General features: G+C 66.9%; 391 protein-coding genes, 3 tRNA genes, 1 pseudogene, 2 riboswitches and 1 other annotated feature (1 of these 398 cut by a window edge). Of the genes and pseudogenes, 171 read left to right on the top strand and 224 right to left on the bottom strand.

The window, feature by feature from the left end; genetic code table 11:
* Positions 1-954 carry the 5' portion of a phosphomethylpyrimidine synthase ThiC gene (thiC, locus tag AC3A5N_RS03595; RefSeq protein WP_487735933.1) on the bottom strand. The gene continues 885 nt to the left of window position 1, outside the view, so the window shows 954 of its 1,839 coding nt (coding positions 1-954); its start codon is at positions 952-954; its stop codon lies off the left edge, out of view.
* 45 nt (positions 955-999) lie between these two features.
* Positions 1,000-1,111, bottom strand: a riboswitch (TPP riboswitch).
* Positions 1,112-1,268: 157 nt separating this feature from the next.
* Between thiC and AC3A5N_RS03600 the strand changes: the two genes are divergently transcribed.
* Both AC3A5N_RS03600 and AC3A5N_RS03605 read left to right on the top strand, forming a co-directional pair.
* A complete protein-coding gene (locus AC3A5N_RS03600; RefSeq protein WP_487735934.1) occupies positions 1,269-2,360 on the top strand; it encodes a glycosyltransferase family 4 protein in 1,092 nt (363 codons plus the stop codon).
* Between the two features lie 42 nt (positions 2,361-2,402).
* Positions 2,403-4,619, top strand: coding sequence for an amylo-alpha-1,6-glucosidase (locus AC3A5N_RS03605; RefSeq protein WP_487735935.1), 2,217 nt, complete (start codon positions 2,403-2,405; stop codon positions 4,617-4,619).
* A 49-nt stretch (positions 4,620-4,668) separates the two neighbouring features.
* Here AC3A5N_RS03605 and AC3A5N_RS03610 read toward each other — a convergent pair whose 3' ends face one another.
* Complete coding sequence (locus AC3A5N_RS03610) at positions 4,669-6,501, bottom strand: DUF885 domain-containing protein (RefSeq protein ID WP_487735936.1); 1,833 nt, start codon at positions 6,499-6,501, stop codon at positions 4,669-4,671.
* 101 nt (positions 6,502-6,602) lie between these two features.
* Positions 6,603-7,871, bottom strand: coding sequence for a metal-dependent hydrolase family protein (locus AC3A5N_RS03615; protein ID WP_487735937.1), 1,269 nt, complete (start codon positions 7,869-7,871; stop codon positions 6,603-6,605).
* A 137-nt stretch (positions 7,872-8,008) separates the two neighbouring features.
* Here AC3A5N_RS03615 and AC3A5N_RS03620 point away from each other — a divergent pair, with 137 nt between their 5' ends.
* Complete coding sequence (locus AC3A5N_RS03620; RefSeq protein ID WP_487735938.1) at positions 8,009-10,048, top strand: S9 family peptidase; 2,040 nt, start codon at positions 8,009-8,011, stop codon at positions 10,046-10,048.
* Between the two features lie 41 nt (positions 10,049-10,089).
* On the opposite strand, the gene AC3A5N_RS03625 is transcribed toward AC3A5N_RS03620, so the two are convergent.
* Positions 10,090-10,944 carry a MipA/OmpV family protein gene (locus AC3A5N_RS03625; protein WP_487735939.1) on the bottom strand — a complete coding sequence of 285 codons (855 nt, stop codon included), beginning with the start codon at positions 10,942-10,944 and terminating at the stop codon, positions 10,090-10,092.
* Positions 10,945-11,107: 163 nt separating this feature from the next.
* On the opposite strand from AC3A5N_RS03625, the gene crtY reads away from it, so the two are divergent.
* The 6 genes from crtY to AC3A5N_RS03655 all read left to right on the top strand — a co-directional run bounded on the left by crtY (position 11,108) and on the right by AC3A5N_RS03655 (position 18,152).
* A complete protein-coding gene (gene crtY, locus AC3A5N_RS03630) occupies positions 11,108-12,289 on the top strand; it encodes a lycopene beta-cyclase CrtY (protein ID WP_487735940.1) in 1,182 nt (393 codons plus the stop codon).
* Positions 12,290-12,360: 71 nt separating this feature from the next.
* Positions 12,361-13,848, top strand: coding sequence for a phytoene desaturase (locus AC3A5N_RS03635; RefSeq protein WP_487736310.1), 1,488 nt, complete (start codon positions 12,361-12,363; stop codon positions 13,846-13,848).
* Between the two features lie 85 nt (positions 13,849-13,933).
* Complete coding sequence (locus AC3A5N_RS03640) at positions 13,934-14,515, top strand: LOG family protein (RefSeq protein WP_487735941.1); 582 nt, start codon at positions 13,934-13,936, stop codon at positions 14,513-14,515.
* Between the two features lie 193 nt (positions 14,516-14,708).
* Positions 14,709-15,752: a phytoene/squalene synthase family protein gene (locus tag AC3A5N_RS03645; protein ID WP_487736311.1), complete on the top strand. Its 1,044-nt coding sequence runs from the start codon at positions 14,709-14,711 to the stop codon at positions 15,750-15,752.
* Positions 15,745-16,236: an endonuclease domain-containing protein gene (locus tag AC3A5N_RS03650; RefSeq protein ID WP_487735942.1), complete on the top strand. Its 492-nt coding sequence runs from the start codon at positions 15,745-15,747 to the stop codon at positions 16,234-16,236. The genes AC3A5N_RS03645 and AC3A5N_RS03650 overlap by 8 nt, the downstream gene beginning before the upstream one ends.
* A complete protein-coding gene (locus AC3A5N_RS03655) occupies positions 16,233-18,152 on the top strand; it encodes an acetyl/propionyl/methylcrotonyl-CoA carboxylase subunit alpha (RefSeq protein ID WP_487735943.1) in 1,920 nt (639 codons plus the stop codon). The genes AC3A5N_RS03650 and AC3A5N_RS03655 overlap by 4 nt, the downstream gene beginning before the upstream one ends.
* 172 nt (positions 18,153-18,324) lie before the next feature.
* Here the strand turns inward: AC3A5N_RS03655 and AC3A5N_RS03660 are convergent, their stop codons facing one another.
* Positions 18,325-19,599, bottom strand: coding sequence for a multidrug effflux MFS transporter (locus tag AC3A5N_RS03660; RefSeq protein ID WP_487735944.1), 1,275 nt, complete (start codon positions 19,597-19,599; stop codon positions 18,325-18,327).
* A gap of 66 nt (positions 19,600-19,665) precedes the next feature.
* On the opposite strand from AC3A5N_RS03660, the gene dinB reads away from it, so the two are divergent.
* A complete protein-coding gene (gene dinB, locus AC3A5N_RS03665) occupies positions 19,666-20,793 on the top strand; it encodes a DNA polymerase IV (RefSeq protein WP_487735945.1) in 1,128 nt (375 codons plus the stop codon).
* Here the strand turns inward: dinB and AC3A5N_RS03670 are convergent.
* The 5 genes from AC3A5N_RS03670 to AC3A5N_RS03690 form a co-directional block, all read right to left on the bottom strand.
* The gene (locus tag AC3A5N_RS03670; protein ID WP_487735946.1) at positions 20,788-21,198 is read right to left on the bottom strand and encodes an NUDIX hydrolase; all 411 of its coding nucleotides are present in this window, start codon (positions 21,196-21,198) and stop codon (positions 20,788-20,790) included. The two genes, dinB and AC3A5N_RS03670, sit on opposite strands and share 6 nt — an antisense overlap.
* Positions 21,199-21,242: 44 nt before the next feature.
* Entirely contained in the window at positions 21,243-21,863 is a 621-nt protein-coding gene (locus AC3A5N_RS03675) for a 6-phosphogluconolactonase (RefSeq protein WP_487735947.1), read from the bottom strand.
* Positions 21,864-21,936: 73 nt separating this feature from the next.
* On the bottom strand, positions 21,937-22,398 hold the full coding sequence (locus AC3A5N_RS03680) for a Dps family protein (protein WP_487735948.1): 462 nt from the start codon (positions 22,396-22,398) through the stop codon (positions 21,937-21,939).
* A 102-nt stretch (positions 22,399-22,500) separates the two neighbouring features.
* Positions 22,501-23,064, bottom strand: a complete 564-nt coding sequence (locus tag AC3A5N_RS03685; protein WP_487735949.1) for a TMEM165/GDT1 family protein — start codon at positions 23,062-23,064, stop codon at positions 22,501-22,503.
* A gap of 203 nt (positions 23,065-23,267) precedes the next feature.
* A complete protein-coding gene (locus tag AC3A5N_RS03690) occupies positions 23,268-24,590 on the bottom strand; it encodes an alkaline phosphatase PhoX (protein ID WP_487735950.1) in 1,323 nt (440 codons plus the stop codon).
* A gap of 205 nt (positions 24,591-24,795) precedes the next feature.
* Between AC3A5N_RS03690 and AC3A5N_RS03695 the strand changes: the two genes are divergently transcribed.
* The gene (locus AC3A5N_RS03695) at positions 24,796-25,221 is read left to right on the top strand and encodes a hypothetical protein (RefSeq protein ID WP_487735951.1); all 426 of its coding nucleotides are present in this window, start codon (positions 24,796-24,798) and stop codon (positions 25,219-25,221) included.
* Here the strand turns inward: AC3A5N_RS03695 and AC3A5N_RS03700 are convergent.
* The 19 genes from AC3A5N_RS03700 to AC3A5N_RS03790 form a co-directional block, all read right to left on the bottom strand.
* Positions 25,188-25,823 (bottom strand): response regulator transcription factor, encoded by a 636-nt coding sequence (locus tag AC3A5N_RS03700; protein ID WP_487735952.1) that lies wholly within the window; start codon positions 25,821-25,823, stop codon positions 25,188-25,190. The genes AC3A5N_RS03695 and AC3A5N_RS03700 overlap by 34 nt on opposite strands.
* Before the next feature lie 173 nt (positions 25,824-25,996).
* A complete protein-coding gene (locus AC3A5N_RS03705) occupies positions 25,997-26,392 on the bottom strand; it encodes a flagellar protein FliS (RefSeq protein ID WP_487735953.1) in 396 nt (131 codons plus the stop codon).
* Between the two features lie 4 nt (positions 26,393-26,396).
* Positions 26,397-27,818 (bottom strand): flagellar filament capping protein FliD, encoded by a 1,422-nt coding sequence (gene fliD, locus AC3A5N_RS03710; protein ID WP_487735954.1) that lies wholly within the window; start codon positions 27,816-27,818, stop codon positions 26,397-26,399.
* 191 nt (positions 27,819-28,009) lie between these two features.
* Positions 28,010-29,140 (bottom strand): EscU/YscU/HrcU family type III secretion system export apparatus switch protein, encoded by a 1,131-nt coding sequence (locus AC3A5N_RS03715; RefSeq protein ID WP_487735955.1) that lies wholly within the window; start codon positions 29,138-29,140, stop codon positions 28,010-28,012.
* Positions 29,137-29,922, bottom strand: a complete 786-nt coding sequence (gene fliR, locus AC3A5N_RS03720; protein WP_487735956.1) for a flagellar biosynthetic protein FliR — start codon at positions 29,920-29,922, stop codon at positions 29,137-29,139. The genes AC3A5N_RS03715 and fliR overlap by 4 nt, the downstream gene beginning before the upstream one ends.
* Positions 29,919-30,191, bottom strand: coding sequence for a flagellar biosynthetic protein FliQ (locus AC3A5N_RS03725; protein WP_203111760.1), 273 nt, complete (start codon positions 30,189-30,191; stop codon positions 29,919-29,921). The genes fliR and AC3A5N_RS03725 overlap by 4 nt, the downstream gene beginning before the upstream one ends.
* 2 nt (positions 30,192-30,193) lie before the next feature.
* A complete protein-coding gene (gene fliP, locus AC3A5N_RS03730) occupies positions 30,194-30,949 on the bottom strand; it encodes a flagellar type III secretion system pore protein FliP (protein ID WP_487735957.1) in 756 nt (251 codons plus the stop codon).
* Positions 30,946-31,224 (bottom strand): flagellar biosynthetic protein FliO, encoded by a 279-nt coding sequence (locus AC3A5N_RS03735; protein WP_487735958.1) that lies wholly within the window; start codon positions 31,222-31,224, stop codon positions 30,946-30,948. The genes fliP and AC3A5N_RS03735 overlap by 4 nt, the downstream gene beginning before the upstream one ends.
* Positions 31,224-31,562 (bottom strand): flagellar motor switch protein FliN, encoded by a 339-nt coding sequence (fliN, locus tag AC3A5N_RS03740; protein ID WP_487735959.1) that lies wholly within the window; start codon positions 31,560-31,562, stop codon positions 31,224-31,226. Before fliN ends, AC3A5N_RS03735 begins: the two co-directional genes overlap by 1 nt.
* Positions 31,559-32,458 (bottom strand): FliM/FliN family flagellar motor switch protein, encoded by a 900-nt coding sequence (locus tag AC3A5N_RS03745; protein WP_487735960.1) that lies wholly within the window; start codon positions 32,456-32,458, stop codon positions 31,559-31,561. The genes fliN and AC3A5N_RS03745 overlap by 4 nt, the downstream gene beginning before the upstream one ends.
* A complete protein-coding gene (locus AC3A5N_RS03750) occupies positions 32,455-33,039 on the bottom strand; it encodes a flagellar basal body-associated FliL family protein (protein ID WP_487735961.1) in 585 nt (194 codons plus the stop codon). Before AC3A5N_RS03750 ends, AC3A5N_RS03745 begins: the two co-directional genes overlap by 4 nt.
* Positions 33,040-33,072: 33 nt before the next feature.
* Positions 33,073-34,338, bottom strand: a complete 1,266-nt coding sequence (locus AC3A5N_RS03755; protein ID WP_487735962.1) for a hypothetical protein — start codon at positions 34,336-34,338, stop codon at positions 33,073-33,075.
* A 31-nt stretch (positions 34,339-34,369) separates the two neighbouring features.
* Complete coding sequence (locus tag AC3A5N_RS03760) at positions 34,370-34,807, bottom strand: hypothetical protein (RefSeq protein WP_487735963.1); 438 nt, start codon at positions 34,805-34,807, stop codon at positions 34,370-34,372.
* Between the two features lie 2 nt (positions 34,808-34,809).
* The gene (locus tag AC3A5N_RS03765; RefSeq protein ID WP_487735964.1) at positions 34,810-36,141 is read right to left on the bottom strand and encodes a FliI/YscN family ATPase; all 1,332 of its coding nucleotides are present in this window, start codon (positions 36,139-36,141) and stop codon (positions 34,810-34,812) included.
* A complete protein-coding gene (locus tag AC3A5N_RS03770; RefSeq protein WP_487735965.1) occupies positions 36,135-36,725 on the bottom strand; it encodes a FliH/SctL family protein in 591 nt (196 codons plus the stop codon). Before AC3A5N_RS03770 ends, AC3A5N_RS03765 begins: the two co-directional genes overlap by 7 nt.
* Positions 36,718-37,731 carry a flagellar motor switch protein FliG gene (gene fliG, locus AC3A5N_RS03775; protein WP_487735966.1) on the bottom strand — a complete coding sequence of 338 codons (1,014 nt, stop codon included), beginning with the start codon at positions 37,729-37,731 and terminating at the stop codon, positions 36,718-36,720. The genes AC3A5N_RS03770 and fliG overlap by 8 nt, the downstream gene beginning before the upstream one ends.
* Complete coding sequence (fliF, locus tag AC3A5N_RS03780; RefSeq protein ID WP_487735967.1) at positions 37,731-39,362, bottom strand: flagellar basal-body MS-ring/collar protein FliF; 1,632 nt, start codon at positions 39,360-39,362, stop codon at positions 37,731-37,733. Before fliF ends, fliG begins: the two co-directional genes overlap by 1 nt.
* 4 nt (positions 39,363-39,366) lie before the next feature.
* The gene (gene fliE, locus AC3A5N_RS03785; RefSeq protein ID WP_487735968.1) at positions 39,367-39,741 is read right to left on the bottom strand and encodes a flagellar hook-basal body complex protein FliE; all 375 of its coding nucleotides are present in this window, start codon (positions 39,739-39,741) and stop codon (positions 39,367-39,369) included.
* Positions 39,738-41,000, bottom strand: coding sequence for a sigma-54 interaction domain-containing protein (locus AC3A5N_RS03790; RefSeq protein WP_487735969.1), 1,263 nt, complete (start codon positions 40,998-41,000; stop codon positions 39,738-39,740). Before AC3A5N_RS03790 ends, fliE begins: the two co-directional genes overlap by 4 nt.
* Positions 41,001-41,374: 374 nt before the next feature.
* Between AC3A5N_RS03790 and AC3A5N_RS03795 the strand changes: the two genes are divergently transcribed.
* Complete coding sequence (locus AC3A5N_RS03795) at positions 41,375-42,187, top strand: flagellin N-terminal helical domain-containing protein (protein ID WP_487735970.1); 813 nt, start codon at positions 41,375-41,377, stop codon at positions 42,185-42,187.
* A gap of 81 nt (positions 42,188-42,268) precedes the next feature.
* On the opposite strand, the gene AC3A5N_RS03800 is transcribed toward AC3A5N_RS03795, so the two are convergent.
* The 14 genes from AC3A5N_RS03800 to AC3A5N_RS03865 all read right to left on the bottom strand — a co-directional run bounded on the left by AC3A5N_RS03800 (position 42,269) and on the right by AC3A5N_RS03865 (position 52,776).
* The gene (locus AC3A5N_RS03800; RefSeq protein WP_487735971.1) at positions 42,269-42,895 is read right to left on the bottom strand and encodes a class I SAM-dependent methyltransferase; all 627 of its coding nucleotides are present in this window, start codon (positions 42,893-42,895) and stop codon (positions 42,269-42,271) included.
* A 381-nt stretch (positions 42,896-43,276) separates the two neighbouring features.
* Positions 43,277-44,107 carry a flagellar motor protein MotB gene (locus AC3A5N_RS03805; protein WP_487735972.1) on the bottom strand — a complete coding sequence of 277 codons (831 nt, stop codon included), beginning with the start codon at positions 44,105-44,107 and terminating at the stop codon, positions 43,277-43,279.
* 1 nt (position 44,108) lies between these two features.
* Positions 44,109-44,972, bottom strand: coding sequence for a flagellar motor stator protein MotA (gene motA / locus AC3A5N_RS03810; protein ID WP_487735973.1), 864 nt, complete (start codon positions 44,970-44,972; stop codon positions 44,109-44,111).
* Positions 44,973-44,997: 25 nt separating this feature from the next.
* Positions 44,998-45,906, bottom strand: coding sequence for a flagellin N-terminal helical domain-containing protein (locus AC3A5N_RS03815; RefSeq protein ID WP_487735974.1), 909 nt, complete (start codon positions 45,904-45,906; stop codon positions 44,998-45,000).
* Positions 45,907-45,913: 7 nt separating this feature from the next.
* Entirely contained in the window at positions 45,914-47,242 is a 1,329-nt protein-coding gene (flgK, locus tag AC3A5N_RS03820; protein ID WP_487735975.1) for a flagellar hook-associated protein FlgK, read from the bottom strand.
* Between the two features lie 3 nt (positions 47,243-47,245).
* Positions 47,246-47,557, bottom strand: coding sequence for a rod-binding protein (locus AC3A5N_RS03825; protein WP_487735976.1), 312 nt, complete (start codon positions 47,555-47,557; stop codon positions 47,246-47,248).
* The gene (locus AC3A5N_RS03830) at positions 47,554-48,651 is read right to left on the bottom strand and encodes a flagellar basal body P-ring protein FlgI (RefSeq protein ID WP_487735977.1); all 1,098 of its coding nucleotides are present in this window, start codon (positions 48,649-48,651) and stop codon (positions 47,554-47,556) included. The genes AC3A5N_RS03825 and AC3A5N_RS03830 overlap by 4 nt, the downstream gene beginning before the upstream one ends.
* Before the next feature lie 12 nt (positions 48,652-48,663).
* Complete coding sequence (locus AC3A5N_RS03835; protein WP_487735978.1) at positions 48,664-49,326, bottom strand: flagellar basal body L-ring protein FlgH; 663 nt, start codon at positions 49,324-49,326, stop codon at positions 48,664-48,666.
* 8 nt (positions 49,327-49,334) lie between these two features.
* Positions 49,335-50,123, bottom strand: a complete 789-nt coding sequence (gene flgG / locus AC3A5N_RS03840; protein ID WP_487735979.1) for a flagellar basal-body rod protein FlgG — start codon at positions 50,121-50,123, stop codon at positions 49,335-49,337.
* Between the two features lie 40 nt (positions 50,124-50,163).
* Positions 50,164-50,904, bottom strand: coding sequence for a flagellar basal body rod protein FlgF (locus tag AC3A5N_RS03845; protein ID WP_487735980.1), 741 nt, complete (start codon positions 50,902-50,904; stop codon positions 50,164-50,166).
* A 4-nt stretch (positions 50,905-50,908) separates the two neighbouring features.
* Positions 50,909-51,721: a flagellar hook-basal body complex protein gene (locus tag AC3A5N_RS03850; RefSeq protein WP_487735981.1), complete on the bottom strand. Its 813-nt coding sequence runs from the start codon at positions 51,719-51,721 to the stop codon at positions 50,909-50,911.
* 19 nt (positions 51,722-51,740) lie between these two features.
* The gene (locus AC3A5N_RS03855; RefSeq protein WP_487735982.1) at positions 51,741-52,025 is read right to left on the bottom strand and encodes a flagellar hook capping FlgD N-terminal domain-containing protein; all 285 of its coding nucleotides are present in this window, start codon (positions 52,023-52,025) and stop codon (positions 51,741-51,743) included.
* The gene (flgC, locus tag AC3A5N_RS03860; RefSeq protein WP_487735983.1) at positions 52,022-52,414 is read right to left on the bottom strand and encodes a flagellar basal body rod protein FlgC; all 393 of its coding nucleotides are present in this window, start codon (positions 52,412-52,414) and stop codon (positions 52,022-52,024) included. The genes AC3A5N_RS03855 and flgC overlap by 4 nt, the downstream gene beginning before the upstream one ends.
* A gap of 14 nt (positions 52,415-52,428) precedes the next feature.
* On the bottom strand, positions 52,429-52,776 hold the full coding sequence (locus tag AC3A5N_RS03865; RefSeq protein WP_487735984.1) for a flagellar basal body rod protein FlgB: 348 nt from the start codon (positions 52,774-52,776) through the stop codon (positions 52,429-52,431).
* A 189-nt stretch (positions 52,777-52,965) separates the two neighbouring features.
* On the opposite strand from AC3A5N_RS03865, the gene AC3A5N_RS03870 reads away from it, so the two are divergent.
* The 11 genes from AC3A5N_RS03870 (at position 52,966) to AC3A5N_RS03920 (ending at position 62,125) form a co-directional block, all read left to right on the top strand.
* Positions 52,966-53,610, top strand: coding sequence for a MotA/TolQ/ExbB proton channel family protein (locus tag AC3A5N_RS03870; RefSeq protein ID WP_487736312.1), 645 nt, complete (start codon positions 52,966-52,968; stop codon positions 53,608-53,610).
* Entirely contained in the window at positions 53,607-54,068 is a 462-nt protein-coding gene (locus tag AC3A5N_RS03875) for a hypothetical protein (protein ID WP_487735985.1), read from the top strand. Before AC3A5N_RS03870 ends, AC3A5N_RS03875 begins: the two co-directional genes overlap by 4 nt.
* A gap of 17 nt (positions 54,069-54,085) precedes the next feature.
* The gene (locus AC3A5N_RS03880; protein ID WP_487735986.1) at positions 54,086-54,586 is read left to right on the top strand and encodes a flagella basal body P-ring formation protein FlgA; all 501 of its coding nucleotides are present in this window, start codon (positions 54,086-54,088) and stop codon (positions 54,584-54,586) included.
* A 102-nt stretch (positions 54,587-54,688) separates the two neighbouring features.
* Positions 54,689-54,979, top strand: coding sequence for a flagellar biosynthesis anti-sigma factor FlgM (locus tag AC3A5N_RS03885; protein ID WP_487735987.1), 291 nt, complete (start codon positions 54,689-54,691; stop codon positions 54,977-54,979).
* A complete protein-coding gene (locus AC3A5N_RS03890; protein ID WP_487735988.1) occupies positions 54,976-55,344 on the top strand; it encodes a flagellar protein FlgN in 369 nt (122 codons plus the stop codon). The genes AC3A5N_RS03885 and AC3A5N_RS03890 overlap by 4 nt, the downstream gene beginning before the upstream one ends.
* A gap of 61 nt (positions 55,345-55,405) precedes the next feature.
* Positions 55,406-56,260: a transglycosylase SLT domain-containing protein gene (locus AC3A5N_RS03895; RefSeq protein ID WP_487735989.1), complete on the top strand. Its 855-nt coding sequence runs from the start codon at positions 55,406-55,408 to the stop codon at positions 56,258-56,260.
* Positions 56,261-56,286: 26 nt separating this feature from the next.
* Entirely contained in the window at positions 56,287-58,362 is a 2,076-nt protein-coding gene (locus tag AC3A5N_RS03900; RefSeq protein WP_487736313.1) for a flagellar biosynthesis protein FlhA, read from the top strand.
* Entirely contained in the window at positions 58,359-59,078 is a 720-nt protein-coding gene (locus tag AC3A5N_RS03905; RefSeq protein WP_487735990.1) for a sigma-70 family RNA polymerase sigma factor, read from the top strand. The genes AC3A5N_RS03900 and AC3A5N_RS03905 overlap by 4 nt, the downstream gene beginning before the upstream one ends.
* Before the next feature lie 35 nt (positions 59,079-59,113).
* Positions 59,114-59,327, top strand: a riboswitch (cobalamin riboswitch).
* Positions 59,328-59,499: 172 nt separating this feature from the next.
* Positions 59,500-60,372, top strand: coding sequence for an ABC transporter substrate-binding protein (locus AC3A5N_RS03910; protein WP_487735991.1), 873 nt, complete (start codon positions 59,500-59,502; stop codon positions 60,370-60,372).
* Positions 60,369-61,352 carry a FecCD family ABC transporter permease gene (locus tag AC3A5N_RS03915; protein ID WP_487735992.1) on the top strand — a complete coding sequence of 328 codons (984 nt, stop codon included), beginning with the start codon at positions 60,369-60,371 and terminating at the stop codon, positions 61,350-61,352. The genes AC3A5N_RS03910 and AC3A5N_RS03915 overlap by 4 nt, the downstream gene beginning before the upstream one ends.
* Positions 61,349-62,125, top strand: coding sequence for an ABC transporter ATP-binding protein (locus AC3A5N_RS03920; RefSeq protein ID WP_487735993.1), 777 nt, complete (start codon positions 61,349-61,351; stop codon positions 62,123-62,125). Before AC3A5N_RS03915 ends, AC3A5N_RS03920 begins: the two co-directional genes overlap by 4 nt.
* Positions 62,126-62,132: 7 nt before the next feature.
* Here the strand turns inward: AC3A5N_RS03920 and purD are convergent, their stop codons facing one another.
* Entirely contained in the window at positions 62,133-63,422 is a 1,290-nt protein-coding gene (gene purD / locus AC3A5N_RS03925; RefSeq protein WP_487735994.1) for a phosphoribosylamine--glycine ligase, read from the bottom strand.
* Here purD and xseA point away from each other — a divergent pair.
* The 4 genes from xseA to AC3A5N_RS03945 are packed head-to-tail and all read left to right on the top strand — an operon-like array spanning position 63,421 to position 67,074.
* Entirely contained in the window at positions 63,421-64,902 is a 1,482-nt protein-coding gene (gene xseA, locus AC3A5N_RS03930) for an exodeoxyribonuclease VII large subunit (RefSeq protein WP_487735995.1), read from the top strand. The genes purD and xseA overlap by 2 nt on opposite strands.
* 18 nt (positions 64,903-64,920) lie before the next feature.
* Positions 64,921-65,127, top strand: coding sequence for a DUF2093 domain-containing protein (locus tag AC3A5N_RS03935; protein WP_487735996.1), 207 nt, complete (start codon positions 64,921-64,923; stop codon positions 65,125-65,127).
* Positions 65,124-66,062 carry a M23 family metallopeptidase gene (locus tag AC3A5N_RS03940; RefSeq protein WP_487735997.1) on the top strand — a complete coding sequence of 313 codons (939 nt, stop codon included), beginning with the start codon at positions 65,124-65,126 and terminating at the stop codon, positions 66,060-66,062. The genes AC3A5N_RS03935 and AC3A5N_RS03940 overlap by 4 nt, the downstream gene beginning before the upstream one ends.
* A gap of 40 nt (positions 66,063-66,102) precedes the next feature.
* Positions 66,103-67,074, top strand: a complete 972-nt coding sequence (locus AC3A5N_RS03945; RefSeq protein ID WP_487735998.1) for an esterase-like activity of phytase family protein — start codon at positions 66,103-66,105, stop codon at positions 67,072-67,074.
* 89 nt (positions 67,075-67,163) lie between these two features.
* Here the strand turns inward: AC3A5N_RS03945 and rpmB are convergent, their stop codons facing one another.
* Complete coding sequence (gene rpmB / locus AC3A5N_RS03950; RefSeq protein WP_487735999.1) at positions 67,164-67,451, bottom strand: 50S ribosomal protein L28; 288 nt, start codon at positions 67,449-67,451, stop codon at positions 67,164-67,166.
* A gap of 133 nt (positions 67,452-67,584) precedes the next feature.
* Here rpmB and tadA point away from each other — a divergent pair, with 133 nt between their 5' ends.
* Entirely contained in the window at positions 67,585-68,040 is a 456-nt protein-coding gene (gene tadA / locus AC3A5N_RS03955; protein ID WP_487736000.1) for a tRNA adenosine(34) deaminase TadA, read from the top strand.
* 10 nt (positions 68,041-68,050) lie between these two features.
* On the opposite strand, the gene AC3A5N_RS03960 is transcribed toward tadA, so the two are convergent.
* The 10 genes from AC3A5N_RS03960 to AC3A5N_RS04005 form a co-directional block, all read right to left on the bottom strand.
* Complete coding sequence (locus tag AC3A5N_RS03960) at positions 68,051-68,752, bottom strand: ribonuclease T2 family protein (protein WP_487736001.1); 702 nt, start codon at positions 68,750-68,752, stop codon at positions 68,051-68,053.
* Entirely contained in the window at positions 68,749-69,609 is an 861-nt protein-coding gene (gene nadC, locus AC3A5N_RS03965) for a carboxylating nicotinate-nucleotide diphosphorylase (protein ID WP_487736002.1), read from the bottom strand. The genes AC3A5N_RS03960 and nadC overlap by 4 nt, the downstream gene beginning before the upstream one ends.
* 149 nt (positions 69,610-69,758) lie before the next feature.
* Positions 69,759-73,067, bottom strand: a complete 3,309-nt coding sequence (locus tag AC3A5N_RS03970) for a TonB-dependent receptor domain-containing protein (protein WP_487736003.1) — start codon at positions 73,065-73,067, stop codon at positions 69,759-69,761.
* A 90-nt stretch (positions 73,068-73,157) separates the two neighbouring features.
* On the bottom strand, positions 73,158-74,177 hold the full coding sequence (locus AC3A5N_RS03975; protein ID WP_487736004.1) for a FecR family protein: 1,020 nt from the start codon (positions 74,175-74,177) through the stop codon (positions 73,158-73,160).
* Complete coding sequence (locus AC3A5N_RS03980; RefSeq protein WP_487736005.1) at positions 74,143-74,733, bottom strand: RNA polymerase sigma factor; 591 nt, start codon at positions 74,731-74,733, stop codon at positions 74,143-74,145. The genes AC3A5N_RS03975 and AC3A5N_RS03980 overlap by 35 nt, the downstream gene beginning before the upstream one ends.
* A gap of 75 nt (positions 74,734-74,808) precedes the next feature.
* Positions 74,809-76,980, bottom strand: coding sequence for a S9 family peptidase (locus AC3A5N_RS03985; RefSeq protein ID WP_487736006.1), 2,172 nt, complete (start codon positions 76,978-76,980; stop codon positions 74,809-74,811).
* 60 nt (positions 76,981-77,040) lie between these two features.
* Positions 77,041-77,907, bottom strand: a complete 867-nt coding sequence (locus AC3A5N_RS03990) for a universal stress protein (protein ID WP_487736007.1) — start codon at positions 77,905-77,907, stop codon at positions 77,041-77,043.
* The gene (locus AC3A5N_RS03995; protein ID WP_487736008.1) at positions 77,907-79,391 is read right to left on the bottom strand and encodes a SulP family inorganic anion transporter; all 1,485 of its coding nucleotides are present in this window, start codon (positions 79,389-79,391) and stop codon (positions 77,907-77,909) included. The genes AC3A5N_RS03990 and AC3A5N_RS03995 overlap by 1 nt, the downstream gene beginning before the upstream one ends.
* Before the next feature lie 90 nt (positions 79,392-79,481).
* Positions 79,482-79,535: a sequence feature (sul1 is cis-regulatory element that is thought to sense ions involved in sulfur or methionine metabolism; They are found in Alphaproteobacteria), on the bottom strand.
* A 60-nt stretch (positions 79,536-79,595) separates the two neighbouring features.
* A complete protein-coding gene (locus AC3A5N_RS04000; RefSeq protein ID WP_487736009.1) occupies positions 79,596-80,294 on the bottom strand; it encodes an anti-sigma factor family protein in 699 nt (232 codons plus the stop codon).
* Positions 80,291-80,755 (bottom strand): RNA polymerase sigma factor, encoded by a 465-nt coding sequence (locus AC3A5N_RS04005; RefSeq protein ID WP_487736010.1) that lies wholly within the window; start codon positions 80,753-80,755, stop codon positions 80,291-80,293. The genes AC3A5N_RS04000 and AC3A5N_RS04005 overlap by 4 nt, the downstream gene beginning before the upstream one ends.
* Before the next feature lie 107 nt (positions 80,756-80,862).
* On the opposite strand from AC3A5N_RS04005, the gene AC3A5N_RS04010 reads away from it, so the two are divergent.
* Together AC3A5N_RS04010 and AC3A5N_RS04015 are read left to right on the top strand one after the other, a co-directional pair.
* Entirely contained in the window at positions 80,863-82,113 is a 1,251-nt protein-coding gene (locus AC3A5N_RS04010; RefSeq protein WP_487736011.1) for a S8 family serine peptidase, read from the top strand.
* Positions 82,114-82,194: 81 nt separating this feature from the next.
* A complete protein-coding gene (locus AC3A5N_RS04015) occupies positions 82,195-83,052 on the top strand; it encodes a hypothetical protein (protein ID WP_487736012.1) in 858 nt (285 codons plus the stop codon).
* Between the two features lie 81 nt (positions 83,053-83,133).
* Here the strand turns inward: AC3A5N_RS04015 and AC3A5N_RS04020 are convergent, their stop codons facing one another.
* From AC3A5N_RS04020 to AC3A5N_RS04050, 7 genes are all read right to left on the bottom strand, one after another.
* On the bottom strand, positions 83,134-85,029 hold the full coding sequence (locus AC3A5N_RS04020) for a family 43 glycosylhydrolase (RefSeq protein WP_487736013.1): 1,896 nt from the start codon (positions 85,027-85,029) through the stop codon (positions 83,134-83,136).
* Positions 85,026-86,597 (bottom strand): sulfatase, encoded by a 1,572-nt coding sequence (locus AC3A5N_RS04025; RefSeq protein ID WP_487736014.1) that lies wholly within the window; start codon positions 86,595-86,597, stop codon positions 85,026-85,028. The genes AC3A5N_RS04020 and AC3A5N_RS04025 overlap by 4 nt, the downstream gene beginning before the upstream one ends.
* 45 nt (positions 86,598-86,642) lie before the next feature.
* The gene (locus tag AC3A5N_RS04030; RefSeq protein WP_487736015.1) at positions 86,643-87,689 is read right to left on the bottom strand and encodes a formylglycine-generating enzyme family protein; all 1,047 of its coding nucleotides are present in this window, start codon (positions 87,687-87,689) and stop codon (positions 86,643-86,645) included.
* A gap of 25 nt (positions 87,690-87,714) precedes the next feature.
* A complete protein-coding gene (locus AC3A5N_RS04035; protein WP_487736314.1) occupies positions 87,715-88,734 on the bottom strand; it encodes a glycoside hydrolase family protein in 1,020 nt (339 codons plus the stop codon).
* 114 nt (positions 88,735-88,848) lie between these two features.
* Complete coding sequence (locus tag AC3A5N_RS04040) at positions 88,849-89,490, bottom strand: 2-dehydro-3-deoxy-6-phosphogalactonate aldolase (protein WP_487736016.1); 642 nt, start codon at positions 89,488-89,490, stop codon at positions 88,849-88,851.
* On the bottom strand, positions 89,487-90,356 hold the full coding sequence (locus tag AC3A5N_RS04045; RefSeq protein ID WP_487736017.1) for a 2-dehydro-3-deoxygalactonokinase: 870 nt from the start codon (positions 90,354-90,356) through the stop codon (positions 89,487-89,489). Before AC3A5N_RS04045 ends, AC3A5N_RS04040 begins: the two co-directional genes overlap by 4 nt.
* 10 nt (positions 90,357-90,366) lie before the next feature.
* Positions 90,367-92,025, bottom strand: coding sequence for a sodium/sugar symporter (locus tag AC3A5N_RS04050; RefSeq protein ID WP_487736018.1), 1,659 nt, complete (start codon positions 92,023-92,025; stop codon positions 90,367-90,369).
* A gap of 163 nt (positions 92,026-92,188) precedes the next feature.
* Between AC3A5N_RS04050 and AC3A5N_RS04055 the strand changes: the two genes are divergently transcribed.
* Positions 92,189-92,929 (top strand): FadR/GntR family transcriptional regulator, encoded by a 741-nt coding sequence (locus AC3A5N_RS04055; RefSeq protein ID WP_487736019.1) that lies wholly within the window; start codon positions 92,189-92,191, stop codon positions 92,927-92,929.
* Positions 92,930-92,941: 12 nt separating this feature from the next.
* On the opposite strand, the gene AC3A5N_RS04060 is transcribed toward AC3A5N_RS04055, so the two are convergent.
* From AC3A5N_RS04060 to AC3A5N_RS04085, 6 genes are all read right to left on the bottom strand, one after another.
* The gene (locus AC3A5N_RS04060; protein WP_487736020.1) at positions 92,942-93,970 is read right to left on the bottom strand and encodes a glycoside hydrolase family 43 protein; all 1,029 of its coding nucleotides are present in this window, start codon (positions 93,968-93,970) and stop codon (positions 92,942-92,944) included.
* Between the two features lie 108 nt (positions 93,971-94,078).
* Positions 94,079-96,811: a TonB-dependent receptor gene (locus AC3A5N_RS04065; protein WP_487736021.1), complete on the bottom strand. Its 2,733-nt coding sequence runs from the start codon at positions 96,809-96,811 to the stop codon at positions 94,079-94,081.
* Between the two features lie 143 nt (positions 96,812-96,954).
* Positions 96,955-98,121, bottom strand: coding sequence for a cellulase family glycosylhydrolase (locus AC3A5N_RS04070; protein WP_487736022.1), 1,167 nt, complete (start codon positions 98,119-98,121; stop codon positions 96,955-96,957).
* Between the two features lie 35 nt (positions 98,122-98,156).
* On the bottom strand, positions 98,157-99,314 hold the full coding sequence (locus tag AC3A5N_RS04075) for an aldose epimerase family protein (RefSeq protein ID WP_487736023.1): 1,158 nt from the start codon (positions 99,312-99,314) through the stop codon (positions 98,157-98,159).
* Positions 99,315-99,384: 70 nt separating this feature from the next.
* Entirely contained in the window at positions 99,385-100,242 is an 858-nt protein-coding gene (locus AC3A5N_RS04080; RefSeq protein WP_487736024.1) for an SMP-30/gluconolactonase/LRE family protein, read from the bottom strand.
* Positions 100,239-102,035 carry an IlvD/Edd family dehydratase gene (locus tag AC3A5N_RS04085; RefSeq protein ID WP_487736025.1) on the bottom strand — a complete coding sequence of 599 codons (1,797 nt, stop codon included), beginning with the start codon at positions 102,033-102,035 and terminating at the stop codon, positions 100,239-100,241. The genes AC3A5N_RS04080 and AC3A5N_RS04085 overlap by 4 nt, the downstream gene beginning before the upstream one ends.
* A gap of 161 nt (positions 102,036-102,196) precedes the next feature.
* Between AC3A5N_RS04085 and AC3A5N_RS04090 the strand changes: the two genes are divergently transcribed.
* The 5 genes from AC3A5N_RS04090 to AC3A5N_RS04110 all read left to right on the top strand — a co-directional run bounded on the left by AC3A5N_RS04090 (position 102,197) and on the right by AC3A5N_RS04110 (position 107,022).
* Entirely contained in the window at positions 102,197-103,141 is a 945-nt protein-coding gene (locus AC3A5N_RS04090; protein WP_487736026.1) for a Gfo/Idh/MocA family protein, read from the top strand.
* 37 nt (positions 103,142-103,178) lie between these two features.
* Complete coding sequence (locus AC3A5N_RS04095; protein ID WP_487736027.1) at positions 103,179-103,748, top strand: septal ring lytic transglycosylase RlpA family protein; 570 nt, start codon at positions 103,179-103,181, stop codon at positions 103,746-103,748.
* Positions 103,749-103,898: 150 nt separating this feature from the next.
* Positions 103,899-104,153 (top strand): hypothetical protein, encoded by a 255-nt coding sequence (locus tag AC3A5N_RS04100; RefSeq protein ID WP_487736028.1) that lies wholly within the window; start codon positions 103,899-103,901, stop codon positions 104,151-104,153.
* Positions 104,154-104,172: 19 nt separating this feature from the next.
* A complete protein-coding gene (locus tag AC3A5N_RS04105; RefSeq protein WP_487736029.1) occupies positions 104,173-105,495 on the top strand; it encodes a L,D-transpeptidase family protein in 1,323 nt (440 codons plus the stop codon).
* Positions 105,496-105,603: 108 nt separating this feature from the next.
* The gene (locus AC3A5N_RS04110; RefSeq protein WP_487736030.1) at positions 105,604-107,022 is read left to right on the top strand and encodes an MFS transporter; all 1,419 of its coding nucleotides are present in this window, start codon (positions 105,604-105,606) and stop codon (positions 107,020-107,022) included.
* Positions 107,023-107,176: 154 nt separating this feature from the next.
* Here AC3A5N_RS04110 and AC3A5N_RS04115 read toward each other — a convergent pair whose 3' ends face one another.
* From AC3A5N_RS04115 to AC3A5N_RS04140, 6 genes are all read right to left on the bottom strand, one after another.
* Positions 107,177-108,745 (bottom strand): alkaline phosphatase D family protein, encoded by a 1,569-nt coding sequence (locus AC3A5N_RS04115; protein WP_487736031.1) that lies wholly within the window; start codon positions 108,743-108,745, stop codon positions 107,177-107,179.
* Between the two features lie 11 nt (positions 108,746-108,756).
* Positions 108,757-110,052 (bottom strand): metallophosphoesterase family protein, encoded by a 1,296-nt coding sequence (locus AC3A5N_RS04120; protein WP_487736032.1) that lies wholly within the window; start codon positions 110,050-110,052, stop codon positions 108,757-108,759.
* A 37-nt stretch (positions 110,053-110,089) separates the two neighbouring features.
* Entirely contained in the window at positions 110,090-111,358 is a 1,269-nt protein-coding gene (locus AC3A5N_RS04125) for a ComEC/Rec2 family competence protein (RefSeq protein WP_487736033.1), read from the bottom strand.
* 29 nt (positions 111,359-111,387) lie between these two features.
* A complete protein-coding gene (locus AC3A5N_RS04130) occupies positions 111,388-114,657 on the bottom strand; it encodes a TonB-dependent receptor domain-containing protein (RefSeq protein ID WP_487736034.1) in 3,270 nt (1,089 codons plus the stop codon).
* A 167-nt stretch (positions 114,658-114,824) separates the two neighbouring features.
* Complete coding sequence (locus tag AC3A5N_RS04135; protein ID WP_487736035.1) at positions 114,825-115,820, bottom strand: FecR family protein; 996 nt, start codon at positions 115,818-115,820, stop codon at positions 114,825-114,827.
* Positions 115,768-116,367 (bottom strand): RNA polymerase sigma factor, encoded by a 600-nt coding sequence (locus AC3A5N_RS04140; protein ID WP_487736036.1) that lies wholly within the window; start codon positions 116,365-116,367, stop codon positions 115,768-115,770. The genes AC3A5N_RS04135 and AC3A5N_RS04140 overlap by 53 nt, the downstream gene beginning before the upstream one ends.
* Before the next feature lie 367 nt (positions 116,368-116,734).
* Between AC3A5N_RS04140 and AC3A5N_RS04145 the strand changes: the two genes are divergently transcribed.
* The 4 genes from AC3A5N_RS04145 to AC3A5N_RS04160 are packed head-to-tail and all read left to right on the top strand — an operon-like array spanning position 116,735 to position 120,546.
* A complete protein-coding gene (locus AC3A5N_RS04145; RefSeq protein WP_487736037.1) occupies positions 116,735-117,763 on the top strand; it encodes a YncE family protein in 1,029 nt (342 codons plus the stop codon).
* On the top strand, positions 117,760-118,749 hold the full coding sequence (locus tag AC3A5N_RS04150) for a right-handed parallel beta-helix repeat-containing protein (RefSeq protein WP_487736038.1): 990 nt from the start codon (positions 117,760-117,762) through the stop codon (positions 118,747-118,749). Before AC3A5N_RS04145 ends, AC3A5N_RS04150 begins: the two co-directional genes overlap by 4 nt.
* Positions 118,746-119,096 carry a hypothetical protein gene (locus AC3A5N_RS04155; RefSeq protein ID WP_487736039.1) on the top strand — a complete coding sequence of 117 codons (351 nt, stop codon included), beginning with the start codon at positions 118,746-118,748 and terminating at the stop codon, positions 119,094-119,096. Before AC3A5N_RS04150 ends, AC3A5N_RS04155 begins: the two co-directional genes overlap by 4 nt.
* Positions 119,097-119,154: 58 nt before the next feature.
* Positions 119,155-120,546: a P1 family peptidase gene (locus AC3A5N_RS04160; protein ID WP_487736315.1), complete on the top strand. Its 1,392-nt coding sequence runs from the start codon at positions 119,155-119,157 to the stop codon at positions 120,544-120,546.
* 33 nt (positions 120,547-120,579) lie between these two features.
* Here AC3A5N_RS04160 and AC3A5N_RS04165 read toward each other — a convergent pair whose 3' ends face one another.
* Positions 120,580-121,089, bottom strand: coding sequence for a GNAT family N-acetyltransferase (locus AC3A5N_RS04165; RefSeq protein WP_487736040.1), 510 nt, complete (start codon positions 121,087-121,089; stop codon positions 120,580-120,582).
* A 179-nt stretch (positions 121,090-121,268) separates the two neighbouring features.
* On the opposite strand from AC3A5N_RS04165, the gene AC3A5N_RS04170 reads away from it, so the two are divergent.
* Positions 121,269-123,395, top strand: coding sequence for a TonB-dependent receptor (locus AC3A5N_RS04170; RefSeq protein WP_487736041.1), 2,127 nt, complete (start codon positions 121,269-121,271; stop codon positions 123,393-123,395).
* Between the two features lie 203 nt (positions 123,396-123,598).
* On the opposite strand, the gene AC3A5N_RS04175 is transcribed toward AC3A5N_RS04170, so the two are convergent.
* Together AC3A5N_RS04175 and AC3A5N_RS04180 are read right to left on the bottom strand one after the other, a co-directional pair.
* Positions 123,599-125,014, bottom strand: coding sequence for a peptide MFS transporter (locus AC3A5N_RS04175; RefSeq protein ID WP_487736042.1), 1,416 nt, complete (start codon positions 125,012-125,014; stop codon positions 123,599-123,601).
* A 34-nt stretch (positions 125,015-125,048) separates the two neighbouring features.
* The gene (locus AC3A5N_RS04180) at positions 125,049-128,294 is read right to left on the bottom strand and encodes an LpqB family beta-propeller domain-containing protein (protein WP_487736043.1); all 3,246 of its coding nucleotides are present in this window, start codon (positions 128,292-128,294) and stop codon (positions 125,049-125,051) included.
* A gap of 201 nt (positions 128,295-128,495) precedes the next feature.
* On the opposite strand from AC3A5N_RS04180, the gene AC3A5N_RS04185 reads away from it, so the two are divergent.
* Positions 128,496-129,584 (top strand): PepSY-associated TM helix domain-containing protein, encoded by a 1,089-nt coding sequence (locus tag AC3A5N_RS04185; RefSeq protein WP_487736044.1) that lies wholly within the window; start codon positions 128,496-128,498, stop codon positions 129,582-129,584.
* On the opposite strand, the gene AC3A5N_RS04190 is transcribed toward AC3A5N_RS04185, so the two are convergent.
* Positions 129,550-130,752 (bottom strand): carbohydrate porin, encoded by a 1,203-nt coding sequence (locus AC3A5N_RS04190; RefSeq protein ID WP_487736045.1) that lies wholly within the window; start codon positions 130,750-130,752, stop codon positions 129,550-129,552. The genes AC3A5N_RS04185 and AC3A5N_RS04190 overlap by 35 nt on opposite strands.
* A gap of 165 nt (positions 130,753-130,917) precedes the next feature.
* Here AC3A5N_RS04190 and AC3A5N_RS04195 point away from each other — a divergent pair, with 165 nt between their 5' ends.
* Positions 130,918-131,901 carry a LysR substrate-binding domain-containing protein gene (locus AC3A5N_RS04195; protein ID WP_487736046.1) on the top strand — a complete coding sequence of 328 codons (984 nt, stop codon included), beginning with the start codon at positions 130,918-130,920 and terminating at the stop codon, positions 131,899-131,901.
* Between the two features lie 4 nt (positions 131,902-131,905).
* On the opposite strand, the gene AC3A5N_RS04200 is transcribed toward AC3A5N_RS04195, so the two are convergent.
* Positions 131,906-133,093 carry a serine hydrolase domain-containing protein gene (locus AC3A5N_RS04200; RefSeq protein ID WP_487736047.1) on the bottom strand — a complete coding sequence of 396 codons (1,188 nt, stop codon included), beginning with the start codon at positions 133,091-133,093 and terminating at the stop codon, positions 131,906-131,908.
* Between the two features lie 193 nt (positions 133,094-133,286).
* On the opposite strand from AC3A5N_RS04200, the gene AC3A5N_RS04205 reads away from it, so the two are divergent.
* The 4 genes from AC3A5N_RS04205 to AC3A5N_RS04220 all read left to right on the top strand — a co-directional run bounded on the left by AC3A5N_RS04205 (position 133,287) and on the right by AC3A5N_RS04220 (position 138,298).
* Positions 133,287-133,934 carry an FMN-binding negative transcriptional regulator gene (locus tag AC3A5N_RS04205; RefSeq protein ID WP_487736048.1) on the top strand — a complete coding sequence of 216 codons (648 nt, stop codon included), beginning with the start codon at positions 133,287-133,289 and terminating at the stop codon, positions 133,932-133,934.
* A gap of 103 nt (positions 133,935-134,037) precedes the next feature.
* Complete coding sequence (locus AC3A5N_RS04210) at positions 134,038-135,411, top strand: aspartate aminotransferase family protein (RefSeq protein ID WP_487736049.1); 1,374 nt, start codon at positions 134,038-134,040, stop codon at positions 135,409-135,411.
* Positions 135,412-135,425: 14 nt separating this feature from the next.
* Complete coding sequence (locus AC3A5N_RS04215; protein ID WP_487736050.1) at positions 135,426-136,892, top strand: NAD-dependent succinate-semialdehyde dehydrogenase; 1,467 nt, start codon at positions 135,426-135,428, stop codon at positions 136,890-136,892.
* 92 nt (positions 136,893-136,984) lie between these two features.
* Positions 136,985-138,298: a putative porin gene (locus AC3A5N_RS04220; protein WP_487736051.1), complete on the top strand. Its 1,314-nt coding sequence runs from the start codon at positions 136,985-136,987 to the stop codon at positions 138,296-138,298.
* Here the strand turns inward: AC3A5N_RS04220 and AC3A5N_RS04225 are convergent.
* Both AC3A5N_RS04225 and AC3A5N_RS04230 read right to left on the bottom strand, forming a co-directional pair.
* On the bottom strand, positions 138,263-139,492 hold the full coding sequence (locus AC3A5N_RS04225) for a CaiB/BaiF CoA transferase family protein (protein WP_487736052.1): 1,230 nt from the start codon (positions 139,490-139,492) through the stop codon (positions 138,263-138,265). The two genes, AC3A5N_RS04220 and AC3A5N_RS04225, sit on opposite strands and share 36 nt — an antisense overlap.
* Positions 139,485-140,663 (bottom strand): acyl-CoA dehydrogenase, encoded by a 1,179-nt coding sequence (locus AC3A5N_RS04230; RefSeq protein WP_487736053.1) that lies wholly within the window; start codon positions 140,661-140,663, stop codon positions 139,485-139,487. The genes AC3A5N_RS04225 and AC3A5N_RS04230 overlap by 8 nt, the downstream gene beginning before the upstream one ends.
* 107 nt (positions 140,664-140,770) lie before the next feature.
* Between AC3A5N_RS04230 and AC3A5N_RS04235 the strand changes: the two genes are divergently transcribed.
* Together AC3A5N_RS04235 and AC3A5N_RS04240 are read left to right on the top strand one after the other, a co-directional pair.
* Positions 140,771-141,676, top strand: a complete 906-nt coding sequence (locus AC3A5N_RS04235; RefSeq protein WP_487736054.1) for a LysR substrate-binding domain-containing protein — start codon at positions 140,771-140,773, stop codon at positions 141,674-141,676.
* A gap of 106 nt (positions 141,677-141,782) precedes the next feature.
* A complete protein-coding gene (locus AC3A5N_RS04240) occupies positions 141,783-142,250 on the top strand; it encodes a nuclear transport factor 2 family protein (protein ID WP_487736055.1) in 468 nt (155 codons plus the stop codon).
* Here the strand turns inward: AC3A5N_RS04240 and AC3A5N_RS04245 are convergent.
* The 4 genes from AC3A5N_RS04245 to AC3A5N_RS04260 all read right to left on the bottom strand — a co-directional run bounded on the left by AC3A5N_RS04245 (position 142,247) and on the right by AC3A5N_RS04260 (position 148,154).
* Entirely contained in the window at positions 142,247-143,449 is a 1,203-nt protein-coding gene (locus AC3A5N_RS04245; RefSeq protein WP_487736056.1) for a serine hydrolase domain-containing protein, read from the bottom strand. The genes AC3A5N_RS04240 and AC3A5N_RS04245 overlap by 4 nt on opposite strands.
* Positions 143,450-143,451: 2 nt before the next feature.
* Positions 143,452-144,369, bottom strand: coding sequence for a formylglycine-generating enzyme family protein (locus tag AC3A5N_RS04250; protein ID WP_487736057.1), 918 nt, complete (start codon positions 144,367-144,369; stop codon positions 143,452-143,454).
* Positions 144,320-147,448 (bottom strand): amidohydrolase family protein, encoded by a 3,129-nt coding sequence (locus tag AC3A5N_RS04255; protein WP_487736058.1) that lies wholly within the window; start codon positions 147,446-147,448, stop codon positions 144,320-144,322. The genes AC3A5N_RS04250 and AC3A5N_RS04255 overlap by 50 nt, the downstream gene beginning before the upstream one ends.
* 619 nt (positions 147,449-148,067) lie before the next feature.
* Positions 148,068-148,154 (bottom strand) — tRNA-Leu (locus AC3A5N_RS04260).
* 163 nt (positions 148,155-148,317) lie between these two features.
* Between AC3A5N_RS04260 and AC3A5N_RS04265 the strand changes: the two genes are divergently transcribed.
* Positions 148,318-149,280, top strand: coding sequence for an SDR family NAD(P)-dependent oxidoreductase (locus AC3A5N_RS04265; RefSeq protein WP_487736059.1), 963 nt, complete (start codon positions 148,318-148,320; stop codon positions 149,278-149,280).
* Here the strand turns inward: AC3A5N_RS04265 and AC3A5N_RS04270 are convergent.
* Both AC3A5N_RS04270 and AC3A5N_RS04275 read right to left on the bottom strand, forming a co-directional pair.
* On the bottom strand, positions 149,277-149,762 hold the full coding sequence (locus AC3A5N_RS04270) for an NfeD family protein (RefSeq protein ID WP_487736060.1): 486 nt from the start codon (positions 149,760-149,762) through the stop codon (positions 149,277-149,279). The genes AC3A5N_RS04265 and AC3A5N_RS04270 overlap by 4 nt on opposite strands.
* Positions 149,763-149,771: 9 nt before the next feature.
* Entirely contained in the window at positions 149,772-150,779 is a 1,008-nt protein-coding gene (locus tag AC3A5N_RS04275) for an SPFH domain-containing protein (protein WP_487736061.1), read from the bottom strand.
* Positions 150,780-150,912: 133 nt separating this feature from the next.
* On the opposite strand from AC3A5N_RS04275, the gene AC3A5N_RS04280 reads away from it, so the two are divergent.
* Both AC3A5N_RS04280 and AC3A5N_RS04285 read left to right on the top strand, forming a co-directional pair.
* The gene (locus AC3A5N_RS04280) at positions 150,913-151,236 is read left to right on the top strand and encodes a hypothetical protein (RefSeq protein WP_487736062.1); all 324 of its coding nucleotides are present in this window, start codon (positions 150,913-150,915) and stop codon (positions 151,234-151,236) included.
* Positions 151,233-151,751 (top strand): response regulator, encoded by a 519-nt coding sequence (locus AC3A5N_RS04285; RefSeq protein ID WP_487736063.1) that lies wholly within the window; start codon positions 151,233-151,235, stop codon positions 151,749-151,751. Before AC3A5N_RS04280 ends, AC3A5N_RS04285 begins: the two co-directional genes overlap by 4 nt.
* Positions 151,752-151,829: 78 nt before the next feature.
* On the opposite strand, the gene AC3A5N_RS04290 is transcribed toward AC3A5N_RS04285, so the two are convergent.
* Positions 151,830-152,717: a dienelactone hydrolase family protein gene (locus tag AC3A5N_RS04290; RefSeq protein WP_487736064.1), complete on the bottom strand. Its 888-nt coding sequence runs from the start codon at positions 152,715-152,717 to the stop codon at positions 151,830-151,832.
* Between the two features lie 181 nt (positions 152,718-152,898).
* Between AC3A5N_RS04290 and AC3A5N_RS04295 the strand changes: the two genes are divergently transcribed.
* On the top strand, positions 152,899-154,323 hold the full coding sequence (locus AC3A5N_RS04295) for an aldehyde dehydrogenase family protein (RefSeq protein ID WP_487736065.1): 1,425 nt from the start codon (positions 152,899-152,901) through the stop codon (positions 154,321-154,323).
* A 48-nt stretch (positions 154,324-154,371) separates the two neighbouring features.
* On the opposite strand, the gene AC3A5N_RS04300 is transcribed toward AC3A5N_RS04295, so the two are convergent.
* The 3 genes from AC3A5N_RS04300 to AC3A5N_RS04310 all read right to left on the bottom strand — a co-directional run bounded on the left by AC3A5N_RS04300 (position 154,372) and on the right by AC3A5N_RS04310 (position 157,575).
* A complete protein-coding gene (locus tag AC3A5N_RS04300) occupies positions 154,372-155,646 on the bottom strand; it encodes a serine hydrolase domain-containing protein (RefSeq protein WP_487736066.1) in 1,275 nt (424 codons plus the stop codon).
* A gap of 61 nt (positions 155,647-155,707) precedes the next feature.
* A complete protein-coding gene (gene purU / locus AC3A5N_RS04305) occupies positions 155,708-156,562 on the bottom strand; it encodes a formyltetrahydrofolate deformylase (protein WP_487736067.1) in 855 nt (284 codons plus the stop codon).
* The gene (locus tag AC3A5N_RS04310; protein ID WP_487736068.1) at positions 156,562-157,575 is read right to left on the bottom strand and encodes an NAD(P)H-dependent flavin oxidoreductase; all 1,014 of its coding nucleotides are present in this window, start codon (positions 157,573-157,575) and stop codon (positions 156,562-156,564) included. Before AC3A5N_RS04310 ends, purU begins: the two co-directional genes overlap by 1 nt.
* Positions 157,576-157,840: 265 nt before the next feature.
* Here AC3A5N_RS04310 and katG point away from each other — a divergent pair, with 265 nt between their 5' ends.
* Both katG and AC3A5N_RS04320 read left to right on the top strand, forming a co-directional pair.
* Positions 157,841-160,057, top strand: coding sequence for a catalase/peroxidase HPI (katG, locus tag AC3A5N_RS04315; RefSeq protein ID WP_487736069.1), 2,217 nt, complete (start codon positions 157,841-157,843; stop codon positions 160,055-160,057).
* Positions 160,058-160,213: 156 nt separating this feature from the next.
* Complete coding sequence (locus AC3A5N_RS04320) at positions 160,214-162,265, top strand: S46 family peptidase (RefSeq protein ID WP_487736070.1); 2,052 nt, start codon at positions 160,214-160,216, stop codon at positions 162,263-162,265.
* A gap of 34 nt (positions 162,266-162,299) precedes the next feature.
* Here AC3A5N_RS04320 and purT read toward each other — a convergent pair whose 3' ends face one another.
* The 4 genes from purT to AC3A5N_RS04340 all read right to left on the bottom strand — a co-directional run bounded on the left by purT (position 162,300) and on the right by AC3A5N_RS04340 (position 166,661).
* Positions 162,300-163,466 (bottom strand): formate-dependent phosphoribosylglycinamide formyltransferase, encoded by a 1,167-nt coding sequence (purT, locus tag AC3A5N_RS04325; protein ID WP_487736071.1) that lies wholly within the window; start codon positions 163,464-163,466, stop codon positions 162,300-162,302.
* Positions 163,467-163,513: 47 nt separating this feature from the next.
* A complete protein-coding gene (locus tag AC3A5N_RS04330; RefSeq protein ID WP_487736072.1) occupies positions 163,514-164,425 on the bottom strand; it encodes a GGDEF domain-containing protein in 912 nt (303 codons plus the stop codon).
* Positions 164,426-164,642: 217 nt separating this feature from the next.
* Positions 164,643-165,296 carry a helix-turn-helix domain-containing protein gene (locus tag AC3A5N_RS04335; protein WP_487736073.1) on the bottom strand — a complete coding sequence of 218 codons (654 nt, stop codon included), beginning with the start codon at positions 165,294-165,296 and terminating at the stop codon, positions 164,643-164,645.
* Positions 165,297-165,380: 84 nt separating this feature from the next.
* Positions 165,381-166,661 carry an aspartate kinase gene (locus AC3A5N_RS04340; RefSeq protein ID WP_487736074.1) on the bottom strand — a complete coding sequence of 427 codons (1,281 nt, stop codon included), beginning with the start codon at positions 166,659-166,661 and terminating at the stop codon, positions 165,381-165,383.
* 77 nt (positions 166,662-166,738) lie between these two features.
* On the opposite strand from AC3A5N_RS04340, the gene ubiG reads away from it, so the two are divergent.
* The 11 genes from ubiG (at position 166,739) to pyk (ending at position 174,345) form a co-directional block, all read left to right on the top strand.
* Entirely contained in the window at positions 166,739-167,497 is a 759-nt protein-coding gene (gene ubiG / locus AC3A5N_RS04345; RefSeq protein WP_487736075.1) for a bifunctional 2-polyprenyl-6-hydroxyphenol methylase/3-demethylubiquinol 3-O-methyltransferase UbiG, read from the top strand.
* A 106-nt stretch (positions 167,498-167,603) separates the two neighbouring features.
* On the top strand, positions 167,604-167,840 hold the full coding sequence (locus AC3A5N_RS04350) for a DUF2312 domain-containing protein (protein WP_119511886.1): 237 nt from the start codon (positions 167,604-167,606) through the stop codon (positions 167,838-167,840).
* Between the two features lie 79 nt (positions 167,841-167,919).
* Positions 167,920-168,798 carry an SDR family oxidoreductase gene (locus AC3A5N_RS04355; RefSeq protein WP_487736076.1) on the top strand — a complete coding sequence of 293 codons (879 nt, stop codon included), beginning with the start codon at positions 167,920-167,922 and terminating at the stop codon, positions 168,796-168,798.
* A gap of 40 nt (positions 168,799-168,838) precedes the next feature.
* Positions 168,839-169,156: a heavy metal-binding domain-containing protein gene (locus AC3A5N_RS04360; RefSeq protein ID WP_487736316.1), complete on the top strand. Its 318-nt coding sequence runs from the start codon at positions 168,839-168,841 to the stop codon at positions 169,154-169,156.
* Positions 169,153-169,620: an AAC(3)-I family aminoglycoside N-acetyltransferase gene (locus AC3A5N_RS04365; RefSeq protein WP_487736317.1), complete on the top strand. Its 468-nt coding sequence runs from the start codon at positions 169,153-169,155 to the stop codon at positions 169,618-169,620. The genes AC3A5N_RS04360 and AC3A5N_RS04365 overlap by 4 nt, the downstream gene beginning before the upstream one ends.
* 107 nt (positions 169,621-169,727) lie before the next feature.
* On the top strand, positions 169,728-170,471 hold the full coding sequence (locus tag AC3A5N_RS04370; protein WP_487736077.1) for a YebC/PmpR family DNA-binding transcriptional regulator: 744 nt from the start codon (positions 169,728-169,730) through the stop codon (positions 170,469-170,471).
* A gap of 148 nt (positions 170,472-170,619) precedes the next feature.
* The gene (gene ruvC / locus AC3A5N_RS04375) at positions 170,620-171,090 is read left to right on the top strand and encodes a crossover junction endodeoxyribonuclease RuvC (RefSeq protein WP_487736078.1); all 471 of its coding nucleotides are present in this window, start codon (positions 170,620-170,622) and stop codon (positions 171,088-171,090) included.
* On the top strand, positions 171,090-171,404 hold the full coding sequence (locus AC3A5N_RS04380) for an antibiotic biosynthesis monooxygenase family protein (RefSeq protein ID WP_487736079.1): 315 nt from the start codon (positions 171,090-171,092) through the stop codon (positions 171,402-171,404). Before ruvC ends, AC3A5N_RS04380 begins: the two co-directional genes overlap by 1 nt.
* Positions 171,401-171,748 (top strand): arsenate reductase, encoded by a 348-nt coding sequence (locus AC3A5N_RS04385; protein ID WP_487736080.1) that lies wholly within the window; start codon positions 171,401-171,403, stop codon positions 171,746-171,748. Before AC3A5N_RS04380 ends, AC3A5N_RS04385 begins: the two co-directional genes overlap by 4 nt.
* Entirely contained in the window at positions 171,727-172,788 is a 1,062-nt protein-coding gene (locus tag AC3A5N_RS04390; protein ID WP_487736081.1) for a glycerophosphodiester phosphodiesterase family protein, read from the top strand. The genes AC3A5N_RS04385 and AC3A5N_RS04390 overlap by 22 nt, the downstream gene beginning before the upstream one ends.
* A gap of 90 nt (positions 172,789-172,878) precedes the next feature.
* The gene (gene pyk, locus AC3A5N_RS04395) at positions 172,879-174,345 is read left to right on the top strand and encodes a pyruvate kinase (RefSeq protein WP_487736082.1); all 1,467 of its coding nucleotides are present in this window, start codon (positions 172,879-172,881) and stop codon (positions 174,343-174,345) included.
* 28 nt (positions 174,346-174,373) lie between these two features.
* Here pyk and gltX read toward each other — a convergent pair whose 3' ends face one another.
* The 4 genes from gltX to rpoB all read right to left on the bottom strand — a co-directional run bounded on the left by gltX (position 174,374) and on the right by rpoB (position 184,935).
* Positions 174,374-175,720 (bottom strand): glutamate--tRNA ligase, encoded by a 1,347-nt coding sequence (gene gltX / locus AC3A5N_RS04400; protein WP_487736083.1) that lies wholly within the window; start codon positions 175,718-175,720, stop codon positions 174,374-174,376.
* A gap of 27 nt (positions 175,721-175,747) precedes the next feature.
* The gene (locus AC3A5N_RS04405; protein WP_487736084.1) at positions 175,748-176,224 is read right to left on the bottom strand and encodes a hypothetical protein; all 477 of its coding nucleotides are present in this window, start codon (positions 176,222-176,224) and stop codon (positions 175,748-175,750) included.
* Between the two features lie 127 nt (positions 176,225-176,351).
* Complete coding sequence (gene rpoC / locus AC3A5N_RS04410) at positions 176,352-180,674, bottom strand: DNA-directed RNA polymerase subunit beta' (protein WP_487736085.1); 4,323 nt, start codon at positions 180,672-180,674, stop codon at positions 176,352-176,354.
* 70 nt (positions 180,675-180,744) lie between these two features.
* The gene (rpoB, locus tag AC3A5N_RS04415) at positions 180,745-184,935 is read right to left on the bottom strand and encodes a DNA-directed RNA polymerase subunit beta (protein WP_487736086.1); all 4,191 of its coding nucleotides are present in this window, start codon (positions 184,933-184,935) and stop codon (positions 180,745-180,747) included.
* Positions 184,936-185,340: 405 nt separating this feature from the next.
* On the opposite strand from rpoB, the gene AC3A5N_RS04420 reads away from it, so the two are divergent.
* The 4 genes from AC3A5N_RS04420 (at position 185,341) to rplL (ending at position 187,370) form a co-directional block, all read left to right on the top strand.
* Positions 185,341-185,613 carry a hypothetical protein gene (locus AC3A5N_RS04420; protein ID WP_487736087.1) on the top strand — a complete coding sequence of 91 codons (273 nt, stop codon included), beginning with the start codon at positions 185,341-185,343 and terminating at the stop codon, positions 185,611-185,613.
* Between the two features lie 161 nt (positions 185,614-185,774).
* Positions 185,775-186,098 (top strand): hypothetical protein, encoded by a 324-nt coding sequence (locus AC3A5N_RS04425; protein ID WP_487736088.1) that lies wholly within the window; start codon positions 185,775-185,777, stop codon positions 186,096-186,098.
* 313 nt (positions 186,099-186,411) lie between these two features.
* Entirely contained in the window at positions 186,412-186,927 is a 516-nt protein-coding gene (gene rplJ / locus AC3A5N_RS04430) for a 50S ribosomal protein L10 (RefSeq protein ID WP_487736089.1), read from the top strand.
* A 68-nt stretch (positions 186,928-186,995) separates the two neighbouring features.
* Positions 186,996-187,370 carry a 50S ribosomal protein L7/L12 gene (gene rplL, locus AC3A5N_RS04435; RefSeq protein ID WP_487736090.1) on the top strand — a complete coding sequence of 125 codons (375 nt, stop codon included), beginning with the start codon at positions 186,996-186,998 and terminating at the stop codon, positions 187,368-187,370.
* A 63-nt stretch (positions 187,371-187,433) separates the two neighbouring features.
* On the opposite strand, the gene AC3A5N_RS04440 is transcribed toward rplL, so the two are convergent.
* Positions 187,434-187,838, bottom strand: a complete 405-nt coding sequence (locus AC3A5N_RS04440) for a c-type cytochrome (RefSeq protein WP_487736091.1) — start codon at positions 187,836-187,838, stop codon at positions 187,434-187,436.
* Positions 187,839-187,983: 145 nt separating this feature from the next.
* On the opposite strand from AC3A5N_RS04440, the gene AC3A5N_RS04445 reads away from it, so the two are divergent.
* From AC3A5N_RS04445 to AC3A5N_RS04460, 4 genes are all read left to right on the top strand, one after another.
* The gene (locus AC3A5N_RS04445; protein ID WP_487736092.1) at positions 187,984-189,390 is read left to right on the top strand and encodes an MATE family efflux transporter; all 1,407 of its coding nucleotides are present in this window, start codon (positions 187,984-187,986) and stop codon (positions 189,388-189,390) included.
* Positions 189,391-189,543: 153 nt separating this feature from the next.
* Positions 189,544-189,831 (top strand): co-chaperone GroES, encoded by a 288-nt coding sequence (gene groES, locus AC3A5N_RS04450; RefSeq protein ID WP_119511869.1) that lies wholly within the window; start codon positions 189,544-189,546, stop codon positions 189,829-189,831.
* A 53-nt stretch (positions 189,832-189,884) separates the two neighbouring features.
* Positions 189,885-191,525 carry a chaperonin GroEL gene (gene groL / locus AC3A5N_RS04455; RefSeq protein WP_487736093.1) on the top strand — a complete coding sequence of 547 codons (1,641 nt, stop codon included), beginning with the start codon at positions 189,885-189,887 and terminating at the stop codon, positions 191,523-191,525.
* 198 nt (positions 191,526-191,723) lie between these two features.
* Positions 191,724-193,691 carry a protein-L-isoaspartate(D-aspartate) O-methyltransferase gene (locus AC3A5N_RS04460; protein WP_487736094.1) on the top strand — a complete coding sequence of 656 codons (1,968 nt, stop codon included), beginning with the start codon at positions 191,724-191,726 and terminating at the stop codon, positions 193,689-193,691.
* Between the two features lie 3 nt (positions 193,692-193,694).
* Here AC3A5N_RS04460 and AC3A5N_RS04465 read toward each other — a convergent pair whose 3' ends face one another.
* The gene (locus AC3A5N_RS04465) at positions 193,695-195,911 is read right to left on the bottom strand and encodes a DUF305 domain-containing protein (RefSeq protein WP_487736095.1); all 2,217 of its coding nucleotides are present in this window, start codon (positions 195,909-195,911) and stop codon (positions 193,695-193,697) included.
* A gap of 237 nt (positions 195,912-196,148) precedes the next feature.
* Between AC3A5N_RS04465 and AC3A5N_RS04470 the strand changes: the two genes are divergently transcribed.
* The 3 genes from AC3A5N_RS04470 to AC3A5N_RS04480 all read left to right on the top strand — a co-directional run bounded on the left by AC3A5N_RS04470 (position 196,149) and on the right by AC3A5N_RS04480 (position 198,131).
* Positions 196,149-196,556 carry a baeRF12 domain-containing protein gene (locus tag AC3A5N_RS04470; protein ID WP_487736096.1) on the top strand — a complete coding sequence of 136 codons (408 nt, stop codon included), beginning with the start codon at positions 196,149-196,151 and terminating at the stop codon, positions 196,554-196,556.
* A 152-nt stretch (positions 196,557-196,708) separates the two neighbouring features.
* Positions 196,709-197,725, top strand: a complete 1,017-nt coding sequence (locus tag AC3A5N_RS04475) for a serine hydrolase (protein WP_487736097.1) — start codon at positions 196,709-196,711, stop codon at positions 197,723-197,725.
* Positions 197,726-197,849: 124 nt separating this feature from the next.
* The gene (locus tag AC3A5N_RS04480; protein WP_487736098.1) at positions 197,850-198,131 is read left to right on the top strand and encodes a hypothetical protein; all 282 of its coding nucleotides are present in this window, start codon (positions 197,850-197,852) and stop codon (positions 198,129-198,131) included.
* 112 nt (positions 198,132-198,243) lie between these two features.
* Here the strand turns inward: AC3A5N_RS04480 and AC3A5N_RS04485 are convergent, their stop codons facing one another.
* Positions 198,244-198,528 carry a hypothetical protein gene (locus AC3A5N_RS04485; protein WP_487736099.1) on the bottom strand — a complete coding sequence of 95 codons (285 nt, stop codon included), beginning with the start codon at positions 198,526-198,528 and terminating at the stop codon, positions 198,244-198,246.
* 218 nt (positions 198,529-198,746) lie between these two features.
* Here AC3A5N_RS04485 and polA point away from each other — a divergent pair, with 218 nt between their 5' ends.
* From polA to AC3A5N_RS04500, 3 genes are read left to right on the top strand one after another with little or no spacing between them, the layout of a single operon-like run.
* Complete coding sequence (polA, locus tag AC3A5N_RS04490; protein ID WP_487736100.1) at positions 198,747-201,605, top strand: DNA polymerase I; 2,859 nt, start codon at positions 198,747-198,749, stop codon at positions 201,603-201,605.
* A gap of 53 nt (positions 201,606-201,658) precedes the next feature.
* Complete coding sequence (locus AC3A5N_RS04495; RefSeq protein WP_487736101.1) at positions 201,659-202,879, top strand: sensor histidine kinase; 1,221 nt, start codon at positions 201,659-201,661, stop codon at positions 202,877-202,879.
* A gap of 46 nt (positions 202,880-202,925) precedes the next feature.
* The gene (locus AC3A5N_RS04500; protein WP_487736102.1) at positions 202,926-204,008 is read left to right on the top strand and encodes a mechanosensitive ion channel family protein; all 1,083 of its coding nucleotides are present in this window, start codon (positions 202,926-202,928) and stop codon (positions 204,006-204,008) included.
* Positions 204,009-204,049: 41 nt separating this feature from the next.
* Here the strand turns inward: AC3A5N_RS04500 and AC3A5N_RS04505 are convergent, their stop codons facing one another.
* A complete protein-coding gene (locus tag AC3A5N_RS04505) occupies positions 204,050-206,356 on the bottom strand; it encodes a CDC48 family AAA ATPase (RefSeq protein WP_487736103.1) in 2,307 nt (768 codons plus the stop codon).
* Positions 206,357-206,767: 411 nt separating this feature from the next.
* On the opposite strand from AC3A5N_RS04505, the gene AC3A5N_RS04510 reads away from it, so the two are divergent.
* Genes AC3A5N_RS04510 through AC3A5N_RS04520 form a run of 3 tightly spaced genes read left to right on the top strand, consistent with a single transcriptional unit; the run spans position 206,768 to position 208,916 of the window.
* Positions 206,768-207,475: a CoA transferase subunit A gene (locus tag AC3A5N_RS04510; RefSeq protein ID WP_487736104.1), complete on the top strand. Its 708-nt coding sequence runs from the start codon at positions 206,768-206,770 to the stop codon at positions 207,473-207,475.
* Positions 207,472-208,278, top strand: a complete 807-nt coding sequence (locus tag AC3A5N_RS04515; protein WP_487736105.1) for a hypothetical protein — start codon at positions 207,472-207,474, stop codon at positions 208,276-208,278. Before AC3A5N_RS04510 ends, AC3A5N_RS04515 begins: the two co-directional genes overlap by 4 nt.
* A gap of 2 nt (positions 208,279-208,280) precedes the next feature.
* Positions 208,281-208,916 (top strand): CoA transferase subunit B, encoded by a 636-nt coding sequence (locus tag AC3A5N_RS04520; protein WP_487736106.1) that lies wholly within the window; start codon positions 208,281-208,283, stop codon positions 208,914-208,916.
* A gap of 24 nt (positions 208,917-208,940) precedes the next feature.
* On the opposite strand, the gene metK is transcribed toward AC3A5N_RS04520, so the two are convergent.
* The 7 genes and pseudogenes from metK to hisS form a co-directional block, all read right to left on the bottom strand.
* Entirely contained in the window at positions 208,941-210,149 is a 1,209-nt protein-coding gene (gene metK, locus AC3A5N_RS04525) for a methionine adenosyltransferase (RefSeq protein WP_487736107.1), read from the bottom strand.
* 48 nt (positions 210,150-210,197) lie between these two features.
* Positions 210,198-211,772, bottom strand: coding sequence for an apolipoprotein N-acyltransferase (gene lnt, locus AC3A5N_RS04530; RefSeq protein WP_487736318.1), 1,575 nt, complete (start codon positions 211,770-211,772; stop codon positions 210,198-210,200).
* Positions 211,773-211,820: 48 nt separating this feature from the next.
* Positions 211,821-212,507 (bottom strand): DUF4167 domain-containing protein, encoded by a 687-nt coding sequence (locus AC3A5N_RS04535; protein ID WP_487736108.1) that lies wholly within the window; start codon positions 212,505-212,507, stop codon positions 211,821-211,823.
* Between the two features lie 235 nt (positions 212,508-212,742).
* Positions 212,743-213,549 (bottom strand): peptide chain release factor N(5)-glutamine methyltransferase, encoded by an 807-nt coding sequence (gene prmC, locus AC3A5N_RS04540; protein WP_487736319.1) that lies wholly within the window; start codon positions 213,547-213,549, stop codon positions 212,743-212,745.
* A gap of 210 nt (positions 213,550-213,759) precedes the next feature.
* Positions 213,760-214,149: pseudogene (locus AC3A5N_RS04545) on the bottom strand (endonuclease domain-containing protein); the annotation flags it as partial.
* Entirely contained in the window at positions 214,142-215,212 is a 1,071-nt protein-coding gene (prfA, locus tag AC3A5N_RS04550; RefSeq protein ID WP_487736109.1) for a peptide chain release factor 1, read from the bottom strand. The gene prfA and the pseudogene AC3A5N_RS04545, both read right to left, overlap by 8 nt.
* Positions 215,213-215,329: 117 nt before the next feature.
* Positions 215,330-216,547, bottom strand: coding sequence for a histidine--tRNA ligase (gene hisS / locus AC3A5N_RS04555; protein ID WP_487736110.1), 1,218 nt, complete (start codon positions 216,545-216,547; stop codon positions 215,330-215,332).
* 105 nt (positions 216,548-216,652) lie between these two features.
* Here hisS and ppa point away from each other — a divergent pair, with 105 nt between their 5' ends.
* On the top strand, positions 216,653-217,180 hold the full coding sequence (ppa, locus tag AC3A5N_RS04560; RefSeq protein ID WP_487736111.1) for an inorganic diphosphatase: 528 nt from the start codon (positions 216,653-216,655) through the stop codon (positions 217,178-217,180).
* Positions 217,181-217,272: 92 nt separating this feature from the next.
* On the opposite strand, the gene AC3A5N_RS04565 is transcribed toward ppa, so the two are convergent.
* Positions 217,273-218,616, bottom strand: a complete 1,344-nt coding sequence (locus AC3A5N_RS04565; RefSeq protein WP_487736112.1) for a TldD/PmbA family protein — start codon at positions 218,614-218,616, stop codon at positions 217,273-217,275.
* Positions 218,617-218,682: 66 nt separating this feature from the next.
* Entirely contained in the window at positions 218,683-219,075 is a 393-nt protein-coding gene (locus tag AC3A5N_RS04570) for a hypothetical protein (RefSeq protein WP_487736113.1), read from the bottom strand.
* A gap of 173 nt (positions 219,076-219,248) precedes the next feature.
* Between AC3A5N_RS04570 and lptB the strand changes: the two genes are divergently transcribed.
* The 7 genes from lptB (at position 219,249) to AC3A5N_RS04605 (ending at position 225,180) form a co-directional block, all read left to right on the top strand.
* Positions 219,249-220,037, top strand: coding sequence for an LPS export ABC transporter ATP-binding protein (lptB, locus tag AC3A5N_RS04575; RefSeq protein ID WP_487736114.1), 789 nt, complete (start codon positions 219,249-219,251; stop codon positions 220,035-220,037).
* Positions 220,038-220,063: 26 nt separating this feature from the next.
* Entirely contained in the window at positions 220,064-221,527 is a 1,464-nt protein-coding gene (rpoN, locus tag AC3A5N_RS04580; protein WP_487736115.1) for an RNA polymerase factor sigma-54, read from the top strand.
* Between the two features lie 127 nt (positions 221,528-221,654).
* The gene (gene ctrA / locus AC3A5N_RS04585; protein ID WP_119511842.1) at positions 221,655-222,350 is read left to right on the top strand and encodes a response regulator transcription factor CtrA; all 696 of its coding nucleotides are present in this window, start codon (positions 221,655-221,657) and stop codon (positions 222,348-222,350) included.
* A gap of 356 nt (positions 222,351-222,706) precedes the next feature.
* Positions 222,707-223,471 carry a sulfite exporter TauE/SafE family protein gene (locus AC3A5N_RS04590; protein ID WP_487736116.1) on the top strand — a complete coding sequence of 255 codons (765 nt, stop codon included), beginning with the start codon at positions 222,707-222,709 and terminating at the stop codon, positions 223,469-223,471.
* A 40-nt stretch (positions 223,472-223,511) separates the two neighbouring features.
* On the top strand, positions 223,512-224,213 hold the full coding sequence (trmB, locus tag AC3A5N_RS04595) for a tRNA (guanine(46)-N(7))-methyltransferase TrmB (protein WP_487736117.1): 702 nt from the start codon (positions 223,512-223,514) through the stop codon (positions 224,211-224,213).
* Positions 224,214-224,252: 39 nt separating this feature from the next.
* Positions 224,253-224,693 carry a DUF6152 family protein gene (locus AC3A5N_RS04600; protein ID WP_487736118.1) on the top strand — a complete coding sequence of 147 codons (441 nt, stop codon included), beginning with the start codon at positions 224,253-224,255 and terminating at the stop codon, positions 224,691-224,693.
* Positions 224,694-224,703: 10 nt separating this feature from the next.
* The gene (locus AC3A5N_RS04605; RefSeq protein WP_487736119.1) at positions 224,704-225,180 is read left to right on the top strand and encodes a hypothetical protein; all 477 of its coding nucleotides are present in this window, start codon (positions 224,704-224,706) and stop codon (positions 225,178-225,180) included.
* 4 nt (positions 225,181-225,184) lie between these two features.
* Here the strand turns inward: AC3A5N_RS04605 and AC3A5N_RS04610 are convergent, their stop codons facing one another.
* Positions 225,185-227,449: an NADP-dependent malic enzyme gene (locus AC3A5N_RS04610; protein WP_487736120.1), complete on the bottom strand. Its 2,265-nt coding sequence runs from the start codon at positions 227,447-227,449 to the stop codon at positions 225,185-225,187.
* 115 nt (positions 227,450-227,564) lie between these two features.
* On the opposite strand from AC3A5N_RS04610, the gene mutS reads away from it, so the two are divergent.
* The 3 genes from mutS to AC3A5N_RS04625 are packed head-to-tail and all read left to right on the top strand — an operon-like array spanning position 227,565 to position 230,958.
* Positions 227,565-230,171 (top strand): DNA mismatch repair protein MutS, encoded by a 2,607-nt coding sequence (gene mutS / locus AC3A5N_RS04615; RefSeq protein ID WP_487736121.1) that lies wholly within the window; start codon positions 227,565-227,567, stop codon positions 230,169-230,171.
* Between the two features lie 27 nt (positions 230,172-230,198).
* Entirely contained in the window at positions 230,199-230,588 is a 390-nt protein-coding gene (locus AC3A5N_RS04620; protein ID WP_487736122.1) for a hypothetical protein, read from the top strand.
* Positions 230,566-230,958, top strand: a complete 393-nt coding sequence (locus AC3A5N_RS04625; protein WP_487736123.1) for a YidH family protein — start codon at positions 230,566-230,568, stop codon at positions 230,956-230,958. The genes AC3A5N_RS04620 and AC3A5N_RS04625 overlap by 23 nt, the downstream gene beginning before the upstream one ends.
* On the opposite strand, the gene AC3A5N_RS04630 is transcribed toward AC3A5N_RS04625, so the two are convergent.
* Genes AC3A5N_RS04630 through gluQRS form a run of 5 tightly spaced genes read right to left on the bottom strand, consistent with a single transcriptional unit; the run spans position 230,955 to position 233,942 of the window.
* Entirely contained in the window at positions 230,955-231,293 is a 339-nt protein-coding gene (locus AC3A5N_RS04630; protein WP_487736124.1) for a hypothetical protein, read from the bottom strand. The genes AC3A5N_RS04625 and AC3A5N_RS04630 overlap by 4 nt on opposite strands.
* 53 nt (positions 231,294-231,346) lie before the next feature.
* Positions 231,347-232,216: a 3-hydroxybutyryl-CoA dehydrogenase gene (locus AC3A5N_RS04635; RefSeq protein ID WP_487736125.1), complete on the bottom strand. Its 870-nt coding sequence runs from the start codon at positions 232,214-232,216 to the stop codon at positions 231,347-231,349.
* Positions 232,217-232,276: 60 nt separating this feature from the next.
* Positions 232,277-232,846, bottom strand: a complete 570-nt coding sequence (locus tag AC3A5N_RS04640; RefSeq protein ID WP_487736126.1) for a cob(I)yrinic acid a,c-diamide adenosyltransferase — start codon at positions 232,844-232,846, stop codon at positions 232,277-232,279.
* 18 nt (positions 232,847-232,864) lie between these two features.
* Positions 232,865-233,095, bottom strand: a complete 231-nt coding sequence (locus tag AC3A5N_RS04645; protein WP_487736127.1) for a hypothetical protein — start codon at positions 233,093-233,095, stop codon at positions 232,865-232,867.
* A 13-nt stretch (positions 233,096-233,108) separates the two neighbouring features.
* Positions 233,109-233,942, bottom strand: a complete 834-nt coding sequence (gene gluQRS / locus AC3A5N_RS04650; protein ID WP_487736320.1) for a tRNA glutamyl-Q(34) synthetase GluQRS — start codon at positions 233,940-233,942, stop codon at positions 233,109-233,111.
* A 125-nt stretch (positions 233,943-234,067) separates the two neighbouring features.
* Here gluQRS and AC3A5N_RS04655 point away from each other — a divergent pair, with 125 nt between their 5' ends.
* Positions 234,068-234,673, top strand: a complete 606-nt coding sequence (locus AC3A5N_RS04655) for an HNH endonuclease (protein ID WP_487736128.1) — start codon at positions 234,068-234,070, stop codon at positions 234,671-234,673.
* Positions 234,674-234,749: 76 nt separating this feature from the next.
* The gene (locus AC3A5N_RS04660; protein WP_487736129.1) at positions 234,750-235,304 is read left to right on the top strand and encodes a hypothetical protein; all 555 of its coding nucleotides are present in this window, start codon (positions 234,750-234,752) and stop codon (positions 235,302-235,304) included.
* A gap of 19 nt (positions 235,305-235,323) precedes the next feature.
* On the opposite strand, the gene kynU is transcribed toward AC3A5N_RS04660, so the two are convergent.
* The 6 genes from kynU to dksA all read right to left on the bottom strand — a co-directional run bounded on the left by kynU (position 235,324) and on the right by dksA (position 240,300).
* Positions 235,324-236,541, bottom strand: a complete 1,218-nt coding sequence (kynU, locus tag AC3A5N_RS04665) for a kynureninase (RefSeq protein WP_487736130.1) — start codon at positions 236,539-236,541, stop codon at positions 235,324-235,326.
* Entirely contained in the window at positions 236,541-237,332 is a 792-nt protein-coding gene (locus tag AC3A5N_RS04670) for a tryptophan 2,3-dioxygenase (RefSeq protein WP_487736131.1), read from the bottom strand. Before AC3A5N_RS04670 ends, kynU begins: the two co-directional genes overlap by 1 nt.
* Before the next feature lie 35 nt (positions 237,333-237,367).
* Positions 237,368-237,784 (bottom strand): DUF4112 domain-containing protein, encoded by a 417-nt coding sequence (locus AC3A5N_RS04675; protein ID WP_487736132.1) that lies wholly within the window; start codon positions 237,782-237,784, stop codon positions 237,368-237,370.
* An 18-nt stretch (positions 237,785-237,802) separates the two neighbouring features.
* A complete protein-coding gene (locus AC3A5N_RS04680) occupies positions 237,803-239,260 on the bottom strand; it encodes an ABC transporter substrate-binding protein (protein WP_487736133.1) in 1,458 nt (485 codons plus the stop codon).
* Between the two features lie 69 nt (positions 239,261-239,329).
* Entirely contained in the window at positions 239,330-239,707 is a 378-nt protein-coding gene (locus AC3A5N_RS04685; RefSeq protein ID WP_487736134.1) for a PilZ domain-containing protein, read from the bottom strand.
* Between the two features lie 134 nt (positions 239,708-239,841).
* A complete protein-coding gene (dksA, locus tag AC3A5N_RS04690; RefSeq protein ID WP_487736135.1) occupies positions 239,842-240,300 on the bottom strand; it encodes an RNA polymerase-binding protein DksA in 459 nt (152 codons plus the stop codon).
* Between the two features lie 286 nt (positions 240,301-240,586).
* Between dksA and AC3A5N_RS04695 the strand changes: the two genes are divergently transcribed.
* The gene (locus tag AC3A5N_RS04695; protein WP_487736136.1) at positions 240,587-240,916 is read left to right on the top strand and encodes an SEL1-like repeat protein; all 330 of its coding nucleotides are present in this window, start codon (positions 240,587-240,589) and stop codon (positions 240,914-240,916) included.
* A 5-nt stretch (positions 240,917-240,921) separates the two neighbouring features.
* Here the strand turns inward: AC3A5N_RS04695 and AC3A5N_RS04700 are convergent, their stop codons facing one another.
* From AC3A5N_RS04700 to AC3A5N_RS04720, 5 genes are read right to left on the bottom strand one after another with little or no spacing between them, the layout of a single operon-like run.
* Entirely contained in the window at positions 240,922-242,061 is a 1,140-nt protein-coding gene (locus AC3A5N_RS04700; protein WP_487736137.1) for a GNAT family N-acetyltransferase, read from the bottom strand.
* On the bottom strand, positions 242,058-242,816 hold the full coding sequence (locus AC3A5N_RS04705) for a glycerophosphodiester phosphodiesterase family protein (protein WP_487736321.1): 759 nt from the start codon (positions 242,814-242,816) through the stop codon (positions 242,058-242,060). Before AC3A5N_RS04705 ends, AC3A5N_RS04700 begins: the two co-directional genes overlap by 4 nt.
* A gap of 1 nt (position 242,817) precedes the next feature.
* Positions 242,818-243,276: a RidA family protein gene (locus tag AC3A5N_RS04710; protein WP_487736138.1), complete on the bottom strand. Its 459-nt coding sequence runs from the start codon at positions 243,274-243,276 to the stop codon at positions 242,818-242,820.
* A complete protein-coding gene (locus AC3A5N_RS04715; RefSeq protein ID WP_487736139.1) occupies positions 243,273-243,917 on the bottom strand; it encodes an HAD family hydrolase in 645 nt (214 codons plus the stop codon). The genes AC3A5N_RS04710 and AC3A5N_RS04715 overlap by 4 nt, the downstream gene beginning before the upstream one ends.
* A complete protein-coding gene (locus tag AC3A5N_RS04720) occupies positions 243,914-244,240 on the bottom strand; it encodes a DUF3572 domain-containing protein (protein ID WP_487736140.1) in 327 nt (108 codons plus the stop codon). The genes AC3A5N_RS04715 and AC3A5N_RS04720 overlap by 4 nt, the downstream gene beginning before the upstream one ends.
* Positions 244,241-244,267: 27 nt before the next feature.
* Between AC3A5N_RS04720 and AC3A5N_RS04725 the strand changes: the two genes are divergently transcribed.
* From AC3A5N_RS04725 to AC3A5N_RS04745, 5 genes are all read left to right on the top strand, one after another.
* Positions 244,268-244,636, top strand: coding sequence for a response regulator (locus AC3A5N_RS04725; RefSeq protein WP_487736322.1), 369 nt, complete (start codon positions 244,268-244,270; stop codon positions 244,634-244,636).
* A gap of 84 nt (positions 244,637-244,720) precedes the next feature.
* A complete protein-coding gene (locus tag AC3A5N_RS04730) occupies positions 244,721-244,966 on the top strand; it encodes an acyl carrier protein (RefSeq protein ID WP_487736141.1) in 246 nt (81 codons plus the stop codon).
* Entirely contained in the window at positions 244,963-246,216 is a 1,254-nt protein-coding gene (gene spt / locus AC3A5N_RS04735) for a serine palmitoyltransferase (RefSeq protein ID WP_487736142.1), read from the top strand. The genes AC3A5N_RS04730 and spt overlap by 4 nt, the downstream gene beginning before the upstream one ends.
* A 68-nt stretch (positions 246,217-246,284) precedes the next feature.
* Complete coding sequence (locus tag AC3A5N_RS04740; RefSeq protein ID WP_487736143.1) at positions 246,285-247,271, top strand: GSU2403 family nucleotidyltransferase fold protein; 987 nt, start codon at positions 246,285-246,287, stop codon at positions 247,269-247,271.
* A gap of 40 nt (positions 247,272-247,311) precedes the next feature.
* Positions 247,312-247,743: an OsmC family protein gene (locus tag AC3A5N_RS04745; protein WP_487736144.1), complete on the top strand. Its 432-nt coding sequence runs from the start codon at positions 247,312-247,314 to the stop codon at positions 247,741-247,743.
* 151 nt (positions 247,744-247,894) lie between these two features.
* On the opposite strand, the gene AC3A5N_RS04750 is transcribed toward AC3A5N_RS04745, so the two are convergent.
* Positions 247,895-248,530, bottom strand: coding sequence for a YqaA family protein (locus AC3A5N_RS04750; protein ID WP_487736145.1), 636 nt, complete (start codon positions 248,528-248,530; stop codon positions 247,895-247,897).
* A 229-nt stretch (positions 248,531-248,759) separates the two neighbouring features.
* Between AC3A5N_RS04750 and AC3A5N_RS04755 the strand changes: the two genes are divergently transcribed.
* The 4 genes from AC3A5N_RS04755 (at position 248,760) to AC3A5N_RS04770 (ending at position 252,663) form a co-directional block, all read left to right on the top strand.
* The gene (locus AC3A5N_RS04755; RefSeq protein WP_487736146.1) at positions 248,760-249,239 is read left to right on the top strand and encodes a hypothetical protein; all 480 of its coding nucleotides are present in this window, start codon (positions 248,760-248,762) and stop codon (positions 249,237-249,239) included.
* Between the two features lie 240 nt (positions 249,240-249,479).
* On the top strand, positions 249,480-249,788 hold the full coding sequence (locus AC3A5N_RS04760; RefSeq protein ID WP_487736147.1) for a DUF6127 family protein: 309 nt from the start codon (positions 249,480-249,482) through the stop codon (positions 249,786-249,788).
* A gap of 1,106 nt (positions 249,789-250,894) precedes the next feature.
* Positions 250,895-251,980: an OmpA family protein gene (locus AC3A5N_RS04765; protein WP_487736148.1), complete on the top strand. Its 1,086-nt coding sequence runs from the start codon at positions 250,895-250,897 to the stop codon at positions 251,978-251,980.
* A 92-nt stretch (positions 251,981-252,072) separates the two neighbouring features.
* A complete protein-coding gene (locus tag AC3A5N_RS04770) occupies positions 252,073-252,663 on the top strand; it encodes a superoxide dismutase family protein (RefSeq protein ID WP_487736149.1) in 591 nt (196 codons plus the stop codon).
* 6 nt (positions 252,664-252,669) lie between these two features.
* Here AC3A5N_RS04770 and AC3A5N_RS04775 read toward each other — a convergent pair whose 3' ends face one another.
* From AC3A5N_RS04775 to AC3A5N_RS04805, 7 genes are all read right to left on the bottom strand, one after another.
* Positions 252,670-254,286 (bottom strand): MFS transporter, encoded by a 1,617-nt coding sequence (locus tag AC3A5N_RS04775; protein WP_487736150.1) that lies wholly within the window; start codon positions 254,284-254,286, stop codon positions 252,670-252,672.
* Positions 254,267-254,971 carry a 7-cyano-7-deazaguanine synthase QueC gene (queC, locus tag AC3A5N_RS04780; protein ID WP_487736151.1) on the bottom strand — a complete coding sequence of 235 codons (705 nt, stop codon included), beginning with the start codon at positions 254,969-254,971 and terminating at the stop codon, positions 254,267-254,269. Before queC ends, AC3A5N_RS04775 begins: the two co-directional genes overlap by 20 nt.
* A gap of 62 nt (positions 254,972-255,033) precedes the next feature.
* Entirely contained in the window at positions 255,034-255,441 is a 408-nt protein-coding gene (locus AC3A5N_RS04785) for a DUF3617 domain-containing protein (RefSeq protein WP_487736152.1), read from the bottom strand.
* An 85-nt stretch (positions 255,442-255,526) separates the two neighbouring features.
* Positions 255,527-256,420: an Hsp33 family molecular chaperone HslO gene (gene hslO, locus AC3A5N_RS04790; protein ID WP_487736153.1), complete on the bottom strand. Its 894-nt coding sequence runs from the start codon at positions 256,418-256,420 to the stop codon at positions 255,527-255,529.
* A gap of 47 nt (positions 256,421-256,467) precedes the next feature.
* Complete coding sequence (gene argF / locus AC3A5N_RS04795; RefSeq protein ID WP_487736154.1) at positions 256,468-257,397, bottom strand: ornithine carbamoyltransferase; 930 nt, start codon at positions 257,395-257,397, stop codon at positions 256,468-256,470.
* Positions 257,397-258,587 (bottom strand): acetylornithine transaminase, encoded by a 1,191-nt coding sequence (locus AC3A5N_RS04800; RefSeq protein ID WP_487736155.1) that lies wholly within the window; start codon positions 258,585-258,587, stop codon positions 257,397-257,399. Before AC3A5N_RS04800 ends, argF begins: the two co-directional genes overlap by 1 nt.
* Before the next feature lie 119 nt (positions 258,588-258,706).
* Positions 258,707-259,516 carry a cold-shock protein gene (locus AC3A5N_RS04805; protein ID WP_487736156.1) on the bottom strand — a complete coding sequence of 270 codons (810 nt, stop codon included), beginning with the start codon at positions 259,514-259,516 and terminating at the stop codon, positions 258,707-258,709.
* A 264-nt stretch (positions 259,517-259,780) separates the two neighbouring features.
* Between AC3A5N_RS04805 and AC3A5N_RS04810 the strand changes: the two genes are divergently transcribed.
* Both AC3A5N_RS04810 and AC3A5N_RS04815 read left to right on the top strand, forming a co-directional pair.
* Entirely contained in the window at positions 259,781-260,587 is an 807-nt protein-coding gene (locus AC3A5N_RS04810; protein ID WP_487736157.1) for a TerC family protein, read from the top strand.
* The gene (locus AC3A5N_RS04815; RefSeq protein ID WP_487736158.1) at positions 260,584-261,024 is read left to right on the top strand and encodes a protein tyrosine phosphatase family protein; all 441 of its coding nucleotides are present in this window, start codon (positions 260,584-260,586) and stop codon (positions 261,022-261,024) included. Before AC3A5N_RS04810 ends, AC3A5N_RS04815 begins: the two co-directional genes overlap by 4 nt.
* Here AC3A5N_RS04815 and AC3A5N_RS04820 read toward each other — a convergent pair whose 3' ends face one another.
* Positions 261,025-262,446: an amidohydrolase gene (locus AC3A5N_RS04820; protein WP_487736159.1), complete on the bottom strand. Its 1,422-nt coding sequence runs from the start codon at positions 262,444-262,446 to the stop codon at positions 261,025-261,027. It lies immediately after the preceding gene.
* A 98-nt stretch (positions 262,447-262,544) separates the two neighbouring features.
* Between AC3A5N_RS04820 and AC3A5N_RS04825 the strand changes: the two genes are divergently transcribed.
* From AC3A5N_RS04825 to AC3A5N_RS04835, 3 genes are read left to right on the top strand one after another with little or no spacing between them, the layout of a single operon-like run.
* Positions 262,545-262,943 (top strand): hypothetical protein, encoded by a 399-nt coding sequence (locus tag AC3A5N_RS04825; protein ID WP_487736160.1) that lies wholly within the window; start codon positions 262,545-262,547, stop codon positions 262,941-262,943.
* 11 nt (positions 262,944-262,954) lie between these two features.
* Positions 262,955-263,890, top strand: coding sequence for a sterol desaturase family protein (locus AC3A5N_RS04830; RefSeq protein ID WP_487736323.1), 936 nt, complete (start codon positions 262,955-262,957; stop codon positions 263,888-263,890).
* 25 nt (positions 263,891-263,915) lie between these two features.
* A complete protein-coding gene (locus AC3A5N_RS04835; RefSeq protein WP_487736161.1) occupies positions 263,916-265,502 on the top strand; it encodes a GMC family oxidoreductase in 1,587 nt (528 codons plus the stop codon).
* A gap of 256 nt (positions 265,503-265,758) precedes the next feature.
* On the opposite strand, the gene AC3A5N_RS04840 is transcribed toward AC3A5N_RS04835, so the two are convergent.
* The 4 genes from AC3A5N_RS04840 to AC3A5N_RS04855 form a co-directional block, all read right to left on the bottom strand.
* Positions 265,759-267,084, bottom strand: a complete 1,326-nt coding sequence (locus AC3A5N_RS04840) for an ammonium transporter (protein WP_487736162.1) — start codon at positions 267,082-267,084, stop codon at positions 265,759-265,761.
* Between the two features lie 29 nt (positions 267,085-267,113).
* Entirely contained in the window at positions 267,114-267,452 is a 339-nt protein-coding gene (locus AC3A5N_RS04845) for a P-II family nitrogen regulator (protein WP_487736163.1), read from the bottom strand.
* A gap of 151 nt (positions 267,453-267,603) precedes the next feature.
* Positions 267,604-268,302, bottom strand: a complete 699-nt coding sequence (locus AC3A5N_RS04850) for an endonuclease/exonuclease/phosphatase family protein (protein ID WP_487736164.1) — start codon at positions 268,300-268,302, stop codon at positions 267,604-267,606.
* A gap of 118 nt (positions 268,303-268,420) precedes the next feature.
* On the bottom strand, positions 268,421-269,941 hold the full coding sequence (locus AC3A5N_RS04855) for a peptide chain release factor 3 (protein ID WP_487736165.1): 1,521 nt from the start codon (positions 269,939-269,941) through the stop codon (positions 268,421-268,423).
* Positions 269,942-270,085: 144 nt separating this feature from the next.
* Between AC3A5N_RS04855 and AC3A5N_RS04860 the strand changes: the two genes are divergently transcribed.
* A complete protein-coding gene (locus AC3A5N_RS04860; protein WP_487736166.1) occupies positions 270,086-270,691 on the top strand; it encodes a hypothetical protein in 606 nt (201 codons plus the stop codon).
* Between the two features lie 4 nt (positions 270,692-270,695).
* Here the strand turns inward: AC3A5N_RS04860 and AC3A5N_RS04865 are convergent, their stop codons facing one another.
* From AC3A5N_RS04865 to glpX, 11 genes are all read right to left on the bottom strand, one after another.
* A complete protein-coding gene (locus AC3A5N_RS04865) occupies positions 270,696-271,448 on the bottom strand; it encodes an SDR family NAD(P)-dependent oxidoreductase (RefSeq protein ID WP_487736167.1) in 753 nt (250 codons plus the stop codon).
* Entirely contained in the window at positions 271,445-273,850 is a 2,406-nt protein-coding gene (pheT, locus tag AC3A5N_RS04870; protein ID WP_487736168.1) for a phenylalanine--tRNA ligase subunit beta, read from the bottom strand. The genes AC3A5N_RS04865 and pheT overlap by 4 nt, the downstream gene beginning before the upstream one ends.
* Entirely contained in the window at positions 273,847-274,983 is a 1,137-nt protein-coding gene (gene pheS / locus AC3A5N_RS04875; RefSeq protein ID WP_487736169.1) for a phenylalanine--tRNA ligase subunit alpha, read from the bottom strand. The genes pheT and pheS overlap by 4 nt, the downstream gene beginning before the upstream one ends.
* A gap of 64 nt (positions 274,984-275,047) precedes the next feature.
* On the bottom strand, positions 275,048-275,929 hold the full coding sequence (locus AC3A5N_RS04880) for an AraC family transcriptional regulator (protein WP_487736170.1): 882 nt from the start codon (positions 275,927-275,929) through the stop codon (positions 275,048-275,050).
* A gap of 160 nt (positions 275,930-276,089) precedes the next feature.
* Positions 276,090-276,449 (bottom strand): 50S ribosomal protein L20, encoded by a 360-nt coding sequence (gene rplT, locus AC3A5N_RS04885; RefSeq protein ID WP_487736171.1) that lies wholly within the window; start codon positions 276,447-276,449, stop codon positions 276,090-276,092.
* Between the two features lie 31 nt (positions 276,450-276,480).
* Positions 276,481-276,684 carry a 50S ribosomal protein L35 gene (gene rpmI, locus AC3A5N_RS04890; RefSeq protein WP_129525396.1) on the bottom strand — a complete coding sequence of 68 codons (204 nt, stop codon included), beginning with the start codon at positions 276,682-276,684 and terminating at the stop codon, positions 276,481-276,483.
* A gap of 123 nt (positions 276,685-276,807) precedes the next feature.
* Positions 276,808-277,557, bottom strand: coding sequence for an SDR family oxidoreductase (locus AC3A5N_RS04895; protein ID WP_487736172.1), 750 nt, complete (start codon positions 277,555-277,557; stop codon positions 276,808-276,810).
* A gap of 44 nt (positions 277,558-277,601) precedes the next feature.
* Positions 277,602-279,614: a sulfatase-like hydrolase/transferase gene (locus tag AC3A5N_RS04900; protein WP_487736173.1), complete on the bottom strand. Its 2,013-nt coding sequence runs from the start codon at positions 279,612-279,614 to the stop codon at positions 277,602-277,604.
* A 36-nt stretch (positions 279,615-279,650) separates the two neighbouring features.
* Positions 279,651-280,451: a histidinol-phosphatase gene (gene hisN / locus AC3A5N_RS04905; RefSeq protein WP_487736174.1), complete on the bottom strand. Its 801-nt coding sequence runs from the start codon at positions 280,449-280,451 to the stop codon at positions 279,651-279,653.
* 1 nt (position 280,452) lies between these two features.
* Positions 280,453-281,388 (bottom strand): ribose-phosphate pyrophosphokinase, encoded by a 936-nt coding sequence (locus tag AC3A5N_RS04910; protein WP_487736175.1) that lies wholly within the window; start codon positions 281,386-281,388, stop codon positions 280,453-280,455.
* 125 nt (positions 281,389-281,513) lie between these two features.
* Positions 281,514-282,497 (bottom strand): class II fructose-bisphosphatase, encoded by a 984-nt coding sequence (gene glpX, locus AC3A5N_RS04915; protein WP_487736176.1) that lies wholly within the window; start codon positions 282,495-282,497, stop codon positions 281,514-281,516.
* Between the two features lie 56 nt (positions 282,498-282,553).
* On the opposite strand from glpX, the gene AC3A5N_RS04920 reads away from it, so the two are divergent.
* Positions 282,554-283,096, top strand: a complete 543-nt coding sequence (locus tag AC3A5N_RS04920) for a hypothetical protein (RefSeq protein WP_487736177.1) — start codon at positions 282,554-282,556, stop codon at positions 283,094-283,096.
* A gap of 3 nt (positions 283,097-283,099) precedes the next feature.
* On the opposite strand, the gene AC3A5N_RS04925 is transcribed toward AC3A5N_RS04920, so the two are convergent.
* On the bottom strand, positions 283,100-284,410 hold the full coding sequence (locus tag AC3A5N_RS04925; RefSeq protein WP_487736178.1) for a homoserine dehydrogenase: 1,311 nt from the start codon (positions 284,408-284,410) through the stop codon (positions 283,100-283,102).
* A 145-nt stretch (positions 284,411-284,555) separates the two neighbouring features.
* A complete protein-coding gene (locus AC3A5N_RS04930) occupies positions 284,556-285,398 on the bottom strand; it encodes a hypothetical protein (RefSeq protein WP_487736179.1) in 843 nt (280 codons plus the stop codon).
* A gap of 339 nt (positions 285,399-285,737) precedes the next feature.
* On the opposite strand from AC3A5N_RS04930, the gene AC3A5N_RS04935 reads away from it, so the two are divergent.
* From AC3A5N_RS04935 to AC3A5N_RS04955, 5 genes are all read left to right on the top strand, one after another.
* On the top strand, positions 285,738-286,406 hold the full coding sequence (locus AC3A5N_RS04935; RefSeq protein ID WP_487736180.1) for an energy transducer TonB: 669 nt from the start codon (positions 285,738-285,740) through the stop codon (positions 286,404-286,406).
* Positions 286,407-286,484: 78 nt separating this feature from the next.
* Positions 286,485-287,294, top strand: coding sequence for a MotA/TolQ/ExbB proton channel family protein (locus AC3A5N_RS04940; RefSeq protein WP_487736181.1), 810 nt, complete (start codon positions 286,485-286,487; stop codon positions 287,292-287,294).
* Between the two features lie 76 nt (positions 287,295-287,370).
* Positions 287,371-287,904, top strand: a complete 534-nt coding sequence (locus AC3A5N_RS04945) for an ExbD/TolR family protein (protein WP_487736182.1) — start codon at positions 287,371-287,373, stop codon at positions 287,902-287,904.
* Positions 287,905-287,939: 35 nt separating this feature from the next.
* The gene (locus AC3A5N_RS04950; protein ID WP_487736183.1) at positions 287,940-288,395 is read left to right on the top strand and encodes an ExbD/TolR family protein; all 456 of its coding nucleotides are present in this window, start codon (positions 287,940-287,942) and stop codon (positions 288,393-288,395) included.
* Positions 288,396-288,531: 136 nt separating this feature from the next.
* On the top strand, positions 288,532-288,948 hold the full coding sequence (locus tag AC3A5N_RS04955) for an ExbD/TolR family protein (RefSeq protein WP_487736184.1): 417 nt from the start codon (positions 288,532-288,534) through the stop codon (positions 288,946-288,948).
* A gap of 13 nt (positions 288,949-288,961) precedes the next feature.
* On the opposite strand, the gene AC3A5N_RS04960 is transcribed toward AC3A5N_RS04955, so the two are convergent.
* Positions 288,962-291,418 carry a ligase-associated DNA damage response DEXH box helicase gene (locus AC3A5N_RS04960; protein WP_487736185.1) on the bottom strand — a complete coding sequence of 819 codons (2,457 nt, stop codon included), beginning with the start codon at positions 291,416-291,418 and terminating at the stop codon, positions 288,962-288,964.
* 219 nt (positions 291,419-291,637) lie between these two features.
* Here AC3A5N_RS04960 and AC3A5N_RS04965 point away from each other — a divergent pair, with 219 nt between their 5' ends.
* On the top strand, positions 291,638-292,513 hold the full coding sequence (locus AC3A5N_RS04965; RefSeq protein ID WP_487736186.1) for a BON domain-containing protein: 876 nt from the start codon (positions 291,638-291,640) through the stop codon (positions 292,511-292,513).
* Positions 292,514-292,567: 54 nt separating this feature from the next.
* On the opposite strand, the gene AC3A5N_RS04970 is transcribed toward AC3A5N_RS04965, so the two are convergent.
* Genes AC3A5N_RS04970 through AC3A5N_RS04985 form a run of 4 tightly spaced genes read right to left on the bottom strand, consistent with a single transcriptional unit; the run spans position 292,568 to position 295,967 of the window.
* Positions 292,568-293,404 (bottom strand): DUF2059 domain-containing protein, encoded by an 837-nt coding sequence (locus AC3A5N_RS04970; RefSeq protein WP_487736187.1) that lies wholly within the window; start codon positions 293,402-293,404, stop codon positions 292,568-292,570.
* Positions 293,405-293,426: 22 nt separating this feature from the next.
* Positions 293,427-294,830: a phosphoglucomutase/phosphomannomutase PgmG gene (gene pgmG, locus AC3A5N_RS04975; RefSeq protein ID WP_487736188.1), complete on the bottom strand. Its 1,404-nt coding sequence runs from the start codon at positions 294,828-294,830 to the stop codon at positions 293,427-293,429.
* A gap of 9 nt (positions 294,831-294,839) precedes the next feature.
* Entirely contained in the window at positions 294,840-295,127 is a 288-nt protein-coding gene (locus AC3A5N_RS04980; protein ID WP_487736189.1) for a J domain-containing protein, read from the bottom strand.
* 3 nt (positions 295,128-295,130) lie between these two features.
* Entirely contained in the window at positions 295,131-295,967 is an 837-nt protein-coding gene (locus tag AC3A5N_RS04985; RefSeq protein ID WP_487736190.1) for a division plane positioning ATPase MipZ, read from the bottom strand.
* Between the two features lie 58 nt (positions 295,968-296,025).
* On the opposite strand from AC3A5N_RS04985, the gene panC reads away from it, so the two are divergent.
* Positions 296,026-296,886: a pantoate--beta-alanine ligase gene (gene panC / locus AC3A5N_RS04990; protein WP_487736191.1), complete on the top strand. Its 861-nt coding sequence runs from the start codon at positions 296,026-296,028 to the stop codon at positions 296,884-296,886.
* 20 nt (positions 296,887-296,906) lie between these two features.
* Here panC and AC3A5N_RS04995 read toward each other — a convergent pair whose 3' ends face one another.
* Positions 296,907-297,803, bottom strand: a complete 897-nt coding sequence (locus AC3A5N_RS04995; RefSeq protein WP_487736192.1) for an iron-containing redox enzyme family protein — start codon at positions 297,801-297,803, stop codon at positions 296,907-296,909.
* Between the two features lie 501 nt (positions 297,804-298,304).
* Here AC3A5N_RS04995 and AC3A5N_RS05000 point away from each other — a divergent pair.
* The gene (locus AC3A5N_RS05000) at positions 298,305-299,834 is read left to right on the top strand and encodes a serine hydrolase (RefSeq protein ID WP_487736193.1); all 1,530 of its coding nucleotides are present in this window, start codon (positions 298,305-298,307) and stop codon (positions 299,832-299,834) included.
* Positions 299,835-300,099: 265 nt separating this feature from the next.
* Here the strand turns inward: AC3A5N_RS05000 and AC3A5N_RS05005 are convergent.
* Positions 300,100-300,173 (bottom strand) — tRNA-Gly (locus tag AC3A5N_RS05005).
* Between the two features lie 169 nt (positions 300,174-300,342).
* Here AC3A5N_RS05005 and cysD point away from each other — a divergent pair.
* Genes cysD through AC3A5N_RS05020 form a run of 3 tightly spaced genes read left to right on the top strand, consistent with a single transcriptional unit; the run spans position 300,343 to position 303,961 of the window.
* Complete coding sequence (gene cysD / locus AC3A5N_RS05010; protein ID WP_487736194.1) at positions 300,343-301,260, top strand: sulfate adenylyltransferase subunit CysD; 918 nt, start codon at positions 300,343-300,345, stop codon at positions 301,258-301,260.
* Positions 301,260-303,221, top strand: coding sequence for a sulfate adenylyltransferase subunit CysN (gene cysN / locus AC3A5N_RS05015; protein ID WP_487736195.1), 1,962 nt, complete (start codon positions 301,260-301,262; stop codon positions 303,219-303,221). Before cysD ends, cysN begins: the two co-directional genes overlap by 1 nt.
* Positions 303,218-303,961: a 3'(2'),5'-bisphosphate nucleotidase CysQ gene (locus tag AC3A5N_RS05020; protein WP_487736196.1), complete on the top strand. Its 744-nt coding sequence runs from the start codon at positions 303,218-303,220 to the stop codon at positions 303,959-303,961. The genes cysN and AC3A5N_RS05020 overlap by 4 nt, the downstream gene beginning before the upstream one ends.
* Before the next feature lie 6 nt (positions 303,962-303,967).
* On the opposite strand, the gene AC3A5N_RS05025 is transcribed toward AC3A5N_RS05020, so the two are convergent.
* The 8 genes from AC3A5N_RS05025 to pepN form a co-directional block, all read right to left on the bottom strand.
* Complete coding sequence (locus AC3A5N_RS05025) at positions 303,968-304,555, bottom strand: OmpA family protein (protein WP_487736197.1); 588 nt, start codon at positions 304,553-304,555, stop codon at positions 303,968-303,970.
* 17 nt (positions 304,556-304,572) lie between these two features.
* A complete protein-coding gene (locus AC3A5N_RS05030; RefSeq protein ID WP_487736198.1) occupies positions 304,573-306,426 on the bottom strand; it encodes a cation:proton antiporter in 1,854 nt (617 codons plus the stop codon).
* Positions 306,427-306,495: 69 nt separating this feature from the next.
* Positions 306,496-307,032: an adenine phosphoribosyltransferase gene (locus AC3A5N_RS05035; protein WP_487736199.1), complete on the bottom strand. Its 537-nt coding sequence runs from the start codon at positions 307,030-307,032 to the stop codon at positions 306,496-306,498.
* Positions 307,033-307,108: 76 nt separating this feature from the next.
* On the bottom strand, positions 307,109-307,969 hold the full coding sequence (locus AC3A5N_RS05040; protein ID WP_487736200.1) for a cytochrome c1: 861 nt from the start codon (positions 307,967-307,969) through the stop codon (positions 307,109-307,111).
* A 22-nt stretch (positions 307,970-307,991) separates the two neighbouring features.
* Positions 307,992-309,284, bottom strand: coding sequence for a cytochrome b (locus AC3A5N_RS05045; protein WP_487736201.1), 1,293 nt, complete (start codon positions 309,282-309,284; stop codon positions 307,992-307,994).
* 17 nt (positions 309,285-309,301) lie between these two features.
* Positions 309,302-309,877 (bottom strand): ubiquinol-cytochrome c reductase iron-sulfur subunit, encoded by a 576-nt coding sequence (petA, locus tag AC3A5N_RS05050; RefSeq protein ID WP_487736202.1) that lies wholly within the window; start codon positions 309,875-309,877, stop codon positions 309,302-309,304.
* 181 nt (positions 309,878-310,058) lie between these two features.
* Positions 310,059-310,760, bottom strand: coding sequence for a peptidoglycan editing factor PgeF (gene pgeF / locus AC3A5N_RS05055; RefSeq protein ID WP_487736324.1), 702 nt, complete (start codon positions 310,758-310,760; stop codon positions 310,059-310,061).
* A 43-nt stretch (positions 310,761-310,803) separates the two neighbouring features.
* Positions 310,804-313,458 carry an aminopeptidase N gene (gene pepN, locus AC3A5N_RS05060; protein WP_487736203.1) on the bottom strand — a complete coding sequence of 885 codons (2,655 nt, stop codon included), beginning with the start codon at positions 313,456-313,458 and terminating at the stop codon, positions 310,804-310,806.
* Between the two features lie 52 nt (positions 313,459-313,510).
* Here pepN and AC3A5N_RS05065 point away from each other — a divergent pair, with 52 nt between their 5' ends.
* The gene (locus tag AC3A5N_RS05065) at positions 313,511-314,293 is read left to right on the top strand and encodes a Rossmann-fold NAD(P)-binding domain-containing protein (RefSeq protein ID WP_487736204.1); all 783 of its coding nucleotides are present in this window, start codon (positions 313,511-313,513) and stop codon (positions 314,291-314,293) included.
* 1 nt (position 314,294) lies between these two features.
* Here the strand turns inward: AC3A5N_RS05065 and AC3A5N_RS05070 are convergent, their stop codons facing one another.
* Entirely contained in the window at positions 314,295-315,215 is a 921-nt protein-coding gene (locus AC3A5N_RS05070; RefSeq protein WP_487736205.1) for a DMT family transporter, read from the bottom strand.
* A complete protein-coding gene (locus AC3A5N_RS05075) occupies positions 315,212-316,219 on the bottom strand; it encodes a threonine aldolase family protein (RefSeq protein ID WP_487736206.1) in 1,008 nt (335 codons plus the stop codon). The genes AC3A5N_RS05070 and AC3A5N_RS05075 overlap by 4 nt, the downstream gene beginning before the upstream one ends.
* A gap of 52 nt (positions 316,220-316,271) precedes the next feature.
* Between AC3A5N_RS05075 and AC3A5N_RS05080 the strand changes: the two genes are divergently transcribed.
* Complete coding sequence (locus tag AC3A5N_RS05080; RefSeq protein WP_487736207.1) at positions 316,272-316,592, top strand: GNAT family N-acetyltransferase; 321 nt, start codon at positions 316,272-316,274, stop codon at positions 316,590-316,592.
* Here AC3A5N_RS05080 and AC3A5N_RS05085 read toward each other — a convergent pair.
* The 3 genes from AC3A5N_RS05085 to AC3A5N_RS05095 form a co-directional block, all read right to left on the bottom strand.
* On the bottom strand, positions 316,585-318,111 hold the full coding sequence (locus tag AC3A5N_RS05085) for a PH domain-containing protein (RefSeq protein ID WP_487736208.1): 1,527 nt from the start codon (positions 318,109-318,111) through the stop codon (positions 316,585-316,587). The genes AC3A5N_RS05080 and AC3A5N_RS05085 overlap by 8 nt on opposite strands.
* Positions 318,108-318,575: a PH domain-containing protein gene (locus tag AC3A5N_RS05090; RefSeq protein WP_487736209.1), complete on the bottom strand. Its 468-nt coding sequence runs from the start codon at positions 318,573-318,575 to the stop codon at positions 318,108-318,110. The genes AC3A5N_RS05085 and AC3A5N_RS05090 overlap by 4 nt, the downstream gene beginning before the upstream one ends.
* Positions 318,576-318,894: 319 nt before the next feature.
* Positions 318,895-318,969: transfer RNA gene (locus AC3A5N_RS05095), tRNA-Thr, on the bottom strand.
* Between the two features lie 54 nt (positions 318,970-319,023).
* Here AC3A5N_RS05095 and AC3A5N_RS05100 point away from each other — a divergent pair.
* The 11 genes from AC3A5N_RS05100 to AC3A5N_RS05150 all read left to right on the top strand — a co-directional run bounded on the left by AC3A5N_RS05100 (position 319,024) and on the right by AC3A5N_RS05150 (position 329,167).
* Positions 319,024-319,221, top strand: a complete 198-nt coding sequence (locus tag AC3A5N_RS05100; protein ID WP_487736329.1) for a hypothetical protein — start codon at positions 319,024-319,026, stop codon at positions 319,219-319,221.
* 35 nt (positions 319,222-319,256) lie between these two features.
* Positions 319,257-319,943: a 2,3-diphosphoglycerate-dependent phosphoglycerate mutase gene (gene gpmA / locus AC3A5N_RS05105; protein ID WP_487736210.1), complete on the top strand. Its 687-nt coding sequence runs from the start codon at positions 319,257-319,259 to the stop codon at positions 319,941-319,943.
* A 1-nt stretch (position 319,944) separates the two neighbouring features.
* Positions 319,945-320,436 (top strand): 5-(carboxyamino)imidazole ribonucleotide mutase, encoded by a 492-nt coding sequence (purE, locus tag AC3A5N_RS05110; RefSeq protein ID WP_487736211.1) that lies wholly within the window; start codon positions 319,945-319,947, stop codon positions 320,434-320,436.
* Positions 320,437-320,555: 119 nt separating this feature from the next.
* Entirely contained in the window at positions 320,556-321,611 is a 1,056-nt protein-coding gene (locus AC3A5N_RS05115) for a 5-(carboxyamino)imidazole ribonucleotide synthase (protein ID WP_487736212.1), read from the top strand.
* Complete coding sequence (locus tag AC3A5N_RS05120) at positions 321,568-322,113, top strand: dihydrofolate reductase (protein WP_487736213.1); 546 nt, start codon at positions 321,568-321,570, stop codon at positions 322,111-322,113. Before AC3A5N_RS05115 ends, AC3A5N_RS05120 begins: the two co-directional genes overlap by 44 nt.
* Positions 322,110-323,291, top strand: a complete 1,182-nt coding sequence (locus tag AC3A5N_RS05125) for a dipeptidase (protein ID WP_487736214.1) — start codon at positions 322,110-322,112, stop codon at positions 323,289-323,291. The genes AC3A5N_RS05120 and AC3A5N_RS05125 overlap by 4 nt, the downstream gene beginning before the upstream one ends.
* Positions 323,288-324,214: a bifunctional riboflavin kinase/FAD synthetase gene (locus AC3A5N_RS05130; protein ID WP_487736215.1), complete on the top strand. Its 927-nt coding sequence runs from the start codon at positions 323,288-323,290 to the stop codon at positions 324,212-324,214. Before AC3A5N_RS05125 ends, AC3A5N_RS05130 begins: the two co-directional genes overlap by 4 nt.
* On the top strand, positions 324,211-325,257 hold the full coding sequence (locus tag AC3A5N_RS05135; protein WP_487736216.1) for a glycerophosphodiester phosphodiesterase family protein: 1,047 nt from the start codon (positions 324,211-324,213) through the stop codon (positions 325,255-325,257). Before AC3A5N_RS05130 ends, AC3A5N_RS05135 begins: the two co-directional genes overlap by 4 nt.
* 49 nt (positions 325,258-325,306) lie before the next feature.
* Positions 325,307-328,207 (top strand): isoleucine--tRNA ligase, encoded by a 2,901-nt coding sequence (gene ileS, locus AC3A5N_RS05140; RefSeq protein ID WP_487736217.1) that lies wholly within the window; start codon positions 325,307-325,309, stop codon positions 328,205-328,207.
* Positions 328,204-328,734 carry a signal peptidase II gene (gene lspA, locus AC3A5N_RS05145; RefSeq protein ID WP_487736218.1) on the top strand — a complete coding sequence of 177 codons (531 nt, stop codon included), beginning with the start codon at positions 328,204-328,206 and terminating at the stop codon, positions 328,732-328,734. The genes ileS and lspA overlap by 4 nt, the downstream gene beginning before the upstream one ends.
* A 1-nt stretch (position 328,735) precedes the next feature.
* The gene (locus AC3A5N_RS05150) at positions 328,736-329,167 is read left to right on the top strand and encodes a DUF3035 domain-containing protein (RefSeq protein WP_487736219.1); all 432 of its coding nucleotides are present in this window, start codon (positions 328,736-328,738) and stop codon (positions 329,165-329,167) included.
* A gap of 216 nt (positions 329,168-329,383) precedes the next feature.
* Here AC3A5N_RS05150 and AC3A5N_RS05155 read toward each other — a convergent pair whose 3' ends face one another.
* Positions 329,384-330,676 carry a hemolysin family protein gene (locus AC3A5N_RS05155; RefSeq protein ID WP_487736220.1) on the bottom strand — a complete coding sequence of 431 codons (1,293 nt, stop codon included), beginning with the start codon at positions 330,674-330,676 and terminating at the stop codon, positions 329,384-329,386.
* Positions 330,677-330,846: 170 nt separating this feature from the next.
* Between AC3A5N_RS05155 and AC3A5N_RS05160 the strand changes: the two genes are divergently transcribed.
* A complete protein-coding gene (locus AC3A5N_RS05160; protein ID WP_487736221.1) occupies positions 330,847-331,536 on the top strand; it encodes a YiaD family glycine zipper/OmpA-like lipoprotein in 690 nt (229 codons plus the stop codon).
* Between the two features lie 68 nt (positions 331,537-331,604).
* On the opposite strand, the gene AC3A5N_RS05165 is transcribed toward AC3A5N_RS05160, so the two are convergent.
* Positions 331,605-332,384, bottom strand: a complete 780-nt coding sequence (locus AC3A5N_RS05165) for a 3'(2'),5'-bisphosphate nucleotidase CysQ (RefSeq protein WP_487736222.1) — start codon at positions 332,382-332,384, stop codon at positions 331,605-331,607.
* 111 nt (positions 332,385-332,495) lie between these two features.
* Here AC3A5N_RS05165 and sucC point away from each other — a divergent pair, with 111 nt between their 5' ends.
* Positions 332,496-333,695, top strand: coding sequence for an ADP-forming succinate--CoA ligase subunit beta (sucC, locus tag AC3A5N_RS05170; protein ID WP_487736223.1), 1,200 nt, complete (start codon positions 332,496-332,498; stop codon positions 333,693-333,695).
* 18 nt (positions 333,696-333,713) lie between these two features.
* Here sucC and AC3A5N_RS05175 read toward each other — a convergent pair whose 3' ends face one another.
* Positions 333,714-334,247, bottom strand: a complete 534-nt coding sequence (locus AC3A5N_RS05175; RefSeq protein ID WP_487736224.1) for a DUF6265 family protein — start codon at positions 334,245-334,247, stop codon at positions 333,714-333,716.
* A 203-nt stretch (positions 334,248-334,450) separates the two neighbouring features.
* Here AC3A5N_RS05175 and AC3A5N_RS05180 point away from each other — a divergent pair, with 203 nt between their 5' ends.
* The 3 genes from AC3A5N_RS05180 (at position 334,451) to AC3A5N_RS05190 (ending at position 337,215) form a co-directional block, all read left to right on the top strand.
* A complete protein-coding gene (locus AC3A5N_RS05180) occupies positions 334,451-335,197 on the top strand; it encodes an electron transfer flavoprotein subunit beta/FixA family protein (RefSeq protein WP_487736225.1) in 747 nt (248 codons plus the stop codon).
* 108 nt (positions 335,198-335,305) lie between these two features.
* Positions 335,306-336,235 (top strand): electron transfer flavoprotein subunit alpha/FixB family protein, encoded by a 930-nt coding sequence (locus AC3A5N_RS05185; protein WP_487736226.1) that lies wholly within the window; start codon positions 335,306-335,308, stop codon positions 336,233-336,235.
* Between the two features lie 47 nt (positions 336,236-336,282).
* Entirely contained in the window at positions 336,283-337,215 is a 933-nt protein-coding gene (locus AC3A5N_RS05190; protein ID WP_487736227.1) for an energy transducer TonB, read from the top strand.
* 18 nt (positions 337,216-337,233) lie between these two features.
* Here the strand turns inward: AC3A5N_RS05190 and AC3A5N_RS05195 are convergent, their stop codons facing one another.
* The 6 genes from AC3A5N_RS05195 to AC3A5N_RS05220 form a co-directional block, all read right to left on the bottom strand.
* On the bottom strand, positions 337,234-338,481 hold the full coding sequence (locus AC3A5N_RS05195) for a DUF445 domain-containing protein (protein WP_487736228.1): 1,248 nt from the start codon (positions 338,479-338,481) through the stop codon (positions 337,234-337,236).
* 38 nt (positions 338,482-338,519) lie between these two features.
* Entirely contained in the window at positions 338,520-342,050 is a 3,531-nt protein-coding gene (locus tag AC3A5N_RS05200; protein ID WP_487736229.1) for an efflux RND transporter permease subunit, read from the bottom strand.
* A 4-nt stretch (positions 342,051-342,054) separates the two neighbouring features.
* On the bottom strand, positions 342,055-343,254 hold the full coding sequence (locus AC3A5N_RS05205) for an efflux RND transporter periplasmic adaptor subunit (RefSeq protein WP_487736230.1): 1,200 nt from the start codon (positions 343,252-343,254) through the stop codon (positions 342,055-342,057).
* 208 nt (positions 343,255-343,462) lie between these two features.
* Positions 343,463-343,729 carry a GlsB/YeaQ/YmgE family stress response membrane protein gene (locus AC3A5N_RS05210; protein ID WP_487736231.1) on the bottom strand — a complete coding sequence of 89 codons (267 nt, stop codon included), beginning with the start codon at positions 343,727-343,729 and terminating at the stop codon, positions 343,463-343,465.
* Positions 343,730-343,881: 152 nt separating this feature from the next.
* Positions 343,882-344,181 carry a CtrA inhibitor SciP gene (sciP, locus tag AC3A5N_RS05215; RefSeq protein WP_487736232.1) on the bottom strand — a complete coding sequence of 100 codons (300 nt, stop codon included), beginning with the start codon at positions 344,179-344,181 and terminating at the stop codon, positions 343,882-343,884.
* Positions 344,178-344,483, bottom strand: a complete 306-nt coding sequence (locus AC3A5N_RS05220; RefSeq protein ID WP_487736233.1) for a hypothetical protein — start codon at positions 344,481-344,483, stop codon at positions 344,178-344,180. The genes sciP and AC3A5N_RS05220 overlap by 4 nt, the downstream gene beginning before the upstream one ends.
* A 117-nt stretch (positions 344,484-344,600) precedes the next feature.
* Here AC3A5N_RS05220 and mnmA point away from each other — a divergent pair, with 117 nt between their 5' ends.
* Together mnmA and AC3A5N_RS05230 are read left to right on the top strand one after the other, a co-directional pair.
* The gene (gene mnmA / locus AC3A5N_RS05225; RefSeq protein WP_487736234.1) at positions 344,601-345,767 is read left to right on the top strand and encodes a tRNA 2-thiouridine(34) synthase MnmA; all 1,167 of its coding nucleotides are present in this window, start codon (positions 344,601-344,603) and stop codon (positions 345,765-345,767) included.
* A 194-nt stretch (positions 345,768-345,961) separates the two neighbouring features.
* Positions 345,962-347,908, top strand: coding sequence for a polysaccharide biosynthesis protein (locus tag AC3A5N_RS05230; protein WP_487736235.1), 1,947 nt, complete (start codon positions 345,962-345,964; stop codon positions 347,906-347,908).
* 23 nt (positions 347,909-347,931) lie between these two features.
* Here AC3A5N_RS05230 and AC3A5N_RS05235 read toward each other — a convergent pair whose 3' ends face one another.
* A complete protein-coding gene (locus tag AC3A5N_RS05235) occupies positions 347,932-349,041 on the bottom strand; it encodes a glycosyltransferase family 4 protein (protein ID WP_487736236.1) in 1,110 nt (369 codons plus the stop codon).
* 99 nt (positions 349,042-349,140) lie between these two features.
* Here AC3A5N_RS05235 and AC3A5N_RS05240 point away from each other — a divergent pair, with 99 nt between their 5' ends.
* On the top strand, positions 349,141-350,007 hold the full coding sequence (locus AC3A5N_RS05240) for an NAD-dependent epimerase/dehydratase family protein (RefSeq protein ID WP_487736237.1): 867 nt from the start codon (positions 349,141-349,143) through the stop codon (positions 350,005-350,007).
* On the opposite strand, the gene AC3A5N_RS05245 is transcribed toward AC3A5N_RS05240, so the two are convergent.
* The 7 genes from AC3A5N_RS05245 to AC3A5N_RS05275 all read right to left on the bottom strand — a co-directional run bounded on the left by AC3A5N_RS05245 (position 350,004) and on the right by AC3A5N_RS05275 (position 356,794).
* Positions 350,004-350,558, bottom strand: coding sequence for a sugar transferase (locus AC3A5N_RS05245; RefSeq protein WP_487736238.1), 555 nt, complete (start codon positions 350,556-350,558; stop codon positions 350,004-350,006). The genes AC3A5N_RS05240 and AC3A5N_RS05245 overlap by 4 nt on opposite strands.
* 42 nt (positions 350,559-350,600) lie before the next feature.
* Entirely contained in the window at positions 350,601-350,939 is a 339-nt protein-coding gene (locus AC3A5N_RS05250) for a DapH/DapD/GlmU-related protein (RefSeq protein WP_487736239.1), read from the bottom strand.
* 224 nt (positions 350,940-351,163) lie between these two features.
* Complete coding sequence (locus AC3A5N_RS05255) at positions 351,164-352,384, bottom strand: lipopolysaccharide biosynthesis protein (RefSeq protein ID WP_487736240.1); 1,221 nt, start codon at positions 352,382-352,384, stop codon at positions 351,164-351,166.
* 94 nt (positions 352,385-352,478) lie between these two features.
* Positions 352,479-353,483, bottom strand: a complete 1,005-nt coding sequence (locus tag AC3A5N_RS05260; protein ID WP_487736241.1) for a hypothetical protein — start codon at positions 353,481-353,483, stop codon at positions 352,479-352,481.
* A gap of 213 nt (positions 353,484-353,696) precedes the next feature.
* Positions 353,697-354,800: a glycosyltransferase gene (locus AC3A5N_RS05265; RefSeq protein WP_487736242.1), complete on the bottom strand. Its 1,104-nt coding sequence runs from the start codon at positions 354,798-354,800 to the stop codon at positions 353,697-353,699.
* A gap of 164 nt (positions 354,801-354,964) precedes the next feature.
* Positions 354,965-356,320 (bottom strand): Vi polysaccharide biosynthesis UDP-N-acetylglucosamine C-6 dehydrogenase TviB, encoded by a 1,356-nt coding sequence (tviB, locus tag AC3A5N_RS05270; protein ID WP_487736243.1) that lies wholly within the window; start codon positions 356,318-356,320, stop codon positions 354,965-354,967.
* A gap of 123 nt (positions 356,321-356,443) precedes the next feature.
* A complete protein-coding gene (locus tag AC3A5N_RS05275; RefSeq protein ID WP_487736244.1) occupies positions 356,444-356,794 on the bottom strand; it encodes a hypothetical protein in 351 nt (116 codons plus the stop codon).
* Between the two features lie 35 nt (positions 356,795-356,829).
* Between AC3A5N_RS05275 and AC3A5N_RS05280 the strand changes: the two genes are divergently transcribed.
* On the top strand, positions 356,830-357,966 hold the full coding sequence (locus AC3A5N_RS05280; RefSeq protein ID WP_487736245.1) for a serine hydrolase domain-containing protein: 1,137 nt from the start codon (positions 356,830-356,832) through the stop codon (positions 357,964-357,966).
* Between the two features lie 13 nt (positions 357,967-357,979).
* Here AC3A5N_RS05280 and AC3A5N_RS05285 read toward each other — a convergent pair whose 3' ends face one another.
* From AC3A5N_RS05285 to pdxH, 3 genes are read right to left on the bottom strand one after another with little or no spacing between them, the layout of a single operon-like run.
* On the bottom strand, positions 357,980-358,774 hold the full coding sequence (locus AC3A5N_RS05285) for a PhzF family phenazine biosynthesis protein (protein ID WP_487736246.1): 795 nt from the start codon (positions 358,772-358,774) through the stop codon (positions 357,980-357,982).
* On the bottom strand, positions 358,771-359,724 hold the full coding sequence (locus tag AC3A5N_RS05290; RefSeq protein ID WP_487736247.1) for a cation diffusion facilitator family transporter: 954 nt from the start codon (positions 359,722-359,724) through the stop codon (positions 358,771-358,773). Before AC3A5N_RS05290 ends, AC3A5N_RS05285 begins: the two co-directional genes overlap by 4 nt.
* A complete protein-coding gene (gene pdxH / locus AC3A5N_RS05295; protein WP_487736248.1) occupies positions 359,721-360,326 on the bottom strand; it encodes a pyridoxamine 5'-phosphate oxidase in 606 nt (201 codons plus the stop codon). The genes AC3A5N_RS05290 and pdxH overlap by 4 nt, the downstream gene beginning before the upstream one ends.
* 211 nt (positions 360,327-360,537) lie before the next feature.
* On the opposite strand from pdxH, the gene AC3A5N_RS05300 reads away from it, so the two are divergent.
* Genes AC3A5N_RS05300 through fabI form a run of 3 tightly spaced genes read left to right on the top strand, consistent with a single transcriptional unit; the run spans position 360,538 to position 363,393 of the window.
* A complete protein-coding gene (locus tag AC3A5N_RS05300) occupies positions 360,538-361,500 on the top strand; it encodes a DnaJ C-terminal domain-containing protein (RefSeq protein ID WP_487736249.1) in 963 nt (320 codons plus the stop codon).
* Positions 361,501-361,528: 28 nt separating this feature from the next.
* Positions 361,529-362,590, top strand: a complete 1,062-nt coding sequence (locus AC3A5N_RS05305) for a YihY/virulence factor BrkB family protein (protein ID WP_487736250.1) — start codon at positions 361,529-361,531, stop codon at positions 362,588-362,590.
* Positions 362,587-363,393 (top strand): enoyl-ACP reductase FabI, encoded by an 807-nt coding sequence (gene fabI / locus AC3A5N_RS05310; protein WP_487736251.1) that lies wholly within the window; start codon positions 362,587-362,589, stop codon positions 363,391-363,393. The genes AC3A5N_RS05305 and fabI overlap by 4 nt, the downstream gene beginning before the upstream one ends.
* 3 nt (positions 363,394-363,396) lie before the next feature.
* Here fabI and AC3A5N_RS05315 read toward each other — a convergent pair whose 3' ends face one another.
* Positions 363,397-363,822 carry a hypothetical protein gene (locus AC3A5N_RS05315; RefSeq protein ID WP_487736252.1) on the bottom strand — a complete coding sequence of 142 codons (426 nt, stop codon included), beginning with the start codon at positions 363,820-363,822 and terminating at the stop codon, positions 363,397-363,399.
* An 819-nt stretch (positions 363,823-364,641) separates the two neighbouring features.
* On the opposite strand from AC3A5N_RS05315, the gene AC3A5N_RS05320 reads away from it, so the two are divergent.
* The 5 genes from AC3A5N_RS05320 to AC3A5N_RS05340 all read left to right on the top strand — a co-directional run bounded on the left by AC3A5N_RS05320 (position 364,642) and on the right by AC3A5N_RS05340 (position 370,797).
* Entirely contained in the window at positions 364,642-365,589 is a 948-nt protein-coding gene (locus AC3A5N_RS05320; RefSeq protein ID WP_487736325.1) for an O-antigen ligase family protein, read from the top strand.
* A gap of 76 nt (positions 365,590-365,665) precedes the next feature.
* Positions 365,666-366,376 carry a polysaccharide biosynthesis/export family protein gene (locus tag AC3A5N_RS05325; RefSeq protein WP_487736253.1) on the top strand — a complete coding sequence of 237 codons (711 nt, stop codon included), beginning with the start codon at positions 365,666-365,668 and terminating at the stop codon, positions 366,374-366,376.
* Between the two features lie 19 nt (positions 366,377-366,395).
* Entirely contained in the window at positions 366,396-368,546 is a 2,151-nt protein-coding gene (locus AC3A5N_RS05330; protein ID WP_487736254.1) for a GumC family protein, read from the top strand.
* A complete protein-coding gene (locus AC3A5N_RS05335; protein ID WP_487736255.1) occupies positions 368,524-369,711 on the top strand; it encodes a hypothetical protein in 1,188 nt (395 codons plus the stop codon). Before AC3A5N_RS05330 ends, AC3A5N_RS05335 begins: the two co-directional genes overlap by 23 nt.
* Before the next feature lie 72 nt (positions 369,712-369,783).
* Entirely contained in the window at positions 369,784-370,797 is a 1,014-nt protein-coding gene (locus tag AC3A5N_RS05340; RefSeq protein ID WP_487736256.1) for a GDP-mannose 4,6-dehydratase, read from the top strand.
* A gap of 6 nt (positions 370,798-370,803) precedes the next feature.
* Here the strand turns inward: AC3A5N_RS05340 and wecC are convergent, their stop codons facing one another.
* The 10 genes from wecC to AC3A5N_RS05390 all read right to left on the bottom strand — a co-directional run bounded on the left by wecC (position 370,804) and on the right by AC3A5N_RS05390 (position 379,492).
* Complete coding sequence (wecC, locus tag AC3A5N_RS05345; RefSeq protein ID WP_487736257.1) at positions 370,804-372,105, bottom strand: UDP-N-acetyl-D-mannosamine dehydrogenase; 1,302 nt, start codon at positions 372,103-372,105, stop codon at positions 370,804-370,806.
* A 108-nt stretch (positions 372,106-372,213) separates the two neighbouring features.
* Positions 372,214-373,335, bottom strand: coding sequence for a non-hydrolyzing UDP-N-acetylglucosamine 2-epimerase (wecB, locus tag AC3A5N_RS05350; protein WP_487736258.1), 1,122 nt, complete (start codon positions 373,333-373,335; stop codon positions 372,214-372,216).
* A 35-nt stretch (positions 373,336-373,370) separates the two neighbouring features.
* Positions 373,371-373,985, bottom strand: coding sequence for a hypothetical protein (locus tag AC3A5N_RS05355; protein ID WP_487736259.1), 615 nt, complete (start codon positions 373,983-373,985; stop codon positions 373,371-373,373).
* Positions 373,986-374,090: 105 nt separating this feature from the next.
* On the bottom strand, positions 374,091-374,612 hold the full coding sequence (locus tag AC3A5N_RS05360; RefSeq protein ID WP_487736260.1) for a demethoxyubiquinone hydroxylase family protein: 522 nt from the start codon (positions 374,610-374,612) through the stop codon (positions 374,091-374,093).
* Positions 374,609-375,088, bottom strand: a complete 480-nt coding sequence (locus AC3A5N_RS05365) for a disulfide bond formation protein B (protein WP_487736261.1) — start codon at positions 375,086-375,088, stop codon at positions 374,609-374,611. Before AC3A5N_RS05365 ends, AC3A5N_RS05360 begins: the two co-directional genes overlap by 4 nt.
* Before the next feature lie 11 nt (positions 375,089-375,099).
* Positions 375,100-376,443, bottom strand: a complete 1,344-nt coding sequence (locus AC3A5N_RS05370) for a S41 family peptidase (RefSeq protein ID WP_487736262.1) — start codon at positions 376,441-376,443, stop codon at positions 375,100-375,102.
* 79 nt (positions 376,444-376,522) lie between these two features.
* Positions 376,523-377,746, bottom strand: a complete 1,224-nt coding sequence (locus AC3A5N_RS05375) for a murein hydrolase activator EnvC family protein (protein WP_487736263.1) — start codon at positions 377,744-377,746, stop codon at positions 376,523-376,525.
* A gap of 4 nt (positions 377,747-377,750) precedes the next feature.
* Entirely contained in the window at positions 377,751-378,173 is a 423-nt protein-coding gene (locus tag AC3A5N_RS05380) for a 23S rRNA (pseudouridine(1915)-N(3))-methyltransferase RlmH (RefSeq protein ID WP_487736264.1), read from the bottom strand.
* Between the two features lie 179 nt (positions 378,174-378,352).
* The gene (rsfS, locus tag AC3A5N_RS05385; RefSeq protein ID WP_487736326.1) at positions 378,353-378,745 is read right to left on the bottom strand and encodes a ribosome silencing factor; all 393 of its coding nucleotides are present in this window, start codon (positions 378,743-378,745) and stop codon (positions 378,353-378,355) included.
* A 78-nt stretch (positions 378,746-378,823) separates the two neighbouring features.
* Positions 378,824-379,492 carry a nicotinate-nucleotide adenylyltransferase gene (locus AC3A5N_RS05390; RefSeq protein ID WP_487736265.1) on the bottom strand — a complete coding sequence of 223 codons (669 nt, stop codon included), beginning with the start codon at positions 379,490-379,492 and terminating at the stop codon, positions 378,824-378,826.
* Between the two features lie 266 nt (positions 379,493-379,758).
* Here AC3A5N_RS05390 and AC3A5N_RS05395 point away from each other — a divergent pair, with 266 nt between their 5' ends.
* Together AC3A5N_RS05395 and AC3A5N_RS05400 are read left to right on the top strand one after the other, a co-directional pair.
* Positions 379,759-380,916 (top strand): peptidoglycan DD-metalloendopeptidase family protein, encoded by a 1,158-nt coding sequence (locus AC3A5N_RS05395; RefSeq protein WP_487736266.1) that lies wholly within the window; start codon positions 379,759-379,761, stop codon positions 380,914-380,916.
* Positions 380,909-381,322, top strand: coding sequence for a bactofilin family protein (locus tag AC3A5N_RS05400; RefSeq protein ID WP_487736267.1), 414 nt, complete (start codon positions 380,909-380,911; stop codon positions 381,320-381,322). Before AC3A5N_RS05395 ends, AC3A5N_RS05400 begins: the two co-directional genes overlap by 8 nt.
* A 133-nt stretch (positions 381,323-381,455) precedes the next feature.
* Here AC3A5N_RS05400 and AC3A5N_RS05405 read toward each other — a convergent pair whose 3' ends face one another.
* The 5 genes from AC3A5N_RS05405 to AC3A5N_RS05425 all read right to left on the bottom strand — a co-directional run bounded on the left by AC3A5N_RS05405 (position 381,456) and on the right by AC3A5N_RS05425 (position 387,283).
* Positions 381,456-383,171, bottom strand: coding sequence for a long-chain-fatty-acid--CoA ligase (locus tag AC3A5N_RS05405; RefSeq protein WP_487736268.1), 1,716 nt, complete (start codon positions 383,169-383,171; stop codon positions 381,456-381,458).
* A gap of 159 nt (positions 383,172-383,330) precedes the next feature.
* Entirely contained in the window at positions 383,331-384,041 is a 711-nt protein-coding gene (locus tag AC3A5N_RS05410) for a DUF1013 domain-containing protein (RefSeq protein ID WP_487736269.1), read from the bottom strand.
* A gap of 115 nt (positions 384,042-384,156) precedes the next feature.
* Positions 384,157-385,233: a glycosyltransferase family 4 protein gene (locus tag AC3A5N_RS05415; RefSeq protein WP_487736270.1), complete on the bottom strand. Its 1,077-nt coding sequence runs from the start codon at positions 385,231-385,233 to the stop codon at positions 384,157-384,159.
* Entirely contained in the window at positions 385,230-386,129 is a 900-nt protein-coding gene (locus AC3A5N_RS05420; RefSeq protein ID WP_487736271.1) for a UDP-2,3-diacylglucosamine diphosphatase, read from the bottom strand. Before AC3A5N_RS05420 ends, AC3A5N_RS05415 begins: the two co-directional genes overlap by 4 nt.
* 146 nt (positions 386,130-386,275) lie before the next feature.
* Positions 386,276-387,283 carry an NAD(P)H-quinone oxidoreductase gene (locus AC3A5N_RS05425; protein WP_487736272.1) on the bottom strand — a complete coding sequence of 336 codons (1,008 nt, stop codon included), beginning with the start codon at positions 387,281-387,283 and terminating at the stop codon, positions 386,276-386,278.
* Positions 387,284-387,375: 92 nt separating this feature from the next.
* Here AC3A5N_RS05425 and AC3A5N_RS05430 point away from each other — a divergent pair, with 92 nt between their 5' ends.
* The 5 genes from AC3A5N_RS05430 to AC3A5N_RS05450 all read left to right on the top strand — a co-directional run bounded on the left by AC3A5N_RS05430 (position 387,376) and on the right by AC3A5N_RS05450 (position 393,489).
* Positions 387,376-387,579, top strand: coding sequence for a DUF1192 domain-containing protein (locus tag AC3A5N_RS05430; RefSeq protein ID WP_487736273.1), 204 nt, complete (start codon positions 387,376-387,378; stop codon positions 387,577-387,579).
* A gap of 110 nt (positions 387,580-387,689) precedes the next feature.
* Entirely contained in the window at positions 387,690-390,059 is a 2,370-nt protein-coding gene (clpA, locus tag AC3A5N_RS05435; RefSeq protein ID WP_487736274.1) for an ATP-dependent Clp protease ATP-binding subunit ClpA, read from the top strand.
* Positions 390,060-390,194: 135 nt separating this feature from the next.
* Positions 390,195-391,199, top strand: coding sequence for a ligase-associated DNA damage response exonuclease (locus tag AC3A5N_RS05440; protein WP_487736275.1), 1,005 nt, complete (start codon positions 390,195-390,197; stop codon positions 391,197-391,199).
* Positions 391,200-391,214: 15 nt separating this feature from the next.
* A complete protein-coding gene (locus AC3A5N_RS05445) occupies positions 391,215-392,816 on the top strand; it encodes a cisplatin damage response ATP-dependent DNA ligase (RefSeq protein WP_487736276.1) in 1,602 nt (533 codons plus the stop codon).
* A 34-nt stretch (positions 392,817-392,850) separates the two neighbouring features.
* Entirely contained in the window at positions 392,851-393,489 is a 639-nt protein-coding gene (locus tag AC3A5N_RS05450; protein ID WP_487736277.1) for a YoaK family protein, read from the top strand.
* Here the strand turns inward: AC3A5N_RS05450 and AC3A5N_RS05455 are convergent.
* The 6 genes from AC3A5N_RS05455 to AC3A5N_RS05480 are packed head-to-tail and all read right to left on the bottom strand — an operon-like array spanning position 393,486 to position 398,114.
* Positions 393,486-393,779: a DUF167 domain-containing protein gene (locus tag AC3A5N_RS05455; RefSeq protein ID WP_487736278.1), complete on the bottom strand. Its 294-nt coding sequence runs from the start codon at positions 393,777-393,779 to the stop codon at positions 393,486-393,488. The two genes, AC3A5N_RS05450 and AC3A5N_RS05455, sit on opposite strands and share 4 nt — an antisense overlap.
* On the bottom strand, positions 393,760-394,332 hold the full coding sequence (locus AC3A5N_RS05460; protein WP_487736279.1) for a gamma carbonic anhydrase family protein: 573 nt from the start codon (positions 394,330-394,332) through the stop codon (positions 393,760-393,762). Before AC3A5N_RS05460 ends, AC3A5N_RS05455 begins: the two co-directional genes overlap by 20 nt.
* The gene (locus AC3A5N_RS05465) at positions 394,329-394,889 is read right to left on the bottom strand and encodes a GNAT family N-acetyltransferase (RefSeq protein ID WP_487736280.1); all 561 of its coding nucleotides are present in this window, start codon (positions 394,887-394,889) and stop codon (positions 394,329-394,331) included. The genes AC3A5N_RS05460 and AC3A5N_RS05465 overlap by 4 nt, the downstream gene beginning before the upstream one ends.
* A complete protein-coding gene (locus AC3A5N_RS05470) occupies positions 394,882-395,442 on the bottom strand; it encodes a GNAT family N-acetyltransferase (RefSeq protein ID WP_487736281.1) in 561 nt (186 codons plus the stop codon). The genes AC3A5N_RS05465 and AC3A5N_RS05470 overlap by 8 nt, the downstream gene beginning before the upstream one ends.
* Before the next feature lie 2 nt (positions 395,443-395,444).
* A complete protein-coding gene (gene hemB, locus AC3A5N_RS05475; RefSeq protein ID WP_487736282.1) occupies positions 395,445-396,440 on the bottom strand; it encodes a porphobilinogen synthase in 996 nt (331 codons plus the stop codon).
* Between the two features lie 48 nt (positions 396,441-396,488).
* Positions 396,489-398,114, bottom strand: a complete 1,626-nt coding sequence (locus AC3A5N_RS05480) for a peptidoglycan DD-metalloendopeptidase family protein (RefSeq protein WP_487736283.1) — start codon at positions 398,112-398,114, stop codon at positions 396,489-396,491.
* 271 nt (positions 398,115-398,385) lie between these two features.
* Here AC3A5N_RS05480 and AC3A5N_RS05485 point away from each other — a divergent pair, with 271 nt between their 5' ends.
* The 6 genes from AC3A5N_RS05485 to AC3A5N_RS05510 all read left to right on the top strand — a co-directional run bounded on the left by AC3A5N_RS05485 (position 398,386) and on the right by AC3A5N_RS05510 (position 403,568).
* Positions 398,386-400,806 carry a helicase-related protein gene (locus AC3A5N_RS05485; RefSeq protein ID WP_487736327.1) on the top strand — a complete coding sequence of 807 codons (2,421 nt, stop codon included), beginning with the start codon at positions 398,386-398,388 and terminating at the stop codon, positions 400,804-400,806.
* Positions 400,806-401,090, top strand: a complete 285-nt coding sequence (locus AC3A5N_RS05490; protein ID WP_487736328.1) for an RNA-binding S4 domain-containing protein — start codon at positions 400,806-400,808, stop codon at positions 401,088-401,090. The genes AC3A5N_RS05485 and AC3A5N_RS05490 overlap by 1 nt, the downstream gene beginning before the upstream one ends.
* Positions 401,091-401,124: 34 nt before the next feature.
* A complete protein-coding gene (fdxA, locus tag AC3A5N_RS05495) occupies positions 401,125-401,463 on the top strand; it encodes a ferredoxin FdxA (protein WP_487736284.1) in 339 nt (112 codons plus the stop codon).
* 247 nt (positions 401,464-401,710) lie between these two features.
* Positions 401,711-402,244, top strand: coding sequence for a CarD family transcriptional regulator (locus AC3A5N_RS05500; protein WP_203107924.1), 534 nt, complete (start codon positions 401,711-401,713; stop codon positions 402,242-402,244).
* A gap of 138 nt (positions 402,245-402,382) precedes the next feature.
* On the top strand, positions 402,383-403,168 hold the full coding sequence (locus AC3A5N_RS05505) for a head GIN domain-containing protein (RefSeq protein WP_487736285.1): 786 nt from the start codon (positions 402,383-402,385) through the stop codon (positions 403,166-403,168).
* Between the two features lie 64 nt (positions 403,169-403,232).
* Positions 403,233-403,568, top strand: coding sequence for a hypothetical protein (locus AC3A5N_RS05510; protein WP_487736286.1), 336 nt, complete (start codon positions 403,233-403,235; stop codon positions 403,566-403,568).
* Between the two features lie 6 nt (positions 403,569-403,574).
* Here the strand turns inward: AC3A5N_RS05510 and AC3A5N_RS05515 are convergent, their stop codons facing one another.
* Positions 403,575-404,528: an L-threonylcarbamoyladenylate synthase gene (locus AC3A5N_RS05515; RefSeq protein WP_487736287.1), complete on the bottom strand. Its 954-nt coding sequence runs from the start codon at positions 404,526-404,528 to the stop codon at positions 403,575-403,577.
* Positions 404,529-404,578: 50 nt separating this feature from the next.
* Here AC3A5N_RS05515 and AC3A5N_RS05520 point away from each other — a divergent pair, with 50 nt between their 5' ends.
* Both AC3A5N_RS05520 and AC3A5N_RS05525 read left to right on the top strand, forming a co-directional pair.
* On the top strand, positions 404,579-406,321 hold the full coding sequence (locus AC3A5N_RS05520; protein ID WP_487736288.1) for an acyl-CoA dehydrogenase family protein: 1,743 nt from the start codon (positions 404,579-404,581) through the stop codon (positions 406,319-406,321).
* The gene (locus AC3A5N_RS05525) at positions 406,318-407,160 is read left to right on the top strand and encodes a DUF815 domain-containing protein (RefSeq protein WP_487736289.1); all 843 of its coding nucleotides are present in this window, start codon (positions 406,318-406,320) and stop codon (positions 407,158-407,160) included. The genes AC3A5N_RS05520 and AC3A5N_RS05525 overlap by 4 nt, the downstream gene beginning before the upstream one ends.
* 4 nt (positions 407,161-407,164) lie before the next feature.
* Here the strand turns inward: AC3A5N_RS05525 and AC3A5N_RS05530 are convergent, their stop codons facing one another.
* Positions 407,165-408,622, bottom strand: a complete 1,458-nt coding sequence (locus tag AC3A5N_RS05530; RefSeq protein ID WP_487736290.1) for a PQQ-dependent sugar dehydrogenase — start codon at positions 408,620-408,622, stop codon at positions 407,165-407,167.
* 331 nt (positions 408,623-408,953) lie between these two features.
* On the opposite strand from AC3A5N_RS05530, the gene AC3A5N_RS05535 reads away from it, so the two are divergent.
* The gene (locus AC3A5N_RS05535) at positions 408,954-409,436 is read left to right on the top strand and encodes a GAF domain-containing protein (protein ID WP_487736291.1); all 483 of its coding nucleotides are present in this window, start codon (positions 408,954-408,956) and stop codon (positions 409,434-409,436) included.
* A gap of 115 nt (positions 409,437-409,551) precedes the next feature.
* Positions 409,552-410,445, top strand: a complete 894-nt coding sequence (locus AC3A5N_RS05540) for a glycine zipper 2TM domain-containing protein (protein ID WP_487736292.1) — start codon at positions 409,552-409,554, stop codon at positions 410,443-410,445.
* 125 nt (positions 410,446-410,570) lie between these two features.
* Here the strand turns inward: AC3A5N_RS05540 and AC3A5N_RS05545 are convergent, their stop codons facing one another.
* The 5 genes from AC3A5N_RS05545 to mnmE form a co-directional block, all read right to left on the bottom strand.
* Positions 410,571-411,548 carry a ParB/RepB/Spo0J family partition protein gene (locus AC3A5N_RS05545; protein WP_487736293.1) on the bottom strand — a complete coding sequence of 326 codons (978 nt, stop codon included), beginning with the start codon at positions 411,546-411,548 and terminating at the stop codon, positions 410,571-410,573.
* Positions 411,545-412,321, bottom strand: a complete 777-nt coding sequence (locus AC3A5N_RS05550) for a ParA family protein (protein WP_487736294.1) — start codon at positions 412,319-412,321, stop codon at positions 411,545-411,547. Before AC3A5N_RS05550 ends, AC3A5N_RS05545 begins: the two co-directional genes overlap by 4 nt.
* Complete coding sequence (gene rsmG / locus AC3A5N_RS05555; protein ID WP_487736295.1) at positions 412,318-412,947, bottom strand: 16S rRNA (guanine(527)-N(7))-methyltransferase RsmG; 630 nt, start codon at positions 412,945-412,947, stop codon at positions 412,318-412,320. Before rsmG ends, AC3A5N_RS05550 begins: the two co-directional genes overlap by 4 nt.
* A complete protein-coding gene (gene mnmG / locus AC3A5N_RS05560) occupies positions 412,944-414,806 on the bottom strand; it encodes a tRNA uridine-5-carboxymethylaminomethyl(34) synthesis enzyme MnmG (RefSeq protein WP_487736296.1) in 1,863 nt (620 codons plus the stop codon). Before mnmG ends, rsmG begins: the two co-directional genes overlap by 4 nt.
* A gap of 96 nt (positions 414,807-414,902) precedes the next feature.
* The coding region (gene mnmE, locus AC3A5N_RS05565; protein ID WP_487736297.1) for a tRNA uridine-5-carboxymethylaminomethyl(34) synthesis GTPase MnmE at positions 414,903-416,038 on the bottom strand (1,136 nt) is incomplete at its 5' end.

Here is a 416,038-nt window from a genome sequence, read left to right on the forward strand (position 1 = left end):
GCGCTTCGCGGTCATCGGGACGTAGGGCAGGCGCACGCCGGCGTGGATGGTGAAGTAGTCGACGCCCTGCTCGGCCTGCTCGATCAGCGTGTCGCGGAAGATCTCCCAGGTGAGATCCTCGGCCACGCCGCCGACTTTCTCCAGCGCCTGGTAGATGGGCACGGTGCCGATGGGGACGGGGCTGTTGCGGATGATCCATTCGCGGGTGTCGTGAATGTTCCGGCCGGTGGAGAGGTCCATGACGGTGTCGGCGCCCCAGCGGATCGACCAGACCATCTTGTCGACTTCGGAGGCGACGTCGCTGGCGACGGCGGAGTTGCCGATATTGGCGTTGATCTTGACCAGGAAGTTGCGGCCGATGGCCATCGGCTCGGCTTCCGGGTGGTTGACGTTGGAAGGGATGATCGCGCGGCCGCGGGCGACCTCGTCGCGGACGAATTCGGGGGTGACGTAGTCGGGGATTTCGGCGCCCCAGTCCTGACCGTCGCGTTCCTGGCGGAGCATCCCGCGGCCGAGGTTCTCACGTTCGGCGACGTATTCCATCTCGGGCGTGATGATGCCGCGGCGCGCGTAATGCATCTGGCTGATGTTGCCGCCTGCCTTGGCGCGCAGGGGCCTACGCAGCGCGGTGGGGAACGGGGGCACGCCGCCGGAGCGGTCGGGGCCGAGCTGGCCGTTGTCCTCCGGCTTCACCTCGCGCGGTTCGTATTCCTCGATATCGCCGCGTTCGAGCTGCCATTCGCGGCGCAGCGCGGGGAGACCCTGGCGGATATCGATCTGCGCCTCGGGGTCGGTGTAGGGGCCCGATGTATCGTAGACCCGCACCGGTTCCTCGCCGCCCTCGAGCGCGATCTCGCGCATGGCGACGCGGCGCGGGCCGACGTGGACCTTCTTCGAACCGCGGATCGGGCCGGTGGTGACGCCGATTTCGAACTGGGAATTGATGTCGGCCATGGAAACTCGCTCTCCGTTCAATCGGAGCGAGGCCACGGATTCCTGGAGCGAAAGCCGTTCCCTCCCTCCGCCCGTATTACCGGGATCAGGTTCGACGGGTCGCGGCATATTCCGCTCTCAACCTGCGTTCGCGCGTCAGGCTCCCCGGGGATGCGGCGCAACCTAGGCGATCGGTCGCAGCCCGTCCAGCCGTGCGTGCAGGTCATCGAATCCGCGAGGAACGGAGTGGGCCCGCACGCATTGTGTGACCGAGCGACCGGAGGGTTGCGTCTTCGTCCACCCTTCCGGCCTCTGTTCTCAGGAGCCATGGCAGAATGAAGATCGCACAGATCGCACCCTTGATGGAAAGCGTGCCGCCCAAGCTCTATGGCGGTACCGAACGTATCGTAGCCTACATCACCGAAGAACTCGTGCGGCAGGGCCACGAGGTCACGCTGTTCGCGAGCGCCGACTCGAAGACCTCGGCCGAGCTCGTCCCCATTTGCGAGACGGCCCTGCGGCTCGACCCGCAAGTGCGCGATCCGCTCCCCCACCACCTCGCCCTGCTCGACGAGGTTCAGAGGCGGGCGGCGGAGTTCGACGTCCTCCATTTCCATATCGACCTGGTCCACGGTCCGCTGGTCAGGACCCTGGGCGTTCCCACGGTGACGACGCTGCACGGCCGGCTCGACCTGCCCGACCTGCAGCCCTATTATCGAACCTTCGGCGACTTGCCGCTGGTGTCGATCTCGAACGACCAGCGGCGGCCGCTGCCGCCGGTCAACTGGGCGGGAACGGTCCACCACGGCCTTCCCCGCGACGTGCTGGCGCCGACCTTCGCGCCGAAGGGGGACTACCTCGCCTTCCTCGGCCGGATCTCGCCCGAGAAGCGGCCCGACCGGGCCATCGCGATTGCCGCGGCGGCGGGCATGAAGCTCAAGATCGCGGCCAAGATCGACAAGGCGGACCAGCTCTACTGGGACGAGGTGATCGCCCCCATGGTCCGCGCCTACCCCGATATCGAATTCGTCGGCGAAATCGGCGAGGCGCAGAAGGTCGAGTTCCTCGGCAACGCGCGCGCGCTGCTGTTTCCGATCGACTGGCCCGAACCGTTCGGCCTGGTCATGATCGAGGCGATGGCCTGCGCGACCCCGACGATCGCCTTCCGCTGCGGCTCCGTCCCCGAAGTGATCGACGAAGGCGAATCGGGCTTCATCGTCGACAACGTCGAGGAAGCGGTCGAAGCGGTCGCCCAGCTCGATCACCTCGACCGGAGACGCGTGCGCCAGACGTTCAACCGCCGTTTTACGGCCGAGCGCATGGTCGACGACTATCTCGCGATCTATCGGCAGCTTGCCGGCATGCCGGCCGAGATCGCGCCCATGCGCCTCGGCGCGGACAAGGTCGATTTGCCGATCATGGCCTGATCGGCGAAAACACACGAACCAAGTAACGGGAGTGATTACGGGATGGACGCATCTGCGACCCCCCGCGGGGTGGACGCTACCATCGAGGACGAGGACGCGGGCGCGAGCCCCGAACGGTTCGCGATACCAGCCGCCGCCTCGCTGCACGAGCGGCGCCCACGCACGTTGAAGCACGGCGACACATTCGCCGTGTTCGACCACAGCGGCGATGCGATCGCCGGCCCCGGCAGCCCCGAGGGCATCTATCACCGGGACACCCGGCACCTGTCGCACCTGCACCTCACGCTCAGCGGAGCGCGGCCGATCCTGCTGAGCTCATCGCTGCGTGACGACAACATCGCGCTCCTCTGCGATCTCAGCAATCCGGACCTGTCCGACGAGCACGGGAAGACAGTGCTCAGCAACGACCTGATCCACATCCGCCGCGTGCGGTTCCTGTGGCAGGGCGCAATGTACGAACGCCTGACCGTCGGAAACTACGACAGCGTAGCGCACAGCCTGTCGCTCGAGCTCTATTTCGAAAGCGACTTCGCCGACCTGTTCGAGGTGCGCGGCAGCAAGCGCGAGCGGCGCGGGACGCTCCACGAGCCGACGGTCGAACCCGACCGGGTTCGGCTGGCCTACGACGGGCTCGACGGCGTCCATCGGGCAACCGTCATCCGCTTCGAGCCCGAGCCGTACTCGATCGCCGCCAACCGGGCGCAGTTCCGCCTCGACCTCGAACCGCGTTCGCGCAAGACGCTGATCGTGCGGATAAGCTGCGGCGAGGTCGAGGAAGGCGCATCGCTCCGCCGCGAGCTGATCCGCGCCTATCGCAGCGCCCGCCGGAACCTGCGTAATTCCTCCTCCCGCGCCGCTTCGATCCTGTCGTCGAACGAGGTGTTCAACCGCTCGGCCCAGCGTTCCGTGGCGGACACCTATATGCTGATCACGGAGACGCCGTATGGGCCCTATCCCTACGCCGGCATCCCGTGGTTCAGCACGGTCTTCGGGCGCGACGCGCTGATCACCGCGCTCGAGACGATGTGGCTCGATCCCGAGATCGCCCGCGGCGTGCTGCGCTATCTCGCGGTGCACCAGGCCCGCGAGTTCGACCCGGTCGCCGATGCCGAGCCGGGAAAGATCCTGCACGAAGTCCGCCAGGGGGAAATGGCGGAACTGGGCGAGGTTCCGTTCCGCCACTATTACGGCAGCATCGATTCCACGCCGCTGTTCGTGATGACCGCCGGCGCCTATCTCGAGCGGACGGGCGATACCGCGCTGCTCGAGACGCTATGGCCGAATATCGAGGCGGCGCTGAACTGGATCGAACAGCACGGCGACCGGGATGGCGACGGTTATGTCGAATACGGCCGCCATACGGACGAAGGCCTGATCAATCAGGGCTGGAAGGACAGCCACGATTCGATCTTCCACGCGGACGGATCGCTCGCGGCCGGTCCCATCGCCCTCGCCGAAGTGCAGGCCTACGTCTACGGCGCCTGGCAGGCTGCCGCGAGCATACTGTCGAGCCTCGGCAATATCGAGGGCGCGGCAGTCTACCGCATGAAGGCGGAGGCGCTGCGCGACCGTTTCGACCGCGACTTCTTCGACGAGGAGCTGGGCACTTACGTCCTTGCGCTCGACGGACGCAAACAGCCGTGCCGGGTCAAGTCGTCGAACGCGGGCCACGTGCTGTTCACCGGCCTGGCCTTCCCCGAGCGCGCGCTGCAGACGGCGCGCACCCTGATGGAACCGGCATCGTTCTCCGGCTGGGGCATCCGCACGATCGCCGCGGGGCAGCCGCGCTACAACCCGATGAGCTATCACAACGGATCGATCTGGCCGCACGAGAACGCGATCATTGCCGCCGGGCTGTCGCGTTACGGCTTCCGCAGAGAGGCCACGGCGGTGTTCGAAGGGCTGTTCGCCGCCTCGACTTACGTCGACCTGCGGCGCCTGCCGGAGCTGTTCTGCGGTTTCGCCCGCCGGCCGGCGCAGGGCCCCACGTTCTATCCGGTGTCGTGCATTCCGCAGGCCTGGGCGGCGGCGGCGCCGCTGTTCCTGATCCAGTCGAGCCTAGGCCTGTCGCTGGACGGCGCCGTAGGACAGATCGCGTTCGACGAACCCCATCTCCCCGAATTCCTCGATGATGTCCTTCTGCGCAATCTGACCGTCGGCGAAGGCCGCGCGGACATCATGCTGCACCGGTCGGGGAACAAGGTGTTGGTCGATGTCCGCAAGCGCGAAGGCGACGTGCGGGTGATCACGCGGGTCTGAAAGCGCCGGCCGCCCCGCTGGTGTGGGGCGGCCGGCGCCGGATCTTGCGTCAGGCCCCGCCCGCGGCGATCCAGTCGTCGATCTTCTTCTCCAGCACCGGCAGCGGCAGCGGGCCGGTCCCGAGCACCTGGGCGTGGAATGCCTTGATGTCGAACTTGTCGCCCAGCGCGGTTTCGGCCTTCTCACGCAGTTCCTGGATCTTGAGCGCGCCGATCTTGTAGGCGAGCGCCTGGCTCGGGATGGCGATGTAGCGCTCGACCTCGGCCACGACTTCGGTGCGGGTCATGCCCGAATTCTCGAGCATGAATGCGATCGCCTGGTCGCGGGTCCAGCCCTTGGCGTGGATGCCGCTATCGACCACCAGCCGCATGGCGCGGAGTTGTTCGTCCTGCAGCGTGCCGTAGCGGTTCCAGGGATCGTCGAAGAAGCCCATCTCGTAGCCGAGCGTCTCGGCATAGAGCCCCCAGCCCTCGCTGTAGGCGGTATAGCCACCGAAGCGCATGAAGGCGGGCAGCGCCTGGTTCTCCTGCGCAAGGCTGATCTGGAAGTGATGCCCCGGCGCGCCCTCGTGCAGGTAGAGCGTGACGTTGCCGGTCGTCAGCCGGCTCGGCAGGTCGTAGGCATTGAAGTAGAACGTGCCGGGGCGCGAACCGTCGGGGGCGCCGGGCATGTACGATCCGCCGGCTTCGAACTTCTCGCGGAACGGCTCGTAGGGTTTGATCTCGAGCGGGGTCTTGGGGACGAGCGAGAAGTAGTCGCCGATCTTCGTGTCGACCTGCTTGCCGATGTCGTAATAGCTCTGCGTCAGCGCCTCGCGGCTCTCCGGCTTGAACTGCGGATCGGTGCGGACGTGGTCGAAGAATTCGTTGAGCGTTCCTTCGAAGCCGACTTCGGCCTTGATCTGCTCCATCCCGGTCTTGATCCGCTCGACCTCGCTGAGGCCGAGGTTGTGGACGTAGTCGGCGGTCAGCGGCAGCGTGGTCGTGCTCTCGATCATGTGCTCGTAGAGCTTGGCCCCGCCCTTCATCTGGCTGAGGCCGACGCTGTCGCGCGCCTGCGGGAGGTATTCGTCGCGCAAGTAGTCGCGCAGGCGCGTGTGGACGGCGTCGATCGCCTCGACCGAGGTGCGGTACTCCTCGGTCAGCCGCGCCTTGTCGGCATCGGAGATCCCCTCGGGGAACATCGTGACCGGCCCCCAGAGCGGCGATTCCTCGAGCGGCATGGCGAGCTGGGTATCGAGCTGCTCGATCACATTGCCGATGGTCAGCTTGGTCTCGTAGACGCCGGCCGCCTGGCCTTCGCGGAACTTGGCGATCGAGCGGTCGATCAGCTCCACGTATTCGGCGTGGCGCTTGAGGTTGTTCTCGTAGTCCTCCAGCGTCTTGAACGGCGCCGCGCCCTGCCCGCTGGCGAAGGTCGGGTAGAACGTGTGGAAGCCGGAGAAGTGGTTGATCGGCCGCGTCTCGGTGAGCGCGAGAATCTCCGGCGTGTAGCCCTTGAGCGTTTCCTGCTGGTTGTACGCGAACACGTCGTAGGCGATGCGGTCGGTTTCGCTCAGCCCCGCACGGTCGATCTGCCCCAGTGCGGCTAGGTTCTCGCGCGCATGGGCGACGGTCTGCGCGTTGTACTCGTCGGTCAGGAAGCCGCCGATCCGGTCGGCGTAGCGCATGTCGCCGCGGAACAGCGCGAAGATCGGGTTGAGCTTGAGATGCTTTTCGTCCGCCGCCGCGAACAGCGCGAAGAGCCGGTCGTGCTCCGACTGGGCATTGCTCGCGGCAGGTGCGGGCGGCGTATCGCTCTGGGCGGAGGCCGGTGCGGCAGGCACGGCGGCGGCGAGCGAAAGCGCGGTGGTCGCGGCGAGCGCGAGGCGAAGCTTGGTCATGCGAGATCTCCCCTGAATCATTCTATGTGGCCAGCGTTAGGACGGCCGCGCCGTGGTGGCGGGCGCGCTTCGATGAGCGGGGCCCGCCGGTCGACGAGCGGTTATTCGATGACCCGGCCGCGGACCATGACCCAGTCGACGTTCTCGAGCACGGTCGCGTCCTCCAGCGGGTTGCCGGCGACTGCGATGATGTCGGCCGAGTAGCCGGGCGCGAGGCGGCCAATCTCGTTTTCCATCTCGAGCACTTCGGCGGCCACGGTGGTCGCGCTGGCGAGCGCCTCGCGGCTCGACATGCCCTGGCCCATCATCAGGCGGAATTCCTGCGCGTTGCGGCCGTGCTCGAACACGCCCGAGTCGGTGCCGAAGGCGATCGTCACCCCGGCATCGCGCGCCTTGCCCATGAAGACCTTGGCGGCCTCGGCCACGGCGCGGACCTTCTCCTCCACCACCGGAGTGTAGGTGCCGGTGCCGAGCCGTTCGGAAATGCCCTGGAACGCCATCAGCGTGGGCACGAGCACGGTGCCGTTTTCCTTCATCGCCCGAATCGCGCCGTCGTCGAGGTAGGTTCCGTGCTCGATCGTATCGATGCCCGCCACGCTCGCCGCCTCGATCCCGCGCGCGCCGTGGGCGTGGGCCATGACCTTGAGGCCGAGCGAGTGCGCGGTGTCCGCGATCGCCTCCATCTCCTCGCTGGTGAAGTGCGCGCCGAGGCCGCGGCCCTGCTGGCTGAGCACCCCGCCGGTGGCGGTGATCTTGATCCAGTCGGCCCCGTTCTGGCTGGCGCGGCGGACTTTCTCCGCGCATTCGACCGCGCCGGTGCAGGCGTAGCCGGAGGCGAGGATCTGGTTGATTTCCGGCCGGAAGCCGGTGACGTCGCCGTGCCCGCCAACGATCGCGAGCGCCGGGCCGGCGGCGACGATCCGGGGACCGGTGATCATGCCTTCCTCCGTCCCGCGGCGCAGCGAGAAGCCGGAGTGCTGGCTGCTCCCCGCCTCGCGCACCGTGGTGAAGCCGGCGAGCGCGGTCAGCCGCGCGTTCTTGGCGCCGACGACCACGCCCCACTCTTCGGGCTCGACCGCTTCCTTCCAGAAGTCGCCGCCCGGGTCGCCGGTGAGATGGACGTGGAGGTCGATCAGGCCCGGCAGCACGGTCTTGTCGGTCAGCGCAACGACTTCGGCCCCGGCGGGCGCCGGCTGGATGCCGTCGGCGATCGAGACGATGCGGCCGTCGGTCACCGTGATGGTGGACGGGCCGCGCGGCTCGCTCGCGGCATCGGTGACGACGGCGCCTGCATGGATCACGACGGTCTCGGCCAGCGCGGGCGTGGCGACCAGCGCACCGGCGGCGGCAAGCAGGGCTTTGATTTTCATATGGCGTCCTCTCCCTTTCCCGGCCTGATGCCCGCCCACGCGCCCGGGCGCAAGAGCGGCACGGCCTGCCGTTGCCCTCGGCGCGAGAGACTGTATGACCGGGGGCAGCCGGTTTCAGTTGAAAGGAATTTCCCCGCATGCCCCGCAAGCTGCTTGCCCTTGCCGCCCTGCTCGGTTCCGCCTCGATCGCCGCCACCGCCGCCGCGCGGCCGATGACGCCCGAGGACGTGGCGAAGATGGAGAGCCTGGGCGAGTTGACGGTCTCGCCCGACGGAAGCCGCGTCGCCTTCACCACCGCGCGCCTGCCCGACGTGACCGAAGGTGAGGAGAACGGGACGACCAAGCAGCAGCTCAAGCTCGCCTATGGCCCCGACAGCGTGCGCGCCTTCCTGCCCGCCGACATGAACGTATCGACCGTCCGCTTCTCGCCCGACGGAACGATGATCAGCTTCCTCTACACCGCCGAGGACGAGAAGCGCGCGGTCTGGGGAATGCCGGTCGACGGCGGCGGGCACCGCAAGCTGGCCGAAGTCGCCGAGGCCGACGTGCGCGACTACGCCTGGTCGCCCGACGGCACGATGCTCTACCTGCTCGCCGCAGCCGCGCCCGACGAGGCGCTCGACAAGCGCAAGGAAGCCGGGTTCGACGCGGTCGTCTACGAAGAGGAAGCCAAGCTCAACCGCCTGTTCGCAGCGCGCGTCGGCGCGGAGCCCGACGCGGCACCGAAGGCAATTGCCGTGCCGGGTCACGTCAGCGCGATCCAGGTCGCGCCGGGCGGCAAGACCGCGATCGTCGAAAGCGCGCCCTCCCCGCGGGTCGACGACAGCTACACCTCCAAGCGGGTGCACGTGATCGACCTCGCCAGCGGGCGCGTGATCGAAGTGGTCGAAACGCCGGGCAAGCTGGGCGACGTCGAGATTTCGCCTGACGGCCGGCGCATCGCGCTGATCGCCGGGGTCGACGCGCACGATCCGGCGACGACCACGCTGCACCTCGCAGACGTCGCGACCGGCGAATACCGCGCGCTCAACGCGGGGGCTGCCGAGGCGGCGAACGATGCCGAATTCCTGCCCGACGGGCGGCTGGCGGCGATCGTCGACATGGGCACGCAGAGCGTGCTGCGCATCTATTCGGCCGACGGAGCGCTGCTGGAGGAGCACGACCCGGGCGCGCTGATCCTCAGCGATCTGGAAGTCGGCGGAGGCACGATCGCGGTCGAGGCGCATTCACCCGAGCATCCGCCCGAGCTGTTCGTGGTGACCGACGGCCGGTTCACCCGCTGGACCCGGCACAACCCGTGGCTGGCCGAGATCGACATGGGCGAACAGCGCACCTTCACCTACACCGCGCGCGACGGGCAGGCGATCGAAGGCGTGCTGATCGAGCCGGTCGGCGGCCCCGCGCGCGGCGGATCGCCGGTGATCTTCGACGTCCACGGCGGGCCCGAAGCGCACGAAACGAACGGCTGGCAGACGCATTACAGTTCGCCCGGCCAGGTCGCGGCGGGCCAGGGCTACGCGGTGTTCATCCCGAACTACCGCGGGTCGACCGGCTACGGCGTCGCCTTCGCCAAGCAGCACCAGGCCGACTATGCGGGCAAGGAGTTCGACGACCTCGTCGACGGCAAGCGCGCGCTGGTCGAAGCCGGGATTGCCGATCCCGACCGGGTGGGCATCACCGGCGGCTCCTACGGCGGGTTCGCCACCGCCTGGGGCTCGACCTACTACTCGCAGGAATTCGCTGCGGGGGTCATGTTCGTCGGTATTTCCAACAACATCAGCAAGTTCGGCACGACCGACATTCCCAACGAGATGTACCTCGTACACGAGCGCAAGTGGCCGTGGGAGGAATGGGATCACCTGCTCGAACGCAGCCCGATCTATCACGTCGACAAGGCGGAGACCCCGCTGCTGATCATGCACGGCGACAGCGACACGCGCGTCTCGCCGACGCAGAGCTATGAGCTCTACCGCCACATCAAGACGCGCAAGCCCGACACGCCGGTGCGGCTGGTGCTCTATCCGGGCGAAGGCCACGGCAACTCAAAGGCCGCCGCGCGCTACGACTACAACGTGCGGATGATGGAGTGGTTCGACACCTACCTGAAGACCGGCGACCGCGACGCCCCGCTCCCCGCCCCGCGGCCGGAGCTGGCGATCGAGGCGGCGGAGAAGTGACGGAAGGGGCGCGGTTTCGGCCGCGCCCCTTTTCCCTTCGTTTAGAACGTGTAGCCGACGCCGAGGGCGGCGAAGAACTGGTCCGCGTCGCCGCGCAGGCTGGTGTACGGCGTGCGCTTGGCATCGCCGAGCATGCGTGAATATCCACCGACGCCGAACAGCGAGATACCGCCGTTCGCGAGATTGCCGTCGAGATCCACTGCCAGCAGCGCCGTCGCGCCCGCCTTGGTGAAGCCGCCCTCCGCCTGATAGAGCGGCAGACCGCTGGCAGCGCTCTGCGTGGGCGAAACCGAGTAGTAGTAATCGGCATAGCTGTCGTCGACGTACTCGGCGCTGAGCGCGAGCGCGCCGGCCAAGCCGCGGCTGAGCGGAGTGAAGTAGGATACGCCGGGGCTCATCACCATGCCCTCGTGCGCGCCGGCCACGTCCCATCGCGCGTCGAGATTGAACGAGAGGCTGTCGTAGGGATTGAGCACGCCCGGGATGCTGATCCCCGCGCTCGGCCCGATCTCGATCGCGCGATCGAGTTCGCCCGCAGCCTCGACCACCGGGTCCTTGATCTTGTCGGCGCGATTGGAGTTGAGGCCCACCGCCACGCCCAGATCGAAGGCCACACCTTCGTCCGGATCCGGGATGAAGTCGAGCGCCACGCCGCCGCCGCGCGGGCTGATACCGACGGGCCCGATCTGCCCCATGACCATGGGCACCGGGAAGATCACGTAGTCGTCCGACCCGTCGTAGCTCGGCGCGTACACCGCGCCTGCACCCACGGTCACCCAGTCGCCGTCGTAGACGGTAGTCTGCTCCGAGGGCGGCGGCCCCTCGCTCTCCTCCGCCAGGGCCGGGCAGGCGAGCACGGCAAGCGCGCCGCCTGCGGCCAGAAATGTGATTCTCATTGTAATGCAAATCCCCGCTATCGTTGAAGTTGCAACGTGCAACCGTGCGGCGCGTTCCTAGGGCCTTACGCCGCGCCCTGCCACTGCCGCACCGCTCGGCGCCGGTGCGTGGTCGGCGGACGCGGCGATTGCCCGGCTTGCGAAAGCGCCGTAGGCCAAGGGCATGAGCGGGCGCAGGGTGGACATTGCGATCGTCGGCGGCGGGCTCGCCGGGGGGCTGATCGCGCTGGCGCTGCATCGCCGGGATCCCGGCATGCCGGTGCTGCTGATCGAGCAGGGCGAGGTGCTGGGCGGCAACCACCGGTGGAGCTGGTTCGCCAGCGATCTCGACGCGGAGGGCGCGGCGCTGCTCGCACGGTTCCGCACGACTGCCTGGGACGGCTACGAGGTGCGCTTTCCCGCCTACGTGCGCGCACTGCGCACGCGGTACAGCTCGCTTTCCTCCGCCGAGTTCGACGCCGGGCTGCGGCGGGAGCTGCCCGAGGGTGCGATGCTGAGCGGGCGTGCGGTCGCGGCGCTCGATGCCGAGGGCGTGACACTGGCGAGCGGCGAGCGGATCGCGGCGCGCGCGGTGATCGACTGCCGCGGCTTCGTGCCCGGCGCGCAGCTGTGCGGCGGGTGGCAGGTCTTCATGGGCCGCCATCTGCGCACCGCGCGGCCCCACGGGATTGCCCGCCCGATCGTGATGGATGCCACGGTCGAACAGCGCGGCGGCTACCGCTTCGTCTACGTCCTCCCGCTCGGCGCCGACGAGCTGTTTGTCGAGGATACCTATTATCAGGACAGGCCCGAGCTCGACCGCGGCGCGCTGTCCTCCCGCATCGACCGCTATTGCCTGCAGCACGGGTTCGAGGGCGAGATCCTCGGCGGCGAGACCGGTGTGCTGCCGGTGATCACCGGGGGCGACTTCGCCGCCTGGCAGCGCGAGGCGGCCGTGGCGGGCGTCGCGCGCGCCGGGGGGCGCGGCGGGTTCCTCCATCCGCTGACGAGCTACACGCTGCCCTTTGCGGTCGAGACCGCGCTTGCCGTGGCCGCGGAGGCGCGGCTGCCGGGCGACCAGCTCGCCGCCCTGATCGACGCCCGCGCGCGGCGTCTGTGGCGCCGCACGCGCTTCTACCGCCGCCTCGGTTCGATGCTGTTCGGAGCCGCCCGGCCGGAGGCACGCTACCGCGTGTTCGAGCGCTTCTACCGCCTGCCCGAGGGGCTGGTCGAGCGCTTCTACGCCGCCCGGTCGACCGCGGCCGACAAGGCGCGCGTGCTGCTCGGCCGTCCGCCGGTTCCGGTGAGCCGTGCAATAGCCGCGCTTGCACGCAGGGGTGCGCCGCTGCAAGGTCCCCGCAGATGAGCGAATCCGAAACCCAGCCCTCGTTCCTTCCGGAGCTTTCCGGGGAAGAGATGCAGGCCGCGCCCGCCCCGATGGGAAGCAAGCGCGCCTGCGTGATCGGGTCGGGCTTTGGCGGGCTGGCGCTCGCCATCCGGCTGCAGTCGGCGGGGATCGCGACCACCGTGGTCGAGGCGCGTGACAAGCCCGGGGGGCGCGCCTACGTGTGGGAGCGCGAGGGCTTCACGTTCGATGCCGGGCCGACCGTCATTACCGATCCGGCCAGCCTGCGCGAGCTGTGGACGCTGTCGGGCCACGACATGGCCGAAGACGTCGAGCTGCTGAAGGTTGCCCCCTTCTACCGCCTCAACTGGCCCGACGGGGTGACCTTCGACTATTCGAACGACGAGGCGAGCCTCAACGCCGAGATCGCCAAGGTCAATGCCGCCGACGTCGCCGGCTACCAGGAATTTCTCGCCTATTCGGCAGGCGTCTATCGCGACGGCTACCAGCGGTTCGGCGCCGTGCCGTTCCTCGACTTCAAGTCGATGCTCAAGGCCGCGCCGACGCTGATCCAGCACCAGGCCTGGCGCTCGGTCTATTCGATGGTCTCGCGCTTCATCGAGGACGAGAAGCTGCGCGAGGCGTTCAGCTTCCACACCCTGCTGGTCGGCGGCAATCCGATGACCGCGAGCGCGATCTACGCCCTGATCCACAAGCTGGAGAAGGACGGCGGCGTGTGGTGGGCGCGCGGCGGCACCAACCGGCTCGTCGCGGGCATGGTGCGGCACTTCGAGCGGCTCGGCGGGACCGTGCGGCTCGGCGATGCGGTCACCCGCGTGCACACGATCGGCAACCGCGCGACCGAGGTCGAGACGGGCTGCGGCTGGCGCGAGAGCTTCGACGCGGTGGCCAGCAATGCCGATGTGATGCACACCTACCGCGACCTGCTGCGCCGCACCCGGCGCGGCGCGCACTATGCCCGCAAGCTCGCGCGCAAGCGGTTCTCGCCGAGCCTGTTCGTGGTCCACTTCGGGCTCGAGGGGACCTGGCCGGGCATCCCGCACCACACGATCCTGTTCGGTCCGCGCTACCGCGGTCTGCTGGCCGACATCTACGAGCACGGCGTGCTGCCGGCGGACTTCTCGATCTATCTCCACCACCCGACTGTGACCGACCCGGGCCTCGCGCCGCCGGGCCGCTCGACCTTCTACGCGCTGATCCCGGTGGCGCATCTCGGCAAGCTGGCGATAGACTGGGAGCAGATGGGCCCGGTGCTGGAGAAGCGCGTGCTCGATGAAGTGGGGCGGCGGCTGATCCCCGACATCCACGACCGGATCGTGACCAAGTTCCACTACGCCCCGCGCGATTTCGCGCTCGATCTCAATGCGCACCTCGGCAGCGCCTTCAGCCTCGAGCCGATCCTGACTCAGAGCGCATATTTCCGCGCCCACAACCGCGACGACGAGATCGGCAACTTCTACCTCGTCGGCGCCGGCACTCACCCGGGCGCCGGCATCCCCGGCGTCGTCGCGAGCGCCAAGGCCACGGCGGGACTGATGATCGGAGACCTGGCCGGATGATCCTCCGGCAGCCGTCTCGCCGGCAGGGATAGAGTGCCTGCGTGAATCATTGCCCAATGGGCCGCGCCGGGCCAAAGAGCGCGGCATGAACCGCCTTGCCGTCTATTGCGGGTCCGCGACGCCCGCCGATCCGCGTTACATCGAGCTGGCCCGTGAGGTCGGGCGCACCTTGGCGGAGCGGGGGATCGGGGTCGTCTATGGCGGCGGGCGGCTCGGGCTGATGGGAGCGGTGGCGAGCGGGGCGCTCGATGCCGGGGGCGAGGTTATCGGAGTGATCCCCGATGCGCTCGCCGGCAGCGAAGTGGCCAATACCGACTGCACCGAGCTCCACACCGTCACCGGCATGCACGAGCGCAAGCAGCGCTTCACCGACCTTTCCGACGGGTTCGTCACCATCCCGGGCGGCGTCGGAACGATGGACGAGCTGTGGGAAGCGGTGAGCTGGGCGCAGCTCGGCTATCACACCAAACCCGTGGGCCTGCTCAACGCCTTCGGGTTCTACGACCATCTGATCGTATTCAACCGGCACATGGCCGAAGTGGGCTTCGTCCGGCCCGCGCATCAGGGTATCGTCATCGCCGAACCGACTCTGCCCGCGCTGCTGGACCGGATGGCCGCTTACCGACCGCACACCCCGATCTTCCAGATGAAGGCGAGCGACCTGTGATCGCGGCGCGCCCCCGATCCTCCCTCCTCTTCAGAGGAGGGGCAGCGAGACTTGGCGAACCGGAGGTGAGCCTAGTCGCAGCGGGGTGGTGCTGCGGCGCCTGCGATGCTCGCTCCGCTCGCCACCACCCCCCATCCCCCTCCTCTGAAGAGGAGGGGGCGATATGAGCCGCCCACGCCGGGTCGTGCCGCGGATGCTGGCGCCGTCGCGCATCCTGCGGACGACGCCGGCGCAGGCCGGCGGTGGGCGCGAGCGCTGGTCGCTCGTGGAGCACGCCTACGACGCGATCGCCGAAGGATCGCAGAGCTTCGCCACCGCCAGCGAACTGTTCGACCGCGCCACGCGCGAGCGGGTCTGGCTGCTCTATGCCTGGTGCCGGCGGTGCGACGATCTTGCCGACGGGCAGGACCACGGCGGCGAGCCGGGCGACCATGCCGACGCCGACAAGCGCCTGCGCGCAATTCGCCTGCTGACCGAGCGCGCTTTCGAAGGCCTGCCCACGGCCGACCCGGCGTTCGACGCCTTCGGCCTCGTCGCGCGCGAATGCGGGCTGACGCGCGAGATGGCCGAGGACGTCATCATGGGCTTCGAGCTCGACGCGGCCGGCTGGCGTCCGCGCACGGAGCGCGACCTTGCTCGCTACTGCTACCACGTCGCGGGTGCGGTCGGCGTGATGATGGCGGTGGTCATGGGTGTGCCGAAGGACGATTCGGAAATGCTCGACCGCGCCTGCGACCTCGGCATTGCCTTCCAGCTCGCCAATATCGCCCGCGACATCGGCGAGGACGACGCGGCCGACCGCTGCTACCTGCCGATCGAGTGGTTGGTCGAGGAGGACATCGAGCCGGGCCAGCACGTGAAGCCGCACCACCGCGGCGAACTTGCCGACATGGCCGCGCGGCTGGTCGCGCTGATGGAACAGCACGAGGCGGCCGCGAAGCTCGGCACCACGCGCCTGCCGTTCCGCAGCCGCTGGGCCGTGCTCGCCGCCGCGCGCATCTACGGGGCGATCGGGCGCGAGGTTCGCGCACGCGGCCGGGCGGCCTGGGATCACCGCGTGGTGATCTCGCGCTGGGAAAAGACGAAGCACGTCCTCGGCGCCTTCTGGGAAGCGCTGCGCAACCGCCCGCAGCCGCCCGAGGCCATGCCGGAGTGGACCCGCGGCGATATCCTGATCGACGTCCGCATGGCCGGCCCGATCGCCAAGCCTCCGATGCATCCCCTGCCGGATGAGTGAAAGTCCTCCCCGGATCGGGGAGGGGGACCGCCCCGGCGCGAGCCGGGGTGGTGGAGGGGGCCTGCGGGTCGTCGATGGCCAGCCGATTCGGCGCATAAAGCGCGCGCGAGCCCTTCGCCGACAGATGAGCTTGCCCGAAGTCCTGCTGTGGCAGGAATTGCGCAAGCGGCCGGGCGGGTTTCGCTTTCGTCGCCAGGTTCCCTTCGATCCCTATGTCGCCGACTTCGCCTGCCTCTCCGCGCGCCTCATCATCGAAGTCGATGGCGCCTCGCACGAGAGGGGGAACGCGCCGAAGCGAGACTTGCGGCGCGACGCAGTTCTGGCGCAACAGGGTATGCGGACCCTGAGAATTCCAGCACGCGATGTGCTGAATGATGTGGAGATTTGCGTGACTGCCATTGTCGCTGCCTGCCGCGAGGCCGGGCCCCCTCCACCATCCGCCGAGGCGGATGGTCCCCCTCCCCGGTCCGGGGAGGAACTATGATCACCAAGCTTCTGATCGCCAATCGCGGCGAGATCGCCTGCCGCATCATCCGCACCGCGCGCGATATGGGAATCGCCACCGTGGCGGTCTACTCCGATGCCGACGCCCGCGCGCTGCATGTCCGTCAGGCTGACGAGGCGGTCCATATCGGCCCTTCGCCCGCGGCCGAGAGCTACCTCGTCGGCGAGAAGATCATCACGGCCGCGCAGCAGACCGGGGCGCAGGCGGTCCATCCCGGCTATGGCTTCCTGTCCGAGAATGCCGATTTCGCGCAGGCGGTGATCGACGCGGGGCTGATCTGGGTCGGGCCGAAGCCGCAGAGCATTCGCGCGATGGGTCTCAAGGACGCGGCGAAGAAGCTGATGCGCGCCGCCGGCGTTCCGGTGACGCCCGGTTACGAGGGCGAGGACCAGTCGGTCGAACGGCTCACGAAAGAGGCCGATGCGATCGGCTATCCGGTGCTGATCAAGGCCGTCGCCGGCGGCGGCGGCAAGGGCATGCGCAAGGTCGATGTCGCGGGCGAGTTCGAAGCAGCACTCGAATCCTGCCGGCGGGAGGCCAAGGCGAGCTTCGGCAACACGCAAGTCCTGCTGGAGAAGTGGATCACCTCCCCCCGCCATATCGAGGTGCAGGTGTTCGGCGACAGCCACGGCAATGTCGTCCACCTGTTCGAGCGCGACTGCTCCTTGCAGCGGCGGCACCAGAAAGTGATCGAGGAAGCCCCGGCGCCGGGCATGGACGAGGCGACACGCGAGGCGATCTGCGACGCCGCGGTTCGCGCGGCGAAGGCGGTCGACTACGAAGGCGCGGGCACGATCGAGTTCATCGCCGATGCCAGCGAGGGCCTGCGCGCGACCCACATCTTCTTCATGGAGATGAACACCCGCCTGCAGGTCGAACATCCGGTGACCGAGGAGATCACCGGCGTCGATCTGGTCGAATGGCAATTACGGGTCGCGAGCGGGGAGCCGGTGCCGCTCCGCCAAGAGGAACTGCGCATCGACGGGCACGCGATCGAAGCGCGGCTCTACGCCGAGGACCCTTCGAGCGGGTTCCTGCCTAGCACCGGGCCGCTGGAGCACCTCGACTTCGGGCCGGCCGATCGCGTCGAGACGGGAGTGGAGGAAGGCGGCGCGGTGTCGCCGTTCTACGACCCGATGATCGCCAAGCTGGTCTGCTACGGCGCTGACCGGGAGGAAGCGATCGACGCCCTGCTGGAGGCGGTGAACGGGACCGAAGTCTGGCCCGTGCGCACCAATGCGGGGTTCCTGGGCCGGGCGCTCGACAGCCGGGCCTTTCGCGCGGGCGAACTCGATACCGGGTTCATCGCTGCGGCGGGGGACGATCTCATCCCCTCGGCCGAACCGAGCGACGCGGTGTGGCACGTCGCGGCCCGCCTCGCGACCGACGACGCATTCGACCAGCCGCTCGCCGGTTTCCGTCTCAACGCGCCGCCCCGCGCTTCGGTCGCACTTGTGAGCGGGGGCGAAACGCGCCTTGTCGACCTGGAGACCGCGCACGCCGGCACGGTGTCGGTCGAAGACGATGTGCCGTCTTTCGATGGCCCCGATGCGGATGAGGGCCCGGTCGTCACCGGCTACCTGGACGGCGAGGAGATCGTCACCTTCGCTTCCGGCATGGCCTATCGCTTCTCACTCGCGGCGCGCGGCACCGGCCACGCTTCGGCCAGCGACGGGGCGATCGTCGCGCCGATGCCGGGCAAGGTGATCGCGGTCGATGTGGCGCAAGGGGACACCGTCACCGCCGGTCAGCGGTTGATGGTGCTGGAGGCGATGAAGATGGAGCACGCCCTCACCGCGCCGTTCGACGGCACCGTGACGGAGCTCGCCGCCAGCACAGGCGCGCAAGTCCAGGTCGAGGCGCTGCTGGCGGTGGTGGAGCCGGTGGGAGAGTAAGTCCCCCTTCGCACTTTCCCGTCATCCCAGCGTAAGCTGGGATCGTTCTCCGCCAGGTCGGACTTTGTGGCACGCGATCCCAGCTTTCGCTGGGATGACGGCGGGAGTGGTAGCGGGGCCGCTGAAGTGCCCACCTCCCCTCCTCTTCAGAGGAGGGGGCTTGCAGTGCAGGTCAATCGTCGTCCGCCACGGGAGGGCCGAACAGTTCGCCTTTTTCGCTGAACAGCACGAAGCCCAGCGTCAGCACCGCTGTCACCAGCAGTGCGAGGGCCAGCGGGCGGGCCGTGCCATCGTAGGCGAAGCCGATCACCGCGCCCAGCGCCGCGCCGCTGGTCATGCGCAGGAAGCCCTGTGCCGAGGAGGCGGCACCCGCGATGTGGCGGAAGGGCTGGAGCGCGATCGAACCGAAGTTCGCGCCGATGAAGCCGAGCAGGCTCATGTTCGCAGCCATCAGCGGCACGAAAGTCCACAGCGATTCGTCCGGCTGGCTGGCGAACCAGAGCTGCAGCGCGGCGACCGCGATGAACACGAACAGCGCCGCATGGCTCACCCGGCGCGCGCCGAAACGCTCGACGATGCGCGAGTTCGACCAGTTCGAAACCGCCATGCAAGCGGCGCAGATGGCGAAGATCAGCGGGAAGCTGTCGCCCGCGCCGAAGGCCTCGCCGATGAGCTGCTGGCTCGAGTTGATGAAGCCGAACAGGCCGCCGAACACCAGCGCGCTGCCGAGCGTGTAGCCGATCGTCTCTCGCAGGGTGACCGCGCTCGCCATGTTGCGCAGGATCGGGCGCAGGCGGATTTCCTGCCGGTCGCGGGCATGCAGCGTCTCGGGCAGGCGCCAGTGGACCCACGCCGTCATGAGGATGGCAGCAGCGGCCATCACGGCAAAGATCCAGCGCCAGTCGCCGAACAGCTCAATCACGCCTTGCCCGATGCTCGGTGCGATCGCCGGCACGAGCAGGAAGATGACGAAGATCAGGCTCATCATCCGCGCCATGCGATCGCCGCCCACGCGGTCGCGGATGATCGCCGGCGGCAGTGCGACGATGCCGGCGGCGGAGAAGCCCTGCACCGCGCGCAGCGCGACCAGCGCTTCGAACGAGGTGGCAAGCGCGCAGGCGATCGAGAACACGATATAGGCGCCGAGCGCGACGAACAGCACCGGCCGCCGCCCGAAGCGGTCGGCGAAGCTGCCGGGCACGAGCGTGCCGAGACCGGTTGCGAGCAGATAGGCGCCGACTACGAACTGCCGGCTGTTGCCCGTAATCCCAAGATCGACCGCGAGATCGTCAAGCGCGGGCAGGATCGCGTCGATGCCGAAAGCGTTGAGCGCCATCAGCAGCGCCATCATCCAGATCAGCTCGCGCTCGCCGATCGGCGGGCGTTTCGCCAGGCTGGAGGGCCGGCGGACCTCGCCTTCGTCGTCGGACCAGGTTTCATTTCGCATCTGCACAATATCGCCTTTGCGACGAACGGTTCCGCTTTGCAACCGGGGGGATTATCCTGATCCGCGATGGACGATCCGGCATACGAGGAGGAAGAGACCGACGAGGCGCAGGGTCTGCGCAAGATCATCCATGTCGACATGGATGCCTTCTTCGCCAGCGTCGAGCAGCGCGATCATCCCGAGCTGCGCGGCAAGCCGGTGGCGGTCGGCGGATCGGGCGGGCGCGGGGTGGTCGCGGCGGCGAGCTACGAATCGAGGCGGTTCGGCGTGCGCAGCGCGATGCCCTCGGTCACCGCCAAGCGGCTGTGCCCGGACCTGATCTTCGTCCGCGCGCGGTTCGAGGTCTACAAGGAGGTGTCGCAAGCGATCCGCGCGATCTTCCGCCACTACACCCCGCATGTCGAACCGCTGAGCCTCGACGAAGCCTACCTCGACGTGACCGACGATATCCGCGGGATCGGCTCGGCCACGCGCATCGCGCAGCTGATCCGCCAGCGGATCCGCGAGGAGACGCACCTCACCGCGAGCGCCGGCGTCTCGTACAACAAGTTCCTCGCCAAGCTCGCGAGCGACCAGAACAAGCCCGACGGGCTGTGCGTGATCCGGCCCGGCGAGGGCGCGGCGTTCGTCGCCGGGCTGCCGGTGCGCCGGTTCCACGGGATCGGCCCGAAGGGCGCGGAGAAGATGGCGCGGCTCGGGATCGCGACCGGCGCCGATCTCGCGGCCAGGGACATCGCCTTCCTGCGCGCCAACTTCGGCAGCTTCGCCGACTACCTCTACCGCGCGGCGCGAGGTATCGATCTCAGGCCCGTGCGCGCCAACCGCATCCGCAAGTCGGTCGGCGGCGAGCGGACGTACGGCGAGGACATCTCGAGTGGCCATGCCCTGCGCGAGGCGCTCGACAATATCGTCGACATTGTGTGGGACAGCATCGAACGCACCGGGGCGAAGGGCCGCACGGTCACGCTGAAAATGAAATACACCGATTTCCAGATCGTCAGCCGGGCACGAAGCCTGCCCCGCAACGTGGCCGACAAGGGCGAATTCGCGCGTCTCGGGCACGAGCTGCTCGAAGCGCTGCTGCCGCTGCCGCTGCCGATCCGGCTGATGGGATTGACGCTGTCCAACCTCGAGCAGGCCGGAAACGCGCAGGAGCGGCCGCGCGACGAGGCGCAGCTCTCGCTGCTGCTATGACCGCTCGCGCCAGAGCGCGAGCCGGCGGCGCGTGCGTTCGCCGAGCGGCTCGGGTAGCGAGTGTGGCGGAAACAGCCGCGCCTCGATGATCTCGCGCATGTCCGGCCGCGGCGTGCCCGAGACACGTGCGGCAAAGACGTGGACCCTGTGGAGCGCGCCGTGGAGCACGTCGTCCTGCACGCAGAGGAGCGTCATCGCATGGGCCTCGCACCCGGTCTCCTCGCGCAATTCGCGCCGCGCCGCGGCTTCCGGATCCTCGCCGCGGCGGAGGCCGCCGGTGGGGAAGCACCAGCCCCCCGTTCCGTAGCTCTGACGGACCAGCAGCAGCCGTCCCTCGATGTCGCTGGCGACGACGATGCAGCCATTCACTCGCGGCCGCGCCAGCTTCCACCAGACCTTCCGCACCGCGTGAGCCAAACGATAGGCCCTGCGGTGCAGCGAAGCCGGAATCAGACGAAGCACGTGACCGGCTGGATCGCTGCCGAGAGCAGGCGCGCGACCGGCAGGTCGTGCTCGCCGCGCATGGCCGCTTCGAACACCGCCCGCTTGTCGTCCCCCCGGATCACGAACAACAGCTCGTCGCTGGCGAGCAGCGCGGGTATGGTCAGCGTGACGCGGTCGAACGGCGCCTCGGGCGGCAGCGGGTCGGGTGTCAGCCGGCGGATCGGCGCCGGATCGTCCACTTGCGGGTCGGTGTTGAGGAAGAGCGAGGCGATGTGCCCGTCAGCCCCCATGCCGAGCCAGGCGAGCGCGAAACGGGGCACCTGCTCCATCTCGGTCAGCGTCACCACTTCGGCGCCGAGCGGTTCGAGCGCGGCGCGGATGCGGCCGGTGTTGCTCGCCGGATGATCCTCGGGGACGATCCGGTCGTCCCCCGGCCAGACGAGCAGCCGGGCCCAGTCGATCGGCGCGTCGGCGAGCCGCTCGAGGATCGGGAACGGCGTCGATCCGCCGGGCATGGTGATCGCCGCGGACCCGTGGGTTTCGGCCAGTGCGCGCTCGATCCGCCCGCCCAGCCACTCGGCAATCCGCGCGTCGTCCGCGCCTTCGATCAGAGTTACGTTCGCCATGCCCGCTGCATAGCAAGAAACCCGCGGCGACCAAGCATCGCCGCGGGTTTTGCGCTTGTGAATACGAGTGCGCTTACTTGAGCGTCTGGGTGAGGAACCAGATGCGTTCCTCGGCCTCGTCGATCCAGTCGTCGACGATCCCGCTGGTCGCATTGTCGCCGGCTTCCTCGGCCGCGTCCTTGACGTCGCCCAGGCGCGTGTGGAGCTTGCGGTTGTCGTCGCGCAGTTCCTTGACCATCGCGTCGGCATCGAGCGTCGCATCGTCCTGGTCGGAGACCTGCGTCGCCTTGGCGATCGAGCCGATCGAGGTCAGTGTCACCTCGCCGTTCTTGCGCACGCGCTCGCCGATCAGGTCGACCGTGCCGACGAGCTGCGCGGCCTGCTCGTCGAACAGGAGGTGAAGGTCGCGAAAGCGGGGACCCGCCACGTGCCAGTGGAAGTTCTTGGTCTTGACGTAGAGCGCCAGCGTATCCGCCAGCGCGCCGTTCAGCGCATCGACTAGCGCCTTTTTGGAATTGTCGCCCTTCTTGGCCATGGTCCGTCCCTTCTTTTTTGCGGAGAATGGTTCGTCTATCGAACGCGACGGGCGCGGATCGGTTTCACCGCTTTCGGGGGTTTTACTGATCGCCTCGGTCGATCACGACACAATCCCACGCGCGGAAAGCCCGATGAACAGTGCGAGCGCTAGCGTCACCGCCGCAAGCGCGAGCCGGATGGCGCGCAGCGGCATGCGGTGCACCAGCGCCGCGCCCGCCGCCCAGGCCGCCGCGAGCGCGAGCGCCCCGCCGAGCGCTCCGCCGATCCCGGCCAGTACCGGCGCTCCCGTCGCCGCTGCGATCGCGAAGACGAGGAAGCGCGCCCCGTCGCCGAACTGCTTGGCCACCAGCACGATCACGATCGCCGCGAGGGATCGGGTCGGTTCCTCCGGCGCGGCATAGCGCGCGGGCCAGGCGAGTTCGATTGCGGCGAAGAGCAGTGCGATCGCAACCAACATGGTCTTCGCCGCATCGGGCAGCAGTCCGGAGATCACCTGCCCCGCAAGCGCCATCGCCAGCGCCGATAGCGCCGCGCTGACCACCGCCGCCGCCAAGACCCCCGCACCCCGCCGGGAGGCGCTGGAGAAATGCGCGACGATCAATTGGTCCCTGCTGCCGATCGTGCCCAGCAGCACCGCGACGAATGCGAAGAACAGCGAAGGCATCGCGCGGGATCATGCGGGCGGAGCGCTGCGGGGACAAGCGGCTATTTTTTGGTGGCGATCGGGGAGAGGGTTCGCACAGGGCGCTCCCCCCTTCCCGTCATCCCAGCGAAAGCTGGGATCGCTACCCGCCCCAGGTCGGACTTCGCTGCACGCGATCCCAGCTTTCGCTGGGATGACGGAATGGAGAAGAAGCGCGGTGATCTCTAAGCCACCCACGGCCCCTGAATCGCGAAGGTCTTTGCCGGGCTGTAAGCGTTGACGAACAGGGTGCGGCCGTCGGGCGAGAAGCAGGCACCAGCCCATTCGGTCTGTTCGTGGAGGAAGGCGAGCGGATAGGCGGCGCCTTCGGGCGTGATCCCGCGCAGGTGGTTCTCGACAACGTCGGTGTACTGGTCCTCGCACACCACCAAGTGGCCGTTGGGCCCCACGGTCAGATTATCGCCGTAGTTGAACTGGTCGGGGCTGGTCGATTCGAAGAACAGTTGCAGCCGGTCGGCCTGCCCGCCGCGGCCGGGGATGAGACGGAAGATCTGGCCGAGCTTGGCCGCGCCGCCACTTGTGCAGCAGAAGTAGAGCTCGCCGTCACCCATGTGGATGCCCTCGCCGCGAGCGAACAGCGCCGCGCCCGCAGCCGCGCCGCGCTGGCGCAGATCGTCCTCCGGCGCTTCGACGTTGTCGAGATCGACCCAGCGCACCTCGGCCCAGGCATCGACCGGCATCGGCGCGCCCTGCCAGTTGCGCGTGTCCGCCGGCGCATCGACGATTGCGAGCGCCTGGAGCTTTCCGCCTTCGGCCAGCTTGCCCGGCGTGTTCGGGATGAAGCGATAGAGCAGGCTGTCGTCGCGATCCTCGGTCTGGTAGACGATCCCGGTCGCCGGATCGACACAGGCGGCCTCGTGATTGAAGCGGCCCATCGCCTTCAGCGGCACGGGATCGACCAGTCCGGGCGCGGACGCGGGCACTTCGAACGTCCAGCCGTGGTCCTGGTTGATCCGCCCGTCGGCGCGCACCGGCGCTTCCTCGCAGGTCAGCCAGCTTCCCCAAGGCGTCACCCCGCCCGCGCAGTTGCGGATCGTGCCGGCGAGCGAGCGATACTCCTTCTCGACCGCCAGCGTTTCGGCATCGAGCACCAGCGTGGTCGTTCCACCGGGCAGCGGGATGAGGCTGCGCGCCACAGTGTCGAACGCCGGGCCCGCGACGCCGCCGCCGTCCTTGCCGGGCACGAGCTCGTGATTGCGAACCAGAGCGATCTTGCCGCCGCCGAGATCGAAGCAGCCCATGCCGTCGGCCGCGTCGGGCACGGTGAATCCATCGCTCATCGCGTCGCCCAGCTTCGAGAGCACGCGGTAGGAGAACCCTTCCGGCAGGTCGATCAGCCCCGCCGGGTCCGGCCGCAGCGGGCCGTAGCCGGCAGTGCGCGAGGCGCCCGCCATGGTGGTCGAACAGCCGCTCGCCGCCAGCGCGGCAAAGGCGCTGCCGGTGGCGGCGAGGAATGTGCGGCGGTCGGCGGTGAGCGATGCAGGCATGTGCGGATCCCTGAAGAGTTACGTGGCCCCGATGCGATAGCAGCGTGACGCAGGGATGACAGGCCACATTTGCGGCCGCGAATTGGGTTCCGGCGCGGAAAACGCCTCCTTACGGCTGACTGGAGGCTCCGTCTGGCGCGCAATAATTCCGGTCCGGCGCTAACGGGTATACCTTTCGCGGCGAAACCGGGAGGGGGCACCCCCTATGGAGCCGCGCGACAATGCCTGTCTCGATGCGTTAAGCTGGTTCGAGAGTCTTGCCCGCCTGTCCGCCTGGACGGCGGCCGAAGCTCCGATCGAGAACGTCCTGCGCCTGTCGTATCATCTCGCCGCGCTCGCGCCGCCGCCGTTCGGCGCAATCGCGGCCTGCACGCTGGACGAAAGCGCGTTCGACAAGCTGCTCGAGCGCCAGGCCTTTGAAGCCGCGGCTGCCGCGCTGATCGGGACGGCGCTGTCCTGCGAAATCGTCTCGCGCGGTGGGGGCTCCGCGACGGGACGCGTCTGGCTGGAGGGCGACACGGATGAGAGCCTCGCCAGTTCGGACATGCCCGCCATGGCGCTCGTGCGCGCCTGGCTCGCCTTCATGCTGAGCCTGAATCAGGCGACCGGCAGTTCCCACAAGTCCGCGTAGATCCCGATCCGCACCGCGTCGGACGTCGATCGGGCATCGAGCTTGCGCATCACGTTCTTGCGATAGATCTCGACCGTCCGCGGGCTGAGGTCGAGCTCGGCGGCGATCTGCTTGTTCGAATTGCCGTTCAGCAGCGAGACGAGCACGTCGTGCTCGCGCCCCGTGAGCTGCCCCACCGAGGCCTTCGCCTGGGCCCGGGCGAGTTCGATCTGTCGCCTGCGGTCACCTTCCTCGCCTAACCGCCGCAACGTTTCGTCGAGCAGCGCGGGCTCGAACGGCCAGCGCAGATAGTCGAGCGCGCCTTCGCGCATCGCCCGCACGACCTGCTCCGGCTGGGGCGCCTCGCAGTAGATCGCGACCGGATAGTAGCGCCCCTTGCCACGCAGGCTGGCGAAGAATTCGGAGAACCCGTCCCGCTCCGCCTGGTCGGCCATCAGCACAGCTCCGCTGGACGGCAGGATGCGCAGGAACTCGCTGATATCCTCGTAGATTTCGGCATGGAGCCTGCGCGCCAACAGCTCGCGCGAGATCTCGGCACGCCGGCGCGTGTCGAAGTCGATCACATGCACGGGCAGACCGCCCGCGACCCCGGTCACATCCATGGCCGGCACCCGTCCGAACAGCGCCGCGCCTCGCGCGTGCAGCAGTCAATCGGTGCAAGGCCGATGCGGGAATTCTGCGCCCCCAAGCTCAATCAAACCCCCCGGTCAGCCGGGGCGGCGTTAACTTAATGGCAAGGGTTCTGCAAACGTTAAAATGTGTTTCGCGGAGCCGTTCAGCCCTCCGCCGCGGGCGACTGTGCTGCGCCGCGCAGGGCGGCCTCGATCTCGAGGAAATCCTGCCGCACCGAAGCGAGCAGATCGGCGTTGAAATCGGTCACGCTGCCCAACACCGCCTGCCGCGCCGCGCCGTAGACCTGCAGCAGCGCTTCGGCCAGCGGAGCCTTGCGGTCCACACCCATTTCCAGCGCGGTGATCGCGGTCAGCGCGCGGGTCAATGCCTTGCTGCGCAGCATGGGATCGCCGCGTTCCTGCGCGAACAGGGCGGAGCCGAGGCCCGCGATCGCCTGCTCGAGGCAGAGCTGCACGAGCGCCGCAGAATCGCCGCCGTGCACCCGCGCGTCGAGTGAGCTGCGGCGGTAGGCCTCGTGCGGATCGGTGAGCGCCAGCATCGCCTCAGTCCTTCCCGGCATTCCATGCGTCGATCTGCGACTGAAGGAACGACAGCGTCGATTGCGAGGCGGCAATGCGCGAGTCCGCCTTGGCGAAACGCGCGACCATGTTGGCGCGCAGGGTTTCCTGCTGGTCGGCCAGCTTCGCGGCCGCTTCCGAAAGGTCGGTCGACTGCGACTGATAGCGCGCGATCGACCCGGCAAGCGAACCCGGATCGCCGGTGCGCGAAGCCTGGCGCGAGATCCGGTCGACGGTCGCATAGATGCCGTAGAGGCCGGTGGTGAACATCGCGGCGACGCCGCCCGGGTCGCGCGCCAGCGTCGCATCGAGGCGCGCGGTGTCGAGCCGGAAGGTGCCGTCGCGCTGGATCGCGAGGCCGAGATCGGCCAGCGTGCGCGGGGCGCCCTCGGGCGCGTTGGGCATGATCTCCATGCCCGAGAGCTCCGACAGCGTGCGCTTGAGCGCGCGGGCGCCCGGATCGCGCGCGAGGTCGCCGCTCATCGGATCGGTCGCGGTGTAGAGCTCGCTCACCACTTCGTTGAGGGCGTTGACGATGTCCTGCATCGCCGAGGAGATCGTGCCGACCGGGCTGGGAAAGCCGATCGTGGTCGGCGCGCCGGCATTGGTGCCGGTCAGCGTGAGTGCCAGCCCGGGCGCCACCGCTCCGACGTCGTTGCTGGCGCTGGTCATGGCGATGCCGTCGAGCTTGAACTGGGCATCGGCGGAGGCGGCGAGCAGCCGGGCCGGATCGCCACCGGCGGCCGGATCCCACGCCAGCGCCGCCAGCCCTTCCTCGCCCACGGTCTCGGCCGCCTCGACGATGAAGCCGCTCTTCGCGCCCTCGGCTCCCTTGATCACGAGCTGCGCACCCTGCGGGCCCTGCGCGACGTAGGCGCCCACCCCGGCATTCTTGGCGTTGATCGCATTGGCAATTTCGGTGAGCGTCGAGCCGCTGGCGATGTCGACGGTCACCGCCGTCTGCTCGGCATCGGCCGTGAAGCCCGTGCCGTCGGTCGTGCCGAAGCGGAAGGTCAGCGACCCCGCCCCGACCGCCGCGGCCGGGTCGGCCATGGCGGGGCCCACCAGCGTCTGTCCCCGCGCGAGCGCGAGCACTTCGAGGCTGTAGGAGCCGGAGCCGGTCGTGCCCGGCGGGCTGGTTGCCGTGGCGACGGCCGAGTTGCCGATCTGCGGCTTGACCGCGAGGTCGCCCGCACGGACCCGGTCGCCCAGCGCGCTCGCCAGCATGGCCAGTGTGTTCTTGAGCGAAGACGCGGCGGAGATCTGCCGCTCGAGCTCCTCGCTCCTGGTGCTCAGCCGGTCGTTGCGCAGGGCGAACTGCGCGTCGGCGAGGTCGCTCGCCAACTTGACCATATCGATCCCGCTACCTGCTCCGAGACCGGCGATGATGGACGACATTTCGCTCATGACGGTGAGAACGGCTCCTGCAGGCGCGGGTTAAGAGGCAGCTTCCACAATAGCCCTCTCCCCTTCAGGGGAGAGGGTTGGGAGAGGGGGAGTCGCACAACGGCTTTTATCTGGCACACCCCCTCTCAACTCCGGCTAGCGAGCAAGCTCGCAAGCCTGCGTATCTCTCCCCTAAAGGGGAGAGAGCTTTGTCAGGATGCAACGCGGCCGTCGGCATCGAAGCGCAGCTCCACCGGCACTTCGACCGCCGGCGCGGGCCGCGCCTCGCCGCGCTTGAGCGAGAGCACGAAGGCCAGGACGGAGGCGATCGCGGCATAGAGCTCCTCGCGGATCGTCTGGTTCTCGCGCGTGGTGTAGTAGACGGAGCGCGCGAGCTGCGGATATTCGAGCAGCGGCACGCCGTATTCGCGCGCCAGCTCCTTCATCGCCGCTGCCTTGTCGCCGCGCCCCTTGGCGAGCACGATCGGCGCGGCCGCCTTGTCGGGATCGTAGACCATCGCGACCGCGAAGTGCGTCGGGTTGGTAAGCACGAACTGCGCCTCACGCATCGAATGCGCCACGCCCCCGGCCGCGATATCGCGCTGGCGCTGGCGGCGGTGCGCGCGCGCCTCCGGCGAGCCTTCGGCCTGCTTGTGCTCGTCGCGCATTTCCTGGTGGCTCATCTTGAGCCGCTGATTGCGGCGCAGCCACTGGATCGGCGCGTCGATCAGCGCGATCACGATCAACCCGCCGGCGAGCGCGATCAGCAGCGAGGTCACCGCGCCCCAGGCAGCGGTGAGCTGCTGCGACAGGTTGCCGCCGCCGAGCCCTATGATCGTCTCCAGCCAGCTCCGCCCCCAGGCCCAGGCGATCGCGCCGAGCAGCGCGACCTTGAGAATGCCCTTGCCCATCTCGATCCAGCCGGTCGGGCCGAACATGCGCTTGAGCCCGGCGAGCGGATTGATGCGCGAGCCCTTGAAGGCGAGGTTCTCGTTCACCCAGCGCCCTTCCCCGCCGAAGCCGAGCTGAGTGATCAGCGCCAGCGCGATCATTGGCACGGCGATCGTGAGGATCGGCGGCAGGGCGACGAACAGGCTGACCGTCATCATGCGGCCGGGCTGGAAATCGGTCATGTCGCGGCGGTCGAACACCAGGCTCTCGCGCACGATCTGGCTCATCTCGTCGAGCAGCCAGGGCCCCGCGAATATCAGCCAGGCGGCGCCGAACAGGATCCCGACCGCCGTGGTCGCCTCGCGCGAGCGCAGGACATCGCCCTTGCGCGCGGCGTCGCGCTTGCGCTTCTCGGTCGGCGCGAAAGTCTTTTCGCCGGCGGTCTCGCTCATTGCACCAGCACCCGTTCGGTCTGGCCGAGCGCCATTTCGGCAATGTCGCCGAACTGCTCGTAGATCATCGGCGCGGCGATGATCAGCGCCGCGATCCCCGCCAGCACGCCGGCCGGCAGGCCGAGCGCGAAGAGGTTGAGCGAGGGGGCCGACCGGCTGAGCACGCCGGTCAGCATCTGCACCAGCAGCAGCACCAGCGTGACCGGCAGCGCGATGCGCACCGCGGTCTCGAACATGGCGCCGGCGAAGCTCGCGACTTGCGCGAAGCCGTCGGCGCCCAGCCAGGTCTGGCCCGGCGGGAAGGCGCGATAGCTTTCGACCAGCAGCGCGATCCAGTGCAGGTGCGCGCCAAGCGCAAGGAAGATCAGGATCAGGACGATCGTGAAATACTGGCCGAACGCGGTCGTCTGCCCGCCCCCGTTCGGATCGGCCGCCATGGCCATGCTCATGCCCATCGCCCCCCCGATCACTTCGGCGGCGATCACGGGCGCGGCGAAGGCGATCTGGAGCACGAAGCCGAGCGTCAGCCCGACCGCCACTTCGCCCGCGACGGCGAGCAGGCCGGCGGCGGAAAACAGCGCCTCGGGCGGGGTCACAGCGGGCAGCCAGACGGCAACGAAAATCGCCAGCGCCCCGGTCATGCAGACGCGCACCGTCATCGGGACCGATGCCGCGCCGAAGATCGGTGCGGCGAGCAGGGCGGCGCCGATGCGCGTCATCAGGAACACGACGCGCCAGAAGTCCTGCTCGATCGCGCCGAGGCCGAAATCGAGTGCGATCACTTCCCGATCCTGGCGATTTCCATGAAGATTTCCTGCATGAAGTCGCCCAGCAGCGCCATCATCGAGGCGCCGAAGAGGACCAGCACGAGCGCCACCGCGGCGAGCTTGGGCACGAAAGTCAGCGTCTGTTCGTTGACCGAGGTGGCCGCCTGAATCAGGCCGACGACGAGGCCGATGGCGAGGCTCGCCAGCAGCACGGGCGCGGCGACCAGCGCGGTGATCCACAGCATGCGGTCCGCCAGCGCGAGGAGAATGGGAAGCTCGTCCACGGTCAGGCGAAACTCGAGGCGAGCGAGCCCATCAGCAGCGCCCATCCGTCGACGAGGACGAACAGCAGCAGCTTGAACGGCAGCGAGACGAGCATCGGGCTCATCATCATCATGCCCAGGCTCATCAGCACGCTGGAGACGACGAGGTCGATCACCAGGAACGGCAGGAACAGCATGAAGCCGATCTGGAACGCGGTCTTGAGCTCGCTGGTGACAAAGGCCGGCAGCAGGATCGAGAACGGCACCTCGGCCGTGCTGGCGAATTTCGGCGCGTTGGCGATATCGGCGAACATCTGCAGGTCGCGCTCGCGCGTCTGGCGGATCATGAAGGCGTGGAACTGGTCGCCGGCGACTTCGATCGCCTCTTCGGCGTTCATCTGCCCGGCCGCGTACGGCGCGATCGCGGCGTCGTTCACGCGCTCCAGCGTGGGCGCCATGACGAACAGCGAAAGGAACAGCGACAGCCCGATCAGAACCTGGTTGGGCGGCGACTGCTGCAGGCCGAGCGCCTGGCGCAGGATCGCGAGCACGACGATGATCCGCGTGAAGCTGGTCATCATCAGGATCAGCGCCGGCAGGATCGTCAGCAGCCCCATGACGAGGAGCAACTGGAGCGACATGCTCAGCGGCTCTCCGCCCGCGCCGCCGAGTTCGCCGAACGCGCGGTCGAGCGCGCCGGGCACGGCGGCCTGCGCCTTGGCCGCAGCGGGAATGGCGAGCGCGGCAAGCGCGCCCAGAATGGCCGCCAGCCGCTTCACGCGGCGTCCTCCACCGCCGGGCGGGCCGGCGCTTCGGCAAGCCGCGTCAGGCCCGCGCGCGAGGTCGAGACGAGGATCTCGCGTCCGTGGAACTCGATCACGGCGAGGCGCATGGTCGGCGAGAGCATGGTCGTCTCGACGATCCGCACCGCCTTCGTCCCGCCCTGCGGCGCGCCGAACTTGCCCTGCATCCGCTGGGCCAGCTTCAGGGTGCCCCAGATCATCAGGCCGATCAGCGGCAGTAGGACCAGCAGCTTGACGACGTACCAGAACATCAGGCGGCGCCTTCCGCCTGCTTGGCACCGGACTTGGTGGTGACCTCGATCGGCGGCGCGCGCCGTTCGCGGGGCGCCGCGGCGGGCTGGTTGGCGCCGACCAGTTCGAGGATGCGCAGGCCGAAGCGGTTGCCCTCGGCCACGACTTCGCCCTTGGCGATCAGCTTGCCGTTGACCAGCACGTCGAGCGGCTCGTCGGTCAGGCGGTCGAGCATGACCACGCTTTCCTCCGCCAGGTCGAGGACTTCGCGCAGGTTCATCTGCGCGCGGCCGAGCTCGACCGTGAGGCGGACGTCGATGTCCTGAATCAGGCCGAAGCCGGGAGTTGCATCGGTCATCGGGTTTCCTTTCCGGTGAAAGTCTGGGTGATCTGGAGCGCGACCTGGTCGTCGACTTCGCCGACGGTGCCGCGGGCGATGACGATCTCGCCCACCTGCAGCGGCACGTTGCGCGCGACCATGATCGGAAGAACGGTGCCCGGCTGGATCGCGGCCAGGCGGTGGAGCGGCATTTCCATGTCGACCAGCCGCGCGCTGGCGGCGAGCGGCAGGTCGGCAAACGGCGCCTCGTGGATGCCCGGCTTGCGGCGCGAGACCGGCGCGCGGGGCGCCGAGGCACGCTTGGGCAGGAGCGAAGAAAGCGCGGCGGTCTCGAGTGCGAGCACGATGTGCCAGGTGCGCCCGCGGGTCGCGACCTCGAGCGTCAGCGCGGTCAGCTCCGCATCGGGCGCGAAGGGCGCGCGAAGCTCGGCCGGCGAGGAACTGTCGGTGCGGAATTCGAGACCACCGAGCTCGCCCGCCATCGCGGCGAGGACCTGGCGTTCGAACCGCTGCGACAGCAGCCGTGCGGTGTGCGGCAGCTCGGCCGGCAGACGCTCGCCGATCTCGCCCGTGCCGCCGAAAGTGCGGTCGAGCTGTTCGAGGATCGCGCGCCCGTCGAGCGCGAGGAACAGGGCATGCCCGGCCATGCCGAAGCGGTGGCGGCTCGGGGCGATCAGCGGCGCGCAGTGGCCCGTCAGTTCCGCCCCCGCGAGCGCCTGCGCGCCGAGCGAGGCGACGCGCGTCTCGGCATCGTTGGCCACGGCGGCGACGCTGGCGCGCAGGGCGCCGCACAGGCGGGCGGCGAACCGTTCGAACTCGGGACCGAGCTCGACCGGCGCCTCGCGCCCGCGCAGCAGCACGCCCGCGTGGGTCGCAGGACGGCGACCCGCCTTGGGAGAAGCGCGGCGCGTCATTGGACGATGAAGGTCCGGAAGTAGACGTTGTCGACCCCGCCGAAGCCTTCCTGCTCGACGAGCACGGCGTTGACCGCGTCGGTCAGGCGCTTCTGCAGGTCCTTCTTGCCCGCGCTGGTCATCACCGTTTCCTCGGGCGTGTCGGCAAGCTCGACGAGGATGCGCGAGCGGATCGCGAGCTGGTGCTCGTCGAGCCACATCAGCACGCGCCCGTCGCGACGGGTCGAGGCGGCGAGGCTCACCTGGATGAGGCCGTCGCTGTTCTTGAGGTTCGAAGTGAAGTCCTCGGCGAAGCTGAAATAGGCAGTGCGGTACTTGTTGCCGCCTTCGCCGTGGACGACGTCGGTTTTGCCGGTGGAGCCCTTCGGCGCGGGCGGTGCGTAGGGGTCTTTCTCTCCCTTGAGCACGAACTGCGGCCCGGCTTCCGTGGCATTCGCGCCGGCCATCTGGATCACGCCGGTCGACATCAGGCCGAACACCGTGCCCCCGGCCGCACCGGCGACGAGCACACCCACCAGCAGCAGCTTGAGCACGCCCCTGCCCTTGGCCGGCTTGTCCTGGTTGTCCTTCTTGTCACTCATTCCTTGGTCCTCGAATTGGATGCGTTGGCCGGGTCAGGCGTAGATCGCGGAGCCGTCGCCGCGGCGAGCGCCCTGCCCGGAGGTGTCGGTGTCGGCGCGGCGGCGGCCTTCGTGCCGCTCACGGTGCGGTGGATTGCCTTCGGCAGAGCCGCCGTCGCGGTCGGCAAGCGATCCGCCGCGGGCGGACGCATTGCCGCCGCTCTGCGCGTTCTGCTGGCTGCCCGGCGCGCTTCCGTCGCCCTGCGTGAAGGCCGGCCGGTCCGCCACGGCAGCGGCGACCGCGCGGTGCGCCTCGGGATCGGCCGCGGCGATCTGGACGCCGAGCTGGCCGTCGCGCCGCTGGTCGAAGCGAAGCGAGAGCTCGCCGAATTCGGCATGGTCGAGCGCCAGCGTCGCGCCCTTGCCCGCCATCGCCTCGCGCGCCGAGGCGAGGCTGTCGACGATCCGACTGAGCTCGCGCGCGATGCCGGTCTCGACCGCGGGTTTGTCGGCAGTGAAGGACGGCGCGGCGTCGCTCGCGGCGCCGGCTGGGGTGGCAGCGGCAAGGGCCGCGGGCTGCACCGGTGCCGGCGTTTGGACCGAAGCGGGTTCGGCGACGATCCTGCTCGGCGCCTTCACGGCCGGCTCGGCCGCAGGGCGATCGCCGGCGGCCGGGTCGCGCCCGCGCTCGGCCGAAGCGCCGGCGGGCTGGAACTTGGCGGCGAGCTCGACCGCGGGCTTGTCCGCAGCGAGCGCCGGATCGCGCGGCGCGGCGGCCGTCTCGCCCGTTGCGGGCAGCGGCGCGACTTGGATCGCGACGGCAGGTGTCGCCGGCTTGGCGGCCTCGCCCTCTGCCTGCGCGGGGAGCGGAAGACCAGCAGGAAGCTGGGGCACGAACGGGAGTGCGGACGCGGCGGTTGCGGGCGCGGAGGCGTGCCCTGCCTTGGCCACCGGCTCGCCAGCCGCCGGCTGCACGACCTGCGGCGGCGTCAGCGCCAGCGTGGTCAGAGCAGCCTCGGCGGCACCGGCATTCTCCGCCGCTTCCGGCAAAGCCTCGGCATCGGCCGGCAAGATCTTGCCGGTTCCGGCAATGTCCGGCAGCGCGATGACCGGAACGGCCTCGCCCTCGTCTTCGACGGCTATCTCTGGTGTCTCGGAAGTCGGCTCCTCGGCCTGCCCGCCCTGCACAGCGGCGCCGAGGGCGGAGAGCAGGCGCGAGAACGCGCCTTGCACGCCCGCTTCGCCGCCTGTCGCCGGTGCGGCCGCGCCGAGGTCGAGCACCGAGGGCGCCTTGGACTGGGAAAGAAGCTGAGAAATCATTGGCCTGCCGTGTGCGATTGAACGCACACGTTTATTCAAGATGCGTGCCAGTTTTCCTCGCGCCGTTCCTCGCGCCGATGGGTTCGCGCTTCTCGACCTTTTCGTGGATCGCGCGGGCGAGATCGCGGCGCCCTTCCTCCGCCTTCTGCAGACGGCGCTCGGCGACCGCGAGATCGGCCAGCCGGTCGTCCGCCTCGCGCCGGGCGTGTTCGGCCTGCAATGCGGCGGTCGCGCCGAGATCGCGGAGATGGCTGCCAAGCACGGTGGCGCTGCGCAAGTCGGCGCCGTCGCGCGAGGTGTCGCGCAGGGCATAGACCTGCGCCAGCGTGCGCGTGCGTTCGGAAAGCTGTTCGAGCTTCTGCCGCACCGCTTCGGCCCGGTGCGCTTCGGCCGCGGCCTGGCGCTGCTCGGCCGAGCGCAGCCGCTCGATCAGGCGCGCGCGGCGCAGGCGCCCCCTGTCGCCAGTCATCGTCACTGGTCATTGCCGATCAGCTGCCGGAGCTGCACGGTGGCCTCGTCCAGCGAAACGCGCTCGGCCACGTCCTGCTTGAGGAATTCGGCGATCTGGGGGTGGAGCGCGATGCCGCGGTCGACCAGCGGATCGGCCCCGGGGCGGTAGGCACCCATCAGCAGCAGGTCGCGGTTGCTCTCGTAGGCCGAAACGAGCGCGCGCAGGCTGCGCGCGAGCAGGTTCTGCTGCGGGCTCGCGACGTCGCTCATCACGCGGCTGAGCGAAGCGCCGACGTCGATCGCCGGATATTGCCCCCGCTGTGCGAGATCGCGCGAGAGCACGACGTGGCCGTCGAGGATCGAGCGGGCCGTGTCCACCACCGGATCGTTCTGGTCGTCGCCGTCGGCGAGCACGGTGTAGATCCCGGTGATCGAGCCGCCGCTTTCGGCCGAATTGCCCGCCCGCTCGACCAGCTTGGTGATCGTCGACAGCGCCGAAGGCGGATAGCCGCGCGCTGCGCCGGGCTCGCCGAGCAGTATCCCGATCTCGCGCGCCGCATGGGCGATGCGGGTCAGGCTGTCCTGGATCAGCAGCACGCGCAGGCCCTGCGCGCGGAAATATTCGGCGAGCGAGGTCGCCAGCAGCGCGCCGCGCAGCCGCAGGTTCGCGGCATGGTCGGCAGGAACGGCGACGACTGCCGTGCGCGCGGCCGCCTCGCCCTGCATGTGCCGTTCGACGAAGTCGGAGACCTCGCGCGCGCGCTCGCCGATCAGGCCGACCACGACCACGTCGGCTTCCGCGCCGTGCGCGATCATGTCGATCAGCACCGACTTGCCGACGCCCGAGCCGGCCATGATGCCGACGCGCTGGCCGATGCCGAAGGTGGTCAGCGCGTTGATCGCGCGAATGCCGGTGTCGAACGGCTCGCGCACGCTCGCGCGGTCGAGCGCGCCGGTGCGCTTGCCGCCCGCGGGCCATTCCGCGCGCGAGCGCAGCGGCGGGCCGCCGTCGATCGGGCGGCCGAGGCCGTCGACCGCGCGGCCGAGAAAGGCCGGGCCGACCGGCAGCATGCCTGGCCGCCCTTCCGGCCGCACGGGCACGCCGGGACGCAGCAGCACGCTGTCGCCGAGCATCATCATCATCGTGCGTCCGTTGCGGAAGCCGATCGCCTCGGCGGTGAGCGTCGCGCCCTTGCCGTCGTCGATCCGGCACAGGCCGCCGATGGGCACCGAAAGGCCGCTGACCTCGATCAGCCCGCCGTCGCAGGCCGCGATCCGGCCGAAGCGGCGCGGGTGCAGGTCGACCGGCGGCATGGCGAGTTCGCCGAGCACCGTGTCCAGCTCGCTCAGCACTCGCGGAAGGCCTCTTCGAGGATGCGGCGCCATTGCGACGGCCCGTCCTCGATCCCGCCGTCCTCGGTTTCGATCCGCAAGCCCCCGCGCTCGACCGAGGGGTCGGGCGCGGCGACGAGATCGGCCGGCAGCCGGCTTTCGACCAGCGCCAGATCGTCGGGGTGAAGCAACACGCGGCGTTCGTCCTGCGCACGCTGGAGCATGGCGGTGGCCTTGCCGATCCGCGCGACGAGGCCGTCCTCGTCGAGCGCGAGCGGCAGTATCGCGTCCTCGCACAACGCCAGCACCGTGAGCCGCAGACGCTCGCGCAAGGCGGCGGCGCTTTCGGCGTCGAAGCGGGCGAAGGCGAGCTCGATCGCGTGCCGCCGGGCATCGCGTTCGCGTTCCTCCTCGCGGGCGCGGGCTTCCGCCTGCGCCGCGCCTTCGGCGAATCCCCGCTCGTAGGCTTCCGCCACGGGATCGGGCTCGGGCTCGGCCGCCGCTACCGCCTCGGAGGCAACGACGAACAGGGGCGAAAAGCGCGGATCGCGCGAAAAACCGCCGCTGCCGCGCAGCCGCTCCAGCGGGAGGCAGGCCTTAGACATAGTCGTCGTCCGCCCCGCCGACCACGATCGTTCCGTCGGCCGCGAGCCGCTTGGCGGTCGCGATGATCGCCTTCTGCGCTGCTTCCACGTCGGCGCGCTTGATCCGGCCGCGTTCCTCGATCTCGTCGCGCAGACCGTCCGCCGCGCGGCTCGACATGGCGCCGAAGAAGACCTCGCGCTGCGCTTCCTCGAGGCCCTTGAGCGCGTCGATCAGCACTTCGCTCTCGATCTCGCGCAGGAGCTGCCCGATCGTCTGGGTGTCGAGGTCGAGCAAGTGCTCGAACTTGAACATCTCGCTCTCGATGTCGCGGGCGAGCTGCTTGTCGAGCTTGTTGAGGCCCGGGATGACGCGCTTCTCCATGCTGCGTGCGGCGCTGTTCATGATCTCCGCCGCCTCGCGCACGCCGCCCATGGTCAGTTTCCTGATCCCGTGAGTGCCGGCGATCTTCGTGGCCAGGGTTTCCTCCAGGATCGCGATCGCCTCGGGCGAGACCGGCCCCAGGCTGGCGATCCGGTGGACGACCGGGGTGTGCAGGTCCTCCGGCAGACCGGCGAGCACCGCCGCGGCGGTCGCGGGTTCGAGCTGGACGAGCAGCACGGCGATCGCCTGCGGATGCTCGTCCTGAATCAGCGGGATCAGCACGTCGGGCTCGAGCCACTGGGCGATCTCGAGCGCCGGGTTGCGCGGCGCGTTCTCGGGCGGGGCGACGCGGCGCATGATGCTGTCCGCCTTCACTTCGCCGAGCGCGCCGGTCATGATCCGGCGCACGTTATCGATCCGGCCGTGCGCGGTGATGCCCGACTGGCTGGCGGAATTGGCGAAGCTGGCGATCGCATCGGCGATCGCCGTCGGCCCGATGTCGCCCAACTCGCACATCTTGGCGCCGAGCCTGCGCAGTTCCTCGGGCGAGAGGCCGGCGAGCAGCCTCGCCGCCTCTTCCTCGCCGAGCAGCATGACCATGACCGCGGCGCGGTCGGCTCCGTCGAATTCGATCGGGGCGGCCATCACGCCACGCCTTCGGTGCTGCGCGTCTCGCTGAGCATGCGGCGCAGCGCCTGGAGCGCGTCGTCCGGCTGCTCGCGCGCGATGCGCTGGGCGAGTTCGATCTGCGCGGAAAGCTCCTCGCGGTCGGGCTCGTCGTTCATCGCGATCAGCGCGGGCCGGCGGCCGGCGGGGAGCACGGTCATTTCACCTTCCGCCTCCTCGCCTTCCTCATCCCTGCGGCCGGTCAGCGCGCGGACGATCGGCCGGGCAACGAACAGCAGGACGAGAACAACGCAGATCAGCGCCACCAGATTGCGCACGACCATCGCGAACCACGGCGTTTCCCAGAACGGCGGTTCCTCGGCCACGGGCGGGTCGAACGGGCGGACGATGACCGCCACCGTGTCGCCCCGCGCCGTATCGGCGCCGACGGCCGCCGCGACGAGGTCCTCGAACTTCTTGATGTCGGCGGGCCTGGCGCCCTGCAGCACGTCCTGGTTGATCGCGACCGCAACCGACAGGCGCTTCACGCTCCCCGGCGCGACGTTCGACACGGCGACCTCGCGGCCGAGCTCGTACGTGCGGGTCGCGCTGCTTTCGCCCACTTCGGGCGCCGCACCGGCGGCGGGTCCACCCTCCGGTGCGCCTTCGACCGCTTTGGGCGCCGGCGGGGGGGTGTTCGACAGCACGCCGGGCACGCCGACCGCGGCGCCGGGACCGGCCATGGTCGAGGTCTGGGTCGTCTCGCGGCGCACCGCGCCGTCCTTGTCGTAGCTCTCGCGGGCCGAGGTCACCTCGTTCATGTCGAGCGCGACCTGGATCTCGCTGGAGAAGTTCTCGGCCCCGATCATCGGCGCGAGCAGTTGGTCGACCTGCGAGCGCAGCTTCGCCTCCATCCGCGTCTGCAGCTCCAGCCGGTCGGATTCGCCGCCAGCGGGGTCCGACAGCAGGCGGCCGTGCTGGTCGACTATGCGCACCGCGTCGATCGACAGGCCCGGCACCGAAGCGGCGACGAGGTTGGCGATCGCGGTGACCTGCGATTCGGAAAGCTGCCGCCCTCGCGCCAGCCGCAGCATGACCGAGGCGGTCGGCGGCAGATTGTCGCGCACGAAGACCGAGCGCTCGGCCTGCGCGAGATGGACGCGGACCGATTCCACGCCGTCGATCTCGCGGATCGTCAGCATCAGGTCGCGTTCCTGCGCGGCGCGCAGCCGGTCGCCTTCGAGTGTGCGGCTGGCGCCCATCGGCAGCGCATCGATCAGGTCCTGCCCGGTCTCGGGCGTGGCGAGCGCGCCGTCGGAGGCGACGACCATGCGCGCGCGGTAGAGATCGTCCGCACCCACGGTGAGCGCGCCGGTGGCATTGTCGATCGTGTAGCCGATCGATGCGGCTTCGAGAGCGCTGACCACGCCGGCGCGATCGGCGTCGCCGAGCGAGCTGTAGAGCATCCGCTGCGGCGCCGGCGCGAGCGCGGCCCAGAGCAGCGCTGCCACTCCCACGGCGGAAAGCCCGGCGAACCAGGGCAGCGCCTTCCTCACCGCGGGCTGCGCCACGAAAGCGGCGGCGCGGTCCTTGAACGAACCGGCGCCCCTTGCGCGAAGCGGCGCAAGGAGCGACCCGGAGGAAGCACTCGTGGGAACGAGGTCGCTCATCTAATCAAACCCCCATCCGCATGATGTCCTGATAGGCGGACAACAGCTTGTTCCGGACTTGCAGCGTGGCTTCGAAAGCGATCCCGGCTTCCTGGCGCGCGAGCATGACTTTGGCGATGTCGGTCACTTCGCCGCGCTCGTAGCCTGCGGCGAGCTCGGAGGACTTGCTCTGTGCCGCGTTGACACCGTCGAGTGCCGTTCTGAGCGTGTCGGCAAAGCCCCCGCCCGCCGGCTCGCTCGGAGCCGCCGCGCCCGTGTCTGCGGCGCCTTTCGCCTGCTGGAGTTCCTGCAGAACGCTCGATCGTTCCAGGATCTGCTGGCGCAATGCCATGATCTGCTGGACCGATCCCGCGCCCCCGATGCCGCCCACGCCGCTCATCGACGGCCTCCGACGGCCAGACCGGCTTCGCGGAAGGATGCCAGGCGATAACGCAGCGTACGTTCGCTGATGCCGAGCTGGCGCGCGGCCTCGGCTCGCTTGCCGCCGCATGCGTCGAGCGTTTCCATGATCGCGCGCGCTTCGGAAAGCTGCACCACCTTGGAGAGCTTGGCCCCCGCGCCCGCTGCGTCGAGATCCGCCTGCGGGGCCGGTTCGGCCGTCCGCTCGACCAGCCGAGCGGGTCGGTCGAACACGATATGCTGCGTGCCGATTGCCGTCTCGCCGCCGGCGAGCACCAGCGCGCGGCGCATGACGTTCTCCAGCTCGCGGATATTGCCGGGCCAGCCGTGCTGCTTGAGCATGGCAACGGCCCCGTCGGTAAGCCAGGGAACCTGCTGCCCCTGCGGCGCGTGGCGCAGCAGCATGGCGAAGGCCAGCGGCACGATGTCGTTTGGCCGCTCGCGCAGCGCCGACAGCGTCATGGGAAATACGTTGAGGCGGTAGAACAAGTCGGCACGGAAGCGGCCTTCCTCGACCTCCAGCGGCAGGTCGCGGTTGGCGCAGGCGATGATCCGCACGTCGACCTTGACCGGCGTGGTCGCGCCCACCGGCACGACTTCGCTTTCCTGCAAGGCACGCAGCAGCTTGGCCTGGAGCGAGAGCGGCATCTCGGCGATCTCGTCGAGCAGCAGCGTGCCGCCTTCCGCCGCGCGGAAGAAGCCCTCGCCTGCCGCACTGGCGCCGGTGAACGCGCCCTTCTGGTGACCGAATAGCAGCGCTTCCAGCATCGTCTCGGGAATAGCCGCGCAGTTGACCGCCACAAAGGGCTTGCCCTGCCGCTGGCTGCGGTTGTGGATGAATTGCGAGAGCACTTCCTTGCCGGTGCCGGTCGGCCCGTTGATGAGCACCGGAATGTCGGTCCCCGCCAGCCGGTCCGCCAGCGCCAGTACGGAAAGCGATTCCGGATCGGCCGCGACCGGCCCCCCACCGGCCGCGGCCAGCGCGACGAGCGCGCCGAAAGTCGATTCCGACACCGGATCGGCATAAGTCAGCCGTGCACCGGTTCCCATCCGCTGGATCGCGGGCACGTCCGCCCGCGCCAGTGCAATCACGCCGGGCAACTCGCGCAGCCCGCTTTCGGCGGCGTCGGCGAGGTGTACGACCTGCCGGGGAAAGAGCGAGGATGCGATCCCCGCGAACTTGCCCGCCAGCGAAACGTGAGCCTTTTCGAACCCTTGGGTCCGTTCGATCGATCCCACTTTTCAGCCCCCTGCTGATTAACCATCCGTCCGCGGCCCTATTGGCGCCGGTAAGGGGAAATTTCGCTTAATGGTTAACAGCGGAACATCCTTAAGTAGAAATACTTAGATCGAGGAAGCGGGGCGTGCGCGGAGTCGTCATCCGGCCCCTCCGTCGTTCCAGCGAAAGCCGGGATCGCGTGCGGCAAAGGCCGACCTGGCGGGGAGCGATGCCATCGTGGACTGGGATGATGGAAGCTCTCCAGACCCGTGCGGAGCCACGAAAATCCGCCCTCCCCCTAAAACTTCCGGGCGGATTGCCGGTCTGGGTTCAAGCTGCCGCCCAAGACGGGGTCTCGGGGCAGCCCTTGAAGAGCATTGTGGGAGTTTGAACAATGTCCGTTATCAATACGAATATCAGCGCGCTCAAGGCTGCCAACGCCTCGGCCGCTGCCAACAAGGCGCTCGGTTCGGCGATGGAACGCCTGTCGACCGGCAACCGTATCAACAGTGCGAAGGATGACGCCGCCGGCCTCGCCATCGCGACGTCGATGACCTCGCAGATCCGTGGCATGAGCCAGGGCATCCGTAATGCGAACGACGGCATCTCGATGGCGCAGACCGCGGAAGGCGGCCTGAACGAAGTCACCAACATGCTGCAGCGCATCCGCGAGCTGGCCGTGCAGTCGTCCTCGGGCACCTATCAGGCCTCCGACCGCGCCAACCTGCAGGCGGAAGTCACCGAGCTCAAGTCGCAGATCGACGCCGTCGTCGCGAACAGCGAGTTCAACGGGGTCAAGCTGTTCGACGCCAGCACCGCGACCGTCACGATCCAGGCTGGTGCCGAAGCCACCGACACGATCGACCTGGCGATGGCCGACCTTTCGGGTCTCACGGCCGCCGCCTTCGACGTCGGCACCGACGCCGCTTCCGCGACCACGGCGATCGCCACGGCCGACGCGCAGCTCGAAGCGATCTCGACCGCCCGCGCCACGCTGGGTGCCGGCCAGAGCCGCCTGGAATCGGCGGTCAACACGCTGACCAACAACGTGACCAACCTGTCCGACGCGCGCTCGCGCATTCAGGACACCGACTACTCGGCCGAAACGACTGCGCTGGCGAAGGCGCAGATCCTCAGCCAGGCTTCGACCGCGATGCTGTCGCAGGCGAACCAGAGCCAGCAGAACGTTCTTTCGCTGCTGCGTTAATCGTCAGAACATCTCTGGCTTTTGGAGGGCCCGGCGCTGTCACCAGCGCCGGCCCCTTTCTTTGTTGTGCGGGGTCCGCCTTTATGCCCGGCTTGCGCGAACGCTCAGCCAGCGATCGCCGGGCCTTCCGATGCAGCGACGTACCTCCCCGACGATCCACCCGGCATACGTCAGCGCGGACCGCAGGGCAGGCTCGCGCCAGTACGTTTCAGCGTAGCGCCGAGGCGTCGCAACGCTGCCGTGTGTGGACACGTCCTCGCCATCGCCCAGTCTGACCGAGGCGTGCAATGGCCCCTCGGCCCGCGTCGCCTCGGCAAGCCGTCCGAGCACTGCGCCGAAATCCTCGCGCGCGATGTGGATCAGGCTGGCGCAGGCCCAGACCCCGTCGTACCGCGTGCCAGGGCGGTGAGGGTCGGCGAGATCGTTGGTCAGCGGGTCCAACAGGTCGGCTTCGAAGCCGCTGTCGCGAAGCAGTTCGACGAACCCCTTCGAAACGTCGGTGCGCCGGACGCTGATCCCTCGCTTCTCCAGTTCAAGGGCATCTCGTCCGCCGCCGCTTCCGATCTCCAGCACTCTGCCGGAACCGCCCAGATCGGCTACAAACGCGTCGATCTCCGTCGCGACCCATCGGGGCATCGCCGCAGCCTCGGCAGCGTACTGGGCCGCGGCAGCGTCATAGGACCGTACGGTGTCGCGATCGGTGCTCATTTTCCAGCGCTCCCAAGACAACGATTGCGACCAGCGAAAGAACATCGGTTCGCTGCATCCTCGTGTTCGACGGTTGGTCAGATGAACGATCTTGCTAGTGCCATAGGACATTCGGTCGGATGACAGAAGCGCCGCCGGTGCGGCCGGCGTGGAGGATCAGCCAAAGGGCGCTGGCGGACTTTACCCGCTGGCGTACCGCATCGGCCGCGCAATCCGAGTCACCCGGTCACGCATCCGGGGTCGCCGCCGGAGAATTTTGTGTGGGTGCGCTGGGTGCATCCCGCCTCTTACGTCGTCCCAACGAAAGCTGGGATGACGTAAGAGGGCGAACAGCAGAGGTGCGGAGGAACTCGCCTTGCCTCGTCTCCGGATCCGCAACCCCTACTCCATCAGCAGGATCGACATCCGCCGGTTGCGCGGGTCCTGCGGGTTGTCGGCGACCAGCGGTTCGCGGTCGGCGACACCTTCGATGCGGCGGAAGCGGGTTTCGCCGATACCGCCGCGCATCAGCGCCTGGCGGGTGGCTTCGGCACGGCCGGCGGAGAGCGACCAGTTGTTGGCCGCCGCGCCGCTCTTCCATGGCAGGGCATCGGTGTGCCCGCGGATCGTCAGGTCGCCCGGTTCGGGGCGCACCGCTTCGGCGATCACCTTCATCAGCTTCGCTGCATCGGCCGTGAGAACGGTCGTGCCAAGCACGAACATCGAGAAATCGGCATCGTCGACCAGATCGATCCGCACGCCCTCGATCGTCTCCACCATGCGCACCTGGCGCATCAGGCGGCGCAGGCGCTGGTCGTCGGCGACGTCCTCCTGCACGCGCTCGCGCATGCGCTTGACCCGATCGATGCTTTCCTTCGGCCCGCCCGAGACATCGCGCGGGATGGTGATCGGCCGGCTGCCGGTCTGCGCCGCACGGTGCGGATAGTTGTCCGGATCGACCAGCGAAGCGCCGCCGAGCAGCCCATTGGAGCCGGCGCTCTTCTCCCGCAGCTTGACCAGCGTCGGGGTGAAATAGTCGGCGATCCCCTTGCGCTGCGCCTCGGTCGTCGACCCAAGCAGCCACAGCAGCAGGAAGAACGCCATCATCGCAGTTACGAAGTCGGCGTAGGCGACTTTCCACGCGCCGCCGTGATGGACCGCCTCCTGGACCACGGTGACTTTCTTGACGATGATCGGCGGCGGCGGATCGTTGCGCCCTGCGCGGCTCGCCATCCTACCGTCCCCGCAGGCTGTCGAGCAGCTCCGAGAGGCCAGGCCGGAACGCATGGCCGAGGCCCGAGCGGGCGCTTTCGACCACCAGCGGCTGCGGATAGCCGTTGAGCGAGGCGATGATCACCTGCTTGACCGCGTGGAAGATCTGCTCATCCTGATCGATGATCTGCTTGAGCCGCGAGGCCAGCGGGCCGACCACGCCGTACGCAAGCAGCACGCCGAGGAAGGTCCCGACCAGCGCCGAGCCGATCATCCCGCCGAGCACCGCCGGCGGCTGGTCGATTGAGCCCATGGTCTTCACCACCCCGAGCACGGCGGCGACGATGCCGAGCGCCGGCAGTGCGTCGGCGAGCGACTGCAGCGCGTGCTGCGGCTCGCGCATGTCGTGGAAATGCGTCTTCATCGCGTTATCCATCACATCCTCCACCGCGTGCGTCTCCAGCGTCCCGGAGGAGACGACGATCAGCGTCAGCGTGTCGCAGATCAGCGCAGTCAGCGGCTGGTTGGCGAGCAGGTTCGGGTACTCGGCGAAGAGTTCGGATTCCTGCGGGGTCTCGACATGGCTTTCGAGCGCGACCGGCCCTTCGGTGCGCAGCAGCTTCATCAGCTTGGTGGTCAGCGCGATCGCGTCGATATGGTCCTGCCGCGAATGGCGCGGGCCCTTGAATATCTTCACGAACGAGCGGCCGATCGCCTTCAGCTCGTGCATCGAGTTGCCGGCAATCATCGCCCCAACCGCCGCGCCGCCGATGATCATCATCTCGTGCGGCACGGCCTCCATCACGGGGCCGAGCGCGCCGCCGGTGAGGGCGAATCCGCCGAACACCATGACGAGCAGGACGACGATACCGATTGCAGCGTTCATGTCGTGGAAACCCTTGTTCTTCTTATCAGCGCATCATGTCGAACAGCGACAGGCCGGCGAGCCGCACGAAGCTCGCCTGGCTCGCCTCGAGCACGGTCGTCACTTCCTGCAGCCGAGTCATGGTGACCGCGAGGTCGGCCCCGCCGATCGCCTTCTGCTCGTCGGCGACCAGTTCGGAATTGGCCACCCGGCGCTCGTCCATCACCTCGATCCAGCCGAGCCGTGCGCCGACCACCGTCTGCGCGGTGGTGATCTTGTCGAGCCCGGCGGCCAGCCCGTCGAGCGCCACCCCGGTCGGCCCGGTCGGGTCGCCGCCGCTCTTGAGCGCGGTCGCGAGGTCGCCCAGTACCGCGAACAGGTCCGTCGGCACGCCGCCAGCCTCGAACGCGAATACTTCCGGGCCCGTCAGCGAGGGAACGACCGACTGCCCGTCACCGAGGTCTACCGCATCTTTCGCCGCAGTGCCGACATAGGCGGCCGTCCCGCCGCTATCCTGATAGGCGCTCCCCGCAGCCTGCCCGCCGAACAGTGCGTGCCCGGCGCTGTTGCGGCCGTTCGCGATCTGCAGCACGGCCTGGCGCAGGCTCTCGACTTCGCCGCCGATCGCCGCGCGCTGCTCGGCGCTCAATGTCTCGGTCGCGGCCTGGGTCACGAGCTCCTTGGCGCGGATCACCAGCGTGGCGAGCGAGCCGAGCGCGTCGTCGGTCATCTTGAGGTCGGTCGAGGCGAGGTCGGAACTGCGCTGGTCGATCTGGGCCAGCCGCTCGCCGCGCGCCAGCGTGCGCAGCCGCGCGGCGGCGACCGGATCGTCGGACGAGCGCGACAGGCGTTCGCCGGTGCCCATCTGCTCCTGCAGCTTCTCGGCCTCGGCGCGCAGCGTGCCCACCTGGCGGGTCGCGCGCTCGTAGAAAGCGGACGTGCTGAGATTGATCATCGCGGCCTCACCTCAGTTGCAACAGGGACTGGAAGATATCGCTCGCGACTTGCATTGCCCGGCCCGAGGCCTGGAAGGCTTGCTGGAAGCGCATCAGGTTGGCGGCTTCGGTGTCGAGATCGACCCCGGCCTGCTGCTCGAGCGAGATCCGCGCCGACGATGCGATCGCGTCGAGCGCATCGCGTGTCACCGTCTTGCCCGCGACGGCGCTCGACACGTCGAACAGCAGCGCATTGGCCGAGCCGGCGACGCCGCCGCCTTCCAGCGCTTGCCGCAGCGCGGCAAGATTCGACCCGTCGTTGCTGCCCGCGGGCGCACCGGCCGGCGCGGTGGCGATCCCGCCGCTGTCGGTCATGACGACTTTGATCCCGCCAGCGCCGGTGCCGGCGAAGATCGGCTGGCCGGCCGTGCCGTCCAGCCCGACGCCGCTCGCCTGCGCGGCATTGACCGCGCTCGCGATCCCGTCGGCCAGCGCATCGAGCCGGCCGCGCACCTGCGCTGCCGATTCGAGCGCCAGCGCGGCCCCCGCCAGCGCACCGCCCGTGGGCTGCACGGCCGTACCGCCAACCGCGAACCCGATCGTGCCATCGGCCGCCGTCGCCATGGAAATCGGGGTGAAGTCCCCGCCGTTCACCAGCGTCGCGCCACCGGTGGTCACGGTAACCGCGCCGTCGGGCGCGAAGCTGGTGGTGATGTCGGCGATGCCGCTCATCTGCTCGAGCAGCGAATCGCGCTGGTCGAGCAGGGTCGCGCGGTCGCTGCTGCCCTCGCCCGCGCGCGACAGGCGCAGGTTCACGCGCGCGATCTCCTGACCGAGCACGTTCGCCTCTTCGGTCGCGGCGCTGGCGTTGAAGCGCAGCCCCTCGCCCGCGGCGCCGAGCGAATCGACCGCGATGTTGAACTTGTTCGCCAGCGTGTCGGCGCCGGCAAGGACGGCGGAGCGCAGCGAGGAATTGGTCGGGTCGGAGGCGAGCTGCTGCAGCGCCGCCTCGAACTCGACGATCGAATCGTAGAGGCCCGACTGCTCGATCGCGGACTCGATGTTCTCCAGCCCGCCGAGTTCGGCGTCGGCACGCGCGAGATCGCTCCCCGTGCGGCGCACTTCAGCCTGGCGGAACAGGTCGGCGTTGCGATGGATGCCCGAAACGCGCGCGCCCGACAGCGAGATGTCGCCGATGCGGAGCTGCCCGCCCGAGGCGGACACTTCCTCCATCCGCACGCTGCGCCGGACGTAACCGTCGCTCGAGGCATTGGCGATGTTCTGCGCCGTCACGTCGAGCGCTGCCCGCGCCGCGCGCGCACCGCTGGCGGCGATCGAGAGGAGATCGGATGCCATGCGTCAGTTCCCCCCCGGCTCGACGAAGCGCGCAAGCTGCGCCTCGATCGTGGTCGCGAGGCCGAGCGCGCCGGTGCTCGCGGCGAGCTCCGCGAAACGTGCGTCGCGCATCTCGTGGAACGTCTCGTCGCTGTTGCCGCCGAACAGCTCGTCACCGCCGAAATCGGTGTTGCGGGCGGCGGCGAGCATCTGGCGCACGAAGATCGCCTCGAACTGCCGTGCGGCCTCGGCCAGCCGTTCGCGCTCGCTACCGCCGGGGGCGGTCGCGGAGACGATCGGCGGGTTGGTGCCGGCGAGCGTGATCGGGCCCGTCATATCACCACCATCTCGGCCTTGAGCGAGCCGGCCTGCTTGAGCGCCTCGAGGATCGCGACGAGGTCGGACGGCGAGAGGCCAAGCATGTTGAGCCCGTCGACCAGCTCGGCCAGCGAGGCCCCCGGTTCGAGCAGGGAGACGCGGTTGCCCTCTTCGTAGACCTCGATGTCGCTGTCCTGCTCGAACGCGGTCTCGCCGTCGCTGAACGGGGCGGGTTGGACCACGGTCGGGTTCTCGTCGATCCGCACGACCAGGCTGCCGTGGCTGATCGCCGCAGGCGCGAGCCGCACCGCGCTGGAGATGACGACGGTGCCGGTGCGGCTGTTGACGATCACTTTCGCCGAGGCTTCCGCCGGGTCGATGTCGAGCATGCCGATCTCGGCCATGATCCCGGCGCGCGCATTGGCGCCGTAGGGCAGCCGCAGCGCCAGAGTCACCCCGTCCTCCACCATCGCCATGCCCGGGTAGCGCGCGTTGATCGCGTCGCGCACCCGCGTGGCCGTGAGAAAGTCCGCCTGGTTGAGATTCCAGCGCAGGATGTCGGCATTCTCGAAGCCGGTGGCGACCGCGCGTTCGACGCTCGCGCCGTCCGGGATCCGGCCGACCGTCGGCACGTTGACCGTCAGCTTCGATCCGTCGCGCCCCGACACGCCGAGCCCGCCGACGGCGAGGTTGCCCTGCGCCATGGCGTAGATCTGCCCGTCGGCGCCGTGGAGCGCGGTCAGGATCAGCGATCCGCCGCGCAGCGACTTGGCCTTGCCGATGGTCGACACCGTCACGTCGATCCGCTGGCCCGGCTTGGAGAAGGCGGGCAGCTCCGCCGTCACGATCACCGCGGCGGCGTTCTTGAGCGCGGGATTGGCGCCGGGCGGCAGTTGCAGCCCGAACCGGTCGGACACACCGCGCATGGCGTGGGTGACATAAGCGAAGTTGTCGTCGCCCGTGCCGTCGAGCCCGACGACGATGCCATAGCCGGTCAGCTGGTTGGAGCGGACCGACTGGAACGTGCCGAGATCGCGCACGCGCTCCGCCTGCGCGGGCGCTGCGAGGCAGGTGAACAGGGCCGCAAGGCCGAGGATGATGGTCCTGAACATGGCAACCCTCCCCTAGAACGGCGTCACGATGTTGAAGAATTTCGACAGCCAGCCTTCGCGGCTGGCGCGCTGGACGGCGCCCTCGCCGGCGTAGGTGATCCGCGCATCGGCGATCCGCGGGGATGCGATGCGGTTGTAAGGATCGATGTCCGACAAGCGGATGATGCCCGAAAGCTGCACCCATTCCTCGCCTTGGCTGAGCTGCATGACCTTCTCGCCGCGGACGAGCGCGGTCCCGTTGGGGCGCACTTCGGCGATGGTCACGGTGATATCCCCCCTGAAGCTGCTCGTCTGGGAAGCATCCCCCTGCCCATTGAACGACGAGGAGCCGCCGGAATTAAGGACACCCGGATCGAACGAGAACGGACCGGCGCTCGGCGGAGAGAGCGAGATGCCCCCGTCGCGCTGGGTGTTCGAGCTGGCCGACTTCGAGGTCTGGGTGCGTTCCGTCAGGATCACCGTCACGAGGTCGCCCACACGGCTCGCGCGCTGGCCGTTGTAGAGCGGCGCGAAGCCGCTGGTCGGCTGGAAGATCGCGCCATTCGCCGGCGCCGCGGCCATCGGCGGCGGTGGCGGCAGCGCAGCGTGGAAGCCGGCAGTGCGCTCGGCCCCGCAGGCCGCCAGAGCAAAGGCCGATCCGGCGACGAGTGCGGTGCGGAAGAGGGTGCGGTTCATTGGGGTGCTCACAATGTCTGGTTGGCGTTGCGGAGCATCTCGTCGACGGCGGAGACCATCTTCGAGCTGATCTCGTAGGCGCGCTGGCATTCGATCATGTCGACCAGCTCCTCGACGATGTTGACGTTCGAAGCTTCGAGCATGCCCTGACGGATATTGCCGCGCCCCATCTCCCCGCCGGCCGCGAGCTGGACGGCGCCGCTGGCGGCGGTTTCGACCAGGAAGTTATCGCCGATCGCCCGCAGCCCGCCCGGGTTGGCGAAGGCCGCGACCTGGAGCTGGCCGAGCTCGGCCGGCTCGGCGTCGCCGGGGACGACGGCGGTGACGATCCCGTCGGGCGAAACCGCGATCGAGGTCGCGCCTTCGGGAATGGTGATCGCCGGCTGGACGATATAGCCCTGCTGGGTGACGAGCTGCCCTTCGGCCGAACGAGTGAAATTGCCCGCACGGGTATAGCCGAGCTCGCCGCCCGGTAGCTCGACCTGGAAGTAGCCGTCGCCATCGAGCGCGAGGTCGAGCGCGTTGTTGGTGGTGTTGAGCGCGCCCTGGGACACGATCTGGCTGGTCGACTGGACGGTAACGCCGGTGCCGAGGTTGAGCCCGGTGGCATAGGCCGTCTCGCCCGAGGAACGCTGCCCCGCGACCCGCGCGTCCTGATAGGCGAGCGTGGCGAAATTGGCGCGGTCCTTCTTGAACCCGGTGGTGCCGACGTTCGCGAGGTTGTTGGCGATCACGCGCATGCGCGAGTCCTGCGCCTCGAGCCCCGTACGGGCGACCTGGAGAGCGGAAGTAGGCATTGTGCTGTCCCTTTCGTCAGCGAATTCGTCAGCGTGTTCGTCAGCTCAGGCGCATGAGCTGCGCGCCGCCTTCGTCGCACTCGCGTGCGGTGGCGATCAGCTTGCTGCGCATGTCGAAGAGGCGCTGCGCCTGGATCATGTCGACCAGCACCTCGGTAGGCTTCACGTTGGACTGCTCGAGCGCGCCGGTGATCACGGTCGCCTGCGCATCGGCGGGCAGGATGCCACCGCCCTCCACTCGGAATAGGCCGTCGAGCCCCTTGGCGATCGGGCTGCCCTGCCATCCGGCGAGCTTGATCTGCCCGATCTCGATCGGCGGCTGATCGGGCGCGGCCGGATCGGCGACGCTGACCACCCCGTCGGGCGCGATCGTCGGATTGGTGCCGAGCGGCACGGTGATCGGCCCGGCTTCGCCGAGCACCGGCAGCCCTTCGCCGTTCACGATCACGCCGGTCGGCGAGATCGAGAGATCGCCCCGCCGGGTATAGGCCTCCGTCCCGTCCGCCGCCTGGACCGCCAGCAGCGCCTCGCCCTCGATATAGATGTCGAGGCCGTTGCCGGTCCGCGTCATCTCGCCCGCTTCCATCACCGCCCCGCGAACCTCGGCACGCTGCATGGCGCGCACGTCCAGGACCTGGCCGTCGACGGTGACGGGGCGTTGGTCGAGCAGTTCCGCGCGAAAGCCTACCGTGTTGGCGTTCGCCATGTTGCTGGCGATCACCCGCTGGCGGTCCATCGAAGCGTTCATGCCCGACAGGGCGGTATAGATCAGGCGGTCCATCGGATCAGGTCCTCAGGTTGATGACCGTTTGCGAGATCTGGGTCGCGGTATCGATCGCCTTGGCATTCGCCTGGAAGTTGCGCTGCGCGGTGATCAGGCCGACGAGTTCCTCGGCAATGTCCACGTTGGAGCGCTCGACCGCGCCCGAGAGCAGCGAGCCGTACTGGCCGGTGCCCGGCGAGCCGTACTTGGCCTCACCCGAAAGGCCGGTCGATTCCCAGTTGGACGAGCCAATCTGCTTGAGCCCGGTCGGGGTGATGAACGAGGCGAGCGCGATGCTGCCGACCGCCTCGACCGAACCATCGGCGTAGGAGGCCGAGACGACCCCGTCCTCGCCGATCACCACGCCCACGAACTCGGCGCCCGCGGCATTGGTCGCGGCGACTTGTGCGTCGGCCGGATTATTCGAGGTGATGACCCCGTCGGCGTCGGTCGGGAAGATCTGCAGGCGGTTGACGCCGCCGTCGGTGATGAAGCCGTTCTCGTCGGTCCCGAACGCACCGTTGCGGGTATAGACCGTTTTGCCGCTTTCCGCCGATTTCATGGCGAAGAAGCCGTCGCCGGTGATCGCCACGTCGAGCGCGCCGCCGGTCTGCTCGATCGGGCCGAGCGCGAAGTTCTGCGTGATCGCCTCCAGCGTCGCACCGATGCCTTTGACCATCCGCGGATTGGTCTGGGCCGATCCGGCGACGATATCGGCGAACTGGGTGCTGCCCTTCTTGAAACCGTTGGTTTCGACGTTGGCGATGTTGTGGGCGATGACGCCCAGGTCCGTCTGGGCGTTCTTCATCCCATTCAGCGAAGTGTAGAAAGACATGGGTTCGTACTCCTGTGCGTCATTCGGTAGGGTTGGCGGCCGCCTGTGCGGCCGCGAGAGCATCGAGCTTCTCGGAGATCTGCTGCAGCGTGGCGTTCATCTCGGTGATCCCGGAGAGCGACGAGAATTGCGCCATCTGCGCCAGCATCTCCTTGTTATCGACCGGGTCGAACGGGTCCTGCTGCTGGACCTGCACGGTCAGCAGGCGGAGGAAATCGGCCTGGCCGAGCGTCGCGTAGTCGCGCCCGGTCGTGGCGGTGCCCGCCGTGGTTTGCGCGGCGCCGGAAGTCGCTGTTACGGTCATTTCATCCTCATCGTGTCGAGCATCAGTTGCTTGGCGGTGGAGAGCGCCTCGACCATGTTCTGGTACTGGCGCGAGGCTTCGAGCATCTCGACCATCTCGGCGTTCTCATCGACCGGGCTGGCCCAGACGTCGCCGTTCGCGTCGGCCAGCGGATGGCCCGGCTCGTGCCGGCGGACCGGTGCGACGTCGGCGCGATAGACGCCGTCGACGCGCACCGTGCTCATGCCGGTCGCAGTGTCGAGGTGCTCCGCGAAGACCGGGCGCAGCGGGCGATAGGCCTGCTCCTCGCTGGCGGCGACGCTGCCCGCGTTGGCGAGGTTGGAAGCCGCCGCGTTCATCCGCACGAGCTGTGCAGACATGGCGCGCTGGCCGAGGTCGAAGAGAGTCATCGGGCCCGGCATCGTCACTCGCCCTTGATCGCGCGCGTGAGGGTCTCGACCCGTCCGCGCAGGAACCCGAGGGTCGCGGTATAGGCGACGGCGTTCTCGGCGAAGGCGGTCTGCTCGGTCGCCATCTCGACCGTGTTACCGTCGAGGCTGGGCATCGTCGGGACGCGGTAACGGGTCGCTGAACCGACCGCCTGCTCGCCTTCCGCGCCGCCCAGACGGGCTTCGAGCGCGGCGGCGAAATCGACGTCGCGCGCTTTGTACCCGGGCGTCGCCGCATTGGCGATGTTCGATCCGAGCATGCCCATGCGCTGCGCCCTGATCTCCAGCGCCGCGCCGTGAATGCCGAATAGGCCGTTGCTCATGACAGTCCTCCAGACGTGTTCGGGCCTGGTGGAGCAAAGAGCGTGCCAACTCCCCGCGATCAGGACGTTTGCCGGAAAACGCAGGCGGGTGGCGGCAAGCGTTTGCCGGAAGCGGCAAATGTCCGCCGCGGGCTAAATCCCGCGCCGGCAAGGGCGTTCTTTCGTGGCAAGGAGATCCACGTGGACATCATGCAATTGCTCGATCCGCTTTCTGCAGCGATCGTATTGGGCGGAACGCTCGCAGCGACCCTGCTGCGCTGCGGCTGGCGCGACGCGCGCGCGGCGCTGCGCGCGCTGGCCCGGCTCGCTGGCCGCCCGTTCGACAGCGCGCGGGTCCGCGCCGAACTCGCCGCCCAGGTGCAGGAGATCGGGGAGGACGGCATCTTCCGGGCCGAGGCGCACTATTTCGGCGATGGCGAGTTCGACACGCTGAGCGAAGCGCTGATCCGCCACCGCTCGGTCGAGGCGCTGCACGAGGGGCATGCCCACTACCGCGCCGGGCGCCAGACGGCCGCCGACACGGCCGCGCGGGTGCTGGGCGAGGCGGCTGAACTGGCGCCCGTGCTCGGCCTCGCGGGAACGCTGGTCGCCCTCGGGGGCTTCGCGGCGGAGGCCGACGCCGACTATGCCCGCTCGATCGGCACCGCTGTCATCACCACGCTCTACGGCCTCGTACTGGCGAATTTCGCCTTCGCCCCGCTGGCGGCGGCAGTGGGGCGGCGCGCGCACGCCGAGGAACGCGAGCGGCAGGAGCTGGTCGACTGGCTCGCCGCCGCGGTCGAGCGCTCAATCCCGCTGCGGACCGACGAGGCGGCGGACAAGGTGGCCGCATGATCCTCTCGAACGCCCGCGCCGGTTGGCAGACGACGCTCGCCGATCTCGCGCTGATCCTGTTCATGGTTACGGCCGCCGCGATGGCGGAGAGGCCGGAGCCGGACGATCCGGCCGAGGCCGGCAGCCCCGTTCCGGCACATGGTGAACCCATCGCAATCTACCGCGCGGCGCCGGGCGCGCCGCCGCTGCGGGACTGGCTCGCCCAACAGCCGCACGACGCGCGGCAGAACCTCACCATCATCGCCCACTATGTCGCCGGCGGCAACGCCGAGGCCGCCGCTGCGGCGGTCGCTTTCGCCCGCGAGGCGGGGGGGGACGGATACAGCGCCCGGATCGTGGTCGAGCCGGGACAAGCAAGCGAGCTGATCGCGGTGCTCGACTTCGACGGCCGCACATCTGGCACAGGGATTGCAGAGACACCGGCACGCCCGGCGCCCCGCGCGCCGCAGGAGAAGTGACATCGGAAGGTGACATCATGCGATTGATCCCAGCAACAATCCTCGTCGCCGCGCTCGGCATCGCCGCGCCGGCGCTGGCCGCCGGCTTCCACGACCTCGCCAGCATCGACCGCGAGGTCGCCCGCTTTACCGGCGCCCCGCAAGGCACCGATGGCGGCGCGCGCCTGCCGGTCGACCGGCGGCTCAAGCTGACCCAGTGTCCGATGCCGCTCGCGTTCGAATGGTACGGCAGCGCCAACAGCACGGTGCTCGTGCGTTGCCCGGTGGCGGGCGGCTGGCGGCTGTTCGTGCCGGTCACGGCCGGGCAGGCTGCGGCCAAGGCCGAACCGGTGATTGCCCGAGGCGAGGCGGTCTCGATCGCCGTGCAGGGCAGCGGTTTCACCGTGTCCCGTCAGGGCGAGGCGCTCGAGGGCGGCGCGGTCGGAGAATGGATCCGCGTCCGCCCCGCGGGCGACAAGCGCAATACGATCCGCGCGCGGGTGATCCAGCCCGGCCGGGTCGGCGTCGAACTGCCCTAGAAACGTCAGAGCGGACCGCCCGAACGGCAAATTCTCGCCGGGCGCCTTAAACTCCCCCATCCCCCGCCGTCCTAGGTTCCGGTACACGAACGGAGCGAACCGATGGACCGGATCGACATGCACGGGCCGAACGGCATCCTGCGCAGCCTGCGGGCGAAGGGCACTGCGCCCGTTTCGCACGGCGAGCGCGCGCGGCCGGCCGGCACGGACGCCGATCAGGCCGCCGGGGTCGCCCTAACCGGCGTCGGCCTTGCCGGCACCGAAGCGCCCGTCGACCGCGAGCGCGTGACCGAACTTCGCCAGGCGATCGAGCAGGGCCGCTACCGGCTCGATCCGCGCAAGACCGCCGACGCGATGATCGCCGCGGGCTTCATGCTGAGGAACGAGCGATGACCACCGACAGCCCCCTTCGCCCCACTCTGCACGATGCACTCCGGCAAATGCTTGCCCTTCTCGAAAGCGAGCGGCAGGCGCTTGCCGCCCTCGACCTCGATTCCATCCTCACCTGCTCCGACGGCAAGCTGGAGCTGTGCGAAACGATCGAGCGCGAGACCCACGGTACGCCAAATGGTGCCCCGCTGGACGAGGAATGCCGCGGTCTGCTCGACGCCGTCGCGCGACTGAACGAGATTAACCGCAAGATCCGCAACCTGATCGCCGCCAACGTCGATGCCCGCCTGGGCTCGCTCACCGGCCGCATCAGCCTCTACGGTGCGGGCCGCCCCTCGGTGGCGCGGGAGATGCCTTACTACGCCTGACGCCGCTATTGGCACACCTCTTGCTTAAACCCTGGCGAGTACAACCAAGCCGGGGATTACCTTGTCAGGGGTCACACCAGTCCAGCGCAGCGCAGCGCCGCCCGACGGCGTGCAGGCATCGATCGCTCGCGCATCGGCCGCGACCGGCGCCGATTTCGACTACCTGCTGGCGCAGGCGAAGATCGAGTCGAATCTCGACAGCAATGCCCGGGCGCGCACATCGAGCGCATCGGGGCTCTACCAGTTCATCTCCTCGACCTGGCTCGAGACGCTAGACCGCCACGGCAAGACCCACGGGCTCGGCTGGGCGGAGGCTGCGATCGTTCAGGAAGGCGGCCGCGCAAAAGTCGGCGACGCCGGAATGCGCGCGCAGATCATGGCGCTGCGCTTCGATCCCGAAGTCTCCTCCCTGATGGCGGCCGAGCTCGCGCGCGACAACGCGGGCGAACTCTCCGGCTTTCTGGGCCGTGAGCCGGACCATGCCGAGCTCTACCTCGCGCATTTCCTCGGCGCGGGCGGCGCCAAGAGCTTCCTCGGCGCACTGCAGGACAACCCGCTCATGTCCGCCGCCGCACTGTTCCCCAAGCCTGCGCAGGCCAACCCCGCGATCTTCTATCAGGGCGGGCGCGCGCGTTCGGTCGGCGAAGTCATGGACCTGGTGCGCGGCAAAATCGAAGGCGCCAAGCGGGGCGGCGCCATCGCGCCGGCATCGGGCGCCGGCTATCTGCCCACGACGCCCGCCGCCGCCTTCACACAGGCGCGCAGCACCTTCGCCTCCGAGCCCGCCCGGTCTGCGCCGCGGCCCTCGATGGCGGAGACTCTGCAGACGACCTTCGGCGGCACCGACGGCCTCGGTAGCCGCGCCGCGCAGCACGTGGGTGAAGCCTACGGCAAGTTCAGGGCCTTCGGGCTGTGACCTGGCGCTCCTTCCTCGCGCCGTCGATGGCGCTGCCGGTCGGCATCCTGACGATCATCGTGCTGATGGTCGTGCCGATCCCGCCGGCGATGCTCGACTTGTTCTTCGTGCTCAACATCGCGCTGTCGGTCGCGGTGCTGATGGCGGCGATGAATGCGGAAAAGCCGCTCGACTTCTCGTCCTTCCCTTCCGTCCTGCTGTTCGCGACGCTGCTGCGCCTGGCGCTAAACGTCGCCTCGACCCGCGTCGTGCTGATGAACGGGCACGAGGGCGAGGCCGCGGCGGGCAAGGTGATCGAGGCGTTCGGCGCCTTCCTGATCGGTGGCAGCTTCGCCGTCGGCCTGTTCGTCTTCATGATCCTGATGATCATCAACCTGGTCGTCGTGACCAAGGGCGCGGGGCGCGTGTCGGAAGTCTCGGCGCGCTTCACGCTCGACGCCCTCCCCGGCAAGCAGATGGCTATCGACTCCGATCTCGCCGCCGGGCTTATGACGCCGGAGGAAGCCAAGGCCCGCCGCCGCGAGATCGCGACAGAGGCGGACTTCTACGGCTCGATGGACGGCGCCAGCAAGTTCGTGAAGGGCGACGCGATCGCGGCGCTGCTGATCCTGCTGGTCAACATCGTCGCCGGCTTCGTGCTCGGCATGGCCACGCACGGCCTGTCGGCGAGCGAGGCGGGCGAGCTCTACGTGACGCTGGCCGTCGGCGACGCACTCGTCGCCTCGATCCCCGCCCTGCTGCTGTCGATCGCCGCGGCGGTGATCGTGACCCGCGTTTCGGACAGCCGTGACCTGACCGGACAGATCGGCGGCCAGCTTGCCGAGCCGGGCATCTGGCTGCCGGTCGGCTGCATCCTCGCGGCCATGGGCATGATCCCGGCCATGCCGCAGTCGGTCTTCCTGCCACTCGCCGCCGGCGCCTTCGCGCTCTGGCGCGCGCTCAGGCGGCGCAAGGCCTTCGTGCCCGTCGAAGAAGCGGAACCCGCGCCCGACGCGAGGCGGATCGCGATCGAGGACATCTCCGAACAGGCGCTGGTGACGATCGAGCTCGGCTTCGGGCTGGTTCATCTCGCCGATGACAGGCGCGGCGCACCGCTCGTCGCGCGGCTCACCGGCCTGCGGCGGCAACTGTGCCAATCGTTCGGCTTCATCGTCCCGCAGTTTCGTATCAAGGACAGCTTCGACCTGCCGCCCGACCGCTACCGCGTGACGCTGGGCGGCGCGCCGCTCGGCGCGGGCCAGCTCCGCCCCGATCGGATGCTGGCGATCGACACCGGCGAGGCCGGCCAGCTCGCACTGCTGCCGGGCGAGGCGACCCGGGACCCGAGCTTCGGCTGCCCGGCCGTGTGGATAGACGCTGCAACGCGCGATCTCGCCGTGGCCGAGGGTTATCTCGTGGTCGACGCCGAAAGCGTCATCGCCACGCACGTCAACCAGTTGCTCTCCGCGCGGCCGCAGGACCTGCTCGGCCCCGATCAGGTGCGCGAGTTGCTCGACATGGTGCGCGAGCGCAACGCGCAGATGGTCGAGACAATCACGCCGCAGCCGCTCTCGCTCGCCGCCGTCACGCGCCTACTGCGCGCGCTGCTCGCCGACGGCATTTCGCTCGCGCATCCGCTGCCGATCCTCGGCAGCCTGTCGCAGGCGGCGCAGCAGACGACCGATCACGACCGCCTGATCGATATGCTGCGTGCCGATCTCGGCCCGATGCTGGTCGGCAGCCTGTGCGCGCCCGACGAGCGCCTGCCGGTCATCACTCTCGCTGCCGAGCTGGAGGAGATGGTCGTCGGCGGGTTGCAGGATCCGGCAAGTGGCACCGTCGTGATCGAGCCCGATCTCGCCCGCTCGATCGGCGAACGCATCGCCACGATCCTGACCGCCCGTCCGCCGGGCGCCAGCAAGCCCGCGCTGATCGTCCAGCCGCGCGCCCGCCGCCCGCTAGCCGGCCTGCTGCGCCTGCGCGCGCCCGGCTGCGCGGTCCTTTCGATCAACGAACTGCCCGTCGCACAGCCGATCGACGTCATCGCAGTCGTCGGCGGCGACGAGCAGGCGCAGACTCCCCAGCCGGCGCCGGACATGGACAGGGAGCCCTTGGCCGCATGAGGTACGACCATTCCGAGTTCGCGGTGGCGGAGGCCTATCGCGGCAATGTCGGCGACCGGGTGACCCGGTTCCTGCCGATGGTGCGCAAGCTGGCCTGGCACCTGTCGGGTAGCGGCGGCCCGACCGTCGACGTCGAGGACCTGATGCAGGCTGGCCTCGTCGCGCTGACCGAATGCGCGCAGAAGCACGATTCGCCAAGTGAGGACGGCTTTGCCGCCTATGCCAAGCTGCGCGTGCGCGGCGCGATGGTCGATCTGCTGCGCAGCGCCTCGCCCGATCCACGAGGCGCGCGCGCCAAGCGGCGGATGATCGAGGACAAGAAGGCGAAGCTCCACACTGCGCTGGGGCGCGAGCCCTCTTCAGCCGAACTTGCAGAGGCGTTCGACATGACCGTAGCCGACTTCGTCCAGTTCGAAAGCGATCTTGCGGAGACCCGGCTCAACTCCCTCGACGAATGCTATTCGGAAACGAATACCGCTTTCGCCTCGAGCGAGCCGGATGCGGAGCGGCAGGTACTGCAGCAGGAGGACCGCGAGAACCTGATTGCGGCAATCGCCTCCCTCGGCGAGCGGCACCAGCTCGTGATTCAGCTCTACTTCGTCGAGGAGCTCAACCTGTCCGAGATTGCCGATGTGCTCGGCGTCAGCGTGCCGCGCGTCCACCAGCTCAAGGCCGCCGCCCTCGCGCAGATGCGCAAGGCGATGGCGGACGATTGATCCCAGCAGGCATTGACAAGCCGTGGCTCCGCGCCGCATCTGCGGCGTCAGACGGTGCCGCACGCGCTTCACGCACGCGCGGCTAAGAGGGAAGCCGGTGAGACGCCGGCGCTGTGCCCGCAACTGTAAGTGGGGAGCCCCGAGCCATCACGTCACTGGAAATCGCTTCCGCAACGGAAGCGATTGTCGGGAAGGCGGCTCAGGGGCGACGATCCGCAAGTCAGGAAACCTGCCGTCGCGTCGTTCGTCCGGGGAGCCGGGTCAGCTCAGTCGGACGGGAAACGCGTTTTCCCGCAGAAGCGACAGCAATCGGCCGGGTCTCCGGCGCCGGGGCGAGCAGCCCTGGCGGGCCACGACTGTCCAGAGCGAAGCGGGGTTCCGAGCCCTCCCCCGCGAGCTTGAGCGATTCGGGAAATCCGCCATGCGCAACGCAGCGGAATGCACGAGACGAGGCGGCCGACTGGCGGCCGGCGCGATAGCGTTTGCGCTCCTCCTGACCGCATGCGCCCCGGCGCACGAACCCGATGCCGGCGGCGGCGAGCCGCAGCGCATCGTCAGCCTCGACTATTGCGCCGATCAGTACGTGCTCCGCTTCGCCGACCGCGACGCGATCGTCGCGCTTTCGCCCTACGCCGGGGACCGCTTCTCCTACATGCGCGCCGAGGCGGAGGGGCTGCCGACGGTGCGGCCGCGCACCGCCGATATTCTCGCGCTCCAGCCCGATCTCGTCGTCCGCTCCTTCGGCGGAGGCGCCGACGTAGTGCCGTTCCTCGAGGAACTGGGCGTGCCGGTGGTCCAGATCGGTTTCCCGCAGACGATCGCCGAAGTGCGCGGCGAAGTCCTGCGCGTTGGCAGCGCGCTCGGCGCGGAAGCCGAAGCGCAGCGGGTGGCCGCCGACATGGACCGCCGCCTCGCCGCCTTACCCGAGCCCCCTGAGAAAGCTCGCACCGCGCTCTACATGACGCCGGGGGGCATGACCTCAGGGGAGGGAACGCTGGTCCACGAGATCCTGCGCACCGCGGGCCTCGCCAATTTCCAGGACCGGCCCGGCTGGAACACGCTGCCGCTCGAGCGGCTCGCCTACGAGCACCCCGACGTGGTCGCCGCGGCCTTCTACGAAGGCGTCGAGAGCCAGGCCGACAGCTGGAGCGCCGCGCGCCATCCGGTCGCCCGGGCGCAGCTCGAGAACCGGCCCGTCGTGCCGCTCGAAGGCGCCTGGACGAGCTGCGGCGGCTGGTTTCTGATCGACGCGATCGAGGCTCTGTCGCACGCCGCCCGCGGAGAAATGCCATGACCGCCCGCGCGAACGCTCTTCTCGCTGTTGCGCTGATCGGCGCGATCCTGCTCGCTCTGCTGCTCGGCTCGGTGCCGCTATCGCCCGCGCGGGTGCTCAGCGCCATCGGCCTGCAAGGGAGCGCCGGGGATACGCTCGTGGTCTGGCAAATCCGCATGCCCCGCGCGCTCGCCGCCGCTGTGGTCGGCGCGGCACTGGGGATGAGCGGCGCGGCCTTGCAGGGCCTGCTGCGCAACCCACTCGCCGAACCGGGCATCCTCGGTGTCTCGGCCACCGCAGCGCTGTTCGCGACGTTCGTGCTGTTCTTCGGCCTCGCCGGGGCCGGACCGCTGATCCTGCCGCTGGCCGCAATCGCCGGGGCGCTGGCGGCGACACTGGTGGTCGCTCTTGCGGCGCTGCGGACCCGCTCGGCAGTGACGCTGATCCTCGTCGGGATCGGTCTGTCGAGCTTCTCCGCCGCGCTGATGGCACTGCTGATGAACCTCGCGCCCAATCCCTTCACGCTGGCCGACATGATCAACTGGACGCTCGGCACAGTCGCCAATCGCAGCTTCGCCGATCTCGCCTATGCCGCGCCGTTCCTTGCGATCGGGGCCGCGATCCTGCTCGCCACCCGCCGGGGCCTCGCCGCGCTGGCGCTGGGCGAAGAGGCGGCCGAGGGGGTCGGGCTCGATCTCAGGCGACAGCGGCTCGCGGTGATCCTCGGCGCGGGACTGGCCACCGGCGCGGCGGTCTCGCTCGCGGGGGCGATCGGCTTCGTCGGCATCGTCGCGCCGCATCTGGTCCGGCCCTTCGTCGGCTACGACCCGGCGCGCCTGCTGGTGCCCTCGGCCCTGCTCGGCGCACTGGTCCTGGTCCTCGCCGATATCGGCGTGCGGCTCCTGCCGACCGACTCCGAGCTGCGATTGGGCGTTGTCGCTGCGTTGATCGGAGCGCCGATCTTCGTCTGGATCGCCGCCCACGGGAGGCTCGTGCGATGAGCGTGCTCGAAGCCTGCGGACTCACCTATCGCGCCGAGGGACGGCCGCTGGTCGAGGGTGCCAGTTTCCGGCTCCAGCCGGGCGAGCTGACCATGCTGATCGGCCCCAACGGCTCGGGCAAGTCGACCCTGTTGCGGCTCGCGCTCGGCCTACTCGCACCCGACGCCGGCGAGGCGCTGATCGACGGCGCCGGCGTCCGCGGTCTTTCGCCGATGGCTCGCGCGCGCAAGGCGGCCTACCTGCCGCAGACCCGCCCGCTCGCCTGGCCCATGCCGGTGCGCGACGTGATCGCGCTCGGCCGCTTCGCCTATGGCGCGGCGCCCGGCCAGCTCTCGGCGGAAGATGCGGCGGCGGTCGCGCGCGCGATCGCAGCCTGCCGCCTCGCCGGGTTCGAGAGCCGCGCCGCCGACACGCTCTCGGGCGGCGAACTGGCGCGGGCTCACCTCGCGCGCGCACTCGCGGCGGAAACCCCGCTGCTGATCGCGGACGAGCCGGTCGCCGCGCTCGACCCACGCTACCAGCACGAGGTCGCGCAGCTCTTCGCCGATGCCGCGCACGAGGGACGCGCCGTGCTCACGGTGGTACACGACCTCACACTGGCCGCGCGCTATGCGGACCGGCTGATCTGGATGAACGAAGGCCGGATTGTCGCCGACGGCAGCGTCGGCGAAACGATGACGGCGGAGCGGCTCGCCGCGGTGTTCGGCATCGAGGCCGAAGTCGCGCCGAACGGGTCACGCGTTTCGCTGACCATCGCCGGCCCCGCGCGCTGACCGCGCGTTACTTGCCCGCTTCGCGCTCGACCTCGCGCCAGCCGATGTCGCGGCGGCAAAAGCCTGTCGGGAAGTCGATAGCGTCGATCGCCCGGTAGGCCTCCGCCTGCGCCGCGCTGACGTCGGCGCCGCACGCCGTCACGTTGAGCACCCGCCCGCCGCTGGCGACCAGCCTGTCCCCCTCCAGCCGGGTGCCGGCGTGGAAGACCTTGGCGCCTTGCGCTTCGGCAGCGCCAAGATCGATCGCCCCGCCCTTCTCGGGCGCGCCGGGATAACCGTTGGCGGCCATCACGACCGTCAGCGCCGCCATCTCCGAGCGCTTGACCGGCGGCTGCGTGGCGAGGCTGCTGGTGGCGCAGGCGAGCATCAGTTCGCCCAGATCGCTCTCCAGCCGCATCATCAGCACCTGGCATTCGGGATCGCCGAAGCGGCAGTTGTATTCGATCAGCTTGGGCCCATCCTCGGTCAGCATGAGGCCGGCGTAGAGCACGCCCGAATAGGGCATGCCCTCGTCCGCCATAGTCTTCACCGTCGGGGCGATGATGCGCTTGAGCACTTCGCCATGCATCGCGGGCGTCAGGACCTTGGCCGGGCTATAGGCGCCCATGCCCCCCGTGTTGGGGCCGGTGTCCCCATCGCCGACGCGCTTGTGATCCTGCGCCGTGCCGAACGGCAGGATCGTCGCGCCGTCGGTCAGGGCGAAGAAGCTCGCTTCCTCCCCTTCCATGAATTCCTCGATCACGACTTCGGCGCCGGCCTCCCCGAACTGACCGCCGAACATGTCGGCGAGCGCGGCCTCGGCTTCCGCGCGGTCCTGCGCGATCACCACGCCCTTGCCCGCGGCGAGCCCGTCGGCCTTGAGCACGTAAGGCGCCTCGAACCGGCCGAGTGCGGCTTTTGCTTCGTCGAGCGACGTCGTGCGGACGTAACCGGCGGTCGGTATCCCCGCGCGCTCGCATAGATCCTTGGTGAAGCCCTTGCTTCCCTCGAGCTGGGCGGCGGCTTTCGAGGGACCGAACACCGCGACCCCTTCGCCGCGGAGCGAATCGGCCAGCCCGTCGACCAGCGGTGCCTCCGGCCCGATCACGACCAGACCGATGCGCTTGTCTTCGCAGAAGGTGATCACCGCCGCGTGATCGGCGGCATCGAGCGCGACGCATTCCGCATGATCGGCGATCCCGGGGTTGCCGTGCGCGGCATAGAACTTATCCTCGGGTCGCGAGAGCAGGCGGGATTGCGCCAGCTTCCACGCCAGCGCATGTTCGCGCCCGCCCGAGCCCAGCAGAAGGATGTTCATGGCCGCTCCAGATTTCGACGATGGTGGCAGTAACGGCGGGCTCGTAGCGCGCGAGCGGCAAGGGGACAACGCCGCGCCGCTTTCGATCACGGAAATATCCAACCTGCTCAAGCGCACGGTCGAGGACCGGTTCGGCTTCGTGCGGCTGCGCGGCGAGCTTTCCGGCGTGAAGCGCGCCGCCTCGGGCCACGTCTACTGCTGTCTCAAGGATGAAGGCGCGGTGCTCGATGGGGTCATGTGGCGCACGACCGCGCAGCGCCTCTCCTTCGTACCGGAAGATGGGCTGGAAGTCGTCGCGAGCGGCAAGCTGACGACGTATCCCGGGCGCTCGAAATACCAGATCGTCATCGACAGCCTGGAGATCGCCGGCGAAGGCGCGCTGCTCGCGCTGCTGGAGAAGACGCGCCAACGCCTCGCGGCGGAAGGCCTCTTCGCGGCCGAGCGCAAGCGTGCGCTGCCGTTCCTGCCGCGCACGATCGGCGTGGTCACCAGCCCGACCGGCGCGGTGATCCGCGACATCCTCCACCGCCTGGCGGACCGCTTTCCGAGCCACGTCGTCGTCTGGCCGGTGCTGGTGCAGGGCCAGGGCTCGGCCGAGCAGGTCGCCGCCGCGGTGCACGGGTTCGGCGCGCTGCCGCAAGGCGGGGCAGTGCCGCGCCCCGACCTCCTGATCGTCGCGCGCGGGGGCGGCTCGATCGAGGACTTGTGGAGTTTCAACGAGGAGGTCGTGGTCCGCGCGATCGCCGAGAGCCCGATCCCGGTCATCTCCGCCGTCGGGCACGAGACCGACACGACGCTCGCCGATCACGCTGCCGACCGGCGCGCGCCGACGCCGACCGCAGCCGCCGAAATGGCGGTGCCGGTGCGCGGCGAACTGGCGGCAACCGTCGCCGACTTCGCCGCCCGCAAGCGCCGGGCGATCCTGCGTCCGGTGGCGATCGGCCGGGAGCGGCTGGAAGCGCGAGCGCAGCGCCTGCCGAGGCCCGAGGCGCTGCTCCAGCCGCAGGCGCAGAAGCTCGACGAACTGGCCGAGCGGTTGCGCCGCGGGCTCAAGGACCGCGCTGCGCAGGCGCGCGAGCGGCTGCAGGCCGATGCGGCGCGGCTCTCACCCGCCAGCCTGCGGCACAGGACCGACCGCGCGCGGGACCGGCTGGACGCGAGCCGGCTCACGCCCCTGATCGCAACCGCGCGCCTCCAGCGCGAGCGTGAGCGTTTTGCCGCGCTTGAACGCCTGCACGCATCGCTCAACCCGAAAGCGCCGCTCGCGCGGGGATTCGTGCTGGTGAAAGATGCAGGCGGCGAGCTCGTGCGCTCGCGCAGCGCAGCGGCTGCCCAGGCCCGGCTCGAGATCGAGTTTGCCGACGGCGCGCTGGGCGTCGTCCCCGCCGGTTCAGCACCGGGCAACCCGCCGCCGCGCAAGGTGTCCAAACGCTCTGCCGGCGCGCCGCCGCGGCAGGACGATTTGTTCGATCTCAAATGACTTGCTAGGGCGATGGCCATGTTGATGAATTCCGGCAGCAACGGCGAGGCGAAGCTCGCTTACGGCCCCAACGCGTTTCGCGTGATGCGGCCCGGGCAGCACGTGTTCTGCGCAGTGACGGGCGAGGCTATTCCTCTGGAGGAGTTGCGCTACTGGAGCGTCGACCGGCAGGAGCCCTATGCCAGCGCCGAGATCGCCACGCGCCGTCTGAACAAAGGCGAATGAGCCGCGCAGCCTTTACCATTCGCGCACTGACCGGCGCAGGCGCTGCAGCCGCGCTTGCAAGCTGCATCCCTTCGCCGCAGGTCCCGGACGCCGTGGTCCAGCCGATCCCGACGCCTGTCCCGAGCCCGACGCCAAGTCCGATGCCCCGCCCCACTCCCGCGCCGCTGCCCGGCCCGACGACCTTCCTCTTCCAGGGCGAGACGACGCAGGGCGGCTGGATCCGCGGGCAGGCACCGGCCGGAACGGTCTCCGCGCGGCTCGGCGAGCAGGAGCTTGCGCTCGATGCGGAGGGCCGCTTCTTCGCCGCCTTCGACCGCGACGCGGGGCCGTCGGCCAAGCTCGTCGCCACCCTTTCCGACGGACGCATGATCGAGAGCCCGATCGCGGTCAGCCCGCGAGACTGGAATATCGAACACGTGAACGTTGCGCGCAGGTCCGGCGGACCGAGCGAGGCGTTCATGAAGATCCGGCGGCCGGAGCTCGAACAGATCTACGCGGCGCGCGAGATCGAATCCAACATCGACGGCTGGCGGCAGGATTTTATCTGGCCCGCAACGGGCCGCATCTCCGGCCGCTTCGGCTCCCAGCGGGTGTATCGCGGGGAGCCCGGCGCCTACCACTCGGGGCTCGACATCGCGACCGGCGAGAGCGGCACGCCGTTCGTCGCGCCCGCCGACGGGGTGGTCGTGCTTGCGCCGGAAAAGCCTTTCAGCCTCGAGGGCAACCTGCTCATCATCGATCACGGCCAGGGGCTCAACAGCGCCTTCCTCCACCTCTCCCGGATCACCGTGAAGGAAGGGCAGGTCGTCCGCCGGCGGCAGCACATCGGCAATATCGGCGCCAGCGGACGCGCAACCGGACCGCATCTGCACTGGAGCCTCAAGTGGCGCGACGCGCGTCTGGACCCGCTGCTTTTCCTCGGCCCGATGCCGTGACCGCTTGACCGGCCGACGAGGAACGGCGACCCGCACGGCCATGCGCCGCCCCACGCGAATCCGGCTCCTCGCGATCCTCGCGGTCGTGGTGCTCGCAGCGCCCGGCACATGGCTGCGCACAGTGCCGGTGCAGGACTTGCGGCCCATCCTCGAAATCACACCCGTCGAGGTCGACCGGGGCCACATTGGCGAATTCGCGATCGAGGGAGTGTGGGAACTGCGCAGCGCGAACAGCCACTTCGGCGGCTATTCCGCCTTGCTTGCGCTGCCGGACGGGCGCCTTCTCGCCGCCAGCGACCGCGGGCGTTTCCTGCGCTTCGCCCCGCCCGGCGCCGCCCCGCAGCCGCCCGAATTCGGCGCGATCGGCGGTGAGGCTACCGAGAACAAGCACGCCGTGGACGCCGAAGCGCTGGCCAGCGACCCGGCCGCGGACCGCATCTGGGTCGCATACGAAGGGCGCAATTCGATCGTCCGCTTCGGCCCGGAGTTAGTCGAGGGCGAATCGGTCTCCCCGCCCGCCATGCGCCGGTGGTCGAGCAACGGCGGACCGGAGGCGTTGGCGCGGCTGCCCGACGGACGTTTTCTGGTTCTGCAGGAAGGGCGGCCCGACTGGTCGGAGCAGTACCAGGAGGCGCTGCTGTTCCCGAGCGATCCGGTGGAAGGCGCCCCGCCGGTCGAATTCCGCTACGCACCGCCGGCTGGCTACCGCCCGGTCGATGTCACGCCCCTGCCCGACGGCCGGGTGCTGATTCTCCACCGAGCGGTCACGCTCGGGCTCCCCTATGCCTTTGCCGTGCGCATCGCCGTGGCCAATCCGGATGCGATCCACGCCGGCGAGGTCTGGCGCGGGCGCGAGATCGGCGCGATCGCCGCCCCGCTGCCGGCCGACAACTTCGAAGGGATCGCGGCCGTCCCACGCGCAGACGGATCGGTGACCGTCTGGCTCATCAGCGACGACAACAACGCCGTCCTCCAGCGCACGCTGCTCTACCGCCTGCGCTGGACACCCTGAAGCCGGACACAGCGAAAGGGCGCGCGAATCGCTTCGCACGCCCTTTTCGAGATCCTGTTCGCGGGAGCGCCCGCAGGCGCCCGTCCGAATCAGACGGCTGCTTGAGTCTTCTTGAGCTCGCGCTTCACCTTGAGCGCGCGCGCGCTGAGCTTCTCGTCACGGGTCTTGAGCAGCCAGTTGTCGAGGCCGCCGTTGTGCTCAACCGAGCGCAGGCCGTGCGTCGAGACGCGGAACTTGAAGCTGCGGTCCAGCTTCTCGCTCATCAGCGTGACGTGCTGCAGGTTCGGCAGGAAGACACGCTTGGTCTTGTTGTTGGCGTGGCTCACGTTGTGGCCGACCTGGCGGCCCTTGCCGGTCAGTTCGCAGATGCGCGACATGGGAAAATCTCTCGTTCGTGATCTGATGGGACTAGAGGCCATAGCCGTCCCGGAAAGCGGCGCGCTTAGCGGGGCTCATGCGAATCGTCAAGCGCGTTGCACCCTGCGCGGGGTGCCGCTAGCCCCGGACGCCATGAGCCGCTGGCCGATCCCCGATCCCATGCAACGCGCATTAGCCCTCGCGCAAGAGGCCGCCGATGCCGGCGAAGTGCCGATCGGCTCTGTCGTCGTGCGGGACGGCGCGATCATCGGCGAGGGGCGCAACGCCCCGCGCGCGGCGCACGACCCGACCGCCCATGCCGAGATCGCGGCGATCCGCGCCGCCGCCTCCGCACTCGGCGACGAGCGCCTGACAGGCTGCGAGTTGTGGGTCACGCTGGAGCCCTGCGCCATGTGTGCCGGCGCGATCGTCCATGCCCGCATCGCCCGCCTCTACTACGCCGCGCCCGATCCCAAGGGCGGCGCCGTCGAACACGGCGCGCGCGTGTTCGACCATCCACAGAGCCTGCACCGGCCGGAGGTCTACTCCGGCATGGGCGAAGCCGAAGCGGCAGAGCTGCTGCGCGCCTTCTTCCGCGAAAGACGGTAGTCGGCGGATTCTACAACCCGCGCCACACCTTCACCGGCGCCGCGTCTTTCGCCCCATACCGCCGCGCATCGCACTTCGTCGGCCGGAAGTCCTTGCCATAGCAGAGCCGCAACTCCTCCAGCCAACCTCGTCCGTCGAGATGCACCCCCACCGCGTCCGCCCGCCAGCCGCGGTTGGCGAGCAGGAAATGCTCGCGGATCGTGCCCGCCGTCAGCCCCTCCTGCCGCGAGAGCCGGTCCATGTCGGGAAAGCGCAGGCTGTCCCACAGGATGCGCGTGACCTTGAAGTAGGTCTCGGGCCTGGCGACCATACAACTGCCGTGCTTGGCCCACTGCCGCGCCGCGAGCGATGCGGAGGGCATCATGCACAGGTTCCGCCGCACCTCGGCCGGCGACGCGCGACGCGCGGTCGGGCACCACTGCGGCCAGGTGCCGCGCCCCTCGGGCCACAACCCGTGGACCACGAACCCGAAGCGGCCATTGCGGCCCGAGCACTGCATCCGCTGCGCCGCCCGCCCCTCGCGCCCCTTGCAGAACTCCGGCGACCACGACAGTGCCAGCGTGTATCCCCGCACCGGCACCTGCCGCGCCGGCCCCTCCCGCGCGACATCGGGCACGGAGACAGCTCGGGGCACCTGGCACTGGTAGGCCTGGGCGTGCGCAGCGCTGCCTGCGCCGAGCACACCGAGCGCTAGGAGTGCCGCAACCCTCACAACGGCGTGAAGTCGAGCCCGATGTCCGCCGCGGGCGCGCTCTGAGTGAGGCGGCCGACGGAGACGTAGTCGACGCCCGTCGCGGCCATGGCGGCGATGGTCGTCAGGTCGATGCCGCCGCTCGCCTCGGTCGGGACGCGGCCGGCGACTATGGCAACCGCCTCGCGCAGCGTCGCGGGGTCCATGTTGTCGAGCAGCAGATGGTGTGCGCCGGCCTCCAGCGCGGGCTCGATCTGGTCCAATCGGTCGATCTCGCAGATGATCGTCGCGACCCCGGCCTCGCGCGCGCGGCGCACGGCCTCGGCCACGCCGCCGGCGACGAGGACGTGGTTGTCCTTGATCATCGCCGCATCCCACAGGCCCATGCGGTGGTTCTGCGCCCCGCCCATGCGGACTGCGTACTTCTCGAGATGGCGCAGGCCGGGGATCGTCTTGCGCGTGTCGAGCAGCACGCAGTCCGCATCGCCCATCGCGTCGACATAGGCGCGCGTCATCGTCGCAATGCCGGAGAGGTGCTGCACCGTGTTGAGCGCGCTGCGCTCCGCAGTGAGCATGGCCCGCGCCTTGCCCGAGAGGCGCATCAGGTCGGTCCCGGCAGGTACCCGGGCGCCCTCCTCCGCCAGCACCTCGATCTCCATCTCGGGATCGAGCACGCGGAAGAAGGCCGCGGCGATCGGCAGCCCCGCGACCACGATCGCATCGCGCGTGTCCATCGCACCGGAAAAGCGCGCCTCGGCCGGGATGACGCTCTCGCTGGTAACGTCGCGCCCGCCACCGGGCAGCCCCTCGCCCAGATCCTCGGCCAGCGTCTCGCGCACGAAGCGGGCCAAGTCGAAGCCTTCGATCTGGAACGTCATGCCTTCTCCATCCTAACTCGCCCGCTCGTTACGAACCGACGCCGCCGAAGGCCAGACATTCCGCCCCTGACGGCACGCGAAAGAGGCCGACGCCTGCCTCCGGAGAGGCGAGACGCCGGCCCAGTGTCCCTCGGGGAGAGGGAGATGTGCTAGAACCCCTTGGTCACGCTGAAGCCGATGATGCGCGGATCGAGAGTGAAGACGTTGGTCGTCAACGCCGTGTCGTCGCTGTTGGTGAAGAAGTCGGTGATCGGCGCATCGTTGAACACGTTCTTCACATAAAGCTGGAAGGCGAGCTGCGATTCCGGGCGCTCGAGCGTCACCGCGAGATTCAAGTTGTCCCACGCCTTCAGCCGGTCGTATTCGGTGTTGTAGACCCGCGCATAGCTCTTCGCCTGCCGGTAGTAGTCTCCGCGGAAGGTCAGCTCCCAGTCGTCGTCTTCGAGGAAGAAGGTGTACTGGGCGCCGAGGTTCATCGTCCAGCGCGGGGCATTGGGCAGCTCGTTGCCGGACAAGTCGGCATAGAACCCGCGCCCGCCGTTCGGCGCGCCGCTGCCGCCGTCGGCGATGTTGAGGCCCACCGTGTCCGGATTGTAGGCGGCGAAGGGATCGTAGGTGAACCCGAAGAAGGCCCAGTACGGCAGTTGTCCGGGAGGGGCGTCCGGATTGAAATTGCCGATCCGGTTCGATCCCGGGCAGAGCGCCGACAGCGCCAGCTGTTCCAATCCGGTTTGCGCTGCCAGGATTTGCTCCACGAACTCGGTCGGCGCGATGCAGTTTGACGGCACCTGAAGCCAGGGACGGAGCAGCATCCAGTCCTCGTTGCCCTGGGTGCGGTTCATCACGTCGATCGACTGCGCGCCGTCGGCGAGCTTGGTCTGCAGGTAGCCGAAGTTGGCATCCAACCTGAAGTTTCGCGAGGGGCGCCAGGCCGCTTCGAACTCGAGCCCCCAGGTCGTCGCATCGAAGTTCTCGTTGTAGGCGATCCGGTCCACGATCTGCGAGATCTGATAGTCGTCATAATCGTAGTAGAACGCCGTCGCATTGAGGATCAGCCGGCCATCGGCGAAGGTGTTCTTCATGCCGATCTCGAACGCGTTGAGGAACTCGGGGCGGAACGTCTGCGGCAGCGGCTGATACTGCACCACGTCTGGATTGAAATCGACGCGCGGCGGATTGGTCCCCCCGCCCTTGTACCCGCGCGCGAACGACGCATAGATCAGCGTATCGTCGGTGAAACCTAGCACCGGCTGCCAGTCGAGCACCGCCCGCCCGGTGAACTCGCCCCACTTTTGCTCGATGTCCGGCAGCGCGGGATAGCCGCTGTTCACTCGTCCGCCCGTTGTGCCTCCGGGGAAATCCGTTTCGGTGCCGCCCCCCAGCAGCAACTGGCTGGGGATCTGGGTCGATGTCTTCTTGTCGCGCGTATAGCGAAGGCCGAGCGTCAACTTGAGGTCGTCGGCAATGTTCCAGTACAACTCACCGAATGCGGCCCAGCTCTTGGTCCGGACCCCGTTCTGGCTGAGGAAGTAGTTGTGGCCCTGATTGTTCAAGCTGCCGATAGGATTGCGGTCGACGTAAACGCATTCGCGCTCCTCGACACCGAGCTCGCATGGCAGCGTTGCGTTCTGCCCAGAAGCGGGATGGCCAAATGGCGGGACACTACTATAGAACCAGTCCGCGATAAGGGTGAACATGTTGTTGAAAACATAGTAATTGTCTTGCGTTTTGAAATCGAGATAATTCGCGCCAACGTTGAAGTTTACGGGACCGTCAAAATCGGATTGCAGCCGAATTTCCTGCGACCACTGGCGATTGCGCGACTGGCTTAGGTCTGCCGAAACCATGCGATCCGAACATCCCAGCTGCGGATCGCAGAAGATGCCGCCCGGCGTCGGACCTGGGTATGTCTCGGTGTCCAGTGGTATGCCGCGGCCGGTGACTAGCGGCTGCGTCGAATCGTTGAACAGCGGGGCAGAAACGAAGCGGTTGTAGTCTTGAGTCGAGAAGTAGCGATCCCGCGAATAGGTCGTCTGCGATACCAGCGTCAGGCCGTCTGACGGTTCGAACTCGAGGTTGAGCTGCACGACGTCGTTCTTGGCGCGGAACTTCGGGTCATAGCTGGTCGCGATCTCGCGCAGGTCGCGCGATTGCGTCAAACCCTCATACGGATCGCCGCTGTTGGTGACGTACACCGGCGGGCCCCTGGTGCCATCAGGAAGAACCGAGCGCCCGAGAGAGATGCCGGTCGGCACGGTTAGATAGACGAGGCTGTCGCCATTCGGCACGCCGTAGGCGCCGTCGTCGTAAAGCGATCCTGGCAGGCACCCCTGGCTCATGCGTCCACGCAGCACCGGATCGGTGATCGCGATGTCGCCGACCATCTCGGGCCCCGGGTCGGTGTGGCAAAGCTGCTTGCCGGTGCGCGAGCGGTTGTCGTCTTCCTCGAAATGTTGCCAGATGACGTTGGCGCGGAAGCGGTCGCTCGGTTCCCATTCGGCGATCGCGCGGGTCGACCACAGGTCGCGGCCGTTCACGCGCTGCTGGGTGAAGGTGTTGTAATCGAACCCGTCGCGCTTGGTCCACTGGCCGGCCACGCGCACGCCGAAGGTATCGCCCAGCGGCACGTTGAGCATGCCGTTCAGCCGGCGGGTGGAATAGCTGCCCACCTCGGCCTTGACCGAGCCTTCCAGTTCATCGGTCGGCAGCGCCGGGATCAGGTTGACCACGCCCGCCGTGGCGTTGCGGCCGTAGAGCGTGCCCTGTGGCCCGCGCAGAACCTCGATCCGCGCCATGTCGAAGAATTCCGACTCGAACAATCGGTTGCGCGCCAGCGCGGTGTTGTTGAAGCTGACCGCGACCGCGGGATCGCTCGCCGCCGAGATCGCCTTGGTCCCGACCCCGCGGATCGAGAAGTTGTACATGCTGAAATTGCTTTTGGAGAAGTTGACGTTGGGCACGGCGCGCAGCAGTTCGGCGCCGGTTTCGATCTTGTAGTCGTCGAGCCCCTCGCCGGAAATCGCGGTGACGGCGATCGGCACGTCCTGGATCGATTCCTCGCGCTTCTGCGCGGTGACAATGATCACCTCCTGGCGGTGGGGCGCCGCTTCCGGCGCGGCGCTCGCCGACGGGCTCGGGGCCGATGCCGGAGCGGGCGCCAGCGCGTAGGTGCTGTCGTCGCTCGAAACGATCCGCAGGCCCGCATCGGCGGCGATGCGGCGGATCGCCTGGTCGACCGTCATGGCGCCTTTCAGCGCACGGATCGACTTGCCCCGGACCGCCGCCGCGCTGACCAGGATCTGCACTTCGGCCTGTGCCGCCACCGCCGGGATGCCAGTCGCCGCCGGCTGGGCCGGCACGTCGAAGGTTCTCGTCTGCGCCGTGGCCGGCGTGGCCACGGCAACCGCGCAGACAGCCGCCGAAGCCGCAAGAGCGCCGCGAAGATCGCGATACCGCATGTAATCCCTCCCATGTCATCGCCCGTTGTTCGGGTCCCATGACTACGATGCATCACGTAGGCTTTTCCGTTTCTGCCGCGGCCCTTTCTGTCACTTTCGCGACAGCACGATCCGGTCGGGCCCGGCCTCGACACGGGCGTCGAGCAGCGCCGCCGCCGCGTGGGCGAAGGCCTCGGGTTCGTTGGTGCGGAAGCGGCCGATCATCTTCTCCTGCCCCAGCGCCGGGTCGGCGATCTCCAGCTTGACCGCGTTGTAGCGATTGAACGCGGCAGCGGCCTCCGCCACCGTGTCGCCTTCGAAGACGAGCTGACCCGTGCGCCACGAAAGCGAGCGGTCGATCTCTTCACCGGTGGCGACCACCTGCGGCGCGCCGGGCGTCTTGCCGACGAACGTGCGCATGCCGGCGGAGACGCGGCGGAGCGCCCCCGCCTCCCCGTCGCGCCAGACCTCGACGGTGCCTTCGGTGACCTGAACCTCGACCCCGCCGCCCGTGCGGTGCACGGCGAAGGCAGTGCCGACGGCCTTCACCCGCACCTCGCCGGCTTCGACCACGAATGGCCGCGTCCGGTCCTTGGCGACTTGGAACCAGACCTCGCCCCGTGCCAGCTCGATCTCGCGCACCTCGGGGGTGAGTGTGACGTCCAGCGTCGTCTGGGTGTTGACCGCCGCAAGCGAGCCATCCTCCAGCGGCACGCGCCTGATCTCGCCGAGCGCGGTCTCGATCCGCTGCGACGGAGGCTGGAGGATCTCCGGTAGGAACAGACCAGCCGCGAGGCTTGCCGCAATGGCAGCACCGGCGCCCCAGAGGACCCGTCGGCGCGGCAGTGCGCGTCCGCGATCGGCGTGGGACAGGTCCGCCTGGGCCTCACCCTCTAGCGCTTCCGGGACGGCCTCTTGCGCCGGAGCCTGGCCGGCGCTCAGAACGCTCGCCCGGTCGAGCATGCGCCACGCCGCCTGCGCGCGAAAATAGGCGCCGCGCCGGCGTTCGTCCCCGGCGAGCCAGGCCTCCAGTTCGGCACGCGCGGCCGCGCCGCCGCCTTCGCGGTCGATGCGGGCGACCCATTCGGCCGCGCGATCAGAGATCGCCTGTGCTGTCTCGCGCTCGCTCATCTCGTGCCATTTCCGTCAATGCCTGCTCGGCGTTCCGCTCCCCCTCCGCGATCGCTTGCAGAATCAGTTTGAGACCCTTGCCGACGTCGTTCTCCACCACGTGCTCGGTCACGCCCAGCCGGCGGGCCACCTCGCGCTGCGGCAAGCCTTCGATCTTGCGCAGCTCGAATATCCTCCGGCATCGCTCGGGCAGTCCTTCGATCAGCCGCCGCACACGCTCCAGCTCGCGGCGGCCGCCCGCCACCCGCTCCGGCGAGGGCTCATCCAGAACGATGTTCAGGTTATCGATTTCCGTAACCGAATCGATCCGCACCACGCGCGCGCGCCTGAGCTGCATGAGGACGATGTGGCGCGCGGTGGTGAAAAAATAGGCGCGGCCGCTACGGATATGGCCGATCTCGTCGAGCCGCGCGATCTGGCAATAGGCTTCCTGCACGACGTCCTCGATATCGGCGGGATCGAGCGTGCGGCGAAGCCAGGCGCGCACGTCGCTCTCGTGGGGAAGGATCTCGCTCCCCACCCAGTCCATGATCCTCTCGCGGCTCTGCCTGCTCACGGCGCGCTGCTACACCCCCCATTCCAGGCACGATGCACGGCGGACGGGCTTCCGTATCGGCGGGCGAAAAATTTGTCAGTCCGCTGCCGTGGCAGGCCGTTCCCAGCCCTCGCGGTAACGAGCGAACCAGGCGAGGATGGCCGAGGCCTTGGCGGCCGACTGCGAGGGGCGCGCGGCAATACCGCCGTGGCTGGCGCCGGGCACCTTCACCAGCGCGGTCGGCACTCCGCGCAGGCGCAGCGCGGTATAGTATTGCTCGGATTCGCTGACCGGCGTGCGGTAGTCCTCGCTGCCGACCACGACCAGCGTCGGCGTCTCGACGTTGCCGACCAGCGAGAGCGGCGAAAGGCGCCAGTAGGTCTCGTGATCCTCCCACGGCTGGGCGCCGAGCCAGTAGCGTCCGAAGAAGGCCGGACCGTCGGCGGTGAGCGCCTGCGTCGTCCAGTTGATCACGGGCTTCTGCGTCGCCGCCGCCTTGAAGCGGTGGGTATTGCCGACGATCCAGCTCGTCAGCACGCCGCCGCCCGAGCCGCCGGTGACGAACAGCGCGTCGGGATCGGCAATGCCGAGCGCGATCGCCCGGTCGACGATGCTCATAAGGTCGAAGTAGTCGTTGCCCGGATAGGCCTTGTCGATCTCGTTCGCGAAAGCCTCGCCATAACTCGTCGAACCGCGCGGATTGGCCGAGAGCACGGCGTAGCCTGCTGCGGCATAGAGCTGGTTGTCGGTCGAGAAATGCGGGCCGTAGGCCGCGAAGGGTCCGCCGTGGATCTCCAGGATCAGCGGCACCCGCTGCCCCTCGACATAGCCGGGCGGCAGGGTCAGCCAGCCATCGATCTCCAGGCCATCATGGCTCGATGCGGCCGTGATCTTGCGCACTTCGCCGAGCGCCTTCACTTCGCGCAGCGAACGGTTGAGGTCGGTCAGCATGCGCGCCTCCCCGCCGCGGGCGATCTGCACTTCGGCCGGGCGCGTGGCGGTTCCGCCGGTGAAGGCGATGCTGTCGTCCGCGGCGACCGAGAAGCTGCCGCCGGTATAGGGCCGGTCGAACCCGCCGCCCGACAGCCCGCCGATCACCTCGCGGATCGAGCCGTCGAGGCCGACGCGCGCGACCTTGGTCTCGCCCCGCTCGTCGTACTGGACGTAGATGCCGCGGCCGTCGGCATCCCAAGCGATACTGGCGGCGCTGAAATCCCGGTCGGCAGTCAGGTTGCGGCGGCCCGAACCGTCGCGGTTCATGACGTAGAGATTGGTGTTCTCGTACGCGCGCAGGGCATCGTCGAAGCCGAGATAGGCGATCAGCTTCCCATCGGGCGAGGCGAGTGGGCTGCCGTCGGGGCCATCGCGGTCGGTCAGCCGGGTGAGGCCGCCGGTCGCCACGTCGAGCGCGTAGATTTCGCCCTCCAGCGGATCGGTCTGCCAGTCGGCACTGCGGTTGGCGCCGAAGTAGAGCGTTCTGCCATCCGGCGACCAGCTCAGCGGCCCGCCGTCGTGGTAACGGCCGAAGGTGAGCTGGCGCGGCGCACCGCCCGTTGCCGGAACGATGAAGACCTTCTCGAACCCCGGCTCGATGTAACCCTGCCCGTCCGCGCGGTAGGTGAGGAGGTCGTGAACCTCGAGCGGCTCGGCCCATTCGGCGCCTTCGGGCTTGTTCGCGGGGGCGGCGCCGAGCTTCGGCCCCTCCTGCTTTACCAGCATCGTATAGGCGATCGAGCGGCCGTCGGGCGACCAGGTCACGTTCGACGGGCTCGTCGGCAGGCCCGTGAGGCGCACCGCCTCCCCGCCCTCCATCCAGCGCACCCATAGCTGGGGACTGCCGCCCTCGGTCGAGGCATAGGCGAGGCGGTCACCGCCAGGCGACCAGCGAGGGGAGAAGGCATCGCCCCCGCGCCCGGCGATCGGCACTTCCTCCCCGGTGCGGGTGTCGATCAGCCAGATCGTGCTCAGCGCGCGGTCGGACATGATGTCGTTCGAGCGGCGGACATAGGCGATATGGCGCCCGTCAGGGCTGATCTGCGGATCGGCGGCGATGGCGAGGTCGAACAGGTCAGCGCCGGTGAAGCGCCGCTCGGGCCCGCTGCGGTCCATGCCGATGGCGGAACCCGACATGGCCGTGTCGGGGCGCTGCTCTGCCGAGCTCTCCGGAGCGGGGGATTCTTGCGGCGCCTGCTGATCCTGATCCTGCGCCAGCCCGGCTTGCGCCTGAAACACCAGAAGGCTCGCGCCCAGAATCGCCAGTTTCCGCATCGTGGAAGTCCCCTCGTCCAATCCCTGAACGCAGGACCCTAGCGGCACCGAAGCGGCTTGTCAGCGCACCAACAGCACCGGCGCCTTCACCGTGCGGATCATCGCGGTCGTCGTGCTGCCGACGATCATGGTCCTGATCGGCGAATGGCCGTAGGCGCCCATCATCAGCAGCGCTCCGTCGATGCCGGCGACGATTTCCCCGATCGCCTGCTCCGCTTTGCCGCGTTCGACCAGCGTCTGCACGGATCGCCCGCCGGCGATCGACGCAGCCGCGCGTTCGAGCTCGCCCCGGTCGCCCTCGCCGCGCGCCTCGGCCATGACCATGGTCACCGGCAGCGCGGCGAACAACGGCGAGTTCGCCAAGCGCTCCAGCGCGCGCCCGGCGGCGGGGCTGCCGTCGTAGGCAAGCACCACGTGCCGCGGTTCATGAAATGCGCGAGCGGCGACCAGCACCGGCTTGCTGCTCGCGCGCACGACGCGCTCGATCTTCGATCCGATATGGTCGCTCGCGAACTCGTGGCTCGCGCCCCGCTTACCGATGACCACGACCCGTGCCGCTTCCTCGCGCTCGATGATCGTCTCCACGATTCCGCCATGGCGGTGGAGCGGGACGACGTTCGGCACGCCCGCCTCCCGCAGCAGCGCCTCGCCCGTGGCGAGGAGTGCGCGCCCCTTCTCGATCTCCGCCCGCGCATCGGCTTCGGCCAGACGGACGAGCTCTTCCATCAGCTCGCTCTTGACCCCGAGCCCGATCGAACCGGACAGGTCGCGCCGCGCGGTGACCGGATCGCTCCGCTGCACGACGTGGAGCAGCTCGACCGGCAGTTCCAGCCGCGCCGCGGCCCACGCGGCAAGGCGGCAAACGCTTTCGGTGTAGGCGGACGCATCGATCGCCGCGAGCACCCGTTCCATCGCGTTCTCTCCCATCAGTGCCCTCCAGAATGCGCTTCGGCGCCCGGCTTGTCATGCACGGCGTAACGCTCGATCATCGCCGCGCTGGCCGGGTTGAGCCCGACGACCTCGACTGCGGTACCCTCGCGCCGGAACTTGAGGATCGCCTTGTCGAGCGTGCCGACCGCGGAAATGTCCCAGAAGTGCGCCCGGCCCACGTCGATCACCACGCGGTCGACCACTTCCTTGTAATCGAACGCCGAGACGAAACTGTCGGACGAGGCGAAGAACACCTGCCCCTCGACGCGGTAGGTGCGGGTCGCGCCATCGGCCGAGAGCTCGCTCTCGACCGTGAACAGCCGCTTGACCTTGCTCGCGAAGAACAGGCCCGAGAGGATCACGCCCGCGAGCACGCCCTGCGCGAGGTCGTGGGTCCACACAACCACCGCGACGGTGACCACCATGACCACAGAGGACTGCCAGGGATGGTGGCGGATGTCGCGGATCGAGCGCCATGAGAAGGTGCCGATCGATACCATGATCATCACGGCGACCAGCGCGGCCATCGGGATCCGCGCCACCAGCGGGCCGAGCACGACGATCAGGAACAGCAGGAACGAGCCGGCGACGAAGGTCGAAAGCCGCGTCTCGCCGCCCGACTTCACATTGATCACCGACTGGCCGATCATCGCGCAGCCACCCATCCCGCCGAGGAAGCCGGTGAAGAAGTTGGCAATGCCCTGCCCCTTCATCTCGCGCTGCTTGTCCGAACCGGTGTCGGTCAGATCGTCGACGATCTGCGCGGTCAGCATCGATTCGAGCAGGCCGACGGCGGCCATGGTCGCCGAATAGGGGAAGATGATCTGCAGCGTCTCGAGCGTGAAAGGCACGTCCGGAAACAGCCACTGCGGAAGCGAGGAGGGCAACTCGCCCATGTCGCCCACGGTGCGCACGTCGAACCCGGCGTAATAGACCACGGCCGTCAGGATCACGATGGCGACCAGCGGTGAGGGCACGGCACGGGTCAGGCGCGGGAACAGGTAGATGATCGCAAGGCCTGCCGCGACGAACCCGTAAGTGGCCATCGGCACGCCGATCAGTTCGGGGAGCTGCGCCATGAAAATCAGGATCGCGAGCGCGTTGACAAAGCCGGTGATCACCGAACGCGAGACGTACTGCATCAGCAGGTGCAGCCGCAGGTATCCGGCCGCGATCTGAATCACGCCCATCAGGATCGTCGCAGCGAACAGGTAATCGAGCCCGTGCTCGCGGATCAGCGGCGTGACGAGCACGGCAACGGCGGCGGTCGCGGCGGAGATCATACCGGGGCGTCCGCCGACGAGCGCTATGATTACCGCGATCGAGAACGAGGCGTAGAGCCCCACGCGCGGGTCGACCCCAGCAATGATCGAGAAGCCGATCGCTTCGGGGATCAGCGCAAGCGCGACGACGATGCCGGCGAGAATGTCGCGCCGGGGATTGGAGAGCCACTCGCGCTTGAACGCGGGAATATCGATCATCTTGAAACTTCGTCCGACACACGGTGACCGGCGGGCGCAGGCGCGATGCTGGTGCGATCACGATGCGCGGCAATGAAAGCCGGTCTGGAAAGTTGTCCCGGGGATAGGCGCCGGGCCGAGCCACCCGGCAGCGCCGGGTCCGGTGGAACGCGGCTTTTAGGCAGCGAACGATCGCGCTGCAAGTGCGAAGAACTCGCCGGGAATTCAGCGCCAGCCGTTCGCTTGCGCCTCCGCTTCCGCCGCGGCGTCGAGAGCCGGGCCCTGCGCCATGTCCTGCGCGCGGCTCAGCAGGGCTGCTTCGCTCGCCCCCGCCATGCGATATTCGGTCGAGGCGCTGGCGCTGCCCTCGCCGAGCGCTTCGAGGCGCCAGCCCTGCTGGTCGCGGCAGGCGATCCCCCCGCCGCCTTCACCGCTGAAAACGCGGCAGACGTCGCCGCCCTGCGCGCGGAAGCTGAGCAATATGCGCGTGTCCGCGCCGGGCGCCTGTTCGGCCACGAGCCGCGTATCGAGAACGCCCGCGAGCTGCGGGTCGGCGTAAGGCGCACCGTCGTCGCCGCTCCCCGGTAGGAGCACCACCAGCGCGAGCGACGCGGCGAGCGCCGGCCCGACGATCCACCCCCAACGCGGGATAGTGCGGCGCGCCGCGCGCCGTTCCTTGGCTTCGGCGAAATTGACGACCTCGGCCTCCTGCGGCTGCGCCAGCAGGGCGGCCAAGCGGTCCGGCACCGGCGCCGCGGCGACCGGTGCGTAATGGTCAGCCAGCTGCGCACGGAGAGCGCGGTGCGCCTCGACCTCGCCCGCCAGCGCGGGATCGGCGGCGACGGCGGCAGCGACCTGCGCCGCGCGCTCGCCGGTCAGTTCGCCGTCTGCGAAAGCCGCCAGTTCCTCTCTGGTCACGGTCATTGCGCTTCTCCCAGCATCGCCATCAGCGCGTCGCGCCCGCGCACCAGGCGCGAGTTGAGCGTGCCGACCGGGCAGCCGACGATCTCCGCTGCTTCCTTGTAGGCATAGCCTTCGACCATCACGAGCAGCACCGCCTCGCGCTGGTCGGACGGCAGCTTCTGCATCGCCCGGTCGACATAGGACAGCTCGACCGCGGCTTCCTGCGCGCCGTCGCCGCCCTGCCCCACGCCGGCTTCCTCGTCCACGAAGGTCTGCCTGCGGCGGCTCCCCGCGCGGCCCTCGTCGATCCAGATGTTGCGCATGATCCTGTACATCCAACTGTCGAGGCGCGTACCCTCCTGCCACTTGGACCGGTTGGCGAGCGCGCGTTCGAGCGACATCTGGCAGAGGTCGTCGCCGTCCGCAGGATTGCCCGCCAGCCCGGCAGCGAAACGGCGCAGCCGGGGCAGCAGGTCCAGCAAGTCCTGTTCGAACTTCGTGCTCAGTGCCTCTGCCTTCCACGGATTAAACGGATCACGACATGCGTTTCATCCATGCTTAATCGCTTTCGCGAGACAAGGGACAGCCGATGCGCCGAATTTTCCTCATTTCCGCCGCCTGCGCCCTGATCGCCGCGCCCGTGTCCGCGCAGATCGCGCTGCCGGGCGTGCAGGTGCCGGACATCGGCGGGGCGCTCGACACCACCACCGACGTGCTCGACCGCACGACGCGCGATCTGCGCGGTACGGTCGAGGATCTCGCGCGCGACCGGCTCCGGACCATCGACCGGCTCGTACGGCGGCACGGCGACGTGATCGAGCGGGACGCCCGCGGCGCGCCCGCCCGGAGGGGAGAGATTCTGGTGATGGATGCCTCGGCCAAGGCGCTGGCGGCCGGTGAAGCGGCGGGTTTCGGGGTCCTCTCGCAAGAGGAGATCGAAGGCCTCGGCTTCGTGGTCGTCAGGCTGCAGGTACCCGAGGGGATGGATCTCGCCGAAGCCGAGGGCGCGTTGGCGCGGCTGATGCCGGAGGCGAGCGTCGCGCCGGACAATCTGCACTTCCAGTCGGGCGCCGCCCCCCGCCCCGTCAGCGCTCCGCCCCTCCCGCTCGCCGCCGCGACCGCGACGAGCGGCGGGGCGCCGGTCGGCATGATCGATGGCGCCCCGGGCAAGGCCGTGCCGGTCGCCGCGATCCGCGGCTTCGCGAAAGGCGCGCCCTACCCCAGCAACCACGGCAGCGCGATCGCCTCGCTGCTCGTCCATGCCGGAGCGGGCCCGATCCGGGTCGCCGACGTCTACGGCACCGACGACGCGGGGGGCAACGCGCTGGCCATGGCCAAGGGGCTCGGTTGGCTGGTCGGCGCGGGCTCGAAAGTGGTGACGATCAGCCTCGTCGGCCCGCGAAATCCGGTTCTCGAACGTGCGATCGGCGTGGCGCAGCGCAAGGGGGTGGTCGTGGTCGCGGCGGTGGGCAATGGCGGCCCGGCGGCACCGCCTGCCTATCCCGCGTCCTACGATGGCGTGGTCGCAGTGACCGGGGTCGACGGCCGGCGCCGCGCGCTGATCGAGGCGGGCCGCGCGCTCCATCTGGATTATTCGGCGCCCGGCGCCGACATCCACGGCATTGATGCCGATGGCGACCGCGTGCGCCTGCGCGGCACCTCGTTCGCGACCCCGCTCGTCGCGGGCCGCACGGCTCTAGCGATCGGGCGAGGCCGCGCCTGGCGCGCCGCGCTCGACGCGCAGGCGGAGGACCTTGGCCGCAAGGGGGCGGACGAGACCTATGGCCGCGGCCTGATCTGCGGCTCCTGCGAGGGCGTGCCGAAAAAATCTCGCGACTGATGGATTAAGCGCCGCACGGCACCCGTTTCCCTTTCAAGCGAACGCATCCTCCCGCGTTCGCCGGAAAGAAAGGGATATGCCATGAAGAACCTTCTTCTCGCAGCTTCGGCTCTCACACTGTTCGCCGCGCCCGCGCACGCGCAGCTCCTCGGCGGCAGCGGAGGCGCGCTCGGCGGCCTCGGCGGCACCGTGAACGGCGCGATCAACTCCACCGTCCGCACGTCGACCGACTCGATCCGCACGACCACCCGCAGCACCGTGCGCGGCGACGCCCGAACCCGCGGCGAGCAGCGCGTCGATCATCGCTCGGGCGAGATCTCGGTCGACCGCTCGCTCGACGCCAGTGTCGATGGCGCGGCCTCTCAGCTTCTGAACGGCCCGGCGGGTTCGGCGAACGGCAACGCCTCGGCCTCGGGCAGCGCCTCGGGCTCGCTTGGCGCCGATGCGCAGCTCGTCGGCACCGACGCGGTTCGCGGCCTCGCGGCGCAGGGCGTCACTACGGCGGCTGACGGCGTCGCCACGGTCCGCGGCAGCGCCGCCGGTGCGGCGAGTGCGGCAGGCAATCTCGCCGCGTCGGCCAGCGGCAGCGGCTCGGCTGCGGGTTCGGCGGCCGGATCGGGCGCGGCCGGTCTCGGCTCCAGCATGCTGGCTGCTGCCGGCAGCGCGGCCGCGGCAGCCGACGGCGCCTTCTCCGTCACCCCCGGAATGCCGGTCGTGACGCCGGACGGCGCGCAGCTCGGCACGGTCAGCGAAGTGGTCGCCGACCAGCAGGGCCGCGTGCAGCAGGCGCTCGTCGCCACGCCAGATGGAACCGCCGCCATCTCCGCCGCCGACCTCAGCGCCAGCGGCGACGCCCTGATCGCCGGCACCGGCACCGTCTCCGCCGCCGGCGAAGGCGCAACCAGCTCCGCAACGCAGGGTGATACGTCCCCCCGTTAACCGTCCTTGCCTTGCGAACCGGAGGGGCGGCCGAGCGAGAACTCGGCCGCCCTCTTTTTTGTCGTGCTGGCAGCGCTGCCGCTAGTCCCGAGGCGAGCTGTCGATCCGCGGTATCCCGATCGATGCCGGATCGCCAATATCGATCGGCACCAGACCGAAATGCATCCGCCAGGGCGCCGTCGGATCGTTGCCGAACATGGTGTACCAGTAGCGCCCCTCCTTGTCCCGGAACGGCGTGCCATGCCCGCCATGGGGCGCCCCCATCCGCCGCTGGCTGTAGGGGCCGAACAGGGTCTTCGACGTGCCGTACATCATATCGTAGGTGCCGTGCGTGCGCAGCGGCCCGTGCCATTCGGCGCCGGTGAGGAAGTAGACGCCGTTCACCTTGATCAGCGCGTTGCCTTCGTAACCGACGTGATCGCCGTCGGTGTCGACGAGCTGCCGCACCGGTCCCTCGAACCCGTCGCGCGCGGCATTGAGCTTGCCGATGTTGCCGCCGCCCCACAGGAAGTAGAGGCCGTCCTCGTCCTCGAACGGGAAGCCGTCGATGCCGTCTACGAAATAGCCGTCGGTCACGTTCTCGTACGGACCGGCAGCGGTGCCGCTGGTCGAGCGGTAGAGCCAGGTCTTTCCGCCGACTCCCCGCTCCATGACCGAGAAGGCGAGGTAGTAGGTCCGGTCGGCTTCGACCCAGCGGATCTCGGGCGCCCAGAGCTCGGCGACGCGGCCGCCGAAGTCGTAGCCCATGTCCTGCCACTGCCAGACGGAGCCGCGATCCTCCCAGGTCTCGAGGTCCTGCGAGCGCCAGAGCTTCACTCCGCCCTCCGGCCGGTGATAGCCATAGCCGTTGAGCGTGCCGACGAGATAGTAATAGCCGTCGTGGCCGAGCGTGACCGAGGGATCGCGCATCGTCTCGCTGGCGACGAGCGGGCTGCGCGCGGCGACGGCGCTGTCCTCGGTCAGTATCGATGCCGCCTGGCGCAGCCGCCCGTCGGGCGCCGTTTCGAGCGGGACGAGACCGACCTGTTCGCAGAACAGCGCGAAATCGTCGTCGCATTCGGGATTGTAGCTCGCCGCGAGGCGCCCGTCGTCGAGCGTCACGATCGAGCTTTGCCCGGCATGGGGGACCGCCAGCATCCGCATCGAAAAGGGGCCATAGGGCGTCGGCGCGGAGGCGAGGAAGAGGTCGTCGGTCGCCGTACGCAGCCGGCCGGTGACTTCGCTCGCGGCCAGCCAGTAGCGGCCGCCATGCTTGAACATCGTCACGCCACTGCGCCCGACGTGGGTGCGCACGGGCCAGTCCTTGCCCTCCGGCGGTGCCTCGGCGAACAGCGCCTGATCGGGTTTCAGGAAGCGCGGCGCCTCGGCGAGCCGCGATAGATCAGGCGCGAGCTTCGCGATCCAGCCGCCGCCCCACAGCAGGTAGTGCGTGCCGTCGTCGACCAACAGCGAGACGTCGCTTGCGCCGTCGATCAGGCATGGGCTCGCGGCGAACGCGCCGTCGGGGGCGGCGACCTTGCCCGCGGCCACGCGTGCGCAGCCCGTCTTGTCTGCGAAGGCGAGATAGAGGGCGTCGCCCCCCACCGTGACCGACGGCGCCAGATAGCGCTCGGACGTGTCACCGGCGCGGATGCCGTGGCCCGAGATCTTCGCCGGTCCATGCGCGGTCCAGTCGCGGCCGTTGCTGGACGTCCATAACGACACGCCGTGGCGCGGGCCGGTGCGGAGCGTCGTTCCGGTCAGGAACCAGCGCCCATCCTCCGCCCGGGCAATCGAGGCGTCGCCGAGCGCGCGGTCGGAGAAGATCGGCTCGACCGGGCGCGCATCCGGGCCGGGCATCACGGTCGCGTTGCGGTCCATCGACGGGTGGTCGAGGAAGATATCGTCGGCAACGACGGGCTTGGCTGCGTCCTGCGCGGCGAGCGGCACCGAGAGCATAACGGCGGCAAGCACCGGCGCGACCCAGTGTATCCTCACTGCCCGCTCCCCTTGCGCAGGTCGCGCGGGTTGACCGATTTGGGCTTCGGCTGCGCATCGAGGATCGCGGCCAGCCGCGCCTCCACGTCGGGCATGGTCCCGGCCAGATTGCGCGTCTCGCCCGGATCGGCCTTCAGGTCGTAGAATTCGACGTCGACCTGGCCCGTCTTCTCATGCGTCCAGCGGACTAGCCGATAGCGTTCCGTCCGGATCGCCTGCCCGATGCGATCGGGACGGTTGAAGCTGTGATAGGCGAAATTCTCGAGCTGCGCGGGCCGGCCGAGCAGCACCGGCACCATGCTCTCGCCGTCGACGTGCTGCGCACCGCCCGGCATCGAAATGCCCGCAAGCTCGAGCAGCGTGGGATAGAGATCGACCGTCTCGACCACGTGATCCGGCGCCTGCGCCGCACCGCCGGTTCCCGGCCCGGCGAGGATCATCGCCTGGCGGACCGCCTGCTCGTAATTGGTGTGCTTGGTCCACAGGCCGTGGTCGCCCAGATGATACCCGTGATCGCCCCACAGCACGACTATTGTGTCGTCCCGCAGCCCCTCGGCCTCGAGCGCGTCGAGCAGATAGCCGATCTGCGCGTCGACGTAGCTGACCCCGGCATAATAGCCGTGCATCAGGCGCCGCTTCAGCGCCTCAGGGTAGTCCTTGCCCAGTCCTTCGGGGACCGGCTTGTACGCCACGATCTCGCCGCCCACCTTGCCTGCGAACTGCGGCGCGCCGTCGGGCAGAACCTCATGTTCGGGCAAAGGCAGGCGCTGCGGATCGTAGAGGTCCCAGTACTTCTTCGGCACCGAGAACGGGAGGTGCGGGCGTGCGAACCCGACGGCGACGAAGAAAGGCGCGTCCGCATCCCGGAGCCGGGCAAGCCGGCCGGCGGCGTATCGGGCGACGCGGCCGTCGGCATAGGCATCGTCCGGGACATCCGGCGCCTCGAACGCCGCGCCGCGCGGCAGCGTGGCGGCATAGGCCCAGACGTCCTGCCCCTGGGGGACCGGAACCTCGTAGAACAGCGCCTCCTCGCGGGTCGGCTGGCCGCCGGTGCTTTCGCGCAGCAGGTATTCGACCACCTTGTCCTTGTGCGGCGCGATCGACCAACTCGCGGGATCGTCGTCCGACCCGTGGCCGACGTGAAAGACCTTGCCGATCGCTTCGGTGTGATACCCGGCCTGCTTGAACCGCTCGGGCAGGGTCACTGCGTTCGGAATGTAGTCGCGCAGGTCCATCCCGAAGTCATAGATGCCGGTCGAAGTCGAGCGCGTACCCGTCATCAGGTTGATCCGGCTCGGCGCGCAGACGGCCTGATTGGCGTAGGCTCGTTCGAACCGCGTGCCGCGCGCCGCGAGCGCATCGATATTCGGGCTGATGGCATAGGGATCGCCGAACGCACCGAGGGCGGGCTTGAGATCGTCGACCAGGATGAAAAGGACGTTCGGACGTTCCTCCGCCTCTGCCGAGGGGGATGCCGCCGCCTGAGGTGGTGTGGTCTGAGCGCAGCCCGTGAGAGCCGTGGCAGCCATCAGCCCGAGCGTGCGCCTTGCCCACTTACGGATATGCATCAATTCTCTCTCCCGAAATTCCATCATTCCCCACCTGCCGACATGTCAGCGGCGGCCCTCACCGGCCTCGTAGACGAGACGGAAGCCGACGTTGGAGGCGCCCATGCCGGGGTCGCGGCCGGTGCGAGCGGCGGGGCGGTAGCGGCGGCAGTAGTTGGGGGCGCAGAGATAGCTGCCGCCCTTGATGACGCGGGGAACCAGTCCCGGCTGAGCCGGATCGTAGGCGGCGTTCTCGCTCGGACCCTTGGGGTTCTCCGCCGGAGCCTCCGGGTCGTGACCGGGGGCGTAGAAGTCCGACGTCATCTCCCACACGTTTCCGACCATATCGTAGAGCCCGTGGGCATTCGGCGCGTAACAGCCGACCGGCGCAATGCGGTCGAAGCCATCGTCGCCCGCGTTGTGGACGGGAAACACGCCCTGCCAGCTGTTCGCCTCCGCAGGCTGCTCGGTGCTGGGCGCTGCGCCGGCGCGGGCGGCATACTCCCATTCCGCCTCGGTCGGCAAACGGCCGCCGCGCCAACGGGCGTAGGCCGCCATGTCGTCATAGGCGAGATGCACCACCGGCTCGTCCGCGTGGTAGTCGGGCCCGGCAGGACCATAGGGCTTGCGCCAGTTCGCACCCGGCACATACTCCCACCAATCCGCATATTGCGTGGACGGGTTGTCGGGCGGCGTGAACACCGCCGATCCCGGCTCCAGCATATGAGGTGGAATCTGGTCGAGAGGCACGCCGAACAGCGCGGGGTCGACCGGTTCTTCGGCAATCGTGTGATAGCCGGTCGCCTCGACGAATGCCGCGAACTGGCGATTGGTGACTTCGTGGCGATCGATGCGGAAGCCGCTGACCGTCACTTCGCGCACCGGCCCTTCTTCGGGATAGACGTCGTTCTGCCCCATCACGAACGTGCCGCCGGGGAGGCCGACGGGTTCATCGGACGGGGTGGTGCAGGTCCGCTCCGCCGCGGCAGCGGGGCGCGGCTCGCTGCCGGCGGGCGCCGGCTCGTCACAACCGCCGATCAGCAGTAGCGCGATCAGGGACAGCCGCCCGCCGAACGGTGCCGATCGCGCATGTCGAGAGCATGTAATCACCATGACTGCCAGGCGGTCGGAAACCGCCTCAGTTCGGGAATGCCTTGACCAGCGCATCGTACTGCGCGCGGCTGATCGGCAGCATCGAGCCGTGCCGGGCACCCGGGGTCATCTCGTAGCGGTTCCACTCGGGAATCCCCGAATTGCCCGAGACCTGATACCAGGGCCCTTCCAGCCGCGGCGCCATCGAGAGGCCGTAGCTGGTCCCTGCATATTGTTCGTAGTAGAGATACCAGTCCTCACCGTCCGGCGAGCGGATGAGCGTCGGCGCCTCGCGGAAATTGGGGCTCAGCGGCGGGCCCGGCTCGGGGAACGGGCCGGTGAGCGTGGGGCCGCAAGTGATGCGGACCGTCTTGCCCGTGGTCCAGTTGTACGAGGGGTAGCGCTCGTCCTTGACGATGGCGCAATAACCGCCCGCCGGGTTCGGCTGCATGATCGTATCGATCGTGGCCATGTCCCAGGTGAAGAGCCGCTTCGGCGGCGCGGTGAAGGTCTTGAGATCCCTTGAGAGCGTGTAGAGCGTGCGCTGGCTCGCCCAGTAGCGCTCCGGATCCTCGTCGCTGCCGGGCACGTTCGGGGTGTGCCACATCAGCAGGAACTGGCCGGACGGTTTGTCGAAGAACAGCTTGGGCGCGCCGATCCGCTGGAGCGCATGCGGATGGTTCTTCACCTTCGACAGATCGGGCTGATAGGTGCCGAACGGCTCCCAACGGATCAGATCGTCGGACACCCAGAAGCGGATCAGAGGATCGTCGTCGCTCTTGTTGCCGACGAGGTAATAGCGCCCGTCCGGCCCCTGCGCGATCGAGGCGTGGCCGTGGTAGTCGGAGGAGACCGGCTTTCCCTTGTTGAGGAAGGTCCAGTGCAACCCGTCCGTGCTGACCGAATAATAGAGCGTGCCGTAGTCGCCCTTCATCATATGCGCGAAGAGATACGCCTTCTCGGACTCGGCGGCGGGCTTCGCCTCTTCCGCGGCCTGCGCGAGCGCTTGCCCCGCTCCGAGCACGAACAGCATCGGCGCGAGCGCGCGCAGAATCCCCTTCACCATCGATGTCACGCTAGCCTCCTCCCAGACACTTCGAGCTGATGCGGAAGTGCCGCATTCTCGGAATGGCGGAAGAGTATCATTAATCTGATAAATAACAACCCGGCATGTGCGGGATCAGGTCGCGCCTTCAGGCTTTGCGGCCGCGACGAAGCGTGCAGCGCGTTCCCGGATCTCGGGGAGAGTCACGCCCGGCGCGTAGAGCGCCGACCCGATGCCGAAGCCGGACGCGCCGGCCGCTTTCCAGGGATCCATTCCCTCGGGCGTAACGCCTCCCACCACCAGCACCGGCAGCGACGGCGGCAGCACCGCCCGCTGCGCCTTCAGCACTTTGGGCGAGGCCGCCTCGGCGGGGAACAGCTTGAGCGCATGCGCTCCCGCCCGAGCGGCTGCGAAGGCTTCGCTGGGCGTGAAGTAGCCGGGCAGCGAGACGAGGCCTGCTTCGACCGTGGCGGTGATCACCGAAAGGTCCGTATTGGGGGATACGATCAGCTCGCCGCCAGCGTCGCGCACCCGGGAGACTTGGTCCGGGCCGGTCACGGTCCCTGCCCCCACCATCGCGGCGCCATCGAGTCGGCGGGCGAGCCGCGCGACGCTGTCGAACGGATCGGGCGAGTTGAGCGGCACTTCGATCAGCGTGAATCCGGCCTCTGCCAGAGCCTCGCCCACGCCCTCGACCTCGTCGGGCTGGACGCCGCGCAGGATCGCAACGAGGGGGCATTTCGCAAAAGCGTTCCGGAATCTCGTATCCACACTCATTCCACCAAATCCCAAATTAGCCGGATGCCCGCGACGAATGCGGCGTGGCTGTCGACGATCGTGGCCTCGCCGCCGAACGCGGCGACCGCGCGCGCGTAGAGCCGGCCGAGCTCTGGCCCGGCGAGGATGAAGGGGCTCGCGCCCGCGGCATGCGCGGCGACGTCCGCACCGATCAGCAAGCCGCTGGCGTAGGACGCCGATTCCTCGCGCGGCCGCTTGCGCAGCAGCACGTCGGCCCGTACGCCGAACAAGTGCGCCAGCAGGTCGGGCGAACGCGCCCGCTCGACACCGGCGAGGAAAGCCGCATCGTCTTCAGCCGCACGGTCGATCTGGCCGGCGAGCAGGCTGTGATCTTTCAGGAGGGCGAACATCTCGCCGGTGATGGCGGTGGTGAAACGGGTGATCCCGCCGTCGGCGACATGAGCCCATTTGCAGTGAGTGCCGGGCTGCGCGAGGAGCGCGGTCGAGGGTACCTGTCCGGCCGCCACGGCGCCGAGGAACTGCACTTCCTCGCCGCGCATGGTGTCTGCACGGCCCTCGCCTTCGAACGAAAGCCCGGGAACGATCGCGGTGCGGCCCGGCTCGACCCAGCGCAGCGCCGCGGCCAGATCCTCGACCCGGGCCGGGCACGGAACATATCCCGCATCCGCCCATCCCCGATCCGAGCCGACCATGCCCGCGCACAGCATCGGCAGGTCGCCGAGCCGCTGCCGGATCGCCGCCGCCTCGCCCACAAACCCGTCGCGTCCGACCTTGACGACCCCTTGGTCGTCCCGTTCGGTGTGCTCCACCGCGCCGTCCTCGCCGATGACGAACACGCGTCGGTTGGTGGTGCCCCAGTCGACCGCGAGGAAGCGCCCCTTCATCGCCGGCCGCTCACCACCAGGTCGCGTAGAGCGCGAGGAGGATAGCGATCACCCCGAAGGCGGCGGCGTTGAAGCCCGCCGTCGTGCGGTAGCTGATCCCCGTCGTGGTAATCCGGTCGCGTCCGGCGGCGCCCGGAATGGCGAGCGACAGGACGACGGCCAGTGCAAGCGCGATGAGGAACACCAGGCCCATCCGGTTCATGAACGGGAAGTCCGGCATGAACTCCTTGAAGGCATAGGACAGCACCACCGATGCGATCGCTGCGGCGATCGCGCCAGCCTCGCTCGCCCGCTTCCAGAACAGGCCGAGCAGGAAGATCACGGTGATCCCGGGCGTGAAGAAGCCCGAGAATTCCTGGATGAACTGGAATGCCTGGTCCGACCCGCCGAGCAGCGGACGCGCCGTGAGCAGCGCGATGACCGTGGCCGCGGCGGCGGCGATCCGGCCGACCAGGACCAGGTGCTTCTCGTTCGCGGCGCGCAGGCTTTCGTCCTCGGCCGGCGGATAGGGCGCGTGCCCTGCCGCATCGGGATCGCCCGCCACGCGCTCCTCGTCCTCCGCACGCGTCGCGACGCGGCGGTACTTTGCATAGAGATCGAGCGTGAAGATCGTGGCGATCGAGTTGATCTTGGACGCAGTCGAAGCGACGACGGCGGCCATCAGCGCGGCGAACACCAGGCCGAGCAGACCCGGCGGCAGATAATGCATCATCGTCGGATAGGCCTCGTCCGCCGGGTCGAGCCCGGGCGCGAGGATGACCGCAGCGAGGCCCGGCAACACGACCACCGCGGGCATCAGCAGCTTGAGGAAGGCGGCGAACACGACGCCCTTCTGCGCTTCGCCCAGGCTGCGGGCGGCGAGCGCACGCTGGATGATGTACTGGTTGAAGCCCCAGTAGCTGAGGTTGGCGATCCACATGCCGCCGACGAGCACCGCGATCCCCGGCAGTTCCTGATAGCCGATCTCGCCCGGTTCGAGGATCATGTTGAACTTCTCGGGCGCTTGGTCGAGCAAGGCGGTGAAGCCGACCCACACGCCCTGTCCTCCGCCGACTTCGTTGAGCGTCAGGCCGGAGATGATAAGTCCGCCGAGCACCAGCAGCGTCACCTGGACGATGTCGGTCAGCGCCACGGCCTTGAGACCGCCGTAGAGCTGGTAGAGGAGCGCAAAGCCGCCCAGCGCATAGAGCGCCACGTCCTGGTCGACGCCGGCGACCTTGTTGACCGCGATCGAGCCGAGCCAGACGATCGAGGTGAGATTCACGAAAATGTAGAGCGCGATCCAGAAGATCGCCATCAAAGTACGGATCGTCGGCCCATACCGCTGTTCCAGGAACTGCGGCATCGTGTAGATTTCGTTCTTGAGGAAGATCGGCAGGAAGTACTTGCCGACGATCAGCAGCGTCAGCGCCGCCATCCATTCGTAGGAGGCGATCGCCAGCCCCAGCCGGTAACCCGCGCCGGACATGCCGACGATCTGCTCGGCCGAGATATTGGCCGCGATCAGCGAGGCGCCGATCGCCCACCAGGGCAGATCCTTGGACGCGAGGAAATAGTCGGAGCTGTTCTTGGCGTGCCCGCCCTTCTCGCGCGACACCCATTGCGCCAGACCGAAAATGCCGATCGCGTAGATAACCACCACGACCGCATCGATGGTTGCCAGATCCAAACTCGCCTCCCGTCCCGAACTCTTGTGTTCTGCCGCGCCCATACGATAATGCGCCCAGCAGCAGGTGGTCTATTTATATGATCTATAGGACTTGTCCAGCGGCCACGTGCCTGCCTATATGCGGTGCAATGGACCGGGACATTATGAGGAGGATAGCGGCCTGATGACGGCGATGGATCCGGCAGAAGTGCGCACGCAGCTTGGCCGCAACCTTACCTACGGCATGCTCGATACCCTCGGGCGCGCCATCGTCATCGGCAGCTATCAGGACCGCGTATTCCCGACCGAGGCCGAACTGGCCAAGGAATACGGCGTGAGCCGCTCGGTCACGCGCGAGGCGGTGAAGATGCTGACGGCCAAGGGGCTGCTGAGCGCCCGCCCGCGGCAGGGCACGATCATCCAGCCGGCCACATCGTGGAACCTGTTCGATACCGACGTGCTGCGCTGGCTGCTCGAACGCAAGTTCTCGGTCGAGCTGCTGCGGCACTTCAACCAGCTTCGCGTCGCGATCGAACCCGAAGCGGCGGCGCTTGCGGCCACATATGCGGAGCCGTCCGACCTCGAGGCGATCGATGCCGGGCTCAAGCGGATGCGCGCGGCCGAACAGGGGAACGACGATACGCTCGATGCCGACATCGCTTTCCACGTCGCCGTGCTGCGCGCCTCCGCCAACCCGTTCTACGCGCAGTTCCGCGACGTCGTCTCGACCGCGCTGCGGACCTCGATCCGCTTCACCAACCGGATCAAGGGCCGCTCCGCCAGCGTCGACGATCACGCCGCCGTCCGCGACGCGATCGCGGCGCGCAAGCCCGATGCCGCGCGCAAGGCGATGAAGCGGCTGATCGGCGACGTGCTCGAACTCATCGAAACCGCCGACGACGAGCCGGAGCGGCTGGCCGACTGATCGGCCCTTCGGTCACTCGCTGGCGCCCGGCGGCGCGAGCGCAGTATCGCCGGCGGCAGGCTCCCCGAATACGGGCGCACCCTCGCTGTCCCATTCGAACCGCTGAATCCGCGGCGACCGCTTGCTCGTGCATTGCATGTCCGGCCCGGGATTGGCGTGATAGATGATCCAGTTCTCGCGGCCGTCAGCGGCCGTGAAGAAGCCGTTGTGCCCCGGCGCATAGACGCCGTTCTCCGGTGACTTTCGGAAGACCGGCTCCGGCGACTTGGTCCAGGCGGACGGATCGAGCGGGTCGCTTCCCGCAGGCGCCGAGAGCAGGCCGAGGGCATAGTCGTCGGACCAGCAGGCGCTGGCCGAATAGCTGAGGAACAAGTCGCCGTCCGGGCCGAGCAGGAACTCGGGACCTTCGAGGATCTGGCGCCCGCCCTGCTTTTCCCAGGCGTGTTCCGGGCGAGCGATTATCGCCTCCTCACCCTCCAGCGTCCACGGGTCCGCCATGCGCGCGATCGCGAGCACGCTATCCGGCCCCACGTAGGGTGAGTAGACGAAGTAGCGCTCGCCCTCGTACACGAAGGTCGTGCCGTCGATGCCGCTGTAGCGGGTGTTCACCTGCCCCCGGTCGATCCAGGCGCCGGTGGTCGGATCCTCCGCGCCGTTCTCCAGCACGAACACGCCGCGATGCGCGTCGTTGTCCTGCCCGCTCGCGGCCGCCGTGTAGTAGACGTACCACTTGCCGTCGATGCGGTGCAGCTCCGGCGCCCAGATCGAAATCGCGTTGGGGCCGGTCGCGGGCGGGCGCCAGATCACCGTGGGCGATGCTTCGGCGAGCCGGGCCATGTCGCGCGTCTTGCGCATCTCCAGCCGGTCTCCGCTGGTGTGCATGTAGTAGAACACGCCCTCGTGTTCGGTCACCCAGGGATCGGGGCCGGAAGGCAGGAGGGGATTGGTGAACGTGCGGGGCGCGGCGGTCGCGCAGGCCGCGAGCAGCCCGCAGGCCGCGATGGTCAGCCACCTGGCGCGGCGCTTCTTCGGATCGGACATCGGCGGTTCCTCCGGCAAAGAAATGGGCGGCACGGCGGCCGCCCAAGGGAGAGAAAGGGTGCCGCCGGACGAACCGGCGGCAGTTCAGGAAATCGGGAAGCCGCGGCGTCAGAACTTCACGCGGACGCTGGCCCCGTAGAACGTGTCGTCGACACGGATGTCGTGCGGGTACTGCGGGATGTCGAAGTAGCTGAGGTACTTGCCCTTCAGCACGTTCACCCCTTCGAAGTTGACCGTGATGTTCTCCGTCACGTCGTAGCCGATCGAGAAATCGAGACGGCCGTTCGGACGCACGTAGTTGAAGTAGATCTGCTGCTCCGGAACCAGGAGCTGCGTGAACGTGCCATCGTAGTAGCGATCGCGCCAGTTGTAGGCGACGCGAGCGTGCAATCCGTACTTTTCGTACAGGGCGCCCACATTGTAGGCGTGCTTCGACACTCCGCCCAGCGCCTCGCCCTGAAGCAGGTCGCCTTCGGTCAGAACCTCTGTATCGGCGTAGGTGTAGTTCGCGAACACGCCGAAGCCGTCAAACCCGTCCGGCAGGAAGTCCAGGAAGTACTGACCGCCGACTTCGAAGCCCTGCAGCCTCGATGAACCAAGGTTGCGCGGGCGATTGATGTCGTAGGTGATCCCGTCGATCACTTCCTCGGCGACGTTCCGGGCCACGCGGTCCTTGATGTCGCGGTAATAGACGCCTGCCGCGATATAGGAGCCGCGACCGAAGTAATATTCGATCGTAGCGTCGTAGGAATCGGCCACCTGCGGCCTCAGGTTCGGATTGCCGCCGGTGCCGCTCGGGCGGATGTTCGCGTTCGACGGGATGGAATAAGTGAGGCCCGGATTGAGATCGGCGAACAACGGCTGAGCGATCGTCTTCGCGTAGCTGGCGCGGAGCTGAAGCTCGGGCGTCAGCTGGACACGGATGCTGGCGTTGGGCAGGAACTTCTTGCTCGACGAGGTCGCTTTCACCGGCGTGAGCACGCCCACGCCATCCTCGGTCACCACCCCGGTCCCCAGGATAGTGCGGTCGGTGATGACATAGCGCCCGCCAATCAGGCCATCGACAGGGATGGTTCCGACGTCGAATGCATATCGACCCTGCAGATAAAGCGCCATCGTCGCTTCGTCCGCGTCGAAGCTGCGCGTCGGGCTGTCCTCCGGATCGCCCGCGGGCCCGCCATAGAGAGCGCGCAGCACATCGGTATTCTCACGCAGGAAGTCGGGATCCGGCGTGATCCAGTGCTGTCCGCCATTGATGACCGGGATCGTCGCCGGCGATTCGATCAGGAAGCCTGCGGGCAGGCCCGAGTTCGCGACCAGCCGGTCGGCCATGTTCGATGCCGGCGGCCCGCCTGCAAGATTGCCGCGGAAGGTCGCGTTGCGGTCGGCATAGCGCACGCCGAACTGGACCTCGTCGAGGAACGAGCCGACCTCGTACGAGCCGTCGAACATTGCCTGCGTAATCGTGCTGTTCGAGCGCCTGTAGTCCTGGAACAGGCTGTTGATGAACATGAAGCCGTCCGGATCGCCGACGGGGTTGCCGACCATGTCGGTCGTCCCATGGCGATCGTCGTTAATGTCGACGTTGACCTGTTCGATCCGCTTGCCGATGTCGACGATCGTCGTCCGGTTGTTGGTCTTGCTCTGGAAGCGCGAAAGATCGAGCCGCAGGTTCCATGGGCCGTCGGTGATCTTGACACCGCCGGCGAACAGATACTGATCGGTCTTGTCACGCTTGGCCTGGGTGCTGGTGTTGCCGGGCACGTTGTTGAACGTCGCCGAGCTGCCGATGCAGAGATCCTGGATGTCGGCCGCGTTGGGGTCACGGAAGCCAGCCGGGTTGACCGGTGCCTGGAAGCAGAGATCGGTCGCCTCGACGTTGCTGATGCTCTCCGCCCCGAAGATGTCGGAGAAAATGAAGAACGTGCCGAACTTCGCGCGGTAGCCCGAGTAGAGACCGTCCAGGTAGAACTCGACGGTGTCGTTCGGACGCCACTGGAACGCCGCGTTGACCTGGGGCCGCTGATACTTGCCGGTGTCGGTCAGTCCGCCGACGCAGGTCGGCAGAACCACGCCGTCGCCGCCCGGAGGGCCGTTGCTCCCCGAGCGCGGATCGCAGTTGAACGAGATCGGCCGGTTGAAGCTGTTGTCGGAGTAGGACAGATTGATGAGCGCGCCCATCTCGCCGTCGCCTGCGTCCCAGCGGCCGCCGATCAAGATGCCGCCGTTGTAGCTCAGCTCGTCGGCGTTCTCGCCGTAGGTTGCGCGGCCGAGCGCGCTGACCGTCAGGCCCTTGTCGAGGTCGAAGGGCTTGCGCAGCCGCAGGTCGATATTGCCGGCAATGCCGCCTTCGATCTTCTCGGCCGAGTTCGACTTGTAGACGTCTGCCCGCGCCAGGGCCTCTGCCGGCAGGTCCTGGAAGGCGAAGCCGCGCCCGACGCCGGTGAAAATCTCGCGACCGTCGAGCGTGGTGATGATGTCGCCGATGCCGCGGATCAGCGGATTGACGATCTCGTTGTTGAAACCGTTGACCACCTGCACGCCAGGCACGCGCTGAAGCGCCGCAGCGGTCGTCGTGTCCGGGAACTTGCCGATGTCCTCGGCGACGATGGAATCAACCACCATGTCCGAGTTCCGCTTGATCTCGGCCGCACGGCTGAGACTGGCGCGGATGCCGGTGACGACGATGAGATCTTCCTCGCTGTCGGCCGGAAGGCCGGCGGAAGCGTCGACCGATTGAGAGCTGGACTGAGGCTGAGCAGCGTCTTGCGCGAAAGCCGTTCCCGACCACGCGATCGCAAGCAGCGAAGCCGAACGGAGGATGCCCTTGGACCAAATCATGATGTTCTCCCCATACCGCGTGGCGGTGTCCCGGTTTTCCGGTGTTGCGCCAATCGTAACGCGGCTGAAATAGTCTTACAAGTAGTATTTGTAGTATAATTGACGGCGGGCGCAGGTCACCTGCCCCGCCGCCTCGACCGACCTCAGTCTGCGGCGCTGATCGCCGGCTGCGTCGGAGTTGGAGGCACGACACCCTTGGGCGCCGCGGCGAGCCGCTTGATCAGATCGACCTCGGCCTGCCTATAAGGCGTGCCGTCCGTGTGAAGCACGTCGTGGAACCAGATCGTCGGTTCGTCATACGTGTACGGCTTCTTCCAGCTGTCCCACGGCAGGCGGGTCTGCGATTCCCCGTCGACGAAGCCCCAGTTGTACATCGCGATGTTGAGGCGCTTGGCGATCGGCAGCGATCCGTCGAAGGTCGAGCCGTTGCCACGGGCCATGTACTCGGTGCACAGGACCGGCCGGCCGTAGCTCAGCATCTGCTGCGCTCGCTGCTCGAACTGCTCGGGCCAGTTGTAGTCGTGGAAGCTCATCACGTCGGATTCGGCGAGCTGGATCTTCTCGACCGCGTCGCGCTTCTCCATCCGGTGCCAGTCTTCGCCGATCCACAGGCCGCTGGTCAGCGGCTGGGTGGGGTCGGCGCTGCGCGCCCATTCGAAGACGTCGTCGAGCAGCCCCGCGACCATTTCCTTCTTGTTCGGCGTGGGCTCGTAATTGCCGCCGCCCTCGTTGTTCGGCTCGTTCCAGACGTCCCATGCCAGGATGCGCTCGTCGTTGGCGAAATGCCCGACGATATCCTTCACGTAGCCTTCCAGCTTGTGATGCTGGCTCTTGTCCGCAAGCCGCTCCGCACCGGGCGCCTGGACCCAGCCCGAGTTGTGAACACCCGGAATCGGCGGGTGCTGCGCACCGGCGACCGGATGGGGATCCCAGCAGCTGTCGAACAGCACGAACATCGGCCGGATGCCGTGCTTGGCGGCGATGGTCAGGAACTGGTCCATCCGCTGCTTGAGCCCCTCGGGATCGTTCTCCCACAGCAGGTTGTGGAGGTAGACCCGCATGGTGTTCATGCCGAGATCCGCCGCCCAGCCGAGCTCCTTGTCGATCGTCGCGGGATCGAAGGTTTCGGCCTGCCACATGTCGAGCTGGTTGATCGCAGTCGCCGGATTGTAGTTCGCGCCGACGAGCCACGGCTGCTCTTCGTACCAGTCGTTGGCTTCCTGCTTGGTCCACATCTCGCGTGCCTGCGCGGGCGCGGTCATTGCGACGACCGAAACGGCCGCGAAGAACAGGGTCATCGAACGCTTCATTGAAACCTCCCGTATTGTTCTGTGCAGCGCGGGTATCAGCGCGCCGCTTTGGCCTGCCCGCTCGACAGGCGGTAAATCATGACGTTGCGATAGGTCTCGCCCGGCTCGAGCCGCCCGGATCCGAACGTCGGCTGGTTGGGCGTGTCGGGGAAGAGCTGCGGCTCGAGCACGATGGTATCGCCCTGGCGGTAGATGCCCTTCGACTTGCCCGCGATCGTGCCGTCGAGGAAGTTGCCCGAGTAGAATTGCAGACCCGGCTGGTTGGACCAGAGCTCGAAGCTGCGGCCCGAAACCGGCTCCTCGACCCGCGCCATCAGGCGCGGCTCGGCTGACACGGTTTTCGCGATGACGAAGTTGTGATCGTAGCCGCGGCCGTAGACGATCTGCTGATCGCTTGCGTCGCGGACGCGCTCGCCCACCGCATGCGGTTCGCGGAAATCGAACACCGTGCCGTCCACCCGGCGGAATTCACCGGTGGGGATCAGCGTCTCGTCGACCGGGGTATAGTGATCCGCCGGAATGGTGAGCACGTGGCCCATGGCACTGCCCGCACCTTCGCCGAGCAGGTTCCAGTAGGCGTGATTGCTGATGTTGACGATCGTCGGCTCGTCGGTCGTTGCGCGATACTCGATCGTCAGCGCATTCGCTTCATCGAGCGAGTAAATCGCGAACACGGTCAGTTCGCCCGGATAGCCCTGATCGCCGTCGGGGCTGACATAACGCAGGGTGACTTTGGCGGCCGGCCCGTCTTCCACCGAGACGACCTCCCATAGCACCTTGTCGAACCCTGCTGTGCCGCCGTGTAGCGAATTGGGGCCGTTGTTGACCGGCGTCTCGTACGTCTTGCCGTCGAGCGTGAAGCGCCCCTTGGCGATCCGGTTCGCGAAGCGGCCGACGGTCGCGCCGAAGTATTCGGGCTTGGTCAGATAGCCTTCGAGCGTAGGATAGCCGAGCTGGACATCCGCCTTCTCGCCGTTGCGGTCGGGCATGATCAGCGACTGGAGCGTCGCGCCCAGGCTGATCACGGTCGCCGACACACCCTGGCCGTTCGACAGAGTCACCGCAGTGACCTGGCGCCCGTCAGGCAGCGTGCCGAAGCTTTCCTGCGATGCGGTCGCGGCGAGTGCTGCATTCGGCATGCCCATCGCGATCGCCGCCGCCGCAAGCGCGGCTGCCTTTGCCTTAAGCGTCATCTTCTCCCTCCTGATGCGAACCGTAACAACGGCCTTCTATCGAGTAAAGCAGTTTAATATGATAAATGCACTAACCGGCGTATTTGTGAGGCGCAAAGCCGCGCCGCCCGGTTTCGACTTCGAACAGGGCACCCCCGTGCTCCTCCGTTACGCCGTCCGCAGCGGAGGTGACGAACATCCGGTCGAGCGCGTGGCCGGCGAAGGCGCAGCTCGTGATCTGCGATGCAGGCAGCTCGACCGCTTCGTCGGGCCGACCATCTGGCGAGAAGCGCAGCACCCGCGACGCGCCCCAGCACGCGACCCAGAGGCCGCCATCGCTGTCGAAGGTCATGCCGTCGGGCGTTCCCCATCCGCTCTCGAATTCGACGAACAGCTCCCGCTCGCCCAGCACGCCCTCGGCGTCCACGGGGAAGCGATAAATCAGGCCGAGCCCGCTGTCGGTATGATAGATCCAGTCGCCATCCGGCGCGATCGCGGGGCCGTTGGCGATGCGATAACCGCTGTCGACCCGCGCAACGCTGCGGTCCGGATCGAGCCTATAGAATGCGCCGTCCGGCCGGTCAGCGGTTACCGGCATGGTCCCCGCCCAAATACGCCCGTCCGCGTCGGCCTTCGCGTCGTTCAGCCGGTTGTCGGGCATATGCGGCTCCGGATCGACGATCGGGTTCACCTGCAGCGGATCGAGCGAAAGTTCGGCAAACCCGTTTTGCAGGCCCGCGATGAAGCCGGGCCGCTCGCGCCGCTCGATCACCCAGCCGATCATTTCGGGAACCGGCCATTCCTCGACTGCACCATCGTCCAGCGACAGGCGGTTGAGCCGTCGCCCGAGAATGTCGACCCAGAACAGCGAATTGGCGCCAGGCGACCACAGCGGCCCTTCGCCCAACTGGTCGCGGCGTGCGCGGTCGATGACGCGAAGGCGGGTCAATGGCTGTCGCGCGGCATGCCCTTGGCCGCGATCCGCTGATACTTGACCGCCGGCTCGAGCACGGCGCCCCCGTCGAACTGACCCACGATACCGCGCTGAATCTCCTGCCACGGAGTCTGTGAATCCACGATGCCATAGCCGCCAGCCGCTTCCAGTGCGGTTCGGCGGCGGGTCAGTTCGAGATCGTCGACGAGCATGTTCACCTCGCGCCGTTTCAGGTCGACTCGAATGATGTCGCCTGTTTGGAGAAGCGCAATACCGCCCCCCGCCGCCGCTTCGGGCGAGGCGTTGAGGATCGACGGTGAGCCGGACGTGCCGGACTGGCGTCCGTCGCCGATACACGGCAGCGCTTCCACGCCGGCACGGATCAATGACGCCGGCGGCCGCATGTTCACCACCTCGGCACCGCCGGGAAACCCGATCGGGCCGGTGCCGCGAATGACCATGATCGTCCGATCGTCGAGGCCAAGCGCAGGATCGTCGATCTTCGCATGGTAGTCCTCCGGGCCGTCGAACACGACCGCGCGCGCTTCGAAAGCGTCAGGATCGTCCGGATCAGACAAATAGTGCGCCCGGAACCAGTCCGAGATGACGCTGGTCTTCATCACCGCGGTATCGAACAGGTTGCCGCGCAGCACCGTGAGGCCCGCCGCCGGCTTGAGCGGCGCTGCGAAGCGGCGGATGACCCGTTCGTCTTCAGGCTCGGCGTCGCAGTTGTTCTCCGCGATCGTGCGACCATTGGCCGTCAGCGCCTCGCCGAAGATCAGGTCGGCCCTGAGCAATTCGCCGATCACTGCGGGCACGCCGCCCGCGCGGTAGAAATCTTCGCCGAGATATTCACCCGCCGGCTGCAGATTGACCAGCAGCGGGATCTCGGCCCCGTGCCGCTCCCAGTCGTCGAGCGACAGCTCGACCCCGACGTGCCGGGCGATCGCGTTCAGGTGGATCGGCGCGTTGGTCGACCCGCCCAGCGCCGAGTTGACGCGGATCGCGTTGAGGAAGGCCTCGCGCGTGAGGATGTCCGACGGCTTGCGGTCCGCGGCAACCATCTCGACCGCGCGCCGCCCCGTTTCCCAAGCACACTGCTGCCGATCCCGATGGGGCGCCGGAATCGCTGCCGAGCCGGGAAGCGCCATACCCAGCGCCTCGGTCAGCGAGTTCATCGTCGTCGCCGTACCCATCGTGTTGCAGAAGCCGGTCGACGGGGCCGAGGACGCGACCAGCTTGATGAAACCCTTGTAGTCGATCTCGCCCGCGGCGAGCATCTCGCGCGCCTTCCAGATGATCGTGCCCGAACCGACGCGCTCGCCCTTGTGCCAGCCATTGAGCATCGGTCCGACCGAAAGCGCGATCGCCGGAATGTCCACGGTCGCGGCAGCCATCAGGCAGGCCGGCGTGGTCTTGTCGCAGCCGATCGTCAGCACCACGCCGTCGATCGGATAGCCGTGGAGAACCTCGACCAGGCTCAGATAAGCCAGATTGCGATCGAGCCCGGCCGTCGGACGCTTGCCGGTTTCCTGAATGGGATGGACCGGAAACTCCAGCGGAATGCCGCCGGCGTCGCGGATCCCTTCCTTCACCCGCTCCGCCAATACGACGTGATGGCGGTTGCACGGCGTCAGATCGCTGCCCGTCTGGGCAATGCCGATGATCGGGCGATCCGACTGCAGTTCTTCGAGCGAGAGTCCGTAGTTCAGATAACGCTCGATATAGAGCGCCGTCATGTCGGGATTTTCCGGATTGTCGAACCACGCGCGGGAACGAAGACGCGGGCGATCTTCACCTGCGCTCATTGCGGCGCCGTCCGCTGAAATCCGTGTCCGAGCCAGGTCATTCCCCCTCCAATCGATCGGCCGCGTCGGATACGCCAGCCGGTATGCACCCGGGTTGATTACCAAGCCGGTTTGAATTTATAAAGCGTATATATCCGATAAATCAGGGAAGGAAAGAACCGATGCGGAACGACGGCGATGGGGGAGCGCCCATACGGCTGGCGCTCGTCGGCATCGGCAAGATCGCACGGGATCAACATATCCCCGCGCTGCAGACCAACGGATCGTTCGACCTGGTGGCGGCAGTTAGCAGAAGCGGCGGAATTGAGAACCTCCCCTGCTTCACCGACATCGGCGACCTGCTCGAGAGCGGCCTCGAAGTGGATGCGGTATCGCTCGCGACGCCGCCTCAGGGCCGCCACGCGATCGCCAGCGCCGCGCTGAACGCGGGGCTTCACGTCATGCTGGAGAAGCCGCCAGCCGCCACGGTGAGCGAGGTTGCCGATCTTGCAGCACGCGCGCGCGCTGCCGGTGTGGCGCTCTTCGCGACATGGCATTCGCGGGAGGCGGCCTCGGTCGACGCGGCGCGCGACTGGCTGGTGGGCAAGACGCTCCATTCTGCGAGAATTGATTGGCGGGAAGACATCCGCGTCTGGCATCCGGGGCAGGAATGGATTCTCCAGCCCGGCGGGCTCGGCGTGTTCGATCCGGGCATCAATGCCCTGTCGATCGCGACCGCCATCCTTTCGGAACCCCTGCTGCTCCAGTCGGCACGGCTCGAATTTCCCGCCAACCGCCAGGCGCCGATCGCCGCCCAGCTTTCGCTTCGCAGCGGCGGTGCACCGGTCGAGGCCGCGTTCGACTTTCTGCAAACGGGTCCGCAATCGTGGGACATCGTGCTGGAGACCGATTCCGGCCGTCTCGTCCTGTCGGACGGCGGCCAGCGGCTCGCGATCGACGGCGCCGAAGTCTCGGCCGGCGCCAACGAGGAGTATCCGCGTCTCTATCGCCGCTTCGCCTCGCTCGTTCGGGAAAGTGCCAGCGACGTCGACCTCGCCCCCCTGCAACTCGTCGCCGACGCATTCCTCCTTGGCGAGCGCAGCGAGGCGTCCCCGTTCAGCTTCTGACTTTATCCCGGCGCCCGCTGCAAGTACGAGCGGACGGATGGGGAGACTTTCAGCAACGCGGATCGTAGCCGCAGCGGCGGCGGCTCTGACGCTGGCGGCCTGTGCGGGTGGCAATTTCAGGCCCGTGAGCGACAGCCCGGTGAGGATTGGCCAGCCTTACACGATACGCGGCACGACTTACACGCCAGCCGCCGCGCCTTCTTACGACGCGCTGGGATATGCGAGCTGGTACGGGAGCGAGTCCGGCAACCGCACGGCCAATGGCGAGCGCTTCCGCCCCGACTGGATCACCGGGGCCCACACCACCCTCCCCCTGCCCAGCTATGTCGAGGTGACGGCGCTCGACACCGGCCGCCGGATCATCGTGCGAATCAACGATCGCGGTCCGTTCGCGCACGGCAACCGCATCATCGATCTGTCACGCGGCGCTGCCGAGGAACTCGGCATCAAGGCGCGGGGCATTGCGCCCGTCCGCGTGCGCCGCGTCGAACCTTCGGAGAAGGATCGTGAGCGCCTTCGCGAAGGCAAGCCCGCTCGCGCACTGAAACCGGTGCCGCAGCAGGAGTTGCAGCAGCTTCGGGCACGCCTGTCGAGTTGGGGCCGCTAAGCGGAAAGCCCCGCCTTCTTCCGTCCCTCCGACACGCCGAGATGCCCCGACCGCACGTCGAAGCGGAACTGGAGGGCCGGCTGTGTGTTGAATGCACACCGGAACGCCGGATTGCTCGCTTTTTCCGATACAAGGTTGAGAGGAATTCCGATGAGACGCACTAATATTGTTCTCGCTGCAGTCGGTGCCATTGTCCTCGCCGGTTGCGCGACGGAAGAGCCCCCCGCGCCGCCGCCACCGCCGCCGCTGCCGCCGGGTGCGGTCGCCGGTTCGGTAGCCGCGGACCGGGACGGCGACGGCATTATCGACGGTTACTACACGGCGGATGGGGTCTATCACCCCAACTACGTCCCGCCGCCCCCGCCGCCGCCTCCGCCGCCGAGTTCGACCGGTGAACGCGGGTAAAGGATAGAGCCGCAGCACAATGACTTTCCGCCAGTTCGTCCGTGGCCTCACGCCGGCTGCGTTGCTCAGCGTGTCCATGGTCGCTTTCGGGTCCGTTCCTGCGCATGCAGCAACCGAGGCAGCACAGCCGGCTCTGTCGCAGGACGCAGTACTGACCGACGCCATCGCGGACGCGGCTGGCGGAAAGATCAAGAAGTTCTACCGGGCACGTGACTACCGCCCGCTCTGGATCGAAGATGGCCTGATCGGCCGCGATGCGCAGGTCCTCCTGCGCTATCTCGACGACGCCGATCTCGACGGCCTCAAGGCCTCCCGATATGACCCCGACGAGTTGCGGGAAGACATCGCCAGCGCCGACACCGGCGATGTGGACGAACTCGCTGCCGCCGAAGTGGCGCTGTCGAAAGCGCTGGTCCGCTACATCCAGGACATGCGCGAGACCCGCGACGTCGGCATGACGTTTGTCGGCGATGGCTTGGAGCCGCCGGAGCTTGACGACGATGCGATCCTGAAAGTCGCCGCGAGGAAGGATTTCAGCAGCTATCTCGCGGGCATGGCGTGGATGAGCCCGCACTATGCGCGCATGCGCGAGTTGCTGCGCGCCGCACACGCGAACGGGTCGAGCGATCGCGTCGTCGACACGCTGCGCCTGAACCTGGAGCGCGCGCGGGTCCTGCCGTCTGCGGACGTCCGTCATATCGTGGTCGACGCTGCTTCCGCCCGGCTCTGGTATTACCAGAACGGCAGGGAGGTTGGCTCGATGCGGGTGGTCGTCGGCGCTCCCGAGACACAGACGCCGATGCTCGCCGGCTATATCAACTACGCGATTCTCAATCCCTACTGGAACGTCCCCGACTACCTCGCGCGCGACAACGTGGCGAAGAAGGTCCTGGCGGGACGTTCGCTCAAATCCATGCACATGGAAGTGCTCTCGGACTGGGGTCCGGACGCCCGGGTCGTCGATCCCGAGACGGTCGACTGGCATGCGGTCGCGGCCGGTCAGCAGGCTCTCAGGGTCCGCGAGTTGCCGGGGCCGTGGAACTCGATGGGGAAGGTCAAGTTCCTCTTCCCCAATGACGAGGGCATCTACCTCCACGACACGCCGGCGCGGGACCTGCTCCGCAGGAACGACCGCCACCTCAGCAACGGTTGCATCCGGCTGGAGAAGGCGAACGAGCTCGGCCAATGGATGCTCGGCAAGCGCCTAAAAGCCGACGGCGACGAACCCGAACAGCCCGTCCCGCTGGCCGCCCCCGTCCCGGTCTATCTGACCTACCTGACCGCCACGAGCACGAAAAAGGGCCTAGCGCTACTCGACGACGTGTACGGGCGGGATACGTAACGCGCTGACGGCTGGACGCGGATGTCCGGCCATGCCTGGCCGGACGCTTGGGCCTCCTGACGATATCGACTGCTTGCGCCGCGGCGCCGAGCGAAGGATAGGCGAGCCATGCCTCGGCCGGATCCATTCCATCTGATTCTCGCCAACAATCTGGTGCAGAACGTCGTCAATTTCACCGTCTGGTTCGCCCTGGTGTTCTGGGCGTTCCTGGAAACGCGCTCGGTGTTCGTCACCGGCATGATCGGCGGCATCTACCTGGTGTTCACCGCCGGCTTCGCGATCTGGTTCGGCAGCCTGGTCGATCATCACCGCAAGAAGCGGATCATGCTCGCCTCGAGCGCCGGGTCGTTCGTTCTCTATGCCGGCTCGCTCACCGCCTACGTGCTGGCGCCCGAAGGCGCGCTGGGACGGGTCGACGGTGCGCCGCTCTGGGGCTTCATACTCCTCGTGATGCTGGCCGTGATCTGCGGAAACATCCGCATGATCGCGCTGCCGACGCTGGTCACTGCATTGGTCGAGGAGGACAGGCGCGACAAGGCGAACGGGCTGGTCGGCATGGTGACCGGGATCGGGTTCCTGCTGACGTCCGGCATCAGCGGCTTTCTCGTCGCCTGGGACGGGATACGCGGCACGCTGGTGCTGGCGATCGCCTTCACCGCGCTGGTCTTCCTGCATCTCCTGACGGTACGTATCGACGATCCCGAACCGGCCTCGTCTGCGCCTGGCGGGCGCAAGCACGTGGACCTGAAGGGCACGATCAGCGTCGTCGCCGCGGTGCCGGGGCTGTTCGCGCTGATCTTCTTCGCCACCTTCAACAACTTCCTCGGCGGCGTGTTCATGGCGCTGATGGACGCCTACGGCCTGTCGCTGATGGAGGTTCAGGCCTGGGGCATCCTGTGGGCAGTCGCCTCGTGCTCGTTCATCGTCAGCGGCCTGACCATCGCCCGAACCGGCCTCGGAAAGAACCCGCTGCGCACGCTGCTGCTGGTCAACCTGATGGTCTGGACGGTGGCGAGCGTGTTCACCATCCAGTCCTCGATCGTGCTGCTTGCAGTGGGCTGCGTGATCTGGCTGTTCCTCGGCCCCTACGCCGAGGCTGCCGAACATACGACGCTGCAGAAGGTCGTGCCTTACGAGCGGCAGGGGCGGGTGTTCGGCTTCGCGCAGTCGGTGGAGCAATCCGCCGCGCCGCTGACGGCGTTTCTGATCGGTCCGCTCACCCAGTTCCTGGCGATCCCGTTCATGACCACCGGTGCAGGCGCCGAGGCGATCGGAGACTGGTACGGCACGGGGCCGGAGCGCGGCATGGCCCTGGTATTCAGCGCAACCGGCGTGCTCGGCATCGTGATGACGCTGATCGCGTTCAATTCCCGGCAGTACCGCCAGTTGTCAGCCACTTATGCAGGCACGACGAACGAAAGCGCCGCCCCGGCTCACTCCGCCGAAGGAATAGTGGAGAGCTTCTCGACCCTAGCTGCGGCAGACGGCGCCGAGCCACCACACGTTCCGCCGGGAAGAGGGAGTTGATCCGGCCGACGCGGTCGTCCTCGCGCGGTGATTCGCACCTCGCCGTTTGCCACACGGCACATGATCCTCTCCGTAAGATGTGCCTTACTGCCGACCGATCCCTTCAGCGGCGCTTGGGAAGCTTTGCTGTTGGACGTGTCTGAGTGACTGCTTTCTAAAGCGGATGAACTCCCGGCTCCTGCGGAACGGTGGCAAGCGTTGCGACCTTGATCTTGGCACCGCCCGAGGTGGTGACCCTGTCCAAGCCCACGACGTCGGTACGCCACTCATCCTTGCCGATGGTGAAGAGCTGATAGCCGCGGCGATCGCTCAGCAATTGGGTGTGTGGATTGTCGGCGAGGACGTTCTCCCATCCTCTTGGGACATCCGAACCGTCGCCGCCCGAGGAGATCGAGGTCGCGACATACTCCGTCGCCGCAGCCGGGCCGTCGAGATTGTCCTCATGCATTGGGACTACGCCCGCATGGTGCTTGTGCACATCGCCGGTGGCCACCACGACGTTGGTGAGGCCTTTCTCGCCGATGGCATCCACCACCCGCGCCCGCGCATCGGAATAACCGCTCCACGAATCGAAATTGTGCCGGCCGTCGGCTCGGTTCTCGGGGTAGAGGAAGGGCATCATCATGACTTGCTGCGCGAGCAGGTTCCAGCCGAAGTCAGCGCTCATGCCCTCCTTCAGCCACGCTTCCTGCTCCGCGCCCAGCATCTGCGATGGCACGACGTCTCCCGAGGGAAGGCAGTGCTCCGTGTTCTGGAGCCCGCAGCGCTGGTCTGTGCGATGCTGACGAGTATCGAGCAGGTGGATACGGAGGAGCCGACCGTAATCGAGCCGCCGGTGCATGCGCAGCCCGCCGCGCGCGGGAAACTGCGCCCGCCGGACGGGCATATTTTCGTACCACGCCTGCATCGCGGCGTAGCGGCGCAGCAGGAACATCTCGGGCGGGGTGCCTTGCTCGTCCCACGTGTCCACCCAGTTATTGTCGACCTCGTGGTCATCCCAGGTGGGCAGGAAGGCAGCCGCGGCATGGGCGGCCTGGAGATCGGGGTCCATCTTGTATTGGGCGTAGCGGCGGCGATAGTCGTCGAGCGAGTAGATCTCGTCACCGACATGGCTGCGGAAGCAGGTACGCTCACCGTCTTCGCCTTTCGGGCAAACGCGGCCGGCCACATGCTCGTAGATGTAATCGCCATAGTGGAACACCGCGTCGAGATCGGGTTCTTCACTCAAGTGACGGTAGGCCGTGAAGTAGCCGCTTTCGTAGTTCTGGCACCCGGCGACACCGATGCGCAGCTGATCCACCGGAGCACCCGCCGCCGGAGCTGATCGAACCGTTCCGACGGGGCTCGTCTCGCCGCCCACGAGAAAACGGTACCAGTAGGGCCGGCCTGGCTGGAGACCGCCAACCTCGGCGTGGACCGAATGGCCGAGCTCGGGCCGGGCCATTTCCTCGCCCGAGTGGACGATGCGGGTAAAGCGCTCGTCTTCGGCAACCTGCCACTGCACCGGCACCGCCTTCATGGGCATACCGCTGCCCCGCTCGAGCGGATTGGGTGCGAGCCGCGTCCACAGGACGAAGCCGTCAGGATGAGGATCGCCGGACGCCACGCCGAGCTTGAAGGGATACCCCGCAAGCGACTGGCCGAAGACCGGCCGCGACGCGAGCCCGGTGAATATGGCGAGCGAACCTGCCGCCTTGATCAGATTGCGGCGATCCAGCGGCATCGTCCCGACCCTCACTGTGCGGCCTCGCCCGTGGGCGTGCCGAACCTTTCGTGGAAGCCGCCAAGTTCGATGGTGAACTCCTCGCGCGCCAGATAGTCCGCGTCCGGCAGGTGCGCCTGCTTGTCGTGCGCCTTGTACCATGCGCTGTACTCGGGAAGTTCCGATGCGAATTTCCCGTAATGCGTGGAGTAGGTACGGACTTCGATGCGCGGGCGGTCCGTATCCAGGTGGAACTTCAGCAGCCGCAGCCAGCCGTCGCCTACCTGAGCGCTTTCCGCGCCCTTGCTTCGCGCTGTCTGCCCGCGCCCCTGATAATCGGCCATCATCTGATAGACTGCGTTGCCCGCCCGGTTCGTCTCGACGCTGAAGCCCTGGCCGCCGACATGGCCGCTCAGGACCAGGAAGATCTGGTCGTGCCGGCTGACGAACTCCTCCCAGATCATCTCCGGATCGTTATCGAGCGGGTCGAGCGTGCTGCTCAGCGGATTGGAGTTCATGTTGTGCGTGCCGTCGCGCCCCAGATAATCGTGGGTGGTCAGGATGGTCGGCAGATCCGGAAAGCGGCCGATCACCTCGGTTGCCCAGGCCAGCGAGGCGTCCGGGGCGTGGTACTGCAGGCCGATGTGGAGGAAGCGGCATCCACCCGCGGTGAAGACCTGCGCGCTGTCCGCGCCGTCGTCGTGAAAGCCGACATACCAGGGCTGGTCGGCGAAGAACTTGGACCTGTCGGAAAATGCGGACTGAAACCCTGTCAGGCCGCCGACATGGCGCACCCCTTGCTTCTTGATCTCCGGTTGGGGCGGATGTGCCGGGTCGGTCCACAGAGCGTCATAGTCGTGGTTGCCCGGCACCACCGAGAACGGCAGCTTGCCCGCGATGAGTTCAAACGCCTGAACGGCGGCGGGGATTTCGAACGATCTGGTATGGACCTTGGGCGACCTGGCGACTTCGGACCCGCCGTTGGGCATCCATTCGAAGCCGCGCGCGGCATGGCCCGGGTCCATCCATCCGGAATAGTGTTGCCAGACATCGCCCACGTGCGTGGCGAACACGATGTCACCGCCCGTGCTTCTGGCGTTCTCAGCCACCCAGCGCATCTGCTGGTAGAATTGGTCGACCCCGTCGATCGGAAAGCCGGACCATTTCTGGTGCCGGTAATCCACGTAGTTCTGCGTGTCGGGAATCATCGCGACGGTGAACGCGCCGCAATCGCCTTCTCGGTAGTCGGCAGCGTAGGCGGCGGCGGGAAGGGCGGCCGCGACCAGAAGGACGGCTCCAAACTTGGCCAGAGCTCGACAGATCGTCATGCGCAACGCTCCTTCTCGTGATGCACCGGGTTTTGGCTCATTTGCTGGCGTAGGGACCGAACGCGGCCTTCACGTGCTGTTCCTCGTCACCATCGTCGAGTACGAAGACGCGGTAGCTTGCCCCGCCGGGCGCCACGCGGATGACGACGTGCCCTTGCGTGCTCGCCGCGTCCTCGATGCCATAGGTCGTCTTGAAGGTGGCCGGGGAGACATTGGTGACGAACACGTCGCGCGGGCCGGGCCAGGTCGCCTGGGACGTCATGCGCTTGTAGGTGTTCACCGCCGGATGCCCCTCCGCTCGCGATCCGATCACGATCACCCGCGGGCGCAGAATTCCCAGGAAGGCGGCGCTGTTCGCATCCCAGCTCCCGTGATGATTGGCCTTCATCGCGTCGACCGGGCCGCTCGCTTGCGCCGCGGGTGTTTCGACGTTCTTCCACGCGTCGGCGGAGGAGAGCGTCTCATCGCCGGCGGCCGACAAGTCGCCGCCAGTGAAATAGTCGAACTTTCCGTAGGTGACGCGAAAGGCGATGCTGAGCTTGTTCTCGATCGGATAGTCGCCTTGAGAAAGGCTCTCGATCGGCGGAAAGAGCTCGCGCTTTTCGTAGCCGAGACCGGCCCAGACGGCGCCATTGGCCATCAGGTTGCGCACCTCGAACTGCGGATAGGCGTCAGGCCGGCGCAGCAGTTCGATCTGGTCGTTGCGCCCCGGCTCGAACCGTTCGACCTCGACGCCGCGGTTGTTTGTCTGCCAGTCGAGGAACTCGCGGTAGTTCGCGACCGTGCGGCTCTTCAGCGGCTTCGGATAGGCGTAGTCGGGCCAGCCTCGATCGATGATCTTGCCGATCGGCAGGTGCTCGGCGATTTCGGTGATCCCGCTCAACTGGTAATCGCCCTGTTCCGAGTGCGGTGAATCGTCGACGATCGCGCCCATGTGATCGCCGTGAAAGTGCGACAGAAGGGCGCAATCGATCCTGCGCGAGGATGGCGGTAGCGCGCGCTCGACATACCGCGCGACCCATTCACCGGGCGGGCGCGAGGCGTCGGGCTTGGTCGGAAGCGAGAATGGCGGCTTTTCGATCGTCTTGCCGCTGGCGTCGACCAGCAGGCTGGTGCCGTCCGGAAAAACGAGGAACGAAGCCTCACCCCGGCCGGTGTTGATATGGTGAATGTCGAGCTCGCCCTCGCTCCAGGCGGGGAGGGGTTGCCCCACCTCGGACCCTGCGGGCGCGGTTTGCGCCTCCGCAGGGCCAGTCGGCAGGAAGCCGAGCGCCAGGATACAGAGCATCAGCGGTTTGATTGCCATGACTCTTCCCGCAGGCCTGCGCGGTGTGGCTAGAAACGCGCCCTGACGCCGATCGTCCCGGACGTGCCGTTGTTGACGTAGATCGCGCTATGGTCGCCCAGCGCGCCGCTCTCCGCCAGACTGCCGGGCACCATCACGTTGAGTGGCCTCGTCAGCAGGTTCCGGACCGAGAAGAACGCCTCGAACGTCCGGCTGATCTGATACGCCCCGGAAAGGCTCACATCGAGGCGCTCCGCGAACCATGACGGCGTGGTGCTTCGGTACTTGTCGCCCGTCCAGATGCCGTTGACGTAGAGCCGCACCGGCCCCTTCTTATAGGAGAATGAGAGCGTGCCGACTTTGTCCGCGACCCGGACGATCGGCTCCTCCGGCTTGTTGTACATGAACGATCCGCGCACGGAGAGGCCGTCCAGCGGCGACGGCAGCCATGTCATCGCGTGGTTGAACTCGATCTCCACGCCGCGGATGTTGACCGCGTCGCCGCTCACCGTGTCGGTCGTGATGAAGGTGTAATCTTCGTAGAGAGGATTGGTATTCCCGAACTCCTCGGCGGTCAGTTCCTGCTCCTGGAACAGACCCTTGACCTTGTTCTGATAGAAATTGACGGCGATCATGCCGACCGGCTCGAAGTATTGGGCGACGCGAACGGAAAAATTGTCCGAGATGGCGGGCTCGAGATTGGGGTTGGGGGCCCTGACGATCATGTCCTCTTCGTTGACCCGCCAAACGCCCGCGAGAACCGCCACTTCGGGCCGTGTGATCGTGCGGCTGTAGCCCAGATGGACTTCGGTATTGTCCGCCGGAAGATATTTGAGGGAGGCGCTGGGAAAGAACTGGTCGTAATTGCCCTTGCGATCGATCATCGGCCGCGTGAGATACTGATATTGCAGCCCTTCGATCGTTGTCGCCCGATCCGTCGAACCCGAGACGACATAGCCTGCGGCTTCGACCTCGGCCGGCGTAAGCGGGTCGAATTCGCGCGCCATGGTGTCCGTCCTTTCCCATCGGACGCCTGCGCGGACTTTCAGGTTCGGAGCGACATCGGCCGTGCCCATGACGTAAGCCGCGGTCGTCTTCTCCTCGAAGTGCCGCTTGTTGGCGACGTTGGCGTTGTACCACTGCGTCGCCGTTTGCGTGTGCTGCCAGTGCCCCGGATTGTCGAGGAACATCTGCCCGAGCTTGTAGGGGCTCGGCATGTAGAACAAATCCGAGCCTGAAATAGTCGCGATCGTGGCGCCGGTGTCGCCATAGGAAAGCTGGTTCGAGCTCTGCACCGCGCGGAGCAGTTCCTCGTTGCTCAGCGGCCCCACGTATTCGTAGAGATTGTTGTCGCTCGTATTGTCGAAGTCGTAGACCGCATTCCGGATCTTGAAACCGGTCTTGAAGACCACCGGCACCGAACCGAGGTCGGTCATCCAAGCCAGGTTCGCGGCGCCGCCCAGGTACTTTACAGAGGCGAAGCTCCCATTGCCGCTGCGGATGGTCGGCGTGCCCGACAGGTTGAACGACGCCGGATCACGCCAGTCCGGACCGCTGACCTGGCGAATGTCCCAATCCTGGTGGACGAGATTGTCGCGCCGCATCGAGAAATTGCCTTGCGACCGTATGTCGGTCGTGAACCCCGCGACAGCACCCTTCCTGAGCGGATCGTATTCGCTGGTGGATTTGGAGTACGAGAAATTGCCGTCGATCGTGAGCGTGTCGGTCTGATACTCGAAGCTCGGCGTCAGGTTCTGGCCCTCGTTGATCTTGTAGGTCGAGGTATTGCTGATCTCGTAGGAATAGGCGTCCGCGGGATGCAGCGTGGTGAAGTCGAGGGTCGGATCCCCGTCCACTCCCAGCGAGCGAGCGCCGGTGGTGAATCGCGGTATAGATGAATCCTGCCAGACGGTGCTGCGGTTGTAGGACGACTTCAGCGACAGGATGAGATTGTCGGTCGCCTTGAAGTCGAGGTTGAGAGCAGCAGCGAAGCGCGAGGTCTGGCGCGGCGCCATCTGCAATTGCTGGACCGTGATGGCGAGGGGCTCGGGGCTGACGTCGGTCGGGTTGTAGTTGCGGCTCGACGTGAGCTGCTCGCGCTCGATATAGGTGTTGGTCTGGCTCACACTCGCGACCACGCCGAGCCGCCTGTCGAAGAAGACGTCGGAATATTCGATCAGGCCGTTGGGCAGGAACTTCTTCCCGTCGTGCCCGCCTTCGCCGGGGCCGGCATCGCTCTTGCCGTCCCACATGTTTGCATGCGTGGCGCCGCTCACCTGAACCTGGATCCGCCGCCCGCGGCGATCAAACGCGCGCTTGGTGCGGATGTTGATCGTGCCGGCCGGCGAGTTGGCGTCAACGTCGGCGCTGGTTGTCTTGGAGATCTCGATCGAGTCGATCCCCGCCAGCGACAGACCCTCGAAGCTGGCCGCGCGCGAGGTATCGGCCCCGTTGTTCGCGTCCGCGGAAGCAAGGCCGACGCCGTCCAGCGTAACCCCGGTCATGGACGCCGGCAGACCGCGAAGCTGAACGTTGACGGCAGAGCCCGTCGTGCCATCCGTGTCCACGCCGGTCATGTACTTGATGAACTCGGCCGGGTTGCCGTCGGCGATGTCGCCGTAGGATTCGACCGACAGGTTGTTCTTGATGTCCATCGACTGGCGCTGATCCATGATGGCGCGCGCATCGCCTTCCAGGACGCCGGCGGCGGTGACGACGATCTCCTGACCGGCGCCGGTCTGCTCCCGCGTGGAATGCGTCAGCTCGACATCGTGTCGCAGGGCCTGACCGGAACGTACTTCGATGGTGGAAATCAGATCGCGATAGCCGGTGTAGCTGACCGTGACCTCGACCTGCCCCGCCGGGATGCCGGAAATGCGGTACTCACCACGCTCGGTGGAGGTGGTCGTCCGCCTGTGCCCATCGGCCGCCACGACGCGAATGATTGCATTGCGGAGATACTCGCCGGTCGCGGGATCGAGCACTTGCCCCTCGATCACACCCTGGCCAAGCGTCTGCGCCTGCGCCGACGAGGTATCCATTCGGCGGGCGCTCGAAGGCGGAATCGATGGATCCTGCGTTCGCGACGCGGCGCGCAGGATCACGACGCCGCCCTCGTACGACGCCACTTCCAGCCCGCTGCCGTCAAGCAGCCTTCTCAGCGCTGCCTGCGGATTCATGGCGCCTGCGATGCGGCGAGACTTGAGATGCTCAAAGCCGGTCGCCGGTGCCACGATCTGCAATCCGGTCTGGCGCCCGAACGCCGAGATCGCGGCGGGCAGGCTCTGCGCCGGAATGTCGAACGTCACGGCTTGGGCCATTGCCGGCGACGAAGCTGCCACTGCCGCGACGGCAACGCCGCAGCTCAAAACGGACCTCAAGTACATTATCGCGCCCCTGAATTATTGTTTGAGCGATTGCGGTTCGGAGGCTGGATGATGGGGGGCGCTGTTTCCGCCATTGCGGCGAGGAAAAATCTTTCAGCGAGTCAGCGGCTGTCGAGGCGCATGCCCTCCGCGGTGGGAGTCGCCTGAATTCCGAGGCTGAGTGCGGCCGCTCTTGCGAAGCCCAGCGGATCGCTGGTCGAATAGACGCCCGTCACCTTCATCGCACCGACGGCCTGATCGGCGATCATGATCCGGCGGTCGGAGTAGCGCGCATATTCGGCCGCCGCCTGGGCCAATGTCATGCCGTGGAGATCGATGATCCCGCGACGCCAGCCGACCGAACGTTCGAGAGCCGCGTGCGACACATGTTCGGTCCGAACGTCACCACCCGGGAACACCCGAAGGCGCTCGCCGCGCCTCAACCGATACGGGTGAAGCCCGCTCCCTGCGTCGACCTCTACATGGCCCTCGAGAACCGCGACTTCCACTGAGCCGTCATCGAAGCGCCGCATCGAGAAGCTGGTGCCCAGCACGCGAACCCGCACGTCGCCGGCATGGACCACGAAGGGGCGGTTCGGGTCCCGTGAGACGTCGAACAGTGCCTCTCCTCTCACCAGATCCACCTGGCGGAGCCGTTCCTCGAGACGGGGTTCTATGTGGCTGTCGGTATTAAGCGTGATGGCCGAGCCTTCGGTCAGGGCGATGCGGCGCGTGTCTCCCTTGGCCGTCACCACGGCCGTGCCGGTGGAGAACATTCCGACCCCCACTGCCGCGGCAATCGATGCTGCCACAGCCGCGCCGCCTGCGAACAGGAAGTGCCTGCGGTGGAGTGCCGGCGACGGCGGGCGTACTTCCTCGAAATCTTCGGGCGAGAAGCCGGGCCCTAGGGCCGCAGCCCGGTCGAAATGGGCGTTGACCGCCAGCGCGCGTGCATAGGCACCCAGCCGGCGGGTGTCGGCGCCCAGCCATTTCTCCAGCGCGGCCTGCTCGTCGAAGGATAGCTTGCCCCGATCGACCCGGGCGGCCCAGGATGCTGCAGCGCTTTCAATTTCCGAGGCGGATTCCGGATGCTTCAGGTGTGGCGCGTTCGTCTTCACATGCTTTTGATGCCGCGATGCGGGAATTTCCGCCATAGGCGATTGCACTTGCCAGAAGACGCACCGCCTTCCCCATGTGCTTTTCTACCGTGCTTTCCGAAATGCCCATACGGTGGGCGACCTCTCGCTGGGAAAGCTCGTGAACCTTGCGAAGCGTAAAAACCTCGCGGCATTTGGGCGGCAGCGTCGCTATGAAAGTGGCGATGCGTTCCAGTTCCTGCCTGCCGGCGGCGATTGCATCTGGTCCGGGGGCATCGCAAGGAACCTCGAGACTCTCCACGTCCGTCAGCGTGCTGAACGAAACGATCTGCGATCGGCGCAACGCCATCAGCACGACGGACTTTGCCACTTCGAACAGATAGGTTCGCGGATTGCGAATGTGGCCGACGCAGCCGAGCCCCACCATGATGGCATACGATTCCTGGACGACGTCATCGACGTCGAGACCCACGAGGGGACGACGCGAAAGCCAAGTACGCAGCTCACCTTCGTGCGGCAGAATCCAGCGCGCAAGCCACTGCGTACGTTCGTGGGAGGGCACAGTCATGCGGCGCGCCTAAGAGCGGCATGTTACACCTCAAGTGCAGATGCATGACAGCAATCCTCACGAAGCCTGCGGAAGCTCTACGAGAGAGGCGCCTGACTTCCTTTCCGGTCTGCTCGAGCAACTTGTACTGGCGGGTGCAGCAATGCCCTGACCGAAGGCAACGACGATCTGCCTACCGCGCCGTGAATGACAACTCCGGGTTCGAAGCTGTCGGATCGCCTTGATCGAGCGACCCTCGCATCCGCTTTGCCGCACACGGCATTGGTAGAGGTGCGGCAGAAGCACCGCTTGCGGCGCATTTGTCCTCTCGCATGAAGCGGACTCCCCTGTTCGATTGGCGCACTTGGTTCGGACGGAGGGAAGCCAAATGAGCAGAGCGGTTCTGGTCGCGGGTCTTGCACTATCGCTCGCGAGTTGCGGGGGCGATCCGGCAGAGACCTCCCGGGAAGCTGCAGGCGATCAGCCGGGGCTGGCGATCCTCGCCGAATACGGCGGGCCGGACGGAGGTTACGATTACCTCTCCGTCGATAGCGATGCCCGCCGCCTGTTCGCGGCGCGCGAGTTCGGCGTCATGACCGTCGATCTCGATACCGGGAAGGTGACCGACCGGCTGATCGAAGCCAACGACGTCTCCGCCGTCCTGCCGATCGTCGGCACGAACGAGATGCTCAGCACCGTCTACGGCGATAACCAGGCCGTGCTGTTCGATCGCAGCACGGGCGACGAGATCGCGCGGATCGCCGTCGGCGAGAAGCCGGATGCGGCGGCCTACGATCCCGACAGCGGACTGGCCTTCGTCATGAATGCAGGCGGCAACAGCATCTCGCTCATCGACGTCGCCGATCGCGCGCCCGTCGGCACGATTGCCGTGGGCGGCAAGCCCGAGGCCGGCGTGATCGACGGCAAGGGCCATCTGTTCGTCAATATCGAGGATACGGCCGAGATCGCGGTGATCGACATCGCCGCTCGGAAGGTCGCCCGCCGCCTGGCACTCCCCGGCTGCGTGGAGCCGACCGGCATCGCCTACGACGCGCTTAGCGGCATCCTGATTTCCGCCTGTCACAACGGGGTTGCCAAGCTGATCGACGCCGGTTCGGGCGCGGACAAGGGAACCGTGCAGGTCGGGCAGAATGCCGACGGCGCCATCTTCGATCCGAACACACGCCTGGCTTACGTACCGGCCAAGGAAGGCACCCTGACGCTCTTCCGGCTCGCCGAAACCGGCGCCGCTGGCGCGCCCACCAGCGTCCCGACGCGCTACGGCGCGCGCACCGCGGTGCTCGATCCGGCGACGGGCCGGGTCTACCTCTCGACGGCGGACTTCACCCGGGGCACCGGGGACGAAGACGTCGCCACACCCGGTACCTTCCGCATTCTGGAGCTCGGCACCAAATGAAGCACGCCCTCCCCCTTCTCCTCGCCGGCGGCCTGATCGTCGGCACGCCCGCTTCCGCAGAGACGATCCTGGTGTGTCCTGAGGGATCACGGTCGGAAGGTTGCGCCTTCACCGGGAACGACGCTGTCCAGGAGGCGGTCGATCGCGCCGCGGATGGTGACGTGATCCGGCTCGCGCCGGGCCGCTACGTCCCCTCCTCGTACCGTGATGTACCCTTCGAGGACATTGTGGCGCGCGGCTACGTCGTCATACGCGAGAAACGGCTCACGATCGAAGGGAGCGACGGGACCGTTCTCGACGGGAAGGAAGGCATTCCGGCGATCGCCTTCGTTCTCGAGAATGCCGACGTCACCATTCGCAACCTGGAGATAAACGACTTCCGCTGGGGCGAGGAGGAAGACGATATCTACGACGGACACGGCATCTTAGCGATCGACAGCCGCGTGCAAGCCTCGGACATCGTCATGCGCGGCATCGTCAAGATGGCGCTCACGGGACGCGGACGGACGCTCATCGACGCATCTGCGCTCCGGCTGCTCGACGGTCATCTCGGGATCTGGCTCGAAGAGGCTGCGCATGCTCACGTACGCGACAGCGTCATCGCCGGTGGGGATTCGGCGGGTATCGGGACCTACGATGACAGCACGCTCCATCTGTTCAACTCGGTGGTGGCCAACAATACCGACGACGGCGTCTATGCGGCGGACAGCTCCACGATCCTGGTCGTTCGCTCGGTCATCACCGGAAATGCGCCCTACGGGATCAATGCCGAGGCGAAGGGCCGCGTGACGGTGCGTGAGAGCGCCATGCACGCCAATGCCGCGCCCGCAAACGCTGCGCTCGGGCCAGACCAATTCGTGATCGGCGAGGACGTCCTGCAGGTCGACCCGATTCTGGACGCGCAGTGGCTTCCTCAGCCAGGATCGCCGCTGCTGGCTCCGGACGGATCGGGGCAACCGATCGGCCTCACGGGTGAGCGGCCGTGATCCGGGCATGCGCTTCGCTCGGTCTGCTGGGCCTGCTGCTGGCGACGCCGGCTCAGGCGGAGCAATATTGGACCAGCACACGCATCACCCAGATCGGGGCCGTCGCGGAGGATCTCGATTACCCGCACTATAGCGACGTGATCTACATCGGTGTCGCGGATCGCGAGTGGCTTCCAGAGACCTGCCGCAAGATGCCGGGCCTGCTTGCGCGGGCCGGCGATACGGCCCTCCTCCTGCTGGCCAAGGCAGCATTCGAACACGGCCGCCCCGTCGTCATCAAGGCGGACGATGAGGGCAAGATCGGCGAATATTGCCGGTTCTTTCAGATCACCGACGAAGCGCCGTGAGCGCCGAGTTCCGCAAGATCGCGCCCGCAGAGACAGATCGAAAAGAGAGAGATACGTGATGATCTTCAGGACGCCCGCACTGGCTTTGGGGCTTCTCGCTGCCGCGATGGCGGCTCCCGGGACCGCGCAGGATCAAAGCACACCAGGCGTTCAGGACGAGCTGGTGATGACGCTCAACGACGGGGTCGACGATCCCGATGCGCTGAAGTTCGACTGGCCGATGCTCTCCATCGGTACCGGGCAGTACGAAGCCGGTCCCACCGGCGTCACCGTCATCCGTTTCGGCCGCAAGGTGCACGGCGCGGTGGACGTGCGCGGCGGCGGACCGGGCACGGTCAACGCGCCCTATCTGGATCTCGGCTACGTCCAGCCCGAACTCGACGCCGTCGTCCTCGCCGGCGGATCCTGGTACGGGCTCGAGGCGGTCACCGCCGTCAATACCGCGATGAAGGACGACGGCTATCGCGGCGGCCACTGGAACAATGTGGGTCTCGCCGTCGGCTCTATCATCTACGATTTCGGCGGACGCCGGTTGAACGAGATCTATCCGGACAAGCGCCTGGCGCAGGCAGCCTATCGCGCGGCCAGGCCTGGAATCTTTCCCGTCGGGCCTTACGGCGCCGGGCGCTCGGCCATGACGGGCGGCCTGTTCGGGTGCAATGCGAGGTCCGGCCAGGGCGCCGCGTTCCGCCAGATCGGCGACGTGAAGATCGCCGTCTTCACAGTCGTCAATGCGCTGGGCGTTGTCACAGATCGCGACGGCAAGGTGGTAGCCTGCCACGCAGGCGCTGGCTGGCCGCAGGATCTGGCTGCGCATGAGCTGCTCAACGCCTCCCCCGCAAGCCTCGGACCTGACTGGAACGGCGAGCGTGCCGCCGAGCCGGAGCGCAAGAACACCACCATCAGCCTCGTCGTCACCAACCGGTCAATGTCGAGCGCCGAGCTCAAGCGCCTTGCCGTTCAGGTGCACACCTCCATGGCCCGGGGCATTCAGCCGTTTGCGACCGAGCTCGACGGCGACGTACTTTACGCCGTCTCGACGGGAGAAGTGGAGGCGGGGCCCGGCGATGGCCTCGTCACGGCGGAGATCGGCGCCGTCGCATCGGAGCTCATGTGGGATGCCATTTTGAGCAGCGTCCCCGAACAACCCTCCGCCCCGCCTCCGCTGCAATCCCGGGGCAACGCTTCCGATCTGCAGGGCTTCGTCGGCACCTACCGCTTCAGCCCGGTCGCATCGCTGGAAGTGACGACCGAAGGCGGCCGTCTCTTCGGCCGGGCTACCGGCGAGCGCGACATCTTCGCCATTCGCAAGGACGAATCGGTGGAGCTCCTGCCGTCGGGATCGAACCTGTTCGTGATCCCGGGTCGCTATCCCTTCAGCATTCGCTTCGAAGGCAATAAGGCCATCGTCAATGCCGGACGCTGGCAGCAGATCGGCACGCGTCCCTGACCGCCAGCCGACCCGCGGCGGAACGGGGCCGGCTCAGATAGCGCGCTCCATGTAGTGTGCCGTGCCGCCGTAGCTGGCCAGCGAGCGCTCGACTTGCGCATCGCGAACCACGTCGAAGCCCTGCGTCCGCCAGAACTCGGCGGAGTTTCCCACTGCCACGAGGGAGAGGGTTGCCAATCCGCGCGCCCTTGCGGTCGTGACGGCCGAGGTCACTGCCTCGATGGCCAGACCCTTTCCTCGCGCCTGCGGCGCCAGTGCGAGATCGTGGATGTAGTAAGTATCCGCTGGCTGGGGGAGCTCTCCCAACGGCGTATCGAGTGCAGGCGGTGCCTTCCGCACCCAGGGATGCGAAATAAGGTATCCCATAGCCTCGTCACGATCCACGAGCAGGCGGCACCCGTCGGGGAACAGCGCCAGCCGCTCCGCGAACACGTGCTCCTCTTCCGGGTAATCCAGATGGACGCACGCCGCGATCCGGACCACCTCGGGCAGGTCCTCCGACGTCATGGTTCGCCATCGCACTTGCTGAAGTTCGCCGCTCATATCTTCCGTCTAGCGACCCGGCGCATTCATCGCGCCGAGCCTTTCCCGCTTCTAACATACGGTGCGAGATCGCCCACGTGGTGCAAACGAGGCACCACCCTATGCTATTTTAGCATCTGCAACACGCTGGCCCCTGTCATATCCTCGCAAAAAATCACGCAATGCGAGTGGGGGAAGTTATGAGTGGAAAATACGGGTTCATCTGCACGGCGTCGGTCCTGGCGCTCGCGCAAGCAGCCCCCGCGTTCGCCCAGTCGGAGGACAATCCGGACGCGCTGAACGAGATCATCGTCACGGCGCAGAAGCGCGAGCAAACCCTTATCGAGGTGCCGATGGCCGTCTCGGTGGTCGGAGGCGAGGAGCTCAGCGACCGCGGGATCGAGGACGTCCAGGATCTTTCTTTCGCCGTGCCGGGCCTAACCATGCGCGAGGATGGGCCCGGCAGCTACACGATCTTCCTACGCGGCCTTGCCAACCAGTCGGGATCGGGTGCGCTCGTTACCCAATATCTCGATGAAGCGCCGCTGTCCCTGAGCGGCTACGACCAACTCAGCCCCATCGCCCTCGACCTCGCGCGCGTGGAAGTCCTTAAGGGGCCGCAGGGCACCCTCTACGGGCAAGGCTCGGCCGGCGGCACCATCCGCTACATCACCAACGATCCCGACCCGACACAAGTCGAGGGCCGCGCCGAGGGCAAGGTCTACTCTGTTGCGCAGGGCGAGATGGGCGGCGGGGTCACCGGCGTGATCAACCTGCCGCTGATCCGCGACGAACTCGCGCTTCGCGTCGCCGGCAAATACGAGTCCGGCGGCGGCTGGATCGACCAGCCGGAAGCGGGGATCAAGGACGGCAACGGCACCGAACTCTTCAATCTCCGCGCCAAGCTTCGCTGGTCGCCGAGCGACGCGTTCGAAGCGACGGGCATGGTGCAGATCCACCGGGCGGACACCCGTCTCGGCCTCGGCTTCGAGGAGCCCGACCGCACCGTCGACATCGGCCCCGACCGCAGCAAGGTGATGATCCCGAAGGAATTCGACTTCACCCTCTACAATCTCGAGCTGCGCTACGACCTGGGCTTCGCGGAACTCGTCAGCGCGACCACTTATGTGGAGCACGACCACCAGTACCCGTTCACCTACATTCCCCGCCCCGGCAACTACTCCTACGGGATCGTGGAAGGGAACGACGACCGCTGGATCGATGCGGACCAGTTCAGCCAGGAACTGCGGCTTTCCTCCGGCGAGGGGCCCTTCCAGTGGACCCTCGGCGCCTTCTACACCAAGGGCGACCGGACCATGCGCGCCGATTATGAGTACGCCTATGCGGCCGAGGGCGACCTCTATTCGGGCGGCGGCGTCCTCATCGATGATCTGTACTATCTCAACGCCTCAAGCTCCGAGACGATTTCCGTCTTCGCCGATGGCGGCTACGATATTACCGATCGGCTGACCATCGGCGCCGGCATCCGCTATTTCCGGGACGAGCAGACCAGCCTCATCACGTACGTGCCCGATACCGGCACCACGCTGGAGGCGACCTTCGACTCCATCGATCCGCGGGTCTACCTGAGCTATCGCTACGCGGACCAAGCGAACTTCTATGCCAGCTTCGCCAAGGGGTTCCGCAGCGGCGGGTTCAACTCCGAGCCGTTCGATCCCTACGATCCGGAAAAGATCTACACCTACGAGATCGGCACCAAGGGTGCGGCTCTCGACGGGCGGCTCCAGTTCGAGCTGGCGGCGTTCTACACCGAATACAAGGACATGATCCGCCGCCGTTTAACCGAGGTGAACGGCGCGTTCCTCGGCGAATCGAGCAATATCGGCAAGGTCGAGGTCAAGGGGCTCGAGCTCGGGCTGGCGACGCGGCCGGTCACCGGCCTCACGCTGTCGGCGACGGGCGCCTACATCGACAGCGAGATCGTCGAAACCGATGCGGCCGACCAGGTCAACATTCCGGGCGATCCGACCGACTATACGCCGGAGCTGAGCTTCACGCTGGGCGCCAATTACGACTTCGAGTGGGCGGCTTCGGTCCCCGGCTTCGTCCGCATCGACTACAACTACCGCGATGCCGTGACCTACATCGACCGGTCGAGCTTCCTGCCGAGCGCCCTGCCCCAGAGGTCCGACAGCATCGGCCTGCTCAACGCCCGCTTCGGAGGGACGGTGCACGGGTTCGACGTGGAGCTGTTCGCGGAGAACATCACCAACGAGAACAAGGCGATCGACCCCTACCAGGGATGGGCCAACTCCAACCGCACCCGCCCGCGGGTGATCGGGATCGAGGTCGGCTACTCCTTCTAATTCCCTCCGCCGAACTCATCGTGGGCCGGAATCTCAGGGGTTCCGGCCCCTTTTTTGTCCGCAGATTGGGTCGGCGGCGGAATTCCTGAAGGAGGTGGGAAACCCGGCCCCTCAATGCGGCCGGACCGCGCGCGCTGCCCTGCTCGCCGCCGGTCACACGACGTAAGCCCCGCACGCGGGGCTACGCTTCTATCACCGGAAGCTCAGCCTGGTGCGCGGGGGTTCAGCTTCATCGCCTGCAGCAGCCGCGTCTTGAAGACGAAGAGCAGCAACGCGCCGACCCCGACGACAGCGGCGTGAATCAGCCAGAACGCCGAGGGCGAGACCGTCTCGTAGAACCTGCCGAGCCAGCCGCTGGCGATCCCGCCGGCGAAGATAGCGAGGTAGTAGGATCCGACCATCATCGCGTTCACAGCAGGCGGCGCCGCCCGCGAGGTTAGCGCGAGTGCGATCGGGCCGACATAGAGGAACGACCATGCGCAGATGAAGTGGAAGACCACCGGCCACACGAGGGCCACGGTCCCCCCGCCGGACAGCAGCTCGCCGACGGACAGCCAGATCATGGCTGCAGCGAAGACGAGACAGCCGATCGCGATCTTCGGAAGATCGCCCGGTTCTGCCGAACGCCGCGCCTGAAAGCGCCAGAACCACAGCACGGCTGGCGCGAAGATCAGCACGGCCAGCGAATCCAGCGACTGGAACCAGGTGACGGGCACTGTCAGGCCCAGAATCTCGCGGTCGACCCGGGCGCGGATCCAGAGAGGATATGTGTTCCAGACCTGGCTCTGCGCCGTCCAGAACAGCGCGGTAATGGCGAGCATCACGAAGATCGCGGCGATGATACGCCAGTCGCCCGGCGCGAGCCGCGGCCGTTCGCTCGCACCCTTCCCGATCCTTTCGGGCGGGAGCCAGTGCGCACCGCGCAGGTAGATGACGATCCCGACCAGCATGCCGATGCCGGCCGCGCCGAAGCCGTAGTGCCAGCCGTAGAGTTCGCCCAGCGTGCCGCATACGAGCGGCGCCACGAACGCGCCAATGTTGATCGCCAGGACGTAGAGCGAAAACGCGGTATCGCGCCGCGGGTCGTCCTTGGAGTAAAGATCGCCCACCTGGGCGGCGAGGTTCCCCTTCAACAGGCCAGCCCCCAGGATCAGCGCCGAGAGCGCTGGGAGAAACAGGTTCTCGAACGCCATCAGGAAATGGCCGACCGCCATCAAGGCGCCGCCGAGCAGGACGGCACGGCGCCGGCCGATCCAGCGATCGCCCAGAAGACCGCCAAGCACCGGCATGAAATAGATCAGCCCGACGTAGAGGCCGAACACCTGCGTCGCGAGCGCCTGGATGCTGAGCGGCCCGAACACCGCCTCTACGCCCGTCCTGAAGCCTGCGAATCCGGCCACGCCGCCGATGTTCTCCGGCTGGAACAGGTAAGTCGCCATGTAGAGGACGAGAAGCGCCTGCATCCCGTAGAACGAGAAGCGCTCCCATGCCTCGGTGAAGACGATGAAGGCGAGGCCGCGCGGATGCCCCAGAAACAGCTTGTCCGCCGATCCTGCGTTCCCCCCGTCTCCGTTTAAACGCGCGATCGTCTGCGTGGTTACGCCGTCTGCTGCCTGCACCCTTGATCTCCCGCCGGTCCGGCGAAGCCCATCGTCATTGATGCGCCCACGCCGGTTCCCAATCGATTCCGTTGAAGTCGCGCCCGGTTTCCCAGAAGAACGGCTCGCGCTCGCGCGGGTGGTTGCCGATCTGGTTCATCGTGACGGAGTCGTAGAGCCGCCCGTTCGCGAGCGTGTATCGCACGCTGTTGGAGTTGCGGATGTCCTCGAGCGGATTGCGGTCGAGCACCAGCAGGTCCGCCAGCTTGCCCGGCGCTATGGTTCCGATCTGGCCGTCGAGGCCGAGCGTCCTGGCGCCGTTGATGGTGGCGGTGCGCAGAACCCGGTGGTTCGACATGCCCCCTTCGACCAGCAGCCACATCTCCCAATGAAGCGCGAGGCCGGTGACCTGGCCGTGCGATCCTGCGTTGATCACCACGCCCGCGTCGTCGAGCGCCTTCATCGACCGTGCAGCGGCGCGGAAGCCGATGTCGTAGAGCTCGTCCGCCGCGTGAATGGTGGTCATGCCGCGCACGTGCGGCGGTGCGCCGTAGGGCGCGCCGAGCGGGCTGTAGCCGCTGGTCGTCAACTGGACGAAACGGCGCGCCTTCGGATCCTCCCAGGCGCGGGTGTGCTGGTAGAGGTAGTTCTCCCCCATCAGCTCTCCGAACAGCACGATCAGCGTCGGCGTCTGCGCGACCTCCGACGCCGCCATGAGCTGGACGACGTCGTCGTAGATGTTCTCCAGCGGCATGTTGTGCTGCAGGTTCGTATGACCGTCGAGGATCATGGTGATGTTGTTGTAGAAGTGGCTCTCGCCCTCCACATCGACCATGACCCCGGCCTCGCGGCCGGCGGCGAGGATCTGCTGGCGCTGCCGGCGCATCGGCTGACGGTAGCTCTTGACGATGGCGCCGCCGAGCGCCTTCTTGCGCGCCATCAGCGCATCGGCATCTGCCTGGCTCTCGATCGGAATGTAGACCTTGTCGACCTTTCCGGTCCGTCCATAGGCCACCATTCCGGAATCGATCGCGCGCGGACCGGTCATCATCCCGGCCATCGCCATCTCGCGCGTGGCATAGGTCGCGAGTTCCGAGGTGTAGGGATCGTAGTTGGTCGTCACCCCGTACGCCAGATCGGCATACTGGGTCGGCTGCTTCTCAGGGGTGAGACCGGACGAGCTGTAATAGCAATTGTCCACATGGCCGTGCATGTCGACGAGGCCCGGCATCACGGTCTTGCCGCTGATGTCGATAACCCTGGCATCGGCCGGCACGTCGATCGACGCGGCGGGCCCAACGGCCTGGATCCGGTTCCCGCGCACGACCACCGTGCCGCGCTCGATCACCTCGCCGCCGTGCATGGTGATGATGCGCCCGTTGACGAACGCCAGGGCGCCGCTCGGCACGTCCGCTTCTGCGGTCAGCTCGATCTCGGCGTGGACCACGGGCGAGGCGCCCGAGACCGCGCTTCGATAGATGGTCGGGCCAAGCGCCCAGAGCACCGCGCTCGAATCCGGTGCCCAGGTCAGTTCGTAGCCCCCGAGGCGCCCGAGCGGCTTCGCCCCCTCGGGGGTAATCTCGACCGGGTCCGCGCCCGGCGCAAACGGCTTCAGATAATATTGCTGCTCGTGACGGAAGGCGATCCACTTGAGATCCGGGCTCACCTTCAGCTCGTTCACATCGGCGTGCGACGCGCGCGCATGGATGCGGCGGTCACTTCCGTCGAGCCCAAGGCTTTCGACCTGCGAGACCAGATCATGGCCGGCATAGCTTTCGGTGGTGAACCAGATGCGCGCGCCGTCGGGCGAGAACGCCGCCTCGATGGCCGGCGCACCGACGTAGTGAGACGGCCCTCCGCCAACATCCGTCCAGTAGATGCCCGGACGCGCCCGATGGCCGCCGAGGCAACGATCGCCTTCCGCAATGATGTAGAGGATGCGCTTGCCGTCGGGCGAGAATGCCGGAGCACGCAGGATTCCCGCGCTCTCCACGAGCGTGCGTATTTCTCCGCCGGCATTGCGCACCTTGAGCGTGCCGCCCCGATCATCCTTCCAATCGACGAACGCGACCTGCTTGCCGTCGGGCGAATAGGCCGGATCGAATTCGGGCAGATCTCCCGCCGTGAGACGGGCCGGCGCGCCGCCGGCGGGCTGGCTCCAGATCCTGCCGAGCGCGTTGAAGCTCAGGCGATCGTCACCGGGAGCCCAGGCAAGCTGGCGAATGATCCGGGCGCGGAACTCCTCCGGCGCGAGGTCCTGCGTCACGCGCGGGGGGGCGGTGAGGCGATGAGTGGCCGATGCCGTGAAGGGAATCTCTTCCGTGTCGCCGGTCTCGGTGTCGAGCCGGAGTATCTTGCCGCCCGCCCAGATCGCGAGATGGCGATTGTCGGGGAACCAGTCGTACTGGGGATAATAGATGCCCTGCCCCAGGAAATCCGCCTGATCGTCACGGTCGAGACCGGCGAATACCGGCCACTGCTCGCGCGTTTCCAGATCGTAGAGGAAGAGCACGGTGTCCGTCTTGACGCGCCTCAGGAAGGCGAGCTTGCGGCCGTCGGGCGAAACTGCGGGGGTAGTGGCGCTGCCGAATCCCTTCACCAGTTCCTCGACCGAACCGGTGCGAAGATCGCGCCGCTTGACCGCGTAGTTGATGTGGTTCGCATCGACATAGACGACCGACGCCGTCGGGGCGGATACCTTCTCGGTGTAGTACAACCAGCGGCCGTCTCGCCCGAACGTCGGTTCGTGCACGTTCTCGCCGTTCGCCGGTGCGGCGACGAGCTGCGTGTCGTCGCCCGTGGCGACGTCGTAGAGACGAATCTCGGACGCGTGCAGCTTGTCCGCGCTGTCGAACATCCGCGCCGCAGCGACGCTCTTCCCATCGACGCTCCAGGCCGGGCCGGTGACGGCGAGCGTCGTCTCGCGTGAGATCTGGCGAGCGTCCGATCCATCAATGCGCGAGGTCCAGATGTTGTCCGCGCCATCCTCGTCGCTGAGGTACAGCAGCCTCGTGCCATCGGGGCTGAAACGGGGGCTGCGCTGCATCGCAGGGCCGCCATGGACGAGCTGCGCCCAGCCGCCACCGGCGGGCATGACATAGATGTCGTTGAGGAGATCGAAGGCGATCGTCTTCCCGTCGGGACTGACGTCGACGCTCATCCAGGTGCCCTCGGAGACTGTAATGTTCACGTCCCGGTGGGGCAGGCTGGCGGGCGGCGACGGCTCGGCGGCCACGGGCACGCTGGACGTATAGGGAGCAAGCGTCAGGGCGAGCACCAGCCCCAACCAGGCAACTTTCATTCTTCCCCTCCCCACAAGCACCCTCGCCCTTTCGATCAGCGGTCGCGCAGGGAAATGCAACACAGGGCCCCCGGCGCAGACAGGCGCGTTCGAAGCATACCCTGTTGCGGCGAAGTCACCACCGCCACCCTCATTCGCATCTGGCGTGATGCGGGTGGACGCCCACTCTGTACCCGTCCGAACCGAGGGGGATGAAGCACAATGGCGGCAGTCCGCACAAGCGCCCGGCGGGTGCACAAGTACCTGAGCCTCGCCGCGGCGGTCTTCTGGCTGCTTCAGGCTCTCAGCGGCATTGCGATCTCGTTCCGGGCGGAGCTGGACGACTGGTGGCTGAGCGGCGTTCCCACCGAAACCCGCGTCGAAAGGCTGGGCGAGAGGATCGAGGCGGTCGAGCGCGGCGGACTGGACGTCAGCGGCATGTGGGCGACCGGAGGCATCCCCGGCCAGTACGACATCTACGCCGCGGCGCCCGGCGGCGACCGAACCATTCGCGTGAACGGCGGGGGCGAAGTGTTGCGCGACAGGCCCGATCACGAGAAATTTTCCGACGGCGCCGTGTTCGAGACGCTGACGCTATTCCACAAGTCGCTCCTGCTCGGGAGTACGGGCGCGGTACTGATCGGAATCAGCGGTCTGCTGCTCTTCAGCAACATCGTGCTCGGGCTTACTGCGGCCTGGCCTGCGAGAAACTTACGGCGCGCGCTGACCACCCAGCCTCGCGGGCCGAGCTCGGCCCGCATCGCGGGCTGGCACCGACTGCTGGGCCTGTGGGTGGGCGTGCCCGCGGCGCTCATGGTCGCAGCGGGTATCCAGCTTGCTTTTCTGGACACGATCGAGGGCGCAGTCGGGGGCGGCCTCGCCGACCCGGCGGCAAGCCTCTCCGGCCCAGTTGCCGTTACACCAGGCGAGGCGATGGCGCGCGCCCTCGCCCGTTACCCTGGCGCAGAACTCACGGCGCTCTCGATGCCCGGCGAGGACGCGCCCTGGTACCGGATCAGATTGCGAGCGGCTGGCGAGATCCCTCGTCAGTTCGGAGCGACCACCGTGTGGGTGTCCTCCGTCGATGGCACTATTCTCGGCGACCATGACGCGCGAACGAGCAGGCCTGCGCGCCGGCTGATCGAGTGGCTCTATCCCATTCACACAGGCCAGATCGGCGCCGTCCCCGGCCGCCTTCTCAATCTCGCGATCGGATGCTGGCTCGTAACGATGATCTTCCTCGGCGTGCTCAGTTGGCAGCGGCGCGCCAGGCGTGTCAGCGAAAGCCGGCGCTCAGGCGCAGACCGATGACCAGCGCGTCGTCGAGAGCCGGATTCCAGCCGGGATTGCGCACGTACTGAATATCGGGCTGAATAGTCACTACCGGCGTCAGCGCATGAACGTAGCTGAGTTCGAAGTTCGTCTCGGCCCGCTGGGCCCTGTCGCCGCTGATCGCTGCGGCATCGATCGCCGGATCGCCGAGCCGCGCATGCGCAATGGCGAAGCCGATGCCCCGGTCCTCGGTGCCGTAGCGAACCCCACCGCCCAGGTAGGTCCCGACCGGGAGGACGTCCTCATTGGCAATGCCGACCCGAACCCATGATTCGAGCTTTTCGCCGGTGTGTGCCGTTGCGAGCGTCGTCTCCATGGCGGCGTAAGCGCCACGACTGCGCCACCGATCGCCGGCCGCGTCGTCCGGGTGCAGGAGGTCGGGGGAAGCGGCGCTATATGCCCAGAGGCCGGCGTAGGCTCGCACACTTTCGAACCGATGCTCGGCCTCGGCAATCAACAGCAACCCATCTTCGCCCGGGAATGGCACGACGGTCTTCTTCGGGTTCGCAGGGTCGCCGGCGACTGCGTTGAAAGCCCCCACCCTCGCTCCCCAGCGTTCGGCTTCGAAGCCATAGACGACCGCGGTGGTCGTGGTCGGGAAGATGGAGGGACCGTTCGCTCCCGACTGCGACAGCTCGGGGCCGATGCCATGCGAGCTGTTGAGAAACATGCTCCCGACCTGCTGCATGTCGAACTCGCGATTGAGATCGATCAACCCCGCCTTGATGCGATGCCGCCCCCCCTCCACTCCCAGTTGCAGCCAGGCTTCAATTGGGCGAATTCCGGGCACGGCCTCGATGTTGCTGACGACCTGCCCGTCGCCCACGACGTTCTCCGAAAATCCATCGCCATCGACGAATTGCACTTCGACAAAACCGGAGATTTCGAGCGGACCGCTGCGCAAATCGTTCACACCGGCGGCAACGCTCGCCAGCCCGAGCAAACGGCTGTCACGGCGCTGCCCTCCTGACTGGTTAGCCAGCGCATCGATCGTAATCGCACCCTCGACAAAGGTCCGAGGATTCTCCGAGGCAGCGATCGGCGAAGCCATCGCTGTTCCGCTTGCCGCCAGCGCCGAGCCCAGCATCGCGTGAGCACGCCGGAATCGGGAGAACCAATGCTCGGCCATGTGTTGCATGTCAGCCATCGGGGGCACGTTGGACCATAGGTGCACGTACGTCGCCAGATGCCAAGGTCGGAGGGTGTGGTGCAGATGCAGCACCGCCACGCATTCGGGTTGCCCCCCTTGACCCGTCCGTCGCAGCACCGAATGATAGGCAATTCACTCTCGCGAATGCATCGAAGGATTTGAATGGCGGACGATCAGCCCCTGGTTCCAAGATCCGACAATCCGCCTTCGCGGAAAGCCCTGCCCCCGTTCGAAGCGCTGCGGGCCTTCGACGCCGTTGCACGGTTGGGCGGCGTCAGGCGGGCGGCACAATGGCTTGACCGTGATCACGCCGTGATCAGCCGCCATCTCCGCGCGATCGAGTCCTGGGCCGGCGTGCAACTGGTGGAGCGCACGCCGTACGGCATTGCCCTCACCGAGCGGGGCCGCAACTATCACGGTCGGGTGTCCTTCGCGATGGACATGCTGGCTCACGCCACGCTCGATCTGATGAGCGAGGGCCATCACCGGCGGCTTCACATCTGGAGCACCTCGGGCTTCGCGCTGCACTGGCTCTCGAGCCGACTGGAGCAGTTCGAGCGGCGCAACAACGATGCCGACATCGTCCTGCGTCCCACCGACCATAGTCCGGACTTCGCCGCCCACGAGGCTGACGTCGACGTTCGCTTTCACGCGACCTACGAAGCGGAGCCGGAACTGCTGCCGCAACTCAGGCGCCAAATTCTGGTGGAGGCCCCCATCATTGCGGTTGCCAGTCCGAGCTATCTAGGCAGCACCCAAACTCCGAAGACGCCCGCGGACCTCCTCCAGCACCGGCTGCTTCACGAAGACAGCTTCCAGACCTGGGCCAAATGGCTCGCCTCCTATGGCGTGGAAGACAGCTCCGGCCTCACCGGAGCGCGGCTGTGGGAGGGGCATCTCACGCTGGACGCAGCGCGGCACGGGCGAGGCATCGCGCTTGCCAATCCGGTGACGGCCGGCGCCGATCTTCAATCAGGAGCCCTGATCGACATCGGAAAAGACAATCCGCATTTCGCGCCGCGCCTCGGCCGCTATACGCTCTATGCCCGTCGCGACCGCTGGAATGATCCGTTGCTCAGGCGGTTCAGGCAGTGGGTCACCTCCGCCCTGACGGCCGATTATCCGGCGCTGAAATCCGCCGCCTGATCGATCACCGCAGCGCCTCGACAGCCGAATTGAAGAAGTGGTTGTCGAGTATCGCTTCGGCGAACTTTGGCTTCGACCGCGAACTGAGCACCGTCAGCACCACACGCTCGGCAGGATTGACGTAGATGTACTGCCCGAAGATCCCGCGGGCGCTGAACGCGCCGTCGGCGAACGATCCTTCGGCATTGGGGACCGGCCACCACATGTACCCGTAGTTCAGGGGCTCGCCGCCTGCTTCGCGCGGCACCGTGGACTCCTCGATCCAACCCGTAGGCAGCACCTGCTCGTCCTCGATCCGGCCGCCGTTCATGGCGAAGAGGCCGAGCCGTGCATAGTCGCGGAGGGTGGCGCAGATGCCACTGCCGGCGACTTCGAGTCCGTCCGGCGCTTCGAGCCACCATTCGGCGTTGGCGTCCATACCGAGCCGCGACCAGAGCTTTTCCGAAAGATAGTCCGCGAGCCACCGCCCCGTCGCTGCCTTGACCAGCGCCCCCACGACATGGGTTTCGCCGGTGCTGTAGTTCCAGCGCGTGCCAGGCTCCGCGATGCGCGGGAGGCTCGCCATGTACTTCAGAATCGTGTCCGGCTGCTGCCCAACCTGTAGGGCAAGCATGTGGCGCCGGTGTGAGTTGGCGTCGGTATGGGTGTCGTCCCATTCGACACCCGAGGTCATCTGCATCAAGTGGCGGATCGAGACCCCGTCATAACCGCTTCCCCGCAACTCGGGCAGGTAGTCGGTCAGAGGATCGTCAACACTGCCGATGAACCCGTCGCGGATGGCAATACCGATCAGGAGCGTGCTCACGGACTTCGCCATCGACATGGACATCCACCGCGTGCTGGCGTCGGCCCCGAGTTCGTAGCGCTCGTGAACGACCTTCCCGTCCTTCAGCATGAGCAGGCCGACGAGCCGGTTGCGCGAGACGTAGTCGTAGAGATCGAACTCTTGTTCGCCAGCCCTGACGGGGAAATCCTCGACGGTGTCGGCCCTCTGCGGCAAGTCGCGGATCGGACCGTTGCCACGCGAGATACGCCGGCAGGGGAACACCCGGTGCGTGTTGCGGAACAGGTGCACCTGCTCGCCAGGCATCAGTTTCCCCGCATAAGCCTGCTCGATCGAAGCCAGGGGCTGCTCGCTTCCATCGGCACTCGCGATTACTTCCCCCAACGCTTCACACTCCCCGGCTTTCATGATCCATGCCTGTGAGGTCTATCGAAGGACGGAGGGATGATCCGGTGCGAAAGCTATCCTTGGCCGGTGAGATCGAGTCACCACTACTCGGCTACCCTCGGTGCCTCCTCCGCACCGGCGAGCGCGCATTCGGCATCTGTCTGCGCGCGCGCCCGCGGACATGATGAGAGCAAGCGATCGGGAGAGATGAATTATGGACGACGAACGCCGCCTCTACGCGCCCAAAGCCTACATCGCGGACGATCCGCGGCAGATCGTGCGCGACCACCCCTTCGCGCTTCTCGTCACGACTGGCGAGAGCGGTCCTTGGGCGACCTCGGTCCCCATCTATTTCGAGAGCGAGGATCCGGCAGAAATGCGGCTGATCGGGCACATGGCCCGACACAATCCACATGCGCGGGCGCTTCGGGCCGGAAAGCCCGCGCTGGCGGTGTTTGCCGGACCGCACGCTTATGTTTCGGCTGCCTGGTATCAAGAACGTCCGACGGTGCCGACCTGGAACTATGTCACCGCGCATGTCCGGGGAACACTCAATCCCATCGATGACGACGACACGCAGTTGCGACTGCTCGATCGTGTGACCGAGATGGTCGAGCGGGGACACAGCTCCCCCTGGACGATGGCGCAGGCGCCGGAAGGCCGTGTCGACGCGCTCCTGCCCCACATACGGTCGTTCCGCATCGACATCGGCAGCATCGAAGGCGTCACCAAGCTGAGCCAGACCCATCCGGCCGGCGACCGCGCGAGGGTGATCGACGCGCTCGAAGCCCGCGGCTGGTTCGGCGATCAGGAGATTGCGGCCCTCATGCGTGAGAACGAACAGGCAGCCCAGGAGACGTGATCCGGCGGTGCGCCCCGCGCACCGGCACTGGCGATTTAATCATCTGATGCCTCCCACCCGAGCGGCATACCCCGAACCGGAACCGAAGGAATGGGAGTTCGAGATGGAGCAGATTACCACCACCACCGCCGAATGGCAGGCGCTGGACCGTGAGCACCATCTGCATCCATTCACCGATCCCAAAGTGCTTGGCGAACAAGGCGTTCGCGTCTTCACCCACGCGGATGGCTGCTACATCTGGGACAGCGACGGCAACAAGATTCTCGATACTATGGCCGGCCTGTGGTGCGTGAATGTCGGCTATGGCCGTCAGGAACTTGTCGACGCCGCATCGAAGCAGATGGCGACGCTGCCGTACTACAACACCTTCTTCTCCAGCTCGACGCCGACCCAGATCCGGCTCGCCCGCCGCCTTTCGGAGCTGACTCCGGCGGGGCTCGACTACTTCTTCTTCGCCAACTCGGGTTCCGAGGCCAACGACACGATCATCAGGCTCGTGCGCCATTTCTGGGAAGTTCAGGGCCAACCGAGCAAGAACGTCTTCATCGGCCGCACCCTCGGCTATCACGGCAGCACGCTTGCCGCGACGAGCCTGGGCGGCATGGCCCCGATGCATGCGATGGGTCAGTCGCTCCTGCCCGGCTTCGAGCATATCATGGAGCCGCACTGGTACCGGCACGGCCAGGGCAAGACGCCAGAGGAATTCGGCCTCGAAGCGGCGCGCGCACTCGAGACCAAGATTCTGGAACTGGGTGCCGAGAACGTCGCCGCCTTCGTCGCGGAACCGGTGCAGGGTGCCGGCGGCGTGATCGATCCGCCCTCCACCTACTGGCCCGAGATCCAGCGTATCTGCAGGAAATACGACATCCTGCTGGTGGCGGACGAGGTGATCTGCGGGTTCGGCCGCACGGGCAACTGGTTCGGATCGGACACGTACGGCATCGAACCAGACCTGATGCCGATGGCGAAGGGTCTTTCGTCGGGTTACCTTCCAATCGCCGCGGTCGCTATGAACAAGCGCGTGAGCGACGCCATCAACGGCGGCGGCGTGATATCGCACGGCTACACGTATTCGGGGCACCCGGTGTCCTGCGCGGTCGCGCTCGCCAATATCGACATCATCGAGCGTGAAGGCCTGATCGAGAAGGTGCGCGAGGAGACCGCACCCTATTTCCGGAGCTCCTTACAGCAACTGGCGGACTCCCACCCAATCGTCGGCGAGCTGCGCGGCGTCAGCCTGATCGCCGGTCTCCAACTGGTGCGCGACAAGGCCAGCCGCGAGTTCTTCGCGGCTACCGAGCAGCCGGCGATCGAATGCCGGGAGCACTGCATCGGGGAGAACCTCATCCTCCGCGCCGTGGGCCACACGATGGTCGCTTGTCCGCCGCTCACGATCGGACGCTCCGAAATCGACGAGATGATCGAGAAGACCAAGATCGGCCTCGACAAGACGGCAGCGGCCCACGGCCTTTTGTAACGGGAGGCCGGGCGATGAATGTGATGACCAACATGGACCGGGGGAAGGATGCGGACCTCCTCGCCCGGATCGCGCCGGGGAACAACATCACGGCTCGTTTCCCGGTCAGCAATCCGGCCACCGGCGCGCATATCGCGGATGTGGCGGACATGGATGCCGAAGACGCCGCCCGGGCGGTGGCCAAGGCCAAGGAGGCGCTTCCCGCCTGGGCAGCGAAAACGGCAAAGGAACGCGCCGCGATCCTGCGCCGCTGGCACGACCTCATCCTCGACAACCAGGAGGCGCTCGCCACCCTGCTCACTCGAGAACAGGGTAAGCCGATCGCAGAGGCGATGGGCGAGATCGTCTATGGGGCGAGCTTCGTCGAGTGGTTCGCCGAGGAAGGCAAGCGCGCCTACGGCGACGTCATTCCCACCAACGCGCCGGGCCGCCGCCTGCTCGTGCTGCGTCAACCGGTCGGTGTGGTCGGGGCCATCACGCCGTGGAACTTCCCGGTCGGCATGGTGACGCGCAAGGTCGCGCCCGCGCTTGCGGCGGGCTGCACTATCGTCCTGAAGCCGGCCGAGGATACCCCTTTGAGCGCACTGGCATTGGCGGCGCTCGCACGGGACGCCGACTTTCCCGAAGGTGTGCTCGAGGTGGTCACCGCCGCCCGAGCGGAATCCGTTGCCCGGGTGCTGACGGACAGCCCCGATGTCCGCAAGCTATCTTTCACCGGGTCCACGCGGGTCGGCAAGCTGCTGATGGCGCAATGCGCGGGGACGGTGAAGAAGCTCTCGCTCGAGCTGGGCGGGAATGCGCCGTTTATCGTCTTCGACGATGCCGACATCGACGCGGCGGTTGCGGGCGCGATCCAGTCGAAATTCCGCAACGCCGGGCAAACCTGCGTCTGCGCCAATCGCCTCTTCGTTCAGTCCGGCGTCGCCGACGAGTTCACGGCCCGTTTCGCAGCCGCGGTCGAAGCCTTGGCGGTGGGAGAGGGTTTGGCGGGCGGAAACGCGATCGGTCCGCTGATCAATTCGGCAGCGGTAGCGAAAGTGGACGGGCTCGTGCGCGACGCTCTTGCGAAGGGGGCGCAGTGCGTGCTCGGCGGCGGGGGACACGCCCTCGGCGGCAATTTCTACGCGCCCACGATCCTGACCGGCATCGATTCCTCGATGGAGATCGCCAGTGCGGAGATCTTCGGGCCGGTCGCGCCGGTCATGCCGTTCGAGACGGAGGAGGAGGTCGTCGCACGGGCGAACGACACGCCCTACGGGCTCGCCGCCTATTTCTGGACTCGCGACCTCGGGCGCGCGTGGCGCGTGGCGGAGCAGCTCGAATACGGGATGATCGGCCTCAACGAAGGGATCATTTCGAGCGAAGCCGCACCCTTCGGCGGGGTCAAGGAATCGGGCATCGGCCGCGAAGGTTCGAAGTACGGTTTGGATGAGTTCCTCGAGCTCAAATACTTCACGATGGGCGGCCTTTCCGCACGGTAGCGACCAGCGAACCGCCCGCCGGTTGCGCTCTCTCGACACCTTTTGAGGCGCAGGCGTCGTCTGCAAGGCGCGACAAACGAAAGGAAGCAAGCATGCGACTGAAACTCGCCGCCGCTCTGCTCGCAACGACGTTCGTGACCGCTCCGGTCCTGGCGCGGAGCGAGGCCGACAAGGACGCGCGCATAACGGAACTGGAAGCGCACCTAGAGGCACAGGAGGTGCGCATCCGGCAGCTCGAGGAGCGGCTTCTGACGGCTGTCGAAGGAGGACGGTCGCTGGCCGAAGCCTCGGCCATTCCCCGAACCCGCGCCTCAGCGGTACCGGCCGCAAACGGGGCTTCCCAAGCCCCTCGCCTCGCCGCCGCCGCTCCGACAGCGCCCGCCGCTTCTTCGGCACTGAGCGTCTCGGGCGACTTGCGCCTGCGTTACGAACACAACGGAAGCGACAACGACGCGCCCGGCGATGGCCGGGGTGTCCTCCGCGCCCGCGTGCGCGCCGCGTATCAGGTCAACGACTGGCTCGAGCTCGGCGGTCAGCTGGTCACCGGCAGTCAGGACGACCCGAACACGACCGACGTGACGCTGGGGAATTTCGACGACGATCTCGAAGTCAGCCTGGATCAGGCTTATGCGCATATCACCCGCGGCGGCTTGGACATCTGGGGCGGCAAGATTCCCCAGGTGTTTCGCCGGACCGACCTCGTCTGGGACGGCGATGTAAGCCCGCAGGGCATTGCCGCGCGGTACCGAGTTCCCCTTTCATCCGCCGTCTCGCTCGGCGCGACCGGTATCTACTTCCCCATCGACCGTTCGGTAACCGGCCCGGACAGCACGATGACGGGGGGCCAGATCGAACTCGCTGCCGGTGGCTCCATGTGGTCGGGAGCGCTCGCCGCCGCCTACTACGACTATCGGCTCGGGAGCGTTGCCACGGCCGATGCGGGCGACTTTCGGGGCAACTTGCTCGGCCCGGACGGCCGCTATCTGTCGGACTTCGATCTCATCGACGTGATCGCCGAAGTCAGCGTTCGGCCCTTGGGCGCACGCTGGCCGATCTCCGTCACCGCGGACTATGTGAAGAACCTCGGCGCCTCGACCGCCGCCGACAGCGGCTACAGCGTCGCGCTCGCGCTCGGCAGATCGAGCGAGGCCGGTGACTGGCGGTTCGGTTACGGCTACTCTCAGGCCGAAGCCGACGCGGTCTTTGCCGCATTCTCGCAGGACAATATCAATCTCGCGACGAACTACCGGCTGCACTCGCTCACCGCCGACTACGTCTATCGCAAGGACCTGATCCTCAACGCGACGCTCTATCTCTACCGTCCCGACGACCCGCTCTATGCCGGAACCGAAGATCCGGACGACTGGCTCTCACGGCTGCGGCTGAACGCTCTCTTCACGTTTTGACGCGGGCCGGCACGGCGCGGCCCAGCCGAGAGCGCGGATGGCCGTGCCGTGCTCATCCAGCACCGGCGGTCCGAGATCGCCTCGCGGCGGAGAAGCCGAGAGGCGCACCGGGCAGGCAACGCCGGGGACCAGGCCCAGAGCGGCGTGCGGCATATCCTTCCGAATTTCCCGAGCCTGCACATGCGGATCGGCGAAGACGTCGCCGATCGTATTGACAGGACCCGCCGGAATGCCCGCAGCGCGCAGTGCGTCGATCCATTCGTCGGCGGTGCGACGCCGGAATTCCGCCTCGAGCATGGGGATCAGCTTGTCGCGGCCGGCTACGCGCCCGGCATTGGTCGCATACGCAGGGTCACGGCCGAGGTCCTCACGCCCGAGGAGTATACAAAGCTGCCCGAACTGCGCGTCGTTCCCCACCGCCAGCGCGATCGTCCGCGTCGAGGTTTCGAACGCCTGGTAAGGAACGATGCTGGGATGAGCGTTGCCGTGCCTCTGCGGGTCACAGCCCGCGGCAAGATAGCCCGCAGCTTGATTGGCGAGTGCGGCCACTTGAACGTCGAGGAGCGACGTCTCGACCCATTGGCCTCGCCCTGTGTTCGACCGCTGGTGGAGCGCCGCCAGAATGCCGTTACAGGCGTAGAGGCCCGTCAGAATGTCAGTCAGCGCCACCCCTGCCTTCATCGGCGGCCCGCCCAGCTCGCCGGTAAGGCTCATGAGGCCGCCCATCGCCTGGATGATGAAGTCGTATCCGGGCAGGCTTGCATAGGGCCCGTCCTGTCCAAAACCCGAGATCGAGCAATAGACGAGGCGCGGATTGCGCGCCGACAGCACGGCGTAGTCCAGGCCATATCGGGCCAGCGCGCCCACTTTGAAGTTCTCGACCAGCACGTCGGCCTCGTCGGCCAGAGAGGCAACGAGCGCTGCGCCGTCCGCGTCGCTGATATCCACCGCGAGCGATCGTTTGCCGCGGTTGGCGCAGGTGAAGTAGGCCGCCTCGCGGCTGTCCTCCCCGTGCGTGAACCACGGCGGCCCCCATCCCCGAGTGTCATCCCCCGTGCCGGGTCGCTCAATCTTGATCACGTCCGCGCCGAGATCTGCCAAAAGCTGCGTCGCCCAGGGGCCGGCAAGGACGCGGCTGAGATCGAGGACGCGAACGCCCTCGAGCGCCCGCGCGGGTGCGGTGTTCTCAGGCAAAGGCGGCGAGCCCCGTCTGCGCCCGACCGAGGATCAGCGCATGGATGTCGTGGGTCCCCTCGTAGGTATTGACCGCTTCCAGGTTGCAGGCGTGGCGCATCACGTGAAACTCGTCCGAAATCCCGTTCCCGCCGTGGATATCGCGCGCTTCCCGCGCAATGACCAGCGCCTTGCCGCAACTGTTGCGCTTGACGATGGAGATGTTCGCAACCGGACAGCGCCCTTCGTCCAGCAGCCGCCCCACGCGCAGGCAGGCCTGCAGGCCGAGCGTGATCTCCACCTGCATTTCGACGAGCTTGCGCTGGATGAGCTGGGCCGCCGCCAGCGGGCGGCCGAATTGAACGCGATCGAGGGCGTACTGGCGCGCGGCGTGCCAGCAGAACTCCGCTGCGCCCAGCGCCCCCCAGGAAATCCCGTAACGCGCCTTGTTGAGGCAGCCGAACGGCCCGCCCAGTCCTTGCGCATTCGGAAGAAGTGCGGTCTCGGGAACGAAGACGTCGTCGAGGACGATCTCTCCGGTCACGGAGGCCCGCAAGGCCAGCTTGCCCTCGATCTTCGGCGCGGAGTAACCGCTGGCTCCCGCTTCGACGATGAAGCCGCGGATCACTCCGTCCAGCTTCGCCCAGACGACCGCAAGGTCGGCGATGGGGCTGTTGGTGATCCACATCTTGCCGCCGTTGAGGCGATAGCCGCCGTCCACCCGGTCGGCGCGCGTGCGCATCCCGTCCGGATCGGAGCCGTGATCGGGTTCGGTCAGTCCGAAGCAACCGATCAGGCGCCCCGACGCGAGCTCGGGCAGGTACCTGGAGCGCTGAGCATCGTCTCCGTATGCGTAGATCGGGTGCATGACGAGCGACGACTGGACACTCATCGCAGAGCGATAGCCCGAGTCCACGCGCTCGACTTCGCGCGCGACGAGCCCATAGGCCACGTGCCCCGCCTCTGCGCCACCGTAAGCTTCGGGCAGAGTGGCACCGAGGAGTCCGAGCGCGCCCATTTCGGTCATGATCTCCCGGTCGAAGCTCTCATGACGCGCGGCGAGCAGGACACGCGGCATCAATGATGATTGACAGTAATCACGTGCCGTGTCGCGGATCAGACGTTCCTCATCGGTGATCTGCGATTCCAGATCGAATGGGTCGTCCCATTGGAACCCCGCCAACTCCGCCATTATCATCGCTCCTGTCGCAACATCCTTCCCGGACAGAAAGCCTAAGGATACGAGGAAGAGAAAGCGAAATCTTGCGATAACATCATGTTCAGTGGTAATGATCTCTCATGGAGCCACTCGACACCACGCCGCGGCGGCAGATCCCGCAGATGCACGAGCTCGTGGCGTTCGAGGCGGCTGCGCGGCACATGAGCTTCACAGGCGCAGCAGCGGAGCTGAACCTGACGCAGGGCGCGGTCAGCCGCGCAGTCGCGGCGCTAGAGCAGCGCCTGCGCACGCCATTGTTCAAGCGCGTCCGCCAGCGGGTGGTGCTGACGCCGGTGGGCCGCGATTATCAGGATCAGGTACGAGCGCTGCTCGGACAGCTCAATGCCGCCACCCGTCAGGCCATGTCCGCGAGTTCGGTCGAACAGACGCTCCATGTCGCGACCCTGCCCACGTTCGGCATCCACTGGCTGGCACCGCGGCTGCCGCTCTTTCAGGCGATGCGACCGCATGTAACCGTCAACCTCGCGTCACGACTGCGCCCTTTCTCGTTCGAAGCCGAGCCATTCGACCTCGCGATCCACCATGGAGAGTCGGCGTGGCCCGGCGGAACGCTGAGGCGGCTCATGCACGAGACGATGGTCCCGATGTGCAGCCCCGAATACCGGCACTCCAATGCGATTGCTTCACCGGCCGACCTCGATCGCGCAACCTTGATTCACCTCAGGACACGCCCGGCGGCATGGGCCGAATGGCACATGAAAGCAGGTCTTCCGGGAGACGGCGCCTTTCGCGGCCCGGTCTATGACCAGTTCGGCATGGCGGTCGCCAGTGCCGCAGCAGGTCTCGGAGTGGCGCTCCTCCCGGAAATGTTCGCGGCGGAGCAGATCGAGGAGGGAAAGCTGATCACGCTTTTCGATCTCGAGGTGAGCACGGGAAGCGCCTACTACGTCGTTCTCCCGGAAGCCGGTCACAAGTCCGCCGCGTCCGACTTCGCGGATTGGCTCGCCGCCCAGCTTACCGGCTGAATTCCCACCGACGGTGAGGGCGAAGCACCGCCGCCTACGCAGTTGGCACCGTCACTCGAGGCAATCGGCTTCTTATCCTTCCGCCAACCGCAGGGAGGATGCTGACATGACCATCATATTGGCCGCAACTTTGTTGGCGGGGCTTCAGGCAGCGCCGGGTGTCGTTACCCCGGGTATGATCGCGGCGCCTGCCGCGACCATCGAAGCACCCGTAGAGGCCATGCTCCACGCAATCTCCGCGCGTGATCCGGCCGCCCTGGAGCAGACGCTGGCGACCAGCGTGGAGCCGGAGATCGTCTACTACTGGGGCGAAACCGTCTCGGGGCGCGAGGCGATCGCTCAATGGCACCGCGAATGGTTCGCCGAGCCGGGATGGGCCATCGTGCCCGGCCCCGTCGGTCACAGCCTGGGGGGCGAGCGGCTGGCGACCGTTGCCGCGCCCGTCCGCTACATAAAGACAGCGGAGAGGCAGTTCGTGATCCTGATCAGCTATACCCTGTTGAAGGAAGCGGAAGGTTGGAGAATAGCCCGCATCCAGCAAACGCTGCTGGAAGGGCCGGACGCCGCGGACTAGCCGCCGGCCGCAGCGGCGACCGCGCGAATGAAGTCCCACTGCAGTCCGTAGTATTGCGGGCCGCCGGGTTTGCTCCAGGCGCTCTGGATCACGACGACGAGCTTGCGCTGCGGATCGATGTACAGCGCCTGGCCCATGATCCCGATGCCGCGGTATGCGTCGCCCGGCCCGGTCCACCACTGATAGCCGTAGCCCAGCTCGCCGAACGTATTCTTGCTATGGGCCGCTGTCGCCTCCGCGATCCACCCCCCGGGCACGACCGCCTTGCCGCCGGCCTGCGCGCCCTCCAGCATGAAAAGGCCCAGGCGGCCATAGTCGCGCAGCGTCGCGCTGAAGCAGATGCCCCCGGTCTCGAGCCCTTCAGGCGAGGTGATCCAGATCCCGTCAGCCTCCATGCCGAAGGGGTGCCAGATCTTCTCGGAGAAGTAGTCCGAGAGGGACTTGCCGGTCGCGTTCATAACCACCGCGCCGATGAGGTTCGACTCCGCCGTGGAGTAATGAAACTCCTGACCCGGCTCCGCTACCCGCGGTTGGGACGCCATCTGGCGGTAGAATGCAGGGCCCATGTGGGTCGCATAACGGCTGAAGTCCGACTTCGGATTGTTGTAGTCCTCGCCGAAGCCGACGCCGGAACGCATCTGCAGCGCCTGCCTGATGGTGACGCCGTCATAGGTGCCGCCCTCCAGTTCAGGGACATATCGCGTGACCGGATCGTCGAGGCTATCAATCGCCCCGTCCAGCAGCGCCGCGCCGACGAGTGTCGAGGTCACGGACTTCGCGATGGAAAACGACGTCCATCGATCCGCCGCCTTACGGCCCAGCCCGTAGCGCTCGAGCACGACACGGCCGTCCTTGATGACCAGCAGGCCCGAGACCCGGTTGACCTTCATGAAATCGTCGACCGTGTACGGCCGGTGTTCGTGAAGAAAGGCGACCTCGAGCTCGTGGTCGGCGACCTGCAGTTCGCGGACCGGGCCGCCTGCCTTGATGACGTTGGCCGGAAAGATGGTCTCCATCGCCCGGTAGCCGAGTTCCTGCTCGGTCGGGGACCAGAAGCCCAGGCGTTCCTCCAGCGGGGCAGCATCGGCCTCCGCCCGGGCGAGCGCCGGAATGGTCGTCGTTCCGATCGCTGCGCCGATCAGTCCGGCGAGGACAACGGCACTTAGGAGCCGGCGGCGGAGGGGCTTGAGCGTCTTCATCGTCATTCCGCCGAATGCGCGAGCCGGAAACCGACCGTGAAGTAGCCCTGATCTTCGGGGCCACGGAGCCGAAAGCGCTCCTCCAGGAATTCGCCGGCGTCGCCGTAGGAACCGCCCCGGATCACGTGGTAGCCCGGCGTTGGGCAGTCGCTCCGGGACGATCCGTCGGCCGGCGCGTCAACGTAGTTCTCGTGATAGCAGTCGGCCTGCCATTCCCAGACGTTGCCGCGAATGTCGTGGAGCCCCAGCCCATCGGCTGGAAAGCTCCCGACCGGCGCCGTCTCGATCCAAACGTCGCGGCCTTCAGCCTTGCCGCCGCAGCATTCCACCTTGCCGATATTCGCCAGTTCGTGCGTTACGCCTTCGCCGCGGCTGCGTGCGTTTCCGAGGTCGGCCAGAGTGGCGACATATTCCCATTCGGCCTCGCTCGGCAGGCGGTATTGCTTGCCCGTCCTGGCGTTCAGCCAGCCGATGTAGGCCCGGGCGTCGCGCCAACTGACGCAGAGCACGGGGTGGTCATCCTCCTGCGCGAACCCGGGCGTCTGCCAGTTCCGCTCGGGGTTGATGTGCCAAGTGGTGTCTTCGTCGTATACGTTGCACTTTCCCGCCGAGACGTAGCCGGTCTCTTCGGCAAACGTGCGGAAGGCGCCCAGGGTCACTTCATGCGCCGCCAATTGGAACGGAGCGATGGCGACCTCGTGCGTCGGGCCGTCGATCGGGCCGTAGCCGCGGTCGATGGTCGCGCCCATGGCGAAGGTTCCGCCGGGGATCGAGACCATCTCCGGCACGAGATCGGCGCGCTGCGCGGCGCCGTCGGGTGCCGCCGCGACTAGCAGCAGGGACGCAGCAGCGAGGGTCGCTGCGAAACGCCTAGCGCTTGCGCGCGCTTCCGGCCCAGGCCGGGTTCCAGTCCGTTCCATGTTGATCGCTCATCTCCCAGTAGAACTTGGTGCGCGGCCGATCGTGGTTGCCGATCTCGTTCATCGTCGCGGACTCGTAGAGACGACCGTTGACCATGGTGTAGACCACGCTGTTGGTGTTCCTGATGTCCGCGAGCGGATCGCGGTCGAGCACGATGAGGTCCGCCAGCTTTCCGGGCTCGATCGAGCCGAGCTGGTGATCTAGCCCCCAGGTCTTCGCGCCGTTGATCGTCGCGGCCCGCAGGATGCGCATCGGCGCCATCCCGCCTTCCGCGAGCAGTTGCATCTCCCAATGGAGGGCGATGCCCGCCGCCTGACCGTGGGAGCCGACGTTCACGATCACGCCCGCATCGTCCAGCCGTTTGATAGAGCGCGCGACCGAGCGGAAGCCGACGTCGTAGAGCTCGTCCGCCTGATGGATCGACTGCATGGCCCGCACGTAGAGTGGCGCGTCGGACGGGCCCTGGATGGGGTTGTAGGCGTTGTTGATCCCGGGGATGAAGGTGCGGACCTTCGGCTCCTTCCACGGCTCCTGGTTCTGATAGATGTAGTTCTCCCCGAACAGCTCGCCGAACGTGACGACGAGAGTGGGCGTGGTGGACATCTCCGAGCTTTTGAAGAGCTGGAGCAGGTCGTCGTAGTACGTGGCAACCGGCAGGTTGTGCTCGAGGTTCGTATATCCGTCGAGGATCATGCCGACGTTGTCGTAGAAGTGCCCGGCACCTTCCGCGTCGACCATCAGGCCTTCTTCCGCCGCGGCCTGCAGTAGCCACTGCTTCTGCGCCCGCGTGGTGAGCTTGTAGCTCTTGAGAACCGTCCCCCCGATGACCGCCTTGCGGCGGACGACGGCGCGGGCATCTTCCAGACTCCCGATCCGGTTGAAGACGCGGTCGGGCTTTCCGGACCGGCCATAAATCACATGCCCGGTGGTCAGCCAGCGCGGGCTCACCATCAGACCGGCGATGGTCATTTCGCCGGCTTCGTAGCTCGGCAGCTCGTTCGCGTAAGGGTCGAAGTTGGTCGTCACACCGTAAGCGAGCGCCGCATAGCGGACCGCGTGCTTCTGCGGCATCGCGCCGGTTCCGTAGCAGCAATCGATATGGCCGTGCGCGTCGAAGAAACCGGGCATGAGGGTCTTGCCCCCCAGGTCGTACACCTTGGCGGCCTCGGGGATCGCGATGCTCCCCGCCGGCCCGACGGCCTTGATGCGGTTGCCTTCCACAACGACCGCCCCGTTCTCGATGATCGTGTCGCTGCCCGTCATCGGCAGAACGCGCGCGTTGACGAAGGCTATGCTGCCCTGCGGTACATCGGCCGGAACGCTGAGCTCGATCGAATGCAGGGGCGCATCGACGATGCCGTCGGTTTCGGACCGTGTCGCATAGACGTCGGGACCGAGCGTCCAGAACAGCTGTTCGGACCTGTCGCTCCAGGCCAGTTCGAAGCCGCCCGAGCGGGTAAGGCGGCGCGCCTCAGGGTTGTTCCGAGCGGTGATCGCGATGGGCTCCGCACCCGGCCGGAACGGCATCACGTGCAGTTCCTGGAATTCCTTGAACGCGATCCACGCGAGATCCGGGCTCAGCGTGAAATCGCCGGTATCGGCCGTCTCCGCATAGGCATGATCCTGCGTTTCGCCGCCCTCGGCCGGGATGCTGCGCAGGATCACCGCACGCCGCTTCTCGAAGTCCGCCGGCCCCATGTAAAAGATCCGCCGGTCGTCGGGCGAGAAGCGCGCTACTCCGGCAGCAAGCGCAAGGTACCGAGGTTCTTCGCCATCGACATCGACGACATAAAGCCCCGGTACGTCGTGAGCGCCGCCCATCTGCGAATCCGCATCGAGAATGCGATAGGCGATCTGCCCGCCGCTGTTCGCGAAGACCGGTTCGGCGATGATCCCGCCGCTGCGGGCGAGCACTCTGTCCTCGCTCCCGTCGACGCTGCGCAGGTGGAGCGTGCTGCCGGACTCGTCATGCCATTCGACATAGGCGATCCAGCGGCCGTCCGCGGACCACCTCGGGTCGGTCTGGGCGCCGTCGCTCTCCGTCAGAGGACGCGGCGGCTCGTTGCCGGTCAGGCTCTGACGCCAGATACGGCCCAGCGCGCGGAAGAGAAGCTCGTCACCATCCGGCGACGGGGCGATCTGCCGGATGATCTTCACGTCCACCTGGTCGGGCGCGAGATCCAGCTCGGTGCGCAGCGCCGGATGAATTTCGTGGTGGGCAGTGGCGCGGAACGGGATATCCGTCGCCTCGCCCGTTTCCATATCGACCTTGATCAACTCGCCCTTGGCCCAGATCGCGACGTGCCGATTGTCGGGAAACCAGTCGAACGCGGGATAGTAATGCTCCTGCGCGAGATAGTCGGCCTGCAGATCGCGTGCGAGCCCGTCGTAGACGGCGTTCTGACGGCCCGTCGCGACGTCGTACCGGAAAAGCACCGTCTTGGCGCCGACCCGGCGAATGAAAGCGATGACCGATCCGTCGGGTGACACCTGCGGTGTGGTCGCGCTCCCAAAACCGGAAATCAGGTCGACCGTGTCGCCGCTCAGCAGGTCGTGCCGGCGGATGACGAAATTGCCGAGGTTCGGATTGAGGTAGACGTAATGCAGCCCGCCGACTCGCTCGGTATAGTAGAGGTGCCGCCCATCCGGCGAATAGCGCGGCTCCTGGAGATCCTTGCCGCTTTCGGGAGGTGCGACCAATTGCCGCTCCTCGCCGCCACCCACGTTGAAGCGGATCAGCTCCGACGTGCGCATGTCGAACACCGATGCGCTCGTCTTGGTGGCGACGATGGCGCTGCCGTCGGGCGACCACGAGGGCGCCGTGATCATGTCCATAGTTTCATGGCTGATCTGGCGCGGATCGGATCCGTCGGGATTGGCGATCCAGATATTGTCCGCACCCGTCGCATCGCTGAGATAGAGGATCTTGCGACCGTCAGGGCTGAACTGGGGGCTCCGCTGGGTCGCGGGGCCGGACAGGATCGCCCGGGCTTCTCCGCCCGCTGCAGGCATGGTGTAGATGTCGTTGAGCAGGTCGAACACGAGCGTTCGTCCGTCAGGGCTGACGTCGACGCTCATCCAGGTACCCTCGGCGAGGGTAAGTGTTACATCTTCCGTCTGCGACCTCAGGATATCCGATGGCGAGGCAGAGGGCTCCGCGCTCAGCGGAGCGCCTATCAAAGCGATTCCCGCGAATACTTTCGCCCAGTTCGGACCCAACGCCATTTCCCTCCCCTTTCACGACCGACATCGTTGTGTCGGCCTGTGCCAGACTAGGTGCGGGCGGTGCGATGTGGCGGTGCGAAAGTCGCGGGGACCGTTGCTGACGGATCACCGGCCCCGCAACCTTTGCAACAGCGCAGCGCTGGCAGCGTAGCGTTGCGCGGACGGTATCCGGGTACCCAGTTCGTTTTGATCCTAAGAATGGAGAATTTTCTCCGAAGCCAACGTTGCTCGCTCGGGCATGAGTGATTCTTGACAAAGGGGCCGATTGCTTGCTCGCCTTCCACGCGAACAGATCAGATGTCTGCAGGGGAGGCGCCTTACGCAGAACGCGGGGAATTATGCCCAATCGACACCCCCGTTTCGGGCAGGATTGCCTGAGATCAGCTCAGACGCCTTCAGACCGGAACAAGCATAAAATGGCAGAATTCCGCCATTTTGTCGACCCTTTTTGGGATGTCAGGAGAAGAATAGATGGTGCCCAGAAGAGGACTCGAACCTCCACGCCCTTGCGAGCGCCGCCACCTGAAGACGGTGCGTCTACCAATTCCGCCATCTGGGCACACTGGCGATCCGGATCGTCGCGGTCCGGCTCGCGGGTAGGGGCGGGCCACTAGCGAAGGGGCGGGGGGCTTGTCAACGACTTCGAGGCAGTTGCGGGACGGGACGTGTTGGGGCAAGGCGGGGCCAGATTCGCGAAACGGATAAATGAACGGCACGAGGCAATGGCGGCACACGATCCCCTCAATGGCAGGCTGAACGGCAAGCTGGTCGCGATGACTGGCGGCAGCGGCTTCTTCGGCCGGCACGTGGCGCAGGCGCTGCTCGAGCGCGGGGCGCGGCTGCGGGTCGCGAGCCGCCGTCCGCAAAAGGCGTTTTCGCTGAAGCCGCTCGCGCAGCTCGGCCAGATCGAGTTCATGCCGTGCGACGTGCGCGACCCGGCCAGCGCAGCAGCGGCGGTGCGCGGGGCGGATGCCGTGGTGAACCTTGTCGCCTCGTTCGAAGGCGACCTCAAGAAGCTGATCTGCGGCGGCGCGCGCAATGTCGCCCGGGCCGCACGCGATGCCGGTGCGGACGCCATGGTCCATATCAGCGCGATCGGTGCCGACGCCGAAGCGCCTGCCGAATACGCGCAGGCGAAGGCGCTGAGCGAAGAGGAGGTTCTCGCCGCCTTCCCCGGCGCGACTATCCTGCGCCCATCGCTGCTGTTCGCGGAGGACGAAGGCTTCGTGCAGATGCTCGCCGGCCTCATCTCCACCCTGCCCGTGCTGCCGGTCTTCGCGCCGCAGGCGAAGCTGCAGCTCCTGTTCGTGGACGACGCGGCCGACGCGGTTGCGGCAGCGCTGGCCGATCCGGGCAAGCACGGCGGCAAGACCTACGAGATCGCGGGACCCGAGGCGATCGGGATGATGGACCTGCACGAGCGGATCGCCGCGGCGCAGGGGCGCGAGCGGCACTTCATCGCCATGCCCGACGCCTTGTCCGCCCTGTTCGCCGCTTTGCCGGGCACGCCGATGAACGGCGACCAGTGGTGCCTGCTCAAGCAGGGGAACGTGCCTTCGGGCGGGCATCCGGGCCTCGACAAGCTGGGCGTGCAGCCGCGCCCGCTGGGTCTGTTCCTCGATCGGTGGATGGTCCGTTACCGCAAGCACGGCCGCTTTTCCGACCGCACCCGCGGCGCAGTCTAGGCTTCGCGCGGGGGCGAGGCCTCTTCCTTTGCCAACAGGGTCACGGGCTCGACCAGCAGAATCGATCCGTCGCTGCCGATGATGCGCACGCGGGCGCCCACGGCGACGTCCGGGCCGCGCGCGAGCCATTCGCTGTCTCCGTGGCGGATGCGTCCGCTGCCCCCGTCGAACGCCTGGGTCACCAGGGCGGTCTCCCCCACCAACCGTCCGCCGCGCTTGTTGAGCAGCGGGTCGGCGCCGACGATCGGCTTGTCGCGCAGGAAGCGGCGGGCAGAGAAGGCGAAGATCAGCGCGAGGAAGACGAAATCGATCACCTGCGCGGCGAGCCCGAGATCGAGCAGGTAGGTCAGCGCCCCGGTTACGATTGCCGCGGTGGCAAGCCAGATGAGGTAGACGCCGGGCACCAGCAACTCGAGCGCCGCGAGCGCGAGCCCGAGCGTGATCCAGATCCAGTGCGGATCGAAGCTGTCGAGCCCCTCCACCGGCCGCTCCTAGCGGTCGCCGCTGCGCGGCACGCTCGCGCGCGGAACCCGTTCGCGCCGTTGCGGCAGCGGGGTGCCGGTGTCGGCGGGCGGCGTCGTGACGGTGCCGTCCGGCGGGCTCACAGCATCGCGTACGAGCTCACCTATTCCGCCAAGCGACCCGATGAGCTGCGTCGCTTCGACCGGGAACAGGATCGTCTTGGCATTGGGGCTGGTGGCGAACTTGCCGACCGCCTTGGTGTATTCCTGCGCGATGAAGTAGTTGATCGCGGCATTGCCGCTCTCGGAAATCGCGTTGGAGACCATCTGGGTCGCCCGCGCCTCCGCTTCGGCGGCGCGCTCGCGCGCCTCGGCATCGCGGAAGGCGGCTTCCTTCTTGCCTTCGGCGGACAGGATAGCGCTCTGCTTCTCGCCCTCGGCGCGCAGGATGCGGCTCGCCCGGTCGCCTTCCGCCTCGAGGATCTCGGCGCGCTTGACGCGTTCGGCCTTCATCTGCCGCGCCATCGCCTCGGAAATGTCGAGCGGCGGGCGAATGTCCTTGATCTCCACGCGGGTGATCTTCACGCCCCACGGCGAGGTTGCATGATCGACCACGCTGAGCAGCCGGGCGTTGATCTCGTCTCGCTTGGACAGCGTCTCGTCGAGGTCCATCGAACCCATCACGGTGCGCAGGTTAGTGGTCGTGAGCGCCATGATCGCGGCATAGAGGTTGTGCACCTCGTAGGCCGCCTTGCCGGCATCGAGCACCTGGAAGAACACCACCGCGTCGACACCGACCATGGCGTTGTCCTTGGTGATGATCTCCTGCCCGGGGATGTCGAGCACCTGCTCCATCATGTTCACCTTGCGGCCGACGCGGTCGATGAACGGGACGATCAGGTGCAGGCCTGGCTCGGCGGCCAAGGTGTACTTGCCGAACCGCTCGATCGTGTAGACGAAGCCCTGCTTCACGACGCGCACCGCCATCAGCAGGAATATCACTGCCAGCACCAGCAGCATAATCAGGGCGATACCCATCGATCTTCCTTCCCCTCGTTCGCGCGTATCGTATCAGCGGGCCGGACCGGGGCAAGCGAAACCGCAAGGCGCCGTGCCTCCTCCATGCGTTACTTTTCCGCAAGGATTGCGCTCTAGCGTGCCGGCAAAAGGCATGAGCTCGGGGGCGCGCGTGATCGAGGTCGAGATCCAGAACGAAACGCACCAGACGCAGGAGCGCCTGCGGTTCGCCTCGGTCCCGCGCATCGGCGAAGGCATCCGCCTGCGTGAGCCCGACGGGTGCTGGGCCTCCTACGACGTGCTCGACGTGTGGTATCAAAAGGCCGAGTTCGGCGATGTCTGGATGCCCTATCTCCACGTCTGCATGACGCCGAACGAGCAGCCGACCCCAGCGCCCCCGCCTGCGCATTCGTCTTTCGCCGAGCCCCTGCGCTCGCCCGTCTGGGGCGAGGAGGAGGTGCCGCCATCCACGGGTTGATCAAACGGACCCCGCCGCCTGCGAGCAAGGCAGCAGGCGAAGCGGCCACGCCGGGTCGGGACGCCGAAGCCGTAGCGCCCGCCGATCCCACCGAGCGGATCGTCGAGGAAGCCAAGGCCGCCTATGCCGCGCGGCACGTCCAGGCACGGGTCCGCCGCTGCTTGGTGGTCGACGATTCGCGCATGATCCGCAAAGTGGCCCGCCGCATCGTCGAGGATCTGGGCTTCGAAACGGCCGAGGCCGAGAACGGCGAGGAAGCGCTCGCCCGGTGCAAGGCGGCGATGCCCGATCTGATCCTGCTCGATTGGAACATGCCGGTGATGGGTGGGATAGAGTTTGTCACCCGGCTGCGCGCCCTGCCCGCCGACCGCGCACCGCGCGTGGTGTTCTGCACCTCGAATTCCGACGCGGCCGACATCCATCAAGGCATCGACGCCGGGGCCGACGAATACGTGATCAAGCCTTTCGACGAGGCGACTCTGCGGGCGAAATTGCGCGGTATCGGGCTGGGTTGACGAGGCGGTGGCGGCCCGCTTCGCTCCTCACCTCCATCAACACCAACCCACGCGAACCCGAGAACCGGCTCCGAGGTGTCAGGCCAGCGCCTCTCCGTAAAGCTCCAGCAGGTTCGTCCACGCGCGTTCCGCCTCGGCTTCGACGTACGCAGGGGCATCGGGAACGGTCCAGCCGTGATCGCCGGCGTAAACTTCGATTTCGGCCGGGCGGCCTGCCGCCTTGGCGGCTTCACGCAGGACATTCTTGGTCTCGGGCGCCTCGGCGTCGTCGTCCTGCGCGATCGCGATCAGATAACTCGCCTGCGTCTTGCCGAACAGGTTGTGCGGGCTCATCGGGTCGTTGCCGCGGACCAGCCCGCCGCCGTGGAAGCTTGCCGCCGCACGCACCCGCGCGGGCACCGCCGCGGCGGTCCACACGGTGAACGGCCCGCCCATGCAGTACCCTTGCGCGCCCACGCCGCGCTTGGCATCGACCGCCTCCTGCTCATCGAACCAGCCGACGGCAGAAGTCGCGTCACGCATGATCGCCTCGGCATCGAGTTTCTCGCGCCACGGGCCAACCTTCTGAAAGCCGCCGTTCGCGGCAAAGTCGGCGAAGTCCTCGAACTGCTGACCGGCGACGTCGCGGTAATAGGGGTTGGCGACCAGAACCGCATAACCTTGCCCCGCCAGCCGCCGGGCCATGTTGCGCTTCGCCTCCCGAATACCTCCGATGTCGGGCCAGAACAGGACAGCGGGCGCCGGGGCCGCGACTGGATGGACGAAGAACCCGTCCATCGTTCCATCGGCGGTTTCGAAGCTGACGTTCTCTTCCGCCAGGGCTGGTGGAGCCACCCTCCCGTCGCCCTGCGAACTCGATTCCGCCGGCGTGCAGGCGGCCAGCGCGGCCATGCCGCCAAGCGCACCGAATTGCCGCCGGTTCAGCCCTTCGCGCGCCCAGCGGGCGAGTTTGTCCTCATCGCACATGTCGTCTCTCCCGATAGCTCGCCCACATGCTGCGCGCAGCGGGCGCGGCATGCAAGTGCGATGGCTGCGGAGCATGGCTGCGCAAACCCGATTGGGTCATGGCGGCGGGCGTGTTAGGTTTCACCTCGAAACGGATAAAGCGAATCGGCGCACCTCGCGCCGGCAGAGAACGGAGACCGCGATGCCCACTGCCTACCGTAACCTGATCGACGGCGAGATGATCGAGACTGCCCAGACTATGGACGTCATCAATCCCGCGAACGAAAACGTGATCGGCACGGTCCCCGCGTGCGGCAAGGAAGAGCTCGACCGCGCAGTTGCCGCCGCGCGCCGCGCGTTCAAGACCTGGTCGAAGACCCCGATCGAGGACCGCAGGGCGGTGATCCAAAAGATCTCCGCAACCATCAAGGAGAACGCCGACGAACTTCACCGCCTGCTCACCGCCGAACAGGGCAAGCCGCACGGCCAGGCGATGAATGAAGTCGTCGGCGCCTCGGCGATGGTCGGCGCGCAGGCGACGCTCGATCTGGAGGACGAGGTCAACGAGGATAGCGACACGCGCCTCAGCCGTACGCGCCGCGTGCCGGTCGGCGTGGTCGGCGGTATCGTGCCGTGGAACTTCCCGGTGATGATGGCGATGCAGAAGATCGCGCCCGCGATGCTCTCGGGCTGCACGATCGTGCTCAAGCCCTCCCCCTTCACGCCGCTGACCACGCTGCGCATCGCCGAACTGATCAAGGATGCTGCGCCCGCGGGCGTGATCAACGTCATCACCGGCGAGGACAGCCTCGGCCCGATGATCACCGAGCACCCCGATATCGACAAGATCACCTTCACCGGCTCGACCGCTACCGGCAAGAAGATCATGGAAGGGGCAAGCCGCGACCTGAAGCGCATCACGCTCGAGCTGGGCGGCAACGACGCTTCGATCGTTCTGCCCGACGCTGACGTGGAGAAAGTCGCAGAACAGCTCTTCTGGTCGAGCTTTTCCAACGCCGGGCAGATCTGCGTCGCGGCCAAGCGCGTCTATATCCACGAGGATATCTACGACGACTTGAGCAAGGCGATCGCCGAATATGCGAAATCGGTGAAGGTCGGCGACGGATCGCATCAGGGCACCGGGGTCGGGCCGATCCAGAACCGAAAGCAGTACGAGCGGGTGCTCGAGCTGGTGCAAGATGCCAAGGACCAGGGCTACAAGTTCCTGGTCGGCGGCGACCACGACCCGAACGTGCCCGGCTACTACGTGCCGATCACCATCCTCGACAATCCGCCCGAGGACGCGCGCATCGTCGCCGAGGAGCAGTTCGGCCCGGTCATGCCGCTGATGAAATTCTCGACCGACGACGAGGTGATCGCGCGCGCGAACAACTCCGAATATGGCCTCGCCGGCGCGGTCTGGACCAAGGACACCGACCGCGGGGTGAAGATCGCCGAGCAGCTCGAGACGGGCACCGTGTGGGTCAACGAGTACCTCCACCTCTCTCCCTTCACGCCCTTCGGCGGGCACAAGCAATCGGGCTTCGGCGCCGAATACGGCAAGGAAGGGCTGCTGGAGTTCACCTATCCGCAGGTGATCACCGTGCGGAAGAACGCCAGCGTCTGATAGGCTGGCATCTGATCGGGTCGGGCGCTGACACCCGGCCCGGCCAGATCAGCGCCCGACGTAATCCGCGCCGTAGACCGCATCGCGGAAATCGTGATGCAGCGCATTGTCGAACGGGATTTTCTGCGTCGCGAACACCACGGCCATGTCCTGCCGCGGATCGACCCAGAAGAGCATCGAGGGCAGACCGTCCCAGAAGAACTCGCCCACCGTTCCGCGGTTCTCCTTGGGCGTCTGCGGCGGCGCGGTTCGGACGAAGAAGTCGATCCCGAACCCGCCCATGCCCTTGCTCGTCAGCCACGAGCGATCCTCGGGCGCGATGCGCGGGTCGAGGCTGTCGGTCGCCATCAGCCGCACGGTGGCGGGACGGAGCACGCGCGCGCCGCCAAGCTCGCCTTCGTTCAGCAGCATGCGTGCGAAGCGCATATAGTCGCCCACGGTGGTGACGACACCCGAGCCGCCCATCGTCATCGGCTTGCCCATGAAGTTCGGCTCGAGCCAAGCCTCGCGCGGCATCGGCGCCAACGTGCCCTCCCCGTCCGCGACATAGATTCGCGCCAGCCGCGGCACCTCGGCCATATCGCGCTTCCAGCCGGTGTCGTTCATCTTCAGCGGAGTGAATACATGCTCCTGCACATAATCGGCGAAAGGCTGACCGGAGAACACCTCGACCAGCCGCGCCTGCACGTCGACGCCGGCGCTGTAGTGCCAGTGCGTGCCGGGATCGTAGAGCAGCGGCACCTTGGCCATAGCGTCGGCGAACTCGGCCAGCGTCTTGGTCGGGCTGAGCGGGTCCAGCGCCTCCCACACGCGGTCGGCGGCGTTCTGCGGATTGCCGTTCGCACCATAAGTGAACCCGGCGGTATGGCGCAGAATGTCGCGCAGGGTGATCGGGCGGCTGGGTTCACGCAGGATCGGGCTGCCATCGGGGTTCTCGCCCGCGAGCACCTTGATGTCCGCGAACTGCGGCAGGTGCCACGCCAGCGGATCGTCGAGACCGAACTTGCCCCGTTCCCACAACTGCATCAGCGCGACGCCGGTGACCGGCTTGGTCATCGAGAAGATCTGCACCAGCGTATCGCGCGCGAACGGCCTCGCTTCCTCGCGCTGCGCCATGCCCGCCGACGCAAAGCACCGCTCCGCGCCGTCCTTCCACACCAGCGCCGAGGCGCCCACTGTGCGGCCCTCCTCAATGGCCCGGTCGAGGAACGCCGCGATGCGCGCGCAGTCCGGCTCGTAATCCTGCGCTGCAAGCGGCGCGGCGAAGAGCGCCGTCCCCGCGACTATCACGCCCGCAAGGAGCCGTCGTATCGTTGCGATCACGGTCTTCCCCTCCCCACCTGTTCTGCGCCTCCACCCCCATCGCTGTCGAGGACAGTCGGTTCTACCCCCTGAACACCACCGTTCGCGAACCGTTGAGCAGGACGCGGTCCTCGAGATGCAGACGCACCGCTTCGGCCAGAACGCGGCTCTCGATGTCGCGCCCCTTGCGGACGAGCTCGTCCGGGCTGTCGGCGTGGGTGATCGGCTCGACATCCTGATGGATGATCGGGCCCTCGTCGAGATCGGCGGTGACGTAGTGGGCGGTGGCGCCGATCATCTTCACCCCGCGCGCATGGGCCTGATGATAGGGCTTGGCACCCTTGAACCCGGGCAGGAACGAGTGGTGGATATTGATGCAGCGCCCGGCGAAATGCGCGGCCTGCTCGTCCGAGAGAATCTGCATATAGCGCGCCAGCACGACCAGTTCGGCCTTGGTCTCCTCCGCGATGGCACGGATGTGCGCCTCCTGCTCCGGCTTGGCACCCGCGCTCACCGGCAGGTGGTGGAATGGAATATCCCCGATATGCGTGTGGCTGATCGCCTCGCGCGGGTGGTTGGAGACGATCGCCACCGGCTCCATCGGCAGTTCCCCGATGCGCCAGCGATAGAGCAGGTCGGCGAGGCAGTGGTCGAACTTGCTGACCATCAGCAGCACGCGGCGGGGCCTATCGCGGCGCGCGAGCTGCCATTTCATGCCGAACGTGTCGGCGAGCTCAGCGAAATCGGCGCGCAGTTCCTCGCGCCCGGCCGCCCCCGGATCGAAAGCGACGCGCATGAAGAAGGCGCCGCCCTCCTGATCGTTGAACTGCTGTGCCTCGAGGATATTGCCGCCGCGCTCGAACAGGAAGCCCGTCACCTGTGCGGTGATCCCCGGCCGGTCGGCGCAGCCGAGCGTCAGGATGAGCGGTTCGGCCATCAGCGCCGCGCGAGCGCCTCTTCGCACTCGGCCATCAGCGTCGCGACGATCTGCGCGACCGGCTCTTCCTCCTTGACCATGCCGACCGACTGGCCGGCCATCAGGGAGCCGCCCTCGACATCGCCGTCGATCACCGCGCGGCGCAGCGCGCCGGCCCAGTAATGCTCGATCTGGAGCTGCGCCTCGCCCATCACCACTTCTTCGCGGTCGAGCATGCCGGCGACTTCGATCTGCTTGGCGGTGAAGGCCTCGGTCCCCTTGTTCCGCAGCGCGCGGACCGGGATCACCGGCAGGCGCGCATCGACCTGGACGCTGGCGACCGCGTCGCGCGCGCTGGCGCGGAAGAAGGCCTTCTTGAAATCGGGGTGCGCGATGCTTTCGGTCGCGCAGGCGAAGCGCGTGCCGAGCTGGACGCCCGCGGCGCCCATCTCCAGGTAGCCGGCGATCGCCTGCCCCTTGCCGATCCCGCCGGCGACGAACACGAGGTGTTCTTCCGCCAGCTCGGGCAGGATCTCCTGCGCCAGAACGCTGGTCGAGACGGGGCCGATGTGGCCGCCTGCCTCCATTCCCTCGATAACCAATGCATCGGCGCCCGAACGCAACAGCTTCTTCGCCAGCGCCAGCGTCGGCGCGAAGCAGATGACCTTGGCCGAGGTCGCCCCGCCCTTGATCGCCTCGACGCTGCCCTTGGGCGGAATGCCGCCGGCGAGCACGACATGGCCGACGCCGTGCCGGCTGCATACCTCGATCAGGTCGAAGAGCTGCGGGTGCATGGTGATGAGGTTCACGCCGAACGGCCGATCCGTCATCGCCTTCGTCGCCGCGATCTCCGCGTCGAGCAGCTCGGGCGTCATCGCGCCGCAGGCGATCACACCGAAGCCGCCCGCATTGCTGATCGCGGAGACGAGATTGCGTTCGGAAACCCAGCTCATCGCGCCGCACAGGATCGCGGTTTCGCAGCCGAGGAAGTCGGTGCCGCGCTGCATCAGGCGGCGTGTCTTGGGATAGTCCATCGCCGGCGCGCTTAGGCGCACGACCCCGAGGCGGCAAGAGGGCTCGGCGCGGCGGCCGGTGCAGCCTCGCGGGAACCGGAACGCCGCGCGCCCGTCGTTCCGGCAGGAGAAAGCACAGCAACATGATCGCTTTCATCGATGAGGCTGACAGGACTTAATTGCTTTGTCCGATTGTCGTGCGGGCGTAGCCTTTTGCCTGCAACGACTCACGCGATCGGGACTCCGGCGATGATCGGGGCCGATCCGAAATCAGGAGGATGCCAAAATGGACGCAGCAACTGGTTCGATGTCCGAGGGCGGATGCCCCTTCAACGGTGACGGCGGAGTGCGCGCGCTGCTCGGACGCACCAACAAAGACTGGTGGCCCGAGGCGCTGCCGCTGGAAATCCTGCTCGTCAACGGCTCGCCCGACCCGCTGGGCGAGGATTTCGATTATGCCGAGGCGTTCAATGCGATCGACTACCAGGCGCTGAAGAATGACCTCACCGCGCTGATGACCGATTCCAAGCCGTGGTGGCCGGCGGACTACGGGCACTACGGACCCTTCTTCATCCGCATGGCCTGGCACGCGGCGGGCACCTACCGCACCGGCGACGGGCGCGGCGGCGCCAGTAGCGGACAGCAGCGCTTCGCCCCGCTTAATTCTTGGCCCGACAACGGCAATCTCGACAAGGCCCGGCGCCTGCTGTGGCCGGTCAAGCAGAAGTACGGCAAGAACCTGAGCTGGGCCGACCTGTTCATTCTCGCCGGCAATGTCGCGATCGAATCGATGGGCGGCCCGGTGCTCGGTTTCGGCGGTGGTCGCAGGGACGTGTTCGAGGCCGAACGCGATATCTACTGGGGTGGCGAGGACCTGTGGGTCAACGAAGGCGTGCCGACGCGCATCCGGCCCGAAGAAGAGGTCGATCTCGAAAGCCCGCTGGCGGCGATCCAGATGGGCCTGATCTACGTGAACCCCGAAGGTCCGGGCGGCGACCCCGACCCGCTCGGCTCGGCACGCGATATCAAGATCACGTTCGAGCGCATGGCGATGAATCACGAGGAAACCGTCGCGCTCACGGCCGGCGGCCACACGTTCGGCAAGTGCCACGGCGCAGGCGATCCGAGCCTGCTCGACGTCGCGCCCGAGGCGGCCGACATCGCGCTCCAGGGCCTCGGCTGGGCGAGCACCTATGAAAGCGGGTTCGGCCCCCACACGATCACCTCGGGCCTCGAAGGCGCGTGGACGAACACGCCGACCCAGTGGACCGAAAACTATTTCCGCCTGCTGCTCGACTACGACTACGAGCTCGTGACCTCGCCGGCGGGGGCCAAGCAGTGGCAGCCGATCGACCAGAGGGAAGACGACATGGCGCCCGACGCGCACGATCCTTCCAAGAAGGTCCCGACGATGATGACGACTGCCGACATGGCGCTCAAGATGGATCCGGAGTTCCGCCAGATCAGCGAGAAGTTCCGCAATGATCACGAGGCGTTCAAGGACGCCTTCGCCCGCGCCTGGTTCAAGCTGACCCACCGCGACATGGGGCCCAAGTGCCGCTATCTCGGCCCCGAAGTTCCCGCCGAGGACATGATCTGGCAGGACCCGATCCCGGCCGGCACCATGCCGTCGCAGGGCGACGTTGCGGCGTTCAAGGCAAAGATCCTCGATGCCGGCTTCAGCATCGGTCAACTGGTCAAGACGGCCTGGGCGTCCGCCTCGACCTTCCGCAAGAGCGACCGTCGCGGCGGCGCCAACGGTGCGCGCATCCGCCTTGCCCCGCAGAAGGACTGGGCGGTGAACGAGCCGGAAGAGCTGTCGCAAGTGCTGGCGAAGATCGACGAGCTGCGCGGCCCCCTGTCGATGGCCGACGCGATCGTGCTCGCCGGGACGGCCGCGGTCGAGAAGGCAGCGCGCGACGCCGGGTTCGATGTGGAGGTGCCGTTCACCGGCGGACGCGGCGACGCGTCGCAGGAATGGACCGACGTCGAAAGCTTCGAACCGCTCGAGCCCAAAGCCGACGGCTTCCGCAACTACCTCCAGACCAAGCATTCGGTAAAGACCGAGGAGCTGCTGCTCGACCGGGCCTCGCTTCTGGGCCTCTCGGTTCCGGAGATGACGGTGCTGGTCGGCGGACTGCGCGTGCTCGGTGCCAATCATCGCGGAGCCAGCGAAGGCGTGTTAACCGACCGGGTCGGGCAGTTGACCAACGACTTCTTCGTCAACCTGCTCGACATGGACACCGTTTGGGAAGTGGTCGACACCAGCGCTGACGAGGAGTTCATCGGCTATGACCGCGCGGGCCGGCAGGAACGCTGGCGCGCCACCCGGACAGACCTGATCTTCGGCTCCAACTCGCAGCTCCGCGCCACGGCTGAAGTCTATGCCGAGCGCGGGCACGAGGAGAAGTTCGTGCGCGACTTCGTCAAGGCCTGGACCAAAGTGATGAACGCCGACCGCTGCGATCTCACCTACGCGAAGTATCACCAAAAGGCGGCCTGACCCCTTGAGGCCTGCCTTCGGAGAGCCCCCGGCAGCGATGCCGGGGGCTCTTTCGCATGCGGCGCCATCGCGTTTAGAACGCTGAAAAGGGGCTGGACTTTCGCGGGGTCGAGGCGGACAGAACGCGCCAGTATCGTTCTACAGGGGAGACTGTCCGTGACCCGCCGTACCATCCTGCTCGCCGCCGCTTCGCTCGGTGCGCTGTCCCTTTCCGCCGCTCCGGCGAGTGCCGACGAAGGCATGTGGACCTTCGACGGATTCCCCGCCGAGCAGGTCCGCGAAACCTATGGCTGGGCGCCCGACCAGGCCTGGCTGGATCACGTCCGCAATTCCGCCGTGCGGCTGACCGGCGGCTGCTCCGCCAGCTTCGTCTCGCCCGAGGGCTTGATCCTCACCAACCATCACTGCGTCGCAAGCTGCCTTTACGACAACTCGACCGATGCGATGGACTATCTCGACGAAGGATTCACCGCCGGCCGCCGCGAGGATGAACTGACTTGCCCCGGCCAGCAGGCCGAAGTCGTGACCGCGATCACCGATGTGACCGCGCAGGTGATGGATGCGATCGGCGAGTCGACCGGCGAGGCGCTGACCAAGGCGCGTGACGCGAAGATCGCCGAGCTTGAATCGGCCGGCTGCACCGATCAGGAGACCACGCGCTGCCAGGTCGTGACGCTGTTCGGCGGCGGGCAGTACAAGCTATACACCTACCGCAAGTATTCGGATGTCCGTCTCGCCTGGGCACCCGAAGACCGTGCGGCGACCTTCGGCGGCGATCCGGACAACTTCAACTTCCCGCGCTACTCGCTCGATGCTTCGTTCCTGCGCGCCTACGAGAACGGGCAGCCGGTCGAGACGCCCAATCACCTCGAGTGGAACCCGCGCGCGCCGGAGGAAGGCGAGGTCACTTTCGTCGTCGGCAATCCCGCCTCGACCAGCCGCCTGTTCACCCAGAGCCAGCTCGCGTTCGAGCGCGAAGTGCGCCTGCCGGTCACCGTGGCGACGATGTCCGAGCTGCGCGGCCGTGTGATCCGCGCGATGGATGAGAGCCCCGATCGCGCGCGCGAAGGGCTCGATCTGCTGTTCGGCGTGGAGAACAGCCTCAAGGTCTACATCGGGCGGATGAAGGCACTCAACGATCCGGCCTTCACCGGCAAGCTCGCCGCGGCGGAAGAGGCGCTCCAGGCGAAGAGCGCGGGGAATGCCGAGATCGGCGACCCTTGGAGCACGGTCGATCAGGCCATGGACGCCTATCGCTCGCTCTATTTCCCGCTGCGTTTCACCCAGCCTTCGGGCGATCTCTATGGTTACGCCCAGACGCTGGTCTTCGCCGCGCAGGAGCGCGCCAAGCCCAACGCCGAGCGCCTGCCCGGCTATACGGACAGCGCGCTGCCGCTGACCCAAAAGCGCCTGCTCGACGAGCGCCCGGTCTATCCCTGGGTCGACGAGTTGATGATGGAGTGGAGCCTGTCGAAGGCGCGCGAATACCTCGGCGTGGACGATCCGGATTCGAAGCTTCTGCTCAGCAAGGAAAGCCCCGAGCAGCTCGCCGAGCGGCTGGTGAGCGGCACGCGGCTGGCCGATCCCGCCTACCGCCAGCAGCTCTGGGAAGGTGGCCTGGCCGCGATCGAAGCGTCGGACGATCCGATGATCCAGTATGCGCTCAAGCTCGCGCCGCGCCAGCGCGAGCTGAAGGCGGTGTCCGATGCGCGATATTCGGGTCCGCTCGCCGCGGCCGGTGCCAAGCTCGCCGATGCGCGCTTCGCCGCCTATGGCGATGCGCTCTACCCTGACGCGACCTTCACGCTGCGCATCAGCTACGGCCAGGTGAAGGGCTGGATCGAGCGCGGCAACGAAGTGCCGATCCGCACCACCTTGGGCGGCACGTTCGAGCGCGCGACCGGCAATCCGCCGTTCGACCTCGCGCCCGCCTTCGCGGCGAACGAAGCGGGGATCGACAAGGACACGACTTACGACTTCGTGACCACCAACGACATCATCGGCGGCAATTCGGGCAGTCCGGTGATCGACAAAGCGGGCACGGTGATCGGAACCGCGTTCGACGGCAACATCCACTCGCTGGGCGGCAACTACGGCTACGACGGCACGCTCAACCGCACCGTGGCGGTCTCTACGGCGGCGGTGCAGGAAGCGCTCGAGACGATCTATCCCGCGCCCGCGCTGGTGAAGGAACTCGCCGGAGAGTGATGGCAGACGGGCGGGGCCGCAGCGCTCCGCCCGCTCAGCCGTACTTGATCTTCACCCTGCCCGCCGCTTCGGCCGCGACGCGGCGTGCGGCATCGGTGTCGCCCGCGCTCGCCAGCGCGACGCCCATGCGGCGGTAAGGGCGCGAAGTCGGCTTGGCGAAGATCCGCAGGTCGACCGTGCCCCCCGGCACCGCCAGCGCCTCGGCCAGTCCGTCGTAACTGAGCGCGTCGCTGTCCCGGTCGGCCAGGATCACCGCGCTCGCTGAAGGCCGTGCGCGGATCGGCGCCGGGATCGGCAGCCCCATGATCGCGCGGGCGTGCAAGTCGAACTCGCTGAGGTTCTGGCCCACCAGCGTGACCATGCCGGTATCGTGCGGGCGCGGGCTGAGCTCCGAGAAGATCACCTCCTCCCCGCGCACGAAGAACTCCACCCCGAAAATGCCGTAGCCGCCGAGATCGTCGACTACTTTCGCGGCCATGTCCTGCGCGGACGCCAGCGCGGTCTCGGACATCGCGATCGGCTGCCAACTTTCCATGTAGTCGCCGCGCTCCTGCCGATGGCCGATCGGCGGGCAGAACAGCACGCCGTCCTTCGTCCGCACGGTCAGGAGCGTGATCTCGTAGTCGAAATCGACGAATTCCTCGACGATCACCCGCCGCCGATCGCCGCGCATGTTGGCGACCGCGTATTCCCACGCAGCTTCGAGCCCCGCCGCATCCTCGACCCTGCTCTGGCCCTTGCCGGACGACGACATGACCGGCTTGATCACGCAGGGAAAACCGGCATGGGCCGCGCCCGCGTGCACTTCGGAAAGCGATTCGGCATAGCGGTAGCGAGACGTCGCGAGCCCGAGCTCCTCCGCCGCGGCATCGCGGATGCGGTCGCGGTTCATGGTGAGCTGGGTCGCGCGCGCGGAGGGGACCACATGGAAGCCCTCGGCCTCCAGCTCGATCAGCGTCTCCGTGCGGATCGCCTCGATCTCCGGCACGACATAGTCGGGCCGGTGCTTCTCCACCGCCGCGCGCAGCGCCGCGCCGTCGAGCATCGAGAAGACCTCGCGCGCGTCGGCAAGCTGCATTGCGGGCGCGTTGTCGTAGGCGTCGCAGGCGACGACATAGGCGCCGAGCCGTTTGGCCGAGATCGTGAACTCGCGCCCGAGCTCGCCCGATCCGAGGAGGAGAATCTTCGCAGTGAAAGCCATGCGCCGCTCTTAGCGGCAATGGGCCGGCGGGGCCAAGACCGACAGTGTCAGGCGCGCAGGCGGCCGCGGTCGGGCAGGTCTTCGTCGGTTTCGATCCGGCCCCGGCCGCGCCCCTTGGCGGCCAGCAAGGCAAGCTCCGCGCGCCGCAGCGTGTCGTCGGCGGACACGCGCAACGCCGCCAGTCCGACGCTGGTCGACAGGCGCGGTTCGTCCGACGGGCGCGGCGGTGATGCCTCCGCAAGCGCCGTGAGCACCGCTGCGGTGACCCCGCGCGCCGCGGCCAGATCGTGATCGGGCAAGAGAACACCGAAGCTCTCGCCGCCGATCCGCGCCACGATATGCTCGTGCCGCAGCCTGCCGAGCAGGAAATCGGCGAAAGCGACGAGCACGCGATCGCCGGCGCTCGCGCCGTGCCGCAGGTTGATCGCGCGGAAATGGTCGATGTCGAACAGCGCCAGCGTGCCGCCCTGCCCCCGGCGAACGAGGTGACGCAGCATCACTTGGAAGGCGCGGCGATTGGCGAGCCCGGTGAGGGGGTCGGTCAGCGTCGCGGCAAACAGCCGCTCCTCCAGCGCGCGCCGCTCCTCGATCGAGCGCATGATGCCGATTGCACCATAGGCTTGGCCATCGCCGGCCAGCAGCGGACGGAGCTGGAGCGTGAACCAGTTCGTGCTGCCGTCGGCCATATGAGCGGCGAACTCGAACCAACCGGTCGCCGATCCGCCGCGCATGATAACCTCAAGGAAGGCGCGCAGCTTCTCGGCCTGGCTCGGTTCGGCGAGGTCGGCGAGATGCGGCATGATGAGCATATCGGGGATGGCGAAGCCGAGCTGCCCGATCGCTGCGGAGGCGTGAACCACGAAACCTTCGCGGTCGACTTTCACGACAATGTCGCGGCCGCCCTCCGCAACCAAGTCGTACAACGCCGCCCCTTCATGAAGGGTGAAGTCTTCTACCATGCGATAACGCCCCGACCTTTGCCCCGCCTACGCCGATCCACAAATGATGTAGAACAATACCGGGAGAGAAGTCCCTGCGTAAATTGCGCCCATCATCTTTGTTATACGAGTTGTATAACTTGATTAACTTGCGAATCGACTTAGGGAGATATTAACCAAGCCGATGAATTTGCGGGAGTCATTTCGCATGTTGCGACAATATTTTGCAAAATCGCTCTTATAATTCGATCATGATCCTAATCTTTGCCGGTTCGGTTCCGAAGGCGCGGGCGATGACCTCCCGGCTGCGTGCGAGCACTTCGCGGGCCTCGGTGTTGTCGTGCACGTCGGCCAGTTCCTCCTCGGATACGCCCAGGACGTCGGCGATCGCAGCGATCCGGCTCTCTATCGGGCGCGCCTTGCCCTTCTCCCAAGCCCAGACCGTCGGCTTGCTAACGTCGAGACGTTCGCCGAGCTGTGCGAGCGTGAGCCCGCGTTCCTTGCGCAGACGCTGCAGCCGGCTGCCGAAGGATTCGGGCGCGGATGCATGTGCGTGTTCCAGTTTCAGACCCGCATCACTGCGCAGTTCCGCGGCGGCGAGGGTGCCGGGAGAGATCGGACGGTCGAAGCGGCAGCCGTAGAGCGTACCGCTCGCCCAGACGACGCGGGCGGGGGTCACTCCGGCGTGCGGGAAATCGATGTCGATCCCCTCGTCTATGGAAAGTTCGGCGTCGCATTCGAGCAGCAGACCGGTGGACGAGGCGTTGTGCACCCGGACCGGCAGAACGTCGCCCGATTCGCGCCCTCCGACCGTTTCGAATCGCAATGTCCGGCGCGGCGCGCCGCGCCGCTCCTTGTTTTTATTCGGCTCCAGATGTGCCGCGATCACCATACTTGCCACTCCTTTCGCGAAAGGAGTCGGCGCTGCCGGTTAAGGAATCGTTAGCCCGGCGACCTGCCGCGCCTAACTGCCCTGTCAGGCAGCTTCGTCGTTCGCATCGAGGCCGTAGGCGGTGTGCAGCACGCGCACGGCAAGCTCGGTCTCGTCCTCGTCAATCATGACCGAGACCTTGATCTCGCTGGTCGAAATAGCCTGGATATTGATTCCGCGCTCGGCGAGCGACTTGAACATCGTCGCGGCGACGCCGGCGTGGCTCTTCATGCCGACGCCCACGACCGAGATCTTGGCGATCTTGCTATCGGTGATGATGCGGTTGAAACCGATGTCGGGACGACGGTCTTCGAGAAGAGCCTGCGCCCGCGCGAGATCGGCCTGCGGCACGGTGAAGGTCACGTCGGTCTCTCCCTTGTCGCGCCCGACGTTCTGGATGATCATGTCGACGTTGATGCTCGCCTGCGCGAGCGGCTCGAAGATATGCGCCACCGCACCCGGCTTGTCGGGTACGCGGGTGAGGATCACCTTGGCTTCGTTCTTGTCGTGCGCGATTCCGGTGACGAGCTGGCGTTCCATATCGCCCTTCTCCACTAGTTCGTTCATTTCCTCTTCCGACACGATCATCGTACCGGGAAGGTCGTCGGCAGGAGCCGCATCGTCGCCGATGAAGCTGGAGAGCACCTGTACGCGCACCTCTTCCTTCATCGCGAGCCCGACCGAACGGGTCTGCAGCACTTTCGCACCCACGCTCGCGAGCTCGAGCATTTCCTCGTAAGTCACCGCCTTGAGCTTGCGCGCCTTGGCCACGATGCGCGGGTCGGTGGTGTAGACCCCGTCGACATCGGTGTAGATGTCGCAGCGGTCCGCGCCAATCGCCGCGGCGACCGCCACGGCCGAGGTATCCGAGCCTCCGCGGCCGAGCGTGGTCACCCTGCCGTCTGCGCCCAGGCCCTGGAAACCGGGGATGACCGCGATCTCGCCCGCCTGCATCGAGGCGATCAGCGCATCCGAATCGATCGCCTCGATTCGCGCCTTGGCGTGCGCCTCGACGGTGCGCACCGGAAGTTGCCAGCCGAGCCAGCTGCGCGCCTTGCAGCCGAGCGACTGGAGCGTCAGCGCCAGCAGCCCGCTCGTCACCTGCTCCCCACTGGCGACGACGACGTCGTATTCGGCGGGATCGTAGAGCGCGTTCGCCTCGCGGCAGAAGTTGACCAGCCGGTCCGTCTCCCCCGCCATGGCGGAGACGACGACGGCAACCTCATGCCCGGCAGCCTGCTGCTTGCGCACGATATTGGCCACGCGCCTGATGCGTTCGGTCCCGGCCATCGAAGTGCCGCCGAATTTCATCACGATACGCGCCAAGTCCGTGCCTCCCCTGCATTGTGCCCGTTTCATGGCGGGCGCTGGTGCCGGTCTGTGCGCGCTGTTAGGGAGGGCGCATGGTCGATGCAACAATATCGGGCGAAACCAATTCTTCAGGTGGGCAAACCATCCGCCCCGAGGAAGCGGCCCATTTCGGCAGTCTGGCGCGCGACTGGTGGGATCCGAAAGGCTCCTCGGCCATGCTGCACCGGCTCAACCCCGTGCGGCTCGCGTTCGTGCGCACGGCGACCGACGCGCACTGGGACACCGATCCCGAGAGCCTGCGGCCGCTCGCGGGCAGGAGCGCGCTCGACGTCGGCTGCGGCGCGGGCCTGCTGTGCGAACCGCTCGCGCGACTCGGCGCCGATGTGACCGGTGTCGACGCCGCGCCGGAGAACACGGCGGCGGCCGCGCAGCACGCCGAAGGGGCGGGCCTCGACATCCGCTACATGGCGGGCGAGATCGCCGCGCTCGATATCGGCACGTTCGATCTCGTCACCTGCATGGAAGTGATCGAACACGTCGCCGACCAACACGCCTTCGTGGCCGCTCTCGCCGAGCGTCTTGCCCCGGGCGGGCTGCTGATCCTGTCCACGCCCAACCGGACGCCGCAGTCGCAGCTCCTCCTCGTGCGCGCAGCCGAAGCCTTCGGCGCGATCCCGAAGGGCACGCACCACTGGGATGATTTCGTCACACCCGAGGAACTGCGCGGCCTGCTCGCCGACGCCGGCCTCGTGATGGGCGAGCCGCTGGGGATAGGCTTCTCGCCTGGCAAGGGCCTGCACCTGTCGGGCGATCTCGCGCTCAACTATGTCGTCACCGCCACACGCGCCTGACGCTTTCGCGAAGAGAAGGGGAAAACTCGCGCCGCGGGTTCACCGGCACGAACGGGCTGGCTATCGAGCGCGTCAACCGATTCTCACATCATCCGGAGTTCAAGACATGGCCGAAGCCACCGACGACCGCCTGCGCCTGCTGATCGAGCGCATCGAACGCCTCGAGGAAGAGAAAAAGGGCATCGCGGACGACATCCGCGACGTCTATGCTGAGGCGAAGGCGGTCGGCTACGACGTCAAGATCATGCGCCAGATCGTCCGCCTCCGGAAAATGAAGCCCGACGACCGCGCGGAAATGGAAATGGTGCTCGACACCTACAAGGCGGCGCTCGGGCTGGGCTGATCCGCGGCCGCGGCGGAGCGGGGAACGACGCCACGCTCCCGTCGATTGCTCTCGTGAACACCGATTCACGGAGCAAACGATGAGCGACACGACCGAAACCGTCGACAAGGCGTTCGTCGAGGAGACGAACGAAGACCCGAAACTGCCCGGCCATGAGACCGCGATGGACGACAAGCCCGAGTGGGAGCCGCGCTATCGCGGATCCGCCCGGCTCAAGGGCAAAGTGGCGATCGTCACCGGCGGCGACAGCGGCATCGGTCGCGCCACCGCCGTATTGTTCGCGCGCGAGGGCGCGAAAGTCGCGATCGCCTACCTCGAGGAAGACGACGACGCGCGCGTCACGATCGAGGCGATCGAGCGCGAGGGCACCGAGGGCCTCTTCCACCGCGGCGATCTCGGCGATCCGAAGGTCTGCAAGGCGCTGGTCGACAAAGTCATCGACAAGTGGGGCCGGCTCGACGTGCTGGTCAACAACGCCGGCGAGCAGCATCCCGACAAGGAGGTGACCGAGATCACCGCCGAGCAGCTCCAACGCACGTTCCAGACCAACATCTTCTCGATGTTCTACCTCGTCCAGGCGGCGCGGCCGCATCTCACCAAGGGAGCGGCGATCGTCAACTGCACCAGCGTAACGATGTACAAGGGCTCTGGCGGGCTGCTCGACTATTCGGCGACAAAAGGCGCGATCACCGCCTTCACCCGTTCGTTGAGCGAGAATCTGATCAAGGACGGCATCCGCGTCAACGCGGTCGCGCCCGGGCCGATCTGGACCCCGCTCAATCCTTGCGGCGGCGCTCCGCCGGAGAAGATCGAGCATTTCGGCGAGGACACACCGATGGGCCGGCCGGGCCAGCCAAACGAGGTCGCACCCGCGTTCCTGTTTCTTGCCTGCGAGGATTCGTCCTATATGTCCGGGCAGGTCCTGCACCCCAACGGCGGGATCATCGTCAACGGCTGAGGACAATCGAGTGGCAGGACCCTGGAAGGATGCGCGCGGCATCGTCGTCACCACCACGCACGCCATCGAGGGGCGACCGATTCAGGAGTACCTCGGCATCGTCACTGGCGAAGTGATCGTCGGCGCGAACCTGTTCCGCGATCTCTTCGCCAACATCCGCGACATCGTCGGCGGCCGCTCTGGCAGCTACGAGCGCATCCTGCGCGATGCGCGCGAGCAGGCGATCGAAGAACTGCAGGCCGAATGCGGCTCGCTCGGCGGGAATGCAGTGGTCGGGGTCGATCTCGACTACGAGGTAATCGGCGACACGGGTTCGATGCTGATGGTCTCCGCCAGCGGCACCGCGGTGCGCATCTGAGCACGGACCGCGATTTCTCGGTCGCGCGGATCGGCCCGGGCGACCTGACGCGCTTCCGCGCGATGAACCGGCTGTTCGGCGAGGTCTTCGACGACCGGGAGAGCTACGCCGCGCATCCGCCGGACGACGCCTATGCCGAAACGCTGCTGGCCCGGCCCGATACCGTCCTGCTGCTGGCCGAGGCGAACGGCGAGATCATCGGCGCGATCGCCGGGTACGTCCTGCCCAAGTTCGAGCAAGCGCGCAGCGAACTCTACATCTACGACCTCGCCGTCGCCGAAAACTGGCGTCGCCGCGGCGTCGCCACCGCGCTGATCGAAGAGACGCGGCGGATCGCGCGCGAGGCCGGCGTCTGGGTCATCTACGTCCAGGCCGACACCCAGCCCGAGGACGAGCCCGCGATCGCGCTCTACGACAAGCTCGGCACACGCGAGGAAGTGCTGCACTTCGACATAGCGCCCTAGAAAGCCGCGCAGCCCCCGATTGCCCGCCCGGCGCGGCTTCGCTAGGAGCGCGTCACAATGCGGCCCGCACCGCTGGGCCTCATGCAGACCAAAATTCCGGGGTTACCATGGCAGGCCATTCCAAATTCAAGAACATCATGCACCGCAAGGGGGCGCAGGATAAGAAGCGCTCCAACCTCTTCTCCAAGCTCAGCCGCGAGATTACCGTCGCGGCGAAGATGGGCGCGGCGGATCCCGATATGAACCCGCGGCTGCGGCTGGCGATCAACAACGCCAAGGCGCAGTCGATGCCCAAGGACAACATCCAGCGCGCAATCGACAAGGCGAGCGGCGGGGACGAGGACAACTACGAGGAGGTCCGCTACGAAGGCTACGGCCCGGGCGGGGTCGCACTGATCGTCGAGGCGCTGACCGACAACCGCAATCGCACCGCCACCGCCGTCCGCACCGCCTTCTCCAAGAACGGCGGCAATCTCGGCACCGAGGGTTCGGTCGCGCACGGGTTCGAGCGCAAGGGCCTGATCGAATATCCGGCAAGCGCGGGCGACGACGAGGAAGTGCTCGAAGCCGCGATCGAGGCGGGCGCCGACGACGTAGAGAGCGACGAGAGCGGCCATGCGATCTGGACCGAGATGGAAGCGCTGCACGAAGTCGCCGGCGCGCTCGAGAAATCGCTCGGCGAGGCGGAAAGCGTCAAGCTGGCGTGGAAGCCGAACATCACCGTCGAGATGGACGAAGGCGCGGCCGGCACGCTGCTCAAGCTGGTCGACGCGCTCGACGACGACGACGACGTGCAGACTGTGTGGGGCAACTACGAGATTCCCGACGCGGTGATGGAGAAGCTCTCCTGATCCTCCCCGGGCCGGGGAGGGGGACCATCGCCGCAGGCGATGGTGGAGGGGCACTCGCCTTTACTCTTTCCCTTGTCGGTCCGGAACCCGACGACCTGCCCCTCCACCATCCTGCGGATGGTCCCCCTCCCGGTGACGGGGAGGGTTTATGCTGATCCTCGGCCTCGACCCTTCGCTCAGTTGTACCGGCTGGGGCCTGGTGCGGGCGGAAGGCGCGCGGCTGTCGCATGTCGCGAATGGCCAGATCCCGACCGATGCCAAGGCGCCCATGCCCGAGCGGCTGGCGGCGCTGCACTCGGCCGTTTCCGAAGTGATCGCGCGGCACGGCCCGGACCGCGCCGCGGCCGAGGAAGTCTTCGCCAACAAGAACCCGCAGTCGACGCTTAAGTTGGCGCAGGCCCGCGGCGCCGTGCTCGCCGCCTGCGGCGCCGCGGGGCTCAACGTGCGCGAGCATGCCGCGCGGCTGGTCAAGAAGGCGGTCGTGGGCACCGGCGGCGCCGAGAAGAGGCAGGTCCAGGCCATGCTCAAGATTCTGTTGCCCGGTGCAGCGATCGCCGGGCCGGATGCGGCCGATGCCCTCGCCGTTGCCATCGCCGATGCACACCTGAAAGGACCCTGATGTTTCTGGTTGTATTCCGTAACCGCAAACGAGCCGATATCGACTATCCCGTCTACGACGCCGAAGCCAGCCGCATGCTCGAGCTGGCTCAGGCGCAACGCGGCTTCCTCTCGTTCAAGAGCTACACCAGCGAGGATGGCGAGGTGATCGCGCTATCGGAGTGGGAAGACGAAGCCTCCGCCCGCGCCTGGGGCCGGGTGGCCGAGCACCGCGTGGTCCAGAACCGCGGCCGCAACGAGTTCTACGAGAGCTATACGCTGTTCGCCTGCGACGCACCGCGCATCCACCGCTTCGAAAGCAAGGAAGCCGCATGAACATCGAAGTCTACGGCATTCCCAATTGCGACACGGTCAAGAAAGCCCGCCAGTGGCTCGACGCGCGCGGCGTCGACTACGCGTTCCACGACTACAAGAAGGAAGGCGCCGACCCTGAGCGGCTCCGCACGTGGATCGCGGCCGAGGGCGTGGACACGGTGCTCAACCGGCGCGGGACGACCTTCCGCAAGCTCTCCGACGCCGAGAAGGTGGATATCGACGAGGCCAAGGCCGTAACGCTGCTGCAACAGCACCCGAGCATGATCAAGCGGCCGATTGTCGAGTATCCGGGCGGTCTGCTCGTGGGGTTCAAGGAGGACGAATGGGCCGCAGCCTTATCCTGAGCGCGCTGACCGTGCTCGCGTTGGTGGCACCTGCCGCGGCGCAGGAAGCACCTTCGGAGGTGCTCGTCATCGCCCACCGCGGCGCGAGCGGAGAGCGGCCCGAGCACACGCTTGCGGCTTACGAACGGGCGATCGATCAGGGCGCGGACTATATCGAGCCCGATCTCGTCGCGACGAAGGACCTCGTGCTCGTCGCCCGGCACGAGAACGAGATCTCCGGCACGACCGACGTGACCGACCATCCGGAATTCGCCGATCGCCGGCGGACCAAGACGATCGACGGGCACCAGGTGACCGGCTGGTTCGTCGAGGATTTCACGCTCGCCGAACTGCGTACCCTGCGCGCCAAGGAGCGGCTGCCGAGCCTGCGCCCGACCGGCGCGCTGTTCGACGGGCTCTACCAGGTCCCGACCTTCGCCGAGATCGCCGCGCTGGTGAAGGCGAAGGAGGCGGAGACCGGCCGCCGGATCGGCCTCTACCCCGAGCTCAAGCATCCGCATTTCCTGCTGCAGAGCGAGGGGATCGACACGGTGGACCTGCTGCTGCGCGACCTCGATGCGGCAGGGATCAGCGCCGACGATCCGATCTTCATCCAGAGCTTCGAGATCGCCCCTCTCCGGCGCCTCGACGCGCGCAGCGATTATAAGCTGGTGCAGCTCGTCGGAGCCGAAGGCGGACCGGCGGACAAACCTGACATGCGCTACAGCGCGATGGTCACCATGGATGGTACGGCGCAGATCGCCGAATATGCCGACGGGGTAAGCGCGGACATAAGGCTCCTGCTGGAGGAAGACGGCACGCCCAGCGGGCTGGTCACCGCCGCCCATGCCGCGGGACTGAAGGTGCATGCCTGGACGCTTCGCAAGGAGAACACCTTCCTTCCACCGCAACTACGCCGGGGAGCAGGCGAAGGCGCGCGCGGTTGCCCCGAGAAGCTATGGGCTCTGCTGGCCAGAGCAGGTGTCGACGGGGTGATTGCCGACGACCCCGCCATAGCGGTGGCCGCGCGCGCGGGCGCGACGTGCGACCGGCCGGAGTGACGCTGGCACGCGCGTGCCGGCGGTCGCATTCGTATCCACGGCCGCGCTTTCCCTTGTCTTGCCCCGCGCCTCTGGCGTAGCGCAGCATCCATGCAAAAGCTCGATCCGCGCGCCCGCAAGGTCAAGATTCTCGCCACCACCGGCCCCGCAAGCCGCGAACCCGACATGCTGCGACGGCTGTTCAAGGCAGGGGCTGACGCCTTTCGCGTCAACATGAGCCATGGCGACCATGCAACCCACGCGGAGACGATCCGCGCCATTCGCGCGCTGGAGAAGGAGTTCGCCCGCCCCATCGCCGTGTTCTGCGACCTGCAGGGCCCCAAGCTGCGGGTCGGCGAGTTCAAGAACGGCCAGGCGGTGATCCGCCATTCCGGCCACTTCACGCTCGACCGCAATCCCGAACCGGGCGACGAGACTCGTGTCCACCTGCCGCACCCCGAGCTGTTCGGCCTGCTAGGCAAGGGCCAGCGGCTGCTGATCAACGACGGCAAGATCCGCCTGCGCGTGATCGAGGCCGACGAGAACGAAATCCTCTGTTCGGCGGAAGTCGGCGGAGTGATCTCGAACCGCAAGGGCGTCAATGTGCCGGATGCCGAAATCCCGATCCCCGCGCTGACCGAGAAGGATCGCCGGGATCTCGCCTTCGCCGTCGAACAGGGCGCCGACTGGATCGGCCTCTCGTTCGTCCAGCGGCCGGAGGACCTTGCCGAGGCGCGCAAGTTGATGGGCGGCCCGGGGACCCAGGGCCCCTCGCTCTGCGCCAAGATCGAAAAGCCGATGGCGGTGCGGCGACTGGACGAAATCATCGAGCTGTCGGACGGGATCATGGTCGCGCGCGGCGATCTCGGCGTCGAGCTCGAACCGCAGGAAGTGCCGCCGCTGCAGAAGAAGATCGTCAACAAGGCTCGCACTGCGGGCAAGCCGGTGATCGTCGCGACGCAAATGCTCGAATCGATGATCGAGAGCCCTGCCCCGACCCGCGCCGAGGTCTCGGACGTCGCCAACGCAGTCTACGACGGCGCCGACGCGGTCATGCTCAGTGCCGAGACCGCCGCGGGCGAATGGCCCGAGGAAGCGGTGACGATCATGGACAAGATCGCGATCCAGGTGGAGCGCGATGATGCCTATATCGAGCGCGTGCGCTTCCTCGAAACGCCGCCCGACCGCACCACGGCCGATGCGCTGGCCCATGCCTGCATGACCATTGCCGACACGGTCGCGATCGAGGCGGTCACGGTCTTCACCGGCACTGGCTCGACCGCGCGGCGCGTCGCACGCGAACGGCCCAGTGTGCCGATGCTGGTGCTGACGCCATCGATGGCCACGGCCCGCCGCGTCGCCCTGCTGTGGGGCGCGCACGCCGTCGTCACGAAGGACATCGGCAGCTTCGAGGAGATGATCGCCAAGGGCAAGCGCATGGCGCTGCGCCACGGCTTCGGTCATGCGGGCAGCAAGCTGATCGCGCTCGCCGGCGTGCCGTTCGGAACCCCCGGGTCGACCAACCTGCTCCACGTCGTGACGCTGGTCGGCAACGAGCTGGAGAAACACGGGAAGTAGGCGCGCTCCGCCGGTCGATGGCCGGCGGCTACGCCTTAGCCGCTCGTTCCAGTCTTGCGCGCGCCTCGGCCTCACCGATCAGCGGCAGCAATTCCGCCATGTCCGGCCCGTGGTCCATGCCCGTCAGCGCCTGGCGCAGGGGCAGGAACAGCGCCTTGCCCTTGCGCCCAGTCGCCTGCTTCAGCCCGCCAGTCAGCGCCTGCCACGGGTCCTCGCTCCATGTGAGCAGCCGCGCCGCTTCGGCGAGATAGGCGCGGTCGTCGTCCGAAAATTCCGGCTGCGCGATCGGCCCCGTTACAAGCCGCCACCATTCGCCCGCATCGCCCACAGTCGCGAGATTGGGCCTGACGGCGTGCCAGCCCGCAGCGTCCATGCCTTGCGGCAAGCGATCCACGACCGCGTCGTATTCGAGTTGGTGAACGATCGCGGTGTTGATCCGCTCGAGCTCGGCCTCGTCGAACTTCGCCGGTGCCCGGCCGAAGGTCGCGAGCTCGAAGCTCTCGACCAGCACGCTACGGTCGGCAATCGGCTCGACCGATAGCGAGGTGCCGATCCGCGCGAGCAGCGCGACGAGCGCCTCCGGCTCGATCCCCCGCTCGCGAAAGGCGTCGCAGCCGAGCGAGCCCAGCCGCTTCGACAGCTTGCCCTCGCTGCCGACCAGCAGGGCCTCGTGCGCGAAGCGCGGCATCGGCTGTCCGTCGCCGGAAGCGGCGAGCGCGCTGAACATCTGGATCTGGACGGCCGTGTTTGAAACGTGATCCTCACCGCGCAGAACGTCGGTCACCCCCATGTCGAGATCGTCGACCGCGCTCGGCAACATGTAGAGCCATGACCCGTCGGCGCGGCGCACCACGGGATCGGAAAGCTGCGCCGGGTCGAACTTCTGCGGGCCCCGAATGCCGTCGTCCCAGGCGATCGGCTCGCCGTGGTCGAGCAGGAAGCGCCAGTGCGGCGCGATCCCTGCCGTCGCCTTGGCCGCGTGGTCGTCCTCGGTCAGCGCCAGCGCCGCGCGGTCATAGACCGGCGGCAACCCGCGCCCGAGGAGGATCTTGCGCTTGAGATCGAGCTCTTGCGCGGTTTCGTAGCAGCGATAGACCCGGCCCGCCGCGCGCAACCGCTCGAACGCAGCTTCGTAGCGGTCGAGTCGCGCGGACTGCCGCTCCTCCTCATCGGGATCGAGCCCGAGCCAGGCGAGATCGGCGCGGATCGCGTCAACGTATTCCTCCCGACTGCGCTCGGCGTCGGTATCGTCGATCCGCAGCAGGAAACGGCCGCCGGCCTTGCGCGCATGCATCCAGTTGTGCAGCGCGGTGCGGATATTGCCGACATGTAGGCGCCCCGTGGGCGACGGGGCGAAGCGGGTGGTCACGGTCATGCCCGGCCCGATAGCCGAGCCGCGCGCCTATTGCGAGAACAGGGTGACGCTGTGCCCGCCGCCCGTCAGCTCGATCCCGTTGGAGGGCGTCCGTTCCGCCTGCGCCACCGCATCGAGCGCGGCCGCGAGCCGCTGCTTCTCCGGATGAACCGCGATTTCGCAAACGGGCGCATCCGCCGGTCGCTCCGTGGTCAATGCGCCATTCTCGTAAGTGTACGTCCACTCGAGGCCCGCGCAGCGCGGATCGTAGAAGATGCTCTCTTCGGTGATCGACAGGGCGATGCCGATCTGCCCGCCAACCTCTGTGCCGTCGATCCCGGCGACGCGGTATTCGCCGACCAGCGAGGCCGGCGCATTCGCCGCGGGTGCCGGCGGGTTGCTGTCCGGAGCGCCCGTGGGCGTCGCCGCCGCGCCGCTATCGGAGGCAGGCGTGGCTGGCGCGGCAACCTCGTCTGCTTGCTGACAGGCCGCCAGTGCGGCGGAAGCGGCGAGGATGGTCAGCATTCGGCGCATGTCCGGAGTTCTCCCGTGCGAGTGCGAAACCGCTCCAGGCTAGCCCCGATCGCGCGCACGAAAAAGCCCCGCCGGATCGCTCCGGCGGGGCTTCGTGTCGCTTGGGACGAGGTTTAGCTTATTCCTCGTCGGCGGTCTGGGTCGCTCCGCCTTCGTCCGACTGCTGCAGGTATTCGCCCGCATCCGCGTCGGTGCCGTGCGTCTCGCCTTCCACCCGCGCCAGCGGATCGTCGCCGATCGCCGCCTCGGGGCCTTGGGCGAGCTCCGCTTCGTGCTCTTCGGCAGCCGTCTGCGCCGCGACGAGCGCTTCCTGCTGCTTCTTCCACTGCGCACGCAGAGCGGCGTCGCGGCTGGAGGCGGTGATGCGAACGCGGTTCATCGCCGCGCCGGTGCCGGCGGGGATGAGACGGCCCACGATCACGTTCTCCTTGAGACCGATCAGCGTGTCCTTCTTCCCCTCAACCGCCGCCTGGGTGAGCACGCGGGTGGTTTCCTGGAACGAAGCGGCCGAGATGAAGCTGCGCGTCTGCAGGCTCGCCTTGGTGATCCCAAGCAGGATCGGCGTGCCCTCGGCAGGCTTCTTGCTCTTGGCGAGCCTGCTGTTGACCTCGTTCATCTCCTCGAAGTCCACCTGCTCGCCCGGCAGCAGCGTGGTATCGCCACCGTCGGTGATCTCGACCTTCTGCAGCATCTGGCGAACGATCACCTCGATGTGCTTGTCGTTGATCTTCACGCCCTGGAGCCGGTAGACTTCCTGGATCTCGCTGACGAGGTACTCGGCGAGCGCCTCGACCCCGAGAACCTCGAGGATGTCGTGCGGGTTCGGGCTGCCCGAGATCAGCGTATCGCCCTTCTTGACGAAGTCGCCTTCCTGAACGTCGATCACCTTGGTCTTGGGGATCAGGTACTCGACCGCCTCCCCTTCCTCCGGCACGATCGCGATCTTGCGCTTGGCCTTGTACTCGCGGACGAATTCGATCTTGCCCGAAATCTTGGCGATGATCGCGTTGTCCTTGGGCACGCGCGCCTCGAACAGCTCCGCCACCCGCGGCAGACCGCCGGTGATATCGCGCGTCTTGGCCGCTTCACGCGAAGCACGGGCGAGAATGTCGCCGGCCTCGATCCGCTGACCGTCCTCGACCGAGAGCGTGGTGCCCGGGGCCAGCATGTAGCGTGCCGCCTCGGTTTCCTCGCCCTTCTTGCCGCCTTCCTCGCCCAGCAGGGTGAGGCGCGGACGCAGTTCGTCCTTCTTGCGGCTGCTGGAGCGAAGCTCCGTGACGACGCGCTGGGCGATGCCGGTGGCTTCGTCCACACGCTCTTCCATCGTCTGGCCGTCGACCAGATCCTGATAGCGCACCACACCCGACTGCTCTGTGATGATCGGCAGGGTGAACGGATCCCATTCGGCCAGGCGTTCGCCTTCCTTCACCTTGGCGCCGTCCTTGTGCATCAGCACGGTGCCGTAGGGGACCTTGTGGATCTCGCGCTCGCGCCCTTCGGCGTCGATCACCGCCAGTTCGCCGTTGCGGGCGAGGCTGAGGATACGGCCCTTCTTGTCGGTGATGGTCGGCATGTCGCGATAGACGACCTTGCCGTCCGACACCGCTTCGAGGTGGCTCGTCTCGTTGAGCTGCGCCGCGCCGCCAATGTGGAAGGTCCGCATGGTGAGCTGGGTGCCCGGCTCGCCGATCGACTGCGCCGCAATGACGCCCACGGCCTCGCCGATGTTGACCGGCGTGCCGCGCGCGAGATCGCGCCCGTAGCAGGTGCCGCAGACGCCCTGTTCGGCCTCGCAGACCAAGGGCGAACGGATCTTCGCCACCTGCACTTCGGCGTCCTCGATCGCCTTCACCATCGGCTCGTCGAGCAACGTGCCCGCCTTGACGATGACTTCGCCGGTCTTGGCGTTGACCAGGTCCTCGGCGGTCGTGCGGCCAAGGATGCGCTCGCCGAGCGAGGCGATCACCGAACCGCCCTGGACGATCGCACGCATCTCCAGCGCGTTCTCGGTCTTGCAGTCGTCCTCGACGATCACGCAGTCCTGCGACACGTCGACCAGACGGCGGGTCAGGTAACCCGAGTTCGCCGTCTTGAGCGCGGTGTCGGCCAGACCCTTGCGGGCGCCGTGGGTCGAGTTGAAGTACTCGAGAACGGTGAGGCCTTCCTTGAAGTTCGAGATGATCGGCTGTTCGATGATCTCGCCCGACGGCTTGGCCATCAGCCCGCGCATGCCGGCGAGCTGCTTCATCTGCGCCGGCGAACCACGCGCGCCGGAGTGGCTCATCATGTAGATCGAGTTGATCTGGGTCTCGCGGCCGTCATCGTCCTTCGTACGCGACTTGATCTTGTCCATCATCGCGTCGGCCACCTGGTCGCCGCAGCGGCTCCAGGCGTCGATCACCTTGTTGTACTTTTCCTGCTGGGTGATCAGGCCGTCCTGGTACTGCTGCTCGTAGTCGGCGACGAGCGCCTTCGTTTCGTCGACCAGCTTCACCTTCTCGTGCGGGATGATCATGTCGTCCTTGCCGAACGAGATGCCCGCCTTGCACGCGTGGCGGAAGCCGAGCGCCATGATCGCGTCCGCGAACAGCACCGTGTCCTTCTGCCCCGTGTGGCGATAGACCTGGTCGATGACGTCGCCGATCTCCTTCTTGGTGAGGAGACGGTTGACGATGTCGAAGGGAACCTTGTGGTTCTTCGGCAGGCATTCGCCGATCAGCATGCGGCCCGGGGTGGTCTCGAAGCGCTTGATGACGACGTTGCCGTCCTCGTCCGCCTGCGGAACGCGGCTGACGATCTTCGAGTGGAGCGTGACCGCGCCAACGTGGAGCGCCTGGTGCACTTCGGCCATGTCGGACAGCAGGCGGCCTTCGCCCGGCTCCCCGTCGCGGTCCATCGACAGGTAGTAAAGGCCCAGCACCATGTCCTGCGAGGGCACGATGATCGGCTTGCCGTTGGCCGGCGAGAGGATGTTGTTGGTCGACATCATCAGCACGCGCGCTTCGAGCTGGGCTTCCAGCGAAAGCGGGACGTGCACGGCCATCTGGTCGCCGTCGAAGTCGGCGTTGAACGCGGCGCAGACCAGCGGGTGGAGCTGGATCGCCTTGCCTTCGATCAGCACCGGCTCGAACGCCTGGATGCCCAGGCGGTGAAGCGTCGGCGCGCGGTTCAGGAGGACCGGGTGCTCGCGGATGACTTCATCCAGGATGTCCCAGACTTCCTTGCGCTCCTTCTCGACCCACTTCTTCGCCTGCTTGAGGGTCATCGAGAGACCTTTGGCGTCGAGGCGGGCGTAGATGAACGGCTTGAACAGCTCGAGCGCCATCTTCTTCGGCAGGCCGCACTGGTGCAGCTTGAGCTCGGGACCGGTCACGATCACCGAACGACCCGAATAGTCGACACGCTTGCCGAGCAGGTTCTGACGGAACCGGCCCTGCTTGCCCTTGAGCATGTCGCTGAGCGACTTGAGCGGACGCTTGTTCGCACCGGTGATCACGCGGCCGCGGCGGCCGTTGTCGAACAGCGCGTCGACGGCTTCCTGCAGCATGCGCTTCTCGTTACGCACGATGATGTCGGGCGCGCGCAGTTCGATCAGCCGCTTGAGGCGGTTGTTGCGGTTGATGACACGGCGATAGAGATCGTTGAGGTCGGAGGTCGCAAAACGGCCGCCGTCGAGCGGCACCAGCGGGCGCAGCTCGGGCGGAATGACCGGAATGACCTCGAGAATCATCCATTCGGGGCGGTTGCCCGATTCGATGAAGCTCTCGACGACCTTCAGCCGCTTGATGATCTTCTTCGGCTTGAGCGCGGACTTGGTGGTCTCAAGCTCCTGCAGCAGGTCGGCCCGCTCCTGCTCGAGATCGAGGTCCATCAGCATGATCTTGACGGCTTCCGCGCCGATCCCGGCGGTGAAGGCGTCTTCGCCGTACTCGTCCTGCGCGTCGAGCAGCTCGTCCTCGGTGAGGAGCTGGAACTTCTCGAGCGGCGTCAGGCCCGGCTCGGTGACGATGTAGGCCTCGAAGTAGAGCACGCGCTCGAGCTGCTTGAGCTGCATGTCGAGCAGCAGGCCGATGCGCGACGGCAGCGACTTGAGGAACCAGATGTGCGCGACCGGCGCGGCCAGCTCGATATGGCCCATGCGCTCGCGGCGAACCTTGGTCACCGTCACCTCGACGCCGCACTTCTCGCAGACGACGCCCTTGTACTTCATGCGCTTGTACTTGCCGCACAGGCACTCGTAGTCCTTCACCGGACCGAAGATACGCGCGCAGAACAACCCGTCACGTTCCGGCTTGAACGTGCGGTAGTTGATCGTCTCCGGCTTCTTGATCTCGCCGAACGACCACGAACGGATGCGCTCGGGCGAGGCGATCCCGATCTGGATCTGGTCGAAGGTTTCCGGCTTCGCAAGCTGGTTGGTGAATTTGGTCAGTTCGTTCATGTCTCAAATCCCTTGAGGGGAAAATCCTGGGGCGGAAGGGGCGGGCGGCAGCACGCCGCCCGGCTCCCGATTATTCCGCCGCCTGCGGCCACTGGTCCTCGTCTTCATCCTCGGTCAGCGACTTGAGCTCGACATTGAGGCCGAGGCTGCGCATTTCCTTGACGAGCACGTTGAAGCTCTCCGGAATGCCCGCCTCGAACGTGTCGTCGCCCTTGACGATCGCTTCGTAGACCTTGGTGCGGCCGATCACGTCGTCCGACTTCACGGTGAGGATTTCCTGCAACGTGTAGGCGGCGCCGTAGGCCTGGAGCGCCCAGACCTCCATCTCGCCAAAGCGCTGGCCGCCGAACTGCGCCTTGCCGCCCAGCGGCTGCTGGGTGACGAGCGAGTAGGGGCCGATCGAACGGGCGTGGATCTTGTCGTCCACCAGGTGGTGCAGCTTGAGCATGTACATGTGCCCCACCGTCACCTTGCGGTCGAACGCGTCGCCGGTGCGCCCGTCGTAGAGCCTCACCTGGCCCGAGCCGTCGAGCCCGGCGCGCTCGAGCATCCGGGTCACGTCCGCCTCGCGCGCGCCGTCGAACACCGGAGTGCCCATCGGAACGCCCTTGACCAGATTGCCGGCGAGCTCGACGATCTCGGTCGGCGAACGCGCTTCGATCTCGTCATGGTACTGCTCGCCGTAGACGTCCTTCAGCTTCTCGCGGACCGCTTCGGGCGGTTGACCCGCTTCCGCGTCCGGATTGGCCGCACGCCAATCCTCGAGCGCCGCGGCGACTTGCTGGCCGAGCCCACGGGCCGCCATGCCGAGGTGCGTTTCGAAGATCTGCCCCACGTTCATACGCGAAGGCACGCCGAGCGGGTTGAGCACCATGTCGACGTAAGTGCCGTCTTCCATGAACGGCATGTCCTCAATCGGCAGGACGCGGCTGATGATGCCCTTGTTGCCGTGACGGCCAGCCATCTTGTCGCCGGTCTGCAGCTTGCGCTTCACCGCGACGAAGACCTTGACCATCTTGAGCACGCCGGGGGCGAGTTCGTCACCACGCTCGAGTTTTTCCTTGCGGTCCTCGAACTTGTCCTGGATGCCCTTCACCGCCTCGTCGTACTGCGACTTGACGGCTTCGATCTGCGCCTGGCGGCCATCGTCCGCGACTGCGAACTTGAACCACTCATGCCTCTCGACGCCGTCGAGCACCTCTTCGGTGATCTCGGTGCCCTTCTTGACGCCCTTGGGCGCAGCCGAAGCGGTCTGGCCGAGCAGCATGTCCCGCAGGCGGTTGTAGGTCGCCCGGTTGAGGATCGCGCGTTCGTCCTGGCTGTCCTTGCGCAGGCGCTCGATTTCCTCGTTCTGGATCGCGCGGGTACGGTCGTCGATCTCGATGCCGTGACGGTTGAACACGCGCACCTCGACAATCGTGCCCGAGACGCCCGGCGGCAGGCGCAGCGAGGTGTCGCGCACGTCGCTCGCCTTCTCGCCGAAGATCGCGCGGAGGAGCTTTTCCTCCGGCGTCATCGGGCTTTCGCCCTTCGGCGTGATCTTGCCGACCAGGATGTCACCCGGGTGCACTTCGGCGCCGATGTAGACGATGCCCGCCTCGTCGAGGTTGCGCAGGGCTTCCTCGCCGACGTTCGGGATGTCGCGGGTGATGTCCTCAGGCCCGAGCTTGGTGTCACGGGCCATGACCTCAAACTCCTCGATGTGGATCGAGGTGAACACGTCGTCCTTGACGATGCGTTCGGAGATCAGGATCGAGTCCTCGTAGTTGTAGCCGTTCCACGGCATAAACGCGACGAGGCTGTTCTTGCCGAGCGCCAGCTCGCCGAGATCGGTCGAGGGACCGTCGGCGATGATGTCGCCCTGCTCGACCACGTCACCCACCTTCACCAGCGGACGCTGGTTGATGCAGGTGTTCTGGTTGGAGCGCTGGAACTTCTGCAGCGTGTAGATGTCGACGCCCGACTGACCGGGCTCGACATCACCGATCGCGCGGATCACGATACGGGTCGCGTCCACCTGGTCGACCACACCGCCGCGGGTGGCGGAGATCGCCGCGCCCGAATCGCGCGCCACGGTCTCTTCCATGCCGGTGCCCACGAACGGCGCCTCGGCCTTGAGCAACGGCACCGCCTGGCGCTGCATATTCGAGCCCATCAGCGCGCGGTTGGCGTCGTCGTTCTCCAAGAACGGGATCAGCGACGCGGCGACCGAAACCAGCTGCTTGGGGCTGACGTCCATCAGCGTGATCTGCTCGCGCGGGAGCATCACGAACTCGCCGTTCTGGCGGGCCGAAACCATCTCCTCGACGAACGAACCGTCCTCGTTGAGCTCGGCCGAGGCCTGCGCCACGGCATGCTTTTGCTCTTCCATCGCCGAAAGATAGACGACTTCACTCGTCACCTTGCCGTCGATGATCTTGCGGTATGGCGTCTCGATGAAGCCGTACTTGTTGACGCGGCTGAAGCTGGCGAGCGAGTTGATGAGGCCGATGTTCGGGCCTTCCGGCGTCTCGATCGGACAGATGCGGCCATAGTGCGTCGGGTGAACGTCGCGCACTTCGAAGCCGGCGCGCTCACGCGTGAGACCGCCCGGCCCGAGCGCCGAGACGCGGCGCTTGTGCGTCACTTCCGACAGCGGGTTGGTCTGATCCATGAACTGCGAGAGCTGCGAGGAACCGAAGAACTCGCGCACCGCGGCGACCGCGGGCTTCGCGTTGATCAAGTCGTTCGGCATGACCGTCGAGACGTCGACCGAGCTCATCCGCTCCTTCACCGCGCGCTCCATGCGCAGCAGGCCGATGCGATACTGGTTCTCGAGCAGTTCGCCGACCGAGCGGACGCGGCGGTTGCCGAGGTTGTCGATGTCGTCGACCTCGCCCTTGCCGTCCTTCAGACCGACCAGTTCCTTGACCACCGCGAGGATGTCTTCCTTGCGCAGCGTGGTCACGGTGTCCTCGGCATCTAGGCCGAGACGCATGTTGAGCTTCACGCGGCCGACCGCGGAAAGGTCGTAGCGGTCCGAATCGAAAAACAGGCCTTCGAACAGCGCTTCGGCGGTTTCCTTCGTCGGCGGCTCGCCCGGACGCATGACCTTGTAGATCGCCTCGAGGCCCTCTTCGCGGTTCTCGGCCTTGTCAGCCTTGAGCGTGTTGCGAATCCAGGGACCGGTGTTGATGTCGTCGATGTCGAGCAGCTCGATCCGGTCGACACCCGCCTTGTCGAGCACCTCGAGATTCTCGGGGCTGACTTCGTCGCCGGCTTCGATCCAGATGCGACCGGTGGCCTCGTCGATCATGTCCTTAGCGGCATAGCGGCCGAGGATTTCCTCGGTGGGAATCAGCAGGTCCTTCAGACCGTCCTTCAGCGCCTTGTTGGCGGCGCGCGGCGAGATCTTCTGGTTCGCGGCGAAGACTTCTTCCCCCGTCGCCGCATCGACCAGCGGGAACGCGGGCTTGGCGCCGCGCCACTGATCGGGCACGAACGGCATCTTCCAGCCTTCGCCCTTCTTGCCGGAGATGCGTTCCCACAACACAGTGTTGTAGAAGTGGTGGAGGATGTCCTCGCTATCGAGGCCCAGCGCATAGAGCAGCGCCGTGACCGGCAGCTTGCGCTTGCGGTCGATGCGGACGTTGACGATATCCTTCGCGTCGAATTCGAAGTCGAGCCACGAACCGCGGTAGGGGATGACGCGCGCAGCGAACAGCAGCTTGCCCGAGCTGTGCGTCTTGCCGCGGTCGTGATCGAACAGCACACCCGGCGAACGGTGCATCTGCGAGACGATCACACGCTCGGTGCCGTTGATGAGGAAGGTGCCGTTCTCGGTCATGAGCGGCATGTCGCCCATGTAGACGTCCTGCTCCTTGATATCGAGCACGGAACGAGTCTCGGTCTCCTGGTCGACTTCGAACACGATCAAGCGCAGCGTGACCTTCATCGGCGCCGCGTAGGTGATGCCGCGCTGGCGGCATTCGGTCGTGTCGTATTTCGGCGGCTCGAGCTCGTAGTGCACGAAGTCGAGCTCGGCAGTGCCGGCGAAGTCACGGATCGGGAAGACGCTGCGCAGCGTCTTTTCCAGACCGGAAACATAGTCGATCGAAGGATCGGAGCGCAGGAACTGCTCGTAGCTCTCGCGCTGGACCTCGATCAGGTTCGGCATCTGCACCACTTCGTGGATGTCGCCGAAAATCTTGCGGATGCGCTTCTTCGCGGTGCCGGTGTTGGCCGATGCTTTCGCGCCGGTCTTCTTCGCCTTCGTCGCCATGGAGGTGATTCGCCTCTTCGTGTGCTGTACCAGGGCATCGCGCCGCCGGTATCGTGAAACTCGTGCTCACGCGTGCCCCTGATGGGTCAGGAGCCTCATAGCCGGGACGCCAAAAAGCCGCAGCAAATCGCACCCTTACGGGCCTGCTGCAGCTTGATCTGAACGTCGCGAATATGGAATCGCCGCTTCCATCCCTGGCCGTCCCCGCGCATGAACGGACCTTGCTCGAAGCGTGCGGTCGAGGGGGCATGTAGGATTTCCCCCTGCAACTGTCAACGGAGGCCCACAAGAGCAATGCCAGCCGCGACCAGGGGTGCTTCGCGCGGAGGGGTATTATTTTGCCGAAATTGGGGAACCGAGGCGGATTATGGCAATTATATGGCGAGTAGCGAAAGGAGCCTACCCATGAAGAAGCTCGCACTTGCCGCCCTCCCGCTTGCCCTTGCGCTCGGTGCCTGCGGTGATCCCGCGACCGACACCGACATGCCGGAAGACACCACGGCAGACACGATGACCAACGATCCCATGGCCGATCCGACCATGACCGACGACACGCTGACCGATCCGACCATGACGGATGACACGATGACGGACGACACCACGACAGGTGATACGACCGGCGACACCACGGACGATACGACGACTCCGGACGAGGAACCCACGACCGACCCGATGTAATCGGTCCGCTCCAGCCGACCCTCCGGCCCGAGGCCCGCCCCGCAGGCGGGCCTCTTCGTTTCACGCCCTCTGATAGATAAAGATCGCCATCCATCCGCCGCAAAGCGTGGAACCGGATCGAATTATGGCGATTTTATGGCGACCCAACCGGGAGATTTGATATGAAGAAGATTGCCCTTTTCGCCGCCCTGCCCACTGCGCTCGTGCTGTCCGCCTGCGGAGAGACCGCGACCGATACCGCCGACGAGGCTGCGACGACTGACGAGGCCGCCATGGCCGACGAGACCGCGCTTCCGGCCGAAGAGACTGCTCCTGCCGGCGCGAGAACCGAGATGAGCGCCGACCAGCAGGCCGAGGTTCTCGACGAAAGCGCCGAGAACCTCGAGGAGCGCGCCGACCGCGTCGAGGACGTCAACGAAGCCGAAGCCGATCGTCTCGAAGCGCAGGCCGACACCCAGCAGGATGCGCGCGACCAGATGGACTGATCGCTGGCGTCCCACGGCGGCTTGACCCGCCCGCGCTTTCTGCTAGAGGCCCGCCCCGACCGGCGGGCCTCTTTGCGTCTACCGAGTCATCCGTCCGAGACAGCCGGTGCCTGCGACTGAAGTCAGTCAGGGCTTAATTTCCGGCCTAGGCGGGGAAACGAGATTATTGCGGGTGCCATGTGCCCCCGCTCCGGCGTCACGGCGCCCTCCTTCCCTTGTCAAACGGACTGCCCCGTGCCGGTTAGCGGCGCGGAGCGATGTGAGCCGGCCGTAGGCGCGCCAGCGCGTGCGGTCATATGTGAAGGAGTATGGCATGGATCGTTCGCAGAAAACCGATGCGGTCGCCCAGCTCAATGCGGTCTTCAACGAGGTTGGTGTGGTGGTCGTCACCCGCAACCTCGGCCTGTCGGTGGCGCAATCCACCGACCTGCGCTCGAAGATGCGCGAAGCCGGTGCGTCCTACAAGGTTGCGAAAAACCGCCTTGCCAAGCTCGCCCTGAAGGAAACCCAGTACGAAGGCCTGGAGGAATACCTCTCCGGCCCGACGGCGCTTGCCTGGTCGGTAGACCCGGTGGCGGCAGCCAAGGCTGCGGTGGAATTCGCCAAATCGAACGAAAAGCTCGAAATCGTGGGCGGTTCGATGGGCGGGCAGTTGCTCGACGAAGCTGGGATCAGGGCGCTCGCCTCGATGCCTTCGCTCGACGAGCTGCGCGGCACACTGGTGGGCCTCGTCAACGCCCCGGCGACCAAGATCGCCCGGGTCGTCAACGAACCCGCCGCCAAGCTCGCTCGCGTCTTCGGTGCCTTTGGCGCCAAGGAAGCGGCGTAAGCGGTTTTCGCGAAAGCGATTTTTCCGGGGCACCTTGCCCCAGCCGAATTTATCTGGAGTGAAACATCATGGCCGATATCGCCAAGCTCGTTGAAGAACTTTCGAAGCTGACCGTCCTCGAGGCGGCCGAACTCGCCAAGGCGCTGGAAGAAGAGTGGGGCGTTTCCGCCGCCGCTGCCGTCGCCGTTGCCGGCCCCGCCGCCGGTGGCGATGCCCCCGCAGCCGAAGAGAAGACCGAATTCGACGTCATTCTCACCGGCGACGGTGGCAAGAAGATCCAGGTCATCAAGGAAGTCCGCGCCATCACCGGCCTGGGCCTGACCGAAGCCAAGGCTCTCGTCGAGGGCGCGCCGAAGCCGCTCAAGGAAGGCGTGAACAAGGCCGAGGCCGAAGAGGTCAAGGGCAAGATCGAAGCAGCCGGCGGCACCGTCGAGCTGAAGTAATCGACTTCTCTACCGAGAACACGCGAAGGGCGGTGCCGCGAGGCGCCGCCCTTTTCGTTTGTCCTAGAGCGTCTCGAGGTAGGCAATGATCGCCGCCCGTTCGGCCGGATCGCGCACCCCTGGAAAGACCATCTTGGTTCCGGGCACGAGGGCTCGCGGATTCGCGAGATAGGCGTCCAGCGTCGCATCGTCCCAGACGAGGCCCGACGCGCGCATGGCCTTGCTGTAGGCATAGGTCGGCTCGTGCGCCGCCGGCCCGCCGTAGACGCCGGCCAGCGAAGGGCCCACCCCGTTGCGCCCCGGCGCGGTCTGGTGGCAGGTGGCGCAGCGGGAGAAAGCTGCCGGCCGATCGCCCGGAGCCGCCTGCACCGCTATCTGGTCCGCCGGCTCACCGTCACGATCTCCCGATCCGCAGCCTGCCAGTGCCAGCGACAGTGCCAGCAGTGCGATTCCAGAGCCCTGATTCAACGCGCGTCTCCTTCGCCGCGACCCTTGCCGCGCGGGCCTCCCGCACGCAAGCTGTGGCGCCGGGGCCGCGCTTGCGCCGAATTGAGCCATGCGCCGGCATTTTCGCTTTGCGCCGCCGCCCACCGCCCCTAACCGGGACGGCTTTATGTCCGACGCACGCACCCTTTCGCCCTGGCGCACCGAAATCGGAGCCACTTTCCGGCTCGCGTGGCCGCTCGCGCTCGCCAACCTGCTGCAGATGCTCACCTATGCGGTCGACGTGATCTTCATCGCGCGGTTGGGGGAAGCGCCCCTGGCAGCTTCGGCGATCACGGTCGCGCTGTTCGGGCTGGTCCTCTGGGCGCTCTCCGGCCTCACCGGCGCGGTCGCACCGCTGATCGCAGAGGAGCTGGGCGCGCGCGCGCCGGCCCTGCGGCCGGTGCGCCGTTCGGTGCGCATGGCGCTGTGGCTCGCGGTGCTCAGCGGCGCCGTCGGCATGGGGCTCTGCCTCCTGCTCGAACCGATCATGCGGGTGACCGGGCAGCAGGAAGAGATCATCGGCCTCGCCAACGCCTACAATCTCGTCGTCGTATGGTCGCTGATCCCGATGGTCATCAACAACGTCTTGCGGAACTTCGTGTCCGCGCTCGGGCGGCCGGTCTTCGCAACGATCATCACCGCAGGCGGCATCGGGGTGAACGCGCTTGCGAACTACGCCTTCATCTTCGGCAATCTCGGCGCGCCGGAGCTAGGCATCCGCGGCGCGGCGGTAGCGACGATCATGACCGGCGTCGCGGTCACGCTTGCCTATATCGTCGCGATCCGCCTCGATCCGCTCCTGCACCGCTACCACATCTTCGGTTTCTGGTGGCGCCCCGACTGGTCGCGGCTGGTGAAGATCGTGCGGGTTGGCACGCCGATCGCGCTGACCATCACCGCGGAGGCCGGCATTTTCGGCGCTGCCGCGTTCCTGATGGGCAACATCGGCACTTCGCAGCTTGCCGCGCACACTGTCGCGCTGCAGATCGCCGCGCTCGCGTTCCAGGTGCCGTTCGGCATGGGCCAGGCGGCGACCATCCGGGTCGGTTACTTCTTCGGCGCCCGCGACCGCGAAGGGATCATGCGCGCCGGATGGACCGCGATCGCGATGGGCACAGCCTTCATGACGGTGACTGCAAGCGCGATGATCGCGATCCCCATGCCGCTGCTCGCGATCTACATCGATCCGTGGGCGCCGGAGAACGCCGTACTGGTGGCCTTCGCCCTGCAATATCTGGTCATCGCCGCGGCGTTCCAGTTGTTCGATGGCGTGCAGGCGGTCGCGGCGGGCGCCTTGCGCGGATTGCAGGACACACGGGTCCCGATGTGGATCGCGATCTTCAGCTACTGGGTGCCGGGAATGGGCGTGGCGCTCGTGCTCGGCTTCGCCACTCCGCTCGAGGGCAGGGGCGTATGGATCGGGCTCGCCACCGGATTGGTCGTCGCGGCGCTGCTGCTGGTCTCCCGCTGGCATCGGCGCGACCGGCTTGCGCTCACCATCCGGCCATCCGCGGCTATCCCGCAGCCGGCCTGACGGGATCCACCGCCGCGCGCGAGTCCGTGGGCGCGATTTTTTAGGTGCGGCCTGTTGACTCGCCGCCGGCACATTCACATATCCGCCCGGCTGGCACTCTCACCCCGAGAGTGCCAGAGGCATTCATTCACTCTTATCAGAGAGGTCACAACAATGGCATTTCGTCCGCTGCACGACCGCGTACTGGTCCGTCGCATCGAAGCCGAAGAAAAGACCGCCGGGGGTATCATCATCCCCGACAGCGCCAAGGAAAAGCCGAGCGAGGGCGAAATCGTCGCCGTCGGTTCGGGCGCTAAGGCCGAAGACGGTACGGTCACCCCGCTCGACGTGAAGGCTGGCGACCGCGTGCTGTTCGGCAAGTGGTCCGGCACCGAGGTCAAGCTCGACGGCGAAGATCTGCTGATCATGAAGGAAAGCGACATCATGGGGATCATCTCCTGATCCGCTGATCACACCGCTTTCCAAACCAACACACGAATTCCAGGAGAACATCAATGGCAGCCAAGGACGTGAAATTTTCGCGCGACGCGCGCGAAGGCATCCTGCGCGGCGTCGACATCCTCGCCAACGCGGTGAAGGTCACGCTCGGCCCCAAGGGTCGCAACGTCGTGATCGACAAGAGCTTCGGTGCGCCCCGCATCACCAAGGACGGCGTCACCGTCGCCAAGGAAATCGAGCTCAAGGACAAGTTCGAGAACATGGGCGCGCAGATGCTGCGCGAAGTCGCCAGCAAGACCAACGATCTCGCAGGCGACGGCACCACCACTGCCACCGTGCTCGCCCAGTCGATCGTGCGCGAGGGTATGAAGTCGGTCGCCGCCGGCATGAATCCGATGGATCTCAAGCGCGGTATCGACCTCGCGGTGATCAAGGTCGTCGAGAACCTCAAGACACGCTCGAAGGAAGTCGCAGGCTCGAACGAGATCGCCCAGGTCGGCATCATCTCGGCCAACGGCGACCGTGAAGTCGGCGAGAAGATCGCCGAGGCGATGGAGAAGGTCGGCAAGGAAGGCGTGATCACCGTCGAGGAAGCCAAGGGCCTCGAATTCGAGCTCGACGTGGTCGAAGGCATGCAGTTCGACCGTGGCTATCTCAGCCCCTACTTCATCACCAATCCCGAGAAGATGGTGGTGGAGCTGGATAACCCGTACATCCTGATCCACGAAAAGAAGCTCAGCAACCTGCAGGCGATGCTGCCGGTGCTCGAAGCTGCCGTGCAGAGCGGCCGCCCGCTTCTGATCATCGCCGAGGACATCGAAGGCGAGGCGCTGGCGACCCTGGTGGTCAACAAGCTGCGCGGCGGCCTCAAGGTCGCGGCGGTCAAGGCCCCCGGTTTCGGCGATCGCCGCAAGGCGATGCTGCAGGACATCGCAATCTTGACCAAGGGCGAGATGATCAGCGAGGATCTCGGCATCAAGCTCGAGAACGTCACGCTGGGCATGCTCGGTGAAGCCAAGCGCGTCACCATCGACAAGGACAACACCACGATCGTCGATGGCGCCGGCTCGGCCGACGACATCAAGGCGCGCGTGAACGAAATCCGCACCCAGATCGAGAACACCACCAGCGATTACGACCGCGAGAAGCTGCAAGAGCGTCTCGCCAAGCTCGCGGGCGGCGTTGCCGTGATCAAGGTCGGCGGTGCGTCCGAAGTCGAGGTGAAGGAACGCAAGGATCGCGTCGACGACGCGCTCCACGCGACCCGCGCCGCGGTCGAGGAAGGCATCGTCCCGGGCGGCGGTACTGCGCTGCTCTATGCCACTACCGCGCTCCAGGGCCTGAGCGGCGAGAACGACGATCAGACGCGCGGCGTCGATATCGTCCGCCGCGCGCTGCAGGCGCCGATCCGTCAGATCGCCGAGAACGCCGGGCACGACGGCGCGGTCGTCGCGGGCAAGCTGATCGACGGCAACGACGATTCGCTCGGCTTCAACGCTGCGACCGACGTTTACGAGAACCTCGTCCAGGCTGGCGTGATCGACCCGACCAAGGTCGTTCGCACGGCGCTGCAGGATGCGGCCTCGGTCGCCGGCCTGCTGATCACCACCGAAGCGGCGATCAGCGAAAAGCCGGACGACAAGCCGGCTGCCCCCGCGATGCCCGACATGGGCGGCATGGGCGGCATGGGCTTCTAAGCCAGAACGCTGCACTCCCGCGAGCGCGGGAGTTCGCGAGAAAAGAGGGCCCGGCGGAGCGATCCGCCGGGCCCTTTCTTTTGTCCCGCGCGGGCACGATCACGGGCGCACGTCGTTGAGCCGGGGAAGCGATCATCACGACGGGCGGGGCCCGCCCCGATCGCGCGAGACGCGGGCCCTCGCCGGAAAGGCGCGATCTTGGCCGACTACGAGAAGCAACGCGAAACTATGGTGCAGCGGCAGATCCGCGCCCGCGCCATCACCGATGAACCGATCCTGCGGGCCTTCCGTGAAGTGCCGCGCGAACGCTTCCTTCCAGAGGAGATGGCCGAATTCGCCTATGAGGACTGCCCGCTGCCGATCGGCGAAGGGCAGACGATCTCGCAGCCCTATATCGTCGCCAGCATGGTCGAAGCGGCCGAAATCCGCTCGGATGATCGCGTGCTAGAGGTGGGCGCGGGCTCGGGCTACGCGGCGGCGGTGCTCTCGCGCATCGCGGCGCGCGTCTTCGCCATCGAGCGCCACGCGATTCTCGCCCGGCAGGCGCAGGAACGCGTCGCCGCGCTGGGGTACGACAATCTGGACGTTATCGCGGGTGACGGCATGCAGGGGTTGCCCGAGGAAGCACCGTTCGACGCGATCCTGGTCGCCGCCCGAGGGGTCGAGGTGCCCGAGGCGCTCAAGCAGCAGCTTGCCGTGAACGGTCGGCTGATCATCCCGGTCGGCGGTGAGGACGTCCAGCAGCTCCGCTGCGTCGTGCGCACGGCAAAGGATGCTTGGGAGAGCCACGACATCGCCCCGGTACGCTTCGTGCCCCTGCTGCCCGGCGCCGTGCCGGAAGATGGCACGCGCGCCGCAAGCAACCACCAGCCGGCGCGCACGAAGAGCCTGCCCGAGTTGATCGCCGACGCTGCCGTTCCGCTCGGCGATATCGACGAACCCGGCTTTGCATCGGCGTTCGACCGCTTCGCCGACCGCCGCGTAGTCATGCTCGGCGAATGCAGCCACGGCACCCACGAGTTCTACGCCGCGCGCACCGCAATCACGCGCCATCTGGTGGAACGTCACGGCTTCACCGTGGTGGCGGTGGAAGGCGACTGGCCCGATGCGGCCGCTTACGACCGCTATATCCGCGGGCTCCCGCAGCGCGAGGATGCGCCGATGCCGTTCCGCCGCTTCCCCACATGGATGTGGCGCAACACGGTCATGCCTGGTTTCCTGCGCGATCTCAGGACGATCAACGAGGGCCGTGGTGAGGACGACCGGATCGGCTTCTACGGGCTCGACATCTACAATATGTCCGGCTCGATCGAAGCGGTGCTCGCCTATCTCGACGAGCACGATCCCGAGGCCGCGGCCGTAGCGCGCGAACGCTACGGCTGCCTCACCCCGTGGCAGGCCGATCCCGCGACGTACGGCCGTGCAGCGCTGCGCAAGGGTTATGCCGAATGCGAGCAGGCGGTCGTCGCGCAGTGCCGCGATCTGCTGGAACGCGCCCTGGAGCAGGACGGCGAAAGCTTCGGCGCGGCGATGAACGCGCGGCTCGTCGCCTCGGCCGAGCGCTACTACCGCGTGATGTACTACGGCGGCGCGGAGAGCTGGAACCTGCGCGACAGCCATATGGCCGAGACGCTCGAACATCTGCTCGAAGCACGCGGGCCCGGTGCCAAGGCGGTAGTCTGGGCGCACAACAGCCATATCGGCGACGCGCGCGCGACCGAAATGGGCGCCGCGCGCGGCGAGCACAACATCGGCCAGCTCGCGCGCGAGAAATGGGGCGAGACGGTCGCGCTGATCGGCTTCGGCACACACACCGGCACCGTCTCGGCCGCGACCGATTGGGACGGAGACCGTGAGGTCAAGCGCGTCGTCCCCTCCCGCCGCGACAGCTACGAACGGCTATGCCACGACAGCGGTGTGCCGCGCTTCCTGTTCGACCTCTCGAGCGATCCTGCGCTGGCCCGACGCCTCTCGGAACCGCTGCTCGAACGCTTCATCGGCGTGATCTACCGTCCCGAGACCGAGCGCTGGAGCCACTACAGCGAATCCGTGCTGCCCGAGCAGTTCGACGCCTACGTCTGGTTCGACGAGACCCGCGCGCTCGAACCGCTCGCGCGGCACGAGCCGCACGACCAGGCGCCCGAGACCTGGCCGTTCGGGGTCTAGACCTCAGCCGCCCTTGCGGCTCGCCTCCACCGCCGCGATGACATCGGCGGGCCAAGTGACCTGCGTCTGCGTCTGCGGATTGAAGACGTCGCCCGGATATTGGGCTGCGGCCGCGGCGGCGATCTCGGCTTCGGTCAGGAACTCGCTCGGCTCGAGCGCGAAGACGTCCAGTCCGCGGGTGATCTCGGTCGCGTAGATGCGGCCCTTGTACCAGTACGCCGACCAGTATCCGCCGGTGACGAGCTGATCCTTGTCGACCGGCCCTCGGTCGAAATAGGCGATTTCGATCGGGTTCTCCGCATCGGTGAAGTCGATCACGCTGATCCCGCCCTGGTACCACGCCTGGACGAAGATATCGCGCCCGGGGACCGGGATGATCGAGCCGTTGTGCGCGACGCAGTTCTCCATGTCGGTCTGCGGCGCAGGCAGCTTGTAGAGGCTCTTGAACTCGAGCTGCCCGTCCTCGATCGCGTAGATCGCATCGGCGCCCCAGTTCTTCGGATCGCCCGCCTGGCAGCGCGGACGGCCGCCGCCGCCCCACTCGTCAGTGAACAGCACTTTGGTGCCGTCGTTGTTGAACGTCGCCGAGTGCCAGTAGGCGAAGCCCTTGTCCGTCACGTCGTCGATCCGAACCGGCACGAGCGGGTTGGAGATGTCGAGGGTGATGCCGTTACCCGAACATGCACCCGCGGCGATGTTCTTCGCCGGGAACACGGTGATGTCGTGGCACTGGTCGGTGCGGCTGGTGCGCTGGGTGCCCTCACCGTGGTCGCCGCCGCGCCAGAGGCCGGCGATCTGCCCCTCGGCGGCGAAGACGCGCGGACGGTCGACGATGCGCGCGGCGGCGGGGTTCGCCACCGGGATCTCGATCACGTCGATGGAGAACAGCGCGGTATCGTCGCCCGCCGTATCGCGGCAGCCCTCGAGTTCGTCCTCCTCGCGCACGTAGGACGTGCCCGAGTTGTAGACCACGATCCGCTGCTCGTCCGATGAGACGATCGAATGCGTATGACTGCCGCGGCAGGTCTGCACCTGCCCGACCTGCACCGGACGGGTAATGTCGGAAATGTCGAAGATGCGCAGGCCACGGAAACGCTCGGGGCTGGTCCGTCCATCGACGCCCTGCAGTCCGCAATCGATCCGCCCGCGGCTGTCCTCGACGCTCATGATCAGCAGCTCGCCGACGATCGAGACGTCGCCCTGCCCGCCCGGGCAGACGGTCGAGCTGACGAGCTGCGGCACGCCGTCCTTGCCGAGGCGGTAGGCGTTGAACCCGTGATAGTTGCCGGCCACGAGCAGGTCGCCCGAAAAGGCCATGTCGGTGTTTGCGAACGAGAGCAGCGATCCGCGCTCGCCGAACTCGGGCTTGTCCTCTTCGGTCCCTTCCTGTTCCTTGTCCGGGCCCTCGTGACCCTCGTGCCCGGCCCCCTCTTCTTCCTTCTCCGGCTTGAGGGGGCGGAGCTGCGCCGGGTTTTCGGGATCGAAGAAGCCCGCCGGCTTCGGTAGAGCGACGACGTGGCGCAGGTTGCTGATCGCCTCGCCCGCGTCGCGGAAACCGGCCTTCAGCGCCACGCGCGGATCGGTCGAGAGCCCGGCGAGGACCGCGTTCATCCGGTCAATCTCCGCCTGCTGGTCGTTCACCACCTCGTTGGTGAACTCGAACATCACCGGCTCGTAGGCGGTGCCGGGCTGATCGTGCAGTTCCTCGACCATGTCGATCGCGCCCATGTGGTGCGGGATCATCAGCTCGAGGAACAAGCGGTCGAATGCGGTGCCGTTGGCAGCGGCGAGCTGCGCCATCTGCTCGGCCGTCGCCATGCCCTTCATCCCGGCGTGATGGTGCGCGTGGCCCATGCCGGCCATCGAGACCTGCTGGTTTCGCTCGCGCAGCCACTCGGTCATGAAGCCGATCTCGTCCTTCTGGCTCGCGTCGATGCGCCCGGCAACGGCGACGATGTCCGGATTGTTGGTCCGCTCGTCCACCAGCGCCGCCATGTCGACCGCCTGCTGGTGGTGGACGATCATGCCTTGCATGAACGCGACGTCGGCGGGCGAGAAAGCGGTGTTCGCGAGCTGCGTCGCCTGTTCGGCCGAAAGAGTCTTCGTCGCCTCGCCCGGCGCGCCGGGCTGCACGATCGGCGCCCCTTGCGCCGCAAGCGCGCTGGCGGTGGCAAGCAGACTGGCAGCCAGCGGCAAGCGGGCGAAACGGTATGCGGTCATGATCGTGCGTCCCCTCAAAGGAAAATCCCCAAGCCGGAAATGGGGACCATCGCGCCGCTCAAGTCAAGACGCCGCCCGTCGAGCGGTATGAGCGGTTCGTCGGTGCCCCCTCCTCTTCCGCAGCTATCGTCCCCGGCTCGGCTGCGTCGTTCGGTGCCGCCCGCACGGCGGCGGGACACGCGGGCGGCAACGATACCGAGGCTCGCCCGTTGGTGACATCGAAAGGAGAGCCGATCCATGAAGTTGCCGCACAAGGCCCACGTCGTGCTGGTGGACGGAGAGAACTTCGTCGTCATGCGAAACAAGGGCCAGCCATTCGAACCCAACCTCGAGCTGGTAGGCAGACCAGACCTTTCCCTCACCAACTTCAGCGCCGGAGTGCGCCATCAGGATCCAGGCAGCCAACAGCCGGAGCGCAACGACCTCAACGAGCTCGCGCGCGCCGCCGCAGCCGCAGAATGGCTCAACGCCAAGGCAATCGCAGGCGAAATCGATCAGGTGCTGGTGATCGCCGACCCCAAGAAGCTGGGCGAGATGCGGCGCCATTATCATACCGAGCTGGAGAAGCGGCTGGTCGGCGAAATCGCCAAGACCATGATCCACGACACCACCGATCGCATCGCCGAGGTGATCGTGGCCGCGTGACTTCTTTGCGCATGGCGACTCGGGGAGGGGCCCTGCCGCTGCTGAGCCACCTCTCGTCGCCCTGCCGCTTGCCCGCAGGAATCCGTGTCCGTTAAGTTGTTGCTAACCAAGGGAGGGTTACGACAGCCGGCATGGCTTTGGGATCGCGATTCATGAGGGGACTGGCGGGGGCGTTCGCATTCGGCCTCGCCGTGGTGCAACCGGTCCAGGCGCAGACCACCAATTACGAGGCGGTGTTCGACAACGTCCTCGGCACCGAAACACGTGCCCCGCGCACGTTCCAGGCTGTTTACGAGAGCGGTTTCGAGCGGCAGATCGTGCGGCTGGCCGACGGCGCCAATGGCCGCATCGGCGTGGCCGTGCTCGATCTCGCGACAGGTCAGGAATTCTCCGTTCTGGGCGACCAGCGCTTCCCGATGGCAAGCACCAGCAAGATCGCCATCGCCGCGGCCTATATGGAAGGTGTCGAGCAGGGGCGGTGGAGCCTGTCGAGCGAATTTCCACTGCTCATCCCCGTACGCTCCGAACCGTTTTCGAGCGTTAAGGCCCCGGTACGGCGCGGCAAGCACTTGCCTGCAAGCCAGCTCATAGAACTGATGATCACCCGCTCGAGCAATCCTGCGACCGACGCGCTGCTTGCCGCCGTCGGCGGGCCGGATGCGGTGAACGACTGGATGCGCCGCGCCGGAATCGAGGAATTCCAGCTCACCCGCGACATCGCCACGCTCGTGCGCGACGATGGGGAGATCGATCCGGCGAGGGCCGTCGATCTGCGCGACAGCGCAACTCCCCGTGCGATGACCGAGCTGCTCGCCGGCCTCTATCAGGGGCGCTGGCTTTCGAAGAGCAGCCGCCAGGTCATCCTCGGCGCGATGGAGCGGTGCATCACCGGCAAGCGGCGGATTCCGGCCCTGCTGCCGGCCGGCGCGTTCGTCGCGCACAAGACGGGCTCGCTCAACAATACATCGAGCGACATCGGCATTGTCCGCACCCCTGACGGGAAGGCTTTCGCAGTGGCCATCTATGTCACCGGGCAGGGAGCGCGGCTGGCGCGGGAGAGCAAGATCGCGCAGATCGCGCGGGCGGTGTACTCCGGATATGACAATCCACAGGGCGTCACCTGGGCCGAGGCGACTTACGCCACGCAGGCGGAAGCACGGCTTCCCTGATCCCGAGACGGGCGCCACATGCCCCGATGAGCCGCTAGCGGCGGCCTGGAGAGAAGCAGACCTTCCTCCGAAATGGGTTTAGCCCTGTTCGGGGTGGAACCTCTGGTCTATGGCCTTGTCCGACATGGTGACATCCAGACAGCAGGCCGAGCGCGAGTTCCGGCGCATGGTAAAATGGATCGCGCTGGCCGGTGTCCTGATGGTCGCCGCCGCGCTGGTCTATCTCTATATCGTCGGTGCGTGGAGCGTCCATGCGGTGGTCGCGACCATCCTGGGCGTGTTCATCTCGGTGCTCCTCGGCTGCGGCCTGTTCGCCCTCGCCTTCTTCAGCAACAAGAGCGGACACGATCAGGACGTGACCAGCGCCACCTCCCGGCGCGATGAGCGGGATGACGACGCCGGCTGAGCGGCCCCACCGAAACCAACTCCTCGCGTTGGCCTAACGCGATAGCGCAAAAAGAAAGGGCAGCGTCTCGCGACGCCGCCCTTCCTCTTTTTTCGCTAAACGAACGCGAAGATCAGTCGGCCTGAGCTTCGGTGGTCGTCTCGTCCTGCACTTCGGCTTCCGCAGCGGCGGCAGCTTCGTCAGCAGCAGCAGTGGCGTCTTCGGTCGCGCCTTCGACGGCCGCACCGGCGTCGGTGGCGGCGTCTTCGACGGCCGCGCCAGCCGCGTCGGCATTGGCTTCGGCATCGGCAGCGGCGCTGTCGACGGTCTGCTCAGCGGAGTCCTGCGTGCCTTCCGAGCAAGCGGCGAGGGTCAGAGCGGCGCCGGCAGCAGCGGCGGCGAGAACGATCTTGCGCATATATCAATTTCCTTGAACAGCGAGTGGTTTCATCGCGGACTTCGCTATTGAGAGGCCGCGACGCGAAGCCCACAAGCATGTAGACTTCAGCCCGCCGCAATAATGGCGATTTTGTGGCGTGGCAAGCGGTTTGACACTTTTGCGCCGCAATTGCGGTCGCGCCTCCGCTTGAACGAAAGCGGCTGACCCGCGGAATTTGCGCTGCTACCACGCCTGCGATGGCAGACAAACAGCATCTCTACCTGGTCGACGGTTCGGCCTATATCTTTCGCGCCTATCACCGGCTCCCGCCGCTCACCGACCCGCAAGGGACGCCGGTGGGCGCGGTCTATGGCTATACCACGATGCTGTGGAAGCTGGCCGACGATCTCGACAAGGCCGACGGTCCAACGCACCTCGCGGTCATCCTCGACAAGGGATCGACCAGCTTCCGCAACCAGATCTACGACCAGTACAAGGCCAACCGTCCCCCGCCGCCCGAGGATCTGGTGCCGCAGTTCCCGCTGATCCGCGACGCAACGCGCGCGTTCAGCCTGCCGTGCATCGAGGAAGATGGGCTGGAGGCGGACGATATCATCGCCTCTTACGCGCGTGAAGCCACCCGCCAGGGGTGGGACGTGACCATTGTCTCGTCGGACAAGGATCTGATGCAGCTCGTCGGCAAATGTGCCGAACCCGCCGAGGGCGTGCCCGAGGGCGGCTGTATCGACATGCTCGACACGATGAAGAATCAGCGCATCGGGCCCGACGAGGTGGTCGAGAAGTTCGGCGTGCCGCCCGAGCTGGTCGGCGACGTGCTCGCGCTGATGGGCGATTCGGTCGATAACGTGCCGGGGATCTTCGGGATCGGTCCCAAGACGGCGTCCAAGCTGATCGTCGAACACGGCGGCCTCACCGCCGCGCTGGACGCCGCGCCGGCCATGAAGCCTTCCAAGCTCAAGGACCGATTGATCGAAGGCCGCGCGATGGCCGAACTCAGCCGCGTGCTCGTGCAGCTCAAGGAAGACTGCGATCTGCCGATGGCACTGGAGGAGTTCAAGCTCACCGCGGTGCCGCGCGACCCGCTTGCAGCGTTTCTGGAGAAGCACGGCTTCACCAGCCTGCTGCGGCGGCTCGACGGCGGCAACGGCAGCCCTGATCGCGCGACCAACCTCAACCCTGCAAAACCAGTCAACAAGGGCGCGGAAGCGAGCCCGAACGGCACTCGCCAGCCGCTGCCGCAGATGCCGGAGATTGATCGTAGCACTTACGAATGCGTGCAGACGGCCGAGCGGCTCGAGCACTGGATCGAACGCGCCTTCGCCGCCGGGCTGGTCGCGATCGATACCGAGACGAGCGCCCTCGATGCCATGCGCGCGGACCTCGCCGGGATCAGCCTCGCTCTGGGGCCCAACGATGCCTGCTACATCCCGCTCGCGCACGGCGGCAGCGACATGTTCGCCGAGCGGCCCCAGCAGGTCGCGCGCGAGACCGCGCTGACCATGCTGCGCCCGCTGCTCGAAAGCGACGCGGTGCTGAAGGTCGGGCAAAACGTGAAATACGACATCAACGTGCTGGCGCGCCACGGCATCGCAATGGCGCCGGTCGACGACACGATGATCGTGTCCTTCACGCTCGACGCTGGCCGCAGCCTCGACGGGATCGGCGGCGGCCACGGGATGGATGAGCTTGCGCAGCGCCACCTCGGCCACACGACGCTGACGTTCAAGGACATCTGCGGCAGCGGCAAGAAGGCGATCCCCTTCGGCGAAGTGCCGCTCGACCGGGCGACCGAATACGCCGCGGAGGACGCCGACGTGACCTGGCGCCTCTACGCGAACCTCAAGCCGCGCCTTGCGACCGAAGGCGGCACCCGCATCTACCAGCGGGTCGACCGTCCGCTGATCCCGGTGGTCGCGCAGATGGAGCGGCACGGGATCCGGGTCGACAGGGCGCAGCTCGCCAAGCTGTCCGACGAGTTCGCCGCCGAAACCGGCCGGCTGGAGGCGGAGATTCACGCGATCGCCGGTGCGCCCTTCACCATCGGCAGCCCCAAGCAGCTCGGCGACGTGCTGTTCGACAAGATGGGTTACAAGGGCGGGCGCAAGGGCAAGAGCGGACAGTATTCGACCGATCAGGCCATCCTGGAGCGGCTGTCCGCGCAAGGCGCAGAGATCGCCGACCGGGTGCTCGAGTGGCGCCAGCTGACCAAGCTCAAGTCGACCTATACCGACGCGCTGCAGGCCGCGATCCATCCCGATACCGGCCGGGTCCACACGAGCTACAGCCTCGTGGGAGCGCAGACCGGGCGGCTGTCCTCGACCGATCCCAACCTGCAGAACATCCCCATCCGCACCGAGATCGGGCGCCAGATCCGCGAAGCCTTCGTGGCGGAGGAAGGCAACGTGCTGCTCGCCGCCGACTACTCGCAGATCGAGCTGCGCCTCGCCGCGCACATGGCCGACGTGCCCGAATTGAAGCAGGCCTTCGCGAACGGTGAGGACATTCACGCGCGCACCGCGGCCGAGATGTTCGGCCAGGTCACGCGCGACACCCGTGCGCAAGCCAAGACGATCAACTTCGCGATCCTCTACGGCATCAGCCGCTGGGGCCTTGCCGGGCGCCTCAAGGTCGAGGCGGACGAGGCACAGGCGATGATCGACACGTATTTCCGGCGCTTCCCCGGCATCCAGCGCTACATCATGGAAACGCTCGATACTGTGCGCGAGCGTGGCTATTCGGAGACGCTGTTCGGCCGCAAGACCTGGTTTCCGCGGATCGGCTCCAAGAACCAGGCCGAGCGCCAGGGCAGCGAACGTGCCGCGATCAACGCGCCGATCCAAGGGACCAGCGCCGACATCATCAAGCGCGCGATGGCCCGGATGATGCCCGCACTCGACGCCGCCGGTCTGGGGCATGTGCGCATGCTGCTGCAGGTGCACGACGAACTGGTGTTCGAGCTGCCCGCCGGCGACGTCGCCGCGGCATCGCCCGTGATCGAGCGCGTCATGGCCGAAGCCGCCGCGCCCGCCGTGGCGCTCGACGTGCCGCTCGGAATCGAGATCGGCACCGGCGCAAGCTGGGGGATGGCACACTGATCCGCCCTCGCCTCCGCCCGCGGCTGCGCCGCCGCCACGTCGGCAATCTGGCCGTGCTGGGCCTGATCGCCCTGGCGCTGTTCGCCGGCCTGTTCCTGGTCTTCCAGACGATCGAGGCCGAACGCGCCGAGCGGGAGCAGGTGCGCCAGACGAGCGAGATCCTGATGGAGCTGCGCAATATCAACCGCGCCGCGCTCAACGCCGAGACGGGGCAACGCGGCTATCTGCTGACGCTCGACCGTCGCTATCTCGAACCCTACCTCGTCGGGCGCGAACAGTATGGACCCACGCTCGACCGTCTGCGCGAACTGGTTGGCCCCGATGCGACCCAGCGGCAGCATGAGCTGATCGACGAGATCGAGAGCCTGACCGAATCGAAGTTCGCCGAGATGGCGGAAACGATCGAACTGGTCGAACAGCGCCGGGTGATCGAGGCCCGCCGCGGCATCCTCGACGATCGCGGCGCGGAAGTCATGGCCCGCCTGCGCCGCGCGACGCGCGAGATGGAGCAGATCGAGAACCGCATCCTGATCCGGGCGGCAAGCGAGACCGCGCGCGCCGAAGGCCGTGTGCTTCCGCTGCTCGGCGCGGTCCTCCTGATGCTGCTGGTGGCGCTGGCACTCGGCTATGTCCTCGTCACCCGTGCCGCGCGTGCCGAGGCGGAGGCGGCGCAGGCGGCCGCGCTGGGCGAAGCGCGCGACCGCGCCGACCTGCTCGCGCGCGAGCTCAACCACCGGGTCAAGAACCTGTTCGCCGTGATCCTGGCGATCGTGCGGATGAGCGCCAAGGATACCCCGGAGGCGAAGCCCGTGGTCGAGCGGATTTCCGACCGCATCCATGCCTTGCTGACCGCCCACGAGGTGACGCAGGGAACGCTCGAGCGACCGGTCGCCTCGCTGCGCGCGCTGATCGAGACGACGCTGGCGCCCTATCGTTCGGAGAAGCTTCCCGCCGAGATCGACGGGCCCGAGATCGACCTGCCGGCCAAGCAGGTCACGCCGCTGGGCTTGGTGCTCCACGAGCTAACGACCAATGCCGTCAAGTACGGCGCCTGGAGCAGGGGCGACCTGCTCGAAGTGCGCTGGCGCGAGGTTGATGGATCGATCGCCATCGAGTGGCGCGAGCATGGCGACGCGGAGGGCAAGGAACCGGAGCACAAGGGTTTCGGCAGCCTCCTGATGACCAGCGCGGCGCGCCAGCTCCGCGGCGAGATCGACCGCCGGTTCGGCAAGGACGGGGTGGAAGTCACGATTACGATCCCGCGCACCCGGTGATCGCCATCGCTTGCCAGTGAACGGCTGACGCCGTAGCTCGGGCAGGATGCTCGAGCGCTACGATCCGCGGAACTGGACCATCGCCTGGGGCGAAGTGGCGGTGGCCGCCATCGCCGTCGGAGTAGCGATCGCAGTCGCGTTCGTGATCCACCGCCTGGTCTTCGGGCTGCTGCTCCGCCTGGCGCGCAGTTCGCAATCGGAGGTCGACGAACTCCTCTTCGCCCGTCTCGCGCGGCCGATCCGCTGGTCGGTCGTCGCAATTGCGATCGCAGCAGTGGCGCAGGCCAACCCCAATATCCAGGGGATCTGGCGGTGGATTGCGCCGTTCGTCGTTCCCGCCCTGGTCGGCTGGGTCGCGCTCGCGCTGGTGCGTGCCTTCGCCGCCGCACTGCAGATGCGCGGCGAGCTTTCCGCCGACCCGATCACGGCGCGCAGCCGCCGCACGCGGGTTGCGATCCTCTCGCGCACCGCCGCGTTCCTCATCGTCCTGCTGACGGTGGCGATGATGCTGCTGGCGATCCCGGGCGTGCGCGACGTGGGCGTGACGCTGATGGCCTCGGCCGGCCTCGCCGCGCTGGCGGTCGGCGCGGCGGCGCAGCCCGCGCTCAAATCACTCATCGCCGGCCTGCAGATGGCGCTTACCGAACCGCTGCGGATCGGCGACCTGGTGGTGATCGAGGGCTTCTCCGGCCGGGTCGAGGAAATCCGCATGAGCTTCGTGATCGTGCGCACGTGGGACGAGCGCGCGATCATCGTGCCGACCAGCGCGTTCCTCGAGAAGAGCTTCGAGAACTGGTCCCGCGAAAGCGAGCGGCTGAGCGGACCGGTCTTCCTCCACCTCGACCCGGCGGCCGAGATCACTCCAGTCCGCGCGGAGTTCGAACGCTTCGTCGCCACGCGCGAGGAATGGGACGGGCGCACGGCGGAACTGCTGATGACCGAGGCCTATCCGGAAAGCGTGGAGCTGCGCATTGCCGTGAGCGCGGCGACCATCAGCGACCTGTGGACGCTACGCTGCGCGGTGCGGGAACACATGCTCCAATGGCTGCGGGTGAATATGCCGGATGCGCTGATCCGCCACCGCCTCGGCGTCGACGACGCGAACGCCGCGGTAAAGGCGAACGACTAAGCCCCCCTCCCCCACCTCTGAAGAGGAGGGGGAGAGTGGCGTTATCCGTGCTTCTTCTCGCGCGTCGATTCGACCATGCCTTCGCTGATGAAGCCGATCGGCATGGCCTCGGCCGCCCGCTTCTTCAGCTCGCCGCGCATCTTGCGATATTCTTCCTCCATTGCCTGGGTAACCGTCGCGCGCGAATCGCCAAGCGCCTCGGAGAAATCGGCCCCCGTGACCTGCTCGACCTCGCCGCCCGCGCGCCGCAGTGCGTTGAGGCCGGCGCGGCGCACGACGTCTTCCAGATCGGCGCCGGTGAAACGGTCGGTCTGGGCCGCAATATCCGCCAGATCGACATCCCCGGCCAGCGGCATATTCGCAGTATGAATGCCGAGGATCTGCGTACGCCCCTTCTGATCGGGCGTGCCGACATAGACCATCTCGTCGAACCGCCCGGGCCGCAGGAGCGCCGGATCGATCAGCGTCGGGCGATTGGTCGCGCCGATTACGACGACCGACTGCAGTTCCTCCAGCCCATCCATCTCGGCAAGGATCGTGTTGACCACGCGGCCGGTCACCTGCGGTTCGCCCTGCCCCGACCCGCGGGCGGGGACGAGGCTGTCGATCTCATCGATGAACACGACGCAGGGCGCCACCGCGCGCGCGCGGGCGAACATGCGGGCGATCTGCTGCTCGCTCTCGCCATACCACTTGGAGAGGAGGTCGGAGCTCTTCATCGAGATGAAGTTCGCCTCGGCCTCCTTGGCGACGGCCTTGGCCAGCAGCGTCTTGCCGGTGCCCGGCGGACCGTAGAGCAGGAACCCCTTGGCCGAACGAATGCCCAGCCGGCGGAAGGCCTCGGGGTTCCTGAGCGGCAGCTCGATCCCTTCCTTCAGCATGTCGATCGCATCGTCGACACCGCCGATGTCGTCCCAGCCGACCCGCGGCACCTGGACCATGACCTCGCGCATGGCGGACGGCTGCACGCGCTTGAGCGCGGACAGGAAATCCTCGCGCGTCACCGACAGCTCGTCGAGCACCTCGGCCGGGATCGTGCGTTCATCGAGGTTGAGCTTGGGCATGATCCGCCGGACCGCGTCGATCGCCGCCTCGCGCGCGAGCGCCGCGATATCGGCACCGACGAAGCCGTGCGTGACGCGGGCAAGCTCGTCCAGATCGACCCGGTCGCCCAGCGGCATGCCGCGGGTGTGGATCGAGAGGATCTCGCGCCGCCCTTTCTCGTCGGGCACGCCGATTACGATCTCGCGGTCGAAGCGGCCCGGGCGGCGCAGCGCTTCGTCGACCGCGTCGGGCCGGTTTGTTGCTGCAATCACGACGAGGTTGGAGCGCGCCTCGAGCCCGTCCATCAGCGTCAGGAGCTGCGCGACCAGACGCTTCTCCGCCTCGCCCGCGACTTGCGCGCGTTTGGGCGCGATCGAATCGATCTCGTCGATGAACACGATCGCCGGCGCGTGCTTGGCCGCTTCCTCGAACACCTCGCGCAGGCGTTTCTCGCTCTCGCCATAGCCGGAGCCCATGATCTCCGGCCCGTTGATGGTGAAGAACTGCGCATCGCTCTCGTTCGCGACCGCCTGCGCCAGCCGGGTCTTGCCGGTGCCCGGCGGGCCGTGGAGCAGCACGCCCTTGGGCGGGTCGACGCCGAGGCGGGTGAACAGCTCGGGGTAACGCAGCGGCAGCTCGACCATTTCGCGGAGTTGCTGGATCGTGTCGTCCATGCCGCCGACGTCGTCGTAGTTGACCACCGCACGCCCGGTCGGAGCCTCTTCGAACTCGGCGCGCAGCTCGACTTCGGTGTTTTCGTCGATATGCACGATGCCCTTGGGCGCGGTCGAGACGACCGTCAGGCGGATCTGGGTGAGCGCATAGGCCGGCGCATTGAACATGCGCTGGACCTCCGCCGGCATGTTCTGCACCGGCTGCTGGCCGGTCGTGGCGACCAGATCGCCGGCAACGAGAGGCTTCCTGAAGAAGTTGCGCTTCAGCGCCTGGGTCGGCCCCTGCAGGCGCATCTCGCGGCTGGCCGGGGCAAAGATCACGCGCGAGGCCGGGCGCGATTCGGCCACCGCCACGCGCACGTGCTCGCCCGATCCGCACTCGGCATTGTTGCGCTGCAGGCCGTCGAGCCGGACCACGTCGAGCGACTGGTCCTCGTCGTACGCCGCCATGGCGATGGCCGCGGTCGTGCGCTTGCCGTGGATCTCCACGACGTCGCCTTCGGTGATGCCGAGCGCCTGAAATGCTGAACGCGGTAGCCTGGCGACCCCCCTTCCGCTTTCTTCTTGCCGAGCCGCCGCGACCTGGAGCCGGACCGCCTTGTCTTCTACCGCCGCGTCGAGATCGGCCATCCGTCCATTTCTCCCTGCTCAAGTCCAATGAGGGTTACCGCTCCTAGCTAGGGACGGATCACTGCGAGTCAAATGAACGAGAAGGCCATCGGTTGCCTAATGGGGCGCCCGGGCGCTGGAAAGAAAAAAGGCCCGGTCGCGAGGACCGGGCCTTGAAAGTCTTGGGAGAGGATGCCTGTAAAGGCCCGCCCTATGTGCGCTGCAGCACACTTTTGTGCAAGTGCGAAAAGCTCATTTCGTAGTGCAAAATATGCAACGATAATCGCTAACTTGTTCGATTTCATTCCATTCTTGTCATGATCCCGTCACGAAACTGCGCCGCTCCGACCGGCACGAATCGCATGTGCAGCGTAACCGGGGGTGACAGCAGATCGCGCTATGCCTAACAGCTTGGCACGATATGGAGGCCTGATGAACAAGCTCTATCCCGATGCCGCCGCCGCCCTCGAAGGGGTGCTGAAGGACGATATGCTCATCGCCGCGGGGGGCTTCGGCCTGTGCGGCATTCCCGAACGCCTGATCGACGCCATTCGCGACAGCGGGGTCAAGGGGCTGACCTTCTGCAGCAACAATGCCGGTATCGACAACGAAGGGATCGGCAAGCTGCTGCGCACGCGGCAGGTGAAGAAGATGATCTCCTCCTACGTCGGCGAGAACAAGGAGTTCGAACGGCAGTTCCTCGCCGGCGAGCTCGAGGTCGAGTTCTGCCCGCAGGGAACCCTGGCCGAGCGCATGCGCGCCGGCGGCGCGGGCATTCCGGGCTTCTACACCAAGACCGGCGTCGGCACGAAAGTGGCCGAAGGCAAGGAAGTGAAGACTTTCGACGGGGAGGACTATATCCTCGAACGCGGCATCTTCGCCGACCTGGCGATCGTCAAGGCATGGAAGGCGGACGAGACCGGCAATCTCATGTTCCGCAAGACGGCGCGCAACTTCAACCAGCCCGCCGCGACCTGCGGCAAGATCTGCGTTGTCGAGGTCGAGGAAGTGGTGCCGGTCGGAAGCCTCGATCCGGACTGCATCCACCTGCCCGGCGTCTACGTCCAGCGGATGATCGTCGGCGCGCCCTACGACAAGAAGATCGAGTTCCGCACCGTGCGGGAGCGCGAGGCTGCATGACCGTGCGGCGGCTCCAGGCCGCCCTCGCGGCATCGGCGCTCGCCATGATGCTCGGCGGCTGCGTCGCCGCTGCAATTCCGCTCGCCGCCGGGGGTGTCGTCCTTCGGAACGAGGCCTTGGGCGACGACGAACCCGGTTCCGACGAGGCCGAGGACGAGAGGGGCGCGGCGCCCTCCGGCGCAACCGCGACCGAGGGCGAACCCTTCGCGCCGACCCTCGCCCCGCCCGGCGCCTATCAGGCCTTCTTCACCTACGCGCGCGAGCAGGCGGCGCTCGACCCCGTCGCCGCGCCGCGCCGTTCGGCGATCCTCGCGGTGCCCGGATCGCTGCAGCCCGAGACGACCGAATGCTCGGTCCGCCCCTCCGCGGTTCTGGTCGACCTCGACCCCGCATCCGGGGCGCGCGATTTCTCCGCGCTGCCGCCCGATCCGGCGCTTGCGGACGGCCTTCACGCGCTGCGGCTGGAAGGCGTGTTCGTCTTCTGGATCAGCGACGCCTCGGCCGCGGAAGCCGGCACGCTGCGCAAGCGCCTGATCGAAACCGGGCTCGATCCCACGACCGACGACGGCATTCTGCTGATGCGCCGGGCCGAAGACCGCAAACAGCTCCGCCGCCAGGAGCTGTCGCAGACCCACTGCCTGGTCGCCATCCTTGGCGACGAGCGAAGCGATTTCGACGAGCTCTACGATTACCTCAAGGACCCTGCTGCCGCCTCCGCGCTCGATGCGCTGATCGGCAACGGCTGGTTCCTCGCCCCCACACTTCTAGACACCCCCACACTTCTAAGCACCAAGGAAGGCTGACCATGCCCTGGGACCGCAACCAGATGGCCGCACGCGCGGCGCAGGAGCTGCAAGACGGATACTACGTGAACCTCGGCATCGGCATTCCGACGCTGGTGGCGAACCATATCCCGGCCGGCATGCACGTCACGCTGCAGAGCGAGAACGGCATGCTCGGCATCGGCCCCTTCCCCTACGAGGACGAGATCGACCCGGACCTGATCAACGCCGGCAAGCAGACGATCAGCGAACTGCCGCACAGCGCCTATTTCGACAGCGCGACGAGCTTCGGCATGATCCGCGGCGGGCATATCGACCTGACTGTCCTGGGGGCGATGGAAGTGGCCGAGAACGGCGACATCGCCAACTGGATGATCCCCGGCAAGATGATCAAAGGCATGGGCGGCGCGATGGACCTCGTCGCCGGCGTGAAGAAGATCATCGTGGTCATGGAGCACACCGCCAAGGACGGCAGCCCCAAGTTCATCCCCCAGTGCACCCTGCCGCTGACCGGCACCAACGTGGTCGACATGATCGTGACCGACCTCGCCGTGTTCCAGCGTCCCGACCACGACAGCCCGTTCAGGCTGGTCGAACTGGCCCCGGGCGTCAGCGCGGAGCAGGTCGCCGAGAAGACGACGGCGAACTATCTGTCGTGAAAGGCGCGCGCCGGGCGCGGGCCCTCAGCCGAGCGCGACCTTGAGGTCGTCCGCCAGGTCGGTGCGTTCCCACGGGAAGTAATCGCCCTCGGCCGCGCGGCCGAAGTGGCCGTAGGCGGCGCTCCTGCGGTAGATCGGCTTGTTGAGCCCCAGGTGCGTGCGGATGCCCCGCGGCGTGAGGCCGCCGAGCTTGGCGATGCCCCGGATCGCGTCTTCGATCCGGTCGTCCTCGACCGTCCCCGTGCCGTGCGTGTCGACGTAGAGCGAGAGCGGCTCGGACACGCCGATCGCGTAGGCGAGCTGGATCGTGCAGCGCCGGGCAAGGCCTGCCGCGACGATGTTCTTGGCGAGATAGCGGCTGATATAGGCGGCGGAGCGGTCGACCTTGGTCGGGTCCTTGCCGCTGAACGCGCCGCCGCCGTGCGGGGCAGCACCGCCGTAAGTGTCGACGATGATCTTGCGGCCCGTCAGGCCGGCGTCGCCGTCGGGCCCGCCGATCACGAACGTGCCGGTCGGGTTGATGTGCCACTTGGTCTCGTCCGACAGGAACCCCTCGGGCAGAATTTCGCCGACGACCTGCTTCACGTAGGCCTTGAGCTCGGCTTCCTTCTCGCCCTCGTCGTAGCCGTCGGCATGCTGGGTCGAGACCACGATCGCGGTCGCCGCGACCGGCTTGCCGTCGCGGTAGCGCAGCGTGACCTGGCTCTTGGCATCGGGTTCGAGGAACGGCGCGACGCCGCTCTTGCGGTCCGCCGCCAGCCGCTGGAGGATCTTGTGGCTGTAGTCGATCGCCGCCGGCATCAGATCGGGCGTCTCGTCGCAGGCGAAGCCGAACATGATGCCTTGGTCGCCGGCGCCTTCATCCTTGTTGCCGCTGGCGTCCACGCCTTGCGCGATATGCGCGCTCTGCCCGTGCAGGTGGTTCTCGAAAGTCAGCGTCTGCCAGTGGAAGCCACCCTGCTCGTACCCGATCTCGCGCACCGTATTGCGCACCGTGCTCTCGATCTCCGCGAGCGCGCCGTCGATCCACTCGCCGTTCTCGTAGACACCCTTGCAGCGGAGCTCGCCCGCCAGCACCACGCGCTGGGTCGTCGTCAGCGTCTCGCATGCCACGCGGGCTTCCGGATCCTTCGCCAGGAGCAGGTCGACGATCGCGTCGGAGATCTGATCCGAAACCTTGTCGGGATGACCCTCCGAAACGCTTTCGGAAGTGAAGAGATAAGTGCTGCGCATGGGCGAAATTATCCGATATAAAGATAACTTTATGTCCGAAGGAGCGTCCTAGCCGCGCCGCAGCCGCGTGGCAACCAGCGATCCGGCGATCAGCAGCACGGCCCAGCCGAGCGGCAGCCAGTTGCCGAGCTGCGCGAACCAGGTCGGCGCATAGGCCGGCGGAATCACGCCGTCGATCCGGTCGGCGCGGCGCATGCCGATGTGCTGGCGGACCACCCCGCGCGCGTCGATCACCGCGCTGATCCCGGTGGTGGTGGAGCGCAGAACCGGCAGCCCCTCCTCGATTGCACGCATCCGTGCCTGCGCGAGATGCTGCGGAGGGCCCCAGGCCCCGAACCAGCCGTCGTTCGACGGGTTGAAGATGTAGTCGGGCCGGTCGCTGCGATCGACGACCTGGCCGGAGAACACGATCTCGTAGCAGATCTGGACGCCCGCCCGGCCCCATTCGCCGAGATCGAGCGTGCGCGGCCCCGGCCCAGGCCAGAAGTCGATCGTCCCCGCCACCAGCCGCGTCGCGCCGAGCGGTTCGAGCAGCCAGCGCAGCGCCAGGTACTCGCCGTAGGGCACGAGATGCGCCTTGTCATAACCGCCGACGATCTGCCCCCTGGCATCGATCGCCGTCACCGCGTTGCGCGCGCCGGCGGCACGGCCGTCGACGATCTCCAGATCGACCGCGCCGGTCAGCAGCACGCTGCCCTCGCCGATCACCCGGCCAATCCGCCAGCGTGCGTAGCGCGGGTCGCCCGCGGCGGTCATCTGGTCGTAATAGCGCTGGGGATAGCCGTCGCGCAGGTAGTCGGGCACGCCCGATTCGGGCCACAGGACGAGCCGCCGCTCACCCTCCCCGCCGGGCGCACGCGGCGCGGTGAGGCTGGCGAGGCGCGCGAACTGCTCCTCGAACTTGGCGGGGTTGTCCAGATCCTGCTGGCGAATGTCGGGCTGGATCAGCGTGTAGCGCAGCGTGCCCTGCCCGGCCGGCGGCGCGGGCCAGTACATTCCCGCCGCGAGCAGCACGGAGGCGACCGCAAGGGGAACGAAGCGCCGCTCGCGCAGCAGCACGGCGAGGAGAAAACCGATCAGCGCGGCGAGCCCCGAGAGGGCATAAGTACCCATCCACGGCAGCAGCGCGGCAAGCCCGGGCCGGTCGAACGGGCCGAGAAAGATCAGCCCCAGAGGGTCCCAGGCGTAGCCGGTGAAGACCCAGCTCCGCAGCCATTCGGAGACCGTCCACGCGCCGCCGAACAGGCACGCCGCGGCGGCCGCGCCGAGCCGGCGGCCGAGCCACCAGGCGAACAGCCCCGCGATCGCCGGATAGACGGCGAGGTACAGCGAGACCAGCGGCACGGCGAACCAGCCCAGCCAGGCGGGCATTTCCGATTGATAGGTGAAGGCCGTCGCGATCCAGTTGTTCGCGAGGGTGAAGTGCGCGACGCCGAAGATCCAGCCGCGCAGCAGGGCCGCACGCCAGGTCGGCGCCGCCAGCGCGAGCATGGCGAAACCGCCGATCGCGAGCAGCGCCAGCGGCCAGAGCTGGAGCGGCGGAAAACCGGTTGCCGCAGCCAGGCCGCACAAGGCGGCCGACAGCTTCGGGTGCGCGGCGAACCAGTTGCCGATCCGGCCCATACGGCTCATGCCCGTGCCGCCCCGACTACCGGTTCCCGAGCGCTGCGATCAGCCGACCGCCTGGACCGTTTCGCCATCGTCGGCCGGTTCGGAAGGCTCGGCCGCCTTGCGGGCACGCGGTGCGCGCTTCTTCTTGGGCGCTTCGCCTTCGGAGGATTCGCCGATGGCCGGCGGAAGCGCCGAGGCGTCGATCTCGCCGCCGTCCGTGGTGGGCGATTCGCCGCGCGGCTTGCGCGGCCGACGCCCTTCGGCCCGGGGTTTGCTGGTGCGCTTGAACGGATTCTCGACCGGTTCGTATTCCGAATCCTCGCCGCCCTGCGCTTCGCTTTCCTCGCGGTCGCCTGCATCCGTGCGGTCGCCTGCATCCGTGCGGTCGTTCGCGTCTTCGCGGCGGCTCCGGACGTTGCGGGGCTGACGACGGCGGCTTTCGCCCTCGTCCTCACCCTCGTCCTCGTCGTCCTGGTCGCGCTCTTCGTAGCGCTTGCCGCGCTGCTCGTCCTGGCGCGCCTTGCCGTCGGCGAGAACGCGGAAGTAGTGATCCGCGAACTGCAGGTAGTATTCGGCCTGCACGCGGTCGCCGTTGTGCTGGGCGTCCTGCGCCAGCTTCTTGTACTTGTCGAGCAACTGGGGCGCGTTGCCGCGGGCCCTGCTGTCGATCCGATTTGACTGGTTGCCGCCGCCCTGCGGGCGATTGCCGCGGCCGCGGCGGCGATTGTTATTACGATGATTGTTCAAGGAAATCTCTTCCTCATTCGGGACCGCCCTTACGGCACCATTGCCCGCGCGGTCGCATGACCCCTCCCCGCGTCCGCTCCCGAGCGAATCGCGGGTGTCCCGTCTGCACCTCTACAGGTCTCGTTGCCCGGTCGGTTGCAAATGTCGGAACGAGGCCCAGCCGGGAGGCGAACACGCCGCAAACCAGGAGGCCTTGGAGTAGAGTTAGCTATCGCAGTGCCCTTTGCCAACCCCCCTAGCGCAAAATCAGCGCACGGGGCCGTCCGGCGAGATCGCGGCGCAGATCGGTGGAGAATCCGGCCGCTTGTGCGATTTCGCCGACCGAATCGCCCTGTGACGCGCCGATTTCGAGCACCGCGGCGCCTCCCGGGGCCAACAGACCACGCAACCGGGGGATCAGCACGCGGTAGTCGTCGAGCCCGTCCGCCCCGGCGAAGAGCGCGCCGGCCGGCTCGTATGCGCGCACCGAGCGGGCGAGTTCGGCCGCCTCCTCGACATAGGGCGGATTGGCGATCACGCGGTCGAACGTGCCTAGGCCTTCGCGCCAACCGGGCGCATGCCAGTCGCCGAGCAGCAGCCGCACGCGGCTCTCGGCGCCGAGCCGAACCGCATTATCCCCGGCGACCGCGAGCGCGCCGGCCGAGCGGTCGATCCCCACACCATCCCAGCCGGGCCTCTCGGCAAGAAAACTCAGCAGGAGCGCGCCCGAGCCCACCCCCAGGTCGAGCAGACGGCCGATCGCCCCTGTGCCCTCCAGCGCCGCGGCAAGGGTCGCCTCGCTGTCGCCGCGCGGGATCAGGACCTCGGGCGTGACGCGGAACGGCCGCCCGTAGAACTCCTGCTCGCCGACGATATAGGCCACCGGCTCATGCGCCGCGCGCCGCTCAACCAGCGCCGCGAACCCCTCCGGTGCCGCGCCGCGCATATGCCGCAGCAACAGGTCCGACCGCGAGACGCCGAGCGCATGGGCCATCAACACCTCTGCATCGAGCCGCGCCGTGTCGGATGTGCCCGCCAGCCGCTCCGCCGCCTGGCGCAACACTTCACCGACGGTGGCTCCCCCACCACCCCCAACCCCCTCCTCTGAAGAGGAGGGGGCTATTCCGCCGCGCTGACTTCCCCCCCTCCTCTTCAGAGGAGGGGGCCGGGGGGTGGTGGAGGTACACGACCACCTCTCCGGCATCCGATCCAGAATCGCCGCCAGCCGCTCCAGCACCCCGTCTGGATTGCTCATAACTTCATGGTTGGTGAATCGCGCGGTCTCGAAACCGTGCTGCTCGCGCATTGCTCGGTCTCGCCGGGCATCGATGACCGGATCGTGCGTATCGCCATCGATCTCGATCACCAGCCCCTTCGCGGGGCAGAAGAAATCGACGATCCGCCCGCCGATCACAGTCTGTCGCCGGAACTTGTACCCGGCCAGGTTGCTCCGGCGAATGGCGTTCCAGATGCGCCGCTCCGGCTCCGGCGGATCGCGCCGTAACTCCGCTGCGCGCTTCAGCAGGCGTTCGCGTGAGGCTGCGGCACCACCCCCAACCCCCTCCTCTGAAGAGGAGGAGGCTATTCCGTCGCGCTCGCTTCCCCCCCTCCTCTTCAGAGGAGGGGGCCGGGGGGTGGTGCTGGCGGGCTTATCCTCAGCCATCCATCGCTGCGAGGCGTTTGGCCTCGTCTTCGGCGGTCAGGGCGTCGATCAGTTCGGTAAGACCCGGGCCGGCGAGGACTTCGTCGAGCTTGTGCAGGGTCAGGCCGATGCGGTGATCGGTCACGCGGCCCTGCGGGAAGTTGTAGGTGCGGATGCGTTCGGAGCGGTCGCCGCTGCCGACCATCGCCTTGCGCGCCTCGGCCTCGGCCCCCTGCGCCTCGGCGCGCTTGAGGTCGTAGAGGCGGGTGCGCAGGACCTGCATCGCCTTGGCGCGGTTCTTGTGCTGGCTGCGTTCGTCCTGCTGGATCACGACGAGGCCGGTCGGCAGGTGGGTGATGCGCACGGCGGAATCGGTCGTGTTGACGTGCTGCCCGCCGGCGCCGCTGGCGCGGTAGATGTCGATCTTGAGGTCCTTGTCGTCGATTGCGACGTCGACTTCGCTCGGCTCGGGCAGGACCGCAACCGTCGCCGCCGACGTGTGGATGCGACCGCCGCTCTCGGTCACCGGCACGCGCTGGACGCGGTGGACGCCGCTTTCGAACTTGAGCCGGGCGAACACGCCCTGGCCCGAGACGTTGGCGACGATCTCCTTGAACCCGCCGATATCGCTCGCGTTCATCGAGATCGTCTCGACCCGCCAGCCGTTCTCGGCCGCGAAGCGCTCGTACATGCGGAACAGGTCGGCGGCGAACAGCGCCGCCTCGTCCCCGCCGGTGCCGGCGCGGATTTCGAGCATCGCCGGCCGCGCGTCGGCGGCATCGCGCGGCAGCATGGCGACGGAGAGCGCGCGCTCCGCCTCGGGCAAGGCGCTGCGCAGGCGCATGATCTCTTCCTCGGCCAGCGCCTTCATGTCGGGATCGGCGTCGTCCAGCTTCTCGAGCTCGGCCAGCTCGCCACGCATCGTCCGCACGTCCTCCGCCGCACGCGCGACGGGTTCGAGCTCGGCATAGTCGCGGCTCGCCGTTACGAACGCCTCGCCCTCGAGCGTGCCCGACGCCAGCCGCGCCTCGAGCTCAGCGAAGCGATGCGCGATCTGGTCGAGACGTTCGGCGGGAATGGTCACTTGCTAGACTCTCGTTTCACGACCGTCATCCCAGCGAAAGCTGGGATCGCGTGCAGCACCGTACGGCCTGGCGGAGAGCGATCCCGGTGTTCGCCGGGAAAACGAAGGGAGCCACTCTCATCGCAGCAGGCTCTCGATCCTCGCCGCGAGCGTATCGTCCGCCCGCACGCTGATCTTCGCGGCTCCATCGGCGGTGGAGATCGACGCGATCGCCCCCGCGCCCATCTTCACCGCCTTGTCGAAACGTTTGCGGGGAGAACCGCTGGCGACGAGCTCTGCGGATAGGCCCTCGCGCCGAAGCGCGGTGATCGCCTCGATGCCGCGGGCGAACTGCGCATCGTCCTCGACGACCACGACGACGTCGGCGACCGAGTCGCCTCGCTCCCCCACCAGCATCGCCAGCCGCTCGATCCCCGCCGCCCAGCCGACTGCCGGCGTCGCCGGCCCGCCGAGGCTTTCCATCAGGCCGTCGTAGCGCCCGCCGCCGATCACCGTGCCTTGCGCACCCAGGCGGTCGGTGACGAATTCGAAGGCGGTGTGGCGATAGTAGTCGAGCCCGCGCACCAGCGAGGGTTCACGGGTCCATGCGACACCCGCCGCGTCCAGCCCGGCGGTGACCGCACCGAAGAAGTCCTGCGCCTCACCGCTCAGATAGTCGTCGATTTTCGGCGCACCGGCGACGAAGGCCCGATCGCGCGGGTCCTTGCTGTCGAGGATGCGCAGCGGATTGCGCTCCAGCCGGTCCTGCGAATCCTCGCTCAGCTCCGCGCGGTGGGCGGCGAAGTAGTCGACCAGCGCAGCGCGCCAGGCCTCGCGGCTGTCGCCGTCGCCCAGCGTGTTGAGCTGCAGCGTCACCCCGTCCGCGATGCCGAGCTCCTTCAGGAGCTGGTCGGCCATGGCCAGCAGCTCGACGTCGGCCTGCGGCTCGGCCGCGCCGATCACTTCGGCGTCGAGCTGGTGGAACTGGCGGTAGCGGCCCTTCTGCGGCCGCTCGTAGCGGAACAGCGGCCCGTGCGTCGCCACCTTGAGCGGCGCGTACTGCCGCCAGCCGTTCGTCAGATAGGCGCGCGCGATCCCGGCGGTGAATTCGGGCCGCAGGGTCAGCGATTCGCCGCCGCGGTCCTCGAACGAATACATTTCCTTCGAAACCACGTCGGTCGTCTCGCCGAGCGAGCGGGCGAAGACCTCGGTCTTCTCGAACACCGGCATTTCCACCCGGCGGAAGCGGTAGAGCCTGCGCACGCGCTCGAACGTCTCGACGACATGGGCGAAGGCCTCGGCCTCGGGCCCGAAAATATCCTGCGTCCCACGGATGGCTTGCGGTGTCTTCGACATGGCGCGCGCTTAGGCGAGAGAACCGGTTGCCGCAATATCGGCGGCCCGCTAGAGGCGGCGCGCGAAGTCCTGGGAGAGGGGCCGACCACAAGAACGAGAGAACGCATGCGCATCGACATGGTCCCCGTGGGCGACAATCCGCCCGAAAGCCTGAACGTCATCATCGAAGTCCCGACCGGCGGCGAGCCGGTGAAGTACGAATTCGACAAGGAAAGCGGCGCGCTGTTCGTCGACCGCATCCTGCACACGCCGATGCGCTATCCGGCGAACTACGGCTTCGTGCCGCACACGCTGAGCCCCGACGGCGACCCGCTCGACGCGCTGGTCATCTCGCGCAGCCCGTTCATCCCCGGCTGCGTCGTCCGCGCGCGGCCGATCGGCGTGCTCAACCTCGAGGACGAGCACGGCGGCGACGAGAAGCTGATCTGCGTGCCGATCGACACGACGTTTCCCTATTATTCGGACGTCGCAGAGACCAAGGACCTGCCCTCGATCATCTTCCAGCAGATCGAGCACTTCTTCACCCACTACAAGGATCTGGAGAAGGAGAAGTGGGTCCGCGTCGGCCAGTGGGGCAATGCCGCGGAAGCCAAGCGGATCATCGTCGAATCCATCGAGCGCGCGAAAGGCTGAAGCAGTTTGCGAGTCCCCGCCTTGGCGGGGACTCGGGCAGCTGAAGGACGGCGAGGCGGCCTGCAGTCCCTCGCTGGTACTTCTGTGTGCCTCTAGGTTCCTGCCACTGTCATTCCTTCGACCCGCAGCGTCGGGACGTTGACCGCGCGGTGCATCTCCAGATCGTCGGCCGTGCGCAGGGCGGCGAACATCGCCAACAGATTGCCGGCAATAGTGAATTCCGCGATCGGCCCGGCGATCTCGCCGTTCACGATGCGAAAGCCCGAAGCGCCGCGGCTGTAGTCGCCCGTCACCGGGTTGACGCCCTGCCCGGCCAGTTCGGTGATCAGCACGCCCTCGGCCACGTCCGCCATCAGTTCGGCGCGCGAGACCGGGCCGGCCGGAATGTGCAGATTGCTGGCCGAGACCCCCGGCGTGCCGCCCCCGCGCGAAGCGTGCCCCGTGGGAGCGAGGCCGAGCTTGTTCGCACTCGCGACGTCGAGCAGCCAGCCGCCGAGCACCCCGCGCTCGACCAGCTTGCGCGGCCGGCATCCCAGACCCTCGCCGTCGAACGGGCGCGAGCGCAGGCCGCGCGGCCGGTGCGGATCCTCCACCACCTCGATTCCGTCCGGCAGGATCGCCTCGCCCTCACGGCCGAGCAGGAAGCTCGATCCGCTGGCGATCGCCGGGCCGGCCATCGCGCCGACGAGGTGGCCGACCAGCGACGCGCCGACGCGCGGATCGAACAGCACCGGCATCCGCCCGCCTTTCGGTATTTCGGGATTCAGCCGGGCGACGGTCCGCTCGCCCGCCAGCCGGCCGATCTCCTCGGGCGAAGGCAGGTCCGAGAGATGGCGCGCCGTGCGCATGGCGTAGTCGCGCTGCATGGCCGAGCCCTGCCCGCCGATCACGACCGCGCTGAGCGAGTGATGCGTCGCCCCGTAAGCGCGGGCGAAGCCATGGCTGGTCGCCAGCGCGAAGAGCGAGCGGCCGAACGAGGCGCCGCCGCCTTCGCTGTTGGTCACACCCTCGGTGGCGCGCGCGGCATCCTCCGCCGCCAGAGCGCGTTCGCGCAGCGCCTCCGGACCGGGCTCGCCACTGTCCTCGAGATCGAGCTCCGGCGCCGTGCCGCGGTCGAGCAGGTCCTGCGGGGCGAGGCCGGCGTGCGGGTCTTCGGGCGCGGCGCGGGCCATGGCGACTGCCCGTTCGGCCAGGTCGCTCAGCGCGGCGGGGGCGAAGTCGCTCGTCTCGATCGAGGCGGAGCGCTTGCCGACGAACACGCGCAACGCGATCTCCTCGCTCTCCGACCGTTCGACTTCCTCAAGCTGGCCGAGGCGGACCGTCACGCTTTCGGACGATTGCGCGCGGGCGGCGGCATCGGCCGCATCTGCGCCGTGGCGGCGTGCCGCCTCGATCAGCTGCGCGCAGCGGGCGAGCACGGTCTCGCCGTCGATCATCGAATAGTCTCGGGATTGGTCATGCGCCCCAGCTAGGGCGCGCGCGGCCCAGCCGCAAGGCGAGGGTCAGGCGGCGAGTGCCGCGATCCCCATGAACAGGCCGGTGAGGAGCAGCGGCAGACAGATCGCAAGCGCCCACAACAGCACCTGATCGCGGCGATAGGCGCCGGCGAGCGAGGGGTCTGCCGCCTCCTCGTCCGAAAGGTCGCGCCAGCGCTTTTCGAACCAGCGGCACGCCGGAATGATGCCCGCAACCAGCGCGACGAGCGCGAGATAGGGCAGAATGGAGGACCCGACTTCCTTGATCGCATGGACAGTGACGAAAATCTGCAGCGCGGTATAGACGAGCAGCGCGTAGGCGACGTTGTCGCTCATGCCCTTGCGCCAGTCGCGCGCCTCGTGGCGGCTGGTCGCGTGATTGCGCCTGTCTTCGTCAGTCCGGTGCAGCGCCTTCACCATGCGCTTTCTCCCAATATCCTCATCCGAATCGGAGTATTTCAGAGGCTGACCTCGCAAGCAAGCGCCATGACCATCCGGTCCACCGCGGGTCATGCACGAATCCTGCCAATTTCGGACAGTTCTGGCGCGCGCGGGGGTTTCCAGCGCGCGCTGCGATGCTACATGGCCGATCGATGGACACGCCAGAGCCGATCGCCGGGACCGCGCAGCGCGCGGACGCCACCGCCCCCCTGCCCCAGGAAGGCGGGCTGGAGGTTATCTCGATCGCCAAGAGCTACGACAAGCGCGCGGTGCTGACCGACATCTCGCTCACCGTCGGCAAGGGCGAAGTGCTCGGCCTGCTAGGCCCGAACGGCGCGGGCAAGACGACCTGCTTCTATTCGATCATGGGACTGGTGAAGCCCGACGCGGGCCGCATCCTGATGGACGGCGACGACGTCACCAGCCTGCCCATGTACCGCCGCGCGATCCTCGGCCTCGGCTACCTGCCGCAGGAAACCAGCATCTTCCGCGGCATGACGGTCGAGCAGAACATCAACTGCGTGCTGGAGATGGTCGAGCCCGACAAGGAGACCCGCGCGCAGGAGCTGGAACGGCTGCTCGACGAGTTCGGTCTCGTCAAGCTACGCGAAAGCGCCGCGATGGCGCTCTCGGGCGGCGAGCGGCGGCGCTGCGAGATCGCCCGCGCGCTGGCGGCCAAGCCCTCGATCATGTTGCTCGACGAGCCGTTCGCCGGCATCGATCCGCTCTCGATCAGCGATATCCGCCACCTCGTGCTCGACCTCAAGCAGCGCGGGATCGGGGTGTTGATCACCGACCACAACGTGCGCGAGACGCTCGACATCGTCGACCGCGCCTGCATCATCTACGGCGGCCAGGTGCTGTTCGCCGGGACGCCGGAAGATCTCGTTGCCGACGAGAACGTGCGCCGGCTCTATCTGGGCGAGAGCTTCAGCCTGTGATCCCCCGGCACGTCGCGAGCTGACTTATGGCGCTGGGGCCGCGCCTCGATCTCCGGCAGACGCAGTCGCTGGTGATGACGCCGCAGCTCCAGCAGGCGATCAAGCTGCTGGCGCTGTCGAACCTCGAGATCGAGACGTTCATCGGCGAGGCGCTGGAGGCGAACCCGCTGCTCGAGGCCGGCGAGGTCCAGCGCGAGGATGGTGAGACGATCGACCTGCCGCCCGAGGAACCCGGCGCCGACACCGCGCTGGATGGCGGCGCTGTCTCCGGGGAAGGGGCGCTCGACATCGACCCCTCGGCGCTCGACCGCGACCGCGACACCGGTGACGGCGAATGGGGCGCCGCCCACGCCTCCGCGCCGTCCGACGACCTGCCCGGCATCGACGAGCGCGGCAGCGGCGGCCCGACGCTCGCCGAACATCTCGAGGAGCAGGTCGGCGCGGCGGCGGGCGACGCGCGTGAGGCTTTCGTCGCGCGGCACCTGATCGGCCTGCTAGACGAGGCCGGCTATCTCGCGGCCGACTTGCGCGACATCGCCGATGAGCTCGCCATTCCGCTGGCCGAGGCCGAACGCGCGCTCGCGGTCGTGCAGTCGCTCGACCCGACCGGAGTCGGCGCGCGGACCCTGGGCGAATGCCTCGCGCTCCAGGCACAGGAAGCCGACCGCTACGACCCCTGCATGGCGCGGCTGATCGACAACCTCGACCTCGTCGCGCGCGGCGAGTTCGCGCGGCTCAAGCGCATGTGCGACGTCGACGACGAGGATTTCGCCGAGATGCTCGCGGAACTGCGCGGCTACGATCCCAAACCCGGCTGCCGCTTCGGCGGCGCGGCGGAGAGCGCGGTCGTGCCCGACATTCTCGTCACCCGCGCGAAGGACGGCGGCTGGGACATCGCGCTCAACGAAGAGACGCTGCCGCGCCTGGTGGTCAACCGCGCCTATTACGTCGAGCTGCGGCAGGGCTGCCCGGGCAAGGCGGCGCAGTCATGGCTGGGCGAGAAGCTCGCCGATGCCAACTGGCTGATCCGCGCGCTCGACCAGCGGCAGAAGACGATCCTCAAGACCGCCGCCGAGATCGTGAAGAAGCAGGAAGGCTTCTTCCGCCGCGGCGTTTCGGAGCTGCGGCCGCTCACCCTGCGCGAAGTGGCCGAATCGATCGAGATGCACGAAAGCACGGTCAGCCGGGTGACCAGCAACAAGTACCTGCACTGCGACCGCGGCACCTTCGAACTGAAATACTTCTTCACCAGCGGCGTGGGCAGCGCCGACGGCGAAGGGGCGAGCTCGCAGGCGGTCAAGGCGCGGATCAAGGCGCTGATCGATGCCGAGGACGCGAAGAAGATCCTCTCCGACGACACGCTGGTCGATCTGCTCAAGGCGGAGGGGTTCGACATCGCGCGCCGCACCGTCGCCAAGTACCGCGAGGCGCTGGGAATCGGCAGCTCCGTACAGCGCCGGCGCAGGAAGAAGCTCGCCGCCGGCGGATGAAACAATTGGTACCACTTGGTTTAGAACGTATTAACCTTTTCCATTCATATCTCTTGTGGTTAATAACGGGCTAGAACCTTCGGGCAGCGGCGGGGCCGCGCCGGGCGAGGGTAAAAGGGGGGTACCCATGCGCGTACTGTTGATCGAGGACGAGCCGACCACGGCGAAGGCCATCGAGCTCATGCTGACGACCGAAGGGTTCAACGTCTATTCGACCGATCTCGGCGAAGAGGGTTTGGATCTCGGCAAGCTCTACGATTACGACATCATCCTGCTCGACCTGAACCTGCCCGACATGCACGGGTACGACGTGCTCAAGAAGCTGCGCGTCGCCAAAGTGCAGACGCCGGTGCTGATCCTGTCGGGCATCTCCGAAATGGACAGCAAGATCCGCAGCTTCGGCTTCGGGGCCGACGACTACGTGACCAAGCCCTTCCACCGCGAAGAGCTGATCGCGCGCATCCATGCGGTTGTCCGCCGCAGCAAGGGCCACAGCCAGTCGGTCATCCGCACCGGCAAGCTGGCGGTCAATCTCGACGCCAAGACGGTCGAGGTCGACGGCGCCCGCGTGCACCTGACGGGCAAGGAATACGCGATGCTCGAGCTGCTCAGCTTGCGCAAGGGCACCACGCTGACCAAGGAGATGTTCCTCAACCACCTCTACGGCGGGATGGACGAACCCGAGCTCAAGATCATCGACGTGTTCATCTGCAAGCTGCGCAAGAAGCTCAGCCACGCCTGCGGTGGCGAGAACTACATCGAAACCGTCTGGGGCCGCGGCTACGTGCTGCGCGATCCCGAAAGCCAGGCCGAAGCGGCGTAATCCGTTTTCGCACGCGCATCCGCGCGTGCGTCCTCGCGGCTGACCCTTCCGCTCCGCTACCGGGCGCCTGCGAGCGGGCGATCGCCCTTCGGTCCGCTGGTCGCGAACCGGGACTTTGATCCTCCCCATTTTTGCGCAGCACAAGTGGGGAGGTGGCAGACGCCGCAGGCGTCTGACGGAGGGGCAATGGTGCACCCCGCTCCCCCACTTTCAAGGACATCCCAGGCGTTCCGTCCGGTCGCGGACCAACACCCATCCCGCGCTTTTCTTCGCGGGGGCGTAGCATTTTCCCACTCGCCAGCGTGCATCGGCGGTTCTAGCGGCGCGACATATCGGCGGCAGAAAGGCCTCCCGCGATGGAACTGTTCGGGATCGATCTCACCGGGCTTCTGCCCTTTATCGCGATCGGCTTCGCCGCGCAGCTGATCGACGGAGCGCTCGGCATGGCCTTCGGGGTCATCACCAATACCATGCTGGTCGGCGTGCTCGGCCTGCCGCCGGCGCAGGCCTCGCAGCGGGTCCATATCGTCGAGTGCTTCACCACCGCGACCAGTGGGATCAGCCACCTGCTTCACGGCAATATCGACAAGCGGCTCTTCTTCCGCCTCCTCGTCCCCGGAGTGATCGGCGGCGTGACCGGCGCCTACCTGCTGACCTCGATCGATGCCTCGGTGATCAAGCCCTTCGTGCTCGCCTATCTCGCCGGGATGGGCCTCTACCTGCTCGTGCGCGGCCTGCTCTATCCCCCGAAGGTGCGCGAGGCGAAGCGGGTCGCGCCGCTTGGCCTGATCGGCGGCTTCCTCGACGCAGCCGGCGGCGGCGGCTGGGGGCCAATCGTGACCTCCAACCTGCTCATCCAGGGCGCCGAGCCGCGCAAGGTCGTGGGCACGGTGAGCGCGGTCGAATTCTTCCTGACGGTGACCATCTCGGCGGCCTTCATCTTCCACCTCGGCGTTGCCGACCTCGCGGGGGCCACGCTCGGCCTGCTGATCGGCGGCATCGCCGCGGCCCCGCTCGGCGCATTCGCGGCGAAGTACTTCAGCCCCAAGCTCATGCTGATCATGGTCGGCGCCGCGCTGACCGTGACGAGCGCCTACGGGATCTACACGGCGCTTTCCTGACGCCTTTCCCTCCTCACCGCACCCCGCTATCGGGCGCGGCATGACCGCGAACAAGCCCGGCGACCCGACCACGCTCAACCGGCTCTACGGCCGCAGCCAGGGCAAGCCGCTGCGCAAGGGGCAGGCCGAGCTCGTCGAAAAGCTGCTGCCGCAGATCGCGGTGCCGGCCGAGGGACCGGTGACGGCCGAGCGGCTGTTCGGCCACGACCGCCCGCTTCACTTCGAGATCGGCTTCGGCGGCGGCGAGCATCTCGCCTACCGCGCCGATCTGCTGCCCGATCACGGCTTCATCGGCGCCGAACCCTTCGTCAACGGCGTGGCCCAGGCGCTCGTCCATGTGCGCGACGGCGGCGTTGCCAACGTGCGGCTGCATCATGGCGACGCGCTGGAAGTGCTCTCGCGCATCCCCGACGGGGCGCTGACGATGCTTTACCTGCTCCACCCCGATCCCTGGCCCAAGGCGCGCCACGCCAAGCGGCGGATGATGAACGACGGCCCGGTCGAGATGATCGCCGCCAAGCTGAAACCCGGCGGCGAGTTCCGCTTCGGCACCGACCATCCGGTCTACCTGCGCCACGCGCTGATGGTCATGCGCCGTCATACCGACGCGTTCGAGTGGGTCGTGGAGGGTCCCGAAAGCTGGCAGAATCGCCCGAGCGGCTGGTGCGAAACCCGCTACGAAGCCAAGGCCCGCGACGTCTACGGCCATGAGGTCTGGTACTTCCGCTATCGGCGGCGGTGACTCTCGGCAGCCGGCGGCGCACCGCAACGCGGCCGGGACATGGCGCCAAATTTCTGCTATCGGTCGGGCGACCGACTGGAGAGAGACGTCATGCTCAACTTGCGCCCCCTCAAGCTCCTCGCGGCGGCCGCGCTGCTGATTCCGGCCGCGGCAATGGCCCATCACGGATGGAACTGGACCGAGGAGAAGGAAAGCCGCCTCTCGGGCACGATCGTATCGATCAACTACGGCAATCCACACGCCAGTCTCGAGCTGCGCAATGCGCAGGGGGTGTGGGAGGTCGACCTCGCCCCGCCCTCGGCCTCCACGAGAGCGGGCTTCGTGAAGGGCGTGGCCAAGCCGGGCGACAAGGCGACGTTCACCGGCCATCGCTCGCGCGACGCCGGAGAGCTGGTGTTCAAGGCAGAGACGATCACGGTGAACGGCAAGACCTACGACGTCTATCCGGACCGGCCCAAGACGCTGAAACCGGCGGACTGATCCGCACACGATGATCGACGCGGCGCTCGCGTGGCTCGAGGCTTCGCCCCTGGCCGAAGCGCTCGCGGCCTGGCGCTACGTCTATCCGCTGGTCAACGCCGCGCACATCCTCGGCCTGGCGGCGCTGTTCGGGTCGATCCTCGCGCTCGATCTCAGGCTGCTCGGCGCGTTTCCGGCGATACCGGTGCGGCCGCTCGCGCTCGCCCTTCCCCGCGTGGCCGCCTCGGGCCTCGTGCTCGCGGTACTGACCGGGTTCCTGCTCTTCACGGTAGAGCCGTTCGACTACGCCGCCAACGCCGCCTTCCTGACGAAAGTATCGCTGGTCGGCCTCGGCACCGCGCACGCGCTCCTGCTCCACCGCAGCGCAGCGTGGAAAGCGCTCGTCCGCGATGACGCCCCGGCCAGCTGGCGCCTGCGGAGCTCCGCAGCGCTGTCGATAGCCCTATGGACCGCCGCGATCGTCGCCGGCCGCCTCATCGCCTTCTAAACCGTCATCCCACGACCCCGGCCGCCGCCAGCACCGCCAATGTCAGCACGTCGGGCGCGATGGCCGTCATCGGGGCGATCTGGACCGGCTTTTCCATGCCGATCAGCATCGGGCCGATCGTCGCATCGCCGGCCAGCTCGCGCAGCAGCTTGGCCGAGAGGTTGGCCGATTGCAGCCCCGGCATGATCAGCACGTTGGCCGGGCCGGACAGGCGGCTGAACGGGTACAGAGCCATGACCTTGGGGTTGAGGGCCGCGTCGGGCGCCATCTCCCCCTCGTACTCGAAATCGGGCTGCTCCGCGTCGAGCACCGCCACAGCTTCGCGGATATTGCCCAGCCACTGCCCCGGCGGATTGCCGAAGGTCGAGTAGGAGAGGAACGCCACGCGCGGCTCGTGGCCCATGCGCCGGGCGACCGCCGCGGTCTCGCGCGCGATGTGCGCAAGCTGCTCCGCCGTCGGCCGCTCGTTGATCGTCGTGTCGGCAAGGAAGGTCGTGTGGTTCTTGCCGACCATCATGTGGATGCCGAACGGCACCTGCCCCGGCTTCGGATCGAGCACCAGGTTCACTTCGCGCGCGGTCTGCGAGAACGTGCGCGTGAGGCCGGAGATCATCGCGTCGCCGTGCCCGAGCGCGACCAGCAGCGCGGCGAAGACGTTGCGGTCCTGGTTGACGATGCGGCGCACGTCGCGTTCGGTGCGTCCTCTGCGCTGGAGCCGCTGGTAGAGATAATCGACCATCTGCGGCACGTGCTCGGAATCCGCCGAGTTCTGGATCTCCCACTCGTCGGGATCGTCGACCTGCAGCTCGATCAGTTTCTCCCTGACCTTCTCGGTCCGGCCGACGAGCACCGGCGTGCCGTAGCCGAAATCGCGGAACTGGATCGCCGCGCGCAGCACCACATCCTCCTCCGCCTCGGCGAAGACGACCCGCTTCGGATTGGCCCGGGCCAGTTCGTATGTGTTGGTCAGCGCCGAAGTCGTGGGGTTGAGCCGCGCCTTCAGCGACATGCGGTAGGCGTTCATGTCCGCGATCGGCGCCAGCGCAACGCCCGTGTCCATCGCGGCCTGCGCGACCGCGGAGGAGACCACTTCCATCAGCCGCGGATCGAACGGCGCGGGGATGATGTAGTCGGTCCCGAAGGCGTGGTTCTTGCCGTAGGCCGCGGCCACCTCGTCCGGCACGCGTTCCCGCGCCAGTTTGGCGATAGCACGTGCCGCAGCGATCTTCATCTCTTCGTTGATCGCGGTCGCCTGCACGTCGAGCGCGCCGCGGAAGATGAAGGGGAAGCCGAGCACATTGTTGACCTGGTTCGGAAAGTCGCTGCGGCCGGTAGCGATGATCGCGTCGGGGCGCACGGCCTTGGCCTCGTCGGGCATGATCTCGGGCACCGGATTGGCCATCGCGAAGATGATCGGCTGTTCCGCCATCCCCTCCACCCATTCCGGCTTGAGCGCGCCGGCGGCGCTAAGGCCGAGGAAGATGTCCGCGCCGATCAGCGCCTCCTCCAGGCTGCGCGCATCGGTATCGACCGCGTGCGCGCTCTTCCACTGGTCCATCGAATCGGCGCGGCCGCGGTAGATCGGGCCCGACCGGTCGCAGACGATCACATGATCGTGCGGCACGCCGATCGCCTTGATCAGTGCGGTGCAGGCGAGCGCCGAGGCGCCCGCGCCGTTGACCACCATCCGCACGTCCTTGAAATCGCGCCCGGTCAGGTAACAGGCGTTGATCAGGCCCGCGGCGGCGATGATCGCAGTGCCGTGCTGGTCGTCGTGCATGACCGGAATGTTCATCCGCTCGCGCAGCGCCTGCTCGATGATGAAGCACTCGGGCGCCTTGATGTCTTCCAGATTGATGCCGCCGAAGCTCGGCTCCATCAGCGCGACGGCTTCGATGAACTTGTCCGGGTCTTCAGTGTCGAGCTCGATGTCGATCGAATCGACGTCGGCGAAGCGCTTGAACAGCACCGCCTTGCCTTCCATCACCGGCTTGGAGGCGAGCGCGCCGAGATTGCCGAGGCCGAGGATCGCGGTCCCGTTGGAGATCACGGCGACAAGGTTCGAACGCGCAGTGTAGCGGGCCGCGTTGGCGGGGTCTTCGGCGATCGCCTCCACCGGCGCGGCGACACCGGGCGAATAGGCGAGGCTGAGGTCGCGCTGGGTTGCCATCGGCTTCGAGGCGATGATCTCGATCTTACCCGGCCGGATCGTCTCGTGGTAGAAAAGCGCCTCGCGCGCGGTGAAGCTCGCCTGTTTTTCCTCGGCCAAAGTGCGTGTCTCCTGAACTGTGGCGCCCCTTAAACACACTCGCCGCGCGAGCGGTAGGGGAAAGGCGCCCCGCTCCCCTTCCCGAATCGCCGGAGACGGCGCTAGGCCCCTCTCGATGGCGGGCAAGTCCACCCCGATGATGGAGCAGTACCATGCGCTCAAGCGCGAGGCCGAAGGCTGCCTGCTGTTCTACCGCATGGGCGACTTCTTCGAGCTGTTCTTCGACGATGCGCGGCAGGCCGCCGCGATCCTCGACATCGCGCTGACCACGCGCGGCGAACACGGCGGGGAGGCGGTGCCGATGTGCGGGGTGCCGGCCCATTCCGCGGAAGGCTATCTCGCGCGGCTGATCAAGGCCGGCTGCCGTGTGGCGATCGCCGAGCAGGTCGAGACACCCGAAGAGGCGAAGAAGCGCGGCGGGTCGAAGGCGCTGGTGCGGCGCGACATCGTGCGGTTCGTCACTGCCGGAACGCTGACCGAGGAGGCCCTGCTGGAGCCGCGGCGAGCGAACATGCTCGTCGCAGTATGCGAGCTGCGCGGCACGATCGGCATTGCGGCGGTCGATATCTCGACCGGGCGGATGGAACTGGAGGAATGCGCCGCCGACCGGCTCGGCGCCGCGCTCGCGCGCCTGGAACCGAGCGAAGTCGTCGCGCCCGAGGACTGGGACGCGCGGCCGGCGGAGGCGATCGAGCGCGCGCGGCAGGACTTCGCGAGCGACGCGGGCGAGGCGCGGCTCAAGGCGGTGCACGCGGTTGCGACGCTCGACGGGTTCGGCGCGTTCACGCGGCCGATGCTGGCGGCGGCGGGTGGGCTGCTCGCCTATCTCGATCACGCGGGGCGCGGCAAGCTGCCGCTGCTCCTGCCGCCGGTCGCGCGGGAGAGCGATTCGGCCATGGCAATGGACGAGGCGACCCGCGCGAGCCTCGAGATCCTCGAGGCCCAGCGCGGCGGGCGGCAGGGAAGCCTGATCGCCGCAATCGACCGCTGCGCGACCGGGGCGGGCGCGCGGCAACTGGCCGACGATCTCTCCGCGCCGCTAACCGATCGCGACGCGATCGAGGCGCGGCTGGCACTTGTCGGCTGGCTTCATGCCGATCCGCTGCTCCGCGCCGACTTGCGCGAGGTCCTGCGCGCCCTGCCCGACATCGGCCGTGCGCTCGGCCGGATCGTCGCCGGACGCGGCAGCCCGCGCGATCTCGGCCAGGTGCGCGACGGTCTCGCCGAGGCGCGGCGGATTCGCGATCATCTGCAGGGCAAGCCCGACCGGCCGGCCCTGCTCGAACGGCTGCTGCCGGCCATGGGCGGACACGGCGCGCTGGTCGATCTCCTCCAGCGCGCGCTCGTGCCCGCTCCGCCGACCGAGCGGCAGAACGGCGGGTTCATCGCCGAAGGCTACGACGCCGCGCTCGACGAGCTGCGGCAGACGTCCGGTAACGCGCGCCGCGCGATCGCCGCGCTCGAGGGCCGCTACCGCGAGGAAACCGGGATCGCCGCGCTCAAGATCAAGCACAACGGCGTGCTCGGCTACTTCATCGAAGTGCCGGCCAAGCACGCCGATGCGCTGATGGCCTCCGACAGCGGCTTCATCCACCGCCAGACCATGGCCGGCGCGGTGCGCTTCAATTCGCTCGGCCTGCACGAGGAAGCCGCGCGCATCGCCGAAGCGGGGGGCCACGCCCTGGCAGCCGAGGAGGCGCATTTCGAGGAGCTCACCGCCGCAGTGATCGACGCGCGCGAGGCGGTCGCGGCGACCGCGGCTGTCCTCGCCCGGCTCGACGTCGCGGCAGGCAATGCCGAGCGCGCGGCCGAGGGCGACTGGTGCCGGCCGGAGATCCTGGAGGACCGCTGCCTCGAGATCGTCGGCGGCCGCCATCCGGTTGTCGAGCAGGCGCTGGCGAAAGGTGGCGAGCGCTTCGTCGCCAACGACTGCCGGCTGGACGACCAGGACCGGCTGTGGCTGATCGGCGGGCCCAACATGGGCGGCAAGTCGACTTTCCTGCGGCAGAACGCGCTGATCGTGCTGCTCGCACAGGCGGGCTGCTTCGTGCCCGCTGCGGCCGCGCGGATCGGGCTGGTCGACCGCCTGTTCAGCCGCGTCGGCGCGTCGGACAACCTCGCGCGCGGCCGGTCGACCTTCATGGTCGAGATGGTCGAAACCGCCGCGATCCTCAGCCAAGCAACCGAGCGCAGCTTCGTCATCCTCGACGAAGTCGGGCGCGGCACCTCGACCTACGATGGTCTTGCGCTCGCCTGGGCCGTGGTCGAGGCGGTGCACGAGACCAACCGCTGCCGCTGCCTTTTCGCAACGCACTATCACGAGCTGTCGCGCCTCGCGGAGAGCTGCGAGGCGCTGAGCCTCCACCACGTCCGCGCGCGCGAGTGGAAGGGCGATCTGGTGCTGCTGCACGAACTGGCCCGGGGGCCGGCGGACCGCAGCTACGGGCTTGCCGTGGCGCGGCTTGCGGGCGTGCCGGACGCGGTCGTGGCCCGGGCGAAGTCGGTCCTCGACCGGCTGGAGAAGGGGCGCGCCGAAACCGGCGGGCTTGCTGCGGGGCTCGGCGACCTGCCGCTGTTCGCCGCGGCCAGCGCCGTGCAGGAGGAGCACCGCGACACCCTGCGCGACCGTTTGCGGGAGCTCGACGTGGACGCCCTCTCGCCGCGCGACGCGCTCGATGCGCTCTACGCACTCAAGCAGGATGCGGCCTCCACCGAACCTTAAACATTCGGCGCTATCCGCTCCCGCGCGATGTATTTCGACCCGTTCCGCAACCGATGGGCGGCTCTCGCCCTGGCCGGGCTGATCCTGCTTGCCGCCGCTACGCTGGTGGGCAGCGAGGGCGACGGCGGGCTGCTCGACCGGATGGCCGACCGGCAACGCGCCGGGGAGCCCGGCCCGTCCGAACCGATCGAGATGCCCGAGGGCGTTCCGGAACCCGAGCGTGCCCCGCCTGAACGCGAGTTCAGCGGGCCGATGGACGGCGGAAGCTTCACGCCGGATGCCGAACTGATCGACGATACGCAGGGGTTCGACGCCACGCCCCCTATCGTGCACGAAGGGCCGGACGACGGCCTGGTTCTTGAAGCTGGGGAGGACGCGCCTATGGTGCCCTACGATGTCGAAGGACCCGGATCGTAGCGAGCTCGCGGTCGAGCGCACAAAATACGCCGAAGACCGCAACATCATGGCGATGGAGCGGACTTTCGCCGGATGGATCCGCACGGCTTTCGCCGCGATCGGCATCGGTGTCGGCTTTCACGCGCTGTTCGGCGACTTCCAGCCGCTCTGGCTGGCCAAGGCGATCGCATCGCTGTTCATCGCCGCGGGAGCCGCACTGGCGTTCACCGCCCAGCGCCGCGCCTGCCGCACGCTCGAACGGCTTCACCCGCACTCGATCGAGCACGCATCCTCACCCAATTTCCGGCTGCTGGCTTTTGCGGTGATGCTCGGCTCGGGGATTCTGATCGCGGGACTGTGGCTGCTGAACGACGGCAACCTGTCGAGCTAGGTCCCGTCGCCGCGCAGGCCGTCGGGCTTGTGCGCCTCACCGTACTTGTCGACGTTGTCGTCGTGGTTGGGCTCGCCGCGATAGGCGTCCATGTCGATCCGGCCCGAGCTTTCCATATCGCGCATATGATCGACGATGTCCTGCGTCGAATCGTTCATCAGGCCGCTGAAATTGTCATCCTTCTCGCTCTCGGTCGGGCTGCGCTCCGATGGCTTCATCGCATCTTCCGCGACGTCCTGCGTCTGCTCGCCGTGATCGTCCTGCTCGGCGTTGTGCGTCTCGGGCGCGAGGTCGGCCTGGCGCTCTTCCTGACTCTTCACGGGTTTGTCGGCCATGCGAAATTCTCCTTCGCATGGGCAACGGCGGCGCGGGACGGCCGTTCCTTCGTTCAGCGCGTCGGAACGGCTTCTTCGCCCGAATAGTCGTAGAAGCCGCGGCCGGTCTTGCGGCCGAGCCAGCCGGCCTCGACGTATTTCACCAGCAGCGGCGCCGGACGATACTTGGGATCGCCGGTGGTCTTGTGGAGCACCTGGATGATCTCGAAACAGGTGTCGAGGCCGACGAAATCCGCAAGCTGCAACGGCCCCATCGGATGGTTGAGGCCGAGCCGGCAGCCCTTGTCGATATCCTCGATACTGGCCGTGCCCTGACCGAGCACGAACACCGCCTCGTTGAGCATGGGCAGGAGGATTCGGTTGACCACGAAGCCCGGCTCGTCCTGCGAGAGCACGACTTCCTTGCCCAGTTCCTCAGCGAAAGCGCGGGTGCGGGCGGTCGTCGCGTCGGAGGTCGCGAGACCGGGGATGACTTCGATCAGCCCCATTACGGGCACGGGGTTGAAGAAATGGAGGCCGATGAAGCGCGCCGGATCGGGCGACCAGTTGGCCATGCGGGTGATCGGGATCGAGCTGGTGTTGCTGGCGAGGATCGCGTCCTGCGCCAGGACCTTGCCTGCCGCTTCGAAGATCGCGCGCTTGATCTCTTCGCGCTCGGTCGCGGCTTCGATGATCAGCTCGGCATCGGCCATGGTCTCGTAACCGGCGACGGGGGTGATCCGCGCCAGGGCTGCATCCGCTTCGGCAATCTCGATCTTGCCCTTGCCGACGAGCTTGCCGAGCGTGCGGTCGATTCCCGCCTTGGCCTTCTCGGCGACACTCAGATCGACATCCGCGAGAAGGACCTCGATACCGCGCCGCGCGACCGTCTGCGCTATGCCGGAGCCCATCTGGCCCGCCCCGATGATCCCGACCTTTCGCATCGCACACGCCCTTCGCAGTTGCAGCAGAAGGGGGCTGTTAGCCGCTCGGCGGCACGCTGGCTAGCGGTTGGCGCCGGGCACCCATTTCACGTCGCCCCGCCCATCCGCATTGAGCGCGCGGGCGAGAACGAAGAGATAGTCGGACAGGCGATTGACGTACGCCAGCGCTGCGGGGTTGGCCGGCTCGCGCTCTGCCAGCGCGGTCATTGCCCGCTCCGCCTCACGCACGGAAGCACGGGCGACATGGACGCGGGCCGCCGCTTCGGTGCCGCCGGGGAGAACGAAGCTCTTGAGCGGCTCGAGCCGCGCGTTGATGCGGTCGATCTGGCCTTCCAGCCAGTCGACTTGCGCCTGCACGATCCGCAGCGTCATCTCCGACGGTACGAAGTCCTCACCCGGCGTCGCGAGGTCGGCGCCGAGATCGAACAGATCGTTCTGGATGCGATAGATCGTCTCCGCGTGCTCCCCGTCGCCGAGCGCGGCCGCGGCCACGCCGAGCGCGCTGTTCGCGCTGTCGACTTTGCCGATCGCGGCGATGCGCAGCGAGTGCTTGGCCGTACGCGAGCCGTCGACGAGACCGGTGGTGCCGTCGTCGCCGGTGCGGGTGTAGATCCGGTTGAGCTTGACCACGCGCGGGGCCGGTGCCGCTTAGCTGGAGACGGCGAGCAGGACCGCCACGACCAGCACGGCCAGCGCCTGGTACTTGATGCGTGCGAACATCATCTTGTTCTGCATCAACTGCATCTCGGTCGCGCCGCCGGTGTCCTCGCGCTCGAGGTCCATCTTGGTGCTCTTCAGGAACGCGACGATGCCGCGCACCAGCGAATAGACGACCAATCCCATGAGGACGACGAGGATGATGACGAAGAACGTGGTCATCTGCGTAACCTAGTCACTCGCCGAGCGAAATGCCAGCAGGGAAGCGGCCCGCACGAAGATCGGCCGCGAGCGCGAGGCCGGCCTCCCCCGCCCGGCGGCGGTCCGCAAGCGAGGGCGAGTTGCGGCGCTTGGCCAGCTTGCGGCCATCCGGGTCGAGCAACAGCGGGTGATGATGCCAGGTCGGCACTGGCAGGCCGAGCAGCGCCTGGAGCAGGCGGTGGACGTGGGTCGCGGCGAACAGGTCGCGCCCGCGCGTCACCAGCGTGACACCGTCCGCCACGTCGTCAAGCGTGGCGGCGAGGTGATAGCTCGACGGCGTCTCGCGGTCCTTGCGCACCAGAACCACGTCGCCGAGGCGCGCCGGATCGGCCTGCTGCACGCCGGCGCGCTCGTCGGTCCAGGTCAGCGGTCCGGTCCGCGCGAGAGCCTCCGCCACGTCGAGCCGCCAGGCGGCCGGTTCGCTCGCGTCGACGGCGCGGCCTTTGCAGGTTCCGGGATAGACCGGCCCTTCGGGACCGATGGTCTTCGCTGCCGCGGCGATCTCCGCCCGCGTGCAGGTGCAGGGGTAGAGCAGGCCCTCACCTCGCAGCCGGTCGGCGGCGGCGGCATAGCTCGCCAGCCGCGCCGATTGCGGAGCGACCTCCTGCCAATCGATCCCGAGCCAGGCGAGATCGGAGCGGAATTCCTGCACGAGCTCCGCCCGGCTGCGCGCGCCGTCGATGTCCTCGATCCTGAGCAGGAAACGTCCGCCGCGGTCGCGGGCGAGATCGTGCGCGACGATGGCCGAGAAAGCGTGCCCGAGATGCAACGAGCCGTTCGGACTGGGGGCGAACCGGGTGACGATCAGCGAAGGCCTCCGTGGCGCGAATGCCGCGACTCGCGAAAAAAGCTTGTGGATTCGGTCCCTGTAACAGTCTTGACGCGTTTTGCGGCAAGTGCTCCCTTCCGACGTATCAGGGAGGACACGCGAAGGTGTTCAAGGCCGAACTGATCGAACGGGCGGCGCAATTCAGGAGCGCCGAAGAAGATCCGACACGCAGCTTGTCGGCATGCCCTGCGCTCGTCCTCAATGCCGACTTCACGCCGCTCTCGTATTATCCGCTGAGCCTGTGGCCGTGGCAGACCGCGATCAAGGCGATCTTCCTCGACCGGGTGGACGTGGTCGCGACGTACGAGCGGGAGGTCCACTCGCCCTCGCTCGACATGAAGATCCCGAGCGTGATCGCGCTCAAGCAGTACGTGAAGCACTCGGAATTCCCCGCCTTCACCCGCTTCAACGTGTTCCTGCGCGACCGCTTCGCCTGCCAGTACTGTGGCAGTCCCCAGCACCTGACGTTCGACCACGTCGTACCCCGCCGCCTGGGGGGCAAGACGACCTGGGAAAACATCATCACCGCCTGCGCGCCGTGCAACATGAGGAAGGGCGGCCGCACGCCCCGCCAGGCGCACATGCCGCACGTCAGCCCGATCCGCCCGACAAGCTGGCAATTGCAGGAACGCGGCAAGGCATTCCCGCCGAACTACCTCCACGAAACCTGGCGCGACTGGCTCTACTGGGACATCGAGCTGGAGGAGTGAGGGCCGGCGGCAGATCGACGCGATGTGCGTCTTGCGGAGGTAAGCCGTAATGCTTGGAAGGGTGGCCTGGTTATCGATGCTTTTGCTCGCAGCGCCGGTTGCGGCGCAGGAGCCGAGCAATGACACCGGATCGCAGGCCGCCGAGCAGCCGACCAACCCGGAAATGACGGCGATCTTCGAAGCGGATCAGGCCGCGCGGAAAGGGTCGGACATTGATTGGGCCACCGTCACGGTAGAGGACGCAGCGCGCAGGAAGCGCGTTGGGGAGCTGCTCGATGCAGGCCAACTGCACAGCGGCGACGACTTTTACCACGCTGCGTTCGTCTTCCAGCATGGCAGCGAGCCATCGGATTACTTGAAGGCTCATGCGCTGGCGCTTGTTGCAGTGGCGCGCGGCAAAGAAACGGCGACGTGGATCGCGGCCGCGACCCTGGACCGCTATCTCATGACCATCGGGCAACCGCAGATCTACGGAACCCAGTTCACCAAGCCCAGCGATGGTGATTGGTCCCAAGAACCATATCAGCGAGAGCTGCTGAGCGATGCCTTGCGCGAAGCTTCCCTCGTTCCGCCAATCGCTGAGCAAGAGAAAAAGCGGTCCGAACTCTCCGCGCGCGATAGGGATAAGTAACCGCCATCCTGGCCAACAGTCAGGTAACCGGCGCCCTCTCGCGAAATTCGTCCCGCTGCCATTCGCCGCTCTCGAGCACGTCCGCCAGATGCCGCGCCGCCTCCGCCACGTCCTCAAACGACACGTAAGCGGGCGCGAAGCCTAAGCGCAGGATGTCGGGGTCGCGGAAGTCGCCGATCACACCGCGGGCGATCAGGGCCTGGCAGATCGCGTAGGCTTCCGGGTGACGGAAGGAGAGCTGGCTGCCGCGCTGCGTGGGGTCCGTTGGGCTGACAAGGTCGAGGTCGACGCCCGACCGGTCGAGGCAGGTGCGGAAGAACTCGGACAGCGCACGCGACTTCGCGGCGAGGCGCTCGACGCCGATCTCCGCGATCAGCTCCACGCCGGTTTCCAGCGCAGCGAGGCCGAGGATCGGCGGGGTGCCGGCGAGCAGACGGTTCATGCCGGCGCCCGGCGCGTAGTCGTCGGCGAAGGCGAAGGGCGCGGCGTGACCCATCCACCCGGTCAGGGGTTGCTCCAGCGCTTCATGGTGCCGGTGTGCGGCATAGGCGAAGGCTGGGGCGCCGGGCCCGCCGTTGAGGTATTTATAGCCGCAGCCGACCGCGAAGTCCGCCTCGCAGCGGTCGAGCTCGACCGGGATCGCGCCCGCGCTGTGCGACAGGTCCCACAGGACAAGCGCGCCGGCCTCGTGCGCGGCGCGGGTGAGCGCGGCCATGTCGAAGACCGCGCCGGTCTTGTAGTGGACATGGGTCAGCAGCAGCAGCGCGACGTCGTCGCCCAGCGCCTCGGCAATCCGCTCGCGCGGCGCGAGGCAGCGTTCGGCGAGGCCCTGCGCTTCGAGCCCGGCGATCATGTAGAGGTCGGTCGGGAAATTGCCCGGTTCGGACAGCACGACCTTGCGCCCGGGCCGCATGCGGAGCGCGGCCGCGATCAGCTTGAACAGGTTCACCGAAGTGCTGTCGCAGGCGATCACCTCGTCCGGCGCGGCGCCGATCAGCGGGGCGATCTTGCCGCCTACCCGCTGGGGCATCGCGATCCAGTCCGCGCTGTTCCAGCTCCGGATCAGCCCATCGCCCCATTCGCCGCGGATTACCTCTGCCATCCGGTCGGCAGTGGCTGTCGGCAGCGCGCCGAGCGAGTTGCCGTCGAGGTAGATCACCCCCGCCGCAAGATCGAACCGCGCGCGATATTCGCGCAGCGGATCGGCGGCGTCGAGGGCGCGGGCTTCGTCCAGCATCAGATCGCCGTCCGGACGCTGAGCAGCTCGGGGAAGAACGCCTGCTTCAGCACGCCTTCGAGATACGGCACGCCGGGCGTGCCCCCGGTGCCCCGCTTGAAGCCGATGATGCGCTCGACCGTCTTCAGATGGCCGAAGCGCCAGCGCTGGAAGTGGTATTCGAGATCGACCAGCTTCTCGGCGAGTTCGTAAAGATCCCAGTGTGCCGAGGGGTCGCGATAGATTTCGGCCCAGGCCGCCTCGACCTCGGATGAGTGCCGCCATGGGCCGTCTTGGTCCCGTTCGAGCACGTCGTCGGGAATCGCGAATCCGCGCCGGGCGAGCAGGCGGATCGCCTCGGCATAGAGGCTCGGGCGGGCAAGCTCGGCCCGCAGTGCATCGGCGACGTCCGGCGTCGCCTCGTGGATCGTCACCATGTCCGGGTTGCGGCCACCGAGGAGGAATTCCATCAGCCGATACTGCGCCGACTGGAACCCGCTCGAACTGCCGAGATAGGGCCGCACGGTCGAATAGTCGTGCGGCGTCATTGTGGAGAGCACGTCCCAGCTCTGGATCAGCTGCCCCTGCGCGCGAGCGACGCGGGCGAGCATCTTGAACGCGGGGCGCAGCGTGTCGGCGGCGATGTGATCGCGAGCGGACTGAAGCTCGTGCAGGCAGAGCTTGAGCCACAGCTCACTCGCCTGATGGACGATGATGAACAGCATCTCGTCGTGTGCGCCCGAGACCGGGTGCTGCGCCGCCAGGATGCGGTCGAGATCGAGATAGGATGAATAGGTGACGTCACGGGCCATGCGACGTCCCTAGCGCGAAGCGATTGCGAGTGAAACTATCCCTCGATCACGCGCGTCGCCGGATGATGCTTGTCGAGATGCTTGCGGACGATCTTCAGATTGCGCGTGTTGGAGCGGAACAGGAGATCGAAGGCGTCGCCCGCAATGGGGATCGCGCCGACGGCCGTGTCGAACGCGACATTGCCCGCCATCCGCCACAGCTTCCACTTGGGCATGCCGAGATTGCGCGCTTCCCACACGATGTAGGCGCCCATGGCCGCAGTCACCACGTCGCCCACGATGGGGACGAGCCCGGCGATCGCGTCGAGCCCGACCGGATAGTTGATCCCGGGAATGCGGAAGCTGCGCTCGAGCAGCATCTCCATCGCCTCGATCCGCTTGCGGACCGACTGCGGATCATTGCCGAGAGGCAGTTCGACGCCCATTGCCCGGGGTTTCTGGCGCTCGTCCATGCGGTTCTCCTTGCAGCCCTAGATGGGCCGGAGCGCGAGCGGGAGCAAGGGATGGACGTTCCAGCGGTTTTCCTGAAACCCCTCGATCCCCCCGCGGACCAGCGACCAGCGGATCGGCGCGCCGATCGGGATGTAGACGTTGCTCGCGGCAAGCTCGGCCTCGGCCTCGGCGAACAGCGCAGCGCGGACCATCGGGTCAGCTTGCGACCGCGCTTCCGCGACGCGCGCATCGGCCTCGGGCACGCAGAGGCCGGTGTCGAGCGCGCAGTTGAACTGGTTGAGAAACCAGCGCGCGCTGCCGTAGCGGGCGACCCGGTCGACCAGCGTGAGATCGGCCTCGCCGGCATCCTCGACCCGCTCCAGGCGGATACCGACGGCGGACAGGTCCGCCGCCAGCTCGCGGAACAGCAGGCCCGAGCCCGGACCGTCCGGCAGCGCAATGGTGACACGGGCGGAGCGTTCCTCATCCTCGCCCAGCCATGCGGCGACGCGCTGCGCAGCCTGGGCGCGGCGTTCCTCCAGCGTGAGGTCGGTCCAGCGCTCGTCGATCGTGCCGATGTCGTCAGGCAGGCCCGGCGCAACGATCCGGGTGGTGGGAATCCACCCGCCGATGTTGAACGGCTGGAGCAGCGTCTCGCGGTCGATCGCCATCGCCACAGCCTCGCGCCGGGCGGCGTCAGCCAGCAGGCCCTCGCGCGAATGGACGCGCAGGCCGAATAGGCCGAGCGCCGCGTCGAGCCGAACGGTCCCGCGCGAGAGCGCGCCGACGTCGGCCAGCGGGAGATCGGCGAGCCGGCCGTTGAGCACCAAGTCGGCCCCACGCGATTCGAACGCCGCGATCGCCTGCTCCGCCGGCAGCGCACGCAGGCGCAGCTGCCGGATGCGCTGGCGCCATTCGGGATCGGCCGGCAGGCCGCGCGATTCGGGCGGCCGCGGCTGCAGGATCCACGCCTCGTCGGTCCGGTTGACGGCCATCGGCCCGGTGCCCCGCCCGTTGCGGCGCAGCCCGAGTTCGGGCTGGGCGAGCACTTGCAGCAAGTCGGGCATCGGGCTCCACAGGCGGATCTCGATCACCCGCCCGGTCATTGCCCGCACTTCCCGGATCTTGGCGAGATCGAGCCCAAGCGAGGTGCCGCTGAGCCGCGCGATCGTCCGCCTCAGTTCGGCGCGAACGTCCTCCGATTCGATTGAGGTGCCGTCCGCCCAGTCCGAATTGCGCAAGCGGAAGATGTAGCTGAGGCCGTCGTCGGTGACGATCCAGCGCTCGGCGACCGCGGGCACGACGTTGCCGCTGGCGTCGAGCGACACGAGCCCTTCCGCAGTCGCGGCGCGCAAGTGCTGCCCGGCGGGGGAGAGGCGCAGCCCGTCCTCCTCCAGCTCTTCCGGCTGGCCGATGAAGACGACGTCGACCAGATCGTCGTCGCCCGCGCCGCCGCAGCCGGCGAGCGCGAGAGGCGCGAAGAGGGACAGGGCCAAAGTGCGGAATCTCATCTCCGCAATGGCCTAGCAAGCAAACCGGGCGAGGTCAGCCGCGAAGAACCTGGATCAGAGCTTGCGCAGGCGCGACGGATCGACCGCACCGTGCAGCGGCATGATCGAAGCGGGCTTGGTAAAGCGCGGGGTGCCCGCGTCGGGTGAACCGACCTGCGCGCGCACACGGCTGGCATCGATTTCATCCGAGAAGGCGATGCCGAAGCGCTTGTCCTGGACCCAGGCCACCGAACCGTCGACCCAGCCGATATTGCGCAGGTCGACCGACAGCCGCGCGCCCCGCTCCACCCGCACGTCGCCTTCGGCCATCATGCCGCCGGCGGAAAGATTACGGACCTTGACCCGGTGCTCCGCCGCGTCGCCGGCAAGGCGAAGCGATGCCAGCAGAAACAGGCTGTCGCGTGGGATGTGTCTGGTGTCGACGCCGGACATTCGCGGTTTCCTGCCCTTTTCCTCGGTCCAAAAATTCCGCGCCGCCGAGCGACCCGCGGGTCCGAATCGGCTTAGACGCGATTGGCTAAGGAAGCTTTAAGCCTGTTTGCCCGCCGGCCGAAGCCGGCGCGCGATCAGTCGTCGCGCGAGATCTTCTCGCGCCGCTCGTGCGCTTCCTGGGCCTCGACCGTCATCGTCGCAACCGGCCGCGCGATCAGGCGGCGAATGCCGATCGGATCGCCCGTCACCTCGCAGTAGCCGTATTCGCCGCCATCGATCCGGCGCAGCGCGGCGTCGATCTTGGCGATCAGCTTGCGCTGCCGGTCGCGGGTGCGCAGCTCGATACCCCAGTCCGCCTCGCTCGAGGCGCGGTCATTGAGATCGGGTTCCCGGATCGGGCCGTCCTGCAGAGACTGCAGCGTCGCCGACGAGGCGTCGAGGATCGACCGTTTCCATTCGAGGAGGAGCTTGCGGAAGAAGTTGACCTGCTGCTCGCTCATGTAAGGCTCGTCTTCGCGCGGCACGTAGTCCGCCGCGATCGATTTTCGGGCCTTTTCGAGAACTTCGATGTCGCTGGACATCGCGGACGCCATAGTTGCCTCTCAACCCCTGCCGGCCGCAGCCGGCGCTTGTTTCAGGCCGTTCGGTACATTCCGGCGACCCGGACCTTCGCGTTGGGCGCGCCTATAGGCGGGGGCAAAAGCACGCACAAGCGACAATCGATGCCGCGCGCTACCCTCGTGAAAATTAAGCCAGCCCGAACGGCCGCGCCCGCCCCGGCAAGATCCCGTCCCTGCGTTAACGGTTTGTTGACCATGAGTCTCGAAAGTCGGCGTCATAGGCGATGGGGATCGCCGGATTTTTTGGGGGGAATTGACAATGGAACTGATTCCGATTGAAGGCGGCATGGCGCTGCCCATCGACGGTGCTGCTGCCGAGATGCTGGTCGCGCGCTGCCTGGCTGCGGCGGCGCACGGCGACCCGGCCGCCTATTTCGATCTCGGCGTCGCTTTCTCGACCGGCAGCCACGGCGCGCCGTGCGACCTGGTCGAAGCGCACAAGTGGTTCAATCTCGCCGCGCTGGGCGGGCACGAGGCAGCCGCCGGCTGCCGCGCCGAGGTTTCCGAGGAAATGACCGCCCGCGAGATCGCCGAGGCGCAGCGCCGCGCGCGCAATTGGCTCAGCACCAGCGAGCGCAAGGTCGCCTAGGGTCCCTAACCTTTTCGGAACGGTGTCCGCTCGGCCATGGACGAGCGGTCGAGCGATACGCCTTCGCGCTCGCGCTCGAGGAAATCGGCGACCGCTTCGCGGAAACCCGGATCGGCGATCCAGTGCGCCGACCATGTCTCGACCGGCTCGTAGCCGCGCATGAGCTTGTGTCCGCCCTGCGCACCGGCCTCGACCCTCGCGAGCCCGCGCTCGATCGCGGCGTCGATCGCCTGGTAGTAGCACAGCTCGAAATGGAGAAAGCGTCGCTCGGCGGTGCAGCCCCAGTAGCGCCCGAACAGCGTCGTCCCGCCGATCACGTTGAGCGCGCCGGCGATCGGCACGCCGTCCTCGTAAGCGAAGACCAGCAGGATGCGGTCCGCCATCCGCTCGCCGAGCAGGGTGAAGGCCTCGCGCGTCAGGTAGGGGTGGCCCCACTTGCGCGCGCCGGTATCCTGGTAGAATTCCCAGAACGCGTCCCAATGCTCGGGCCGGATCGCGTCGCCGGACAGGTGGCGGATCTCCAGCCCCTCCTGCGCGGCGGCGCGTTCCTTGCGGATCGCCTTGCGCTTGCGCGAGCTGAGCGCAGCGAGAAAATCGTCGAAGCTGGCGTAGCCGCGGTTTTCCCAGTGGAACTGGAGGTCGCTGCGCAGCATCCAGCCTGCCCGCTCGAACAATGTGCGCTGCGCCGGCTCGATGAAGGTCGCGTGAGCAGAGGAGAGCTTGAAATGGCCGCAGACCCATTCGGCCGCGCGCAGGAGAACTTCCGCGTCGCCCGGCGTGGCGGCCAGCAGCCGTGGCCCAGTGGCGGGCGTGAACGGGACCGCGATCTGCAGCTTGGGATAGTAGGCGCCGCCCGCCCGCTCGTAAGCGTCGGCCCAGGCGTGATCGAACACGTATTCGCCCTGGCTGTGCGACTTGACGTAAGCCGGCATGGCCGCGGCAAGCCGGTGGTCCGGCCCGCGCTCGACCACGATCGGCAGCGGCAGCCAGCCCGCTTCCGGCCCGACGCTGCCCGACTCCTCGAGCGCGGTGAGGAAGTCGTAGGAGACGAACGGATTGTCCGTGCCGGCGAGCGCGTCCCATTCGGCGCGCGGCAGCGAGCCGACCGATTCGGCGGTGCGCACGCGCGGCTCGCCGTCACTCACGCCAATCCTTCTCCCTCGGCAATGGGCGCATCGGCATGGAGAGCGGCGCGCTCCCTCAACTCGGCACTACGAACGGTCCAAGTCAGGACCGGCAGCCCACGCTTGCGCTGGCCTTCAGGGAAGCGGCTCGGCAGGTCGCGCACGTCGTAGGCGAGGAAATCGGGCCGCGCGTGCCACAGCGCGGCGTGGCGCCGCCAGAGGCCGGCGAGGCCCCTGTCGTCCTCCTCGGTCACGACCAGCCCGCGCACCGTGCGTGGCGAATGGATCGAAAACCAACGCGACACTCGCGGGTCGAAGCTCATCACCGCATGCAGGCCGCGGTAGCCGTCGAGCGCGCGGCGCACGGCGAGGCACAGCGGCGCGACCCGCCGTTCGCGCTTGGACTTGAGCTCGATCAGCACGGGCACCCTGCCCCCGACTTGCGCCAGCATGCGCTCGAGCGACGGGACGCGGTCGCTGCTGCCCGAGAGCGCGATCCGTTCGATCTCCGTCAAGGGGCGGCGGATCAAGGGGCCGCGCTCATCGGTCAGCCGGTCGAGCTCCCAATCGTGGAACACCGCCGCGCGCCCGTCGCCGGTGCGCTGGACGTCGCACTCGATCCCGAGCCCCCGCGCCATCGCCTCGGCAAAGGCCGAAGGCGAGTTCTCGGGCACGCCAGGCGAATGGAGCCCGCGATGGGCATAAGTCCACTGGGCGAGCCATTCGACCCGCCGGGGATCAGGGGCCGGCGCCCGCCATGCGTCGATCGGGTTCAGCTCAGTCCCTCACTGCGACGACCGCATCCACCTCGACCGCGGCGCCGAGCGGGAGCGCCGGAACGCCGACGGCCGCGCGCGCATGGCGGCCGGCGTCGCCAAACACTTCCAGCATCAGGTCCGACACGCCGTTCGCGACCTTGGGCTGGTCGGTGAAATCGCCCGCCGAATTGACGAAGGCGCCGAGCTTGACGATCCGCTCGACCCGGTCGAGCGAGCCGAGCGCGGCCTTGAGCTGCGCGAGGACCATCAGCCCGCAGGCGCGCGCTGCCTCGGCGCCCTGCTCGAGCGCGACATCCTCGCCCAGCCGCCCGGTCACCAGCTTGCCGTCAACGAACGGCAACTGGCCCGAGACATGGGCCAGACCGCCAGCGACGACCACCGGAACATAGCTCGCGACCGGCGCCGCGGCCTCCGGCAGCGTGATCCCCAGTTCGGCAAGTTTCGCTTCGATGCTCATGCGTGTTCCCTATCCTGTGTTTCCAGATTCAATTGGTCCATCAGCCACGGCAGCGCCTCGCCCCAGGTGTCGATGCGGGCATGGGCGTGGCCGGCGCGGTGCGCGCAGTCGATGTGCGGCGCGAGTTGCGGCTCGCCGCAGAGGTGCAGACGAACGACCTCCGGCACAGTCTCGGCGGCCGAGTGGTGGTGCTGCGGCAGGTCGTCGATGAAGATCGCGCGGCTGGGCGCATATTCCTCGACGATCGCCTTGAGCGCCGGCCCCTTGGGCCCCTGGTTGGTGAAGACCCGCGCCGCAATCCCGTGATCGGCGAGCTGGCGCGCGCGGCGCTCCTGCCGTTCGTCGTTCAGGTTGGTCAGGATCACCACGTCGGCATGCTCGGTCAGCGCCGTGACCCCCGCGACAGCGCCCTCGATCGGAAGCTGGCGGTCCATCTCGGTGTCGAAGAAGCGACCCAGCAGGCGCCACATGTCGCGCTCCCCCACGCGCTCGCCGCTCTCGCGCCAGCGCATGGCTTCGGCGAAGCTGTTGCTGCCGATGGTGAAATCGACCCCCTCGCTCTCGCCCAGCCAGTCGCGGAAGTGCGCCACCATGTGCAGCAGCACTTCGTCGCAGTCGGAGATGATCAGCGGGCGGCTCATTGCAAAAGGCTCCTGTGCGCCTCGATCAGCACCTCGGGCGCAACGTTCAGCGCGTCGGCCGCGAGGACGAGGTCGGGTTCATGGTTGGCGAGAAATTCGAGAACGGCGGCGAGCACGCTGCGGTCGGTCAGCCGCTCGCGCAGGATCTCGGGCGTGAGCCCGGTCAGCGAGAGCAGGCGCTGCGCCCGGTCGTCGTCCTGCAGCACCCAGCCGAGCGCGGCGAGCGCCAGCGACTCGGGTTCGCCCGGAGCGTGATCGTTCGTTCGGGTCTCGCGAATAATTGTCAGCGTCCTCCGGGGGTCATAAGGCGTGTAGGGCAGCAAGGGAGCATGCCCAACGTGAGCGAGCCTGTGGCAAAGAGAGTGCTGGTTGTCGAGGACAACGACCTCAACCGGAAACTGTTCTGCGACGTCCTGCGTGCGAACGGTTTCGAGGTCGAGCCGGTCGCCGACGGCGAGTTCGTGCTCGACGCCGCGCGCGCCTTTGCGCCCGATCTGGTGCTGATGGACATTCAGCTCCCCAATGTCTCCGGGGTCGACCTGATCACCGCGCTCAAACGCGAGCGGGGGCTGGCCGACGTGCCGGTGCTGGCCGTGACCGCCTATGCCGGCAAGGGCGACGAGGACCGGATCCGCGATGCCGGCGCGGCCGACTATCTCGCGAAGCCGGTCTCGATCGGACCGTTCATGGCGGCGGTGCGCCGGCTGGTGCCCGCTTGACAAGCGGGGGCAGGACCCGCTTTGCCGCCGCTTTGACATGACGGGCACGCGCCCGCCCGCAGTTGCAAGATTGGAACACCGCACATGGACCGCGCCGAAACCGACCAGACCATCCGCCGCCTGATCGAGCCGTTTAACAAGAAAGGCGTCGAGATCACCGAGGCGACGACGTTCGCCGGCGACCTTGAGTTCGACAGCCTGACGGTGATGGATTTCGTCGCCGCGATCGAGGACGAGTTCGACGTGATCATCTCCATGAACCAGCAGGCCGAGATCGAGACCTACGGGCAGTTGGTCGATGCGGTGCACAAGCTGCAGGCCGACCGGTGAGCGAGGGTATTTCGCAGCCGGACAAGCCCGAAGTGCTGGAAGCCGGCGAGTCGCGCGACCTGTTCAGCAAGTTCGACGACTTCATCGCCATGCGCGAAGGCCTGCTCGCCAGCGGGCAGGAAGATCCCTTCAGCCTGGTGATGGAGAAAGTCATCTCCCCCACCCGCGCGATTTGCAACGGGCGCGACACGATCCTGCTCGGCACCTACAACTACATGGGCATGACCTTCGACCCCGACGTGGTCGAAGCGGGCAAGCAGGCGCTCGACGATTTCGGTTCGGGCACGACTGGCAGCCGGGTTCTCAACGGCACCTACCAGGGCCACAAGGAGTGCGAGGACGCGCTGCGCGAGTTCTACGCCATGGACCACGCCATGGTGTTCTCGACCGGCTACCAGGCCAACCTCGGAATCATCTCCACGATCGCCGGCAAGGGCGACTACATCGTCCTCGACATCGACAGCCATGCGAGCATCTGGGACGGGTGCGCGATGGGCAAGGCGGAAGTGGTTCCGTTCAAGCACAACGATATCGAGGCGATGGAAAAGCGCCTGCGCCGCATTCCCGAGGGTGCGGGCAAGCTGGTCGTGCTGGAGGGCGTCTATTCGATGCTCGGCGACATCGCGCCGCTCAAGGAAATGGTGGCGGTCGCCAGGAAGTACGGCGCGATGGTGCTGGTGGACGAGGCGCACTCGATGGGCTTCATCGGCGAGCACGGCCGCGGGGTGTGCGAGCAGGCGGGGGTGATCGACGACGTCGACTTCATCATCGGGACATTCTCCAAGAGCGTCGGCACGGTCGGCGGCTTCTGCGTCTCCAACCACCCGAAGTTCGAGATCCTGCGGCTGGTCTGCCGCCCCTACGTCTTCACCGCCAGCCTGCCGCCCAGCGTGGTCGCGACCGCGGCGACGAGCATCCGCAAGCTGATGCAGGGATCGAACAAGCGCGCGCACCTGTGGGAGAATTCCAAGCGGCTGCACGGCGGCCTCAAGGACCTCGGCTTCCAGCTCGGGACCGAGGAACCGCAGAGCGCGATCGTCGCGGTGATCATGCCCGACCTCGAACGCGGCGCCGCGATGTGGGAGGCGCTGCTCAAGGAAGGCCTCTACGTCAACCTCGCCCGCCCGCCGGCGACCCCGGCCAACATGACCCTGCTCCGCTGCTCGCTCTGCGCCGAGCATTCGGAGGAGGAAGTCGAGACGATCCTCGGCATGTTCGAGCGCGCGGGCAAAGCAGTGGGTATTGTTTAGATTACTGAAATGAAACAATTTATCCTGCATTCTTGTGTTTTTCAGGAATGCAGGATAAATTGTTGCTCATGGAAGACCGCGTAAGCCCCTTCAGCGACGAGCAGGCGCGAGCGTTGATCAACCTGCGCCCACGCTACGAGGCGATGATCGAGGCGCAGCGCAGTCTCTCCCGGCTGCCTTACAATCTCGTGCGCAAACGAGTCGGCAAGTACGAATATCTCTACGAGGCAATCGACAGGTCGAACAACGGCAAGAGCCTCGGCCGGATGTCGCCCGAACTGGAACGACGGCTCGCCGATTATCGCGCCACCAAGTCGGACCTGCAGCACCGCCTGACGAAAGCCAGCGGGCTGGTCGAAGAGACCGGGCGCATGGCACGCCCCCTGCACCTTCCGATGCTGTCGAGCGCCGCGGGCGAACTGCTGCGCGAGCTCGACCGGCGTCGGCTGCTCGACGGAACCTTGCTCGTCATCGGGACGAATTGCCTCCCGGCCTACGCTATCGAGGCCGGTGGCGCGATTGCAGATGCGCCCGACGAGACCGAAGACTTCGATCTTGCGTGGGTCGCCGAAGAGCAAGCCGAGGAGGCGGGACTATGGGCGGCGCTCAAGGCGGTCGATCCGACCTTCACGGTCAATAGCGAGCGACATTGCCAGGCGCGGAACGCCGCGACCTACGAAGTCGATCTGCTGGTCGCGCCATCGCGCGCCGAAACGCTCGCCCCGCGCGAGCGACCCCGCCCGATCTCACTGCCTTCTCAGGAATGGCTGCTGCTCGGGCGCCCGGTCAATCAGGTCGTTCCATGCCGTGACTGGAGCGCCGCCCGACTGGTGGTGCCCGACCCCCGCTGGTTCGCCCTGCACAAGCTGTGGCTCGCTGATCAGGCCGAGCGCAACCCGCTCAAGCGGCGCAAGGATCGGGCGCAAGGCAACGCGGTGCTCGATGCGGTCGCACAGGCGATGCCGCACTATCCGCTCGACGCCGCGTTCGCACGATCCGTTCCGGGCGAGCTGGCGTCGTACTGGCAGGACTGGCGCGAAAGCGCGGAACGCTGACGCCCGTCAGCCGTCTCGATTGTGAAGGAGAACGGAAGCGATGAAGACCACCAACACAGGCAGCGCGCGTTACGAAGGGCTCGGCAAGAGCGGCAAGGGCAGCGTCTCGACCGGCTCGGGCGCACTGAAGGATCAGCCATACGGCTTCGCCACCCGCTTCGAAGGCGCGCCGGGGACCAATCCCGAGGAACTGATCGCCGCCGCGCATGCGAGCTGCTTCACCATGGCGTTGAGCTTCGCGCTCGCGCGCGCCGGGCACGAGCAGGGCACGCTCGAGACCGAGGCCAAGGTGACGCTGGAGAAGGAAGGCGAGGGCTTCACGGTCACCCGTTCCGACCTGACGCTGACCGGCCGGGTCGAGGGGATCGGGCGCGAGGAGTTCGAGAAGCTGGCGGCCGAGGCGAAGGCGAATTGCCCGATCTCGAAGCTGCTCAAGGCGGAAATCACCCTGGAGACGACGTTCGAGGGCTAGGCAGGCGCCCTCTCTCCCCTTCAGGGGAGAGATACGCAGGCTTGCGAGCGCAGCGAGCTAGCCGGAGTTGAGAGGGGAGGCGGGAGACGGTACCATCCCGGGACTCCCCCTCTCCCAACCCTCTCCCCTGAAGGGGAGAGGGCTATGATCCCTATACCGCCTCGATCGCCGCGGCGGCGCACTTGTCCTGCGCCGCCTCGTCGCCGCCCGAGAGGTACGACAGCGCGAGGAAGCCGCCGACCACGAGCACCGCGAACGCGGTGGTGACCGTGATCAGGTATTCGTCGATCACCCGCTTGATCGGGGCGCCAAACAGGCGGAACAGCACGCCGACCGTCAGGAAGATCAGCGCGCGGCCGGCGATGCTGGCGAGGATGAACGGCACCAGCGCCATCTCGATGAAGCCGGCGGTGATCGTCAGCAGCTTGAACGGCACCGGCGTGCTGCCGGCAAGGAAGATCACTTCCCAGTCGCGCTCGCGCAAGTGGCAGGCGGCAACCGGGAATTCCTCGGCCAGCCCGATCGCGGAAAGCAGCGCGGTACCGACGGTGTCGTAGAGGAAGTACCCGATCGCATAGCCGAACAGCCCGCCCAGAACCGAAGCGACCGTGCAGATCACGGCGAAGCGAATCGCCTTCTTCGGCTCTGCCAGGCACATCAGGCCGAGCAGCGGGTGCGGCGGAATCGGGAAGAAGCTCGACTCGACGAAGCTGATCAGGGCCAGCCACCCCTCGGCATGCGGGTGGGAGGCCTTCTCCATCGTCCATTCGTAGAGTTTGCGCAGCACGCCTGAGCCCTTCGTTCCTCGCGGGGTCCGCGGCGCTTAGGCGAGCCGCAGGAGCAGCGCAATGGCGATTGATCTAACCTATTTGGTACTTTTCTCTTGACATCGTGACGGTGTTTGGTTAGAGAAGAGGAACATCGCGATAGTGTGATTCGAAACGGGCGGTGCCGGATTTCCGGCGCCGCCCGATTGCGTTTCGGACCGTCGCGCAGATTGAACCGGGAGCGACACCATGGCCGAATGCGGTACGAACACCCCGCGCAAGCGGGTGAAGATCACGCCTGCACAGAAGGCGCAGGATGGCGAAGGCGCCCTCGACAAGCACTGGCGGACCTATTTTCTGCAGGAGCTCGCCGCCACCTCCAACGTGACCCGATCGGCGGAGAAGGCCGGGGCCTCGCTCAGCCGCGTCTACAAGACGCGCCGCGAGCACCCGGGATTCGCCGCCGACTGGCGCCAGGCGCTGTGCGAGGGATACGAGCATCTCGAAATGGAAGTGCTCGCCCATCTGCGCGGCAACGATCCCGACCGCAAGCTGGACGTCGCCAATGCGATCCGGCTGCTCGCCGCGCATCGCAAGACGGTGACCGAAACGCGCGCCTTCGAGGAGGAGGAAGACGAAGGGGCGGTGCTCGATTCGATCGACGCGATGATCGACCGGATGCGCAAGCGCAGCGGCGCTAACCGCGCGGGGCCGGAGCGCGGCCGATGACGCGCGGCGGAACGGCACGGCGCGACTGGCTGCTGGACCTGCCCTGCGGCGAGCGGCGCGCCCTGCTGGAGGCGATGACCCATCGCCAGCGCTGCTCGCTCGGCAGGCACTGGCTGCTCTGGGCGCATATCGGGCAATTGCCGCCGCCCGGCGACTGGTTCGGATGGATGGTCATGGCGGGGCGCCGCCGAGTTCCTCCGGCGAGCGAGAGCGCGCGATCCTTGAAGTGGAGTAAGCGAAATGGACAGAACGGACATGATCGCCCGGCTGATGGCCGAGGCGAAGGAGGGCGGCTGTAAACTTGTGACGCTGCGCGCGATCGTCGAGGAAGCGACCGATCTCGGTGCCGACCACGCGCTGCAGCGCACCGGCCTCGCCGATCCTGATGCGCGCGATGACCTCGACGAGCTGCGCGAGCTGCTCCAAGCTTGGCGTGACGCCAAAGCGAGCGTGGGGCGTGCTGCCCTGGCTTGGCTGATGCGCGGGATGCTGGCACTGGTGCTGATCGGCATTGCCGTTCGCCTCGGCGTGACCGAGGTGCTGCGATGATGCGTCTAGGCGGCGATGCGGAGCTGTTCGTCCGCACGGAGCGGGGCTGCGGCACGATCGAACTGTGTTTCCACCCATACGCTTGCTGAGCGGCCGGCGCTGGGCAGCGCCGCACCGATCTATCCAACTAGGCTCAGGGCTCATTGATTAAAGCCAGAAGATGACGGTTGCGGCGATGGAGATCGCCGCCATGAAGATGCGGACACATCGATTGTAGCGGGTGTGGATGCGGCGCCAGTCCTTGAGGCCGAACATATTCTCGATCCTGTGGCGCTGGCGACAGAGTACCGGTGTCGTGCGGGATCTTTGGCTTGCGGTTGGCCTTGGACGGGATGCAGGTGGTGAATGCCGCGAGCGGCCAGGGGGTCGCGAAGCCAGTCGGCGTGATAGCCTTTGTCGCCAAACAATCATCTGGCTTTCCGAAAGGCATCGATCATCAGCCCTTCACTGCAACATGATCAGCGACGGCCCGTGGCCGTCCCACACGGCATGCCGCTTGAGTTCAATCCGCCTTTGGTGCGCCCGATACATTGGGGAACAGCGCCGTTTTTAAAGACTGGCGACGCTGCGATGAACCCTCAGGTGCGTCGCGCCGATCATCAGCCGGTCGGGACTGCCACCCTTGCTACCAGCAGGCGAAGACCTTGTTGAACACGCGCAACCGGCTCCAGCGGATAAAACGGTTGTAGATCGTCTTTGCGACCCGTGCTCCTTGGGCGCAGGTCGCGCGGAGTTCCCCGGATCGGTGACTGGCGGGTGATCAGCGGCATCATTTTTGTGATTAGGATGGCTGCGGGCGGACGAGCCGGAAAGCCCCGTCGGAGGGACCACGATCGATGCCGAAGCGCGCGCCGCGATTGATAATCTTATCGAAACTCTCCGCCTCACAGGGATTTTACCTCGCACCGAATGAGGAACCCAAACGGGGGTCGCGCGTTCGGGGTGGCACAGGAGGGTCATTTTCGTTCAAGATTTCGGCCGAAGCATCCCAAAGCGAGGCATTATTGCAACAGTTTCGGGATATTGGCCGCTTGCCTCCCTCTTGGGGAAAAGTTAGAAAACAGAGCACACGGTGGCTCTATTTCGCTGAAAAGGGGAATTATATAATGCGGAAACTCGTCATTGGATTGGCGATGGCCTCTACGGCCCTTGCATCGCCGGCCCTCGCACGTGACGGCCAGTGGTACATCGAAGGCCAAGGTGGCCCGATGATCGTCGAAGATCTCGACTTCGACATCGTCGATGCCGACGGCGATGTCATCGACACCGCCGGCGCTGACATGGACAAAGGCTACGACTTCGGTGGTGTGGTCGGCTACGACTTCGGTGGCTTCCGCCTCGAAGCCGACGCCAGCTATCGCTCCGCGTCGATCGACACGCTGACCACCGAAGGTGATCAGTTCGGCGCCGGCGGCGACGCCAGCGCCCTCGCGTTCATGCTGAACGCGCTGGCCGACTTCGGCGAAGACGATGGCCTGCAAGGCTTTGTCGGTGCCGGTGCCGGTGTTGCGCGCACCAGCCTCGACGCAACGATCGGCGGCATCGACGTAATCGATGATTCGGACACTGGTTTCGCGTGGCAGGCTCTCGCCGGCATTCGCGCACCGCTGACCGACAGCATCGACGTGGGTCTGCGGTACCGCTTCTTCAACGCTGACGATGTCAGCCTTGTCGACGCGGACGGTGGTGATGTCGATACGCGGTTCCGGTCGCACTCGATCCTCGGCACGCTGACGTTCAACTTCGGTGGCGAACCCGCGGCTCCGCCGCCCCCGCCGCCTCCGCCGCCTCCGCCGCCGCCTCCGCCGCCTCCGCCGCCTCCGCCGCCGCCTCCGCCGGTGTGCAACCAGGGCCCGTACATCGTGTTCTTCGAATGGGACAAGTCGGACATCACGCCCGAGGCAGCGACCATTCTCGACAACGCGGTGTCGGCCTACACCAGCTGCGGCACGGCTTCGGTCATGCTCGCCGGTCACACCGACCGGTCGGGTACCCAGACCTACAACATGGGTCTGGCCGAGCGTCGTAACGCGTCGGTCCGTTCGTACCTCGGCGGCCGGGGCATTCCCGACGCGCGGATTTCGAGCGAAGCGTTCGGCGAATCGCAGCCGCGCGTTCCGACCGCCGACGGCGTGCGCGAACTCCAGAACCGCCGGGTGGAAATCACCTACGGTCCGGGTTCGGGCATGTAAGTCTCGCGAAAGCGACGATTTCAAGGAAGGGGCCGGAGCAATCCGGCCCCTTTTTTGTTAAGGCGAGGGTCTTCGCAAGACAGGAGCCTTTCATGATTCGCCTATCTCTTCCCATCGCCCTGACTGCCGTGGCCGCCCTGGCCGCATGTTCTCCCGCTTCGGACACCGCGGAAGACGGCGCCTCAAGCGAGACTCCTTCGAACGAGAACGGAGCGACCCAGACCCCCTCGAGCGAGACGGTCGGATCGGCCTCGCTTGCGCTCGCCGACGGAACGCCTGCCGGAACGGTCGAACTGCTGACCAATGGCGGCAATCTTTCGCTCAGGGTCGCGGTGACGGGAATCCCGGAAGGGACCCACGGCTTCCATCTTCACACGACGGGTGAATGCACGCCCCCCGACTTCACCTCGGCAGGCGGCCATCTCAATCCCGCCGGCAAGGAGCATGGTCACGAGAACCCGGCCGGGAGCCATCTGGGCGACCTCCCGAACCTCGTCGTCGCTGCCGACGGCACCGCGTCGACCACGGCCGATCTCGGCAGCGAAGACCAGAGCGTGATCGATTCGCTGTTCGATGCCGACGGCACTGCTGTTGTCGTGCACGCGGATGCGGACGACTACCGCACCGATCCCACCGGCAACGCCGGCTCGCGCCTCGCTTGCGGGGTGCTTGAACGCACCTGACGCGGTCTAGCGCAACTCTTCGCCTGCTGCGCGTGCGCGTTCGACGACGGTCGCGCCCGCAGCAGGCACGAGCTTGAGCGCCGCAAGCAGCAGCACGAAGCCGAGCGGAACGGCCACCAGCGTGGACATGATTCCCAGGGTCAGGTCGTCTCCGCTGATCGCGGACACGTAACCGGCCATGAAGGGTCCGATGCCCAGCCCGATCAGCGTGGTCGAAAGGAAGAAGATCGCCGTGGCCAGCCCGCGCATGCGCGGCAGGACGAGCGCCTGGCTGCTCGCTGCCGCGGCCCCGAGCGCCGAGGCCGAAGTCATCTGTGCGAAGAAGCTGGCAATGTAGAAGATCGTAAGGCTCGAGGTGTTGTAGGCCAGCACGAGCGGCGGCACCGAGGATAAGAGCCCGAACATGATCACCCAGACGCGGCCCGTCGGGCGACGTTCGAGCAGGAAGTCCGCCACTCGGCCTCCGCCGATCACGCCGAGAAAACCGGCCACCGCCGATGGCGCACCGAGGAACCAGCCGAGGTCGCTCTTGTCTGCGCCCAGCGCACGTTCCGCATATGGCGCGCCCCAGTAGGCCGCGGAATAGGCGACGAAGGCGACCGTCCCGTAGCCGAGCACCACCGCGAGGAACGCAGGCGACCCCCAGGTGAGCCGAAACGTCGGCAGATCGCGCGACTTGAGCGACATCGTCCAACTGAACACCGCGTAGTAGCCGACGCCGAGAAACAACCATTGGTCGGACACGCCGGGGACCAGCGCCGAGGTCGCCGGTACGAGCGACGAGAGCAGCACCACGAGACCTGCGAAGAAGATCGCGCCAACGATATTGGCAGCCAAGGCGCCGTATCCCCGCATCGCCGCGCCGATCAGAGTGAACGGCGGGATCACCTGGACCAGCTCCTCCAGGAACCCGCGGAACGGGTGCGGATCTTCCGGCGTCGGCAATCCGTCCATCGCACCGCGGATCGGCTCGCGCAGCGTCAGGATCCAGAGCGCGAGCAGCAGGCCGGGAATGCCGACCGCAAGAAAGGCGGCCTGCCAGCCGACGAGCCCCAGCGGCCCGCCATCCGGATAGGCCGCGTTCCAGTTCTCGACCACCAATCCGCCGATCAGCAGCGATACGCCGCCGCCGAGGTAGAGGCCCGAGGAATAGATTGCCAGCGCCGTTGCGCGCAGGCGCGCCGGAAACCAGTCCGAGATCAGCGAGTAGGCGGCGGGGCTGGCGGTCGCCTCCCCCACGCCGACGCCTATGCGCGCGACCGTCAGCGTCGTGGCATCGCGGGCGAAGCCCGAGAGCGCGGTCATCGCCGACCAAAGCGCCAGACCAAGGCTCATCAGCCGCAGGCGCTTCCAGCTGTCTGCAAGCCTTCCGAGCGGAATGCCGAACAGCGCGTAGAACACCGCGAAGGCCGTGCCGTAGAGGAAGCCGAGGTAATCGTCCTCCACTCCCAGATCGAGCTTGATGTCGTTCGCGAGGATCGAAAGGATCTGGCGATCGATGAAGTTGAGAACGTAGACGACCACCAGAACGCCGAGCGCGTACCAGCTATATGCCGGTACCGTCTGCCGCGCCCGCTCCGCCTCGGCGGACGCGTGCGACTCGTCAGTCTGGATGTCGTTCATAGCTGATCCCGTCCTCCAACCCCGCTTCTGCGAACCCCTTTTGACGCAAGCGGCAGCTGTCGCATACCCCGCACGCGCGGCCGGTCGGACCAGGCGCGTAGCATGACCAGCTCAGCCCCGTGTCCAGCCCCAGCCGGTGCGCCTCGGCCGCGATCCCGGCCTTGCTCATGTGCTGTAGCGGCGCGTTGATCGCGATCGCACGCCCTTCGACACCGGCCTTGGTCCCGAGCCGCGCCATCTCCTCGAACGCGGCGATGAACTCCGGCCGGCAATCGGGATACCCCGAATAGTCGAGCGCGTTGACGCCGATGAAGATATCGCGCGCGTCCGCTGCTTCGGCATACGCCAGGGTGAGCGAAAGGAACACGATGTTGCGGGCAGGGACGTAAGTGACGGGAATGTCCTCCCCCACGCCGCCGGTCGGCACGTCGATATCGTCGGTCAGCGCGGAACCGCCGAAGACTGTGAGATCGAGCGGAAGGACGACATGCCGCACGCAACCGAGCATGGCCGCGATGTTCCTCGCTGCCTCGATCTCCACCCGATGACGCTGGCCGTAGTCGATCGTCAGGGCATGGAGGGCGAAGCCGCGCTCGCGCGCAAGGGCGGCGGATACCATCGAGTCGAGCCCGCCGGATAGCAGCACAACTGCCGCATCGCGCCGATTGTCCGCATTCGATCCCATTTTTCCGGGCTAGGGAGAAAACCCGGGCGGAGCAACGGAAAGCATCACCGTCGCCGCTCGCGTCAGCGGCAGGTCCCGGTCCGGCGCGCCTCGGCAGTGAACTGGAACGGGAGGCCGCCGGCGATTCCCTGGCTTTCCACTTGCGCTAGGGAGCCGGTTTCCCGGCGAATGCTGGTTCGCCCGTAATTGGCGCCACGGCAGGTATACTGGACGGTCACTTCGTCGCGCCCGTCCTCGATCACGTAGCGCGAGCACTTGCTGCTCTGATGGCGCAACTGGATCAGTTCACGCCCGTTCTTGACGCAGATCTGCTGCGCCGGGCTGCCGTCGCGGAAGCGCAACTGCCACTGCCCCGGTTCGAGCCTGTCGAGCATGGACAGGCTCGGCGATTGCGCAGCGGCGGAAATGCCGGCTGCGAGCCCCGCGACTATCGCAACCGACCGAAGTGCAGCGACGGACGACTTGAGCATTGATCGATCTCCAGACAACACGCCTGATAGTTAAATATGTATCATGATCGTGACGGCAAGTCGTTGCACGAATGCGACAGTCTGTTCAGGCTTCGATTTCGAACACTTTCGAACAGAACGCGCAGTCGACCAGGATCTTTCCGCTTTCATCACGCATGTCCGCCCGGTCCTCCTCAGGAAAGCGGCCGATGATCTGTGCGTAGTGCTCGGCCGAGCAGCGGCATCCCCGCATGATCGATGCGCCGGGCTGGACGCGCACTTCCTCTTCCTCGTGAAACAGTCGCCACACCAGAGCGTCGAGCGAAAGCGCGGGATCGACGAGCTCTTCGTGCCGTGTGCTTCCGGCGAGTGCGACCACGTGCTCCCATTCGGGATGATCCATCCGCGCATGAAGCCGCTCCCGGCCCTCTTCGCCGTCGGGCAGGTGCTGAACGAGCAAGCCCCCGGCAGTGCAGCCGTCCTCCCCGGCGCGCGCGGCGACGCGGATCAGCGTAGGAATCTGCTCCGACTGCACGAAGTAGGTCTCGCAGGCTTCGGCCAATGTCTCGCCTTCGAGCGGGACAATACCCTGATAGCGTCCCTCGCCGCCTGCCATGTCGAAGGTGATCGCGAGATATCCCTTCCCGAAAAGTGCAAAGAGCGAGGGATTGGCGCCAAGTGCGGTTAACCGCTCACGGTCGAAATCCACATATCCGCGGAGCTGCCCGTTGCGGTAATCGCACACCAGCAACCGCACGACGCCGCCTTCGGTCTGCGCCTGCATGGTCAACTGGCCGCTCTCATCCTTGAGCAACCCGCCGATCAGCGTCGCGAGCACGAGCGCTTCCGAAAGCAGGTGCGTGATGGCGGGCGGATAATCGTGCGCCGCGAGAATCTCGTCGATCGCGCGATCGAGCCGCACTGCCTTGCCGCGCGCGTTGCGCGCTGGAATTGTGAAGCCCAACAGCTTGTCGGAAAAGGTCTCGGTCTGGTCCGTCATGCCGCGCATATGGGCAGAGAGTCAGCGAAAATAAGGCGTGGGCGCGCTCAAAGCTTTCCGAAGCACCAGAGCAGGACCGACTTCTGCGCGTGAATGCGGTTCTCCGCCTCGTCGAATACGACCGATTGCGGGCCTTCGAACACACCCTCGCTCACTTCCTCGCCTACATGCGCGGGCAGGCAGTGGAGGAAGCGCGCATCGGGCTTGGCACGTGCCATCAGCGCCTCGTCGACCTGGAACGGCGCCATTGCCGCCAGCTTCGCCTCGGCATGCTCCTGCCCCATCGACACCCAAGTGTCGGTGACGAGGATGTCGGCGCCCTCGGCGGCTTCGGCCGCGTCGTTCGTCAGCAGGATCTGCGCTCCGTTCGCCCGCGCCGCTTCCACGAATTCGGCGTCGGGCTCGTAACCGGTCGGAGTGGCGACGCGGACGTTGAACTTGAACAGCCCGGCCGCCTCGAGGATCGAGTGCAGCACGTTGTTGCCGTCGCCGAACCAGGCGAGCTCGAGCCCGGGCAGCGGCTTGCCGTGTTCGATTACGGTGAGGAGATCGGCGACGATCTGGCACGGATGCGACCGATCGGTCAGGCCGTTGATCACCGGCACGCTGGCATGGCGCGCCATCTCTTCCGCCTTCGCGTGATCGTCGGTGCGGATCATGATCGCGTCGGCCATGCGGCTGAGCACGCGCGCGGTGTCCGCGACAGATTCGCCGCGGCCGAGCTGGCTGGAGGCGGAATCGAGCACCAGCGCCGAGCCGCCGAGCTGGCGCATGGCGATATCGAAGCTGACCCGGGTACGGGTCGAGTTCTTCTCGAACACCATCGCCAACACATGCCCGGCGAGCGGAGCGTCGGCATCCGCCTTGCCCCGGGACCACTCGCGGCGCGCCGCCTTGCGCTGCTGCGCGTCGTCGATCATCGCGGCAAGCGCGTCGGTCCCCGCGTCGGAAAGGTCGAGGAAGTGGCGAACGGCCATCAGGCGGCCTCGGGGATCACGTAGTCGGCAGCGCCAGCGGAGAGCTTGTCGAAGAACTCCTCGATCTCGGCATCGCCGATTACCAGCGGCGGCAGGACACGCAGGGTGTTGTCGCCCGCGGCCACCGTCAGCAACTGGTGGTTGTCGCGCAGGTGGACGAAGAACGGGCGGCTTTCGACCTTCATCTTGAGGCCGAGCATCAGCCCCTTGCCGCGCACGAGCTCGAACAAGTCGGGATAGTTGCCGATGAACTGCTCAAGCCGGGCGCGGATGCGCTCGCCCTTCTCGGTGACTTCGGCGAGGAATTCGTCGTTCGCGACCGCGTCCATCACCGCCATGCCCGCCGCCATCGCCAGCGGATTGCCGCCGTAAGTGGAACCATGCGTGCCGAAGCCCATACCGCGCGCGGCCTTCTCGGTCGCGAGACAGGCACCAAACGGGAAGCCGCCGCCAAGCCCCTTGGCCGAGGCGAGGATGTCGGGCTCGATCCCGTAATGCTCGTGCGCGTAGAACTTGCCCGTGCGCGCGACGCCGCACTGGACCTCGTCGAGTACCAGCATCAGGTCGTGCTCGTCGGCCAGGGCTCGCAGCCCCTTCATGAACGCGTCCGAGGCAGGGCGAATGCCCCCCTCGCCCTGGATCGGCTCGACCAGGAAGCCGGCGGTGTCAGGACCGATCGCCGCTTTCGCGCCCTCGAGATCGTCGAATTCGACGTATCTGAACCCGCCGAGCAGGGGCATGAAGCCCTTGTGCATCTTCTCCTGATTGGAGGCGCTGATGGTCGCCATCGTCCGCCCGTGGAAGGCGCTGGTGAAGGTGATCAGTTCGTGACGGTTTTCGTTGCCTGCCGCCTGATGGTAGGCCCGTGCGGTCTTGATCGCGCATTCGACCGCTTCCGCGCCCGAGTTGGTGAAGAACACCGTGTCGGCGAAGGTCTTGTCCACCAGCCGCTGCGCCAGCGCCTCACCCTGCGGGCTGCCATAGAGGTTGGAGACGTGCATCAGCGTCGCGGCCTGGCGCTGGATGGCGCCGATCAGACCTTCGTGGCTATGGCCGAGCAAGTTGACCGCGATGCCGCTCGCGAAATCGAGATAGCGCGTGCCGTCCTCGTCGATCAGATGGCAGTGATCGCCACGCACCGGGCGCACACCGCAGCGCGGATAGACGGGCATGAGCGGGGTGATCGACATCGGCAGAATCCTTCGAATCGGGATCGGGAAACGACAAATGGCGGCCCCGGAGAGCCGCCATTCGCACCGTCTAGATTTTCGCCGTCGCCCGGTCAAACACCGGACGGGAAGCGGGCACGTCAGCCCTGGACGGGCACCAGGTTGACTGCCGAGTGCTTGCCTCGTCGGTCAACCTCGAGATCGAACTCGTAGCGCTCGCCCTCGTTGATGGCGGTCAGCCCGGAACGCTCAACTGCGCTGATGTGGACGAACGCGTCGGGCTGCCCATCATCGCGAACGAGAAAGCCGAAGCCCTTCATTGCGTTGAAGAACTTAACCGTACCGGTCGCCTTCTCTCCGGTCAGTTCGCGCTGCGGGGCGCCGCCGCTGCGATCGCCGCCGCGATCCTCGCGGTCACCGCTGCGCGCCTGCACCGGCACGACGTCGCCGACGATCTGCAGATCTTGCGCCGAAATCTTGCCGCCGCGATCGACCAGGTTGAATTCGAGTTCCTGCCCCTCGCCGAGACCTTCGAGGCCGGCGCGCTCGACTGCGCTGATATGGACGAACACGTCCTCACCGCCGCCTTCCTGCTGGATGAAGCCGAAACCCTTCTGTCCATTGAAGAACTTGACCGTGCCCTTGCCGGTGCCGACGACCTGCGCCGGCATGCGGCTGAAACCGCCGCCTCCGGCACCGCCACCGCCGCTTCCGCCGCCGCGCGGTCCGCCACGGTCGCCGCCGAAACGGCCACCGCCGCCTCCGCCGCCACCGCCGAAACGATCGCCACCGCCACCGCCACCGAAGCGGTCACCGCCGCCGAACCGGTCGCCGCCGAAACCGCCCTGTCCGAACTCTCCACCAGGTCCACCGAAAGGATCGAACCCGTCTTCACCGAAACCATCGCGCTTGTCGCGTCCGCGACCCCGGCGGCCTCTATCGTAACCCATAGTTCAACACGTACCTTCGCACCGCCCCCGAACTCTCCCATGCCTACCGGACGGACGGGCCCCGGCAAGGTCACGTCGGTGGCCAACCACGCGAAAAGCGCTGGATCCCCACCTGCCAAACGCCAACCATAGCGCAGAAAGTATGCCCACGCGAATGATTTAACAGCTTCGCCCACCTTGGCGCGGAATTGTGACATTTTGGCATTGCGTCTCGCGCGTGCACGGACGCTTGCCTGCGACTCGCGCTTGCGGCATCAGGCGCGCATGGACATCGTCGCACTCCTTTCCGACCCGGCCGCATGGGCCGCGCTGCTCACGCTGATTGCGCTCGAGGTCGTCCTCGGCGTCGACAATCTGATCTTCATCGCGATCCTGTCGAACAAGCTGCCCGAACACCAGCAGCAGCGCGCGCGTCGCATCGGCCTCGCACTCGCGCTCGTCATGCGGATCGGTCTGCTGATGCTGATCGGCTGGATCGTGACGCTGCAGACGCCGCTGTTCGACCTTGGGCTGGAGGGCACGCCCAACCAGTATGGCGAGCCGAGCTTCGAGACCGCGTTTTCCGGCCGCGATCTGATCCTGCTCATCGGCGGGCTCTTCCTGCTGTGGAAGGCGACCAAGGAAATCCACCACTCGATGGAGCCCGCCGATCCTTCGGGCGACCTGCTCGACAAGACCCCCGGTATCGCGGCCGCGGCAACCGCCACGTTCGGTGCGGTGATCGCGCAGATCGTCGCGATCGACATCGTCTTCTCGGTCGATTCGATCCTCACCGCGGTGGGCATGACCGACGACATTCCGATCATGGTAACCGCCGTCGTCATCACCGTCGGCATCATGATGGTCGCCGCCGATCCGCTCGCCCGTTTCATCGAGAAGAACCCCACGCTGGTAATGCTCGCGCTGGCCTTCCTGGTGATGATCGGACTGGTGCTGATCGCCGACGGCTTCGGCTTCCACGTTCCAAAGGGCTACATCTACGCCGCGATGGCATTCTCGGTCGGCGTCGAGCTGCTTAACATGGTGCAGCGCAACCGGCGCGCCAGAGCCGCACGGGAGACCTCTCAATGAGCGACTTCCGCACGCTGAGCGACACGGTTCTCGCAAGCCCGCAGATCGAACTCGGCGACATCGCAGCGGCCCGTGCCGAAGGCGTGACCCTGATCGTGAACAATCGCCCAGAGGGCGAAGCCGAGGACCAGACGCCCGGCGCAGAGATCGAAGCGGCGGCGCGCAGCGCGGGGCTCGACTACGTGGCCATTCCCATCGGCGGCTCGGGCTTCGGCGAACCGCAGGTCGACGCGATGGCCGACGCGCTTGCACGCGCCGAGGGCAAGGTGCTCGCCTATTGCCGGTCGGGCACGCGCTCGACACTGCTCTGGGCGCTCGCGCAGGCGCATGGCGGCGGCGACCCCGAAGAGATCGCCGCCGCCGCCGCGGCCGCGGGCTACGACGTCGCGCCGGTGCGGCCGGCGATCGACATGCTCGCAGCCCGCGCGCGCGGCTGATTACTTGCGGAAATCGAGCGGCGGATCGCGGTCGCCAAGCAGCGAGCGGTATTCGTAGTCTTCCCCGCGCGCGGCATCGAATTCGGCGCGGGCCTGCCTGCGCAGTTCGGGGTTCGTGTAGAGCTCGATCGCGGCCAGCGTCATCGCCTTCGCCGCCACTTGAGCGCCCTTGAAGCCGATCGTTGTGCCGCTAGCTGCCGCCGACTGCCAGCTATGGGCCGAGGTGCCGGGCACCCATGTCGCCGTGCGCAGGCCGACGGTTGGCGTCGCCCAGGATACGTCGCCCACGTCGGTCGAACCGTAGCCGAGCGACGTCTCGTAGGGCTGCACCTCGGCCGCGGCGGTCAAAGGCTTAGCCCCATCGCCCAGGCTCGTGGAAAGCTGCTCGGCCCAGGCCCGCTCTTCCGCCGTATATTCCACGCCGCCGACCCGCCGCAGCTTGGCGTCCATCATCTTCGCCAGCGTCTCGTTCACCAGCAGCGGGTTGTTGCCGTGGATGATCTCCCATTCCACTTCGGTTCCGGTGCCCAGGGCAGCGCCCGTCGCCGCGGCTTCCAGCCGCTTCCACATCGCCTCGACCTCGGCTGTGTCCGAATGGCGCACGTAGTAGAACACTTCGGCAAAGTCGGGGATCACGTTCGGCGCGGTCCCGCCTTCGGTGATGACGTAGTGGATGCGCGAATCCATCGTCGTGTGCTCGCGCATCATGTTGACCATCATGTTCATCGCTTCGACCCCGTCGAGCGCCGAACGACCCTGTTCCGGTGCGCCGGCAGCATGCGCGGAGCGTCCGCGGAAGCGGAACTTGGCCGAACGGTTGGCGAGGCTGGTCTGCGCCGCGGCGCTGTTCTCGTCGTCCGCATGCCAATGGATGGCGACGTCCACATCGCCGAACAGGCCCGCGCGGGTCATGTAGACTTTGCCGGATCCACCTTCCTCGGCGGGGGTGCCGTAGAACCGGATGCGGCCGGGCGTACCGGTCGTCTCGAGCCACTGCTTCACCGCAATGGCCGCGGTCAGCGAGCCGGCGCCGAACAGGTTGTGCCCGCAGGCGTGTGCGGCATGCTTGTCCGCCACGGCCTCGCGCAGCGGCGAAGCGGATTGGCTGAGGCCCGGCAAGGCATCGAACTCGCCCAGAATGGCGATCACTGGGCCTTCGCTGCCGTATTCTGCGACAAAGGCCGTCGGGATTCCGGCAACACCTTCCTGCACCGTGAAGCCGTTGGCCTCGAGCTCGGACTGGAGCAGCGCGCTCGACTTCGTTTCCTGATAGCCGACCTCCGCCCATTCCCAGAGCTGACGCGCGACCCGTTCGGTGCGGTCGTACTGCGCGTCGACCGCTTCCACGGCATCGAACGTCTGCGCGAAGGCGGGCTGCGCCACCAGTGCGGCGGCGGCAAGCAGAAACGCGGCTTTCCTCATTGATCTCTCCCTCTGTCGAAGCGGGTCTAAAGCGCGCCTGCCGATTTGCAAATGTGGAGCGCTCGACACGCCCGCAGGTGCATGGCAGATCGCGGGCGATGGACTTCGACCTCCTTCTGCGCCTCGGCGGCTCGCTTCTCGCGATCTTCGCGTTGGCCGGGCTTGCGTGGAAGCTCCGCCTCGGCGGCGACTTGCGGATCCGCGACGAGACGCACGCGCGCGAACTGGCGGAAGAGGCAGTGTACGGGTTCGAGGCGGTCGATGTCGCGATCGACCGCGCGGGCCATGCCGCCTTGCTGCGCGATGCGGAGGGCCGCATCCTGCTACTGCGCCGCCACGGCGCCCACTTCGCGGCACGGTTGCTGACCGGCCATTCCCAAGCCCGGCTCGACCGCCACCAGCTCGTGATCGGAACGGCGGAGAGGCGCTTTGGCGAGGTCACGCTCGACCTCGGCTCCAAGGCCCAGTATTGGGCAGCAAGCCTCAGGAGGCTGTGACCCGGTCCATTATGCCCGATTTTTCGCCCGTCGATTACGCTATCCCGGCCTTCGTGCTGCTCGTCCTCGCCGAGATGCTGTGGGCGTGGAAGCGGCGGCCGGAGGCTTACGAGCCGAAAGACACCCTCACGAGCCTCGCCTTCGGGCTCGGCAGCACGGTCGCAGGCGTCGTGTTCGGCGGGTTCGCCCTGCTCGTCTTCCTCGCGGCCTACGAATACCGCCTGTTCGACATCGGCTGGGCTTGGTGGGCCTGGATCGCCTGCTTCGTGCTCGACGATCTCGCCTACTACTGGGTTCACCGCGCGGGGCACCGCGTGCGCTGGTTCTGGGCCAGCCACGTCAACCATCATTCGAGCCAGCACTACAACCTCAGCACTGCGCTGCGGCAGAGCTGGACCGGCGCCTTCACGCTCGGCTTCGCATTCAAGATGCCGCTGGTGCTGATCGGCTTCCACCCGGCGATGATCGCGATCTGTGCGGGGTTCAACCTGATCTACCAGTTCTGGATCCATACCGAGGCGATCGGCAGGATGCCGCGCTGGTTCGAGGCGGTGATGAACACGCCGAGCCACCACCGGGTCCACCATGCGACCAACCCGCGCTACCTCGACCGCAACTACGCCGGCGTGTTCATCGTGTGGGATCGGATGTTCGGCACGTTCGAGCCGGAGAACGATCAGGAACGGATCCGCTACGGCATCGTCAAGCAGCTCGGCTCATTCAACCTGCTGTGGTCGGTGTTCCACGAATGGGTCGGCATGCTGCAGGACATCTGGCGCGCGCCGTGGCGACACAAGCTGTCCTACCTCCTGCGCGAGCCGGGCTGGTCGCACGACGGCAGCCGCGAGACGAGCGACATGATCCGCGCGCGCTGGCGCCAGCGGCACGGCGGCGAACAAAAGGTTCCAAACGAAAACCCGATTGCCGCGGAGGGCGAGCCTGCCTAACCATCCTCCCCGGGGAGGATGGAACATGGCGGAATTCGACGTGATCGTGATCGGCGGCGGCAGCTCGGGAAGCGCAGTCGCCGGACGGCTGGCGGAGGACGGCAGGCGCAAGGTCTGCCTGCTCGAAGCCGGCGGGACGAACGACAACTTCCTGGTCAAGACGCCGGGCTTCATGCCGTTCCTGCCCAAGGCCGCGAACTACCGCTACGAAACGGTGCCGCAGAAGGGGCTGAACGGCCGGACCGGCTATCAGCCGCGCGGCCGGGGGCTCGGCGGGTCGAGCGCGATCAACGCGATGATCTACATCCGCGGCCACGCGTGGGACTACGACAACTGGGCAGCGCTCGGCTGCACCGGATGGGCCTACGAGGACGTGCTGCCCTGGTTCAAACGCGCCGAGGGCAACGTGCGCGGCGCGGACGAATTCCACGGCGGCGATGGACCGCTGTGCGTCTCCGACCAGAAGTGGCCCAATCCCGGCAGCATGGCCTTCGTCGAGAGCGCGGCCGCGCTACAACTGCAGGCGAACCACGACTTCAATGGGGCGAAACAGGAAGGCTTCGGGTTCTATCAGGTAACGCAGAAGGGCGGCGAGCGCTGGTCGGCGGCGCGTGCCTATGTCGAACCGCTGCGCGGCCGCGCGAAACTGGCGGTGATGACGGGAACGCTGGTCGAGCGGATCGTGGTCGAGGATGGCCGCGCAGCCGGCGTCACCATCCGGCGCGGCGCCAAGCGCGAGACGTTGCGCGCACGGGGCGGCGTCGTTCTCTCGGCTGGCGCATTCAACAGTCCGCAGATCCTGATGCTCTCGGGCATCGGCCCCGGCGAGCATTTGCGCGCGCACGGGATCGAGGTCGTACTCGACCGGCCCGCCGTCGGCAGCGATCTGCAGGACCACATCGACTACGTCTCGAGCTGGGAGACCGAGAGCCGCGACTTCATTGGTGACAGCCTCGCCGGCACATGGCGCATGCTGAAAGCGATCGCTGAGCACCGCCGTCGCAGGACCGGCACGATGACCACACCCTATGCCGAAGCAGGCGGGTTCTGGCGCGTCATGCCCGATTCCCCAGCGCCCGATGTGCAATGGCACTTTGTGCCGGCCATGCTCGAGGATCACGGGCGGACCAAAGTCAAAGGCCACGGCTTTTCGCTCCACGCCTGCGTGCTGCGGCCCGAGAGCCGCGGCACGGTACGGCTCGCCTCGTCCGATGCGGCGGCGCCGCCGGTGATCGATCCAAACTTCCTCGCCGAGGAACGCGACATGGCGGTGCTGCGCGCCGGCGTGCGGCTGTCGCACCGGATTGTCGATGCCCCGCCGATGAGCGGATACCGCCCGAAAGACCGCTACCCGACCGACCTAGCCGACGACGAGGCGCTCGACGAACTGATCCGTAACCGGGCGGACACCGTCTACCACCCGGTCGGCACCTGCCGCATGGGTGCGGACGAGGGCGCGGTCGTCGATCCCACGCTCAAGGCGCGCGGGCTCGACGGCCTGTGGGTCGCCGACGCCTCCATCATGCCGCGCCTGATCGGCGGCAACACCAATGCCCCGAGCATCATGATCGGCGAGCGCTGCGCGGATTTCGTGAAGAACAGCTTGGTTTGAAGATCCTCCCCACTTCCGTGAGCCAATTGGGATGATGACATCCCCGGTCCGCCGCAGGTGGACCGCAAGGGCGACCGCCTGCCCGGAGCGCTCCGCGCCGAGGATAGCCAAGCGCGCGGATGCGCGCGCCGGTGCTTGAGGCAAAAAAAAGGGCCGGAGCGCCTTGGCTCCGGCCCGTAAAGGCGGTGTTCGCAGGAGGAACACTGGCAGGCGGACCGGGGATGGAGAGGGAACCCCGGCCCGCCAAACTCATCTGTCAGTTGTAGGCGCGCTCCCCGTGTTCGGAGATGTCGAGGCCATCCACTTCGACCTCTTCGGAGACCCTGAGGCCCATCAGCGCCTTGACGATCATGCCGGCCACCAGCGTGCCGACGCCGGCCCAGACGATCGTGACGAGCACGCTGAACACCTGAACGCCGAGTTGCGCGCCGAGTGCGGTGGAGCCGTCGCCGGGGCCGCCGAGGAAGGGCTGGTAGACCACCGCCGTACCGATCGCGCCGACGATGCCGCCCACGCCGTGAATCCCGAAGGCGTCGAGCGAGTCGTCGTATCCGAACTTCGCCTTCATCTTCGCCACCGCGAAGTAGCACACGGTCGAGGAGAGAATGCCGAGCAGGATTGCGCCGAACGGGCCCGAGTTGCCTGCCGCCGGGGTCACCGCGACGAGGCCGGCGATCACGCCCGAGCAGAAGCCGAGCGCCGATCCCTTGTGGCCCGCGAGCCGCTCGATCACCATCCAGGCCAGCGCCGCAGCCGCCGTCGCCACGAAGGTGTTGATCATCGCCAGACCGGCCGAACCGTCGGCTTCCAGCGCGGAGCCGGCGTTGAACCCGAACCAGCCGACCCACAGCAAGCCGGTGCCGACCATCGTCAGCGTCATCGAGTGCGGCGGCATCGGTTCGGCCGGATAGCCGCGGCGCCGGCCGAGGAGATAGGCGAGCACCAGGCCCGATACGCCGGCATTGATGTGCACCACCGTACCGCCGGCGAAATCGAGCGCGCCGTCTTCGAACAGCAGCCCGCCGCCGGCCCAGACCATGTGTGCGATCGGGAAGTAGACGATCGTCAGCCAGATCGGCACGAAGGCCATGAGGGCGGAGAACTTGAGGCGCTCCGCCGTGGCGCCGAGGATCAGCGCGGCGGTGATCGCCGCGAACGTCATCTGGAAGCTGATGAAGACGTACTTGCTGATGACTTCATCGGTGAAGGTCGCCGCAGTGCTGCTCGCGTCGGTTCCGGCGAGAAAGTAGCTGCCCCCGCTGACGAACAGCCCCAGCGTGCCATCGTATGTCGTGTCGCCGAAGGCGAGCGAATAGCCCCACATGACCCAGATCAGCATCGCGAGCGCGGCGGTCGCGCCGACCTGCGTCATCGTCGAGAGCATGTTCTTCTGCCGCGTGAGCCCACCGTAGAACAGCGCGAGGCCCGGCAGGATCATCATCAGGACGAGGACCGTCGCGGTCATCATCCAGGCGTTGTTGCCCGGGTTGGGCACGGCGGCCGCGTCCTGCGCGAGTGCGGGCGCGGCGGCGAACAGCGCGGTGCCGAGCGCGCCCGCACCGCAAAGCATGTTGCGGATCATCGTCTGGTCCCTCTTGTCTCTTGCCGCACTCACAGCGCGGTATCCCCGGTTTCGCCGGTGCGGATGCGGGTCGCCTCGGCAAGGTCGAAGACGAAGATCTTGCCGTCACCGATACTCTTGGTGCTCGCCGTCTGCGTGATCGTTTCGACCACTTGCGGGGCGAGGTCGTCGCTGGCGGCGATCTCGATTTTCACCTTGGGCAGCATGTTGGTCGAGTACTCGGCCCCGCGGTAGATTTCCGTCTGGCCCTTCTGCCGCCCGAAGCCCTTGACCTCGGATACGGTCATGCCGGCCACGCCGATCGCGCCGAGCGCCTCGCGCACTTCGTCGAGCTTGAACGGCTTGATGATGGCGATGATGAATTTCATCGATCCCCCCTGGCTGTCCGCCGGAACACCCCGGCTCCGCAAAAGCAGCAAAAGCCGTGCCAGTTGGGAATTTTGCTTTATTCACAAGCCGAACTGCGCAACTCCGTTGCGTTAAGAACTGCTGTGCTGCCTGATATTTAAGCGATGCCTATTATTTGCTCATCCCAAGCATGGCCCATACCGGCAAGTGGTCTGAGGCCTGCACCGCCAGCGCGCTGTGGTGAACCGCAGTCGCGTGCACGTCCCATTCGCCCGAGGCGATGATCCGGTCGAGCCTCGCCACCGGCTGGCGGCTGGGAAAGCTGCGGCCCGGATCGAGCAATTGCCAGCCGGCACCGAACTCGCGCATGGCCCCGCCGCGGGTACCCCACTGGTTGAAATCCCCCAGCACGACGGTCGGGCAGCCGGTCTCGCACTCTCCATGATGCGCGAGAATGGCCTTGATCTGGTCGCGCCGCCTGAGACCAGAGAGATCGAGATGCGCCCCGATAACCCGCAGGCGGCGCCCGCCGCATTCGACGTCGGCACGGACCGCACCGCGTGGCTCGAGCGTCGGCAGGTCGAGCGGCTCGGCCTCGATCACCTCGTATTCGCGGCGCACGAGGATCGCGTTGCCATGCCAGCCGAGGCTGCGCGGCCGCCGCGCGAGCTGGACCGGCTTCCACGGCGTGTCGTCGAGCGCCGCGCGCGACAGCACACTCGCCCGCTCGCCGATCCGGCGGTCGACCTCCTGCAAGGCAATGACGTCGGCGTCGATCTCACGCAGCACGGAAATGATCCGGTCGGGATCGCGCCGCCGGTCGATGCCGACCGCCTTGTGGATGTTGTAGCTGGCAAATGTGAGCTGCACGCGGAAGGAAACGCGATCTAGCGCTGATCGGTGCCGGGTGCGCCGCACGGTCGCTCGCGGCGCGGCATGTCTGCAGGATCGCCCATCACCGGCCTTCTAGGGCGCATGACCCGGCCTGTCACCGCTCCTTGGTTGCGGAGAAGGTCAGGTCCGGGTTCTTTTCCTGCTGGTAACCGACGTCCCATGGGCTCTTGGCCATGAACACGAGGTCGCCGTCGCGGTCGCGCGCGAGGTTCGGGCGGTTGAAGCTCTCGAACTCGCCCAGCGCCTTTGCATCGCCCTTGAGCCAGCGCGCCGTTGCGAAGGGCGCGGCTTCGAGATTGGCCTCGACCTTGTATTCCGCCTCCAGCCGGCTGACGAGCACGTCGAGCTGGAGCTGACCCACGACACCGACGATCCACTGCGCGCCGATCTCGGGGTAGAAGACCTGGATCACACCCTCTTCGGACAAGTCGTCGAGCGCCTTGCGAAGCTGCTTGGTCTTGGTCGGGTCCTTGAGCACCACGCGCCGCAGGATCTCCGGCGCGAAGTTGGGCAGGCCGGTGAAGCGGATCTGGTTCTTCTCGCTCAGCGTGTCGCCGACGCGAAGCGTCCCGTGGTTGGGAATGCCGATGATGTCGCCCGCTTCCGCCGTGTCGGCGAGCTCGCGGTCCTGCGCGAAGAACAGAATCGGCGAGTGGATTGCGATCGGCTTGCCCAGCCCGCTCGGCGTCAGCTTCATGCCCCGTTTGAACGTGCCCGAAACCTGCCGCATGAAGGCGATGCGGTCGCGGTGGTTCGGATCCATGTTGGCCTGGACCTTGAAGATGAAGCCGGTGACCTCGTCCCGCTCCGGGCTCACCTGCTCCTCGCCCGCGGGCTGCGGGCGCGGCGGCGGCGCGTGGTTCGCGATCGCCTCGATCAGTTCGGTCACGCCGAAGTTCTTGAGCGCGCTTCCGAAGTAGACCGGCGTGAGATCGCCGTTGCGGTAGGCTTCGAGGTCGAACTCGGGATAGCCGATCCGTGCCAGCTCGGCCTCCTCGGCCACGTCCTCGGGCAGCACGGCATCGGCTTCGCGCGTGCCCTGGAACTCCTTGCTCGGCCCTTCCGGCCGGCTGACTTCTCCGGAAGCGAAGTCGAGAATGCCCTGGAATGTGCCGCCCATGCCGACCGGCCAGCCTTGCGGCGATACGTCGAGCGCCAGCGTGTCGGCCACTTCGTCGAGCAGCTCGAAGCCGCTCTTTCCCTCGCGGTCGACCTTGTTCACGAACGTGATGATCGGCACCGAACGCAGGCGGCAGACCTCGAACAGCTTGCGCGTCTGCGGCTCGATCCCCTTGGCCGCGTCGATCACCATGATCGCCGAGTCGACGGCGGTCAGCGTGCGGTAGGTATCTTCCGAGAAGTCCTCGTGCCCCGGCGTGTCGAGCAGGTTGAAGGTGATGCCGTCGCGCTCGAAGGTCATGACCGAGCTGGTCACCGAAATCCCGCGCTGCTGCTCGATCTTCATCCAGTCCGATCGTGCCCGCCGCGCCTGCCCCCGCGCCTTGACCTCACCCGCGAGATGGATCGCGCCGCCCTGAAGCAGCAGCTTCTCGGTGAGTGTGGTCTTGCCCGCGTCGGGGTGGGAGATGATGGCGAAGGTGCGGCGGTTGGACATGGGCCGCGCGCGTAGCCGGGCAGCGCGCTTTCGTCCACTCGCTAGAGAAGTGCGATACGGCGCAAACCCGCCCTGCGCGGCTTAACCGGTCCGAAACCGCCCTATGCTATCTGGCCCGAGGGTCGGATTTGGGGGAATCGGATCATGCGCGTGAAATCCATGCTTCTCGCCTGCGCGGGCGCCCTGCTTCTCGCGGGCTGCAGCTCCGGCGAGTATTACGAGAAGACGCCGCAGGAGGTGATCTCGGCGCTCAGGTCGGCTTATCTGCCGGTCCACGTGCTCGGGGGAACGGTGGCGGACAGCAGGGTCACGCAGCCCGACAACAACACCGTCGTCACAGCGCTGATCGACCGGAACGGCAGTGAACTGATGCGCTTCGTCACGACGCTGACACCCGACGGCGCAGGCACGCGCGTCGCTACCGAGGTCCGGCCGCCCGAGGGGCGGAACAAGGATCGGGCCAGCGCGGCCATGGAGGCCAACGGGCTCGCCCTGGGAATGATGGAGAAGCTGGCCGAGGAGCACGTCGCCGCTGCGATCGAGGGGCGCCCATTCGACATGACCTTCGCCACCCCGTCGATGGCGAAAGGCATGATGGGCGCCGTACCCGGCATGTCGGAACGGCTCGACGCCGCAAACGAAGCGGCCGCGGAATTCTCGCGTTACGAACAGCAGGCCGAGTTCGAAAGCGAGTACGGAGACGATTGGGGCCGCAGCGCCGGCGATACCTCCGACGGCTGGGGCGAATAGGCCCTCAGTTCTCGCGCGCGACCTGGAAGCCGGCGAAGCTCTGGCTCACCGGCATCAGCTCTAGCGTGTTGATGTTGAGGTGCGGCGGCAGTTCGGCAACCCAGCGGACGGTCTCGGCGATGTCCTCGGCCGTCATCGGGTCGGCGCCGCCGTAGAGCCGCTCGTGTGCCTCTAGGTTCCCGCTAGTGCGCACTAAGGTGAACTCGGTCTCCACCATACCCGGCTCGATCGAGGTCACGCGTACGCCGGTGCCGTGCAGGTCAGCGCGCAGGCCCAGCGTGAACTGGCGTACGAAAGCCTTGGTCCCGCCATAGACGTTGCCGCCCATATACGGATAGTTCGCCGCCACGGAGGAGATGTTGACCACCCCGCCCTTTCGCTCGATCAGGCCCGGCAGGAGCTTGTGGGTGAGCGAGACCAGCGCGGTGACGTTGGTTTCGATCATGGTCTTCCAGTCCGCGAGGCTGGCGTCCTGCGCCGGGGCGGTGCCGAGCGCGAGGCCGGCGTTGTTCACCAGCAGATCGACGCCCGCGAACGCCTCCGGCAGCGCATCGAGCGCGGCGTCGCGCGCCGCTTCGTCGCGCACGTCGAACACCGCAGCGTGCACCTTGTCCGCGCCCAGATCAGCGACCAGCTTCTCCAGCCGCTCCGCCCGGCGTCCGGTGGCGATGCAGCGCCAGCCGCTGGCGACGAGACTGCGCACGCAGGCCTCGCCGATCCCCGCGGTGGCTCCGGTAACGAGTGCCGTCCTGCTCATGCTCTCAGCTCCGCGCCCTGCTTGCCCGCGGCAGCGACGATCCGGTCCGAGATCGCCTTGATCTCCGCGTCGGTGAAGCTCTTCTCGCCTGGTTGCAGCACGACCTCGACCGCGACCGACTTGCGGCCTTCGGGGACGCCCTGTCCGGCGAAGACGTCAAACACCCGCGCATCGACGATCGCCTGCTTATCCGCGCCTTTGACTGCCCGCACGAGGTCGCCGGCGGCGAGATCGGCGGGTACCAGGAAGGCGAAGTCGCGCGTGACCGGCTGCAGCGCGGGCGGTGCATAGGCCGGGCGGGCGAAACCGCCCCCATTATCCTTGGCGCCCTTCTTTGCAGGGATCGCGTCAAGGAAGATCTCGACCGCGACGACGGGCCCTTCGATGTCGAACGCCTTTAGCGTGTTCGGGTGCAGCGCGCCGAAGCGGGCGAGCACGTTCTTTGGGCCGAGCCGCAAGGTGGCAGACTGCCCGGGGTGGAACTGCGGACCCGCTTCCCCCATGACCATGAGGTTGCCCACCGGCGCACCGGCGGCTTCGAGCAGGGCCTCGGCCTCGGCCTTGGCATCGTAGGCATCGACGCCCTGCGCCTTGCCCGTCGCCCAGCCTCGCGGCGCTTTCTCGCCGGCGAGGATCACGCCCAGCGTCGGGCGCTCGTCGCTCGCCCCGCCTTCGCCGCGGAAGTAGCGGCGGCCGATCTCGAACAGACGCGAGCCGGCAGCGCCGCGATCCGCATTGCGCTTGGCCGCAGCGAGCAGGCCGGGCAGCAGCGAGGGGCGCATGGCCTTCATGTCCTCGCTGATCGGGTTCTCGAGGATCCACAGGCCGCCGTTGCCTTCCGCGAAATGGTCGGCGTCGGCTTCGGGAAGGAAGGACCAGGTCACCGCTTCGTTCAGACCGCGCGCGGCCGCCGTCCGGCGCAGCTTCCGCTCGATCTGCTGCAGCGGAGTCGCGGTCGGCCTGGCCACTCCTTCGGCACGCGGCAGCGCGACGCTTGCGACCTTGTCGAGACCATGAATGCGGACGACTTCCTCGACGAGGTCGGCCGGCCCTTCGATGTCGTGGCGGCGCGGGGGGCAAGCGACCTGCCAGCCGTCGCCGACGCGGAAATCGAGCGCTTCGAGAATGCGGCGCTGTTCGGACTCGGCGATCTCGACCCCGCCGAGCCGCCGCGTCAGCGCCGGGTCGAACGCAACGATTTTCGGTGCGGCGGGCGGCGAGCCTGCGCGTACGGTCTCGCTCACCTCGCCGCCACAGATTTCCACGATCAGACCGGTCAGCAGAGCCAGCCCGTCGTCGAGGAAGGCCGGGTCCACTCCCCGCTCGAAGCGCGTGCGCGCGTCCGAGGTGAGGCCGAGCCTGCGGCCCGTCACCCCGATCCGCTCGGGATCGAAATAGGCGATCTCGAGCAGGACATCGGTCGTGCCTTCGCCGACGCCCGAATGCTCGCCGCCCATGATCCCGGCAATGTCGTGCACGCCGGCATCGTCGGCGATCACGGTCATGGTATCGTCGAGCGTGTAGGTCTTCTCGTTGAGTGCGAGGACCTGCTCGCCCGCCTTGGCCCGCCGCGCGACCATCGCGCCGGTCAGCTTCGCCAGATCGTAGGCATGCGCCGGCCGGCCAAACGCGAGCATCAGATAGTTGGTCACGTCGACGATCGCGCTGATCGGCCGCTGCCCCGCCGCGAGCAGCCGCCGCTGCATCCATGCGGGACTAGCGCCGTTGCGCACGCCTCGGATCACACGCCCGTAGAACGCAGGACAGCCTTTCGGATCGTCGATGCGGATCTCGACCGGGCACGCGCCCGCGCCTGCGATCTCCGGCGCTGCGACAGGCTTGAGCCTGCCCAGCCCGGCCGCGGCGAGATCGCGGGCAATGCCGTAGACGCCCATGCAGTCCGGGCGGTTTGGCGTGATCGCCACGTCGAACACCGGGCTCGCGCCGTGGTAGTCGGCGAAGGCCGTTCCGACCGGCGCATCGGCCGGCAGTTCGATGATGCCGCTATGTTCGTCGCCCAGTTCGAGCTCACGCACCGAGCACATCATGCCGTTCGATTCGACGCCGCGGATCGCACTCTTGCGCAGTTCCATGCCGTTCGCAGGTACCACAGCGCCGGGCAGGCCGAGCACGCCCTTCATTCCGGCCCGCGCGTTGGGTGCGCCGCAGACGACCTGCAACGGGTCGCCCTCGCCCGTGGATACGGTGAGCACCTGCAGCTTGTCGGCATCGGGGTGCGGCCCGGCAGTCAGCACTTCGGCCACACGGAAGCCCGCGAGCCGTTCGGCCGGGTCTTCGATCTCCTCGACCTCGTGCCCGATCGCGTTGAGCGTGGCCGCGATCTGCGCGGCGCTCGCCTCGGTCTCGAGGTACTCCTTCAGCCATTCGAGCGAGAACTTCATGCGCGTGCTCCCACTCCGGCCGAGAGGGACGGCTGGTCGAAGGCCGAGAAGCCGTAATGCGCGAGCCAGCGCGCGTCGCCGTCGAAGAAGGCGCGCAAGTCGTCCATCCCGTATTTGAGCATGGCGAGCCGGTCGACCCCGAGGCCCCAGGCGAAGCCCTGCCATTCGTCAGGGTCGAGCCCGGCGAATTCGATTACCCGGCGATTGACCATGCCGCTGCCGAGCAGTTCCATCCACCCGTGGCCCGGCGCATCTCCGTCGCCGCCGAGCACGCGCCGCCCCTTCACGTCCTGCCAGCCGACGTCGACCTCCACCGAAGGCTCGGTGAAGGGGAAGTAGCTGGGGCGCAGGCGCAGAACGATGTCGTCGCGCTCGAAGAAGGCCTTGAGGAACGTCTCCAGCGTCCACTTGAGGTGCCCCAGGTGGATGCCTCGGTCGATCACCAGGCCTTCGATCTGGTGGAACATCGGCGTGTGCGTCGCATCGCTGTCGGAGCGGTAGACGCGGCCCGGCGCGATGATGCGGATCGGCGCGCCCTGCGCCATCATGCTGCGGATCTGCACCGGCGAAGTGTGCGTACGCAGCAGCATGCGTTCTTGTCGGCCTACCGCTTCGCTACTTGAGGCCGGGCCCTCGCCTCTTCCCTCGTCGGGGAAGTAGAAGGTGTCGTGCATCGCGCGCGCCGGATGCGTCTCGGCCATGTTGAGCGCGGTGAAGTTGTGCCAGTCGTCCTCGATCTCCGGCCCGGTGGCGACCGAGAAGCCGAGATCGGCGAAGATCTCCGCCAGCTCGTCCATAACCTGGCTGACCGGATGGACCGAGCCGCGCGGCGCCTGGGGCGCGGGCAGCGAAAGGTCGAGCGTCTCGCTTGCCAGCCGGCGTTCCAGCTCGGCATTCTCCAGCGCGGCCTTGCGCGCGGCGATCGCGTCGGCGACCTCGCCTCGCGTCGCCTGGATCGCAGGTCCCTGAATCTGCCGCTCCTCGGGCGACATCTGGCCGAGCGTCTTGAGCAGCAGGCTGATCCAGCCTTGCTTGCCCAGCGCCTCGACACGCAGCGCCTCGAGCGCGTCCAGAGTTTCGGCGGCATCGACGGCCGCGATCGCCTCGTCCTTGCGGGTTTGCAGTTCACTCATCGCGATGGCCCGCTAGCGCCAAATCCGCGCCAACGCAAAGCGCCATCTCGCGCGCGGGCTTGCGTCAGCCGCGCCCGGGAGCGTCGAGCGTCTGCACCGCGCTGCCGTGGAGGCGGAGACGTTCGCGCAGGAAGCTCGCCATGACGGGATGCTCCATCGCCGCATATTCGCTCGGCGCCATGCCAAGGAACGCGTGGCAGTCGCGCACGAAGTGGGACTGGTCGCAATAGCGCCTGTCGATCGAGCCGCTCCAGCGCGCATCGGGCTGGACCATGAAAGCAGCGAGGCTGCGCATGAAGCGCTGGCGCCGCAGGAGCAGCTTGGGTGAGAATCCGAACGCGCGGTGCGAAATCCGCTCGAGCGTGCGCTGGTTGAGGCCCGTACGCTCGGCCAGAGTGGCGACGTCGGGCAGGTCTTCCTCCAGCAGCATGGCGTGGATCGCCTGGATGCGCGAGTCCTCGGGCCCTTGCCGCGGCGCTTCGTGGCGGAAGAACGCGACCAGCTGGTCGTATTCTCGGCTCTCGCGCTCCGCACTGCCGGTAAGCTCGTCGGCGAGCGGTACGAAGGGCGCGAAGGCAGGCTCGGCGCGGCCATCGAACACGCGGTTGGCCATCTGGTCTGCCGGGCTGCCGATGAACGTGCTCCAGCCGAGCGGCAGCAGCCCGACGCCCCAGATCCGCGTGTTGCCGAGCGTGAATTCGAGCAGGCTCGTACTCGGCCCGGTGGGCACGAAGTCGGCGCCGCGCACTTCGTCTCCGCTCACCGAGCGGCTGACGGGCAGATCGCCCCTGAAGAAGCGCAGGTTGCCCCATTCGGGCTGCAGGGCATCGGCGACGCGCGCGCCTTGCGCGACGCTGATCTCGACCCGGTAGAAGGTCGTGAAGAATCTCGCGAGATCCGCTGGCGGTGCGTGGAAGCGCACCGCGATGTCGCATTGCGTCGCCATCCTAGTTCGCGCCCCGTTTGCCCCCTTTGCCCGTGGAGGATACCCGGGGCCGGGGGCGGGGGGAAGCGGCTACGACCCCAAAAAACTTAGAGGCCGCGGAAGGCGATGTGCCTGCCGCGCCCTCTCTTGAGCATTGGCGTGGTGCGAAACCCGCGATTCGTCAGGCCGGAAGGGCCTTCTTCGCCTGAGCGATGATCGACTGGAAGGCGCCGCCTTCGTTCATCGCGAGATCGGCCATGACCTTGCGGTCGAGTTCGATGCCGGCGAGCTTCACGCCGTGCATGAATTGCGAGTAGGTCAGGCCCTCGGCGCGAACCGCCGCGTTGATGCGCTGGATCCACAGCGCGCGGAAGCTGCGCTTCTTAACCTTGCGGTCGCGGTAGGCATACTGCCCGGCCTTCTCGACCGCCTGACGGGCGATGCGGATGGTGTTCTTGCGGCGACCGCGATAGCCCTTGGCCTGGTCGAGAATCCGCTTGTGCTTCTGGCGCGTGGTAACGCCGCGTTTGATGCGAGGCATGTGCTGGTACTCCTAAATCCAAAAACCGGGCTCAGTCGAGGCCGTAGGGGGCCCACTTCTTCACCGTGCGGCTGTCCGCTTCGGACAGGACGGTGGTGCCGCGGTTCTGGCGGATGTACTTCGCGTTGTGGCTGATCAGGCGGTGGCGCTTGCCGGCGACACCATGCTTGACCTTGCCGGTCGCAGTGAGCTTGAAGCGCTTCTTCACGCCGCTCTTGGTCTTCAGTTTGGGCATTTTCATCTCCTGTTACAGAGACACGTCGAACCAGCCCTGGCAGCCCTTGTCGCCAGGCCGGCACATGAAACACGTGTCGGTGAAGCACGCGCCCCTAGCGAAATCGGCGCGGAATGCAAGCTTTCAGAAGTGTGCGAGATAGCCGCCGTCGACCGCGAGCGTCTGCCCGGTGACATAGGATGCCTCCGGTGAGGCAAGGAAGGCGACAGCGCCCGCAATCTCGTGCGGCTCGCCCCAGCGGCCAAGCGAGGTACGCCGCGCCAGATGCGCGGCGATCGCGGGATCGGCGACCATCTCGGCGTTCGCATCGGTCGCGAAGTAACCGGGTGCGACGGAATTCACGGTGATGCCGTCGCCGCCGAGCTCGGCCGCCAGCGCGCGGGTCAGTGCAGCAAGTCCCCCCTTGCTGGCGGTATAGGCCGCATCGCCGCGCGCGATCTCGGCCGCGATCGAGGTGATGTTGACGATCCGGCCGTAGCTTCGCGCGCGCATCAGCGGAGCGGCTCGGCGGGCGAGATCGAACGGTGCGACCAGATTGGCCTCGAGCATGGCGCGCATGGCCTGCCGGTCGAGCTCCGCCGCACCGCGCCGATCCCGGGTTCCGACATTGTTGACGAGAATGTCGAGCCCGGTCTCGCGCTCGATCCGCGCGAATGCCGCGGCGCTCGCCGCATCGTCGGCGATGTCGAAAGCGATCGGGCGCGCCAGGTCGCCGATCAGCTCTGTCGCCCCTGCGAGCGCATCGGCATCGCGCCCGTTGAGCCAGACGGTCGCTCCGCCCTCTGCAAGCCGCCGGGCGATGGCGAACCCGAGGCCACGCGCCGCGCCGGTTACGAGGGCGACCCGCCCGTCGAGCGATCCCGATATCGTCATGCGCGCCTTAGTGGACCAAGTGCGCTCGTCGTTCCACCGCCGTTTCAGCGCTTCTCCGCACGCTCGTAGGCCCGCCAGCGCTCCGAGCCCCAGCGGGCTATCACCGCCTCGACCCGTGTCTTTTCGGCGCCCGTGAAGGTCTTGTGCGGTGCGCATTCGCCGCGCTCGACCATGCAGGCCTCGCCCGTATCGAGCCGCAGGCTGGTGAGCCTGCCGTCGGGGCCGGCCAGTCCGATCGCGGTCGGCGTATCGAGAGGTCCGATATGGAGGAACGGCGGCGCTGCGGGCGGCGGGGGCGATTCGCCGCGGAGCGCCGCGGTCAGGATTGCGCGGTAGTCGGCGAGCGCGAGCGGTGCTGCCGGCAGCAGGCCGGGCCGGTTGGCGACGAGCACGGTGCCGAATTGGCGCGCGTTGATCACGTGGCCGTGGCCGAGAAAGCCGTCCTCGAACAAGTCCTCCCCGTGGTCGCCGGTGACGATCAGCACGGTATCGTCCCACACGCCCTTGGCCTTGAGCCGCCGGACAACTTCGCCGAGCCAGGCGTCGGCATTGGCGACGGCGTTCCAGTAAGTCGCCTGGACATGCTCCGCCCGGCCCGCGCCGATCGCGCCCCGCTCTATCGGCGCATCGACGACCCGCGCCGGCACGCCTTCGTGGTGGTAGGGGAAATGCGGCGACTGGAAGTTGAAATAGGCGAAGTGCGGCCGCGCCTGCCAATCCTCCGCACCCAGCGTGCGGTCGAAGGCGGCGAGCAGGTGGCTCTCGTCGACCAGCAGGCTGCCTTGCGCGGCGAAGTCGAATGCGCGCTTGTCGCGCAGTAGCTCAGCATCGACATAGACGTCGGCGCTCTCGCGCATGCCGACCGTTTCGGAGATCCCGCCGAAATCCTCCGGCTGGCCCGAGAACACGCCGATGCGGTAGCCGCTCGCCTTCAGGTCCCGGAACAGCGACGGATCGCCCACGCGCGGGGCGAGCTGGCCGGAGAAGATCGATTTGAGCGATTCGGTGGTGAAGCCGACATGGCTGTAGGCGGGGGTGGCCGCGCTGCCCGCGGCGGCGATCGCCTCCAGGTTGGGCGCGACCGGCTTGCCGTTCACGCGCTTGCCGAGCACGTCGCCCCGAGTCGATTCCATCACCACGATCACGACGTGCGGGCGGTCGCCCGTGAAGACCTGCGGCGCAAGCGGCGCGGCAAGCGGCACGAGCGCGAGGTCGCCGCCGTAGCCGTCCTCGTCCACGCCGTTGCCGGGCACGTCGAGAGCGAGCGGATGGCGGCTGCCGTCGAACGGCGCGGTGTCGTGCTGGATGCCGAAGAGGCCGTAGCCGTCGCGGTCGACGTCGCTTGCGAGATCGAGCGTGCCGGTGAGCGCCTGCCAGGCGAGCGTGCGGTTGAGCCCGAAGGCCGCGTCGCTGCCGGTGCGCGGAATGGCGAAAGCAGCGACGAGAAATAGGACGAACACCGCGGCACATAGCGAGCGCCGAGGGGTACTCAACCGCGGCAGGCCTGGCGGCAGCAGCCGCGCGAGGAGCTTCCATGCGATCCAGGCACCCACCGCGAGGGCCGCGAGCGCGAGCAGCGCCACGCCGATCTCGCTGAGCCCGAACAGGATCGCGTCGACCAGGCTACCGCCGCCGAGCTGCTTGAGCAGGGCGAAGCCGACTGCATCGCTGAAGTAGGAATGGAGCTGGTACTGCACGGCCAGCAACCCGCAGAACAGCGCGCCGCCCACCAGCGCGTACACGAAGCACGGCGCCCAGGCCGGGCCGCGGCGGGCCAGGCGCAGCGACAGCGCCCAGCCCGCCAGCCCGATCAACGCCTGCGCGGCCGCATAGCCCGCCAGAAACAGCGCGATCTCGCCCGGCGCGTCGACCGCGCGCGACTGGCCGAAGCCGCCGGTGAACAGGCCGTACTTGCGGTCGGCCAGCGCCAGCTCGACCAGCGAGACGAGCGCCATGAGCGCGAATGGGAATGCCGCGATCAGGCGCGCCCATGCCCCCCGCGCGCGCGGCGCTTCGGGCGCGGGAACAAGACTGTCGTCGAAAGCTGTCGTCGCCATGCGCGCGAGGGTTAGCGCGCAGGGCTTAGCATTTGGCTAACCGTGCGAGTGCCCGTGTGCCGCGCCGGCCATCGCTTCGATCACGTCCTCGAGCCGGGCGGGATCGCCGATCGCGAGCACTTCGCCGGCCGAATGGGCGTTGAGCGGTTCGCCCTGCCAGTCGCACATCGTTCCGCCGGCGCCTTCGACCACCGGCACGAGCGCGGCGAAATCGTGCAGTTGCAGCCCGGCTTCGCACACCAGGTCCATGTGGCCCGAGGCGACGAGGCCGTAGCTGTAGCAGTCGCCGCCGTAGACGATCTTGCGCTCGGCCACCGCCTTGGCGAGGCTCATGAAGGCATCGACCTGCTCGCCCGAGAAGCAGTGCGGGCTGGTCGTGCCGAGCACCGCGTTGGAGAGCTCCGGACAGGGCGCCGAACGGACCGGCTTGCCGTTGAAGGTCGTGTCATGGCCGACGCGCCCGAGCCAGCGTTCGCGCAGCACCGGCTGATCGATTACGCCGAGCATTGGCCAGCCGCCTTCCATCAGCGCGATCAGCGTGCCGAAGATCGGCCGCCCGGCGATGAAGCTGGTCGTGCCGTCGATCGGATCGAGCACCCACTGCCGCGCGGCCGCCGGATTGCGATTGCCGTATTCCTCGCCGATGATCCCGTCGTCGGGCCGCTCGCTTTCGATGATCGCGCGCATCGCGGCTTCGGCGGCGCGGTCGGCTTCGGTTACGAAGGTCGAATCGCTCTTGCGCTCCTCGGCCCACTCGCCGCGGAACAGGGGCCGGATCGCTTCCCCGGCGGCGTCCGCCAGCCGGTTGGCAAGCGCGATGTCGCTGTCCGTCGCCATGTCAGTCGAAGAGCGAGCTGACGGAGCTTTCGTCGGCGATGCGGCGGACGGCCTCGCCGATCAGCGGAGCGACGGTGAGGATGCGGATCTTGCCCGAAGCCTGCGCCGCGTCGGTCGGACGGATCGTGTCGGTGATGACGAGCTCGGTCAGCGCCGAACCGTCGACCCGCGCCACCGCGCCGCCCGAGAGCACGCCGTGGGTAATATAGGCTGCGACCGAGGTGGCGCCCTGGTCGAGCAGGGCCTGCGCCGCGTTGCACAGCGTGCCGCCCGAATCGACGATGTCGTCGATCAGGATGCAGTGCCGCCCCTTCACTTCGCCGATGATGTTCATCACTTCGCTCTCGCCCGGGCGGTCGCGGCGCTTGTCGACGATCGCCAGGGGGGCATTGTCGAGCCGCTTGGCCAGCGCGCGGGCGCGGACCACGCCGCCGACGTCGGGGCTGACGACCATCAGGTCGCGGTCGCCGTAGCGCGCCTGGATGTCGGCGGCCATGACCGGCGCGGCGTAGAGGTTGTCGGTCGGAATGTCGAAGAAGCCCTGGATCTGCCCGGCGTGGAGATCGACCGCGAGCACGCGGTCGGCGCCCGAATGGGTGATCAGGTTGGCGACCAGCTTGGCCGAGATCGGCGTGCGCGGGCCGGGCTTCCGGTCCTGCCGGGCATAACCGAAGTAGGGCACGACCGCCGTGATCCGCTTGGCCGAGGCGCGCTTCAGCGCGTCGATGCAGATCAGCAGCTCCATCAGGTTGTCGTTCGCCGGGAAGCTGGTCGGCTGGATCAGGAAGACATCTTCGCCGCGCACGTTCTCGTGGATCTCGACGAAGACCTCCTCGTCGGCGAAGCGGCGGACGCTGGCGTCGGTCAGCGGCATCTCGAGATAGGCGGCGACCGCCCGCGCGAGCGGCAGGTTCGAGTTGCCGGACATGATCTTCATCGCGCGGGATACCTTCGGTTGCTGCGGCGGAATCGGTTCGTTCCGCTTAGCCGGGCGTCACGCGATTGCAACAGGGGCGGCCCGATCCTCCCCGTTTTCGCCGCAGGCGCAAAATGGGGAGGATCTTAGGGGAGCCGGTGTTCGCCCTTGATCCAGCGGACGGTACCGCTGCTGGCGCGCATGACCACGCTTTCGGTGGTCATCTTGCCTCCGCGCAGGCGCTTGACGCCTTCGAGCAGCGAGCCCGAGGTGACGCCGGTCGCGGCGAAGATGCAGTCGCCCTTGGCCAGATCCTCCAGCTTGTAGATCCGGTCGAGATCCTCGATGCCCCACTTGGCCGCGCGGCGTTTCTCGTCGTCGTTGCGGAACACCAGGCGGCCGTTGAACTGCCCGCCGACGCAGCGCAGAGCAGCGGCCGCGAGCACGCCTTCGGGCGCACCGCCCTGGCCCATGTACATATCGATCGTGGTCTCGGGATCGGTTGTCGCGATCACGCCCGCCACGTCGCCGTCGCCGATCAGCACCACACCGCAGCCGAGCCCGCGCAGCTCCGCGATCAGCGCCGCATGGCGCGGCCGGTCGAGCACGCAGACGATGATGTCCTTGGGCTCGACGCCCTTGGCCGCGGCCACCGCGCAGACGTTCTCGGTCGGCGTCTTGGCGAGATCGATGATTCCCTCGGGATACCCGGGACCGACCGCGAGCTTGTCCATGTAGGTGTCGGGCGCGTTGAGCAGGCAGCCCTCTTCCGCCGCGGCCAGCACCGCGAGCGCATTGGGGCCGGCCTTGGCGGTGATCGTCGTGCCTTCGAGCGGATCGAGCGCGATGTCGATCTTCGGCCCGCGGCCCGGCGCACCGCCGACCTTCTCCCCGATGTAGAGCATCGGCGCCTCGTCGCGTTCGCCCTCGCCGATCACGACGGTGCCGTCCATCTCGAGCTGGTCGAAGGCATGGCGCATCGCCTCGACCGCGGCGGCATCGGCCGCCTTCTCGTCGCCGCGCCCGATCAGCTCGCTCGCGGCGATCGCGGCGGCTTCGGTGACGCGGACGAGTTCAAGCACGAGGACGCGATCGAGCTGCGAGCCGGCAGGCGGATTCTTGCTATTCATACTGGATTCAGTCCTCCGGGAGTGCTTGGAAGCGCGCTTAAACAGCGGGAGCGGGAATGTCGAGAATCCACCTGGCGCTTGCGCTCTGCCTCTTCGCCGCACCGGCCGCGGCGCAGACGGGCGATCCGGACCCCGGCGTGACCGATCCGGTGGAGCAGGCGTTCGAGGCGACCCGCGACGCTTACGGCCCACCGCCGCCCGCGCCGCCCCAGCCCGACTGCGAGCAACCCGAGGGAAACGAGATCGTCGTCTGCGCGCGGCTGGAGGAGCAGTCGCAGTTCCGCATCCGCTCCGACGAGGACGCCGAGAACGAATACGCCGCAGCGACGATGAACAAGGGCGATCCCAAGGCGCCGGACGTATCCGGGCCGGGAATCTTCAAGGGTCCCGCCACCATCTCCGGCATGTGCGTGATCCCGCCGTGCCCGGCGCCGCCCGCTTACATGATCGACTTCGAGGAACTGCCCGAGACGCCGCCCGGCTCGGACGCCGACCGGATATCGCGCGGGCTCGCGCCGCGTGGCTACGATGGGGAACCGGAGCCGGAGGAGCAGGCCTCCGAGGAGCCGGAGCCCGCAGCGGATCAACCGCCGCAGTAGAGATCAGTCGCCGAGGATCTGCAGCGACAGCGGCGGCGCGGTGAAGCTGTCGGAGCCGCGCAGGAGCTCGAGCGCGTGCTGGACGTTCCGCTCCGGCCCCTCGTGCGCGACCATCGCGACGAAGACCTCGCCGCCTTCCTCCTGCCGGCCCTGCTGGATCAGGCTTTCGATCGAAACGCCCGCATCGCGCATCGCGGCGGTCATCTCGGCCAGCACGCCGGGACGGTCGGCGACGGTGAAGCGCAAATAGGTGCGGCCGGTGCGGTGCCCCGCTTCGGCGCGCGGCATCGGCGCCATTTCGGCTGAGGGGATGGAGAACGGCGCGCCGATCTCTCCGCGCGCGATGTCGATCAGGTCGGCGACGACTGCGCTCGCGGTTGGCCCGGCACCCGCGCCCGCGCCCTGGAACAGCAGGCGCCCGGAGAAATTGCCCTCGGCCACGACCGCGTTGGTCGCTCCGGTGACGTGCGCGAGCGGGTGGCCCTTGGGAACGAGGCATGGCCTGACCCGCTGGAGCAGCGCGGTCGTGCCGTCATCTCCCGCTTCCAGGTCGGCCATGCCGATCAGGCGCACGACGTAGCCGAGTGTGTCGGCGCGGGCGATGTCCTCCGCCCGCACGCGGGTGATGCCCTCGCAGGTCACGCCGGCGAAATCGACCTCCGCGCCGAAGCAGATCGCGGCAAGTATCGCGAGCTTGTGTGCGGCGTCGGTGCCTTCGATGTCGAAGGCGGGGTCGGCTTCGGCGAACCCCTTCCTCTGCGCCTCGGCCAGCGTCTCGTCGAAGCCGGCGCCGGTCGCCTCCATGGTCGAGAGGATGTAGTTCGAAGTGCCGTTGAGAATGCCATAGATGCGCCCGATGGCGTTCGCGGCCGCGCCTTCGCGCAAGGCCTTGACCACCGGAATGCCGCCGGCGACCGCGGCTTCGAACTTGAGCGCGGTTCCCGCGCGTTCGGCCGCGGCGGCGAGTTCGGCGCCGTGGTGCGCGACCATCGCCTTGTTGGCGGTGACCAGCGCCTTGCCCGAGCCGATCGCCCGGCGCGCCAGGGCCAGCGCGGGGCCGTCGGACCCGCCGACCAGCTCCACCACCACGTCGACATCGCCGCGCGCGGCGAGTTCGGCCATGTCGTCTACCCACGCGAACGGCGACAGGTCGACGCCGCGGTCCTTGTGGCGCTCGCGCGCGCTGACCGCGACGATCTGCAGCTCGCGCCCGGAGCGGGCCCGCAGCAGCGCGGCGTTGGTTTCGATCAGGCGGATCACGCCCGCCCCCACTGTGCCGAGCCCGGCCAGCGCGATGCGCAGCGGCTCAGCCATGGCGGCGGGGTTCGTTGGCGACGCGTTTCATGGCGCCGCCCCTAACCCGCGAGGCCGCGCCATGGGAAACAGTTTCGCTTGGGCGCGCGCTAGAGTTGTTTTCAGCAAGGCTGAAGCGGCACCTGCCGTCTCTCTGAAAACGACTCTAGCTGCGGTTGCGCCGGCAGGGCCCGAGGCTCTGCTGGACAAAGCGGAAGTCCTCCTCCGCCTGCGCGCGGGAGGCCGGGTCCTGCGCGATGTTGGCGTCGGCCGGCAGATCGTCGGGCAGGAAGCAGGCGATCCGGTACCAGGCGAGCGTGTCCTTCGACGGCGGACGCGCGGCCTGATCGACGATCTCGGTCCACGAGACGCCCCACACCGGCGCCATGTTGGGTCGGCGCACGACCGTGATCGAGACCGGCCCGTCCCCGTCGGTGTTGAGGAACATCTGCGTTTCGGATTCGCCGGCGAGGTTGCCCGGCATCGACAGGATGTCGCGCACCCCGAGCACCGAGGGCGGCGTGTCGGCAGCCGAGAGTTCCGCGAGAACCGGACGCAGCCGGCCCGCAAGCGCTTCACTCCACGGCAGCTGGGCGGTGGGCGCGATCAGCTGGATCTCGCCCGGCCGGCCCGCCGACCTGGCGAAGAGGATCACCTCCTGCTTCTTGAACTTGGGCGGATCGCCGTCCTCGTCCAGCGGCACGTCGACCAGATAGCGGATCGATTCGCCGATCGGCTCCGAACCCGAGATCAGCGCGAGCGTGCGCGCCTCGACATAGAGCCGCCCGTACCCCCGGCGCACGCCGGGCGCGCGTTCGGGCCGGAGCAGCGCCTGGTCGCGAATCTGCGCCCTGATGACCAGATCGGCCGGGTCCGCAAGGTCGACCAGATCGGCATAAGTCGGTGCGCCGGCCGCGGGGGCCTGCTGTGCCGCAGCCGGCGCAGCGAGCACCGCGAGGCCTGCCGCGAGCGCGAGCGTAAACTTGGTGAAATGCTGCATATCCGCCATAAAATTCCAGTTTTGGGGCATTTTTCGCAATGCGCGAAGCTTGGCGCCGTTCCGCTCCCATTCACTCTTGCGATCGTGAATTCGCAGTTAACCGATAAAGCGTTTGCGCGCCTAGGGCATCGAAGCTAAAGCTCGCGGCAGTTTGCCGCAACAGACAACAAAGATGTGCGGCGAACCGGCCCATGCTGGCCTCGCGGCGCCTGGGCCCATCGGCCTTTGCTTTGCGAAGTCGGCCGGCAGGGTGGACATTTGGGATTGCCCTCTGGCAAGGGATTTGCTTGTCGTGAGGAGAATCGCCGGGGCTACCCTCGGCGAGTGACGATGGAGTGATGCGACTGAATGGCCTACGCTGACCAACAGATGAGCGGGAACCGGGTCGTCGCCCTGGTGATAGTGGCGATCATCCATATCCTGCTCGGATATGCGCTGATCACCGGTCTTGCCTATGAGGCGGTTACCCAGGTGGTCGAACGCGTGACGACGGTGGATATCGAGGAACCGCCGCCGCCTGAGCCGGAAGACGAACCGCCACCGCCGCCGGAACCCGACACCGCACCGCCGCCGCCGGTCGCACCGCCGCCTCCGATCAGTATCGCGCCGGCTCCGCCGCCGATCCGGACGCAGCCAACGATTCCGCCTCCGGCACCGCCCGTGCTGCGCGTGCCGCCGCCGGCCCCGCCGGCTCCCCCGCCCCCGCCGCCGCCGAGGGTCCAGCCGAAGAACCCGGAGCCGCGGAACAATCCCGGCAGCTGGGTCACGACGTCGGACTATCGCAGCAGCTGGATCAACCGCGAGTACACCGGTACCGCGTCGTTCACCGTGCGTGTGGGAACGAACGGCCGTGCCGAATCGTGCTCTATCACCGGCGGTTCGGCCCCGCAGGAGCTTAAGGACGCGACCTGCAACCTTATCGAACGGCGCGCGCGCTTCCGCCCGGCGACCGACGGCAACGGTGACGAGGTCTCGGGGACCTATTCGAGCACCGTTCGCTGGGAGATCCCGAACTAGCTGTTTTCCCGCCGCCGCGCCGGGCGCGGCGGCGGAACACTCCTTCCCAAACTGCTTCTTTCTGAGAGGACTTTCGCAATGCTTATCGAACTTCTTGCCGCCGCCGGAGAGGCCGCACCGCAGAACTCCTTCGGCTTCATGGAAGCCATGAACCAGGGCGGCGTGATCGCCTGGTCGATCTTCGGCGTGCTCGTCATCATGTCGGTCGGATCGTTCTACATCCTGATTACCAAGCTGCTCGAGCAGCGGAAGATTTTCAACGAGTACAAGAACGTGCGCAGCCAGTTCTGGCGTGCGGGTACCCTTCGCGAAGGCGCGACCAAGCTCGACAAGAACAGCGCATGGCGCCAGCTCGTCGACGACGGCCTCGCCGCCGAAGATGCGCACAGCAAGATGACCGACAGCCTCGAAGCGCACGACTGGCTGCACGGCTCGCTGGCGCGTTCGGAAGCGTCGATCAACTCCAAGCTCGCGGGCGGCCTGCCGTTCCTCGCGACTGTGGGTGCGACCGCGCCGTTCGTCGGTCTGCTCGGTACCGTTATCGGCATCTACCGCGCGCTGATCAACATCGGCATCGCCGGTTCGGCCTCGATCGACAAGGTCGCCGGCCCGGTCGGTGAAGCGCTGATCATGACCGCCATCGGTCTGCTCGTCGCCGTTCCCGCGGTGCTGGCCTACAACTGGCTGCAGAGCCGCAACAAGCGTATCGCCGAGCTGCTTTCGGGCTTCTCGACCGACATCCTCGCGAACATCAATTCCAAGGGTGCGGTGAAGCCGGCGGTGATGACCAAGGCGTCGACCCAGCAGGCGGGCAAGGCTGCGGCAACCGCGCCGGCAACCAAGCCGGTCCCGGGCGCGGCCACGACGACCACCACGACGAAGCGCTGATAGAGCCGTGATGCCGGGTCGGCTGCGGCCGGCCCGGCATCACCTCCGAAATAGACAAGTTGGATAGGATATAGCCATGGCGATTTCGACGGGAGGCGGCGGCGACGAAAGGCCGATGTCGGAGATCAACACCACGCCGCTCGTGGACGTGATGCTGGTGCTTCTCATCATCTTCCTCATCGCGGTGCCGGTTGCGATCCAGACGATCGAAAAGCTCCGTATCCCAGTGATCGAGTCGACCGAATCCAAGGACAAGGTCGAGAATCTGCAGCTCACCGTGAGCACGACCGATGTCGGCGGCCGCAGCGCAGGCGAACCGGGTTTCGAGGGCGCCTCGCGCGAAGGCGAGTGCCGGGTTTACTTCAACAACACGACCCCCGTGGATTCGCAGGAACTCTACGATCGGGCGTTTGAACGGCTCGACGCGATCGTGCAGCGCGCCGGTGGCCCCGAGGCCATCATGGAGGATCCCGACAAGATCCCGCAGGTCCACATCCGCGGCGACGTGAACGCCCCGTGGCGGTGCGTCGCGGGTGCGATCTACAACGTCCAGGCGGCCGGTTATCCTACGATCGGCTTCATCTCGAACCCGGTCGATCCGAACGCGTGATCCGGTCCGCGGATAGAATTCAGGAGTAGCCCACCATGGCAATGTCAGGCGGCCGCGACGACGGCACCCCGATGATGGAGATGAACACGACGCCGCTGATCGACGTCATGCTCGTGCTCCTCATCATGTTTATCATCACGATCCCGGTTGCGACGCACTCGGTCGACATCGATCTTCCCGCGCCGAACCCCAATCCGCCGGAGGAACCGATCGATCCGGTGAAGAACAAGATCGTCATCACTCAGATGGGCGAGATTCTCTGGAACGGCAGCGCGATCGATCAAAGCGAACTGGTCCGCAATCTCGAGATCAGCAAGGCGATGCAGCCCGAGCCCGAGCTGCAGTTCGAGCCCGAGCAGTTCGCAAGCTACGATCTCTCGGCCAAGGTGCTGAACATCATCAAGGTTTCCGGCGTGACCAAGTTCGGCTTCGTCGGCAACGAGAAGTACCGGACGTTCAACACCGGCGGGCCGGGCAACCCGATCGGCTGATCCGAACGCACGAACGAACACCGAAAGGGGGCGGAGCGATCCGCCCCCTTTTTCGTTGTGCGCGCCACAGCGGCGAGCGCACTTGGCTACCGCATCGCATCATGGTATGATATCACCTCACTGTGGGAGATGTGCGATGCCAGCGCCCGACAGCCGCCCCCTGGGCGAAATCAATACCACTCCGCTGATAGACGTGATGCTCGTCCTCCTGATCATGTTCGTGATCACGATCCCGGCCGCGACGCATTCGGTCGAGGTCGACCTGCCGCGCGATTGCGCCGACTGTCCCGATATCGACAAGGTGAAGAACCGCATCGTGGTCGACGGCGGCGATCGAATCCTGTGGAACGGCAGCACTGTGAACCATGCGCAGCTCGGCGCACTGCTGGCGGAAACCCGGCGCATGCCCGTGGAGCCGGAGCTGCAGTTCGAACCGGTGTCGCAGGCGAGCTACGATACCTCGGCACGCACGCTGCACGCGATCGAAGCGGCGGGGATCACCCGGTTCGGTTTCGTCGGCAACGAAAAGTACCGGACTTTCGCCGCGCGCTAAGCCGGCGCTGGTCCTAGTCTGCCTCGTCTTCCGCCGCATCCACCCGCATCGCGGCGGCGGCGAGGCTCTCCGCCTCCAGAAGGAGCTCTTCGTCCACCAAGCCCTGCGGTAGCGCCTCGCGCCCGATCATGGTCATCACCGGCACGGCCAGCGGGCTGACGCGGTCGAGTTCGACATGCACCAGCTGCTCGGCCGACCGTTCGAGCAGGCTCGCGAGGCGCCCGACATCGGTCAGGCGCGCGCGTGCGTCGGCCCAGGCAGCCTCGAGCAGGACGTGATCAGGCTCATACTTGCGCAGCACGTCATAGATCAGGTCGGTCGAGAACGTGACCTGCTTGCCGGTCTTGCGCTTGCCTGGGTGTTGCCGCTCGACAAGCCCAGCGATCACCGCGACTTCGCGGAATGCGCGGCGCAGCAGATGCGATTCCTGCACCCAGTCGACGAACTCGTGTGCGAGGATGTCGGGAGACAGCAGCGGCGCGGGATCGGCGACCGGCTTCAGGCCCCAGACCGCAAGCGAATAGTCGTTGGCGACGAAACCGCCGGGCAGCAGCCCACGATACTCCATCCGCCGCGTGATCAGCATGCCGAGGCTCTGGTTCGCGTTCCACCCTTCGAATGTGTAATAGACGCTGTAGTGCTTCTTCGCATGCGGGAAGCTTTCGACCATCAGCTCGCCCGGCCCCGGCAGGCGGCTGCGCCAGTCCTGTACTTCGAGCCATTCGCGCACGTCGTCGGGGAAGCGCGCCCAGCCCGCGCGATCGACCAGCATCGCCTGCACCCGCTCGGCCAGATGCGTGGTCAGCGGCAGCCGCTGTCCGCCGTAGGAAGGGATGGTGGCGGATTTCTTCGCGGCGCGTACGGTGACTTCCATGTCCTTGACCCGCTCGACCTCGAGACTCATGCCGGCGAAGAAGAACGTATCGCCCGGCGATAGCGAGGCGGCGAAGCGCTCCTCCACTTTGCCGAGCTGGCGGCCATTGCGGAAGCGCACCGTGAGCATTTCGGAATCGACGATGATCCCGGCATTCATCCGGTGCCGCTGCGCATGTTCGGGGTGGGTCAGGCGCCAGACGCCGTTCCGGTCCCGGACGATGCGCTTGAACCGGTCGTATGCCCGCAGCGCGTAGCCGCCGTTCTCGACGAAGCCGAGCACGCGCTGCCATACGGCCTCGTCCACCCAGGCGTAGGCAAGCGATGCGCGCACTTCCGCCAGCAGGTCCGCCTCGTCGAACGGCGCGGCGCAGGCGCAAGCCATGACATGCTGCGCCAGCACGTCGAGTCCGCCCGGCCGGAAGTCCTCGCCGTCGCGCTGCCCCTGATCGACCGCATCCTTGGCCGCGGTCGCCTCCAGAAACTCGAAGCGGTTGCCGGGCACAAGGATCGCGCGGCTCGGCTGGTCTAGCCGGTGATTCGCCCGCCCGATGCGCTGGAGCAGGCGCGAGGAGCCCTTGGGCGCGCCCATTTGCACGACGCAGTCGATGTCCCCCCAGTCGACGCCGAGGTCGAGGCTGGCGGTGGCGACCAGCGCGCGCAATTCGCCGCGCGCCATCGCCCCTTCGACCTTGCGCCGTGCCTCCTTCGACAGCGAGCCGTGGTGAATGCCGATCGGCAGATTGTCTTCATTGACGTCCCACAGGAGCTGGAACACGAACTCGGCGAGAAAACGCGTGTTGGTGAAGACCAGCGTCGTCCGGTTGCGGCGGATCTCGTCGTAGAGCTGGGGGATCGCCCAGCGCCCTGCATGCCCGCCCCAGGGCACGCGCTCCTCTTCCGGCAGCAGGATCTCGACCTCCGGCGGCGCGCCCTTCTCCCCCTCGACCAGCGCGACCGAATCGATCTCCCCCCACGGAGCAAGCCATTCGCGGAATCCTTCGGGATCGGCGACGGTGGCCGAGAGCGCCGCGCGCTGCATCGCCGGCGCGATCGCCTGCAGCCGCGCCAGCGACAGCGCGAGCAGATCGCCGCGCTTGCCGGTCGCGAACGCATGGACCTCGTCGATCACCACCCGCTTCAGCCCGGCGAACATCGCGAAGCTCTCCGGATAGCTGAGCAGCAGCGAAAGCGATTCGGGCGTGGTCAGCAGGATATGCGGCGGGCGGCCGCGCTGGCGCTTCTTGCGGTCGGCAGGGGTATCGCCGCTGCGCGTCTCGATCCGCAGCGGCAGGCCCATCTCGTCCACCGGGGCGAGGAGATTGCGCTGCACGTCGTGTGCGAGCGCCTTGAGCGGCGAGACGTAGAGCGTGTGCAGTCCCTCCGGCGGCGCGGCGCCGGCGAGCCGCGATGGGCAGAAGTCCGCCAGCGTCGGCAGGAAACCCGCAAGCGTTTTGCCCGCCCCCGTGTCGGCCACGAGCAGCGCGTGCCGCCCCGCCGCGCTCGCTGTCAGCATATCCGCCTGATGCCGCCGCACCCGCCAGCCGCGCGCGTCGAACCACGCCGCGATCTCGGGCGGGATCTGCGCTTCAGGCATGTGCGGAACGACGGTCGTGCATGGCTTCCACTGCACCAGATTCTTGCGCGATGCGAAAGGTTCCGGCGACTGCGCCGAGCACCATCGCCGAAGTGCGGTCCGCATGCGCCCGGCCGGGCAACGATCCGTGCGCTCGCGCATTCATTTCATGCAGCAGGGCGACGCGGCCGTCCTCCAGGCGCCGCGCCGGAGCTTCCCCGAGAACTTCAGGAGAGACCGATGGCTTACAGGAACGACTACCGCCCGGGCGACCGATACGGCGAGAGGCGCCGCGGCAGCTACGACCGCGAGGATTACTACACTCAGGCCGACCAGTTCGAGGCCGACCGCTATGGACAGCCCGACTACCGCGAGGATCGTTACGAGGAACCGCTCGCCGGGCAAATGGGCGAACGCCGCAGCTACCGCGACGATTATCGGGAGCGCGGCTACGCCGGCACGCAGAACCGCGGCTGGCGCGAGCAGGAGCATGACGACCGGCGCGGCGCCCAGCAGTCCCGCTATCACTCGAGCTACGGCCCGGCACGTTACGACACCGGAGAGGGGCGCGGGTTTGCCAGCTTCACCTCGAGCGATCAGGGCGGTGGCGACTTCTCGGCCGGCAACCGGCGGCCTTACGGCGGATACGGCGCCGGGTTCGGCGGCATGTCCGCCGCCTATGGGACGGGCACCTACGATGCGGAACCACACCGCGGTTTCACCGACCGTTATGAGGATCGCGGTTTTCTGGATCGCGCGGGCGACGAGGTCGCAAGCTGGTTCGGCGACGAGGATGCCGCGCGCCGCCGGCAGATGGATCACCGCGGTCGTGGCCCGGCCAACTACACCCGTTCGGACCAGCGCATCCTCGAGGACGTGTGCGATGAACTGACCGACGACCGGGATCTCGATGCCAGCGGCATCCAGGTGTCGGTCGAGAACGGCGAAGTGACGCTCGACGGCACGGTCGGCAGCCGCTTCGACAAGCGCCGCGCGGAAGACTGCGCGGAGGACGTGTCCGGTGTCGGGCACGTGCAGAACAACCTGCGGGTCAACGTGCGCAGCTACCGCAACGAGAACGCCGGTACGATGCTCGACGAAGACAGCGAAACCTGATCTGCGTCGCCGTACCGAAACGGAGGGCCCGGCAGCGTCCGGGCCCTTCTTGCATCACACGCCGTCGCCAATCGCTTCGCCTTCCACGGCAGCCTCGCTCTCCGCCGCGTTGGCGCGCAGCTCCTCCGGCGGCACGCCCAGCAGCTCCGACAATCGCTGCAGCTCGGCATCGCTCAGGTCGGACAAGGCGCGCGGCTCGGGAAGACTCTCCATGCGCTGCTGCATCTGCTCCATCATCGCCGGCATCATCTCCAGCACGGCGGGCATGACTTCGTTCATCGCGGACATGACCTGCGGGTCGGCATAGATGAGCATCGATTCGGCCGCGTAGCGGCTGCCCACCGGGGTCTGGAAGAACCGCTCCAGCTCTGCGAGATCGGACGGGGGGAAGCGCACGGCATAGGCACGCGCCAGCCCCTCGCGATAGGACGGTTCGACCCGCTTCATCACGTCGCCCATCATCTCCATCATAACGTCCGACGCGATCGCGTTGCGGCGCTCGTATACGGGATCGACGATGGCCATGACCTCGCCCAGCTTCCCTTCGCCCATGGCGGCGACCTGCGACTGCTCCAGGCCCGCCATGGCGGCGAGCTGCGCAACGGGAATTTGCGCCATGGAACCGAGGACCGAATCCATCATCGGCCCCATCATCTCATCCATCATCCGCGCGTAGGTGCCAGGGGGAAAGATATGCGCGACCACGGCCTGGGCCATCGGCAGGCGCGCTTCCTGCTCGGGCGTGAGGGGTTCGGCCGGGAACATCTCGCCGAATGCGGATGCGAGCGCCTCCATGTCCTGCGATGCGTCCGCCGGCGGCTGGCTGTCATCCTGCGCAAGCGCGGGCGCGGCCGCAAACAGCATGATCGCCGCCCGAATACCGTTCTTCATCGTTCCCCCCTCCCTACGGGATCTAGTGCCCCGCCTGTGCCCCGCGTTCGAGGCCCGAAAGCGCGAGCTGTTCGTCGATCTGCGCCATCAGGCGCTCCAGACCTTCCTCGCTCTCGCTTTCGGCGCGGGCGACGAGGACATCCTGCGTGTTGGAGGCGCGCAGCAGCCACCAGCCGTCCGCGGTGGTCACGCGCACTCCATCGGTGCCGTCGACATCCGCCGGGCTGTCCGCCAGCCGCGCCCTGACCTCGTCGATCGCGGCGAACTTGCGCGTCTCGTCGACCTGGAAGCGCATCTCGGGCGTGTTGACCATGGCCGGCATGGCGCCGCGTAGCTCGGTTACCGAGCGGCCGAGCCGGGCGCTCGCGGCGAGCAGGCGGACGCCCGCATAGAGCGCATCGTCGTAGCCGTAGTAATCGTCGGCGAAGAACACGTGCCCGCTCATCTCACCCGCGAGCGGCGCGCCGGTTTCCTTCATCTTGGACTTGATCAGCGAATGGCCGGTCTTCCACATCACCGGCGTCCCGCCATGCTGCGCGACGTGGTCGAACAGCGCGCGGCTCGCCTTCACGTCCGCGATGACCGTCGCATTAGGTAGTCTTGCGAGGAGGTCCTCGGCGTAAATCATCAGTAGTTGATCGCCCCAGATCACGCGGCCTTCGCCGTCGATCGCGCCGATGCGGTCGCCGTCGCCGTCGAACGCGATGCCGAAGTCGAGGTTCTTCTCGGCAACGAGCGCGCGCAGGTCCGCCAGATTCGCTTCGACTGTGGGATCGGGATGATGATTGGGAAAGTCGCCGTCGACATCGGTGTAGAGGAGGTGATGCTCGCCAGGGAGGCGAGCGGCGAGCGCCTCCAGCGCGGGCCCGGCGGCGCCGTTGCCGGCGTCCCAGCCGACGCGCAGCCCCTCAAGGGCGGCAGGCTCCACCCCGCCGAGGCCGGTGAGCAGCCGCTCGATATACTCCTCCAGAATCGCGCGATCCTCGACCGTGCCGGTCCCATCGCGCCAGGCACCGTCCGCAGCGACGCGGCCGAGCCGCTGGATGTCCTCCCCGAAGAACGGCCGGCCCTGAAAGACCATCTTGAAGCCATTGTAGTTGGGGGGGTTGTGGCTGCCGGTTATCTGAATGCCGCCATGTACCTCTTCGGCTGAAGCTTCGGCATAGTAGAGCATCGGCGTCGGCCCCATGCCGACCCGCACGACATCGCACCCGCTCGCCGTGAGCCCCTCGATCAACGCGTGCTCCAAGGTCGGCGAGCTTACTCGGCCGTCGTAGCCGACCGCGACCTTGGTGCCGCCGGCCTCGCGCAGAAGGGTGGCAAAGCTGCGGCCGATCGCGCGCGCATCATCGGGACCGAGCGTTTCACCGATGATGCCGCGGATATCGTACTCGCGCAGAATGGTGGGGTCGAAGTTGTAGGTCATACGCTCCCTTCAGCGTTGGTCGGTCAGTTCGTTGAGCAGGAGGTCGCGCGCGGCGCTTGCCTCGTGCACCTGATCGTTGGTCCCGCCCCTGTCGGGGTGAACCACGGCCACCAAACGCTTGTGGGCCGCAATTATTTCCCCGCGATTGGCACGGGCATCCACGCCGAGCAGCTTGCGCGCGCGAAACAGTGCCTGACTGCGCGTCGACACCGGCCGCAGGTAGTCCCACGGCCACTTGCCAAAGAGCATCCGGCAGCCGATCGATACGACCGCAAGGATGACGATCAGCCGCAGCACGGGTCAGGCCGGCTCCAGCTCTGCCGCCTTGCTCGCGGGTGCGGGCAGGTTCAGCCCGGCAACCAGCGAGCGCAGCTCCTGCCGCGCGACGAGATGACTGGTGCCGAGTTCGCCCAGGTGCCCCTTGTCGAGCAGCGTCAGCCCCGAAGGGAAGAGCTCGCGGTAGATCACGCGCTCCGACAAGCCCCGCGCCACACGGAAGCCGGCGCGCTTCGAGAGCTCGCCCAGCGCGCGTTCGATGCGCTGCATGTTGCGCGCCTCGACATGGCCGGTGCGGTTGCGCACGACCACCCAGTCGATTTCCTGCCGCTGCTCGAGCGCACGCGTCTTGCGCGTGTCCCAGATCAGCTCGGCATAGAAGCTCAGGCGGCGGACCTTGAACGTCTCGGGATCGACTTGGCCGATCAGATCGAAATCGACGAAGCTGTCGTTGAGCGGGGTAACGAGCGTGTCGGCCCCGACCGCCGCATGGCGCGCAAGCGGATCGTCGCGCCCGGGCGTGTCGATGACGAGGAAGTCCGCCCCCTCGCCCAGACGTTCGAGCGCCTCGTCGAACTCCTGGGTTGACTGCCCGCGGAACACCTCGCAGCGCGCGCTGGGCAGGGCAGCCCCTCGCCGTTCCTCGGTCTCGGCGCGATTTTCAAAGTAGCGATCCATGGTGCGCTGGCGCGAATCGATGTCGATCGCGGCAACCCTGGCCCCGCGATAGGCGAGCGCGACCGCCACGTGGACCGCGGTGGTCGACTTGCCGGTTCCGCCTTTCTCGTTGGCGAACACGATCCGGTGCGGGCGCTGCGACACTTTGGCGAACACTGCGGCAGGCTTTCTGTCTGTTGTCATTGCCGGGCACCTGCGGCTAAGCGGCCCCCGCGCTCGCTTTATCGGAGGCCCCGTAGACGTGCAAACCGCGACCGAGCTTGATGTGTTGAGAACGGCCGTCGCGGCACTCCGCGACGCGGGCGAAAGCCTGGCGCTCGTGCCGACGATGGGCGCGCTGCACGAGGGGCACCTGACACTCGTGCGCGAGGCCAGGACGCGCGCCGACCGCGTGGCCGTGTCCATCTTCGTCAACCCGACGCAGTTCGGCCCGAACGAGGATCTCGACGCTTATCCGCGCCAGATGGAGGAGGACGCACGCCTGCTGGAGGCGGAGGGTGTCGACCTGCTCTGGGCGCCGGACGCCGCGCACATGTACCCAGAGGGGTTCGCCACCACGATATCGGTCGCCGGCGTGAGCGAGGGCTTCTGCGGCGCGAGCCGGCCCGGCCATTTCGACGGGGTCGCGACCGTGGTCTGCAAGCTGTTCAACCAGGTGCGGCCCGATGTCGCCCTGTTCGGCGAGAAGGATTGGCAGCAGCTCGCGGTGATCCGCCGCATGGCCCGCGATCTCGATCTCACCGCTCCGCGTGCCGAAGCCATCGTCGGCGTGCAGACCGTGCGCGAGGCGGACGGCCTCGCGATGTCGAGCCGCAACCGCTACCTCTCGCCCGAGCAGCGCCAAGCGGCGGCGACGCTGCCGCGCGCGATGCGCGAGGCGACCGAACGGATCGAAGCCGGCGCGGACGTGCGCACAGCCTTGGAAACGCTGGAGCAGGCTCTGGCGGGCGCCGGCTTCTCCTCGGTCGACTATGCCGACATCGCCGATGCGGCGAGCCTCGCGCGGCTGGACCGTCTTGGCGAGACGCCCACGCGCCTGCTCGTCGCGGCATGGATCGGCGGCACGCGCCTGATCGACAATATGGCGATCGGCAGACGGTAACGCACGGCGCTACCGGCCGGTCAGCTCCATAGCTGCGCGCGATAGGCCTCGAAGCAGCGCTCGCCGCACTTGAGGCGGATCAACGCGCCTTCGGCCATTGCCGTAGCGCGGGCGGGATCCTCCTCCACTGCCGGTCGGATCGCCTCCCGGTTCCAATCCTCGCTGTGCTTGACGTCGAGCACCGCATGGAGCGCAAAATAACGCCGCTCCTTGCCCGAGAACCCGAGCCGCCGGAGGCCCTCGGTGACCAGCACGGCGCGGCCGGGGGCGGTAAGCTCAATGGCGCCCAGCGCGCCCACCGAGTGCCACGCGTAACGCCGATTGACCGCCATGGCCGTCATCGCATTGGCGAGGGCCAGGCTCTCCCACACGGTATTCTCAATCACCGGATCGACCCGCAGCGTCTCGGCCAAGGCGTCGAGCATGGGGCCGTGCATGCCTTTCTCCGTGCCATGACCCATCTCGTCCCAGTAATTGCGCGCGAGCTCCAGCTTCGGCCGCACGGGCAGCTTGACCTGGGTCATGGCCACGAGATCGTCGAAGCCCGCCTCGCCGGCCGCTTCCTGCTCGAAGAACCAGCGGAACTGGTCCATATCGGCTTCCTCAGCCAGCCACGGGAACAATGGATCGCCCTGGCCCGGACCGGTCTCCTTCAGCCCTTCGAACCAGTCGATGAATCCTTCGGGATCGGTCGGCGCCTCGGCCGCCGCTGTACTGACTTCCGCCCGCAGGCCTTCGAGAAATGCGCCTTCGAGCCGCTGCATCCGCAAGTCGCGCTCCAGCTCGCGCTGCCATGCCTTTCCGGGGAATCCGGGCTGCAGGCGCTCGCGGTTCCAATGCGCGAGCCCGCGCTGGAAGCTGTCAGTCAGAAACTGCGATCGCTGCGGCTCGCCCCGATCGATGAATCGTGTCGCCATCAAAAACTCTCCTTTGCCCAAAGGAATGGGCTGCGCCCGGTCTTGGTTCCGAGCTTCAGGTGAGCTGGCGATGCAGCGGTCACATCCGCTGCGCGCGGACGATTGGTCGAAGCGAAACGTGAAGATGCGGGCAAGTGGCGGACCGCTGACATCACCACGGACTTGCAAGTCACGGTCACGCGGGCGGCATCAACGACGATCGTCTTTCCCGGCCGGCCGAAAGCGAACTACGACGACCGCGCTTGCGAAGTGCCCCCACGTTCTTCAGCGAGCCACCAGTTCAGGAGCGGCACCACGCCGCGTACGGAGCGTTGAACGCACGGCCGCAGTCGTCGCAACTCGGGCCAAAGCCTCTTTCTCAGAACCTCTCGGACCGACCGCTGGTCGAGCGGGGTTGGGGCTCGGCAGATATCGGCAGGAACTTGGGCTACGCACGAGCGACAGTAGTGCTCAACGATATGATTCGCCTGTTTCATTCGCCCCACAATTTGGAAGAGCCGCATGCGTTTCATTCTTGCTGTCGTTGTCATGCTCGCCTCGCCGCCTGCGTTTGGGCAAGCTCTCGAGGCTACCGAGGTGGAGATCGAGGCGACCCGAGCAATGGAGGCGCTTCGCCCCGCGGGCATGGCAGTAGCCGTCGTCCAGGACGGGAAGATCATCTTTGCGAGAGGGTATGGACAGCGAAGGCAAGGGTCACCTGAACGCGTCAATGCCGACACCGTTTTCCCGCTCGCGTCTGTAAGCAAGGCGTTCACAGCGACGGCACTCGCCATCCTGGTCGAGGAAGGTAAGCTGGATTGGGACGAACCGGTTCGGCATTATTTGCCTGAGTTCGAGATGTCCGATCCTTACGTATCTGAGCACCTCACCGTGCGTGATCTGCTCGTTCACCGATCGGGACTGGCCTTGGGCGCGGGCGATCTCCTTCGTTGGCCCGATGGCCAGGCGACTGACGACGAGATGTTGAGAGCTCTGCGCTACCTCCCCTTGAACACCGGCTTTCGCGATCGTTTCGTTTACGACAACATTCTCTACTCCGTCGCCGGACAGCTTATAACGCACGTGTCGGGTCAAGCTTGGCCGGATTTCTTTTCCGTCCGACTGTTTGAGCCTTTGGGATTGGCCTCGTGCACCGCAGATCCAGATCGCGATCGTCCGTCCAATCGCGCCGTAGAGCACGCTCGCGCCCTAGGCGGCGACACGGGACGACCCTTGGATGAACTCGTCACCCAAGCCGATCCGGCGGGGAGTATCGCCTGCTCGGTCACCGATGTGGCGCGTTGGGCCCTCTTTCACTTGGGGGACGGCACGGCGGCCGATGGGCGACGGATCCTGAGTCCTGAGACGATGGAGACCCTTCACCGGGGTGTCGTTCCGGTCACCCCGTTTGGAGCTCCGAAGCGGCTCGGCTACACGCATCTCTCCCAGTACGCACTTGGCTGGTTCGTCTCCGACTTCGCCGGCACTCTGCTTATAGACCACAGTGGTGCAGGCCCGGGCGCGGCCTCCAACCTGGGCCTGCTGCCGGAGAAGAACGCGGCGGTGGTGGTACTAATCAACGACATGGCGCCGGCGCCGGTGGTCGCCAACCATCTCCTGGCGCGGATAGTTCAAGGAGAGACTGCTTTCGACTGGATCAACGACGCTGCAGCCCGGCGCGCGGCTCGCCGAAACGCGCCTGTAGCAAAGGAGACTTCATCCCTCATCCAGGCTACAGCAGCAGCCCGGCCGTTATCCGAGTACGCCGGCACATATCGCGACCCTTGGTATGGCGACATCACGGTCGAGGAGCAGGGTCCGGACCTTTCCATCCACCTGACGCGGTCGAGGCTCCTCAGAGGTCCACTGGTTCCGCTTGGTGGCGATCGATTCCTCGCGCGCTGGCCGAACCGGGATCTGGGTGCGGACGCGATCGTCACCTTTGAGCCGGACGGTACCGGAGCGATACAGCGGATGACGCTCGCACCGGCGTCCGACCGGGTCGACTTCAGCTATGATTTTCAGCATCTCGCACCGGTGCGGATAAAGTAGAAGCGTGTCAGATGCCGGATCACGTTGATCGCGCGGTAATCCTTCCCTCCTCGCCGCGGGCCCGAAATACGTCACCGAACCCAAACTGCGAACTCGATGGATACCGGTCCCGTAGACCAAGCGACCGAAGCCAAGCGGAGATTTGCGATAGATGGTACGGGTGATGGCCCGCGGACGGAAGTTCCCTGCGATCTCGCTTTGCCTGGGCGGCGTTCACAACTTCTTGCATTGTGGCGCCCATATCCGACGTTCTGCGACGGGCGGTTGGAGCGGGTAGCGGGAATCGAACCCGCATAACCAGCTTGGAAGGCTGGGGCTTTACCACTAAGCTATACCCGCCCGCTCGCTGGAAACCGCTTGCCATCATTGGCGCGGATTCGTCAACATCGGGTTGCGGGACACGATCGCTTCGCCCCTTTCAAGCAAATCCGTTTTGCCCTTCGGCGCCGATCCATTAGCCAGTCCTGCATCCTTTCCCTTGGTAGAGTTCGCCTCCAAGACATTGTCGATGCATAGCCTGACCCATCTTGAGCGGCTTGAAGCCGAGAGCATCCACATTATGCGGGAGGTTGCGGCGGAGGCGTCGCGGCCGGTGATGTTGTATTCGGTGGGCAAGGACAGCGCGGTCATGCTGCACCTGGCGCGCAAGGCGTTTTATCCCTCGCCGCCGCCGTTCCCGCTGCTTCATGTCGATACGACCTGGAAGTTCCGCGACATGTACGCGCTGCGCGACCGGATGGCCGAGGCCGCGGGAATGGAGCTGCTGGTGTGGCGCAACCCCGAGGCGCTCGAGCGCGGGATCAACCCGTTCGATCATGGGCCGCTGCACACCGACATGTGGAAGACGCAAGGTCTGAAGCAGGCGCTCGATCACTACGGCTTCGATGCGGCTTTCGGCGGCGCGCGGCGCGACGAGGAGAAGAGCCGGGCGAAGGAGCGGATCTTCTCGTTCCGCACCGCCAGCCACGGGTGGGATCCGAAGAACCAGCGGCCCGAGCTGTGGAACCTCTACAACGCGAAGAAGGCCCCTCGGAGTCAGAATGGGGGCGAGAGCATCCGCGTGTTCCCGCTGTCCAACTGGACCGAGCTCGACATCTGGCAGTACATCATGGCCGAGGGGATCGAGATCGTCCCGCTCTACCTCGCCGCGCCGCGTCCGACGGTGGAGCGCGACGGGCTGCTGCTGATGGTCGACGACGAGCGCTTCCCGCTGGAGCCAGGTGAGGAGCCGGTCATGCGCTCGATCCGCTTCCGCACCCTGGGGTGCTATCCGCTGACCGGCGCAGTCGAGAGCGAGGCGGCAACCCTGAGCGAAGTCGTGCAGGAGATGCTGCTGACCACCACCAGCGAACGCCAGGGCCGCGCGATCGACAAGGACGAGGGCGGCGCCGGCATGGAGAAGAAGAAGCAGGAGGGGTACTTCTGATGACCCACGACGCTTCATCCGAGCCCGCGTACCGGGTCGACAGTCTCATCGCCGAGGACATCGACGCCTATCTCGAGCAGCATCAGAACAAGGGGCTGCTGCGCTTCATCACCTGCGGCAGCGTGGACGACGGCAAGTCGACCCTGATCGGGCGGCTGCTCTACGATTCGAAGATGATCTTCGAGGACCAGCTCGCCAGTCTCGAGTCGGATTCCAAGCGCGTCGGCACGCAGGGGCAGGAGCTCGACTTCGCGCTGCTGGTCGACGGCCTCGCCGCCGAACGCGAGCAGGGTATCACGATCGACGTCGCCTACCGCTTTTTCGGGACGGAGAAGCGCAAGTTCATCGTCGCCGACACCCCGGGCCACGAACAGTATACGCGCAACATGGTGACCGGCGCCTCGACCGCCGATCTCGCGGTGATCCTGGTCGATGCGCGCAAGGGCGTGCTGGTCCAGACGCGGCGCCACTCGTACCTCGCGCATCTGATCGGCATCCGCCACCTGGTGCTGGCGGTGAACAAGATGGACCTGGTGGGCTACGACCGTGGAACCTTCGACAGGATCGTCGCCGACTACCGCGCCTTTGCCGAGGAGATCGGCATCGAGGGCTTCACCGCGATCCCGATCTCGGGCTTCAAGGGCGACAACATCACGGCCGCCCCCTCGCCCAAAACGCCGTGGTACGAGGGGCCGAGCCTGATCGAACATCTCGAGACGGTCGAGGTCGCAGGCACCGCGGCGCAGGCGCGCAGCTTCCGCATGCCGGTGCAGTGGGTCAACCGCCCCAACCTCGACTTCCGCGGCTTCTCCGGGCTGATCGCGAGCGGCACGGTGAAGCCGGGCGACATGGTCCGCGTCGTCCCCTCGGGCAAGACGAGCACGATCAAGTCCATCGTCGTAATGCCGGGCAAGGCCGGCGCCGCAGGCGGCACCGGTGGCGACAGCGAGCTCGACGAAGCGGTCGCCGGCCAGTCGGTGACCTTGACGTTCGCAGACGAGATCGACTGCTCGCGCGGCGACGTCATCGCGGCGGCGGGCGATCCGCCGCAGGCCTCCGACCAGTTCGAGGCGACCATCGTGTGGATGAGCGACGACGCGCTCAAGCCCGGCCGCGGTTACTGGCTCAAGCTCGCCACACAGACGGTGACCGCCACGGTGCAGGAGCCGAAGTACGAGATCAACGTCAATACGATGGAGCATTTGGCCGCAAAAACGCTCGGCCTCAACGCGATCGGCGTGGCCGAACTGCGCACCGAACGGCCGATCGTGTTCGAGCCCTATGCCGACAGCCGTGCGCTCGGCGGGTTCATCCTGATCGACAAGATGACCAATGCGACGGTAGGCGCCGGCATGCTGCACTTCAGCCTGCGCCGCGCGCAGAACGTCCACTGGCAGCCGACCACGATCACCCGCGAGGAGCATGCAGGCCTGAAGAACCAGCGCCCGCGCGTGCTGTGGTTCACGGGCCTCTCGGGATCGGGCAAGTCGACCATTGCCAATGCGGTCGAGCAGAAGCTCAACCTGATGAACCGGCACACTTTCCTGCTCGACGGCGACAACGTGCGCCACGGGCTCAACCGCGATCTGGGCTTTACCGAGGCCGACCGGATCGAGAACATCCGCCGCGTGGGCGAGGTCGCCCGGCTGATGACCGATGCCGGCCTGATCGTGCTCACCGCGTTCATCAGCCCGTTCCGCGCCGAGCGGCGCATGGTGCGCGAGATGATGGAGGACGGCGAGTTCATCGAGATCTTCGTCGACACCCCGCTGGATGTGGCCGAGGCGCGCGACGTGAAGGGCCTGTACAAGAAGGCACGTGAGGGCACACTGAAGAACTTCACCGGGATCGACAGCCCCTACGAGGAACCCGAGAACGCCGAGATCCGCGTCAACACCGTCGACATGACGGTCGAGGAAGCGGCCGACTACATCGTCTCCAGGATCCTGCCCCTCAAATGACCATCACAGACGCCGAACTCGCAGCGCAGATCGCCGCTGCCGCGGGGCGCATTCTGATCGAGGTGCGTGAGAGCGGGCTGTTCGAAGGCAAGGCGCTCGGCAGCGCGGGCGACGAGATCTCGAACCGGTTCCTGCTCCACGCTCTCCGGGCGCAGCGGCCGGACGACGGCGTGCTATCGGAGGAAAGCCGCGACACGCTGCTCCGGCGCGAGAAGTCGCGGGTCTGGATCGTCGACCCGGTCGACGGGACCCGCGAGTACGGGGAAGAGCGCGACGACTGGGCGGTTCATGTCGGGCTCGCGATCGATGGGGAAGCCAGGATCGGCGCAGTCGCGCTGCCCGGCCTGAACGGCGGCGTCGTGCTGCGCAGCGACCGGACCGCCGCGCTGCCCGAACCCGCCGCCACGCCGCGCCTCGTGGTCAGCCGCACCCGGCCCGCGAAGGAAGCGCTCGCCGTGGCCGAAGCGATCGGCGGCGAGCTCATCGCGATGGGCTCGGCCGGAGCCAAGGCCATGGCGGTAGTGCGCGGCCAGGCCGAGATCTACCTCCACTCGGGCGGACAGTACCAGTGGGACAACTGCGCACCCGTCGCGGTCGCCGCCGCCCACGGCCTCCACTGCTCGCGCATCGACGGCAGCCCTCTCGTCTACAACGAAGCAGACACCGAACTCCCAGACCTCCTCATCTGCCGAACAGAATGGACCGAACGCGTGCTCGAGGAAGTGCGCCGGGTCGGCTGACGCGCGCTAGTCGACCTGCGAGGTCGCGTGGGATTGCGCGGCTTCGCTATCTTCCGCTTCGTCCGCCTCTTCAGCCACGACATCGGGTAGCGCGATCGAGACATCGACGCGCCGATTGGCCGCGCGGCCGGCCTCGTCCGGCGTCCCGTCGAGCTTGGCATTGGGCGCGATCGGGCGCTGCTCGCCGATAGCGATCACGGTGATGCGCTCCTCGTCCACGCCATGTTCGACCAGCCAGTCGCGCACCATTTCCGCGCGCCGCTGCGACACGCGCAGATTGGCCTCGTCGTCTCCGCTCGAGTCGGTATGACCGCGCAGCACGATCGGGCCGCCTTCCGCCAGTTGCGGCGATGCGAGGATCGTTTCGAGATCCTCCAGCGCCGCTTCGGACAATTCGCCACCCGCCTCAGCGAAAGTGACGCTGGCGTCCAGCGGCTCGAGCTCCGGCTCCGGCCGTTCGACTTCGATGTCCGGTCGGATGATCGACGCCTGGGTGGGCACTGCCTCGGGTGTCGGTTCGGGCGGCGCGGGCGGTTCGCGCCGGTCGCAGCCCGCCAGAGCGAGCGCGGCCGTCATCGCGACCAGTGGTCTCATCGTTTCGGTCCTCATCATCATGCCGGTTGCACCCCCCGCTTGCCCTTCGCGGGCCGTTCAGGCGGCTCGCCCGCCGTCCGGCTCTTCGGCGGGGTGAAGGAGATGACGGTATCGCCGGGCCGCGGGTCGGGCCGCGAGGCGTGGGTGAAGAAGCGCAGCGCGCCATCCTTGCGCAGCAGCAGCAGGAGATGGCCCGATTCCGGCAGAAGCTCGCGCGCGTCCTCGAACTTGAACTCGTCGGACAGCTTGGTCTTGCGGAAGACCCAGCCCTGCGCCTGGCGTTCGTTGACGTCCGCCACGCCGAAGCCGGATTCGAACAGAGCGCGGCCGCGCAGCGACGGCGGAATGGCGTGGCGGTCGTCTTCGCTCACCGCCTCGCCGAGCTGATACACGGTGTCGCGGCCGATCTCGTAAGCAAACTCGTTGCACACGAGCGTGTTGTAAGCCTCGTTCTCCGTCGCGGCGACCAGCACCTGGAACGGGGTGAGATCGAGGTTGTGCTCGGTCGCTTCGTTGAGGATCTCCCCGTGGTAGAAAGGCAGCCCCGCACGCCGCGCGGGGGCGAGGCGCTGCCAGCTCGAATCGACGACCATCACCGGGGTCTTGAGCGTGTGCATCTCCTGCGCGAGGGCGATCGTCCACGGGGTGCTGCCGACGATCAGCAGGCCGGGACGAGAACTGCCCCTCAGCCCCAGCCAGCGTGCGACGAGATCGATGGTGAAGCCGTGTGCGACGATCGTCACCACCACCACCGCGAAGCTGAGGCCGATCAGGACTTCGCCGTCGGCATAGCCGAGTTCCGACAAGCGCAGGGCGAACAGGCCGGATATGGCGACCATGACGATGCCGCGCGGCGCAATCCACGCCAGCAGCAGCCGCTCGTTCCACGGAACCGAGCTGAACAGCAGGCTGACGAGTATCGTCAGCGGGCGGACGAGGAACAGCAGTGCGAGCAGGAACAGGCCGAACCGCCAATTGAGATAGCTCAGCTCCTCGTAGTCGAGCGAAGCCGACAGCACGATGAAGATGCCCGACACCAGGATGAGCGCGATGTTCTCCTTGAAGTGGTGGATCGAGCGCAGGCTGGTGACGTTCATGTTGGCGAGTGCCACGCCCATCACGGTGACCGCCATCAGCCCCGCCTCATGCTCGATCGCATTTGACAGGACGAACACCCCGATGACCAGCGTCAGGAGCACCGGGGCCTTGAGGTATTCCGGAACCAGCCCGCGGGGGAACGACCACGCCACGAAGCGGGCCGCGACATAGCCGATCCCGCCCGCGAGAAGCGCGGCGATGATCATCGGCGGGACGACCTCGAACAGCGTCGCATCGGGAGCGGCGGCCGTGAGGCGGAAGTATTCGTAGGCGATCACCGCGCACAGCGCACCGAGCGGATCGTTGACGATCGCTTCCCACTTGAGCGTGGCGGCGGGGCGCGGCTGGATCTTGGACTGGCGGAGCAGCGGCAGGACCACCGTGGGGCCGGTGACTACGAGAATGCCGCCGAACAAGATCGCGACGGGCCAGACCAGTCCCGCCACGTAGTACCCCGCGAGGCTGCCGAGCAGCCAGCCGATCGGCACGCCGAACAGAACCAGCCGCCAGACGCCGTCGCCCGCATGACGCAGCTCGCGCAGATCGAGATTGAGGCCGCCTTCGAACAGGATCAACGCGACGCCAATGGCCACCATCGGCTCGAGCAGTTCACCGAAGGCCGCTTCCGGATCGAACAGGCCCAGAATCGGCCCAGCGAGGAAGCCGGCCGCGAGCATCAACACGATCGCGGGCCAGCCCGTGCGCCAGGCAATCCACTGCGCTCCGATGCCGAGCACCCCGACCAGCGCGATAACGAATGCCTGTTCTTCCATTACCCCCAGGAGTGATCGCGTGTGAGCCGTCCTCGCACTAACAATGACGGGTGTCGCGGTTCTATCCCGCTATTCGCCCTCGAAGTCCATCAGTGCCTCGACTGCGACGCCCGCCGCGCGCAGCTTCTCGGCCCCGCCCAACTCGCGAAGATCGATCGCGAACAGCGCGTGTTCGACGCGCGCGCCGGCCTTGCGCAGCAGCTCCGCAGCCGCGAGCGCAGTGCCGCCGGTGGCGATGAGATCGTCCACGATCACCACGTTCTGGCACGGCATGATCGCGCCGGGATCGATCTCCAGCCGGTCGCTGCCGTATTCGAGCGCGTAGTCGATGCCGATCGTCGCGACGGGCAGCTTGCCCGGCTTGCGCACCGGCACGAAGCCGATCCCGAGCCGGACGGCGACGGCGGCCCCGAAGATGAAGCCACGCGCTTCCATGCCCGCGATCGCCTCCGCCCCGGCGGCGTGTGCGCGCTCCACCAGGTGTCCGACCGCCGCGGCAAAGCCTTCGCCGTGCGCGATCAGCGTGGTCACGTCGCGGAACTGGACGCCGCGCGCGGGGAAATCCGGCACCGTGCGGACCAGGGCCTTGAGGTCTTCGGGGCTCATCCGGTCCTCCCGAAATGAAAGCGCCCCTCGCATCGCCGGGATGGAGGGGCGCAATCGCGTTTGGCGGGCGAGGAGATCAGTCGTCCTTGCGCCCGGGCGTCGCGCTCGACCAGACCTGCTTCTTGGCGAAGAACGCGAGGATCGTCGCGAAGATCAGGAAGCCGAGCACCGGCCAGCCGGTCTGGCGCCGCTCGACCATCTTGGGTTCGGCGGTCCAGGTGAGGAAGGCGGCCACGTCGGCGGACATCTGACGGATGGTCGGCTGCGGGTTGCCTTCAGCATAAGTCACCTGACCGTCGGTGGTCAGCGGCGGCGCCATCGCCAGGTTGAGGTTCGGGAAGTACTGGTTGAAGTAGAGGCCCGTCGGCGTCTCGAAGTCCGGGAACTCCTGCGTCAGCTCGGCCGGGATCGCGCCGTACCCCGTCAGCAGCGAGTAGACGTACTCCGGCCCATGGTGACGCGCCTTGGTCATCAGCGAGAGATCGGGCGGAATCGCGTTGTTGTTCGCCGCAGCGGCCGCGACCGCGTTCGGATAGGGCGAGGGGAAATAGTCGGTCGGCAGGCCTGGGCGGAATGTCGCCTCGCCGGTGTTCGGATCGATGCCCGGCACCTGATAGTTCGCCGCTTCCGCCTTGATCTGCCCTTCGTCGTAGCCGAGCCCCGCGAGATCGCGGAAGGCGACGTACTTGAGGCTGTGGCAGGCCGCGCAGACTTCCTTGTAGACCTGGTAGCCGCGCTGAAGCTGCGCCACGTCCCAGGTGCCGAGCGGACCGTCATGCGCGAAGCCGCCTTCGGGGGCATGCGGTGCGATGTGGAACTCGTGCTCCGCAGTGGGCTGCGTCTCTTCGGTCGCCCAGGTGTAGGCGCCGGTCACGAAGGCTAGCAGCACGACGATGCTGAAGCCGAGACCGACGAGGATTGCGATAGGCCGGATCATTATGCGTCTCTTTCTCTCGTCCTCAGGTCGCGGGCGTCGTGTTTTCGCCGAGCACGGCCTTCTTGTCGGACCCCAGCACCGCTTCGGTGATCGAATAGGGCAGCGGCTCGGGCTTCTCGAACGAGGAGACCAGCGGCAGGATCACCAGGAAGTGGAGGAAGTAGTAAGCCGTCGCGAGCTGGCTGAGCATCACGTAGGGCTCTTCCGCCGGGGCGCCGCCGCAGTAGAACAGCACCGCCATCACCGGGATCAGACCGAACCAGAAGAACTTGCGGAACAGCGGGCGGTAGTGGCCGCTGCGCACCGGCGAACGGTCGAGCCAGGGCAGGAAGAACCAGATCAGGATCGCCGCGAACATCGCCAGCACGCCCCACAGCTTGGCCGGCAGGATGAAGTCCATCGTGAAGGCGCGCAGGATCGCGTAGAACGGCCAGAAATACCATTCGGGCACGATGTGCGCGGGGGTCGAGAGCGGGTTCGCCTCGATGTAGTTGTCCGGATGACCGAGGTAGTTCGGCAGGAAGAACAGCATCACCGCGAACAGGACCAGGACCACGCCCAGCCCGAACCCGTCCTTCGCCGTGTAGTACGGGTGGAACGGCACGGTGTCGCTCTCGCTCTTCACCTCGACGCCGGTCGGGTTCGACGAGCCCGGGATGTGCAGCGCCCAGATGTGCAGGATGACCACGCCGGCGATCACGAACGGCAGCAGGAAGTGCAGCGAGAAGAAGCGGTTGAGCGCCGCGTCATCCGGCGCGAAGCCGCCCAGCAGCCAGACCTGCAGCGGTTCGCCGACCACGGGGATCGCACCGAACAGGCCGGTGATGACCTTGGCGCCCCAGAAGCTCATCTGGCCCCACGGCAGGACGTAGCCCATGAACGCGGTCGCCATCATCAGCAGGAAGATCACCACGCCCAGCAGCCACACCATCTCGCGCGGCGCCTTGTAGGAGGAGTAGTAGAACCCGCGGAAGATGTGCAGGTAGATGACGATGAAGAAGAAGCTCGCGCCGTTGGCGTGAGCATAGCGCATCAGCCAGCCCCAGTTGACGTCGCGCATGATGTGCTCGACCTTGCCGAAGGCGACCGTCGCATCGGCCGCATAGTGCATCGCCAGCACCACGCCGGTGACGATCTGCAGCACGAGGAAGAACCCGGCGAGAACGCCGAAATTCCACATATAGTTGAGATTGCGCGGCACCGGATAGCCGGCGCCCACCGCGTTGTAGACGAGCCGCGGCAGAGGCAGCTTCTCGTCGAGGAATTTCATGACCGGATTGGCCGGAGTGTATTCCTTGGCCCAGGGGAAGCTCATGTTCTGTCTCTCGCTCCTCAGCCGACTTGGATGACGGTGTCGGAAGTGAATTCGTATTCCGGCACTTCGAGGTTCGTCGGCGCCGGGCCTTTGCGGATGCGCGCGGCCGTGTCGTAGTGCGAACCGTGGCAGGGGCAGAAGTAGCCGCCGAATTCGCCCTTGTTCTCACCCTCGGCGGCACCCAGCGGCACGCAGCCGAGGTGGGTGCAGACGCCCATCGTGACGAGCAGGTCCTGGTGCCCTTCCTTGGTCCGCTCGGCGAGGGTCTGCGGATCGCGCAACGAGGAGACGTTGACCGCGTTCGCCTCCGCGATCTCCTTGTCCGTCAGGCGGCGCACGAACAGCGGCTGCTTGCGGAAGACCGCCTTGATCGCCTGGCCCGGCTCGATCGCCGATACGTCGACTTCGGTGCTGCTTTCGGCGAGGACGTCGGCCGAAGGCGCCATCTGGCTGATCAGCGGATAGAGCACCGCCACCCCGCCGAAACCCGCGGCGCTGACCGCCGCGATGTTGATGAAGTCGCGCCGGCGGACCCCGTCATCGCCGTGTACGGCGACTGTATCGGGTGTCGCGGCGCCAGTCGTATCAGCCATTAGCCCTGCCTTGATTCAGACGTGTCTTGCCCGGATCCGACCCCGCTGCCGATGGAGAGAATCCCCACACAGCCGCAACCTGCGCAAGAGCAGGCGAGGCCCCCTGCGGTGCCGGTTTGCGCGGCCTGTAGACTCGAAAGCCAGCGCTGCCAACCGCCTTTTTGGAAATGCGGGAATGCCCTCAGCGTGCCATCCCCACGAGCGAGATCAGCCGGCCGTAAGTCGCCTCTCCCCGATGCGTTGCGCGGCGATAGGAGTAGAAGCGCGCGGGATCGGCATAAGTGTCGAGGCCGAGCGCATGGGCCGTGCCGACGCCTGCCGATTGCAGCTGCATGACGACGTAGCCGGGGAGGTCGAACTGCCAGCGGCCGGCCTTGCCGGGAGCGAAGAAGCGGGCATGCTCGTCCCCGAATTGCGCGCGGAAACTCTCGTCGACCTCGTAGCTCGGCTGCGCGATGCACGGGCCGACCGCCGCCGCGATCCGCGCGCGTTCGGCGCCGAGGGCCACCATGGCTTCGACCGTGTTCTCGATCACGCCGCCATGCGCCCCGCGCCAGCCGGCATGCGCCGCACCGACCACGCCCGCGGCGCGATCCGCCAGCAGGACCGGCGCGCAATCCGCGGTAACGACCCCGAGCAGGATTCCCGGCCGCCGCGTGACGAGCGCATCTGCGCGGGGGCGCCGGTCGTCGCCCCAAGGTTCCTCGACCACCGCGACATCGGGCGAATGGATCTGGTGGACGCTGACGAGCTCGGCGCCGGGCAGGACCGCCTCGGCCGCCAGCCGGCGGTTCTCGCGCACCGATTGCGGATCGTCATCCGCGCCGTAGCCGCATTGCAGCCCCGCGGCAGGCCCCGTCGAAACGCCCCCGCTGCGGGTCATGAACCCGTGCGGCACGCCGCCGAGCACCTCCGATCGCAGCGCCTCAGCCAAGCGAGCGGGTCACCTGCTCGCGGGTGTCGCGCGAGAGCCGCGGCGCGGCCGCGATCCGCTCGAGCTCCGCGCGCATCAGCGCCGCACGCCCCGGCTCCATGCGCCGCCAGCGGCCGAGCGGGGGCACGAAGCGCGCCGCCGTCTGGGCGTTGATCGGGTCGAGTTCGAGGATCAGGTCCGCGATCATGCGGTAGCCCTCGCCGCCCGCCGCATGGAACGCGTGCGGATTGCCCGCGAAGGCCATGTAGAGCGCGCGCACGCGGTTCGGATTGCGCAAGGTGAAGTCCTCGTGCCCCCGCAGCGCCTTGACGTGCTCGATCGCCTGCGGGTGGAGCGACATGGCCTGAAGGCTGAACCACTTGTCGATCACCAGCGGATTGTCGCGGTAACGGCGGTAGAAGTCGATCAACCGGTCGGTCCGCGCGGCGCTGGGGAGGCCGGCGATGACCATGAGCGCCCCCTGCCGATCGGTCATATTGTCGGACGCGTCGTACTGGTCCGCCGCGAGAGCCGCGGTCCGCTCCGGATCGCCAGCGGCAAGAAGCGAGAGCACCAGGGTCTTCACCTTGCGCGCGCCGCGTGCGACCCTGTCCAGGCTGTAAGGCATGGCACTGGCGCGCGCATGCATGCCCAGCAATTGGCCCCCCAGCTCGCCTGCCAGCCATGCCTTGAGGCTCTCGCGCTCGGCATGGATGCGGCCGGGATCGGCAACCAGCATCTGCTCGGCGAGGTAGGTCTCGCCCGGTAGCACCATGAGCTCGCCGCGCATGAGGTCGTCGAGCGCCGGATCGGCCAGGATCGCGGACAATGCCTCGCGGATCGCCGTGCGGCCCTCGCCCCGCTCTCCCTCGTCGAGCCCCTCGCCGGCAGCCGCCACGAGATGGCCGACGACCAGCTCCTGCATCGCCTCCGACCGCGCGAAAGCGTCGTCGTCGCGCGCTGCGAGGAACACGAGATCCTCCCGCGGAACGTGCCGCTCGATCGACACCGGGGCGGAGAAGCTGCGGTTGATCGACAGCACCGGCGGCTGCGCGAAGCCCTCGAACGCGATGGTCTTCTCGGCCCCTTCGAGCATGACGAGCTGCTCGCCCCCGTGCCTGCCGGTCTCACGGTCGAACAGCGCGAGCTTGAGCGGGATCGGCATCGGGTGCTTGGCCGGCTGGCCGGGCGTCGGCGGCACTTGCTGGCGCAGCGTGAGCGTCGCGACATCGCCTTCATGCGACAGGTCGGCGCTCACCTTGGGCGTGCCCGCCTGCGAATACCACAGGCGGAACTTGGTGAGGTCGAGCCCCGCGCCGTCTTCCATCGCTCTGACGAAATCCTCGCAGGTCGCCGCTTCGCCGTCGTGGCGGTCGAAGTAGAGATCGGTGCCCTGCCGGAATGCCTGAGGCCCGGCCATGGTCCGCATCATGCGGATCACTTCGGCGCCCTTGTTGTAGATCGTCGCGGTGTAGAAGTTGGAGATCTCGCGGAAGCTGTCGGGCCGGATCGGATGTGCGAGGGGCCCCGAATCCTCGGGGAACTGGATCGAGCGGAGCACGCGCACGTCCTCGATCCGCTTGACCGCCTCGCCCTGCATGTCCTGACTGAAGAGCTGGTCGCGCAGGACCGTGAAGCCCTCCTTCAGCGAGAGCTGGAACCAGTCGCGGCAGGTCACGCGGTTGCCGGACCAGTTGTGGAAGTATTCGTGCGCGATTACCCCCTCGATCGCGTCGAAATCGCCGTCGGTCGCGGTTTCGGGGTCGGCCAGCACGTACTTCGTGTTGAAGACGTTGAGGCCCTTGTTCTCCATCGCGCCCATGTTGAAATCGCCGACGGCGACGATGTTGAACAGGTCGAGATCGTATTCGCGGCCGAACACCTCCTCGTCCCATTTCATCGACTTCTTGAGCGATTCCATCGCATGGCCGGTGCGCGGCAGGTCGTCGGCGCGAACCCAGACGTTGAGCGCGACCTCGCGGCCGCCCATCGTGGTGAAGCTGTCCGAACGGGCGACGAGATCGCCCGCGACGAGAGCGAAGAGATAGCTCGGCTTGGGCCAGGGATCGTGCCACTCGGCCCAGTGCCGTCCGCCCTCGCCCTCCCCTTCGGCGACCTTGTTGCCGTTCGACAGAAGTACGGGGAACTGCGCCCTGGGCCCTTCCATACGCACGCGGTAGATCGAGAGCACGTCGGGCCGATCGGGGAAGAACGTGATGCGGCGGAAACCCTCAGCCTCGCACTGCGTGCAGAGCATGCCGTTCGAGGCGTAAAGGCCCATGAGCTGCGAGTTGGCGGACGGGTCGATCCCGGTAACGATTGCGACCTCGTGCGCCTCGCCCGGCAGAGGGAGCATCAGATCGCCGCCGTCCATGGTCCAGTCGTTCACGAGCTCGCCGTCGACCGCAACCGAGAGCGGCTGCAGCCCGTCGCCGTTGAGGCGGATGATCGGCGACGCGTCGGCGCCGGCGTTGCGCGCGACGGTGAGCCTTGCGGTCACTCTGGTCTCCTCGACCCCGAGATCGAAATCGAGCGCGATTTCAGGCACCAGCCAGGGAAACGGCCGATAATCCTCGCGCCGGATCAGCGGCGGATCCTTCGGCTCGGGCGCGGCGTCGGCGAGCTGCGGATTTCCGTCGGGCGTGGAGGGTGTGCGTGCGATGTCCATGGCGATCCTCCTAGGCGGTTTCGCTGCGGGCGTCATCGGGTAGAACGCGGGCATGGATAGGATGTTCATTTTCGGCCTCGGCTACACCGCCAGCCGTGTCGCCCGCGCGCTGGAAGGCCGGGGCTGGGCGGTGATGGGCACCGGGCGCCACGGGGCGCTCGCCTTCGACGACGAGGCTGCGGTCCGCTCTGCGCTGGCGCAGGCGACGCATGTCCTCTCCTCGGTGCCGCCGGCAAACGAGGGCGATCCGGTGCTTGCCCGCTACGCCGATTTGCTGGGTGATCGATGGACGGGCTACCTGTCCTCAACGGGGGTCTACGGGCACACAAGGGGCGCCTGGGTCGACGAGAGCGCGCCTGTCGGTGCCGGCCGGCGCACTGCGCGCGCAGAGGCCGACGCGGCGTGGCTGGCACGCGGCGCGCGGGTGTTTCGCCTGCCCGGCATCTATGGCCCGGGGCGGAGTGCGCTCGACCGCGTGCGCGAGGGCAAGGCGCACCGGATCGACGTGCCGGGCCAGGTGTTCAGCCGCATCCATGTCGACGACATCGTCTCGGGCGTGCTCGCCGCGCTGGTTTCTGGCGACGGGGCCCCGCCTGGCGCCTACAACCTCGCCGACGACCTGCCGGCGAGTCAGAACGCCGTGATCGAGGAAGCCTGCCGCCTGCTCGGGCGGGACCCGCCGCCGGTGCAGTCGCTCGACGAAGCGGGCCTGTCGGCCGCGGCGCGCGCTTTCTATGGCGAGAGCCGCCGCGTCGCGAACGGCAAGGCCAGGCGCGTGCTGGGCTGGCGGCCGCGTTATCCGACCTATCGGGAGGGGCTTGCGAGCCTGGCTTGAATCAGACCTGCCGCGCCCGCAGGGCCAGGATCATGCCCGCGGTGCCCAGAACCGCACCGGCGGCGGCCAGCAGCGACCACTGATAGCCTTCCACCACGGTCGAGATCAGCATGGCGATGACGATCACCAGCACGCCGTTGTACGCCGCGCGCCCGGCGCCGATCTGGCGCACGATCGTGTAGTAGAGCGGGAACGTCACCACCGATCCCGCAAAGGCGAGCCAGGCGGTCCCGGCCCAGAACGCGGGCGCGGTGGGGAAGACGGGCGGTCCCGCGGCGACCCAAGCGATCGCCACGTCGAAGGCGGTGCCGTAGAGCATCGACCAGGCGAGCAGGCTGACCATCGGCACCGCGCGCCCGGTCTCGTTCCCCTGGATGACATTGGCGACCGAGGCCGAGAGGATGCCGCCCACCGCCAGCAGCACGCCGAGGATCACGTTCCCGCCGAGCGGCGAGATTCGCGCCTCGTGCAGCAGGAGCAGCGCGATACCCGCGATCGCGACCGCGCTGCCGAGGAGGAACCGCCCCGTCACCTGCTGCCCGAGCAGCCAGCGGCCGAGCAGAGCGTTGGGCACCATGAGCATGCCGAACATCACCGCGACCACGCCCGAGGTCAGGTGCAGCTCCGCCCGGTAGACGAAATTGAAGTTGCCGCAGAACTGCGTCAGGCCGATCAGCAGCGCGAGCACGTGGCCTGCGCGCCCGACGCGCAGGCTCCGCCGCATCAGCAGCGCCACCGCGAACATCGCCGGCGTCGCGAGCGCAAAGCGGTAGGCGACCGACCAGCTCGCCGGCACGGCATCGATCTGCCCGGTGATGACGTACCAGGTCGATCCCCAGATCAGCGCGACGAGGGCGAAGGGCAGCGCGATTCGCAGGCGCAGCAGCGCGTGCGGCTTCGCTCCCTCCGCGGTTTCGCTCACAGGCCGGCGATCGCGCGCGCCAGCGCCGCCGCGGCGGCGGGATCGCTGTTCCAGGCGGTGACGAAGCGCGCGGCATCGGCGCCCCAGTCGTAGAAAGCGAAGCCCTGCGTGCGCAGCGCCTCGCGCTCGGTCGGCGTAAGCCGCACGAACAGCTCGTTCGCCTCGACCGGATGCATCAGCCGCTCGCCGCAGGCCGAGGCGATCTCGCGCGCGGCAGCGTTGGCCGCGCGCGCGTTGCCCAGCCACAAGTCGCCTTCGAGCATCGCCAGCAATTGCGCCGCGAGAAACCGCCCCTTCGACTGCAAATGCCCCGCCCGCTTGCGGCGGTAGCGCGCCAGATCGGCGGCGGCGGGATCGAAGAACACGATCGCCTCTGCGCTCATCGCGCCGTTCTTGATGCAGCCGAAGCTCAGCGCGTCGGCAGGGCCAACCGCCTCTGCCGGCGAGCAGCCGAGGAAGGCGACCGCATTGCCGAAGCGCGCGCCGTCGACGTGCAGGCCAAGGCCGCGCTCCTTCGCCAGTGCCCCGATCGCGGCGAGCTCGTCCGGCCGATAGCAGCAGCCGTATTCGCTCGCCTGGGTGACGGAGATCGCATGCGGCTGCACCTGGTGGACGTCGTCGCGGATCGGGTCGATCACCGCGCGAATCGCCTCGGGGGTGAGCTTCGCGGCCTTGCCCTCGGCCAGCAGCAGCTTCGCGCCGTGCAGGTAGAAGCCGGGCGCCCCGCCCTCGTCCACCTCGATATGCGCCTCGCGGTGGCAGACGACGCCGCCGTGCGGCTGGACCAGCGTGGCGAGCGCCAGGCAGTTGGCGGCCGTTCCCGTCGCGGCCCAGATCGCCGCGCAGTCGCGGCCGAACAGCGCCGAGAACGCCTCGTCCAGCCGCTGCGACAGCGCATCGCCATCGTAAGGCGAATCGGGCACGTCAGCGGCGCGCATGGCGTCCCACACCTTCGGGTGGACCGCGGCGGCGTTATCGGAGAGGAACTGCTTGGCGCTGGACATGGCGGAACGCGTCTAGCCGCCGCAGCGTTCAGCGCAAGGAGGAGCGACATCCATGACGATCGAAGGTCTCGAGATTACCCGGCACCCTGGCCCGGGCGATGCGCCGGTTCACGGCGAATATCGCGCGCACGTGCCAGGCAGCGAGCACGTCGGGCGGCTGACGTGGAAAGCGCGTGGCAATGCGCGGATCGCCGACCATACGCTGGTCCCGCCCGAGATCGGCGGGCGCGGCGTCGCGGCGGCGCTGGTCGAGGCGCTGATCGCCGACGCGAAGGCGGAAGGCTTCACGATCGAGCCGCAATGCTCCTACGTCGAAGCGCAGTTCCGGCGCCATCCCGAATGGGCTGCCTTGCGCGCGCCGACCGCTAGTTGATTCGGGAGAAGTCCTGCGCGGTGATGCTGTGCAGAATCGCCGCGCGCAGCTCCCGCGCCCGGGCGAGCGGTATCCCCTCGATCGCCAGCTTCCCACCGGCAAGGCCGAGGTGCAAGGTCGCATAGCCGCGCCGGCGGGCGATCGGCCCTTGCGCGATCTCGGCCGAGTGCAGCTTGACGCGCGAGGCGACGTCGGTGCGCGGCGCCAGCCAGCCATGCCGCGCATAGACCTGCGCCTCGTCGAGCGTATGCCGCTCGAACCGCCAGAGAAACCATTGCCATGCCGCCAGCGGCAGCGCGATGCCCAGCGGGATCAGTGCGAGGAGCGGGCTGGCGGCGCCCGTGGCCGAGAGCGCGACCAGCACCGCGAGCGCGATTCCCCCTGCGACCACGCCTGCCAGCAGCGCGGAATCGATGCGATAGCGCGCTCCGGCGCGGTGCCAGTCGAGGTCCTCGGTCGGCATCGCGAAACCCGCGGCGCGCGCGATCGGTTCAAGCTCGTGCCACTTAGCGAAAGGCGCGACATCGTGGCTCGATGCGCCGGCGTCCTGTGCGAGGCTGACGAACTTGAGGCCGTGCCAGCCGAACCGGCGGCGGACGATCCCCGTGCCGAACGCGAGCGCCTGCACGCGGTGTGCGGGCATGACCACGTCGGTGCGGGTGAGCAATCCGCGGCGGCGGCGGAAGCCTTTGGCGGTCCGCTCCAGCGTGAAGCCCCAGTCGCGCAGCACGGTGCGGACGAGGCCGGTGGCGAAGCCGAGCAGGAGCAGCGAACCCGCCGCGATGATCCCGCCGACGATCTGCGCCGTTCGCCCAAGGCCCGAGAGCCAGGAACCCGGCCCTGCAAGCCGTTCCTGCCACTCGTCGAAGTCCCACGGATCGAACGGAAGGAAGAAGTCGAACTGCTGCACCGCACCCGCGACGACGGCGACGACCGCGAGCGAGAATTCGAACAGCCCGAAGGTAACGAGCCGGCGCGGCGCCATCGCGAACAGGACTTCGGCGGCCGGCTCGCCTGCGCCAGCTTCGGCCTCGCCCGGTGCGGCGGCCGCATCGTCCCTGCGCTCGCGCACGACTTCGCGCAGCCGCTCGCCTTCGGCTTCCTTGAGATAGGCGAGCTTGAGCTCGTCCTTGCCGCCGGCGCCCGTCTCGAAGCGCACCTCGACCAGGCCAAGCAGGCGCGCGAGCGGCCCCTGCTCGAGACTGACGTCCTGTATCCGCTCGTAAGGCACCGAACGTGCCGCGCGGCTGAGAACGCCGCTCTCGACCCGGATGTCCTCCATGCCGACGCGGTACGTCAGCCGGTGCCACTGGAGCCAGGCCACGAACACGATCGCCCCCAGCAGCACGAGTGCGAGCGGCACTGCAGCGAGCAGCCAGTGCCCCTGGTCGCGCAGGACGAAGATCATCGCGATCGCGGCGGGGATCGCCTGCCGCAGGCCCGAGATCGCGCTCAGGACCAGACCCGCGGGCTCGGTCCGCCGTTCGCCGATTTCGGAAGTGTCCGCCGGCTCGTTCACATCGTGTCGCGCCTGATCTGCGCCCGGATCGTCTCACGCATCGCCCGCGCGTCGGCATCGGCCAGGCCCGGCAGCGAGACCGAGGCGTTGTGCGAGCCCGCGGTGTGGAGGGTAAGCGTCGCGAGGCCATAGGCGCGCTCCAGCGGCCCCTGATGAACGTCGATATGCTGGACCCGCCCGAACGGCACCACGGTGTCCGAGCGGAACCACAGCCCGCGCACGACCCGCAGCCGGTCCTCACCCATGACATAGCCGCGCGCCATGTAGCGCCGCATGGGCGCCCGGATCACGATCAGCACTGCGGCAAGCAGCACCGGCACGATAAATACGCCGGTGGGCAGGAAGCCGGCGACTTCCAGCACGAGCGCGCCGATCACAAAGGGAACCGCGGCAAGCAGCGTTGCCACCCGCATCGCCTTGACGTGGTTCGGATGCAGCGGGGTCAACGCGTCGCTTTCGTCCATGGTGCATTACATGGCTAAGACGGTGGCTGGGAGCAAGGGTACTTTTGCTTTACGCGCGCCCATCCGGGCGCGCGTCCTCGCGGCTATTCCTCCCTTCGGTCGGGCCGCTGCGGGCGGCCGGTCGGCCTTGCGGTCGGCTGGTCGCCGACCGGACCTTTCCCCGGCCATTTCTGTCTGGCGAATTCTCGGGCTGCAATCAGCAGCCCGCAAGCGCGACCGCGCGCCCGCAGCGACCGGAGGGAGCGAGGATAGCCAAGTGAGCGAATGCGAACGCCGGCGTTTGAGGCGAAACAAAAACCATTCTTGCCTGCGGCAAGAATGGTGCTGCTGGGGAGGATTGAACTCCCGACCTCACCCTTACCAAGGGTGCGCTCTACCACTGAGCTACAGCAGCGTTCGGAGAAGCGGGCGCGCTATTGTCGTCCCCTAGGGGAAAGTCAAGCCAAGCTTGAGCCAGCGCGCAATTGGCGGCAAGGGGTTTCGCATGACCGAAGGAGCCGGCAAGAATCTGTCGCGCGAGGAGCGTCTCGCGGCCAAGCTGCGCGAGAACCTGCGCCGCCGTAAAGCCCAGTCGCGTGAATTGCGCACCGCCCCGCCGGGCGAATCGGGTGAGAGCGGGCTTTCCAAGCCGGATACGAAAAGCTAACCGCACTCGCTCCCGAACGCATGAGGAGCCTTTCCTTGCCGACGCTCATTCTCGTCCGCCATGGCCAGAGCCAGTGGAACCTCGAAAATCGCTTCACCGGCTGGTGGGATGTCGACCTGACCGAGAAAGGCGTCGCCGAAGCGATTGCGGCAGGCGAGCTGCTGGCCGAGAAGGGGGTGCTGCCGACCTGCGCCTTCACCTCGCTCCAGACCCGCGCGATCAAGACGCTGCACCTTGCGCTGGAAGCCTGCGGGCGGCTGTGGATCCCCGAGACCAAGGACTGGCGCCTCAACGAGCGGCACTACGGCGGCCTGACCGGGCTCGACAAGCAGGAGATGCGCGAGCGGCACGGCGACGAGCAGGTCCATATCTGGCGCCGCAGCTTCGACACCCCGCCGCCGGTGATGGAAGAGGGCACGGACTACGATCTTGCCGCCGATCCGCGCTACGCCGGGATCGCGGTGCCGCGGACCGAAAGCCTCAAGCTCACGATCGAGCGCGTGCTGCCCTATTGGGAAGGCGAGATCCTGCCCGTGCTTGCGAGCGGCGAGACGGTGATCGTCTCCGCCCACGGCAATTCGCTGCGCGCGCTGGTCAAGCATCTCTCGAACATTTCGGACGAGGACATCACCGGGCTCGAGATCCCGACCGGTCAGCCGATCGTCTACGAATTCGACGCCGCGATGACGCCGGGCGAGCGCCACTACCTGAAGGACCGCTGAAATGCCTGCCGGGGGAGCCAAAGTCGCCATCGTCATGGGCAGCCAGTCCGACTGGCCGACCATGAAATGCGCCGCCGAGGTGCTGGACGAGCTCGGGGTGGAATACGAGGCGCGGATCGTCTCGGCCCACCGCACGCCCGATCGCATGTACGAATTCGCAAAAAGTGCAGCGGACCAGGGCCTTCAGGTGATCGTTGCCGGCGCCGGCGGTGCGGCGCACCTCCCGGGCATGCTGAGCGCGCTGACGCACCTGCCGGTGCTCGGCGTGCCGGTCGAATCGAAGGCGCTCTCGGGCCAGGACAGCCTGCTCTCGATCGTGCAGATGCCCGCCGGGGTGCCGACGGGGACGCTGGCGATCGGCAAGGCGGGCGCGACCAACGCCGGGCTGCTGGCCGCAGCGATCCTCGCGCTGTCCGACGCGGAGCTCTCGCGGCGCCTGCAGGACTGGCGCGCCACACGCAGCGCCGCGGTGGGCGAAAGGCCGGTGGATTGAGGCACGCCTCGTTTCCGTTCATCCCGCGCTTGTCGAAGGGCCGCTTTTTCCTTTAGCGCACCGCCACGCAAGAACGGCCCCGGCGAGCCCGGGCGCAAACGGATGAGGGAAGTGAGAGTTTGATCCTGCCAGGCGCGACAATCGGCATTCTCGGGGGCGGCCAGCTTGGCCGGATGATCGCCATCGCAGCCGCGCAACTCGGCTATCGCTGCCATGTCTTCGCGCCGGGCCGCGAGAGCGTCGCCGCGGAAGTCAGCGCCGATTTCACTTGCGCCCCCTGGACCGATGCCGCCGCGCTCGCCCAATTCGCCGCCGGATGCGACGTGGTGACCTGGGAATTCGAGAACGTGCCGGTCGGCCCGCTCGCCGCCATCGAGACGCTGCTCGCGCCCCACCCGCGTGCGCTGGAAACGGCGCAGGACCGGCTCAAGGAAAAGCGCTTCGTCGAAAGCCTCGGCGGCACGCCCGCAGCCTATGCGCCGGTCGATACGGCCGAGGAGCTCGCGGCCGCAGTCGACCGCATCGGAGCGCCGGGCATCCTCAAGACGCGGCGCGACGGCTACGACGGCAAGGGCCAGTGGCGCATCCAGACGGCGCGCGATGCCGACGCGATCCGCCTGCCGGGCGCGCCGACGATCTACGAAGGTTTCGTCGAGTTCACGGCCGAGTTCTCGGTGATCCTCGTGCGGGGGCACGACGGCGAGGTGCGGTTCTGGGACAGCGCCGAGAACACCCACGTCGGCGGCATCCTCGCGACCTCAGCCCTGCCGGCGGGGGAGGCTATCGCCGCGCAAGTCGCGCCGGCGCGCGAGCTTGCTGCGCGCGTGGCCGAAGCGCTGGGCTACGTCGGCGTTCTGACGCTAGAATTCTTCGCGACCCGCGAGGGGCCGGTGTTCAACGAAATGGCGCCGCGCGTGCACAATTCCGGACACTGGACGATCGAGGGCGCGGCGGCGAGCCAGTTCGAAAACCACGTGCGCGCGATCTGCGGCCTGCCGCTGGGCGACACCGCGACCACCGCGGCGCAGATCGTCATGACTAACGTGATCGGCGAGGACGCGAACAGCGCGCACGAATGCCTCGCCGAACCGGGCGCGCATCTGCACCTCTACGGCAAGCGCCAGGCACGCGATGGCCGCAAGATGGGCCACGTCACTCGGATCGAGCAGCGGTGACGCGGGCGTGACGCAGAGCCTGTTCTGCATCTATGCACGCGCGGCGAACGGGGTGATCGGCGACGCAGGCGCCCTGCCCTGGCACATTCCGGCAGATCTCAAGCGCTTCAAGGCGCTGACCCTCGGCAAGCCGATGATCATGGGCCGCAAGACCTTCGAGAGCCTGCCCGGCGTGCTTCCGGGCCGCCGCCATATCGTGCTGACCCGCCGCACCGACTGGAATGCGGCCGGCGCCGAGATCGCCGTATCGCCCGAGGACGCACTCGCACTGGCAGGCGACGGGGAGATCGCGGTGATCGGAGGGGCGGCGATTTTCGACTTGTTCCTGCCGCTCTCCGAGCGGGTCGAACTGACCGAGATCCATGCCGATTACGCGGGCGATACGGTCATGCCGCCGCTCGGGCCGGAATGGCGGGAAACGGCGCGCAAGGCGCATGCGGCGGAAGACGGCCGGCCCGCGTTCGATTTCGTTACGCTGCGGAGAGGGGGATCCGGGGAATGAAGCGCAAGATCGCATGGGGCGCGCTGGCGCTGGTCGTGCTCGCGGCAATCGCGTTCTTCGGCTTCGCGCCGGGGATGATCGAGCGCGGCATGAACAAGGTCGACGGCCAGCCGCTGATCCCCGTCTCAGATGAGGCGGAGGCGCTCCATGCGACGCTGACGATCGTCGATCTCCATTCGGACACGCTGCTGTGGGACCGCGACCTGCTCGACCGCGCTTCCCACGGGCACGAGGACCTGCCGCGAATGGAGGACGGCAACGTCGCGTTGCAGGTCTTCTCCAGCGTGACCAAGACCCCCAAGGACCAGAACTACGACGCGAACAGCGCCGAGACCGACAACATCACTGCGCTGACGATCGCCCAGCTCCAGCCGATCCGCACCTGGACCTCGCTGCTCCAGCGGTCGCTCTACCACGGCGAGAAGCTCGACCGCGCGGTCGCCGGATCGGACGGGCGCCTGATGAAAGTCGCGCAGCCGCAGGACGTGCAGTCGCTGCTCGCCCGCCGCGGCGGCGCGCCGACTCCGGTCGGGGCCATGCTCAGCATCGAGGGGCTGCAGAACCTCGAAGGCGATCTCGGCAATCTCGACCGGCTCCACGCGGCGGGCTTCCGCATGGCGGGATTGACGCACTTCTTCGACAACGATCTCGCCGGTTCGATGCACGGGATCGAGAAAGGCGGTCTGACGGCCAAAGGGCGCGAGGCGATCCGCCGGATGGAAGCGATCGGGATGATCGTCGACATCGCGCACTGCAGCCATGCCTGCGTCGCCGACATTCTTGCGATGGCGCAGCGCCCGATCGTTTCCAGCCACGGCGGCGTGCAGGCGACCTGCCAGGTCAACCGCAACCTTTCGGACGAGGAAATCCGCGGCGTCGCGCGCACCGGCGGGGTGATCGGCGTGGGCTACTGGGACGCAGCGGTCTGCGGAACCAGCCCGCGCGATGCCGCCCGCCCGATGAAGCACGTGCGCGATCTCGTCGGGATCGAGCATGTCGCGCTCGGCAGCGATTACGACGGCGCCACCACCGTGCGCTTCGACACCTCGCAGCTCGTGCAGGTGACACAGGCGCTGCTCGACGAAGGCTTCACCCCCGAAGAGGTCCGCGCGGCGATGGGCGGCAACGCCCTGCGCGTGCTGCGCGCGGGGATTGCATCGCAGGAACCCGCGGCATGAGGTGGCTCGACCATCGCGAACGGATTCCCGAGCCCTTGCGCGGCGCGATCATTGCGCTGGGCAACTTCGACGGCTTCCACAAGGGCCATCAGGCGGTCGCGCACGAGGCGATAGAATGGGCGCGGGCCGAGGGCCGGCCGGCAATCATCGCTACTTTCGATCCGCACCCGGTGCGCTTCTTCAAGCCCGAAGTGCCCCCCTTTCGCCTGACCACGCTGGAGCAGCGGCAGGAGCTCTATCTCGCTGCGGGCGCAACGGCGATGCTGGTGTTCCACTTCGATGCCGAACTGGCGAACACCACGGCCGAGGACTTCGTGCGCGTGCTGCTCGCCGACAGGCTCGGCGTCGCGGGCGTGGTGACCGGCGAGGACTTCACCTTCGGCAAAGGGCGCGCGGGCGATCGCGCGCGGCTGGCCGAGCTCGGGCGCGAGGCCGGCATCGCCGCGCGCGCGGTGCAGCCGGTGATGGAAGGCGGCGCGCCGGTCTCCTCCAGCCGCATTCGCGAGGCGCTGCGCGAGGGCGACCCGCGGGGCGCCACCATGCTCCTCACGCGACCCTTCGCGATTCGCGGCGTGGTCGAGCACGGCGACAAGCGCGGGCGCGATATCGGCTACCCGACCGCGAACCTCGCGATCGAGAACTACCTGCGGCCCCGGTTCGGCATCTATGCGGTAACCGGCCGCGTGCTCGCCACCGGCCAGGTGCTGAAGGGCGCGGCCAACATCGGCGTGCGCCCGCAGTTCGAGCCGCCCAAGGAGCTGCTGGAGCCGCATTTCTTCGATTTCGCCGGCGATCTCTACGGCCAGGAAATCGAAATCGCCTTCCGCCACTTCCTACGGCCCGAGGCGAAGTTCGATTCGCTCGATGCCATGGTCGCGCAGATCGAGCGCGACTGCGACCAGGCGCGGGAGCTGCTCGGGTGAAGCGCTGGCTGCGGTATCTCACCTTCGCCCTTGCCTTGGCCTTCCTCGTGCTGACAATCGTCAATGCGAGCTGGCTCGCGCCGGAGCCGAAGGGCGCGGTCAAGGTGATCGCGCACCGCGGAATCCATCAGCTCTACGACCATGCCGGCGTCGGGCGTGACACCTGCACCGCCGACAGGATCGAGCCCCCGGCGCACGACTATCTCGAGAACACGACCCGCTCGATCGCCCGTGCCGCGAGGTTCGGCGCCCACATGATCGAGGTCGACATCGCGCCCACGGCAGACGGGCAGATCGCGGTATTCCACGACTGGACGGTCGACTGCCGCACCGACGGCACGGGCGAGGTCCGCGACCTGACAATGGCCGAGCTCAAGGCGCTCGACGCGGGCTACGGCTACACGGCTGACGGAGGCAAGACCTACCCGTTCAGGGGACAAGGCATCGGCGCGATTCCGACGTTGGAGGAGGCGATCAAGGCTGCCGGCCGGGCGCGGCTGCTCTACAACTTCAAGAGCAAGGAGCCGGCCGAGGCCGATCTGCTCGCCGCAGCGCTCGAGGCGGCCGGCCGCGACCCCGTGGCGGCGGGCGACGCATTCTACGGCGACGCCGCCAACGTCGCGCGAATCAGGGAACACTATCCCGACGCCTGGGCCTTCTCGATCGAGGGGGCGAAGGAATGCACCAGGGCCTACCTGCTATCGGGCTGGTTCGGGATCGTGCCCGAGGCATGCGAGGACGGCACGCTGATGATCCCGCTCGACCGGCAATGGCTCTTCGCCGGCTGGCCCAACCGCCTGATCACGCGGATGGAGGAGACCGGCGCGCATGTGATCGTGATCGGCCCGCGCGCGGAAGACCGGCCCACCGGTCTCGACCTGCCCGAGCAGCTCGGCGAGATCCCGGCAAGCTTCAACGGCTATGCCTGGGTGGAGGACAGCTTCACCGTCGTGCCCGTCCTCATCAACCGGTTCGACAACCGCAGCCAGGCCGAGATCGACGCGGCGCAGGCCTCGCTGGAGCGCCGCCGGGCCGAGCGTTGACGCGAACCGGCTTTATCGCGCGCTGCAATTGCCCTAACGGCCATCCGCCATGACAGAACAGCGCGATTACAAGGACACGGTCTTCCTGCCCAAGACCGACTTCCCGATGAAGGCCGGCCTGCCGCAGAAGGAGCCGGGCATTCTCGCGCGCTGGGAATCCGAGGGGCTCTACCGCCAGCTTCGCGAGGCGCGGAAGGACCGCGAGAAGTTCGTGCTCCACGACGGGCCGCCTTACGCCAATGGCGACATGCACATCGGGCACGCGCTCAACCACGTGCTCAAGGACATGGTCGTGCGCACGCAGAGCCTGCTCGGCAAGAATGCGCCCTACGTGCCGGGCTGGGACTGCCACGGGCTGCCGATCGAATGGAAGGTTGAGGAGCAGTACCGCAAGAAGAAGCTGAACAAGGACGAGGTCCCCCCGGCCGAGTTCCGTGCCGAATGCCGCGCCTATGCCCAACACTGGGTCGACGTGCAGCGGGAGCAGTTGAAGCGCCTCGGCGTGAACGGCGACTGGGACAATCCCTACCTGACGATGGACTTCGCGGCGGAAGCGACGATCGTGTCCGAGCTGCTCAAGTTCGCCGAAGCGGGCAATCTCTACCGCGGCGCCAAGCCGGTGATGTGGAGTCCGGTGGAGAAGACCGCACTGGCCGAGGCCGAGGTCGAGTACGAGGATATCGTCTCCACCCAGATCGACGTCGCGTTCGAGATCGTCGAGAGTCCGATTCCGGAACTGGTCGGCGCCCACGCGGTGATCTGGACGACGACGCCCTGGACGATCCCGGTGAACCAGGCGTTGGCTTATGGGCCGGATACTGAATACGTTGCTTACCGGTCGGGTTCGAAAAAGATCCTCGTCGCGCAAGAACTTTGGCTCGAGTTTGCGAAACGCTGCGGTGATTCACCTTGGCTGTCCGAAGGTGAAGGCTGGATGGTGATGTGGGCTGGCAAAGGCTCCGACCTTGCCGGCACCATCGCCCGCCACCCGATGCACCACCTCGGCGGCTTCTACGCTGAGCCCCGCCCCTTCCTCCCAGGCGACTTCGTCACCACCGACAGCGGCACCGGTCTCGTCCATATGGCGCCCGATCACGGCGAGGACGACTTCGTGCTCTGCAAGGCGAACGGCCTGACGCCCAAGTTCGTGGTCGAGGCCGACGGGCGCTACCGCGACGACTGGGCCTGGCTCGGCGGTGATGACGAGCGCCGCATGTCGGTGATCAACCCGAAGTTTAATGCGCCCGACGGTCCGATCTGCTCCGACTTGCGCGAGGCGGGCGCGCTGCTCGCGGCCAGTGCCGACTACAAGCACTCCTACCCGCACTCGTGGCGCTCCAAGGCCAAGGTCATCTACCGCTGCACGCCGCAGTGGTTCGTGCCGATGGACAAGCTCCTGATCGAACTCGATGCCAAGACGCGGTCCGAACGGAAATGGGAGAGCGAAGGCGGCGCACTCGATCCGTCAGACGAAGCGGCAGGCGCCCCCCCGACGCTGCGACAGCTTGCGATGCAGGCGATCGCCGATACGCGCTTTGTGCCCGAGAAGGGCCGCAACCGCATCGGATCGATGGTCGAGGGCCGGCCCGATTGGGTGCTCAGCCGCCAGCGGGCCTGGGGCGTGCCGATCACGCTGTTCGTCGATCGCAAGTCCGGCGAGTATCTCGTCGATCCGGCGGTCAACGCCCGGATCGTCGCGGCAGTGCGTAAAAAGGGCGTCGATGCCTGGACCGACGAGGCCGCGCCGGCCCTGCTCGGCCCCGACTACGATCCCGCCGACTACGAGCGCGTGGTCGATATTCTCGACGTGTGGTTCGATTCGGGCTGCACCCACGCCTTCGTGCTCGAAAGCGGCCGCTGGCCCGAACTCCGGTGGCCTGCTGACCTCTACCTCGAAGGATCCGACCAGCACCGCGGCTGGTTCCAGTCCTCGCTGCTCGAATCCTGTGCCACTCGCGGCCGCGCGCCTTACGACGCGGTGCTGACTCACGGCTTCACCATGGCGAGCGACGGCAAGAAGATGTCCAAGTCGCTCGGCAACACGGTCGATCCGATCAAGGTGATGGAACAGTACGGGGCGGACATCATCCGGCTCTGGGCGCTCTCGGTCGACTATACCGAGGACCACCGCATCGGCGACGAGATCCTGAAAGGGGTCGCCGACCAGTACCGGAAGTTGCGCAACACCTTCCGCTACATGCTCGGCGCGCTGGGCGGCTTCGATTACGAGGCGGAAGCGATTCAGCCGGCGGATATGCCCGAGCTTGAGCGGTACGTGCTCGATCGGCTGCACGCTCTCGACAGCACGCTGCGACAGGCGATCGCGGACTTCGATTTCAACGAATACACCCGCGCGCTGGTCGACTTCGCGAACGAGGACCTGTCGGCGTTCTTCTTCGATATCCGCAAGGACAGCCTCTACTGCGACGACGCGAACGACCCGCGCCGCCGCGCCTATCGCTCGACCCTCGACATCCTGTTCCACGCGCTCGTGCGCTACGCCGCGCCAGTGCTGGTGTTCACCGCGGAGGAAGTTTGGACCACCCGTTTCCCTGAACATGGGAGCATCCACCTCCAGGAACTGCACCCGCTGCCGGATGACTGGGTGAACCCCGCCCTCGCCGCGCGCTTCGGGAATATGCGGGCGCTGCGCGAGCAGGTGATGGAAGCGATCGAGCCGCTGCGGCGCGAGAAAGTCGTGCGCTCCGGCCTCGAAGCCGAAGTGACCGTGCCCACCGATGCGGTGCCCGAGGGCTTCACCGACGCAGAGCTTGCCGAGTTGTTCATCACCGCGTCAGTCGTGCGCGGGCAGGGCGGCGCGGTGACCGTGACGCGCACCACCGACCACAAGTGCGGCCGCTGCTGGCGCCTCCTGCCCGAAGTGACGGAGGACGGAGCGCTGTGCGAACGGTGCGACGAAGCAGTCGCCGAACTGGATGCCGCCGCATGAGCAAGCTCGCCAGATACCGCCTGATCGGCTTCGCCGCAGCGATCGTCCTGTTCCTCTTGGACCAGGCGATGAAGCGCTATGTCACCCAAACGCTCGCGATGGAGCGCGGCGACGTGGTCGAGCTGCTGCCGTTCTTCGATTTCCGGCTGACGTACAACTTCGGCGTTTCGCTCGGCATGTTCCAAGCCGATTCGATGGAGATGCGCTGGATTCTCGTGGGCGTGACCAGCCTGATCGCGCTGGTCGTCACCGTATGGATGCTGCGCGAGAAGGCGCTGGGCGAGATCGTCGGCCTCTCGCTGATTCTCGGCGGAGCGCTGGGCAATATCAAGGACCGCTACGAACTCGGCTACGTGATCGACTATGCGGACCTGCATTTCGGCGAGTTCCGGCCCTTCCTGATCTTCAACATCGCCGATGCCGCGATCACCATCGGCGTCCTGATAATCCTTGCCCGTGCGTTCTTCGTGCGCGACAAGGAGGCAACACCCGAACACAAGTCGGCGCCCGGCGCCGCGGAGAGCTGAGATGACTTTTACTCTTGGGCGTAAATCGACCACCCTAGTCCTTCTCGCGGGTGCGGGCGCAATGCTCGCCGCCTGCGGCAGCACCGGCGGCATCGGCGGCCGCGAGCGGCCCGACGAGTTCGCCGTGCAGCGCCAGGCGCCGCTGGTCGTTCCGCCCGACTTCAGCCTTGTCCCGCCCGCTCCGGGTGCACCTCGTCCGGCCGAAGAGACCGCCGGCGAGCAGGCGCTCGAGGCCCTGTTCGGCGGGCCCGCGCCGCGCAGCGCCGTCGAAACCAGCATGCTCGACCGCGCCGGAACGGCCGCGCCGAGCATCCGCACCGAAGTCGGCGATCCGCAGACGAACACGGTCGCCAAGGGCAGCGTCACCCGCGACATCGTCGCAGCGCCCGAGGGCGACGGGCAGTTCGCGCAGGCCGTGATCCCGCAGGGATAAAGCTTTTTTGTTTTCCGCAGGCGCATCCGCGCGTGCGATGTCCTCGGCCCTGACGGGCCTGCGGGCGCGCAGTCGCGCTTGCGGGCTGCTACCGCAGCCCGATCCGTTCCAAGCCATAGCTATCCAGCGAGATCCCGGTCCGCGAAAAGCGGACCGCAGCGACCGAAGGGAGCGAGGATATCGCACACGCGGAGCGTGTGCGGAAACAAGGACTCCCTAGTCCCTGCTCACCAGCAGCTTGTCGATCTTGCGGCCGTCCATGTCGACGACCTCGAAGCGCCAGCCCTGGTCGGTGAAACTTTCCCCTTCCCGCGGCAGGTTCTTGAGCACCGACAGGACATAACCGGCAACGGTCGCAAACTCGCGGTCTTCGCTGTATTCGATGCGCAGCCGGTCGGCGAGATCGTCGGCCGACAGCGCGCCCGACACGAGCAGCGAGCCATCCGGCCTCTCGATCATGACCGGGCGATCGCCATCATCCCGGTCGCTCGCAAAGTGGCCAGCAATCGCAGTCAGCAGGTCGGCCGGAGTCACGATCCCGTCGAGATGACCGTACTCGTCGTGCACCATGGCCATCGCGACTTCGGACCGCTGGAGTACGCGGAGTGCGTCCATCGCGTCGAGCTGGTCGGGCACGACTTCGGCCTGCCGCGTGATCGCACGCAGCGAGATCGCCTCGCCCGCCACGAGCCGCGCGAGCACCTCACGGACCTTGATCACGCCGATCACGCGGTCGGGCGAGCCCTCGGCGACCGGCAGCAGCGAATGGGGGCTGGCCTCGATGGCGGCGCGAATCTCCGTCTCATCCGCGTCAGCATCAACCCAGTCGAGTTCGGTCCGCGGCGTCATCACCTCCCGCACCGGGCGGTCCGTGAGGCGGACCACGCCCGCGAGGATATGATGCTGCTTGACCTCGAGCACCCCCGAACGCGTCGCATCTGCGAAGATCATGTGCAGTTCCTCGGCCGTCACGTTCGATTGCCCGCCCGGCCGGACCCCGAGGAGCCGGATAAGCAGGCCGGAGGAGGTGTCGAGCAACCACACCAGCGGCGCGGCGATCTGCGCGATAATCGCCATCGGGCGGGCCATGGTGAGGGCGATCGGCACCGCGGCGCGCAAGGCGACCTGCTTGGGCACGAGTTCGCCGACCACGAGGCTGGCATAAGTCGTCAGCGCGATCACCACCGCGAAACCGGCCTCGTCCGCATATCGGGCAGGCAGCCCTAGCGCCTCGAGCCGCTCGCCCACGGGACCGCCCAGGCTGGCGCCCGAATATGCACCGGCGATGATGCCGACCAGGGTAATCCCGATCTGCACCGTGGAGAGGAACTTGCCCGGATCGGCCGCCAACGCGAGCGCGGTCTGCGCAGCGCGGCTGCCCTTGTCGGCCGCCCCCTGAAGGCGCGCGGGCTTGGCGGAAACGATCGCGAGCTCGGACATGGCGAACACGCCGTTGAGCACGATCAATCCCGCGATGATCAGGAGGTCTGGCCAAGGGAAGGGTGTCACACCTCTCCGCTAGCATAATTGCGGCCCTGCGCCAGCCTGTCGCATGCCGATTACCATTCGGCGGGGAACAGGTGAGCCGTTATGGTGTTTTAGCGTGATATGGCGCAGGTGGGCGCGCTGCCCCTTTTTGCGTGGGGCACATAGAGTTTGCAGCAAGAGGGGAAAATCCCATGAAAAAGTCGAGAATGATCGTTGCCAGCTTTGCCGCGCTTTCGCTGGTAGGCGTCTCCGCCTGCGTGACCGATCCCAACACGGGTGAGCGGAAGATCTCCCGCACGGCGATCGGCGGCGTCGGCGGCGCGGCCGCGGGTGCGCTGCTCGGCGGGCTGATCGGCGGCAAGACCGGGCGCATCATCGGCGCGGTCGGCGGCGGCGCGGTCGGCGGCGTGGTCGGCTACAAGATGGACCAGCAGATCAAGGAACTTCGCGAATCGACCGCCGGCTCTGGCGTGGACGTCACCGAAGTCGACAACGGCCAGGCGATTCTGGTCAACCTGCCCGACGGGGTGACCTTCGACGTCGGCAGCGCCACGTTGAAGCCCGCCTTCCGCTCGACGCTCAACGACGTGGCGGGAAGCCTCGTACAGTATCCGAACAGCCTGATCGACGTGTACGGCCACACCGATTCGACCGGGTCGGATTCCTTCAACCAGGGCCTTTCGGAACGCCGCGCGCAGACCGTCGCCAATTACCTGACCAGCCAGGGCGTCAACACGGCGCGCATCCGCTGGCAGGGTTTCGGTGAGACGATGCCCGTCGCGGACAACTCGACCGAGGAAGGTCGGCGCCTCAACCGCCGGGTCGAGATCAAGATCATTCCGATCAGTCAGGAAGAGATCAACGCCGCGCAGAACCAGTAAGGCGCGCACGCCTTCTGCCCACCGGGCGGGATGAGGGGGTCGGTCTTCGGACCGGCCCCTTTTTCGCATCAGCGGGCGAGCTTCGCCGCGCGTTCCGCCAGCCGGGCCACGGCAGCAGCATGGATGCCCGGTGCGCTGATCAGCAGGCCGAAGGCGCGCGGATCGCGCTTGTTGTAGTTCAGCGGCTGCCCGAACGCATCGCTGATCGCGGCACCGGCCTCGCGCGCGATGAGCGCAGCGGCGGCGATGTCCCATTCGAAGCCCCAGCGCAGCGTGGCGAGCAGGTCCGCCTCGTCCGCCGCGACCATTGCCGCGCGCAGGGCGATCGAGTTGGGCTTGGCGACCATCTGCAGGTCGCGGTCCTCCTTGGGCAGCGAATCGGCGGGCACGCGCGCGCCTGGAAACTCCTTCCGGTTCGAAGCCTGGAGTCGTTTGCCGTTGCGCCACGACCCCTGCCCGGAAACCCCGATCCACTCCTCTTCGCGCGCCGGCGCCGCGAGCATGCCGATCAACGGCCGCCGTTCGCTGATCAGCGCGACCGATACGGCCCATCCCGCACGCCCCCGGATGAAATCGCGTGTGCCGTCGATCGGATCGACCAGCCAGATCAGCCCCTTGCCGAGTCGCGCAGGATCGTCGGCGGTCTCCTCGGACAGCCAGCCGGCGGCCGGCAGCAGGCGTCCGAGTTCCCGCTTGAGGAACGTGTCGACGGCGAGATCGGCGGCGCAGACCGGGTTACCGGGCGCCTTCTCCCAAGTCTCGACGGTGTGCCCCGCCCCCGGCCAGGCGGCGAGCGCGATCCGCCCGGCCTCGCGGACGATATTCTCCAGACGCGAACGGTCTATCATCGTCCAACACCGTTGGGAGCGGATGCGACACTTTTCAAGCGCGGGAATCCATGCTTAGGCGCGGATGCAAACCTCCGATCCCTCCCGAACAACAAGCGGAAGCGCACCACCATGAACATCCACGAATACCAGGCCAAGGAACTGCTCGCGAAGTACGGGATCGGGATTCCCGCCGGTCACGCCGCTCTGACGGTGGAGGAAGCCGTGGCAGGGGCGAAGCAGCTTCCGGGGCCGCTCTACGTGGTGAAGGCGCAGATCCACGCCGGCGGGCGCGGCAAGGGCAAGTTCAAGGAGCTCGGCGCGGATGCCAAGGGCGGCGTGCGGCTCGCCAAATCGGTGGAGGAGGTCGAGGCCAACGCGCGTGAGATGCTCGGCAACACGCTGGTGACCGTGCAGACCGGGGAGGCGGGCAAGCAGGTGAACCGCCTCTACGTGACGGACGGGGTCGACATCGCATTCGAATACTACCTCTCGATGCTGGTCGATCGTGCGACGGGGCGCGTCGCGATGATCGTCTCCACCGAAGGCGGCATGGATATCGAACAGGTCGCGCACGACACGCCGGAGAAGATCACCACCATAACGATCGACCCGGCGCAGGGCTTCATGCCGCACCACGGCCGCGCGGTCGCCTTCGCGCTCAACCTCACCGGCGACCTCAACAAGCAGGCCCAGAAGCTGAGCCGCCAGCTCTACACCGCCTTCATGGATCTCGACTGCGAGATGCTGGAGATCAATCCGCTGGTGGAGACGGAAGACGGCAAGCTGCTGGTGCTCGACACCAAGATGAGCTTCGATTCGAACGCGCTCTACCGCCACAAGGACGTCGAAGCGCTGCGCGACGTGACCGAGGAGGATCCGGCCGAGGTCGAGGCGAGCGAGTACGACCTCGCCTATATCAAGCTCGACGGCAGCATCGGCTGCATGGTCAACGGCGCGGGCCTTGCCATGGCGACCATGGACATCATCAAGCTCAACGGCGCGTTCCCGGCGAACTTCCTCGACGTGGGCGGCGGCGCGAACCGTGAGAAGGTCACCGCGGCGTTCAAGATCATCCTCAAGGACCCGGCCGTCGAGGGCATCCTGGTCAACATCTTCGGTGGAATCATGAAGTGCGACGTCATCGCCGACGGCATCGTCGCGGCGGCGAAGGACGTGAACCTCTCGGTCCCGCTGGTCGTCCGTCTCGAAGGTACCAACGTCGAGAAGGGCAAGGAAATCCTCAACAACTCGGGTCTGCCGATCGTCAGCGCAGACGATCTCGGCGATGCCGCGAGGAAGATCGTCGCCGAAGTGAAGCAGGCGGCCTGAACCGGTGCGGAGCCGGCGCTACGGCGCCGGCTCCTCTCGTGCCGACTGTTCGCGGCGCGCATAGCGGAAGACGAGCTCTTTGACCTCGTCGCCCTCGCTCTTCATCCGAACGGCAACGACCAGTCTGCCCTCTCCATCGCAGCGATATGTCAGCGCGCTGAAGTAAGCCGCACAGGGCTCGATAGAGATCAGCGGGAAGCGGACCATATCGTCCTTTTCCTCCCAGCCCGTCAGATCCGGATTGAAGTGCTTGAGCTTGAGGACCAGGCCGCCCTCCTCCTCGACCAGATACATCTGCTCGGTGAACATCAGCCCGCCTTCGGGGCTTTCCTGCGCGAACAGACCGACCATCGTACCGCCCATCGGCGGCAGCCAGGTCTCGGCTGCCGGGGCGCCCTCGATGCCGGTGCCGACCCAATCGCCGACCAGCCAGGCCGCTTCCTCTATCGCAGCGGGCGGCGGGACGTGGTCGTCTGGCGCGACGCGCGTTTCCTGTGCTGCCAGCGGAGCAGCCAGCGCAGCGATGAGCAGAAACAGACTGTATCGAAGCATGGCTGGCCCCTTCCAGGAACAGGTAACGCCAGACTACGCCTGCGCGCCGCGCTGGTAAAGCGCACGGGAATGGGGTTGACCCCGCCGGCGCGGAACGCAAGGGAGAGGCGGAGTTGGATCAGCCGCCGGCGAGTCCCGCGCTTGACGCTTACGTAAACGCAAGCTACGCGGACGCCGCGCCAATCGAGAGGAAGGACCACCCCATGAAGATCCTCGTGCCCGTGAAGCGGGTGATCGACTATAACGTGAAGCCTCGGGTGAAGTCCGACGGCACGGGTGTCGATCTTGCGAACGTGAAGATGAGCATGAACCCGTTCGACGAGATCGCGGTGGAAGAGGCGATCCGGATCAAGGAAGCGGGCAAGGCGGAAGAGATCGTGGCGGTCTCGATCGGCCCGGCCAAGGCGCAGGAGACACTCCGCACGGCGCTTGCCATGGGCGCCGACCGCGCGATCCTGGTGCAGACCGATGACGAGGTCGAGCCGCTGGCCGTCGCCAAGATCCTCAAGGCGATCTACGAGGCGGAGCAGCCGGGCCTGGTGATCCTGGGCAAGCAGGCGATCGACGACGATTCGAACCAGACCGGCCAGATGCTCGCCGCGCTGACCGGCCGGCCGCAGGGCACGTTCGCCAACGACATCGAGATCGATGGCGACAGCGTCACCGTGAAGCGCGAGGTCGATGGCGGCCTCGAGACGGTCAAGCTTACGCTCCCGGCGATCGTCACCACCGACCTGCGTTTGAACGAGCCGCGCTATGCCTCGCTGCCGAACATCATGAAGGCGAAGCAGAAGCCGCTCGATACCAAGAGCCCCGCCGATTACAGCGTCGACACTGCGCCGCGTCTCAAGACGACCAAGGTGTCCGAGCCGCCGGTGCGCCAGGCGGGCGTAAAGGTCGCCGACGTCGACGAGCTGGTCGCCAAGATCAAGGCGCTCGGAATCGCTTGAGGTTAGCAGGCCCACGCCCGTTCGCCCTGGATCGGTGAACCAGGCGAGGAACGAAGGGCCGCTCTCCACCTCGGATGCTGCGGGACAACGGAATTTAGGGAAGAGACGATGAAAACGCTGGTTCTGGTCGAACACGACAATGCTTCGGTGAAGGATGCGACGCTGTCTGTCGTCACCGCCGCCGCCAAGCTCGGCGAAGTGCACCTGCTCGTCGCCGGCAGCGGCTGCGGCGCGGTGGCCGAAGCGGCCGCGAAGATCGAAGGCGTGGGCAAGGTCCATGTCGCCGACGATCCCGCCTACGAGCATCAGCTGGCCGAGAACGTCGCGCCGCTCGCGGCCGAGCTGATGCAGGATCACGATGCCTTCCTCGCCCCTGCGACCACCACCGGCAAGAACATCGCCCCGCGCGTTGCCGCGCTGCTCGACGTGATGCAGATCTCCGATATTCTGTCGATCGAGGGGGAGAAGACCTTCACCCGCCCGATCTATGCCGGCAATGCGATCGCGACGGTGGAATCGAGCGATCCCAAGCTGGTCGTCACCGTACGCGGCACGGCCTTCGACAAGGCTGCCGCCGAGGGCGGTTCGGGCACGGTCGAGGCGGTCTCCGGCTCCGGCGATGCCGGGATCTCGAGCTTCGTCAGCCAGGAGCTCGCCAAGAGCGAGCGTCCCGAGCTGACCAGCGCCAAGGTGATCGTCTCGGGCGGCCGCGCGCTCAAGGATGCGGCGACGTTCGAGGAAGTGATCATGCCGCTGGCCGACAAGCTCGGCGCGGGCGTCGGTGCGAGCCGCGCCGCGGTCGATGCAGGCTACGTCCCCAACGACTACCAGGTCGGCCAGACCGGAAAGATCGTGGCGCCGGAAGTCTATATCGCCATCGGCATCTCGGGCGCCATCCAGCACCTCGCCGGCATGAAGGACTCCAAGACCATCATCGCCATCAACAAGGACGAGGACGCACCCATCTTCCAGGTCGCCGACATCGGCCTCGTCGCAGACCTCTTCAAGGCCGTGCCGGAGCTCACCGAGAAGCTGTGACATCCACCCCGTTGCGCCATGCCTGCTCTGCGTAGTAGGCTGGCGGTATGGGGGAACTTTTCAAAAAGCTTAGCTTGGCGGGTCTGTGCGTAGCAGCCCTGCTGCCCGGTATCGCATCGGCGGACGAGGACGAGGAGCCTCTCGTCCTGAAGCCAAGTTCGCGGTGGCATGTGAACTATGCGGACGATAGCTGCCGCATGATGCGCATGTTCGGCGAAGGGGACGAGGAGTCTGCCTTCGTCATCGAACGTTACGGACCAACCGACTCGTTCTTTATGCTCGTCGGTGGAAAGCCGCTCAAAGCGGCTCGTCATGTCGATACGGCCCTTCGCTTCGGACCGGATGGGTACGAATTCGACCGCTCGACGAAGGAGGGGGAGTTCGGCGAGCATTCTCCAGCTGTAATGGCCAGCGGGATGCGCCTGGTCGCTACACCCGACGCTGATGAATACCAATCTTATAACGAGCACTTCGACCCGGAGAAGGAAGCGCAGGACACCGATCTCTTCGAACAGGAGATTACGCCCGAACAGGAAGCTGCCATTTCATGGCTCGAGATCCGGCGCGGACGGGCACGTCCGATCAGGCTGGAACTGGGCTCCATGGGCCCACCGATGGAAGCAATGCGCCAGTGCATCGACGAGTTGTTGACGCATTGGGGAATCGATCTCGAAGCGCATCGCGAGATAACGAGAGCGGTGGTGCCGAAGGCAAACCCTGCGCGCTGGGTGCGGTCGAGCGACTACCCTCTGAACCTGGTGCGCAAAGGCGCACAAGGGCTCGTTCAGTTCCGCCTCAGCGTCGGCGCCGACGGCGTGCCGACGCAGTGCCATATACAAGCGTCCACACGGCCCGAGGGCTTCGACAAGGCCGTGTGCAATGCACTGATGCGCAGGGCCCGCTTCGAACCTGCTCTCGACGCTGAGGGCCGTCCGATTGCCTCATATTGGCGCAGTGCGGTCAGCTTCGAAATGCCCTGAGGCGAGCTTCCTGGCTGCCTAGAGAACCGAAACGAGTGCGTGGATCGTCACGCCGACGAGCCCTCCGACCAGCGTGCCGTTGATGCGGATGAACTGCAGATCGCGGCCGACGGCGTTCTCGAGGCGATCGGTGATCGTGCGCGCATCCCAGCGGCGGACCGTTTCCGAGACGAGCTGGACAATCTGCCCGCCGTAACGGGTCGCGATGCCTACGGCGGTGCGGCGGGCGAAGCGGTTGACCTGCGTCTGAAGGCGCGGATCGTCGCGTAGGGCTCCCCCGAGTTCCGCGAGAGTACCGCCGAGCCAGCCATCAAGGGTCGAATCGGGATTGCGCGCCATGGCGATCATGCCAGTACGCATCCGCTCCCACACGCCCTGCCACCAGTTCGCCACCGCCGGATTGTCGAGCAGCTCGCGCTTCATTCTCTCGATCTTGGCGCGCATTTCGGGATCGTGGACCAGGTCGTGCGCGACTTTCTCCAGCCCCTCCTCGATCTTGCCGCGGAGTGGATGCTCGGGATCGACCAGCACCTCGGCGAGCAGGCGATAGAGGCCGTCGAGTACCGAGTTGGCGAGCCGCTCGTCGAGCCCGGTCCAGCGCAGCAGGGCATTGGCGCGCTCGTGGATCATCGCGCGGACCATTTCTTCGTTGTCTTCCAGCGTCAGGCCGGCCCAGCGGATGATGCTGTCGATCAGCGGCAGGTGGCGCTTGTCGGCGATCGCGGCGCTGAGCATCTGTCCCAGCAGCGGCGCGGCCTCAAGCTTGTCGAGCTGCCGCTTCAGGCCGCTGCGCACCTGCCCACCCAGCCGCTCGGGGTCGAGCGATTCGAGCGCCCCGGCGAACAGCTCGGCGGCGCCTGCGCCGATCCGCGACTGCGCTCCGCCACCCGGCTTGACGAGGAAATCGCCAACCGCCCGGGCGAGGTTCATCGCCTGCATCCGGCGCGCAACCACTGCGGGCGTGAGGAAATTGTCGCGCAGGAACTGCGCCATCGTATCGGCGATACGATCCTTGTTCTCGGGAATGATCGCCGTGTGCGGGATCGGCAGGCCGAGCGGATGGCGAAACAGCGCCGTGACGGCGAACCAGTCCGCCAGCCCACCGACCATTGCCGCCTCGGCGAAGGCGTGCACGTAGCCCCAGGCGGGATGCACTGCGAGATACTGGTGCGAGAACAGGAATACCCCCGCCATAGCCACGAGCATGGCCGTGGCGGTCATGCGCATGCGGCGCGCACGGTCGGGCGGGAGCGGAGCGCGCCTCATGGAGAGGAAACGCGCAGGTGGCGGCGGAGTTTCGCCGCTCACTCCGCGGGGTAGGGTCCCGGCGGCGGACGCCGCGTCGCAGGAATCGGCTCCCCGCCGGGCCCGGACTCCGGCAGCGGAGCAGGAGCGTGGGTCTCGTCACCCGGACGGTAGGTGAGCAGGCGGCCACGCAGCCACGGGCCGAGACGCTTCTCGAACCCGTCGGCGAGACTGAAACCCGCCGGCACGATGAGCAGCGTAAGGACCGTCGACATGATCAGTCCGCCAATCACCACCGTCCCCATCGGCGCGCGCCAGGCGCCGTCGCCCGAGAGTGAGAGCGAGACCGGAATCATGCCCGCGGTCATCGCCACGGTGGTCATCACGATCGGCTGCGCACGCTTGTGGCCCGCGTCCATGATCGCGTCGAGCTTCCGCACGCCCTTGTCCATCTCCTCGATCGCGAAGTCGATCAGCAGGATCGAGTTCTTCGACACGATGCCGAGCAGCAGCAGAATGCCGATATAGACCGGCATCGACTGCGGCTGCCCCACCAGCCAGACCAGGAAGATGCCGCCGAGCGGTGCGAGCGCGAGCGAGGTCATGTTGACCAGCGGGCTCATCACGCGCTTGTAGAGCAGCACGAGCACCGCGAAGACCAGCAGGATGCCGGACAGGATCGCGAACATGAGGCTCGTCATCATCTCCTGCTGCCACTCGTCCTCGCCCACCAGATCGCGAATCACGCCTTGCGGCAGGTTCTGGAGGATCGGCAGTGTATTGATCTGCGCGTCGGCCTCTCCCTTCACCACTCCCTGCGCGAGATCGGCGCCGATCAGCACGCGGCGGTTCTGGTTGTAGCGCTGGATCGTGGTCGGCCCCGAGCCGAAGCTGATGTCCGCCACCCGCGAGAGCGGGACGGTGCCGCCAGTGCGGGTCGGCACGGGCAGGTTCTCGATCGTCGTCAGAACCTCGCGAGACTGCTCGGGCAGCTTGACGCGGATTGGGATCTGCCGATCCGCTAGCGAGAACTTGGCCGCGTTCTGCTCGATCTCGCCGAGCGTGGCGATGCGGATCGCCTGGCTCATCGCGGAAGTTGTGACGCCGAGTTCGGCAGCGAGGTCGGCGCGCGGCTCGATGATGATTTCCGGCCGGTTGATGTCGGCGCTGATGCGCGGCGCGACGAGCGTGTCGAGCGTCTTCATCTGCTCGACCAGCGTGGCGGCGGTCTCCTCCAGCAACTCCGGGTCGGAACCTGCGAGCATCACCGTCACGTCGCGCCCGCTGCCGAAGCCGCCGGATTGCGACTGGAAGCGCACCCGCGCGTCGGGAATCTGCGCCAGCCTGGGCGCAAGCGCGCGTTCGAATTCGACCGATGTCCGCTCCCGCTCGGGCTTGAGCGTGATGTAGATCGACGCATTGCCCACGCGAACGCGTTCGAGCGCGCGCAGCACCTCGGGTTCCTGATAGAGGATCGCCGCGACTTCGTCCGCGACCCGCTCCGTGGTCTCGAGCGTGGTGCCGGGCACCATTTCGATCTCCACCTGGCTGTTGTCGCTGTTGATGTTCGGCTGGAACTGCGGCGGAACGTTCATGAACAGCAGGACGGTGAGGATCAGCGCAAAATAGCCGGTCATCATCATCCACACGCGGTGATCGTAGAAACGCGCCTCGAGCCAGCGCCAGGTGTCGTGGATGCCGCCGCCGATCATTCGCCAGGGAAGACCGATCAGCTTGAGAGCGGCCCACCCGGCACCAATGCCGATTGCCACGACAAGCAGGAGTTCAACGATCTCTAAAAGCTTAAGGATGACGAAGTGGATTATCCCTTCGCCGCTTGCGGAGAACATGCCAGCGATCGCCTCCGGCACACTTGCCATCTGCATCAGAGCATATGAGCCCGGAAGTGGAGGCAGACCAAACGTGACGATGAACGGCGTCAGGATAAGCAGAAAAACGGTGAACGCGAACCCCAGCCCATAGAGGAAGCGATTGCGCGGACCCTCGAGTCCTTCGCGGCGGGCGTGCATCTTGCCGCGATTGAGCGACCACGCGAGGACGCCCATATAGCGGTCCATCATCGGCCCTTCGCCGTGCGCGGCGTGGCCCTTCGCCTTGAGAAAATAGGCGGCGAGCATCGGGGTGATCATGCGCGCGACCGCCAGCGACATCAGCACCGCGATCACCACGGTGATGCCGAAGTTCTTGAAGAACTGCCCCGAAATGCCAGGCATGAGCCCGACGGGCAGGAACACCGCGACGATGCAGAAGCTGGTCGCGACCACCGGCAGGCCGATCTCGTCCGCAGCGTCGATGGACGCCTGATAGGCGGATTTCCCCATGCGCATGTGGCGCACGATGTTCTCGATCTCCACGATCGCGTCGTCGACCAGCACGCCGGCCACAAGCCCCAGCGCGAGCAACGAGAGCGAGTTCAGGTTGAACCCGAGCAGGTCCATGAACCAGAACGTCGGGATTGCGGAAAGCGGGATCGCGATGGCCGAGATCACCGTGGCCCGCCAGTCGCGGAGGAAGAAGAAGACGACGACAACGGCCAGGATCGCCCCCTCGATCATCGCCGCCATCGAGCTTTCGTACTGCTCTTCCGTGTACTGCACGCTGTTGAACAGCGGGATGAAGCTTACGCCGGGATTTTCCGCTTCGATCTTCTCGATTTCCTCCTTCGCCATCTCAAAGACGGTGACGTCGGAAGCGCCCTTGGCGCGCGACATCGCGAAGTTGACCACTTCCTTGTCGCGCACTTTGCTGATCGAGGTCCGTTCGCTGTAGCCGTCACGCACCGTGGCAATATCGGCCAGCTTCACGGTCCTTCCGTCGCCGAGCTGGATCTGCCGCTGCGACAGTTGGTAGGCAGTCTCGGTGCTGCCGAGGACACGGACCGACTGACGCGTGCCGCCGACTTCGGTGTTTCCGCCCGCTGCATCGAGGTTGGTCTGCCGCAACACGTTGTTGATCTGGCTGGCGGTGACGCCGAAGGCCTGCATCCGATCGAGATCGATGATGACTTCGATCTCGCGGTCGACGCCAGCGAAGCGGTTCACTTCCGCCATGCCCTCGACCGAAAGCAGCCGCTTCGCCACCGTATCGTCGATGAACCAGCTCAACTGCTCGATCGTCATGTCGTCGGCTTCGACGGCGAAGATGCCGAGGAAGCCGCCCGAGATCTCCTCTTTGGTGATGCGCGGCTCGATGATCCCGTCGGGAAGACTGCCGCGGATCTGGTCGACCGCGTTCTTGACTTCCGCGACAGCATCGTTCGGATCGGTCCCGATCTCGAATTCGACGAAAGTGCTTGAGCTGCCTTCGCTGGCAGTCGAGTTGATCGACTTCACCCCGTTGATCGAGCGGACCGCCGATTCGACACGCTGCGTGATCTGGTTCTCGATCTCGGTCGGCGCGGCACCGGGCTGAGAGATCGAGACGTTGACCGCCGGGAATTCGATCTCCGGGTTGTTGACCACATCCATCCGCGCAAACGCCATCAACCCCGCCAGCAGCAGCGCCGTGAAGAAAACGAGCGGAATGACCGGATTGCGAATCGACCAGGCGGAGATGTTGCGGAAGTTCATGCGCTCAGTTCCTGTCCGCGGTCACCTTGCGGGGCGAAACCGTTTCGCCCTCGGTCAGGAACCCGCCGGCGCGCAGTACGACCCGCTCGGTGCCCGTAAGTCCGCTGGCGATCGCAATGCCCCGGCTGGTCACAAGGCCGATGCGTACGCCGCGGCGCTGCGCCTTGTTCTCGTCGTCGATAACGAAGACATAGCTGCCCTCGTCATCCGACAGAACTGCCGATTCCGGCAGCAGCGGCGCCACGACGTTCCCGCCACCGATCGTGGCGCTGCCAAAGCCGCCGGGGCGAAGCTCGGGCGCATAAGGCAGCGCGATGCGTGCCGTGCCCTGGCGGTTCGCTTCCTCGATCATCGGCGAGAGCTGCCAAATCTGGCCGGAAAAGCGTTTGTCGGTTCCCACCGGCGTAACTTCTGCCGGAACGCCAACGGTCAGCTTGGCGAGATCGGATTCGCTCACCTTGGCGAGCATCTCCATCTCGCCGCCCTTGGCGATGGTGAACAGCGGTTCTCCGCCGCCTGCGACAGTCTGGCCGGGCTCGACATTGCGTTCGAGCACCAGGCCGGAAGCCGGCGCGTAGATGTTGAGCCGGGCAGTGCGCTCCTGAAGCTCGCGAAGCTGCGCGCGAGCGACCTGGACGCGGGCGCGGGCGGCGTCGCGCGTCGCAGTCAGCCGATCCACGTCGGCCTGCGAAATAAACCCGCGGTCGACCAGTTGGAGCGCGCGGTCGAGATCCGCCTGCGCGAGATCGGCGTCGGCTTCGGCCACAGCGATATTGGCGCGGGCGGAAGCAATTTGTTGCGTCTGCACGGAGCTGTCGATGACCGCGAGCACTTGGCCCTGGTTGACCCAATCGCCGGCATCGACCGGCACCGAGACCACACGGCCGCCCTCACCTACCGAGCCGATCGGCATCGGCCGGCGAGCGGCGAGCGTTCCGCTTGCCTCGATCTCGCCCTCGATCGTGGTCGTGCCCGGCGTGATCACCGAAATAACTGGAAGTTGCGACTGGTCTTCGCCCGCGGCAACACTGGCGCCACTTCCCCCGCGGGTGACGAAGAATGCGATTCCGCCGAGCACGGCCAGCACGATCACACCGATGATAATCCACCGCCTGCGCCGTGGGGTGTGCGCGCCCGTTTCGCCATCGAGATCGGTAGGATAGCCCTCGGCTCTGTCGGCCGTGACAGTCGTTTCGTAGTTCATCGCGTTTCAGCCTTCCGGAACCGGGAAGTGTGTTACCCCTATAACTCACTTCTGGCAATAGCCGGTCGCCAATAAACTGCTGCGCGATGTGCGGCAATGCGCAGTTCGACGGGGGGCATATGCGCCCGACGAATGACCACGAAACGCGAAAGGGCGGGAACGGCCTTCGCCGCACCCGCCCTTTCAGTGTTTCAAGAGATCGCGGCGCTTAGCGGACGCGACCGCGCTGGACCAGATTCACGATCGCCAGCAGCACGACCGCGCCGACGAGCGCGATGATGAGGCCAGTGAGCGAAAATTCCTGGACGCTCCCCTCGACACCGAACAGGGGTCCTGCGAGCGCGTTGCCGATCAGCGAGCCGATGCAGCCGACCACCACGTTCCAGAAGATACCCATCGATGCGTCGCGGTTCATCACCAGGCTCGCCAGCCAGCCGGCAATGCCGCCGACGATGATTGCGATAATCCATCCCATTCGGAAATCCTCCTGTTTATGCGATGCCCGGTTCAACGAAGCGCAAGGCATTGCGGTTCCCCGGCATTTTCATGCCGTGGCGGAAGGATACGATAAATGTGGGTCGAGAGCTAGGGCTGCGCGCACTCTTTGCGCCAGGCCGGAGGGACGGATCAGTACTTCAACTGCCGCTCGTAGAGGTCGCGGTAATGCTGGATTCGCGTAACGCGCAGGCCCTGCATGCCCGACCGGTCGACCGCGCGCTGCCACGATGCGAACTCCTCCAGCGTCAGGGAGTAGCGATCAAGCACCTCCTCGATGGTCAGCAGGCCGCCGTTGACCGCCGCAACGACTTCGGCCTTGCGGCGCACGACCCAACGCTTCGTATTGCGCGGCGGCAGATCCTCGAGCGTGAGCGGCTCGCCGAGCGGGCCGATCACCTGAGCGGGGCGGAATTTCTGGTTCTCGATCATCGTATCTCTCGGTCGCCGGCCAACCGCGCTCTCTGCGGCGGCAAGATCTTGCCGCCTGGGTCTTTGCCATTGGTTAAATTATTAAGGTTAACGAGACGTTGTTTTTGGCGCCCCGCGCCGTCCGTGCGCTCGCCGAATCGCTCGAAATTGCCCGCCGGATGGTCGCCTGCGGCCGTCATCGCGTGACGCACTTCATCCGCCGCGGCCAGTCGCATGACGATTTCCTCCCAGCGAGGTGCGCGCAATGCTCCGCCTTCGGCCGGCCGGTTGACCACGGCGGGTATGATGGTGCTTTCGAACATGGACTCGCCTTACGCCCGACATCGTCAACATGAGGTAAAGCCGATCATCGTTCGGTGAGAATTCGTCCGCGCGGCTGGCGCTTTATGGAATGGCCCCATCCGTGTATGGGCGCGCGCATGAACGCACCCGCCACCTTTACGCGTGAAATGAACCATGCCGCGCTGTTCGACCTGCCGCGCCCGGCGCGGGAGAGCCGGATCGTCGTGGCGATGTCCGGCGGGGTCGATTCTTCGGTTGTCGCGGCGCTGGCGGCCGCGAGCGGCGCGGAAACCATCGGCGTGACCCTCCAGCTCTACGACTACGGCGCTGCGACGGGGCGCAAAGGTGCGTGCTGCGCGGGCGACGACATCGCCGACGCGCGCGCCGTGGCCGACCGCCTCGGCATCGCGCATTACGTGTTCGATCACGAGAGCGCGTTCCGCGAAGAAGTGGTCGAGACGTTCGCCGACGATTACCTCGCCGGGCGCACGCCTGTCCCCTGCATCCGCTGCAATATGGGGCCGAAGTTCACCGACCTCTTCCGCATGGCGCGCGAGCTCGGCGCGGACTGCCTGGCGACCGGGCACTACGTGCGGCGGATCATGGGCGCGGATGGTCCGGAGCTTCACCGCGCACTCGATCCGGCGCGCGACCAGTCGTACTTCCTCTATGCGACGACCGAGGACCAGCTCGACTTCCTGCGCTTCCCGCTGGGCGGCCTGCCGAAAAGCGAGGTGCGCCGCCTCGCCGACGCCGCCGGCTTGCGCAACGCGGCCAAGCCCGACAGCCAGGACATCTGCTTCGTGCCCGACGGCGACTATGCCAGGATCGTCAAGACGCTGCGTCCCGAAGGCGGCGAGCCCGGCCCGATCGTCCACACCGCCACCGGCGAGACGCTCGGCACGCACAGGGGCATCGTTCACTACACCGTCGGCCAGCGCAAAGGCCTCGAGATCGGCGGCCAGGCAGAACCGCTCTATGTCGTTGGAATCGATGCGGAAAGCCGCACCGTCAGGGTCGGTCCCCGGCATATGCTGGCAGTCACCGCCGCACGGCTGATCGAAACCAACCGCATCGGCCCGCTGCCGCGGACACCGCTAACGGCCAAGGTCCGCTCGCTCGCCAAGCCCGTCCCGATCACGATCGACGGACCACTCGGGGGCGGCGCATCCTGCACGATCCGCTTCGCCAACCCAGAATACGGCGTCGCCCCGGGCCAAGCCGCCGTGATCTACGCCGGCGAACGCGTCGTGGGCGGCGGATGGATCGATTCGACGGAAGGCATGGCAGAAGAACCCGAGTGAGTGGCTGAGATCGTGCTGCGGCTCGATTTGATGGCAGCGCTCATGGCTGAAGGCTACGCTCGCCGCTCTGCTACCTCATTTTGACGCAGCTTAGGCGCATTTGACGCAGTGTAGGCGCAATAGAGTGTACTACTCTATTAAAGAGTGCTCTACGCCGACTGTCACGGAGGAACATGTTAAACCATTGGCGCAACTTGGTCTGGCCCGACAGCGACCGCTGGCGTGATTTGCGCGATCCTGCGCTCACCTTCATTATTGAAAGGCCCAGAATCCAGCGGCAAGCGTTAGCGATTGCGATCGACGGGTTCCTATGCATTGCGGCGGTGTGGATCGCGTTCTCACTCCGCCTTGGGGTGTGGGATCTGATATCCATCCCTATTGCGACGTTTGCGGCGTTCGCAGTTCTATTCTGGTACCCAATAGCTTGGCGGACCGGTGTCTATAGAGCGCTCATTCGTTTTTCCGGTGCGCGAACGATCGCCAATTTGGCGGCTGCCTGTGCTGCTCTGACGATACCGCTGATCGTTGTTTGCGTGATCTTCCGCTTGCCGGATGTGCCACGAACACTAAGTGTACTTCATCCCATCATTTTCCTGCTTCTGCTAGCCTCAAGCCGAGTCGCAATACGTTTCACGATGCTTGATCTGCTTAAGGCCGTGGAGGTGAATGCCAAACGCGTGCTGGTCTATGGTGCGGGCCGGGCAGGACAGCAGCTTGCGCTATCACTCAGGCATGAGCCGCAAGTCCATCTCGTCGGCTTCCTTGATGATGATCTGCGTCTTAACGGACAGCGTCTCGACGGGATTCCGGTATTTGGTTCGGACCGCCTGCGATGGGTCCTCGATGAGAAAGATGTAGATGAGGTACTGCTTGCAATACCGAGCGCATCGCGCACGCGTCGCCGCGAAATCATCGAAGCGCTCCAATGTGAAGAGGTATACGTCCGTTCACTGCCAAACCTGACCAACGTGATCGAAGGCAAGGTAAGTGTCAGCGATCTGCGTGAGATACAAATCGAAGAACTTTTAGGCCGTGAGGCCGTAGCTCCAAACGAATTATTAATGGGCAAGACCATCGTCGGCAAAACGGTGATGGTGTCGGGTGCCGGAGGGTCGATCGGCAGTGAACTTTGTCGCCAGATCATTCGCTGCCGTCCCGCACGCCTGATCCTTCTCGAACAGTCCGAGTATGCACTTTATGCAATCGAGCAGGAGCTCAGCGAATTGATGCTCGAACAGGATATTTCGGTATCCGTCGTGCCCGAATTGGTAAATGTATCAGAACGGTCGTCGATGCGCCGGGTCTACTCGCATTATTGTCCGCAAACCGTCTTTCACGCCGCGGCCTATAAGCATGTGCCGCTGGTCGAGGCGAATCCGGTCTCTGGTCTCCGAAATAATATCATGGGGACACTTTACAGTGTCATGGCGGCAGAGGAAGTCAGTGTCGCCAACTTCATCCTGATTAGTACAGACAAGGCGGTCCGCCCGACGAACATCATGGGCGCATCAAAGCGGGTGTGTGAACTCATCCTTCAGGCGCGCGCGGCGCAACCGGGTGTCGATACTGTGTTCAGCATGGTGCGTTTCGGCAATGTTCTCGGGTCGAGTGGGTCGGTCGTTCCGCGTTTCAAAGCGCAGATTGCTGCAGGCGGCCCAGTGACGCTGACCCACCGTGAGATCACCCGCTACTTCATGACTATTCCCGAAGCTTCGCAGCTCGTCATTCAAGCGAGTGCAATGGCGAAGGGCGGTGAGGTCTTCGTGCTCGACATGGGCGAGCCAGTGCATATTGCCGATCTCGCTCGTTCGATGATCCGTCTATCAGGCCTCAGTGTCCGTGATGCGGACAATGTGGACGGGGATATCGAGATCGTGGAAACAGGGTTGCGGCCAGGGGAGAAGCTCTATGAAGAGCTGTTGATCGGCGATAATCCCGAACCGACTAGTCATCCGCGAATTATGCGGGCACGCGAGAGACTGTGGTCGTGGGAGGAACTCGACCGCGAACTGAAGAAGCTCGATTTGACCATCCGCGGCAAAGGTAACGGCACAACCGCAGTGCAGATCATAAGCCGGCTTGTCCCGGAATATGTTCCCGGCGCAGGGTGGGTCGAACGGCTGGAAGCGACGAGAAGCTGAAGCTCGCTTCTACCCTGGTCATCCTACAGCCCGAGCTCATTGAGCAGCTGCGCGTTTACCTTGTCGACATCGTATTTCTCCTCAGCCAATCGACGGCTGGCGTCGCCCATTTTCTGGCGCTTCTTCGGATCGCTTGCGAGGACAATCATCGCTTTCGCGAGCGCCTGCGCGCTCTGAACGGGAACAAGATACCCATTCTCGCCGTCGATCGTGGTTTCGCGACATCCAGGTGCATCGGTCGTGATGATCGGTCGTCCTGCAGCCATCGCTTCTAGGACCGTGCGCGGAGTTCCCTCACGCCACGATGGTAGCACGAAGACAGAGGCCGACGCGATCGCCGGCCGCACGTCGTCGAGATGGCCTAGATATTCGACCCCGCCCGCAATCCACACGTCGAGCTGTTCGCGACTTACCGCATCTGGTCCGGTGTCTAACATCCCCGCGAACAGGAAGCGCGCCTCCGGAATCACGCCGCGCACGATTTGCGCTGCCTCAGCCAGTTCACTGAGACCCTTGCTATAGAGGAGCCGGGCGATTGTGAGGAAGATCGGCACTTCCGGCAGAGGCTGCCGAGAGTATTGGTGAAGATCGACCCCAGACCCGTTGGTCATGATCACCTTGCCTGGCTCAGACAGACACCCGGCAACAATGAAATCTTGCTTGTCGTCTGGATTCTGGAAGATGACGTGAGTGTTGGCATTTACCGCGATCCGGTACAAGCGCTGCGCAATTATCTGTGTCAGCCGGCGGATGAGCCCTTTACGGCTGATGAAGGCGAAGCCCAGTCCAGTCACCATGCTCGCAGAGCGCACACCGGCCAGGCGCGCGGCGATGCTGCCCCAGATGTTTGGCTTTATCGTATAGTTGAGGACGAAGTCGATCTTCTCCTCTCCGATCAAGCCGTGAATAAAGCGACAGTAAATGATATCACCCAGGAACGACACCTTGGTCCGCTTGAGTGGGACATCGTGTGGCACCGCGCCAAGCGATCGGAAATGGTCAGCAACCGCTCCGCTCAGGTCAGGCGAGGAGACATGGACGACGTGCCCCCGCGCAATCATGTCTTCGACTAGCCGCGAACGAAAGTTGTACAGGTAGTGCGCGTGTGACCCGTTGAGCAATATCCTAGTCATTTGTCATCGTCCTTCGCAATGAGCTTGACGGGGTGCGGATTCGGATTGCAAACGCGGTGCCGTCCACTCTCCGCGCTAATGACAACGACAGGACAGATTATGCGCATTGCGATCGCCGGCGCGAATGGATTTGTTGGCCGCCATCTCATCCGATTCCTATCAAATCAAGGCGTAAACGTTGTGCCCATCGGTCGCAGCGATATGGCGCCATCTGTGCTGCGAGCGGTGCTTGCGGGATGTGACGCGCTGGTCAACTGTGCGGGCAACAAAGATGGTCACGGCGCGGCTGCCAGAGAGGCGAATGTCGCACTTCCGCTCCATCTGCTGGACAGCGCGCGCGCCACGGATGCCGCCATGTTCCATGTCAGCAGTGTTGCGGCGCTAGTCAGCAAGACAGCTCCAGGTGAGACCGTCACCGATAACTATTGTGGTCGTCCAACTAGCGCCTATGGGCGGAGTAAGCGCGAGGGCGATGACGCCCTACTGCAGGCGGCGCATGAGTGCAGCTATGGTGCCCTCGCCATCTTGCGGCCGCCGATCCTGATTGGTCCCGACGCCGGGGGGGTGTTCGCGCTGCTGCGATCAATGGCACGCGCTGGCCTCCCGTTGCCGCTTGCGGGGACCAGAAACCGGCGCAGCGTCATGCATGTGGACAATTTCGCCGCCGCGATCCTTGCCGCGATACGGGCGCGCTGCAGTGGTGTCTTTATCGTCACCGATTCACCGCCGCTATCGAGCGCGGAACTCTATGCGCGAATGCTGGCAGCGGCAGGTCACAGCCGGCGCCTATTCCCCATCGGTCGCGTTGGACGCACACTGCTGCGCCAGGCGATGGGTAGCCGCGGCGAAAGCTTGTTGGGCGACGCAGCTTATTCGGGCGATCGCTTTGCGGCAGTGTCACACATTGACTGGCCAATTCCCCCGCAAGCGATCGTCGAAGACGCTATGATAGAGATCATCCCTTAAACCACCCGTGCATCGCCATGCCCTCGCCCGCGGAGGGTGCGCGCCAGGATCGCGAGATCGAGTGCCATCGAGTGTGTGCGAACATATTCGCCGTCGAGCGCGGCAAGGCGCGGCGGATCGGACATGTCGACGCCTTGGACTTGGGCCAGTCCAGTAATGCCGGGGCGCACCGTGAACACGCCGTTCGCGGCGCGCTCGGCGACTAGTTCGGCGTGCGAGGGCAGGCCGGGACGCGGGCCGACGAGGCTCATGTCACCGCGGATCACGCAGATGAGCTGCGGAAGTTCGTCGGCTTTGAACCTGCGGATGAGCGCGCTCGACCGCGAGATGGCGACCACGGGGGCGTGATGTGACGGCAGATCGCCGGTCTGCGGCGGCATGGTGCGGATCTTGTAGAGCCGAAAGAGCCTCTGATCTTTACCCACCCGCCACTGGGTGAACAACGGGTTCGCGCGGAACTCGCGCCACGAAAAAAAGGCCGCGATCACACAGACAGCCGCGGCCGGCAGGAAGAGGGTCAGCGAAATAGCCAGATCGAACGCACGCTTCATGAGAGATCATTCTGTCGTCGGGCGGCTGCGCACGGTAATATCTTAGCGATGCGGCTTCGCTGCGAGAGCGGTAGATATCTCCATCGCTCGCTCCACCCTCTGTCGATAATCCGAAATACCATCGAGCTCACGGTCATTGACATAGTCTCTCTGAATACGTGATGCGAAAGAATCAAAGCTCCCCACGATCTTGGCGGGATTGCCAACCGCCACCACTCCGTCTTCGATGTCGCGCGTAACCACAGATCCGGCACCGATGACCACATTTGAGCCGATCGTCACCCCTGGTAGGATGATCGAGTTGACGCCGATGAAGACGTTGTTTCCGATACTAATCGGTCCAAAATACTGGTAGCGCCGCCCGCTTTCGTCCCGGACCAAACCTGTACTTCCGTCATGAGTCACAATTCGGACGCCAGACGTAATTGTAACCCTATCGCCAATCTTTATGAGAAATGGCTCGCTTCCAAAATGCCGGATATAGATACGGCAGTCGTCACCTACTACAACACCTTTGCGCCGAGCCAGAGCAACCCCTCCTCTCGTACTTAGCACGATTAGGTCAACGATGCGGGACCATAGAGCTTTTAATAAACGAAGCACGCTTAACTCCCCGATCGTCTGGCAAGAAAACTTTCGCTTGCAAGGAATACTAGCCAAGCGCCACATCCTATGACCGAGAATGACGCAACAGCTTCGATGGCTTCACCGTTGGCTGCAAAGCCGACGGCAACGGTATAGCGCGCCACCATGACCGAGGCCTCCCATACGAGCAACCGGCGCTGCAGCGCATGGCTTTGCAAATGGCATTGAATCGGAATTTTGAAGAGATCGCCTAGGATACCGATTGCCATCCAGCCCGCGATCGTTCCGGCAAACTCCCATTTCTCTCCCATCAGCCGGGAGAATAGGAACTCCCCGTGCTCGTGGAGAACCCAAACCGGCGCTAGACCAGCGGCAAGGATCATCAGCGCGTGACGGACCGCTATTCCGCCGCTCTCGCGCCTACTTCTTCTTGCGAAATGGGGGAAAGAGGCCTGACGGTAAACGCCGCTGAAAAGCGCGACGGGTGCCACAAGAAGCCGGTACGCTATCCAATACTGCCCCGTCACCGATGCTCCTATATATCGCATAAGGAGTATCGGCATCAAGTTCCATGACATGCTGGCTATCCAACCCTGCGGCATTCCATAGAGAGGATGATGGATGTGCCGCTTTGCAGCCTTAGCGAGCTGATGCCATTCGAGTTTCCGCAGAACGGTCTGGTCGTTGCGGATGATATCCATGACCGACAGCGCTGCTGCAGTAAGCGCACCGACGAAAGCGCCAAGCAACAAGCCCAGCGACACCAGGGAGGAAGAGGCGATCTGCACCGCCCCCGTCATCACGCTGCGCGCCAGACCGTTTCTCGCGGTGACGGCGAATCGTCCGCGCCGACTTCGCCAGTAGGATGCGATATCCAGCCACGCCGTCAGAAAAGTCAAAACGCCGGCCCACGCCAACGTCGAACCGAAGTGCCCGGTCTCGGGTGATTTGGCGGACACGAATGTCGCCGCCGCTGCTACCGGAAAGCTAAGCAGAAGCGCCAGAACGGTAGCAAGACCGAGGAGCGACATCGCTTCGTCCTCATCTTCCACCACGGGTAGTGCCATTTGATACCGACCATGAACGATGACCGCGCTCACCGACACAACCGCCATGACCACACCCAGGTGCCCGAACGCCTCGGTACTGTAGAGGCGCCCGATGATCGGGAGCAAACCAAGCGTAATGAGTTGCGCCCCCCCTGCTCCGAGCAGGAGCAAGAAGAAGCTACGGCGCATCATTGCCAATATACCTCTGCGACGTCGCGCAGCCTGCGCAATGCCCTCCAACAACTTTCGTGATATGCGAGCTCCGCGCCAACTGAATCACGGGGATTCACCGTTCTGCTCGCAACAACCTTCGCCTGGGAGCAGAAAGGCTACGGAGCACCAACGCAACAGCATAAGCAAGTAAAGCCACCAATACCACGCGCTTCGCGGAAACCACAGCGCCCATCATCTCCTTCCGCTGGATATATATAGTTAATTCAACTATAGCCATAATAAGACCGGATTTAATTAGCGGACTATTAATAGTGTTTATTACGTATTCTATAGTTCTTGTGAATATTATCACTAATATAATTACTAGCGGTATTCCCACATAACCAAAGTTCGCGAAAAACTCTGCCCATATATTTGCAGCGACCCCGCCTGAGTAAGATGAGAAAAAAACTTGCTGCACCTGGGCATTATATCCACAAGATGATATATCTATTAGTTCATCCGCGAATGGAATAAAAGCGATAGGCAGCTTCCATATATTCGTGCAAGGAAGCGTATAATCATATGTTACGATAAAGTCTAAGTGAGCAAAAGTTATAAACTGCTCAAGCCCTACTAATGCGTTATCTATTAAAGGATTCTCAAGCAATCTATCCCTTACTGCTGCAAAATCCCCCATCTTGATAGCAACATATATTGATTTGTAAACTGCGAGGAATAGAATTCCTGATAGCGCCAATACAATATGTAGCGGATTAACTCTAAGAATGGATTTATTCCTGAAGAATAGATAAGCCACACCTCCGGCCGTTATAGCTAGGTAAGACCGATGTCCTATATAGAGGGTTGTAATAAGCCCGAGACAACCGAGTGCGATAAGGAGAATATTTTTTCGCCAACCAGTCATCAAAGAGTAGATAACCCCAAGACCGCATGAATAATAGTATATATAGTTTACTCTGCTTGTCCCCTCCAAAACTTCGGCTTTATTATATGAATAAAGATCTGGTGAGAATAAAGCAACATACATTCCACTTATTACAATAAGTGCAGCTACGGTAAAATTTTCATATCTATAATCATGGTCGACAAATAGATTAACCTGCCTGTCTTTCACCAGCAGTATAGACGCTGCAAGACATGCAAAGGCAAATAACACTACCGTTAGAGTACTCGCGTGATAGTAATATGTATGCCGCCCTCCTAACGGTGATAAGTACTCAAATGACCCCACCGCAAATGGGAAAAAATATAAGATAGTCGATATTAGAAATAGCACCTGCGGCCGCAGTGACGCTAGCGGGGATCGGATGGGTTTTAAATCTGACATCTACGAGTCTTCCACTATATTCTCAAAATACATTGAGGGACTTCGGGTTTCTAAGAACCTCGAAACCGATGCATTTCGTTTGCATGCATTGGCCCGTTCCAGAGCATCAGCAAGAGCAAGGGCCGTGAACTCCTCCGCTATTTGCAGTGATGGAATCCCGTCCAACCCCCCCGCGCAATCCGTGGTCGCGATCCCCCTAATTCCGCAGGCGAGCATTTCGAGTATGACGTTGGGAAAACCCTCTATGTCCGATGTCAGCAAGCCCAGTCTACACCGGGTGAAGGCAGGAACCGGATTCGCCATGTAGCCGGCAAATGTCACAAACTCTCCGACACCCAGTTCCCGCACTCGCTCCTCTAACTCCGTTCGCATCGGGCCTTCGCCAATGAAAAGCAAATGCGCTTTGTCAAAACCCCGTTGTCGAACCTCACTTAATACATCGAGTGCCCGAAGCGGACTTTTTACCTCCGATAGTCGTCCACACCAGCTGATGAGTACTCGCTCCTCAGGAATCTCGCGCACGACCGGTGGCAGTGGAGCGGCGCATCCCGCCTGGATGCGCTCAACATCAATAGGATTAGGGATTACGGCCAACCGATCATGAAACCGATAGCGTGTATTCCTGTCAAGTGACTGCCGCATTCGGTCTGTTTGGCAGATTATTATATCTTGCTGACCATAGAGCCAATACAGTAAGCGAAAAAACCGACCCTTCCCCTTGAACTTTCTCTCAAAAATCAGGGTGGATTCACGCGAGATAAGCCGCTTCGTACGCAGCAGCCCCACCCATCGCGCTGCGCTCGCGGCTGCGTTCAAATGGGCGTGGGAACTGAACACCAAGTGATAGCGGGCTCGAGCAAACATTCGCAGAAGTGCGACTATACCCCCCCGCTCGTTGGGAGCTCCGGTATAATGCAGCTTGACGTTCCCGAATTGCAAGAGGCCATCGAGCGTTCCGCTCCGGCTCTGACAGAGTATGAAACATTCGATGGAGTCGAACTTCCCCGACCGCGCAGCCTCCCCAGCCAGCGTACGCGTGATCCGCTCGGCACCGCCCATGCGATCGGTGGGAAACAAAAAGAGAGCACGGCGCTCCTTCGTCATGAATGAACCAAAACGGGTGGCATGAACACTACACTGAAGACACCGCCCGAAACCGACGCGAAAAACAGGCTCAGGCCATCCGCGCTGGAGATCGAAACTCGCATGACTGAACCTTGTTCTGGTGACCGAAAGCAGACAACCTGCCGAAGAAGTCGGTCAGGATTCTAGAGGCGCAACGCCCCCGCCTCACGCGGCAATATGTTCTTTAGATCATAGACCACGTGCTCAACCTTAGTGCAGCTTTTAACCAGCGATATGCCGCGTTCACGGAACTCTTCATGCGCCACCGCAACCATCACGCCATCGTAGATCGCGCCGGGCAACTCCCTGACAAGCTCTAGTCCATACTCGTCCCTCGCCTCCTCACCATCAGCCCAAGGGTCATAGACATCGACATCAATCCCGTAGGACTCCAACTCGGCGATCACATCGACGACCCGCGTGTTACGCAAGTCGGGGCAGTTTTCCTTGAACGTTAGCCCCATTATTAGAACCCGCGCGCCGTTTACCTGAATCCGCAGTTTGAGCATCGCCTTAACGAGTTGTTCAGCTACGTAGGCGCCCATGCCATCGTTAAGACGTCGCCCGGCGAGGATAATCTCTGGCCGGTAGCCTATCGCCTCGGCCTTATAAGTCAGATAGTAAGGGTCGACGCCGATACAGTGGCCGCCGACGAGACCCGGCCTGAAGGGCAGGAAGTTCCACTTCGTCCCTGCCGCCTTCAGCACCGCCTCAGTATCGATGCCCATGCGATTAAAAATGATCGCGAGTTCGTTGATCAGAGCGATGTTGAGATCGCGCTGAGTGTTCTCGATCACTTTCGCCGCTTCCGCAACACGAACTGATTCCGCCTTGTAGGTGCCGGCAGTGATGATCGATGCATAGAGGCTGTCGATAAGATCGGCGACCTGGGGTGTGGATCCTGACGTGACCTTGCGAATTGATGGTAGGCGGTGCTCCTTGTCACCGGGATTAATTCGCTCTGGGCTATAGCCGCAGAAGAAATCGCGATTATAGGTCAGCCCCGAAACTTGCTCAAGCACGGGGACGCAATCCTCTTCCGTCGCGCCGGGATAGACCGTCGATTCATAAACAACAATATCGCCTCGTTTCAGAACCCTACCCACCGTTTCCGATGCCTTTAGAAGTGGGGTTAGATCAGGGCGACGATGCGCGTCGATGGGGGTCGGCACGGTCACAATAAAAAGATTGCAATCGGCGAGATCCGAAGAATCAGAGGAAAAGCGCAGTTGGCTAGCAGCGGAAAGCTCATCTGCGTCCGTCTCCAGAGTTGAATCAATACCGCGAGATAGCGCTGCAATCCGCTCTTCGTTAATGTCGAATCCGAGGACCGGACGAATGCGACCAAATTCGACAGCTAGTGGTAGCCCAACATACCCCAGCCCGATCACTGCAATTTTCAAGTCATCATGCGTTTGCGGTATTGCAATCATCATCCAACCATTTCTTAACAGGGTCGCAAAAGCCGCGCGGATGCGGGCGGCAAGTTCAAAAGTCAAACTCCGTCGCATAAATCGCCGGTTCGTCAGCAATCAGCTCGTTGCCACACAGCCGTGATCATTCCAAGTTCACACCCCGCTCTCCATCCTCGAAACGAACTCCGTCTGCCGCAAACACAACGTTCACCCATCCCACGGCTCCAGCACGCAGCCGTAGCCGTCGCGCAGGGTGGCGGTTTCGTTGGCGAGGAGGGGGAAGCGGGCGGTGACGCTCTTTGCCTCGGCATCCTCGCTCAGCATGACGAGTTCCATTCCGGCGAGCTTGTCCTTCTCGCAATCTTCCAGGCTTCGCCCGCCGAGGTAGCGGCACGAGCATGCGACGCGTGCGGAATAGGCTGCCGCGGTCTGCGAGTATCCGGTGATCGGCGCGCGGAAGTACCACGCGAAACCCGCTGCGATCAGCGCCACGATCCCCAGCACCAGCGACCAGCGGCGGCGGCGCGGTTGGCCTTTGCGGGGTGCGGATTTTGCCATTGCCAAGCCTGCCGTGCTGCGCGAGGGAACGCCGCATGCGCCTGCGGCCCGCCCCCCTTATCGTCTGCCTCGCCTCGCTGCCAGCCCTGCTCTCGTGCAGCGACGCTGCGCCGGTGCCGGAGCCGCTCACGGAGGAGGCGCTGGCCGCCGTCACCGAGAAGCCGGGCGCGCCGACCGAGCAGCTTGCGCGCCGGGCGGACGACCTGTTCACCAAGGAAGGGCTTGGCGAGACGCGCGCGCTGATCGTTATGCACGGCGGCGAGATCGCGGCCGAGCGCTATGCGCCGGGTTACGATAAAGACACACGCTTCGTCAGCTGGTCGATGGCCAAGACGGTGACGGCGGTGATGATCGGCATGCTGGTCGCCGACGGGCGGCTGGCGCTCGACGATTCGCCGCCCGTGCCCCGTTGGCAGCGCCCGGGCGATCCGCGCGGCGAGATCACCCTGCGCCAGCTTCTCCAGATGCGCAGCGGCCTGCGCCATACCGAAGGGGGCGATCCGCCATACGAATCGTCCGAAGTGCGGATGCTGTTCCTCGACGGGCGTGACGACATGGCCGACTGGGCCGAGAGTCAGCCGCTCGAAGCCGAGCCGGGGCGGGAGTTCGAGTACTCCTCCGCCACCAGCGTGATCCTGGCCGACATCGCCGCGCGCGTGCTTTCCCGCAGTGACGATCCGGAGGCACGGCGGCGCGCCGTCGCGGACTATCTCGAGACGCGGCTGTTCGGCCCTCTGGCGATGGATTCGATGGTGCCGGAGTTCGATGCCAGCGGCACGTTGATCGGCGGCAGCCTGATCCACGGCAATGCGCGCGACTGGGCGCGGTTCGGCGATTTCCTGCGCAACAAGGGCTCCTACCGCGGCATCCAGCTCGTCCCGCGCAAGTGGATCGAGCTGATGACCACGCCAAGCCCGCGCAGCCCACACTACGGTATGCAGACCTGGCTCAACCGACCGCTGGACGACGAGAGCGGGAGCAAGAGCCACCCGCTGTTCCCCGACCGCGCGCCTGCGACGATGTTCGCGGCGATCGGCCATATGGGACAGTACATCCTGGTTTCGCCCGAGCAGAAACTGACCGTGGTTCGCCTCGGTCATTCGGATGCCGAGGAGCGCAAGGCGATGCTGCAGGAGCTCGCCGATATCGTGGAGCTCTATCCGGCGACTTGAGCTCGCGCGACTCTCACTCGGGCAGGTAAAACGCCCCTTCAACCACCGTCACGCAGGGGCCGCCGAGCCAGGCGCGGTCGTCTTCGAGGCGGCAGGTGAGGTCGCCGCCGCGGCGGGAGGCCTGGTGGGCGGTGAAGCTTTCCCGCCCCAGCCGGGCCGCCCAGAACGGCGTGAGTGCCGCGTGGGCGGAGCCGGTGACGCTGTCCTCGTCGACCCCGCCGCCGGGCACGAAGACGCGGCTCACCACATCGACGTCGCGGCCCGGCGCGGTGCAGATGAACTGGTCGTCGCCGAGCGCGCCGAGGCCGCGGAGGTCGGGCGCCAGCGCGCGAACCTCGGCCTCGCTGCCGAACAGATAAATCCCGTAGCGGTCAGGATTACGCCAGATCTCGAGCGGCTGCGCGCCGAGCAGCGCGACGGCCTCGGGCCAGTCGGAGCGCTCGGTGGGGATCGCGGGCAGCGCAAGCTCGTAGCCCGCGTCGCTTCGCCGCACTTCCAGCACGCCCGCCTTCCGGGTGCGGAACGTCACTCGCTCCCCGCCGTCGCGGCCGAGCAGCACGTGGCCGCTGGCGAGCGTGGCATGGCCGCAGAGGCGGATTTCGCAGGCCGGGGTGAACCAGCGCAGCTCCCAATCCGCCGCGCCGCTTTCGTCGGGCACGACGAAGGCCGTCTCGGCGAAGTTGTTCTCCTCCCCGATCGCCTGCAGCACATCGTCGGGCAGCCATTCGTCGAGCGGCATGACCACGGCCTGATTGCCGGCGAAAGGCCGGTCGGCGAAGGCATCGACATGCCAGTAGGGCAGCTTCATGGCGCGTCCTTCTCCAGCTTCTCGAACTCGTCGGTCTCCGCGAGCGGGTTGTCCGGTTCGTCGACATGGCCCTGCGGGTCGATGTGGATCAGTAGCTCCATCTCGGGAAAGTGGCTGCAGAGATCGGCTTCGACCCGTTCAATGATTTCGTGCGCCTGGGCGACGGTCATGGTGCCGGGGAGGTCGACGTGAAATTGAACAAAGTCGCGCGTACCGCTCGTGCGCGTGCGAAGATCGTGGAGGTTGGTCAGCTCCGGGTGGCGGGCGGCGCGTTCGACGAAGCGCTGGCGTTTGTCCTCCGGCCATTCGCGGTCCATGATCTGGTCGATCGCCTCGCTCGCCGCGCGCCAAGCGCCCCACAGAAGCCAGGCCGCGATGGCGAGCCCGAACAGCGGGTCCGCGCGCGAGAAGCCGAGATACTGGTCGAGCACGAGCGCGGCGATGACCGCGAGGTTGAGCAGCAGGTCCGACTGGTAGTGGACGTTGTCGGTGCGGACCGCGAGGCTGCCCGTGCGGCGGATCACGTGGCGCTGCCAGGCGAGCAGAGCGAACGTCGCGAGGATCGCCAGCAGCGAGACCGCGATCCCCTCCTCCGCCGCCGCGGTCTCGCCGCCTTCGATCAGGTGCGAGATCGCCCGGAAGGCGATGCCCGAGGCGGAGAGTGCGATCAGCATGACCTGGAACACCGCCGCCAGCGCCTCGGCCTTGCCGTGGCCGAAGCGGTGCTCCTCGTCCGCCGGCTGCGCTGCGATCCACACACCGGCAAGCGTGGCGAGGCTGGCGACGAGGTCGAGCGCGGTGTCCGCGAGGCTGCCGAGCATGGCGCTCGATCCGGTGCGCCAGGTCGCCCAGCCCTTGAGCACGGCCAGGAACAGCGCCGTCGCGATCGAGGCATAGGCGGCGCTGCGGGTCAGCGCGGCGCGTTCGGCGGCGGCGGCTTGGGCGGTCACGGGTAGAGCAGCGTGCTCGACCAGCCCTCGCCCTCGCGGGTGAAGAGCCGGCGGTCGTGGAGACGGTTCGGGCGGTCGAGCCAGAACTCGATCCGCTGCGGCCGCAGGGTGAAGCCCGTCCAGTGGGGCGGGCGCGGCACCTCGCCGGTGGCCTTGCACGCTTCCTCCAGTGCTTCGACCCGGGCGACGTAAGTCGCGCGGCTGTCGAGGGGGCGCGATTGGTCGCTCGCCGCGGAGCCGAGCTGGCTGACGAACGGACGCGAGCGGAAATAGGCGTCGGCCTCGGCCGCGCTCACCTCCACTAGGGGGCCCTCGATGCGGATCTGGCGTCGCAGGCTCTTCCAGTGGAACAGCAGCGCGGCCTGGGCATTGGCGCGGATCTCCTGCCCCTTGCGGCTCCGCGCGTTGGTGAAGAAGGTGAAGCCGCCCGCCCCGTGCCCCTTGAGCAGGACCATGCGAACCGAGGGCGCGCCGTCCGGCGTGGCGGTGGCGAGCGCCATGGCGTTGGCGTCGTTCGGCTCTGTCTCGCGCGCTTCGGCCAGCCAGGCGTCGAACAGGGCCAGCGGGTCGCTGTCGGGAAGGGCAGTCTGTTCAGCTTCCACCGGGCTTTTCCTGACTAAGTGTTGACACCTGTGACGCGCTTCGCCGCCTTCCGGCACGAAAGTCACACGTGACCGTGACCTTTCCGAAGAGGCCGTGTCGCGGTCTCCACCGATATTACCCACGCCCTATCGCGCGGGATGCGTGGAGGAAAGCCTCTCTCCACCGCTACGCCGCTTGCGCGGCGAGACTGTTGCACCTAGCTAACACGCCATGGCCGATCCCTACACAACGCTCGGCGTTTCGCGCAGCGCGACCGAGAAGGACATCAAGAGCGCCTATCGCAAGCTCGCAAAGGAGCTGCACCCCGATCGCAACAAGAACAATCCCGCGGCTGCGGAGCGCTTCTCGCAAGTGACGCAGGCCTACGACCTGCTTAGCGACAAGGACAAGCGCGCCCGCTTCGACCGCGGTGAGATCGACGCAGACGGCAACCCGGCCAACCCTTTCGCCGGCATGGGCGGCGGCGGATTCGCCGGCGGCGCGAGCCGCGGCCAGCGCGGCTTTCGTGCGGAGGATTTCCAGGGGTTCGCGGACGAGGGCGTCGACCTCGGCGACATCTTCGAAGGGCTCTTCGGCGGCGGCGGTATGGGCGGCGCGCGCCGGTCCGGCATGGGCGGCGGGTTCGGCCAGCAGCGCCGCCCACCTCCGCCGCGCAAGGGCGCCGACATTGCCTATCGTATGCGCGTGCCCTTCGTCGACGCCGCGGCGCGCAAGGACCAGCGGATCACGCTCGCCGACGGCAAGACGATCGACCTCAAGCTGCCCGCCGGGGTCGAGGACGGCACGCAGATGCGCCTCAAGGGCAAGGGCGAGCAGGGACCGGGCGGCGCCGGCGACGGGATCGTCACGATTTCGATCGACCGTCACAAGGTCTTCCGCCGCGACGGAGACGACGTGCGCATGGACCTGCCGATCACGCTGGACGAGGCGGTGAACGGCGCCAAGGTCCGCTGCCCCACGGTCGACGGCCCGGTCATGCTGACGATCAAGCCCGGCACCAGCGGCGGCACCACGATGCGGCTCAAGGGCAAGGGTTTCTCAGCCAAGTCGGGCCAACGCGGCGACCAGCTCGTGCGGCTCGAAATCGCGCTGCCAGCCGACGTATCGGAACTGGCCAAGCGGCTGGAAGGCTGGCAGGACGGCGGCAACCCGCGCGCCGACCTGGGACTCTGACCCGGGCCCCCTCCAACCGAACGGGCCGATGAGCGAGAAAGACCTTCCCCAACCTCAGGAACGCGTGATCCACACGCTTTCGCCCGAGGAACGGCGCAAGGAAGCGATCGAGGCCAGCCTGGGCCTACGCCAGCGCGTGGCGCAGCATGTCGGCCCGGGCACGCGTGCGTTCGAAATCGCCAAGCGCGTGCTCGTCGGCACTTACAACGATGGTTTCATTCACGCCGGCAACCTCGCCTACATGGCCATGCTGGCGATCTTCCCCTTCTTCATCCTCGGCGCGGCGATCTTCTCGTTCGTGGGCGAGGAAAGCGAGCGCGCGGCTACGATCGATGCCGTGCTCTACGCCCTGCCCCCGATGGTCGGCAACGTGATCGAACCGGTCGCGCGGCGGGTGGTCGAGGCGCGCAGCGGCTGGCTGCTCTGGGCCGGCGGGCTGGTCGCGCTGTGGACCGTGTCGAGCCTGATCGAGACGATCCGGGACATCCTGCGCCGGGCCTACGGCACCGCGGCGACTGAGGCGTTCTGGAAGTACCGCCTGCTCTCCGCCGGGGTGATCGTGGCGGCGGTGATCCTGCTGATGCTCTCGCTGATCGCACAGGTGGTGATCGGCGCCGCGCAGGAAGTGATCGACGCCTATCTCCCGTGGCTGTCGCACGTGATCTCGCAGTTGCAGCTTTCCCGGCTGATCCCCGCCTTCGGCCTGTTCGGATCGCTCTATCTGCTGTTCCTGACGCTCGCTCCCAGCGCCTACCGCGATCGGCGGTATCCCAAGTGGCCCGGCGCGCTCACGACGACGATCTGGTGGGTCGCGGTGACGGTGGCGCTGCCGCCGGCGATCCGCAGCTTCTTCAGCTACGATCTGACCTACGGCAGCCTGGCCGGCATCATGATCGCGCTTTTCTTTTTCTACCTCGTCGGCCTAGGGATGGTTATCGGCGCCGAACTCAACGCCGCCATGGCCGAGACTCCCGAGGAAGAGGAGAATCGCATCGGCCAGGCCGACGATCGCAGACGGACGGCCGCGCGCCGTGCGGCGGCGGAGAAAGCACGCGCCTTGGCAGAAGAGCAGAAAGAGGAAACAAGATGAGCGGGTTGATGGCTGGCAAGCGCGGGCTGATCATGGGTCTCGCGAACGACAAGTCGCTGGCCTGGGGCATCGCGCAGAAGCTGCGCGAGCACGGCGCGGAACTGGCGTTCACCTATCAGGGCGAGGCGCTGGCGAAGCGCGTGAAGCCGCTCGCCGAACAGCTCGGGTCGGATTTCACGTTCGAGTGCGATGTGTCCGACATGGCCGCGCTCGACGCCGCGTTCGAGACGCTGAAGAGCCGCTGGGAGACAATCGACTTCGTGGTCCACGCGATCGGCTTTTCCGACAAGAACGAACTGCGCGGGAAGTACGTCGACACCAGCCTCGACAACTTCCTGATGACGATGAATATCTCCGCTTATAGTCTCGTCGCGGTGACCCGGCGCGCCGCGCAGATGATGCCGAATGGCGGCAGCATCCTTACGCTGACCTACTATGGCGCGGAAAAGGTCATCCCGCACTACAACGTCATGGGCGTCGCCAAGGCCGCGCTCGAGACCAGCGTGCAATACCTCGCCAACGACCTCGGCCCCGACAATATCCGCGTGAACGCGATCAGCGCCGGCCCGATCAAGACCCTCGCGGCAAGCGGGATCGGCGACTTCCGCTACATCCTCAAGTGGAACGAACTGAACTCGCCGCTGCGCCGCAACGTCACGATCGAGGATGTCGGCGGATCGGGGCTCTATTTCCTGTCTGACCTGTCGTCGGGCGTCACCGGCGAGGTGCACCATGTGGACGCGGGGTACCATGTGGTCGGCATGAAACAGGAAGACGCGCCGGATATCGCGCTGGACCGGTAGAGCTCAGTCGCTCTCGCAAGCCTCGGCGACCGGCATGGTCCGCTCGCCGAGACCGAGCCGCGGGAAACTGCGCGCGAGGACGAGCAGGACGGACGGCAACGCCATGGTGAACAGGATGTCCGAGATCGTCTCATACACCAATCCTTCGCGCGCCGTTCCATAGGTCAGCGCCCGCGACCAATCGAGCAGCTCGTTGCCGATCTCGAGGGCGAACACGAACAGCCAGGGCCAGGCACTCGCCAGCCCCCGGCGCGCAAACGCCGCAGCGAGAATCTGCAGCAGCAGTCCGAAATAGGCGTGCAGGATCGGATGGCTCACACCGGTCCAGTTGGAGATCCACAGCTTCCACCCGATCCACTCGGCCGCGACACGCACGATCCACGGATCGGCTTGCGCTGCCAGCGCCATGAAGAACGTGCCGATTTCCATCGCCGGCGACATAGGGTGCGGTCTGAAGGGTGGCAATGGGGGTGGTTTGGGTTCATCGGTCGAACAACCCCTACAAGCTCAAGATTGGGAGGACACTGTTCGATCTATGAAGCTAGCGGGCGCGTCTTGCGAACAGAGCAGTTATGGCTGCCTGTGCCTTGACAGACGCGTCGAGAAAATAGACGCATCGCACACACCATTGGGGCGCAAAGTCGTTAGCACAAATGGCGCCCATCGGGTTCCCCAACACAGTGAGGCAAGATGATAGAAGCACGGGTTGGCCGCTCGAAACGTCGAACACGATCAGAAGACCGAAGGGGTCTAATGACCCGTCTATTTTCGGACCGTACCCGACTGATCGTCCTTTGTATATTTCTGTTGGCAGTCTTCCTGGCAGGCGGCAGTTCCCGCGCTGATATGCAATCGCTGGGGTTGCTGCGCCCAATCTCCGCACTGGCTTTAGGCTACGGCTTACTCACCCTTTCACGCGACCACATTTGGAGGCATTGGCCACTCGTCGCGATAATGGCAGCAGCGGTAGCACTGACAATCCTTCATCTCATTCCATTGCCGCCAGGATTATGGCAGGCACTGCCTGGGCGAGAGACCGTTGCTCATATGGATGGGTTACTGGACCTTCATGTGTGGCGACCGCTGACTCTGGATCCTCAAGCTAGCCGCAATGCGCTTATGTCTCTTATGACTCCTTGCGCCGTTCTTGTTCTGGGAATTCAGCTCGATGCGCGCCAACGGGAGATGCTGCTAACATTCGTTCTCGGACTTGGGGCGCTCACAGCCATCTGGGGACTGCTGCAGTTGATGGGAAGCTCCCGAGGCCCCCTTTATCTCTACAGCCTGACTAACCATGGCTTCCCCGTCGGTCTATTCGCCAACCGCAATCATCAAGCGGTCTTTCTCGCTAGTCTAATTCCGCTGTTATATTGCTGGGCGCAGCAAGCCAAAGGATCATGGAGGGATTTTAGCACCAATAAAGGTAGACGCTGCGGTGCCGCAGCAGCCGGTGTCTTGCTCCTTACCCCCCTTATCCTCATAACGGGATCACGAGCCGGGCTTTTGACGCTCGTTCTATCGATATGCATGACGGCCGCGATCGCTATCACCTCGTCCGCCGGCGGCGAACGGCGGCGAGGCCGCCCCTCTGTCTTGCGCCGCATCGCACTACCAGTCACGGCAGTGTTCGCCCTCGTCGGGCTAGGACTCGTTACAATCGGCCTCGGTCGTGACAAGGCTTTCGAGCGGCTCATCGGATCAGATCCGGTCGGTGATATGCGAGCCGAGCTAATACCGGCAACTTGGAGGATCGCGGCTGAGAATTTCCCCTGGGGCACGGGCATTGGTTCATTTGACGATGTCTACCGGATGTACGAGCCGAACGCCCTTTTGACACCTCAGTATGTGAATCACGCGCATAACGATTTGCTTGAACTGCTGATGACCGGCGGATTGGGCGGGGCTTTGATTATCGCGTTGGGGATCATCTTGTTCGTTGCTCGGGCGTGGACCATCGCCCGAAGCGGACCCGCGGCAATCCGTGCACACCTCGGGCCAGCTGCAGCACTGACCGCACTGGCGATCCTGTTCGTCGCATCGCTCATCGACTATCCCCTGCGTGTCCCGGCAATGGCGAGCTATGCAGCTTTACTCGCAATTTGGGCCAGCAAGGGATCATACGTTGCGAATCCTTCATCACGGGAATACCGCCGACGCGGTACGCGGACAGGCCACCACTCCGAACAGAGCTCCTAATTCACGAAAGCCTGGGCTTGCTTATCGAAGGCGCTCCGGTAAGTGCTCGATACAGATGCGAAATTGGACGAAGAGAATGTCAAAAATCAGGTATTTCCTCGTCTGCCTTACGGCGGCCGGCCTGCTTGCCGGATGCGCCGGCAAGGATCGTTCCGTGGCGAGAGCGCCTGGTATAGAGTTAACTGACCTCGACAGTCTCCCACCGCCGGACGGTGGCTACGTCACTCGGGTGCAGCCGGGTGATCAGCTGGAAATCACGGTCTTAAATTCCGAACCGTTGAGCGGTACTTATATCGTGGACGATCATGGAAATCTGGATTTCCCATTGATCGGCGCCATCAACGTCGAGGGTGAATCCGCAACCGGTGTCGGTGAAAAGATCGCCCAGCGGCTCGCGGGCAGATTTCTCCGCGACCCCAGCGTTAGCGTGATTCCCACTCAGTTGTCGCAGCCGACCGTGTCGGTCGGTGGAGAGGTAGAGAAGCCTGGCGCATATCCTGCGCGACTTTCCCGGACGCTCGCGCGGACAATCAATAACGCTGGCGGCCTCGCAGAATACGCCAAGACGGATGACGTCATCGTAATGCGAACCGTGGGCGACACCACCTATATTGGGGTTTACAACATCGAGGCCATCCAGCGCGGTAACTATCCGGATCCGCAGATCTATGCCGACGATATCGTCACAGTGGGCGATTCTCCGGCACGCCGGCGTCTCGAAACTATTCTGCAGTTCGTGCCCCTGCTGACATCAAGTGCGATCCTGATCGATCGCATTGGCAATTAATCGGTCGAGAAGAAACGCAATGGCAGACGCAGTTATATATTCCGCACAGCTAGATACGACCGAAAGTGCGGATGATAATTCGAGGATTCTTGCGTTCGAGCGGTATTGGCGCCAAGCTATCAATTCTCGGCTTCTGATCGCAGGAATTCTTGCAGGGGGGCTCGTCCTCGGTCTTCTTGTGACGCTGCTCTCGACACCGCAGTATCGAAGCACAGCGGTTATTGAGATCAGCCGCGCGACCGCCAACGTCACGAACATCGATCAGACTGAGATCGAGGAACTCCAAGCCGACGAGCAGTATTTTCAAACACAGTATGAACTCCTCGGATCACGTTTTCTGGCGGAGGCAGTCGTCGATGCGGCCAATTTGACGGCGTCAGAATCTTTTCGCGAGGCCTTTTCTGACGATCCCGATGCACCACTTGATCGACGCCAAGCCGTCGAGATCCTTCTGAAACACATCAGCATCGAACCAATTCGACTTTCTAATCTCGTGAACGTGCACTTCTCCAGTCCCAATCGCAGCCTGTCTGCGGAAATCGCGAATATCTGGGCGGAACAGTTCCTAGCAGCGAACTATGAGAAGCGCTTCGGTGCCAACATCGACGCGCGCCGTTATTTGCGAGATCAAATCGCGGAATTGCGCGAACGCCTAGCTCAGTCGGAGAAGGAACTGGTCGATTACGCAAACGCAAACCAGATTGTCATCGTCGATACGGGCGTTAACGACGACGATAGCAGCAGCGCCGCACGATCGCTGATCGGGGATACGCTTACGACTCTCAACCAGGCGTTGGCACAAGCGACCGCAGAAAGGATCGCCGCTGAAAGCGCGTTGAGGGCGAAAGCCACTTCGACTGAAACACGCGCAGCATCAAGTCAGCTTCAGAGCATGCTGGCCGCGGCGGAGGCAAAACTTGCCAGCCTTAGCGCGAATTTTGGCCCAGCATATCCGGAAGTTCAGGCCGCTCAATCCGAGGTGGAGGCGATCCGGGAGTCCATCGCGTCTTCGGAGGGCCGCGATATCTCAGGTCTGGAGGCGGCGTATCGTCAAGCACGTAGTGAAGAGGCGGAACTCCAGGCGCGAGTGCAGGCAGTCCAAGATCGGTTTCTTTCGCAGCAAGGTGGCGGGATCCAGTATGGAATTCTGAAGCGCGAGGTGGACACCAATCGACAGCTCTACGATGCACTCCTCCAGCGTTCGAAGGAGCTTGAAGCTGCTGGCGCTGGCAAGAACAATATGACGCTAGTTCAACCTGCCCTGCCAGCGGAGACACCCTTCAAACCTTCTCTGGTCTCTAACTTGGCATTGGCGTTACTCGCCGCCACAGCCGTTGCCGCAGCCGTTGTCTTCCTCCGTGAGACGATGGATCGGACGATCCGGGATCCCAACGACGTCCAGCGCCTGTTCGGCCTGCCTACGCTCGGCCTCATTCCACGCGTGGAGCAGGATGACCTGCTCGACGAGCTCCGTCGGCGCAGTTCGGAGCTTTCGGAAGCCTACGTGGCGGCGCGTTCGAATATTTCGTTCCTGACTCCGCAAGGCGCACCGAAGTCACTGATGCTTACCAGCACCCGGCCGAACGAAGGCAAGTCGCTGACCTCGGTCGCGATCTGCCGGAGCTTTGCCCAGTTGGGCAAGCGGACGCTGCTGATCGATGCCGACCTTCGCAACACGGCCCTCGTCGATTTCCTCGGCAAGCAGGCATCGAAGGACGCTGGCTTGAGCAGCTTGCTGGTCGGTGGAAGCGAACCTCAGGCGGTCACCATACCGATCGAGGAACATGGATTTGACCTGATCCCCAGCGGGATGATGCCGCCGAATCCCGCCGACCTTCTCGCGACCGACGGGCTTGCCCAGTTGATCGCGCAGCTTGAGCAGAGCTACGACTTCATCCTCGTCGACGGCCCTCCTGTTCTCGGTCTGGCTGACGCGCTTGAAATTTCCACCGCAGTCCAAGGCGTGGTTTACGTCATCGAATCCAATGACGTGAAGATTCGCGCCATCGACAACGCGCTACGTCGCCTGCGCGCAGCCAATGCGAAGGTCTATGGTGCAATCGTGACCAAGCTCGACGATCGCAACTCGGCGTACGGATATGGCTACGGATATGGCTATGGGTACGGCTATGGCGAACCTATAGACGATGCGAATGCCGCACGCAGCTGAGACACGGCCAAGCCGCCTGCGCCTTGCGTTGGTTGCGCTGGTATTTCCGATTCTTGCGGTCCTTTCCGCGGCGCAGACTCTGGCCATCGTGGGCGAGAACAGTCAGCCGGACAAGGCAGCGACAATCGCGCCTTGGGATGGTTCGGCACAGGCCCATTTCGCTAAAGCCGCTTATCAAGGCCAACTCGCGCAGAACCCTGCGACAGCCGAACCGCCGGCGGATTGGATAGCCGACCTCGCGCTGGAGGCCTATCGGCGCCAACCGCTGGTGCCCGGCGCGCTCGCGGTGATTGGTGCCGCACAGCCTGGCGACGGAAACGCCGCATTCTGGAACGCGGCGGCGAAGATCAGCCGCCGCGACACGCTTCTCCAGGGCATGCTTCTCAACTTCCACCTGCAAGCCGACAATCTCGACGGTGCCATCCGTGTTCTGGATCAGATCCTGCAAGTGCGCGTCGAGCAGCGGCCGGCCGCCTACATCGCGCTGACGCAGGCGCTGCGCGATCCGCGCTCGGTGGACACGTTCGTGGATATTCTCGGAACCGGGCCGGACTGGGCCGATGGTTTCCTCGTCGCCGCCTCACGCGACAAAGAAGCGCTCGGAAATCTCGGTCTCATTCGTCAACGGCTGTCCGACGACATTGTAGATCCGAAGACCGACCGCAGGCTGGTGCATGCTTTTGCCAGCGCGGGCGAGTTTCAACTGGCATACGATCTCTATGCGCGCCTGTCTGCGGAGCGTTCCGAGGAGGTCGACGGTTGGAGTTCTGAGATCCCGCCGTTCGACTGGATCTTGGCCGACCAAGCCGGTTTCCGCGCCCAAGTCCTCGGCGGGGAAGAGGAACTTCAGCTGGAGATCGCACGCGGCAAAGGTGGTGTGTTTGCCAGCCGCATTCTGCCGGCGCGCTCACGAGCGCTCAACATCAGCGGCCGACATGACCTGAAGCCGCAGCAGCAGGCAGACAAGCTGGAGATCTCAGTCTCATGTGTCGACGGCGACGCCCCGGTTGCCCAGGGAAATCTCAGCGGCGGGACAATCGCGCTCGATGCCACGCTGCCGGCCGACTGCGGCTTCATGAAGATTTCGCTGTCAGGCCGAGCTTGGTCGTACGGTCAACGAATAACCGGCAGCATCTCCACGCTTTCTATTTCCTTCGGCGAATGATGGCCATCCGGTCTGCTATGGCCCGTCCTGTCGGGCATCTGCGGGACTCCAAGGGACACAGAGGAACAATTAATGCGTAAAGTGCTCGTCACCGGCAGCGCCGGCTTCATCGGCTTCCACCTGTCCAAACTGCTGCTCGAGGAAGGTTTTGCCGTCGTCGGCTACGACGGCATGACCGACTATTACGACGTCAGGATCAAGGAGCGGCGGCACCAGATGCTGCTCCAGCACGAGCATTTCAGCGCGCACATCGGCATGCTAGAGGACTTCGAGAAGCTCCACGCTCTCGCCATAGAGGAGCGGCCGGACGTGATCGTCCATCTCGCCGCGCAGGCCGGCGTGCGATATTCGCTCGAGAACCCGCGCGCCTACATCGACGCGAATATCGTCGGCACGTTCAATGTGATGGAGTGCGCGCGCGAACTCGGCGTCGAGCATCTGCTGATGGCCAGCACAAGTTCGGTTTATGGCGCGAACGAGGAGATGCCATTCGACGAGCGCGAGAAGTGCGACACGCAGCTGACGCTCTACGCCGCGACCAAGAAGGCGAACGAGTCGATGGCGCACAGCTACGCGCACCTGTGGAACCTGCCGACAACCATGTTCCGCTTCTTCACAGTCTATGGCCCGTGGGGCCGCCCGGACATGGCGCTGTTCAAGTTTACCAAGGGCATTCTCGATGGTACGCCGATCGACATCTACAACCACGGCGATATGTACCGCGACTTCACCTACGTGACCGACTTGGTGCGCGGAATCCGCCTGCTGATCGACGCCGTGCCGGAGCGCCCGGAGAGCGCCGGCGACATCCCGGAGCATGACAGCCTCTCGCCCGCGGCACCGTTCCGCGTCGTCAATATCGGCAACAGCGACAAGGTCCGCCTGATGGACTTCGTCGAGGCGATCGAAGCCGAATGCGGGCGCGAAGCGGTGAAGAACTTCATGGACATGCAGAAAGGCGACGTGCCGGCCACGTGGGCCGATGCAACACTGCTGCAGGAACTCACCGGCTATCGCCCGCAGACCGACGTGAAGGAAGGTATCCGGCAGTTCGTTGGCTGGTATCGTGACTACTACGGCGTCTGAGGCGCGCTAGCTTGCCAGTCGTAGCCCCGGTCGCTCAACGGTAGCGGCGGCGTCCGGCCAGATCCCGCGTGTGTCGTAGATCAGCGCGTGAGAGCGTTCTTCGTTCGGGACCACTCGGAATATATCGTGGTCGACGAGAACGATCAGGATGCCGCACGTCTCGAGTGCGGTGTCGAGGTCGATCAGCGCTGCGCCGGTGCCTTCGAACTCGATCGGTAGTTCGGCGGCATAGGGTTCGACCACGTGAACGCGTTCACCGAACCTGCGCGCCAGTCTGCCCGCCACGAAGCGCGCCGGACTTTCGCGGAAGTCATCGATGTTGGCCTTGAATGCGAGCCCCAGGCAGGCGACCGACACGCCGGGGTTGTCAGCGATCAGCTTCTCCGCTTGCGCGACGACGTGATGCATCTTGGCGTCGTTGGTGTCACGTGCAGCACGGATCATCTTCGCCTGTTCGGGCGCGCCATGGACGATGAACCATGGATCGACCGCAATGCAATGGCCGCCGACGCCCGGGCCGGGCTGGAGGACATTCACGCGCGGGTGGCGGTTGGCGAGGCGGATAACCTCCCACACATCGAGGCCCATGTGATCGGCGATCATCGACAGCTCGTTGGCAAAGGCGATGTTGACGTCGCGGAAGGCGTTCTCGACCAGTTTGCACATCTCGGCGCTGCGCGCGTCGGTGGTGATGCAGGTGCCGCGCACGAAGCGCTTGTAGAAGGCGAGCGCCTTTCGCGCACAGCGCGGGGTGATGCCGCCGATCGAGCGGTCGTTGTTGGTGAGCTCTTCGAGAATGCGCCCGGGAAGCACTCGCTCGGGGCAATAGGCGATCGCCACGTCCGGCGTGTCGCACGTCAGTCCGGGAAGCTTGAGGTCGGGACGCAGGCCGGCGAAGAGATCGCGCATCGCGTCGGTTGTTCCGACTGGCGAGGTCGACTCGAGAATCACGATATCGCCCTTCTTGAGCACGCCCGCGATCTCTGTGGCCGCAGCCATGACATAGGAGATGTCGGGCGTGTGCTGCCCGTCCTTCTCGAACGGCGTGGGTACTGCGATCACGAACACGTCGGCCGGCTGCACCTGCCTCGACGCCTTAAGCAACCCGCGCTGGACCACCCCGCGCACGAGACCGTCGAGATCGATTTCCTCGATATGGATCTCACCACGGTTGATGGTTTCGACGACCGCTTCGGAAACGTCGACCCCGGTCACCGGGCAGTTGGCCCGCGCAACTATCGCCGCCGTCGGCAGGCCGATATACCCCAGGCCGATGACACAGACTTCCGGTTTTTCCTCGCCGCGCATGGCCGCTCCGTTTGATACTCGTCTGCGCGCGACGCCTAACGCGGAGGGGTAAAGATACCGGTAACGATGGAGCGCTTCCGGTCGCGACCGGAAGCGAACGCAGGCGAGTCAGGCCGCCAGGAGCTCAACGATCCGCTGAGCCGCCCGTCCATCGCCGAACGGATTATGAGCGCGCGCCATGGCTTGGTAGGCTGCGGAATCGTCGAGCAGGCGTTCGGCTTCTGCAACGATGCGGTCGGCATCGGTTCCGACGAGCTTCGCCGTGCCGGCCGCGACCCCCTCGGGCCGTTCGGTCGTCTCGCGCATGACGAGCACCGGCTTGCCCAGTGCGGGCGCTTCTTCCTGCACACCGCCGCTGTCGGTCAGCATGAGATCCGCGATATCGAGCAGTCGTGCGAAATGGGGATAGTCCAGCGGCTCGATCAGCGCGACATTGTCGAGGCCAGCGAGTCGCTCGTTCATCACAGCGCGAACGTTGGGGTTGAGGTGCACGGGGAAGATCACCGCCACGTCGCGGCGCGCCGCCAGACGCGACACGGCATTCGCGATCGACTCCATCCCCTGCCCGAAGTTTTCGCGCCGGTGCGTGGTCATTCCGATGATCCTGCGGCCGGCGAAGCGATTTTCCAGCGGCATCAGGTTCGCGGCGAGCAGGGGCTCGCGGGCGATCTTGCCCGTTATCCAATGCAGCGCATCGATCACCGTGTTGCCGGTGACGTGGATCGCCGCGGGATCGACATTCTCCCGCCGCAGCGCCTCGGCTGCGGTTTCGGTCGGTGCGAGGTGGAGCGCGGCGAAGCTGCCGACGATCTTGCGGTTCACTTCCTCCGGCCAGGGATGGTGGATATCGCCGCTTCGCAGCCCCGCCTCGACGTGCGCGACGGGGATCTTCCGATAGTATGCCGCCAGCGCGCCCGCCATTGCGGTCGCGGTGTCCCCCTGAACCACCACGACATCCGGCCGTTCGATATCGAGCACTTGGCCGATACCCAGGAGCAGCCGCGCGGTCAGGGCGTCGAGCGTCTGGTCCGGCTGCATCAGGTCGAGATCGTGATCGGGCGAAATGCCGGAGATCTCCAGCACCTGGTCCAGCATTCCGCGATGCTGCCCTGAGACACAGACGCGGGAGACGAAGCGTTCGTCGCCTTCCAGCCCGTGGATAAGCGGGAACAGCTTGATCGCTTCGGGCCGGGTGCCGAAGACGGTGAGAATGGTGCGCCGCGTGGTCATACCGCCGGCCTTAGCGCAGGAGAGTTAACGCCGCCTCAGCTTTGCGGCGTTTCCTGCGGTTCAGGAGCGTCCATGATCGGCTCGGCGTCTTCGCTGGGCAGGATTTCGGGGTTCTGCTCGTCGGGCAGTTCGGCTTCGCGCTCACGTTCGAGGCGTTCCATGTATTCGCGTTCGATCTGCTCGACGCGTTCCTGCTCGGCAGCGGCCGATTCGTCGATGGTGGACAGGCGTTCCGCGCGAGCGGCGGCGATGAGTTCGCTGAAGCGGACGCTCGCGCTCGTCGCCTGCTCGCCATAGGCGCGGCGGATCAGGTCCTGGGTACAGCCGGTGAAACCGCCTGCGCCGGCGGTGGAGCAGGAGAGCGTACCGAAGTCGCCGATCATCTCGAGCGATTCGACGCGCCGGGTCCAGGCTGTGTTCGCGGGGTCGTCGCTGGAGCGTAGTGTTTCCGGGATACGGAAACGCTCTGATTCGGGCAGACGGGCAACGACGCAGATTTCCCCTTCAGGGCACGGCGGCGCGGCATCTTCGCCATAGACGACCGACATGCGTACATCGTCAGGAACGTCCTCCGCGGTCGCCTGTGCCGCGAGCGGACTGGCGAATAGTGCGGCGCCGGAAAGCGCGAATGCAGCGAAAAGCGACTTCATGCGATGGCTATCCTAATCTACGTGGCCCATCACCCCTCGGGCGCAGGCCGTGAACTCTATATGAAGCGTGCGGAGGGCGAAAGCGGTTCCCGCCCCGGGGCCCCGTCAGACCCGTTCGGCTAGCTTGACCGCAACGCGGCAGCCGAGGCGGATGGCGCCGGTGAGCAGCGGATAAGCCGGCGCCCGTTCTGCCCCTGCGGCGAGCGCGGCGTCGCGGTGTGCGCGCTCGTCCTCGCGGAACTCGTCGACCATCGCCGCGAGCTCGGGATCGGCGCCGCTTTCCGCAAGCCGGTCGAGCTGCTGCGAATAGTGGCGGTCGATCTCTTCTTCGACCGCCGCGGTGCAGGCCATGGCCGCCTCGGGCCCGATCAGCGCCGTGCCCGCGCCAAGCGCGTACCCCGCTGCCGACCAGAACGGCTGTAGCGCAGTCGGACGCACACCGCGCCGCGCCATTAGAGCGTCGAACTTTGTCCGGTGCCCTTTCTCCTGCTCGGCCATTTCGGCGATCTCGGCCGCGTGCGGGCCGCGGTCCCCGATGACGTCGAGCTGCCCCTGGTAGATGCGCGTGGCGCCGAACTCGCCCGCCTGGTCGACGCGGATCATCCGCGCGATATCCTGCTTCGTCATGACCTGCGCCGCTCCTTCGCCAGCAACCAGAGGATCGCGACGCCGCCGGCACCCGAGAGGAGGAAGTTCCATCCTGCCAGCGAAATGCCCGCCAGCGTCCAGGGTGCCTGATCGCAGCGGACCATCGGCGCGTTCATGATCGCTTGCAGCGGGTCGCCGGTGCCGGCCTCCGAGGTGACCGCACAGGCCGTCACGCCTTCCCACCAGCCGTATTCGACGCCGGCGTGAAATGCACCGATTGCGCCGGAGGCGAGGATGGCGAGCGCTGCCAGCGCGATCCACAGTCGCCGGGGCGCCGCGATGGTCGAGAGCAGCGCGAGTGTGAGCGCGGCGAAATGCGGCCAGCGCTGCCACCAGCACATCTCGCACGGATAGAGGCCGAAGCCGTACTGCGAGAGATACGCGCCGGCGAGCAGCAGTGCGGGCACGCCCAGGGCAAGCCGTTGGGCCAGCCGGCCATGGGGCGTTTCGATCATCGGCACGCGCCCTACCTCCGGCGCACGAGAGCGGTCGGTGCGGTGCGGCGAAGCGTTTCGAGCGCGTAGTGGAGCTGGTAGTCCTCGATCCCCTGCTCCTTCAGCTCGTCCGCAGTCATCGTGAAGCGCGGATCCTCGCGCAGGTCACGCTCGAGCTCTTCGTCCTTGAGCGCGGCTTCGTTGACGAGGTGCCCACGCAGGTCCGATTCGCGCAGGATGAACTTCGCCCGCTTGGCCAGGTCCGGATCCGAAAGCTGCGGCACCGCGATGTCGGGATCGATCCCGCCTTCCTGCACCGAATGGCCCGCCGGCGTGTAGTAGCGCGCGGTGGTGAGCTTGAGCGCGGCGTCGGGCCCGAGCGGCAGAAGCGTCTGCACGCTGCCCTTGCCGAAGCTGCGCTGGCCCATGACCACGGCGCGGCGATGATCCTGCAGAGCGCCCGCGACGATTTCGCTGGCGGAAGCCGAGCCGGCATCGATCAGCACCACCATCGGCACGTCCTTGGCGATCTGCCCGCGATAGACCGTTTCGGCGTTGTAGACGTAAGTCTCACCCGCAGCACGGCCGCGCTGCGAGACGATGCGCCCTTCCTCGAGGAAGAGGTCGCTCAACGCGACGGCTTCATCGAGCGAGCCGCCGGGGTTGGTGCGCAAGTCCAGCACGAGGCCGCTGAGGCCCCCGGGCGCTTCCTTGGAAAGCGCCTCCCAGGCGGAGAAGACGTCGGCCCCCACGTCGCGCGAGAACTCGTTGACCATTATCACGCCGATATTGCCGGGCTTGAGCTCGTGCGTGACCGGCTCGAGCTCGATCAGTCCGCGCGTGACCGTGACGTCGAACGGTTCGTCGCGCCCGGGGCGGAAGATCGTCAGGCGGATCGAGGTGCCGGCGGGTCCGCGCATACGGGTGACCGCCTCGTCGAGATCGCCCCCGTAGATCAGTTCGCCGTCGAGATGGGTGATGTAGTCGCCGGCCTTGAGCCCGGCCTCCATCGCCGGACTACCGCGGAACGGTGAGATGATCTTCACCGCGCCGTCGTCCATCTGCACGGAAAGCCCGAGCCCGGTGTAATTGCCGTCGATCATCGTTTCGAGCCGCTGCAGGTCCGACCCGTCGAGATAGGCAGAATGCGGATCGAGGCTGGCGAGCATGCCATCGATCGCGCCGCGGATCAGCGTCTCGTCGTCGACCGGCTCGACGTAGCTGGCCTTGATCCGCTCGTACGTCGCGAACAGGCGCGCGAATTCGGAGCCGGCACGGCCATCCACCTGCGCGATGCCCGCGGTCGTTGCCGGAATGAGCGCCACCGCGGTGACAAGCGCAGCCGATCGGGCGAGATCGGCGAATTTGATGGCCATAAAGCCTCCTTTACGAGAACGCTTTTATCGCGCGCGCGGGCTTAATGCCAGATGAGGATACGGTCCGGCTCCAATCGCGCTACCCGACATAATCGAGCGGGTTCATCGGCGTTCCGTCACGCCTGAGTTCGAGTGTCACGACCGGCGTCTCCACCGCCGCCACGCCGAGCGGGGCGCCGGAGACGAGCGTCTCCCCGGCATCGACGTCGATGCGCGCAAGGCCGGTGACGAGGCTGGTCCATCCTCCCTCGTGCTCGATGATGACGATCCGGCCGTAGCCGCGATAAGGGCCGGCGAAGGCGACCCGGCCGCTGCTGGGGGCGACGACCTGCGCGGCGGGGCGCGGCGCCAGCGAGAGGCCGTTGCTGCGCAGGCCTGCCGACGACACTGCGCCGAAGCCGGCCACGGTCTGCCCGACCACGGGAAGCTGGAAATCGTCCGGCGGCGCCGTCGCCGACGGGATGGGCGTCGGCCGGGCAGTAGCGGATATCCGCGCCGATTCGGGATCGGCAGGCCGAATAAGGGGCCCCGGAAGCGCAGCAAGTTCGCGGCGCAGTACGCTAACGTCATCAAGCCTTGCGATGAGCGCGTCGAGATCGCGCGCCTCCTCCGCCAGAGCGAGCGCCCGATCGGCCTCGCGGGCAGCGACGCCGGTTGCGCGACGCGACGCGAGCCGTTGCCGGCTTTCGAGCCCGATCAGCCTCTGCCGTCGGGTGCCGAGCTGCGCCTCGCTCTGACGCAAGGCCGCGAGAGCCTGCTGCGCTTCGGTCTCGAGCCGCTGCCCGCGCGCGATCTCCGTGCGGAGGGCAGCGGTGCGCTGGTGCACCTCGGGAATGGTCGTCTCGAGCAGGGCGCGCAGATAGACCGTCTCGCGCAGCGATCCCGGGCGCAGGGCCGAGAGCGCGAGCGGCCGGCGCGCGAACTTCTGCAACGCGGCGGTGAGGCGCAGCAGCGGCTCGCGCCGCTCGGCCAGACGCATGTCGAGCTGCCGCCGCTGACCGTCGATCAGCGCGATCCGCGCCTCCGCAGCGGCGATGTCGGCTTCCGCCTGCTGGATACGCGCGGCGAGCGCGGCTGCCTCTCGCGCCGTCTTCTCCGCCGCCTCCGTCGCGGCGCGCGCTTCGGCTTCGAGCCGCGCCCCGCGCAGTTCGGCGGCCCGCGCCTCCCGCTGCGCCTCGCGGAGTGCGGCACGCGCGTCGCCGGGATCGAAGAAGCCGTCGGCCCGCTGCGCGGCAGCAATACCGCCGATCGCACCGCCGGCGGCAGTCATAATCAGGACGAGGATCGTCACGCGACGCGGCATCGCGCTACCCTGCCCGATGGTAGGGGTGTCCGGCAAGAATTGCGGTGGCGCGGTAGAGCTGTTCGAACAGCATGGCGCGTGCCAGCAGGTGCGGCCAGGTCGCCTTGCCGAAGGCCAGGAGAAGGTCAGCCCCGGCGCGTTCCTCCGCCGAATGACCGTCGGCCGCGCCGAGCACGAAGCGCGCTTCGCGCACGCCCTCGTCGCGCCAGCGCCCGAGCAACGCGGCGAAATCTTCTGAGGAGAGCTGCTTGCCGCGCTCGTCGAGCAGAACGGTGCGCACAGGGGGCTGCGGATCGGGCACTTTGCCCCCGGTCTCAGGCAGTTCGGTGGATCTGAAAGGCCAGGTCAGCCGCTTCTCGTACCGCGCCACCAGCTCGGCTTCAGGCGATCGCCCGATCTTGCCGCGCGCCACGACATGCAGAAGCATCCTTCGTGGGCCTCAAGCGCCGGCGGCGGCATGCGCCGCCTTGGCTTTCCTCGCACCCTGCGGGTGCTGCGGGTAGCCCTGCAGGTGGCCTCTGGCCATCTGCACCTTCGGCTTCGATTCCGGCCTTGCGGCCCTTCGGGCCGGAGCCGGAGAAGCAGCACGCGAGGTCATGCTGTGTGTCAGGCGGTTCCGGCGGCCACGGGCGGAGCGTCGCCGAAGGCCCACATGCGTTCCAGGTTGTAGAAGCTGCGGACTTCCGGGCGGAATAGGTGGACGACCACGTCGCCCGCGTCGATCAGCACCCAGTCGGCCTGCGGCAGACCCTCGAGCCGTACGGGCCCATGGCCTTCCTGCTTGACCTTTTCGGCGAGCTTCTGCGCGATCGCGGCCACCTGGCGGGTCGAACGGCCCGAAGCGATGACCATGTGATCGGCAATGCTCGACTTGCCCGCGAGCGGAATCGACACGACGTCCTGCGCCTGGTCGTCCTCCAGTTGCGTGAGGACGAGCGCGTGAAGCGAGCCCGGCTCGGCTTCAATCACCGGCGGATGCCGCGAATCGTGCTCGGGCATGGATGTTTGCGCCTGGTTCATAGGCGGATATTGCGCTCCTGACGGTTGCGAGAGAAAATGCGAGGGCGGCGATGCGCATCATGGCGCCTGCGCGCGCTCCCCGCGGGATGTGGGGACTATTCGGCGAAATGTAAGCTGATCGCGCGGCGGTACCTGCGAGTAACGCCCGGCCCACTCGGGGTCGGCACGGCGGATGGCCGTGGCCGATCGGGGATCCGGATCGAAACGCAATGTCACCAGGCTCGGCGCACTCCAGTCGCCCCTGTTCCTGAAATCGGCAGCTTCGACCCGATGTCGACGCAACCATGCCATCGCGGGGCTTGCGAAAGCCTCGCCATCATAGCCGGGCCGGGCAATCACCGCAATCGGCATCGCACGCGCTATGCCGCGCCAATCCTTCCACTGGTGGAACTGCGCGAGATTGTCCGCCCCCATGAGCCATATGAACTGACGGTCCGGATAGCGCCGGATCAGCGCCCGCAGCGTGTCGACGGTGTATCGGGTGCCGAGTTCGCGCTCTATTGCGGTGACACGAATCGGCGCGCGGCGCGCCTGCCGGATCGCCGACTTCACCCGCGCGGGCAGCGGAGCCATTCCGGCCCGGGGCTTGAGCGGATTGCCGGGCGAGACGAGCCACCAGACTTCGTCCAGCCCGAGCGTCTCGGCGGCAAAGAGCGATATCCGGCGGTGCCCGCCATGGGCGGGGTTGAAGCTGCCGCCGAGCAGACCGATTCGGCGGGCGCGCATCAGGGGGAGATCGGCCTGGAACGGCCGCTTGCAATCGAGCCCATGGCGCATGGCCTAGCAGCGGTGGCAGGGCCTGTCAGGCGCGGATTCGTCCGCCGGGAGTTGAGCCCATTTGTGAAGAACTCGGGTTAATTTCGTAACCTGGAAACGATTCAGCCCGCGAGTCGTTCGATTCGCCCTTTTGCCTTGTCTCACGATTCGACCCGCGGCGGCTCGCGTGGTAGCGGCCCCGCCGGGATAAAAGGACGGCATAGGGGTCGTAATTGGTGACTAGCTCAACCGTAGGCGGATGGGTGGACCGCCTTCGGGCTTGGTTCCCGGATCGCGAATTCTTCATGCGATCCCAGGGACAGGTCCGTTTCATCCGAATTTCATCGCGCGTCCAGATGACCGCCGCGGCGATCGCCTCGGCGGCGTTCGTCGCATGGATGGTCAGCCTCGCGATCATGGGCTGGAACCAGTTCCGCGCGGAAGCGGACCGCATGTCGCTGCTCGAGCGAGAGGCGAGAGTCGCGACTTCCGAAGAGCGGCTCGACACCTACGGTGACGATCTCACCGCCGTCGCCAAGGATCTCGAGCAGCGCCAGACGGTGCTCGAGGAAATGGCCGAAATGCTGCCCGACGACATCAAGGGACAGGCGCCGGTCAGCGATTCGACCGGAGAGGCGGCAGAAACCGTCGCCAAGGTCAGCGCAGTCTTCCCCGAAGCGCGGTCGCTGGCCCAGATCGAAGCCCGCCAGCTCGCGCTGGTCGAGAAGATGACCCGCTTCGCCGACCATCGCGCCGAACGCGCCGCAGAGGCGATGCGCACGCTCGGGCTCGATCCTTCGGCGATCCTGCGCTCGGCTCATCGGGACGCGATGGGTGGTCCGCTCGAACTGCTTGCGACCGGTGCCGACGGCAAAGTCGATCCGCGTTTCGAGCGCCTCGGCCTCAGCCTCGCGCAGATGGCCGCCCTTGAGCAGGGCCTCGATGGCATTCCGCAGTTCGAGCCCGCCAATCTCAAGTACATCTCGTCGGGCTTCGGCTATCGCCGCGATCCGTTCACGGGCCACGGCGCAATGCACAAGGGCCTCGATTTCCGCGGCCCCGTCGGCGCCCCGATCTTCGCCGCGGCGGAAGGCCGCGTCAGCTTCGTCGGGCGCAAGTCCGGCTACGGTAAAGTGGTCGAGATCACCCACGGCAACGGTCTGACCACCCGGTACGCCCACATGTCGAAGTTTTCCGCCAAGGTCGGCCAACAGGTCGACACCGGCGACGTGATCGGTGCGATCGGCAGCACCGGCCGCTCGACCGGCCCGCACCTCCACTTCGAAGTCCGCATCAACGGCCGCGCGGTCAATCCGCGGCCCTTCCTGGAGACAGCGCCCGATGTTCTCAAAGAAGCCAGAGCCCGAGTCGGCGGGAGCGATTCCGATGGCTAGACCTTCCGCCCCTTCCAGCTCGACGTTCTCCGTGATCGGCGCCGACGTCACCATCAAGGGCGACGTGTCCGCCTCCACCGAGCTTCACGTCGACGGCCGCATCGAAGGCGACATCGCCTGCGAATCGCTGGTGCAGGGCGAGACGAGCGTGATCGAAGGCGCGATCAGTGCCGAGACCGCACGCCTGGCCGGCCGGATTTCCGGCTCGATCACGGCGCGCCATCTCGTCGTGCTGAAATCGGCCCGGGTCGAAGGCGACGTGAACTACGACGCCCTGACCATCGAGCAGGGCGCGCAAGTCGAAGGCCGCTTCGCCCACCGCGCGCCCAACCAGCGCGGAGCGGAGAAGCCGGTGTCGCCCGTTTCGAGCGACGACGGCGAACCGAAGCTGACGCTGGCGACCTGAGACTTAAGCCGCCGGCGACAACTATTCCCCGTCGCCCCCGCTAAGGCAGAGTCCCGACCAACATTGGCGAAAGTGAACGCCGCGCTTTGCCGGGGCGGCGCTGTCACCACCGACCGAGTGCCTTCGGGTGCGGTCAGCCAGCCCCTGCTGCAGGGGCGACGTCGCCGGGGTCATCGCCGGCCGCGACCTCAAGCACTTCGGCGCGCAGGGCCTTGCGGTCGAGCTTGCCGATCATCGTCTTGGGCAGTTCCGCGCGGATGACGACGCCGGAAACGCGCTCGTGCTTCCCGACGCGGGCGTTGAGCCAGGTCTGGAGCTCGGCAGCGGTCGCTTCGGCGTCCTCGGCCAGCGTCACGTAGACCCGGGGCGTCTCTCCGCGATAGGCGTCGGGAACGCCGATCACGAGCGCTTCCTTGACCGCCGCGTGCTCGAGCAGCACGGCTTCGACCTGGCTCGGGAAGACCTTGAACCCGCCGACGGCGATCATGTCCTTGATCCGGTCGACAATGGCGATGAAGCCGTCCTCGTCGATCTCGGCGACGTCCCCGGTGCGCAGCCACCGCGTGCCGCCCAGATCGGCGAAGGCGTTTTTCGCCGCGTCCGGGCGGTTCCAGTACCCTTGCATGATCTGCGGTCCTGCGATGACCAGCTCCCCCGGCTCGCCGTCGGGTGCGGGTTTCGTGGGATCTTCCTTGTCGAGCAGCATCACGCGGGTCTGCGGGATGACCTGTCCGATCGTGCCCGGCTTGCGCAGCCCGGTGTAGGGATTGGTCGAGACCACGCCCGAGCTCTCGGTCAATCCGTAACCTTCGACCAGCCGTGCGCCGCTCGCCGCCTCGAACTTTTCGCGCACCGGTGCGGGCAGCGGCGCGCCGCCCGAGATCGACACCTTGAGCGAGGAGAAGTCGGTCCTGCCGATCCGCGGATGGTCGAGCAGCGCCTGGAACATTGTCGGCACGCCGGGAAAGGCGGTGACGCGGGTGCGCTCGATCGTCTGCAGCACCTGCTTCGGGTCGAACCGCGGCACCATCGCGATGCAGGCGCCTTTCGCAACCGTCCGGTTGAGCACGCAGGTGTTGGCGAAGACGTGAAACAGCGGCAGCGCACCCATGATGACGTCGGGCTCGTCGCGGTCGAACGGGTCGATCGCATCGACCTGCATCGCGTTGATCGCCAGGTTGGCATGCGTGAGCATGGCGCCCTTGGGCCGCCCGGTCGTGCCGCCGGTGTACTGCAGCAGCGCGAGATCGGCGGGCGAGAGCGCGACGGGCGCAGGCTCACACTTGGGCAGCATGCCGGCCCACTCTAGGATATCAACCCTCGCCGGGATGGCTGTTATGCTCTTACGGCCGAGCAGCTTGAGCGCGGCCCGCTTCAGCGGCGTCAGCATCGTCCCCAGGCGGCCGACGACGAGCGTTTCAAGCGGTGAGCGGTCGAGCACCTCCAGCGCGGTCGGCAGCAGGCTCGCGGCATCGATCGTGACCAGCATACGGGTACCCGAATCCTCGACCTGCTGCTTGAGCTCCTCGACCGTGTAGAGCGGCGAAAAGTTGACAGCCACCGCACCGGCCATCATCGCGCCGTAGTAGGCGGAGACGTAGATCGGCACGTTGGGCAGGAACAGCCCTACCCGGTCTCCGCGCGCAATGCCGAGTTCCTGCAGGCCCGCCGCAAAGCGCCGCGCTTCCTGATATAGCGCTCGGTAGGAATAGACCCGCCCGAGGAAGTCGACCAGCGGTGCATCGGGCCGCCGCTCCGTCGTTCGCGCAAAGAGGTCGGGGAGCGCCACCGGTTCGAACGGCGTGTCCCACGGGGCGGCATGCTGATAAGGCGCCTTACTGACATCCATGTCAACATGGATGCGCGAGAGCGTGCGCGAGGGCAAGGACTTTCTGAAGGCGATTCGGTCCCACAAGGGACAACGCGCAAGTTCACACCGTCATTCCAGCTTTCACGGGATGACGGGAGGAGCAGAAGATCGAGCCCGCCGCAGCGGTGCCCGGCATCCTCAGAGCTGTTCGTCGCCTTCATTCTCGGCGGCGCGGCGGGCTTCGAGCCAGGCGGCGGCTTCGGCTTCCTGGGCGGCTTCGGCAGCAGCCTTCTCGTTCGCGTCGCGCTCGGCGCGCAGTTCGGCGATCAGCTTCTCACGGTCCGTGCCCGAATCGACCACCGGCGCAGGTGCTTCACCGTCGGAGCCGGCCTTCTTCGCCGCCTTGGCGACAACCGCGTCGAGCTCGCGCTGCGAGCACAGGCCGAGCGTCACCGGATCCTTGGCCTGGATGTTCTGGATGTTCCAGTGGCTGCGCTCGCGAATCGCCGTGATCGTGTTGCGCGTAGTGCCGATCAGCTTGGAGATCTGCGCATCCGAAATCTCCGGATGGTTGCGCAGGATCCACGCGATGCCGTCGGGCTTGTCCTGCCGCTTCGACACCGGGGTGTAGCGCGGGCCCTTGGTCCGCGTGACCTCGACCGGCGCGCGCTGCATCTTGAGCGCATAGCCCGGATCGGCCTGCCCGCGCTCAATCTCCTCCTGCGTCAGTTCCCCCGAGTGGATCGGGTCGCGGCCGGTGTACTTGCTGCCTGCAAGATCATCGGCCATCGCCTGAACTTCGAGGATGTGCAGGCCGCAGAAGTCGGCGATCTGCGTGAAGCTGAGCGAGGTGTTGTCGACCAGCCAGGTGGCGGTCGCATGCGGCATCAGCGGGGTGGGTTGCGCCATGATCGAAACTGTCCTGAAAATATAAGGGCCGCCCCTCGCGGAGCGGCCGTTGCACAGGCGATTTAGGCGATGCGTCATGCGAGGGCAAGCTTTTCAGCCCTCGCCCTCCGGAAGCTCAGGCGGCGAGCGGCTCCGCGTCGAGCGCGGCGAGCCCGGCGAGGAACTGATCGGTCGCCGCATCCCACGAATAGCGCGCGCCCATTTCCGCGCAATCGGCACGGTCGCTGAACAGGGCGCCCGCGATCGCGCGGTCGAGATCTTCGGACAGCGCACCGACCCGGTGAGTGACGATATCGCGCGGCCCCGGCACCGGAAACGCCGCAACCGGCGTGCCGCAAGCGAGCGCTTCGATCATGACCAGCCCGAAAGTGTCGGTCCGGCTCGGGAAAACGAACACGTCGGCATGAGCATAGCACCCGGCCAATGCGCGGCCGCTTCGGCGCCCGAGGAAATGGGCGTCGGGGAACTTAGCGCTGAGTTCGGCGAAGGCCGGACCGTCGCCGACGACCACCTTGGTCCCCGGATAGCTGCCGGTGAGGAACGCCTCGAGATTCTTCTCCACTGCAACGCGGCCGACGTAGAGCTGGATCGGACGCGGGAGACCTTCGAACTCTGGCGGCGGCGGGGCGTCTCGATTGAAGCAGGTCAGATCGACCCCGCGGCTCCAGGGATGGAGGCGGCGCAGTCCCTGCCCCCGCAGCTCCTCGCGAATGCTCTCGGTTGCGACCAGCACCTGGCGCGAAGGCGCATGGAACCAGCGAATGTAGCGCCAGAACAGCGCCGGCGAGAGGCCGGTGCGCCGCGCGACGTATTCGGGAAACTGCGTGTGATAGGCCGTGGTGAAGGGAATGCCGCGCACCGTGCAGAACCGTCGTGCCGCCAGACCGAGCGGCCCTTCGGTCGAGACGTGGATCGCATCGGGTGCCAATGCCGTGAGCCGCCGCCCGACCGCGCCGGGCAGCGGCATGGCCAGGCGAATGTCGGGATAAGTCGGGCAAGGCAGCGAGCGGTAGCCCTCGGGCGAGATCACCTCCACCTCGTGCCCGCGCGAGCGGAGGATATCGCAGGTCGCCGCCAGGGTGCGGACCACGCCGTTCATCTGCGGCGCCCACGCATCGGTGACGATGGCGATCCGGTGCGGATAGGGCCGCACGGTGTCCGCTTCGGCCACGACTGCCTCCATCCGGCTCATGCCGCCGCCTTGCGAGCGGCCGAGGCCACGACGTCATACCGTGCGCGGCGCGCCATCTCCTCGGGCCAGTGGAGCAGTTCCATGCGCCCGTCGAAGTGCTCGACCAGCGCGGTGCAGCCTTCGACCCAGTCGCCGTCGTTGTAGTACTCGATCCCCTCGAAGTTGCGGATCTCCGCCGTGTGGATGTGGCCGCACACGACCCCGTCGACGCCCCGCTCGGCGGCGGCGCGGGCGACGATCTCCTCGTAGCGGCCGATGAACTCGACCGCGTTCTTGACCTTGTGCTTGGCGACCTTCGACAGCGACCAGTAGGGTAGCCCGAACGCCTTGCGCACGAGATTGACCCAGCGGTTCAGGCCCATGAGCAAGTGATAGAGCACGTCCCCAACCACCGCGAGCCAGCGGTGCGCGAGCATGATGGCGTCGAACTCGTCGCCGTGGAGCACCATCAGCCGGCGCCCGTCGGCCGTCTCGTGGAAGGCTGCGCGGTGTATCTCGACCCCGCCGAAGTTCATGCCCGAGAACGGGCGCAGCATCTCGTCGTGGTTGCCCGGTATGTAGACGATCCGCGTTCCGCGCTTGGCGCGCTTGAGGATGCGCCAGACGACGTCGTTGTGCTCCGCCGGCCAGTAGACCTTCTTCTTCAGCCGCCAGCCATCGATGATGTCGCCGACGAGGTACATCGTCTCGCTGTCGGTGCTGTCGAGAAAGTCGATCAGCATCGCGGCGTTGCAGCCCTTGGTCCCGAGATGGATGTCGCTGATCCAGATCGTGCGGAACTTTCGCCGCTTGCCGTCGACCGGTTCGGGAATCGCACTCCTCACGGGCGGCAGACTCGCCACCGCCGCCAGTTCGGCCAATCCGCCTGGAAGCCCTTTGATCCGTTCTTCGCCCATCGCCCGCACTCCGCTAGCGAATGCATTTCACGTCAGGCACATGACAGGCAATTGTTACAGGCGATTCACGGTTCGGTGACCGTTCGGGGAAAGCGTGACAGTTTCGCGTCAGTCATTTGGCACGAGAAAAGATCCCAGCGCCAGCATCAGCTTCCCACTTCCAGCACGATCTTGCCGATGTGGTCGCCCGCTTCCATCCGCGCGTGGGCCGCCGCGGCTTCGTCGAGGGGAAAGGTCCGATCCATCACCGGGCGCAGCTTGCCCTCTTCGAACAGGGGCCAGGCATTCTTCTCGATTTCGCCCGCGAGCAGCGTCTTGAACGCGTCCGATCGGGGGCGCAGGGTCGAGCCGGTGAGCGTGAGGCGGCGGCTCATCACCACCGCCATGTTGAGCTCCGCCCTGGGCCCGCCGAGCACCGCGATCGTCACGTGCCGCCCATCTTCCGCGAGGCATTTGAGGTTGCGCGGCACGTAGTCGCCCGAGACCATGTCGAGCACCAGTTCGACGCCCTTGCCGCCGGTGAAGGCCTTCACCTCCTCGACGAAGTCCTGCGCGCGGTAGTTGATCGCGAGGTCCGCGCCCAGGTCCCGGGCGGCGGCGCACTTCGCCTCGTCGCCGCAGGTGACGATCACGGTCAGTCCGAAAGCCTTGCCGAGCATCGTTGCCATCGTGCCGATTCCGCTGGTGCCGCCGTGGACGAGCAGCGTCTCGCCCTCGCGCGCCCAGCCGCGCTCGAACACGTTATGCCAGACGGTGAACAGCGTCTCCGGAAGCGCCGCAGCCTCGGCCAGCGGCATGCTGTGGGGCACGGGCAGGCAATGGCCGATATGGGCGAGACAATATTCGGCGTAGCCCCCGCCGGAAACGAGCGCGCAAACCTTCTCGCCCACGTAGTCCTCGGGCACGCCCGGCCCGACCGCAGCGATCGTGCCGGAAATCTCGAGCCCGGGTATCGGAGAAGCGCCGGGCGGCGGTGGATAGTTGCCCTGGCGCTGGATCACGTCGGGCCGGTTTACTCCGGCATAAGCGACGCGAATCAGCACCTCGCCCTCTCCCGGCTGCGGAACCGGGACCGTCTCCGGCCGAAGCACGTCCGGCTTCCCCGGCGCGTCGTATCCGATCGCGGTCATCTCGCGTGGCAGGTGCGCCGTCATTCGCCTTCCCCCTGTGGCCGTGCCGTCACGCATGCGCACCTAACGCGCTGCCCCATTGACAGCAAGCGCGCCGCCTTGCGACATTGCAGCCGATGGATGAGGACGATCGTCCGCGCCCTCGGGGTGACGCTGCGAGCAAGCTCGCCGCCGAAGATCTTTCGCCCTACTCCCAGGACGAGCTGGCCGAGCGAATCGCCCTGCTCGAAGCCGAGATCGCGCGAGTCGAAAAGCACCGGCTGAGCGCCGCGGCCCATCGCAATGCGGCCGACGCGCTGTTCCAAAAGCCGGGCTCGTGAACCGCCCGGTTCTCAATCCGCGGTGCCGCTCCCATATAGGCCTGGTTAACAACGCCCGGTTACATTCCCACAGTAGGGAAACCCCGCTTTTCGCCACGAAAGTCCGCTAGATGCCCAGCTTCGCCCAGACCCTCGAGAAGACCCTCCACGCCGCGCTCGCCAGCGCGAGCGAGCGGCGGCACGAATATGCCACGCTCGAGCACTTGCTGCTCGCGCTGGTCGAGGATGAGGACGCGGCGCAGGTGATGACTGCGTGCGGCGTCGACCTCGACGAGTTGGGTGAGGCGGTGCGCCAGTATCTCGATCAGGAGTACCAGTCGCTCAAGACCGAGGACGAAGGCGATCCGCAGCCGACCGCCGGCTTCCAGCGGGTGATCCAGCGCGCGATCCTGCACGTGCAGTCGAGCGGTAAGGACACCGTGACGGGCGCCAACGTGCTCGTCGCCCTGTTCTCCGAACGCGACAGCTACGCGGTCTATTTCCTGCAGCAGCAGGACATGAGCCGGCTGGATGCGGTGAGCTTCATCAGCCACGGCATCGGCAAGGGCGGCAAGCAGCTCGAAAGCCGCGCACCGCAGGGCGCCGACGAAGCCGGCAAGGCGGAAGAGAAGGCCGACAACAAGAAGGAGACGGCGCTCGACCAGTTCACCGTCAACCTCAACGCGCGGGCCGAGGCCGGCAAGATCGACCCGCTGATCGGCCGCGGGCCCGAAGTCGACCGGACGATCCAGATCCTCTGCCGCCGGAGCAAGAACAACCCGCTCTACGTGGGCGATCCAGGCGTCGGGAAGACGGCGATCGCCGAAGGCCTCGCGCGCAAGATCGTCGAAGGCGAAGTGCCCGAAGTGCTCAAGGACGCGGTGATCTATTCGCTCGACATGGGCGCGCTGCTGGCCGGCACGCGTTATCGCGGCGATTTCGAGGAGCGGCTGAAGCAGGTCGTCAACGAGCTCGAAGGCATGCCCGACGCGGTTCTGTTCATCGACGAGATTCACACCGTGATCGGTGCCGGCGCGACCAGCGGCGGCGCGATGGACGCCTCCAACCTGCTCAAGCCGGCGCTGTCGAGCGGTGCGATCCGCTGCATCGGCTCGACCACCTACAAGGAATTCCGCAACCACTTCGAGAAGGATCGCGCATTGCTGCGCCGGTTCCAGAAGATCGACGTCAACGAACCGACGATCGAGGATACGGTGAAGATTCTGCGCGGCCTCAGGACCGCGTTCGAAGACCATCACAACGTCAAGTATACGCCCGATGCGCTCAAGACGGCGGTCGAGCTCTCGGCGCGCTACATCAACGACCGGAAGCTGCCCGATAAGGCGATCGACGTGATCGACGAGGTCGGCGCGATGCAGATGCTTGTGCCGCCGAGCCGCCGTAAGAAGAAGATCACCGCGCGCGAGATCGAGGCGGTGATCGCGACGATGGCGCGCATTCCGCCCAAAACCGTCTCGAGCGACGACAAGAAGGCGCTCGAAAACCTCGAACGCGACCTCAAGCACGTCGTCTTCGGGCAGGACGGGGCGATCAAGCGCCTTTCGACCGCGATGAAGCTCAGCCGCGCTGGCTTGCGCGATCCGGACAAGCCGATCGGCAGCTTCCTGTTCACCGGGCCGACCGGCGTCGGCAAGACCGAGGTCGCGCGCCAGCTTGCCAGCATCATGGGCATCGAGCTGAAGCGCTTCGACATGTCCGAATATATGGAGCGCCACTCGGTCAGCCGCCTGATCGGCGCGCCCCCGGGTTATGTCGGCTACGATCAGGGCGGCCTGCTGACCGATGCGGTCGACCAGAATCCGCACTGCGTGCTGCTGCTCGACGAGATCGAGAAGGCGCATCCCGACTTGTTTAACATCCTGCTGCAGGTGATGGACAACGGCCGCCTGACCGATCACCATGGCAAGACGGTCGACTTCCGCAACGTCGTGCTGATCATGACGACCAATGCCGGTGCGGCGGACATGGCAAGCCAGGGCATCGGCTTCGGCAACGTCAGCAAGGAAGACGCGGGAGAAGAGGCGGTGAAGCGCATGTTCACGCCCGAGTTCCGCAACCGACTCGATGCGATCGTACCCTTCGCCTATCTCGGCAAGGCGACCGTCGCGCGGGTGGTCGACAAGTTCATCCTCCAGCTCGAGCTCCAACTCGCCGAGCAGAACGTGCACATCCAGTTCGACAAGGATGCGCGTGGCTGGCTGGCCGAGAAGGGCTACGACAAGCTCTACGGCGCACGGCCGATGGGCCGCCTGATCCAGGAGAAGATCAAGCAGCCGCTGGCCGAGGAACTGCTGTTCGGCAAACTCGCCGACGGCGGCGAGGTCCATGTGAGCGTGAAGGAGGGCAAGCCCGCCTTCGAACTCACGCCTGCAGCGCCCAAGGCCAAGCCGAAGCGGAAGGCGAAGAAGGCGCCGGTGACGAAGAACGCCCCGACGCCGGAAGCCGACGCCAGCGAGGGCGTGGACAGAGGCGAAGAGTAAGCTCGCGCAGAACCGCGGAGACTCTTCACCACCTGCGATCCAATGGCGGACCGCGGTAACGGGCGGAGGCTCACTGCGCCTCCGTCCGCACCAGGCCTCTGGAACCGCCCGGCATCGCCCGTCATTCTGAGTCGCATGGCGCAAGACTTCGCATGGATCCGGCCCGAGCCGCGCGGCATCCATGTCGTTCCCGCCGATTGCTGGATCGATCCCTCGGAGCCCGTGGGCCACGCGTTGGTGACGCACGGCCATGCGGATCACGCGCGCGGCGGGCATGGGCGGACGGTCGCCACGCCCGAGACGCTCGCGATCATGAAGTTGCGCTACGCGACTTCCGATGGCGCCCTGCCGGTGGGCTACGGCGAGACGATCCGCCTGCCGGGCGGCGTTGACGCGACGTTCGTTCCCGCCGGGCACGTGCTCGGGAGCGCGCAGATCCTGCTCGAGCACGCGGGCGAGCGGGTGGTGGTCACCGGCGACTACAAGCGCTGCCCCGATCCGACCTGCCCGCCGTTCGACGTGACCCCCTGCGACGTCTTCATCACCGAGGCGACCTTCGGCCTGCCGGTGTTCTGCCATCCACCCATCGAAGTCGAGATCGGCAAGCTGCTGGACCGCCTCGCCGCACACCCCGAGCGCTGCGTGCTGGTCGGCGCCTATGCTCTGGGCAAGGCGCAGCGGGTCATCGCGGAGCTGCGCCGCGCCGGCCATAGCCAGCCGATCTACGTCCATGGCGCGCTGGAGCGGATGTGCCGGCTCTACGAGGACTGGGGCGTCGATCTGGGCGAACTGCGCCTGGTTAGCGACGCGACGAAGGAGGACATGCGCGGGCACGTCATCGTCTGTCCACCCTCCGCGCTCAACGACCGCTGGAGCCGCCGCCTGCCCTCGGCCGTTACCGCCATGGCGTCAGGCTGGATGCGCGTGCGCCAGCGCGCCCGCCAGCGCAACGTCGAGCTGCCGCTGGTCATCTCCGACCACGCCGACTGGGGCGAGCTCACCCGCACGGTCGAGGAGGTCGACCCGCACGAGACCTGGATCACCCACGGCCGCGAGGAGGCGCTGCTGCGCTGGCACCAGCTCCACCAACGCCGCGCCCGCGCGCTGGCGCTGGTCGGGTACGAGGACGAGGATGACTGAGGGGCGCCAGGATTGATGGAGGCGTTCGCCGCCCTGATCGACGCGCTGGTCTACACGCGCAGCCGCAACGAGAAGCTGCAGTTGATCGCCGACTATCTGCAGGCAACGCCCGATCCCGACCGCGGGTGGGCGCTCGCCGCCTTGACCGGCGGGCTCGACTTCCCGGCAGTCAAGGCGAGCACCATCCGCAACCTGATGCATGAACGGGTCGACCCCGTCCTCTGGACCCTGAGCCGCGATTTCGTGGGCGATACCGCCGAGACCGCAAGCCTGCTGTGGCCGGCCGGCGAATCGCCGCCCGATCCGCCAAGCGTCTCGGAAGCGGTCGAGGCGCTCACCGCGATGACCCGCAGGAGCGTCCTCGCCGAACTGCCGGCCCTGCTCGATCGTCTCGACGCCTCCGGCCGTTTCGCACTGCTGAAGCTCGCCACCGGCGCGATGCGGATCGGGATTTCGGCCCGGCTCGCCAAGATCGCGTTCGCCCAGGCTTTCGATGTCGGCGTGGAGGAGGTCGAGGAGTACTGGCACGGCCTCGCCCCGCCCTACCGCGCGCTCTTCGCCTGGGCTGCCGAAGGAGCGCCGCCGCCGGATACCGGCAGCCTGCCCCTGTTCCGCCCGTTCATGCTCGCCCACCCGCTGGACGATACCATCGTCGATCTCGAGGACTACGTGGCCGAATGGAAGTGGGATGGCATCCGGGTCCAGCTCGTGCGCGTCGGCGGCGAGCAAGGGGAAACGCGCCTCTACTCGCGCTCGGGTGACGACATTTCCGGCACCTTTCCCGAATTCCTCGACGCCCTGCCCATGGACGCGGTGCTCGACGGCGAGCTGCTCGTGCGCGGGGTTCATCAGGGCGGAGAGAGAGGCGGCGCGGCGAGCTTCAACGCGCTGCAGCAGCGGCTCGGCCGCAAGACCGTGTCCAGGGCGATGCTCGCGGAGTTCCCCGCCTTCATCCGGCTCTATGACGTCATGATCCTCGAAGACGACGATCTGCGCGATTTGCCGTGGACGCAGCGCCGCGCCCGCCTCGAGGCCCTCATGCCGCGGCTGTCCGAGGATCGTTTCGACCTCAGCCCGGTGGTCGATGCCGAGCACTTCGACCACCTCACCGAGATCCGCGCGGGCGCGCGCGACGATGCGATCGAGGGGCTGATGCTCAAGCGCAAGGACAGCCCCTATATCGCCGGGCGCAAGACGGGGCTGTGGTACAAGTGGAAGCGCGATCCTTTGCTGGTCGACTGCGTGCTGATGTACGCCCAGCGCGGCAGCGGCAAGCGGTCCAGCTTCTATTCGGACTATACCTTCGGCTGCTGGGACGGCGATCCCGACGCGGGCGCCGATCTGCTGCCGGTGGGCAAGGCTTACTTCGGCTTCACCGACGAGGAACTGCGCAAGATCGACCGCTACGTCCGCACGCACACCGTCAACCGCTTCGGCCCCGTGCGGGAGACCGACAGGAGCCTGGTGTTCGAAGTCGCCTTCGACTCGGTCCACGCGAGCAAGCGCCACAAGTCCGGCCTCGCCATGCGCTTCCCGCGCATCCACCGCATCCGCTGGGACAAGCCCGCCCACGAAGCGGATCGCATCGACGCCCTGCGCGCGCTGGTGCGGGATTGAAATCTCGCCGGTCCCCCTGCAAGGCCGGCAGGCCATGCATCGCTACGATCTCCCGCGCCGCGCGCTCGCCTATGGCATAGCGGGGCTCGCCGGGTTCGTGGACGCAGCAGGCTTTCTCGCAGCCGGCGGCTATTTCGTGTCGTTCATGTCGGGGAACACCACCCGGCTCGGCGTCGAAGCTGCGGCCCGATCCCCGGCAGCATTGGTGCCGATCCTGCTGATCGTGTGCTTCGTGAGCGGCGTCGTGGCCGGCGCAGTGGTGGCGGAGCGCAGCGGAGCGCCGAAGCGATCGGTCCTCATGCTCTCGACCCTGCTGATCGCCGCGGGCGCGGTCAGCCATGCGCTGGGGCTGATCGCGCTGTTCGTGGGCGCCTCGGCGCTGGCTATGGGCGCAATCAACAACGCATTTCGCCGCGAAGGCGGGGTTGCCATCGGCGTGACCTACATGACGGGCGCGCTGGTGCGCTTCGGGCAGGGTCTGGCGGCGAGATTCATGGGCCGGCCGGCCCCCGGCGCCCTGGCGCATCTCCTGCTTTGGGCGAGCCTGGCCGCGGGCGCCGTGCTGGGTGCCTGGATTACGATCGCATTGCCCGCCCTTGCGCCATGGATACCGCTCGCGTGGGCGGCAGGACTGTGCCTCGCGGCCAGCCGGATCGAGCGCGCCCGTACCTAAAGTCGGTGCGCATCCGGCAGCTGGACCAGCTTTTCCCGCGAAGTCGCGCCGCGCAACAGTTGCAGCCGCGAGGCGCCGATCCCCAAAGCCTTGCCGAGCAGCGCCAGAACCGCGGCGTTGGCCGCGCCGTCGGTGGGTTTCGCGCGCACTTTCACCTGCACGCGGCCGTTCTCGATCGCCACGCTTTCGCTCCGCGCGCCCGGCGTGACCCGCAGGGCCAGCCGGCCATCTGCATCCGCGAGCGCGCGGATCGCGTGGGCCGGCGGAAAGTCAGCCTTGGGACGTGCCATCGAGCGCCGCGGCGTGCGCCTTCGCGTTCTCGACATAGTGCGCCACGCCTGCGCGCATCCCGGCAATCGCGGCATCGTCGAGGTCGCGCATCTTGCGCGCCGGCCGGCCGCCCCAGAGCTCGCGGGCGCCCATGACCTTGCCTTCGGTGAGCATGGCGCCTGCGGCGAGCATGGCGTCGGTACCGATCACCGCCTTGTTCATCGCGATCGCGCCGAGGCCGACGAAGCCGCGGTCCTCGATCGTGCAGCCGTGGACCATCGCCATGTGGCCGATCAGCGCGTCGTCGCCGATGATCAGCGGCGAGCCTTCGGGATCGCCTGGACGCTCGGGGTCGCAGTGGAGCACGCTCCCGTCCTGCACGTTCGTCCGCTGCCCGATGACGATCCGGCTGACATCGGCGCGCAGCACGCAGTTGTACCAGACCGAACTGTCCGCGCCGATCTCGACCTCGCCGATCAGCACGCAGCCCGGTGCAACGAAGGCGCTGTCGTGGATCTTCGGCGTGCGGCCGTGGATCGGGATGATCCGGACTCCGGGACGGGCTGCGCTCATGCCTTGTGCTCCTGCCATTGCTCGGCGGTGAGACTGTAGAGGATCGTCCGCCGATCCTCCGGCGGATAGGCGGGATCGTCGAAATCGAGATCGCGCCGGCGGACCATGCCGAGCTTTTCCATCAGCTTCCAGCTTCCGATGTTGGCTTCGCTGGTCAGCGCGACGACATGCGGCGCGCCGACCCGGCCGAAAGCCCAGTCGAGCACCGTGTGCATCGCCTCCTCCGCATAGCCGCGCCGCCAGCGATCCTCGCGCACCAGCCAGCCCACCTCGTGATCGCCCTGATTTTTCGCCAGCGGGTTGTCGACCCGCTTGATGCCGCAGTGCCCGACCATCTCGCCGGTCGCCTTCTCGATCATGAACAGGAAGCTGAAGCCCTCCTGCGCATAGAGCGCCATGCTCTTGGCATGCTTCGCTTCGATCTCATGCAGTTCCTTGACGCCGCCGAGCCGCGCCATGACCGCAGGCGTGTTGAGCAGGCGATGCTGGAGGGCGGCGTCGCCCTCCTCGATCGTGCGCAGGACCAGCCGCTCGGTCTCGGCGACGATGTCAGCCATCGCGGCCGTCCCATGCGGCGCGATCGATCGAATAGACGATCGTGTCGCGCCACGGCGGGTCGTAGCGTTCGTCGGGATAGTCGAGTTCCTCGCGCCGGCGCATGCCGAGGCGGCGCATCAGGCCCCAGCTCTCCGCGTTGCCATCGACCGTGAGCGCGACGACCTCCTCGGCACCGAAGCGCTCGAAGGCGAGGTCGAGCGCGGCGGTCGCGGCTTCCCTGGCATAGCCCTGCCCCCAGGCGTCCTCGCGCAGGCGCCAGCCGATCTCGACCGCTCCGGCCACCGTCGATCCCGGCGCGTCGGCGCGCTTCAGCCCGCAGAAGCCGAGCAGCGCCCCGTCTGCCTTGCGCTCGACCACCCAGAAGCAGAACCCGTTGCGCCGGGCGCTGCCTTCGACCCGCTCGCGCTGTGCGGCCATGCCCGCCTCGTCGAGCTCGCCGCCGAGCCAGCGCATGACCGCGGGCGTGTTGGTGTGGCGGAAGAACTCGGCCCAGTCCTCCTCGCGCCAGTCGCGCAGGATGAGCCGATCGGTTTCGTGCCGGAATTCAGTCATGTCTATGCCCCCAGCAGCCGGGCGGCGTGCGCCGCGTGATAGGTCAGCACGCCGCTGCATCCAGCGCGCTTGAAGGCGATGAGCGTTTCGAGCACGAGCGCGTCGCGGTCCCCCGCGCCCGCAGCAGCCGCGGCCTCGATCATCGCGTATTCTCCGCTCACCTGGTAGGCGAAGACGGGCACTTCGAACCGCTCCTTCACCCGGCGGACGATGTCGAGGTAGGGAAGTCCCGGCTTGACCATGACGCTGTCTGCCCCTTCGGCGAGATCGAGCGCCACTTCGCGTAAGGCTTCCTCGCCGTTCGCCGGGTCCATCTGGTAGGACCTCTTGTCGCCCCTGAGCAGGCCGCCCGAACCCACCGCGTCGCGGAACGGCCCGTAGAAGGCGCTCGCATATTTCGCCGCGTAGCTCATGATCTGGACGTTGTGGTGCCCCCCCATTTCGAGCGCCATGCGGATCGCCGTCACCCGCCCGTCCATCATGTCCGAAGGCGCGATGACGTCGGCCCCCGCCTGGGCCTGGTTGAGCGCCTGGTCCACCAGAACCGCGACCGTGTCGTCGTTCACCACGTAGCCGGCGGAATCGAGCAGCCCGTCCTGACCATGGCTGGTGTAGGGATCGAGCGCCACGTCGGTCAGGACGCCGATGTCGTTGCCGCAGGCGTCCTTGATCGCCTTGATCGCGCGGCACATCAGGTTGTCGGGACCGAGCGCCTCGGCCCCGTCGTCGGAGCGGCGGCCGGGCTGGGTGTTGGGGAACAGCGCCAGGCACGGGATGCCGAGCTGGACGGCCTCCTTCGCACGGGCGGCGATGCCATCGACGGACCAGCGCGAGACGCCGGGCAGGCTGGCGACCGGCTCCTCCACCCCCTCGCCGTCGGTGACGAACAGAGGCCAGATCAGGTCGGCCGGCGTCAGCACGCTCTCGCGGTACAGCGCGCGGCTCCAGGTGCTCGCACGCGCGCGGCGCATCCGCAGGTTGGGATAGGAGGCGGTCATGCCAGCCTGTTGCCGCAAAGCCGCGTCCGGTTCAATCGGCAGCAGCCGTCATCCCACGCGCTTGGGCGTCTCGAGCTTGTCGATCTCGCGCACCGGCTCGGAAGCGGCGGCTTCGGTTGCGGTCGGCGCGAGATCGCCCAGGGCGGCACCGGCCTCAACGGTCTTGAGATTGGCCAGCGCGGCACGGAAACGGCGCAGCTCGGCACCCGAAAGCTGCGCACGGGTGACGAAGTCGACCGAGGCGGGGTTCACCGCGCGGCCGCCGCGATACATCTCGTAATGCAGGTGCGGTCCGGTCGAGAGGCCGGTCGACCCGACATAGCCGATCACCTGCCCGCGGCGCACGCTCTGGCCGCTGCGCACGGCGATGCGGCTCATGTGGCAATAGCGCGTGGCGAGCCCGCCGCCGTGGCTGAGCTTCACCGCCTTGCCGCAGCCGCCCGCGCGCCCGGCGCTGGCGACGCGGCCGTCGGTCACCGCGACGATCGGCGTGCCGTAGCCGGCGCGAAAATCCATGCCGGCGTGCATGCGCTTGTAGCCGAGGATCGGATGGCGGCGCATGCCGAAACTGGAGGAGATCCGCCCGGGCACCGGCGCGACGAGGCCGCTGCGCTGTTCGCCCACGCCCGACGCTTCGTAGAACCGGCCCTCCTCGCCCCACCGCATGAGCTGGGTCTGCGGCTCCCCGCCGCGCTCGATCCCGGCGTAGAGCAGTTGCCCGGCCTGGCGCTCGCCGGTGGCGGCGCGGCGGTACTGCACGATCATGTCGAACGTGTCGTTCGAGCGCACCGCACGGTCGAGATCGACCTGCTCGTTGAGCGCCTTCAGGTACTGTTGCACCGCGCTGGCCGGCGCGCCCGCAGCGCGCATCGAGCGGTAGAGGCTGCTGCCGACGGTGCCGCGGATGCGCAGCGGCGTGTCGTCGACGCGGATCGGCTTGCGCGTGAGCGACAGATTCCCCGCCGCGTCGCGGGTGACGGCCAGCGCAAGATCGAAGCGGGCGCGGAACTCGAGCGCGTCGAGCGGACGCGCCTCCCCGGGCTGCGGGCGGCGGCCGAGCATGATGTCGACCTGCGTTCCGGGCTCGATCGCCTCCAGCGGAACCGAGCCGGAAACGAGCTCGGCGACTCTCTCCGCATCGGCCGTGCCGACGCCGGCGCGGCGCAGCATGCGCTCGAAGCTGTCGCCCCGCGCCAGAGTGGCGAGCAATGCGATCCGGGGGCGTTCGGGCGCCGACTTGAGCGGTACGACCACCGCCGTCGCGCCCATGCGCCGCCCACTATCGGACCCGAGCGCGAGCGGCATGATCATCTGGCTGCGGAATTCGTCGCGCGCCGGATCGTCCAGCCGCATCACGGGCGCGGCCTCCACCGGCGCGAAATCGGGCCACATCGTGAGCGCGAGCGCGGAGAGGCCGATCAGGGTGCCGAGCCCGCGGAACCAGCGGCGGCTGCCGATCGCCTCGGCCAGGTCCGGCGCGAGATCCATCCTCCCGAAAGCTTCGGACACGCCCGCGCGCCAGGCGTCGAATCGCTCGGGAAAGCGCCGGGCGCGCTGGATCACCTGCGGCTGCGGATCGGCAACGATCTGGGAGTGCGAAAGCGTGGCCGGGCGCCAGAGGTCGCCGCCCGACTCGGCGGTGACGTGACCGTCGCCGAAACCCTGCTTGTACACCGCGCCTCCTCCACAGGTCGCGATGCATGGTCTCGCGACCCGACCCGAGCGTGCTCTATGCCGCAATCCCTGCCCGATTAAAGTAAAGACCGCATTAAGCTGCGGCGGACCGAGTCGTTCGCGCGGCAGCCTGCGGGAACTCCGCCGCACGGCGCCGGCGCGGGTTGCCGCGCGCCCTCCCCGATGCCACATTCACGGGGTGACCGATGGTACCATCAAGGCGGTCCTCGGACCCACCAACACCGGCAAGACCCATCTGGCGATCGAGCGGATGTGTGCCCATTCATCGGGCGCGATCGGCTTTCCCCTGCGCCTGCTCGCGCGCGAGGTCTACGACCGGGTGGTCGCGATCAAGGGGGAGAGCCAGGTCGCCCTGATCACCGGCGAGGAACGGGTCGAGCCGGCAAGCGCGCGCTATTTCTGCTGCACTGCCGAGGCCATGCCGCGGACCGGCGGCGGCCATGCGTTCGTCGCGCTCGACGAGGCGCAGCTTTCCGCCGACCGCGAGCGCGGGCACGTCTTCACCGATCGCCTCCTCCATGCCCGCGGACGGGAGGAGACCATGCTGCTCGGCGCTGCGACGCTGGAACCGGTCGTCCGTTCGCTGATCCCGCGCGCCGAGATCATCGAACGCCCGCGCTTCTCCACGCTGACCCATGCCGGCGCGCGCAAGCTCTCGCGCCTGCCTCCGCGAAGCGCAATCGTCGCCTTTTCGGTGGAGCAGGTCTACGCCGTCGCCGAAATGCTGCGGCGCTTCCGCGGCGGAGCGGCGGTGGTCATGGGCGCGCTGAGCCCCGAGACGCGCAACAAGCAGGTTGCGATGTTCCAGTCGGGCGAGGTCGACTACATCGTCGCGACCGACGCGATCGGCATGGGCCTGAACCTTGACGTCACCCATGTCGCCTTCGCCTCACTGACCAAGTTCGACGGCGTGCGCCAGCGGCGGCTGGCACCTGCGGAGATGGCGCAGATCGCCGGACGCGCCGGACGGCACCAGAAGGACGGGACATTCGGCACGCTCGCCGCCGGCAAGGGTCCGGTCCCCGAGTTCACCGACGAAGAGGTCTATGCGATCGAGGAGCATCGCTTCGCGCCGCTGACCAAGCTGTTCTGGCGCGAGGCCGAACCGCGCTTCGACAGCCTTCGCACGCTCATCGGCGATCTCGAGGCCTCGCCGGCCGAGCCCGAGCTCGTGTCCGCGCCCGAGGCGATCGATCTCGCGGTTCTCAAGCGGCTGGCGGACGAGCCGATCGCCGGTGACGTCAAGGGTGCGGGGCTGGTGCGGCGGTTCTGGGAAGCCTGCTCGCTGCCCGACTTCCGCCAACTCGGCCCCGACGTCCACGCTCGGTTCGTCGCACGGCTGTGGCAGGATCTGGCGCAAGGGCACCTCGGCGCCGACTATGTCGCCGCGCGCATCGCGGAGCTCGACCGCGTGCAGGGCGACATCGACACGCTGCAGGGACGGATCGCGGCGATTCGCAGCTGGGCCTATATCTGCCAGCGGCCCGACTGGGTCCTGGCGCGCGACGAGATGGCCGCGCGCGCAAGAGCAGTGGAAGCAAGGCTGTCGGATGCGCTACACGCACGGCTGACCGAACGTTTCGTCAACCGGAGGACCACGATCCTGATGAAGAGCCTGGGCACCGATCCTGCGCTGTTGCCCGTCACCCTGGCGGAAGACGGCGCGCTGCTGGTGGAGGACGAGCCGATCGGCCATGTCGAGGGCTTCCGCTTCAAGGTCGACCACACGGCCAGCCACGGCGATCGCAAGATGCTGCTGGCCGCGGGCGAGAAGGCCCTGCCGCGCATCCTGTCGGACCGCGCCGAGGCGCTGATCGCCTCGCAGATGGAAGGCGCGGAGCTGATGGGCGGCGCGATCCGCTGGCAGGGGCAGGAGCTGGCGCGGCTGGAGCCGGGCCCGGACGCCGTCCACCCGCGCGTCGTGCCCGCGCGCGAGCTCCACGCCCTGCCCGAAGCCGCGCGCGAGCGGCTGGTGCAGGCCCTCGCGGCCTGGCTCGCCGCGGCGCTGGCGCCACTCGAGCCGCTCGCCCGGCTGGAGGAAGCGGCCAAGAACCCCGAGGCGGGGTCGCAGGCCCGCGCGCTGCTGCTAGGTCTGATCGGCGGACACGGGTTCGTCGCCCGCGAGAAAGCCGGGATCGAGCACCTGCCGAAGGACATGCGCCCGTTCCTGCGCCGCCTCGGCGTCACGTTCGGCGCGCTCGACGTCTTCGCTCCTGCCCTGCTCAAGCCCGCGCCCCGTGCGCTGCTGCATGCGCTCGATTACGACCGGCGGCCGCTGCAGGAAGCGATGCAGCCGGTCATCGACGGCGGAAAGGCGCTGCTCCCCGCCGGCTACCGCCCGGCGGGCCGGCAGGCGGTGCGTGTCGACATGGTCGAGAAGATCCTGCGCGCCGCCCATCAGACACGCGGCGAGGCGAAAACGCGGCGCTTCGTGCTCGATCAGGCACTGGCGGTCTCCACCGGACTGGCGCCCGAGAACTGGCACCGGCTGCTCGGCGCCGCGGGCTTCCGCCGTCTCCCCGCGCGTAAGCTGGCCGAAGGCGCGTTCGGCCCGGCCGCGCCGGACCTGTGGGAATGGCGCCCCTCGCGCCGGCGGCCGGCGGAGCGCGAGCCCGACAGGAAGCCGCCCGCAAACGGGGCCTTTGCCGCACTGGCGGACCTCGTTCGGTGATGCGGATCGACCGGCTGCTGTGCCACTTGCGCTTCGTGAAGACGCGCGCGCGGGCACAGACGCTGGTCGAAGCGGGGCACGTGCGGCGCAACGGCCAGCGGGTCATGCGCGCGAGCCAGCCGGTCGCACCCGGCGACGTGCTCACCTTTCCGATCGGAAAGGCGGTGCGCGTGATCGAACTGCTGGAACTGCCCACGCGCCGCGGCCCCGCGTGCGAAGCGCAGGCCTGCTATCGCGCGCTTGACCCGGAGGGGCAAACCGCCATAGCAGCGGCTAAACCGTGAACCAGGGCCCAGCCCGCAAAGGAAGCGCTTCCCAATGACCTATGTCGTCACCGACGCCTGCATCAAGTGCAAGTACACCGATTGCGTCGAGGTCTGCCCGGTCGATTGTTTCTACGAGGGCGAGAACATGCTGGTCATCAACCCCAGCGAATGCATCGACTGCGGCGTGTGCGAGCCCGAGTGCCCGGCCGAAGCTATCCTGCCCGACACCGAGAACGGCCTCGAACAGTGGCTCGAGCTGAACACGAAGTACTCCGCCGAATGGCCGAACATCACGAGCCAGAAGGAGCCGCCCGCCGACGCCGACGAGCACAAGGGCGAGGACGGCAAGTTCGAGAAGTACTTCACGCCGGAGCCCGGCGAAGGCGACTGACAAGCCGGTCCGAAGCGGCGCCCGGCGACCCGATTGGGACCTCTACACTGCGGACTCGCAATTTTGTTGCTGTTATGCTATATAATGCAACAACTGCATCGGTCGTGACCGGTCGCAGGCGTGACAGCAGAAAGGTCCGGACCACTCGCGACAGGACAATCGACCTTTCGACCGCGCCCGATACGGCGCGGCGCGAAGACGATTTGACTTCTGCCTCCCGGGGCCCGACCGCAGAAAGGACTTTTGCATGGCTAGTAAGGCTCCCGCCTTCGATGTCGGCGACTACGTCGTCTATCCCAAGCACGGCGTCGGTCGTGTCATTGAGCTGCAGAACGAAGAAATCGCCGGGATGCAGCTCGAACTCTACGTGCTCCGCTTCGAAAAGGAGCGGATGACGCTCCGCGTTCCCACGAACAAGGTCGAGGCGATCGGCATGCGCAAGCTGTCGAGCGACAAGACGCTGAAGGAAGCGATGGAAACCCTCAAGGGCAAGCCGAAGGTCAAGCGCACGATGTGGAGCCGCCGGGCGCAGGAATACGAAGCGAAGATCAATTCGGGTGACCTCGTCTCGATCGCCGAGGTGACGCGCGACCTGTTCCGCCCCGAGGATCAGCCCGAGCAGTCCTATTCCGAACGGCAGATCTTCGAGGCGGCCTCGAGCCGCCTGGCGCGCGAACTGGCGGCCATGGAGAAGACCGACGAGCCGGCTGCGCTCGAGAAGATCCTCAATGTCCTGCGCGAACATGCGCCGCAGTACTACGAGAATGCCGAAGAGGCCTGATTTCGACCAAGCGTCGTGTCCGACCGACGAAAGGCCGCCCAACGGGCGGCCTTTTTCGTATCCCGGTTGAACGCACGATGCTGCTGTATTATATCGGCAACACGGGCTGGGTCCATTTCGGCACGAGGAAGGGTTCACATGCTGCAGAAGATTCTCAAGGGGGTAGCCCCGGTTGTCGCGCTGATGATGGCCACTGGCTGTAACGGAAGCATCAACATCAACGGCTCCGACGGCGTTCCGCTCTCGGAACTCGATCTGACTGGCAAGAGCCCGACCGAAGTGGTCGCGGCCGGGCCCGACAGCGTGATCGTGACGCGCGGCGAGACCCTCGCCATCGACGTCAGCGGCGACCGGGACGCGGTCGACGCGCTGCGCTTCACGCTCGACGACGAAGCGCTGGGCATCATGCGCGAAAACGAGAACTGGAGCAGCACCGACGGCCGCGCGACGGTGCGCGTCACTTTGCCCCGACTGGAGAAGCTGGTCGTCGCGGGCTCCGGCACCGTCGAGGCGGACGTGATCGACGGAAATGCCGAAGTGACCATCGCCGGCAGCGGATCGGCGCACACCGCGCAGGTCGACGCCGAGGTGCTCGAAGTGAACATCGCCGGATCGGGCACTTATCGCGCGGGCGGGCGGGCGACGACGCTCGAGCTCAACATCGCCGGGTCGGGCGAAGCCGAGATGGAACAGCTCAAGGTCGACAGTGCCGACATCACCATCGCCGGGTCGGGCGATGCGGCGTTCGCCTCCGACGGAACGGTCGAAGCTTCGATCATGGGTTCGGGCGACGTGTCGGTGACCGGCTCGGCCACCTGCACGATCAACTCGATGGGCTCGGGCACGCTCAAGTGCACCCCGGCCGCCGCCGGCGCGAGCGGCAATGCCGCGGCAGAGGCGACCCCGACGCCCGAAGCGGAATAAATTCGCACGCGTTCATCGCCGCGACGCTCTTGACAGGCTATGCTGCGCGCAGGAGGAGTTTCCCATGCGCGGCATAGTCTTGGCTTCTATCGTTCTCCCCGGTGCGCTCATGCTCGGCGGCTGCCTTGCCAAGGCCGCGGTCGGCGTGGTCACGGCGCCGGTGAGAGTCGCCAGCGGAGCGGTCGACCTCGCCACCACGAGCCAATCCGAAGCGGATGAAAAGCGCGGGCGCGAACTGCGTCAGCGCGAGGCGCAGCTCGGCCGGCTCGAGCGCCGCTATGCGGATGAGATGCGCGATTGCAGCGACGGCGACCGCCGCGCCTGCGACAAGGCACGGCAGACGTACGGCGAGATCCAGGTCATGCTGCCCAGCATTCCGGCCGCCCCCGAGCCGCGCTAGCCCGGCTCAGGCCGCCGCGCGGCGCAGCCGGTCGTTGATCGCGACGCCGATACCCGCTTCCGGCACCGCCGCGACCGCGACGCGCGGCAGATCGGACCGCGCCGCCTCGTGCAGACAGGCGTAGAGCCGCGCGGCGGCTTCGGCGAGATCACCCGATGGCGACAAGGTGCAGTGCCCCGCAACGTCGCCGAAACCGATCATGAACTCGTCCGCTTCGGCGGCGGCGGCGTGGAGGCGAACCGGCTTTCCCGGGGCGTAATGGCTTGCGAGCTGGCCCGGCGCCTCGATCGCGTCGCCCGCACCGCCGCTCTCGCGCGGCCCGTCGAACAGCCGCCAGTGGAGCGCATCGAGATCCACCGGTCCGGGGCGCAGCTCGTCCCAGCGCCCATCCTCGCGAATGGCGAGAATCGTCGATTCGACCCCCTCCTCGCACGGGCCCGCATCGAGAACGAGGTCGATCCGCCCGTCGAGCGAAGCGGAGACGTGTTCCGCCCGCGTCGGGCTGATGAAGCCGCTGCGGTTCGCCGAGGGCGCGGCGAGCGGGAAATCGCAGGCGGCGAGCAATGCCCGCATGACTGGATGCGCGGGCGCGCGCAGGGCCACCGTCGGCAAGCCGGCAGTGACCGCCGCCGCCAGGCTCGCGTCCTCACGCCGGGGCAGAACCAGCGTCAGCGGCCCCGGCCAGACGGTCCGGGCGAGACGGTCCGCATCGCCCGCCAGCCGCGCGTACTGCGCGGCCTGCATGGCATCGCGGACGTGCACGATCAGCGGATTGAAGCTCGGCCGGCCCTTGGCCTGGTAGATGCGCGCCGCGGCCTCGTCGCTGTCGGCCCGCGCGGCGAGGCCGTAGACGGTCTCCGTCGGCACCGCGACCAGTCCGCCGCCGGCGAGAATTCTCGCTGCGCGAGCGATTCCTTTCGCATCTGCAAAAACTGTTTCGGTCGTGTTCTTGCCGCCCATACGCGCGCGCTATATGCGCATCGGCGCAAAGCCAAGGGGAACCGCACGACGTGACCTATTCGCCCGCCACCCAGGACCAGCTGCTCGCCATCCGCGTCAATGCGGGAATCGCCGACCTCGCCGCGTCCGAACGCTTTGCCGCGGCCGAACCCGACATGGTGGAGGCGATCGTCGAAGGCATCGGCGCATTCGCGGCAGGCGAATGGGCGCCGCTGAACCGCGCGGGCGACCTGGAAGGCGCGACGCTCGAGAACGGCGTGGTGCGCCTGCCGGACGGGTTCGCCGAGGCCTATGCCGACTATGTCGCGCAGGGCTGGAACGCGATCGCCGGCCCGGCGGAGTTCGGCGGCCAGGGCCTGCCCTTCACGCTCGCCTGCAACGTGCTCGAGAACCTCGGCACCGCGAATATGGCGTTCAGCCTGCTGCCGATGCTCTCGGTCGGCGCGATCGAGGCGCTCGATCATCACGGCAGCGAGGCGCAGAAGGCGCTCTACCTGCCGAAGCTGGTCAGCGGCCAGTGGTCGGGCACGATGAACCTCACCGAGCCGCAGGCGGGCAGCGACCTCGGCGCGCTGCGCACGACCGCGACCCCGATCGAGAGCGGAGAGCACGCCGGCAAGTACCGGATCGCCGGGCAGAAGATCTTCATCACCTTCGGCGAGCACGATCTGGCGGAGAACATCGTCCATCTCGTTCTCGCGCGCCTGCCCGACGCGCCCGAGGGCAGCCGCGGAATCTCGCTGTTCCTCGTGCCCAAGTATCACGTGAACGACGACGGCTCGCTCGGTCCGAAGAACGACGTGGGGTGCGTCAGCCTCGAGCACAAGCTCGGCATCAATGCCTCGCCCACATGCGTAATGAGCTACGGCGACAACGGGGAATGCATCGGCGAACTCGTCGGCGCGGAGAACCGCGGGCTGATGGCGATGTTCACGATGATGAACAACGCGCGGATCAACGTCGGCAACCAGGGCGTGCAGATCGGCGAGCGAGCGACGCAGGCTGCGCTCGCCTATGCGCGCGAACGCGTGCAATCGGCGCGCGCCGGATCGCCCGACAGGATGCCGGTCGCGATCGTCGAGCACCCCGATGTGCGCCGCATGCTGCTGCGGATGAAGGCGCTGACCGAAGGCGCGCGCGCACTCCTCTACTACACCGCGGGGCAGGTCGACCGCGGCACGCTGGGCGACGAGGCCGCCGATCGGCGCGGCGACGTGCTCGTGCCGCTGATCAAGGCCTGGGGAACCGACGTGGGCGTCGAAGCGGCCAGCCTCGGCGTACAGATCCACGGCGGCATGGGCTTCATCGAGGAGACGGGCGCGGCGCAGCATTACCGCGACGCGCGTATCGCCCCGATCTACGAAGGCACCAACGGCATTCAGGCCGCCGACCTTGTGACGCGCAAGCTGGGGCTCGAGAACGGCGCGGTGTTCGCCGCATTGATGGCGGATATCGCGCGCGATGCTGCGGGCGGCGAGCCGGCCCTCGCCGCGCTCGCGAGCGACTGCACCGCGATCGGCGAATGGATGCGCGACACTGCTTCGCTGGACGACCGGCTCGCCGGCAGCGTGCCTTTCTGCACGATGTCCGCCGTCGCAGTCGCCGGGTGGCAGTTGCTGCGGCAGCTCCGCGCCGTCGAGAGTGGCGAAGCGCCGGGCGTCGCCGCTGCCAAGCGCGCCAGTGTGCGCTTCTTCCTCGACCGGATCGTTCCCGAGGCCGCCGGTCTCAAGGCATCGGCCATGGCGGGCGCAGAGCCGCTCTACGCGCTCACGAGCGAGCAACTCGCGGGATGACGCGCGCGACTTCGCCCGATCAAGGCGATCCTCTGGCGCGCATCGCCGACGCGCTGGAGAGGCTCGCGGGGGACGCCGCACCGGCAACCGACTGGCAGGCAGCGCCCGCCTACGTGTGGGACGGGCACGCGGCGCGCCCCGTCGGCGCGATCGACGCCCCGCCGCTCGCGCTGCTCCGGGGCATCGACGCCCAGCGCGACACCGTCGCGGCCAATGTCGCGCGGATCGCCCGGGGCCACGCCGCGCACGACATGCTGCTGTGGGGCGCGCGTGGCATGGGCAAATCGGCGCTGGTGCGGGCCTCGGTCGTCGCGGCGCAGGCCGCGGTGCCCGGCGGACTGGCGCTGGTGCAGGTCGCGGCGGATGCCCTGCCCTCGCTCCCGCGCCTGTTTGCGCAGCTCCGCGGGGCCGCGCGCAATTTCCTCGTCTATATCGACGATCTCGGTTTCGGCGAGGAGGACTCGGCCGGACCGCGTCACTTGCGGAGCTGGCTCGAAGGCGGCGTCGAAGCGCGGCCGGCAAACGTGCGGCTCGCCGTCACCTCCAACCGCCGCGCGATCGTGCCGCGGCATTCGCGCGAGCAGGACGATCCGCTGAACCCGCGCGACGCGGTCGACGACACGCTCGCGCTCGCCGACCGGTTCGGCCTTTCGATCGGCTTCCACAACTGCACGCAGGACGACTACCTCGCCATCATCCGCGGCTATGCGGACGCCTATGGCCTCGACTGGAGCGAGGCCGACGCGCTCGAATGGGCACGGCGGCGCGGTGCGCGCTCGGGACGCACCGCGTGGCACTATGTGAACGAGCTTGCCGGACGCGCCGGACGCGCGATCTGAGCCCCTACTGGATCACGTCCTCGCGCGCATAGTCGTCGCCGAAGGTGGCCGTGCTGCCTCCCAGCTCGCGCTGCGGGGGCAACGAAGCGCCCTGCACGCGCTCGATCGCCGGCAGGGGCTGCGCGCCGGGAGCGATCACGCGCCAGATAATGCCCGCGGTGTCGTCGCTGACCAGCAGCGCGCCGTCGCCGGCCCATTCGACCCAGGTCGGACGGCCGCGCGTGGTGCCCTCGCCCGTCAGGAAACCGGTCAGCACCGGGACCGGCTTGCCGAGCGGATTGCCGCGGTCGTCGAAAGCGACATAGACCACGTCGTACCCGGCAGGCGGCTTGCGGTTCCATGACCCGTGGCGCGCGACGAAGGCGCCCTGACCGAAACGCGGCCCCATCCGCGCGCCTTCTTCGCTGAAGACCAGGCCGAGCGCCGCGACGTGCGGGCCGAGCGCATATTCGGGGCGCCGGGCATATTCGATGAGGAACGCCGGCATCGGCGCTTCCACCCGCCGGTCGATATTGTTCTTCCAGTAGACCCAGGGCCAGCCGTACTGCGCGCCGATCGGCACGTTGGTCAGGTAGTCGGGCACGAGATCCGAGCCGAGCATGTCGCGCTCGTTGACCGTGGTCCAGAGTTCGCCGCTCCACGGGCTCCAGTCGAGGCCGTTGGGATTGCGCAGGCCGGTTGCGAAGATCCGCTGCCGGTCGTCCTCGAGGTCGTATTCCCAGATCGCGGCCCGGCCCTCTTCCAGCTCCATGCCCTTCTCGCCGATGTTGGAAGCCGATCCGACCGCGACGTAGATATGGGCGCCCTCCGGATCGATGGCGATGTTGCGCATCCAGTGGTTTCCGCCGGCGGGCAGGTCCATCAGCTTGCGCGGCTCGGCGGTGATTTGCGTCGCGCCGAGTTCGTAGGGGAAGGCGAGCAGCGCGTCGTGGTTCGCGACGTAGAGCGTGCCGTCGGCCCAGGCGATGCCCGATGGGGATTCGAGATCGTCGGTCAGCACGAAACGCTGCTCGGCGCCGCCGTTGCCGTCGGTATCGCGCAACAGCACGAGCGTGTCGGGCGATTCGCCCCTCGCCCCGGCGCGCGACATCAGCAGGCCGGCGACCCAGTCGGTAAACCCGCCTTCGTCGTTATCGCTCTTGGGCGCGCGGGTCAGGGTCACCAGGACGTCGCCGTTGGGCAGCGTGTAGATGACGCGCGGATGCTCAAGCCCTTCGGCGAAGCGCGTGACGGTAAGCCCTTCGGCCGCGCGCGGCGCCTCGTCGGGCGCCCAACCGACCGGCTTGGCGATGCGGACCGTCGGGATCGTCTGGGAATCGGGTTCCGCCAGCGTGGGATCCGCGCCGGTGACCTCGGCCACCGTAAGCTCGGCCTCGTCGCCCCTGACGAGCCAGGCGGCCGCGAAGATGAGGACGAGAATCAGGAGGAGGACCCAGATCAGGATCTTGCGCTTGGTGCTCATGAGCGGGAGGATTACGCGCTGGAGGCCTTTGCGGCAATGGCGCAGCGGTCTAGGGTCCGTACTTAACTGGAGCAAGGATCGTGATTGCCCATGGAGGTCCGCCGACAAGGAGCGTAGCGCAGACGCGTAGCAGCGCTACGCGCAAGCAAGCGACGCTGCTCGGCGGACCTCCACGGGCAACCGCTGCGCGGCGGGCGGCTTTTGACGCCAAGCGGCGTTGCGCGTCGGTCACGATGAAGCGTCATCGCTCCCTCCTTGCTCCTGGCCTGGCGCCAAAATCCGCTTCGTCACGACCTTGCTCCAGTTAAGTACGGACCCTAGAGGGCGTGCCATGTACGATTTCGCTTCCGACCCCGCCCTCCCCAAGCCTGAGCTTTACCGCCAGCTCTGTGCAGCCGCCGACGCGCTGACCGCCGGCGAGCGCGACGGCATCGCCAACATGGCCAACGTCGCGGCCCTGATCTGGGAGTTCGTGCCGCGCCTCAACTGGTCGGGCTTCTACCGGATGGTCGAGGACGAGCTCGTCCTAGGGCCGTTCGCCGGCCGGCCCGCCTGCATCCGCATTCCGCTGGACCGGGGCGTGTGCGGCGCGGCGGCGCGAACGGGCCAGACGCAGCTGGTGGAGGACGTGCACGCCTTTCCCGGCCATATCGCCTGCGATGCCGCCAGCCGTTCCGAACTGGTCGTGCCCGTGTTCCGCGGCGGCGCGGTGATCGCGGTGATCGATCTCGACAGTCCCGAACCGGCGCGCTTCGACCGGGAGGATGCGGACGGTCTGGAAGCGCTAGCTGCGATCCTCTCCGACCGGATCTGACCCGCGGCGCCCCGTTTCGGGACATCGCGCGCAGGCACGTGTGCCTCTGCGGGTTGCAATGGTAGATTTTTCGTTAACGCCGGGAATCGACTCGGCCTAACGAAGGGGATCGACCATGACCGCCCGTCACCTGACCCTGCTCGGCGCCGCGGTAGGCGCGATCGGCGCCGCATCTCCGGCGATGGCACAGCAGCCCGAGACGCCGTACGAATACGCATACCCGCTGCCGCCCGGCGAAGTCCTCTACGAGCAGGCGCCTGTGGTCCAGCCGCTTCCGGCGCCGGCGCAGCCGTCCCCGCCGCCGGCCGAAGCCTATCACGAGCCGGAGTATTCCGGCGATCCTGCGTACGGCGAGTACGCCGACCGTTACGAGTACGGGCGCAGCGGGCCGGTCTATCACGAAGCCCCGCCGCCGCCGGCGGCCTATTATCCTGCGCCGCCCGCGCCCCCGGCTCATTTCGACGCCGAGGCATGGCTGGCGGACTGCCGGGCGCGCTACCGCGCCGGCGAGGGCCGGGAAGAAGGCGGTGTCGCCGGAGGACTGCTCGGCGCGGCCGTGGGCGGGCTGATCGGCAATCGCGTCGCCGACGGCGAGCGCCTAGCGGGCACGCTGATCGGCGCGGGAGTCGGCGGCCTGGCCGGACTTGCCATCGGAACTGCGATCGGCGCGGCCGTCGATCGCGACCGGGCGGAGGATTATTGCGAGGCCATGCTGGAGCGCTATCCGCACAGCTACGCGCACACGCCGGTGCCGGCCTACCCGGCCCCTGCCCCTTATGGCTACGGCTACCCGGGCTATTACGGCCATGGCTGCGCTTGCACCCCCGCGGTGACCTACATGCCCGTCCTGATGGCCGTGCCGCAGCGCGCCGTCGTGCGCGAGTATGTGACCGAGGAATGGGTCGAAGCCGAACCGCGCGTCGAACGGCAGGTGCCGACCAAGCGCCGCGTGATCCGCACGCCCGCGCCAAGTTCCGACAAGCGGATCAAGTACACCAAGACCAGATGACTTGGGGCGAAGCCGCATTCTTTGCGGCTTCGTAGGGGGAGGCGGCGGCCGCGGAGCCACCCGGTCGCCGCCTTTACTTGAGATATCAGGTACTTACTTTTATATATCAGGTACTTAGCTGATATCTAGATATCGCCGCCGGTCAGCCGCTGGCAGATCAGATCGAGCTGATCGAGGGTCCGGTAGCGGATCGTCACCGCACCGGACCGCGGATCGGCATCGGTCTTGATCCGCACGCCCAGTCCGAGAAACTCTTCCAGGTGGGCCTGAACCGCGGCAATGTCCGCATCCTTCGCCGGGTCGCGCGAGCTGCGCGCCTTGCGGCGCGGTTCGCCCGCGGCGGGTTGCGCGGCCAGCTTTTCGATCTGACGGACCGAGAGCTTCTGGGCCACCGCGCGCTTCGCCAGTTCGACCGCGGCATCGTTTCCGATCAGCGCCCGCGCATGGCCCATCGACAGCGCGCCCTCCTCGACCAGGTCGAGCACTTCGTCGGGCAGATTGAGCAGACGCTGGAGATTCGCGACGTGGCTGCGCGACTTGTCGACCAGTTGCGCAATCTCGCTCTGGGTCATGCCCTGCCGGTCGGCCAGCGCCTGATAGGCGCGCGCCTCCTCCACCGGATTGAGATCCTCGCGCTGGATGTTCTCGATCAGCGCGAGCGCCATGACCTCGGTTTCGTCGAGCTCGCGCACGATCGCGGGGATCTCGTGCAGCCGCGCCTTCTGCGCCGCGCGCCAGCGCCGCTCCCCGGCCACGAGCTGATAGCGCCCGCTACCGAGCGGACGAACGATCACGGGCTGTATCACGCCGCGCTGGGCGATCGACGCGGCGAGTTCCTCGAGCGCCGCCTCGTCGAAGCGGCGGCGCGGCTGCCCGGGCAGCGGCTCGATCGCCGAGGTCGCGATGGAGGCCAAGCCCGAGCGCGGTGAAGCACTTGATTTTCCGGCATTTTCCGCCGAGCCGCCGGTATCGTTACGGACCAGCGGTTCTTCGCGCTGGGTTTCGCCCAGGAGCGCGCCCAGCCCCCTGCCGAGCTTCCGCTTGCGGTCGGTCGCGCTGCGAACGGGCGCCGAGGCGGGGGTCGGTTCGGTGGAGTTGCTCATGCGGCTTTCCTCTTCTCGGGAATGCGCCCGATCAGTTCACGTGCAAGCGCGATATAGGCGCGGCTGCCGGCGCAGGCGTGATCGTAGACGAGCGCGGGAAGACCATGGCTCGGCGCCTCCGACAGGCGCACGTTGCGCGGGATGACCGCCTCGAACACCAGCTTGCCCAGGCAATCGCGCACGTCGTCGGCAACCTGGTCGGTCAGCCGATTGCGGCGATCGAACATGGTCAGGACGATGCCGATGATGCCGAGGTCGGGATTGAAGCGCTGCTGCACCCGCTCGACCGTCTGCAGGAGCTGGCTCAGCCCTTCGAGCGCGAAGAACTCGCACTGAAGCGGAACCAGCAGGGTATCGGCCGCGCCAAGCGCGTTGAGCGTGAGCAGGCCGAGCGACGGGGGGCAATCGATGAAGCATATGTCGTGCGCATGGTGGTTCGCAAGCGCCCGCTGGAGCCGGCCCGTGCGGTCCTCGACCGACACGAGCTCCACCTCGGCGCCGCTCAGGTCGACCGTTGCGGGAACGATGTCGAGGCCGGGAATGGCCGTCGGATGGATGCATTCGGCGAGCGGAGCCTCGTCGACCAGAATGTCGTAGCTGGAGCCCTCCCGGTCGGAGCTCGCGATTCCCAGCCCGGTCGAGGCATTGCCCTGCGGATCGAGATCGACCAGCAGCGTCTTCCACCCGATGGCCGCCATCGCCGTCGCGATGTTGATTGCGGTCGTCGTCTTGCCGACTCCGCCCTTCTGATTCGCGATGGCGATGGTGATCATGCTTTTGTTCTCCCGGCCAGCTTACCGACGATAATGCCCGATGCGGAGTCCGTGCGCGATTGTTCCACGTGAAACAGTGCGCGCTGCCGTTTGGGCAGCTCCTGCAATTCTTGCGCCGCCGAGCGCCCCTTGGGCAACAGCCAGAGGGTTTCGCTTGTGGAAAATCGTGCGGATAGCGCGAGGATACGTTCGAGCGGCGCGAAGGCCCGCGCCGAGATCACGCCCCCAGGGGCGCTGTCTGCGTTCTCGAGTCGTGTCCCTTCGATCCGGCAGTGTTCGAGCGCAAGCTCGTCCCGCATACGCTCAAGCCACTCGATTCGCTTCCGGCGCGATTCAACGAGAACCACGGGCCACTCGGGCCGCATCGCTGCGACGACCAGGCCCGGCAGCCCCGCCCCCGAGCCAAGGTCGAGCCACGTTCCTGTTTCACGTGGAACATATTCGAGAAGCTGCGCCGAATCCGCGATATGCCGCTGCCACACCGCTGGGAGGGTCGCGCGTGCGACGAGGTTCTGCCGCTCGTTCTCTTCGGCGAGTGCGCGGATCAGCCGGATCAGCCGGTCCATCGCGACCGGATCGCACAGCCCGGCTACATACGCGCGCGCCTGATCCTCGGTTGCAATCACGCGGCTTCTTGCCGCGCATCACGGCGGCGCGCATGGACGAGCACCGCCGAGAGCGCCGCCGGCGTAATCCCCGGGACTCGCCCCGCTGCCGAAAGCGTCTCGGGCTGCGCGGTCGTCAGCCGCTCCACCATCTCGTTGGAGAGGCCCGGTACGTCCCCATAGGGGAAACCCGCACCAAGCCGGACGGTCTCGCTGGCACGCAGGTCACGCAGCTCCGCCTCCTGCCGCTCGAGGTAGGGCGCGTAGATCGCGTCCTCGGCAAGCTCCAACGCGATCTCCTCAGCCGGGTCGAAACCCCGGCCGAGCCACGGCGCCAGTCCCGCAAGATCGACGCCGTTGTAGCGCAGCCATTCATCCAACCGACGGATGCCGGAATCGCGCCGGATCGGCAGCCCCGCCTGCTCCAGCTCCGATGCGGGCACTTCCCTCGCCAGCCGCACGCCCCACTCGGCACGTCGCTGCTCGCGCGAATCGAACCAGTGCCGGCGATCGTCGCCGACGCAGCCGGCCACGATCGCCAGCGGCGTCAGGCGCGTCGAAGCATTGTTGGCCCGCAGCCGCAGGCGATACTCGGCGCGCGCGGTCAACATGCGATAGGGCTCGCTGACTCCTTGCAGAGTCAGATCATCGACCATGACCGCAATGTAGGAGTTGGCGCGATCGAGCGCCGCCGGCTCCCGGCCCAGCACCGTGGCAGCCGCATGCATTCCGGCGACCAGCCCCTGCGCCGCGGCTTCCTCGTAGCCGGTCGTGCCGTTGATCTGCCCCGCGCAATAGAGCCCGCCGATCGCACGCAGTTCGAGCGCCGGTGTGAGCGCGCGCGGATCGATGTGATCGTATTCGACGGCATAACCCGGCACGACCATGTCGACGGCCTCGAGCCCTTCCATGCTTCTGAGTATGGCGAGCTGGACGTCGACCGGAAGCGAGGTGCTGACGCCGTTGGGGTAGACGAGGTGCGTGTCCAGCCCCTCGGGTTCGAGAAACACCTGGTGCCCCTCGCGGTCGCCGAAGCGGTGGATCTTGTCCTCGATCGACGGGCAATAGCGCGGCCCCTGCGCATCGATCGCGCCGGTGAACAGCGGCGACCGGTCGAGCCCCGCGCGGATGATGTCGTGGCTGCGCGCGTTGGTGCGGGTGATGGCGCAGAAGACCTGCGGGTTCGCGCGTCGCGGGTTCACGGCGGACATGGTCCAGGTCCCGTCGTCGGACGGTTGCTCGGCCAGCCGCGCCCAATCGATCGTCCGCCCGTCGAGCCGCGGCGGCGTGCCGGTCTTGAGCCGCGCCATCGGCAGGTTCGCCTCGCGAAGCTGCGCCGCGAGGACATGCGCGGCGTTCTCGCCGATCCGTCCGCCTTCGAACCGTTCCTCGCCGCGGAACAGTCGGCCGCCGAGGAAAGTGCCGGTGCAGAGGATCACTGCCTGCGCTTCGATGCGTGCGCCGTCGGCGAGCGTGAGGCCCTTCGTCCGGCCGCCGTCCAGAATCAGGGCGGCCGCCTCCCCCGCGATCACGTCGAGATTCGCCTGCTCAGCCAGCGCATGCTGGACGGCGGCTTTGAACAGCTTGCGGTCGGCCTGGACTCGCGGGCCCCAGACGGCGCTGCCTTTCGACATGTTGAGCATGCGGTAGTGGATCGCCGCAGCGTCGGCCGCACGGCCGATCACGCCGTCGAAGGCGTCGACCTCGCGCACGAGGTGGCCCTTCCCCAACCCGCCGATCGCCGGGTTGCAGCTCATCGCCCCGACCGTTTCGGGATCGAATGTCACCAGTCCGACGCGCGCACCCATCCGTGCGGCGACGGCTGCCGCTTCGACCCCGGCGTGCCCGCCGCCGATGACGAGGATATCGTAGGAGCGCATGGCACGCGCGATAGGCGATCTCGTGCAGGCGGTCAAAGCGCTCGCGCTAGAGCGAACGCCGGATCGGGCCGGAACGGCGATGTTCCACGTGAAACATCACTTGCCGATGCAGAAGCGCCCGAACAGCGCGTCGAGCATGTGCTCGGTCGACGCCCGCCCGGTCAGGCGGTCGAAGGCACTGCGGGCGAGACGCAGGTGCTCGGCAGCTATCAACGGATCGCCGACTGCGCCGATTCCGGCGAGCGCTCCCCGCGCCCCCTCAAGCAGGGCGGACTGCCGCTCGGTCAGCGCGACATCTCCCGGCGCGGGCATCGCGTCCCGCGCACGGGCCATCAGGCGCTCGCGCAAACGGTCCAGGTTGAACCCGGTCCTCGCCGAAAGCGCGAGCGCACCCTCGCCTTTCGTCCGGCGAGCCTCGTCGTCCGCCTTCGCGTCGATCTCCCAGGCGCCCACCGGCCCCTGCCCTTCCTCGCCGAGCCAGAGCACGAGATCGGCGCGCGCGAGCTGCTCCTGCGCCCGGGCAATGCCGATCTTCTCGATATCGTCGCCGCTCTCGTCATCGCGCAGCCCCGCCGTGTCGACGAAAACGAAGGGAATCCCGGCGATCGCGACCGAACGTTCGAGTACGTCGCGCGTCGTTCCGGCGATGGGCGACGTTATCGCCGCTTCGTTCTCCAGCAAAGCGTTGAAAAGGGTAGATTTTCCTGCATTCGGCGGACCGGCGAGGACAACCCGGTACCCCTCGCGCAGCACGGTCGCGCGCGGGCGGGAGAGCCATTGGTCGAGTTCGTCGCCGAGCCGCACCCCGTCTTCCGCAAACGACGCCGGCAAGTCCGCCGCGTCCTCCTCGTCCGAGAAGTCCAGCACCGCCTCCACCTGCGCAGAAAGCGCGAGCACCCGGTCGCGCCATTCACCGACCTGCTGCGACAGCGCGCCCCCGGCCAGCGCCATGGCCGAGCGCCGCTGCAGCTCCGTCTCCGCTTCGAGCAGGCCCGCCAGCCCCTCGGCTTCGGCGAGGTCAATCCGGCCATTGGCGAAGGCGCGGCGGGTGAACTCGCCGGGCGTCGCGGCACGCAGGCCGGGCAGGTCCGCCAGCGCGCGCTCGACCGCGCTCACCACGGCCCGTCCGCCGTGCAGGTGAAGCTCGGCCAGGTCCTCGCCCGTCGCGGTCCCCGGCCCCGGCAGCCAGAGCACCAGCGCCCGGTCGAGCACTTCGCCCTCGCCGCCGCGCA

The organism is Pelagerythrobacter sp. Soil_C_18 (genome assembly GCF_057657235.1).

What these genes read in the sequence shown, in the direction of transcription:
- AC3A5N_RS05130 (WP_487736215.1), top strand. Translation starts at nt 323,288, where the DNA reads ATGAGGTGGCTCGACCATCGCGAACGGATTCCCGAGCCCTTGCGCGGC.
- rplT (WP_487736171.1), bottom strand. Translation starts at nt 276,449, where the DNA reads ATGCCTCGCATCAAACGCGGCGTTACCACGCGCCAGAAGCACAAGCGG.
- lptB (WP_487736114.1), top strand. Translation starts at nt 219,249, where the DNA reads ATGGACACGCCAGAGCCGATCGCCGGGACCGCGCAGCGCGCGGACGCC.
- dinB (WP_487735945.1), top strand. Translation starts at nt 19,666, where the DNA reads ATGGACGATCCGGCATACGAGGAGGAAGAGACCGACGAGGCGCAGGGT.
- AC3A5N_RS05265 (WP_487736242.1), bottom strand. Translation starts at nt 354,800, where the DNA reads ATGACGAAGGAGCGCCGTGCTCTCTTTTTGTTTCCCACCGATCGCATG.
- AC3A5N_RS04605 (WP_487736119.1), top strand. Translation starts at nt 224,704, where the DNA reads ATGATCGACGCGGCGCTCGCGTGGCTCGAGGCTTCGCCCCTGGCCGAA.
- AC3A5N_RS05315 (WP_487736252.1), bottom strand. Translation starts at nt 363,822, where the DNA reads ATGGAAATCGGCACGTTCTTCATGGCGCTGGCAGCGCAAGCCGATCCG.
- AC3A5N_RS05545 (WP_487736293.1), bottom strand. Translation starts at nt 411,548, where the DNA reads ATGAGCAACTCCACCGAACCGACCCCCGCCTCGGCGCCCGTTCGCAGC.
- AC3A5N_RS04520 (WP_487736106.1), top strand. Translation starts at nt 208,281, where the DNA reads ATGCCCTGGGACCGCAACCAGATGGCCGCACGCGCGGCGCAGGAGCTG.
- purT (WP_487736071.1), bottom strand. Translation starts at nt 163,466, where the DNA reads ATGGCTTTCACTGCGAAGATTCTCCTCCTCGGATCGGGCGAGCTCGGG.
- AC3A5N_RS05380 (WP_487736264.1), bottom strand. Translation starts at nt 378,173, where the DNA reads ATGCTTCTGCATGTCGTGGCGCGCGGCAAGATCGGGCGATCGCCTGAA.
- AC3A5N_RS04645 (WP_487736127.1), bottom strand. Translation starts at nt 233,095, where the DNA reads ATGACCACGTTCTTCGTCATCATCCTCGTCGTCCTCATGGGATTGGTC.
- AC3A5N_RS05255 (WP_487736240.1), bottom strand. Translation starts at nt 352,384, where the DNA reads ATGATGCGCCGTAGCTTCTTCTTGCTCCTGCTCGGAGCAGGGGGGGCG.
- AC3A5N_RS04275 (WP_487736061.1), bottom strand. Translation starts at nt 150,779, where the DNA reads ATGGGTATCGCCCTGATTATGCTGCTGGTGCTGGCAGTGATATTCCTG.
- AC3A5N_RS04960 (WP_487736185.1), bottom strand. Translation starts at nt 291,418, where the DNA reads ATGCCTGAAGCGCAGATCCCGCCCGAGATCGCGGCGTGGTTCGACGCG.
- AC3A5N_RS05190 (WP_487736227.1), top strand. Translation starts at nt 336,283, where the DNA reads ATGGGGGAACTTTTCAAAAAGCTTAGCTTGGCGGGTCTGTGCGTAGCA.
- fdxA (WP_487736284.1), top strand. Translation starts at nt 401,125, where the DNA reads ATGACCTATGTCGTCACCGACGCCTGCATCAAGTGCAAGTACACCGAT.
- fliN (WP_487735959.1), bottom strand. Translation starts at nt 31,562, where the DNA reads ATGACCGATGCAACTCCCGGCTTCGGCCTGATTCAGGACATCGACGTC.
- AC3A5N_RS04170 (WP_487736041.1), top strand. Translation starts at nt 121,269, where the DNA reads ATGAGTGGAAAATACGGGTTCATCTGCACGGCGTCGGTCCTGGCGCTC.
- AC3A5N_RS03635 (WP_487736310.1), top strand. Translation starts at nt 12,361, where the DNA reads ATGGGAAGCAAGCGCGCCTGCGTGATCGGGTCGGGCTTTGGCGGGCTG.
- AC3A5N_RS04995 (WP_487736192.1), bottom strand. Translation starts at nt 297,803, where the DNA reads ATGGCGACACGATTCATCGATCGGGGCGAGCCGCAGCGATCGCAGTTT.
- AC3A5N_RS03645 (WP_487736311.1), top strand. Translation starts at nt 14,709, where the DNA reads ATGCTGGCGCCGTCGCGCATCCTGCGGACGACGCCGGCGCAGGCCGGC.
- AC3A5N_RS04250 (WP_487736057.1), bottom strand. Translation starts at nt 144,369, where the DNA reads ATGGAACGGACTGGAACCCGGCCTGGGCCGGAAGCGCGCGCAAGCGCT.
- AC3A5N_RS04310 (WP_487736068.1), bottom strand. Translation starts at nt 157,575, where the DNA reads ATGGACTATCCCAAGACACGCCGCCTGATGCAGCGCGGCACCGACTTC.
- AC3A5N_RS04505 (WP_487736103.1), bottom strand. Translation starts at nt 206,356, where the DNA reads ATGGCCGATCTCGACGCGGCGGTAGAAGACAAGGCGGTCCGGCTCCAG.
- AC3A5N_RS04150 (WP_487736038.1), top strand. Translation starts at nt 117,760, where the DNA reads ATGAAGCACGCCCTCCCCCTTCTCCTCGCCGGCGGCCTGATCGTCGGC.
- AC3A5N_RS03675 (WP_487735947.1), bottom strand. Translation starts at nt 21,863, where the DNA reads ATGGCGAACGTAACTCTGATCGAAGGCGCGGACGACGCGCGGATTGCC.
- AC3A5N_RS03865 (WP_487735984.1), bottom strand. Translation starts at nt 52,776, where the DNA reads ATGAGCAACGGCCTATTCGGCATTCACGGCGCGGCGCTGGAGATCAGG.
- AC3A5N_RS05400 (WP_487736267.1), top strand. Translation starts at nt 380,909, where the DNA reads ATGGCTAGACCTTCCGCCCCTTCCAGCTCGACGTTCTCCGTGATCGGC.
- lnt (WP_487736318.1), bottom strand. Translation starts at nt 211,772, where the DNA reads ATGGGCCGGATCGGCAACTGGTTCGCCGCGCACCCGAAGCTGTCGGCC.
- AC3A5N_RS04335 (WP_487736073.1), bottom strand. Translation starts at nt 165,296, where the DNA reads ATGGTGATCGCGGCACATCTGGAGCCGAATAAAAACAAGGAGCGGCGC.
- AC3A5N_RS05445 (WP_487736276.1), top strand. Translation starts at nt 391,215, where the DNA reads ATGGAGGCGTTCGCCGCCCTGATCGACGCGCTGGTCTACACGCGCAGC.
- AC3A5N_RS05430 (WP_487736273.1), top strand. Translation starts at nt 387,376, where the DNA reads ATGGATGAGGACGATCGTCCGCGCCCTCGGGGTGACGCTGCGAGCAAG.
- AC3A5N_RS03605 (WP_487735935.1), top strand. Translation starts at nt 2,403, where the DNA reads ATGGACGCATCTGCGACCCCCCGCGGGGTGGACGCTACCATCGAGGAC.
- fliD (WP_487735954.1), bottom strand. Translation starts at nt 27,818, where the DNA reads ATGAGCGAAATGTCGTCCATCATCGCCGGTCTCGGAGCAGGTAGCGGG.
- groL (WP_487736093.1), top strand. Translation starts at nt 189,885, where the DNA reads ATGGCAGCCAAGGACGTGAAATTTTCGCGCGACGCGCGCGAAGGCATC.
- AC3A5N_RS04565 (WP_487736112.1), bottom strand. Translation starts at nt 218,616, where the DNA reads ATGATCGACGGCGAGACCGTGCTCGCCCGCTGCGCGCAGCTGATCGAG.
- AC3A5N_RS05525 (WP_487736289.1), top strand. Translation starts at nt 406,318, where the DNA reads ATGACGCGCGCGACTTCGCCCGATCAAGGCGATCCTCTGGCGCGCATC.
- pgmG (WP_487736188.1), bottom strand. Translation starts at nt 294,830, where the DNA reads ATGACCTACAACTTCGACCCCACCATTCTGCGCGAGTACGATATCCGC.
- AC3A5N_RS04220 (WP_487736051.1), top strand. Translation starts at nt 136,985, where the DNA reads ATGCGACTGAAACTCGCCGCCGCTCTGCTCGCAACGACGTTCGTGACC.
- AC3A5N_RS04840 (WP_487736162.1), bottom strand. Translation starts at nt 267,084, where the DNA reads ATGATCCGCAACATGCTTTGCGGTGCGGGCGCGCTCGGCACCGCGCTG.
- flgK (WP_487735975.1), bottom strand. Translation starts at nt 47,242, where the DNA reads ATGGCATCCGATCTCCTCTCGATCGCCGCCAGCGGTGCGCGCGCGGCG.
- AC3A5N_RS04515 (WP_487736105.1), top strand. Translation starts at nt 207,472, where the DNA reads ATGACCGTGCGGCGGCTCCAGGCCGCCCTCGCGGCATCGGCGCTCGCC.
- AC3A5N_RS04710 (WP_487736138.1), bottom strand. Translation starts at nt 243,276, where the DNA reads ATGAGCATCGAAGCGAAACTTGCCGAACTGGGGATCACGCTGCCGGAG.
- AC3A5N_RS04970 (WP_487736187.1), bottom strand. Translation starts at nt 293,404, where the DNA reads ATGAAGAACGGTATTCGGGCGGCGATCATGCTGTTTGCGGCCGCGCCC.
- fliG (WP_487735966.1), bottom strand. Translation starts at nt 37,731, where the DNA reads ATGGCCGCCCCGATCGAATTCGACGGAGCCGACCGCGCCGCGGTCATG.
- AC3A5N_RS05375 (WP_487736263.1), bottom strand. Translation starts at nt 377,746, where the DNA reads ATGCCGCGTCGCGTGACGATCCTCGTCCTGATTATGACTGCCGCCGGC.
- AC3A5N_RS04110 (WP_487736030.1), top strand. Translation starts at nt 105,604, where the DNA reads ATGCCTCGGCCGGATCCATTCCATCTGATTCTCGCCAACAATCTGGTG.
- AC3A5N_RS05150 (WP_487736219.1), top strand. Translation starts at nt 328,736, where the DNA reads ATGACTTTTACTCTTGGGCGTAAATCGACCACCCTAGTCCTTCTCGCG.
- AC3A5N_RS04350 (WP_119511886.1), top strand. Translation starts at nt 167,604, where the DNA reads ATGGCCGAAGCCACCGACGACCGCCTGCGCCTGCTGATCGAGCGCATC.
- AC3A5N_RS04115 (WP_487736031.1), bottom strand. Translation starts at nt 108,745, where the DNA reads ATGCCGCTGGATCGCCGCAATCTGATCAAGGCGGCAGGTTCGCTCGCC.
- AC3A5N_RS03915 (WP_487735992.1), top strand. Translation starts at nt 60,369, where the DNA reads ATGACCGCCCGCGCGAACGCTCTTCTCGCTGTTGCGCTGATCGGCGCG.
- katG (WP_487736069.1), top strand. Translation starts at nt 157,841, where the DNA reads ATGGACGCAGCAACTGGTTCGATGTCCGAGGGCGGATGCCCCTTCAAC.
- AC3A5N_RS05045 (WP_487736201.1), bottom strand. Translation starts at nt 309,284, where the DNA reads ATGAGCTTCCCCTGGGCCAAGGAATACACTCCGGCCAATCCGGTCATG.
- AC3A5N_RS04635 (WP_487736125.1), bottom strand. Translation starts at nt 232,216, where the DNA reads ATGCGAAAGGTCGGGATCATCGGGGCGGGCCAGATGGGCTCCGGCATA.
- xseA (WP_487735995.1), top strand. Translation starts at nt 63,421, where the DNA reads ATGGCCGCTCCAGATTTCGACGATGGTGGCAGTAACGGCGGGCTCGTA.
- cysD (WP_487736194.1), top strand. Translation starts at nt 300,343, where the DNA reads ATGCATAGCCTGACCCATCTTGAGCGGCTTGAAGCCGAGAGCATCCAC.
- AC3A5N_RS05065 (WP_487736204.1), top strand. Translation starts at nt 313,511, where the DNA reads ATGGATAGGATGTTCATTTTCGGCCTCGGCTACACCGCCAGCCGTGTC.
- AC3A5N_RS04045 (WP_487736017.1), bottom strand. Translation starts at nt 90,356, where the DNA reads ATGAAGGGGCGCTTCCTCGCGGTCGACTGGGGCACCACCAACCGACGC.
- pepN (WP_487736203.1), bottom strand. Translation starts at nt 313,458, where the DNA reads ATGGACATCGCACGCACACCCTCCACGCCCGACGGAAATCCGCAGCTC.
- AC3A5N_RS05425 (WP_487736272.1), bottom strand. Translation starts at nt 387,283, where the DNA reads ATGACGGCGCACCTGCCACGCGAGATGACCGCGATCGGATACGACGCG.
- AC3A5N_RS04035 (WP_487736314.1), bottom strand. Translation starts at nt 88,734, where the DNA reads ATGGTGAAGGGGATTCTGCGCGCGCTCGCGCCGATGCTGTTCGTGCTC.
- pheS (WP_487736169.1), bottom strand. Translation starts at nt 274,983, where the DNA reads ATGAGTGAACTGCAAACCCGCAAGGACGAGGCGATCGCGGCCGTCGAT.
- AC3A5N_RS04195 (WP_487736046.1), top strand. Translation starts at nt 130,918, where the DNA reads ATGGCGGACGATCAGCCCCTGGTTCCAAGATCCGACAATCCGCCTTCG.
- motA (WP_487735973.1), bottom strand. Translation starts at nt 44,972, where the DNA reads ATGAACGCTGCAATCGGTATCGTCGTCCTGCTCGTCATGGTGTTCGGC.
- AC3A5N_RS04755 (WP_487736146.1), top strand. Translation starts at nt 248,760, where the DNA reads ATGGCCGAATGCGGTACGAACACCCCGCGCAAGCGGGTGAAGATCACG.
- AC3A5N_RS03975 (WP_487736004.1), bottom strand. Translation starts at nt 74,177, where the DNA reads ATGAGCGAGCGCGAGACAGCACAGGCGATCTCTGATCGCGCGGCCGAA.
- AC3A5N_RS04745 (WP_487736144.1), top strand. Translation starts at nt 247,312, where the DNA reads ATGAAGACCACCAACACAGGCAGCGCGCGTTACGAAGGGCTCGGCAAG.
- AC3A5N_RS05200 (WP_487736229.1), bottom strand. Translation starts at nt 342,050, where the DNA reads ATGAACTTCCGCAACATCTCCGCCTGGTCGATTCGCAATCCGGTCATT.
- AC3A5N_RS05325 (WP_487736253.1), top strand. Translation starts at nt 365,666, where the DNA reads ATGTCAAAAATCAGGTATTTCCTCGTCTGCCTTACGGCGGCCGGCCTG.
- kynU (WP_487736130.1), bottom strand. Translation starts at nt 236,541, where the DNA reads ATGCTGGACGAAGCCCGCGCCCTCGACGCCGCCGATCCGCTGCGCGAA.
- rplJ (WP_487736089.1), top strand. Translation starts at nt 186,412, where the DNA reads ATGGATCGTTCGCAGAAAACCGATGCGGTCGCCCAGCTCAATGCGGTC.
- AC3A5N_RS03735 (WP_487735958.1), bottom strand. Translation starts at nt 31,224, where the DNA reads ATGTTCTGGTACGTCGTCAAGCTGCTGGTCCTACTGCCGCTGATCGGC.
- AC3A5N_RS03695 (WP_487735951.1), top strand. Translation starts at nt 24,796, where the DNA reads ATGGAGCCGCGCGACAATGCCTGTCTCGATGCGTTAAGCTGGTTCGAG.
- AC3A5N_RS05440 (WP_487736275.1), top strand. Translation starts at nt 390,195, where the DNA reads ATGGCGCAAGACTTCGCATGGATCCGGCCCGAGCCGCGCGGCATCCAT.
- lspA (WP_487736218.1), top strand. Translation starts at nt 328,204, where the DNA reads ATGAGCAAGCTCGCCAGATACCGCCTGATCGGCTTCGCCGCAGCGATC.
- AC3A5N_RS04105 (WP_487736029.1), top strand. Translation starts at nt 104,173, where the DNA reads ATGACTTTCCGCCAGTTCGTCCGTGGCCTCACGCCGGCTGCGTTGCTC.
- AC3A5N_RS05245 (WP_487736238.1), bottom strand. Translation starts at nt 350,558, where the DNA reads ATGAAGCGTGCGTTCGATCTGGCTATTTCGCTGACCCTCTTCCTGCCG.
- AC3A5N_RS04405 (WP_487736084.1), bottom strand. Translation starts at nt 176,224, where the DNA reads ATGCTGACCATCCTCGCCGCTTCCGCCGCACTGGCGGCCTGTCAGCAA.
- AC3A5N_RS04130 (WP_487736034.1), bottom strand. Translation starts at nt 114,657, where the DNA reads ATGGCCCAAGCCGTGACGTTCGACATTCCGGCGCAGAGCCTGCCCGCC.
- AC3A5N_RS04820 (WP_487736159.1), bottom strand. Translation starts at nt 262,446, where the DNA reads ATGAGGAAAGCCGCGTTTCTGCTTGCCGCCGCCGCACTGGTGGCGCAG.
- AC3A5N_RS03805 (WP_487735972.1), bottom strand. Translation starts at nt 44,107, where the DNA reads ATGGCGAGCCGCGCAGGGCGCAACGATCCGCCGCCGCCGATCATCGTC.
- rsfS (WP_487736326.1), bottom strand. Translation starts at nt 378,745, where the DNA reads ATGCCCGAGCACGATTCGCGGCATCCGCCGGTGATTGAAGCCGAGCCG.
- AC3A5N_RS03660 (WP_487735944.1), bottom strand. Translation starts at nt 19,599, where the DNA reads ATGCGAAATGAAACCTGGTCCGACGACGAAGGCGAGGTCCGCCGGCCC.
- AC3A5N_RS04145 (WP_487736037.1), top strand. Translation starts at nt 116,735, where the DNA reads ATGAGCAGAGCGGTTCTGGTCGCGGGTCTTGCACTATCGCTCGCGAGT.
- wecC (WP_487736257.1), bottom strand. Translation starts at nt 372,105, where the DNA reads ATGCGCGGCGAGGAAAAACCGGAAGTCTGTGTCATCGGCCTGGGGTAT.
- AC3A5N_RS04025 (WP_487736014.1), bottom strand. Translation starts at nt 86,597, where the DNA reads ATGCATATCCGTAAGTGGGCAAGGCGCACGCTCGGGCTGATGGCTGCC.
- AC3A5N_RS05405 (WP_487736268.1), bottom strand. Translation starts at nt 383,171, where the DNA reads ATGGATGTCAGTAAGGCGCCTTATCAGCATGCCGCCCCGTGGGACACG.
- AC3A5N_RS03680 (WP_487735948.1), bottom strand. Translation starts at nt 22,398, where the DNA reads ATGGCCAAGAAGGGCGACAATTCCAAAAAGGCGCTAGTCGATGCGCTG.
- AC3A5N_RS04860 (WP_487736166.1), top strand. Translation starts at nt 270,086, where the DNA reads ATGCGCGTGAAATCCATGCTTCTCGCCTGCGCGGGCGCCCTGCTTCTC.
- AC3A5N_RS04950 (WP_487736183.1), top strand. Translation starts at nt 287,940, where the DNA reads ATGGCAATGTCAGGCGGCCGCGACGACGGCACCCCGATGATGGAGATG.
- AC3A5N_RS04715 (WP_487736139.1), bottom strand. Translation starts at nt 243,917, where the DNA reads ATGAGCCGCCCGCTGATCATCTCCGACTGCGACGAAGTGCTGCTGCAC.
- AC3A5N_RS03610 (WP_487735936.1), bottom strand. Translation starts at nt 6,501, where the DNA reads ATGACCAAGCTTCGCCTCGCGCTCGCCGCGACCACCGCGCTTTCGCTC.
- AC3A5N_RS04625 (WP_487736123.1), top strand. Translation starts at nt 230,566, where the DNA reads ATGTCGAAGGACCCGGATCGTAGCGAGCTCGCGGTCGAGCGCACAAAA.
- AC3A5N_RS04280 (WP_487736062.1), top strand. Translation starts at nt 150,913, where the DNA reads ATGAGCTCGGGGGCGCGCGTGATCGAGGTCGAGATCCAGAACGAAACG.
- AC3A5N_RS04120 (WP_487736032.1), bottom strand. Translation starts at nt 110,052, where the DNA reads ATGACGATCTGTCGAGCTCTGGCCAAGTTTGGAGCCGTCCTTCTGGTC.
- AC3A5N_RS03935 (WP_487735996.1), top strand. Translation starts at nt 64,921, where the DNA reads ATGTTGATGAATTCCGGCAGCAACGGCGAGGCGAAGCTCGCTTACGGC.
- AC3A5N_RS04210 (WP_487736049.1), top strand. Translation starts at nt 134,038, where the DNA reads ATGGAGCAGATTACCACCACCACCGCCGAATGGCAGGCGCTGGACCGT.
- AC3A5N_RS03890 (WP_487735988.1), top strand. Translation starts at nt 54,976, where the DNA reads ATGACCACCGACAGCCCCCTTCGCCCCACTCTGCACGATGCACTCCGG.
- AC3A5N_RS04475 (WP_487736097.1), top strand. Translation starts at nt 196,709, where the DNA reads ATGAGGGGACTGGCGGGGGCGTTCGCATTCGGCCTCGCCGTGGTGCAA.
- hisN (WP_487736174.1), bottom strand. Translation starts at nt 280,451, where the DNA reads ATGGCGACGGACAGCGACATCGCGCTTGCCAACCGGCTGGCGGACGCC.
- AC3A5N_RS03870 (WP_487736312.1), top strand. Translation starts at nt 52,966, where the DNA reads ATGCAATTGCTCGATCCGCTTTCTGCAGCGATCGTATTGGGCGGAACG.
- AC3A5N_RS04100 (WP_487736028.1), top strand. Translation starts at nt 103,899, where the DNA reads ATGAGACGCACTAATATTGTTCTCGCTGCAGTCGGTGCCATTGTCCTC.
- AC3A5N_RS04140 (WP_487736036.1), bottom strand. Translation starts at nt 116,367, where the DNA reads ATGACTGTGCCCTCCCACGAACGTACGCAGTGGCTTGCGCGCTGGATT.
- mutS (WP_487736121.1), top strand. Translation starts at nt 227,565, where the DNA reads ATGGCGGGCAAGTCCACCCCGATGATGGAGCAGTACCATGCGCTCAAG.
- AC3A5N_RS04470 (WP_487736096.1), top strand. Translation starts at nt 196,149, where the DNA reads ATGAAGTTGCCGCACAAGGCCCACGTCGTGCTGGTGGACGGAGAGAAC.
- AC3A5N_RS05160 (WP_487736221.1), top strand. Translation starts at nt 330,847, where the DNA reads ATGAAAAAGTCGAGAATGATCGTTGCCAGCTTTGCCGCGCTTTCGCTG.
- AC3A5N_RS04855 (WP_487736165.1), bottom strand. Translation starts at nt 269,941, where the DNA reads ATGTCCAACCGCCGCACCTTCGCCATCATCTCCCACCCCGACGCGGGC.
- AC3A5N_RS04200 (WP_487736047.1), bottom strand. Translation starts at nt 133,093, where the DNA reads ATGAAAGCCGGGGAGTGTGAAGCGTTGGGGGAAGTAATCGCGAGTGCC.
- AC3A5N_RS04090 (WP_487736026.1), top strand. Translation starts at nt 102,197, where the DNA reads ATGCGGAACGACGGCGATGGGGGAGCGCCCATACGGCTGGCGCTCGTC.
- AC3A5N_RS05460 (WP_487736279.1), bottom strand. Translation starts at nt 394,332, where the DNA reads ATGAGCGCAGCCCGTCCCGGAGTCCGGATCATCCCGATCCACGGCCGC.
- AC3A5N_RS04785 (WP_487736152.1), bottom strand. Translation starts at nt 255,441, where the DNA reads ATGCTCAAGTCGTCCGTCGCTGCACTTCGGTCGGTTGCGATAGTCGCG.
- nadC (WP_487736002.1), bottom strand. Translation starts at nt 69,609, where the DNA reads ATGACGTTCCAGATCGAAGGCTTCGACTTGGCCCGCTTCGTGCGCGAG.
- AC3A5N_RS03760 (WP_487735963.1), bottom strand. Translation starts at nt 34,807, where the DNA reads ATGACTGGCGACAGGGGGCGCCTGCGCCGCGCGCGCCTGATCGAGCGG.
- AC3A5N_RS03705 (WP_487735953.1), bottom strand. Translation starts at nt 26,392, where the DNA reads ATGCTGGCGCTCACCGATCCGCACGAGGCCTACCGCCGCAGCTCACTC.
- AC3A5N_RS03850 (WP_487735981.1), bottom strand. Translation starts at nt 51,721, where the DNA reads ATGTCTTTCTACACTTCGCTGAATGGGATGAAGAACGCCCAGACGGAC.
- AC3A5N_RS03755 (WP_487735962.1), bottom strand. Translation starts at nt 34,338, where the DNA reads ATGATTTCTCAGCTTCTTTCCCAGTCCAAGGCGCCCTCGGTGCTCGAC.
- AC3A5N_RS04010 (WP_487736011.1), top strand. Translation starts at nt 80,863, where the DNA reads ATGCGCCGAATTTTCCTCATTTCCGCCGCCTGCGCCCTGATCGCCGCG.
- AC3A5N_RS03920 (WP_487735993.1), top strand. Translation starts at nt 61,349, where the DNA reads ATGAGCGTGCTCGAAGCCTGCGGACTCACCTATCGCGCCGAGGGACGG.
- AC3A5N_RS04480 (WP_487736098.1), top strand. Translation starts at nt 197,850, where the DNA reads ATGGTGACATCCAGACAGCAGGCCGAGCGCGAGTTCCGGCGCATGGTA.
- AC3A5N_RS04670 (WP_487736131.1), bottom strand. Translation starts at nt 237,332, where the DNA reads ATGGCCCGTGACGTCACCTATTCATCCTATCTCGATCTCGACCGCATC.
- AC3A5N_RS04160 (WP_487736315.1), top strand. Translation starts at nt 119,155, where the DNA reads ATGATCTTCAGGACGCCCGCACTGGCTTTGGGGCTTCTCGCTGCCGCG.
- AC3A5N_RS05180 (WP_487736225.1), top strand. Translation starts at nt 334,451, where the DNA reads ATGAAGATCCTCGTGCCCGTGAAGCGGGTGATCGACTATAACGTGAAG.
- AC3A5N_RS03825 (WP_487735976.1), bottom strand. Translation starts at nt 47,557, where the DNA reads ATGACGGGCCCGATCACGCTCGCCGGCACCAACCCGCCGATCGTCTCC.
- AC3A5N_RS05280 (WP_487736245.1), top strand. Translation starts at nt 356,830, where the DNA reads ATGCGCCTGCGGCCCGCCCCCCTTATCGTCTGCCTCGCCTCGCTGCCA.
- AC3A5N_RS03910 (WP_487735991.1), top strand. Translation starts at nt 59,500, where the DNA reads ATGCGCAACGCAGCGGAATGCACGAGACGAGGCGGCCGACTGGCGGCC.
- AC3A5N_RS05390 (WP_487736265.1), bottom strand. Translation starts at nt 379,492, where the DNA reads ATGCGCGCCCGCCGAATCGGTCTGCTCGGCGGCAGCTTCAACCCCGCC.
- AC3A5N_RS04695 (WP_487736136.1), top strand. Translation starts at nt 240,587, where the DNA reads ATGGAACTGATTCCGATTGAAGGCGGCATGGCGCTGCCCATCGACGGT.
- AC3A5N_RS05305 (WP_487736250.1), top strand. Translation starts at nt 361,529, where the DNA reads ATGAGCGAGAAAGACCTTCCCCAACCTCAGGAACGCGTGATCCACACG.
- AC3A5N_RS03875 (WP_487735985.1), top strand. Translation starts at nt 53,607, where the DNA reads ATGATCCTCTCGAACGCCCGCGCCGGTTGGCAGACGACGCTCGCCGAT.
- wecB (WP_487736258.1), bottom strand. Translation starts at nt 373,335, where the DNA reads ATGACCACGCGGCGCACCATTCTCACCGTCTTCGGCACCCGGCCCGAA.
- sciP (WP_487736232.1), bottom strand. Translation starts at nt 344,181, where the DNA reads ATGATCGAGAACCAGAAATTCCGCCCCGCTCAGGTGATCGGCCCGCTC.
- AC3A5N_RS03625 (WP_487735939.1), bottom strand. Translation starts at nt 10,944, where the DNA reads ATGAGAATCACATTTCTGGCCGCAGGCGGCGCGCTTGCCGTGCTCGCC.
- AC3A5N_RS04390 (WP_487736081.1), top strand. Translation starts at nt 171,727, where the DNA reads ATGGGCCGCAGCCTTATCCTGAGCGCGCTGACCGTGCTCGCGTTGGTG.
- AC3A5N_RS04060 (WP_487736020.1), bottom strand. Translation starts at nt 93,970, where the DNA reads ATGTCCGATCCGAAGAAGCGCCGCGCCAGGTGGCTGACCATCGCGGCC.
- ubiG (WP_487736075.1), top strand. Translation starts at nt 166,739, where the DNA reads ATGGTCGATGCAACAATATCGGGCGAAACCAATTCTTCAGGTGGGCAA.
- AC3A5N_RS03885 (WP_487735987.1), top strand. Translation starts at nt 54,689, where the DNA reads ATGGACCGGATCGACATGCACGGGCCGAACGGCATCCTGCGCAGCCTG.
- AC3A5N_RS03620 (WP_487735938.1), top strand. Translation starts at nt 8,009, where the DNA reads ATGCCCCGCAAGCTGCTTGCCCTTGCCGCCCTGCTCGGTTCCGCCTCG.
- AC3A5N_RS04730 (WP_487736141.1), top strand. Translation starts at nt 244,721, where the DNA reads ATGGACCGCGCCGAAACCGACCAGACCATCCGCCGCCTGATCGAGCCG.
- AC3A5N_RS03690 (WP_487735950.1), bottom strand. Translation starts at nt 24,590, where the DNA reads ATGCCTGCATCGCTCACCGCCGACCGCCGCACATTCCTCGCCGCCACC.
- flgC (WP_487735983.1), bottom strand. Translation starts at nt 52,414, where the DNA reads ATGACTCTCTTCGACCTCGGCCAGCGCGCCATGTCTGCACAGCTCGTG.
- AC3A5N_RS04230 (WP_487736053.1), bottom strand. Translation starts at nt 140,663, where the DNA reads ATGGCGGAGTTGGCGGGGTTCCAATGGGACGACCCATTCGATCTGGAA.
- AC3A5N_RS04425 (WP_487736088.1), top strand. Translation starts at nt 185,775, where the DNA reads ATGAAGAAGATTGCCCTTTTCGCCGCCCTGCCCACTGCGCTCGTGCTG.
- AC3A5N_RS05000 (WP_487736193.1), top strand. Translation starts at nt 298,305, where the DNA reads ATGCGTTTCATTCTTGCTGTCGTTGTCATGCTCGCCTCGCCGCCTGCG.
- AC3A5N_RS04465 (WP_487736095.1), bottom strand. Translation starts at nt 195,911, where the DNA reads ATGACCGCATACCGTTTCGCCCGCTTGCCGCTGGCTGCCAGTCTGCTT.
- AC3A5N_RS04770 (WP_487736149.1), top strand. Translation starts at nt 252,073, where the DNA reads ATGATTCGCCTATCTCTTCCCATCGCCCTGACTGCCGTGGCCGCCCTG.
- AC3A5N_RS04500 (WP_487736102.1), top strand. Translation starts at nt 202,926, where the DNA reads ATGCTCGAGCGCTACGATCCGCGGAACTGGACCATCGCCTGGGGCGAA.
- AC3A5N_RS04030 (WP_487736015.1), bottom strand. Translation starts at nt 87,689, where the DNA reads ATGGTGATTACATGCTCTCGACATGCGCGATCGGCACCGTTCGGCGGG.
- fliF (WP_487735967.1), bottom strand. Translation starts at nt 39,362, where the DNA reads ATGAGCGACCTCGTTCCCACGAGTGCTTCCTCCGGGTCGCTCCTTGCG.
- hisS (WP_487736110.1), bottom strand. Translation starts at nt 216,547, where the DNA reads ATGTCGAAGACACCGCAAGCCATCCGTGGGACGCAGGATATTTTCGGG.
- AC3A5N_RS04205 (WP_487736048.1), top strand. Translation starts at nt 133,287, where the DNA reads ATGGACGACGAACGCCGCCTCTACGCGCCCAAAGCCTACATCGCGGAC.
- AC3A5N_RS05410 (WP_487736269.1), bottom strand. Translation starts at nt 384,041, where the DNA reads ATGGCGCAACCCACCCCGCTGATGCCGCATGCGACCGCCACCTGGCTG.
- AC3A5N_RS04925 (WP_487736178.1), bottom strand. Translation starts at nt 284,410, where the DNA reads ATGGCTGAGCCGCTGCGCATCGCGCTGGCCGGGCTCGGCACAGTGGGG.
- AC3A5N_RS04935 (WP_487736180.1), top strand. Translation starts at nt 285,738, where the DNA reads ATGGCCTACGCTGACCAACAGATGAGCGGGAACCGGGTCGTCGCCCTG.
- AC3A5N_RS03750 (WP_487735961.1), bottom strand. Translation starts at nt 33,039, where the DNA reads ATGAGTGACAAGAAGGACAACCAGGACAAGCCGGCCAAGGGCAGGGGC.
- AC3A5N_RS05080 (WP_487736207.1), top strand. Translation starts at nt 316,272, where the DNA reads ATGACGATCGAAGGTCTCGAGATTACCCGGCACCCTGGCCCGGGCGAT.
- AC3A5N_RS04845 (WP_487736163.1), bottom strand. Translation starts at nt 267,452, where the DNA reads ATGAAATTCATCATCGCCATCATCAAGCCGTTCAAGCTCGACGAAGTG.
- AC3A5N_RS05320 (WP_487736325.1), top strand. Translation starts at nt 364,642, where the DNA reads ATGGGAAGCTCCCGAGGCCCCCTTTATCTCTACAGCCTGACTAACCAT.
- AC3A5N_RS05355 (WP_487736259.1), bottom strand. Translation starts at nt 373,985, where the DNA reads ATGAAGTCGCTTTTCGCTGCATTCGCGCTTTCCGGCGCCGCACTATTC.
- AC3A5N_RS05175 (WP_487736224.1), bottom strand. Translation starts at nt 334,247, where the DNA reads ATGCTTCGATACAGTCTGTTTCTGCTCATCGCTGCGCTGGCTGCTCCG.
- AC3A5N_RS04810 (WP_487736157.1), top strand. Translation starts at nt 259,781, where the DNA reads ATGGACATCGTCGCACTCCTTTCCGACCCGGCCGCATGGGCCGCGCTG.
- AC3A5N_RS05540 (WP_487736292.1), top strand. Translation starts at nt 409,552, where the DNA reads ATGACCGCCCGTCACCTGACCCTGCTCGGCGCCGCGGTAGGCGCGATC.
- AC3A5N_RS04295 (WP_487736065.1), top strand. Translation starts at nt 152,899, where the DNA reads ATGCCCACTGCCTACCGTAACCTGATCGACGGCGAGATGATCGAGACT.
- AC3A5N_RS05240 (WP_487736237.1), top strand. Translation starts at nt 349,141, where the DNA reads ATGCGCATTGCGATCGCCGGCGCGAATGGATTTGTTGGCCGCCATCTC.
- AC3A5N_RS03940 (WP_487735997.1), top strand. Translation starts at nt 65,124, where the DNA reads ATGAGCCGCGCAGCCTTTACCATTCGCGCACTGACCGGCGCAGGCGCT.
- AC3A5N_RS05550 (WP_487736294.1), bottom strand. Translation starts at nt 412,321, where the DNA reads ATGATCACCATCGCCATCGCGAATCAGAAGGGCGGAGTCGGCAAGACG.
- AC3A5N_RS04630 (WP_487736124.1), bottom strand. Translation starts at nt 231,293, where the DNA reads ATGGCCGACAAACCCGTGAAGAGTCAGGAAGAGCGCCAGGCCGACCTC.
- ppa (WP_487736111.1), top strand. Translation starts at nt 216,653, where the DNA reads ATGCGCATCGACATGGTCCCCGTGGGCGACAATCCGCCCGAAAGCCTG.
- AC3A5N_RS03830 (WP_487735977.1), bottom strand. Translation starts at nt 48,651, where the DNA reads ATGTTCAGGACCATCATCCTCGGCCTTGCGGCCCTGTTCACCTGCCTC.
- AC3A5N_RS04830 (WP_487736323.1), top strand. Translation starts at nt 262,955, where the DNA reads ATGCCCGATTTTTCGCCCGTCGATTACGCTATCCCGGCCTTCGTGCTG.
- AC3A5N_RS03905 (WP_487735990.1), top strand. Translation starts at nt 58,359, where the DNA reads ATGAGGTACGACCATTCCGAGTTCGCGGTGGCGGAGGCCTATCGCGGC.
- AC3A5N_RS03995 (WP_487736008.1), bottom strand. Translation starts at nt 79,391, where the DNA reads ATGATCGATATTCCCGCGTTCAAGCGCGAGTGGCTCTCCAATCCCCGG.
- ileS (WP_487736217.1), top strand. Translation starts at nt 325,307, where the DNA reads ATGACAGAACAGCGCGATTACAAGGACACGGTCTTCCTGCCCAAGACC.
- AC3A5N_RS04420 (WP_487736087.1), top strand. Translation starts at nt 185,341, where the DNA reads ATGAAGAAGCTCGCACTTGCCGCCCTCCCGCTTGCCCTTGCGCTCGGT.
- polA (WP_487736100.1), top strand. Translation starts at nt 198,747, where the DNA reads ATGGCAGACAAACAGCATCTCTACCTGGTCGACGGTTCGGCCTATATC.
- AC3A5N_RS03945 (WP_487735998.1), top strand. Translation starts at nt 66,103, where the DNA reads ATGCGCCGCCCCACGCGAATCCGGCTCCTCGCGATCCTCGCGGTCGTG.
- AC3A5N_RS05125 (WP_487736214.1), top strand. Translation starts at nt 322,110, where the DNA reads ATGAAGCGCAAGATCGCATGGGGCGCGCTGGCGCTGGTCGTGCTCGCG.
- AC3A5N_RS04930 (WP_487736179.1), bottom strand. Translation starts at nt 285,398, where the DNA reads ATGGCGGATATGCAGCATTTCACCAAGTTTACGCTCGCGCTCGCGGCA.
- AC3A5N_RS04880 (WP_487736170.1), bottom strand. Translation starts at nt 275,929, where the DNA reads ATGGCGACGCAATGCGACATCGCGGTGCGCTTCCACGCACCGCCAGCG.
- AC3A5N_RS05020 (WP_487736196.1), top strand. Translation starts at nt 303,218, where the DNA reads ATGACCATCACAGACGCCGAACTCGCAGCGCAGATCGCCGCTGCCGCG.
- AC3A5N_RS03970 (WP_487736003.1), bottom strand. Translation starts at nt 73,067, where the DNA reads ATGCGGTATCGCGATCTTCGCGGCGCTCTTGCGGCTTCGGCGGCTGTC.
- AC3A5N_RS03835 (WP_487735978.1), bottom strand. Translation starts at nt 49,326, where the DNA reads ATGAACCGCACCCTCTTCCGCACCGCACTCGTCGCCGGATCGGCCTTT.
- AC3A5N_RS05500 (WP_203107924.1), top strand. Translation starts at nt 401,711, where the DNA reads ATGGCTAGTAAGGCTCCCGCCTTCGATGTCGGCGACTACGTCGTCTAT.
- AC3A5N_RS05330 (WP_487736254.1), top strand. Translation starts at nt 366,396, where the DNA reads ATGGCAGACGCAGTTATATATTCCGCACAGCTAGATACGACCGAAAGT.
- sucC (WP_487736223.1), top strand. Translation starts at nt 332,496, where the DNA reads ATGAACATCCACGAATACCAGGCCAAGGAACTGCTCGCGAAGTACGGG.
- AC3A5N_RS05090 (WP_487736209.1), bottom strand. Translation starts at nt 318,575, where the DNA reads ATGGACGAAAGCGACGCGTTGACCCCGCTGCATCCGAACCACGTCAAG.
- AC3A5N_RS03800 (WP_487735971.1), bottom strand. Translation starts at nt 42,895, where the DNA reads ATGAGCACCGATCGCGACACCGTACGGTCCTATGACGCTGCCGCGGCC.
- AC3A5N_RS04675 (WP_487736132.1), bottom strand. Translation starts at nt 237,784, where the DNA reads ATGGACGAGCGCCAGAAACCCCGGGCAATGGGCGTCGAACTGCCTCTC.
- AC3A5N_RS04760 (WP_487736147.1), top strand. Translation starts at nt 249,480, where the DNA reads ATGGACAGAACGGACATGATCGCCCGGCTGATGGCCGAGGCGAAGGAG.
- pyk (WP_487736082.1), top strand. Translation starts at nt 172,879, where the DNA reads ATGCAAAAGCTCGATCCGCGCGCCCGCAAGGTCAAGATTCTCGCCACC.
- AC3A5N_RS03640 (WP_487735941.1), top strand. Translation starts at nt 13,934, where the DNA reads ATGAACCGCCTTGCCGTCTATTGCGGGTCCGCGACGCCCGCCGATCCG.
- pheT (WP_487736168.1), bottom strand. Translation starts at nt 273,850, where the DNA reads ATGAAGTTCTCGCTCGAATGGCTGAAGGAGTACCTCGAGACCGAGGCG.
- tadA (WP_487736000.1), top strand. Translation starts at nt 67,585, where the DNA reads ATGAGCCGCTGGCCGATCCCCGATCCCATGCAACGCGCATTAGCCCTC.
- AC3A5N_RS05210 (WP_487736231.1), bottom strand. Translation starts at nt 343,729, where the DNA reads ATGGGATGGATTATCGCAATCATCGTCGGCGGCATTGCCGGCTGGCTG.
- AC3A5N_RS05195 (WP_487736228.1), bottom strand. Translation starts at nt 338,481, where the DNA reads ATGAGGCGCGCTCCGCTCCCGCCCGACCGTGCGCGCCGCATGCGCATG.
- AC3A5N_RS03600 (WP_487735934.1), top strand. Translation starts at nt 1,269, where the DNA reads ATGAAGATCGCACAGATCGCACCCTTGATGGAAAGCGTGCCGCCCAAG.
- AC3A5N_RS05420 (WP_487736271.1), bottom strand. Translation starts at nt 386,129, where the DNA reads ATGGGCGAAGAACGGATCAAAGGGCTTCCAGGCGGATTGGCCGAACTG.
- AC3A5N_RS05285 (WP_487736246.1), bottom strand. Translation starts at nt 358,774, where the DNA reads ATGAAGCTGCCCTACTGGCATGTCGATGCCTTCGCCGACCGGCCTTTC.
- AC3A5N_RS04510 (WP_487736104.1), top strand. Translation starts at nt 206,768, where the DNA reads ATGAACAAGCTCTATCCCGATGCCGCCGCCGCCCTCGAAGGGGTGCTG.
- AC3A5N_RS04075 (WP_487736023.1), bottom strand. Translation starts at nt 99,314, where the DNA reads ATGACGCTTAAGGCAAAGGCAGCCGCGCTTGCGGCGGCGGCGATCGCG.
- petA (WP_487736202.1), bottom strand. Translation starts at nt 309,877, where the DNA reads ATGGCTGATACGACTGGCGCCGCGACACCCGATACAGTCGCCGTACAC.
- rpoB (WP_487736086.1), bottom strand. Translation starts at nt 184,935, where the DNA reads ATGGCGACGAAGGCGAAGAAGACCGGCGCGAAAGCATCGGCCAACACC.
- AC3A5N_RS05415 (WP_487736270.1), bottom strand. Translation starts at nt 385,233, where the DNA reads ATGAGCCGGATGGAGGCAGTCGTGGCCGAAGCGGACACCGTGCGGCCC.
- AC3A5N_RS05515 (WP_487736287.1), bottom strand. Translation starts at nt 404,528, where the DNA reads ATGGGCGGCAAGAACACGACCGAAACAGTTTTTGCAGATGCGAAAGGA.
- AC3A5N_RS04805 (WP_487736156.1), bottom strand. Translation starts at nt 259,516, where the DNA reads ATGGGTTACGATAGAGGCCGCCGGGGTCGCGGACGCGACAAGCGCGAT.
- AC3A5N_RS04945 (WP_487736182.1), top strand. Translation starts at nt 287,371, where the DNA reads ATGGCGATTTCGACGGGAGGCGGCGGCGACGAAAGGCCGATGTCGGAG.
- AC3A5N_RS04835 (WP_487736161.1), top strand. Translation starts at nt 263,916, where the DNA reads ATGGCGGAATTCGACGTGATCGTGATCGGCGGCGGCAGCTCGGGAAGC.
- AC3A5N_RS05075 (WP_487736206.1), bottom strand. Translation starts at nt 316,219, where the DNA reads ATGTCCAGCGCCAAGCAGTTCCTCTCCGATAACGCCGCCGCGGTCCAC.
- AC3A5N_RS04235 (WP_487736054.1), top strand. Translation starts at nt 140,771, where the DNA reads ATGGAGCCACTCGACACCACGCCGCGGCGGCAGATCCCGCAGATGCAC.
- AC3A5N_RS05235 (WP_487736236.1), bottom strand. Translation starts at nt 349,041, where the DNA reads ATGACTAGGATATTGCTCAACGGGTCACACGCGCACTACCTGTACAAC.
- AC3A5N_RS04125 (WP_487736033.1), bottom strand. Translation starts at nt 111,358, where the DNA reads ATGGCAATCAAACCGCTGATGCTCTGTATCCTGGCGCTCGGCTTCCTG.
- AC3A5N_RS04445 (WP_487736092.1), top strand. Translation starts at nt 187,984, where the DNA reads ATGTCCGACGCACGCACCCTTTCGCCCTGGCGCACCGAAATCGGAGCC.
- AC3A5N_RS05035 (WP_487736199.1), bottom strand. Translation starts at nt 307,032, where the DNA reads ATGAGCCCCGAAGACCTCAAGGCCCTGGTCCGCACGGTGCCGGATTTC.
- AC3A5N_RS04245 (WP_487736056.1), bottom strand. Translation starts at nt 143,449, where the DNA reads ATGAAGACGCTCAAGCCCCTCCGCCGCCGGCTCCTAAGTGCCGTTGTC.
- AC3A5N_RS04910 (WP_487736175.1), bottom strand. Translation starts at nt 281,388, where the DNA reads ATGAAGATCATGTCCGGCAACTCGAACCTGCCGCTCGCGCGGGCGGTC.
- AC3A5N_RS04570 (WP_487736113.1), bottom strand. Translation starts at nt 219,075, where the DNA reads ATGGTGAAGGCGCTGCACCGGACTGACGAAGACAGGCGCAATCACGCG.
- AC3A5N_RS04920 (WP_487736177.1), top strand. Translation starts at nt 282,554, where the DNA reads ATGTCGAGAATCCACCTGGCGCTTGCGCTCTGCCTCTTCGCCGCACCG.
- flgG (WP_487735979.1), bottom strand. Translation starts at nt 50,123, where the DNA reads ATGCCTACTTCCGCTCTCCAGGTCGCCCGTACGGGGCTCGAGGCGCAG.
- AC3A5N_RS05455 (WP_487736278.1), bottom strand. Translation starts at nt 393,779, where the DNA reads ATGGCACGTCCCAAGGCTGACTTTCCGCCGGCCCACGCGATCCGCGCG.
- gltX (WP_487736083.1), bottom strand. Translation starts at nt 175,720, where the DNA reads ATGACCGTGACCACCCGCTTCGCCCCGTCGCCCACGGGGCGCCTACAT.
- AC3A5N_RS04765 (WP_487736148.1), top strand. Translation starts at nt 250,895, where the DNA reads ATGCGGAAACTCGTCATTGGATTGGCGATGGCCTCTACGGCCCTTGCA.
- AC3A5N_RS05220 (WP_487736233.1), bottom strand. Translation starts at nt 344,483, where the DNA reads ATGTTCGAAAGCACCATCATACCCGCCGTGGTCAACCGGCCGGCCGAA.
- mnmA (WP_487736234.1), top strand. Translation starts at nt 344,601, where the DNA reads ATGAACGCACCCGCCACCTTTACGCGTGAAATGAACCATGCCGCGCTG.
- hemB (WP_487736282.1), bottom strand. Translation starts at nt 396,440, where the DNA reads ATGACCGCCTCCTATCCCAACCTGCGGATGCGCCGCGCGCGTGCGAGC.
- AC3A5N_RS05120 (WP_487736213.1), top strand. Translation starts at nt 321,568, where the DNA reads ATGGCCGCAAGATGGGCCACGTCACTCGGATCGAGCAGCGGTGACGCG.
- purU (WP_487736067.1), bottom strand. Translation starts at nt 156,562, where the DNA reads ATGGCCGAACCGCTCATCCTGACGCTCGGCTGCGCCGACCGGCCGGGG.
- AC3A5N_RS04740 (WP_487736143.1), top strand. Translation starts at nt 246,285, where the DNA reads ATGGAAGACCGCGTAAGCCCCTTCAGCGACGAGCAGGCGCGAGCGTTG.
- AC3A5N_RS04330 (WP_487736072.1), bottom strand. Translation starts at nt 164,425, where the DNA reads ATGGTAGAAGACTTCACCCTTCATGAAGGGGCGGCGTTGTACGACTTG.
- AC3A5N_RS04895 (WP_487736172.1), bottom strand. Translation starts at nt 277,557, where the DNA reads ATGACGATATCGGGATCGCTCGACGGGCGGGTCGCCCTCGTAACCGGC.
- queC (WP_487736151.1), bottom strand. Translation starts at nt 254,971, where the DNA reads ATGGGATCGAATGCGGACAATCGGCGCGATGCGGCAGTTGTGCTGCTA.
- AC3A5N_RS05025 (WP_487736197.1), bottom strand. Translation starts at nt 304,555, where the DNA reads ATGAGACCACTGGTCGCGATGACGGCCGCGCTCGCTCTGGCGGGCTGC.
- clpA (WP_487736274.1), top strand. Translation starts at nt 387,690, where the DNA reads ATGCCCAGCTTCGCCCAGACCCTCGAGAAGACCCTCCACGCCGCGCTC.
- AC3A5N_RS05450 (WP_487736277.1), top strand. Translation starts at nt 392,851, where the DNA reads ATGCATCGCTACGATCTCCCGCGCCGCGCGCTCGCCTATGGCATAGCG.
- AC3A5N_RS04965 (WP_487736186.1), top strand. Translation starts at nt 291,638, where the DNA reads ATGGCTTACAGGAACGACTACCGCCCGGGCGACCGATACGGCGAGAGG.
- AC3A5N_RS05040 (WP_487736200.1), bottom strand. Translation starts at nt 307,969, where the DNA reads ATGATCCGGCCTATCGCAATCCTCGTCGGTCTCGGCTTCAGCATCGTC.
- AC3A5N_RS04040 (WP_487736016.1), bottom strand. Translation starts at nt 89,490, where the DNA reads ATGAGTGTGGATACGAGATTCCGGAACGCTTTTGCGAAATGCCCCCTC.
- ctrA (WP_119511842.1), top strand. Translation starts at nt 221,655, where the DNA reads ATGCGCGTACTGTTGATCGAGGACGAGCCGACCACGGCGAAGGCCATC.
- AC3A5N_RS05275 (WP_487736244.1), bottom strand. Translation starts at nt 356,794, where the DNA reads ATGGCAAAATCCGCACCCCGCAAAGGCCAACCGCGCCGCCGCCGCTGG.
- ruvC (WP_487736078.1), top strand. Translation starts at nt 170,620, where the DNA reads ATGCTGATCCTCGGCCTCGACCCTTCGCTCAGTTGTACCGGCTGGGGC.
- AC3A5N_RS04095 (WP_487736027.1), top strand. Translation starts at nt 103,179, where the DNA reads ATGGGGAGACTTTCAGCAACGCGGATCGTAGCCGCAGCGGCGGCGGCT.
- AC3A5N_RS03655 (WP_487735943.1), top strand. Translation starts at nt 16,233, where the DNA reads ATGATCACCAAGCTTCTGATCGCCAATCGCGGCGAGATCGCCTGCCGC.
- AC3A5N_RS05165 (WP_487736222.1), bottom strand. Translation starts at nt 332,384, where the DNA reads ATGATAGACCGTTCGCGTCTGGAGAATATCGTCCGCGAGGCCGGGCGG.
- AC3A5N_RS05030 (WP_487736198.1), bottom strand. Translation starts at nt 306,426, where the DNA reads ATGGAAGAACAGGCATTCGTTATCGCGCTGGTCGGGGTGCTCGGCATC.
- AC3A5N_RS03985 (WP_487736006.1), bottom strand. Translation starts at nt 76,980, where the DNA reads ATGCGGAAACTGGCGATTCTGGGCGCGAGCCTTCTGGTGTTTCAGGCG.
- AC3A5N_RS03700 (WP_487735952.1), bottom strand. Translation starts at nt 25,823, where the DNA reads ATGGATGTGACCGGGGTCGCGGGCGGTCTGCCCGTGCATGTGATCGAC.
- AC3A5N_RS03715 (WP_487735955.1), bottom strand. Translation starts at nt 29,140, where the DNA reads ATGAGCGAGACCGCCGGCGAAAAGACTTTCGCGCCGACCGAGAAGCGC.
- AC3A5N_RS03880 (WP_487735986.1), top strand. Translation starts at nt 54,086, where the DNA reads ATGCGATTGATCCCAGCAACAATCCTCGTCGCCGCGCTCGGCATCGCC.
- glpX (WP_487736176.1), bottom strand. Translation starts at nt 282,497, where the DNA reads ATGAATAGCAAGAATCCGCCTGCCGGCTCGCAGCTCGATCGCGTCCTC.
- AC3A5N_RS04985 (WP_487736190.1), bottom strand. Translation starts at nt 295,967, where the DNA reads ATGACAACAGACAGAAAGCCTGCCGCAGTGTTCGCCAAAGTGTCGCAG.
- AC3A5N_RS05465 (WP_487736280.1), bottom strand. Translation starts at nt 394,889, where the DNA reads ATGGCTGACATCGTCGCCGAGACCGAGCGGCTGGTCCTGCGCACGATC.
- AC3A5N_RS05335 (WP_487736255.1), top strand. Translation starts at nt 368,524, where the DNA reads ATGCGAATGCCGCACGCAGCTGAGACACGGCCAAGCCGCCTGCGCCTT.
- AC3A5N_RS03990 (WP_487736007.1), bottom strand. Translation starts at nt 77,907, where the DNA reads ATGGGAGAGAACGCGATGGAACGGGTGCTCGCGGCGATCGATGCGTCC.
- AC3A5N_RS03815 (WP_487735974.1), bottom strand. Translation starts at nt 45,906, where the DNA reads ATGATCAATCTCAGCACGTCCGCTTTCTACGAGCGCGCGACCCGCCAG.
- hslO (WP_487736153.1), bottom strand. Translation starts at nt 256,420, where the DNA reads ATGACGGACCAGACCGAGACCTTTTCCGACAAGCTGTTGGGCTTCACA.
- fliE (WP_487735968.1), bottom strand. Translation starts at nt 39,741, where the DNA reads ATGAGCGGCGTGGGCGGCATCGGGGGCGCGGGATCGGTCCAGCAGATC.
- AC3A5N_RS05185 (WP_487736226.1), top strand. Translation starts at nt 335,306, where the DNA reads ATGAAAACGCTGGTTCTGGTCGAACACGACAATGCTTCGGTGAAGGAT.
- AC3A5N_RS04775 (WP_487736150.1), bottom strand. Translation starts at nt 254,286, where the DNA reads ATGAACGACATCCAGACTGACGAGTCGCACGCGTCCGCCGAGGCGGAG.
- AC3A5N_RS04290 (WP_487736064.1), bottom strand. Translation starts at nt 152,717, where the DNA reads ATGTGCGATGAGGACAAACTCGCCCGCTGGGCGCGCGAAGGGCTGAAC.
- AC3A5N_RS05535 (WP_487736291.1), top strand. Translation starts at nt 408,954, where the DNA reads ATGTACGATTTCGCTTCCGACCCCGCCCTCCCCAAGCCTGAGCTTTAC.
- AC3A5N_RS05370 (WP_487736262.1), bottom strand. Translation starts at nt 376,443, where the DNA reads ATGGCCATCAAATTCGCCGATCTCGCCCGATCGGCTGCGCTTGTCACC.
- AC3A5N_RS05205 (WP_487736230.1), bottom strand. Translation starts at nt 343,254, where the DNA reads ATGAACTACGAAACGACTGTCACGGCCGACAGAGCCGAGGGCTATCCT.
- AC3A5N_RS04865 (WP_487736167.1), bottom strand. Translation starts at nt 271,448, where the DNA reads ATGAGCAGGACGGCACTCGTTACCGGAGCCACCGCGGGGATCGGCGAG.
- AC3A5N_RS03685 (WP_487735949.1), bottom strand. Translation starts at nt 23,064, where the DNA reads ATGCCTTCGCTGTTCTTCGCATTCGTCGCGGTGCTGCTGGGCACGATC.
- purD (WP_487735994.1), bottom strand. Translation starts at nt 63,422, where the DNA reads ATGAACATCCTTCTGCTGGGCTCGGGCGGGCGCGAACATGCGCTGGCG.
- crtY (WP_487735940.1), top strand. Translation starts at nt 11,108, where the DNA reads ATGAGCGGGCGCAGGGTGGACATTGCGATCGTCGGCGGCGGGCTCGCC.
- AC3A5N_RS04185 (WP_487736044.1), top strand. Translation starts at nt 128,496, where the DNA reads ATGGCGGCAGTCCGCACAAGCGCCCGGCGGGTGCACAAGTACCTGAGC.
- cysN (WP_487736195.1), top strand. Translation starts at nt 301,260, where the DNA reads ATGACCCACGACGCTTCATCCGAGCCCGCGTACCGGGTCGACAGTCTC.
- AC3A5N_RS04255 (WP_487736058.1), bottom strand. Translation starts at nt 147,448, where the DNA reads ATGAGCGTCGACGTCAGCCCTGACGGACGAACGCTCGTGTTCGACCTG.
- rpmB (WP_487735999.1), bottom strand. Translation starts at nt 67,451, where the DNA reads ATGTCGCGCATCTGCGAACTGACCGGCAAGGGCCGCCAGGTCGGCCAC.
- AC3A5N_RS05530 (WP_487736290.1), bottom strand. Translation starts at nt 408,622, where the DNA reads ATGAGCACCAAGCGCAAGATCCTGATCTGGGTCCTCCTCCTGATTCTC.
- AC3A5N_RS04265 (WP_487736059.1), top strand. Translation starts at nt 148,318, where the DNA reads ATGGCGGCACACGATCCCCTCAATGGCAGGCTGAACGGCAAGCTGGTC.
- AC3A5N_RS05340 (WP_487736256.1), top strand. Translation starts at nt 369,784, where the DNA reads ATGCGTAAAGTGCTCGTCACCGGCAGCGCCGGCTTCATCGGCTTCCAC.
- AC3A5N_RS04485 (WP_487736099.1), bottom strand. Translation starts at nt 198,528, where the DNA reads ATGCGCAAGATCGTTCTCGCCGCCGCTGCTGCCGGCGCCGCTCTGACC.
- AC3A5N_RS03615 (WP_487735937.1), bottom strand. Translation starts at nt 7,871, where the DNA reads ATGAAAATCAAAGCCCTGCTTGCCGCCGCCGGTGCGCTGGTCGCCACG.
- AC3A5N_RS04180 (WP_487736043.1), bottom strand. Translation starts at nt 128,294, where the DNA reads ATGAAAGTTGCCTGGTTGGGGCTGGTGCTCGCCCTGACGCTTGCTCCC.
- rpmI (WP_129525396.1), bottom strand. Translation starts at nt 276,684, where the DNA reads ATGCCCAAACTGAAGACCAAGAGCGGCGTGAAGAAGCGCTTCAAGCTC.
- AC3A5N_RS04620 (WP_487736122.1), top strand. Translation starts at nt 230,199, where the DNA reads ATGTATTTCGACCCGTTCCGCAACCGATGGGCGGCTCTCGCCCTGGCC.
- AC3A5N_RS05300 (WP_487736249.1), top strand. Translation starts at nt 360,538, where the DNA reads ATGGCCGATCCCTACACAACGCTCGGCGTTTCGCGCAGCGCGACCGAG.
- AC3A5N_RS04590 (WP_487736116.1), top strand. Translation starts at nt 222,707, where the DNA reads ATGGAACTGTTCGGGATCGATCTCACCGGGCTTCTGCCCTTTATCGCG.
- AC3A5N_RS05360 (WP_487736260.1), bottom strand. Translation starts at nt 374,612, where the DNA reads ATGACGAAGCAGGATATCGCGCGGATGATCCGCGTCGACCAGGCGGGC.
- AC3A5N_RS05505 (WP_487736285.1), top strand. Translation starts at nt 402,383, where the DNA reads ATGCTGCAGAAGATTCTCAAGGGGGTAGCCCCGGTTGTCGCGCTGATG.
- AC3A5N_RS03900 (WP_487736313.1), top strand. Translation starts at nt 56,287, where the DNA reads ATGGCGCTGCCGGTCGGCATCCTGACGATCATCGTGCTGATGGTCGTG.
- AC3A5N_RS04085 (WP_487736025.1), bottom strand. Translation starts at nt 102,035, where the DNA reads ATGAGCGCAGGTGAAGATCGCCCGCGTCTTCGTTCCCGCGCGTGGTTC.
- purE (WP_487736211.1), top strand. Translation starts at nt 319,945, where the DNA reads ATGCCTGCCGGGGGAGCCAAAGTCGCCATCGTCATGGGCAGCCAGTCC.
- AC3A5N_RS04385 (WP_487736080.1), top strand. Translation starts at nt 171,401, where the DNA reads ATGAACATCGAAGTCTACGGCATTCCCAATTGCGACACGGTCAAGAAA.
- AC3A5N_RS04380 (WP_487736079.1), top strand. Translation starts at nt 171,090, where the DNA reads ATGTTTCTGGTTGTATTCCGTAACCGCAAACGAGCCGATATCGACTAT.
- pgeF (WP_487736324.1), bottom strand. Translation starts at nt 310,760, where the DNA reads ATGACCCGCAGCGGGGGCGTTTCGACGGGGCCTGCCGCGGGGCTGCAA.
- AC3A5N_RS04065 (WP_487736021.1), bottom strand. Translation starts at nt 96,811, where the DNA reads ATGATTTGGTCCAAGGGCATCCTCCGTTCGGCTTCGCTGCTTGCGATC.
- AC3A5N_RS04955 (WP_487736184.1), top strand. Translation starts at nt 288,532, where the DNA reads ATGCCAGCGCCCGACAGCCGCCCCCTGGGCGAAATCAATACCACTCCG.
- groES (WP_119511869.1), top strand. Translation starts at nt 189,544, where the DNA reads ATGGCATTTCGTCCGCTGCACGACCGCGTACTGGTCCGTCGCATCGAA.
- AC3A5N_RS04660 (WP_487736129.1), top strand. Translation starts at nt 234,750, where the DNA reads ATGCTTTTGCTCGCAGCGCCGGTTGCGGCGCAGGAGCCGAGCAATGAC.
- rpoN (WP_487736115.1), top strand. Translation starts at nt 220,064, where the DNA reads ATGGCGCTGGGGCCGCGCCTCGATCTCCGGCAGACGCAGTCGCTGGTG.
- AC3A5N_RS03770 (WP_487735965.1), bottom strand. Translation starts at nt 36,725, where the DNA reads ATGTCTAAGGCCTGCCTCCCGCTGGAGCGGCTGCGCGGCAGCGGCGGT.
- AC3A5N_RS04900 (WP_487736173.1), bottom strand. Translation starts at nt 279,614, where the DNA reads ATGGCGACGACAGCTTTCGACGACAGTCTTGTTCCCGCGCCCGAAGCG.
- rplL (WP_487736090.1), top strand. Translation starts at nt 186,996, where the DNA reads ATGGCCGATATCGCCAAGCTCGTTGAAGAACTTTCGAAGCTGACCGTC.
- AC3A5N_RS04055 (WP_487736019.1), top strand. Translation starts at nt 92,189, where the DNA reads ATGACGGCGATGGATCCGGCAGAAGTGCGCACGCAGCTTGGCCGCAAC.
- AC3A5N_RS05485 (WP_487736327.1), top strand. Translation starts at nt 398,386, where the DNA reads ATGTGTGCCCATTCATCGGGCGCGATCGGCTTTCCCCTGCGCCTGCTC.
- AC3A5N_RS04600 (WP_487736118.1), top strand. Translation starts at nt 224,253, where the DNA reads ATGGCGCCAAATTTCTGCTATCGGTCGGGCGACCGACTGGAGAGAGAC.
- AC3A5N_RS05490 (WP_487736328.1), top strand. Translation starts at nt 400,806, where the DNA reads ATGCGGATCGACCGGCTGCTGTGCCACTTGCGCTTCGTGAAGACGCGC.
- rpoC (WP_487736085.1), bottom strand. Translation starts at nt 180,674, where the DNA reads ATGAACGAACTGACCAAATTCACCAACCAGCTTGCGAAGCCGGAAACC.
- AC3A5N_RS03855 (WP_487735982.1), bottom strand. Translation starts at nt 52,025, where the DNA reads ATGACCGTAACAGCGACTTCCGGCGCCGCGCAAACCACGGCGGGCACC.
- AC3A5N_RS04355 (WP_487736076.1), top strand. Translation starts at nt 167,920, where the DNA reads ATGAGCGACACGACCGAAACCGTCGACAAGGCGTTCGTCGAGGAGACG.
- AC3A5N_RS04070 (WP_487736022.1), bottom strand. Translation starts at nt 98,121, where the DNA reads ATGAAGCGTTCGATGACCCTGTTCTTCGCGGCCGTTTCGGTCGTCGCA.
- AC3A5N_RS04370 (WP_487736077.1), top strand. Translation starts at nt 169,728, where the DNA reads ATGGCAGGCCATTCCAAATTCAAGAACATCATGCACCGCAAGGGGGCG.
- dksA (WP_487736135.1), bottom strand. Translation starts at nt 240,300, where the DNA reads ATGGCGTCCGCGATGTCCAGCGACATCGAAGTTCTCGAAAAGGCCCGA.
- AC3A5N_RS05365 (WP_487736261.1), bottom strand. Translation starts at nt 375,088, where the DNA reads ATGATCGAAACGCCCCATGGCCGGCTGGCCCAACGGCTTGCCCTGGGC.
- AC3A5N_RS04685 (WP_487736134.1), bottom strand. Translation starts at nt 239,707, where the DNA reads ATGTCCGGCGTCGACACCAGACACATCCCACGCGACAGCCTGTTTCTG.
- AC3A5N_RS05510 (WP_487736286.1), top strand. Translation starts at nt 403,233, where the DNA reads ATGCGCGGCATAGTCTTGGCTTCTATCGTTCTCCCCGGTGCGCTCATG.
- AC3A5N_RS03845 (WP_487735980.1), bottom strand. Translation starts at nt 50,904, where the DNA reads ATGGACCGCCTGATCTATACCGCCCTGTCGGGCATGAACGCTTCGATG.
- metK (WP_487736107.1), bottom strand. Translation starts at nt 210,149, where the DNA reads ATGCGCAGCACTTATCTCTTCACTTCCGAAAGCGTTTCGGAGGGTCAT.
- AC3A5N_RS05470 (WP_487736281.1), bottom strand. Translation starts at nt 395,442, where the DNA reads ATGACTGAATTCCGGCACGAAACCGATCGGCTCATCCTGCGCGACTGG.
- AC3A5N_RS04800 (WP_487736155.1), bottom strand. Translation starts at nt 258,587, where the DNA reads ATGTCGATCACCCCGCTCATGCCCGTCTATCCGCGCTGCGGTGTGCGC.
- fabI (WP_487736251.1), top strand. Translation starts at nt 362,587, where the DNA reads ATGAGCGGGTTGATGGCTGGCAAGCGCGGGCTGATCATGGGTCTCGCG.
- AC3A5N_RS04000 (WP_487736009.1), bottom strand. Translation starts at nt 80,294, where the DNA reads ATGACCGTGACCAGAGAGGAACTGGCGGCTTTCGCAGACGGCGAACTG.
- AC3A5N_RS03795 (WP_487735970.1), top strand. Translation starts at nt 41,375, where the DNA reads ATGTCCGTTATCAATACGAATATCAGCGCGCTCAAGGCTGCCAACGCC.
- AC3A5N_RS04940 (WP_487736181.1), top strand. Translation starts at nt 286,485, where the DNA reads ATGCTTATCGAACTTCTTGCCGCCGCCGGAGAGGCCGCACCGCAGAAC.
- AC3A5N_RS04165 (WP_487736040.1), bottom strand. Translation starts at nt 121,089, where the DNA reads ATGAGCGGCGAACTTCAGCAAGTGCGATGGCGAACCATGACGTCGGAG.
- AC3A5N_RS04190 (WP_487736045.1), bottom strand. Translation starts at nt 130,752, where the DNA reads ATGGCTGACATGCAACACATGGCCGAGCATTGGTTCTCCCGATTCCGG.
- AC3A5N_RS03745 (WP_487735960.1), bottom strand. Translation starts at nt 32,458, where the DNA reads ATGACGCGCCGCGCTTCTCCCAAGGCGGGTCGCCGTCCTGCGACCCAC.
- argF (WP_487736154.1), bottom strand. Translation starts at nt 257,397, where the DNA reads ATGGCCGTTCGCCACTTCCTCGACCTTTCCGACGCGGGGACCGACGCG.
- AC3A5N_RS04215 (WP_487736050.1), top strand. Translation starts at nt 135,426, where the DNA reads ATGAATGTGATGACCAACATGGACCGGGGGAAGGATGCGGACCTCCTC.
- mnmG (WP_487736296.1), bottom strand. Translation starts at nt 414,806, where the DNA reads ATGCGCTCCTACGATATCCTCGTCATCGGCGGCGGGCACGCCGGGGTC.
- AC3A5N_RS04815 (WP_487736158.1), top strand. Translation starts at nt 260,584, where the DNA reads ATGAGCGACTTCCGCACGCTGAGCGACACGGTTCTCGCAAGCCCGCAG.
- AC3A5N_RS04015 (WP_487736012.1), top strand. Translation starts at nt 82,195, where the DNA reads ATGAAGAACCTTCTTCTCGCAGCTTCGGCTCTCACACTGTTCGCCGCG.
- trmB (WP_487736117.1), top strand. Translation starts at nt 223,512, where the DNA reads ATGACCGCGAACAAGCCCGGCGACCCGACCACGCTCAACCGGCTCTAC.
- AC3A5N_RS04825 (WP_487736160.1), top strand. Translation starts at nt 262,545, where the DNA reads ATGGACTTCGACCTCCTTCTGCGCCTCGGCGGCTCGCTTCTCGCGATC.
- AC3A5N_RS03650 (WP_487735942.1), top strand. Translation starts at nt 15,745, where the DNA reads ATGAGTGAAAGTCCTCCCCGGATCGGGGAGGGGGACCGCCCCGGCGCG.
- AC3A5N_RS04240 (WP_487736055.1), top strand. Translation starts at nt 141,783, where the DNA reads ATGACCATCATATTGGCCGCAACTTTGTTGGCGGGGCTTCAGGCAGCG.